The organism is Pseudomonas moraviensis, assembly GCF_900105805.1.
Lineage (GTDB): Bacteria > Pseudomonadota > Gammaproteobacteria > Pseudomonadales > Pseudomonadaceae > Aquipseudomonas > Aquipseudomonas moraviensis_A.
The window spans coordinates 3,602,938-4,058,765 of record NZ_LT629788.1 but is presented as its reverse complement, the minus strand read 5'-3'; the positions used below and the strand labels follow the sequence as shown (position 1 = coordinate 4,058,765).

Sequence of the window (455,828 nt, the reverse complement as noted above, 5' to 3'; positions counted from 1 at the left end):
TCTACCGGATCGGATCGGCGCGCTATCACCCAGAAGCAGACAAGGTGCTGCTGACCTTGATCGGCAAGTTGGAAGGAGTTGAAATCGAATTATGAAAGTCATCAAGGCAAAACCGTCGGTGCATCGCCCCCTGACGGAAGAAATGCTCGATGCCGCCATCAAACTTGGCGAAGCACGACAAGCCAGCAGTTTGCAGGCAGTATCCGTGAGGCTCGAAGAATCCTCTCTGGCTATTCGTTTCGAGGACGGCAGCGGTGTGTTGTTGCCGGTAAAGCAGTATCCGGAGTTCGACGGGTTTGAAGCAGCCGATTATGAAAGCCTGACGATCGGCTTCGCCGGCACTGCGCTGTGCCATGAGGGTAAAGACCTGGATATTTCCATTGCCGGAATGATTTCGGCGAACCCGTCGCTCATGCGGATGGCGGCGTCGGTCGTTGCTTCGCGCAACGGGCGTCAAAGCAGCGCTGCAAAATCAGCAGCCGCCCGAGCCAATGGCAAGAAAGGCGGGCGTCCACGTAAAACCGATATCGCGCCATAGCACCCACAAAAAAGCCGTCAATCACGACGGCTTTCTCTTCCCAGCTTCCGGCAATCAACGCCGGGTCAGCAGCACACCGGATTCCATGTGATGGGTCCACGGGAACTGGTCAAACATCGCGCATTGAGTGATGCGGTGGGTGTCGTGCAGTTGGGCGATGTTGGCGGCCAGGGTCTCCGGGTTGCAGGAGATGTAGAGGATGTTGTCGAAGCGTCGGGTCAGTTCGCAGGTGTCCGGGTCCATGCCGGCGCGCGGTGGGTCGACGAAAACGCTGCCGAATTCATAGCTCTTCAGATCGATGCCGTGCAGGCGGCGGAACGGGCGCACTTCGTTGAGCGCTTCGGTCAGTTCCTCGGCGGACAAACGCACCAGCGTGACGTTATCCACCGCATTTTCGCTGAGGTTGCTCAGGGCCGCGTTGACTGAAGTCTTGCTGATTTCGGTAGCGAGCACTTTGCGTACGCGGGTGGCCAGCGGCAGGGTGAAGTTGCCGTTGCCGCAGTACAACTCCAGCAGATCGTCGCTGTGATCGCCCAGCGCTTCGTATGCCCAATTGAGCATCTTCTGGTTCACCGTGCCGTTCGGCTGGGTAAACGCGCCTTCGGGCTGGCGATAGCTGAAAGTGCGACCGCCGACTTCGAGTTTCTCGACGACATAGTCCTGGCCAAGCACTTCGCGCTTGCCCTTGGAGCGGCCGATGATGCTCACACCGAGATCGGCCGACAACTGAGTCGCCGCCGCGTGCCAGTGCTCGTCCAGCGGACGGTGGTAGCACAGGGTGATCATCGCGTCGCCGGCCAGCGTGGTCAGGAATTCGACCTGGAACAGCTTGTGGCTCAGCGCCGAACTGGCCTGCCACGCAGCCTTCAACTGCGGCATCAACTGGTTGATGCGCAGGCTGGCGATCGGGAATTCTTCGATGAGGATCGGCGTGCGTTTGTCATCCTGAGAGAACATCGCGTAGTGCCGCTCGCCGCCCTCGCGCCACAGGCGGAATTCGGCGCGCAGGCGGAAGTTCTGCAGCGGCGAATCAAACACCGTCGGCTCGGGTGCATCGAACGGCGCCAGTAGCTCACGCAGACGTGTGACCTTGGCTTCGAGTTGTTCGGCGTAGGCTTGGGAATCGAAAGTCATGCGTTGAACCAACCCAACTTGATCACAAACAGAATCGACAGGATCACCAGTGCCGGGTTCAGCTCACGGGCACGGCCGGAGAGCAACTTGATGGCGGTCCAGGCAATGAAGCCGAAAGCGATGCCGTTGGCGATCGAATAGGTGAACGGCATCGCCAGTGCAGTGACCACAACCGGCGCGGCGACGGTGATGTCATCCCAGTCTATTTCCGCCAGGCCGGAAGTCATCAGCACGGCGACGAACAGCAGCGCTGGTGCGGTGGCGAAAGCCGGCACGCTGGCCGCCAGTGGCGAGAAGAACAGCGCCAGCAGGAACAGGATCGCCACGACAATGGCGGTCAGGCCAGTGCGGCCACCGGCACTGACGCCGGCCGCGGATTCGATGTAACTGGTGGTGGTCGAAGTGCCCAGCAGCGAACCGGCCATGGCCGCAGTACTGTCGGCGATCAGCGCGCGGCCCATTTTCGGCATGTGGCCATCCTTGCCCATCAGGCCGGCGCGCTTGGCGACGCCGATCAGGGTCCCGGAGTTGTCGAACAGGTCGACGAACAGGAAGGCGAAAATCACGCTGACCAGACCGATGTCCAGTGCACCTTTGATGTCCAGTTGCAGGAAGGTCGGCGCCAGCGACGGCGGCATTGACAGGATGCCGCCGAACTCGGTGACGTTCAGTGCGATCGAGGCGATGGTGACGGCGAGAATGCCGATCAGCACCGCGCCGCGCACTTTCAGCGCTTCGAGGGCGACAATTACCGCGAAGCCGACTGTGGCGAGAATCGGCGCCGGTTTGGTCAGATCGCCGAGACCGACCATGGTCGCCGGGTTGCTGACTACGATCCCAGCGTTGTGCAGGGCGATCAGTGCCAGGAACAGGCCGATACCGGCGGCGATCGCCGAGCGCAATGGCAGCGGGATGGCGTTGATGATCCATTCGCGGATGCGAAAGATCGACAGCAGGAAAAACAGCACGGCGGAAATGAACACCGCACCCAGCGCCACCTGCCAGGTGTGGCCCATGTGCAGGACCACGGTGTAGGTAAAGAAGGCATTCAGGCCCATGCCCGGAGCGAGGGCGATCGGGTAGTTGGCGATCAGGCCCATCACGGTCGAGCCGATCGCGGCCGCCAGACAGGTGGCGACGAAAATCGCGCCTTTGTCCATGCCGGTCTCGCCGAGGATGCTCGGGTTGACGAACAGAATGTAAGCCATGGCCAGGAAAGTCGTGACGCCCGCGAGAATTTCGGTGCGCACGTTGGTGTTGTGTGCCTTGAGTTGAAACAGCCTTTCCAGCATGTCTGCTCCCCGTGGCGCGCGTGGCGCCGTGAATGTATCGACCTCAACAGCAAAGCACAGACCGTCGCAAGCGCCTGGAAAATTGTCGTGGGCCGGAAAAAGCCGCGCATCATACCAGCCGCGTGAGGAATTTGGCGGATGTTGGTGTCGATCGTCGGCGAAGTTTTGCGCAGCAGACAACTGCGCCATACTGCGCGCTGATTTTTCGGAGTGGGCAGGCATGCGCAACGGCGGGATGAAGATTTTCGGATGGATTGCAGCACTGCTGGTGGCAGTCCCGACGTTCGCGGCTTCGGCGCCGCCATTGACCCAGGTAAAGGTCATCAAAGTGCAGTCGCCGTCCTGTGGCCTGGAAGATATCGCCGATAACCAGGCGCAAACCCAGTGCAATCACAACGGGCCGAACATCAAGGTCTACGTGCTGGAAGTCGGCTATGGCCAGAACCAGCCGCAAGTGACTCTGGATGGCTTCGAGGTCAACGGCACCCGAGGCCCGGTGTGTGCCTTCGATAATGGCAATCTCACCGAATGCACGCCCGGCAGCAAAACCGTCGGTTCTCTTTATACCTTCGATCTGGCCGGTAAACAGGAAGGCACCTTCAGCTTCAGCAACACCTCGCTCAACGCGCCGCGCAACATGATGTCGACCCAGCTTTACATCAAGTAACGGCTGTCTTCGAACAGGGTGGGATAAAGCTGACTACGCTTTACAGACTACCAGCGGAAAGCGCCCATGACTGCCAGAGCCCTGATTGCCCTCGCCGAGGGCATCGACGATTTGCAAAGCGTGACCCTGATCGACGTGCTGCGCCGCGCCGGTATCGAAGTGGTTGCCGCCAGTATTGAAGGCCGGCGCATGCTGACCTGCGCGCGTGGCACCCGGCTGACCGCCGACGGCATGCTCGTCGATGTACTCGCGCAGCGCTTCGACCTGATCGTCCTGCCGGGCGGTGCCGTCGGCTCCCAGCATCTCGCTGCGCACCAGCCCTTACAGCAATTGCTCAAAGACCAAGCCAGCGCCGGCCGACTGTTCGCCGCCATCGGCGAAGCCCCGGCCATTGCGCTGCAAGCATCAGGCGTGCTGCGCCAGCGACGCATGACCTGCCTGCCCGGCGCCAGCCATCAGTTGTCGGGCTGTACGTTTGTTGATCAACCGGTGGTGGTCGACGGCAATTGCATCACCGCCCAAGGCTCGGGGGCTGCGCTGGAGTTTGCCTTGACCCTGGTCGAGCAGCTTGGTGGCAAGGCGTTGCGGGCGAGGGTGGCGGGGGAGTAGATGGCCTGACGGGTCAGCCGTGGGCTGCGAGGGGTTCTATCATTGGTTGCTCACGGTGCTCCGCTTGCCAAAGATCGTAGTCGGTTTGGACGCCTAGCCAAACGCGCGCCTTGCCGATCCCTGCACGCTCAAGTCGTACTGCCAGATCCGGGCTGATTGGCGCGTGTCCGTGCAGTACGCGCGAAAGGTGCGGGCGTGCAAAGCCAAGGTGCCGGGCTAATTCGCTCACGCTGATGCCAAGCTCGGGCAAGACATCCAGCAGCAGGGTTTCACCGGGGTGTGGCGGGTTGTGCATGGGCATGAGCCTGCCTCCTGTCAGTGGTAGTCCAGATAATCGACCAATTCGATATCCGAACCGACAAAACGAAAGATCACTCGCCAGTTGCCTGAAACGCTGAGCGACCAATATTCGCTTAGCTCACCTTTCAAAGGATGCAGGCGCCAGCCGGGCAAGTCCAAGTCCCCGGGAAGCGTCGCTCGATCCATGAACTGCAACATGCGCGACAGCCGTTTTGCATGCTCGGCACGAATTCCACGAGTCGTACCTGTTTCATAGAAGCCACGAAGGCCTTTGTGCTGAAAGGATTTGATCATGGCGGCGAGTGTAAGGCGATACATTACACCCAGTGCGGTAACTATGTACCGCACGTTGTCGCTTGATATGTGCTTGGCAGGTGAGTTTTTCCAGAAAACTCAGACCTTCTCCTCCACCGGCACATGCATCCGGTCCCGGTTCGCCAATGTCGGGAACAGCTTGATCCACGTTCCCGTCACCACCAGCGTGCCGATTCCGCCCATGACCACTGCCGGCACGGTGCCGAACCAGTGGGCGGTGAGGCCGGATTCGAATTCGCCCAACTGGTTCGAGGCGCCGATGAACAGGCCGTTCACCGCGCTGACCCGGCCGCGCATTTCGTCGGGGGTTTCCAGTTGTACGAAGGAGGCGCGGATCACCATGCTGATCATGTCCGCGGCGCCGAGCACCACCAGTACCGCCAGCGAGAACCAGAACGAGGTCGACAGGCCAAAGGCGATGGTGGCGACGCCGAAGATGCCGACGGCGGTGAACATCACCCGGCCGACATTGCGTTCCACGGCAAATCGCGCCAGGAACAATGACATCAGCAACGCGCCCACCGCCGGCGCCGAGCGCAGCAGGCCGAGGCCCCACGGGCCGGTCAGCAGAATGTCCTTGGCGAACACTGGCAGCAACGCCGTGGCGCCGCCAAGCAACACGGCAAACAGGTCCAGCGAGATCGCGCCGAGGATGTCCGGGCGGCTGCGGATGAAGCGAATCCCCGCCAGCAGCGAGTCCAGCGTGGCTTTGCCTTTGTTCAGCGGCGTCTGGCGTGCCGGCAGGTTGAGCATCAGCAAGCAGGCGATCACATACAGCAACACGGTCGGGCCGTAGACCCAGACGCTGCCGAATGCATAGAGCAAACCGCCGAGGGCCGGGGCGACGATGGTCGCCGATTGCTGCGCCGATTGCGCGGCGGCGACCGCCCGCGGGAAGAGCGCACTCGGGACGATGCTTGGCAACAGCGCCTGGGTCGTGGGCATCTCGAACGACCGCGCCGCCCCCAGGAGAAAGGCGAGGATGAAGATCATTTCGCGGGTGACGTGATCAGTGGCACTGCCGATGGCCAGCGCCAGGGCAATCAATGCCTGCAACGACTGACAAAGCGCGGCGACCTTGCGTCGGTCATAACGATCGGCAACATGCCCAGTGTGCAGCATGAACAATACGCGAGGGGCAAATTCGACCAGGCCGACCAGACCCAGATCCAGCACGTTGCCGGTCAGTTGATAGAGATTCCAGCCAATCGCCACGGTGAGCATCTGAAAACCGCTGGCGGTGAAAATCCGCGCCAGCCAAAAGGCCATGAACGGACGATGGTGACGTAACAGCAGGGGCTCTTGAGTGGGCATCTGAAGGCAGGTCTTGGACGAGTGAACGGCGAGATTATCACCAGTCTGTAACAGGAAGTTGCTACGAGAAAAAATTCAGTCAGATGTGCATCAATCTTTTTGGGTTCACCAGGCCAGAACCTTGCTGCGCCAATGAGACAACTTGTCACGCGGCAAACGACCACGCAGTTCATTGGCGAAAATGGGACTACTCTTTCAACGTTGCTTGATCCAGATCAAGACCCCGACCGGAACTGATCTGACGGCCAGTTGGCCAGACTCCCTGCGTAGCGATGGTTGTAAAAAAAGAACGAATCCGAATTCGCCGCACTCCATATCCGTGGGGGCAGTGGTGCAGGCCTCCGGGTCCGCTACCCGTACTACCTGACAGAGGAAGCCATATGTTCGGTTTAGAGGCTCTCGATCTCGCCCGAATTCAGTTCGCGTTCACCATCTCGTTCCACATTCTTTTCCCGGCCATCACCATTGGCCTGGCGAGTTACCTGGCGGTGCTCGAAGGCCTGTGGCTGAAAACCCGCAACGATACCTACCGTGACCTCTACCATTTCTGGTCGAAGATCTTCGCCGTCAACTTTGGCATGGGCGTGGTTTCCGGTCTGGTCATGGCCTATCAGTTCGGTACCAACTGGAGTCGTTTCTCCGACTTCGCCGGCGCCGTTACCGGGCCGTTGCTGACCTATGAAGTGCTCACGGCGTTCTTCCTTGAAGCCGGTTTCCTTGGCGTGATGCTGTTCGGCTGGAACAAGGTCGGGCGCGGCCTGCACTTCTTTTCGACGGTGATGGTGGCGATCGGCACGTTGATTTCGACCTTCTGGATCCTCGCCTCCAACAGCTGGATGCAGACCCCGCAAGGTTTTGAGATCGTCAACGGCCAGGTCATCCCGACTGACTGGCTGGCGATTATCTTCAACCCGTCATTTCCTTACCGGCTGATGCACATGGCCACCGCCGCGTTCGTCGCGACAGCATTCTTCGTCGGCTCTTCGGCAGCCTGGCATTTGCTGCGCGGCAGGGACAACCCGGCGATCCGCACCATGCTGTCGATGGCGATGTGGATGGCGCTGATTGTCGCGCCGATCCAGGCAGTGATCGGCGACTTCCACGGCCTCAACACGCTCAAGCATCAGCCGGCAAAAATCGCTGCGATCGAAGGCCACTGGGAAAACCATGGCGACGAAGCGACGCCGCTGATCCTGTTCGGCTGGCCGGACATGAAAGAAGAACGCACGAAGTTCGCCGTGGAGATTCCCTACCTCGGCAGCCTGATTCTCACGCACTCGCTGGACAAGCAGGTGCCGGCACTCAAGGAATTCCCGCCGGAAGACCGGCCGAATTCGACCATCGTGTTCTGGTCGTTCCGCATCATGGTCGGCCTTGGTTTCCTGATGATCTTCACCGGTCTGTGGAGTCTGTGGCTGCGCAAGCGTGACTCGCTGTACACCTCGCGGCCGTTCCTGCATCTGGCCTTGTGGATGGGGCCGTCCGGCCTGATTGCGATTCTTGCCGGCTGGTTCACCACGGAAATCGGCCGTCAGCCATGGGTCGTGTACGGCTTGATGCGCACCGCAGATGCTTCGTCCAACCACAGCTTCATGCAGATGAGCATCACCCTGATCATGTTCGTCGTGATCTATTTCGCGCTGTTCGGCGCAGGTCTCGGCTACATGATGCGTCTGGTGCGCAAGGGGCCGAAGATCAGCGAAGGCAGCGAAACGCCGGACGGTGGTCCAGGCAAGAAACGCACCCCGGCGCGTCCGTTGTCCGCAGCCGACGATCCGGCCGAGGGCGAGCACGAAGACAACACTCGCTTGACCAAGGAGATTTGACTCATGGGTATTGATCTTCCGCTGATCTGGGCCGTGATCATCATCTTCGGCATCATGATGTACGTGGTCATGGACGGCTTTGACCTGGGCATCGGCATTCTCTTCCCGTTCGTGCCGGGCAAGACCGACCGTGACGTGATGATGAACACGGTTGCGCCAGTCTGGGACGGCAACGAAACCTGGCTGGTGCTGGGGGGCGCGGCATTGTTCGGCGCCTTCCCGCTGGCCTATTCGGTGGTGCTGTCGGCGTTGTACCTGCCGCTGATCTTCATGCTGATGGGCCTGATCTTTCGCGGCGTGGCCTTCGAGTTTCGCTTCAAGGCCAAGGACGAAAAACGTCACCTGTGGGACAAGGCCTTCATCGGTGGATCGATCGCGGCGACGTTCTTTCAGGGTGTGGCGCTGGGTGCCTTCATCGATGGCTTGCCTGTGGTCAATCGCCAGTTCGCCGGTGGCTCACTGGACTGGCTGACGCCGTTCACACTGTTCTGCGGCGCAGCGCTGGTGGTGGCGTACGCCTTGCTCGGCTGCACCTGGCTGATCATGAAGACCGAAGGCAAGTTGCAGGAACAAATGCATGATCTGGCACGGCCGCTGGCGTTTGTGCTGTTGGCGGTGATCGGCATTGTCAGTATCTGGACGCCGTTGTCCCACCCGGAAATTGCCTCGCGCTGGTTCAGCATGCCGAATCTGTTGTGGTTCATGCCGGTGCCGATTCTGGTGCTGGTCACCCTGTATGGCCTGATCCGCGCGGTGGCACGCAATGCCAACTACACGCCGTTCCTGCTGACCCTGGTGCTGATCTTCCTTGGCTACAGCGGTCTGGGCATCAGCTTGTGGCCGAACATCGTGCCGCCGTCGATCTCGATCTGGGACGCCGCCGCGCCGCCGCAAAGTCAGGGCTTCATGCTGGTGGGCACGCTGTTCATCATTCCGTTCATCCTCGGTTACACCTTCTGGAGCTACTACGTATTCCGCGGCAAGGTGACCCACGAAGACGGTTACCACTAATCCCATGCTGGGCTTGCCCTGTGGGAGCGAGCCTGCTCGCGAAGGCGTGCGCAGTGACGCCTTGGCTAAACGGAGATCGACGCAATGACCGGCAAACATTCCCTGCACGACATTGAAGAAGCCGAAAAAAAACCGCTGTGGCAGCGCCTCGGCTGGTTGGCCTTGATCTGGGTTGGCAGTGTCGGCGTGCTGTTTATCGCCGCCAGCCTGATGCGCATGTTCATGAATGCCGCAGGTTTGACCACCCACTGAAACATCCCGTCCCGGCGCCTTCGGGTATGGATTTGCAACCCTCCTCACGGAGGGTTTTTTTTGTCCGGGATTTATTTGCGGGCTTTGAGGATGACGAATTTCGGCGTTGCCGCCACTTGCTCGACGCCGCGGAACAGGCGCGCCAGTTTGCTGTGATAGCCCAGGTGCCGATTGCCGACAATGTACAGCGCACCGCCGACCACCAGTGCCTCGCGCGCCTGCTGGAACATGCGCCAGGCGAGGAAATCGCCGACTACCTGCTGTTGATGGAACGGCGGATTGCACAGCACCACGTCCAGTGACTGCGGCGGCTGCCCGGCCAAGCCATCGCCAGCGCGCACGACCACTTCGCGATCGCCCAACGCCGCGCGCCAGTTCTCGGCCGCCGATTGCACCGCCATGAATGACTCGTCGACCAGCGTGTAATGCGCGTCCGGGTTCTGCAACGCGCTGGCAATGGCCAGCACACCGTTGCCGCAACCGAGATCGGCGACTCGTGCGTTGCCAAGGTTCTTCGGCAGATGCGGCAGGAACGCGCGGGTGCCGATGTCCAGACCTTCGCGGCAGAACACGTTGGCGTGGTTGAGCAGTTCGATCGCCGGTTCATCCAGGCGATAACGAGTGGGGTAGGGGGACGTTACGGGTGTTTTGGTTTGCGGTGTGGCAATCAGCAAGCGCGCTTTTTTCACAGCCAGCGACGCTTGCACCGGGCCGATGTAGCGCTCGAGCAGATCGCCGGCAGCACGGGGCAGATGCTTGACCATGGCAGCCGCGATCACTTGCGCGCCGGGAGCCAGTTGCCCTTGCAGGCGGATCAACTGTTCTTCCAGCAGCGCCAGGGTTTTGGGGACGCGGATCAGCACCCGATCAAACGGCCCGACCAAGGGCTCACTGGCCGGGATTGGACGAATCGCATCGAACGCCTGGCCGTTGCGCAGCAGATTCTTTTCCAGTCCGACGAAACCCAGGAACGAGTCGCCGCTGCTGCTGACCTCGACCTTGCCCAGCAAACTGATGGCCAATGCACCGAAGCTGTCATTGAGCACCAGCACGCGGGTGCTGCTTGCCGGTTGTTCGCTGGCGAGATGATTGAGCAGGTATTCGTCCGCCGCGTCGAACGCTTGCAGCGGTTCATTCTGCTGTTCGGGCTGGCGAATCAGGTCGAGCTGGGCGAAGGGTGTCTCTAGCAAAGGCATGGGGCGGGGACTCAGGATATTCGGCAGTTATCCCGTTGCCAGCATGTAGTGCGACGGGATCCTACCGAGTGGACTGCGATGCAAGCGGTGTGCGTCATCACTCGGAGAGGCCTGAATGTTACGTTTTTTTGCGGGTAAATACTCGCAGGATTGCCGCGCGATCACACTCGGCTATCAGATGATCCCGGCACGAGCAGCCGCAATCACGGCGGAAATCTTGTTGCACACGTTGAGTTTCTCGATGACGTTTTGCACGTGGTAGTTAACGGTACGTTCGCTCAGGCTGAGAATTCTCGAAATGTCATGAGCGGTCTTGCCCAAGGCCGACAGTTTCAGAATTTCCAGCTCCCTGGACGATAACCTCGGCCTGCTGGGCTTGGCCGGTATGGGCACGGTGCGGGCATACAGTTCGCTGAAGTGCCGGTTGGCGAAAAAGATATAACCGTAATGCTCATACAGCTCCAGCGGACTGATCGGGCAGTGGGTTCGAGCCAGACTGATGATGCTGCACAAGCCACTGGCTTCGTCATGAAATGCCTGCGACCAGCCATGCTGCAGTCCATTGTGTTTCAACGCCTGCCACAGCTGGGGTGCATCGCCGAACACTCTCTCTTCCCATACGATTGGAAGTATTGAGTGATTGCAATGCGCTATTACCGGGTCGATGTTCCGGTAGTTCTCTTTGTTGTACTGAATGTTCCATTCTTTCGGGTAATTATTGATTTGCAAGGCATTCAGATGCACTTCGCGATTCGGCGAGGTGACTGCAATGGCGCAGAAGTTAAACCCAAGGTTCTCCGCGAATCTCAACAGTATCGGGTAAGCCGCCTCTATGCCTTTGGCAAACGTCAGTTGTTTGAGTTGTGATTCCTTCCACGTTTCCATGAACTATCGCCTCCATAACCTGATATCCGGGCGCCGAATGGATCCAAAGGATCCGGCACGAATCGAAGTGTAGGATCTTTCCTGCGAGTCGCCTTACATTATTTCGAGATTGATACTTGGAAGTTTTTTCATAAAGCGTTCTTAGCAATACAGGCTGTTATATTTTAATTGCCATTTAAAGTTATTACTCAATAACTGACGCTGGCGGCAGTCCCGAATGAACAGCGTTGATCCGCTTAATACCATTACCAATCACGAGTGTTAGGCAAGGCGATTTTGCGGGACACTGTGGGCAATCGTTTCAAGGAGTGCCTCATGACTGCCAGCGCCGAGAAGTACACCACCCAGACTTTGCTCGATGTCCAACCGTTGACGCCGAACCTGTTCACGCTGCGCACCAGCCGCGATCCCGGCTTTCGCTTCCGTGCCGGCCAGTTCGCCCGCCTGGGCGTCACCAAGGCCAACGGAAGTACCGTTTGGCGCGCGTATTCGATGGTGTCGTCGCCGTTCGACGAGTTTCTCGAGTTCTTTTCCATTGTGGTGCCGGGGGGCGAGTTCACCAGTGAGTTGAGCAGGCTCAGGGTGGGCGACAGCCTGATGGTTGAACGCCAGGCGTTCGGCTATTTGACCCTGGATCGCTTTGTCGATGGTCGCGATCTCTGGCTACTGTCCACCGGCACCGGCGTGGCGCCGTTCCTGTCGATCCTGCAGGACTTCGAAGTCTGGGAGAAATTCGAGCGCATCATTCTGGTCTACAGCGTGCGTGAAGCGCGGGAACTGGCTTACCAGGCGTTGATTGCCGGGTTGGCGCAACGTGACTACCTCAGCGAGCATGCGCACAAATTGCGGTTTATCCCGACTGTGACCCGTGAGGCGCACCCCGGCGCGCTGCAGGGCCGGATTACTGCGCTGATCGAAAATGGCGAACTGGAGCGAGCAGCGGGCGTCGAGCTTTCGCCAGAGCATTCGCGGGTGATGTTGTGCGGCAATCCGCAGATGATCGACGACACCCGCGCCTTGCTCAAGCAGCGCGACATGCGCCTGAGCCTGACGCGCAAGCCGGGGCAGGTTGCGGTGGAAAATTACTGGTAGCGAAAACGGCACCCGCGGGTGCCGTTTTATTGCCCAGCGGATGCTTCAGGGCCGCTCGTTCTGCGCTTTGAGCAGGTCGCGAATTTCGCCCAGCAGCTGCTCTTCCTTGCTCGGGATCGGCGGCGCGGTTGGCGCCACGGCTTCTTCGCGCTTGAGGCGGTTGATGGCTTTGACGCCCATGAAGATGGCGAACGCGACGATCACGAAATCCAGCACGGTCTGCAGGAATTTGCCGTAAGCCAGCACCACTGCGGGCGCATCGCCCTGGGCGGCTTTGAGCGTGACGGCCAGGTCACTGAAGTCCACCCCACCGATCAACAGGCCAATCGGCGGCATGATCACGTCGCCGACAAACGACGAAACAATCTTGCCGAACGCCGCGCCAATGATGATACCGACGGCCATATCGACCACATTGCCTTTGACCGCGAAGGCCTTGAACTCGCTAAGCACGCCCATAGTTATTTCCTTGTTACAGATGAGTTTGGTGTTGGCAGTGTAAATCAGCGAAACGCCTCCTGTGCGACACACCTTCTTACAATGCCCGTTTTTATCGACACATCAATTGACGATTAGTTTGCAAAATGCCAGCAATCGCGCGCGAAATACGCGGTAAAGCGCTGATTGCACAGCCAATTTCTTCAATCATGGTGTTACGTTCTTTCTATTTATGTTCCGCGACGCAGGCCTCTAGCCTTGGCGTGGCGCACCTGGATGCGCCCCATAAAACCAGAGGAACCTGATATGACATCCACTCCTGGACTGGGGGCTTTTCCCCATCGCCGCACTTTCGGTGTATTGACCGCCAGCCTGCTGACCTTTTCGGTCAACGCCGCTCCGCTGACCCGCGACAATGGCGCTGCTGTCGGTGACAATCAGAACTCGCAAACCGCCGGCGCCAACGGCCCGGTGCTGCTGCAGGATGTGCAGTTGATCCAGAAGCTGCAGCGTTTCGACCGTGAACGCATCCCCGAGCGCGTCGTCCATGCGCGCGGCACCGGCGCCCATGGCACTTTCACCGTGACCAACGACCTCAGCGACCTGAGCAAGGCCAAGGTGTTCGCCGCAGGCCAGAGCACCCCGGTGTTCGTGCGTTTCTCGGCGGTGGTGCACGGCAACCATTCCCCGGAAACCCTGCGCGACCCGCGCGGCTTCGCCACCAAGTTCTACACCGCTGACGGCAACTGGGATCTGGTCGGCAACAACTTCCCGACCTTCTTCATCCGCGATGCGATCAAATTCCCGGACATGGTGCATGCCTTCAAGCCCGATCCGCGCACCAACCTTGACGACGATTCGCGCCGGTTCGATTTCTTCTCCCATGTACCCGAAGCCACCCGCACGCTGACCGAGCTGTATTCCAACTACGGCACTCCGGCCAGTTACCGGGAAATGGACGGCAATGGCGTTCATGCCTATAAGCTGATCAACGCAAAGAATGAAGTTCATTATGTGAAGTTTCATTGGAAGAGCTTGCAGGGCATTAATAACCTGCGGCCAAAGCAGGTCGCAAAAGTTCAGGGTCAGGATTACAGCCATATGACCAATGACCTGGTCAGCAATATCAACAAAGGCAACTTCCCGAAGTGGGACTTGTACGTGCAAGTTCTGAAGCCACAGGATTTGTCCAAGTTTGATTTCGATCCATTGGACGCGACCAAGATCTGGCCGGGTATTCCCGAACGCAAAGTTGGACAAATGATCTTGAACCGCAATCCGGCCAACGTCTTCCAGGAAACCGAACAAGTAGCCATGGCGCCGGCCAACGTAGTTCCGGGTATCGAACCTTCGGAAGATCGTTTGTTGCAGGGCCGGGTGTTCTCTTATGCCGATACGCAGATGTATCGTCTCGGCGCCAATGCTTTGCAATTGCCGATCAACGCGCCGAAAACTGCGGTGAACAATGGCAATCAGGACGGTGCGATGAATTACGGCGCCAGCCAGTCCGGCGTCAACTACCAGCCGAGCCGTCTGCAACCGCGTGAAGAGACGCCAGCGGCGCGTTACAGCCAGTCGGCGCTGTCCGGCAGCACCCAGCAGGCGAAGATCCAGCGCGAGCAGAACTTCAAGCAGGCCGGTGATCTGTATCGCTCGTACAGCAAGCAGGAGCGTCGCGACCTGATCGACAGCTTCGGCGGCTCGCTGGCCACCACCGATGACGAGAGCAAGCACATCATCCTGTCGTTCCTGTACAAGGCCGACCCTGAGTACGGCAGCGGTGTGACCGAAGTGGCCAAGGGCGACCTCAGCCGTGTGAAAGCACTGGCGGCCAAACTGACCGACTGATAGCGATGCGGCGCACGCGAGGGCCGGTCATGCCTCGCGTGCGTTCAAGGAGAGTGCCCGATGCGGATTTTTCTTTCATGCCTGGCCGCGTGCCTGTCGTTCACTGCGGGGGCGGCCCCGGTCGAGCAAAGCCCCGAGGCAATCAAGGCGCAGTTGCAGGCTTATTACTTCGATGCCGCGCGCCGCGGGGATGTGCCGATGCTCGAAACCTTTATCGAGTCCGGCTATTCCCTTGATACCCGCGACAGCAAGGGTTACACCGCGCTGATTCTGGCCGCCTATCACGGTCAGGCGCCGGCGGTTGAGCGACTGTTGGCAGCAGGCGCGGACGCCTGTGCTCAGGATCAACGTGGCAACACGGCGCTGATGGGCGCGATATTCAAGGGCGAGTTGCAGATTGCCCGGCGCCTGATGGCGACCGATTGCAGCCCCGACCAGCGTAACGGCGCCGGACAGACGGCGGCGATGTATGCCGGGCTGTTCAAGCGTCTGGAATTGCTTGATGCATTGCAAGCCAAGGGTGCCGACCTCAACGCCGAGGATCCGCTGGGCAACAGCGCCGCGCGTCTGGCCAGTGGCGAAATCCGTACCGCTGCGCCGCGCTGATCGGCGGTGGCTGCGTTATCATCGCGTCTTTTGTTCCGGGGGTTCTGATGGCCAAGGCCAAGCGCATGTACGGCTGCACCGAGTGCGGCGCAACCTTTCCCAAGTGGGCCGGGCAGTGCGGTGAGTGCGGTGCCTGGAACACCCTGACTGAAACCATGATCGAAAGCGGCGGCGCCACGGCACCCACCGGACGTACCGGCTGGGCCGGGCAACAGGCCCAGATCAAGACCCTGGCCGAAGTCAGCATCGAAGAAATTCCACGGTTTTCCACCGCGTCCGGTGAGCTCGATCGCGTCCTCGGCGGCGGGCTGGTGGACGGTTCAGTGGTGCTGATCGGCGGTGACCCGGGGATCGGCAAGTCGACCATTCTGCTGCAGACCCTGTGCAATCTGGCCAAGAGCATGCCGGCGCTGTACGTCACTGGTGAGGAGTCCCAGCAGCAAGTGGCGATGCGCGCACGCCGGCTCGGCCTGCCGCAGGATCAACTGCGGGTGATGACCGAGACCTGCATCGAGACCATCATCGCCACCGCCCGTCAGGAAAAGCCCAAGGTGATGGTGATCGACTCGATCCAGACCATTTTCACCGAGCAACTGCAATCGGCGCCGGGCGGCGTATCCCAGGTGCGCGAGAGCGCGGCGTTGCTGGTGCGTTACGCCAAGCAGAGCGGCACGGCGATTTTCCTTGTCGGCCACGTCACCAAAGAGGGCGCTCTGGCCGGTCCTCGTGTGCTGGAACACATGGTCGACACCGTGCTGTATTTCGAAGGCGAATCCGACGGTCGCCTGCGTTTGCTGCGTGCAGTGAAAAACCGTTTCGGCGCGGTGAACGAGTTGGGCGTGTTCGGCATGACCGACAAGGGCCTGAAAGAAGTCTCCAATCCTTCGGCGATTTTTCTCACCCGAGCCCAGGAAGAAGTCCCCGGCAGTGTGGTCATGGCGACGTGGGAAGGCACCCGGCCGATGCTGGTGGAGGTGCAGGCGCTGGTCGATGACAGTCATCTGGCCAACCCGCGTCGGGTGACGCTGGGTCTGGATCAGAACCGTCTGGCGATGCTGCTCGCGGTGTTGCACCGTCATGGCGGCATTCCGACCCACGATCAGGACGTGTTCCTCAACGTGGTCGGTGGCGTCAAGGTGCTGGAAACCGCGTCGGATCTGGCGCTGATGGCGGCGGTGATGTCGAGTTTGCGCAATCGGCCGTTGCCGCATGATCTGCTGGTGTTCGGTGAAGTCGGCCTGTCCGGCGAAGTGCGCCCGGTGCCGAGCGGCCAGGAACGTTTGAAGGAGGCGGCCAAGCACGGTTTCAAACGCGCGATCGTGCCCAAGGGCAACGCACCGAAGGAAGCGCCGGCGGGGTTGCAGATCATTGCGGTCACTCGCCTCGAACAAGCCCTCGACGCGCTCTTCGAATAACCACCATTCCCCTGTAGGAGTGAGCCTGCTCGCGATAGCGGTCAATCAGTCAATGATATGTTGAATGGCAGACCGCTATCGCGAGCAGGCTCACTCCTACAGTTGATCGATGGCGGGTTCTAGATTTCGATCAACGCACCCAACTCGCGCTCCAGCTCGGCCTCATCCGCCAGGTTCAACTCGATCAACCGCCGCAGGCGCTGGATCGACTCCAGGCTGATATGCCGGCAGATGAACCCCAAATGGCCGTTCTCCTCGTGGGCCAGATGCACATCCATCTCGATGTCGACGTCATCGCTCAGATGAATGTCGACGGCAAAGTCCTGCTCTTTATCACCAAGCCACGGCTCCGGCCGTTCGATCAACAATCCCTTGAGTGACAGGTCGATCAGCCTGACCGGCCAGGTGTACTCGCCCTGTTTCAGCTCGGTTCGGGCATCGAACGCAATACGTTTGAAGCGACGTCGATTGGCGGAGTGATCGTTCATGGCGCAAATCCTCATGAAGGTTCGCTGACTATAGACTGCGAATGCGTGCGCCAGCCAATCGCGCACGCGTCTAGACCTATGTCGGGGTATGGCCTTTGGCGCCGTAAGCGCTAAACTCGGGGTGGCTGTCTTTCTTGTCCACCCTGGCTGGAATAAAAAAATGAAAAATAATAATAGCCTGCTGCGCCACTTACCCTGGCTCGTGCTGGCAATCGTAGGAGCGTGCGCCCTGGGCGTAGTGGCATTGCGCCGCGGCGAGGCGATCAACGCCTTGTGGATTGTGGTCGCTGCCGTGGCCATTTATCTGGTTGCGTACCGTTACTACAGTCTGTTCATCGCCAACAACGTGATGCAACTGGATCCGCGTCGGGCTACCCCCGCCGTGCTCAACAACGATGGTCTGGACTATGTGCCGACCAACAAACACATTCTTTTCGGTCACCACTTCGCGGCCATCGCTGGCGCGGGGCCGCTGGTCGGCCCGGTGCTGGCGGCGCAGATGGGGTATCTGCCCGGCACGCTCTGGCTGATTGCCGGCGTAGTGCTGGCGGGCGCGGTGCAGGACTTCATGGTCCTGTTCATGTCGACCCGCCGCAACGGCCGTTCCCTGGGCGACATGGTGCGTGAAGAAATGGGCCGGATTCCCGGGACCATCGCGCTGTTCGGCTGCTTCCTGATCATGATCATCATCCTCGCGGTGCTGGCGCTGATCGTGGTCAAGGCCCTGGCCGAGAGCCCGTGGGGCATCTTCACCGTGATGGCGACCATCCCGATCGCGATGTTCATGGGCATCTACATGCGCTACATCCGCCCGGGCCGCATCGGCGAAATCTCCGTGGTCGGCGTGTTGCTGCTGCTCGGTTCGATCTGGCTGGGCGGGCAGATTGCTGCCGATCCGGTATGGGCCAAGGCCTTCACCTTCACCGGTGTGCAGATTACCTGGATGCTGGTCGGTTACGGTTTTGTCGCCGCGTCGCTGCCGGTCTGGCTGATTCTCGCCCCGCGTGACTATCTGTCGACCTTCCTCAAGATCGGCACCATCGTCGCGCTGGCGATCGGTATCCTGATCACCATGCCCGAGCTGAAAATGCCGGCGCTGACCCAGTTCGTCGACGGCACCGGGCCGGTGTGGAAGGGCGGTCTGTTCCCGTTCCTGTTCATCACCATCGCCTGCGGCGCGGTATCGGGTTTCCACGCACTGATTTCTTCGGGCACCACGCCGAAGCTGCTGGATAACGAAACCAACGCCCGCTACATCGGTTACGGCGGCATGCTGATGGAGTCGTTCGTAGCGATCATGGCCATGGTTGCCGCTTCGGTGATCGAGCCGGGTGTGTACTTCGCCATGAACAGTCCGGCCGCCGTGGTCGGCAGTGATGCCGCGTCAGTAGCGCAAATGGTCACCAGTTGGGGCTTCGCAATCACGCCTGAGGCGCTGCAAGCGGTTGCCCATGACATCGGCGAAACCACCATCCTGGCTCGCGCCGGTGGTGCGCCGACCCTGGCGGTCGGTATCGCGCAGATCCTGCACAGTGTCCTGCCGGGTGAAAACACCATGGCGTTCTGGTACCACTTCGCGATCCTGTTCGAAGCGCTGTTCATCCTCACCGCTGTCGATGCCGGTACCCGTGCCGGGCGTTTCATGCTGCAGGACCTGCTCGGCTCCTTCGTCCCGGCGCTGAAACGCACCGAATCCTGGACCGCCAACCTGATCGCTACCGCCGGTTGTGTGGCGATGTGGGGCTGGTTGCTGTATCAGGGCGTGATCGATCCACTGGGCGGCATCAACACCTTGTGGCCACTGTTCGGCATCTCCAACCAGATGCTCGCCGGTATCGCGCTGATGCTCGGCACCGTGGTCCTGATCAAGATGAAGCGTCAGCGCTACATCTGGGTCACCCTGTTGCCGGCCACCTGGCTGTTGATCTGCACCACCACCGCTGGCTTCATCAAGCTGTTCGACGCCAACCCGGCGATCGGCTTCCTTTCGCTGGCGAAGAAGTACAGCGATGCGCTGGCCAACGGTCAGGTGCTGGCACCGGCGAAAAGCGTCGAGCAGATGCAGCACGTGATCTTCAACGCCTACACCAACGCCACACTCACCGCGCTGTTCCTGTTCGTGGTCTTCAGCATCCTGTTCTACGCGCTCAAGGTCGGCATCGCCGCCTGGGGCAAGAAAGAGCGCACGGATAAAGAATCGCCATTCCAGGCCCTGCCGGATGCGTAACCAGAGGATTGCAGCATGTTCAATGACCTGAGTCGCCTCGGTAAATACCTCGGTCAGGCCGCGCGCCTGATGGTCGGCATGCCCGACTACGACACCTACGTCGAGCATATGCAAACCAAGCACCCGGACAAACCGGTGATGAGCTACGAGATGTTCTTTCGCGAACGTCAGGAAGCCCGTTACGGTGGCAAGGGTGGGCCGAAGTGCTGTTGAGCTGACAGCCTGCGGTTGAGGTAATCCCCTGTGGGAGCGAGCCTGCTCGCGAAGTGGAGTGATGAGTGATTTGACTGGCACACCGCTTTCGCGAGCAGGCTCGCTCCCACATTTGTTTTTGTGTTGTTCATTCATTTTGTGAAGGGGATCAGTTTTGTCTTCTCCCATACCTGTAACGGTACTCAGCGGTTTCCTCGGCGCCGGCAAGACCACCTTGCTGCGTCATTTACTGAAAGCCGAGCACGGTCTGAAAATCGCCGTGATCGAGAACGAATTCAGCGACGCCGGGATCGACACCCAACTGCTCGGTGACGAGCCGGTGCAGGTCATGACCCTGGCCAACGGCTGCGTCTGCTGCACCATTCACACCGACCTGACCAAGGCGCTGTACTTGCTGCTCGAGCGCCTGGACAGTGGCGAAATCGCCTTCGATCGTCTGGTGATCGAATGCACCGGTCTGGCCGATCCGGCGCCGGTAGCGCAGACGTTCTTCATCGATGAAGAGCTGCGCGAGCGTTATCTGCTCGACGGCATCATCACCTTGGTCGACGCCGCTCACGCCGATGTGCACCTGACCCAGACCATCGCCCAGGCGCAGATCGGTTTCGCCGATCGCTTGCTGGTGAGCAAGACCGATCTGGTCGATGAGGCGACGTTCACCGCATTGAGCGAACGCCTTACGCGAATCAACCGTCGCGCGCCGATCCGCGTGGTCGAGCATGGCAACATTGATCTGGCCGAACTGCTGGATGTGCGCGGCTTCAACCTCAATGCTGATCTGGGCGGCGGTTTGAGCCTGCGTCCGGTGAGCAAGGCACCCTCGATCGATCGCATCTCCAGCCTGGTGCTGCGCACCGATCAGGCACTGGATATCGATCAGCTCAGCGAGTTCATGAACGAACTGCTGGAAGAGCACGGCAAGCAATTGCTGCGCTACAAAGGCGTGCTGAATATCGCCGGGGAAGATCGACGGCTGGTGTTTCAGGGGGTGTTGAAGCTGTATGGTTTCGACTGGGACACCGAATGGGCCGAAGGCGAAGCGCGAGAGAGTGTGATCGTGTTTATCGCCGATGACTTGCCGGAAGAGAAGATTCGGGCGGGGTTTGCCAGGGTGGCCTCTGCCTGATGGGTTTGTAGTGTCAATGATGACGCCATCGCGAGCAGGCTCACTCCTACAGGGGAACGCATTTCAAATGTAGGAGTGAGCCTGCTCGCGATAGCAATCTAACCAACAACACAATGCTCAAGATCTGGACCGAGCAGTGTCTGCTCAAGATGATCCAGATGCCGATTCATCAGCACCTCTGCCTTGGCAGCATCACCTCGCTCGACGGCCTGAACCAACGCCAAATGCTCTTGCCACGCGCAACAGCTGCGCGTCGGGCACCGACTCCGCGCAATCGCCAATGACGTCAGCGGCACCAGACTGTCAAGAAAATGCGCCAACGGTGCATTCCCCGCCATCCGCGCCAACTGCAGATGAAACTCCCCCGACAAGCGAATCGCCGCCCCGCGCCGATCCTGCTCGACGGCGCGCTTCTCGCGTTCGATCAACGTACGCAGGCGATTCAATTCATCTGCACGCGGGCGCTGGCACGCCAACCGCACCAAGGTGCTTTCAGCCAGTCGCCGAGCATGCAGCGTCTGTCGGATCAGCTCTCGATCCGGCGCCATTACTCGTGGTCGATGGTTGGCGCGCAGCACCACGATCTGTTCATGGGACAACTGCGTCAGTACCCTCCGCACATCGGCGCGGCTGGCGCTGAACATCGCCTTCAGACTGTCCTCGGTAAACCGGCTGTGTTCATCGATGCGCTGCTCGAGGATCGCGTCGAACACTCGCGGATACAGATCCTCCACCGGCGTGCGCAGGCCAGGAAAGGGCAGGGCAGTGGAGTGCGCATGCGAGGCTGAAGCAAAACTGTTCATGGCCGTTCTCCTGGCAAATCAGGTGGGCAGGTTGTCATCCGGGATATTCAGCTCGACGCCCATGCGCTGGCCTTCGCGCAGAATGTGCCGGCGCATCTCGGCGCTGGCCTGAGCGCTGTTCTTGCTGCGGATCGCGCGGACCACGGCTTCGTTTTCTTCCAGACGCTCAGCCAGATGCTCCGGGGAATTGCGCAACACGTCCGCGCTTTGCTTGAGGGCATTGCTGGTCTGCTGGACCACGCTCTGGAAAATCGGGTTCGAGGTCAGGGTGAACAGTTCTTCGTGGAAGGCGATGTAGGCGCTGACCCCGGCTTCGCTGTCGCCGGCCTCGAGGGCTTCGCGCATGTCCATCAGGGTCAGGCGCAACTGGCCGACTTCCTTGCTGCTGATCGATTGCGCGACCAGCCCGACGATGAACGGCTCGAGGGTGTAGCGCAGTTGCAGCACGTCTTCGAGGCTGGCGCCGGCCACCGCGCTGTCGTGGCTCTGGCTGTCGCTGAGTTGCGCATCGAGGACGACCACGCCTTTGCCCGGCATCGAGCGCACCAGACCGAGGGTTTCGAGGACGATCACCGCTTCGCGCAGACTCGGCCGGCTGATGCCCAGTTGTTCGGCCAGTTCGCGCTGGCCCGGAAGCATGTCGCCTGTGCGCCACTGGCCACGAGCCAACGCGGCGCGGAGCTTTTCCACCACTGAATTGACGACGGTTGAAGTTGTAATCACGTATTGGCTCCCTGCGCCGTGCCTGCCAATCAGCAGGCACGGCACTCATTCAAAATTCTTTGGCCGCCGCCTGAGCGACGGTTTTTCGCGGTTGAAAGTTATAGCCCTGTTCGCCGTTGAGCACCTTGTTCGCGCGCTGCACGTCGATGTCCTTTTCCCAGCGAGCGATGGCCACGGTGGCGACGCAGTTGCCGATCAGGTTGGTCAGCGCGCGGCCGATGCCCATGAACCAGTCCACGGCCAACACCAGCACCAGACCGACCACGGGAATCGCCGGGATTGCGGTCAAAGTCGCCGCGAGAATCACCAGTGCCGATCCGGGAATGCCGTGGGCGCCTTTCGAGGTGATCAGCGACACCAGCAGAATCGTCAGCAAATCAGTCATCGCCAGGGGTGTGCCGGTGGCGTTGGCGATGAACACGATGGCCAGGGTCAGGTAGATCGAGAACCCGTCGAGGTTGAACGAGTACCCGGTCGGGATCACCAAGCCGACGGTGGAGCTGCCGATACCGAGGTGTTCGAGCTTGCGCATGATCTGCGGCAGCACGGCGTCGGAAGAAGCGGTGCCCATGACGATCAGCAGTTCTTCACGCAGGTATTTGAGCAGCGGCCACATGCGCAGGCCGGAAACGCGCATCACCAGACCGAGAATCACACTGACAAAAGCAACGCAGGTCAGGTAGAACAGACCGACCAGGCTGCCCAGGTGTTGCAGCGAATCGAGGCCGTATTTGCTGGTGGTGAAGGCGATGGCGCCGAACACGCCGATCGGCGCCAGCCGCACGATCATGCCCATGATGCGGAAGATCACATGGCTGAGTTCGTTGATCAGCCGCGAGATCCCGGACGCCGCTTCGCCGACCAGATTCAGCGCACTGCCGAACAGCACCGAGAACAGCAGCACTTGCAGAATGTTGTTGTCGGCGAAGGCACCGATCACCGAGGTCGGGATCAGGTCCATCAGGAATTGCGTGGTGGTGTGCATGTGCTGGCTGCGTTCAGCGAGGTCGCCCATGTCGGCGCTGGAGAGTTGCTCAAGATGAATATTCGCGCCGCTGCCGATGCCGGTACTGAAAGCGAACACCAGGCCGATCACCAGGGCGATGGTGGTCAGCACTTCAAAGTAGATCACCGATTTGAGGCCGATGCGCCCGACCTTCTTCAGATCGCCCGCGCCGCTGATGCCGCTGACCACCACGCAGAACACGATCAGGCCGATCAGCATCTTGATCAGTTTGATAAAGCCATCGCCGAGCGGTTTCAGTTGGGCGGAGTATTCGGGAAGGGTCAGCCCGCAGACGATGCCGAGCATCAGTCCGAGAACCACTTGAAGGAAGATTGAACGCGAGCACCATCTGAGCATGGGAGGAATCCTGGGTCGGTGTCCTGGCTGCCGCACGCGTTGCGCATCGGATTCAGGACTTAATTATTGTGGTCTTACCGGTATGTCCAGTGCAGGCGCAGTCTAGGCTTGGGTTTTTCCTGATTACAAGTGGGCAGCATGAAATTGGCATGACCGGTCTGACCGGTGGTCCAGAAGCCAAGATCGCAGCCTCCGGCAGCTCCTGCATTTGAAATGCGATTTTCCCGTAGGAGCTGCCGAAGGCTGCGATCTTTTGATCTTTTCAACAGGCAAAAAAAAACCGGCCAATCACTTGGCCGGTTTTTCATGCTGCAGGTTTAACGTCGCACTTAAGCGCCGTACACCGGCAGTTTCTTGCAGATGGCTTTGACTTTCTCACGAACGGCATCGATCACCGCTTCGTTGTTCAGGTCAGCCAGGATGTCGCAGATCCAGCCGGCCAGCTCTTTGCACTCGGCCTCTTTGAAGCCGCGCGTGGTCACAGCCGGGGTACCGAAGCGCAGGCCGGAGGTGACGAACGGCGAGCGTGGATCGTTAGGCACGGAGTTCTTGTTCACGGTGATGAACGCTTTACCCAGTGCGGCGTCGGCGTCTTTACCGGAGATGTCCTGCTTGATCAGCGACAGCAGGAACAGGTGGTTTTCAGTACCGCCGGACACCACGTCGAAACCGCGCGCGATGAACACTTCGGCCATGGCCTTGGCGTTTTTCACCACTTGTTGCTGGTAAGCCTTGAACTCAGGCTGCAGCGCTTCCTTGAAGCAGATCGCCTTGGCCGCGATCACGTGCTCCAGCGGGCCACCCTGGGCGCCCGGGAATACTGCGGAGTTGAGCTTTTTCTCGATCTCGGCGTTGGCCTTGGCGAGGATCAGACCGCCACGTGGACCGCGCAGGGTCTTGTGGGTGGTGGTGGTCACGACGTCAGCGAACGGCACAGGGTTCGGGTAGACACCAGCGGCAACCAGACCGGCAACGTGAGCCATGTCGACGAACAGGTAGGCGCCGACCTTGTCAGCGATTTCGCGGAAGCGCGGGAAGTCGAGGATCTGCGAGTAGGCAGAGAAACCGGCGACGATCATTTTCGGCTTGTGCTCGACTGCCAGGCGCTCGACTTCGTCGTAGTCGATCAGGCCGTTGGCGTCGATGCCGTACTGGATGGCGTTGTACAGCTTGCCCGAGGAGGAAACGCTGGCGCCGTGGGTCAGGTGACCGCCGTGGGCCAGGCTCATGCCCAGAATGGTGTCGCCGGCCGACAGCAGGGCCAGGTAGACAGCAGCGTTGGCTTGGGAACCGGCGTGCGGCTGAACGTTGGCGTAATCGGCGCCGAACAGTTCCTTGGCGCGGTCGATGGCCAGTTGTTCAACCACGTCGACGTATTCGCAACCACCGTAGTAACGCTTGCCCGGATAGCCTTCAGCGTACTTGTTGGTCAGGACCGAGCCTTGAGCTTCCATCACCGCTGGGCTGGTGTAGTTTTCCGAAGCGATCAGCTCAATGTGTTCTTCCTGACGCTGAGCTTCTTGCTCCATGGCGGCAAAAAGGTCGGCGTCGTACTTGGCAATAGTCAAATCACGGCTGAACATGGCGGTCCTCAAGGATCGGGGGCAGAAAAGGGGGGCATTCTAACCCAACCGCTTTTGGATGACATATGAAACGACATCATGTCGCAGACAAGTGGCGTTCATGACGGGATCAGCGGTGATCGGGTGGTTGTGTGGCGAGGGAGCTTGCTCCCGCCGGGCTGCGCAGCGGCCCCAAAACCCTGTGAGCGCTGCGCACTCAAGCGGGAGCAAGCTCCCTCGCCACAATTGCGTGTTCTAGTCGAACATGAAGAGCGCGTCGTTGCAGAACTGCGCCTCGAACCGCCCCGCCGGCATCGGCCGTCCGAACAGATAACCCTGCACCTCATCGCAGCCATGCTCACGCAGAAAGTCCAGTTGCTCGTGGGTTTCCACGCCCTCGGCAATTACCGCCAGGTTCAGGCTGTGGGCCATGGCGATAATTGCACGGGCGATCTGTGCGTCCTGTTCGCCGGACGGCAGGCCGTCAACGAAGGTGCGGTCGATCTTCAGCACGTCGATCGGGAATTGCTTGAGGTAGTTCAGCGATGAATAACCGGTGCCGAAGTCATCGACTGCGATACTCAGGCCGAGGTTTTTCAGTCCGGCAAGAATCTGCATTGCCTCGCTGACTTCGCGCATCAGGATACTTTCGGTCAGCTCCAGTTCAAGACATGCCGGGGGCAGGCCGGTTTCCCGCAGGATGGTTGCAATCCGGGTGCCCAACTGGCCGTCGGAAAACTGCCGTGCGGAGATGTTCACCGAGACCTTCGGCACCCGCACCCGCTGCTGGTGCCAGGTTTTCAGCTGTCGACAGGCCTCGCTGATGACCCAGTCGCCAACGTCCACCACCAGCCCGAGCTCTTCCAGCACCGGAATGAAATCCCCCGGCGGCACCAGTCCACGCCGCGGATGGCGCCAGCGCAGCAGCGCTTCGGCGCCGGTCAAACGTTTGCCGTCGCCGCTGAACTGTGGCTGGTAATACAGGACGAATTCGTTCTGCTCCAGCGCATGACGCAAATCGCTTTCCAGCTCCAGACGTTCCAGCGCACTGGCGTTCATGTCGGCCTGATAGAACTGGAAGTTGTTCTTGCCGCGTTCCTTGGCGTGGTACATCGCCGTGTCGGCGTTCTTCATCAACTGGCTGAGTTCGTTGCCGTCCTGCGGGCTCAGGGCAATGCCGATACTGGCGGTGACGAAGAACTCGCGGCCCTCGAGCACGAACGGCCGCACCAGACTGGCGAGGATCTGCTCGGCGACATGAATCGCCCGGTTCAGCGCCAGTTCACGGCTGGAGCGATGCTGCAACAGCAAGGTGAATTCGTCACCACCCATCCGCGCCACGGTGTCGTCGTCATCGACGCAGGCCAGCAGACGCGTGGCCATGTCCTTGAGCATGCGGTCGCCAGCGGCGTGGCCAAGTGAGTCATTGATCGGTTTGAAACGGTCGAGGTCGAGGAACATCAGCACCACCCACGACTTCTGCCGTTCGGCCGCTTGCAGTGCGGTGTGCAGACGGTCCTGGAACAGCGTGCGGTTCGGCAGGTGGGTGAGGGCGTCGTAGTAGGCGAGGCGGTGGATGCGCTGCTCGCTGGCCTTGCGCTCGCTGATGTCGCTGAAGAAACACACGTAACTGGCCAGATCGCCTTCGTCGTCGAGCACGGCGGTGATGCCGACCCACGCCGGGTAATGCTCGCCGTTGCGGCGTTTCATCCACACTTCGCCTTCCCAGGTGCTGTGCTCGTGCAACTGCTTGAGCACGTAGCGCAGGTGCGCGTCCTGCTGCTCGTCGACGGTGAGCATGTTCGGCAATTGGTCGAGGACTTCGCTGACCGTGTAACCGCTGACCCGACTGAACGCTTCGTTGGCCTGGACGATGTAGCCGGCCGGGTCGGTGATCAGGATCGCCGAGGTCGAGTGCTCGAATACCGTAGCAGCCATGCGCAGGTCTTTCTCGGCACGGCGCTGCTGACTGATATCGCGGCCAACGCCAAGCACGCCTTCGAACGCGCCGTGTTCGTCCCAGACCAGTACCAGGCGCAGTTCGATCGGAATCTTGCGGCCATCGGCGCGCAGGCAGTCGAACAGGAACAGCTGGGTTTGCACCTGACTGCGCAGCAACGCCAGTTGCTCTGGCTTGTCCAGCGCTTTGCTGACGCGGTCCATCAGCGTGTAGATGCCGTTCAACTGCCCGGGGTTGGCGATGGTCGATTGCCAGCCGTTCTGGAAAATCCATTCGGCGTTGTAGCCAAGCACGGCCTGCACCGACGGGCTGACGTAGTTCAGCGAGAGCTTGGAGTCGGTGGAGAAAATCACGTCGCTGATGCTTTCGGCGAGCATGCGATAGCGCTGCTCGCTGTCACGCAGCGATTCGCTGGCCTCGATCTGTTCGGTGATGTCCTTGGCAACGCCGATGATCCGCGTGACCTGATCGTGCTTGTCTCGCGCCAGCGCCTGTTCGCGAATGTCGAAGCGCCGCCACTTGCCGTCGCGATGGCGGAAGCGCAATTGGCACTGGAGCAACTGGCTGTAACCGGCGTGGCGCTGCAATTGCCGCGAGCGATGGTAGTAGTCGGCGTCTTCCGGGTGCAGGAGGATTTCCCAGAAGTATTCGCCCATCTGATGCAGTTCAGTGCGGTTGTAGCCCAGGGTCTGGCCGAGGTGGTGGTTGCTGAAAATCATCCGCTGGCTGATCACGTCCTGCACATACAGATGATCCGGCACGGTACGCACTACGTCCGACCAGAAGCCTTCGCGCTCCAGCAACGACAGTTCGATCAGCTTGCGGCTGGTGATGTCGTTGATGCTGAGGATCACCGCTTTATAGTCGTGCTGCTCGCTCGGCAGGCGCAGGACCATCCACAGGTGCTGGTCGCGGCCATTGCTGTTGGGCAGTTTGATTTCCAGTTCCAGCTGCTTCTGCTGCTGCAGCACGGCGTCGAGGATCTGCTGACCGATCGCGCACTGCGGATGGCGCTGGCCGTCGATCAGCAGTTGCCAGGCATCGTCGCAGGAATGCACATCAAGCAGTTGCAGGGCGACCTGATTGACCTCGGTGACGCGCATTTCCGCGAGCAATTGCTGGCGCTGCTGCGGTTGGTCGAGCCAGGCCTTGAGCTGGTCGCTGGTCTGGATCTGCGCCTTGTCGAACATCTGCTTGAGGCCGGACAGGTCAAGCACGCACAAGGCCACGCCGGTGCCTTCGAAAATGTCCTGATAGCGCCGCCGGCCTTCATGCACCTGGCGCTGGCGGCGGCGCATGTTGAGCAGGGCAATCACCGGCAGCATCGAGAACGCCAGGCCGAGCAGGCATTTGCCGATGAACGCCGGCAGCAATTCTTCCAGCACGCGCTGGCGGTCGAACAGCCCGCGCAATTGCCAGTCGCTGCTGCTCAGCGGCACAGTCAGCACGGTGTTGGCGACATCGTCGGGGGTCAGCCCGCCAGCCTTGGCCGAGGGCAATCCGGCTTCGCGGCTGATGATCTGGTGATTGAGGCGGTTTTCCACCAGCCACAATGGGCGCAGGGCGGTGGCGTCCTGTTTGGTCAGCGAGTCGAAGAACGTCGGCGTCAGGCGCAACGCCCAGTAACCGCGGCTGCTGCCGCTGGCCTGATGTAACAACAGGTGCACCACCGAGCCGTCATCGGCGTTGCTGAAGTAGTGCGCCTGGGCGCGGCTGCGGCGTACCAGTTCGGTCAGGTAATCGGCGTCGGAGCTGTCGCTGGCGCTGTCGCTGATGATCCGGCCGGAGGGCGAGAGCAGGGCCATGCTGCGCAGATCGGGCAGCGAGCGCTGCAGTTTGCGCAAGAGCATCTGCTGTTCGTCGGCAGTTTGCGGTTGCTCGACGATCGGTAGCAGATTGAGGGCGATTTGCGCGTTCAGCGCCATGTTCAGGCTGACTTGCGCGGCGAGGTCGGCGGTGTAGTCGATGGTGTACTGGCGCTGGTTCTTCTGGGTTTCACGCAATTGATCGAGCAGTTGCCAGAACAGCAACGCGAGCAATAACAGCACGAGGGTGGCCAGTGCCCCCTTCAATGTACCGCGCAGGGGCGAGCCGGGCGCCGGTGGGGTGCTGCTCACAGAGGCTGGCGGAGTGACATTGGTCAAGCTGTGATCCTGCGATTTGGCTGGACTGGCGCGACGTGCACTATAAGCCGGACGCCCGAAGGGCGGCTAGCATGCCTTGAGTTGTGGCGAAGTGCCAGCCCCTCTCGGCTGGACTGCCACCGGTCATTCAGGTAGCTTTGCCGGTTAGACGGGGGCGTTCCAGCCCCTACAATCAGACTTTTTCCAGCGCGCACGCATTGATCGTGATCAAGTGAACGACGCGCACAGTCTGGCCAGGCATCGCCTGCGCTCCAATCATTCATCTGTCACTGACCCAAGGTTCTCCATGGCTCAATACGTCTTCACCATGCATCGGCTGGGCAAAGTTGTTCCGCCGAAGCGGGAAATCCTCAAGAACATTTCGCTGTCCTTCTTCCCCGGCGCCAAGATCGGCGTGCTCGGCCTCAACGGTTCGGGTAAATCCACGCTGCTGAAAATCATGGCCGGCGTCGATACCGAGTTCGAAGGCGAAGCCCGTCCGATGCCGGACCTGAACATCGGTTACCTGCCGCAAGAGCCGCAGCTCGACCCCGCCAAGACCGTACGTGAAGTGGTCGAGGAAGCGGTCAGCGTGATCAAGGATGCGCAAGCGCGCCTGGACGAGGTCTACGCCGCCTACGCCGATCCGGATGCCGACTTCGACAAGCTCGCCGCTGAACAGGCCAAGCTCGAAGCGATCCTGCAGGCCAGCGATGGTCACAACCTCGAGCGCCAGCTGGAAGTCGCCGCCGATGCGCTGCGCTTGCCGGCCTGGGACGCGAAAGTGGAACACCTGTCCGGTGGTGAAAAGCGTCGTGTCGCCCTGTGCCGTCTGCTGCTGTCCGCCCCGGACATGCTGCTGCTCGACGAACCGACCAACCACCTGGATGCCGACTCCGTGGCGTGGCTGGAGCATTTCCTCCACGACTTCCCGGGCACCGTGGTCGCGATCACGCACGACCGGTACTTCCTCGACAACGTCGCCGGCTGGATTCTGGAACTCGACCGCGGCGCGGGCATTCCTTACGAGGGCAACTATTCGGGCTGGCTCGAAGCCAAGTCCGATCGTCTGGCCCAGGAGTCCAAGCAGCAGTCGGCTCATGAAAAAGCCATGAAAGAAGAACTGGAGTGGGTGCGCAAAGGCGCCAAGGCCCGCCAGTCGAAATCCAAGGCACGTCTGCAACGCTTCGAGGAAATGCAATCGCAGGAATTCCAGAAGCGCAGCGAAACCAACGAAATCTATATCCCGGCCGGTCCGCGCCTGGGCGACAAGGTCATCGAGTTCAAGAACGTCACCAAGGGTTACGGCGATCGCGTGCTGATCGACAACCTGTCGTTCTCCATGCCGAAGGGCGCCATCGTCGGCGTGATCGGTGGTAACGGTGCCGGTAAGTCGACGCTGTTCCGCATGCTCATGGGCAAGGAAACCCCGGATTCGGGCAGCATCGAAATCGGCGAAACCGTGCAACTGGCCTGCGTCGACCAGAGCCGCGAAGACCTCGACGGCAGCAAGACCGTGTTCCAGCAGATCTCCGACGGTTCCGACCAGATCCGCATCGGCAACTACGAGATCCCGTCGCGCACCTACGTCGGCCGCTTCAACTTCAAGGGCGGCGACCAGCAGAAGTTCGTCAAGGATCTGTCCGGCGGTGAGCGCGGTCGTCTGCACCTGGCGCTGACCCTGAAGGAGGGCGGCAACGTCCTGCTGCTCGACGAACCGTCCAACGACCTCGACGTGGAAACCCTGCGTTCGCTGGAGGAAGCCCTGCTGGACTTCCCGGGCGCCGCCATTGTGATCTCCCACGATCGGTGGTTCCTTGACCGTGTCGCCACGCACATCCTGGCGTACGAAGACGACTCGCAAGCGGTGTTCTTCGAAGGCAACTACACCGAGTACGAAGCCGATCGCAAGAAACGCCTCGGTGAAGCAGCGGCCCAGCCACACCGGGTACGTCACAAGAAACTGGCCTGATATCGGGTTGGTTGCAGAAAGAGCGGAGCCTTCGGGCTCCGTTTTTTTTGCCCGGTTTTTTTCAGCGGGACCGAGGTGTGGCCATCGCGAGCAGGCTCACTCCTACATTTGAAATGCGTTCCCCTGTAGGAGTGAGCCTGCTCGCGATAGCTGTATAACTGGTGGTGCATTGCTTGAATCCAGACTCCCCACTCAGGTGCAAAATCAGCTCAAAAAACCGCCTGATTTATATCCTGTGCACCATTTAATTTCATAACTGCGACATTTTGCTCTGTTCCTGTGCGCAACTCGTTTGTTACAGTCCGGCCCAATCTCCTCCAACGACAATAAATTTGCCGAGACTTTTCCCATGATCGAATCCGTCGAATCCTTCCTCGCGCGCCTGAAAAAACGTGACCCGGACCAGCCCGAATTTCACCAGGCTGTCGAGGAAGTCCTGCGCAGTCTGTGGCCGTTTCTCGAAGCCAATCCGCATTACCTGACCTCGGGGATTCTCGAGCGCATCTGCGAGCCGGAACGCGCCGTGGTGTTCCGTGTGTCGTGGGTCGATGATCAGGGCAAGGTGCAGGTCAATCGCGGCTTCCGTATCCAGATGAACAGCGCAATTGGCCCGTACAAGGGCGGCTTGCGTTTTCATCCGTCAGTAAACCTTGGCGTGCTGAAATTCCTCGCCTTCGAACAGACCTTCAAGAACTCCCTGACGTCGCTGCCCATGGGCGGCGGCAAGGGCGGCTCGGATTTCGATCCGAAGGGCAAGAGCGATGCCGAAGTCATGCGCTTCTGCCAGGCGTTCATGAGCGAGCTGTACCGCCACATCGGCGCCGACGTTGACGTGCCGGCCGGCGATATCGGCGTCGGGGCGCGGGAAATCGGTTTCCTCTTTGGCCAGTACAAGCGCCTGAGCAACCAGTTCACCAGCGTGCTCACCGGTAAAGGCATGACCTACGGCGGCAGCCTGATTCGCCCGGAAGCCACCGGATTCGGCTGCGTGTACTTCGCTGAAGAAATGCTCAAGCGCCGCGGGCAGACCGTGGAAGGCAAGCGTGTGGCGATTTCCGGTTCCGGTAACGTCGCGCAATACGCGGCGCGCAAGGTCATGGATCTGGGCGGCAAGGTGATCTCCCTGTCCGACTCCGAAGGCACGCTGTATTGCGAAGCCGGTTTGAGCGAAGAACAGTGGCTGGCGCTGCTGGAACTGAAAAACGTCAAACGCGGGCGCATCCGCGAACTGGCGAGCGTCTATGGTCTGGAGTTCCGCGCCGGACAGCATCCATGGTCGCTGCCCTGCGACATCGCACTGCCTTGCGCGACGCAGAACGAACTCAATGCCGAGGCCGCGCGCACGCTGCTGGGCAACGGCTGCATGTGCGTTGCCGAAGGCGCGAACATGCCGACCACGCTGGAGGCTGTGGATATCTTTATCGAGGCCGGCATTCTCTTTGCGCCGGGCAAGGCGTCCAACGCCGGCGGCGTGGCCGTGAGCGGTCTGGAGATGTCGCAGAACGCCATGCGCCTGCTGTGGACAGCGGGAGAGGTAGACAGCAAGCTGCACGCGATCATGCAATCGATCCACCACGCCTGCGTGCATTACGGCGAAGATAACGGTCAGGTCAATTACGTCAAGGGCGCGAACATCGCCGGTTTCGTCAAAGTCGCCGATGCGATGCTGGCGCAAGGCGTGGTTTAAGCCGGTTCGATGCGGATCACTTCGATCAGTTGATCGCCGGCAGGCCGCTGCCACAACACTTCATCATTGAGCCGGGCGCCGAGCAAGGCTCGGCCCAGCGGTGAGGCCCAGTTGATCAGGCCCTGACTGGCGTCGGCCTGATCCTCACCGACCAATTGCACGCGGTGTTCTGTGTCGTGCTCGTCAGCAAAAGTCACCCAACTGCCGATCTGCACCTTGTCGGTGGAAGTCGCGGCGACAGCCACTTGGGCGCTGCTCAGGCGTTGAGTGAAATACCGCAGATCCCGTTGCAGATCCGCTAGACGTTGCTTGTCGGCCTGCTCGCCCTTGGCCGTTTGCTCGGCATGCAGGCTTTGCAGTTCGGCGACCTTCGCCTGCAACTGCGCCAGGCCCTGCGGGGTGACGTAGTTGGGCTGCGTGCTGACCTGGCGTTCGACCGGCTGATCGGCCTGCGCGGCGGCGTTGTCTTCGTTGACGAATGCGCGACTCATGAAGTCCTCCTGTTAAAGGATTTGGGCCATGGTTGCCGGCATTTGGTTTCAACGGATGTCTGCAAGCGACCTATTGCGAGCGATAAGCCCGCCCGACGTCCTGATCCTTCTGCTGCTGCCAGGCGCGTTCGCGCTCATCCCAATGCTCGTTGCGGTATTGCTCGCGATCCTTGTTTTCCAGCATCGCCTGGCATTGGCGAAAGCCATCGACCCAGCCTTCGGCGTATTGCTGGTCCTTGAGATAGCGCGGCACGTTCTTGCGAAACTCGCCGCTGATCGAACCCGCCGCTTGCCGGCCACTGACGCAACCGTCATCGAAGCCGTCGGCGAAGGCCGGTGGATAACCCTTGGCGATCAAGTCTTCATGAGTGGTCTGGCAACCGCCCAGCGCCAGGACAACGCCCAACAACCCCACGCACCGCCACATCGCACTCTCCCGCGCCGGTTTTCGGCTGATACGGGAAGTCTAGAAGGGTATTGGTCAGGTGTCGGTGAAAGGCGTGTGAGTAATTCGTTGAACAGCACAGATCCCCTGTAGGAGTGAGCCTGCTCGCGATAGCAATCTATCAGTCGATGATAGAGCGACTGGAATACCGCTATCGCGAGCAGGCTCACTCCTACAGGGGCATGTCCGGGATCAGTAGTGATACCACTTCACTTCGAGCATGACTTCGGTTTCGGGTGTGGCGAGGTGGCTGAACTCGCGCTGCGCGCTCAAGCGCAAACCGAGGTTGCGCGACAGCTCCCATTGCTGGTTCAGGCTCAGGCTGCGGCGCACTTCGCCGTTGAAGAAATAATCGCCCTTGGCCTCCAGGCTCAGGTTGCCCAGCGGGTTTTTCCACAGCACGCCGGTATTGAAGCCACCGGCCGGGGAAACAAACTCGGCGAAGTCGTTGTTGTGTTCCACGCGTACCGTGCCAAGGGCAAAGCCGAGTACGTCTTCGCCCAACTGCCACGTACCGCCGCCGCCACCGTTGACGTGGCTGACCAGTGTTTCGTCATCATGCGTGCCCGGTACACGCTCAAGGCCACCGGTGACCTGCCAGGACAGCGGTTGCAGCAGCTCGTTGCGCGGTGTCAGCGAACGAATGGTGGCCAGATCCAGTTGCTGCAACTGCCAGTCATTGCCTTCGTACTGACGCAGCTTCAGTTGCAGGATCTCGATCTGTGCGCCGAGGGGAAAGCTTTCGGCGTTGTCGTTGAGGTCGTGATAGGCCATGCGCAGGCCATATTCGCCAAAGGCGCGATCACCGCGCGTACCGAGGCCGGCCTGCCAGGTGCGGGACTCGTGGCCATCTTCGGGCAGACCGGGTTGCGGAATTTCCAGCTCCGGCGCCGGGTTCTTGTTGATCGCGCGCAGCAGTTCGAAGCTGCGCTGCGCTCTCTGCGGGTCGCGTTCCTGGCCGTTGGCGCGGTAGCGCTCCAGACGATAGGCGGCATCGACGATCAACGCCTGACGCGCGCGGGGCAGGGCTTTGAACGTTGACTCTTGCAGGACTTTTTGATCGGCGCTGACCTTGAGCACCCATTGCTGTTCTTCATCGCTCAACGGCTCGGCGCGGCTGAGCAGTTCACGTTCGCGGGACGGGCGATATTCGATGTGCTCGACCAGCCCGGCCTCTTTCACCGCTTTGACGGTGTCGGTCGGGATTGCGGTCAGCGGGAATTGTTCGGTCAGGCGCAGGCTCGGCCGCGCCACTTGCACCAGCTCAAGCAAGCGATACGAGCAGTTTTCGTCGAAGAAGAAATAGTCGAACTGGATCTGCTTGAGCTCCCACACGTGCTCGACCATGCGTGCGGTTTCTTCCTGGGTCAGGTTGAGCCGGTATTCCCACAGGTCGCGGTTTTCCAGGCTGCGGTATTCAGAGAGCTTTTCCTGATACGGCACCAGCGCAAACAGCCCTGGGTAGCCGCCCATCAAGCCTTTCCAGGCATACAGAATGCTGTTGTCCGAGCCCTCGATGTAGGCGCCGAAGTTGATCGCGTAGCTGAGCAGCGAGGTCTTGTCGGCCTGCACGTCCGCCTGGTCAATCCGCAGCAAGGTGTGGCCGAACATCGACGAAGGGCTGTTGAGATACGCCGCCGGGAAAATCATCACCGCACTATGCGGCGAGACGTCCTTGAACCATTTTCTGTATTCAGCGCATTCCGGCGCGGGCAGGTCGGCGAGATTGAGCTGTGCTTTCAGCCAGCGTGTACGCGCCGGGTAAACGCATTGGGCGTGTTGCTCGCCGAGGCTGGCCGGGGCGTACAGCGCCTGCACGGTGGCGGCCAGTTCGCGGTCCGGATGTTCGTTGCCATCGGGGGCGAGAAAGAATTTCTTGTCGCTGACATAGCTGCGCCAGCCGCCGAGCTTGGCGGTTTCGTAATGACCGAGGGAAATCCAGAAGCGGTCGTTGGCCAGTTGCTGCAAACGTTGAGGATCGATGTGAGGCGCGGCGGACAGCGGGGCGCAGACACAGAGCGCCAGCCAGGCAAGGCGTTTGAGCATAGTCGGCAACTTGAACAGGAAAGAAATAAAGACCCAAAGAGGGACGGGCCGAAAAAACAAAACCCGCTCCCCGAAGGAAGCGGGCGGGGTCGAGCTTAAGCCTGAGTTGCGTACTTGGCCAGACGTGGGTCCGATTTCAGTACCGCCAGGGTGTTGGTATGCACGTCTTCAGCGGTCACGTCAGCTTTGCTGAAGATCTGCTGGAAGTGCTCGTGGGTCACTTGCGCGAAATGCGCGCGGTCTTCCGGTGCTACGCCCAGTACCACGGCATAGGTGGTCAGCGCTTCGCCGTTGCCTTTGGCCATGTCTTCGGACAGTTCGTTCATCATGCCATTCATGGCGAACCAGGATTTGCCGCCGTAGGTCAGCGACGCGTTGGTCGAGCAACCGTTGGTGCCGGAAGTCATACCGAACGTGGCGTTACCGGAAGTGCCGTTGGTGGTGGAAGCAAGGAAGTGCGCCGGGGTGCCACGCTGACCTTCGAACAGCATGTTGCCCCAACCGCAATCCGGGCCGCCCGGGGCTTGCGCCATTGCGTTGATGGATACAGCGGTGAAGAGAGTACCGAGAAGAATCCGTTTCATAGCTTTGTTCTCTTTATGTGCATACCAATGGACAGGGTTCTGGCCTTTCGTACTCTGCCCGAGGACAGCGCCGAAAGTGTCAGTGGGCCGGTATTAGTTCCAGCCGCGCAGTTTGGAGTTTAGGCACGTTCCAGCGGTTCCGTGACTTTTTGCAAAATATTTGGAATAAACCTCTGATTTATCGGGACGCGCCGACCCGCCGCGCGCTTGTCTATGCTTTGTCATGTGGCGCGCCTTGCCAGTGGGGCACGGGCAGCGCCAGAATGCCGCTACCTGCCCCGCCTGATTGTTAAGGAAGCCCGATGCCTGATCCTGTTGCTGCCAGCCTGCGTCTTGCGCCCGAAGCGCTGACTCGTCCGTTTTCCGCTGAACAGTTCAGCTTCACTACCACCAATGATCTGGAGCCCTTTCGCGGTGTGCTCGGCCAGGAGCGCGCGGTCGAAGCCTTGCAGTTCGGTGTGGCGATGCCACGCCCCGGTTACAACGTATTCGTCATGGGCGAGCCGGGCACCGGCCGCTTCTCGTTCGTCAAACGCTACCTGAAAGCCGAGGGCAAGCGCCTGCAGACCCCGGCAGACTGGGTCTACGTCAACAACTTCGATGAGCCGCGCGAACCGCGCGCACTGGAGCTGCCATCGGGCACGGCGGGCTCGTTCATCGGCGACATCAACGGCTTGATCGACAACTTGCTGGCGACTTTCCCGGCCGTCTTCGAACACCCTTCGTATCAGCAGAAAAAAAGCGCCATCGACCGCGCCTTCAACCAGCGCTACGACAAGGCGCTGGACATCATCGAGCGCCTGGCCCTGGAAAAAGACGTCGCCCTGTACCGCGACAGCAGCAACATCGCTTTCACGCCGATGCTCGACGGCAAGGCCCTGGACGAAGCTGAATTCGCGCAGTTGCCGGAAGCCGAGCGCGAGCGTTTCCACGACGACATTTCCGGCCTCGAAGAGCGCCTGAATGAAGAGCTCGCCAGCCTGCCGCAGTGGAAGCGCGAGTCGAACAACCAACTGCGTCAGCTCAACGAAGAAACCATCACCTTGGCGTTGCAGCCGTTGCTGGCGCCGCTGTCGGAGAAGTACGCGGAAAACGCTGCGGTCTGCGGTTACCTGCAGGCCATGCAGGTCTACCTGCTGAAAACCGTGGTCGAGCAACTGGTCGATGACAGCAAGACCGACGCCGTCGCGCGCAAGTTGCTGGAAGAGCAATACGCACCCAGCCTGGTGGTCGGGCATCCGGCCAGCGGCGGTGCTCCGGTGGTGTTCGAGCCGCATCCGACCTATGAAAACCTGTTCGGTCGCATCGAGTACACCACCGATCAAGGTGCGCTCTATACAACCTATCGACAGTTGCGCCCGGGCGCGCTGCATCGCGCCAATGGCGGTTTCCTGATTCTCGAAGCAGAAAAAATGCTCAGCGAGCCGTTCGTGTGGGATGCGCTGAAACGCGCCCTGCAATCGCGCAAACTGAAAATGGAATCGCCGCTGGGCGAGATGGGCCGCTTCGCCACCGTGACCCTCAATCCGCAGCACATTCCGTTGCAGGTCAAAGTCATCATCATCGGTGCGCGGCAGTTGTATTACACGCTGCAGGACCTCGATCCGGACTTCCAGGAGATGTTCCGCGTTCTGGTCGACTTCGACGAAGACATCCCGATGGTCGACGAAAGCCTCGAGCAGTTCGCCCAACTGCTGAAAACCCGCACTTCGGAAGAAGGCATGGCGCCGTTGACCGCCGATGCGGTGGCGCGGCTGGCGACCTACAGCGCACGGCTGGCCGAGCATCAGGGACGCTTGTCGGCGCGTATCGGCGATCTGTTCCAACTGGTCAGCGAGGCCGATTTCATCCGCCATCTGGCCGGCGATGAGATGACCGATGCCGGGCATATCGAGCGAGCTTTGAAAGCCAAGGCCACCCGCACCGGGCGCGTCTCGGCGCGGATTCTCGACGACATGCTCGCCGGGATCATCCTCATCGACACCGATGGCGCGGCGGTCGGCAAGTGCAACGGGCTGACGGTGCTGGAAGTCGGCGACTCGGCGTTCGGTGTGCCGGCGCGAATTTCCGCCACGGTGTACCCGGGCGGCAGCGGGATTGTCGACATCGAGCGTGAGGTCAACCTCGGCCAGCCGATCCACTCCAAGGGCGTGATGATTCTCACCGGCTATCTGGGCAGCCGTTACGCGCAGGAATTCCCGCTGGCGATCTCGGCGAGCATCGCCCTCGAGCAGTCCTACGGCTACGTCGATGGCGACAGTGCGTCGCTGGGCGAGGCGTGCACGCTGATTTCGGCGCTGTCGAAAACGCCGCTCAAGCAGTGCTTCGCCATCACCGGTTCAATCAACCAGTTCGGTGAGGTGCAGGCGGTCGGCGGGGTCAACGAGAAGATTGAAGGCTTCTTTCGCCTCTGCGAAGCGCGCGGCCTGACTGGCGAGCAGGGCGCGATCATTCCTCAGGCCAACGTCGCCACGCTGATGCTCGACGAGAAAGTCCTCGCCGCCGTGCGCGCCGGGCAGTTCCATGTCTACGCAGTGCGGCAGGCCGATGAGGCGTTGAGCCTACTGGTCGGCGAGCCGGCCGGGGAGCCGAATGCCGATGGCGAATTCCCCGAAGGCAGCATCAATGCCCGCGTGGTCGAGCGCCTGCGCGATATCGCCGAGATGATCAGCGAAGAGGACCTGAAAGAGGCCGAGAAGGAACTGGCGCAAGAGGCCCTTGCCGAAGCCAAACCCGCTTAAACCAAGCGCGGTCAAACTGTAGGAGTGAGCCTGCTCGCGATAGCGGAGTGTCAGTCGGCGAATAAGTTGCCTGGCACACCGCTATCGCGAGCAGGCTCACTCCTACATTTGTTTTGTGTAAAGCCATCGAAAATTCGTCACGACTCTGGCGCCAAACTTCACACAATGACCATTCGGCGCCTTCTGGTTCCATTTGGCTTGCGCGGGACACTTTTCTTCTATTCTCAGGTCAAGGATATCGACAGTATCACTGGATCGAGCCAGTCCTCCCGTGGGGCTGAATACCGGCTTTACCGAGGGTCGCCGCCATGTCGCGCAACCTCTGTCTCACCCGTCAATGCCTGGGTCTGGTGACCCGGATCGAATGCGCCGTCAAGCCGCTGGCCGGCGACAACGGCATGTGGACGCTGCTCTTCGCGGCCGGCATGGCCGGCGAACAACCTTCCGCGATCAAAGCCCAGGGCCCGTTCCACGGCCCGGTGGCGGCCGAGTCGATTCTCGACACCATCGTTGAAAGCCTGACCTTGCATGGCTACGAACTCGCCGATGATCCGCAGATCTGGAGCCTGCACCTGCAAGCTCAGTTGCGGCAGATCAACGGCGGTCGTGGGCGCAGCCTTAACGGTTAAGGCGCCGTCTGGTCCACCGGCGCCTTGTCGAGCTTGACCTCGAAGCCGTATTGCACGGTGGCGAGGTCGGTGCGCTGATAGGTTTCCACGCGAGTCGGGCGACCGTAAAAGTAGTGCACGCCGAGTAGCGCCGGGCCTTCGGTGCTGGCGTCGTGGCTGACCGAGAGAATCTGCTTGAGATAGTGGCCGCTGTCGTCCTTGACGAAGAAACGCCACTCGTTGGGCGGGAAGGCTTTCAGGTCGACCACCAGTGTGTTGTCCTTGATCGCCAGGCCTTTGGGCAATGACTGCGCGTCGTAGGATTGTTTCGCCACCGTGGCCAGAAACAGCGGCATCGAGCCCACGGCGATCGCCGGGGTTTCCGGAAACAGATTCAGATCATAAGTAATCGTCGCTTGCAGCGGATCGACCTGGTACGCCTCGGGTGGCAGCTCGATCGGCTCGTCGAGTTTGCCGCCGCGTTTTTCCGTGAAGAAGGTTACCGGGCTGACCCCGGGGTTGAGTTCGTCGCCAAGCAGTTCGTCGTTGAAAGTGCGGCGGTGGGAAAACTCGATACGCGCCGCGCTCGGCTCTTCCACGGATTGATGAATGCGCACGCCGGCCTTCAGTTGTTCTTCGGTCAGGTCCGCGCCTTTGAGCCAGTTCGCGGCGAGATCGTCGTAAACCACCACCGGCAGGTCAAGCGGCTGCACGGCTTTGGCCGTGGTGTGCGGATCGAAGGTGCGAACCGGCAGGTCCAGCGGTTTGCGCGTCACTGTCGCCGAGGAGAAGTCGAGCACGCTGACTTCCAGTGTGTCGATCGGACCGTGGAAATACACCTTGTTGTAACGGCGCGGATGCTCTTTCTCGAAGGCTTGCTGGTCGTCGCTGAGCTGTTTTTCCAGGGCGTCGCTCCAGCTCTTCTGCTTCTGTAGCTGGGTGAGTTGGTGCTGATAAAACTCGACCTGCTCCGGGCTCTCGTTGATCGAACCGGCGCGCACCAGGTATTGGCCGCTGGCGTCGCGGGCCTGAACGATGAGCGGATTGATGCGGGCCTCGGCGACTTCTGCGGCCAATGGCAGGCTGTTGCTGACTTCGACCTCGGCGTAGTTCTTCTCCAGCTTGAGCAGTTTAACGCTGAGGTTGTCATTGCTGCGGGTCTGGCCGACGTCTTTCTGCGTCAGGTCGAAGCTGTACAGCCGCCGGGGCGCGATCACTTCAACCTGGCCTTGCAGGCTGACCGGTTGTGGCAGGCTTTTCTTGTCTACGTTGAGGCCATCGATGAACGGGTAGGTCACCGTCAGATCATCGGGGTTGGTCACGTTGGAGCTGGACGGGCTGAGCTGAATGCCCGGGTCGGTTTCCGACCACTCCGGCTGCCAGGCGATCACGCGTTTGTTGCTCAGCGTCACCGAGTGCCACTCGATGCCGTGCGGTAACAGAAAACCGCCGGGAATGTTCAGGTTGAAAGGAAACACCGGTTGCAGGTCGGTGAGGTAATCCGAGCTGGCGTCCTTGTGCAGCACGAACAGGCCGTTGATGAACGTATCGACCAGCGCCTGCGGGGTAGGGTAGTGCTTGAGCACGGCGAGGGCGTCGGCGCCGTATTCGGTGTGCGGCGTGATGTCGTCGAGCTTGAGTCGGGCCCGTTCCAGCAACAGCAGCGAACCGCCGAGTTCGGTGATGGCGTCCTTGAGCTTCGGATCGCTGATCGTGTCCAGTGACTGTTCGAACGCGGCAGTCTTTTCGTCGAGGTTGGCGACGTGCTTTTCATCGCCGGGCGAGCAACCACCGATGAGCAAGGCAAGGCAGATTCCGGCAGTCGTCAAGGCTGATCGCACATCCATTTCCACGCGTCCTGTCCACTGTCATTGGGCTGTCAATGCCTTGGACACTAGCAGAAAAACTTTGTCACACACACACGCAGGTGGCGGATTTTCCGGCGGTTTCTGGCTGTCGCAGCGGGCTGTTATACTCGCCGCCATTTCCAGCCCCTTGTGTGAGATTCAATGGAACGCTTTATTGAAAATGCAATGTACGCCACCCGCTGGCTGCTGGCGCCGATCTACATCGGCCTGTCCCTCGGTTTGCTGGCGCTGGCATTGAAGTTCTTCCAGGAAATCATCCATATCCTGCCCAACGTCTTCGCGATGGCCGAATCGGACCTGATTCTGGTGCTGCTGTCGCTGATCGACATGGCGCTGGTGGGTGGTCTGCTGGTGATGGTGATGATTTCCGGCTATGAGAACTTCGTCTCGCAACTGGATATCGACGAAGGCAAAGAGAAGCTCAGCTGGCTGGGCACCATGGACTCGTCGTCGCTGAAGATGAAAGTCGCAGCGTCGATCGTGGCGATTTCCTCGATCCACTTGCTGCGTATCTTCATGGACGCCAAGAATGTCGATCCCGAGCACCTGATGTGGTACGTGATCATTCACATGACATTTGTGGTGTCCGCGTTCGCCATGGGCTACCTCGACAAGGTCACCAAGCACTGATCAACCCTTCAAGTTACGAAGAACCGCCCGTCTGTTGCGAAACAGACGGGCGGTTTCGTTTGTGGCTTGTGCTTTCAAGCGCAGCGGCCTAACTCTGTAATGGTGCGATTCTCCACCGTTTGAGGTGCTTCCATGAACCTGCAAGAGTTGAACGCGTATGCCATCGCCGGCAAGGTCGATGAGTTGAATCTGATTTCCATGGAAGGCGGGATCTATCTGCTGGAAGCGCGCATGCACGGGGCGGCTCATCCGCTGCATGATCCGCTGGGCAAAACCCTGACTCTTCGTTCCGTCGAGCACGCGCGGGACATGCTGCATGCGTTTCCGGTGCTGCCGTTCAATCTGGTGCACACCTCGGTGCACGACGAAATGTGCGGTTTGGGCGGTGGCATCAATGAAAGCCTGAAAGTGCCGCTCGCCTGGCGCTCGGCGCTGTAGGGCCGGCCCCAGGCCCGGGGTATCTGTGCTAGTCTGCTCGCCCTTTTGGTTCCGGGCGCGCCGGGACGCGCTGTGCACGCACGGCAAGTCCTGTGGCCGTCCGCACAGCGGAGCAGTGTCATGTCCGAAGTAAATCTGTCCACCGACGAAACCCGCGTCAGCTACGGTATCGGCCGTCAACTCGGCGACCAGCTGCGCGACAACCCGCCACCGGGTGTCAGCCTGGACGCGATCCTGGCCGGTCTGACCGACGCTTTCGCCGGCAAGCCAAGCCGTGTTGGCCAGGAAGAAATGTCCGCCAGCTTCAAGGTGATCCGCGAAATCATGCAAGCCGAAGCGGCTGCCAAGGCTGAAGCCGCGGCTGGCGAAGGCCTGGCTTTCCTCGCGGAAAACGCCAAGCGTGACGGCATCACCACCCTGGCTTCCGGCCTGCAATTCGAAGTGCTGACCCAGGGCGACGGCGCCAAGCCAACCCGTGAAGACCAAGTGCGCACGCACTACCACGGCACGCTGATCGACGGCACTGTGTTCGACAGCTCCTACGAGCGCGGCCAGCCTGCTGAATTCCCGGTTGGCGGCGTGATCGCTGGCTGGACCGAAGCCCTGCAACTGATGAACGCCGGCAGCAAATGGCGCCTGTACGTGCCGAGCGAACTGGCTTACGGCGCACAAGGCGTGGGCAGCATCCCGCCGCACAGCGTTCTGGTGTTCGATGTCGAGCTGCTGGACGTTCTGTAATCCCCAGCCTGCTTGATGGCAGGCCAATGTAGGAGTGAGCCTGCTCGCGAACGCGATGTGTCAGTTGTTGATTGGCTGGCTGACACACCGCTATCGCGAGCAGGCTCACTCCTACAGTTTTGACCGCGTTTCATATTTCGATCTTGTTGTGCAGCTCATTGGTCGGGCGCAATGCCCGGGCATAGCAGAACAGGAACAGGTTGCGCACCAGCTCCTTGAGCACCAGCGGCTCGCTGGAATTGAGGCTGCTGACGTCCAGATCACCTTGATCCTGCAGTTCATGCAAGGCTTCTTCTTCAAGCACCGCACAGACTTCGCCGGTTTCCCGATGGAGGATTCTGAGGTACGGGTGTGGGCGATCCAGCCAGGCGTCGATCAAATAAGTCATGGGTCTCATCTCCTTGAAAGGTTTCAATGAGAATAATTCTTATTCATCAAATAGCAAGTGCCTATTGGCGGATCGTGGATTTTTCCAGATAAAGGTTGTGTCAGGTCAAAATGGCTGGCTGATGGCCATGCGCGGATTCATTGAGCTGAAGCGGGGAGGGCAACGCTCCATCCCACGGCTGGCGCGGGATGGATGACACAAGGCTCAGACTTTTCTGACGAACTCGGATTTGAGCTTCATCGGGCCGATGCCGTCGATCTTGCAGTCGATGTCGTGATCGCCATCGCACAGGCGGATGTTCTTGACCTTGGTGCCGACCTTGACCACCAGCGAGGTGCCCTTGACCTTGAGATCCTTGATCACGGTGATGGTGTCGCCGTCCTGCAGGACGTTGCCGACCGAATCTTTCCTCACGGCATCATCGGCCGCCACTTCGGCTTCGCCGCTGGCAGACCACTCGTGGGCGCACTCGGGGCAGACCAGTTGGGTGCCGTCTTCGTAGGTGTATTCGGAATTGCATTTCGGGCAGGGTGGCAACGTGCTCACTAAGGTTCCTTGGGTATCAGGAGGGCTAAAGGGCGCACATTGTATAGGGTTTTAGGCTGCGAAGGGCATAGCGCAGAAACAACTGTGGGAGCGAGCCTGCTCGCGAAAGCGCTGTGTCAGTCAACATTGAGTCGATTGGCAGATTGCTTTCGCGAGCAGGCTCGCTCCCACAGGGGATGAATCAGTGCGTGCGGGCGACCGCGAACTCGCTCAGTTCAACCAGTGCATCGCGATATTCGCTGGCCGGCAGCGCTTCCAGGCACTTGATCGCACGGGCCACGTAATCGCGGGCCAGTTGCGCGGTGTATTCCAGCGATCCCGACGCTTCGACGGCGATGCGGATGCTTTCCAGGTCTTCGATCCCGCCTTTCTGGATCGCCTGACGCACGAGTGCTGCCTGTTCGGCCGTGCCTTCGCGCATGGTGTAGATCAACGGCAGGGTCGGCTTGCCTTCGGCCAGATCGTCACCGACGTTCTTGCCCAGGGTTTCCGCGTCGCCTTTGTAGTCAAGCAGGTCATCAACCAGCTGGAATGCCACACCCAGGTGATCGCCGAAGGTGCGCAGGGCTTCGCTCTGCTCGGCGGTGGCGCCGGCCAGGGCGGCGGCGCTGTGGGTCGATGCTTCGAAGAGCATCGCGGTCTTGCCGCGGATGACTTCCATGTAGGTTTCTTCGCTGGTGCTGGCGTCACGCACCTTGGACAGCTGCAACACTTCGCCTTCAGCGATGATGCGCGTGGCTTGCGACAGAATCTTCATGACCGGCATCGAGCCCAGTTCGACCATCATTTCGAACGAGCGCGAATACAGGAAATCGCCGACCAGCACGCTTGGAGCGTTGCCCCACATGGCGTTGGCGGTCGAGCGGCCACGGCGCATGCCGGACATGTCGACGACGTCGTCATGCAGCAAGGTCGCGGTGTGCAGGAATTCGATGGTGGCGGCCAGCAGGCGCATGTCGTCGCCTTCGCGACCCAGGGCCTTGCCACACAGCAACACTAATAAAGGACGCAGGCGTTTGCCGCCGGCCGAAGTGATGTAATCGCCGATTTTCGATACCAGCGGCACTCGAGACGTCAGCTGCTTCTTGATGATGCCGTCGACGGCGCTAAAATCGTCCGCCACCGCGCGGTAGAAAGCTTGGGGTTGCATCAGCGAGAGTCGCTCCAGAAGGGTTGCGCGGCATGCTAGGACCCCCGTCCAGACCTGTCAAGGCGCGATAGACGGCCACTTGCGCGACGCAGATTGCTTGCGTACAATCGCGCACCCTGAACTTCCTGGGCAGCACCTGCCTTACGCAATTGCACTTGGGCCGTTCCAGCCCCATGCAGCCATGCCAGCCAATACCTCTTCTTATAAAGAGCTGGGTGAGCAGGATTATCGGAGAAATACCATGTACGCAGTAATCGTTACCGGCGGTAAGCAATACAAGGTCGCTGAAGGTGAATACCTGAAGATCGAAAAACTGGAAATCGCTACTGGCGAATCCGTGACTTTTGATCGCGTTCTGCTGGTCGCCAATGGCGACGACGTGAACATCGGCGCACCAGTTGTTGCTGGCGCAACCGTCAAGGCTGAAGTGATCTCCCAAGGTCGTCACGATAAAGTCCGCATCATCAAGTTCCGTCGCCGTAAGCACCACATGAAGCGTATGGGCCACCGCCAGTGGTTCACCGAGATCAAAATCACCGGTATTCAGGCTTAATTACAGCCTAATTCCTCACTAGGAGAATTGAACTCATGGCACACAAAAAAGCTGGTGGTAGTACCCGTAACGGTCGCGACTCAGAAGCCAAACGCCTTGGCGTGAAGATGTATGGCGGCCAGGTCATCAAGGCCGGCAACATCATCGTGCGTCAGCGCGGCACCCAATTCCACGCTGGCTACGGCGTTGGCATGGGCAAGGATCACACTCTCTTCGCTAAAATCGAAGGCGTGATCAAGTTCGAAGTAAAGGGCGCCTTCGGTCGTCGTTACGTGAGCGTAATCGCGGCTTAATCGCGAGATCGCTGGAGAAGCCCTGTCTTGCGACGGGGCTTTTTCGTTTGTGGGGTGAGTCTCTTGCAAAGCTGTTTGTATGGGCTGTCGGCGTGCGATGCAGGTCGTGTCTTGGGGTCGCTGCGCTCATTTTTGCAAGAGTCTTATGTCTTGATTGTTTTTCGGCTCGTCCGTACGGCGAGAGGCGTTGGTTATGAAGTTTGTTGATGAAGTATCGATTCGCGTAAAGGCTGGTGACGGTGGCAACGGTGCCATGAGTTTCCGTCGGGAAAAATTCATCGAGAACGGTGGCCCGAACGGTGGTGATGGCGGTGACGGCGGTTCCATCTACATGATGGCTGACGAAAACCTCAACACCCTGGTCGACTACCGTTACACCCGCCACTTCGATGCCGAGCGTGGCTCCAACGGCGGCAGCACCGACTGCACCGGCAAGAAGGGTGAAGATCTGATCCTGCGCGTGCCGGTCGGCACCACCGTGATCGACTCCGCCACTCAGGAAGTGATCGGCGACCTGACCAAGGCCGGCCAGAAACTGATGGTAGTGCAGGGCGGCTGGCACGGTCTGGGCAACACCCGTTTCAAATCCAGTACCAACCGTGCGCCGCGTCAGACCACGCCGGGCAAGCCGGGCGAGCAGCGCGACCTGAAACTGGAAATGAAAGTGCTGGCCGACGTCGGCCTGCTGGGTTTGCCGAATGCCGGTAAAAGTACCTTTATCCGTTCGGTCTCGGCGGCCAAGCCGAAAGTCGCCGACTACCCGTTCACCACGCTGGTGCCAAACCTCGGTGTGGTCAGCGTCGATCGCTGGAAGAGCTTCGTCATTGCCGACATTCCGGGTCTGATCGAAGGCGCTTCCGACGGTGCCGGCCTGGGCATTCGCTTCCTCAAGCACTTGGCGCGTACCCGTCTGCTGCTGCACCTAGTCGACATGGCGCCGCTGGATGATTCCAGTGCTCCGGACGCGGCTGAAGTGATCGTCAACGAGCTGATCAAATTCAGCCCGTCGCTGGCTGAGCGTGATCGCTGGCTGGTGCTGAACAAGTGCGATCAGATTCTTGAAGAAGAGCACGATGCCCGCGTCAAGGAAATCGTCGATCGTCTGGAATGGACCGGTCCGGTGTACGTGATCTCGGCCATCGCCAAGATCGGTACCGAGCGTCTGTGCCACGACATCATGCGTTATATGGAAGACCGTGCCGATCGCCTGGCCGCAGACCCTGCGTACAAGGAAGAGCTGGCCGATCTCGATCAGCGCATCGAAGATGAAGCCCGTGCGCAGTTGCAGGCGCTGGACGACAAGCGTGCCCTGCGCCGCAGTGGCGTGAAGTCGGTCCATGACATCGGCGACGATGACTGGGACGAAGAAGATGTGGATGACGAAGACGGTCCGGAAATCATTTACGTGCGTGACTGATCCGTTGCGATAAACTTGAACGCCGCTCAATCGAGCGGCGTTTTAGTATCCGGAAATCGATCGTTGGTCAGCAATCGCCACGATTAACGTCACGGGCAGTGCCAGGTCGCGCTGCCCTCAAGCTAAGGTTGAAGATGATGCGGAGCAAGGTGACAGGTGCGCAGCGTTGGGTCGTGAAGATCGGCAGCGCTTTGCTGACAGCTGATGGCAAAGGGCTGGATCGCGCGGCAATGAGTGTCTGGGTCGAGCAGATGGTGGCGCTGCATGAAGCGGGCGTCGAGCTGGTGCTGGTGTCCTCCGGGGCGGTGGCGGCCGGCATGAGTCGCTTGGGCTGGACCTCGCGACCCAGTGCCATGCACGAGTTGCAGGCGGCCGCTGCGATCGGTCAGATGGGTCTGGTGCAGGCGTGGGAATCGAGCTTCGCCGAGCATGGCCGGCACACCGCGCAGATTCTCCTGACCCACGACGACCTGTCTGACCGCAAGCGCTACCTCAACGCCCGCAGCACCTTGCGTGCGTTGGTCGAGTTGAAAGTCATTCCGGTGATCAACGAAAACGATACCGTGGTGACCGACGAAATCCGTTTCGGCGACAACGACACGCTGGCGGCGCTGGTGGCCAATCTGGTCGAGGCCGATCTGCTGGTGATCCTCACCGATCGCGACGGCATGTTCGACGCCGATCCGCGCAACAATCCTGATGCGCAGTTGATTTATGAAGCGCGCGCCGATGATCCGACGCTCGATGCGGTCGCCGGCGGTACCGGCGGTGCGCTGGGGCGCGGCGGCATGCAGACCAAGTTGCGCGCGGCGCGCCTGGCGGCGCGTTCCGGGGCGCACACCATCATCGTCGGTGGGCGGCTTGAGCGCGTGCTCGATCGCCTCAAGGCGGGCGAGCGCATCGGTACGCTGCTGTCGCCTGAGCGCGGCATGCTCGCGGCGCGCAAGCAGTGGCTGGCCGGGCATCTGCAAACCCGTGGCACTCTGGTGCTGGATGAAGGGGCAGTGTCGGCGTTGTCCAAGGGCAACAAAAGTCTGCTGCCGGTAGGGGTGAAATTGGTTCAGGGCAGTTTCCGGCGTGGTGAGATGGTGGTCTGCGTGGCGCCGGACGGTCGTGAGATCGCGCGGGGGCTGGCCAATTACAGCGCCCTGGAGGCGCAAAAAATCATCGGTCAGTCGTCGGATGCGATTGTCGGTTTGCTCGGTTACATGGCTGAACCGGAGCTGGTTCACCGTGACAACCTGATTCTGGTCTAGGGAAAATTCGATGCGCGTAGCGAAAGGATTGTTGGGCCTGTTGATGGCCATGCCACTGTTGGCCTCGGCCGAAGAGATCGGTCAGGTGTCGACGGTGTTCAAATTTGTCGGGCCGAATGACCGGATCGTGGTCGAGGCGTTCGACGATCCGAAAGTCGAGGGCGTGACCTGCTACCTGTCACGCGCCAAGACCGGCGGGGTAAAGGGTGGTCTCGGTCTGGCAGAGGATCGCGCCGAGGCATCGATCGCTTGTCGTCAGGTCGGGCCGATCAAGTTCAAGGGCGAGCTGAAGGATGGCGACGAGGTATTCAAGGAGCGCACCTCGCTGGTGTTCAAGACCATGCAGGTCGTGCGTTTCCTCGACAAGAAGCGCAACACCCTGGTGTATCTGGTCTACAGCGATCGCCTGATCGAGGGTAGTCCGCAGAATGCGGTCACTGCCATCCCGATTCTGCCGTGGGTGCCTGTGCAGCCATAACACAGCAAAACCAATTGTAGGAGTGAGCCTGCTCGCGATGGCGGTGTGTCAGATAGAAGATTCTCATCTGACACACCGCCATCGCGAGCAGGCTCACTCCTACTTTTTTTGCCTGTAGCACGTCAAATCCCAGGCAATAAAAAACCGACCCTGAGGTCGGTTTTTTAATGACTACGTCGATTAAGCGGCTTCTTTCAGCGCTTTGACGTGGCCATTCAGACGGCTCTTATGACGAGCAGCCTTGTTCTTGTGGATGATGCCTTTATCGGCCATACGGTCGATAACTGGCACAGCCAGAACGTATGCAGCTTGAGCTTTTTCAGCGTCTTTTGCGTCGATGGCCTTAACTACATTCTTGATGTAGGTACGAACCATGGAACGCAGGCTGGCGTTGTGGCTGCGACGCTTCTCAGCCTGTTTTGCACGTTTTTTGGCGGAAGGTGAGTTGGCCACCGTCGAGCTCCTCGAAAGACTTTTTAGGAAATAGCAAACAAAATAGGCCGCGAATCATGCCGATGAAGACTTGTCTTGTCAAGGGCACTTGAATCGTTCCGCTAAGTGGTAGGTATAAAGAGGCGGGATATTTATTTCCGGCGCTTGACCTGTAAACTCGCGAGCTTTGGCTCTGTGCTGTTGCGGCGCGGAGTATCGCACAAGTGGGCGCATTGTTCGCCTGCTGTTTATCGACAGGCACAAACTCTCTCAATGAATCTGCTCAAATCGTTGGCCGCCGTCAGCTCTATCACGATGCTTTCCCGGATTCTGGGTTTTGTTCGTGACACGCTGATCGCGCGGACATTCGGCGCCGGGATGGCCACGGACGCCTTCTTTATTGCTTTCAAACTGCCCAACCTGCTGCGGCGGATCTTTGCCGAAGGCGCTTTCTCCCAGGCTTTCGTGCCGATTCTGGCCGAATATAAAAGTCAGCAGGGCGAGGAGGCGACGCGCACCTTTATTGCCTATGTGTCGGGCCTGTTGACGCTGGTGTTGGCGGTAGTGACGGCGCTGGGCATGATCGCCGCGCCCTGGGTGATCTGGGCCACGGCGCCGGGTTTTACCGATACCCCGGAAAAATTCCAGCTCACCTCCGATCTGTTGCGGGTGACCTTTCCTTATATATTGCTGATCTCGCTGTCGTCGCTGGCCGGCGCGATCCTCAACACCTGGAACCGCTTCTCGGTGCCGGCGTTCGTGCCGACTCTGCTCAACGTCAGCATGATCGTGTTTTCGCTGTTCCTCACGCCGTACTTCGATCCGCCGGTCATGGCCCTTGGCTGGGCGGTGTTGGTCGGCGGTCTGGCGCAATTGCTGTATCAGCTGCCGCACCTGAAAAAGATCGGCATGCTGGTGCTGCCGCGCCTGAACCTGCGCGACAGCGGCGTGTGGCGGGTGATGAAGCAGATGCTGCCGGCGATTCTCGGTGTGTCGGTCAGTCAGATCTCGCTGATCATCAACACCATCTTCGCCTCGTTTCTGGTCGCAGGTTCAGTGTCGTGGATGTACTACGCCGACCGTTTGATGGAGTTGCCCTCGGGCGTGTTGGGTGTGGCGCTCGGTACGATTCTGCTGCCAACGCTGGCCAAGACCTACGCCAGCAAGGATCGCCACGAGTATTCACGCATCCTCGACTGGGGGCTGCGCCTGTGTTTTGTGCTGGTGCTGCCGTGCGCGCTGGCGCTGGGAATTCTCGCCGAACCGCTGACCGTTTCGCTATTCCAGTACGGTCAGTTCAGTGGCTTCGATGCCGAGATGACCCAGCGTGCGCTGATCGCCTATTCGGTCGGCCTGCTCGGGATTATCGTGATCAAGGTGCTGGCGCCGGGCTTTTATGCGCAACAGAACATCCGTACCCCGGTGAAAATCGCAATCTTCACGCTGGTCTGCACGCAGTTGTTCAACCTGGCGCTGATCGGGCCGCTGGCCCACGCCGGTCTGGCGCTGGCGATCAGTGCCGGTGCTTGCCTCAACGCCGGGTTGCTGTTCTATCAACTGCGCAAGCAGAAGATGTATCAACCGCAGCCGGGCTGGGGCAAGTTCGGTTTCAAACTGGTTGTTGCGGTGACGGTGATGTCCGCGGTGTTGCTGGCCGGCATGCATTTCATGCCCGCCTGGGATGAGGGGCACATGCTCGAGCGCTTCTTGCGCCTGGGCGCGCTGGTGGTGGCCGGGGTGGTGGCGTATTTCGGTATGTTGCTGCTGCTGGGTTTCCGCCTGCGCGACTTCAATCGCAAGGCCTTGAGCTAAGGTTTCAGCCTTTATCGACAGGCACGGGTCGACGGTTTTGTCGGCTCGTTCACTTTGCGTTACGGTGTTGCCTGTCGTCGGCCGTCGGGTGTGGTTATAATCGACCACTTTATGAGCAAGAAGCGCGTTATGCAGCTGGTTCGAGGCCTCCACAACTTGCGCCCCCAGCATCGGGGCTGCGTCGCCACTATTGGCAACTTTGACGGTGTTCACCGTGGTCACCAGGCTATCCTGGCCCGACTGCGTGAGCGTGCGCTCGAGTTGGGCGTACCCAGCTGCGTGGTGATTTTCGAGCCGCAGCCACGGGAGTTCTTTGCTCCCGACACCGCTCCGGCGCGTCTGGCGCGGCTGCGTGACAAGCTGCAATTGCTGGCCGCCGAAGGCGTCGACCGGGTTTTATGCCTGGCCTTCAACCAGCGCCTGAGCAAGCTCAGCGCCAGTGAATTCGTCGATACCATTCTGGTCGATGGCCTCGGCGTGCAGCATCTTGAAGTTGGTGACGACTTCCGCTTCGGCTGCGACCGCCTCGGCGATTTCGATTTCCTCATGCAGGCCGGGCAGGTTCACGGGTTCACCGTCGAAGCCGCGCAAACTGTCGAACTGGATGGCATTCGCGTCAGCAGCACGCAAGTGCGCAATGCTTTGGCCGCCGCCGATTTTGCCTTGGCCGAACGCTTGCTCGGCCGTCCGTACCGCATCGCCGGTCGCGTGCTGCATGGCCAGAAACTGGCCCGGCAATTGGGAACACCCACTGCCAACATTCAACTCAAGCGTCGTCGCGTGCCGTTCACCGGGGTGTATCTGGTGAATGTCGACATCGACGGCAAGACCTGGCCCGGCGTCGCCAATATCGGCGTGCGCCCCACGGTGCAAGGGGATGGCAAAGCCCACCTCGAGGTCCATCTGTTAGATTTTGCCGGCGATCTGTATGACCGGCGTTTGACGGTGGTTTTCCACCAAAAGCTGCGTGAAGAGCAGCGCTTCGCCTCTCTGGAGGCATTGAAAACGGCGATCAATGCGGATGTCGCCACCGCCCGTGCACTAGCCGCACCTAGCGCCCATCGCTAATGAAGAGCCTTAAATGACCGACTATAAAGCCACGCTAAACCTTCCGGACACCGCCTTCCCAATGAAGGCCGGCCTGCCACAGCGCGAACCGCAGATCCTGCAGCGCTGGGACAGTATTGGCCTGTACGGAAAGTTGCGCGAGATTGGCAAGGATCGTCCGAAGTTCGTCCTGCACGACGGCCCTCCGTACGCCAACGGCACGATCCACATCGGTCACGCACTGAACAAGATTCTCAAAGACATGATCATCCGCTCGAAAACCCTGTCGGGTTTCGACGCGCCATACGTCCCGGGCTGGGACTGCCATGGCCTGCCGATCGAGCACAAGGTTGAAGTGACCCACGGCAAGAACCTCGGCGCGGATAAAACCCGCGAGCTGTGCCGTGCCTACGCCACCGAACAGATCGAAGGGCAGAAGTCCGAGTTCATCCGCCTCGGCGTGCTGGGCGACTTCGCCAACCCGTACAAGACCATGGATTTCAAGAACGAGGCCGGTGAAATCCGCGCCCTCGCCGAGATCGTCAAGGGTGGTTTCGTGTTCAAGGGCCTGAAGCCCGTGAACTGGTGCTTCGACTGCGGTTCGGCCCTGGCTGAAGCGGAAGTCGAGTACGAGAACAAGAAGTCCTCGACCATCGACGTGGCCTTCCCGATCGCTGACGAGGCCAAACTGGCTGCCGCGTTCGGTCTGGCCTCGCTGGGCAAACCTGCTGCGATCGTGATCTGGACCACCACCCCGTGGACCATCCCGGCCAACCAGGCGTTGAATGTGCACCCGGAATTCAACTACGCGCTGGTCGATATCGGCGACAAGCTGCTGGTGCTGGCTGAAGAGCTGGTCGAAGCCTGCCTGGCGCGCTATGGCGTGGAAGGTTCGGTGATCGCCACCACCACCGGTAAAGAGCTGGAGCTGATCAACTTCCGTCACCCGTTCTACGATCGCCTGTCGCCGGTGTACCTGGCCGACTACGTCGAACTGGGCGCTGGCACCGGCGTGGTTCACTCCGCCCCGGCCTATGGCGTGGACGACTTCGTGACCTGCAAGAAATACGGCATGGTCAACGATGACATCCTCAACCCTGTGCAGAGCAACGGCGTGTACGTGCCGTCGCTGGAATTCTTCGGCGGCCAGTTCATCTGGAAGGCCAACCCGGCCATCGTCGAAAAACTGACCGAAGTCGGTGCGCTGATGCACACCACCGTCATCGAACACAGCTACATGCACTGCTGGCGCCACAAGACCCCGCTGATCTATCGCGCCACCGCGCAGTGGTTCATCGGCATGGACAAGGAGCCAACCAGCGGCGACACCCTGCGCGTGCGCTCGCTCAAAGCCATTGAAGACACCAGGTTCGTCCCGGCCTGGGGCCAGGCGCGCCTGCACTCGATGATCGCCAACCGTCCAGACTGGTGCATCTCGCGTCAGCGCAACTGGGGCGTGCCGATCCCGTTCTTCCTCAACAAGGAAAGCGGCGAGCTGCACCCGCGTACCGTCGAGCTGATGGAAGAAGTCGCCAAACGCGTTGAAGTCGAAGGCATCGAAGCCTGGTTCAAGCTCGACGCCGCCGAACTGCTCGGCGATGAAGCGCCGCAGTACGACAAGATCAGCGACACCCTCGACGTCTGGTTCGACTCGGGCACCACGCACTGGCACGTCCTGCGCGGTTCGCACCCGATGGGTCACGAGAGCGGCCCGCGTGCCGACCTGTACCTGGAAGGTTCCGACCAGCACCGTGGCTGGTTCCACTCGTCCTTGCTGACCGGTTGCGCCATCGACAACCACGCGCCGTATCGCGAGCTGCTGACGCACGGCTTCACCGTCGACGAGTCCGGCCGCAAGATGTCCAAATCGCTGGGCAACGTGATCGCGCCGCAGAAGGTCAACGACACCTTGGGCGCCGACATCATGCGTCTGTGGGTCGCTTCGACCGACTACTCCGGCGAAATGGCGGTGTCCGAGCAGATCCTGCAGCGCAGCGCCGACGCCTATCGTCGTATCCGTAACACCGCGCGCTTCCTGCTTTCAAACCTGACCGGTTTCAACCCGGCCACCGACCTGCTGCCGGCCGAAGACATGCTGGCGCTGGATCGCTGGGCGGTGGATCGCACGCTGCTGCTGCAACGCGAGTTGCAAGAGCACTACGGCGAATACCGTTTCTGGAACGTCTACTCGAAGATCCACAACTTCTGCGTGCAGGAGCTGGGTGGTTTCTACCTCGACATCATCAAGGACCGCCAGTACACCACCGGCGCCGACAGCAAGGCACGGCGCTCGTGCCAGACCGCGCTGTTCCACATCTCCGAAGCGCTGGTGCGCTGGATCGCGCCGATCCTCGCCTTCACTGCCGATGAGCTGTGGCAATACCTGCCAGGCGAGCGTAACGAATCCGTCATGCTCAACACCTGGTACGAAGGTCTGACCGAGCTGCCGGAAGGCTTCGAGCTGGGTCGCGCCTACTGGGATCGCATCATGGAAGTGAAAGTCGCGGTCAACAAAGAGATGGAAATCCAGCGTGCGGCGAAAGCCGTCGGTGGCAACCTGCAGGCCGAAGTCACGCTGTTTGCCGAAGAAGCGCTGAGCGCCGATCTGGCCAAGCTGAGCAACGAGCTGCGCTTTGTCCTGATCACCTCGACTGCCAGCGTTGCGCCATTCGTGCAGGCTCCGGCCGATGCCGTGGTCACCGAAGTCAGTGGTCTGAAACTGAAGATCGTCAAATCGGCCTTCCCGAAATGCGCACGTTGCTGGCACTGCCGCGAAGACGTCGGCGTGAACCCGGAGCATCCGGAAATCTGCGGTCGTTGCGTCGACAACATCAGCGGCGCTGGCGAGGTTCGTCACTATGCCTGATGCCGTTGGCCGTTTCGGACGGCTGAGCTGGCTGTGGTTGAGCCTGCTGGTCCTGGTCATTGACCAGGCCAGCAAGTTCTACTTCGAAAGCAAGCTCGAAATGTTTCAGCAGATCGTGATCATTCCCGATCTGTTCAGCTGGACCCTGGCCTACAACACCGGCGCCGCCTTCAGCTTCCTCGCGGACAGCTCCGGCTGGCAGCGCTGGCTGTTTGCCCTGATCGCCATTGTGGTCAGTGCCGTGCTGGTGGTCTGGCTCAAGCGCCTGGGCCGCAACGACACCTGGCTGGCCGTCGCCCTGGCGCTGGTGCTGGGTGGCGCGCTGGGCAACCTGTATGACCGCATTGCCCTGGGCCATGTGATCGACTTCATTCTGGTGCACTGGCAGAACCGCTGGTATTTCCCGGCGTTCAACATTGCCGACAGCGCGATCACCGTCGGCGCGATCATGCTGGCGCTGGACATGTTCAAATCGAAGAAAACCGAAGAGGCCGCTCATGACTGAACCGCTATCGACTGAGCAACGCATCGGCCAGAACACCGAAGTCACGCTGCACTTTGCCCTGCGCCTGGAAAACGGTGATACCGTCGACAGTACGTTCGACAAGGCCCCGGCCACCTTCAAGGTCGGCGACGGCAACCTGCTGCCGGGTTTCGAAGCCGCACTGTTCGGCTTCAAGGCCGGCGACAAGCGCACCCTGACCGTCGAGCCGGAAAACGCCTTCGGTCAGCCGAACCCGCAGAACGTGCAGACCATCCCGCGTTCGCAGTTCACCGACATGGAGTTGTCACCAGGCCTGCTGGTGATCTTCAACGATGCGGCCAATACTGAATTGCCAGGTGTGGTGAAGGAATTCGACGACACGCAAGTGACCGTCGACTTCAACCACCCTCTGGCCGGCAAGACGCTGACCTTTGACGTCGAGATCATCAGCGTCAAAGCGATCTGAGTAATAATGCAAAACCAATGTGGGAGCGAGCCTGCTCGCGAATGCTGAATGACATTCAACGTTGGTGTTGTCTGACACACCGCTTTCGCGAGCAGGTCGAATCGTCACACCGTCGCTCCCACACTGTTTTCCACAGAATTCGTTATTTCTTGCGCGCAAGACACGAGGCACAGCATGCAAATCAAACTCGCCAACCCCCGTGGCTTCTGCGCCGGTGTGGACCGGGCGATCGAAATCGTCAACCGCGCCCTGGAAGTCTTCGGGCCGCCGATCTACGTGCGTCACGAAGTGGTGCACAACAAGTTCGTCGTTGAAGACCTGCGCAGCCGTGGCGCGATTTTCGTCGAAGAGCTCGATCAGGTGCCCGATGACGTCATCGTCATCTTCAGCGCCCACGGTGTTTCGCAAGCCGTGCGCAACGAAGCCGCCGGTCGTGGTTTGAAGGTTTTCGATGCAACCTGCCCGCTGGTGACCAAGGTGCACATCGAAGTCGCCAAATACAGCCGCGACGGTCGCGAGTGCATCCTGATCGGCCACGCCGGTCACCCGGAAGTCGAAGGCACCATGGGTCAGTACGATGCGAGCAATGGCGGTGCGATCTATCTTGTCGAAGACGAGAAGGACGTGGCCGAGCTGCAAGTGCGCAACCCGGAAAAACTCGCCTTCGTCACCCAGACGACTTTGTCGATGGATGACACCAGCCGCGTCATCGATGCCCTGCGCACGCGCTTCCCGGCGATCGGCGGTCCGCGCAAGGACGACATCTGCTACGCCACGCAAAACCGTCAAGACGCCGTCAAGCAACTGGCCGACGAGTGCGACGTGGTACTGGTGGTCGGCAGCCCGAACAGCTCCAACTCCAACCGTCTGCGTGAACTGGCTGAACGCATGGCGACCCCGGCCTACCTGATCGACGGTGCCGAAGACCTGCAACAGAGCTGGTTCGACGGCGTCGAGCGCATCGGCATCACCGCCGGCGCCTCGGCACCGGAAGTACTGGTGCGTGGCGTCATTCAGCAATTGCAGGCCTGGGGCGCGACCGGTGCCGATGAGCTGGCCGGCCGTGAAGAGAACATCACGTTCTCGATGCCGAAAGAGCTGCGCGTCCGCTCGATCTGACGTTCCTGCTGCTGTCGCACAGCGCCTGTTCGGTCTCCTGACTGCTCAGGCGCACGCGACCGGTCGCCGCCAGTACGATCTGCCGCTGGCTGACCGGTGCGCGCGGCGAGCAGATGTGTATTGTCCCCGCCTGAAATCGCCGTCCCGGCATCAGCGGTTGCCCCAGATGACTGAACCGCACATAGCGGCTCACACACCAGTTGCCGACAATCGGCACCTTCGCCTCACTGGCACGTTCAACCAGCAGCGGATTGCTGCTGTCCTCCGAACCCTTGCCGCTCAGATCCAGAATGATTCGCCAGCCACGGCTCCAGTCGCCGTCGATGCCATGGATCACCACGTTGTGATTGTGTGTCATAGCCAGTGTGCGGGCGTGGCGAATACCTTCGATCAGCGATTGCGCTGCATGATCGCGTTGAGTTGCTTCCTTGAGCGCAGCGAACGCCGGGCTGACCAGCAGCAGAACAATTGCGCCAATCGCCAGTCCCATAAGCAGTTCAATCAGGCTGAAACCGTGTTGCGGCATGAAAAATCCCTCCGTGGAATGGTGTGAGCAGCGCAATCCGTGCGCCGCGCAGGGCAAATCAGTCGGCATGTGCCGAGCGAATGTTCTAGCGTGTAGAAGCAGGTATAGCCGACGGCAACGGAGGGCATCGATGGATCTTCGTACAAAAGGTTTCACGCTGGTCGAGTTGCTGGTCGCCATCGCCGTGTTCCTGGTACTGATCACGCTGGCGGTGCCGGCCTTTACCCGTACGATTCAGAGCAGCAAGGCGGATACCGAAGTCGGCGACCTGCAGCGCGCAATCAATTTTGCTCGCCTCGAAGCGATCAATCGCGGCGTGACCACGCGTTTGCGTCCGACCGCTGGCGGCAGTGTCTGGACCGGTGAGCTGGCGGTCTACGACAGTACCGGCAATCCGGCCAATGTGTTGCGGGTTGTTCCAGCGATGAGCAGCGGGGCGACTCTGACGCTACCCTCAGGAGTGACCGCACTGGATTTCAACAATCTTGGCGGTCTGGCGGCACCGTCGACGGCGGTGGTCATCGGTTACACGCTGGGCACGCAAAGCAGGACGCTGAACGTGTGTTTGAACGGACGCATTCAACTGGGTGGAAATTGCGGATGAGGGCAGGGAGCAAAATCCCACAGGAGGGCATGACGCTGATCGAAGTGCTGGTCGCGTTGCTGATTCTCACTGTCGGCCTGTTGGGCGCGGCGGCAGTGCAACTCAATGCGCTGAAGTACACCGACAGTTCGCGGATGACCAGTCAGGCGAGCTTTATTGCCTACGACATGATGGACCGCATTCGCGCCAATTCCGGCGCCGACTACACCACTACACCGCCGACCTCGGGCAACCTCAGCGTGGCGCGGGATCAGGATCTCTACGACTTCACCACCAATATCGCCAACTTTGGCGGTCCGACCGCGACGGGCAGCATCACCCTCAACCAGCGTGTCTATACCATCACCATTACCTGGAGCGATGCGCGCGCCGCCAACGCTGCCAGTGCCCAGCGCAGTTTCGTGCTGACCAGTCGGGCGGCGGTCGATCCGGTGGCCACGCCATGAAGCATGCCAGCCGTGGTTTCGGTTTGATCGAGTTGCTGATCGCATTGGCTTTGGGGCTGATTGTCGTGCTGGGTGTGGTGCAGATCTTCATTGCCGCGAAAAACACCTACGTCAGTCAGAACAGCGCCGCGGCGATGCAGGAGGACGCGCGTTTCGTCCTCAGCAAAATGATTCAGGAAATCCGCATGGTCGGCATGTTCGGCTGTCTCGGCACCATCACTGATTCGAGCAGCGCGGGCGACTTCAACGCCGCGCAACTCACCCCGATCAACTGGGATAACGCCAATCTCAAGCTGACCATGGTCACCGCCGATGTCGGCAGCGGCGGGGGAACGCCGACCTGGACAGTGATTTCAGACTGTCGCAACAGCGCGGTCGCCTACAGCGGATTGCGCAGCCCGACCACGGGGCAAATCGCTTTCCCGATCCGCCGCCTGATCTACAGCTTCAGCAATAACCAGATCCTCATGGGCACCGGCAGCGGCAATCCCGCGCAGCAAGTGCTGGTGAACAACGTCAGCGCCTTCAACGTCACCTTCGGCCTGGCCAGCTCCGCGACCGACGTGGCGGCCTCCACTTACAGCAGCAATCCCGGGGATCCCGCGCGCATCCGCAGTGTGCGTCTGAGCCTGACCCTCACCGACCCGAACAATCGGGTGCGCGATCAAACCTTCAACGTGGTTGCGGCATTGCGCAATCGCTTGCAGTGAGGGGGCGGTGATGAGGATTTCCTTGCAACAACGTCAGGCACAGCGCGGCATGGTCTTGCTGGTCAGTCTGGTGTTTCTGCTGTTACTCACGTTGATTGGCTTGTCGTCGATGCAGAGCGCCAACCTGCAAGAAAAAATGGCCGGCAGCGTGAGCTTGCGCAATCAATCGTTCCAGTCTGCGGAAGCGGCGTTGCGTGTTGGCGAAAGCGCGGTGCAGCTGGACAGTTACTCGTTGGCCGTGTGCAGCGGCACGACCCAATGCCTGCCGCCGGCGGAGTCGTCAGTGGTCAGTTCGGCCGGCTTCAATTCGACCTCGGGGGTGACCTGGATCGCCGCCGGTAATGGCTTTTATGGCGTGCAGAACATCGGCACGACCCTGACGGCAGTGAACGTGCCAAGTAACACCTCGGCGACGTTGTATCGAGTCACCGCAGTCGGCATCGCCGGCAATTCGCGTAGCGTGGTGGAGAGTATCTATGCGAAGTATTGAGCGCTGCGGCTCGCTGCTGATCGGCATGCTCCTGAGTTTCTATCTGGCGGCGCCGGCGTGGGCATTCACGCCTTCCGATTCGCCGCTGCTGAGCGCGGCTGCGGTGGCGCCGAACGTGATGCTGCTGATCGATGATTCGGGGAGTATGAACAGCATCATCTACGCCGCCGGATTCGACCCGAACGTCAACCGCACACCCGCCCGGCAGTGCAATGCTTTTCTCGGATTGTGCTCTGCACTCAATGCTCCACCGATCACCGGCGACACGGTGTTTCTATCGAGCCTGCCGACCTCCGGGTGCTCGGGAGGCGCCTATGCGTTCTACAACAACAGCGTGGCGCCGTTATGTCTGAAACTGCCCGATCCGGTGGGCAACGAGAATACCCGTTATTCCGCCGATTACATTTCGTATATTGTCGGCCTGGCTAACAGCACCGGCACCCGCGACTTCACCACGGGGGCGATCCCTAACGATTACCGGATGAACGTCGCGCGCAACGTTTCCACCGCATTGGTCAGCAGCAACCGCACCCTGCGCATGGGCCTGTCGACGTTCAACCCGGCCACCAGCAGCAACCCGGGCAATGGTGGCTTCATCGCGCGCTCGATCACCGATCTGTCGCCGGTTACCGGCAGTGTGACCCAGGCCCAGGCGGACGCTAACTACAATGCGCTGATTTCATCGATCAACGGCTTGAATGCCGTGGCCAATACACCGTTGGCCGAGAGCTATTACGAAGTGACTCGCTATATGCGTGGCCTGGCGCCGTATTACAACGGCACCCCGGCGACCTATACCAGCCCGATTCAATATCGCTGCCAGAAAAACTACGGCGTGGTAATCACCGATGGCTTGCCGACTTACGACCGGACGTTCCCGACTAACGATCCACTGGGGGGCAGCCGTTTACCGAACTGGGATGGCGTGAATAACGATGGCGACAACCTCAACGGTGACGGCGAAGGCGACACCCTGTATCTGGATGACATCGCCAAATTTGCCTTCGACATCGACATGCGCTCGACCGGTACCGACGCCGCCGGCAAGAGCTGGAACGCGGTGGATTTTCCCCGGCAGAACATGAACACCTACACCGTGGGTTTCGCTGCGGATAACGACATGTTGTCCGACGCCGCCAGTTATGGGCAGGGCAGGTACTACCAGGCGACCGACAGCTCCGGGCTCAATGCGGCGTTATCGTCCGCATTGAGCGATATCACTTCCAAGGCCGGCTCCGGTGGCGCCGGCGTCGCCAGCAGCAGCACCTTGAGCAGTGGCAGCAGTTTTTACCAGACCACTTACGATCCCAAGGATTGGCGGGGCACGATCAGGTCGTTCGGCTTTACCTCGACCGGCACGGTAAATACCTCGGCGGCGCAATGGTCGACCGACACCACGATCGTGCCCTCTGCCACGGCGCCGACTTTCCAGTCATGGAACACCGCGAGCAATGCGCCAATTGCTCTGGCATTCGGCAGCTTTTCCCCAGCCCAGCAGACCACGCTGAGTCAGGGCCTGCCCACCGGTATCAACGGCAATGATCTGGTGGAGTGGAGCAAAGGTACCAACAAGGCCGGGCTCAAGGTGCGTAGTGCGCTGCTCGGCGACATCATCAATTCGCCACTGGTGCTCGCGTCGCCTTCGGACAAGACCGCATCCGATTTGACGGGTGACAGCAGCTACACCAACTACCTGACGACCAAGGCTGCGAACATGAACACCAGTCTGGTGGTCAACGCCAACGACGGTTTCGTCAATGTGATCAATTCGGCGAACGGCACCCGTCGTTATGCCTATATGCCCTCCAGCGTGCTGCCGTCCCTGCGACTGATTGCGGACACCAACTACGTCAACGGCGTCAGCCACAAATTTCTGGTGGATGGTCAGGTCGGCGTGTTCGATGCGCAGGCCGGTACCACTTGGAAAACCCTGGCCATTGGCGGAACGGGGGCTGGCGGCAAAACCTTCTATGGGCTGCAACTGTTCGATGCCTCGGCAGGTAACGTGATCAGGGCACTGTGGGAAGTCAGTGCGCCGGCCACGGCCAACACGGCGAATGCGTTCAATGATCTGGGTTACGCCTATGCCAGGCCGGAAGTGGCACGCTTGGCCAATGGTCGCTGGGCGACTTTCATCGCCAATGGCTACGGCAGCAATTCGGGGGTTGCAGCGTTGTATGTACTGGATGCGCTGGATGGTTCGCTGATCAGAAAAATTGTCGTCGACAGCACGGAAACCAGCAACGGTTTGTCATCCGTGGAACTCAGGGTGAACTCTTCGAACGTGGTACAGGCGGCCTACGCTGGCGACCTGAAAGGACGCATGTGGAAATTCGACCTGAGCGCGACGGCGCCGGAAAGCTGGGGCGTGGCGTTTGCCGGCAAGCCTTTGTTCACCGCGCCGGGCGGGGCAACGCAGCCGATCACCGCGCAACCGCTGCTGGCGGATAACGCTCAGGGCGGCAAGCAGGTGTTCTTTGGCACCGGCAAGTTCAACGAAACCGCCGACAAGACCAACAAGGATCTGCAGGCGTTCTATTCAATCTGGGATGCAGAAGGTGGGGCCGGACAAATCACCGTCAGCAGTTTGCAGGCGCAGGCGATCACCGGTTCGTTCTCCGGCAGTTCCGGGCAGTTCCTGACCACCAGCCAGAATGAAACGACGTATCCGGGAGATAAAGGCTGGTATTTGCCGCTGGTGTACAACAACGTGCTGACCGGCGAGCGCGTGATCAACCAGGCCAGCATTGTGTTGGGGCGAGTCGTTTTTACCACCGCCAGCGTCGATACCACTGACCCGTGTTCTAGCTTTGGTACGGGCAGACTGGTCGAACTGGATGCGTTCAACGGTAAGATGCTCAACTACGCCGTGATCGACACCACGGGTGACCGTTTGGTTGACAGCAATGACACGATATCCAGTGGCGTGGTATTCACCGGTGGCATTCCGACCCTTAATGTCATTTCCCGAGATGCCAAGACCAAGCTCGTGAGCGACACCAGTGGTGTCATCACCACCGTTGTGGAAAAAGGTGGCGGCGGCAGCCGTCGTATCATGTGGCGACAAATCCAGTAAGCGAGAATTTGAGGCATGCGCAGATCCAGCCGAGGTTTTACCCTGATCGAAATCATGATCGTCATCGCGATTATCGGGATCATCCTCACCATCAGCATTCCCAGCTACAACGAATACGTGAAGAAGGGCCGTCGCGCCGAAGTGGTCTCGCTGCTCTCGGAGCAGGCGCAGACCCTCGAACGCTTCTACACCCGCAACAATGTCTACACCGGCGTCACCGGGCTGAGCACGGGCAATGATTTCTACACAATCACCCCAACGCTGACCGACCAGACCTTTGTGCTGACCGCGATTCGTAAAACCGGATCGGCCATGGCCACCGACAAATGCGGTGATTTCACCCTGACCAATACCGGCGTGCGAAGCATGAACAACGCGACCACCGGCGTGACCACCAAGGATTGCTGGGGCCGCTGACGCACTCTCTTTCGGGCGCCTTTTGCGCCCACTGTCTTTTTTACGGTTGGATCAAACATGACCAGGCAACAGCAAGTGGTGATTGTCGGTGGCGGGGTAATTGGCCTGCTCACTGCCTACAATCTCGCCTCCGAAGTGCGCAGCGTGGTGCTGCTGGACCGCTCGAATGTCGGCCAGGAGTCGTCCTGGGCCGGCGGCGGCATTGTTTCGCCGCTGTATCCGTGGCGCTACAGCCCGGCGGTTACTGCGCTGGCGCATTGGTCGCAGGATTTTTACCCACAGCTCGGCGAGCGCTTGTTTGCCGGCACCGGGGTCGATCCTGAAGTCCACACCACCGGCCTGTACTGGCTGGATCTGGACGATGAAGCCGCAGCGCTGGCCTGGGCCGAGCGCGAACAACGGCCACTGCGGGCTGTGGATATCTCGGCGGCGCATGACGCGGTGCCGGTCCTCGGCAGCGGTTTCAGCCGGGCGATCTACATGGCCGATGTCGCCAACGTGCGCAATCCACGGCTGGTCAAGTCGCTGAAGGCGGCATTGCTGGCGCTGCCGAACGTGACGATTCATGAGCAATGCGAAGTCAGTGGTTTCGTCCGTGAAGGCGAGCGCGTGGTCGGCGTGCAGACCTCCACTGGCGTGATCAGCGGCGACCAGATTGTGCTGACGGCAGGGGCGTGGAGCGGTGATCTGCTCAAGACGCTGAACCTGACGCTGCCGGTCGAACCGGTCAAAGGCCAAATGATTCTCTACAAGTGCGCGGCTGATTTCCTGCCTAGCATGGTGCTGGCCAAGGGGCGTTATGCGATCCCGCGTCGCGACGGCCACATTCTGATTGGCAGCACGCTGGAGCACGAAGGCTACGACAAGACCCCGACCGATGTGGCGTTGGAAAGCCTCAAGGCCTCGGCGATCGAGTTGTTGCCGGCGCTGGCGGATGCCGAAGTGGTCGGGCATTGGGCCGGGCTGCGGCCGGGTTCGCCGGAAGGCGTGCCGTACATTGGCCGGGTGCCGGGGTTCGAGGGTTTGTGGCTGAACTGCGGGCATTACCGCAATGGGCTGGTGCTGGCGCCGGCCTCGTGTCAGTTGTTTGCCGATGTGATGCTGGGGCGGGCGCCGATCATTGACCCGGCGCCGTATGCGCCTGAGGGCCGCATCTGAAGCAAGATCAAAAGATCGCAGCCTTCGGCAGCTCCTACAGGGAACGCATTCCAATGTGGGAGCTGCCGAAGGCTGCGATCTTTGCGATCTAGTCCAGACCCAACTTCTTCAGCCGATAACGCATCGACCGAAACGACAGACTCAACCGCTGCGCCGCCGCCGTGCGGTTCCAGCGGGTTTCCTCCAGCGCCTGCAGAATGAGTTTGCGCTCGACGCTCTCCAGATAATCCTCGAGATTGTCGATCTGCGTCAGATCAGCCGTCGCCCCATCCGCGGCGCAATTTCCTTCGCTCAAACGCAGATCCTGCGCTTCGATCGTGCGCTGTTCACACAAGGTGTGCGCGCGTTCGAGGACATTCTCCAGTTCGCGCACGTTGCCGGGAAAGCGATAGTTCTTCAGCGCCTCCAGCGCTTGCGGATGCAGGCGCGCTTCGGGTTGTCCAGTGTCCTTGGCCAGACGCTTGAGCACATGCATGGCGAGCGCCTCGATGTCGTCGCGACGTTCTCGCAGGGAGGGCACGCGCAGTTCAATGACGTTGAGCCGGTAATACAGATCCTGACGGAAGCGCTCGGCCGCGACTTCGGCTTCAAGGTCTTTGTGTGTGGCGCACAGGATGCGCACGTCGACCACCGTTTCCTGCTGGCCGCCGACGCTGCGCACGGCTTTTTCCTGAATCGCCCGCAGCAGTTTCACCTGCATCGGCAGTGGCAGATCGGCGACTTCATCGAGAAACAACGTGCCGCCGTGTGCCGCCTGGAACAGCCCCGGCTTGTCTTCGACGGCACCGGTGAAACTGCCTTTGCGGTGGCCGAAGAATTCGCTTTCCATCAGCTCCGACGGAATCGCCCCGCAGTTCACCGGCACAAAGGGCTGGCTCGCGCGCGGGCCTTGTTCGTGAATCAGGCGCGCGACCAGTTCTTTGCCGCTGCCGGATTCACCGCTGATGTACACCGGCGCCTGGCTGCGCGCGAGCTTGTCGATCTGCTTGCGCAGATTGGCCATCGGCGGCGAGTCGCCCAGCAAGCGTCGCTCGATTGCCGTACTCAGGCCACCGGCTGTCGGCATGCGCAGCGCCGAGCTGACCAGTTCGCGCAGTCGCGGCAGCTCCACTGGTTTGGTGAGGAAATCGAACGCGCCGGCCTTCAGCGCATTGATCGCCGTTTCCAGGCTTCCGTACGCGGTGATCATCGCCACCGGCAGATGCGGAGCGCGCTGCTGGATGTGTTGCACCAGCTCCAGCCCGGTGCCGTCGGGCAGGCGCATGTCGGTCAGGCACAGGTCAAAGTGCTCGCGCTGTAACAGCGCCTGAGCCTCGCCCAGGTTGCGTGCGCTGAAGGTCTCGAGTTTCATCCGTCCCAGGGTGATTTCCAGGAGCTCGCGGATATCCGGTTCGTCGTCGACGATAAGAATTTTTTGCCGTGGGCTTGTATTCAACTTTGTTTCCGTCCGTGAGCAAAGGTGATGCGAAAGCAGCCGCCGCCTTGGCGTGATTTGAAGTCTAGGCGTGCCTGGTTGCTTTCGCACAGCTCACGGGACAGATAAAGGCCAAGACCGGTGCCCTGGCTGCTGGTGGTGAAGAACGGTTCGAACAGATGCGCCTGCTCGTCGGCCGACACGCCGGGGCCGTTGTCCTGCACTTCGAGTACTGCCAACTGGCTGTCGGGGTCGACGAACAGCGCCAGCCAGACCTCGGCCTGCTCGTGCAACTGGGCACTGTGCCGCCAGGCGTTGCGTATCAGATTGTCGAGAATCTGCCGCAGCTGGTTGGGGTCCATCAGCGTGGTGAAGTCGCCCGAATTGATCCGTAGATGAATGTGCTGGCGCTCGGTGGCCTGCTCGCGGGTTTCGCCGACGAAGTCTTCCAGCCATGGCTTGAGGTCCAGCCGTTGCGGTGCGCTTTGCTGACGGCGGGACAGTTGCAGGACGTTTTCGATGACTCGGTTCATGCGCTGGGAGTGATCTTGAATAATCTGCGTCAGACGCCGATCCGCGCTATCGAGTTCCTCGGACTCGGCCAACAGCTGCGCGGCATGACTGATTGCGCCCAACGGATTGCGAATTTCGTGGGAGATGCCCGCGGTCAAACGCCCGAGCGCAGCGAGTTTGAGTTGCTGCGCCTGTTGGGTGATTTGCGCCAGATCTTCGAGAAACACCAGGGTCTGCTGGTTCGGGCTCTGCTCAAGGGCGATGAAGCTTGGTTGCAGCTCGAGGCCGTTGCCGGGGATTTTCAGGCTCTGCGGGCGCAAGGTCGGGTTGTTGCGCCACAGGCGCAGGCGATCGACCAGCGCGGGCGAATACTCATCGATCAAATGACCTTGCAGGTGGCTATGGCCGAGCAGGCTTTGCGCGCTGTGATTGGCCAGTTGCACCCGGCGTTGCTCATCGAGCACCAGAATGCCAGTGCGCATGCGTTGCAGGATCAACGCGTTGAGCGCTTCCAGGCCAACCACTTCACTGGCGCGCTGTTCGGCGAGGGTTTCACTGACTTCGAGGCGGCGGATCAGCCCTTGCACCAGCAACGAGGCGGCAAAGCACAGCGCGCCGAGGGTGCCGGCTTGCAGGTAGGCGTTGGCGCTGAGGGGATGGCTGAAGCTCAGCACAAAGCTCAGGCCGACAATGCCGATTGCCGCAATGGCGGCAATCAGCAGGCCGATGCGCCGGCGCAGCAGGGTATTGCTGATCGCCACCGAGACGACCAGCAGATTGCCCAGCGCACTGGCGACGCCGCCAGCGGCGTAGAACAGGCCGCACAACAGCAGCACATCGACCAACGCTAAAGTGAACAGTTGCGCCGGGCGCCGGGTGTTTTCGAGGAACACCACCAGCAGCATATTGATGATCAGATACAGCCAGCTGCCACCGCGCAGCAGATCGTCGTTGGCCGACGTCAGCAGGCGGTTGTCCATGTTGCTGGAGATCAGCAGCACCAGGGTGATGCCGACACTCAAGCGGTACAGGTGATAAAGGCGCAGCAGACGCTGCGCCTGTTTCTGGTCGGCGTTGGCGGCCTCAGCGACCACTGGCGCCCGGGCCTTGCTCAAGATGAGCCTGGCTGCAATACCATTGTTGCTGGTTACCCAGGGCGCGGTCGCGCGGCAGGTGCACGCCGCAATGTGCGCAACGCACCATCGGCGGGGCGTCCTGTTCGCGTGGCGATCGGGTGGACGAGGCGGGGGCCTTGAATTTGCGCCAGAGCCAGATGGCGGCGAAGATCAGGGCAATCCAGAACAATAAACGAAGCATGATGAGCGGCTTTTCGACTGATGATCCGGCAGTTTAGCCAAGGACCCGAGCAGCGCACAGCCTATTAAAGCGCGGCAATAAAAAAGGGAGATCCGCAGATCTCCCTTTTTCGTACAACCGGTGTGTTCAGTCGAACACGCCGAAGGTCATGTAGCTGAACCACGAGCGGTCGGTGTCGCTGGATTCAGGCTCTGGCTCTTCGATCACGTCGCCGTTTTCATCTTTAGGCTTGAGCTCGTTCGGGATCGCGTCTTTCGCGTCCTGGAACTGCTTCTGCACGTCCTGGTTGGCGCGGGTCTCGCCCGGCGGCAGCGGTGGACGGGATTCGATCAGGCCCAACGTCGCCTTGCTCAGGAACGAACGGTTGTCAGCCTCGGCTACGCGTGGCACGAACTGGCCGTCCTGCAGGTTCGGGTGATCCGGGTAGTTGAGTTTCAGGGTTTCCAGACTGGTGGCCGCCAGATCGTCGAGGTGCAGACGCTGGTAGGCTTCGGTCATTACCGCCAGGCCGTCGCCGACCGATGGGGTTTCCTGGAAGTTTTCCACCACGTACTTGCCACGGTTGGCAGCGGCTACGTAAGCCTGACGGGTCAGGTAGTAGTCGGCCACGTGGATTTCGTAGGCGGCCAGCAGGTTGCGCAGGTAGATCATGCGCTGCTTGGCGTCCGGCGCGTAGCGGCTGTTCGGGTAGCGGCTGGTCAACTGGGCGAACTCGTTGTACGAGTCGCGGGCGGCGCCCGGGTCACGCTTGGTCATGTCCAGCGGCAGGAAGCGCGCCAGCAGGCCGACGTCCTGGTCGAACGAGGTCAGACCCTTGAGGTAGTACGCGTAATCCACGTTCGGATGCTGCGGATGCAAACGAATGAAACGCTCGGCGGCGGACTTTGCAGCTTCCGGCTCGGCGTTCTTGTAGTTGGCGTAGATCAACTCCAGCTGAGCCTGATCGGCGTAGCGACCGAACGGATAACGCGACTCCAGAGCCTTCAGCTTGGCTGTGGCACTGGTGTAGCTGTTGTTGTCCAGATCAGTCTGAGCCTGCTGATACAGCTCGGCTTCGCTGAGGTTTTCGTCTACGACTTCCTTCGATGAGCAAGCAGCGGTCAATGCGAGGATGGCGATCAGCAGCAGGTGTTTCACTTGCATGGCGGCTTGCGTCCCTATGACGGCCGCTGTCTTGGGCGGGGCCGTCCTGTTATGATGAGCGCCCCGTTGAAAAGCCTCGGGGCAAAAGACGCCGTATTTAACCACAAGCGCGCAGCCGAAACCAAAGGCTGTGCCGACGCCCAGTCCGAGCATGTCCGATAAAATTGAACTTCGCGCAGAGGTGCCGTCCGAATTGGGCGGCCAACGCCTCGATCAAGTCGCCGCCCAACTCTTCGCTGAGCACTCACGCTCGCGCCTTTCCGCCTGGATCAAAGAAGGTCGCCTGACTGTGGACGGGGCGGTGATCCGCCCGCGCGACATTGTGCATGGCGGTGCCATCCTTGAGCTGACTGCCGAGCAGGAAGCCCAGGGCGAGTGGATCGCCCAGGACATCGAGCTCGACATCGTCTATGAAGACGACGACATCCTGGTGATCAACAAGCCTGCGGGCCTGGTGGTGCACCCGGCTGCCGGTCACGCCGATGGCACCCTGCTCAACGCTTTGTTGCACCATGTGCCGGACATCATCAATGTCCCGCGCGCCGGTATCGTGCATCGTCTGGACAAGGACACCACCGGTCTGATGGTGGTGGCCAAGACCATTCAGGCGCAGACCAAGCTGGTCGCGCAATTGCAGAGCCGCAGCGTCAGCCGCATCTACGAATGCATCGTGATCGGCGTGGTCACCGCCGGCGGCAAGATCAACGCGCCGATCGGTCGTCACGGCCAGCAGCGCCAGCGCATGGCGGTGATGGAAGGCGGCAAGCCTGCCGTCAGCCACTATCGCGTGCTCGAGCGTTTCCGTTCCCACACCCACGTGCGGGTGAAACTGGAAACCGGTCGGACCCACCAGATCCGCGTGCACATGGCACACATCAACTTCCCGTTGGTCGGCGACCCGGCGTACGGCGGGCGTTTCCGCATTCCGCCAGCGGCCAACCCGACCATGGTTGAATCCCTCAAGCACTTCCCGCGTCAGGCCTTGCACGCGCGCTTCCTTGAACTGGATCACCCGACGAGTGGTGAGCGGATGAGCTGGGAATCGCCGCTGCCGGAAGATTTCGTCTGGCTGCTGACTCTGCTCAAGCAGGATCGCGAGGCCTTCGTCGGATGAACTGGCTGACGCCGGACTGGCCTGCGCCGGCCAGCGTCAGGGCCTGTGTCACCACCCGCGAGGGCGGTGTCAGTGAGGCGCCGTTCGACAGCCTTAATCTGGGCGATCATGTCGATGATCGTCCTGAGGCCGTTGCCGAGAACCGTCGGCGTCTGACCGAGCACTTTTCTATACAGCCTGCCTGGTTGCAGCAAGTGCACGGGATAGCCGTAGTTCATGCTGATCCGGGCGTTGTTGCGACGGCAGATGCCAGTTGGACGGCAACGCCGGCTATTGCCTGCGCGGCGATGACGGCAGACTGTTTGCCGGCATTGTTCTGCGATCGTGCCGGCACGCGTGTCGCGGCCGCTCATGCCGGTTGGCGTGGTCTGGCGGCGGGCGTGCTTGAAGCCACCCTCGACAGCCTCGATGTTCCTGCTGACGAGGTACTGGTCTGGCTCGGCCCGGCCATTGGCCCCAAAGCCTTTGAGGTCGGTCCGGAAGTACGGGAAGTCTTCATCAATCAACTGCCTGAAGCAGCAGAAGCGTTCGTACCGAGCAACAATGCCGGCAAGTTCATGGCTGATATCTATCTGCTGGCGCGCCTGCGTCTGGCTGAACGGGGTGTCACGGCTGTTTATGGTGGCGGTTTCTGCACCGTGACCGATCCGCGCTTCTTTTCTTACCGCCGTGCGTCGCGCACCGGTCGGTTCGCTTCATTGATCTGGCTCACCCGCTAGACTTGCCTGACCTGTATCAACTCTCCGACGCTTGAATCTCCCAGAATCGACCGCATCTACAGTGGTATCTGGCAGGTTTCTTTATTCAGGATGGTTTCTTAGGTCCGGCCTGCTCAAAAGGAAGGTGACCCATGCGTATAGACCGTTTAACCAGCAAATTGCAGTTGGCCCTGTCCGACGCCCAGTCGTTGGCGGTTGGCCACGATCATCCGGCCATCGAGCCGGCGCACTTGATGCAGGCCATGCTTGAACAGCAGGGCGGTTCGATCAAACCGTTGCTGATGCAAGTAGGCTTCGACGTCAACAGCTTGCGTAAAGAGCTGACCAAAGAGCTCGACCAATTACCGAAAATCCAGAACCCGACCGGCGACGTGAACATGTCGCAGGATCTGGCGCGCCTGCTCAATCAGGCCGACCGTCTGGCCCAGCAGAAAGGCGACCAGTTCATCTCCAGCGAACTGGTGCTGCTCGCCGCAATGGACGAAAACAGCAAGCTCGGCAAGTTGCTGCTCGGCCAGGGCGTGAGCAAGAAAGCCCTGGAAAACGCGATCAATAACTTGCGTGGCGGCGAAGCGGTGAATGACGCCAACCACGAAGAGTCGCGGCAGGCGCTGGACAAGTACACCGTCGACCTGACCAAGCGCGCCGAGGACGGCAAGCTCGATCCGGTGATCGGCCGTGACGACGAAATCCGTCGGACCATTCAGGTTCTGCAACGCCGTACCAAGAACAACCCGGTCCTCATCGGTGAACCTGGCGTGGGTAAAACCGCGATCGCTGAAGGTCTGGCCCAGCGCATCATCAATGGCGAAGTGCCGGACGGCCTCAAGGGCAAACGCCTGCTGTCGCTGGACATGGGCGCACTGATCGCCGGTGCCAAGTACCGCGGTGAGTTCGAAGAGCGCCTCAAAGGCCTGCTCAACGAACTGTCGAAGCAGGAAGGGCAGATCATTCTGTTCATCGACGAACTGCACACCATGGTCGGCGCCGGTAAAGGCGAAGGCTCGATGGACGCCGGTAACATGCTCAAACCCGCGCTGGCCCGTGGCGAGTTGCACTGCGTCGGCGCGACCACGCTCAACGAGTACCGCCAATATATAGAGAAGGACGCGGCGCTCGAGCGGCGTTTCCAGAAAGTCCTGGTGGACGAGCCAAGCGAAGAAGACACCATCGCCATTCTGCGTGGCCTCAAGGAACGTTACGAGGTTCACCACAAGGTGGCGATCACTGACGGCGCGATCATCGCCGCGGCCAAGCTCAGCCATCGCTACATCACTGACCGGCAGCTGCCGGACAAGGCTATCGACCTGATCGACGAGGCCGCCAGCCGCATCCGCATGGAGATCGACTCCAAACCGGAAGTACTCGATCGTCTCGAGCGACGCCTGATTCAGCTGAAAGTGGAATCCCAGGCACTGAAGAAAGAAAGCGACGACGCGGCGAAGAAACGTCTGGAAAAACTCCAGGAAGAAATCGAGCGTCACGAGCGTGAGTATTCCGATCTGGAAGAAATCTGGAACTCGGAAAAAGCCGAGGTGCAGGGCTCTGCGCAGATTCAACAGAAGATCGAACAGTCGCGTCAGGAACTGGAAGCGGCGCGCCGCAAAGGTGACCTGAACCGCATGGCCGAGTTGCAGTACGGGGTGATCCCGGATCTGGAGCGCAGCCTGCAGATGGTCGACCAGCACGGCAAGAGCGAAAATCAGTTGCTGCGCAGCAAGGTGACCGAGGAAGAGATCGCCGAAGTCGTGTCGAAGTGGACCGGCATCCCGGTGTCGAAAATGCTCGAAGGCGAGCGCGACAAGCTGATGAAGATGGAAAGCCTGTTGCATAAACGGGTAATCGGTCAGGAAGAGGCGGTCGTGGCCGTGGCCAACGCCGTGCGGCGTTCCCGTGCCGGGTTGTCCGACCCGAATCGTCCGAGCGGCTCGTTCATGTTCCTCGGCCCGACCGGTGTCGGTAAAACCGAGCTGTGCAAGGCGCTGGCCGAATTCCTCTTCGACACGGAAGAGGCGATGGTGCGGATCGACATGTCCGAGTTCATGGAAAAACATTCCGTGGCTCGTCTGATTGGTGCGCCACCGGGCTACGTCGGCTATGAAGAGGGCGGTTATCTGACCGAAGCGGTGCGTCGCAAGCCGTATTCGGTGATCCTCATGGATGAAGTCGAGAAGGCGCACCCGGATGTGTTCAACATCCTCCTGCAAGTGCTCGAGGATGGCCGTCTGACCGACAGTCACGGGCGTACGGTGGACTTCCGCAACACGGTGATCGTGATGACGTCCAACCTCGGCTCGATGCAGATCCAGGAGCTGGTCGGTGATCGTGAAGCGCAGCGTGCCGCGGTGATGGACGCGCTGACGTCGCACTTCCGGCCGGAGTTCATCAACCGCGTCGACGAAGTGGTGATCTTCGAGCCGCTGGCACGCGACCAGATCGCCGGGATTACCGAGATCCAGCTGGGCCGTCTGCGCAGTCGCCTGGCCGAGCGCGAGCTGAAGCTGGAGCTGAGTCCGGAGGCGATGGACAAGCTGATCGCCGTCGGTTACGACCCGGTGTATGGCGCGCGTCCTTTGAAACGGGCGATCCAGCGCTGGATCGAAAACCCGCTGGCGCAGTTGATCCTGTCGGGACATTTCATGCCGGGCGACACCGCCACTGGCAAGGTCGAGAACGACGAAATCGTTTTCGGCTAAGCCTCAGCGGCAATGAAACCGGGAAGGCCTCGCATTGCGAGGCCTTTTTTTCGCCAGGCTGTTGAACTCAAAGGAAAAGGCTTGTAAAGTGCGCCCCGCAGTCAGTCACCGGCAGCGTTTCAACCCACCGGGTTGGAATCTGAAATAAGTTGCAAATCATTAACTTGAAAGCAATTTAGGGGGTTGACAGAGGTGTTCTAGGTTGTAGAATAGCGCGCCTCAGACACACGAACGCAGCGATGCGAACGGGTGGCGAGAAGCAACAAGGCTTCACCGTTGTAACTTGAAATATGTAGTTCCGTGATAGCTCAGTCGGTAGAGCAAATGACTGTTAATCATTGGGTCCCAGGTTCGAGTCCTGGTCACGGAGCCAATTTCAAATCGGGGTATAGCGCAGTCCGGTAGCGCGCCTGCTTTGGGAGCAGGATGTCAGGAGTTCGAATCCCCTTACCCCGACCATATTTGGGTCGTTAGCTCAGTTGGTAGAGCAGTTGGCTTTTAACCAATTGGTCGTAGGTTCGAATCCCACACGACCCACCATTTTTGAAACCAGTTAGCGCTGGGATCGAATCTTAAGATCAGAGGCCAAAAGCGCTGATCGAAGAAGGCGATCTTTGAAAGGTCGCCTTTTTTTTACCGGGGTATAGCGCAGTCCGGTAGCGCGCCTGCTTTGGGAGCAGGATGTCAGGAGTTCGAATCCCCTTACCCCGACCATATTGAAAATCCTCGTATCGAAAGATACGGGGATTTTTTTTGCCTGCCGAAAGGCGAATCCCTTCAAGTCGTCATACAACCTGCCGATAGCCCGCTAACACGAGGGGACTGCCAACGCTTCGCCCCTTGAATCTGGCCATTACAAGAATAAGGGCGTTCGTCATGTTGCTTCGTCAGTTGAATATTGCTCCCCGGGCTGCCCTGGGATTTGCCCTGATCGCAGTGTTGGTGGCCTTGCTCGGCGTGTTTGCGCTGGGGCAGATGTCGAGCATTCGCGACAGTGAGGTAGCGGTGGAGAACCGCTGGTTGCCAAGTATTCGTGGCGGCGACGAGATCCGCGAACTGATGCTGCGCATCCGCACCATTTCCCTGCGCATGGCGCTCGATCAGGATCCGGCCAACATCGCCACCTATCGCGGCCAGATGGACACCCGCGACAAGGAGCTGAGCGAGAAGATCGCCGCCTACGACAAACTGGTCGACACTGCCGAGGGTCAGCAGCTGTATGACCAGTTCAAGAAAACCTTCGCCGCCTATCGCACCGGCATTGCCCAGTCATTCACCCTCGCCGAGCAAGGCAAGCGTGACGAGCTGACCAAATTGCTGCTGGTCGACATGAAGACCGTGGTCGACGGCTCCGGCAAGCAACTCAACGATCTGGCCGATCTGTTCGCTCGCCAGGTCGCGGCTGAAAGCGAGAAGTCCGCCGCGCATTACGAAACTTCGCGGACAATCGTAACCCTGTTCATCGCCCTGGCAGCACTGGCCACGGTGGCATTGGCGATGTTGCTCACACGCAGTATCGTGCGCCCGCTGAGCAGCGCCGTAAGCGCCGCGGAAAGCGTGGCGCAGGGCGATCTGACCCGCCCCATCGAAACCCATGGCAACGACGAAGTCAGCCGCTTGCTCAAGGCCCTGGCGACGATGCAGCAAAACCTGCGCGAGACCCTGCAAGGCATCAGCGGCTCAGCCACGCAGTTGGCCACCGCCGCTGACGAACTGAGCGCCGTCACCGTCGACAGCACCCAAGGCCTGCAGCAGCAGAACAACGAAATCGAACAAGCCGCCACGGCGGTCAATCAGATGACCGCTGCGGTGGAGGAGGTCGCGCGCAACGCGGTGTCGACGTCCGATGCCACGCGTCAATCCAGTCAGTCGGCGCAGTTGGGCCAGGAGCGCGTCAGCGAAACCGCCAGCGCTATCAGCGCCTTGGCCAGTGATGTGCAGAACACCGGCGAATTGGTGCAGTCGCTGGCCAATCAGTCGCAAGACATCGGTAAGGTTCTGGACGTGATTCGGGCTATCGCCGAGCAGACCAATCTGCTGGCGCTCAACGCGGCCATTGAAGCGGCACGCGCGGGTGAAAGCGGTCGAGGTTTTGCGGTAGTGGCCGATGAGGTGCGCGCACTGGCGTATCGGACCCAGCAATCGACGCAGGAAATCGAGCAAATGGTGCAAGGCATGCGCAGCGGCTCGAGCCTGGCGCTGGATTCAATGCAGGCCAGCGCTTCCCGTGCGGCGAGCACGCTGGTCCTGGCTGAGCGGGCGGGTGAGGCGCTGGTGACGATTACAGCTTCGGTGCACCAGATTCACGAGCGCAACCTAGTCATCGCCAGCGCCGCTGAAGAACAGGCGCAGGTGGCGCGGGAGGTGGATCGCAATCTGGTGAATATTCGTGATTTGTCGGTGCGTTCGGCCGCAGGAGCCGATCAGACCAGCGCGTCGAGCCATGAGCTGTCGCAACTGGCCAATGCCCTGCAAGGCATGGTGCGACGCTTCCAGCTCTGATGAACAGAGATCAATTGTAGGAGTGAGCCTGCTCGCGATAGCGGTGGTTCAGGCATTGCATGAGTGAAGGACAGATCGCCATCGCGAGCAGGCTCACTCCTACATATATCGTGGTTGTCTGCTGAATTGCGCACAACACAAGACAATGTGGGAGCGAGCCTGCTCGCGAAGGCCGGATCATTCAACGACAGTGTTGACTGACCCACCGCTTTCGCGAGCAAGCTCGCTCCCACAGGTTTGCGCTTTAGTGCAGTTTCAGACGCGGCTCGGTACCACGGCCAATCTTGCTGCCCAGCATCAGCATCGCCGTGCGGAACGGGCCGTAAAGCGCCATCTGGTGCATGCGGTACAGCGACACGTAGAACATCCGCGCCAGCCAGCCTTCAAGCATGACGCTGCCGGTCAGGTTGCCCATCAGGTTACCCACAGCAGAAAAACGCGACAGCGAAATCAGCGAGCCGTAGTCGGTGTACTTGTACTCCGGCAGGGTCTTGCCTTCGATGCGCAGTTTCAGCGACTTGGCGAGCAGCGACGCCTGCTGGTGCGCAGCTTGTGCACGCGGCGGGACGTTGCGATCGGTGCCCGGCTGCGGGCAGGCCGCGCAGTCACCGAAGGCAAAGATGTTTTCGTCGCGGGTGGTTTGCAGGGTTGGCAGTACTTGCAGCTGATTGATGCGGTTGGTTTCCAGACCGTCGATGTCCTTGAGGAAACCCGGTGCGCGAATACCGGCGGCCCAGACTTTCAGGCTGGCCTTGATCTCGTTGCCATCGGCGGTGATCAGGCTGTCGGCGGTGACTTCGCTGACCGCGGCGTTGGTCATCACATTGACCCCGAGCTTCTCCAGGGTCTTGTGCACCGGCCCGCTGATGCGCTCTGGCAGGGCAGGCAGCACTCGCGGGCCGGCTTCGATCAGCGTGATGTGCATGTTTTCCGGTTTGATCCGGTCCAGACCATACGCCGCCAGTTCATGGGCGGCGTTGTGCAGCTCGGCCGCCAGTTCCACGCCTGTGGCGCCGGCGCCGACGATGGCCACGCTGATCTGCTCGACCACATCGGTCTGCCCGGCGTGGGCGCGCAGATAGTGATTGAGCAATTGCTGATGGAAGCGCTCGGCCTGTTTGCGCGTATCGAGGAACAGACAGTGCTGCGCCGCACCCTGGGTGCCGAAATCGTTGGTGGTGCTGCCGACGCTGATTACCAGCGAGTCGTAAGCCACTTCACGCGCCGGCACCAGCTCGACGCCGTTTTCGTCGTAGGTGGCGGCCAGCTGGATCTTTTTCTGCGCGCGATCGAGCCCGCTCATGCGCCCGAGCTGGAACTCGAAGTGGTTCCATTTCGCCTGGGCGACATAGTTGAGTTCGTCTTCGGAAGAGTTCAGGGAACCGGCAGCGACTTCGTGCAGCAGCGGTTTCCAGATGTGGGTCAGGTTCGCGTCGACCAGCATGACGCTGGCCGTGCCGCGTCTGCCCAGAGTCTTACCCAGACGGGTAGCCAACTCCAGACCGCCGGCGCCGCCGCCGACAATGACAATACGATGGGACATAGGGATAACTCGCAAGGTTTTTAAAGGAAATCGGTGCGGTTACCCGAGGGAGCGCAAGGCAGCTCATAACGTCAGGTAACTGATAAATCGGCTCAACAGGCCCAGACCAATGGTCACCGCCAGTACCAGCACCAGGAGCATCCACGGCCGGAAAGGCCGGCGCTCGACACGGTGTTGGGACAGTTGCAGGTACTCTTCGACATGCTTTTGGTCTTCGGGGTTCAGGCGGCTGGTCATATTTGCCTCGTCAGGTAGACGTTACTGAATGAGCAGAAGCTACAGCGGTGTTCAGCCGGGGTGGAACGGCGCATAGCCGCTGTCCGGAACCGGTTCGACGCGTACTTCATCGTCGAGGCGAATGATGCCGCTTTGTAACACTCGGGCGGTGATCCCGCCATGCCCGCGCACGGCTTGAAAAGTGCCCGGACCGAGATTGTTCTGCAAACGTGCGCAGGGCTGACACCAGCCAGTGGTTTCGAGTATCGCCTGCCCGATGCGAAAGCGCCGCCCCTTCAGGCTAAACAAATTGATTCCGCTTATAACGAGATTGCGCCGCATATCTTCAGGCCCGATCGGTTGATCGTCGGGACGGCCCATCAAGGCGTTGATCACCGCCAGGTGTTCCCATTGAATCAGCGTCACCTGACGCGCGTTGCGCACGCCCGGTCTGGCGTGGTCGCCGGTGAGTCCGGCTTCCAGTCGCGCCTCGACCGCGTCGAGCTCAAGCATCGGCCCACGCGACGCCGGACGCACGCCGATCCAGCGCACCCGACCTGTTTGCGGTACTTCGGCGATCAACTGCTGCAGCGGCGTCACAGACTGATGCCCACGTCGAAGACGATGCTGCGGCCAAGATTGCTGCGCAGAAAGTCCGGTGCGTCGGGGTGGGCGAACAGCACCCTGGCGAACGTCGGGCCGACCAGTGACAGCGAGCGCCAGCCCTGGCGCAGGTATTCGGTCGGTGGCGGGAAATGACTGTTGAGGTCGAGCACTTCGCGTTTGAGGCTGGCGAAGGCGATGATGTCCAGTTCACCCAGATCCATGCCGCGTTCCTTGTAGTTGTGCGCCTTCTTGCGCAGGGTCGGCGCCAGACGCAGGAGGAATTCATTGGCCGGGATGCGTTTCGGCTTGGCTTCGCGGCGCACCAGTTGGCTCAGGGAAAACGCGCTGCGCCGGCGCTGCAATTCATCGCGCCATTCATCGTTGAGGCGACGGCCTTCGTCGAGGACGAAAAAAACTTCGAAGTTGGCATCGCGGAACAGCACGTCCGGCGGTTCACCGGCCGGCGCGAATTCGTCGGCACGGTAGGGGATGTTCAAGCCTTGCAGCAGGCGCTGGCAGACCCAACGCTCACGCTCCCATTTGCGGGCATTGGACAGGAACGCGTTGGCTTGCTCGGCCGCGATGGTCAGCAGGCGTAAATAATCTGAATCATCCATAAGCCCAAGCTTAGCGTCCAAATGCGACAGGCAGATAGCTTTGCATTGGCCCAGATATAAACGTCGTGCGATTGCGCCCTTGTAGGAGCTGCCGAAGGCTGCGATCTTTTGCTTTTATAAACAAGATCAAAAGATCGCAGCCTTCGGCAGCTCCTACAAAAAGCGTGTCGAGTAGCAGGTGAGGGAATCATGATCGGTGCCGAACTGCTTTCAACGGCAAGCCTGACGCTCGGCTGGCTGATTTATCTGCCGGTGCTGCTCTGGGCGATCATGCGCGCGCCGTGGGTCGAGCTGTTCAGCGACAGTCGTCGTCAGCACTTGCTGTTCGGAACGGTGTTCGCGCTGTTCCTGCTGTGGCTGGTGCGCAGGGATTTCGATACCGGCGTGTCTTATCACTTCATCGGCATGACGGCGGTGACGCTGCTGCTCGATTGGCCGCTGGCGATCGTCGGCGGGCTGATCGCGCAGACCGGTCTGGTGCTGTTGGGCCGTCAGGATCTGGCCGCGGTCGGCGTCAATGGCGCGTTGCTGATCCTGTTACCGGTATTGGTCACCGAATGCGTGGCGATCCTTGTCGAGCGCGCGCAGCCACGAAATCCGTTCGTTTACATCTTCTGTTCCGGCTTCTTTGCCGCTGCGTTGTCCGGGCTGGTGTGCCTGATCCTGAGCCTGACGCTGCTGTGGTACGACGGCCTGTTCGCCATGCCGGAGTGGCTGGAAGATTTCGTCGGTTACCTGTGGCTGCTGCTGTTTCCCGAAGCCTTCATCAACGGCATGGTGGTCAGTGCGTTGGTGGTGTTCTGCCCGGAGTGGCTGGAGACCTTCAACCGCACCCGCTACCTCTCGGCACCATGGAAGGATGACGATCCGAAGTCTTGATCCACATCGAACCGCCATGCTCGCGGGCTTATGCGACCTCGATCAGCGATCAGTGACGCGGATCGAAATCGCCGGAAAACAACTCGTCTTCGGCGTCAGGGGCAACCGGAATCTTGTGCTCTTCCGAGGCCCAGGCGCCGAGGTCGATCAGTTTGCAGCGGTGCGAGCAGAACGGACGGAATTCGTTTTCCGGGATGAATTCGACGGGGGCGCCGCAGGTTGGGCATTCAACGGTTGGAATCTGGCTCATGCTTGGCCTCCGGATAAAGTCAGATAAAAGTGATGCAGACGCTCGACCTCGCTGTGCAGCCAGGCGAGGTCGCGGTCGTTGACGATCACGTCGTCGGCACGGCTCACGCGGTCTTCACGGCTCGATTGCGCCTTGAGGATCGCTTGCACTTGTTGTTCGCTGGTCTGGTCTCGCTGCAGGGTGCGTTCGATCTGCAGTTGCTGTGGCGCATCGATGACCAGGATACGTTGGGTCATCGCGTATTGCCCGGACTCGATCAGCAACGGTGAAACCAGAATCGCGTAAGGCGATTTTGCCTGCGCCAGATGATGAGCGATTTCTTCGCCGATCAACGGGTGCAGCAGCGCTTCGAGCCAACGCCGTTGTTCAGGGTCTTCGAAGATCAGTTTGCGCAGAGCGGCACGGTCGAGTGTACCGTCGGCCTGCAGCACGCTGGGGCCGAAATGTTCGGCGATCTTCGCCAGCGCCGGACGTCCCGGCTCGACCACCCAGCGCGCGGCGTGATCGGCATCCACCACATGCACACCGAGGTCGATGAAGTGCTGGGCCGCCGCGCTTTTGCCGCTGCCGATGCCGCCGGTCAGGCCGAGAATCCAGGGTTTTTCCACAGGGGTATTCATTTCAAACCGACAGACTGCCAATAGAAGTCGGTTATTTGACCACCCCAGAGCAAGGCAATCCAGCCGGCAATTGCCAGAAAGGGCCCGAACGGGATCGGCGTCGAGGTTTCCTGAGCGCGCAGACGCAGCATGACGACGCCCAAAATCGCCCCCACCAGCGATGACAACAGAATGGTCAGCGGCAGAACCTGCCAGCCACCCCATGCACCGAGCAAGGCCAGCAGCTTGAAATCGCCATGGCCGATGCCGTCCTTGCCGGTGAGTAACTTGAACAGCCAGAACACCGACCACAGCGCCAGATAACCCGCGACCGCGCCCCACAGCGCATCGGACAACGGCACGAATACGCCGAAGCTGTTGACGATCAGCCCCAGCCACAGCAACGGCAGCACCAGCACATCGGGCAGCAGTTGATGCTCGCAGTCGATCAGGCTCATCGCCAGCAAGCCCCACGTCAGCAAGATCAGCAGACCCGCCGGCCAGCCGAAGCCAAGGTGCCAGGCGATGAACGCCGAGAGCAGGCCGCAGGCCAGCTCGGTCAGCGGGTAACGTCTGCTGATCGGTGCCGAGCAGGCCGAGCAGCACCCGCGCAGCACCAGATAACTGAGCAGCGGAATATTTTCCCAAGGGCGGATCCGGTGTCCGCAATGCGGGCACGCGGAATGCGGCAGCATCAGGTTGTAGGTCGGCGCAGGTGTTTCAATGGGCAGGCCGAGCACATCATGGGCCTGCTGGCGCCAGTCGCGCTCGAGCATTTTCGGCAGACGCCAGACCACAACATTGAGGAAGCTGCCGACCACCAGACCAAGGAGCAGCGCGGTGAGCACAAAGGCCAGCGGGTACACGGCAAACAGTTCGTCGATAGGCATGTCAGATCGCTGAGCCGAGTTGGAAGATCGGCAGGTACATGGCCACCACCAGTCCACCGACGATGACCCCCAGCACCACCATGATGAACGGCTCCATCAGGCTGGTGAGGTTGTCGACCATGTTATCGACTTCGGCCTCATAGAAACTGGCAACCTTGTCGAGCATGTCATCCAGTGCCCCGGACTCCTCGCCGATGGCGGTCATTTGTACCGCCATGTTGGGGAATACACCGGTGCTGCGCATCGAGAAATTCAGCTGCATGCCGGTCGACACGTCCTGCCGGACCCGCAGCACCGCACGCTTGAACACCACGTTGCCGGTGGCGCCGGCGACCGAATCGAGCGCTTCCACCAACGGCACACCGGCTGCGAATGTAGTCGACAGGGTGCGGGCAAAACGCGCAACGGCGGACTTGTACATCAAGGTGCCCACCAGCGGCAGCTTCAGCAGCCAGGCATCGCGACGGTCGCGCAGGGCCTGCGAAGTCTTCAGCGCGTGGCGAGTGCCGAAAAACGCCGCCACCAGGGCAAAGAGAATCGCCCACCACCACTGCTGCATGAACTCCGACAGGCTGATGATCATCAGAGTGAAGCCCGGCAATTCGGCGCCGAACCCGGAAAACACCGACTGGAACTGCGGCACCACTTTGACCAGCAGAATGCCGGTCACCACCGCCGCCACCAGCACCACGGCAGTAGGGTAAGTCATCGCCTTCTTGATCTTGGCTTTGAGTGCCTCGCTTTTTTCCTTATAGGTCGCAACCCGTTCGAGCAAGGTATCGAGGGCGCCAGACTGCTCGCCAGCGTCGACCAGATTGCAGTACAACTCGTCGAAGTATTGCGGTTTTTTGCGCAATGACGTGGCGAAGCTGTTACCGGCGGCGACCTCCTGTTTGACCTCGTCGACGAGTTTGCGCATGGCCGGGTTTTCGAAGCCCTCGCCGATGATGTCGAAGGACTGCAACAGCGGCACGCCGGCCTTCATCATGGTCGCCATCTGCCGGGTGAACAAGGCGATGTCCTGCGGCTTGACGCGTTTGCCGAAGCTCAGCAGGGAGGCGGATTTCTTGCGCACCTTGCCCGGGTTGATCCCCTGTTTGCGCAGCTGCGCCTTGATCAGTGCGGGATTCTGCCCACTCAACTCGCCGCTGACTTTGCTGCCTTTGCGGTCCGTGCCTTCCCAGGCGTAAACGCTGACTTTCGCTGCCTTGACCGCCATGTTCAATCCTTGGTGACCCGGTTGATTTCCTCAAGGCTGGTGATGCCTTGCATGGCCTTGTGCAGCCCGGAGGTGCGCAGGTCGGCGAAACCGTCGCGGCGCATCTGGATGTCGATTTCCAGTGAATTGCCCTCGGCCATGATCAGCCGTTGCAGGTCCGGTGTGTTTTTTACCACTTCATAAATCCCCACGCGTCCTTTGTACCCGCCATTGCAGTGATCGCAACCGACCGGCTCGTAGATCGTGAAATGACCGATGCGTTCCTCGGGGAAGCCTTCCTTGAGCAAGGTTTCGTGCGGGATCTCCAGCGGCCGTTTGCAGTGCGCACATAACTTGCGTGCCAGACGCTGGGCGATGATCAGGCTCACCGAGGTGGCGATGTTGAAACCGGGAATACCCATGTTGTGCAGGCGCGTGAGAGTTTCCGCCGCGCTGTTGGTGTGCAGGGTCGATAGCACCAGGTGACCGGTCTGCGCAGCTTTGATCGCGATCTCGGCGGTTTCCAGGTCGCGGATCTCGCCGACCATGATCACATCCGGGTCCTGACGCAGAAACGAACGCAGGGCCTGAGCGAAATCCAGCCCCTGGCGGGGATTGACGTTGACCTGGTTGATGCCTTCCATGTTGATCTCCACCGGGTCTTCGGCGGTGGAGATGTTGATGTCGACGGTGTTGAGGATGTTCAGCCCGGTGTACAGCGACACGGTTTTACCGGAGCCCGTGGGGCCAGTGACCAGAATCATCCCTTGCGGCTGTTTCAGCGCAGCGAGATACAAGGCTTTTTGTTCGGCCTCGTAACCCAAGGCGTCGATGCCCATTTGCGCACTGGACGGGTCGAGAATCCGGATCACCACTTTTTCGCCCCACAGGGTCGGCAGGGTGTTGACGCGGAAATCGATGGATTTGCTTTTCGACAGGCGCATCTTGATCCGCCCGTCCTGGGGTTTGCGCCGTTCCGAAATATCGAGGCTGGCCATGACCTTCAAACGTGCGGCAATGCGTCCGGCCAACTGGATCGGCGGCTTGGCCACCTCGCGCAGCATACCGTCGGTGCGCATGCGTACCCGGTAGTTTTTCTCGTAGGGCTCGAAATGCAGGTCGGAAGAGCCGCTCTTGATCGCATCGAGCAGCATCTTGTGCACGAAGCGCACGACTGGAGCATCGTCCGCATCGAGGCCGCCGATAACGTCCTGCTTGTTGTCATCGATGGACTCGACGTCGAGGCCGTCCAGATCGACATCGGCCATTTCTTCCAGGCCCGAAGCATGGCTGTCGAAGAACTTGTCGATGGCGTCGCTGAGCTTGTCGTCCTCGACCAGAATCGCTTCGGTGCTCAGGCCGGTGCTGAACTGGATGTCGCTGATTGCCTGCTGATTGCTCGGGTCGGATAGACCCACGAACAATTTGTTGCCACGTCGCCACAGGGGCAGGGCGCAGTGCTGGCGAACCAGTTTTTCGCTAACCAGGCCCTTGGGCTGGGTCTCTTTGTCGAGGCAATTGAGATCGAGCAGGGCCATGCCGAAATGTTCCGAGGCAATCTCGGCGATCTGCCGGCTGTTGACCAGTTTGTTGTGCACCAGGTAATTGACCAGCGACACACGATTGCGCTGGGCCTGCGCCCAGGATTGCCGGGCGCTTGTTTCCGTGAGCAATTCGGCCTGGACCAATTGCTTGGCCAGACCGCTCAGAGCGATGTCATTCATGGGGATTCCGCACGCTTGCCGTTCATGACTTATAGCCTAGTCAAGTGACAGCGCCAAACACGGCCGGTGCAGGTGACAAAAAGTGTCAGATAGTGCGGTTGCCGGTTGTAGGAAACGGCGTCGGGGAATGCGCGCGCCCAGCAGACGGGGGCAAAAGGGCGTTGGCATGGGCTGTGCTGAGCCTTGTTCAGATCATGAGATTTCGACTCATGCATGGAGCGTGTCTATGAAAAAACAACAAGGCTTTACATTGATCGAGCTGCTGATCGTTGTGGCGATCATCGGCATTCTGGCGACAATCGCCCTGCCGCAGTATTCGAAGTATCAGGCGCGGTCGAAGGTGACGGCGGGGCTGGCGGAGATTACCGCGCTCAAAGTACCGTTCGAAGACACGATCAATCAGGGCGGCACCCCGGATCTGACGAACGTCGCCAACGGTACTACTGCCACTTCCAACTGTACGTTGGCGGTTACAGGCACCGCGTCTACAGGCGCAGGATCAATCACTTGTACCTTGCTTAACGCGCCGGGTCCGGTTCTGGGTAAAACCGTCACGCTTTCTCGATCAGGATCCGCCACGGGCAATACTTCAGGCGCATGGACCTGCGCGACAACTGTCAACGCCGATTACTCGCCTCGTGGCTGCACGGCCAGCGGTACGTAATCCGGTTCGCGCCTGAAGCCCGAATGCCCCGCACCGCGGGGCATTTTTCATTTCGCGAGCACTTCACAAAAGCTCCAATAATTTCAGCAGCTTATGAACTTTCCAAAAAACCGCAACTTGCATGCGAAATTGAAGTGAGTCATGCATTTTGCATGAAAGTGAAAATCAGCGTTTTTCATAACTGTTTGTTTTTAAACGATTTTATACGGTCGAAAAAGTTGGCACAGCGTTCGCAATATCTCCGGTAACCCTGCTGACAAGCGTTACAGCAGACTTCCAGTAAAAACAGGAGTTACTCGTATGAAGAAGTTCGCTATCACTGCCGCTGCTACCGCTCTGACCCTGACCATGGCTGGTGGCGCTTTCGCCCAGTCCGCTCAGGCTACCCAAGCGCCAATGGTTCTGGCTGCCGGTGAAGTTACCAAGGCTAAAGAAGCTACTTCCGACACTTGGATCACCACCAAAGTGAAAAGCGATCTGGTTACCGAAAAAGGTATTCCAGGCACCGACATCAAAGTCGAAACCAACAAAGGTGTAGTTTCCCTGTCTTCTGACGTAGCTGTCACCGAAGCTCAGAAAACCACCGCGGTGAACATCACCAAGAAAATCAAAGGCGTTAAAGCAGTTTCTGCTGACGGCCTGAAAGCCGACTAAGGCAAGACTTCTCGCCTGAACCGGGAGAAGACGCGACAGACGGGCCGAGCAATACGTCTGCCGCAACTTTAGAGTTCATGCGAACGGTCACACGGATGTGACCATTACAGGCCCCGGCACTTGTGTCGGGGCCTGTTCTATTCATGGGTCACACAAAGCAAATGTAGGAGTGAGCCTGCTCGCGATAGCGGTCTGTCAGTTGACTGATGTCTCGACTGACAAACTGCGATCGCGAGCAGGCTCACTCCTACAGGGATGATGTATTGATCAGTTACCGCGTTTGCTGGTGATCTGCCGCAGGCGATTGCCTTCGAAGCGCAGGTACTGGTACATGCCGTTGTTCGGGCCGTAGGTCCATTCCTCGACCTGAAACTCTTCGCGCCGATTGGCACTGCGCTTGTAGCCGAGCACGTCCCGGCCGGCCGGCTCGCCACATTTTTGCAGCACCTCGCTTGCGCGGTCGCCGAGGCTGATCAACTGGCTGCCGCAGCGCAAAGTGTCCGAAGCCGACGCGTGGCCAGCAACACACATCAGAGCGATCACCGCCAGCCAATTACGCATGATCATTCGGCATCCAGATGCATTTGCGTTACCACGCGGCCATCGCTTTCGGCTTCGCCGAGGTTGGCGTCGATGAAGTACACCCGGTCATCCTCGAGCTTGCCCTTGTCGACCAGGTAATCCTTGATGGTGCTGGCGCGATCCTGACCCAACTGTCGCAGCAGCACGTCGCTGCCACTCCAGAACACAATCACGGCCTGGCGCATTTTTGCCGTGCGTTCTTCCTTGCCCAGATCCTTCCATTCTGCCGGTGGCTGGGTTTTCAGGCGGGTGCGGTAGATGCCTTCGAGCAGCGCGGCTTTCTCGCCTTCCGGCACTTGCAGCAGCGAGGCCTGGGCCGGAACTTTATCGCCACGGCGCTGGAGCATCTTGTAGTAGTTGTACTGGTATTCCCGTTCCAGACGCTGCTCCGCGAGCAACGGCCCGTCGCTGCTTTTCGCGGCAGTGCCTTCGATTTCCAGGCGCAGCGCCGGACGCTCCTTGAGCGCTTGCGACAGTTTCACCAGCGCCGCTTCGGCGTCTTTGCTCAAGTCGCTGGAGCCCGGCGCGAAGGATACGGTGCCGAGGTCTTCGGAGCCGCCACCACTGACCAGCCCACCGATCATCTTGAACGGCGCGGCGGCGGCTTTGACGATGAGGTTGCGCAGGGTCTGCCAGACGATCGGCATCACGCTGAACTGCGGATTGTTCAGGTCGCCGGTCACTGGCAATTCGATGGAAATCTTGCCGTCGACGTCCTTGAGCAGGGCGATCGCCAGTTTCAGCGGCAGACTCACCGCATCGGGGCTGTCGACTTTCTCGCCCAGTTGCAGTTGCTCGACCACGACCTTGTTCTCGGCCTTCAACTGACCCTTGGTGATCAGGTAATGCAGGTCAAGATTCAGCCGGCCCTTGCGGATACGGTACCCGGCGAACTTGCCGGAGTAGGGCGTCAGGGTCGTCAGTTCGACGCGTTTGAAACTGGTGGCGATGTCCAAGCTGGCCATCGGGTCGAACGGATTGACCGCACCCTTGATCGTCACCGGCGCATAACGGTCGACCTTGCCTTTGATGTCGACGCTGGCCGGTTTTGCCTGACGACTGTCGATGGTGCCGATCTGGCCGTTGAGCTGCTGCACGGCGGTAGCGAAATTCGGGGTCAGGCTGAAGTCGGCGAAGTTGGCCGAGCCGTCGTTGATCGCAATCGCGCCAATATGAATGCCCAGCGGCTTGTCCTTGCCGGCCGGTTTGCTTCCGGCCGGTTTTGCACCGCTGTCCGCCGGTTGCGGAATCAGCAAATCGTCGACGTTGGTGGTGCGGTCGTCGTTGATCATGAAACGCACGTACGGCTGCAACAGGTTGACCTTGTCGATCGACAGGCTGTCGCCGTGCTGATAGTTGATGCCGTCGACCACCACTTGCTGCCATTTCAGGAAGTCGCGGGTCTTGAGCGTATCGAGGGTGTGCAACTGATCGATCTGTGCGCGGCCGGTGACGCTGAGGGCCAGCGGTTCGGTGCTTTTCAGGTCGACCTTGAGGTCACTGCCAAGCATGCCGCTACGCAGTTCCAGACGAATGAACGGGTTGATATAGGATTGCGCGACCCGCAGGTCGACATCCTGGGTTTTCACGTTGAGCTGCGCATTCACCGGGGCCAGATTGACCGTACCGTCGGCGCTGATCCTGCCTTGCTTGCCCAGGCCGCTGTCGAGCTTGAGCTTGAAAGGCGAGCCGTTGAGGCTGTCGAAATCCTGCAGGTCGACGTTCAGTGGGGTGATGTCCAGCGCCACCGCCGGCTGTGCTGAACGGTCGGCGAGATGGACCGTGTAGTTGCGCAGTTGCACATCCTTGACCAGCACCTGCCATGGCTTGCTCGGTGCAGTCGATTCAGCCTTCGGCGAGTCGGCGGCCGCTGGTGCATCAGCCGGTTCGGCAGCGGCTTTGGCAGCCGGTTTCGACGGTTGGCTGGCGAACAGTTTCTGCCAGTCCAGTTGGCCATCGGCTTCCAGCGCCGCCCAGGTTTCCAGCTTGTTGCTGCGGATCTTACCGACCACCACTTGCTGCTTGGCCAGGTCCAGCGAGGTTTCGCTGACGTCGAGACGTTCGAGCCTGGCCAGCGGGCGTCCATCCGGGGCCTTGATGGCGAACGGCGCGATGCTCACCGCGACGTTGTTCAGCAGCAGTTCGGTTTGTTTCGACAGGTTGAGTTTGTAGTCGGTGCTGAGGCTGACTACGCCGTTTTCCAGTACCAGCGGCACGGCGTCGCGCACGTAGGGCCAGAAGGATTTCATCTGGCCATCGGTGACTTTCAGGGTGCCTTCGGAGGTGAACGGGATCAGGCTGAAGTTGCCCGTCCAGTCGATCCGCCCGCCAGCGGGGCCGATCGCGATAAGGGTCATGTCGGCGCTGTCTTCGGGCAGGGTGCTGAGGTTTTTCAGCTCGAAACTGAGGTCGTCGTAGAGGAATTCGATCGGCTCGCTGGGGCGTGCGTCCTCGAAATGCACGACGCCGCCGGCCAATTTGATGTTGTCGATGCGCAGCGGAAATGGCTTGGCGTCGGGATCGGCGGGTGTCGGCTCACTCGGCGGCACGTTGAACAGGCCCAGCAGGTTGAGCTTGCCGTCCTTGGCGAAGAGGATTTCGCTCTTGGGTTTGTCCAGTTCGATGTCCGACAGGTGCAGCGCTTTGGTCCACAGGCTGTCGATTTGCAGGTTGGCGTAGAGACGATCAAAGCCGACCTGTTCCTTGCCCGGCTCGCCGATGACCAGGCCCCACAGGGTGACCTCAAGGCTGAACGGGTTGAGTTCGATACGCTGCAAATGCGCTGGCAGCGTCGCGTAGTTCGCCAGTTGCTGGTTGGCCACACGCAAGGCAATGCCCGGCAGGATCAGAAACCCCAGCAGGCTGTAGAGGGCCAGGGCTGTCAGCAGTGCGCCAATCGCGCGAATCAATCCTTTGGGCATGTGCGGCTTCATCTGTCTGAATCGGAGTGCCTTGGAGTATGGCACGCGATTCTGGTTCCGAAGTGCTTGATGTGGGACAGGATTGTTCAGAAATTTCTGTAGGAACAGATCCCCATTGTAGGAGTGAGCCTGCTCGCGATAGCGGAGTGTCAGTCAGCAATTCTGGTCACTGACAGACCGCTATCGCGAGCAGGCTCACTCCTACAACGGGCGCGGCGTCGTCAAAAAGCAATCACAGCTGCAAGATCAGCGTCTTCAGCGGTGGCTGCTGATCACGCGAGGGGAAGTCGGCGCCCGGGGTCATCACGCTCCATTCACGCACTGGGCGGCCGGCTTTTTCGGCGCAGCGCAGCACTTGTTCGCGCCAGTCGTCCATGCTGACTTTCGCCAGGTTGTTGCAGCAGATCAGCACGCCGTCATCGGCGGTAGTAAGCAGCGCGGGTTTGAGCAGGCTTTGATAATCGCGCAGCAGGTCGACGGTGCCGAATGCGCTTTTCGCCCACGCCGGCGGGTCGAGCAGCACCAGATCGTATTGGCGCTGTTCGAGGCGCTGATAGCTCGGCAACTTCTGCCCGCGCCGCTGGCTGATCGGCAGGCCAGCAAGCTGACGGATCGCCGGGAAGTAATCGGACTGAATGAATTGCATCTCCGGCAGTTGCGGGTTGAGCAAACCGTTCTCGCGACCGACCGCCAGATTGCCCTCGGCGAAATCGAGGTTGCACACCTCGAGCGCACCGCCGGCCGCAGCACTGAGGCCAACACCACAGGTATAGGCGAACAGGTTGAGCACGCTTTTGCCTTGCGCGTGATCCTTGACCCAGCCGCGCGTATTGCGCAGGTCGAGGAACAGCAGCGGGTCCTGCCCGGCATGACGCCCGCGCACGCGGTAGTTCAGGCCCCATTCATGGCCGACCAGATCGGCCAGTGCGGCGTCATCGGCTTTATAGACACTGTCCTCGCGATCAATCCGCGAATTGCCACGGGAGCGGTCGTTGTAGACCAGCAGGGTGTCGAAGCCCAGCGTCTGGTTGACCATGGCGTGCAGTTGCAGCAGGTCGTCACGCTCCAGCGTCTGATGAAAACTCTGCACCAGCAGTTGCGGGCCGTAGCGGTCGATGGTCAGGCCGCCGGCGCCTTCCTGGCTGCCATGGAACAGCCGATAGCAATCGGTGCCCTGGCTGTGCAGCGCAGCGAGCAGGTCCTGGCGTTGATCGAGGGCGGCGCGCAGCGCCTGATTCAAGGAAGACATGCGGGCGCCTTGCTGAGGGGAATTGGGGCGCGGGAGTTTAACAGTTTGCCGGGGGATCGCGTGATGGCCTTCGCGAGCAGGCTCGCTCCCACATGTGCAATGCGATCACCTGTAGGAGCGAGCCTGCTCGCGAAGCTATTGATTCAAACGTTTATCAACGAGGTCCTGCACCACGCTTGGGTCAGCCAGCGTCGAAGTGTCGCCCAGACTGTCGAGCTCGTTGCAGGCAATCTTGCGCAGGATCCGCCGCATGATCTTGCCCGAGCGGGTTTTCGGCAGCGCCGGTGCCCATTGGATCAGGTCCGGTTTGGCGAAGCTGCCGATCTCCTTGCTCACATGTGCCAGCAAGTCTTTCTTCAGCTCTTCGTTGGCCTCGGTGCCGTTCATTGGCGTGACAAACGCGTAGATGCCCTGGCCTTTGACGTCGTGTGGATAACCGACCACCGCTGCCTCGGCGATGCTGTCGTGCAGCACCAGTGCGCTTTCCACCTCGGCGGTACCGATACGGTGGCCGGAAACGTTGATCACGTCGTCGATGCGCCCGGTGATCCAGTAATCGCCATCCTCATCGCGGCGGGCGCCGTCGCCGGTGAAGTAATAGCCGGGGTAGGGCTTGAAGTAGGTGTCGATCATCCGCTGTGGATCGCCGTAGACGCTGCGAATCTGCGCCGGCCAGCTCGATTTGATCGCCAGCACGCCGCTGCCGGCGCCGTGGATTTCCTTGCCGTGTTCATCAAGCAATACCGGCTGCACGCCGAACATCGGTTGCGTCGCGCAGCCGGGTTTGATCCGTTGGGCGCTGACCAGCGGGCTGAGCATGATGCCGCCGGTTTCGGTCTGCCACCAGGTGTCGACGATCGGGCAGCGCTGTTCACCGACAACGTTGAAATACCAGTCCCACGCTTCCGGGTTGATCGGCTCACCGACGCTGCCGAGCAATCTCAGGCTTGCGCGCGAAGTTTCCTTCAACGGCCCGGCGCCTTCGCGCATCAGCGCGCGCAGGGCGGTCGGTGCGGTGTAGAAGATGTTGACCTTGTGTTTGTCGATGACCTGCCAGAAACGCGAACTGCTCGGGTAGCTCGGCACGCCTTCGAACATGAGTGTGGTCGCACCGTTGGCCAGCGGCCCGTAGACGATATAACTGTGGCCGGTGACCCAGCCGACGTCGGCGGTGCACCAGAACACTTCACCGTCGCGGTAATCGAGCACGTACTTGAAGGTCATCGCCGCTTGCAGCAAATAGCCGCCAGTGGTGTGCAGCACGCCTTTGGGTTTGCCGGTGCTGCCGGAGGTGTAGAGGATGAACAACGGGTCTTCGGCGTCCATCGGTTCCGGCGGGCAATCGTCGTCGACTTCGCGTATGGCCTGGTGATACCAGAGGTCGCGGCCCTCGAGCCAATCGACCTCGCCCTGAGTGCGCTGGACGACCACAACGGTGCTGACGTTCGGGCAACTTTGCAGGGCTTTGTCGACGTTGTTTTTCAGTGGCACGAAGCGCCCGCCGCGTACGCCTTCATCAGCAGTGATGACGGTGCGGCAGTCGGCGTCGAGGATACGGTCGCGCAGGGAATCCGGCGAGAATCCGCCGAACACCACCGAATGAATCGCGCCGATCCGCGCACAGGCGAGCATGGCGTAGGCGGCTTCGGGGATCATCGGCATGTAGATGCACACCCGGTCGCCTTTCTTCACGCCACGGCTTTTCAGCACGTTGGCCAGGCGGCAGACGTGGTGATGGAGTTTCTTGTAAGTGATCTGCGCCGATTCGGCAGGGTCGTCGCCTTCCCAGAGCAGGGCAGTCTGTTCGCCACGTTGTGCGAGGTGGCGGTCGATGCAGTTGTAGCTGACGTTGAGCTTGCCGCCAGCAAACCAGGCCGCTTCACCGGTTTTCAGGTCATAGCGCTGAACGGTCTGCCACGGCGTGCTCCAGTCGAGAAAACGCGTGGCCTGCTCGGCCCAGAATGCGCTGGGGTGTTCAATCGACTCGCGGTACAGCCGCCGGTAGTCTTCCTGGCTCAACTGAGCAGCCTGGCGCACGGCATCGGCTTCGGGGAACGTGCTGATATCGAACATGACGGTTCCTTATTCTTGTGGTGCGACAGGAATAAAGATGCGCCGAGCGCTGCGCAGGTTCAAGTCATGCGCCAAAACAACTGTGGGAGCGAGCCTGCTCGCGAAGGCGGAGTATCAGTCAACAAAGGTGTTGAATGAAAAACCGCTTTCGCGAGCAGGCTCGCTCCCACAGGGGAACAGCGTTAGACCGAAGGCCGTTTTTAGCCGCGATGACGCCCGCGGAAGTAGTTGATCAGGCCCTGAGTTGAGGCATCGTCAGCCACGGTCTCGTCGCTGCCGACCAGACGGTTATAGACGCCTTTGCCCAATTCCTTGCCCAGCTCCACACCCCACTGGTCGAAGGCATTGATGCCCCAGACCACGCTTTGCACGAACACTTTGTGCTCATACATGGCAACCAGTGCGCCGAGGCGGCGCGGGCTGATGCGTTCGACCACCAGGGTGTTGCTTGGACGGTTGCCCGGGATCACCTTGTGTGGCGCCAGTTTGTGCACGTCGTCTTCGCTCATGCCTTTGTCGCGCAGTTCGGCTTCGGCTTCCGGCAACGTCTTGCCGAGCATCAGCGCCTGGCTCTGCGACAGGCAGTTGGCGTACAGCCACTGGTGATGGTCGGAAACCGGGTTGAAGCTGACGATCGGCACAATGAAGTCGGCCGGGATCAATTGGGTGCCCTGATGCAGCAACTGGTGGTAAGCATGCTGACCGTTGCAGCCGACGCCGCCCCAGATCACCGGGCCGGTATCGGTCGACACCGAGGTGCCGTCCTGGCGCACGCTCTTGCCGTTGGACTCCATGTCCAACTGTTGCAGGTGCTTGGTGATATTGCGCAGGTAGTGGTCGTACGGCAGGATCGCGTGGCTTTGCGCGCCCCAGAAGTTGCCGTACCACACGCCGAGCAGAGCCAGCAGCACCGGCATGTTCTGTTCGAACGGCGCGGTCTGGAAATGCTGGTCCATGGTGTAGGCACCGGACAGCAGTTCCTTGAAGTTGGACATGCCGATGGCCAGGGCAATCGGCAAACCGATGGCCGACCACAGCGAGTAACGACCGCCGACCCAGTCCCACATCGGGAAGATGTTTTCTTCGCGGATACCGAAGGCCACAGCCGCGGCGTTGTTGCTCGATACGGCGATGAAGTGGCGATACAGCTCGGCTTCGGAGCCGCCCTGCGCCAGGTACCAGGCGCGTGCAGCCTGAGCATTCTTCAGGGTTTCGAGGGTGTTGAAGGACTTTGACGACACGATGAACAGCGTGGTCTCGGCGCGCAGTTTCTGCGTCAGCTCGTGAAATTCACTGCCGTCGATGTTCGCCAGATAATGGCAACGCACACCCTTCTGCGCGTAGGACAGCAGCGCTTCGGACACCAGTTCAGGGCCGAGGAACGAACCACCGATGCCGATGTTGACCACGTCGGTGATCGGCTTTTCGGTGTAACCGCGCCACAGGCCGTCGTGGATTCGTCCGACCAGATCAGTGATCTGGTTCAGCACCTTGTGCACTTCCGGCATCACGTTGACACCGTTGACCGACAACTTGTCGCCAACCGGGCGGCGCAGGGCGGTGTGCAGCGCCGGGCGGCCTTCGGAGGCGTTGACGATTTCGCCGTCGAACAGCGCTTGGATCGCGCCCTTCAGATCGACTTCATTGGCCAGACCCACCAGCAGGTTGCGGGTCTCGGCGTTGATCAAATTCTTCGAATAGTCGAGAAACAGGCCGCAGCTGCTGAGGGTGAATTGATTGAAACGCTGCGGATCGGCGTTGAAGGCTTCGCGCATGCTGAAATCCTGCATGGCTTGGCGGTGATCTTTCAACGCTTGCCAGGCGGGCAGAGCGGTAACGTCGTGAGGAGTGCGGTAGTACGCCATCGCTGCGGTTTTCCTTTTTACTTGAACGGCCTTTTGAACACGGTACAGATCAGCCATGCCCTTTTAGCGCATGGGATCAACTGCGTCGACACGATATCCGGACACAGGGCGAATACAGTAAACCTCGCGCCGCGTTCTGTCTTGACTTTGTCTGACCAGATCCCTGTACTTTTTTAACATCCGAACGGGAATCTGGCCGACAAACGGAGGTGCCCGGCCGAGGGGGAAGGGCCTGAAGCAATCTTTCCAACGCCAAAAAAACCTGTAGGAGTGAGCCTGCTCGCGATAGCGGTCTGTCAGTCAAAGCGTTGTTGACTGATTTACCGCTATCGCGAGCAGGCTCACTCCTACAGGGGAAATGCGTTGTCTTCAGGTCGGGCTATCGAGACTCAGGTGCAGGTTGTCGATCAACCGTGTCGTACCGAGGAATGCCGCTGCCAGAATCACCAGATCGCGATCCTGCGCCGTCGCCGGACGCAAGGTCAGGCCATGGCGGATTTCCAGATAATCCGGGCGCAGACCGGCCGCTTCCAGCACCTGCAACTGCGCAGCGAGCAGCGCCGGGTAATCACGCTGACCTTGCTTGATCGCTTCGGCAATGTTGCTCAGCACGCGGTACACCACCGGCGCCACGGCGCGCTGCTCTTCACTGAGAAAACCGTTGCGCGACGACAGCGCCAGACCGTCCGCTGCACGCACGGTCGGCTCGCCGATGATCTGGATCGGCATGTTCAGGTCGTGCACCAGCGCGCGGATCACCGCCAGTTGCTGGTAATCCTTCTGGCCGAAAATCGCCAGATCCGGCTGGACCATGTTGAACAGCTTGCTGACCACCGTCGCCACGCCTTCGAAGTGCCCCGGACGGCTGGCACCACACAGGCCTTCGGAGAGTTGCGGCACGCTGACCCGGGTTTGGCCGGCCATGCCGTCGGGGTACATCTCTTCAACCGTTGGCGCGAACAGCAGATCGCAACCGGCTTCGAGGAGCTTTTGCTGATCGGCGGCGAGGGTGCGCGGGTATTTGTCGAGGTCTTCGCCGGCGCCGAACTGCAGCGGATTGACGAAAACACTCGCGACCACGAAGTCCACTCGCTGAGTGGCTTTAGTGATCAGCGCGACGTGGCCGCTGTGCAGGTTGCCCATGGTCGGCACGAAGCCGATGCGCTTGCCTTCACTGCGCGCGCGGGCGACGGCGGCGCGCAGTTCGCGTACGGTTTTGACGGTGTTCATGCAGAGAATCCGTGTTCGATGCCGGGGAACGTAGTGGCTTTGACTTCGCTGACGTAAGCCTTCAGCGCGGCCTGGATACTGTCCTGACCTTGCATGAAGTTCTTGACGAATTTGGGTACGCGGCCGGTGATCGACAGGCCAAGCATGTCGTGCAATACCAGCACCTGACCGTCGGTGGCGTTGCCGGCGCCGATGCCGATCACCGGAATGCCCACGGCCTGGCTGATTTCCGCCGCCAGCTCGCTCGGCACGCACTCGAGCAGCAGCATGGACGCACCGGCCTGCTCCAGCGCGATCGCATCGGCCCGCATCTGCCGCGCCTGGTTCTCGTTGCGCCCCTGCACTTTATAGCCGCCGAGGATGTTCACCGCCTGCGGGGTCAGGCCCATGTGCGCGCACACCGGTACACCGCGTTCGGCGAGCAGACGGATCGACTCCGCCAGCCACAGCTGACCTTCGACCTTGATCATGTGCGCGCCGGCCTGCATCAGCGTGGCGCTGTTGATCATGGTCTGCTCAAGCGTGGCGTTGGCCATGAAAGGCAGGTCGGCAAGGATCAGGGCATCGCCGTTGCCACGCTTGACGCTGGCGACATGGTAGGCCATTTCCGCCGTGGTCACTGGCAGGGTGCTGTCATGACCTTGCAGGACCATGCCGAGGGAGTCGCCGACCAGCAGCACTTCGACACCGGCCTCGTTGCAGGCGTGGGCGAAGGTCGCGTCATAGCAGGTCAGCATGGTGATCTTTTCACCTTTCTGCTTGAGGCTCTGGAGCGTGGTCAGGGTGATGGCTGGCATGTAAGAAATCCTCGTTCAGGCGCTCTGGAAACTGCTGCGAGTCACGCGCGTGATTCTTCATCTACTCAGGCGCACGGTCTTGTGTCGTGCTTTAAAAGGCCTGGATTGCGCCCGTTCATGCCGGGTTGGCGGCAGCGGGACGCCTATAGTCGTGATGAGCCAAGCGGAAGTCAATTGCGTGTGTTACCGCATTGTTACGCGGGCGGTGTTACCGGCGTTACTGATGCGATTCAGCGGCGCGGCGGGCCTGAATTGGGAAATTATTGTCTGACAAAATCCTGGATGTGAAATAAACCAATGTGGGAGCGAGCCTGCTCGCGAAGGCGGCAGATCAGTCAACACAGTGTTGAATGACGCACCGCTTTCGCGAGCAGGCTCGCTCCCACAGGGGATTGCAATCAATCTGTCTGGAGGCGTTCAAGGCCGACGAACGGGCAGGCGGCCAGCAGGTCTGTCAGCCTGCGGCCATCGGCGAGACGCAGACCCTGCGGCGCCAGTTCAGCGAGGGGATAGAGCACAAAGGCGCGCTCCTGAATCTGGTAATGCGGGACTTTCAACCGTGGCTCATCGATCAAACGATCGCCAAACAGCAGAATGTCCAGATCCAGCGTGCGTGGCCCCCAGCGCTCCAGGCGTTCGCGGCCCTGAGCGTTTTCGATGGCTTGCAGGGCGTCGAGCAGCTCGATCGGTGCGAGCGAGCTGTCGAGGGCGGCGACGGCGTTGGTGTAACGCGGCTGGCCCGGCAACAGTGAATCGCTTTGATAAAAGGCCGAAACGCCGGCAAGGCTGGTCTGCGGCAATTGCCCCAGCGCCGCAATGGCGCTGCGCAATTGGTCGGCCGGGTCAGCGAGGTTGCTGCCCAGGCCAATGTAGATGCGTTCCATGGCTTACTCGCCCGTCGCGCTCGAAGCCCCGGCGCGCTTGCGCTTGGAACCGCCGCTGCGGCGGCGCTTGCGCGGTGCGCCACTGGCATCGTCACCCTTGCCGCTGAGGTCGCGGATCATGTCGCGGCGCTCGCTGTCGTTGGCGTCCTGATAATCGGTCCACCATTCGCCGAGGCCGTCGGTCTCCTCGCCGGCGCTTTCACGCAGCAGGAGGAAATCGTAACCGGCGCGGAACCGCGGGTTGTCCAGCAACAGATCGGCACGTTTGCCGCTGCGCCGTGGCAGGCGCTCCTGCATGTCCCAGATTTCGCGGATCGGCATGGTGAAGCGTTTCGGAATGGCGATGCGCTGGCACTGTTCGGCGATCAGTTCGTGGGCGGCTTCCTGCATCGCCGGGATCGGCGGCATGCCACGTTCCTGCAGACGCAACACGCGGGCCGGCAATGCCGGCCACAACAGGGCGGCAAAAAGGAACGCCGGGGTCACCGGTTTGTTCTGCTTGATGCGCAGGTCGGTGTTGCTCAGCGCTTCGCTGATCAGCGTGTGGGTGTATTCCGGGTTGTATTCCAGCGCCTCGGCGCTGGCCGGGAACAGCGGGGCGAACAGTTGCAGATCGACCAGCATTTCAAAGGTGATCGCGCCGTGGCCGGAGAGGAACAGCTTGAGCACTTCTTCAAACAGCCGCGCCGAGGGAATCTCGCGCAGCATCGGTGCCAGTTCGCGGATCGGCTGCACGGTGTGCTTCTCGATGCCGAAATTGAGCTTGGCGGCGAAACGCACGGCCCGCAGCATGCGCACCGGGTCTTCCTGGTAACGCTGCTTGGGGTCGCCGATCAGACGGATCAGGTGATTGCGGATGTCGTGTACACCGTTGGCGTAGTCGAGGATGCGCTCGCTGACCGGATCGTAATACAGGGCGTTGATGGTGAAGTCGCGGCGTTGCGCGTCTTCTTCCAGTGTGCCGTAGACGTTGTCGCGCAGAATCCGCCCGCTCTCGTTGCGCGAAGACTGATTGCTGTCTTCGTCGTCTTCGTTGACCGGGTGGTTGGCGCGGAAGGTCGCGACCTCAATAATTTCGCGACCGAAGTGGATGTGCACCAGTTTGAACCGGCGGCCGATGATCCGCGCATTGCGGAATTCGGCGCGGACCTGCTCGGGGGTGGCGCTGGTGGCGACGTCGAAATCCTTGGGCGTGATGCCCAGCAGCATGTCACGCACGCAACCGCCGACCAGATAAGCCTGGTAACCGGCACCTTGCAGGCGTTCGACGATGTTCACCGCATAGCGGCTGAACTGCGTTTTCTGCAGCGAATGTTGGCCGCTGTTGAGCACTTCAGGGGTGCTGCGGATGTGTTGCGTACGACGCACGGGAGTTCGGAATGACTGGAACAGCTTCTTCAGCATGGGATGCACTGTTTGAAGGAATGTTCGGCCATACCAAAAGAATGACCGCATGATGGGCGCAGATTCTAGCATTTAGTCGGGGGATGGTGTAGGAGACAGCAGATTCGGGCTGAAAGCCGCAAGCTGCAAGGGCCGAGCGAGGAAAATGGGGGGATTTTACCAAGGGGAGAAACTACAAGGGGAGCCGAAGCTCCCCAAGAAGTAGTTGCGTGCTCTTTTTATTATTGATTCGGGCTTCTTGTTTTTGTTGAGTGCCCTCGCCACGAAGTGTTTCCTTCGTGACCCTCCCAATCGGGAGCCAAGAGCAAACGGATTGCTTTGGTCGCTGAATTGCAGTGATCTCTCGATCCAACCAGTACAGGCTCTGTCTTAGGACAGTTTTTGTTGTTCTCGGCCTGGTCGTGGGGCAAGCCCCAAATACAACGCCTCTCCAAAAGAATCAGTTAGCTGCGCCTCTCGCCGTCTTGTTTTTATTGTGCGTGAGTCGATTCGTCTTATTTTTATTGTCTTGTGCATTGCTTGTTATTGTTCTTGTACCAAACATATAGCAGGGTGCGTGCCAACTTTTGCCAAACCCCGCAAAACAAGGGGTTAGGTCGATATAACCGTTTTGCAGGGGCGAAAAAAAGCCGGGGTTTCGTTACCGATAACCCCGGCTTCTGTTACGTGAATCGACTGCGGTAACAGTTTTTTCACATTGTCATGCGTTACCCGCACACGCGGTGGGTAACGCTCAGCTCTCGCTGGCGACCCCGGTCTTGCGCCGTGGAATGCCCAGACGCTGGCGGCGTTCCCACAGGCATTTGCGGCTGACGCCCAGTTTGCGCGCCAGTTCGGTCTCGGTCATGTGGTCCTGATGCTCGAGGACGAAGTGCTGGAAATAGTCTTCCAGCGACAGATCCTCGGTCGGCTCATGGCTGCTGTTGCTGGCGTTACCGCCGGTTTGCGGCGGCAGACCGATGAACTCGTCGTCTTCCAGATCGCTCAGCTCGATGTCGATGCCAAGCAGGTCGGCCGAGATCTCCGGGCTTTCGCTGAGAATCACCGCGCGCTCGACGGCGTTCTCCAGCTCGCGCACGTTGCCCGGCCAGGAATAGTGCCGGATCGCCTGTTCGGCATCGGCGGCAAATTTCAGGTCGGTGCGATTGATCCGTGCGCTCTGGCGAGCGAGGAAGGCATTGGCGATTTCGTTGACGTCGGCGCCACGCTCGCGCAGCGGCGGCAGCTTGAGGGCAATCACGTGCAGACGGTAATAAAGGTCTTCACGGAACTGGCCGATTTTCGCCAGGCTCTTGAGATCGCGGTGGGTTGCAGCGATCAGGCGCACATCGACTTTCTGCGACTGCACCGAACCGACCCGGCGAATTTCGCCTTCCTGCAAGACCCGCAGCAGGCGAGCCTGGGCTTCCAGTGGCAGTTCGCCGATCTCATCGAGGAACAAGGTACCGCCGTCCGCCGCTTCGACCAGACCGGCGCGACCGGCGCTGGCACCGGTGAACGCGCCTTTCTCGTGCCCGAACAGTTCGGACTCGATCAGGCTTTCCGGAATCGCCGCGCAGTTCACCGAGATCATCGGCGCCTTGGCGCGTTTCGACAGATTGTGCAGGGCGCGGGCCACGAGCTCCTTGCCGGTGCCGGACTCGCCCTGGATCAGGACGTTGGAATCGGTTGGCGCGACCTTGCGGATCTTGCTGTACAGGTCCTGCATCGGGGGGCACGAACCGATGATGCCGATTTCCCCGTTGCTGTTATCCACCGAGGCTTTGCCGTTGCCAGTGGCAGGCTTGCTCGCCGTGGCTTCGCCGACGGCGGGCGCTGATTGGCGATCACGCAGGATCCGCGCAACCGCCTGGAGCATTTCATCGTGGTCGAACGGTTTGGCGATGTAATCGACCGCGCCCATTTTCATCGAGTCGACCGCCGAGCGCAGACTGGCGTAACTGGTCATGATCAGCACCGGCGTGCCCTGGCCGAGCTTGATCAGCTCGGTGCCCGGGGCGCCCGGCAGGCGCAGGTCGCTGACGATCAGATCGAACGTAGGAATGGTGAAGCGTTCTTGTGCTTCCTGCACTGATCCGGCTTCGCTGACCTGGTACTGGTTGCGTTCCAGCAGGCGGCGCAAGGCGGAGCGGATAATGGTTTCGTCTTCGACGATCAAAATGTGCGGCATTGATTCGATACTCTCGACGGTCTCAGTTCACAGCGGACGTCGCTTCGACATGACGCGGTAAGGTCACCCGGATACGGGTGCCGCGCTGGCTTTGTACATCAGCCGGGCTGTCGATGGTGATTTGTCCATAATGCTCTTCAACGATGGAATAGACCAGTGCAAGGCCCAGACCGGTGCCTTCACCCGGATCCTTGGTGGTGAAGAAAGGTTCGAACAATCGGTCCATGATGCTCGACGGAATACCACTGCCTTCGTCTTCGACGATCAGATCGACCGTGTGTTCGCCGGCTTCACTCTTGACCCGCACGGCACTGTGCGGCGGCGAGGCGTCACGGGCGTTTGAGAGCAGATTGATCAGTACCTGGGCAAGCCGTTGCGGGTCGCCTTCGACCCAGTGGTCGGGATCGCACAGGTTGTAGAACTGCACTTCGAAATTGCGCCGGTTCAGCGCCAGCAGGCCAATGGCATCCTGCGCGACTTCGGCCAGACACACCGGTTCGTCGCTGTGCTGATGGCTGCCGGCATGGGCGAAGCTCATCAGCGACTGGACGATGCGCGAGACGCGTTTGGTCTGCTCGAGAATCTGCCCGCTGATTTCCGTCAGCTCGCCGTCGTCTTCGCGCTCTTCACGCAGGTTTTGCGCCAGACAGGCAATGCCGGTGATCGGGTTGCCGATTTCGTGAGCCACACCCGCCGCGAGTCGACCGATGCTGGCCAGACGTTCGGAGTGCACCAGTTTATCTTCGAGCATCTGCGTTTCGGTCAAATCCTCGACGAGTAACACCAGGCCACTGTTGCCCGGTGCCAACGGCTCGTCGATTGCCGCTTTGTGCAGGTTCAGCCAGCGGGTCTGGCCATCGAGGGCCAGATGCTGTTTGTGCAAATGCTCGTCGGGCAGATTGATGAAGCCTTGCAGCAACTCTTTCCACGGGTTGGCGATGGTACTCAGGCGCGAACCGACCACTCGCTGCGCGGCGATGCCGGTCAGCTCTTCCATGGCTTTGTTCCACATCAGGATCTCTTGATCCTTGGCCAGCGAGCAGACGCCCATCGGCAGCTCCTGCAAGGTCTGCCGGTGGTAGCGGCGCAGGGCGTCGAGCTCGGCGGCTAAACCTGTGAGGCGCGAGTGGTAATCCTCGAGGCGGCTTTCAATAAAGTGAATGTCTTCGGTAACGTAGTTTTCGCCGCCGGCCTTATAGGGCAGGAAGGTTTCCACCATATCCTGCGCGACGCTCGGGCCCATCAGGCCGGACAGGTTGGCCTCGATGCGGTCGCGCAAACGGCGCAAAGCGTAAGGGCGGCGTTCGTCGAAGGGCAGATACAGATCGCGCAGCGCTTGCTCGACTTCTTTCTGCGCCGCCTTGGCACCCAGCGGCTTGGCCAGTTGCGTGGCGAACTCCTGCGGCGAGGCGGCGTGCAGTTCGCGGCGTTGCGGGCGGCGCACGTTGTCCACCGCACAGGCTTCGGCCGCACTGGCTTCTTCCGGGCTGGCGTTGGTGAACAGCGAAATCAAAGTGAACATCAGCACGTTGGCGGCGAGCGAGGCGATGGCTGCCATGTGCCAACTGGTGTCGTCGAGCACGTAGATCATGTTCAGCAGCGGAATGTAGAAACCCTGCAGATTGCCGACCAGCGGCAGCAACATGGTCACCACCCAGACCGTGATCCCCGCCAGCAGACCGGCAATGAAGCCGCGGCGGTTAGCGGTCGGCCAGTACAGCACCGACAACACCCCGGGCAAAAATTGCAGGGTAGCCACGAATGCGACGATACCGAGGTTGGCCAGATCCTGTTCGACGCCGAGCATCAGGTAGAAACCGAAACCGGCCATGATGATGGCGACGATCAACGCCCGGCGGGTCCACTTCAGCCAGCGGTAGATATTGCCCTCGGCCGGCGGTTGATAGAGCGGCAGCACCAGATGGTTCAACGCCATGCCCGACAATGCCAGGGTGGTGACGATGATCAGGCCACTGGCGGCAGACAGACCACCGACATAGGCAAGCAAGGCCAGCGGTTTGCTGTTGGCGGCAATGCCGATGCCGAGGGTGAAGTATTCCGGGTCGGTGGTGGCGCCCAATTTCAGGCCGGCCCAGAGAATCAGCGGCACGGCGAGGCTCATCAACAGCAGAAACAGCGGCAGGCCCCAACTGGCACTGACCAGCGAGCGCGGATTGAGGTTCTCGGTAAATGTCATGTGATACATGTGCGGCATCACGATCGCCGAGGCGAAGAACACCAACAGCAGCGTGCGCCACGGGCCTTCCTGCAACGGCGTGTGCAGGGCAGCGAGGGCGGTCTGGTTCTGCAGCAGCCACAGTTCAAGCTGTTGCGGGCCGTCGAACACGCCATACAGCGCATACAGGCCAACGCCGCCGAGGGCAATCAGTTTGATGATCGACTCAAAGGCAATCGCGAACACCAGCCCTTCGTGTTTCTCGCGGGTGGCGATATGCCGGGAACCGAAGAAAATCGTGAACAGAATGATCAGCGCACAGAACGCCAGCGCCACGCGGCTTTGCACGCGTTCGCCGGTGAGAATGCCGATCGAGTCGGCCACTGCCTGAATCTGCAGGGCCAGCAGCGGCAGCACGCCGATCAGCATGAAGATCGTGGTCAGCGCGCCGGCCCAGGTGCTGCGAAAGCGGAAGGCGAACAGGTCGGCCAGCGATGACAGTTGGTAGGTGCGGGTGATTTTCAGGATCGGATAAAGCAGCACCGGCGCGAGCAGAAATGCGCCGGACACGCCGAGATAGCTGGACAGAAAGCCGTAACCGTACTGATAGGCCAGACCCACCGTGCCATAGAACGCCCAGGCACTGGCGTAAACCCCAAGCGACAGGGTGTAGGTCAGCGGGTGGCGAATGATCGCGCGCGGGATCATGCCCCGTTCGCTGACCCAGGCCACGCCGAACAGTGCCGCGAGGTACGCGGCGCTGATCAGGATCATCTGGGTCAGGCTAAAGCTCATCGGCATCTTTTTGGCTCTGCAGGATGAAGGTCACGACAATCAGGATCAGCCAGAGCAGATAAGGGCGATACCAGGCGCCCGTCGCGTCGATCCACCAATCCATGATGGCGGGGGAGAACAGGTAGATCCCGACGACCAGAAGCAGGACCAAGCGATAGATGTACATCCCGGCCTCTCTTTTTTATGCGCGTGCCCGAAAACGTGCGGCGATGGTAACGGATGGGCGCGCGACTGCAAGTGTCGTCATTGCAGTTGCGCTTCGGGCAGGGTCAGTGTGCGCGGGATCCTGTCGGCATCCCAGTGTGCGCTGCCCCAGACAAGCAGTTCGCGCGGCGACGCGTGGGCCAGCTCAGTGCCGGGGTTCTGCCCCAATGCACGCAAGGCTCGCAGCAGTAACGGCGTGGCTTGATCGGCTTCAAGCGGTGGCGAGCGGTAGGACTTGCCGAGTTTGTTGCCGTCCGGCTGAGTGATCAATGGCAGGTGCAGATAGCGCGGCTGTTTCAGGCCGAGCAGTTCTTGCAGGTACAACTGGCGCGGCGTCGAATCGAGCAGATCGGCGCCGCGCACGATATCGGTGATGCCCTGCCAGGCGTCATCGAGCACCACCGCGAGTTGATAGGCATAGAGACCGTCTCGACGACGGATGACGAAGTCGCCAACGTCGCGGCCCAGGTGCTGACGGTATTCGCCCTGTACGCGGTCAATAAAGTGGTATTCCAGCTCCGGCACGCGCAGGCGGATCGCCGCGTCGTGCTGAGCATGCCCGGCGTTGCGACAGAACCCAGGATAAATGCCGTGGTAGGGCTCCAGCTGTTTGCGCGAGCAGGTGCAGGCATAAGCCAGACCGTGATTGAACAGGCTGTCGAGCACCTCGGCGTAGGCCGCGTGCCGATCGCTCTGGCGGACCATTTCGCCGTCCCATTCGAAACCGTAACTTTCCAGCGCCTTGAGAATCGCCGCTTGCGCACCGGGCTCTTCCCGCGGCGGATCGAGATCTTCCATGCGCACCAGCCAGCGCCCACCGACCGAGCGGGCGTCGAGGTAGGACGCCAACGCAGCGACCAGCGAGCCGAAGTGCAGGTGGCCACTGGGGGTGGGGGCGAAGCGGCCGATGTAGGCGGGGGACGTTTTGGCGGTCATGGAAACGAAACTACTTTTCAGGCTATACGCAGGTCAACCTGTAGGAGTGAGCCTGCTCGCGATAGCGGTGTGACATTCAACCAAGATATTGACTGACCCATCGCTATCGCGAGCAGGCTCACTCCTACAAAAAGCAACGGCAGAAGCAAAAGGCACAAACAAAAACGGAGCGTTCGCACGCTCCGTTTTTCGTTCAGGTCGAGATTACTTGCCGACCTGCTTTTCCTTGATTTCCGCCAGGGTCTTGCAGTCGATGCACAGATCGGCGGTCGGACGGGCTTCGAGGCGCTTGACGCCGATCTCGATGCCGCAGGACTCGCACCAGCCGTACTCTTCGTCTTCGATCAGTTGCAGCGTCTTGTCGATTTTCTTGATCAGCTTGCGCTCGCGATCGCGGGCGCGCAGTTCGAGGGCGAACTCTTCTTCCTGGCTGGCACGGTCGGCCGGGTCAGGGAAGTTGGCCGCTTCGTCTTTCATGTGATCAACTGTACGGTCGACTTCCTGCATCAAGTCCAGTTTCCACTTGTTCAGGATCTTGGTGAAGTGCGCGCGCATCGGAGCGCCCATGTACTCTTCACCCGCCTTCGAAACGTAAGGTTCGAAGCCGCTGATCGTCGCTTGCTGCTGTTGCTTTGCTTGGGTGGACATGAAATAGACCGCCTCTACTCTTGTAATCCATTGCGCAGGATTGCTCCATCACCGACACCTGCCGGCCCTGCGGCTGCAAGCGGGCGAACTTACCAGATCAAATCAGCCTGCGCTACTCCCGGATGTCGAGCCCCCGGCGGGTGGCGCTTGCAGATGTTTGGCAAGCCGTGTCTGTGGGAATGGAGACCTGTTCAATCACTGATTTTAGTCAATCCTGGAGCGTACGTTCAGATCGTTACAGTCCAGCGTTCTTGAGGCTGTGACCTTCACGGGTTCTCGCTCGTTCCGGCAGACAGGTAGAATCGTCTCTTTTTTCCTGTCGAAGGCAATCCGATGGCCACCTACAGTGCGCGCAGTCGTGCGATCGAACCGTTCCATGTGATGGCGCTGCTGGCGCGGGCCAATGAATTGCAGGCTGAAGGGCACGACGTGATCCATCTGGAAATCGGCGAGCCGGACTTCACCACCGCCGAGCCGATCATTCGCGCCGGCCAAGCCGCGTTGACCGCGGGCAAGACCCGTTACACCGCCGCCCGTGGCATTCCCGAGCTGCGCGAGGCGATCGCCGGTTTTTACCAGTCGCGATACGGCCTGAACATCGACCCGCGGCGCATTCTGATCACGCCGGGCGGCTCTGGCGCGCTGCTGCTGGCCAGTGCCTTGTTGGTCGATCCGGGTAAACACTGGCTGCTGGCAGACCCGGGCTACCCGTGCAACCGGCATTTCCTGCGGCTGGTCGAAGGCGCGGCGCAACTGGTGCCGGTGGGGCCGGAGGTGCGTTATCAACTGACCCCGGATCTGGTGGAGCGGCACTGGGACCACGACAGCGTCGGCGCCTTGGTCGCTTCGCCGGCCAATCCGACCGGGACTCTGCTGACCCGCGATGAGCTGGCCGGGTTATCCACAGCGATCAAGGCCAGACACGGGCATCTGGTGGTGGACGAGATCTACCATGGCCTGACCTACGGCACCGATGCGGCCAGTGTGCTGGAAGTCGATGACAGCGCTTTTGTCCTCAACAGTTTCTCCAAGTATTTCGGCATGACCGGATGGCGCCTGGGCTGGCTGGTGGCTCCGGAGGCGGCGGTCGGTGAACTGGAAAAACTTGCGCAGAACCTCTACATCAGCGCGCCGAGCATGGCGCAGTACGCGGCGCTGGCGTGTTTCGAACCGGCGACGATCGCGATTCTCGAAGAGCGCCGCGCCGAATTCGCCCGCCGTCGCGATTTCCTCCTGCCAGCGCTGCGCGAGCTCGGCTTCAACATTGCCGTTGAGCCGGAGGGCGCGTTCTATCTGTACGCCGATATCAGCCGTTTCGGCGGCGATGCCTTCGCGTTCTGCCGGCATTTCCTCGAAACCGAGCATGTGGCCTTCACGCCCGGGCTGGATTTCGGTCGTTATCAGGCCGGCCATCACGTGCGCTTCGCTTACACACAAAACCTCACACGCTTGCAGGAAGCCGTGGAGCGCATCGCGCGCGGTTTGAAGAGCTGGCAAGGCTGATGCGCTTTTATCCTGCTCTGGAAGAGGCGCGGCTGATTCGTCGCTACAAGCGTTTTCTCGCCGATATCGAGACCGTTAACGGCGAGTTGCTGACCATTCACTGCCCGAATACCGGTTCGATGCTCAACTGCCAGGTGGAGGGCGGGCAGGTCTGGTTCAGTCGCTCCAACGACCCCAAACGCAAATTGCCCGGGACCTGGGAAATCGGTGAGACCCCGCAGGGCCGGCTGTTTTGCGTGAACACCGGGCGCGCCAACGGTTTGGTCGAAGAGGCCTTGCAGGCTGGCGTGATCAGCGAATTGAATGGCTTTACCGCGTTGAAGCGTGAAGTCGCCTATGGGCAGGAAAAAAGCCGCATCGACTTCCGCCTCGAATACCCCAGCGGCCCGGCGTACGTCGAAGTGAAAAGCGTCACGTTGGGCTTCGACGGTACGGCTGTGGCGGCGTTTCCCGATGCGGTGACCCAGCGCGGCGCCAAGCATCTGCGTGAGCTGGCGCATCTGGCGCGCGACGGCATTCGGGCGGTGCAGTTGTACTGTGTAAACCTCACCGGCATCGATGCCGTGCGCCCGGCCGAGGAGATCGATTGGGCTTACGCCGAGGCGCTGCGTGAGGCGGTCGCCTGCGGTGTCGAGGTGCTGGCCTACGGCGTGCGCCTCGACCATGAAGAGATGGTCATCGACCGTCGACTCGACGTCTTGCTCAACGGTTAAACATAGACCCACACGCCTTGTGTATCTTCCCGGCATTCAATCGCCGTCAGTGATTGCCCGGCGCACGGGCCGGCAACGCATTCGCCGTCCTCGATCAGAAACAGTGCGCCGTGGGTGGCGCACTGGATCAGGGTGTTGCTGGGGTCGAGAAACCGGTCGGGCTGCCATTCCAGGCCGACGCCCCGATGCGGGCAGCGATTGAGATAGACGTAGGCCTGTCCACCGCGACGCACGGCGAACAGCTTTTTGCCGTCGATTTCGAAACCGCGACTGCCGGCTTCGGCCAGATCACTGCCGGCGCAGAGAAACTTCATGGCTATCCTCTAGTGTCCGCTCGTGTCTGGATATGTCCGAGCTTGACGTTCAAATGCAAACAATTATCAAATGGCGGCCTTCTCCCAAAGGGAGTCTGGCTGTTGTCGAGGATACTTGGCTCGCTGCGCCGATGCCCGGGAAACCTTGTTCAAGGAAGCTGTATATGCGCCTGAAAACCCGCGTTGCCATGCTGTGCGTCGGCCTTTTTCTCAGCCATCAGACGATCGCGGCGGATTTACCGCAACGCTGGGTCAGCGCCGGCGGGGCACTGTCGGAATGGGTCAGCGCGTTGGGCGGCGAGTCGAAGCTGGTCGGGGTCGACACCACCAGTCAGCATCCGCAATCGTTGCAAACGCTGCCGAGCATTGGTTATCAGCGCAGCCTGTCGGCGGAAGGCATCTTGAGCCTGCGCCCGGACATTCTCATCGGCACTGAAGAGATGGGGCCGCCACCGGTTCTGGCGCAAGTCAAAGCGGCCAAGGTGAAAGTCGAGTTGTTCTCGGCGCAGCCGGATCTGCCGACGCTGGAAAAGAATGTCACTCATCTCGGGCAGTTGCTCGGTGCGCAAGCGAAGGCGGCGCAGTTGCTGCAGACTTATAAACAGCAACTTCAGGCGCAGGCTGCCCGCGTTGCCCAAGTGCAGACCACACAGAAAGCCCCGGGCGTCCTGCTATTGCTCGGGCACGCCGGTGGCAAGCCGTTGATCGCCGGCAAGGACACCGCCGCCGATTGGCTGCTGCAGCAGGCCGGCGGGCACAACCTTGCAACGCATACCGGCTACAAACCGTTTTCCGTGGAATCCCTCGCCAGCCTCGATCCGCAAGTGCTGGTGTTCGCCGACCGTGCGCTGAGCGGTGAGGCGGCTAAAGCTGCGTTGTTCAAGGAAAACCCTATTCTCAATTCCAGCCGTGCGGCCAAGGCCGGACGCGTGATGGAGCTGGACCCGACGCTGCTGGTGGGTGGGCTTGGGCCGCGTCTGCCGGCCGCTTTGCAAACCCTGACTGACGGTTTCTACCCGGCCAAGGACGGCCAATGACCACACTGGTCAAACCCCGTGGCTTGTTTATCGGCCTGACATTGCTGTGTCTGCTGGCGATCTGGCTGTCGCTGGCGCTGGGGCCGGTGAGCCTGCCGCTGGTGGATACCTTGCGCGCCGCGTTGCGTCTGATTGGCGTGCCGTTGGCGCCGGAAGGGCTGGAGCAGGCCGAGCTGATTCTCGGCCAGATTCGCCTGCCGCGAACCTTGCTCGGGTTGGCGGTCGGCGGCGTGCTGGCGCTGTCCGGGGTAGCGATGCAGGGTTTGTTTCGTAACCCGCTGGCCGATCCGGGGTTGGTCGGGGTGTCCAGTGGCGCGGCACTCGGCGCGGCGATTGCGATTGTCGGCGGCTCGTTCTTCGGCGGCCTGCCGGAGTGGTTCGGCCCTTACCTGTTATCGGTGTGCGCGTTTCTCGGCGGGCTCGGGGTCACGGCGCTGGTCTATCGGCTGGGCCGGCGCAACGGTCAGACTCACGTTGCAACAATGTTACTGGCGGGTATCGCGCTTACGGCGCTGGCCGGTTCGGCGGTGGGACTGTTCACTTATCTGGCCGATGACGCCACGCTGCGCACCCTGACATTCTGGAACCTGGGCAGCCTCAACGGCGCCAGCTATGCGCGGCTATGGCCTTTGCTGATCATTACCATCGGCGTGGCGGTATGGCTGCCGCGTCGGGCCAAGGCATTGAATGCCTTGTTGCTGGGTGAGTCCGAGGCCGGGCATCTGGGCATCGATGTCGAACGGCTCAAGCGCGAACTGGTGTTCTGCACCGCGCTGGGTGTCGGCGCGGCGGTGGCGGCGGCAGGCATGATCGGCTTCGTCGGGCTGGTCGTGCCGCATCTGGTGCGCCTGCTGGCCGGTCCCGATCATAAGGTGCTGCTGCCAGCCTCGGTCCTGGCGGGTGCGAGCCTGTTGTTGCTTGCCGATCTGGTGGCGCGCCTGGCGCTGGCGCCGGCGGAGTTGCCGATCGGCATTGTTACCGCGTTTATCGGCGCGCCGTTCTTCCTTTATCTGCTGTTGCGAGGGCGTGCCTGATGTTGTCTGCGCACAATCTGCACGTCCGCCGTGGCCGCAAAGCAGTGCTCAGTGGGGTCACGCTGCAACTCGAACCCGGTGAAGTGCTTGGCGTGCTGGGGCCGAACGGCGCCGGCAAAAGCACATTACTCGGCGCCCTGTGCGGAGAATTGCTCGCCAGTGACGGCAACGTTTCGCTCGACGAGCAGGCGTTGAGTCACTGGAGCGGCACGCAGCGGGCACAACGACTGGCGGTGCTGCCGCAGGTTTCGACACTGGACTTTGCCTTCGCCGTTGAAGAGGTCGTCGGCATGGGCCGTTTGCCCTACCTGACCGGGCGCAGGCGTGATGACGAAATTGTCGCGGCGGCGCTGGCCGCTGCCGATGCCGGGCACCTGAGCGGGCGCAGTTATCTGGCATTGTCCGGTGGCGAGCGTCAACGTGTGCATCTGGCGCGGGTGCTGGCGCAACTCTGGCCAGGGCAGGTCGGGCAAACCTTGTTGCTCGACGAACCGACCTCGATGCTCGATCCGCTGCATCAGCACACCACCCTGCAAGCGGTGCGCGAGTTTGCCAAGCGTGGCGCGGCGGTGCTGGTGATCCTGCATGATCTGAATCTGGCGGCGCGCTATTGTGACCGGGTGTTGTTGCTGGAAGAGGGGCGTCCGGTCGCGCTGGACACTCCGCAGCAGGTGCTGCGCCCGGATACGCTAAAAGCGGTGTTCGGCCTGGAGGTTTTGGTGCAACCGCACCCGGAGCGTGGGCATCCGCTGATCATCGCCCGCTGATCAATCATCGAGGTGTCGCATGCGTGGATTGTGGTTGTGGGCGCTGGTGTTGCTGGCAGGCTGTCAGCACGTGGTGGCTCCGCCGGTGAGCGGTGAAATCCGCGATCTGCGCAGCGGCGAGATGCTCACCGCGCAGCAACTCCTGACCCGCCTCGCTGAACCTGAGCGCCTGATCATGGGTGAGCAGCACGACAATGCCGATCACCATGCCGCACAGTTATGGCTGTTGCAGTCGCTCGGCGGGGAACGTGCGCAAGGCAGCCTGCTGCTGGAAATGCTCACGCCGAATCAACAAGCGAAAGTCGATGCGCTGCGCCAGTCGAAATCTGTTCCGGCAGATCTTCCTGCTGCGTTGGCCTGGCAGGATGGCTGGGACTGGAATCTTTACGGGCCTATCGTGCGCTTCGCCCTGACGCAGCCCTATCCGCTGCTGGCGGCTAATCTCGACGACAGCGACATCCGTGCGTTTTATCGAAATACACCTGCTCTCGACGGCCGACGCAGTAATGCGCCGGCGGTGAAAAACACCCTGCTTGGACAAGTCAGTGAATCTCACTGCGGCTTGTTGCCCGAATCACAGATGCCGGCGATGTTGGCGATTCAGCAACAGCGTGATCGACGTATGGCCGAGGGAATGCTGGCGGCACCGACCCCTTCGATCCTGCTGGCCGGCGCCTGGCATGCGCGCAAGGATGTTGGCGTGCCGCTGCATTTGCTGGATCTCGGCGCTGGCAAGCCACCAATCGTATTGATGCTCGCCGAGCAGGGCGATGCAGTCACGGCGGCGATGGCCGACTACGTCTGGTACACGCCGGCGACGCCGAAGCCCGATTACTGCGAGCAGATGCGCCAGCAATTCGGCAAATGACTTTTCTGCGGGCAAAAAAAGACCCGGTAAAAACCGGGTCAAATAACCGTGATTAGCCTGATGAGGAGATAATCTGAGAGTCCGAACCAAGGGCTTTTCAGAATATCGACTGATCTCGCGATCAGTTGTGATAATCATAGCGATTCTCATTACCGCGTCAACCGCTGTTTTTGCAAATCTGTAATTAAGTTTTTCGAGCGGCCTTGAGGCTCCATAAACAAAGGGCTTCGCGCTAGGTGCGATGCGTCGTCAATTGAGTGATCTGTCGATTCAATTGGCCGATCCGTCGAGCCATCCCTTCGATCAGGCTGTGAGCGATCTTCGGATTGCTGCGGGTCATGCTCAAAAATTGATCACCGGGAATCAGCATCACTGTGCTTGGTTCGCGCGTCACCACCGTGGCATTGCGCGGCTCGCCAGTGAACAACGCCATGGCGCCGAAAATCTCGTCCTTGGGCACCTCGCCGACCTTGTGTCCATCGACGAATGCCTCGGCGTGCCCGTCGATGATCACGAAGACATGATCCGCTGCATCGCCCTGGTGAATCAGCACGGCGCCGGCTTCAACGCGTTTGAAGCCGTTGGTGCTGCGAAACTCGCGCGGTTTCAGCTCCGCCACCGCGTGGGCGAGCAGCGCCATTTGCCCGAGCAGATAGCTCAGCAGCTGCTCCGCTCGATCAGGGTCGGCATACAAATGCTGCAGCACTTCAGCGCGCCGATAAGGCAGCAGCCGCACAGTCCCCTCGCTGCGCAAGCGGCAGTCGCTCCATTGCTCGCCACGTTGCAGACCGAGCAGATCACCTTCCTGCCAGTAGAACAGCGCACGGCCGGCGATGCAGCCATGTACCACGCCCTCGCTCAGCAGAAACAACTGGTCGCCAGCCACCTGTGCAAACAGGTCATCTGTTGCCTGCAGCTCAATAACCGGCGCGCATGGCGACAGCTCCTGCAGCCATTGCCCGGGAAGATTCTGTAAACGATTGATCAGTGCGTCGGCGGGCGCCGATTGTTCCCCCAGCAAATACATGGCGTCAGCGCCTGCTCAGTTTTTGTGGCGCGCAGAAATGGCTTCGAGCTGCTTGTTCAAGGCGTCCTTGCGCTCGGCGGGAATGTCGTTCCAGTGCACGTCCATCAACGCGCCCTCGATCGCATACAGCAACACCTTCGACGCGCGAAACCCGCGGGTGCGCACGGCGCGATAGGCATCCACCGCACCGAGGCGACGCAAGTCCGAGGCGCTGTGGATGCCCACGGCATGCAGCCATTGCGCCGATGTCTTGCCAAGATTTTTCAGGTGTTGCAGTTCATCATTCATCAAGCCTCCTTGCGACGGCCGAATGGTGCGTGGGCAAGCTTCTCAGGAGTGTAGCCATCAGTAGGAAAAGCGTGGTTGTTTGGTCGGAATCGACGCAAAAGCTTCTAAGAAAGGCGGGTGAAAGACCTGCGATTGCAGGAGGAGGGGGGTAATGCATACAACTGTAGGAGTGAGCCTGCTCGCGATGGCGGTATAGCAGCCGACATCCATTTTGAATGTCAGTCAGCTATCGCGAGCAGGCCCACTCCTACATGGAGAGGATGTTGTGTCAGGGGCTGCCGATGAATATCAGCGAGTGCGATACCGCAACCGCGTGCCGAAATTCATCGACATCAGGATCTCGTCAGCACTCAGCTCCGGCGGAAAGTACGCCCCGGAAATCTGCGCATGGGCCAGGCTGGCGCCTTCGAGCGAAGCCTTGCGAAAGTCGATGCCGCGCAGATCGGCGGAGCGGAAGTACGCATCGCGGAAATCCACGTTATCGGCGTTCAGTTCACGCAGGTCCAGACCACGGAAGTCGCCGCCGACCATGTCGATCAGGCCATCCTGTGGACGTTCGTTGTTGAAGCCTGCGACATCATCTTTGTGCAGCAGGGCGTAAAGCGGAGTGTCGAGCAGTTTCGGCTGGCTCATGTCAGATCACCTGTTGGTTTTATGACGCCAGTATAGTGCCACTATTTGACGGCCGTGAAGCGAGCGAGGGCTTCACGGCCGAAATAGTTTTTTACAGACCTGGCAGGCGCTGACGGATCTGCGCGACCACGGTGTCCAGCGTCCCGGATTCATTGGTCTGCACGCGTTTGCTGCGCAGGATTTCTTCCGGCGTCAGCGCTTCGCGGTTGGCCTGCTGCGCTTCGATGACTGCGAGGGTGGCGTCGGACGGATCCTTTTTATCGGCCTGACGCACCGCCAGCCAGCTTTCGATCACGGCTTGCGGGGCGTTGCAGTCGAGGATCAGGAAGGGCGTGCCGGTGGCTTCGGCAATCTTCGCTGCGTTGTCGCGCTGCTCACGCTTGAGATAGGTCGCGTCAATCACTACCGGGAAACCGGCGTGCAAGATGACCTCGGCGATCTCATGCAGGCGCGCGTAAGTCGCGGCGCTGGCGTCGGCGCTGTAAATGCCTGCCTGCACATCGTTGGCAACGGTCTGCTCACCGAACAGGCGCTTGCGCTCGACATCCGAACGCAGGCGAATCGCGCCCAGCGCTTCCACCAGGCGCATGGCCACGTGGCTTTTACCGACTGCGGAAACACCGTGGGTGATGGCCATGAAGCGCGAAGGAATGGTGCTGTAGCTTTCTGCCAGGTTGGCGTAGTTGCGGTACTGGCGCAGGGTGGTGGCGCGCTGCACGGCAGTCGCATCCGCGGGCATGCTGAACAGCGCCACTTTGGCGCGCACTAGAGCGCGGTAGGCTTTATAGAAGTTCAGCACTTCCAGGCCCTGATAGTCACCGGTCAGTTCCAGGTATTGGCTGATCAGGCGACGCGCCAGCGATTTCAAGCCGCGGTCTTCCAGGTCCATCGCGAGGAAGCCGGTATCGGCCCAGACGTCAGTGAAACGGAATGGCTCGTTGAATTCGATGCAGTCGAAGATCACCACATTGCCGTCGATGACCGTGGCGTTGCCCAAGTGAATATCACCGTGGCATTCGCGGGTGAAACCTTGCGCCTTACGCTGGGCGAACAACGGCTTGAGGCGTTCGAAGCTGCTTTCGGCCCAGGCTTTCAGTGCTTCAAGTTGCAGCAGGTCGTTCTTGTCGCTGAGGAATGGCAGGATCTGCTCGAAGTTTTGCGCGACCGGCGCCATCACGCTGTCCGGTGTGCCGGCGTCGTGTTCGGCCGGGACTTTCGGGGCATTGAGATGGAAATGGGCAATCTGCTCAGCCAGGGCATCGATATGCTGAGTGGTCAGTTCGCCATTGGCTTGCAGCGTGCTGAGCAACCCGCTCTGCGGGAACTGGCGCATTTTCAGCACGTATTCGATGGCCGGGCCGTCGCCACCGAGTTGCGGGGTTTCGATGCTGCCGGTGACTGGCAACACGTCCAGATACAAATCAGCGGTCAGACGCTGGTTGAGGCGCAGCTCTTCCGCGCAGAAATGCGCGCGTGCGTCGAGGCTGGTAAAGTCGAGAAAGCCGAAATTCACCGGTTTCTTCACTTTATAGGCAAAGGGGCCGGTGAGGATCACCCACGAGATGTGGGTTTCGATGACCTGAAATCCTTCGACGGGATGCGGGTAGAGGGCCGGGTTTTGCAGGGCAGCGATCAGGGACTGGCTCACGGGCGATCCTTCAGAGGCGGGGGAATTCTAGGCGGCCATTATGGCTGCTTGCCCGCCTGACGCAAACCTCCGCGCGTGCCTGTTGAGGATCGATAAAGTGCGTATAATCCGCCGCCATGACTCGATCCCGATCCCCCCGTACCAAGAAAAAACCACCAGCCAAGGGCCTCAGCCCATGGTTGAGCTGGGCCATTAAACTCAGTCTGGTCGGCCTTGTGGTGCTGGCCGGCTTCGCCGTTTACCTCGATGCCGTGGTGCAGGAGAAATTCTCCGGCAAGCGCTGGACCATCCCGGCCAAGGTCTATGCGCGCCCGCTCGAGCTGTTCGTCGGACAGAAGCTCAGCAAGGACGATTTCCTCACCGAACTCGATGCCCTCGGCTATCGCCGCGAAGCCGTGAGCAATGGCCCCGGTGCCGCCGCCGTCAGCGGCAATACGGTCGACCTGAACACCCGTGGCTTCCAGTTTTATGAGGGGCTGGAGAAACCGCAGCCGGTGCGCGTGCGTTTCTCCGGCGATTACGTCGCCGAGCTGTCCGCGACCAACGGTTCGAAGCTGTCGGTGGTGCGCCTCGAACCGCTGATGATCGGCGGCATTTACCCGAAAAATCTTGAAGACCGCATCCTGATCAAGCTCGATCAGGTGCCGCCGTACCTGCTGGAAACCCTGATCGCCGTGGAAGACCGCGATTTCTATAGCCATTGGGGCGTGTCGCCGAAATCGATCGCGCGCGCGGTGTGGATCAACACCTCCGGCGGCAAGATGACCCAGGGCGGCAGTACGCTGACGCAGCAGTTGGTGAAGAACTTCTACCTGACCAGCGAACGCAGCCTGACCCGCAAGCTCACCGAAGCGATGATGGCGTTGCTGCTCGAACTGCATTACAACAAGCAGGAAATCCTTGAGGCCTACCTCAACGAAGTCTTTGTCGGCCAGGACGGTCAGCGGGCGGTGCACGGTTTCGGTCTGGCCAGCCAGTTCTTCTTCGGCCAGCCATTGTCCGAGCTGAAACTGCATCAGGTGGCCTTGCTGGTCGGCATGGTCAAGGGGCCGTCCTACTACAACCCGCGGCGTAACCCGGAGCGTGCGCTGGAGCGGCGTAATCTGGTCCTCGATGTGCTGGCGCAGCAAGGCGTGGCAACTGCCGAACAGGTCGAAGCAGCGAAGAAAATGCCACTGGGTGTAACCACCCGCGGCAAGCTCGCCGACAGCTCGTTCCCGGGCTTCATCGACTTGGTCAAACGTCAGTTGCGCGAAGACTATCGCGACGAAGACTTGACCGAAGAAGGCCTGCGCATCTTCACCAGTTTCGATCCGATCCTGCAGATGAAAGCCGAAGCTTCGGTCAACGACACGTTCAAACGTCTCGCCGGGCGCAAGGGCTCCGATGACGTCGAGGCGGCGATGGTCGTGACCAACCCGGAAACCGGCGAAGTCCAGGCAATGATCGGCAGCCGTCAGGCCAGTTACGCCGGTTTCAACCGGGCACTCGATGCGGTGCGTCCGATCGGCTCGCTGATCAAACCGGCGGTGTACCTCACCGCGCTGGAGAAACCGAGCCAGTACACGCTGACCAGTTGGCTGTCGGACGATCCGTTGTCGGTCAAAGGCGCCAACGGTCAGGTGTGGAAGCCGCAAAACTACGATCGCCGCTCCCACGGCACGGTGTTCCTCTATCAGGGTCTGGCGCATTCCTACAACCTCTCGACTTCGCGTCTGGGCCTGGAAGTCGGCGTGCCGAACGTGCTCAAGACCCTCGGTCGCCTGGGCGTCACCCGTGAATTCCCGGCGTTCCCGTCAATGCTGCTCGGTGCCGGCGGCATGACGCCGATCGAAGTGGCGACCATGTATCAGACGCTGGCCAACGGTGGTTTCAACACGCCGATGCGCGGTATTCGCAGCGTGCTGACCGCCGAGGGCGAGCCGCTCAAGCGTTATCCGTTCCAGATCGAACAGCGTTTCGATCCGGCTTCCATCTACCTGATCCAGAACGCCATGCAGCGGGTGATGCGTGAAGGTACCGGCAGTTCGGTTTATAACGTGCTGCCGAAAACCCTGACGCTGGCGGGCAAGACCGGTACCAGTAACGATTCGCGCGACAGCTGGTTTGCCGGTTTCAGTCAGGATCTGCTGGCGGTGGTCTGGCTCGGTCGCGATGACAATGGCAAGACGCCGTTCACCGGTGCCACCGGTGCGCTGCAGGTCTGGACCAGTTTCATGCGCAAGGCCGATCCGCTGCCGCTGGACATGCCGCAGCCGGACAATGTCGTACAGGCCTGGGTCGATTCGCGCACCGGCCAGGGTTCCGATGCCAACTGCCCCGGTGCGGTGCAGATGCCGTATATTCGCGGCAGCGAGCCGCCACCCGGCGCCGCGTGTGCAAGCGAAACACCTGCCTCGCCGGAATCGGTGATGGACTGGGTCAAGGGCTGGATGAATTAAGCAAAGAGGGTTTCAAGTGAACAAGTGGTTGATTCCAGCGGTGACCGCCGTGGCTTTGCTCAGCGGCTGCTCCACCGTACAGCGTGGTTCGATTCCCGTGGTGGATTCGGGCACAGCCGTGTCCAACAGTGAACGCATCGGCGCCAATGGCGGTTTCCGCCAGACCACGGTCAAGCGCCCGGCGCAGGGCCAGACTCAGGCGATTCCGCAGGGCGATACCGGCGTGGTGGTGATGGTGCCGGGCGGCGGTGCTGCGGTGTCGACACCGATCAGCTCTTCGCCGATCGTCCCGGGCCCGGCCTCGGGCGGTATCACATCGGGGCCGTATAACCCGTCGGCGGTTGAGTCGGCACCGATCAATTCCGGCAGCTACAGCATGCCTTCCACGCCAAGTGGCATTCCTTCGACCAGCAGTGGCGGCGGCCTGTCGGCGGATGAGCAACTGGACGGCCCGGTACTCGCCTTGCTGACCACCGCGCAACAGCAGCAGGCCGGCGGCGACCTCAACGGTGCTTCTTCCAGCCTGGAGCGGGCGCAGCGTGTTGCCCCGCGTGAGCCACAAGTGCTCTACCGTTTGGCGCAAGTGCGCATGGCCCAGGGCGATGCGCCGCAAGCCGAGCAGTTCGCCCGGCGCGCGCTGACCATGGCCAATGGTCGTCCGGATCTGCAAGCCAGCCTGTGGGAAATCATCGCTCAGTCTCGTGAGAAACAAGGCGATGCCGCCGGCGCTGCTCAGGCCCGTCAGAAGGCCAAGGTTTCCCTGTGATGGACGCGCGCTTCCCGAAAATCGCCGATCATCTGCTGCTGATCGAGCGAGAACTGCGCGCTTTGGGCTGGTGGGATGAGGTCGAGCCGTCGGCCGAGGCCCTGAGCAGTGTCGAGCCGTTTTCGGTCGACACGCTGGACTTCGAGCAATGGCTGCAATGGATCTTCCTGCCGCGCATGAAGATGATCCTCGAACAGGACCTGCCGCTGCCGAACGCCTCGGGCATTCAGGAAATGGCGGAAATGGTCTTCGCCCAGCGCAACCTTGGCGGCAAGGATCGTCAGTTGCAGGTGCTGCTCAAAGAGTTCGACCTGCTGATCACCGCTTCGCGCTGAATACGGCTGTGTAGGAGCTGCCGAAGGCTGCGATCTTTTGATTTTGCTGTTGAAGTGCAAGATCAAAAGATCGCAGCCTCGTTCCACTCGTCAGCTCCTACACAGCTCCTACACAGCTCTGACACAGATCCGGTAGAGTGCCTACGAACAGTTCTCGGCAATCTGCTTCTGCGCTTCGACGATGCGCTCCTGACGCTGCGCGTCGTCGAGCCGCCGCACATCCCCCTCGACTTCCTCACGCAAGCGCGGATTGTTCTGCAATTGCGCGAGATTCGTGCGTGCCTGCTCGCAGAACGCCTTGAGTTGCGCCTGCTGCTCGGCGACCTGTTTCTTCACCTTGGTATCAATCGCCTTCTGATCGCCGAGCACGCCACCACCCGGCATCGGCGCAGCTTTCGGCGTGGGCGAGGAGGGCGTCTGTATGGTTGTCGACGGTTGGCCCTGCGGCGGCTGCGCATCGAAATGTGTGACACCCTGGGCATCGACCCATTTGTAGATTTGAGCAGCCGAGCACCATGGGCTGAGGCCGATCAGCAGAGTGAGGAGGAGCGTTCGCATGCTGATTCCTTGGTAAAAATGCGCAATTGACGCTAACAGAGTAGCGCTTTTCAGGTTTTTTCTTGCGTTCTCATGTGCTTACCCACAATTAACCCAACAGACGACTTGACTTGCAGAGGGCGAAACAGAAGAATCCAAAGTCCGCTGTAGAGGGACTGCCAGAAGCAGACCCACTCGGTAGATCATGAGGCGCACATCCGCGCCGACCTGTTACACCCGCAACGCGTTACCTCGCGCTGGGTGGGAAAGGCCCGCAACACTTGGGACGATCCCAATACTTGCTCAGTCAGTGCTGACGTAGTCGGCGACCACCGTCGCTCATGCTCTGCCGAGAAGTAAACCTATTAAGACCCGCCCCTTTTTGTGGACGGTATTCTGGCGTTTTAGAGGTGAACAACGTGGAGCTTTTATCTGGCGGTGAGATGCTCGTCCGCTTTTTGCGTGACGAAGGCGTCAAATATATCTACGGGTACCCGGGTGGTGCTCTCCTGCATGTTTACGATGCCCTGTTCAAAGAACCGGAAGTGACCCACATCCTGGTTCGTCACGAACAAGCGGCGACCCATATGGCTGACGGCTACGCCCGTGCCACCGGTAAAGCCGGCGTGGTATTGGTGACATCCGGTCCAGGCGCCACAAACGCCATCACCGGTATCGCCACCGCCTATATGGACTCGATTCCGATGGTGATCATTTCCGGTCAGGTGCCAAGCACCATGGTCGGCACCGACGCGTTCCAGGAAACCGACATGATCGGCATCTCCCGGCCGATCGTGAAGCACAGCTTCATGATCAAGCACGCCTCGGAAATCCCGGAAGTCATGAAGAAGGCGTTCTACCTTGCGCAATCCGGTCGTCCGGGTCCGGTCGTGGTCGACATCCCGAAAGACATGACCAACCCGGCCGAGAAGTTCGAATACGTTTTCCCGAAAAAAGCCAAGCTGCGTTCCTACAGCCCAGCCGTTCGCGGTCACTCCGGGCAGATTCGCAAAGCAGCGGAAATGTTGTTGGCAGCCAAGCGCCCAGTGCTGTACTCCGGCGGCGGCGTCATCCTCGGCAACGGCTCCGCGCAGCTGACCGAACTGGCAAAAATGCTCAACCTGCCGGTAACCAATACCTTGATGGGCCTGGGCGCTTTCCCTGGCACTGACCGTCAGTTCATCGGCATGCTCGGCATGCACGGCAGCTACACCGCGAACCTGGCGATGCACCATGCCGACGTGATCCTCGCGGTCGGCGCACGCTTCGACGATCGGGTGATCAACGGCCCGGCCAAGTTTTGCCCGAACGCCAAGATCATCCACATCGACATCGACCCAGCGTCGATCTCCAAGACCATCAAGGCCGACGTGCCGATCGTTGGTCCGGTCGAGAGCGTCCTGACCGAAATGGTCGCGATCCTCAAGGAAATCGGCGAGACCCCGAACAAGGAGTCCGTGGCCAGTTGGTGGAAGCAGGTCGATGAATGGCGCGGCGATCGCGGCCTGTTCCCTTATGAAAAGGGCGACGGCAGCCAGATCAAGCCGCAGACCGTGATCGAAACCCTCTGCGAAGTGACCAAGGGCGATGCCTTTGTGACCTCCGACGTGGGTCAGCACCAGATGTTCGCTGCGCAGTACTACACGTTCAACAAGCCTAACCGCTGGATCAACTCCGGTGGTCTGGGCACGATGGGCTTCGGGCTGCCGGCGGCGATGGGCATCAAACTGAGCTTCCCGGACGACGATGTGGCCTGCGTCACCGGCGAGGGCAGTATCCAGATGAACATTCAGGAGCTGTCGACCTGCCTGCAGTACGGCTTGCCGGTGAAAATCGTCATCCTCAACAACGGTGTGCTGGGCATGGTTCGCCAGTGGCAGGACATGAGCTACGGCAGCCGTCACTCGCACTCCTACATGGAATCGCTGCCTGACTTCATCAAGCTGGCCGAGGCCTATGGCCACGTTGGCGTACGCATCACCGAATCGAAAGATTTGAAGTCGAAGATGGCTGAAGCGTTTGCCATGAAGGATCGCCTGGTGATCATCGATGTTGCAGTCGACACCAGCGAGCACGTCTACCCGATGCAGATCAAAGACGGCTCCATGCGCGATATGTGGCTGAGCAAGACGGAGCGTACTTAATCATGCGGCACATTATTTCCCTGCTTCTGGAAAACGAACCCGGCGCTCTGTCTCGCGTAGTCGGCCTGTTCTCGCAGCGCAACTACAACATTGAAAGCCTGACCGTGGCCCCGACCGAAGACCCGACCCTGTCGCGTCTGACGCTGACCACCGTGGGCCACGATGAAGTGATCGAGCAGATCACCAAAAACCTGAACAAGCTGATCGAAGTGGTCAAGCTGGTGGACCTGTCGGAAAGCGCTCACATCGAGCGCGAACTGATGCTGGTCAAGGTCAAGGCCACTGGCGCCCAACGCGCCGAGATCAAACGCACCACCGATATCTACCGTGGGCAGATCGTCGATGTCAGCGCCAGCGTGTATACCGTTCAGTTGACCGGTACCAGCGACAAGCTCGACAGCTTCATTCAGTCCATCGGCACCGCATCGATTCTGGAAACCGTCCGCAGCGGCGTGACCGGCATTGCTCGCGGCGACAAAGTACTCAGCATCTAAACCAAATTAGCGCATGGCCTGAACGGCCGGATATAAGGGGAAATTCATGAAAGTTTTCTACGATAAAGACTGCGACCTGTCGATCATCCAGGGCAAGAAAGTTGCCATCATCGGTTACGGCTCCCAGGGTCACGCTCAAGCGTGCAACCTGAAAGACTCCGGTGTCGACGTTACCGTCGGTCTGCGTAAAGGTTCGGCCACCGTTGCCAAAGCCGAAGCTCACGGCCTGAAAGTGACCGACGTTGCTTCCGCCGTAGCTGCTGCCGACCTGGTCATGATTCTGACCCCGGACGAATTCCAGTCCTCGCTGTACAAGAACGAAATCGAGCCGAACATCAAGAAAGGCGCCACCCTGGCCTTCTCCCACGGCTTCGCGATTCACTACAACCAGGTTGTTCCGCGTGCCGACCTCGACGTGATCATGATTGCGCCGAAAGCCCCGGGCCACACCGTACGTTCCGAGTTCGTCAAAGGCGGCGGTATCCCTGACCTGATCGCGATCTACCAGGACGCCTCGGGCAATGCCAAGAACGTAGCGCTGTCCTACGCCGCTGGCGTGGGTGGTGGTCGTACCGGCATCATCGAAACCACCTTCAAGGACGAGACCGAGACCGACCTGTTCGGCGAACAAGCCGTTCTGTGCGGCGGTACCGTTGAACTGGTAAAAGCCGGTTTCGAAACCCTGGTTGAAGCTGGCTACGCGCCGGAAATGGCCTACTTCGAGTGCCTGCACGAACTGAAGCTGATCGTAGACCTCATGTACGAAGGCGGTATCGCCAACATGAACTACTCGATCTCCAACAACGCCGAGTACGGCGAGTACGTAACCGGCCCGGAAGTGATCAACGCCGAATCCCGTCAGGCCATGCGCAACGCCCTGAAACGTATTCAGGACGGCGAATACGCCAAAATGTTCATCAGCGAAGGCGCAACCGGCTACCCTTCGATGACCGCCAAGCGTCGTAACAACGCCGCTCACGGTATCGAAATCATCGGCGAGCAACTGCGCTCCATGATGCCGTGGATCGGTGCCAACAAGATCGTCGACAAAGCCAAGAACTGAGTCGTCGTCCCTTGTACGAAAAACGCGGCCTCGGCCGCGTTTTTTCGTTTGGGCCGGTGCTTCTGGTATAAAGCTGCATCGTTTGTGGCCGAACTGTCGTCCTCAAGCATCTGTCGAATTTTTTCCAAACCGTTGCAAGGTAATGTCCATGAGCGAACGTCCCGAAGAGCCGAACAAGGCTTCCGACGCCGAAAGCCTGCTGCCCATCGATGAACACATCGAAGAAGGGCACGACGCTGAAGGTCGCAAAGTCCGGCATCGTGGTATCTATCTGCTGCCGAACCTGTTCACCACTGCCAACCTGTTCGCAGGCTTCTACTCCATCATCAACTCGATGAGCGCCCAGGCCGCCCTGAGTGCCGGTGACTCGGTGAATGCGAGCAAGTACTTCGCTTTCGCTGCGATCGCGATCTTCGTCGCGATGGTGCTGGACGGCCTCGATGGCCGCGTGGCGCGCATGACCAATACGCAAAGTGCCTTCGGCGCCGAGTACGACTCGCTGTCGGACATGGTCGCATTCGGTGTCGCGCCGGCATTGCTGGCCTTCGGTTGGGCATTGGGCGACATGGGCAAGGTTGGCTGGATGGTCGCCTTCATCTATGTGGCGGGCGCAGCGTTGCGTCTGGCGCGCTTCAACACTCAGGTCGGCACGGCGGATAAACGCTACTTCATCGGTCTGGCCAGCCCAGCGGCGGCAGGCGTCGTGGCGGGCATTGTCTGGGCGTTCAGCGATTACGGCATCCAGGGTTCGAAGATGTCGTTCCTGGTCGCGCTGATGGTTGCGGCCGCCGGCATGCTGATGGTCAGCAACATCAAGTACAACAGCTTCAAGGAGCTGGATCTCAAAGGTCGCGTGCCGTTCGTGGCGATCCTGGCGGTGGTGCTGGTATTCGCTGTTGTGTTCAGCGATCCGCCGCGCATTCTGCTGCTGGTGTTCCTCGCTTACGCGGCGTCCGGCCCGGTGCAGTACCTGTTGCGTCTTCGTCGTCACAAAAACGCCGAGTGATGTAATTTCGCGCATACTCCGCAGTCTATGGGTGCACCTGTCCTCCAAAGCTGCGGAGTTGTCATGTTGATCAAGATCCCCAAAGCATCCGACTGCCATGAGTCGGATGTCACGCCTGAAGCCATTTATCTTTCCCGTCGCCAATTGCTCGGTGCTACCGCTGCCGGTATTGCCGTAAGCAGCCTGCCGCGCTGGGCGAGTGCCGCTGATGCCCCTCGCTACTCTGATGTCGAATCCGGCAAGGCGCCGGCCTGGTTTGCCGAAAAGCTTCCTTCTACTCAGTGGGGGGCGGTCGACGTCAAGGACGAGGCGATCACGCCTTATAAAGACGCCACGCACTACAACAACTTCTATGAGTTCGGTACCGGCAAGGGCGATCCGGCTTCGAATGCGGGCGACCTGAAAACCGAACCCTGGAGCGTAGTGATAGACGGGGAGGTGGGTAAACCGGGGCGCTACGCACTGGAAGACTTCATGAAACCGTATCAACTGGAGGAACGTATCTATCGACTGCGCTGCGTCGAGGCGTGGTCGATGGTCATACCCTGGATCGGCTTTCCCATTTCGGCCCTGCTCAAACAGGTCGAGCCGACCTCCAAAGCGAAGTACATCCGCTTCGAAACCCTGCAGGATCCCAAGAGCATGCCCGGCCAGCGTTCCGGTTTTGCCCTGATCGATTGGCCATATGTCGAAGGCTTGCGTCTGGACGAGGCGATGAATCCTTTGGCGATCCTCGCGGTGGGCATGTATGGCCGCGAACTGCCGAATCAGAACGGCGCCCCGTTGCGTCTGGTGGTGCCATGGAAGTATGGCTTCAAAAGCGTGAAATCCATTGTGCGTATCAGTCTGGTCAGCGAGCAGCCGAAGACCACTTGGCAAAGCATCGCAGCCGACGAGTATGGCTTCTACGCGAATGTGAATCCGACGGTCGACCATCCACGCTGGACTCAAGCTCGCGAGCGGCGCTTGCCAAACAGTCTGTTCAAACCGAATGTGCGCGATACGCAGATGTTCAACGGCTACTCGGATGAAGTCGCTTCTTTATATACAGGGCTCGATCTGCGGAAGAACTACTGATGCGCTATCCGTTCTGGCGAGTGGGCGTTTTCATTGCTGCGGCCATCTGGCCGTTGCTGTGGTTCTATCAGGCGTTCGCCGATCTGCTCGGGCCTGATCCGGGCAAGGTGCTGGTCGATCGTCTTGGACTTGGCACGCTGGTGTTGCTGTTGATCACGCTGAGCATGACACCTCTGCAAAAGCTGAGCGGCTGGGCGGGGTGGATTGCGGTTCGCCGGCAGTTGGGGCTTTGGTGTTTTGCCTATGTGACGCTGCATCTGTTCAGCTACATGGCGTTTATCCTCGGATTCGACTGGTCTCAGCTGGGCGTGGAGCTGCGCAAGCGGCCATACATTATTGTCGGTGCACTGGGCTTTCTCGGCTTGCTGATATTGGCGGTGACGTCGAATCGCTATAGTCAGCGTCGGTTGGGTGCTCGCTGGAAGAAGCTGCATCGTCTGGTTTACGTGATTCTCGGGCTCGGTTTGCTGCATATGCTGTGGATCGTGCGGGCTGATCTGGAGGAGTGGACGATTTATGCCTTTATAGGCGCGGCGCTTTTGCTGCTTCGTCTGCCGCCGGTGACGAGACGAATGCCGCGTTTATTGGGCAAAAAGCAGAATCTGCAAGAAAAGCGAAATTAACGGTTGACGGCAGATTCCAGAGGTCTATAATTCGCCCCACTTCCGGCGCAGTCGAAACGGAAAACTCCTTGAGATTCAAAGAGTTACGCAGTTTTCGACAGCGACTTGCTTCAGATCATCGAAGCCTGGAAGGAGTTGAAAGAGCAGTGATGTTTGGCTCTCTTAACGGTTCGATCTTCTCGGTCGAAAGCGGAGAAAAAGAGGTGTTGACAGCAGTGATTAACGCTGTAGAATTCGCCTCCCGCTAACGAGAGATCGGAAGCGCAAGTGGTTGAAGTTGTTGAAGAATTCTTCGAAAACTTCTGAAAATAATCACTTGACAGCAAATGAGGCTGCTGTAGAATGCGCGCCTCGGTTGAGACGAAAGATCTTAACCAACCGCTCTTTAACAACTGAATCAAGCAATTCGTGTGGGTGCTTGTGCAGTCAGACTGATAGTCAACAAGATTATCAGCATCACAAGTTACTCCGCGAGAAATCAAAGATGTAACCAACGATTGCTGAGCCAAGTTTAGGGTTTCTTAAAAACCCAAAGATGTTTGAACTGAAGAGTTTGATCATGGCTCAGATTGAACGCTGGCGGCAGGCCTAACACATGCAAGTCGAGCGGATGAAAGGAGCTTGCTCCTGGATTCAGCGGCGGACGGGTGAGTAATGCCTAGGAATCTGCCTGGTAGTGGGGGACAACGTTTCGAAAGGAACGCTAATACCGCATACGTCCTACGGGAGAAAGCAGGGGACCTTCGGGCCTTGCGCTATCAGATGAGCCTAGGTCGGATTAGCTAGTTGGTGAGGTAATGGCTCACCAAGGCGACGATCCGTAACTGGTCTGAGAGGATGATCAGTCACACTGGAACTGAGACACGGTCCAGACTCCTACGGGAGGCAGCAGTGGGGAATATTGGACAATGGGCGAAAGCCTGATCCAGCCATGCCGCGTGTGTGAAGAAGGTCTTCGGATTGTAAAGCACTTTAAGTTGGGAGGAAGGGTTGTAGATTAATACTCTGCAATTTTGACGTTACCGACAGAATAAGCACCGGCTAACTCTGTGCCAGCAGCCGCGGTAATACAGAGGGTGCAAGCGTTAATCGGAATTACTGGGCGTAAAGCGCGCGTAGGTGGTTTGTTAAGTTGGATGTGAAATCCCCGGGCTCAACCTGGGAACTGCATCCAAAACTGGCAAGCTAGAGTATGGTAGAGGGTGGTGGAATTTCCTGTGTAGCGGTGAAATGCGTAGATATAGGAAGGAACACCAGTGGCGAAGGCGACCACCTGGACTGATACTGACACTGAGGTGCGAAAGCGTGGGGAGCAAACAGGATTAGATACCCTGGTAGTCCACGCCGTAAACGATGTCAACTAGCCGTTGGGAGCCTTGAGCTCTTAGTGGCGCAGCTAACGCATTAAGTTGACCGCCTGGGGAGTACGGCCGCAAGGTTAAAACTCAAATGAATTGACGGGGGCCCGCACAAGCGGTGGAGCATGTGGTTTAATTCGAAGCAACGCGAAGAACCTTACCAGGCCTTGACATCCAATGAACTTTCCAGAGATGGATTGGTGCCTTCGGGAACATTGAGACAGGTGCTGCATGGCTGTCGTCAGCTCGTGTCGTGAGATGTTGGGTTAAGTCCCGTAACGAGCGCAACCCTTGTCCTTAGTTACCAGCACGTTATGGTGGGCACTCTAAGGAGACTGCCGGTGACAAACCGGAGGAAGGTGGGGATGACGTCAAGTCATCATGGCCCTTACGGCCTGGGCTACACACGTGCTACAATGGTCGGTACAAAGGGTTGCCAAGCCGCGAGGTGGAGCTAATCCCATAAAACCGATCGTAGTCCGGATCGCAGTCTGCAACTCGACTGCGTGAAGTCGGAATCGCTAGTAATCGCGAATCAGAATGTCGCGGTGAATACGTTCCCGGGCCTTGTACACACCGCCCGTCACACCATGGGAGTGGGTTGCACCAGAAGTAGCTAGTCTAACCTTCGGGGGGACGGTTACCACGGTGTGATTCATGACTGGGGTGAAGTCGTAACAAGGTAGCCGTAGGGGAACCTGCGGCTGGATCACCTCCTTAATCGACGACATCAGCTGCTGCATGAGCTCCCACACGAATTGCTTGATTCATTGAAGAAGACGATAGAAGCAGCCCGAAATTGGGTCTGTAGCTCAGTTGGTTAGAGCGCACCCCTGATAAGGGTGAGGTCGGCAGTTCGAATCTGCCCAGACCCACCAATTTTGTGTGGGAAACGCCTGTAGAAATACGGGGCCATAGCTCAGCTGGGAGAGCGCCTGCCTTGCACGCAGGAGGTCAGCGGTTCGATCCCGCTTGGCTCCACCACTACTGCTTCTGAAGTTTGAAAGCTTAGAAATGAGCATTCCACCGAAACGGTGATGAATGTTGATTTCTAGTCTTTGACTAGATCGTTCTTTAAAAATTTGGGTATGTGATAGAAAGATAGACTGAACGTTACTTTCACTGGTAACGGATCAGGCTAAGGTAAAATTTGTGAGTTCTCTTAGTTGAGAAATTCGAATTTTCGGCGAATGTCGTCTTCACAGTATAACCAGATTGCTTGGGGTTATATGGTCAAGTGAAGAAGCGCATACGGTGGATGCCTTGGCAGTCAGAGGCGATGAAAGACGTGGTAGCCTGCGAAAAGCTTCGGGGAGTCGGCAAACAGACTTTGATCCGGAGATGTCTGAATGGGGGAACCCAGCCATCATAAGATGGTTATCTTGTACTGAATACATAGGTGCAAGAGGCGAACCAGGGGAACTGAAACATCTAAGTACCCTGAGGAAAAGAAATCAACCGAGATTCCCTTAGTAGTGGCGAGCGAACGGGGACTAGCCCTTAAGTGGCTTTGAGATTAGCGGAACGCTCTGGAAAGTGCGGCCATAGTGGGTGATAGCCCTGTACGCGAAAATCTCTTAGTCATGAAATCGAGTAGGACGGAGCACGAGAAACTTTGTCTGAATATGGGGGGACCATCCTCCAAGGCTAAATACTACTGACTGACCGATAGTGAACTAGTACCGTGAGGGAAAGGCGAAAAGAACCCCGGAGAGGGGAGTGAAATAGATCCTGAAACCGTATGCGTACAAGCAGTGGGAGCAGACTTTGTTCTGTGACTGCGTACCTTTTGTATAATGGGTCAGCGACTTATTTTCAGTGGCGAGCTTAACCGAATAGGGGAGGCGTAGCGAAAGCGAGTCTTAATAGGGCGTCTAGTCGCTGGGAATAGACCCGAAACCGGGCGATCTATCCATGGGCAGGTTGAAGGTTAGGTAACACTGACTGGAGGACCGAACCGACTACCGTTGAAAAGTTAGCGGATGACCTGTGGATCGGAGTGAAAGGCTAATCAAGCTCGGAGATAGCTGGTTCTCCTCGAAAGCTATTTAGGTAGCGCCTCATGTATCACTGTAGGGGGTAGAGCACTGTTTCGGCTAGGGGGTCATCCCGACTTACCAAACCGATGCAAACTCCGAATACCTACAAGTGCCGAGCATGGGAGACACACGGCGGGTGCTAACGTCCGTCGTGAAAAGGGAAACAACCCAGACCGTCAGCTAAGGTCCCAAAGTTATGGTTAAGTGGGAAACGATGTGGGAAGGCTTAGACAGCTAGGAGGTTGGCTTAGAAGCAGCCACCCTTTAAAGAAAGCGTAATAGCTCACTAGTCGAGTCGGCCTGCGCGGAAGATGTAACGGGGCTCAAACCATACACCGAAGCTACGGGTATCACCCTCGGGTGATGCGGTAGAGGAGCGTTCTGTAAGCCTGTGAAGGTGAGTTGAGAAGCTTGCTGGAGGTATCAGAAGTGCGAATGCTGACATGAGTAACGACAATGGGTGTGAAAAACACCCACGCCGAAAGACCAAGGTTTCCTGCGCAACGTTAATCGACGCAGGGTTAGTCGGTCCCTAAGGCGAGGCTGAAAAGCGTAGTCGATGGAAAACAGGTTAATATTCCTGTACTTCTGGTTATTGCGATGGAGGGACGGAGAAGGCTAGGCCAGCTTGGCGTTGGTTGTCCAAGTTTAAGGTGGTAGGCTGAGATCTTAGGTAAATCCGGGATCTTAAGGCCGAGAGCTGATGACGAGTTACCCTTTGGGTGACGAAGTGGTTGATGCCATGCTTCCAAGAAAAGCTTCTAAGCTTCAGGTAACCAGGAACCGTACCCCAAACCGACACAGGTGGTTGGGTAGAGAATACCAAGGCGCTTGAGAGAACTCGGGTGAAGGAACTAGGCAAAATGGCACCGTAACTTCGGGAGAAGGTGCGCCGGTGAGGGTGAAGGACTTGCTCCGTAAGCTCATGCCGGTCGAAGATACCAGGCCGCTGCGACTGTTTATTAAAAACACAGCACTCTGCAAACACGAAAGTGGACGTATAGGGTGTGACGCCTGCCCGGTGCCGGAAGGTTAATTGATGGGGTTAGCTAACGCGAAGCTCTTGATCGAAGCCCCGGTAAACGGCGGCCGTAACTATAACGGTCCTAAGGTAGCGAAATTCCTTGTCGGGTAAGTTCCGACCTGCACGAATGGCGTAACGATGGCGGCGCTGTCTCCACCCGAGACTCAGTGAAATTGAAATCGCTGTGAAGATGCAGTGTATCCGCGGCTAGACGGAAAGACCCCGTGAACCTTTACTATAGCTTTGCACTGGACTTTGAATTTGCTTGTGTAGGATAGGTGGGAGGCTTTGAAGCGTGGACGCCAGTTCGCGTGGAGCCATCCTTGAAATACCACCCTGGCAACTTTGAGGTTCTAACTCAGGTCCGTTATCCGGATCGAGGACAGTGTATGGTGGGTAGTTTGACTGGGGCGGTCTCCTCCTAAAGAGTAACGGAGGAGTACGAAGGTGCGCTCAGACCGGTCGGAAATCGGTCGTAGAGTATAAAGGCAAAAGCGCGCTTGACTGCGAGACAGACACGTCGAGCAGGTACGAAAGTAGGTCTTAGTGATCCGGTGGTTCTGTATGGAAGGGCCATCGCTCAACGGATAAAAGGTACTCCGGGGATAACAGGCTGATACCGCCCAAGAGTTCATATCGACGGCGGTGTTTGGCACCTCGATGTCGGCTCATCACATCCTGGGGCTGAAGCCGGTCCCAAGGGTATGGCTGTTCGCCATTTAAAGTGGTACGCGAGCTGGGTTTAGAACGTCGTGAGACAGTTCGGTCCCTATCTGCCGTGGACGTTTGAGATTTGAGAGGGGCTGCTCCTAGTACGAGAGGACCGGAGTGGACGAACCTCTGGTGTTCCGGTTGTCACGCCAGTGGCATTGCCGGGTAGCTATGTTCGGGAAAGATAACCGCTGAAAGCATCTAAGCGGGAAACTTGCCTCAAGATGAGATCTCACTGGAACCTTGAGTTCCCTGAAGGGCCGTCGAAGACTACGACGTTGATAGGTTGGGTGTGTAAGCGCTGTGAGGCGTTGAGCTAACCAATACTAATTGCCCGTGAGGCTTGACCATATAACACCCAAGCAATTTGCTGACCTGAAAAGGCGCCAGATTGCGGTGTGTGAAGACGAAACGAACCGAAAGTTCGAAGCGCACAAACACCGACAGCTGTCACATACCCAATTTGCTGAAGCGAGGCCATCTGGCCACGACTCAGTACCCGAATTTCTTGACGACCATAGAGCGTTGGAACCACCTGATCCCATCCCGAACTCAGCAGTGAAACGATGCATCGCCGATGGTAGTGTGGGGTTTCCCCATGTGAGAGTAGGTCATCGTCAAGATTAAATTCCGAAACCCCAATTGCGAAAGCAGTTGGGGTTTTGTTTTGCCTGCGAGAAAGTTTTCAGAGCTGCGGCGAACAAAATTGCACAGTTATTTTCGAATCAGAACACTAGAATAGCCCCATCTTTTTCGGAGTCAGAGCCTGTATGTCAGAATCGGTTGACGCCTCCGGGCTGTCAGATTTACCGCTGGAAGACTTGATAGCCTGTCACGAGTGCGACCTGCTGATGCGCAAGCCGACACTTGCCCACGGTGAGAAAGCTCTCTGCCCGCGTTGCGGCTACGAGTTGTATGCGCACCGCCACAATGTGGTGCAGCGCAGCCTCGCCTTGGTGATTGCCGCGTTATTACTTTACGTGCCGGCAAACTTTTTACCCATCATGCAACTCAATATCCTCGGGCAATCGTCACAGGATACGGTGTGGAGTAGCGTGGTCGGTCTGTTCAATACCGATATGCAAGGAGTGTCGATTGTCGTCTTCCTCTGCAGTATGGCGATACCGTTGCTCAAGTTGCTGTGCCAGCTGTTTGTACTACTGACGATTCGGTTCAATGTCGGCCGCGGCTATGGCTTGCTGCTCTATCGTATTTACCACCACCTCAGAGACTGGGGCATGCTCGAGGTCTACCTCATGGGCGTCCTCGTTGCGATCGTGAAGCTGGCAGATATGGCAGCGATCACCGTCGGCCTCGGGCTGGCATGTTTTATTGGCTTGTTATTGGTGCAAGTCTGGCTGGAGGTGGTGATGTCACCGCATCAGATCTGGCAGGCATTATCAGGAGAGGATGCCCATGCGGGCGATTGATGCGGGCATTCTGGTGTGCACCGAATGCCACGAGCTGAACAGGCAGGACGCTGACGTCGATGAGCAAAACTGCAGCCGTTGCGGCGCTCAGGTTCACGCTCGCCGACCGAACAGCCTGACCCGAACCTGGGCGCTGTTGATCACGGCAGCCATCATCTATATCCCGGCGAATGTCCTGCCGATCATGACGGTCAGTTCTCTGGGCCAGGGTGATCCGAGCACCATCATGTCCGGGGTGATTCAACTGGTGCAGCACGGCATGATTCCGATCGCCGCCGTAGTGTTCATTGCCAGTATTCTGGTGCCGACCTTCAAACTGGTCGGCATCGCGTTGTTGCTGTTTTCCGTGCAGCGCCGGCAGCCATTGTCGGCCCGTCAGCGCATCTGGATGTACCGTTTCATCGAGTTCATTGGCCGTTGGTCGATGCTCGATATTTTTGTGATCGCCATTCTCGTGGCGGTCGTCAACTTCGGCCGGATAGCCAGTGTCGAAGCCAATCTGGGCGCCGTCGCCTTCGCCACTGTGGTGATTCTGACGATGCTCGCCGCAGTAACTTTCGATCCCCGACTGATTTGGGATAACACGGAGTCGGACGACGACCATGACTGATTTGCCTGTAGCGAAAACCCGACCGGCTTCGAACTGGTCGGCTATTTGGGTGCTGCCTCTGATTGCGCTGATCATCGGCGGCTGGCTCGGCTGGCGTGCCTGGTCGGAAACCGGCATCGAGATTCAGGTACGTTTTGAAAGTGGCGAAGGTATCCAGGTCAACAAGACTGAAGTGGTCTACAAAGGCATGCCGGTCGGCAAGGTCAAGACCCTCAAGCTCGACGATGAAGGCAACTCCAAAGGAGTGATCGCCACCATCGAAATGAACAAGGATGTCGAGCAGTACCTGAAAACCAGCACGCGGTTCTGGCTGGTCAAACCGAGCGTGACCCTGGCCGGTATCACCGGGCTGGAAACCTTGGTCTCGGGTAATTACGTGGCGATCAGTCCTGGAGAGGGCGAACCGGTACGCAAGTTCAAGGCACTCGCCGAAGAGCCGCCACTGTCCGACGCCAAGCCCGGTCTGCACCTCACCATCAAGGCCGATCGCCTCGGCTCTTTGAATCGCGGCAGCCCGGTGTTCTACAAGCAGATCAAGGTCGGCCAGGTGAAAAGCTATGTGCTTTCCGAGGATCAGAGCACCGTTGAACTGAAGGTATTCATCGAGCCGACCTACGCCAAACTGGTGCGCAAACATACACGATTCTGGAACGCCAGCGGCATCAGCATCGACGCCAACCTCTCCGGTGTGAAAGTGCGCAGCGAATCCCTGGCCAGCATCGTCGCTGGCGGTATCGCCTTCGCGACACCGGAAAATCGCAAGGACAGCCCGCCGACTGACCCGAGTCTGCCATTCCGTCTCTATGAAGACTTCGACGCCGCCGCTGCCGGGATTCGCGTGAAGGTCAAACTCAGCGACTTCGAAGGCCTGCAGGCCGGTCGCACGCCGGTGATGTACAAAGGCATTCAGGTCGGCAACCTGAAAGCGCTGAAGGTCGATCCGGACCTGAACAGCGCGACAGCCGAGCTGACTCTGGATCCGCTGGCTGAGGACTACCTGGTGGAGGGCACGCAGTTCTGGGTGGTCAAACCATCGATTTCCCTGGCCGGCATCACTGGCCTCGAAGCACTTGTGAAAGGTAACTACATCGCCGTGCGTCCGGGCGATAAGGGCGCAGCGCCGAAGCGCGAGTTCGAGGCGCGGCCAAAAGCGCCGCCGCTGGATCTGCGTTCGCCGGGGCTGCACTTGGTATTGTTCACCGATTCGCTGGGCTCGATCGACGTCGGCAGCCCGATTCTGTACAAGCAGGTCAAGGTCGGTTCAGTGCAGAGCTACCAGTTCTCCCGAACCAAAAAGCAACTGGTCATTGGCGTGCACATCGAGAAGGAATACGAAAACCTGGTCAACGCTTCGACCCGTTTCTGGAACGTCAGCGGCATCACCCTCACGGGTGGCTTGACCGGCGGGATTCAGGTGAAGAGTGAATCCCTGCAGACTCTGATGGCTGGCGGTATCGCATTCGAAACGCCGCAAGCCAATGCGCCGTTGAAGAAACGCATCCCGCGCTTCCGTCTGTACGCCGATCACGACGAGGCGAACAAGAAAGGCGCAGTGGTGACCATCAAAGTCGATCGCGCCGACGGTTTGAGCAGCGGTACGCCGGTGCGTTTCAAGGGGCTGGATGTCGGCAAGATTGAAAGCGTCGATCTTACCGATGACATGCAGTCAGTGATCCTCACCGCGCGCATCACCGAAGTGCCGGAGAAGATTGCCCGAGTCGGCAGTCAGTTCTGGGTGGTCAAGCCGGAACTGGGACTGATCAAGACGCAGAACCTGGAAACGCTGGTCACCGGTAAGTACATCGAAGTCCAGCCAGCGGCGAAGAATCTCGGCCCGCAGAAGAACTTCGTTGCCTTGGCCGAGGCGCCGGAAGTCACTAAACAGGAAGCCGGTTTGAGTCTGGTGTTGAGCGCCGCACGTCGCGGTTCGCTGAAGCCTGGCGTGCCAGTCACTTACCGTGAAATCACCGTCGGCAAGGTCACCGGTTATGAGTTGGGCCAGACGGCTGACCGGGTGTTGGTGCACATCCTGATCGAGCCGAAGTACGCGCCACTGGTGCGCAGCGGCAGCCGCTTCTGGAACACCAGCGGCGTGGGCTTCGATTACGGGTTGTTCAAGGGCGTGACGGTGCGAACCGAGTCGCTGGAGACACTGATTCAGGGCGGCATCGCCTTCGCTACACCGGAGGGCGAGCGCATGGGCAATCCGGCGCGGGCCGAGCAGACGTTCCCGCTGTTCGACAAGTTCGAGGAAGAATGGCTGACCTGGGCGCCGAAGATTCAGCTTGGTAAGTAATTCTTCAGCGTCTGGGACGACGCTATCGCGAGCAGGCTCACTCCTACAAGGGAAACGCATTCCAACTGTAGGAGCGAGCCTGCTCGCGAAGGGGCCAGGCAAATCAACACAAAATCCAAGGGATAAAAATGGGCCGCGATCCGATCAGATCGCGGCCCTTTTTATTGCCTTCAGCTAAAGCCGATCAAACCGCATCCAGCTCCGGCTCATCCGCCTGCACATTCAGCGTGGCCTTGACCACATCATGGCGGCGGATGTACTTCCAGTCCGCTTCATCAATGTAGATCCCCGCCGGACCGCTGCCGCCTTCCAGGTCGATCGCGACACTGGCGCAGACCTGCGGCTTGACGCTCGCCAGGATCGGCACGAAGCCCAGTTGCAGGCTGGTTTCCAGCAACGCTGCCTGGTTCTTCTCGTCGATGTCCGCTGCCTCGTCGAGGTAGTACGGCAGACGCACACGACCGGCCAGATCGCGATCCATCAAGTGCAGCAACAGATACATGTTGGTCAGCGCCTTGATGGTCATGGTCGTGCCGTTGGAGGCCGCGCCGTCGATGTCGGTGTGGATGACCGGTTGGCCATTGACCTTGGTGATCTCGAAGGCCAGTTCGAACAGGTCCTTGAGACCGAGCTGGTTGTGGTTCGCCGCCACCAGCCGCGCCAGGTATTCCTTGGCCTCTTCGTTCTTGTTGTCCTGTTCGGCACTCTGGCTCAGGTCGAACACCGACAGGGTTTCGCCTTCCTCGTATTGGCCTGCGCTGTGGATGATCTGGTCGATGTGCTTGAGCGCTTCCTTGTTCGGCGCGAGGACAATACGGAAGCTTTGCAGGTTGGAGACCTGACGCTTGTTGATCTCGCGGTTGAACAGCGCCAGTTGGTGCTCGAGGCTGTCGTAGTCGCTGCGGATGTTGCGCAGGGTGCGGGCGATGTCGGTGACCGCTGCGCGGCGCGCCTTGCCCAAGGTCAGGGCTTCATCGGTGCGGTGCGCGTATGCGTTGATCAGCAGTGACAGACGGCGCTCCATGTCGTCTTCGCTGTCGAACTTGGCCACACCTTTGAGGCGCACCTGCGCGTACAGCGCTTCGATCTGGCCATCGGCACGCAGCAGGCCCTGCCAGCTGTCCTGATAGTCGTTGAGCAGTGGCAGCAGGTTGTCCATCGAGTCATCGACCGGATCCATGAACGGTGTACCGAATGGCAGATCCGCTGGCAGCAACTGACGACGGCGCAAGGCATCGTCGAGGGTGCGTTGCTTGGCTTCCATATCGGCGATCTGCCGGCCGACCAATTGCAGCTTGGCCGACAGTTGCTGGACGCGCTCGGTGAAGGCATCGCTGGAGCGCTTGAGTTCGTCCTGCGCGGCTTCCATCTGCGCCAGTTGCTCGAGCTTGTCGCCTTCTTCGGCGCTCAGCGTCTGGGTGCGACGGAAATCTTCCAGCGCCTTCTGTGCGTCCAGTACCTGCTGGTACAGCGCTTCGGTCTGGGTCTTGCTCGCGGCACGGTCGGCGGCCACGGCTTGCTGGGTTTTCAGTTGCTTGAGCTCTTTTTCCAGACGCTCTTTCTGATCGCGCAACGCGGCGCGGTCGGCCAAAGCCTGCAAGGCCGGCGGCTCGATGTGCGAGATGTCGATGGAGAGGCCCGGCACTTCGAAGCGCTCGCCTTTGAAGCCATCGAGAATCAGCTCAACGGATTTGACCCACTCGCCGTTCTCGTCGAGGGTGATGCCGTGTTCGCCCAGCGGCAGGCTGAACAGCGCGCTGTTGAACAGACGCATCAGGCGCTCGACGTCCTGTTGCGAGAACTCCTCGCGCAGGCGGGCGTAGCTGTTGTTGTCGGCGTGATCGAGTTGCTGCTTCACCGACTTCAGGCGTTTTTCCAGATCGCGCAAACGCTCTTCCAGATCTTCGGCACTGAACTGACGCGACTGTGCCAAGGCCCCCGCCAATTCGTCGTGGGCATCCTTGGCGGCGAGCAATTGTTGCTCAAGCACCTTGACGTCATCGACGAGGGCGAAGCGGTTCTTAAGCACCGACAACTCGCCGAGCCAGCGCTGGATCCCGGAAATTTCCCGTTCCAGACGCATCAGTTCCTGGGTGCCGCCGCGCTGATCGTTTTGCAGATCGTCCTGTTCGCGACGGTAGTGCTCGGCCTGAATCGTCAGCTCTTCCTTGCGCGCAGTGGCGTAGTCCGACCAGGTGCCGAGCAAGGAATCGAGCAGCGGCGACAGGCGATGCAGTTTGCCGCGCAGCACGTCACGCTGTTTCACGCCGTTGGCCAAGGCTTCGACCAATGGGCCGGCAGCCACCAGCGAGTTGTAATCCTGCTCCATGCGCCGCACGTCGCGGAAGGCTTCTTCGCACGCGGCGATGTAGTCGACGCTGCCCGAACGCAGGCTGTGCTCGAAGGCATCGAGGAACAGTTGCTTGAGCTTGGCCGCGGTGATTTCGCGCATGTGCAGCAGGTTGATGAACAACGCGCGGAAGGTCTTAAGGCTCTGCTCGCTGGTGGAGCGCAGCGGGATCAGCGTCAGGTCGAGCGGGATCGATGTGTGACCGCCCACCAGCAAGCGACGCAACTCGTCGGGCTTGAGTTCGTAAGCTTTCAGGCCTTCTTTTTCGAGATTGCTGAACAGTTCTTTCTGGCGCAGACAGGTGTCGTTTTTCTGGTAGTGGGCCAGATCGAGCTTGCCGGCATAGGCGAAGAACTGGTGACCGAAACCACCGCCCGGGCCGCGACCGACCACTCCGATCACGTGCGGGCCGTGGGGCAGGTTGACTTCGACGAGGATGTAACTGGTATCGGAAGCGAAGTAGAAGCGCCGCGATTGTTCCAGGCTGTACTTGCCGAAACTCATGTCCGACATACGCGCCAGAATCGGGAACTGCAAAGCGTTGATCGACGCTGACTTACCGAGGTTGTTCGCGCCGTAGACCGACAGCGGTTCTTCCAGCGGGAACAGGCCGAGGCTGTAACCGGCGGTGTTCAAAAGGGCAAAGCGGCGGATGCCGTAGCGTTCCTGGCTCATGCGTCGGACTCCTGTTCTTCGGCAATGGCGCGGGCCAGTGCATCTTCTTCGCTTTCTTCTTCAAACTCGCTGAGATCGAGTGGATCGTCGGTTTCGAGGAATTTCGCTTCGGCTTCTTCGTCGATCAGCACCGGCGCCGGCAGCGGCAGAACGCTGTGCACGCTGGCGGCCAGATCGCGGTCCTGCTGCACCGACAGACACACATCGAGGAAACGATGCATCGGCGGCAGGAAGCGGTAGACACCGTTTTCTTCGCCGGCGAAACCGAGCTGGGTCATGCGGCGCATGATTTTTTCTTCGAGTTCTTCGACGGTCTGCACTTCGGCCTGAAGGAACAGGTCGCGGTATTTATCCAGCAACGACGGCAACTCTTCGCGGCCGAGGCTGCCGCCATCGAGCACGGCGATCGGGTCGCGGCCCTGATCGGCCAGGTGCTCGACGAGGATGAAGGTGAACAGCGCCAGACGCTGGGCGGTCTTGTTCACTGCCGCGGCGGCCATGTCCGGCACGAAGTAGTAGAAACCACGGGTGTCGCAGACCAGTTCAAAGCCCAGCGCCTTGAACAGCGTGCGGTACTGGTCCTGGAAATTCGACAGCTGTGCGTACAGCTCGGGATCGCGGCGGCTGACGTGGTAACCCTTGAACAACTCGCGGAAGATCGGCGCCAGTTGCGACAGTTCGGATAGATCAAGATGCATGGGGGATGCTCGCAGAATCCTCGGCGGCGTTATCGCTGGCCGAGAGCAGGGCGAAGGAGCGCAGGCTGACCTGGTGCTCGTGAGTGTGGTATTCGCGACGTTCCAGACGCTCGCGCTTGAAGCGTTTTTCCCGCGACAGGCGCGAGAACCAGTAAAGCAATTCGTCGGTGGCGCCGTCGGGTTCCTGCTCCAGCAGCCAGGTCATCAGGTCTGGCATCGGCAATGACTCTTCGCAACGATCGACCATCTCGCGCACGGTGCGTGGTGCACGCGGAGCGTCGCCAGTCTTCTGGGTTTTGTGCGCCTTGGGAAAGCGCGCCGGTTTCGGCTCGAAACGCGCCAGGGCGTAAACATAGGCTTCGACCTGACTGGCGCTGCCGAGGAAGGTGCTCTGCGGCCGGGTGAACAGTGGCATCGCCGCTTGCGGCACGGCGTCGATGCCTTTACGGCGAATTGCCGCCAGCGCCAGTGCCGCGCCGCGGGTCACGGCGTTGTGCCGACGCGCTTCTTCACGCAACGGCAGCAGCAGTTCGCGGGCATGACGCAGGGTCAGTTGCGCGCTGGTCTGCATTTCGAGGATGCGTGCGTGGGTGCGCAGGAGCATGTCGTCATCGACCAGATGGCCGAGGCGCTGCTGTTCGCTGAGCATCTTCAGCAGGACGGTTTCGACCTTGCGCACGCCTTGTTCGAAGGCGCCGTCGGCGTTGACCAGATCGATCATCGGCTCGACGTATTCGTCCCACGTCGCCAGTACTTCGGCGTAACGCTGGCGCAGCGGAATCTGCCGGTCGCTGGTCTTGGCGCGTTCGGCCACGGCCACCAATGCCTGTTCGTCGTTGTCGAGTTTCTTCAACACGTCGCGCACGCGCATGTCGAGCAAGCGCAACTGGCGGGCCAGGTCGTTGCCGTCACGAACGTCGAACGCATCCTGGATGTAACCGGCCAGGCGCTCGAGATGCCGCAGGTAGGCTTCGATTTCCAGGCACAGGCCGAGGCGATGTTCGCGACGCAGGTAGGCGAGGAAGTCGTGGATCTGCGCGTTGAGCTCGAAACGGTTCGGGCTTTTCGCCACCGGAACGAGAATATCGAGGCGAATCCACACGTCGAGCAGGCTGGTGATGTCCTGCGGCGTGCTGTCGAGTTGTTGGGCGGCCAGTTGCGTGCGCAGTTCGTTGAGGCTCAGGGTGCCTTGGTCGAAGTGCTCGCACAGTGGCTCCAGAAGTGCCCAGTGTTCAGCGAGGGCGCGCAAGACGCGCTTGGGTTCGATCATCGGAATGGCCGGCTGGTTGGCGATTAAAAGCGGCGATTGTACTGCATCACAGGCGTGGCGATTCACTCTCGGGACGGGCTGTCGCATTCTTTGGCCAACACGCAGCGGCCCGGCGCAGCGCAGGCTGTCGATCAACAGCAAGCGATCTTGTGCGAAGGGCGGTAGAATCAGCGCACTTTTCGTTATCCACAAGTGGCCGACCTTTGCTTATCGAGTCCCGCCGCCGCGCCTATCTGAACGCCATGCAGGTGGTCAACTGGTTGCCGCGCACCGAACTGCCTTTCGCCGCACCGTCGCGGCCCGAGCTGCTGGAGATGCCCGAGCCTGAGGTCGAGGTGCCGGTTGCGCCGGTGCCTCAGGCCGAAGCACCGGCGCAGCCTGCCGCGCGCACGGCCGAGCGGCCGAAAATCGAAGTGCCGCGTCCGTCGCTGGCGAGCACCCGCAACGGCGCCAAACCGGTGGAAGAAGTCGACGAGACGCCGGTGGTGGTCAAGCCTGCGCCCGTGCCTCCGCCGCGTTTCGCCCTGCAACTGCTGCGTGCCGGACGGTGCCTGCTGCTGGTCGAGTTACCCACAGGCGACGCGTTTCAAAGTCGCGATCCAGCCTACCTGCTGCTCAAGGACATGCTGCGCGCCGCCGGTCTGCCGGATGCGCCGCAGATCGTCGGCGAGCCGGTGCGCTGGCCGTGGCTCAATCGCGGCACGCTGGATCAGGGCCCGGAAGCGGCGCGCGACTTCGTGCAGGGTTTCCTCTCGGTACAGATGGAAGCAGCACCCTGCGCCTGTTTATGGCTGATCGGTTTGCCGGCGGTGAAGTTTGCCGGGGAGGCGGACGCCGAAGCGTTCAATAGTGAACTGCAGATCGAAGGCCTGGGCCTGGCCTGGGCAATTCCCGGTCTGGAACTGTTAATGGAAGAGCCACAGCGCAAGGCTGCTGTGTGGCAAGCCATGCGTCGGCTGATGGCGCGCTGGAAACAATCCGATGAGTGAGGCTGTAACCTTTCGCCCGATGACCGAGGCGGACCTGGAGGCTGTGCTGAAGATCGAATACGCCGCGTACAGCCATCCGTGGACCCGGGGAATCTTTCTCGATGGCCTGGGCAAATACCAGATCTGGCTGATGTTCGAAGGTCAGCAGCAAGTCGGCCATGGCGTGGTGCAGATCATTCTTGATGAGGCGCATCTGCTCAATATCACGGTCAAACCGGAAAATCAGGGGCGTGGGTTGGGGTTGACGCTGCTTGAGCACCTGATGTCGATTGCCTACAAGGCTCAGGCTCGGGAATGTTTTCTGGAAGTGCGCGACAGTAATACGGCCGCTTTCAAATTGTACGAGCGTTATGGGTTCAACGAGATTGGCCGGCGTCGCGATTATTATCCGGCGGTGGGGGGGCGTGAGGATGCGGTGGTAATGGCCTGCACCCTGGTTGACTGAGGCTTAAAGGCATCGCGAGCAGGCTCACTCCTACAGGTGAGCGCGTTCCAATTGTAGGAGTGAGCCTGCTCGCGATAGCAATCCATCAGGCAACAACGATCACCGCTTGCCATCCAGCGGATCCAGATCCGCCAGTTCCGCCTCATCCAGTCCGTCACCGCCGCCGATGTCGTTTTCACCGACTTCGCTTAAATCCCAATCCGCTGGATTGCCCTCGCCGAGTTCATCGGCATCACGTGCACCGTCCTGGCGAATCAGCGTTTCCGGACTCAGGTCATCGTCAGTCGGCTGGTGATCATCCACCGAAGCTCCGGTCATGCCCGCTTCGCGCACCCGCTCAGCCGGCATCAGCTGTTCACGTTCACGCTCGGGCAGCTCATCACCGATCTTCGCGCTGGGCTCTTCATCGTCGAAATCCAGCTCGTGCACCGAACCCATGCGGTCTTCGTTATCATCGATGGGTTCCGGTTGCACCGCATCATAAGGGCGTCGTGAATCAGTCATGGCAATTCCTCATACTGTGGGCCTTACTGAGTGGACTCACCGGGCGCGCGAGAATTCCAACGGAAACACTTTGCGCTGGCGGCGTGACTTCGACGGGTGGTCGTCTATCAAACCTGCGCATCTTTCTTGAGGCCTTATCCATGCACGATCTACAAGACCTGATTGATAACAACGAGCGTTGGGCTGACGCGATCACCAAGGAAGACCCGGATTTCTTCGCCAAACTGGCGCGTCAGCAAACTCCTGAATATCTATGGATCGGCTGTTCCGACGCACGGGTACCGGCCAACGAAATCGTCGGCATGCTCCCGGGTGATCTGTTCGTGCACCGCAACGTCGCCAACGTTGTCCTTCACACTGACCTCAACTGCCTGTCGGTGATCCAGTACGCCGTCGACGTGCTCAAGGTCAAACACATCCTCGTCACCGGCCACTATGGCTGCGGCGGCGTGCGCGCATCGATGCAGGACCGTCAGTTCGGCCTGATCGACGGCTGGCTGCGTTCGATCCGCGATCTGTACTACGAGAAACGTGAGGAACTGTCCAGGCTGGCGACCGAAGAAGAGCAGGTTGACCGGATGTGCGAACTCAACGTGATCCAGCAAGTGGCCAACGTCGCGCACACCAGCATCATCCAGAACGCCTGGCACCGCGGGCAGCCGCTGTCGATCCACGGCTGCATCTACGGCATCAAGGACGGCCGCTGGAAAAGTCTGAACACCACCATCAGTGGTTTCGAGCAACTGCCGCCGCAATACCGCTTGCGTCCGGTCGGCGCGCCGTAACCGCGGCGCTCAGCCCCGGCCTGCATGACGCCAGCGCTGTAAAAAGCGCTGGCCTTCAGGCGTGGGTGGTTCGTCGTAACCGGTGATCCAGCCACGGCAGCGCGGCGAGCCGCAATCGCAGGCGAACTGGCGCAGCAGCTTGTCTTCGGTCGATGCGTAATCAATGCTCAGGCGCTCGCCGCTGTGGATATCTTTCAAGGCCCACAGCCACAACTCACTCATGTCGAGAAATACATTCGGGTCGCAGGCGTGTTCCAGCACTCCGCAGAACCGTGGGTCGTAAACGTGGATGCCGGATTGCAGCTGACGGGTCTGTCGACTGCGGTAGGGCAGTAACTGCCCGGAAACCCGGCACATTCGGCTGATGCGCAGAAACTCGCGGCGCGCGACCACCGCCGTGGCCATGCCCTGTTCGTCGCGGATGATCTGAAAGTCGTCGCAGGATGGAAAGCCCAGCCGCACGGGAAGTCCGGCGAAGGGATAGATGCCTTCGGTATCGCGGGGCGGGTGCCGGCCCATGGCTTGATTGTTCATAACGATCCTTGTTGGTGGGGAGTGCCTCCGGGTTGTGCCCATGCCTCGCCTGGCGATGCATGATTGGATCCAAGCGTCGCGCAATTGCCACATTCGGTCTACTGTCAAACCTGACAGGCGTGATCGACGTTATCCCGCGTCAGCATTGACTGACGCGGGGTCGCTCCAGCCAGGATTACAGAGCCGGTGCGGGCACAGCGGCCGCGGGCAGGGGCGCTTTCAACTGCTGCAGTTGTGTCTTGACCGGTGGCGTGGCGCACTTGGCAGCCGCTTCTTCGGCGTTGAGATCGCGGATCGAGGTATAGAACAACTCGCAGGTTTTGACCTTCTGCGTCACCTGCCACGTTTGCGTGCAACTGCTCAGCGTGGCCTGCGCATCGCTGCCCGGTTTGCTGCCCATGCCGGCCTGCCAGCAGGCGGCGCTCAAATCCTGGCCCATGACTTTCAGGCCTGCCGCGTCAGCCTTGGCCTGGGCATCGTCGCCGGCATAGCTCTTCGAATCGGCGGCGTACCAGATGTAGCTCGGATGGTTGGAACCGAGCACCGGCACTTTCACCCCTTCGCTCGGACTGATGGTCGCCAGCCCGAGCACGCCCACCGTCGGGCCGTATTGCTCCTTGATCCAGTTACGCACCGGCGCACCAAACGCAACCATTGGCAGTGTCGTGCCGCTGGCGGTCTGGCTGAACTGCTTGACCAGCGTGGTCTGGTAATCCTTGAAGTAGTCGTAGACGTCCTCCAGATCACCGCCGGCATTGGACGGCGCGGCGATCGGGGCGATGTCGATGATGGTCTGGTAAGCCGGCGTCTGCTCGGCGGGGATGCCGTTATCGGTCAGCAAGGTTGCCCAGCGATCGGTGGTATTGGAGCGCAGGTAATCCTGCGCCTGCGTCAGCGAGTAATCCGGCGGGAAGTGCAGCAGCTCGACGCTTTTACGATTTTCCAGGGCCATGCCCAGCGGCAGGAACAGATACCAGCTATAGGCCCATTTGCCATCGGCATTCAGCTTGCTGGCGCCGGTAAAGGCCAGATCCCCGGCGTCGAGCAACGCTGACAGTGGCTTGTCGTAGCCATCGGGCACGCCGCTGATCTCGGCGTAAAGCTGATCGTTGTCGGTTTTCACCAGCACCTTGGCATCGGCGTAGCCATCGCGCTGCACGCTCTGGCTCAGGTAGTGAGCGACGGTCTGCTCCAGCGTCCAGTTACGGAAGCAGATCACGCTGCAATTGTTGGGGTAGGCGAAGAGCCGCGTGACGCGCTCGGTGCTGCCCAGTTTCACGTCGACATCGGCGTGGACGGCGGCGCTTAGCGCGAGCGCGGTGAGGGTAAGTCCTGCTAGTTTGAGCATGCTCAGATCCTTTTCAGCGTGGGTTCCCCCCGATTTGGGGGCGCTTCATAGTGGATCAGTGGTGTTTGACAGAAAAGCGGTTGAGTGTGGATCCTTGCCTGAATGCGGTATTACCAAGCAGCGCACATATTGTTACGGCTGTGCCAACAAGCACGCTGCCTGGTGTGCGTCCGCACTGCTAGACTGCAGCGACATTGAATTTTCCAAGGGTGAGTCATGAAGCCTTCTACTGCTCTCGACATGCAAAGGTCCGCCGTCCGCGAAGTGATCGGGCGCTTTCGTGTGGCCAACCCGCGTGTATTTGGTTCAGCATTGCTGGGGACGGATCTGGACGGTAGCGATCTCGATCTGCTGGTTGACCCGCTGCCCGGCACGACGCTTTTTGATCTGGGCGGACTTCAGGTTGAGCTCGAAGACCTGCTGGGTGTTGCGGTCGAGGTGCTGACCCCCGGCGACCTGCCAGTGAAATTTCGTCAGCAGGTGCTTGATCAGGCGCGACCCGTATGAAAGAGAACCGGCGAGATGATTATCTTGAACATATTCGTCAGGCCGCGAGCGATGCGCTTATCTTCGTCGAGGGCCTGAACAAAGATGAATTCGCTGAAGATAAGAGAACGCAACAAGCGGTGATCATGAGCCTGATCATCATTGGAGAGGCAGCGACCAAGATCATGGATCGTTACCCTGAGCTCACTGTTGAAAACGCGCAGGTGCCGTGGCGCAGCATGCGTGGGATGCGTAATCGAATTGCTCACGGTTATTTCGATATCAATCTGGACGTTGTCTGGGAAACCGTTCAGGTTGCGTTGCCTGCACTGTTGAAGTCCCTTCCGACCGCTCAAGGTTGAATACGCCTGTCCGCAGACAGGCGTATTAAAGTTTACCTACGGCATCACCGGAGGCGTATACGCCAATGTCGTCCCCAGCGCCCACAGCAACAGCAGCACCAGCGGCGTGTGCACCAGCAGTTGCACGAACGAGAAGCCGATCAGGTCCCGCGCTTTCAACCCGAGCACGCCCAGCAGTGGCAGCATGTAAAACGGGTTGATCAGGTTCGGCAACGCTTCCGCCGCGTTGTAGATCTGCACCGCCCAGCCGAGGTGGTATTGCAGGTCGTTGGCGACTTGCATCACGTAGGGGGCTTCGATGATCCACTTGCCGCCGCCGGACGGGATGAAGAACCCGAGAATCGCCGAATACACCCCCATCAGCAGCGCATAGGTGTCGTGGGAGGCGATGCTGACGAAGAAGGTGGAAATGTGGTGCGCGAGGGTTTGCGCATCGGCGCCTTTGACCGTGGTCATCAGCGCGGCGATTGAGCCGTACAGCGGGAACTGGATCAACACGCCAGTGGTGGTCGGCACCGCACGGGCCACCGCATCGAGGAAGCTGCGCGGGCGCCAGTGCAACAGCGCGCCGAGCATGATGAACAGAAAGTTGTAAGTGTTCAGGCCGGAAATCGCGGTAATCGCCGGTTTGGTCGAGAACTCGTGGAACAGCCAACCCGCGGCCAGCAGCACCAGCACGATGATCAGCAACGGGCTGTGTTCCAGCCATTCGCCGGGGCGAGTGCGCGGTTGCAGCGGTGGCAGGTTGAAGGCCGGATCGATGCCACAGGCCTCGGCGTCGCGTGCCGAGTTCGGCCCGGGCGCGGTGGCGTAGGCGATGATGATCGAGATCACGATCAGCGCCAGCAGCATGACGCCGGACTGCCAGAGGAAAATGGTTTCGGTGAACGGGATCACGCCGGTGATCGACAGGATCGACGGCGGCAGGCTGCCGGGGTTGGCCTGCAGCTGTGCGGCCGAGGATGACAAGCCCAGCGCCCACACCGCGCCCAGACCTAGATACGCAGCGGCGCCGGCGGCGCGGTAATCCATCTTCAGATCGGTGCGACGGGCGAGGGCGCGCACCAGCAATCCGCCGAACACCAGCGACAGACCCCAGTTGAGCAAGGATGCAACCATCGAGATCAATGCCACCCAAGCCACGGCGGAACGGCCGTTCTTCGGGATGCGGGCGAGTTTGTCGATCAGTCTGACCGCAGGGGGTGAACTGGCGACGACATAGCCGCCGATCACCACAAAGGCCATCTGCATGGTGAACGGGATCAGGCTCCAGAAACCGTCACCGAAGGCCATCGCCGCAGCGGTGGGTTTGGCGCCCATGGCCAGGGTGGCCAGGGCGACGATGATGACGGCCAGCGCGGCGAATACCCAGGAATCGGGAAACCAGCGTTCGGCAAAACTGGAACAGCGCAGGGCAAAGCGCGCAGAGCGGCTATCTTCGATATCAACGGCCACGGGATGTACCTCGGATTTTTATGGTTATTTTGATCTTGCGGGCGAAACACAGATCCCTGTGTAGGAGTGAGCCTGCTCGCGATAGCGTCGTCACATTCAACACATCGGGTGACTGAACCGGCGCTATCGCGAGCAGGCTCACTCCTACAGGGGGTCGCATTCGCCCGGCAGACAGGCCCTAACAGTAAATCAAGCGCAGCGCTTTTGTTGAGCAGGTTTTCGCAAACCGAGACTATGGTCTGACGGGTTGTCGATCCATGCATTTGCGTAGACCATGGGCGCCTTGGTTTTTGCCGATGCCTGAGTTCTTTGTCATGACTGCCCACTCCCCAGCCCGACCGGCGCCATTCAGCCGTTCCGACTACAAGACCCTCGGCCTTGCGGCGCTCGGCGGGGCGCTGGAAATCTACGATTTCATCATTTTCGTGTTCTTCGCGCTGACCCTGAGTCAGCTGTTCTTCCCGCCGGAAATGCCCGAGTGGCTGAGGTTGCTGCAGAGCTTCGGCATCTTCGTTACCGGTTATCTGGCGCGGCCACTGGGCGGGATTCTGATGGCGCATTTCGCCGACCGCCTGGGCCGCAAAAAAGTCTTCAGCCTGAGCATTCTGATGATGGCGCTGCCGTGCCTCTTGATCGGAATCATGCCGACCTACGCACAGATCGGCTATTTCGCACCCTTGCTGTTGCTGGCGCTGCGCATTCTGCAAGGCGCGGCCGTGGGCGGCGAAGTGCCGAGTGCCTGGGTGTTCGTCGCCGAGCACGCGCCTATCGGGCATCGCGGTTACGCCCTCGGATTTTTGCAGGCTGGCCTGACCTTCGGTTACCTGATCGGCGCACTGACCGCGACCTTCCTCGCGCAAGTCTTTACCTCCGCCGAAATTCTCGACTACGCCTGGCGCTACCCGTTTCTGCTCGGTGGCGTGTTCGGCGTGGTGGGCGTTTATCTGCGTCGCTGGCTCAGCGAAACCCCGGTGTTCATGGCCATGGAAGCGCAACGCGAGGCGCGGGTCGAGCTGCCGCTGCGCACGGTGTTGCGTGAGCATCGGCTGGCCATGCTGCCTGCCATGTTGCTCACCTGTGTGTTGACCTCGGCGGTGGTGGTGTTCGTCGTCATCACCCCGACGATGATGCAGAAAACCTTTGGCATGACCGCCAGCCACACCTTCGGCCTCAGTGCCTTGGGCATCGTTTTTCTCAATATCGGCTGCGTGATCGCCGGGCTGCTGGTCGACCGCATTGGCGCCTGGCGTACGGTCATGCTCTACAGCCTGTTGCTGCCATTGGGCATTGGCGTGTTGTATGGCTGTTTGAACACGGGCGGGCACTGGATTGGCATTGCCTATGCGGTCGCAGGTCTGGCTTGTGGGGTAGTGGGTGCGGTGCCTTCGGTAATGGTCGGGTTGTTCCCGGCGCGTATTCGCGTGTCGGGCATTTCCTTCACCTACAACATTGCCTACGCCGCCTGGGCGAGTATCTCACCGCTGCTGCTGATCGGTCTGATGCCGTGGAGCCCATGGATCTGCGTGATGTTCTGTGCAGTGATGGGCGCGGTGGGGATTTTGACAGCGGCGTATTTCGCTGCACGCATACCGCGCACGGGGCCGTGTCAGGCGGCGGGCGCGGCCTGAGCGGACCGCGCTGCAGTATTTTCGACTGACGGATCTTGAGCTGGCTTCAGAAAAACTCTCCAAGGCCGATGGCTAGGTTGTATCCGCTTACTACCTGCCATCGGTGCTTTCCCATGTTCAATACTCGCTTGAAGCAAGAGCTGGCCGCTCTCCGTGAAGAACTCTCCAGCCTTGTACAAGTGAAGGAAAGCCTGGAAAGCGAAATGCTCGCGCTGACCCTTGAGCCCGACGGGCGGATTCGTTCGGTCAACCAGAACTTCCTCAATGAAATGTTCTACAAGAGCCAGGACCTGATTGGTCGGGCGATTGAAGACATCGTGCCGGCCCACGTTAAAACCGACGAATTCCACCAGCGCTTCAAAAACTCGATGAGCCGCGGCGAGCATTTCGCCGGCGCCGTGCGCCTGTTGCGCGGCAATGGTGGCGAGGCGTGGCTGCGTTCGATCGTGCAACCGGTACGCGCCTCCGATGGCCGGATCAGACACATCTCCTTCTACGCCAGCGACCTCACCCGCACCATCGAAGCCTCACGCGAGCATGAAAACCTGATCGGTGCGCTGGTGCGTTCCACTGCCGTGATCGAGTTCGACCTCAGCGGCAATGTGCTCAGCGCCAATGATCGCTTTCTAAACGGCATGGGTTACAGCCTGGCGCAGATCAAAGGCAAACATCACCGCACGTTCTGCGCCGCGGAAGAGTACAACAGCGCCGAATACCAGAATTTCTGGCGGCGCCTGAACAGCGGTGAGTTCGTCGCAGGCCGCTTCAAGCGGATCGACAGCCATGGCCGTACGGTGTGGCTTGAGGCGTCCTACAACCCGGTGGTCGATGCCAACGACAAACTGTACAAAGTGGTGAAGTTCGCCACGGTGATCACCGATCAGGTCAACCGCGAGCAAGCGGTTGCCGACGCAGCGAGCATCGCTTACAGCACTTCGCAACAAACCGATAGCACCGCGCAACGCGGCACCACGGTGGTCACCGAAGCGGTGAACGTGATGCGTGACCTGTCACGGCACATGCAAGCGGCCGGTGAAGGGATCGAGGCGCTGAACGAGCAGTCGCTGGTGATCGGCACCATCGTCAAAACCATCAGCGGCATTGCCGAACAGACCAACCTGCTGGCGCTCAACGCCGCCATCGAAGCCGCCCGTGCCGGCGAACAGGGCCGCGGATTTGCCGTGGTCGCGGACGAAGTCCGGCAACTGGCCTCGCGCACCAGCCAGGCAACCGATGAAATCGTCGGCGTGGTGCGGCAGAACCAGGAAATGGCCCGCAGCGCGGTGGCATTGATGACCGACGGCAAGCTTCAGGCTGAACAAGGCCTGGCACTGGCAGCGGAGGCGGGCACGGTGATCGTTGAGATTCAGGACGGTGCGCAGAAAGTGGTGGATGCGGTGGGGCAGTTTGCCAATCAGCTCTCCCATTGACACCGCACTGATCGTTCCCTTATAGGAGTGAGCCTGCTCGCGATAGCGGTCTGACATTCAACATTGATGTTGACTGGCAGACCGTTATCGCGAGCTGGCTCACTCCTACAGGTTCTGTGATTCTCCAGTGACAACGCTACAATCGGCTCCTTTTCCCCCGGAGCAGATCCCATGAGCGACTCCCACCGCCGTCCGGTACCCCTGAACAAAGCCTATCGCCTGCTCAATCACGGGCCGACCGTTCTCGTCAGTGCCGCTCACGACGGGCAACGCAATATCATGGCCGCCGCCTGGGCCATGCCGCTGGATTTCGAACCGCCGAAAGTCGCCGTCGTCCTCGACAAATCCACCTGGACCCGCCAGTTGCTCGAAGCCTCCGGCACCTTTGTGCTGAATGTGCCGTGCGTCAATCAGGCCGATATCGTGCAAACCGTCGGCAACACGTCCGGCCTGGAAATCACCCGCGATCAGGGGAAGGACAAGTTTCAGGCGTATGGCCTGCACACCTTCGCAGGCGAACACATTGAAGCGCCGTTGCTGGAAGGCTGTGTCGCCTGGCTCGAATGCCGCCTGCTGCCGGAGCCGCGCAATCACGAGCAATACGACCTGTTCCTCGCCGAAGTCATAGCCGCCCAGGCGGACGAGCGTGTGTTCAGCGATGGGCGCTGGCATTTCGAAGGGCAGGATGGATTGCGCACGCTGCATCATGTTGCGGGCGGGCATTTCCTGAAGATTGGGGATGGAGTGGACGGCAAGACGCTTGCGGTTTAACGGGTGTTGATGGAAAACCGTCAGCGGATGTAGCAAGGTAGACGTCTCATTTCACCTGACAGGCGCAACGCTCATGGACGTTTCTGTTGCCGGATATCTGGCCCCTTTGCTGTCGCTTACGCTGTTGTGGACAGTGGCGGTGGTCACGCCCGGGCCGAATTTCTTCAACATCGCGCAACTCGCGGCCAGTCACTCGCGCCGACATGGCGTGGTGGCTGCGCTGGGCGTGGCCACCGGCACGGTGTTGTGGGGCCTTGCCGGCGGCTTGGGAATCAAGACGCTGTTCAGCGCCGCGCCGACCCTCTATCTGGGCTTCAAGATTGCCGGCGGTTGCTACCTGATTTATCTGGGAGTGAAGCAATTCAAGCGCAAGGCTGCGATTGCCCCGGGTACGCCGGCTGCGCCCCGGCAGACTTATTTCGGCGTCTACGCTCGCGGTTTCCTCGGCAACATGACCAACCCGAAATCGGCACTGTTCGTCGCCACCATCTTCGCCACCGCCATGCCGGCCCACGTACCGCCGCTCCTGCTGGCGCTGGCCGTGCTGACCATGGCCACGCTGTCGTTCAGCTGGTATTGCAGCGTCGCCCTGTTCTTCGCCAGCCGTCGGGTTGCCGGTGTCTACGAGCGGTCACGCCAGTGGCTGGATCGGTTGGCAGGTGGGTGCTATTTGCTGTTTGGGGTGCATTTGGTGGCGAATCGCTGATCGATAAGACAGTAGCCGTGAGGAGAAAAAACTTACCTCCCGGTAAGCCTTTTCTCCCCACTTCGTAATACTCAATCCCCCAACGCTTCTCCCTCACGCCGAGGATCGGCTCCCCCCGTCAACGTCGCTTTGCCTTGCGCATCCTTCACCCGCACGATCGCTTGGGTGCCGCTGGTCATGTCGATTTCACTGACCGTGTGGCCTTTGTCTTTCAACGCCTGAATCAGCGCCGGGCTGAACTGTCCCTGTTCCAGTTCGGTCGGGCCGTTGCGGCTGCCGAAGTTGGGCAGGTTGATCGCACTTTGCGCGTCGAGATTCCAGTCGAGCAGGCCGATAGTGGTTTTGGCGACGTATTCGATGATTTGCGAACCGCCGGGCGAGCCGACCGTGGCGACAAATTCGCCAGTGTTGCGATCAAAGATCAGCGTCGGCGCCATCGACGAGCGTGGGCGTTTCCCCGGTTCGACGCGGTTGGCGACTTTCTGCCCGTTCTCTTCGGGGATGAACGAGAAGTCGGTCATCTGGTTGTTCAGCAGAAAACCCTGAACCATCAGGTGCGAGCCGAACGCGGCTTCGATGGTGGTGGTCATCGACACGGCGCCGCCGAGGTCATCCACCGCCACCACTTGCGAGGTCGAGATGCGCAGCGGCGAGCGATCCGGTGCGTAGGCCACCTGCACGCCCGGCGGTGTACCCGGTCTGGCGCTGCCCATGCTGCGTTCGCCGATCAGACTGGCGCGGCTGGCCAGATAGGCCGGATCGAGCAACCCTTTTACCGGCACCGGGACGAAGTCGGTGTCGGCGACGTATTGCGCGCGGTCGGCATAGGCCAGGCGTTCGGCCTCGGCAATCAGATGCACCGCTTGCGGATTCGGTTCGATGCCGGCCGGCTTATTGGTTTGCACTGGTTTGAGCGGGGTAAGTGACAGGCGTGGGTCGCGAGTTTCCAGCGCCTGCAACGTGCCGAGAATCTGCGCCACGGCGATCCCTCCCGACGACGGCGGCGGCATGCCGCAGACCTGCCAGCGTTTGTAATCGGTACACAGCGGCGCGCGTTCCTTGGCCTGATAGCGCTGCAAATCGCTGAGCGACAGGCTGCCTGGGTTGGCGTGCTGTTGAACCTTGGCGACAATTTCTTCGGCGATCGGGCCTTTGTACAGCGCGTCGGCCCCTTCGCTGGCGATGCGTTTGAGCACGGCGGCCAACTTCGGGTTCTGCAGGCGCGTGCCGACAGCTTTGACGCTGCCATCGTCATTGAGAAAGTACGCGGCCATGTCTGGCGACTGGCGTATTAGTGGGTCGGCGGTCAGCAGCGAATGCAGACGCGGGGAAATCGCAAAGCCTTGCTTGGCCAGTTCGATCGCCGGCTCAAACAACTTCGCCCAGGGCAGGCGACCATGTTGTCGATGCGCCAGCTCCAGCGCGCGCAACACCCCCGGCGTACCGACCGATCGCCCGCCGATCTGCGCTTGCGTGAAGGCCATCGGTTTACCATCAGTCTTCAGGAACAGCTCCTCGGTGGCCCCGGACGGCGCGGTTTCGCGGCCGTCATAGGTGCGCACCTGCTTGCCATCCCACAACACAATCATCGCCCCGCCACCGATCCCGGAAGACTGCGGCTCAACCAGCGTCAACACCGCCTGCATCGCAATCGCCGCATCAATCGCCGAACCACCCTGACGCAACATTTCCCGCCCGGCTTCAGCCGCCAGCGGATTGGCAGCAGCGGCCATGTGTTTATCGGCGTGACGGGTTTGCAGATCAGTGCGGTAACCGGAAGCGGCTTCCGGTGCCAGCGGCAAGGAAGAAGAGGGCGGGGCGTTGCATGCGGTGAGGGTCAGGGCGCTGACAAGCAGTGTCAGGGCTGGCAGGCGAAAGCGGCTCAAGGGCTGGGCTGGAAACACGCGGGCTCTCCGTCCGTGGGGGTAAAAGTCTAGGGGACTTTATCTAGCAGGCCGGCGGTGTGCAAACCGGGTGGGGATTACTGCCCCCCCCCGCTCAGCGGCGGCGCCAATCGATTGGCCGAAAACGATGCCCTTGTGGGAGCGAGCCTGCTCGCGAAAGCGATCCCCGCGGAGTTTTTCTGTTGGGATGCGCGCCATTGATCCGCTGAGGTAAGCGGTAGTTTACGAGTGAAGCAAAGCGCAACTTTTCTCAAGGCATAAAAAAACGGCCTACCTTTCGGTAAGCCGTTTTTAGTACTTGGTGGCTACACAGGGACTTGAACCCCGGACCCCAGCATTATGAATGCTATGCTCTAACCAACTGAGCTATGTAGCCAAGTGGCGCGCATTATTCCCCTGAATTGGCAAAGCGTCAAGCGTAAATCGAAAATATTTCTTCCTGTTTTCAACCGCTTATCCTCGGGCCCCGAAAATCGGGGGCGTGAAGGGCGTCAGCGTAGCTGGAATCTGGCGGTATTGGCGCTCAGGGCATCGCTGCCCTGGCTCAAGGTATCCGCCGCGAGGTTCACCGCGCGTGCGCCTTCAAGCAAACGCATCGCTGCCTGATCGACTTGCTGAATATTGCCGCTGACTTCATCGGCGGTGGTGGCCTGTTCTTCAACCGCCGTGGCGATCTGCGCCAGGGTGTCGGTGACGCTTTGTACGGCGCTGGCGATTTCGCCCAGGCGTTCGCCGAGTCCGGTGACCGCTTCGGCATCCGACTGGGCCTGGCCGCAGGCGGCCTCCATCAGGCTCACGGCTTCGTTGACCGTGGCGCGCAGGCTGTCGACGGTGCCGGCGATTTGCGCGGTGGACGATTGCGTGCGTTGCGAGAGGCTGCGCACCTCGTCAGCGACCACGGCAAAACCGCGACCCTGTTCCCCGGCGCGGGCGGCTTCGATGGCGGCATTGAGTGCGAGCAGGTTGGTCTGCTCTGCGACGCCACGGATGGTGTCGACCACCAGTTGAATCTGTTGGCCTTGCTCGCTGACCCGGCCGAGCGCGGCGGCGGTGTCGTTCAGCCGCTGATTGAGTTGCTGAATGCTTGCCGTGGTGCGCTGGCTGTCGCGGCTGCTGTCGGCGGCGATGCGCCGGGTGTGCTGGGCGCTGCCTGAGGCCTGTTCGCAACTCTGCGCGACGCCTTGCGAGGTGGCGGCCAATTGCGTGGCGGCAGCGGCGATCTGGCTGATCTGCAACTGCTGCGCCTCGACTTCACCTAGGGCGCCGCTGGAGTGTTGGTTGAGGCTACGCACCGCGTTGCTCAGCTGCGAGGTCTCGTGGTCGACGCCGAGCATGCTGCTGCGCAGTTGCACCACGGCGACGTTGAGCGCAGTGCTGATCGCCGCCAGCTCATCGCGGCCCACCACCGGCACTTGCAGGCTCAGGTTGCCGTCGCGCAAAGCTTCGGCGAGCAGGGTGATGCCGCTGGCGCTGCGGCGGATCGAGGCTTGCAGGCAGACGAACAGGTACAGCGCCGCCAACAGCAGGCATCCGAAAATTGCCGCGACAACCATGAACTGGCGGATCGCCGAGCTGTAATAGGCATCGAGCCGTTGATCCAGCGCCACCAGCGACTGCTGGCGCAGCGAGGCGAGGTCGCTGAGCAACGCGTCGAGGCTGCGTTCGAAGTCTTCCGGCTTGAGGTTGATGCTGCCGCCGAAAACGCCGTCGTCGAGGACTTTCAGGCCGCCGTCGAGGTGTTTCAGGCTGTCGTGATACTGGTCAGCCCAGGCTTGCAGCTCGACTGGCAGACGCGCCTCCAGCAGGCCGGCGGTTTTCACCAGTTGCTCGCGGGCGTCGCCGATGCGGCTGCGCAGGTCGCGCAACTGCAAGCGGCTCTGCAGGGTGAACTGGCCGGAGACGACTGAGGCCTGACCGACCGCCGCGAGACGCCCGACCCGCTCGATCAGGTCCGGCGCGTGCTGCGTGGAAATCTGCGTCAGCAGGTAGGTTTTCAGCCACGGCGCGAGGGTCAGGCGATTGTCCATGACGATCTGCTCGCGCAACGCTTGCAGCGCGCCCAGGGCATTGGTGAAACGGTCGTAACCGTCCGGCCACCAACCGACGCTGCTGAGGCTTTTCGAGTCCAGGCCATTGAGCGCGGTTTGCAATGCTTGGTAGCGAGCGAGAATTTGACCCTCGGCGCCTTGCTGATTCAGCGCATTGCTCAGCTCCGTGGTGGCTTGCAGTACCGCCGGTTGCACGCCGTCGAATGCTGCCATTGCTGCGAGGGTGGCCGGTGTCGGCTGACGGTTGGTCTCGGTGGCGCGCCAGCGGGCGGCGCGGTCACGTTGAGCGGCGAGCAGGTTGTCCAGCGCATCCAGCGCAAGCAATTGACCCACGCCGGTACGCTCGCCGGCGATCAGGTTGAGCTTCTCGCGATAATCATGGCCGATCATCAACAGGCTGCCGGCCAACGGCAGAATGAACAGCAGAAACAACAACTGGAATTTACCAGCGAAGCCAAACCGCCCCAGCAATTTGATCCCCGGTGAAAGGAAAGCCTGCATGCCTCATGACTCCTCTGGACACCACGCACCATTGGCGTGCATCGCGAGCTTTTGCGCCGCGACCCGTGCCCTCTAAAAGGCCTCGAAAGTTCACCCTCGCCCGCTCTGTAGGCCGGCTCTGTAGCGAAACTTCCCATTGTCGAGCGCCTTTGTAAGGCGATCGTGTTCAAGGGTAGAAGCAAGGCAAGATTCAGACCATGGCGTTGCGCTATCACTTTCTCTTTGAACGGCCCCCCGTAGGAGCTGCCGAAGGCTGCGATCTTTTGCCTTTGATTGTTAAAAGCAAGATCAAAAGATCGCAGCCTTCGGCAGCTCCTACACGGTGATCAGTCGTCAATCACTTAGTTAGCTGGCTAAGGGGATAGCGCTGGCGCACCGAAAAATGGCACATTGACGCACCTGCCTGCGGGCACCCATCTGCTGTCCGGAATTTTCCATGGCTATCAGCAACGTTCAGAACGCCGCTGCCTCGGCGACCGCTGCTCCTCAAAGCAGTCCACTGGTGATGCGCATCATTGGCGCGGTGGCGCTGGCGCATTTGATCAACGACCTGATCCAGTCGGTGCTACCGTCGATCTACCCGATGCTCAAGGCCAACTATGGCCTGACGTTCACCCAGGTCGGCCTCATCACCTTGACCTTCCAGTTGACCGCGTCGCTGTTACAGCCGTGGGTTGGCTATCACACTGATCGCCACCCGAAACCGTGGCTTTTGCCGGCGGGGACCGTGTGTACCTTGATCGGCATTCTGATGATGTCGGTGGTCGGCAGCTTTCCGTTGATTCTGCTGGCAGCGGCGCTGATTGGTATTGGCTCATCGACCTTTCACCCGGAAGCCTCGCGGGTTGCGCGGCTAGCCTCGGGCGGGCGCTTTGGTCTGGCGCAATCGACGTTCCAGGTCGGCGGCAATGCCGGTTCCGCGTTCGGCCCTTTGTTGGCGGCGGCGATCATCATTCCATTCGGCCAGGGCAATGTGGCGTGGTTCGGTCTGTTCGCGGTGTTTGCGCTGTTCGTGCTGTACCGCATCAGCCGTTGGTACGCCATCCATCTGAACCTGTTCAAGCTCAAGGCCGGTCAAGCCGCGACGCACGGTTTGTCGAAGGGCAGGGTGACGAGTGCGCTGGTGGTGCTGGGGCTGCTGGTGTTCTCCAAGTATTTCTACATGGCCAGCTTCACCAGCTACTTCACCTTCTACCTGATCGAGAAGTTCGACCTGTCGGTGGCCAGCTCGCAATTGCACCTGTTCCTCTTCCTGGGCGCAGTGGCGGCGGGGACGTTCTTCGGCGGGCCGATTGGCGACAAGATCGGGCGCAAGGCAGTGATCTGGTTTTCCATCCTCGGCGTCGCGCCGTTCACCCTGATCCTGCCGCATGTCGATCTGTTCTGGACCAGTATTCTCAGCGTGGTGATCGGCTTCATTCTGGCCTCGGCATTCTCGGCGATCGTGGTGTACGCGCAGGAACTGGTGCCGGGGAATGTCGGGATGATTGCCGGGATTTTCTTCGGCCTGATGTTTGGTTTCGGCGGGATTGGCGCGGCGCTGCTCGGGCATCTGGCGGATGTGCACGGGATTGAGTATGTGTATTTCCTGTGCTCGTTCCTGCCGTTGTTTGGTGTGTTGGCGATCTTCTTGCCGCGTACCAAAAAGCACTGATTCACACATTTACCATTGTAGGAGTGAGCCTGCTCGCGATGGTGGTGTGTCAGTTACGGTTGAATTGACTGACACTCCGCTATCGCGAGCAGGCTCACTCCTACAGGGGATTGGTGGTGTGGCGGAAAATATTTCAGGCACAAAAAAGCCGCGTATCAAACGCGGCTTTTTCGTGTGCGGCTGTTGCTCAGACGTTGAAGCGGAAGTGCATCACGTCGCCGTCCTTGACGATGTAATCCTTGCCTTCCAGGCGCCATTTGCCGGCTTCTTTGGCACCGGCTTCGCCCTTGTACTGGATGAAGTCGTTGTAGGCGATCACTTCGGCGCGGATGAAGCCTTTTTCGAAGTCGGTGTGGATCACGCCGGCAGCCTGAGGTGCGGTGGCGCCGACCTTGACGGTCCACGCGCGGACTTCTTCGACACCGGCGGTGAAGTAGGTCTGCAGGTGGAGCATTTCGTAGCCGGCGCGGATCACGCGGTTCAGGCCTGGCTCTTCCAGGCCCAGGGCCTCGAGGAACATGTCCTTCTCTTCGCCGTCATCGAGCTCGGCGATTTCCGCTTCGATCTTGTTGCACACCGGAACGACCATGGCGCCTTCTTCTTCGGCGATGGCCTTGACCACGTCCAGGTGCGGGTTGTTCTCGAAACCGTCTTCAGCGACGTTGGCGATGTACATGACCGGTTTGGTGGTCAGCAGGTGGAAGCCCTTGATCACGGCTTTTTCATCCGCGCTCATGTTCTTCATCAGGCTGCGCGCGGGCTTGGCTTCGGTGAAGTGCGCGATCAGTTGCTCGAGCAGAGCCTTCTGAACCACGGCGTCCTTGTCACCACCCTTGGCGTTGCGCGCGACTTTCTGCAGTTGCTTCTCGCAGCTGTCGAGGTCGGCGAAGATCAGTTCCAGGTCGATGATTTCGATGTCGCGTTTCGGGTCGACGCTGTTGGACACGTGGATCACGTTGTCGTCTTCGAAGCAGCGCACGACGTGAGCGATCGCGTCGGTCTCGCGGATGTTGGCGAGGAACTTGTTGCCCAGGCCTTCACCTTTCGAGGCACCGGCAACGAGGCCGGCGATGTCGACGAATTCCATGGTGGTCGGCAGGATGCGTTTTGGATTGACGATGGCCGCCAGAGCTTCCAGACGTGGATCCGGCATCGGCACGATGCCGCTGTTCGGCTCGATGGTGCAGAAGGGGAAGTTCTCCGCCGCGATACCGGATTTGGTCAGGGCGTTGAACAGGGTGGACTTGCCGACGTTAGGCAGGCCGACGATGCCGCAATTGAATCCCATGGTGTTTCCCCTCGGGTAAAAGTCAGGCCTTCTGGCTGTGCAGGTTTTTCATCGCGCGGTTCCATTCCCCGGCGAGGATATCCGGCAGCACGCCGAGGGCAAAGTCGATGCTGGCATCGAGTTTTTCCTGTTCGGCGCGTGGCGCACGACCCAGGACGAAATTTGAAACCATACTGGCGACGCCCGGGTGGCCAATGCCAAGCCGCAGGCGGTAGAACGTATTCTGATTGCCCAGTTGCGCAATGATGTCGCGCAACCCGTTGTGACCGCCATGGCCGCCGCCCTGCTTGAGCTTGGCAACGCCCGGAGGCAGGTCGAGTTCGTCATGCGCCACGAGGATTTCTTCAGGCTGGATGCGGAAGAAACCGGCGAGTGCCGCCACGGCCTGGCCGCTGCGGTTCATGTAAGTGGTGGGAATCAGCAGACGAACATCCTGACCCTGATGCGAATAGCGCCCGGTCAGGCCGAAATATTTGCGATCGGCCACGAGATTCACATTCTGTGCGTGGGCGATGCGCTCAACAAAAAGGGCCCCTGCGTTATGCCGGGTCTGGTCGTATTCGGCGCCTGGATTTCCCAGGCCAACGATCAGTTTGATGGCAGTCACGATAGGGGCCCTTCCTTTGAGTGGTGAGTAACATCGCCGCGATCAGGGAAAGCGGCGAAAGTGGACGAAAAATGCTCATTTACCATGGATGTAAACTCCGCGTTCTCGCCCGCTTTCTCGCTACGTTCCAGTCCGCGATGTTACTTGCTCACTCAGGCATGACAGAGTGAATTACTCTGCTGCGCCTTCTTCGGTAGCTTCTGGAGCAACACGTGGAGCGTGGACGTTGGCAACAGCCTTGTCATCGCCGTGTGCCAGAGCAACGAACTCAACACCTTTAGGAGCTTTGAGGTCCGACAGGTGAATGATGGTGCCGATTTCTGCTTTCGACAGGTCGACTTCGATGAACTCAGGCAGATCTTTTGGCAGGCAGGAAACTTCGATCTCGGCAATAACGTGCGAAACTTCGCCGCCTTTCTTGACCGGAGCTTCTTCGCCAACAAAGTGCACAGGCACGATGGCGGTCAGTTTCTGGCCGGCAACAACGCGTACGAAGTCAGCGTGCATCACGTGGCCTTTGGCCGGGTGACGCTGCAGAGCCTTGATGATGACGTTCTGCTTGGTGCCACCAACGTTCAGCTCGATGATGTGGCTGTAAGCCGCTTCGTTTTCGAGCAGTTTGGCAACTTCCTTGGCCAGCATGCTGATGGATTCAGGGGCTTTGTCGCCACCGTAAACTACAGCTGGAACCAGGCTTGCGAGACGACGCAGGCGGCGGCTCGCACCTTTCCCCAGGTCGGAACGCACTTCAGCATTCAGAGTAAAATCGTTCATTTTGTATCTCCAAAATAGCCATGACCGAGTGGCGTTTGCGACCAGCGCCGAACACGGTATGGGCAAAAAAGCCCCGCCCCGACAGGAATGCCGGGGCGGGGCGCTTTTCGTCAACGAGACATTTCGTGAAGGGCAGGGCCCTTAACGGAACATCGCGCTGATCGATTCTTCATTGCTGATGCGGCGAACCGCTTCGGCAACAACCGGTGCGATATCCAGTTGACGGATACGTGCACAGGCTTGTGCTGCAGCGGACAGCGGGATGGTGTTAGTGACCACCAGCTCGTCCAGCACGGAATTTTCGATATTCTCGATGGCCCGGCCCGACAGCACAGGGTGTGTGCAGTAGGCAAAGACCTTGGCTGCGCCATGCTCTTTCAGGGCCTTGGCCGCGTGGCACAGGGTGCCGGCGGTATCGACCATGTCATCGACGAGAATACAGGTACGCCCTTCGACATCACCGATGATATGCATCACTTCAGAGTGATTGGCTTTCTCACGGCGTTTGTCGATGATCCCGAGATCGACGCCCAGGGATTTGGCAACGGCCCGTGCACGCACGACGCCACCAATGTCCGGGGACACGATCATCAGGTTTTCGAAGCGCTGATCTTCAATGTCATCCACCAGAACCGGGGAGCCGTAGATGTTATCTACCGGAATATCGAAGAAGCCCTGAATCTGGTCAGCATGCAGATCAACCGTGAGAACACGGTCGATGCCGACTACGGTAAGCATGTCAGCGACGACTTTCGCGCTGATGGCCACACGTGCGGAACGCGGACGGCGATCCTGACGGGCATAACCAAAATAAGGAATAACAGCAGTGATACGAGTAGCCGAGGAGCGGCGGAAGGCGTCAGCCATCACTACCAGTTCCATCAGGTTATCGTTGGTCGGAGCGCAGGTCGGCTGAATAATGAAGACGTCTTTACCGCGAACGTTTTCATTGATCTCGGCTGTGATTTCGCCGTCGGAAAACTTGCCGACAGAGATGTCACCGAGAGGGATATGCAGCTGACGTACGACACGCCGAGCCAGATCGGGGTTGGCATTCCCCGTAAAGACCATCATCTTGGACACGCGCAGTACCTAGAGGCTGAGGGTAACCTGGATGAGTAGAGAAAATGGCAGGGGCGGCTGGATTCGAACCAACGCATGGCAGGATCAAAACCTGCTGCCTTACCGCTTGGCGACGCCCCTGTATCTGTTGCTTTCAAGTGCCGGGCACTTGATTCCTTTAGAGCAGACTTTGCAGCTTGCGATGCAACATCGAAACGTTGCTTCCTTTCGCTACAAACCCTGTAAGGGTCTCTGTCAGAAGGGCCGAGACTTTATCAGCTTCAGCTTTGCTTGGGAAGCCCCCAAACACACAACTTCCAGTTCCGGTGAGCTTTGCTTCGGTAAATTTACCTAACAAATCCAATGCGTTACGTACCTCTGGATAACGCCTTGCAACCACCGGCAAGCAGTCATTTCGACTGTTTCCCTCGGGAACGGGGCGCACTTTAATGGGCGGTGTGTTACGTGTCAACAAAGGATCGGAAAAAATTTCTGCCGTACTAACAGAGACTTGCGGCACGAGTACCAGATACCACGGTTCTTCGGGGTCGACCGGGGTCAGTTTCTCGCCGACACCCTCGGCAAACGCCGCATGGCCACGGACGAAAACCGGCACGTCGGCACCCAGTGACAAGCCCAGCGCCGCCAGGCGATCTTCATCCCAGCCCAACTGCCAGAGATGGTTGAGGCCAAGCAAAGTCGTCGCCGCGTTCGAACTGCCGCCGCCGATGCCGCCGCCCATGGGCAGGACTTTGTCGATCCAGATGTCGATGCCAAGCGAGCAGGCGGATTGTTGCTGCAGCATTTTCGCCGCGCGCACGATCAGGTTGCTGTCGTGGGGCACGCCGGCGAACTCGGTGTGCAACTGGATCGCGCCGTCATCGCGCACGGCGAAAGTGATTTCATCGCCGTAGTCGAGGAACTGAAACAGCGTCTGCAACTCGTGATAACCGTCTTCACGGCGGCCGAGAATATGCAGCATCAAATTGAGTTTGGCCGGTGAGGGCAGGGTCAGGCGTGCAGCGGTCATGCGTTATTGCCCCAACTTGCGCGGTTGCCAGGTCTTGATCACCAGCGTCACGTCGAGGTCGGCGCCGTGCAGCTTGATGCGTTCGGGCAGCCAATAACCATTCTGTTCGGTGTAGGCGGTGTATTCGACTTTCCAGCCGTCCTGCTCAAGGCTGGCCAAACGGCTGTCGGCGTCCAGGTTCAGGCGACTTTTGCTCTCTGGAGCTGGCAGGCCACGAACCCACCAGGCCAGATTCGACACCGGCAATTTCCAGCCAAGCTGTTCTTCGAGCAGGGCTTCGGGCGATTGCGATTCGTAGCGGCCCTGGTTGGCGACTTCCAGTGACACTTTGCCCGGCCGCCCGGTCAGGCGTGCCGCGCCACGACCCAGCGGGCCGGACAGGCGAATGTCGTAGTAGTCCTGACGCTGCAGCCAGAACAACGTGCCGCTGCCGGAATCCTTCGGTGCGCGAATGCCGATCTTGCCGTCTATCTGCCAGCCGTCGAGGCCGGTGAGCTGCTGTTTGTTCGCCGCCCACTGGGTCGGGCTGCCGTGGCCCTCGACGGATTCGCGAGTGCCGAAACCAGAGCAACCGGCGAGCAGGGCGATGAAGCTGAAAACAATAACGTGGCGCAAAAACATGGGTTAAAGAGTCTCGGATCCGGTCAGGCGCTTGATGGTGCTGCGCAGAATGGTGCTGTCGGGCTGGTCCTTGAGGAACTTGCCCCACACTTGTTTGGCTTCGCGTTGATTGCCCTTGGCCCAGAGGACTTCGCCCAGGTGCGCGGCGACTTCGTGGTCAGGGAAACGCTCGAGCGCCTGGCGCAGGTATTTCTCTGCGTCGTCCAGATTGCCCAGGCGGTAGTTCACCCAGCCGAGGCTGTCAAGAACCGCCGGGTCTTCCGGATTGATCTGATGCGCCTGCTCGATCAGCGTTTTCGCTTCGGCGTAACGGGTAGTGCGGTCGGACAAGGTGTAGCCCAGCGCATTCAGCGCCATGGCATTGTCCGGATCGCGCTTGATGATCAGGCGCAGGTCTTTTTCCATTTGCGCCAGGTCATTGCGCTTCTCCGCGAGCATGGCGCGGGTGTAAAGCAGGTTGAGATCGTCCGGGTATTTCTGCAGGGCTTGCTGCAGGACTTTCCAGGCCTTGTCGTCCTGTTTGTTGGCCGAGAGGGTTTCCGATTCGATCAGGTAAAGCTGGATGGCGTAGTCGGGCTGTTCGTCACGCTCGGCCGCCAGTTTGCTTTGCGCTTCGGCGGCTTTGCCGTTGCTCATCAGGATATCGGCCTGACGCAGTTGTGCCGGCAGATAGTCGTTGCCCGGGCCGACCTGGGCGTACTCTATGAGTGCGCCTTGCGGATCGTTGCGTTCTTCGGCAATCCGGCCGAGGTTAAGGTGCGCCGAATCGACATGGCTTTCGCGAGCGATCAGGTCTTCCAGATAACCCTTGGCCTCGTCCCACGCCTTGGCTTCCAGGCACACCAGCGCCAGCGAATAGCGCAGTTCGTCGTCTTCCGGGTATTGCTGAACAAGCGTGGAGAACTCGGCCTTGGCGTCGTCCATGCGGTCCTGCTCGACCAGCATGCGCGCGTAAGTCAGGCGCAGGCGTTTGTCTTCCGGGTACTTCCTGATGTTTTTCTGCAACAGCGGCAGCGCTTCGTCGCCACGATTGAGCAGCTGAAGCAGGCGCGCGCGCAGCAGAATCGGTGCGATCTCGCCATCTTCCGGCGGATGGTCTTCAAGCAGGGTCAGTGCGCCCTGATTGTCGCCGTCCTGCTGCAACAGCAGCGCCTTGCCGAAAATCAGCTGATTGTTGTTCGGGTGACGCTGCAGCAAGCGGTCGAAGCTTTTCATCAGACCGTTGCGGGTTTCCTGATCGGTGTCGGCGGCCGACAGTGCGAGGAAATCGAAATGGGTGTCGCCCTTGCCCTGCAGGACTTTCTCCATATAGACCATGGAGTCGTCGTAACGCCCGGCGCGGGCCAGTTGCACGGCGGCGGCGCGTTGCGCTTCGAGATCGTCCGGAGCGTTGCGCGCCCAGATCAGCGCGGTGTCGAGGGCCGGTTGATCGGCGCCCAGATATTCGGCGATGCGAAAAGCACGCTCGGACACGCCCGGATCCTGGGTATTGATGGCCTGGGTCACGTAGTTGTCCAAGGCGATGTCGAAACGATTGCGCTGGCCGGCGAGTTCGGCGCTCAGCAGGCTGAACACGGTTTCCTCGCTGAACGAGCTGTAAACCTTGGGCTTTTCAGGCGCGGGCGTGGTGTCTTCGACCGGCGGGGTGCCGTCCGGCGCAACGGGCGCCATGGCCTGGCAGCCGCTGAGGAAGACAAAAGCGAGGAGCAACGCGGAAGATCTATTCATATAGGAAGAGGACGACTAACCTGCGGTCGGATCATCATGACACAAGCCTTCGGCCAAACATAACCGTAGGAGCTGCCGAAGGCTGCGATCTTTTGATCTTGCTGGTGATTCGAAAAACCACAATCAAAAGATCGCAGCCTGCGGCAGCTCCTACAAGGAGCCAAATTGTGCTCATTATAGGGTCTGACAATTGGGACAATAGTCAGCGGTAGTTGTTCTGGATCTTTCGAAGTAGGACAATTGCCGGCTTCACGTCACCACCAGCGACCTTGAATGGCCTTCCTTGCACTCGGTATTAACCACAAGACTGCTTCAGTAGACGTCCGCGAGCGCGTGGCCTTTACCCCTGAGCAGCTGGTTGAGGCCTTGCAGCAGCTCTGCCGACTGACCGACAGCCGCGAAGCCGCGATCCTCTCCACCTGCAATCGCAGTGAGCTTTATATAGAACAGGATCAGCTCTCGGCCGATGTCGTGCTGCGCTGGCTCGCCGACTATCACCATCTGAGCCTGGACGAGCTGCGCGCCAGTGCCTATGTGCATGAAGACGATGCGGCCGTTCGTCACATGATGCGCGTCGCCTCCGGGCTCGATTCGCTGGTGCTGGGCGAACCACAGATTCTCGGTCAGATGAAATCGGCCTACGCCGTGGCCCGCGAGGCGGGCACCATCGGCCCGCTGCTGGGGCGGCTGTTTCAGGCGACCTTCAATGCCGCCAAGCAGGTGCGCACCGATACTGCGATCGGCGAGAACCCGGTGTCGGTGGCATTTGCCGCCGTCAGCCTGGCCAAACAGATTTTCAGTGATCTGCAACGCAGTCAGGCGCTGCTGATCGGCGCTGGCGAGACGATCACTCTGGTCGCGCGCCATTTGCATGAGCTGGGGGTCAAGCGCATCGTCGTTGCCAACCGTACGCTGGAGCGCGCCAGTCAGTTGGCTGAGCAGTTCGGCGCTCACGCGGTGCTGCTCTCGGACATTCCGGCGGAACTGGTGCGCAGCGATATCGTCATCAGTTCGACCGCCAGCCAGTTGCCGATTCTCGGCAAGGGTGCGGTGGAAAGTGCGCTGAAGCTGCGCAAGCACAAGCCGATCTTCATGGTCGACATTGCTGTACCGCGAGATATCGAACCGGAAGTCGGCGAACTCGACGATGTTTACCTGTACAGCGTCGACGATCTCCACGAAGTGGTCGCCGAAAACCTCAAGAGCCGGCAGGGCGCAGCGCAAGCGGCGGAGGAAATGGTCTCGGTCGGCGCCGACGATTTCATGGTGCGCCTGCGCGAACTGGCGGCGGTCGATGTGCTCAAGGCCTATCGTCAACAGAGCGAACGCCTGCGTGACGAAGAATTGCAAAAGGCCCTGCGTCTGCTGGCCAACGGCGGCAACGCCGAGGACGTGCTCGGCCAACTGGCCCGTGGCCTGACCAACAAACTCTTGCATGCGCCCAGCGTGCAGTTGAAAAAGCTGTCTGCCGAAGGCCGCCTCGATGCGCTGGCCATGGCCCAGGAACTCTTCGCCCTCGAGGGCTCACCGGATAGTTTTTCGGATAAAAAACCGCAATGAAAGCGTCACTGCTCAACAAGCTGGACATTCTCCAGGACCGTTTCGAGGAACTGACCGCGCTGCTCGGCGACGGCGAAGTCATTGCCGATCAGGCCAAATTCCGCGCCTATTCCAAGGAATATGCCGAACTCGAGCCTGTCGTGGCTGCGTATAAAAAGCTGCTCAGCGTACAAGGCGATCTTGAAGGCGCACAGGCCCTGCTCAAGGACAGCGACCCGGACATGCGCGAAATGGCCGTGGAAGAAGTCCGCGAAGCCAAGGAATCGCTGATCACGCTGGAATCCGATCTGCAGCGCATGTTGCTGCCCAAGGATCCGAACGACGGGCGCAACGTCTTCCTCGAAATCCGCGCCGGCACCGGTGGCGACGAGGCGGCGATCTTCTCCGGCGACCTGTTTCGCATGTATTCGCGTTATGCCGAGCGGCGTGGCTGGCGTGTCGAGATCCTCTCGGAAAACGAAGGCGAACACGGTGGCTATAAAGAAGTCATCGCCCGTATCGAAGGCGATAACGTCTACGGCAAGCTGAAATTCGAATCCGGCGCGCACCGTGTCCAGCGTGTTCCTGCCACCGAATCCCAGGGCCGGATTCACACCTCCGCGTGCACCGTGGCGGTATTGCCCGAGCCGGACGAGCGCGAAGCCATCGAGATCAATCCGGCGGATTTGCGCGTCGACACGTTCCGCTCCTCCGGGGCCGGTGGTCAGCACGTCAACACCACGGACTCGGCGATCCGCATCACCCACATACCGACCGGCACTGTCGTCGAGTGTCAGGAAGAACGCTCCCAGCACAAGAACCGCGCCCGAGCGATGGCCTGGTTGTCGGCCAAGCTCAACGATCAGCAAAACGCTGCGGCGGCCAACGCGATTGCCAGTGAGCGTAAATTGCTGGTCGGTTCCGGCGACCGCTCCGAGCGCATCCGCACGTACAACTATGCTCAAGGCCGGGTCACCGACCATCGCGTCAACCTGACCCTGTATTCGCTGGATGAAATTCTTGCCGGTGGCGTCGAAGCCGTGATCGAGCCGTTGCTGGCCGAATACCAGGCTGACCAACTCGCAGCGATAGGTGAATAAATGACCATCATCGCCAGCCTGTTGCGCGCCGCCGAACTGCCGGACTCGCCCACTGCACGCCTGGACGCTGAACTGCTCCTCGCCGCCGCGCTGGGCAAGTCGCGCAGCTTTCTGCATACCTGGCCCGAGCGCATCGTCCCGAGCGAGGCTGCGCTGACGTTCGCCGAGTACCTGCAACGGCGGCGTAGCGGTGAGCCGGTGGCCTACATTCTCGGCCAACAGGGCTTCTGGAAACTCGATCTGGAAGTCGCGCCGCACACGCTGATCCCGCGCCCGGATACCGAATTGCTGGTGGAGGCAGCCCTTGAACTGCTGCCGGCAACGCCGGCCAAAGTTCTCGACTTGGGCACCGGCAGTGGCGCGATTGCCTTGGCTCTGGCCAGCGAGCGCCCGGCGTGGAAAGTCACCGCCGTCGATCGCGTGCTCGAAGCCGTGGCATTGGCCGAACGCAATCGCCAGCGTCTGCACCTGAACAACGCCACCGTACTGAGCAGCCATTGGTTCAGTGCACTGGAAGGCCAGCGCTTTCAATTGATCATCAGCAACCCGCCGTACATTGCCGCCGCCGATCCGCATCTGGTCGAGGGCGATGTGCGCTTCGAACCGGCCAGTGCTTTGGTGGCCGGTGAAGATGGCCTCGATGATCTGCGCCTGATTGTTGCGCAAGCCCCCGATCATCTGGAAAGCGCTGGTTGGCTGATGCTCGAACACGGCTATGATCAGGCCGAAGCCGTGCGTGATCTGCTGCTCACCCGTGGCTTTGAAGAAGTCCACAGCCGCACCGATCTGGGCGGCCATCAACGCATCAGTCTGGGGCGCCTGCCGTGCTGAATGATCAGGAATTGCTGCGCTACAGCCGGCAGATTCTGCTGCAACACATCGACATCGACGGGCAACTGAAGCTCAAGGCCAGCCGCGTGCTGATCGTCGGCCTCGGCGGCCTCGGCGCGCCGGTGGCCTTGTACCTGGCGGCAGCGGGCGTCGGCGAGTTGCATCTGGCGGATTTCGACACGGTCGATCTGACCAACCTGCAACGGCAGATCATTCACGACACAGACAGCGTCGGCATGTCCAAGGTCGACTCGGCGCTCAAACGCCTGGGCGCGATCAATCCTGAAATCCAACTCATCGCCCATCGGCGGGCGCTGGACGAGGATTCTCTTGCCGCAGCGGTGGCGGCGGTGGATCTGGTGCTCGATTGCTCGGACAACTTCGCCACCCGTGAGGCGGTCAACGCCGCGTGTGTAGTCGCGCGCAAACCACTGGTGAGCGGCGCAGCGATTCGTCTGGAAGGGCAGTTGTCGGTGTTCGACCCACGGCGTGCCGAGAGTCCTTGCTACCACTGTCTGTACGGTCACGGCAGCGAAGCCGAACTGACCTGCAGCGAGGCCGGCGTCGTCGGGCCGCTGGTTGGCCTGGTTGGCAGCCTGCAGGCGCTGGAAGCGCTGAAGGTGCTGGTCGGCTTTGGCGAACCGTTGGTGGGGCGCCTGCTGCTGATCGACGCCTTGGGTTCGCGCTTCCGTGAACTGCGGGTCAAGCGCGATCCGGGCTGCAGCGTCTGTGGCGCGCGCCATGCGTGAAGCGCCGATCGGCGTGTTCGATTCCGGGGTCGGCGGCTTGTCGGTTCTCGCGGAAATCCAGCGTTTGCTGCCCAACGAATCGCTGCTCTACGTCGCCGATTGCGGGCATATTCCCTACGGCGAAAAGACCCCGGAATTCATCCGTCAGCGTTGCAGTGTGATGGCCGGTTTTTTCCGCGAGCAGGGCGCCAAGGCTTTGGTGCTGGCGTGCAATACCGCGACTGTCGCCGGTGTTGCCGATCTGCGTCGCGACTTCCCCGACTGGCCGATTGTCGGCATGGAACCGGCGGTCAAACCGGCTGCAGCGGCGACCCGCAGTGGCGTGGTAGGCGTGCTGGCAACGACAGGTACATTGCAGAGCGCCAAGTTCGCCGCGTTGCTCGATCGCTTTGCGGCTGACGTCAAAGTCATCACCCAGCCGTGTCCGGGGTTGGTCGAACTGATTGAAAGTGGCGACCTGCACAGCGCCCAATTGCGCACTTTGCTGCAGGGTTACGTCACCCCTTTGCTGGCTCAGGGCTGCGATACGATCATCCTGGGATGCACCCATTATCCTTTCCTCAAGCCGCTGCTAAGGTCGATGATCGCCGACGATGTCAGCCTGATCGATACCGGCGCTGCCGTGGCCCGGCAGCTGCAACGGTTGCTCGCCGAGCGTGATCTGCTGGCGCAAGGTCCGAGCTTGCCTGTAAGGTTCTGGACCAGTGCCGATGCACGATCCTTCAGAAAAATCCTACCGCTGCTGGGCCAAACTGCGTCGAATGTGCAAAACTTCGACTTGTAAAAAAAATGTGAAATAACTCGAAATACGCTGAACTTCTGACCAAGCGCAGATTTCTATAGCGACAGCAGCAACTTAAAACCAAACGATCGTTCCGGAAAAGGAAGTTTCAAAGTGAAGCGACTATTCTGCTTGGCCGCGATTGCGGCCGCATTGATGGGGCAAAGCATTTCTGCACAAGCCGCTGGCGTTGAATTCGCCGTCGGCGGTACCAGCGATTCGACAATGACGTATCGCCTGGGCATGAATTTCGACTGGGACAAGAGCTGGCTGCAGAGCGACGTGGGTCGCCTGACCGGCTACTGGAGCGGTGCCTACACGTACTGGGAAGGTGACAAGACTTCCAGCAACAACAGCCTGTCGTTCTCGCCTGTCTTCGTTTACGAGTTTGCCGGCCAGTCCGTCAAACCGTACGTTGAAGCGGGTATCGGTGCGGCGTTCTTCTCCAACACCGAATACGAAAGCAACAAGCTGGGCGGCTCCTTCCAGTTCGAAGACCGCATCGGTTTCGGCCTGCGCTTCAACGGCGGCCACGAAGTCGGCATCCGCGCCACGCACTACTCTAACGCTGGCCTGTCCAGCGACAACGATGGTGTAGAAAGCTACGCGCTGCATTACACAATGCCGCTGTAATTGTTCGACGCTTCACGCTTCTTGTAGGAGTGAGCCTGCTCGCGATCGCGGTGTGTCAGCCGGAACATTTGGCACTGACACACCGCGATCGCGAGCAGGCTCACTCCTACAGTTGTTTCAGCGGTAGGCTGTTGCAATACCCCGGCGCTCTTCGATGCACTCCGGCGCGCCCATTTCAAACTCGCGGCAGATCAACGGTCGCCGTTCGTAGATCGTGCACATCATGCTGTCGCGATCCAGCGCCGCACACCAGCCGTCGTCCAGACGCAGCATCACTTCACCGCCCCATTCATCGGTATCGATAAAGCGATCAGGCACGCCGGTGTCGGTGATCAGCATCACTTCGAGCTGGCAGCAGCACGCGGCGCAGGTCGAGCAGGTGACTGCCGGTTCGTCGATTTGTGTGTGGGGGATGGTTTTCATCGCGGCAGTGTAAGGCAGTGATCGCTGTGGGTGTGAAAGCGCTGACGGACGCTCATGGCGCCAGCCGTCGCGCCATCATGTGCAGCAGCGGAAACAGCCCGGCCCAGAGCACGCCGATCACCATCAGCGTCGGCACTTCGCCGTAGGGAAATTGCACGCCGGCCAGGCGTCCACCGCCGTAGTACGACAACGCACCGCCCACCGCGCCAAGTGCGCTGGCCAGCCACCATGGCCGTGCGCTCCAGGCCAGACAATGACGCAATGTGGTGGCAAGCAGCGCCCAGAGCAGCATCAGCCACAACGGAATCAACGGTGCAGCATCTTCGAAGCGGAACACGTCGAGGTAACGCAAAACACTGTCTACCGCCGTGCCGACAATCACCACGGACAGCATCAGCCGACCCTCCGCCGCCCAACTGCTGATCCAGCGCAGATGAATGACCAGCGCCGCCAGTGCGAGCAACAGCCACAAACTGTTGCCGCCGATGACGCAGGCCAGCCAGCCGAGCTGGAACAACACGGCATTGGCGAGGCGCTCAAGCATCGAAGCGACCGAGCAGCGGCGCGGTCATCGCCGCCGGTTTCGCCAGCAGCAATTGCGCGGTGCCGATAGTCCGCTCGAGGAATCCGCCCTCGCAGTAGCAAAGGTAGAACTCCCACAAGCGCAGGAAATAATCGTCGTAACCCAATTCGTTCAAGCGACCATGAGCGAGGCGAAAGTTCTCGTGCCACAGGCGCAATGTCCTGGCGTAATGCAGGCCGAAATCTTCCATGTGCAGCAGGTTCATGTCGGTCTCGCGACTGACCACATCGAGCATCTTGTGCACCGAGGGCAGGGCGCCGCCGGGGAAGATGTAGCGCTGGATGAAGTCGACGCTGCGTTTCGCCTGTTCGTAGCGTTGCTCGCGAATGGTGATCGCCTGGAGTAGCATCAGGCCGTTGCTCTTGAGCAACTGCGCGCATTGCTTGAAATAGGTCGGCAGAAACCGATGGCCAACCGCTTCGATCATCTCGATCGACACCAGTTTGTCGTACTCGCCGCTGAGGTCGCGGTAGTCCTTGAGCAGGAGCGTGACGCGATCCTGCAAGCCGAGTTGTTCGATGCGTTTGGCGGTGAACGCGAACTGCTCTTTGGACAGAGTCGTGGTGGTCACGCGGCAGCCATAATGCTGCGCCGCGTACAGCGCCATGCTGCCCCAACCGGTGCCGATTTCCAGCAGGTGATCGCTGGGCTTGAGCGAGAGTTTCTGGCAGATGCGTTCGAGTTTGTTCAGTTGTGCCTGTTCCAGGGTGTCGCTTGGGGAGAGGAACTGCGCGGCGGAATACATCATGGTCGGGTCGAGAAACTGTTCGAACAGTTCATTGCCGAGGTCGTAATGCGCGGCGATGTTTTTTTGTGAGCCCTTGCGCGTGTTGCGATTGAGCCAGTGCAGGCCTTGCACGAAGGGCCGGCCGAGTCGCGCCAGGCCACCCTCCATGGCGTCGAGCACCTCGAGATTGCTGACGAACACGCGCACCACCGCGGTCAGGTCCGGCGAACTCCAATAGCCGTGGATGAATGCTTCGCCGGCGCCGATCGAGCCGTTGCTGGCAACCATGCCCCACAGCGCCGGATCGAGCACATGGACCTCGCCGAGCAAGGCGCTGCCCGGTGTGCCAAAGAGCATCTGTTCGCCATCCTCGACGACCATCAATTGTCCGTGTTTGAGCTGCGCGAGCTGTCGCAGCACGCCACGGCGCAGCAGCGAGCCGGTCAGGCCGTTGGTGCTGAAGCGACCGAGCGGCAGGCTAGAGGATTTCATGGTGCGGCTCCTTCGGAGGCACGGTGGCGGTTTGAAAGCTGCCGTCGGCAGGCTGATGAGCGAAAATCGGCGCGCGCTTGAGCAGCAGTCGCAGCGCTTGCCAGTAGATCGCCAGGGCGGTTTTTGCGGTCATCCACGGGAAGCGGCGCAGATAGCGGTGCAGGCTGCGACGATCGAGCGGTTCGCGGCGCAGATTCAACGTGGCGTCGAACAGTTTTTCGCTGCCCTGCCAATCGGCCATGTGCACGCCGAGGCTTTGCGCGGCCGGGCTGAAACTCATGCGGTATTCGAGGTCGCGGGGCAGGAACGGCGAGACGTGAAAGGCCTTGGCCACGGCGAAATGTTGATGAAAATCCACCAGACTGGTCGGTGTCTGCGCCGGCAGCACGTAGTGATAACGCTCGCGCCATGGCGTATTGGTCACCTCGCAGACGATCGCCGCCAGTTGCCCGTCGGCTTCGTGGCAATAGAAGAAACTCACCGGATTGAACGACAGCCCCCAACTGCGCGGCTGAGTCAAAAGGCACACCGCGCCCTTTGGCTCATGACCGATGGCCGCGCCCACCTGCTGGCGCACCGCGTCGATCAGACGGATGCCCTTGCCGGTGAAAGCTTTCAGGTAATCGGTCTCACGAAACGAGAACGGCGCAAAGCGACTACGCCCCGCTAGCGGCGACAAGGCCAGCACGGCGTCCTGTTCGCTCAGGTCGAGATAGAGCAAACCGATGCGGTAGCGGAATTCGTGACGGCGCGGCGAGAAACGTCGATGGCCGATCACGCCGCTGTAGAGGGCGCTGTTCACAGGGTTTCACCGAACGCAGCGGCCACGCGCAAGCCGCTGACCACGCCATCCTCATGGAAGCCATTGGCCCAGTAGGCGCCGCAATAATGCGTGTGCTGCTCGCCATCGAGTTCGCCCCAGCGGTTTTGCGCCGCTGCGGCAGCCAAAGTGTATTGCGGGTGGGCGTAGGTGTAGCGGGCCAGCACTTTGTCCGGGGTGATGCCGGCGGTCTGGTTGAGGCTGACGCAGAATGTAGTGTCGCTCTCGATGCCCTGCAGGATGTTCATGTTGTAGGTGACCGCCGCGCGAGTATGACCGGCGCCGCCGAGGCGGTAGTTCCAGCTGGCCCAGGCCAGTTTGCGCGCGGGCAACAGGCGCGTGTCGGTGTGCAGCACCACGTCGTTGTCGGCGTAGAGCAGGGCGCCGAGAATCGAGCGCTCGGCCTCGCTCGGATTGGCCAGCAACTTCAGGGCCTGATCGCTGTGGCAGGCAAACACCACTTTGTCGAAATGTTCGAGGCCGGCCGGGCTGTGGATAACCACGCCGTGCTGATTGCGCTCGACGCGGCTGACCGGGCAGTTCAGGCGAATCCTGTCGTGGAATGAGGCGGTCAGTGGCGCGATGTAGGCACTGGAGCCGCCCTCAATGACCTGCCACTGCGGACGATCACTGACCGACAGCAGGCCATGATTCTTGAAAAAGCGCAGGAAAAACTGCAGAGGGAAATTGAGCATTTCCGCCATCGGCATCGACCAGATCGCCGCGCCCATCGGCACGATGTAATGCAGGATGAAGCGTTCACCGTAGCCGCCAGCCTTGAGGTAATCGTCGAGGGTAGTGTCGGCGGCGATGCGCAGTTCCATCAGGTCACGCTGGGCTTCCTTGTTGAAGCGCAGAATGTCGCGCAGCATGCCCCAGAACCCCGGCGACAACAGATTGCTGCGCTGGGCGAACAGGCTGTTGAGGTTGTTGCCGTTGTACTCGACGCCGGTGTCCGGGTCGGTCACCGAAAAGCTCATTTCGGTCGGCTTGAACGCCACGCCGAGCTGGTTGAGCAAGCGAATGAAGTTCGGGTAGGTCCAGTCGTTGAACACGATGAAGCCGGTGTCGATGGCGAATGGCTGCCCGGCCACGCTGACCGGCACGGTATGGGTATGCCCGCCAACCCAGTCACTCGCTTCGAAGACGGTGATGTCGTGGCGGCGGTTCAGCAGGTAAGCGCACGTCAGCCCGGCGATACCGCTGCCAATCACGGCGATTTTCATATCGGGTCCCGCTGCGGTGGGTTCTTGCGCACCATGCGTTTGCCGATCGCCAGTTGCGCGCGGGCCGGCAGCTTCGACAGTGGCCAAAGCGCCGCCATGAACAGCCCCGGGAAAGCAATTTCCAGCGGCCGGTCCTTGAGTTTGGCGAAGATGTGCCGCGCCGCTTTATCCGCGGGCCAGCTCAGCGGCATCGGGAAATCGTTCCTCTCGGTCAGCGGCGTCTCGACAAAACCCGGGCTGATGATAGTGACGTCAATGCCTTCGTCCGCCAGATCGATGCGCAGCGATTCGAACAGGTAACGCAGCCCTGCCTTCGATGCGCCGTAGGCTTCGGCCCGTGGCAGGGGCAGGTAGGTCACCGAGCTGGCCATGCCGACCAGATGCGGCGTGGTGCCTCTGCGCAGCAGCGGCAGGGCGGCTTCGATGCAGTAGCTGCTGGCGAGCAGATTGGTGCGCACCACGTGCTCGATGATCGAGGAATCGAACTGGCGCGCGTCGACATATTCACAGGTGCCGGCGTTGAGAATCACGCTGTCCAGCGAGCCCCAGGCGTCGCCGATCCGCTCGCCGATTTCGCGCACGGTCTGACTGTTGGTCAGATCGCCGGGCACCACCAGTACCTGGCCCGGATAACGCTGCGACAAGACTTTCAGCGGCGCGACCGAGCGCGAACTGACCGCCAGGTGCGCGCCGCTTTTCAGAATGTCCTCGCACAATGCTGCACCGATGCCACTGCTGGCGCCGGTCAACCAATACCGCCGTGGAGGTGTACGACTCATCCCATTCTCCTTTTCAGCCAGGCAATCACCCGGCCCAATATTGGCAAGTGTTCATACAGCAGCGCCCCGGCATCGAAATAATCCCGATGGCGATAAACCTTGTCGCGCCAGAGCAGGTGCGAACAGCCGCCAACCCGGATTTCCCGGCCTTTGGCCAGACGCGGGTGGCGATAGCTCATGACCCAGCGCAGATAACCTTCGCCTGCGCCGATCTGGTCGAAACCGTGAAAATCGAAGCGTAGATCGCTGACGTTGGCGTACAGCTCTTTGAAGTAATCCTGCAGTTGCGCCAGGCCCTGAACTTCGTGCAGCGGATCGGTGAAATGAATGTCGTCGCTGTACAGCTCGCCCAAGCGATGCAGATTGTCTTTGTTCAACCCGGAAAACTCGCGGGCGAAGCTGCGCAGGAATTCACTCATCGCCGCCACTCGCATGCTGGCGCGACGGCAGGTTCTTGAACGCCGTCAGCGCGCGCTCGCGTGAGGCGCTGAGGTTGACGATCGGCGCCGGATAATCCGCCACGCCGAACAGCCCTCCGGCGCCCGCCGGATTGTGCACTTCCTTTTTGATGAGCCCGGCCAGTTCCGGCAACCAGTGCTTGATGAACACGCCCTCGGCGTCGAATTTTTCCGACTGGCTCAACGGGTTGAAAATACGGAAGTACGGCGCCGAGTCGGTGCCGGTCGACGAGCTCCACTGCCAACCGCCGTTGTTCGCCGCCAGGTCGCCATCGATCAGGTGGCGCATGAAAAAGCGTTCGCCCTCGCGCCAGTCGATCAGCAGGTTTTTGGTCAGGAACATCGCCACGACCATGCGCAGGCGATTGTGCATCCAGCCGGTTTCAAGCAATTGGCGCATCGCCGCGTCGATGATCGGCAGACCGGTGCGTGCCTCTTGCCAGGCCTTGAGCTCCTCCGGCGCATTGCGCCAGGCCAGCGCCTCGGTTTCCGGGCGGAAGGCGCGATGCCGCGACACGCGTGGATAGCCAACAAGAATGTGTTTGTAGAATTCGCGCCAGAGCAGCTCGTTGATCCAGGTCACCGCGCCGACCTTGCCGCTTTCGAACTCGCCCTGATTGCTTTGCAGCGCAGCGTGCAGGCACTGGCGTGGCGAGATGACCCCGGCGGCGAGGTAAGCCGACAATTGGCTGGTACCGGGTTTGGCCGGAAAGTCGCGTTCGCTGCGGTAATAATCGATCTGCGCATCGGTGAAAGTGTCGAGTCGGCGCTGCGCCTCTTGCTCACCGGCCGGCCACAACGTGCGCAGGGATTGGCTCGGCGTGGCGAAGCCTTTGACTGCCTCGGGAATGGCATCGCTGGCGATATCCAGCGCGGCCTGTTTGCCGGGTGCCTTGACCAGCGCCGGCATCGAGCGGTGCAGGCGTTCGTAACAGACCTTGCGGAACTGACTGAACACCTGAAAGTAGGTACCGGTCTTGGTCAGCACTGTGCCGGGTTTGAACAGCAATTGATCCAGATAGCTGTGGAATTCAATGCCCTCGGCCTGCAACGTTTCGGCGACGGCCTCATCGCGGCGGCTTTCGTGAACGCCGTATTCCTCGTTGGCGTGCACTGCCTCGATCTTCAGATGCCGGCAGAGCTTGAGCAGTTCTGCTGGCGCCTGATCCCAGTGCAGCGCGCTGCGAATCAACAGCGGGATGTTCAGTGCGCCGAGGCTCTGGCTCAGTTCGCGCAGGTTGCGCAGCCAGAAATCCACCTTGCACGGCGCATCGTCGTGTTCCAGCCACTGCTGGGGGCTCAACAGATACACCGCCACCGTCGGGCCGCGCGCCGCAGCGGCCGCGAGGGCAGTGTTGTCATGTTGGCGCAGGTCGCTGCGCAGCCAGATCAGTTGCATGTGATTAGACCCATCATCAAATCAATCCGCGTTCGAGCAGCGCCTGGTGTGCCGCAAGCGGATCTTCGGCGAGGAACAGCTCGGCAGTCTGAGCGGTGCGAGCGGACAGCTCGCTGTGGTGGATGTGCACTGCGGGGCCGGCAATCAGGGTTGGGCAATCGACGTTCGCCAGCAGTTTCGGCAACTGCGCCAGTTGCATGGCTTTGCTCGAATACAGCAGCACGCCACGGGCTTGCAGGTGCTCGACGGTCAGTGCCAATTCACCGGCCGGCAGCGGCCAGTCGAAGACTTGCACCGGGCAGTCGGCACTGCTGATCAGCCATGCGCACAGCCACAGGTGCGGTTCCAGCGGCAGGTCGGAATGATTGATCAACAGCAGCGGCGCCGAATGCAGCTGGCGGTTGTTATGGTAGATGCGTGCACCGAATTTGCTGCGCAGCCAGGAATAGAAAAATGTCCGCTCCATCTGCGCGCCGAACTGGCCCTGCCAGCGCTGTTCGAGTTCGGCCAGCAGCGGCATCAGCAATTGCTCGCACAAGGTCCGGGGCGGGTACAGGGCGATGGCCTGATTGACGCTGTCATCCAGCGTGCGCTCATTCAGTGCGGTGACCGCCGAAAGCAACGTCTGTCGCAGGCGCTGCCAGTCGTTCTCCACGGTCTCGGTGAAGGCCTGCGGGGCGTCGAGCAATGGCTTGACCTGACTGACCGCCACCCCACGGTTCAGCCAGGTGAGAATGGCCATGATTCGCTGCACATGTTCAGCGCTATACAGTCGATGGCCCTTGGGCGTGCGCTGGGGCACCACCAGCCCGTAGCGACGTTCCCACGCACGCAGGGTGATGGCGTTGACGCCGGTTTGCCGCGCGACTTCGCGAATCGGCAACCAGCCCTCGTCGAGGGCTTTCTTGAAGTCGGCGCCGAGGTCTTCCCGGGCGCTGCTGTCGGTTTTATCGTTCATTAGATCGCGTTTCGCAGACTGAGGTTTTCCGGATGCGGCTGCAGGTAAACCTGTTGCGCGATGTACGGGTCCGGATGGAGTCGAAAGTGGTGTTTAAGCAGTGTCAGAGGCACCACCAGCGGCACGATGCCCTGGCGGTACTGGCCGATGACCTGTTGCATTTCCTGTTTGTCTTCGGCACTCAGCGATTGTTTCAAATATCCGCTGAGGTGCAGCAGCACATTGCAATGGGTGCCGCGCGTGGCGCATTTCTTCAGCGCGGCCATCAGTTCGCTGAAGTAGCGCGGGCCGAGTTCGGCGGGATCGCTGTCGGCCATGTTGCCGAGCAGTTTGCCCAGGGTTTTGTATTGCAGCGGGTTGTGCGCCATCAGCAGGTACTTGTAGCGCGAGTGGAATTCGGTGAGCGCGCGGCGGCTGAGGCCCTGAGCGAGCACTTGTTGCCAGGCGCTGTAGGCGAGCACGCGGGTGATGAAGTTTTCCCGGAGCACCGGATCGTTGAGGCGCCCGGCTTCTTCTACCGGCAAGTCCGGGTGTCGGGCACAGAACGCCTGCGCGTAGATGCCACGTCCGCCGCCGTTCACCGGGGCACCGTTGGCGTGATAGACCTTGACCCGTTCTAGTCCGCAGGACGGCGACTGCTGCATGAAGATGTAGCCGCAAAGGTCCTGCAGCTCGCCGGCCATTTTCTCGCCGTACTCGGCCAGCGGCCTGGTGACGTTGATGGTCCGGTCGACGGTGCCGACGGCCTCGGGTTGTTCAGGGTCGCCCACCAGCCGGATCGGCTCGCGGGGAATGCCCATGCCGATGGCGACTTCCGGGCACAACGGGACGAAATCGAAATATTCCGCGAGGGTACGGCTGCACAGCCGCGATTCCTTGTGCCCACCGTTGTAGCGCACTTCTTCGCCCAACAGGCAGGCGCTGATGGCGATCTTCGGCTTGGACAGGGAAGCTGTAGACATGAGCACCTCGAATCTATACCTGTACAGAGATTTATCTCTGTACAACTTTTCCTCAGCATAGATCGATGGATGTACAAGTCAAATGTTTTGTATAAGATTTTTCGTGCGGCGCTGAATCTGTGGGAGCGAGCCTGCTCGCGAAAGCGGTGGGTCAGTCAATGATTTCGTATCTGATACAGCTCTTTCGCGAGCAGGCTTACTCCTACAAGGAAAATTTATTTCCAGCCCAGTACCCAGTTTTCATTGTCCTGAAGCGTTCGCCAATCCATTCGCTCGCTACGCTGGGTCAGCACCGCCTGCAACTCGACCTCGAGTACCGTGCCTTCCTCATCGCGGATCAGCTCGGTGACCAGAAAATACTTTTCGCGATTCTGCGGGTGGGCTGCTGTCCATTTCGACAGCAGCAGTTTGCGTGGATTGATCCGATTCATTGCAGGTGTTCGTGCAAGCGACGTGCAGCCTCCTGACCGCTGAGCCAGGCGCCTTCGACGCGACCCGACAGACACCAGTCGCCACAGGCATACAAACCCAGATCGGCGTCGGCCAGCGTGGTCCATTCGTGGCCGGTCGCGGGGCGCGCGTAGAGCCAGCGGTGGGCGAGGCTGAAGGTTGGCGCAGGCATGGCGCTGTGCAGCAGTTCGGCGAAAGCGCCATGCAGATGCTCGATGACCGCTTCCTTGGACAGATCGATGTGCTGCCGGCTCCAAGCGCTGGTTGCATGCAGCACCCAGGTGTCGAGGGTGGTGTCGCGCCCGGGTTTGCTGCGGTTGCGCGCCAGCCAGTCGAGCGGACTGTCCTGCACGAAGCAGCCTTCGATCGGCGTATCGAGCGGGGTTTCGAAGGCGAGGGCGACGGCCCAGGTCGGCTCCATTTTCACCCCGGCAGCAACGCCGGCGAGTTTCGGCGCGGCGGCCAGCAGCGCGGTCGCTTGTGGTGCCGGCGTGGCGATCACCACATGGCTGAAGGGGCCGTGGGTACAGCCGTCGGCGTCTTGCAGATGCCAATGTTCTTCGCCGCGATAGACCTCGGTGATGCGGCAGGCAAACTGCACATCCAGACCATCGAGCAGGCCGCGGGTGATGGCGCTCATGCGCGGCGTACCGACCCAGCGGGTCTGCTCGTCCGGCGACATGTTCAGTTGCCCGCCCTGGAAGGTGTAGAGCTGCGGCGTCCACTCGGCGGCCCAGCCCTGGCTCTGCCAGCGCTGCACCTCGGTGACGAAGCGCCGGTCACGCGCGGTGAAGTATTGAGCGCCCATGTCCAGCGAGCCAGCGTCGCTGCGCTTGCTCGACATGCGCCCGCCGCTGCCACGGCTTTTATCGAACAGTTGAACGGTATGCCCGGTCTCTGTCAGAGCCTGGGCGGCGGAGAGCCCGGCGATGCCGGTGCCAATGATTGCGATAGGTACAGTCATAGGGGCCTCGTTTACCTTTCTGTACAGACTACGCCGTCGATGAAACCTGTACAATTCTGTTTTTTGGTATAACTTCTAGCGTTCTCGTTCTGACAGCTTGGCCTATTGTTAAACCATAGAGCCTGCCCGATAGAAAAGATCCCTGCCTATAAAAATAGACTAGTGATCCGGGTTAAACGCCACGCGAGGAAGATGTCATGCACATATTGCTGACCGGCGGTACTGGTTTGATCGGACGTCAGCTCTGCCGACACTGGCTGGAGCAGGGCCATCGCCTGACGGTGTGGAGTCGCCGTGCGGAAAAGGTCGCGCAGATCTGCGGCCCCCAAGTGCGCGGGATTGCGCGGCTGGAGGACCTCGGCGAAGAGCCGCTGGATGCGATCGTCAATCTCGCTGGGGCGCCGATTGCCGATCGCCCCTGGACCCATCGTCGCAAGGCGTTGCTCTGGAGCAGTCGCATCACGCTGACAGAAACGCTGCTCGCGTGGCTGGAAACTCGTGCGCAGAAACCGTCGCTGCTGATTTCCGGCTCGGCGATCGGCTGGTACGGCGACGGTGGCGAGCGCGAATTGACTGAAGAGTCGCCGCCCGGCATCGACGACTTCGCCAGTCAGTTGTGCATCGCCTGGGAAGAAACCGCGCTGCGCGCCGAGAACCTCGGCATCCGCGTGGTGCTGGTGCGAACCGGTCTGGTGCTGTCGGCCGAGGGCGGCTTTTTGTCGCGGCTGTTGCTGCCGTTCAAGCTCGGGCTCGGCGGGCCGTTGGGCAATGGTCGGCAGTGGATGCCATGGATTCACATCGACGATCAAATCGCCCTGATTGATTTTCTTCTGCACCGCAATCAGGCCAGCGGTCCTTATAATGCCTGCGCGCCGAAACCTGTGCGCAACCGTGAATTTGCCAAGACCCTGGGCAGCGTATTGCACCGCCCGGTGTTCATGCCGATGCCGACCCTGGCGCTGAAAGTCATGCTCGGCGAGCTGTCACTGTTATTGCTCGGCGGCCAGCGCGCGACGCCGGCACGCTTGCTGGAAGCGGGATTCAGCTTCCGCTTTACGGATTTACGTGCGGCTCTGGATGATCTATCCAGCCGCCTCTGAAATAGGACGTTGCATGACCGATCACGCTTTGCTTCTGGTCAACCTGGGCTCTCCGGCCTCCACCTCGGTGGCCGATGTGCGCAGCTACCTCAATCAATTTCTGATGGACCCGTACGTGATTGATCTGCCGTGGCCGCTGCGGCGGCTGCTGGTGTCGCTGATCCTGATCAAGCGTCCCGAGCAATCAGCCCATGCCTATGCGTCGATCTGGTGGGAGGAGGGCTCGCCACTGGTGGTGCTCAGCCGCCGCTTGCAGGAGCAGATGACCCGAACGTGGAAACACGGCCCGGTGGATCTGGCGATGCGTTATGGCGAGCCGTCGATCGAAACGTGTCTGCTGCGTCTGGTGAAGGCCGGGCACCGGAAAATCACGCTGGCGCCGCTGTATCCGCAGTTCGCCGACAGCACCACGACCACGGTGATCGAAGAAGCCCGACGCGTGCTGCGCGAGAAGAAACTCGACGTGCAGCTGTCGATCCTGCAACCGTTCTACGATCAGCCGGAATACATCGAAGCACTGGCCGCCAGCGCGCGCCCACACCTGCAGCAGGATTACGACCATCTGCTGCTGAGTTTTCACGGCTTGCCTGAGCGGCATCTGAGCAAACTCGACCCGACAGGCAATCACTGCCTCAAGGGCGCCGATTGCTGCCAGACCGCCTCTGCGGCGGTATTGGCGACCTGTTATCGCGCGCAGTGTTTCCGCACCGCCGCCGCCTTCGCCAAAACCATGGGCCTGGCGGACGGCAAGTGGTCGGTGTCGTTTCAGTCCCGCCTGGGCCGGGCGAAATGGATCGAGCCGTACACCGAAGCGCGGCTGGATGAACTGGCGAAAAGCGGGGTGAAAAAGATTCTGGTGATGTGCCCGGCGTTCGTCGCCGATTGCATCGAGACGCTGGAAGAGATCGGCGATCGCGGCAAGGAACAATTCCGCGAAGCGGGGGGCGAGGAACTGGTGCTGGTGCCGTGCCTGAACGACGACGCGCAATGGGCCAAGGCTTTGGCGACGCTCTGCGAACGCGCGCCGCTGGCCCTTTAAAGCAAATCGCGAGCAGGCTCACTCCTACAGGTATTGCGTTGACCTTGTAGGAGTGAGCCTGCTCGCGATAGCTATCTGTCAGGCAGTAAAAATCTTCAGGCGTTAAATCAGCGGCTCATCCGCCTTCTTGTTCTTCCAGCCGTCATTACCCGGCAGGATCAGGTTCAGCGCAATCGCCACCACCGCGCACAGCGCGATGCCTTTGAGGCCGAAGTCGTCCGGACCGGTGCCGGTGCCGACCAGCACACCGCCAATGCCAAACACCAGCGTCACCGAGACGATCACCAGGTTGCGCGCTTCGCCCAGGTCGATCTTGTGGCGGATCAGGGTGTTCATGCCCACCGCCGCAATCGAACCGAACAACAGGCACAGAATCCCGCCCATCACCGGCACCGGAATGCTTTGCAGCAGCGCGCCGAACTTGCCGATGAACGCCAGGGTGATGGCGAAGATCGCCGCCCAGGTCATGATTTTCGGGTTGTAGTTCTTGGTCAGCATCACTGCGCCGGTGACTTCGGCGTAAGTGGTGTTGGGCGGGCCACCGAACAGGCCGGCAGCGGTGGTCGCAATGCCGTCACCAAGCAGGGTGCGATGCAGGCCCGGCTTCTTCAGGTAATCGCGACCGGTCACGCTACCCACGGCAATCACGCCGCCGATGTGCTCAATCGCCGGAGCCAGTGCCACCGGAACGATGAACAGAATCGCCTGCCAGTTGAACTCTGGCGCGGTGAAGTGCGGCAAGGCGAACCAGGGCGCGGCAGCAATTTTCGCCGTGTCGACCACGCCGAAATAGAACGACATGGCAAATCCCACCAACACGCCGGAAATGATCGGCACCAGACGAAAGATGCCCTTGCCGAACACTGCCACGATCAACGTGGTCAGCAGCGCCGGCATGGAAATCATCATCGCCGTCTGATAGTGGATCAGCTCGGTGCCGTCACCGGCCTTGCCCATCGCCATGTTCGCGGCAATCGGCGCCATGGCCAGGCCGATGGAGATGATCACCGGGCCGATCACCACCGGTGGCAGCAACCGGTCAATGAAGCCGGTGCCTTTGATCTTCACGGCCAGGCCCAGGAAGGTGTAGACGAAACCGGCCGCCATCACTCCGCCCATGGTCGCGGCGAGGCCGAACTGGCCCTTGGCGAGGATGATCGGTGTGATGAAAGCGAAGCTCGACGCGAGGAACACCGGCACCTGACGCCCGGTGACGATCTGGAACAGGATCGTCCCCAGACCTGCGGTAAACAGTGCCACGTTCGGGTCCAGGCCCGTGATCAGTGGCATCAGCACCAAAGCGCCGAAAGCCACGAACAGCATCTGCGCGCCGGACAGCACCGTGCGCCAGAGCGGATCGTTGAACTCTTGCTGCATGGTTACGCGTCCTTCTGCTTGGTGCCGAAGATCTTGTCACCGGCGTCGCCAAGCCCAGGAATGATGTAGCCGTGCTCGTTCAAGCGCTCATCGATGGATGCGGTGTAGATGGTCACGTCCGGGTGCGCCTGTTCTACGGCGGCAATGCCTTCCGGCGCGGCGACCAGAACCATGGCGCGGATGTCGCGGCATCCGGCCTTTTTGAGCAGGTCGATGGTGGCAACCATGGAACTGCCGGTGGCGAGCATCGGGTCGATGATCATCGCCAGACGTTCGTCGATTTCCGGTACCAGTTTTTCCAGATAGGTGTGCGCTTGCAGGGTTTCTTCGTTGCGGGCCACGCCCACGGCGGAGACCTTGGCACCCGGAATCAGGCTGAGCACGCCTTCGAGCATGCCGATGCCGGCACGCAGGATCGGCACGACGGTGATCTTCTTGCCGGCGATCTTTTCCACCGACACAGTGCCGCACCAGCCGGCAATGTCGTAGGATTCGAGCGGCAAATCTTTTGTAGCTTCATAGGTCAACAGGGCGCCGACTTCCTGAGCGAGCTCGCGGAAATTCTTGGTGCTGATGTCAGCGCGGCGCATCAGGCCGAGTTTATGACGGATCAGCGGATGGCGGATCTCGAGGATGGGCATGGGAAAGGCTCCGGCGGCGGGCAAAAAAACCGGCCTAGATTAATCTATCCGAGGGTGATGTCCTATAGGACATTCTGTACGTTAGTCCATAAGAGCTTGATTCGACCTCGCGGGATGCGTACCTTTGCCCGCTTTTCCAATTCCGCCTACCCCCTGGAGAGCGCCATGTCCGCTGATCTCGAGCATATCCGTCAAATCATGCGAGAGGCTGACTGCCTGTACACCGAGTCTGAAGTCGAGGCGGCCATCGCTCGCGTCGGTGCACAAATCAACGAACAACTGGCTGACAGCAATCCGGTGGTGTTCTGCGTGATGAACGGCGGCCTGATCTTCTCCGGCAAACTGCTGACGCATCTGCAATTCCCGCTGGAAGCGTCCTACCTGCACGCGACCCGTTATCGCAACGAAACCAGCGGCGGCGATCTGTTCTGGAAAGCCAAGCCGGAAGTCTCGTTCATCGACCGCGACGTGCTGATCATCGACGACATCCTCGACGAAGGTCACACCCTGGGCGCGATCATCGACTTCTGCAAACACGCCGGCGCACGCAAAGTGCACACCGCCGTGCTGATCGACAAGGATCACGACCGCAAGGCGCGTCCTGACCTGAAAGCCGATTTCGTCGGCCTCCCGTGCATCGACCGCTATATCTTCGGTTATGGCATGGACTACAAAGGCTACTGGCGCAATGCCAACGGGATTTACGCCGTTAAAGGCATGTAATCCAAAGCACCATCCCCTGTAGGAGTGAGCCTGCTCGCGATAGCGTCATACCAGCCAACAGTTACGTTGCTGACAGACCGCAATCGCGAGCAGGCTCACTCCTACATTTGTTTGTGTGATACCCATGCTAGAGTGCCCGGCCCCGCCCTCCGGAGTCCGTCATGCGCCTCTTGATCCGCAGTCTCGCCGCCTCGTTGCTGATTCTCAGCCTGCCACTGTCCGCCGCGCCGATGCACAGCCAGTTCCTGCCGCCGGACGATCTGACCCTGCGCGACGCCGAGCCTGAGCAGCAGCAACTGCTGCAGGTCAGCGAGTATTCAGTGGTGGTCGGTGCGCAGCGCCAGTCCAATCAGCAGCCGATTCCGGTCACTTCATCTTTGTTGATCCGCCTCAAAGGCAAGTCGCTGAACAAAGGCGCGAGCATTTCTCAGGTGCTGGTGAGTTTCGACGGCGAAAGCAAGAGCCTGAAAAAACCGGCCTACGACGAAAAAAGCAAAACCCTGACGCTGTTCTATCCACTGGCGCAATACCGTGTGGTGATGGATCTGCTGCGCAACGACACGGTGTATGTGCAGTTCCTCAGTTATGCCAACGGCCATATCTGGGCGGATTTGCACACCGGTGCGATTCGTCCGCGTTGAGCCGGGCGGTCCGGCAGGGGTAAACTGCCCGCCCCGTGTCATGTCTGCGAGCTGGAGTCGGCAATGCGTAAAGATAAGAAACAAGTGATTGGTGACGAGATCGGCGATGAGCAGATCAAGCTGTTCCTCGATTTTGAACCGGTCGACGCCACTTCGCCGTCGCTGCACAAACTGATCAAGGCCTATCGTGGCCTGCGTATCGATGATTTCGAGCGTTTTCTGGGCTTCTTCGTCACGGCCGGTTATGACGTCGATGGCAAGGACGAGCAGGGCCAGACTTTTGTTGATCACATCAAGGATCAGCGTAATGCCGCCGAGTACATCGAGTTGATCGAGAAGGCGCGCGGTTAAGGTCAAAAGACAAGATCAAAAGATCGCAGCCTTCGGCAGCTCCTACACGGGCTTGATGTATACCCTGTAGGAGCTGCCGAAGGCTGCGATCTTTTGATTCTGGCAGGCAAAAAAAACGCCCCGAATGGGGCGTTTTTTTATGCAAGGAGATCAAGCAAAGCTTGGCGTCTCGCTGCTTTCCTCAACCAGTTCCAGGGCGATGTTGTTCTGCGTGTTGATCTTGCGATACAGCGCAGCATCGGTTTCCAGAACCTTTTCACGGGCCGGGAAGATTTCTGCCAGTTTAGCGGCCCACTCGCCGGACGCTTTGCCCGGGAAGCATTTTTCAATGAGCTCGAGCATGATCGAAACGGTCACCGACGCGCCTGGCGATGCGCCAAGCAGGGCGGCGAGGGAGCCGTCTTTCGCCGCGACCAGTTCGGTACCGAACTGCAGAATGCCACCCTTTTTCGGGTCCTTCTTGATGATCTGCACCCGTTGACCGGCCACTTCCAGGCGCCAGTCTTCGGCTTTCGCCTGCGGGTAGAAGCGGCGCAGGGATTCCAGGCGCTGCTCCATCGACTGCATCACTTCGCTGACCAGGTACTTGGTCAGGTCCATGTTGTTTTTTGCCACCGCCAGCATCGGCCCGATGTTGCCGGCGCGCACCGACATCGGCAGGTCCATGAAGGAACCGTGCTTGAGGAACTTGGTGGTGAAACCGGCGTATGGCCCGAACAGCAGGGATTTCTTGCCGTCGACGACGCGGGTGTCGAGGTGCGGCACCGACATCGGTGGCGAACCCACGGCCGCCTGGCTGTAGACCTTGGCCTGGTGGTGCTTGACCACTTCCGGGTTATCGCAACGCAGCCACTGGCCACTGATCGGGAAACCGCCGAAGCCTTTGCTTTCTTCGATGCCCGAAGCCTGCAGCAACGGCAGGGCCGCGCCACCGGCACCGAGGAAAACAAACTTTGCGTCGACTTCGCGGGTGTTGCCGTTGTTGACGTCCTTGATGCTGACGGTCCAGCCGGCGCCGTTACGCTTGAGGCCAGTTACGCGCTTGCAGTATTTGACTTGAGTGTCCGGGGCGCTGCTCAGGTGCTTGAGCAACTGATTGGTCAGGGCGCCGAAGTTGACGTCGGTGCCGTTCATCACGCGGGTCGCGGCGAGGACTTCGTCCGGCGAGCGGCCCGGCATCATCAGCGGCATCCACTCGGCCATCTTGCCTTTGTCTTCGGTGTACTCCATGTCGGCAAACGCGTGGTGCTTGCTCAGGACATTGAAGCGTTCCTTGAGGAACGACACACCGCTCTCGCCCTGAACGAAACTCAGGTGCGGCACCGGGCTGATGAAGGATTTGCACGAGCCGAACGTGCCTTTTTTGGTCAGGTACGACCAGAACTGCTTCGACACCTCGAACTGGGTGTTGATGTGCACGGCTTTCTTGATGTCGACGCTGCCGTCGGCGGCCTGTGGCGTGTAGTTCAGCTCGCACAGGCCGGCGTGGCCGGTACCGGCGTTGTTCCACGGATTGGAACTCTCGGCAGCACCGGAATCCATCAGCTCGACGACTTCCAGCTTGATCGCGGGGTCGAGCTCTTTGAGCAGCACGGCCAGGGTGGCACTCATGATGCCGGCCCCTACCAGAACTACGTCGACTGCTTCGTTATGCGCCATTTAACGCGTCTCCCAAATCTGCAGCACCAAATTGTCGGCATGGCTGCCAGGCGTTCCAGGGCAGGTCAGTGGGCCCGGGCTATCCGTGGTCAGGTTGGCCATGTCCGAATCTTCGCAATTTTTCGCAACTTCGACGGATGCATGCGGCCTGGTTTCAAGCGTTCCATGAACGCATTTTCGCCCGGGGCTGGCAATTCGACTTATGGTCGAGACATCCGTTTTCGTGCAACCAAATCCGTAGCGGACAGGCTTCAGGCTCCGGTATTCGAGGTATACCCGGTCCTGTGTCGTTGGGCTGTTTCAGACGCTAATGGTGCATGTTCAGACGCAAAACTATTCATTTGCTCGCCACACTCTTGTGAAGTTGTGAAAACCCGTTTTTTTCACGCTCTTTTGAAGACGTGAACCTCAAAAAGGGCTGCCTTGGCCTGGCACCTGCCCGCAAGGGCAAAACAACGCGGTGGCCGAGCGAATGACAGCTCTGCAGATTCGCGAAAAGCGGGGTTTTGCCGGAAGAACAGGCAAGCGCGCCAACTTCACTCGATCTGTGTGGGCGGCTCTCTGTGGGCGATTTTGATGTCGATGCATGCGCATTGACGCTGTTGCGGGGCCCGATCAGGAGACGTCCTTATAATCGGGGGGAGATTGTAGCGAAGAAATGCGCGCAGTTGCTCGTGTTTAATGACTTTTATTAGGCATCCGGTCAGATGCTCAACTGCACCTGACCCCGTGCGCGCATTTGTCGCGGTACGACCCGCGCGCTGGCGGGCAATGGCTGGTGCAGCCAGGTCAGGCGGATTTCTTCGATTTCCACCCAGCCGTCTCCCATCGGTTGCAGGCTGCACTGCTTGAAGGCCTGGCAGTGGCCGTTGCGGTCGAGCAGGGCAAAGCTGCGATGCAGCGGGCGCGGGGCGAACAGCGAGATCAGATAACGCATGGCAGAGTTCCTTGAAGGAGGACTGCTGTGAAGCTTGCCGGTGGGCCGTGACGTCGCGGTGTATGGACGGTGAAGAATGTGTGACAGGAACCGCTTTCGGCGGGGTTTGTCAGACATTTCAGTATTCACTGTGCGGCGCTGGTTACGCGCAGTGGCCCACCGCTATACTGCCGGCCTGTTTGTGCCTGATTCTGGAGAGAAGAGCATGTTGCAACGCCTGTTGTTCGGTTTGATTACTGTCGCCGGTTTGACCCTGGCCGGCTGCGCCCACAGTCCGCAACAACTGAATCCGGAGCCGAAGCTGACCACGCAACTGCCAGCGGTCGGTCGCGGTCAGCCGGTCGTGGTGCGTGTGGTCGACGGTCGTCCGTCGCCAACCCTCGGCACCCGTGGCGGTCTGTACCCGGAAACCAGCGCCATCACCGTGCAGCGCGAGCAGATCCTGCCCAAGTTGCAGGCCCAGGCCGAAGCCGCCGTACGCCTGCTCGGCTTCACCCCGACCACCAGCGCACCCAATGCGCCGCAGTTGACCGTGACCCTGGCCGAGCTGAAATACCAGTCGCCGAAAGAAGGCATGTACGTGACCGAAGCAACCATCGGCGCGACCTTCCGCTCCGACGTGCAGAACGCCAACCGCCGTTACAGCGGTCGCTACGGTGCGTCGCTCGACCAGCGCTTCGGCATGGCGCCGAATCAGGAAACCAATACCAAACTGGTCAGCGATGTATTGAGCGATGCGCTGACGCGTCTGTTCAAGGACCCGACGGTGGGGCAGGTACTCGCCGAGTAAGCTTGCAGCGGATGTGAAAAAAGCCCGGGGCCAGTGATGGTTTCGGGCTTTTTTTTGGCTGCCAGGTCTGAGATTTGTGTCGTATGGGAAACCGATTCCCCTCACCCCAGCCCTCTCCCGAGGGAGAGGGAGCCGATCGCGTGTGGTTCAACCTGAGTTCGGCTCGGTATATCAAGTCGGCGTATCTACCGCGAACACCTCGGTCAGTCCCCTCTCCCTCTGGGAGAGGGCTAGGGTGAGGGTGCTTTTGACGTTCAGGCAGCCTGGGAATAGAAATCGAGCACGCTTACGCCCGTGAGCAAATCGGTCTCGGGCAAATCCGCATGCTGATGCCCGCCCAGCGCGCAATACACCAGCCAATGGCGATCCTGGACATTGAAGGCAAGGCTGCCCACCAGACTTTGCTGGTCGTCGTATGGGGTGATGAGGTACAGGCGATCCTGGTTTTCCGCGTGCAGCATGTCGCATTCCATTCGGGTTTCGAGGCGCGCAGGGTGCAGCATCCACGTGACGATGCCATGACACAGGACAGCCATCGGTCGATTGTCAGGTTATTTGTCGCAAAGGCTGGGGCAGGGTGGGCCGGTTTGGGTAGAATCCGCGCCGCGGTCGTCGGTCTGGCGTCTGCCACACCGGTTAAGTTCGAGGTCTGTGATGTCGCTGCACTTGATGACGCTGTTTACCGCCCATCCCGCCAAGTTGATCAATCTGCTGGCCTTGCTGCTGGCGTTTCCGGGCAGTTGGCTGCTGCACGCGACCCGCCGCCGTGAGCAACGTGCCCAGGCCAGTCTCGCCGCCCAGCGCCAGGCGCAGCCGAATGCCGAGCCGATGCTCGATTGGGCAACGTTGCGCATGAACCGGTTTTTCTATCGTTTCGGTTTCGCCTGCCTGGGCCTGGCGCTGCTGGTCTCGTGGATCAGCACCCGCTTCTGAAAGCAAAAGATCGCAGCCTTCGGCAGCTCCTACAGGATGTACATCATTCCCATGTAGGAGCACCGAAGGCTCGGGCCGCGATCGGACGATCTTTTGATCCTGCTGCAAATAATTAAAGCGGCAACCCAGCCTTGACCCGATACTGATTGCGCACCGGCGTCGCGTATTGCAGCACCAGATACGGACGATGCTCAGCGGGGCAGGCGTCCAGTCGGCTCTGCCATTCATCCTGCGCCTTGGCCAGTTCGTCGGCCGGGAACACATCTGCCGCCTTCGGCACGTTCAATTGCGGATCGGCATCCGCCCACTGCGCGTACGCCAGGTAATGCACCGGGAACAACCGGTAGCCGCCGAGAATCTGCTTGTCCATCTCGATCGCCAATTGCTTGGTGTCCTCGAACACCTCGGTGATCGGCGCGGCAAAGTTCACGTGCACCCGGCCCTTGTAGCCGGTGATGCCCTTGGCAATGCTCACGTCATCCTCGCCCGGCGCCTTGGCGTAGGTGCCGGTGGTGGCGCGGATGTACAGCTCGCGGGCCTTGGCCTGGTCGCACGGGTCGTATTCATAGCTGATCGACACCGGGGTCACGTTCAGCGATCGGATCACTTCGCCAAACGGCTCGTCCTTGCGGCTCATGTGGAACATCTTGAGGATCGCCGACTCGGTGCGGTCATCGCCATCCTTGGCCCGACCTTCAGCCTGCGCAATCCAGATCGACGCGCAGTCGTTGCGGATCGAGTGGTTGATGTAGGCCGACAGCAGTTGGTACGCCGCCATTTTCTCGCGACGGCCGGTGATCGAGCGGTGGACGATGAAGCTCTTGTTCAGGCGCATCAGGTCGCTGACAAACGGCTTCTGCAGCAGATTGTCGCCAATCGCGATTCGCGGTGTCGGCAGGCCGGCGTGATACACGGCGTAGTTGACGAAGGCCGGGTCCATGACGATGTCGCGGTGGTTGGCGATGAACAGGTAGGCGCTGCCGGACTTGAACTGCTCGACACCGGTGTAGGTCACGCCGTCGGTGGCGCGCTCGATGGTGTGGTCGACGTAGAACTCGACTTTGTCCTGTAAGGTAGCCACGGAATTCACGTCGGCAAACTCACGACGCAGCCGATGGGCTATAAGAGGTTTGAGCATCCAGCCGAAGGCACCGGCAAAACGCGGGAAGCGGAAGTGGGTGAGGATATCTAGAAACGCCTTGTCGCCGAGCAGCCTTGCCAGTACCGCAGGTACTTCGCTGTCGTCGTAAGGTCGGATGGCATCGAATTCGCCCATCATGCTCTCTTGTTGGAAACGGCTAGGGTAAGTAAAGGTTTTGATCGAAAACCCGCAGGGCACGGTCTGAAAAGTAGTCAGACAAAAATAGCCCTGCAAATAGACCGGCGATTATACGCACAAGTCACTTGGGAGACCGCGATGCTGGAAGCCGCTGAGTATGAATGTCCGTATTGTGGGGAAGTGGTTGAAACATCCGTGGACCTGTCCGGTGGCGATCAGACTTACATTGAGGACTGTCAGGTGTGCTGCCGGCCGATCACCTTTGTTCTGCAGGTGCACGGTGAAGACTGGTTTCTCGAAGTCTTCAGCGAAAACGAGTGAGGGCCGCGTATGCAGCGCATCTACGAACCGGCAAACCTGATGGAAGGCGAGATGCTCAAGGGCATGCTCGCCAATGAAGGAATCGAGGCGCACCTGATCGGCCGTGATCTGGTGGGCGGTACGGGGGAACTGCCGATCTTCGGCCTGCTCGGGTTGTCGGTGGACAACGATCAGGCCGAATACGCCCGGGAACTGATCACCGCGTACAATGCCGCGCTGCCGCTGCCCGGCGACGAACCGGAGAGCTTCCCCGGGACGCTGGTCTGTTAGGCTGACGTTCGTTTGATCAAGAGTCGTGTTGCCCCATGTGTGGACGTTATGCCCTGTTTCGCTGGAACCGCGACTTCGCGGCCCTGCCAGGTTTTCCCGCCGATCAGCAGGCGCAGTGGAACATTTCCCCCAATGATTCGGTGTTGATGCTGCGTGCCGACGAAGACGGCCAGCGCACATTGGCCCGTGCGCGCTGGGGCCTGACGCCGCCGTGGCTGACCGATCTGTCGAAAACCCCGGCCCATGCCCGCGCTGAAACCGTCGCAGAACAGCCGATGTTTCGCGAGGCATTGCGTCTGCGGCGCTGCCTGCTGCCGGCCAACGGCTTTTACGAATGGCGCGGCACCCAGCGCAAGCGCCCGTATTGGCTGACGCCGGGGGAGGGCTCGTCGCTGTTTTTCGCGGCGATCTGGGAGGCGTATCCGGTGCAGGAGCAGGTCTGGCTGAGCACGGCGGTGATCACTCAGTCGGCGGCGAGCCAGCGGCGGCCGTTGATTCTTGATGAGGCCGGGCAGGCTGCATGGCTGGATCCCGCAACGCCGCTGCATGTGTTGCAGGGTTTGCTCGCCAGCGAGCCGGCGGCGCTGCGCGAGCGGGTGCTGGCGAATCTGGTGAATGATCCGAAATTGAATGGGCCGGAGTGCCTGACCCCGGCTTAAGGCATTTAGATCAAAAGGCCCTCACCCCAGCCCTCTCCCGGAGGGAGAGGGGGCCGAATGGGGGATGCTTCAGAGGTACACCGACCTGAACGATCTGTTGTGAATCCATAATCGACTGTTTTTTTTCAGGTCGATGTATAGCGCAAGACATCGCGGTCGGTCCCCTCTCCCTCCGGGAGAGGGCTAGGGTGAGGGGCTCTTGATCTTTCAAACCTTGAACTGATTGATCAACCGCCGCTGCTGTTCGGCCAGTTTGGTCAACCCGGCGCTCGCCGAACTTGACTCATCCGCGCCGCCCGCCACTTCATTCGCCACCTGACCGATATTGATCACGTTGCGGTTAATGTCATCGGCCACTGCGCTTTGCTCTTCTGCCGCGCTGGCGATCTGCGTGTTCATGTCGTTGATCACCGACACCGCCTGGGTAATCGTCTCCAGCGCCTCGGCCGCTTTCGCCGCGTGCTGTACGCTCTCGTCGGTGCGGCTCTGGCTGTCTTCCATAACGCGCACCACATCGCGAGTGCCTTGCTGCAATTGCTGGATCATCGCCTGGATTTCTTCGGTGGCTTTCTGGGTTTTCTGCGCCAGATTGCGCACTTCGTCGGCGACCACGGCAAAACCGCGGCCCTGCTCGCCGGCCCGCGCGGCCTCGATCGCCGCGTTCAGAGCCAGCAGGTTGGTCTGTTCAGCGATCCCGCGAATGGCGGTGAGGATGGCGTTGATGTTTTCGCTGTCCTTGGCCAGCGTCTGCACCACGTCGACAGCCTTGCCGATTTCCACCGCCAGTACGCCAATCGAATTGGAGGTGTCGCGGACGATCTGCATGCCCTGGCTGGCGGCCTGATCGGCGTGGCTCGCTGCTTGTGCCGCCTGGGTGGCGTTGCGTGCGACGTCCTGGGCGGTGGCGGTCATTTCCTGCACGGCGGTCGCCACCTGATCGATCTCGGCCATTTGTTTCTGCACGCCGATGTTGGTGCGGATGGCGATGTCGGCGGTGTGTTCCGAAGAATCGCTGACGCTCTGCACCGAGGTCACCACTTGCGTAATCATCGCCTGCAACTTGGCGAGGAAGGTGTTGAAGCCTTTGGCAATCGAACCCAGTTCATCGCTGCGGTCACTGCTCAAACGCCGGGTCAGATCGCCTTCGCCCTGAGCGATGTCATCGAGCATGGCGACCATTTGCTTGAGTGGCCGGGCAATGCCGTGACCCACCAGCCAGATCACCAGCAGGCCGATGCCGGCGATGATCAGGCCGACCATGGCCATGCCGAAGGTGTCGGATTTGCGCTGGGCATCGAGGTCGGCCTGCAGGGCCTGCAGATCGGCCATTACCGCGTTGAGCGGCAATTGCAGCATCAGCGTCCAGCGCGCGTCGGTCTGGCCGATGCCGAATGGCAGGTACAGCTCGATGCGGCCCTTGGCCTGATTGACCGAATAGGTCACCTCGTCGCGTTTCAGGTTGGCGAGGTTGCTGGTTTGTTCGGCGTCGAGGATGTCGCTGACCTTTTCGCCGAATTTGCTCGAATCCTTGGTGTAGGCAACGATCCGACCATTGCCGCCGACCAGGGCCATTACCCCGGCGCCGCTATAGAGTTTCTGGTTGGCGGCAAGGAGCATGTCCTGGATGAAGTTCACCGACAGGTCGGCGCCGACGATGCCCTGGAACGCGCCGTTGACCATGATCGGTTCGATGAACGAGGCGAGCATGACGATTTTGTCGCCGACCTTATACGGTGCAGGGTCGATCACGCAGGGTTTTTTCGTTTCCTTGGAGCAGAGGTAGTACTCGCTGGCGCGCACGCCCGTGGACAGGGTTTTCTGATCGTCGACATCGGCCAGTTTGTCCACGCCCAGGCTGCCATCGGTATTGCGGAACCACCACGGCAGGAAGCGCCCGTTGGCCGGATCGATGCCGACCACGGCGCTGCCGACGTAGGCCGCGTCATTGTGGTCCAGTGCGTTTTTTTCCCAGCCGATGTAGGTGCCGAGAATCTTCGGATTCTTTTCGACGTTTTCCTTGATCAGGCTGATCAATTGTTCGCGGCTGAGGCTCAGGCGCGGCTGGCCATCGGTGCCGTTTGTGCCGAGCAGAGCGTTGACGCGAACCAGGCCGCCGGCGATCAGCAGCGGCGCTTCGAGTTCGCGCTGGATCTGGCTGACCTGAGTCTGGGCCAACGAGGTCAGGCGCTGCTCGATCACTTGCTCGAACTGCGCCTGGGTGCGCTGTTGCACCATTTCTTGAGTGCGAGCGCCGGAGAACAGTGCATACAGCACCAGCGCCGCGACCACGCTGAGAACGATGGCGCCGGCCAGGGCGGCGACGGAAAACTGGATCGACTTGAACTTCATGAGAGCTCCGCACGCAAGAGGACAATCTGCGAGGGATTTATCGGCGGCGCGTGCAGGGCCATGAGAGACGTTGGTCGGAATCGCCGCGCGATGTCGTGGATGGATCGGTGCGCGGCGGATTCAATGCGCGTTGAGGAATTTCCACCGCGTCTTGCGGCCATAGGTGAATGTACGCGCAATGCGTCCGGTGTATCTGGCGCCGATACCATTAGCCGCCTAGGATACGCCTCAGGTTTTCAGGGAGTTTTTGAATGAACAAGACATTGGTTACAAGTGCACTGAGCGCAGCGCTGTTGCTGGCCGGTTGTCAGTCGGTCAACACCACCAGCGGCGGTGCCGTGGGCGTGGAGCGCAAGCAGTACATGTTCAGCATGCTGTCCTCGCAAGAGGTCGAACAGATGTACGCGCAGTCGTATCAGAAGACCGTCGGCGAGGCGTCGAGCAAAGGTGTGCTGGACAAGACCAGCCCGGAAGCCAAGCGCGTGCAGACCATCGCCAACCGGCTGATCGCCCAGGCACCGACCTTCCGCCCGGACGCGGCGCAGTGGCAGTGGGAAGTCAATCTGATCAAGAGCGATGAGCTCAACGCCAACTGCGGTCCTGGCGGCAAGATCATTTTCTACACCGGGCTGATCGACAGCCTGAAACTCACCGACGACGAAATTGCCGCGGTCATGGGCCATGAAATCGCCCACGCCCTGCGCGAGCACGGTCGTGAAGCGATGTCCAAGGCTTATGGCATGGAGATGGCGAAGCAGGGCGCCGGTGCGTTGTTCGGGCTGGGTCAGGACAGCCTGGCGCTGGCCGACACCGTGGCCAACTACGGCATGACCTTGCCCAACAGCCGCGCCAACGAAAACGAAGCCGACCTGATTGGTCTGGAGCTGGCCGCTCGTGCTGGCTACAACCCGAACGCGGCGATCACTCTGTGGGACAAGATGAGCAAGGCTTCCGAGGGCGCGCCACCGGAATTCATGAGCACTCACCCGGCATCGAGCAGTCGCATTGCGGCATTGCAGGCAGCCATTCCGAAAGTGATGCCGCTGTACGAAAAAGCCCCGAAATCCTGAGATTGACGGGGCCATTGTGGCGAGGGAGCTTGCTCCCGCTCGGCTGCGCAGCAGTCGTAAATGCAGCCAACGCGGTGACATTGTTACACCGCGATTGCAGCGTTTGGGGCCGCTTCGCAGCCCAGCGGGAGCAAGCTCCCTCGCCACATCTCATTCCAGATCAGGAGTAGGGTTAAACCCAGCCACTACTCTGCATGGCCTTGTACACCGCAACAATCGCCAGAATCATGAACGCCGAAGCCGCGAGGCGGCGGATCAGGGTCAGTGGCAGTTTGTCTGCGGCGAAATTACCCGCCAGTACCACCGGCACGTTGGCAATCAGCATGCCGACGGTGGTGCCGATGATCACCAGCCACAGTTCCGGGTATTGCGCGGCGAGCATCACGGTGGCGATCTGGGTCTTGTCGCCGATCTCGGCGAGGAAGAACGCAATCAGGGTCGTCAGGAACGGCCCGAACTTGCGCGCCGTGCTGGCTTCGTCGTCATCCATCTTGTCCGGGACCAGAGTCCACAGTGCTGTGGCCGCGAAGCTGGCGGCGAGGATCCAGTGCAGGACGGCGTCGGAGAAGAAACTGCCGAACCAGGCACCTACCGCACCGGCTGCTGCGTGGTTGGCCAGGGTCGCGGCGACAATCCCGGCAATGATCGGCCAGGGTTTGCGGAAGCGAGCGGCGAGAATCAGCGCGAGCAGTTGCGTCTTGTCGCCGATTTCGGCCAAGGCAACGATAGCGGTGGGAACGAGTAACGAGTCCAGCATCAGGAATTTCCTAAGGGGCGGGTCGACACGGCTATGACACGTACAGCCTTCCCGCCCCGGGTAAGGTGTGCGTGTCATAGGTCTTGTCAAACCCTGCGATCCGTCTGCTGCGGACGCTTGGGTCGCATACGCCATGATCTGAGGATCAAGTATGTTGACGTATGCCGGACGAGCTTGGCGCTCGTGGGAGACTACTCCCCTAGGACGGAGCGGATTCTGCCTAGGCAAATCCGATTGGGCAAGCACAAATTTTCAACCGCGCTTGGCCCGGTAAATCCGGAAACCATTGCCTTCAGCCTTGATCGCACACACGCCCAAGTGCTCCTCGATCAGCGGCTGATACTTGAGGAAACTGTTGGCCACGAGGCGCAGTTCGCCACCGTTTTTCAGATGTTTGGCCGCTTTTCGCAGCAGATTCTCTGTGGCGAAATAATCGGTGTGCACGCCGACATGGAACGGCGGATTGCTCAGAATTGCGCTCAAACCCATCGGTGCGGCATCGATGCCATCACCGGTCAGGACGTCCGCCTCAAGGCCGTTGGCGGCCAGGGTCAGACGGCTGCTGGCGGCGGCGAACGCGTCGACATCGAGCAAGGTCACCTGATTGTGCGGATAGCGACGTTTCACCGCAGCCCCGAGCACGCCGGCGCCGCAACCGAAATCGAGCAGATGGCCGCTCGGCAGTTTGTCCAGATGCTCCAGCAGCAGTGCGCTGCCGCGATCCAGCCGACCGTGGCTGAACACGCCCGGCAGGCTGATGACTTTCAACGGCCCTTCGGCCAGCGGCAGTTCGTAAGTCTGCGCCAGGCTTTCGAGGGATTTCGCTTCCGGCGCATCGGCCACGGTGACTTGCCAGAGCTGGCAGTGACGGGCGCTGTCGAGTTTGCGCGGTTTGCCGAACGGATTGAGCTGCTTGGAGGCGCCTTCGATGCCGCTGCGTTTTTCCCCGACCAGAAACACCTCGCGACCGGCCAGACGCGATGCCACGGCGTTGAGGATGTAGTCGGTCAGGTCCTTGGACTTGGGCAGGAACACCACGGCGCTGTCGAATTCGCGCTCCGGGACATTCACACCGAACTGGCTGCGGCCCTCGAAACGTGCGTCCAGCGCGGCTTGATCGCCAGCGTGCCAGCACCAGCCGAACGCGTTGGGCAGACGCCCGAGCAAGTCGTCGGCAGGCAAGCCCGCCAACAGCAGCGAACCCTGGAATAACTCGGCCTGACGAAGCAGTACTTCACTGCGCGGATCCATAACTGCTCCTTGAAAAAAAGTGCCGCAGTTTATCAACTGACGACCCGCAGCGCCTCACCGCTGAAAAACCCTTCGGCGTTTTCGCTCAGTTGGCTGACGATACGCTGGCGTGCCTCGCGACTGCCCCAGGCGTTGTGCGGGGTGACGATCAGGCGCGGAATATCGCTGGCGAGCAGCGGATTGCCCTGGGTCGGCGGCTCGACACTCAATACATCGGTCGCCGCGCCGCCGAGGTGACCGCTGCGCAAAGCATCGGCCAGCGCCTGCTCATCGATCAGGCCGCCACGAGCGGTATTGACCACAAATGCGCCGGGCTTCATCGAGGCCAGCTCACGGGCGCCGATGAAATGCCGGGTGTGCTCGTTGAGCGGGCAGTGCAGGGTCAGGGCGTCGATCTGCGGCAGCAGTTGCTCCAGTGGCAAACGATCCGGCCGCGCCGGGCGCCCGGGAATCTGCCCGAGCAACACGCGCATGCCGAACGCTTCGGCCAACCGCGCCACGGCGCCACCGAGTTCGCCATGCCCGAGCAGGCCGAGGGTTTTGCCTTGCAGTTCGACGATCGGGTAGTCGAGCAGGCAGAACTGTTTCGCCTGTTGCCAGCGGCCTCCGCCCACAGCTTTTTGATAGTCGGCCAGGCGCGTGGCGAGGTTGAGTAACAGCATGATCGTGTGTTGCGCCACCGACGGGGTGCCGTACGCCTGGCAATTGCACACAGTGATGCCGTGAGCGCGAGCGGCGGTGAGGTCGACGTTGTTGGTGCCGGTGGCGCTGATCAGGATCAGTTTCAGTTGCGGATTGGCAGTCATCGCGGCCGCATCGATCACGACTTTGTTGGTGATCGCCACGCTGGCGCCTTGCAGGCGTTCGCTGACCTGTTCCGGCGAAGTCTGGGCGAACAGCTGCAGATCGCTGAAGCATTCACGCAACGGACCGAGGTCCAGATCGCCGAGGTCCAGCGAAGGGTGATCCAGGAATACCGCGCGGCGCGTGTTCGTCATCAACTGTACCTTTTGTGCTGTGAGCGGAGGGCGTACTCTGCCGAGCCTACCAGATGAAACAATTGGTTACTCGACAGCATGAGCCGCTGTAATACTTGTGGCGAGGGAGCTTGCTCCCGCTGGCCTGCGAAGCAGATCCAAGCCTAATGAGGTTGTCTCAGCACTATCCGGTGTACCGGTTTTACGACTGCTGCGCAGCCGAGCGGGAGCAAGCTCCCTCGCCACAAATGGGTGGTGACTGCCGATTGGATGTTTACCCCTGAAAAATAGGAGCCCCCATGTACTGGACCGAGTTCTTGACCGTTGCACTGATCCATCTGCTCGCCGTCGCCAGCCCCGGCCCGGACTTTGCCGTGGTGGTGCGCGAGAGCGTCACCCATGGGCGTCGCGCCGGCACCTGGACCGCGCTGGGCGTAGGCTCGGCGATTTTCCTGCATGTCGGCTATTCGTTGCTTGGCATCGGTCTGATCGTGTCGCAATCGATCGTGCTGTTCAACGCGCTGAAGTGGGCGGCAGCGGCTTACTTGCTGTACATCGGCTTCAAGGCCTTGCGCGCGCAACCGGCGAAAACCGTCACCGATGACTTGCACAAGGAAGCCGGCGTGCGTACCGCGCGGGGTGCGTTCACCTCGGGCTTCGTCACTAACGGCCTGAATCCCAAAGCCACGCTGTTTTTCCTTTCGCTGTTCACCGTGGTGATCAACCCGCACACGCCGCTGGCCGTGCAGGCCGGTTACGGGGTGTACCTGGCGGTGGCGACGGCGATCTGGTTTTGCCTGGTGGCGATGCTGTTCAGCCAACAACGCGTGCGCGCCGGCTTCGCCCGCATGGGGCACTGGTTCGACCGCACCATGGGCGCGGTGCTGATCGCGCTCGGCGTGAAAATCGCGTTTACCGAGATGCATTGAGAACTGGAACACATTAATCCCTGTGGGAGCGAGCCTGCTCGCGAAAGCGCTAGTCCAGCCGCCAAAGATGTCGACTGATCCGACGCCTTCGCGAGCAGGCTCGCTCCCACAAGTAGTGTTTTCTTCCGGATCAGCCCGAAATGCTGGCGCAAAGCTAGCATTTGTGCGGTTCTGCAAATCATTCCTTTGGCTGATTTGACTGTCTTGCAGGCGCACTAGAGTACGAATCTCTCCGCCAACACCGTGCAGTCAGAAAAGGGATTCTTATGTTGCAGACTCGGGTCATTCCGCCGGCCGATGGGGCCTACCAGTATCCATTGCTGATCAAACGGCTGCTGATGTCCGGCGCCCGTTACGAGAAAACCCGCGAAATCATCTACCGTGACCAGTTGCGCTACAGCTATCCGACCCTGATCGAACGTGTTGCGCGGCTGGCCAATGTGCTCACCGCTGCGGGCGTGAAGGCCGGCGACACGGTGGCGGTGATGGACTGGGACAGCCATCGTTACCTGGAATGCATGTTCGCCATTCCGATGATCGGCGCGGTGATCCACACCATCAACGTGCGACTGTCACCGGAGCAGATCCTCTACACCATGAATCACGCCGAGGACCGCTTCGTGCTGGTCAACAGCGAGTTCGTCGGGCTCTACCAGGCCATCGCGCCGCAGCTGACCACGGTCGAGAAAACCCTGCTGCTGACCGATCTCCCGGAGAAAACTGCAGAGCTGCCCAACCTCGTTGGCGAATATGAGCAACTGCTGGCCGCTGCAAGTGCGCAATACGATTTCCAGGACTTCGATGAAAACTCGGTCGCCACCACGTTCTACACCACCGGCACGACGGGCAACCCGAAAGGCGTGTACTTCACCCATCGGCAACTGGTGCTGCACACCATCGGCGTGGCGACGATCATGGGGTCGATCGACAGCGTGCGCCTGCTCGGCACCAACGATGTGTACATGCCGATCACGCCAATGTTCCACGTCCACGCCTGGGGATTGCCCTACGTGGCGACCATGCTCGGGCTCAAGCAGGTCTATCCCGGGCGTTACGATCCGGAATATCTGGTGGAGTTGTGGCGCAAGGAGAAGGTGACCTTTTCCCACTGCGTGCCGACCATCCTGCAGATGCTGCTCAACGCCAAAGCCGCGCAGGATGCCGACTTCGGCGGCTGGAAGATCGTCATCGGCGGCAGCGCGCTCAATCGCAGCCTGTATGAAAACGCCAAGGCGCGCGGCATTCAGCTGACGGCCGCGTACGGGATGTCGGAAACCGGGCCGCTGGTGTCCTGCGCGCACCTCAACGATGAATTGATGGCCGGGACTGAAGACGAGCGCACCACTTACCGGATCAAGGCCGGTGTGCCGGGGCCATTGGTCGAAGCGGCGATTGTCGACGGCGAGGGCAACTTCCTTCCGGCCGACGGCGAAACCCAGGGCGAACTGGTGCTGCGCGCGCCATGGCTGACCGAAGGCTACTTCAATGAACCGCAGAAGGGCGCCGAGCTCTGGGCCGGCGGCTGGCTGCACACCGGCGACGTCGCCACGCTGGACAGCATGGGCGTGATCGACATTCGTGACCGCATCAAGGACGTGATCAAGACCGGCGGCGAGTGGATCTCCTCCCTCGACCTCGAAGACCTGATCAGTCGGCATGCGGCGGTACGCGAAGTAGCAGTGGTGGGCATTGCCGACCCGCAGTGGGGCGAGCGTCCGTTTGCCTTGCTGGTAGTGCGCGAAGGGCAGGTGATCGGCGCGCGTGAGCTCAAGGAACACCTCAAGCCGTTCGTCGAGCTGGGGCATCTGAGCAAGTGGGCGATCCCCAGCCAGATCGCCCTTGTTACCGAAATTCCCAAGACCAGTGTCGGCAAGCTCGACAAGAAGCGTATCCGCCTCGACATCACCGAGTGGCAGGCCAATAACAGCACCTTCCTTTCGACACTTTGAGTGCCTGCTGGCGCGCCGAAACCGGCGCGCCAGACCCACCAAGCAAGCGCTTGGCTTGTGAAATCGAAAAAATCAGCCATCCTTGCCGTGCCGACTTGTGTCGGACTGGCGAAAGGACTGTTCCAGAGTGGTTGGCGGCTGCAAATCACACTTTAGAGGGATCAAGCACTACCACCCGCTGGCTATAGTCCGCTCAAGGACTTTTTGAAAACGGAGCACACGCACTGATCGGGGCGAGCAACTCTGGAACGATTTCGGGCAGCCCTGGCGCCCGGTCCTCCACAGCGTTTTTAAAAGTACTCACTGCCATAACAATAATGCACATGGAGTAGCGTCGATGACCTCAGCAAACCAGTTCTGGCGCCGGGCGAAACTGCCTCTGGCGGTCAGTCTTGCCTCCTCGCTCGCCGGGCCTGCATTCGGCGTCAGTTTCAACGTCGGTGAAATCGAAGGGCAGTTCGACTCGTCCCTGTCGATCGGTGCCAGTTGGTCCACGCAGAGCCCGAACAAGAACCTCATCGGCGTCAACAATGGCGGCCATGGCCTGTCGCAGACTTCCGATGACGGTCACGCCAATTTCAAGAGCGGCGAAACCTTCTCGAAGATCTTCAAGGGCATCCATGACCTTGAACTGAAATACGGCGACACCGGCGTGTTCGTCCGTGGCAAATACTGGTACGACTTCGAACTGAAGGACGAAAGCCGCCAGTTCAAGGACATCAGCGACAGCAACCGCAAAGAGGGCGCCAAGTCCTCGGGCGGGCAGATCCTCGACGCCTTCGTCTACCACAACTACGCGATTGCCGATCAGCCGGGTTCCGTGCGTCTGGGCAAGCAAGTGGTGAGCTGGGGTGAAAGTACCTTCATCGGCGGCGGCATCAACTCGATCAACCCGATCGACGTCTCCGCGTTCCGTCGTCCGGGCGCCGAGATCAAGGAAGGCCTGATCCCGGTCAACATGTTCTACGTGTCCCAGAGCCTCACCGATAACCTCTCGGCCGAAGCGTTCTATCAACTGGAATGGGACCAGACCGTCGTCGACAACTGCGGCACCTTCTTCTCCCAGCCGGACATCGTTGCCGACGGTTGCGACAGCAATCTGCGCGTGCTGAACAAGCGTTCGCAGATTCCGGCCATCGCCCTCGGGCCGTTGGCGGGCGCAGGCGTGGATGTCAACGAAGAAGGCGTACTGGTGCGCCGTGGGCCGGACCGTGATGCCCGCGACAGCGGCCAGTGGGGCGCGTCCCTCAAATACATGTTCGAGCCACTCGATACCGAGTTCGGCGCCTACTTCATGAACTACCACAGCCGTGCGCCGATCTTCAGCGCCACCGGTGCGCCGCAGTCGGTGTACAACACCGCCGCCGCGCTGCCGGGGCCGTTCGCCGCGCTCGCACCGCTGCTGGTTGCGGGCAACTCCAATTACTTCATCGAATACCCGGAAGACATTCGTCTCTACGGCCTGAGCTTCTCCACCACCCTGCCTACCGGTACGGCGTGGAGCGGTGAGATCAGCTATCGTCCGAACGCGCCGGTGCAACTGAACTCCACCGACATCCTGTTTGCCGGCGTGCGTCCACTGGGCGGCGCGCTGACCAACGCTTCGCTGCTCACTGGCGTACCGGGTCAGGACCTGCACGGCTATGAGCGCAAGGAAATCACCCAGATCCAGACGACCTTCACGCACTTCTTCGATCAGGTCATGGGCGCCAGCCGTCTGACCCTCGTCGGTGAAGTGGGCGCGACTTACGTCGGCGGGCTGGAAAGCCGTTCCGACATGCGTTATGGCCGCGATCCGGTCTACGGCCCGGGCGAATTGCCGGCCACTGGCACCACCAATACCTGCGCCAACATCCTCAACGCCAGCACCATCAACGGCGCCGGCCCGGGTTCACCGCAGAACAACCGCAGCCGCAATTGCGACAACGACGGTTTCACCACCTCGATGTCCTGGGGCTACCGTGGTCGTGCCATCTGGGAATACAACGACGTGTTCGCCGGCGTAAACCTCAAGCCGAACGTGGCCTGGTCCCACGACGTCAGCGGTTACTCGCCAGGCCCTGGCGGCAACTTCGAAGAAGGTCGCAAAGCGGTCAGCCTGGGCGTCGATGCCGAATACCAGAACACCTACACCGCGAGCCTGGCCTACACCAATTTCTTCGACGGCAAGTACACCACCGTGGATGACCGCGACTTCGTGGCGCTCAGCTTCGGCGTGAACTTCTAAGCACTGCATTTCAGGACGAACGAATTTATGAAAATAACAAAGAGTCTGTTCCACGCCGGTGTTCTGGGCCTGTCGCTGCTGGCGACCGGCGTCATGGCGGCGGTGCCTGCTGCCGAAGCGGATAAACTGGGCAAGAGCCTGACGCCGATGGGCGCGGAGATGGCCGGTAACGCCGACGGTTCGATCCCGGCCTGGAAACCGCTGCCGAAAAATGCCGGCAGCGTCGACAGCAAAGGCTTCCTGTCCAACCCTTACGCCAGTGAGCAGCCGCTGTTCACCATCACTGCCAAGGACGTCGACAAGTACAAGGACAAGCTTGCCCCGGGCCAGTACGCGATGTTCAAGCGCTACCCGGAAACCTTCAAGATGCCGGTCTATCCGTCCCATCGCGGCGCCACCGTGCCGGATGACGTATTCGCTGCCATCAAGAAGAATGCGACCAGCACTAATCTGGTGTCCGGCGGCAACGGTCTGGAAAACTTCGATACCGCCGTGCCGTTCCCGATCCCGAAAACCGGTGTGGAAGTGATCTGGAACCACATCACCCGTTATCGCGGCGGCAGCGTGACCCGTCTGGTGACCCAGGCCACGCCGCAACCGAACGGCTCGTACAGCCTGGTGTACTTCCAGGATCAGTTCGTGTTCCGCGACAAGATGAAGGACTACGATCCGGCGAACCCGGGCAACATCCTGTTCTACTTCAAGCAGAAAGTGACCGCGCCGGCGCGTCTGGCCGGTGGCGTACTGCTGGTGCACGAGACTCTCGATCAGGTCAAAGAGCCGCGTTCGGCGTGGGTCTACAACGCCGGTCAGCGTCGGGTGCGTCGTGCTCCGCAAGTGTCGTATGACGGCCCGGGTACCGCCGCCGACGGCCTGCGTACTTCCGACAACCTCGATATGTACAACGGCGCGCCGGATCGCTACGACTGGAAGCTCGAAGGCAAGAAGGAGATGTACATCGCCTCCGACAGCTACAAGCTCGACGATCCAAAACTGAAGTACTCGGACATCATCAAGGCCGGTCACATCAACCAGGACCTGGCACGTTACGAGCTGCGCCGCGTCTGGCATGTCACAGCGACCCTGAAGGAAGGTCAGCGCCACATCTACGCCAAACGTGACTTCTACATCGACGAGGACACCTGGCAAGCCGCGGTGATCGACCACTACGACGGTCGTGGTCAACTGTGGCGTGTGGCCGAGGCGCATGCCGAGAACTACTACGACAAGCAAGTGCCGTGGTACGCCCTCGAAACCCTTTACGACCTGCAGTCCGGCCGTTATCTGGCGCTGGGCATGAAGAACGAAGAGAAGCAGGCGTATGACTTCGGTTTCACCGCCACCACCAGCGACTTCACCCCGGCCGCTCTGCGTCAGGATGGTGTGCGCTAAAGCTGCTTGAACCCGAGGCCGCATCCTCATGAAAACGCCCCGACTGGTTCGGGGCGTTTTTTCGGCTTTTGAAATCGCTTTTTGTAGGAGCTGCCGGAGGGGAGGGGCGCAGTGGATGTAGGCTTTTTGTAGCCATTTGTAGCAGCAACCTTCATAACCGGTTCGATTAAGGCTAGGCTGCGGACATCTGCAACGCCGCCAATCGCCTTCGAACAAGAGCCGGCCATGACTGATCTGTCCCCACTTCCGGGTCCCGCAAGCATCACCGTCGCAGCACTGGACGGGCGTTTTTTCCGCCCGCCGCTGCCTGACGGTTATGTTCTGCGGCCGCGCCTTTGCCAGCGTCTGCAGGCCGGGCTGGGTGGCCGGTTGCTGTTGGTCAGCGCCCCGGCAGGGTTCGGCAAGAGCTCGCTGGCGGTGGAGTTCTGTCAGAGTCTGCCCGCGCACTGGCAAAGTCTGTGGTTGGGCTTGAGTCCGCGTGACAGTGATCCCGGGCGTTTTCTCGAGCGCTTGCTCGAAGGTCTGCAAGACTATTTTCCGGCCTTGGGCGCCGGTGCGCTTGGCCTGCTGAAAATGCGTCAGCGTCATCAGCCGTTCGCCTTCGAAGAATGGCTCGACGGACTGCTCGACGAGCTCGCGCTGCATCTCGATCCCGCTGCACCGCTGCTGCTGGTGCTCGACGATTACCACCTCGCCCAAGGGCCGGTGCTGGATCGTTGCCTGCAATTTTTCCTCAATCATCTGCCCGATGGCTTGCTGGTGATGGTCACCAGTCGGCAGCGCCCGGACTGGCATCTGGCGCGTCTGCGCCTGTCGCGGCAGTTGCTCGAGCTGCACGAACAGGATTTGCGCCTGACCCACGATGAAGCGCTGACTCTGCTCGATCGGCACAGCAGCTCACTGCGCGGCGAGGCACTGGAAAACCTGATCCAGCGCAGCGAAGGCTGGGTCGCCGGGCTGCGCTTCTGGTTGCTGGCGGTGGCCGAGGCGGGCAGCGATGCCGCGCTGCCGCAAGCGCTGAACGGCGGGGAAGGGCTGATTCGCGACTATCTGCTCGAAGAAGTCATCGATTGCCTGCCCGCCGACGTGCAATCCTTTCTCTACGAAACCGCACCGCAGGAACGCTTTTGCAGCGAGCTGTGCGACGCCGTCCGCGAAGCCCATGACAGCGCCGAGATCCTGCGCTTTCTGCTCGCTCATCAGGTATTTCTGGTGCCGCTGGACGAGCACGGTCACTGGTATCGCTATCACCATTTGTTCTCCGACTTGTTGCGCAGCCGGCCGATCGCCCAGGCGATGGTGCCGACTGCCACCCTGCATTTGCGCGCCTGTCGCTGGTTCAATGCGCAGGGCTTGCTCGATGAAGCGGTGGAGCAGGCGTTGCGTGCCGGGCATCTCGATGTCGCCGCGAACCTGGTACAGAACCTGTCCGAGGAACAACTGCTCGCCGAGCAGAACGTCGGCATGCTGCTGCGCTGGAAGATGGACTTGCCCGACAGCCTGCTGATCAGCACGCCACGGCTGATCGTGCTCTACAGCTGGGCACTGGGGCTGGCCTGCCAACTCGATGCCGCCGAAGAGCTGGCCAGCCATTTGAGCCGCTTTCTGCCAGCGCCCTCGGCCACCGCGCAGAAATCGATGCTGGCGCAGTGGCTGGCGTTGAGCGGGATCATCGCTCGCGGACGCGGCCATCGCGAGCTGACCCTGCGCTATTGCGGCGAGGCGCTGGAGAGCCTGCCGGCCAAGCGTTACGGCCAGCGGCTGATGTGCCTCTCGACCCTGTCCAATCTGGCGATCGCCGACGGCGATCTGTGGCGCGCACGCGGGCTGAACCGTGAATCCCTCGAACTGGCGCAACGGGTTGGCAATCCATTATTCGAAGCCTTGGCGCATTACGATCGGGCCCGGGTTCTGCAATCGCGGGGCGAGATCCTGCGCGCGCTGGATGAAGTGCATCAGGGGCTGGAGCGCTTGCGTGGTCTGTCGCCGCAACGACTGTACGCCGTACGCGCGCGGCTCACGTTGTACGAAGGTTTTCTGCTGGCGATGCGTTTGCAATCTCAGGCCGCGCGCGTACGCCTGCTCGCCGGGATTGGCGAAGCGCGGGCCTGTCGCGACATCAGCGTGCTGATCGGCCACTGCGTGATCGCCCGCTTGGACGGCGCCAGTGGCGAATTCGCCAAGGCCTTCGCCGAACTCGCCGAAGCCGAACGCCTGATGCACATCTGGGACGTGCCGCCGATCTACTATCTGGCGATGATCACGCTGGTCAAATGCGAACTGTGGCTGGCGCAGGGGCGTATCGATCTCGCCGAGGCGTGGCTCGCGCGCCTGGGCCAGACGTACACCGGCGAGCATGCTGCCGCACCGCCGGAGTTTCATCCACAGCTGCCACTGCATGTGGAGCTGCAACAGGCATTGCTCGATTTAATCCAAGGGCAACCGATGCTCGCCGAAGGGCGTTTGAATGTGTTGCATGAAAACGGTCAGCGAACCGGGCGGCAGTTGCTCAGCGTGATGGCACTGACGCAGAAGGTGGCGTTATTGCTGGCGAGTGGACGAGAGCCTGAAGCCCGCAAAGCGCTGGCTCAGGCAATGGAAGCTGCTGCCGGCGGTGCCTTTCAACCTTTTGAGGCGTTGCTGAAAAGTCATCCCGACTGGTTGCGAGGACAACTGCAGGCGCTCACTTGCAACGCGGTCAGCCAGCAATTGCTTACGCATTTTCCAACAGCAGTGTTGCGCCCCACCGTGGAAAGCTCTGTCACTGAACAACTCAGCAGCCGTGAATTGGCGGTACTGCGCCTGATCGCACAGGGCTGTTCCAATCAGGAAATCAGTGAGCAGTTGTTCATTTCCCTGCACACCGTGAAAACCCACGCCAGCCACATCAATAGCAAGCTGGGCGTCGAGCGGCGTACCCAGGCAGTGGCGCGCGCCAAGGAACTGGGATTGCTCTATTGAGATCACGCCATGACCCGACAGAAAAACAAACGCCCCGAACCAGTCGGGGCGTTTGTTTTCAGTTCACCGGCCGGGGTTGCTGGCCTGGCAAGTGAACAGAGCGTCAGGCCACCAGATCGTTGGCGCTGAAGCTATTCACACCGACCAGCTGGATTTCGAAGTCCGCGCCGGCATTGCCGCTGACATTGCCCGACAGTACGTGGTCGACGAAGCGCAGTTGCCCGGCACCGGTGAAGTCATTGGCGCCGATGAAAGTGAAGCCGTTAAAGCCAGCAGTCATCAGGTTGGCATCAAACTTCGTCAGATCAATCTTGTCGCCTTGCAGGCTGTTGAAGTCAGTGATGACGTCTCGATTGGCGCCGAGGCCTATTTCGTTGACTGCGCGGAAGACGAAGGTGTCCGCTCCGTTACCCCCAATGAGCGTGTCTTTGCCCGCACCACCGTCCAGTACGTTGTTGCCATCGTTGCCGTACAGGGTGTTGTTCAGGGCATTACCGGTAGCCTTGAGGTCTGCGGCACCTGCCAGAGCGAGAATTTCGACGTTGTTGCCCAAGGTGTAGTCGACGTAGGAATAGACCATGTCGATTTCCGAGAGTGAGGTACCCGTCTCGACCACCACATCCGCGATGTCGTTAACGATGTAAGTATCGTTACCGGCGCCGCCGATCATGGTATCTGCGCCCCAGCCACCGTCGATGAAGTTGGCGTCGCTGTTGCCCGTCAGGGTGTTGTTCAGCACGTTGCCCGTCAGGTTGAACGCCCCTGCGCCGCTGACGATGAGATTTTCGACGTTTAGCAGATTGCTCTGGTTCAGACTGACGGTGCTGGTCTGGGCGGTAGCGCTGTACTCAATGACAATGGTGTCGTTACCCTCATTGGCATATTCCTGAATCAGCGCCAGTTCTCCCGCCTGATCGACGCCGTAGCCGTCGTTGCCCTTGCCGCCGATCATGGTGTCGAGGCCAGCCCCCCCGACCAGTTGGTTGTTGCCGTCATTGCCGATCAATACGTTGTTCAGCGCGTTGCCGACGGCGTAATTATTGGCAGTGCCGGTGAGCGTGAGGTTTTCCACGTTGGCGACAAGTGCGTAGCTGATCGAGGCGCGAACGGTGTCGATCTCGCTGGCCAGGGTGCTGGTCTCGCTGATCACGTCACCGACGTTGTCGAGGATGTAAGTATCGTTGCCAGCGCCGCCAGCCATGAAGTCGGCGCCCAGGCCGCCGTCGACTACGTTGTTGCCTTCGTTGCCGTAGAGGGTGTTGTTCAGGGCATTACCGGTAGCCTTGAGGTCTGCGGCACCTGCCAGAGCGAGAATTTCGACGTTGTTGCCCAAGGTGTAGTCGACGTAGGAATAGACCATGTCGATTTCCGAGAGTGAGGCACCTGTCTCGACCACCACATCCGCGATGTCGTTAACGATGTAAGTATCGTTACCGGCGCCGCCGATCATGGTATCTGCGCCCCAGCCACCGTCGATGAAGTTGGCGTCGCTGTTGCCCGTCAGGGTGTTGTTCAGCACGTTGCCCGTCAGGTTGAACGCCCCTGCGCCGCTGACGATGAGATTTTCGACATTTAGCAGATTGCTCTGGTTCAGACTGACGGTGCTGGTCTGGGCGGTAGCGCTGTACTCAATGACGATGGTGTCGTTACCCTCATCGGCATATTCCTGAATCAGCGCCAGTTCTCCCGCCTGATCGACGCCGTAGCCGTCGTTGCCCTTGCCGCCGATCATGGTGTCGAGGCCAGCCCCTCCGACCAGTTGGTTGTTGCCGTCATTGCCGATCAATACGTTGTTCAGCGCGTTGCCGACGGCGTAATTATTGGCAGTGCCGGTGAGCGTGAGGTTTTCCACGTTGGCGACAAGTGCGTAGCTGATCGAGGCGCGAACGGTGTCGATCTCGCTGGCCAGGTTGCTGGTCTCGCTGATCACGTCACCGACGTTGTCGAGGATGTAAGTATCGTTGCCAGCGCCGCCAGCCATGAAGTCGGCGCCCAGGCCACCGTCCAGTACGTTGTTGCCGCTGTTGCCGGTCAGGGTATTGTTCAGCGCATTGCCCGTCAGGTTGAACGCCCCTGCGCCGCTGATGATGAGATTTTCGACGTTTAGCAGATTGCTCTGGTTCAGACTGACGGTGCTGGTCTGGGCGGTAGCGCTGTACTCAATGACGATGGTGTCGTTACCCTCATCGGCATATTCCTGAATCAGCGCCAGTTCTCCCGCCTGATCGACACCGTAGCCGTCGTTGCCCTTGCCGCCGATCATGGTGTCGAGGCCAGCCCCCCCGACCAGTTGGTTGTTGCCGTCATTGCCGATCAATACGTTGTTCAGCGCGTTGCCGACGGCGTAGTTATTCGCACTGCCGGTGAGCGTGAGGTTCTCCACGTTGGCGGCAAGAGAATAGCTGATCGAGGCGCGAACGGTGTCGATCTCGCTGGCCAGGGTGCTGGTCTCGCTGACCACGTCACCGACGTTGTCGACGATGTAGGTATCGTTGCCAGCGCCGCCCGTCATGAAGTCGGCACCCAGGCCGCCGTCGAGTTCGTTGTTGCCATCGTTGCCGTAGAGGGTGTTGTTCAGGGCATTACCGGTAGCCTTGAGGTCTGCGGCACCTGCCAGAGCGAGGATTTCGACGTTGTTGCCCAAGGTGTAGTCGACGTAGGAATAGACCATGTCGATTTCCGAGAGTGAGGTACCCGTCTCGACCACCACATCCGCGATGTCGTTAACGATGTAAGTATCGTTACCGGCGCCGCCGATCATGGTATCTGCGCCCCAGCCACCGTCGATGAAGTTGGCGTCGCTGTTGCCCGTCAGGGTGTTGTTCAGCACGTTGCCCGTCAGGTTGAACGCCCCTGCGCCGCTGACGATGAGATTTTCGACGTTTAGCAGATTGCTCTGGTTCAGACTGACGGTGCTGGTCTGGGCGGTAGCGCTGTACTCAATGACAATGGTGTCGTTACCCTCATTGGCATATTCCTGAATCAGCGCCAGTTCTCCCGTCTGATCGACGCCGTAGCCGTCATTGCCCTTGCCGCCGATCATGGTGTCGAGGCCAGCCCCCCCGACCAGTTGGTTGTTGCCGTCATTGCCGATCAATACGTTGTTCAGCGCGTTGCCGACGGCGTAATTATTGGCAGTGCCGGTGAGCGTGAGGTTTTCCACGTTGGCGACAAGTGCGTAGCTGATCGAGGCGCGAACGGTGTCGATCTCGCTGGCCAGGGTGCTGGTCTCGCTGATCACGTCACCGACGTTGTCGAGGATGTAAGTATCGTTGCCAGCGCCGCCAGCCATGAAGTCGGCGCCCAGGCCACCGTCCAGTACGTTGTTGCCATCGTTGCCGGACAGGGTGTTGTTCAACGCGTTGCCGGTACCGCTGAGATTTGCGCTACCAACCAGATTCAATATCTCGACGTTATTGCCCAGGGTGTAGTCGACGTAGGAGTAGACCATGTCGATTTCCGAGAGCGAAGTACCGGTTTCGACGACCACGTCGCCGACGTTCTCGACGATATAAATATCGTTGCCGGCACCACCCTCCATTCTGTCGGCACCCGCCATGCCATTGAGTTGATTATCCAGTGCGTTGCCGATCAGCGTGTCATTGAAAACCGAACCGGTAGCGTTTTCTATCTTCGCGCCGTATGCAATCGCCAGACCTTGATTGAAGGCATTGCCGGCCTGGTCAGTAAAGGCCTGACCGATCGTGCTGTACTGTCCTTCGTTGAGGTTAAGGCTGACGGCCGCCAATTGGTTGCTCGCATCGATCGTATCGACACCGCCGGCATCCCAGATGGTTTCAAACACAGATTGTGTCGGTGCCCAGGAGTACACGTTGTTGCCAGTCATCCACTGGGTATTGGCGCCATACAGGCTCTGGATCGCCAGGATGTCGAGCACCATCGGAGTGGTCGGCAGGTACGAGTAATTGTTGTTATAGCTCATGACGGTGAAGGCGACGTCATCCAGCGCCGGAGCGAGCGTGATGGCATTGTTGGCTGATGGTGCGAACGAATGCTTCAGGCCAATGGCATGACCGATTTCATGAACGAATGTCATGAAGTCATAAGTGCCCTTGTCCGGAAACAGTTCACTGGTGTTTGGTCCGATCCAGACATCACCGCCATTAGGCTTTTCGGAAGGAGTGTAAGCCCAGGCTGCTGCGTCGTCGTCCAGCAACGAGTAACCGCCGAAGCGCAGGTCGCCCACGCTCGTCGAGGATTCACCGGTCAACTGAAAGGTGATATTCGCCACCGCGGCCCAACTATCCAGTGCGCCCATTACCGCCAGTTTCTGTGTGTTTGTCAGGGCGTAGGCGGCCTTTGGTTCATTGTCGGCGCTGTAGTTCGGTGCGAAGACTGAAACACCAGGGACGATGAAACTGTAGGTAAGACTGGTCACTGCCGCAGGGGAGTACCACTTGGTGCTTTCCCATTTATAGCCGGAAATAAGGCTGTCGACAGGAGCTACCCCTGTCAATGAAGCGGACCAGGTGTCGGTGTAACCAGTAGGGCGTGGCATGAAGAATTCCTGAGGTAGGCTGCGGCCCTTCCCGAAATGTGGCCGCTACAAGGTTTGATTTTGCACGAAAAAAAACAGCTTTGACATTATATGGCCACTATTTTCCGATTGATGGCGTCAAAAAACTGTTCGGGCGATATGTATCGGCGTGTGACGTAGAATCTTGATGTCAGCTTCATGCCTTCAGCTCAGGATCCCTATGACCGTTCCGAATCCAGCACTCATCCGCGAAACCTTCCCCGTCGGACCGCTTCAGTGCAACTGCACCATCATCGGCGACCCGATCACGAAAAAAGCCATCGTCGTCGACCCGGGCGGCAATCCCGATCTGATCATGGCGCGCCTTGATACCCTCGGTCTGAGGGTGGTCAGCATCATCCACACCCACGCGCATCTTGATCACTTCCTGGCTTCCGGGCAGATGAAAGAGAAAACCGGTGCGACCCTGCATTTGCACAAGGAGGATCAATTCCTCTGGGACAACCTCGAAATGCAATGCCAGATGTTCGGCGTGCCTTACACCCCCGTACCCTCGCCGGATCGCTGGTTGAGCGATGATGAAGAACTGGCCTGTGGTTGCGGCGTCGCGCTGCACACGCCGGGGCATACGCCAGGTTCCATGAGCTTCTGGTTTTCCGAGGCTAAGCTGTTGATTGCCGGAGACACGCTGTTTCGTCGCGGAGTAGGGCGCACGGACTTATGGGGCGGCGATCAGGCGACCATCGTGCGTTCGATCAAGCAGCGGCTATATACGCTGGACGAGGACGCAACCGTTGTTACCGGGCACGGTCCGGACACGCGTCTGGGTGACGAGATGCGAGAGAACCCGTTTGTGCGTGCCTGAATTTTTTGTCACGGGCGGCGCGCGGAATTTTTGGGCATTGTCATGATCCAACGCCCGCGCAGGTCCATTAGTTGATCGGTGGCCGCTGCACCAAAGAATGCAAAAAAGACCAGGAGCTCTCCATGTTCACCACGCGTCGTTTGATTATTGTCGCTACTGCCGTGGCCGTGCTGTCCGGCTGCGCCTCGCCCAATCCGTATGACAATCAGGGTCAGGCCGACGGTGGCTCGCAAGGCATGAGCAAAACCGCCAAATACGGTGGCCTCGGTGCGCTGGCCGGTGCACTCGCCGGCGCTGCCATCGGCCACGACAACCGTGGCAAGGGCGCCTTGATCGGCGCCGCTGTTGTCGGTGCATCCGCTGCCGGCTACGGTTACTACGCCGACCAGCAGGAAAAGAAACTGCGCGCGAGCATGGCCAACACTGGTGTTGAGGTGCAGCGTCAGGGTGATCAGATCAAGCTGATCATGCCGGGCAATATCACCTTCGCCACCGACTCGGCGAACATCGCCCCAACCTTCTATCAGCCGCTGAACAACCTGGCCAACTCGCTGAAAGAGTTCAACCAGAACCAGATCGAAATCGTCGGCTACACCGACAGCACCGGCAGCCGCCAGCACAACATGGACCTGTCCCAGCGTCGTGCGCAGAGCGTGGCGACCTACCTGACCTCGCAAGGCGTCAGCGGTGCCAACCTGTCGGCCCGTGGCGCCGGCCCGGATAATCCGATCGCCAGCAACGGTGACGTCAATGGCCGTGCGCAGAACCGCCGGGTTGAAGTCAACCTGAAGGCGATTCCGGGCCAGCAGTATGGTGATCAGCAACAGCAACCGGGTACGGTTCAGCAGTACCCGTAAGCGACTGCCTGAAAGAACCAATGCCCGGTCCTGTGATCGGGCATTTTTTTTGTGTCATTGCCGCCGGCGTCATCGCGAGCAGGCTCACTCCTACAGTGGGACGCATTCCAAAATGTAGGAGTGAGCCTGCTCGCGATGGCGATAAAATGGGCACCAGAAACCTGCCGGACACAAAAAAGCCCCCGGACACATCAATGTCCGGGGGCTTTTTGTTACCCGCGAAGGCTGATTACTTCTTCAAACCATAGTGCTCATCGAGCATGCCCGGCGAGTTCGGATTCTTCGGTGCATAGTCACGCGGTGGTTCCTGATCGCGCGGTGGCGTCAGGCGTTCGCGGGGGGCCTGCGCTGCGTCGGCGTGCAGGGCAGCGATCAGGCGCTGGCGGGTCTGCTCGTCCAGGGCCAGACGGTTGGCGCCCTCGGCGAGATGATCCTGCACTTCCTGATAACTTTGGGTCAGCTTCTTGACCAGCATCGCGGTGCTGTTGAAGTGGGTGACCACCTCGTTTTGATAACTGTCGAAACGCTCCTGGATATCATCCAGTTGACGCTGCGTGCGGCTCGGCGCGGCGTTCGGCGCAACGCGCGCGATCAGGAATCCAATGGCGACACCCACAACCAGGGCAAGAGTCGGTAACAACCAAACTAAGAGCGAGTGTTCCACGAGTCCTTCCTCTATAAACGGCTTTGCTTTACGTTAACGGCTCGAACCTGCGCTGTATACCGCGATTCACTCGCAATAGATTGGCACAGACAATTTGCTAGACGAGTCGACCCGATTCGAGGTCACGGAGTTCCTCCCTTGCTGATGCGTGAAACCCCTGTAGTGATTGACGGCCCGGTGGGTCAACTGGAATCCCTGTACCTGGATAACGAGCAGCCGCGCGGCATTGCGCTGATCTGCCATCCGAACCCGGTACAGGGCGGCACCATGCTCAACAAGGTCGTCTCGACCCTGCAGCGCACCGCGCGCGACGCAGGCCTGATCACCTTGCGTTTCAATTATCGCGGCGTCGGCGCCAGCCAGGGCACGCACGACATGGGCACCGGTGAAGTCGACGACGCCCAGGCCGCCGCCGCATGGCTGCGCGAAAAACACCCGGACTTGCCCCTGACCCTGTTCGGTTTCTCCTTCGGCGGATTTGTTGCAGCAAGTCTCGGCGGCCGTCTCGAAGCCCAAGGCGTGCAGCTTGCACACCTGTTCATGGTCGCCCCGGCGGTGATGCGCCTGGGCGAGCAGGATCAACTGCCGCAGCACGGCGCGTTGACCGTGATCCAGCCGGAAACCGACGAAGTCATCGATCCGCAACTGGTCTACGACTGGTCCGACAAACTCCAGCGCCCCCATGAGCTGCTGAAAGTGGCAGAATGCGGACACTTTTTTCACGGCAAGCTGACCGATCTCAAGGATCTGCTGCTGCCGCGTCTCTCGAATTGATTGCAGTCTGACAAGCGATTACCCATGACCAACCGTACCCGCATTCTCACCGGCATCACCACCACCGGCACGCCGCATCTGGGCAACTACGCCGGCGCCATCCGCCCGGCAATCGTTGCCAGCCGCGACAGCCAGGCCGATTCGTTCTACTTCCTCGCCGACTACCACGCCCTGATCAAATGCGATGACCCGCTGCGCATCCAGCGCTCGCGTCTGGAAATCGCTGCAACCTGGCTGGCCGGTGGCCTCGATGTCGATCGCGTGACCTTCTACCGCCAGTCCGACATCCCGGAAATCCCCGAGCTGACCTGGCTGCTGACCTGCGTTGCCGCCAAGGGCCTGCTCAATCGCGCGCACGCTTACAAGGCGTCGGTGGACAAGAATGTCGAGACCGGTGAAGACCCGGATGCCGGTATCACCATGGGCCTCTACAGCTACCCGGTACTGATGGCCGCGGACATCCTGATGTTCAACGCGCACAAGGTGCCGGTAGGTCGTGACCAGATTCAGCACGTCGAGATGGCGCGCGATATCGGCCAGCGCTTCAACCATCTGTTCGGTCAGGGCAGAGAATTCTTCACCATGCCCGAAGCGCTGATCGAAGAAAGCGTGGCGACCTTGCCGGGCCTCGACGGTCGCAAGATGTCGAAGAGCTACGACAACACCATCCCGTTGTTCTCCAGCGCCAAAGAGATGAAGGACGCGATCTCGCGGATCGTCACCGACTCCAAGGCCCCGGGCGAAGCGAAAGATCCCGACAACTCGCACTTGTTCACCCTGTTCCAGGCCTTCGCCACACCGGCGCAGGCTGACGAATTCCGTCGCGAACTGCTCGGTGGTCTGGGCTGGGGCGAGGCGAAGAATCGTCTGTTCCAGTTGCTCGACAACGAACTGGGCGAGGCGCGCGAGAAGTATCACCAGTTGATCGAGCGTCCGGCGGACCTGGAAGACATTCTGCAGATCGGTGCGAAGAAGGCCCGCGCTGTTGCCACGCCGTTCCTCAATGAGTTGCGCGAAGCCGTTGGCCTGCGTTCTTTCGTCAATCAGGTTCAGGTCGCCGCGACTACCAAGAAGAAAGCCGCGAAGGCTGCGCGTTTCGTCAGCTTCCGCGAAGAGGATGGCAGCTTCCGTTTCCGTCTGCTGGCGGCTGATGGCGAGCAACTGCTGCTGTCGCGCAACTTCGCCGATGGCAAAACCGCCGGACAGGCGACCAAACAGTTGCAGTCCGGCGAACCGCTGGACGTACGCACTGAAAACCTGAGCTTCAGCGTCTGGCTGGCCGGTGAGTGCGTAGGCGACAGCCCGGCCTTCGCCGATGCTGCAGCGCGAGATGCCGCCATCGAGGCGTTGCGCGTAGCGCTGACCCCAGCGCAGGACTGATCGGCGGCACGACCCGACCAAGGGCCGATTGCCATTCCCACAGGCCGTCGCTACAGTGACGGCCCGTTTTTGTTGCCTTGCTAACGAATTATGACGCCCCTAGAACGATATCAAGCTGATCTGAAACGCCCGGACTTCTTCCATGACGCCGCGCAGGAAACTGCTGTGCGTCACTTGCAGCGTCTGTACGACGACTTGATCGCCGCCGACCAGAACAAGCCGGGATTTCTCGGCAAGCTGTTTGGCAAAAAGGATCAGGCACCGGTCAAGGGCCTGTATTTCTGGGGCGGCGTCGGTCGCGGCAAGACTTACCTGGTCGACACCTTCTTCGAAGCACTGCCGTTCAAGGAAAAGACCCGCACGCACTTCCACCGCTTCATGAAGCGTGTGCACGAAGAAATGAAAACTCTCGGCGGCGAGAAGAACCCGCTGACCATCATTGCCAAGCGCTTCGCCGCCGAGTCGCGGGTGATCTGCTTCGATGAATTCTTCGTATCCGACATCACCGATGCGATGATTCTCGGCACGCTGATGGAAGAGCTGTTCAAGAACGGCGTGACCCTGGTTGCGACCTCGAACATCGTGCCTGACGGTCTGTACAAGGACGGCCTGCAACGCGCGCGCTTCCTCCCGGCCATCGCGCTGATCAAGCAGAACACCGAGATCGTCAACGTCGACAGCGGCGTCGACTACCGTTTGCGTCACCTCGAGCAAGCCGAGCTGTTCCACTATCCGCTCGACGAAGCGGCGCATGAAAGTCTGCGCAAGAGCTTCAAGGCACTGACGCCGGAGTGCACGGCGGCGGTGGAAAATGATGTGCTGATCATCGAGAACCGCGAAATCCGCGCCCTGCGTACCTGTGATGACGTGGCCTGGTTCGACTTCCGCGAACTGTGCGACGGCCCGCGCAGCCAGAACGACTACATCGAACTGGGCAAAATCTTCCACGCGGTGCTGCTCAGCGGCGTCGAGCAGATGAGCGTCACCACCGACGACATCGCGCGGCGCTTCATCAACATGGTCGACGAGTTCTACGATCGCAACGTCAAACTGATCATTTCTGCCGAAGTCGAGCTGAAGGATCTGTACACCGGCGGACGCCTGACCTTCGAGTTCCAGCGCACGCTGAGCCGCTTGCTGGAGATGCAATCCCACGAGTTTCTGTCGCGGGCGCACAAGCCTTAAGCGGTGTTTCGGCAAAGAAAAAGGGCCTGCGATTGCAGGCCCTTTTTTTATATCCAGAATTCACCGCAACACCCTGTAGGAGTGAGCCTGCTCGCGATAGCGTTGGGTCAGTAACATCAATGCTGCACGGACGGACGCAATCGCGAGCAGGCTCGCTCCCACATTGGAATTGCGCTGTTGCAGGAAAATTATGCCGCCTGCTGAAACTGCTGCCGATACTGGTTAGGCGACAGTTCTGTGTGCTGGCGGAACAGTCGCGCAAAGAAGCTCGCGTCGTCGTAACCGACCTCATAACTGATGGTCTTGATGCTTTTGCGTGTGCCCGAAAGCAAGCCCTTGGCGGTCTCGATGCGCAGGCGCTGCAAGTAGTGCAGCGGCTTGTCGCCGGTGGCGGTCTGGAAACGGCGCATGAAATTGCGGATGCTCATACCGTGCTCGCGGGCGACGTCCTCGAAGCGGAACTTGTCGGCGAAATGTTCTTCGAGCCAATGCTGGATCTGCAGAATGATCACGTCCTGGTGCAGTTTCTGCCCGCCGAAACCGATGCGTCCCGGCGAATAGCTGCGCTGCACTTCGTAAAGAATGTCGCGAGCCACGGCCTGCGCCACGTTCGAGCCGCAGAAGCGTTCGATCAGGTAGATATACAAGTCGCAGGCCGAGGTGGTGCCGCCGGCGCAGTAGAGATTGTCGGCATCGGTCAGGTGCTTGTCCTGATTCAGATAGACCTTGGGGAAGCGCTCGGCGAATGCATTGAAGAAGCGCCAGTAGGTGGTCGCTTCCTTGCCGTTGAGCAGGCCGGCTTCGGCCAGCCAGAACACTCCCGTGGCTTCACCGCATAACACCGCGCCGCGCGCATGCTGTTCACGCAGCCAAGGGAGGATCTGCGGATAACGGCTGCACAGCGTGTCGAAATCGTCCCAGAACGCCGGGAGGATGATCACATCGGCGTTTTCCAGGCCGCCGTCGACCGGCATGACTACATCGCTGAAGCTTTTTACCGGTTTGCCATCAGGGCTGACCAGGCGCGTTTCGAACGCCGGCGTCAGGCCATGGCCCAGTTGTTTGCCATAACGCAGGCTGGCCACATGGAAAAAATCCTTGGCCTGCATGAGGGTGTAAGCGAAAACCCGGTCGACGGCCAGGATGCTGACGCGCCGCAAGGGCGGGGAGACGTGCTTGGACATAATTCAACTTTTGTTTTGTTTTTATAAGGGAAAGTGGTCACCAGACGGCTGGATCGTCTTATTTTTTGTCGGATGTGTCCAGTGTCGCGTAGCGGGACTCGGGCTTAGTCTCTGAATGCCGTATCCCTCCAACAAAAACAAAGGTGCCGCATGATCCCCAGAACCCTGTTCAGCTCCGAGCACGAATTGTTCCGCGACAGCGTACGAACTTTCCTCGAAAAAGAGGCCGTGCCGTATCACGCTCAGTGGGAGAAGCAGGGGCACATCGATCGCGCACTCTGGAACAAAGCGGGGGAGGCGGGGATGCTCTGTTCGCATCTGCCAGAGGAATATGGCGGACTGGGCGCGGATTTTTTGTATAGCGCCGTGGTGATTGAAGAGGTCGGTCGCCTGGGCCTGACCGGCATCGGCTTTTCCCTGCACTCGGACATCGTCGCGCCGTACATCCTGCATTACGGCAGCGAAGCACTGAAGCACAAATACCTGCCGAAGCTGGTCTCGGGCGAAATGGTCACGGCGATTGCCATGACCGAGCCTGGCGCCGGTTCCGACCTGCAAGGGGTCAAGACCACAGCGGTACTGGAAGGTGACGAATATGTGATCAACGGCTCGAAAACCTTCATCACCAATGGCTTTCTGGCTGACCTGGTGATTGTGGTGGCAAAGACCGATCCGAACGCCGGCGCCAAGGGCACCAGCCTGTTTCTGGTGGAGGCAAATACGCCGGGCTTCGAGAAGGGCAAGCGCCTGGAGAAGGTCGGCATGAAAGCGCAGGACACTTCGGAATTGTTCTTCCAGGACGTTCGCGTGCCGAAGGAAAACCTTCTCGGGCAGGCGGGTGCCGGGTTTGCCTATCTGATGCAGGAATTACCGCAGGAGCGCCTGACGGTGGCCATCGGCGGGCTGGCCTCGGCCGAGGCAGCGCTGCAATGGACGCTGGATTACACCCGCGATCGCAAGGCGTTCGGCAAGGCGATTGCCGACTTCCAGAACACCCGCTTCAAACTGGCCGAGATGGCTACCGAGATTCAGATTGGCCGAGTCTTCGTTGACCGCTGCCTGGAACTGCACCTGCAAGGCAAACTCGATGTGCCGACGGCGGCGATGGCCAAGTATTGGGGAACCGACCTGCAGTGCAAAGTGCTCGACGAATGCGTGCAACTGCATGGCGGCTACGGCTTCATGTGGGAATACCCGGTAGCCCGGGCGTGGGCGGATGCGCGGGTGCAACGGATCTATGCCGGCACCAATGAAATCATGAAGGAGATTATTGCGCGGTCGCTCTGATCTTCGCTGTATTGGCGGGCCTGTTGGCGAGCAGGCTCGCTCCCACAGGGGATCACCGTACCTGTGAGAGCGAGCCTGCTCGCGAAGCTTCTAGCGGTCATTCAAGGTGCAGGGTTCGGATGATCCTTGTGAATCGCTTCGATCCCGGCCAACACCTCATCAGACAGTTTCAGATCAAAACTGGCAATGTTGCTGTCCAGCTGTTCCAGCGTCGTCGCGCCTATGATGTTGCTGGTCACGAACGGTTGCTGGGTCACGAACGCCAGGGCCATTTGCGCCGGATCCAGACCGTGCTCACGGGCCAGTGCCACGTAACGGCTGCACGCCGCTTCCGATTGCGGGTTGAAATAGCGGCTGAAGCGGCTGTACAGGCTCAGGCGGCCTTTCGGTGGGCGGGCGCCGCCTTCGTACTTGCCGGAGAGGAAGCCGAACGCCAGTGGCGAATAGGCGAGCAGGCCGCACTGTTCGCGGATGGCGATCTCCGCCAGGCCCACTTCGAAGCTGCGGTTGAGCAGGTTGTAGGGGTTCTGGATCGACACGGCGCGCGGCCAGCCACGGGCTTCGGCCAACGCGAGAAAACGCATGGTGCCCCACGGCGTTTCGTTGGACAGGCCAATGTGGCGGATCTTGCCGGCCTTGACCTGCTCGTCGAGAGCCTCAAGGGTGTCCTCGAGCGGGGTCAGGTTGGCTTCGATCTTGTGCTTGTAGCCCAGCTGTCCGAAAAAGTTGGTGCTGCGTTCCGGCCAGTGCAGTTGGTACAGGTCGATATAATCGGTCTGCAGGCGCTTGAGACTGCCGTCCAGTGCTTCGGTGATGTGGTGACGGTTGTGCCGCAGGTTCTTGTCGCGGATGTAGTCGATGGTGTTGCCGGGGCCGGCGATCTTGCTGGCGAGGATCCAGTCGGCACGGTCACCGCGACGCTTGAAGTAATTGCCGATGTAGCGCTCGGTGGTGGCGTAGGTTTCGGCTTTTGGCGGCACCGGATACATTTCGGCGGTGTCGAGGAAATTGATCCCGGCTTCCTTGGCCCTTTCGATCTGCGCGAAGGCTTCAGCCTCAGTGTTTTGCTCGCCCCAGGTCATGGTGCCGAGGCAGATTGCACTCACGTTCAGGTCGGTACGGCCTAGCTGGCGATAGTCCATCGGGTGCTCCTTGGGCAAAACAATCATAAAAGCAGGTTGAAAAATTTTTCGCAATCTGCATAATTGCCGACCTCTTTCTGCAGTGGAAGTGATGCGCCGCCGCCGAAGAATCTTGCCGTTGAACGGACGCGCCGACCCGAGCCCCCGAAAGCGTCTGTATCCGGCTGCCTTTGACTTGTCAAAGTACGCACTATTCAGTAAGATCCGCCGTCTTATTTACAGGCGGCCCCTGAGGCTATAAAGAATGAAAACTTTTACTGCTAAACCGGAAACAGTAAAGCGCGACTGGTTTGTCGTCGACGCTGCTGGTCAGACCCTGGGTCGTCTGGCCACCGAAATCGCGAGCCGTCTGCGTGGCAAGCACAAGCCTGAGTACACTCCTCACGTTGACACCGGCGACTACATCGTCGTCATCAACGCCGAGCAGATCCGTGTTACCGGCGCTAAAACCACTGACAAAATGTACTACTCCCACTCCGGTTTCCCGGGCGGCATCAAGTCGATCAACTTTGAAAAGCTGATCGCCAAAGCCCCTGAGCGCGTGATCGAGACCGCGGTTAAAGGCATGCTGCCTAAAAACCCACTGGGTCGCGACATGTACCGTAAGCTGAAAGTCTATGCGGGCGCTGCACACCCTCATACTGCTCAGCAGCCCCAAGAACTGAAGATTTAACGGAATAGTTCATTATGTCGGCGACTCAAAATTACGGCACTGGCCGTCGCAAGACCGCAACCGCACGCGTTTTCCTGCGTCCGGGTACTGGTAACATCTCCATCAACAACCGTTCGCTGGATAACTTCTTCGGCCGCGAAACTGCCCGCATGGTAGTTCGTCAGCCGCTGGAGCTGACCGAGACTGTCGAGAAGTTCGACATCTACGTCACCGTGATCGGCGGTGGTGTAAGTGGTCAGGCTGGCGCAATCCGCCACGGCATCACTCGCGCTCTGATGGACTACGACGAAACCCTGCGTAGCGCTCTGCGCAAAGCTGGCTTCGTTACTCGCGACGCCCGTGAAGTTGAACGTAAGAAAGTCGGTCTGCGTAAAGCGCGTAAGCGTCCGCAGTACTCGAAGCGTTAATTCCGCTTCCGCGTTCAAAAAAGGACGCCCGCCTCCTCACGGAAGCGGGCGTTTTTTTATGCCTGCGATTTATCAAAGAATTGCGTTGTGACAACTTGCCACATCCGTAGACCCCCTATACTCCAAGGCTTGAGGGGCTGAGCTCCCGGGAATTAACCTTGTCAGAATTAGGGGTTTTCATTACCATTCGGGCAAAATTTTTATAAGTAACATTTGATTTATTTAGTAGACGCCTGATTTAACAGGCCAAAAAAGCTGATGGGAGAGGACTGAATGAGCAATGACGGCGTGAATGCAGGCCGGCGTCGCTTCTTGGTGGCAGCCACATCCGTGGTGGGTGCTGCAGGAGCGGTGGGGGCTGCGGTCCCGTTCGTGGGGTCATGGTTTCCCAGTGCCAAGGCGAAAGCCGCCGGTGCACCGGTGAAAGTGAATGTCAGCAAAATCGAGCCAGGCCAGCAGATGATTGCTGAATGGCGCGGCCAGCCGGTGTTCATTGTCCGCCGTACGGAGGAAATCCTGGGGAATCTCAAAAAGATCGAGGGTCAGCTCTCCGATCCGACCTCCAAAAACTCCACGCAACCCACTTATGTCGACCCGGAAGTACGCTCGATCAAGCCGGAAATTCTGCTGCTGATCGGGATCTGTACGCACCTGGGTTGCTCACCGACCTTCCGTCCCGAAGTGGCACCTGCGGATCTGGGCAAAGACTGGGTAGGCGGCTATTTCTGCCCGTGCCACGGTTCCCATTACGATCTGGCTGGCCGCGTCTACAAGTCGCAACCTGCGCCTTTGAACCTGCCAGTTCCCCCGCATTCCTATGAGACCGATGACCTGATTGTCATTGGCGTCGATACGGAGAAAGCGTGATGAGCAAGTTCATGGATTGGGTTGATGCGCGCTTTCCAGCGACGAAAATGTGGGAAGACCATCTCAGCAAATATTACGCACCGAAAAACTTCAACTTCTTCTATTTCTTCGGCTCGCTGGCGCTGCTGGTGCTGGTCAACCAGATCGTCACCGGTGTCTGGCTGACGATGAGCTACACGCCGTCGGCAGAAGAAGCCTTTGCTTCTGTTGAATACATCATGCGCGACGTCGAGTACGGCTCGATCCTGCGTCTGCTGCACTCGACCGGCGCCTCGGCATTTTTCATCGTCGTCTATCTGCACATGTTCCGCGGCCTGCTCTACGGTTCGTACCAGAAACCGCGCGAGCTGGTCTGGGTGTTCGGCATGCTGATCTATCTGGCGCTGATGGCTGAAGCGTTCATGGGTTACCTGCTGCCGTGGGGCCAAATGTCGTATTGGGGCGCCCAGGTGATCATCTCGCTGTTCGGTGCGATTCCGCTGATCGGCGATGACCTGACCCAGTGGATTCGGGGTGACTACCTGATCTCCGGAATCACCCTGAACCGTTTCTTCGCCTTGCACGTTGTTGCATTGCCAATCGTGATTCTCGGTCTGGTGGTGCTGCACATTCTGGCGCTGCACGAAGTGGGTTCGAACAACCCTGACGGCGTCGATATCAAGAAGCACAAAGACGAAAACGGCATCCCGCTGGACGGCATTGCGTTCCACCCGTACTACACGGTGAAGGACATTGTCGGCGTCGTGGTGTTCCTGTTCATCTTCTGCTTCATTGTGTTCTTCTTCCCGGAAATGGGCGGTTACTTCCTCGAAAAACCGAACTTCGAGCCGGCCAACCCGTTCAAGACTCCAGAGCACATTGCTCCGGTCTGGTACTTCACGCCGTTCTACGCAATCCTGCGTGCGGTGCCGGACAAGCTCTTGGGCGTTATCGCCATGGGCGCTGCAATTGCGGTGCTGTTCGTACTGCCGTGGCTGGATCGCAGTCCGGTGAAATCGATGCGCTACAAAGGCTGGCTTAGCAAAATCTGGCTGGTGGTGTTCTGCATTTCCTTTGTGATTCTCGGCATTCTGGGCGTTCTTGCGCCGACACCGGGGCGCACGCTGCTGTCGCAGGTCTGCACCTTCCTGTATTTCGCCTACTTCATTCTGATGCCGTTCTACACCCGGCTCGAGAAGACCAAACCGGTTCCGGAAAGGGTGACTGGCTGATGAAAAAGTTATTTCTTGCTCTGATTTTTGCTGCGCTGCCTTCCCTGGTTTTTGCTGCCGAGGGCCATGGTCCAGAACTGGAACATGTCGATATCGACGTCTCCGACAAAGCCGCCCTGCAGGATGGTGCGCGGACTTTTGCCAACTATTGCATGGGTTGTCACAGTGCCAAGTTCCAGCGTTACGAGCGCGTTGCCGATGACCTCGGCATCCCGCACGAATTGATGCTGGAGAAGCTGGTGTTCACTGGCGCCAAGATCGGCGACCACATGAACATCGGTATGCAACCGGCCGACGCCAAAACCTGGTTCGGCGCAGCGCCGCCGGACCTGACGCTGGTGGCGCGGGTGCGCGGTACCGACTGGCTCTACGGTTACCTGAAGTCGTTCTACGAAGATCCGGCGCGTCCATGGGGCGTGAACAACAAGGTCTTCCCGAACGTTGGTATGCCTAACGTGCTGGTTGGCCTGCAGGGTCGTCAGGTGGTCGGCTGCAAACAGGTGCAGATCGTCGAAGACGGCAAGAAACAATACGACCCGCTGACCGGCACGCCGCTGACCCATGAAGCGTGCGATCAACTGACCATCGTGCCGAAGTCAGGTGCCCTGAACGAAGAGCAGTTCGATGAGAAGGTCAAGAATCTGGTAACCTTCCTGGCTTACTCGGCTAACCCGGTTAAGCTGCAACATCAGCGCATCGGTACTTATGTCTTGCTGTACCTGGCGTTCTTCTTTGTGTTCGCCTATCTGCTCAAGCGTGAATACTGGAAAGACGTGCACTGATACGCTTCAAGCATTGCTGTTAATCGCGCGCGCCCAAGGGCGCCTCCGCTAAAGCAGGGTCTGCTCCGTCAGACCCTGCGGGAGGTGCCCTCTGGGCGCGCGCGTTTTTCCGGTTCCGACAAATTCAACAAGCGAGGAGGATCGCCATGGGCGTGACCAATCGGTTGGCCTGTTACTCCGACCCCGCCGACCACTATTCCCACCGAGTGCGCATCGTGCTTGCAGAGAAGGGTGTCAGCGCCGAAATCATTTACGTGGAAGCGGGCCGCCAGCCGCCTAAACTGATTGAGGTGAACCCTTACGGCAGTCTGCCGACGCTGGTCGATCGTGACCTGGCGTTGTGGGAGTCGACCGTGGTGATGGAGTATCTGGATGAGCGTTACCCGCACCCGCCGCTGATGCCGGTTTATCCGGTGGCGCGGGCCAACAGCCGTCTGCTGATTCACAGGATTCAGCGTGACTGGTGCGGACTGGTGGATCTGATTCTGGATCCCAAGAGCAAAGAGGCCGCACGGGTCGTGGCGCGCAAGGAGCTGCGCGAAAGCCTGACCGGCGTTTCGCCGCTGTTTGCCGACAAACCGTTCTTCCTCAGTGAGGAACAAAGTCTGGTGGATTGCTGCCTATTACCCATACTCTGGCGTTTGCCGATTCTGGGTATTGAACTGCCGCGGCCGGCCAAGCCGCTGCTTGATTATATGGAGCGTCAGTTTGCGCGTGAGGCTTTCCAGGCGAGTCTGTCTGGTGTCGAACGCGATATGCGCTAAGGCTTAAGGAGCCGCTATGAACTCCAGTCGACCTTATCTGGTCCGCGCGCTCTACGAGTGGATTGTGGATAACGATTGCACCCCGCACATGCTGGTCAACTCCGAGTACCCGGCGGTGCAGGTGCCACAAGGCTTTGCCAGTGACGGCCAGATCGTCCTGAACATATCGCCGAGTGCCGTGCGTCATCTGCACATGGACAACGACGTTGTGACGTTCGAAGGCCGCTTCGGCGGTGTTCCACACAGTCTCTACGTGCCGATCAGCGCGATTCTGGGCATCTACGCCCGGGAGAACGGCCAGGGCATGGTATTTGACCTCGAGTTGCCGATGGACGACGAGGAAGACATCGATCCGGATGACGACTCGCCGCCACCGGGCAGCGAGCCGCCGCGCCCAAGTGGCCGGCCGAGCTTGAAGGTTGTGAAATAAAAAAAGGCGATCCGGATGGATCGCCTTTTTTGTGCCTGACGTTTGCGGTCAGTCGATGTATTCGAACAGCTTCACGATCTTCTGCACGCCGGACACACCCTGAACGAGATTGGTCGCCTGAGTGGCTTCCTGTTTGGTCAGCAGGCCCAGCAGGTAGACGATGCCGTTTTCGGTCACGACCTTGATGCGCGAGCCAGGAATGCTGGCATCGGTGAGCATCTGCGTCTTGATCTTGGTGGTCAGCCACGCATCGTTCTGACGGGCGAGCAGGGAGGACGGTTGCAGTACTTGCAGCTCGTTGTGGACTTTCTTCACGCGCTGGACGTTGGCGGCGGCTTGTTCAGCCTTGGCCTTAAGGTCCTCGCGTGGCGTCTGGCCGGCGAGCAGGACGACACCGTTGAAACTGGTGATCACGATGTGTGAATCGTTGTCCAGAGCCGGGTCGGCCTTGGCGATGTTCACGCCCGCCTTGGTTTCGATCAACGAGTCGTCGATCTTGCTGCCGAAGGTGCGCGTGCCACGGTCGTCTTCGATCGGCGCTTCACGGCTGGCATTCACCACCGAGGTGCAGCCGCTGATGCCGAGGCACAGGGTCAAGGCCAGAAGGCCAAGGCGATTAGGGGTCATTCTTCACTCCCGAACAGTTGGCTGTCGATCAGATCGCAAAGGCAATGGATCGCCAGCAAGTGGACTTCCTGAATACGTGCAGTGACGTAGGCCGGGACGCGGATTTCGACGTCCTCGGGCAGCAGCAGCGACGCCATGCCGCCGCCATCGCGTCCGGTCAAAGCTACGACAATCATTTCGCGATCATGTGCGGCCTGGATCGCTTGAATAATGTTCGCCGAATTACCGCTGGTCGAAATCGCCAGCAGCACATCGCCTGGCTGGCCGAGGGCGCGGATCTGCTTGGAGAACACTTCGTTGTAGCTGTAGTCGTTGGAGATCGAGGTGATCGTCGAGGTGTCGGTGGTCAGCGCAATCGCTGGCAGGCTTGGACGCTCGCGCTCGAAGCGGTTGAGCAGTTCCGACGAGAAATGCTGAGCGTCGCCGGCCGAGCCGCCGTTGCCGCACGAGAGCATTTTGCCTTCGTTGAGCAGGGCGTTGACCATGATCTGGCTGGCTTGCTCGATGTGCGGTGCAACTACGTTCATCGCCTGTTCTTTGGTGTCGATACTGGCCTTGAAAAGCTGGCGAATTCGGGATTGCATGTCCATCTGTGTGACCTTAAGTGGCGCGGCTGTTCGGCACGTGAATGTGCAACCCGCAAAGCAAAGAGCAAAATGTGTCGGACGAAAACGGGGCAGCGTGCAGGCGATCAACTGTCGAAAGCATTCTGCAACCAGTTCAGCTGATCGGGGTGGCTTTCGATCGCCACCACATCGAAGCGGCAGGGGGAATTGGCCCAACGCGACTCGCGCTGAAGAAAATACTGTGCTGCAAAGATCAGTTTCTGCTGCTTGCGCTCGTCGATACTGGCGAGCGCGCCACCCCATTGAGTGTTTTTTCTGTAGCGAACTTCAACGAATACTACTGTATCGCCATCAAGCATGACCAGATCAAGCTCGCCGCGTTTGCATAACCAGTTCTGCGCCAGCAGGCGCAGCCCGTGTTGTTGCAGATGTTCGAGCGCCTGGCGCTCGGCATCCTTGCCGCTTTGCGAGCGTGACCTGTCGGGCATCAGCGCGGCGTGTCCGGCAGACGCTGTACCTGACCGCTGACGAACTGCGCCCAAGGCAACTGACGCACAACGCGCTGGGTCTGGGTCATGCCGAGGCTGCCCGACTGACCTTCGATGCGGCTGTCCGGCAGGGCTTTGAGCTGGCCCAGGCGTGGAGCGAGACGGTAGGCATCGGCGCCCATGGCGTACAGGCGACCAAGGCTGCCGTTGGCTTGCGGCCATTGTGCAGTGACTTGCTGGCGCAGCGGATCGCTGGTTTCCAGCAGCCATGGGGTTTCGCAGAAGCGAATGCCGTTCATATCGTTGTACTGGTTGATGTCGCCGCTGGCGCTGTAGACGTGAGAAGTCGCGTAGACCGGCACGTCACCGGCGTACTGGAAATTCAGGGTCGGTTTGATCTGCTGGGCTTGCTGCGGGGTCGCGGCGAGGAAGATGAATTCAATATCCTGACGGCGCGACGGCTGGGCGGCAACGTTAGTGCCGGCAACGTTCTGCAGGCTCTTGGCGCGGGCTTCGCTCTGACGCAGCTGGAACATGTCGGCAATCTGCTGGGCCAGTTGCACCGGCTGATCAACACGCTCGGTGGCAACGATGCTGCCGCCGTTGGCTTGCCAGTCCTGGCTGAAGGCGCGCAGAACGCGATCGCCCCATTCGCCCTTCGGCACCATGATCGCAGCGCGATGCAGACCATCGGCGCGGGCGCGACGGGACACTTCACGAGCTTCGTCTTCAGCCGCCAGACCGAACTGGAACAATTGCGCCGGGCCCTGCTCGCCTTCGCTGTAGTTCAGCGCAAGGGTGGTGATCGGCAGTTGCGGGCGAGTGCTCAGCTGTTTGACCAGGGGTTTTTCCAGCGGGCCAACCACCAGTTGCACGCCGTCAGCCTGAGCCTTGCGATAGAACTCGTCCATCGAGGTCAGTTTCGAACTGTCGTAGAACTCGATGGCAGGTGGGTTCTGCCCGGCCTGCTGCGCCTGATAATGCGCGGCCATGAAGCCTTCACGCAGTGCTTTGCCGACCGACGCCAACTGGCCGTCCTGTGGCAGCAGCAGGGCGATTTTGCTCAGTGGCTGGCTGGCCAGTTCCTTGAGTTTGGTCAGCGGCAGCGGCAGGTTGATTGCGGCTGGGTGCTTTGGATTCTGCGCGCGCCAGGTGTCGATCGCGGCTTGCTGCTGCTCCAGCGTACCGGCGGTTTTCACCGCTTGCGCCAGCGCCATCCAGCCGCCGAGATCATCGGTGGTGTTGGGTTGCAGTTGATCGGTTGGCAGCGAGGCGATCAGGGTCCAGATCGCTTCGTGGTTCTTGCTCGCCGCTTCGCCTTCCAGCATCGGCGCGATGAACACACGCTCGCGAGCAGCGGCGAGCGTCTGGCCATCAGCTTCAAGGGCGCGGGCGTGAACAGTGCCGGTGCGGACTTGCTGCTCTTGCGGCATTTCACCGAGCTTCTGGAAGCTTGGATGACTCAGGGCAGTCAGCGCGGCTTTCGGCTGATTGCGGGTCATGGCCAGTTCGGCGGACAGCGTGTTGGCGAAAATCTGCTGGCCCGGCTTGAGTTGCTCCACCGGCACTTGTTGCAGGATTTGCGCGGACTGGCCGGCATTGCCTTGGCGGTAAGCCTGGTCCGCTGCGCTCAGGCGCAGCAGGGCGGCTTGTTCCGGGGTCTTGGCCTGGGCAGCCTGTTCGAGCAGTTGCTCGATGCTGGCGTCCGGAGTCCGTGGAAGTTCGCCAAGGCTGGAGGAAGGGGAGCTGGCACACGCGGCCAACAAGGCAGCGAGGCAGAGGGCAGTGAACAGCCGCAGGCAAGCGATCATGTAAGTGTTCCTGATACTCGATCAAATTAGCGTGGAATTGTACCCAAGCACTGGCCGGGGCGCGATGTTACTGGTGTGAATCGGTCAATTTAGCTGGCGTAAATGTTGCGCAAGCGCACAACCGTGGGAAAAACCGCGTTTGGCTGGAGCGCATCGCAATCCTCATGACGCGCTACAATGGCCGCTTTTACCGATCACGAGGTGTGCGCTTTGACTGCTCCAGGTCCTTTGAATTCCGCTGCTGGCTCGCTTTATGTGGTGGCGACGCCCATCGGCAACCTGGACGACATCAGCGCCCGGGCCCTGAAGATCCTCCGCGAAGTGGCGTTGATCGCGGCGGAAGACACGCGGCACTCGGCGCGTCTGATGCAGCACTTCGGTATCGGCACGCCGTTGGCCGCGTGCCACGAGCACAACGAACGGGATGAGGGTAGCCGCTTTATTACCCGGTTGCTGGCGGGCGACAACGTGGCGCTGATTTCCGATGCCGGCACGCCATTGATCTCCGATCCGGGTTATCACCTGGTGCGTCAGGCCCGGGCGGCCGGCATCAATGTGGTGCCGGTGCCGGGTGCCTGCGCGTTGATTGCGGCGCTGTCGGCGGCGGGATTGCCGTCCGATCGTTTCATCTTCGAAGGCTTCCTGCCGGCCAAATCGGTCGGGCGCAAGGCGCGTCTGGAAGCGGTAAAAGAAGAACCGCGCACATTGATCTTCTATGAGGCGCCACATCGCATTCTCGAATGTTTGCAGGACATGGAAGCGGTGTTCGGTGGCGAGCGTCAGGCATTGCTGGCGCGGGAAATCACCAAAACCTTCGAAACCCTCAAAGGCCTGCCGCTCAGCGAACTGCGTGCGTTCGTCGAGTCCGACAGCAATCAGCAGCGCGGCGAGTGCGTGGTGCTGGTGGCCGGCTGGACCGCGCCAGAGTCGGAGGACGCGGTCAGCAGTGAAGCCATGCGCATCCTCGATCTGCTGCTCGAAGAAATGCCGCTCAAGCGCGCCGCCGCACTGGCAGCGCAAATCACCGGCGAGCGCAAAAACGTGCTTTATCAGGTGGCGCTGGATAAACAGAAAGGCGTGTAAGCCGTCGCCCATGGCGTTCCTGAGGGTTTTAGCGCTTGTTCTTCCGGCGCTCTGCCGTTAACCTTCGCGGCGGAGAGTCGATCGGACAGTCGCTGCCCTCTATGAAAATTAGGGGGGGGAGGAAAGTCCGGGCTCCATAGGGCGAAGTGCCAGGTAATGCCTGGGAGGCGTGAGCCTACGGAAAGTGCCACAGAAAATAACCGCCTAAGCGCGCAAGCGCCGGTAAGGGTGAAAAGGTGCGGTAAGAGCGCACCGCACGTCTGGCAACAGTTCGTGGCTAGGTAAACCCCACTTGGAGCAAGACCAAATAGGGTCCCAAGGCGTGGCCCGCGCTGGGACCGGGTAGGTTGCTAAAGATGTCCAGTGATGGCCATCGTAGACGAATGACTGTTCAAGACAGAACCCGGCTTACAGATCGACTCTCCACCTTTTTCTTTCCCTGCTTGAAACAAAGAAGACGCGGCTGTGTAATATCAGTCGGCCTGGTCTGAAATTCCGGCAGCGGCAAACGCGGTAATAGCCTTTTCCCACCCTGCTTCAATCAACAGCCGAAGCGCATTCGTAATACCGAAAAAATCTTACTCTTAACAAACTACTTTAACTTTCGAACGCAGCTTTCAGTGCTGTATCAGGTTATTGGTCAAAACTTCACGTCAGATTCTCGTTGAGCCTCCTTTTACGTCGCTAAATCTCCGTTCTGTAAGGCTTTTCCTTTAATCCGCGCCTTGACGGTGTGGTGGGCGCATTCCTATAGTGTGCGCAAGTGGCGGAAAGTGGCATGAAGTGGGTTTTTTGAGCTCAAAACGATAAAAATTGGAGAAACGCTGACGTGTTTCGCGGAGCTAACGCTATCAGTCTCGATGCAAAGGGCCGTCTCGCCATGCCGAGCCGGTACCGTGACGAGCTCGATTCGCGTAGTTCCGGCCAATTGATCGTGACCATTGATGCCGTTGATCCGTGTCTGTGTGTCTATCCGCTCGACGAGTGGGAAATTATTGAAACCAAGTTGCGCGCACTCCCTTCGCTTCGCGAAGAGAACCGTCGGCTGCAGCGTTTATTGATTGGTAATGCCGTCGACCTCGAACTCGATGGCAGTGGTCGTTTCCTGGTTCCGCCGCGTTTGCGCGAGTACGCCAAGCTGGACAAGCGCGCGATGCTGGTCGGCCAACTGAACAAGTTCCAACTGTGGGACGAGGATGCATGGAACGCGGTATCTGCCGCTGACCTTGCTGCTATTCAACAACCGGGCGCGATGCCTGATGAACTGCGTGATTTGATCCTGTGACTATTGATAGCGGCTTTAACCACATCACCGTACTGCTTGACGAAGCCGTCGAGGCGCTCGCCGTACGTCCTGATGGCTGCTATCTGGACGGCACATTCGGGCGCGGCGGGCACAGCCGGTTGATCCTCAGCCAGCTTGGGCCGGACGGTCGACTTATCGGATTCGACAAGGATCCACAAGCGATTGCCACCGGGCAAGCGCTAGCGGCCGAAGACGGCCGCTTTGTCGTTGTGCAGCGCAGCTTTGCCGAGCTCGGTTCGGTGGTTGCCGAACAAGGCCTGACCGGCAAGGTCAGCGGCATTCTGCTCGACCTCGGCGTGTCGTCGCCGCAACTTGACGACGCCGAGCGTGGCTTCAGCTTCCTCAATGACGGGCCGTTGGACATGCGCATGGACCCGTCCCGTGGCATCAGCGCCGCCGAATTCGTCAACACCGCGCCGGTGGAGGAAATCGCCCGGGTGTTCAAGGAATACGGTGAAGAACGTTTTTCCGGGCGCATGGCCCGTGCCGTCGCTGAGCGTCGTGACATCAAGCCATTCGAGCGCACCGCCGATCTGGCCGAAGTGCTGAAAGTCGCCAACCCGGCGTGGGAAAAGGGCAAGAACCCGGCCACTCGCGCGTTCCAGGGTTTGCGCATTCACGTCAATAACGAACTGGGCGACCTGGAAGCCGGCCTCGACGCCGCCCTGGAAGCGCTGGAAATCGGCGGTCGTCTGGTGGTGATCAGCTTCCACTCGCTGGAAGACCGCATCGTCAAACTGTTCATGCGCAAGCTGGTGAAAGGCGAAGCCGACAACCTGCCGCGCAACCTGCCGGTTCGCCACGTCGCCTTCGAACCGAAAATCAAAGTCCACGGCAAAGCCCAGACGGCCTCCGACGCCGAGCTCAAAGCCAACCCACGTTCCCGTAGCGCCGTCATGCGTGTCGCGGAGAAGTTGCGGTGAGCAAGCTTTTCGCCAAGCCACTGCCCGGCGGCAGCTTTCTGATGCTGCTGCTGTTTATCGGCGTGCTGTTTTCGGCGATCGCCGTGTCGTACAGCGCGCACTGGAACCGGCAGTTGCTCAACACCCTGTACAACGAGCTCAGCGTGCGCGACAAGGCGCAGGCCGAGTGGGGTCGGCTGATTCTCGAGCAGAGCACCTGGACTGCGCACAGCCGCATCGAAGTGCTGGCGACCGAACAACTGAAAATGCACATCCCTGGCGCGGCTGACGTGAAGATGGTGGCGCCATGATGAAACTCGAAGGCGCACTGTTCCCATGGCGCTTCCGCCTGATGGTGGCGCTGCTCGGCCTGATGGTCGCGGCGATCTGCTGGCGCATCATCGACCTGCAAGTGGTCGACCGTGATTTCCTCAAGGGGCAGGGCGACGCACGCAGCCTGCGGCACATCCCGATTCCGGCGCACCGTGGCCTGATCACTGACCGTAATGGTGAGCCTCTCGCCGTCAGCACGCCGGTGACCACGCTGTGGGCCAATGCCAAGGAAATGCAGACTGCCAAAGAGAAGTGGCCGGCACTTGCCGCCGCGTTGGGTCAGGACCCGAAAGCCCTGAGCGAACGTCTCGAAGCCCAGGCCAACAAGGAATTCATTTATCTGGTGCGCGGGCTGACCCCCGAGCAGGGCCAGGCTGTGCTCGATCTGAAAGTGCCGGGCGTGTACGGCATCGAAGAATTCCGCCGCTTCTACCCGGCCGGTGAAGTCACCGCGCACATGGTCGGCTTTACCGACATCGACGATCACGGTCGTGAAGGCGTCGAGCTGGCCTATGACGAATGGCTGGCCGGGGTGCCGGGCAAACGACAAGTCATCAAGGATCGCCGTGGCCGGCTGATCAAGGATGTTCAGGTCACCAAAAACGCCAAGGCCGGCAAGCCCTTGGCGTTGTCGATTGACCTGCGTCTGCAATACCTGGCCAACCGTGAGCTGCGCAACGCGATCATCGAGAACGGCGCCAAGGCCGGCAGTCTGGTGATCATGGATGTGAAGACCGGCGAGATTCTGGCCATGGTCAACCAGCCGACCTACAACCCGAACAACCGTCGCAACCTGCAACCGGCGATGATGCGCAACCGCGCGATGATCGACGTGTTCGAACCGGGTTCGACCATGAAAGCCATTTCCATGAGCGCGGCGATCGAGACCGGTCGCTGGAAACCGAGCGACACCGTCGAGGTGTATCCGGGCTCGTTGCAGATCGGCAAGTACACCATCAAAGACGTGTCGAAGACCGAAGGCCCGGTGCTCGATCTGACCGGCATCCTGATCAATTCCAGTAACGTCGGCATGAGCAAGGTCGCCTTCGATATCGGCGGCGAAACCATTTTCCGTCTGGCGCAGAAAGTCGGCCTCGGTCAGGACACCGGCCTGGGCTTCCCCGGCGAACGCGTCGGCAATCTGCCGAACTATCGCGAATGGCGCAAGGCTGAAACTGCAACCTTGTCTTACGGCTACGGTATCTCCGTGACCGCAATCCAGCTGGTGCACGCGTTCTCGGCGCTGGCCAACAACGGCCGTCTCGCGCCGCTGACCCTGATCAAAACCGACAAGATGCCGCAGACCACCCAAGTGCTGCCCGAAGCCGTGGCGAAAACCATGCAGGGCATGTTGCAGCAAGTGATCGAAGCGCCGCGCGGCGTGTTCCGTGCGCAGGTTCCGGCGTACCACGTCGGCGGCAAGTCGGGTACCGCGCGCAAGACCTCGGTCGGTACCAAGGGCTACGCGGAAAACTCCTACCGTTCGCTGTTCGCCGGTTTCGGCCCGATGAGCGATCCGCGTTACGCCATCGTTGTGGTGATCGATGAACCGACCAAGGCCGGTTACTTCGGTGGTCTGGTCTCGGCGCCAGTGTTCAGCCGTGTGATGTCCGGCACCCTGCGCCTGATGAACGTGACCCCGGACAACCTGCCGACCACGCAACAGGCCAACGCCACCCCGGTCGTTCCGCTGAAAGCCAATGGAGGGCGCGGCTGATGTCATTAAGTCTGAACAAGATATTCCCCCACGCCGGCCACGATCTGTTGATCCGTGAACTGGCGCTGGACAGCCGCAACGTGCGCGCCGGCGACCTGTTTCTCGCCGTGCCCGGCGGCCGTTTCGATGGCCGCGCGCACATTGCCGATGCCTTGCAACGCGGCGCGGCTGCCGTGGCTTATGAAGTCGAAGGCGCGACCGTGCTGCCAATCACCGACGTGCCACTGATTCCTGTGAAAGGTCTCGCGGCGCAGCTGTCGGACATCGCCGGGCGTTTTTACGGTGAGCCGAGTCATCACCTGAACCTGATCGGCGTCACCGGCACCAACGGCAAGACCAGCGTGACCCAACTGGTCGCGCAGGCACTGGATCTGCTCGGTCAGCATTGCGGCATCGTCGGCACCCTCGGTTCCGGTTTTTATGGCGCGCTGGAAAGCGGCCTGCACACCACGCCGAACCCGATTGCCGTGCAAGCGACCCTGGGTGACCTGAAAAAGGCCGGCGCCAAAGCCGTGGCCATGGAAGTGTCGTCCCACGGTCTGGATCAAGGGCGGGTTACCGCGCTGGCATTCGACGTGGCAGTGATGACCAACCTGTCCCGCGATCATCTGGATTATCACGGCACCATGCAGGCGTACGCCGAGGCCAAGGCCAAGCTGTTCGCCTGGAATGACCTGAAGTGCCGGGTGGTCAACCTCGACGACGATTTCGGCCGGCAACTGGCGGCGGAAAAACGCGAGTCGCGCTTGATCACCTACAGCCTGCTCGACAGCAGCGCTTACCTGTTCTGCCGCGAAGCGCAGTTCGACGACCACGGCGTGCGCGCCACACTGGTCACGCCGCAGGGCGAACACCACCTGCGCAGCACGCTGCTCGGCCGTTTCAACCTGAGCAACGTCCTGGCCGCAGTCGGCGCCTTGCTCGGTCTGGATTACGCCCTCGACGAAATTCTCAAAGTGCTGCCGAAGCTCGAAGGCCCGGCCGGTCGCATGCAGCGTCTGGGCGGCGGCACGCAGCCGCTAGTGGTGGTCGATTACGCCCACACCCCGGATGCCCTGGAAAAAGTGCTCACCGCACTGCGCCCGCACGTCAAAGGCCAACTGCTGTGCCTGTTTGGCTGCGGCGGCGATCGCGACCGCGGCAAGCGTCCGTTGATGGCCGAAGTGGTCGAGCGTCTGGCCGATCAGGTGCTGGTTACCGATGACAACCCGCGCACCGAAGATCCTGCTGTGATTTTCGACGACATCCGCGCCGGTTTTACCGCTGTGGATAAAGTCACTTTCGTCGCCGGTCGCGGCCAGGCCATCGCGCAATTGATTGCCGGCGCGACTGCTGACGACGTGATTGTCCTGGCCGGCAAAGGTCATGAGGACTATCAGGAAATCAACGGCGTGCGCCATGCGTTTTCCGATCTGGTCGAGGCCGATCATGCCCTGACCGCGTGGGAGGTGGCCCATGCTTAAGGCCCTGACACTCAGCGAATTGACCAACGCGCTCGAAGCCCGTCTGATCGGCAGCGATGCCAGTTTCAACGGCGTGAGTATTGACAGCCGCGCGATCCAGCCCGGCCAACTGTTCATTGCCCTGACTGGCCCGCGTTTCGACGGCCACGATTATCTGAATGATGTCGCTGGCAAAGGCGCCGTGGCGGCACTGGTCGAGCGCGAAGTCGCCGACAGCGCTCTGCCGCAACTGCTGGTCAAGGACACCCGTCAGGCCTTGGGCCAACTCGGCGCCTTGAACCGTGCTGCGTTCACCCAGCCAGTAGCGGCGGTGACCGGTTCCAGTGGCAAGACCACGGTCAAGGAAATGCTCGCGAGCATCCTGCGCACGCGCGGTCCGGTGCTGGCGACCCGTGGCAACCTGAACAACGACCTCGGCGTACCGCTGACCCTGATCGAGCTGGCGCCGGAACACACCTCGGCTGTCATCGAACTGGGCGCTTCACGTCTGGGCGAGATCGCTTACACCGTCGGCCTGACCAAGCCGCACGTGGCGATCCTGAACAACGCCGGCACCGCTCACGTTGGTGAGTTCGGCGGTCCGGAAAAAATCGTCGAAGCCAAAGGCGAAATCATCGAAGGTCTGGCCGCCGATGGCATCGCCGTGCTCAACCTCGATGACAAGGCTTTCGGTATCTGGAAGACCCGCGCGGCAGGCCGTCAGGTATTGACCTTCGCCCTGAGCAACAGCGAGGCGAATTTCCATGCCAGTGATCTGGCCACCGATGCTCGGGGCTGCCCGGCGTTCAATCTGCACACGCCGGAAGGCAGCGAGCGCGTGCAACTGAACCTGCTCGGTACCCACAACGTCGCCAATGCTTTGGCCGCCGCCGCTGCTGCTCACGCCTTGGGCGTGTCGCTGTTCGGCATCGCCACCGGGCTCGGCGCGGTGCAACCGGTCAAGGGACGTACCGTCGCGCAACTGGCGAAAAACGGCATGCGCGTGATCGACGACACCTACAACGCAAACCCCACCTCGATGTGCGCGGCCGTTGATATACTCGCCGGCTTTTCCGGCCGCACCGTCCTGGTGCTCGGGGATATCGGCGAGTTGGGCGACTGGGCGGAGCAGGGGCACCGCGACGTGGGCGAGTACGCCCGAGGCAAGGTTTCCGCGCTTTACGCAGTCGGGCCGAACATGGTCCACGCCGTAAACGCTTTCGGTGAGCAGGCGCAGCACTTCGGCACACAGGCCGAGCTGATCCAGGCCCTCGCCGCCGAGCAGGACACAAACACCACCATTTTGATCAAGGGTTCGCGCAGCGCAGCGATGGAAAACATCGTTGCGGCTCTGTGCGGGTCCAGTCTGGAGAAACATTAATGCTGCTGCTGCTAGCGGAGTATCTGCAACAGTTCTACAAAGGCTTCGCGGTCTTTCAGTACCTGACCCTGCGCGGGATTCTCGGTGTGCTGACCGCGCTGGTTTTGTCGCTGTGCTATGGCCCGTGGATGATCCGTACTCTGCAGAACCGTCAGATCGGCCAATCGGTACGCAATGACGGCCCGCAATCGCATCTGTCCAAATCCGGCACGCCGACCATGGGTGGCGCGCTGATTCTGTCGTCGATCGGCGTCAGCACCTTGCTCTGGGCTGACCTGAGCAACCGCTACGTCTGGGTGGTGCTGCTGGTGACCCTGCTGTTCGGCGCCATCGGCTGGGTCGACGATTACCGCAAAGTCATCGAGAAAAACTCCCGTGGCCTGCCGAGCCGCTGGAAATACTTCTGGCAGTCGGTGTTCGGCCTCGGCGCGGCGATCTTCCTTTATATGACCGCCGCAACGCCGGTGGAAACCACGCTGATCCTGCCGATGCTCAAGGACTACAGCATTCCGCTGGGCGCCGGCTTCATCGTGCTGACCTACTTCGTGATTGTCGGTTCGAGCAACGCGGTCAACCTGACTGACGGCCTCGACGGTCTGGCGATCATGCCGACGGTGATGGTCGGCGGCGGCCTGGGGATTTTCTGCTACCTGTCGGGCAACGTGAAATTCGCCGAATACCTGCTGATTCCCTACGTGCCGGGCGCGGGCGAACTGATCGTGTTCTGCGGTGCGCTGATTGGTGCCGGCCTCGGTTTCCTCTGGTTCAACACCTATCCGGCGCAAGTGTTCATGGGCGACGTCGGTGCACTGGCACTCGGCGCGGCGCTGGGCACCATCGCCGTGATCGTGCGCCAGGAAATCGTCCTGTTCATCATGGGCGGCGTGTTCGTGATGGAAACCCTGTCAGTGGTCATTCAGGTTGCCTCCTTTAAGCTGACCGGTCGCCGCGTGTTCCGCATGGCGCCGATACACCACCACTTTGAACTCAAGGGCTGGCCCGAGCCGCGCGTGATCGTCCGTTTCTGGATCATCACCGTTATTCTTGTCCTGGTCGGCCTTGCCACCCTGAAGCTGAGGTAGAACGAGTGTCTCTGATCGCTTCTGACCACTTCCGCATCGTTGTCGGCCTCGGCAAGAGCGGCATGTCCCTGGTTCGCTTCCTGGCGAACCGGGGCACGTCGTTTGCCGTGGCCGACACGCGGGAAAATCCACCGGAACTGGCCACGCTCAAGCGTGACTATCCGCACGTGGAAGTGCGTTGTGGCGAGCTGGACGTCGAATTCCTCTGCCGTGCCGACGAGCTCTACGTGAGTCCCGGCCTGGCGCTGGCGACCCCAGCCCTGCAAGCCGCCGCGGCCCGTGGCGTGAAAATGTCCGGCGACATCGAGCTGTTCGCGCGTAACGCGCGGGCGCCGATCGTCGCAATCACCGGTTCCAACGCGAAAAGCACCGTGACCACGCTGGTCGGCGAGATGGCGGCTGCGGCCGGCAAGCGCGTCGCTGTTGGCGGCAACCTCGGCACCCCGGCGCTGGACCTGCTCAGCGACGACGTCGAGCTGTACGTGATGGAGCTGTCGAGTTTTCAGCTGGAAACCACCGACCAGCTCAACGCCGAAGTCGCCACCGTGCTGAACATCAGCGAAGACCACATGGATCGCTACAGCGGTCTGCCGGCGTATCACCTGGCCAAGCACCGGATCTTCCGTGGCGCGAAGCAGTTCGTGGTCAATCGTCAGGATGCCCTCAGCCGCCCATTGATCGGCGAAGGCCAGCCTTGCTGGACCTTCGGCCTGAGCAAACCGGATTTCAAAGCGTTCGGTATCCGCGAAGAAGATGGCGAGAAGTATCTGGCCTTCGAATTCCAGAACCTGCTGCCGGTGCGTGAGTTGAAAGTTCGCGGCGCACATAACCAGTCCAACGCTCTTGCAGCCTTGGCATTGGGTCACGCCGTCGGCCTGCCGTTCGACGCCATGCTCTCGGCACTGCGCACGTTTACCGGACTCGAACACCGCTGCCAGTGGGTGCGTGATCTCGACGGCGTGGCCTACTACAACGATTCCAAAGCCACCAACGTTGGCGCCGCGCTGGCTGCCATCGAAGGCCTGGGTGCGGACATCGACGGCAAGGTCATCCTGATCGCCGGCGGTGACGGCAAGGGCGCCGAATTCAACGATCTGCGCGATCCGGTCGCCGCCAATTGCCGCGCCGTGGTGCTGATGGGCCGCGACTCGGACAAGATCGGCGAAGCCATTGGCGATGCCGTGCCGTTGATCCGCGCGACCTCGCTGGTCGACGCCGTCGAGCAATGCCGCGCCGCTGCCCAGCCGGGTGACGTGGTGCTGCTGTCGCCGGCCTGCGCCAGTTTCGACATGTTCAAGAATTACGAAGACCGTGGTCACCAGTTCGTCCGCGCTGTGGAGGAACTGGCATGAACCTGAGAAACATCATCAAGCCGTACCCGTCGCCGCTGATCACCGGGCGTGGCATCGACCTCGATTTCCCGATGCTCGCCGGGTGCCTGGCGCTGCTCGGCCTGGGCCTGATCATGATTGCCTCGGCGTCCACCGAAGTGGCGGCGGCGCAGTCGGGCAGTCCGCTGTATTACATGATTCGCCACCTTATTTATGTGGTGCTGGGTCTGGGCGCGTGCATCGTCACCATGATGATCCCGATCGCCACCTGGCAGCGCCTCGGCTGGATGATGCTGATCGGTGCGTTCGGCCTGCTGGTGATGGTGATCATCCCCGGCATCGGACGAGAAGTGAACGGTTCGATGCGCTGGATCGGTTTCAGCTTCTTCAACGTGCAGCCGTCGGAAATCGCCAAGGTGTTCGTGGTGATCTACCTCGCCGGCTATCTGGTGCGCCGGCAGAAAGAAGTGCGCGAGAGCTGGATGGGCTTCTTCAAGCCGTTCATTGTCCTGCTGCCGATGGCCGGTCTGTTGCTCATGGAGCCGGACTTCGGTGCCACCGTGGTAATGATGGGCGCGGCGGCGGCGATGCTGTTTCTTGGCGGGGTCGGACTGTTCCGTTTCTCGCTAATGGTGGTGCTGGCGGTCGGCGCAGTGGTGTTGCTGATCCAGATGCAGCCCTATCGAATGGCGCGTCTGACCAACTTCGCCGACCCGTGGGCCGACCAGTTCGGCGCCGGTTATCAACTGTCGCAAGCCTTGATCGCCTTCGGTCGCGGCGAGTGGCTGGGCGTCGGCCTGGGCAACAGTGTGCAGAAGCAGTTCTACCTGCCGGAAGCGCACACCGACTTCGTGTTCTCGGTCCTCGCCGAAGAGCTCGGTGCGGTCGGTTCGCTGTGCACTGTCGCGCTGTTCGTGTTCGTGTGTATTCGCGGCATGTACATCGGCCTGTGGGCGGAGAAAGCCAAACAGTTCTTCGCCGCTTATGTGGCGTACGGCTTGTCGTTCCTGTGGATCGGTCAGTTCCTGATCAACATCGGGGTGAACGTCGGCCTGCTGCCCACCAAGGGCCTGACCTTGCCGTTCCTCAGTTACGGCGGCAGCTCGCTGGTGATCTGCTGCGCCTGTCTGGGCCTGTTGCTGCGCATCGAGTGGGAGAGTCGAACCCACCTGGGCAGCGAAGAGATGGAATTCCAGGAGAGCGACTTCGCCGAGGAGCCGACTCATGGGCGCTAACGTATTGATCATGGCCGGCGGTACCGGCGGCCACGTGTTCCCGGCGCTGGCCTGTGCCCGCGAGTTTCAGGCGCGCGGCTATACCGTGCACTGGCTCGGCACACCACGCGGCATCGAAAACGAACTGGTCCCGGCGGCAGGGCTTGAACTGCACCGGATCAACGCCAGCGGTCTGCGCGGCAAGGGCAAGCTGTCGCTGCTCAAGGCGCCGTTGATGCTGCTGAAATCGGTGTGGCAGGCGCGGGCGATCATGCGCCGCTTGAAACCCGTATGCGTCGTCGGTTTCGGCGGTTATGTGACTGGCCCTGGTGGCCTTGCCGCGAAACTGGCTGGCGTGCCGGTGATCGTTCATGAGCAGAACGCTGTCGCCGGCACCGCCAATCGGTTGCTGGTGCCGTTCGCCGCCCGAGTGTGTGAAGCGTTCCCCGACACCTTTACTCTGTCGGACAGCCGCCGTACCACCGGTAATCCGGTGCGCAGCGAGCTGTTCCTCGAGACATCGCGACCGGCGCTGGCCGGGCGCAGAGCGCGTTTGCTGATCCTTGGCGGCAGCCTGGGCGCAGAACCGTTGAACAAATTGCTGCCTGAAGCCCTGGCCCAAGTCGCTGCCGACCTGCGCCCGGAAGTGTTCCATCAGGCCGGCAAAAATCACGATGAAGTGACTGCCGAGCGTTACCGCGCCGCGGGCGTGGACGCGCAGGTGCAGCCGTTCATCAAAGACATGGCCCAGGCCTATGGCTGGGCTGACCTGGTGGTGTGCCGCGCCGGCGCGCTGACCATCAGTGAGCTGGCGGCCGCCGGTCTGCCCTCGATGCTGGTGCCTTTGCCCCACGCGATCGACGATCACCAGACCCGCAACGCCGATTATTTGGCCCGCGAAGGCGCTGCCTTCCTGATGCCGCAAAGAACGACTGGTGCCGCGGATCTTGCCGCGCGCCTGACAGAGGTCTTGATGCAACCGCAACGACTCGAAGCAATGGCCCAAGCGGCCCGCCGACTGGCCAAACCCGATGCCACCCGTAGCGTGGTCGATACCTGTCTGGAGGTGGCCCATGGTTGAGAATCAGAAAGCCATGCCACAACCGGAAATGCGCCGCATCCGGCGCATCCACTTCGTCGGCATCGGCGGCGTGGGCATGTGCGGTATCGCTGAAGTGTTGTTGAACCTGGGCTATCAAGTCTCCGGTTCCGACCTGAAAGCGTCGCCGGTCACCGAGCGCCTGGAAACCTTCGGCGCGCAGATCTTCATCGGTCACCGTGCCGAGAACGCCGCTACCGCCGACGTGCTGGTGGTGTCGAGCGCAGTGAACACGTCCAACCCGGAAGTCGCGACCGCCCTTGAGCGCCGCATTCCAGTGGTACCGCGCGCAGAAATGCTCGCCGAGCTGATGCGCTATCGCCACGGCATCGCCGTCGCCGGTACCCACGGCAAAACCACCACCACCAGCCTGATCGCTTCGGTGTTCGCGGCCGGTGGTCTGGATCCGACGTTCGTGATCGGTGGTCGTCTGAATGCAGCGGGCACCAACGCTCAGCTGGGCACCAGCCGTTACCTGATCGCCGAAGCCGACGAAAGCGATGCGAGTTTCCTGCATCTGCAGCCGCTGGTGGCCGTGGTCACCAATATCGACGCCGACCACATGGCGACCTACGACGGTGACTTCAACAAACTGAAGAAAACCTTCGTCGAATTCCTGCACAACCTGCCGTTCTACGGTTTGGCGGTGATGTGCCTGGACGATCCAGTGGTGCGGGAGATCCTGCCGCTGGTGAAACGTCCGACCGTGACCTATGGCTTCAGCGAAGACGCCGATGTGCGCGCAATCAATGTGCGTCAGCAGGGCATGCAGACCTTCTTTACCGTGCTGCGCCCGGATCGCGAGCCGCTCGACGTGTCGGTGAACATGCCCGGCAACCACAACGTGCTCAACTCGCTGGCGACCATCTGCATCGCCACCGACGAAGGCGTCAGCGATGAAGCGATTGTCCAGGGCCTGTCAGGCTTCCAGGGTGTCGGTCGGCGCTTCCAGGTCTACGGCGAACTGCCGGTGGACGGCGGCAACGTGATGCTGGTCGACGACTACGGTCATCACCCGACCGAAGTCGCTGCCGTGATCAAAGCCGTGCGCGGTGGCTGGCCGGAGCGTCGTCTGGTGATGGTCTACCAGCCACACCGTTACAGCCGCACCCGCGATCTGTACGACGACTTCGTCAATGTGCTGGCCGATGCCAACGTGCTGCTGCTGATGGAAGTCTATCCGGCCGGCGAAGAGCCGATCCCGGGCGCCGACAGCCGCAAACTGTGCAACAGCATCCGCCAGCGCGGTCAGCTCGACCCGATCTACATCGAGCGTGGTGTCGATCTGGCGCCGCTGGTCAAGCCGCTGCTGCGTGCCGGCGACATTCTGTTGTGCCAGGGCGCCGGTGATATCGGCGGTCTCGCACCGAAACTGTTGAAAAGTGAGTTGTTCGCCGGCGCCGTGGCGGCGTCGGTCGAGGGGAAGTTGAAATGACTGCTGCCTACGCCAAGCTGTTTTCCACGATCGCGCCAAAAGACTTCGGCCGCGTCGCCGTGCTCTTCGGCGGCCTGAGTGCCGAGCGTGAGGTGTCGCTGAAATCCGGTAACGCCGTGCTCGAGGCGCTGCAAAGCGCTGGCGTGGATGCGTTCGGTATCGATGTGGGCGAAGACTTCCTGCAGCGTCTGCTCAGCGAAAAGATCGACCGCGCGTTCATCATTCTCCACGGTCGCGGCGGTGAAGACGGCAGCATGCAGGGCCTGCTCGAGTGCGCCGGCATCCCGTACACCGGCAGCGGCATTCTTGCTTCCGCACTGGCGATGGACAAGCTGCGCACCAAGCAGGTCTGGCACAGCCTCGGGATTCCGACGCCGCGTCACGCCGTGCTGTGCAGCGAAGCCGATTGTATTTCGGCAGCGACGGAACTGGGCTTGCCTTTGATCGTCAAACCGGCGCATGAAGGTTCAAGTATCGGGATGGCCAAAGTGAATTCTGCGTCCGAGTTGATCGACGCATGGAAAGCGGCCAGTACCTACGATTCGCAAGTGTTGGTCGAGCAATGGATTCAAGGTCCGGAGTTCACCATCGCCACCCTGCGTGACCAGGTGTTGCCTCCTATCGCCCTGGGTACACCGCACACATTTTACGACTACGACGCCAAGTACATCGCCAACGATACCCAGTACCGCATTCCGTGCGGACTGGACGCGGCCAAGGAACAGGAACTCATGGGACTCACGGCCAAGGCCTGTGAGGCGCTGGGTATCGCCGGTTGGGGCCGGGCGGACGTAATGCAGGACGCCGACGGGCAGTTCTGGTTCCTTGAAGTCAATACCGCACCGGGCATGACCGATCACAGCCTGGTGCCGATGGCGGCGCGGGCTGCCGGTCTGGATTTCCAGCAACTGGTTCTGGCCATTCTGGCCGCCAGCGTTGAAGACGCAGGCGCAACAGAGGCGCGAGGTTAAGACCATGCAAGGCGCTCATCTCAGACATCAGCCACCCGCACCCGGCCGCAAGCCGGTGCCGCGGGGTGCCAGCCGAATGGTGGCGAAAGAGCCGATGTCCGCGCGCCTGCCGAAAGCCAATTTCAGCTTTCTGAAAAGCCTGTTCTGGCCGGTGCTGCTGGTGGCACTGGGCTTTGGCACCTACGAAGGTGCGCAGCGTTTGCTGCCGTATGCCGACCGGCCGATCAGCAAGATCGCGGTGCAGGGCGACTTGAGTTACATCAGCCAGCAGGCGGTGCAGCAGCGGATCGCACCGTTCGTGGCGTCGAGCTTCTTCACCATCGACCTCGCCGGTATGCGTACCGAGCTGGAACAGATGCCGTGGATCGCCCACGCCGAAGTGCGCCGGGTATGGCCGGACCAGGTGGTGATCCGCCTCGAAGAACAATTGCCGGTGGCGCGCTGGGGCGACGAGTCGCTGCTCAACAACCAGGGCCAGGCGTTCACGCCCAAGGAACTGGCGAACTACGAACACCTGCCGCAGCTGTTCGGCCCACAACGGGCTCAGCAGCAGGTGATGCAGCAGTATCAGGTGTTGAGCCAGATGCTGCGCCCGCTGGGTTTTTCGATTGCACGCCTGGAATTGCGTGAACGCGGCAGCTGGTTCCTGACCACCGGTGCCGGCAGTTCCGGCCCCGGCATCGAGTTGCTGCTGGGACGCGGCAACCTGGTGGAAAAGATGCGCCGCTTCATCGCCATCTATGACAAGACGCTGAAAGAGCAGATTACGAACATTGCGCGCATCGATCTGCGCTACGCCAACGGCCTTGCTGTTGGCTGGCGGGAACCCGTAGCGCCGACGACAGCCCAACCCGCTGTCGCAAAGAATTAAGAAGAGGCAGGACCCATGGCAAACGTGCAAAGCGGCAAAATGATCGTCGGTCTGGATATCGGCACCTCCAAAGTGGTGGCGCTGGTAGGCGAGGTCGCGGACGACGGCCAGCTGGAAATCGTCGGGATCGGCACACATCCGTCCCGCGGCCTGAAGAAGGGCGTGGTGGTCAACATCGAATCCACCGTGCAGTCGATCCAGCGTGCGATCGAAGAAGCCCAACTGATGGCCGGCTGCCGCATTCACTCGGCTTTCGTCGGCGTGGCCGGCAATCACATTCGCAGCCTGAACTCCCACGGCATCGTCGCGATCCGTGATCGCGAAGTCAGCTCGGCCGACCTTGAGCGTGTGCTCGACGCAGCCCAGGCCGTGGCGATTCCGGCTGACCAGCGCGTGCTGCACACCCTGCCGCAGGATTACGTGATCGATAACCAGGAAGGCGTGCGCGAGCCGCTGGGCATGTCCGGCGTGCGCCTGGAAGCCAAGGTTCACGTGGTCACCTGCGCCGTCAACGCCGCACAGAACATTGAAAAATGCGTACGTCGCTGCGGTCTGGAAATCGACGACATCATCCTCGAGCAACTGGCCTCGGCCTACTCGGTGCTGACCGATGACGAGAAAGAACTGGGCGTGTGCCTGGTCGACATCGGCGGCGGCACCACTGACATCGCGATCTTCACCGAAGGCGCGATCCGTCACACCGCGGTGATTCCGATTGCCGGTGATCAGGTGACCAACGACATCGCCATGGCGTTGCGCACCCCGACCCAGTACGCCGAAGAAATCAAGATCCGCTATGCCTGCGCCCTGGCGAAACTGGCCGGTGCCGGCGAAACCATCAAGGTGCCGAGCGTCGGCGACCGTCCACCGCGCGAACTGTCGCGTCAGGCCCTGGCCGAAGTGGTCGAGCCGCGCTACGACGAACTGTTCACCCTGATCCAGGCCGAGCTGCGTCGCAGCGGCTACGAAGACCTGATCCCGGCGGGCATCGTGCTCACCGGCGGTACCTCGAAAATGGAAGGCGCGACCGAACTGGCCGAAGAAATCTTCCACATGCCGGTACGCCTCGGGGTGCCGCATGGCGTGAAAGGTCTGGATGACGTAGTGCGCAACCCGATTTATTCCACTGGCGTCGGTTTGTTGATGTACGGCCTGCAAAAGCAGTCCGACGGAGTTTCGTTCTCCGGCATCGGCAGCCGCGACAGCTACAGCAGCGAAGAGCCTCAGGCGCCGCTGCTGGACCGCTTGAAAAAGTGGGTTCAGGGCAATTTTTAAAGCTTTACCGCAACACCGCTACAAACCGCAGTAGGCGAAAAAACTAGAGAATGTAAGGAGAGGGAAAATGTTCGAACTCGTAGACAACATCCCCGCAAGCCCGGTAATCAAAGTTATCGGTGTCGGCGGTGGCGGCGGCAACGCTGTCAATCACATGGTCAAGAGCAACATCGAAGGCGTTGAGTTCATCTGCGCCAACACCGATGCTCAAGCGCTGAAAAACATCGGCGCGCGGACCATCCTGCAACTGGGCACTGGCGTGACCAAAGGCCTGGGCGCTGGCGCCAATCCCGAAGTCGGCCGTCAAGCCGCTCTGGAAGACCGCGAGCGCATCGCTGAAGTGCTGGCCGGCACCAACATGGTGTTCATCACCACTGGCATGGGCGGCGGTACCGGTACCGGTGCGGCGCCGATCATCGCTGAAGTGGCCAAGGAAATGGGCATCCTGACCGTTGCGGTCGTGACCCGTCCGTTCCCGTTCGAAGGCCGCAAGCGTATGCAGATCGCCGACGAAGGCATCCGCATGCTCTCGGAAAGCGTCGACTCGCTGATCACCATTCCGAACGAAAAACTGCTGACCATCCTCGGCAAGGACGCCAGCCTGCTGTCGGCTTTCGCCAAGGCTGACGATGTACTCGCCGGTGCCGTGCGCGGTATCTCCGACATCATCAAGCGTCCGGGCATGATCAACGTCGACTTCGCCGACGTACGTACCGTGATGAGCGAAATGGGCATGGCGATGATGGGCACTGGCTGCGCCAGCGGTCCGAACCGTGCACGTGAAGCCACCGAGGCAGCAATCCGCAACCCGCTGCTGGAAGACGTCAACCTGCAAGGCGCGCGCGGCATTCTGGTGAACATCACCGCCGGTCCTGACCTGTCCCTGGGTGAGTACTCCGACGTCGGTTCGATCATCGAAGCCTTCGCTTCCGAGCACGCGATGGTCAAGGTCGGTACCGTTATCGATCCGGACATGCGCGACGAGCTGCACGTGACTGTGGTTGCCACCGGTCTGGGCGCGAAGATCGAGAAGCCTGTGAAGGTTATCGACAACACCGTTCACACCTCCATGGCTTCGGCTCAGGTGCAACAACCGGCTCCGGCCCGTCAGGAGCAGCCTGCGGTGAACTACCGTGATCTGGACCGTCCGACCGTCATGCGCAACCAGGCTCAGGCCGGTGCTGCGGCTGCCGCGAAGATGAATCCGCAGGATGACCTGGACTACCTGGACATTCCGGCATTCCTGCGTCGTCAGGCCGATTGATGGAATGTATCAGGGCTATGAAGGTGATTGGTGTTCAGCAAAGGCATGGTCTGCTATCATCGCCAGCCTTTGTTGATACCAGTTCGCAATTTGCGCTGAAGCGGCCCAAGCCATGATTAAACAACGCACACTGAAAAATATTATCCGTGCCACAGGTGTAGGCCTGCACTCCGGTGAGAAGGTCTACCTGACCCTCAAGCCTGCGCCTGTCGACACTGGCATTGTGTTTTGTCGCGCTGACCTCGACCCTGTGGTGCAGATTCCTGCCCGCGCGGAAAACGTCGGTGAAACCACTATGTCGACGACGCTGATCAATGGCGACGTCAAAGTGGACACGGTAGAGCACTTGCTCTCGGCCATGGCTGGCCTGGGCATCGATAACGCCTACGTCGAGCTCTCCGCGTCCGAAGTCCCGATCATGGATGGCAGCGCTGGACCCTTCGTATTCCTGATTCAATCGGCAGGCCTGGAAGAACAGGACGCCGCCAAGAAATTCATCCGCATCCTGCGTGAAGTGACAGTGGAAGACGGCGACAAGCGCGCCACTTTCGTCCCTTTCGAAGGCTTCAAGGTGAGCTTCGAGATCGATTTCGATCACCCGGTATTCCGGGACCGCACCCAAAGTGCAAGCGTGGACTTTTCCAGCACTTCGTTCGTAAAAGAAGTCAGTCGCGCCCGTACCTTTGGTTTCATGAGTGACATCGAGTACCTGCGCAAGCACAACCTCGCACTCGGCGGCAGCGTGGAAAACGCGATCGTGGTCGACGCCGATGGCGTGTTGAACGAAGACGGTCTTCGTTATGAAGACGAATTCGTCAAGCACAAGATCCTCGATGCGATTGGCGACCTGTACCTGCTGGGCAACAGCCTGATTGGTGAGTTCAAAGGCTTCAAGTCCGGTCATGCACTGAACAACCAGCTGCTGCGCAAATTGATTGAGCAGACAGATGCGTGGGAAGTGGTGACGTTCGAAGACGCCAGCACCGCACCGATCTCTTACATGCGCCCTGTAGCGGCTGTGTAAGTAAAAAACCTCTCTAGTTTTTTGAAGGCCATCCTCGGATGGCCTTTTTTTATACCTGTGGTTTTTGTATTGCCTGAGATGGCCCTATCGCGAGCAGGCTCACTCCTACAGGGGGAACGCATTCCAATTGTAGGAGTGAGCCTGCTCGCGATAGGGCCGGTGGGGCCACTGCCCTCTCAAACCGATACCACCACCCGATTGCGTCCGCCTTCCTTGGCCTGATACAAGGCCTTGTCCGCGGCAAACAACAACTGCTCCAGGGTCATCTCGCTCGCTGTCGTCCATGTGGCGATGCCGATACTCACGGTCATCGCCCGCTCAGCGCCTTCGGTCCACGGCAGGTTTTCCACAGCGCAGCGGATCTGCTCGGCGATCTGCCGCGCCCCTGCGCTGTCGGTCTCGGCGAGAATCACCGAAAACTCTTCGCCGCCATAACGCGCAACCAGATCCGCCGGACGTCGTACATTTGCCGTGATCACCTTGGCCAGCTCACGCAAGACCTGATCGCCGGCCTGATGGCCATGTCGGTCGTTGAAGGCCTTGAAGTGGTCGGCATCGATCATCATCACCGACAGCGGCTGGCCCGAGCGTTGCGCGCGGAACCACTCATGACGCAGGGTCTGATCGAGCATGCGCCGGTTGGCCACGTCGGTCAGGTCATCGGTGGCGGCCAGTTGCGCCAGCTCGCGTTCGGCGCGATGGCGCAAACGCAGTTCCCGGGCGAGCAGCCAGGTCAGCCACAACAGGCCAAGGCACAGCACGCCGGTGGCGCCACTGATCAATATCGCCGTGCGCCGCCAGGTGCCGAACACCTCATCACTGGACAGCGCGACCATTACGGTCAACGGCAGATTGCCGACCCGCGAGTAGGTATAGAGCCGGCGTTGTTTATCCATGCTCGAGGTGCTGGTGAAACTGCCGCTGCCATCGCGATCATTGAGGATGCGCACAACGTTGGGCCGATTGCCGAAGCTCTTGCCCACCGAATCGCTTTGCAGGTACGGCTTCTGCGCGAGCAGCACGCCATCGCTGTTGATGATGTTCAATGTGCTGTCGGTGCCAATGTCGAGGCTTTTGAACAGTTCGTCGAAGTAGTCGAGTTTCAACGACGCCACCGCCACACCGAGGAATTCACCGGTCTGCGAGGAGATGCGTCGACTGAAGCTGATGCGCCACTGATCGGCCTCGTCGCAATCGCAACGGGTCTTGAACGGCCGGCTGATGAACATGCCCATCTCGCGGTTGAACGCATGGGCGAGGAAATAATCGCGGTCAGCGAAATTGCCCGGTTTCGGTTCGATGCGCGAGGAGTCGGCGACGACCTCGCCATGCTTGTCCAGCAGCAGGATGTCGCCTTTGAAGCGCGCGGTGGCCGAGCGATCGAACAGCGCCAGGTGACGGATCTGCGGCGAGACCTGCTGCAAGTCGTCACGCTGGGCGGCGGCGATCAGGCCTTGCAGCGTCAGGTCGTACAGCTCGACGGTGCGCAGCACATCGGCGTCGATCAGTTGCGCGATGGTGGTCGCACGGCGAGTGGCGGCTTCCTGCGCACTGGCGTACTCGCGGATCAGCAGGAAGGTGACGATGCACACCATCGCAATCACGGTCAGCAGACTGCCGAGGATCAGCAGGCGCTCGGGGCGACCGGTCTGGCCTGTGACGGGAGGTGTGCGGCTGGCGATCATAATGGGGAGCCGGTTGGAGTGGTTTCATAAGCTTAGTTGGGCTGACGCCGGACGAACCTGTGGGAGCGAGCCTGCTCGCGAAAGCTGATTGTCAGTCAACATCTGCGTTGAATGACACACCGCTTTCGCGAGCAGGCTCGCTCCCACAGGATAGATCACAGGATCTGAAAAACGCCGCGCCGATCTTAGAAGACGTTGATCGGGTAGTCGATGATCACGCGGTATTCATCTGTATCCGAATCAATCGCGCCGTAGCCATTGCCGCCACGGTTGGTCGCCCATTGCAGGCGCACCGCCAGGTCCTTGGCCTGACCGCTTTGCACGATGTACTGCAAATCGATATCGCGCTCCCAGTGTTTGGCGTTGCGGCCATCAGCGCTGTACCAGCTGGAATAGCCTGGGTTGTCCGGATCGGCTTTGGTCAGGTCGACCGTGCCGCGCGAATAGGACAGCGCCGAAGTCAGCCCTGGCAGGCCGACACCCGTGAAGTCGTAAGCGTACTTGAGCTTCCACGAGCGTTCGTTCGGGCCGTTGAAATCCGAGTATTGCTGGGAGTTGTCCAGGTAAACGCTGTCGCCCTGGCTGATGTAGTCGAACGGTGTGTTGCCGTTGACCCGCTGGTACGCGGCGGTAACGCTGTGGCTGCCGATGCCGACGGTCAGATGCGCGCTCCAGGTGTTGTTGTCTATGTCGCCGAGCAGCGCATCACCGGTGTCTTGCGTGTGATAGAAATGCAGGCCCGGGTTGAGGCTGACCAGATCGTTCAGTTGCCAGGTGTAGTCGAGGTCGTAGTAGTACTGGTTCCAGATGTCTTTCAGCTCAGAGGCATAGAGGCTACTGGTCAGACCTTCGACACCGCTCCAGGCCACACCAGCCCAAGTCAGGTGCTGACTCTCATCGCCATCGGCGAGGGTGCCGTAGGACGTACCGATTCGCGTGTGACCGCTCTGGTTATACGGCTTGGTGAAACTGGCCTGGCCACCTTCGATCAGCCAGCCGTCGAAACTGTGATTGGCGAGGCTGATACCGCGAAACGTCTGCGGCAGCATCCGCGTGTCGCCGCCGGCAATCACCGGGTTGGTGAGGAACAGGTCACCGGCCTTCAACTCGGTATCGAACGCACGCAGCTTCAACGTTCCGCCTGCGGTGGAGAACGAGCCTGGCGCTTTGCCGTTGCCATCGCTGATCGGCAGGATACTCGAACCGTCGGTACCGCCACCGCCGTCGAGTTTCAGGCCGAGCATGGCGTGGGCATCAAAACCGAAGCCAACCGTGCCCTCGGTATAGCCGGACTGGAACACCCCGAGAAAACCCTGGCCCCACTCGATGTTGTCGTCCGCTTGCTGCAAGCGGTTGCGATTCATGTAGTAGTTGCGGGCGTTCAGGTTGAGGCTCGAACCTTCGACGAAGCCTTGTTCAGCAGGCTCGTCGGCGTGGGCGGTGGGAACAATCGTTGCGGCCATTGCAATGAACAGCGGTGTAAGGCGGGCAGGGTAAAACACGTGCGGTGGAACTCCTTGGGTCAGCGGGCCGCTCTGTTTCTTGAGCGGCTTGATATTTCTTGTTGTTACAGACGCACCAGACGGCTTTCAGACCACAACGAAAAAAGGCCGCTGAAAGGCAGCGGCCTGGAGTGACGACGGTTGAACGGGAAGAGCCAAACAACCGCGTCGAGGGAAACCTTTCGCGGTGCGACTCAGCTGTCTTTCTCGAGCGCTTGAGTCTGGGAATTGGCGGCCTGCGGGGATTGCGTCGCGTCTTGAGCCTTGGCCATCACTTCGGCCTGATGCTGATCGAATGCCTGCGCGCGCGCGACTTTTTGCGCCACGAACGTTTGCGATTCTTCAGCCATCGCCATCGGCGACAGGATCAATGAGGACAAAACGAACGCGCTGGCAATACCCATACTGTTGGACATCTGAAAAACCTTCTTGCTTGGCAAGTGCTGTTTGGTGCGGGCAAAGATAAGGTTGCCGAGGGTTGGGAAACAGCGTGATTTTCATAAATGACTGTTACAGCAAAAGCAAAGATCGCAGCCTTCGGCAGCTCCTACAAGGGCTTGGTGTACACCTGTAAGAGCTGCCGAAGGCTGCGATCTTTTGATCTTTTCAGACCGGAAGGTGAATGCCGAAGGTGTTCATGCCCCGGTCACTGCGTACAAACACATCCCCGCCGTGCATCAGCGCGATCGCCTTGACGATCGCCAGCCCCAAGCCGTGGTTATTGCCGCTGTTGCTGCGCGAGGCATCGACCCGATAAAAGCGCTCGAACAACCTCGGCAAATGCTCACTGGCAATCGGCGTCCCGGGATTGGCCACGCCGATGCTCACCTGATGTTCTTGAACCTCGATGCGCACTTCGATCACCTGTCCCGGTTCGGTGTGCTGCACCGCGTTGCTCAGCAAGTTGATCAGCGCCCGGCGCAAATGCGCGACCTCAATCTGGACCTGCGCATCGCCGCTGACCTGCACTTCAACCTGGGCGTCTTCAAGAATGAAATCCAGATAGTCCAGGGTCGTCGCCACCTCATCAGCCAGTGACGTCGAGGTCAGTTTGGTTGCCTTGTTGCCCTGATCGGCGCTGGCCAGGAACAACATATCGTTGATGATCGAACGCAGTCGCTCCAGCTCTTCGAGGTTCGATTGCAGCACTTCGAAATAGTGTTCGGCCGAGCGCCCGCGGGTCAGCGCGACCTGGGTCTGGCCGATCAGGTTGGTCAGCGGTGACCGCAGTTCATGGGCGACGTCGGCGTTGAACGACTCCAACCGCGAATAGGCCAGTTCCACCCGTTCCAGCGTCGAATTGAACGACTCGACGAACTGCTCCAGTTCCGGCGGCAACGGCGATAGACGCAAGCGCCCGGCGCGTAGTGGTGGTGCCAGGCGCTGAGCTTCCTGCGACAGTTTGATCAACGGCTTGAGGCCGATGCGCGCCACCCAATAGCCCAGCGCCGAAGCCATCAGCACACCGGCGATCGCCAGACCGATCAGTGCGATCAGCAGATTGTGCTGCGTCTCATGGAAGGTTTCGGTATCGATGCCGATCATGAAGCGCAGCGACGGGCGCTGGTCCTTGGCCGGCAACTCGGTCAGCAGCACTTTCAGGGGGTAGGGATGGTCGGCCAGATACAGGTCATGCATGCCCAGCGGACCCTGAGCGAAGGCCCGAATCGCGGCATCGGGTTGTCCATATTCGTAACCCGGATTACCACTGACCACCCAGAACCGGATGCGCTTGTCTTCTTCGCCGAGCAGCTTCAGCTTGGCGTTGATCTTCACCCAATGTTCCGGTGTGCCGAAGCGATTGAGCGCCGACTCGAGCACGCTGTAACGCGCATCCAGCTCAGCTTCCGGCAACAGCCCCAAGCCCTTGTCGACCTGTTGATACAGTGCGCCACCAATCAACAGAAACACCACGAGCGCCACCAGCGTGAACATCCCGCTTAAACGCAGGGCAATCGAGTTACTGGACACCACGGCTCTCCAGTACATAACCCATGCCGCGAATGGTGTGCAGCAGTTTTTCGTGGAACGGGCCATCCAGTTTGGCGCGCAGGCGTTTGATCGCGACTTCGACGACGTTGGCATCACTGTCGAAATTGATGTCCCAGACCATCTCGGCGATCGCAGTTTTCGAGAGGATTTCGCCCTGGCGACGGGCGAGCACGCTGAGCAGGGAAAACTCTTTCGCGGTCAGATCCAGGCGCGTGCCGGCGCGGGTGGCCTTGCGGCTGATCAGGTCGATCCACAGGTCGGCGATGGTTACTTGCACCGGCTCATGGCCGCCGCTGCGCCGGGTCAACGCTTGCAGGCGGGCGACCAGCTCGAGGAAGGAAAACGGCTTGCCGAGGTAATCGTCGGCACCGTCGCGCAGGCCCTTGATGCGGTCTTCGACGCGCTCGCGGGCGGTGAGCATGATCACCGGGGTCTGTTTGCGCGCACGCAACGCGCGCAGCACGCGCAGCACGCCGAAGCCATCGAGCCCCGGCAACATGACGTCGAGGACGATCACTGCGTAGTCGCATTCCAGCGCCAGATGCAGGCCTTCAACGCCGTCGCGGGCAAGGTCCACGGTGTAGCCCTGTTCGGTCAGGCCACGGTGCAGATAGTCCGCGGTTTTTTCTTCGTCTTCGATAATCAGAACGCGCATGACCGCCTCAGTCTGTGGTCGCCAATGCCGTTGCGGGCGTTGGGGCTGGTGGGTGTGAGTGCCGGTGAAACAGCCGTTCGAGCCATAAGTATATGACCGGGGTGGTGAACAGCGTCAGCATCTGGCTGACCAGCAAACCGCCGACCACGGCAATGCCCAATGGCTGGCGCAGTTCGGCGCCGGTGCCGTAGCCGAGCATCAGCGGCAACGCGCCGAGCAGCGCGGCGAGGGTGGTCATGATGATCGGCCGGAACCGGGTGATGCACGCCTCGAAAATCGCCTCTTGCGGCGCCAGTCCGCGCTGGCGCTGCGCCTCGAGGGCAAAGTCGATCATCAGGATGCCGTTCTTCTTGACGATACCGATCAGCAGCACCAGCCCGATCAACGCCATGATCGAAAAGTCCTGACCACAGATCCACAGCATGATCACCGCGCCGAGGCCTGCCGCTGGCAACGTCGAGATGATCGTCAGCGGATGCACGAAGCTTTCATAAAGCACGCCGAGAATGATGTACACCGCCACCAGCGCCGCCAGAATCAGCCACGGCTGACTGGCCAGCGAACTCTGGAACGCCTGCGCCGCGCCCTGGAAATTGCCGCTGATCGCGGTGGGCATGCCGATCTCGGCCTTGGCCTGATTGAGCAGAATCACCGCATCGCCCAGCGCCACGCCCGGGGCGAGGTTGAAGGACAGGTTGGCGGCGGGGAACATGCCGTCGTGGGCAATCGACAGCGGGCCGATGGTCGGCGCGTCAAACCGGGCCAGCGCCGAGAGCGGCACCATTTCTCCGCTGAGCGGCGAACGCAGGTAGAAATAGTTGAGGCTTTCGGCCTTGCCGCGTTGCCTGGTGTCCAGCTCGAGAATCACGTTGTACTGGTTGACCTGAGTCTGGAATTCATTGATCTGCCGTTGGCCGAACGCATCGTACAGCGCCTCGTCGACATCGCTGGCAGTCAGGCCAAAACGCGCCGCTGCGCTACGGTCGATGCTGATGTGAGTGATGCTGCCGCCCAGTTGCAGATCATTGGAAATGTCGCGGAACGCCGGGTTGCTGCGCAGTTTCTCGGTCAGGCGCTGCGTCCAGGTGGCGAGGGTCGCGCCGTCATTGCTCTTCAGCACGTATTGATACTGCGCACGGCTCGGGCCGGAGCTGAGGTTGATGTCCTGCCCTGCGCGCAAATACAGAACGATGCCGGGGACTTTCATCAGTTGCGGACGGATGCGGTCGATGAACTGGCTGGCGCTGACGTCGCGATCGCCGCGTTTTTTCAAGGCGATCCAGAAGCGCCCGTTGGCGATGGTCTGGTTGCTGCCGGAAACACCCACCGAATGGGAAAACGCCTGCACCGCCGGATCGGCCGCGACGATTTCCGCCATGGCCAAGTGTTTTTTCACCATCTCGCCGTAGGAAATGTCCGCAGCGGCTTCAGTGGTGCCGAGGACGAAACCGGTGTCCTGCACCGGAAAGAACCCCTTGGGAATGAAAATGTAGCCGGCAACCGCCAACGCCAGCGAGAGACCGAACACACCAATCATCAGTTTCTGATGGTCGAGGGCGCGGCGCAGACCCTTTTCGTACCAGCCGAGCAGGCGCTCACTGAAACCGGGTTTGGCGTTCGCGTGATGTACCGGTTTACGCATAAACAGCGCGGCGAGGGTTGGCGCCAGCGTCAGCGACACCACCACGGAAATCATGATGGTGGACGTCGCGGTCAGGGCGAATTCCTTGAACAGCCGCCCGACCACACCGCCCATGAACAGCAGCGGGATGAACGCCGCTACCAGCGAGAAACTGATCGAAACGACGGTGAAGCCAATCTCGCCGGCACCCTTGATCGCCGCCTCGCGCATGTCATCGCCGGCCTCGAGATGGCGGTGAATGTTCTCCACCACGACAATCGCATCGTCGACCACGAAGCCGACCGCGACGACGATCGCCACCAGCGTCAGGTTGTTCAGGCTGAAACCGAGCACGTACATCAGGGCGAAACTGGCGATCAGCGAGACGCCGAGCACCGCCGAAACAATCAGGGTCGCCGACAACTGCCGCAGGAACAGCGCCATGACTGCGACCACCAGCAGGATCGCGATCAGCAAGGTGATCTCAACCTCATGCAGCGAAGCGCGAATGGTCTGCGTGCGGTCGATCAGGGTTTTCACCTGCACCGAGGCCGGCAGCATGGCTTCGAGACCGGGGAGGGCGGCTTGGATGCGGTCGACGGTCTCGACAATGTTGGCGCCGGGCTGGCGCGAGATCACCAGATTCACCCCCGGACGATCACCCGCCCACGCCTGCACGTAGGCATCTTCCGCACCGTTGACGACTCTGGCGACATCGCGCAGGTGAACCGGTGCGCCATCCTTGTAGGAAACGATGAGCTGGCTGTAGTCCTCGGGGTGGAACAACTGGTCGTTGGTCGACAGCGTCGAGATACTCGATTCGCCGTACAGCGCACCTTTGGCGAGGTTCAGACTGGTCTGCTGGATCGCCAGCCTGATGTCGGCCAGCGTCAGGCCAATCGCCGCGAGTTTGTCCGCCGACGCCTGCACGCGAATCGCCGGACGTTGCTGACCGGTGATGTTGATCTGGCCGACGCCGTCGATCTGACTGATCTGCCGGGCGAGCAGGGTTTCCACCAGGTCGCTGAGTTCGGTGCCGGGCATCTGTGTGGAGCTGACACTGAGGATCAGCACCGGGCTGTCGGCCGGGTTGACCTTCTTCCACGTCGGCAGCGTCGGCATATCCTTGGGCAGCTTGCCGGCGGCGGTGTTGATCGCCGCCTGGACTTCCTGGGCGGCGGTGTCGATGCTTTTGTCGAGGGTGAATTGCAGGGTCAGCAGGGTTGAGCCCAGCGCACTGCTCGAGGTCATCTGGGTCATGCCGGGGATGGCACTGAATTGCACCTCCAGCGGCGTCGCCACCGAAGACGCCATGGTGTCCGGGCTGGCGCCGGGCAACTGCGCCGAGACTTGAATCGTAGGAAATTCCGCTTCTGGCAGTGGAGCAATCGGCAAGCGCGGGAAGGCAATCGCCCCGACCAGCACCAGCGCGATCGTCAACAGGATCGTCGCCACCGGGTGATCGATGCACCAGGTCGAGATGCCTTTGTGCGAATTCATGGCTTCGGCTCCGCCTGCACCACTTGCGGCGGCTCACTCATGACTTGCACGCTCGACCCCGGCTTGAGCCGCGACTGGCCGTCGGTCACCAGCACGTCACCGGCGTTGACGCCTTTGATGATGTCCTGGCCGCTGCCCTGATACACCATCTGCACCGGCACCGCCTCGACCTTGTCGTCCTTCACGCGGTAAACGAAGTGTTGTTCAAGGCCACGTTGTACGACGGTGGGCGGAACGACCAGCGCATCTTTATCCACAGCCGTCTGAATTTTTACCGTCACCAGCAAACCCGGCCAGAGCTTCTGGCTGGCGTTGGCGAATTCGGCCTTGGCGCGGATGGTGCCGGTGTTGGCGTTGATCTGGTTGTCGATCAGGGTCAGATGACCTTCGCCGAGCAGATTGCCGGTTTCGCCATCGGTGTCGGCGCCGATGTAGGCCTTGACCGGCGCGCGTTGCGGATCGCTGATCAGGCTCTGCAGGGTCGGCAGCATCTGCTGGGGCAGGGAGAACTCGACGGCGATCGGGTCGATCTGAGTCACGGTGAACAGTCCTTGGGTGTCGGTCATGCGCAGGAAATTGCCTTCATCGACCGTACGAATACCGACGCGCCCGGTGACTGGGGAGCGAATCTGCGTGTAGGACAGTTGCACCTGCGCCGCATCGATCGAGGCCTGATTGCCCTGCGCCGTGGCTTTGAGCTGATTGACCAGCGCTTGCTGCTGGTCGAAGGTCTGCTTCGACACGCCGTCGTCGACGCTGAGCAATTTGTAGCGCTTGAGATTGACCAGCGCGACCTGCAACTGCGCCTGGCTCTCGCCCAACTGCGCCCGGGCCTGATCGAGGCTGGCGCGGATCGAGCGGTCGTCGATGGTAGCGAGCAGGTCGCCTGCTTTGACCAGTTGACCTTCCTTGACCAGAATTTTCGTCAGGATGCCGTCGATCTGCGCACGCACCACCACACTGTGGAGCGAGAGCACCGAGCCGATGCCGCTGGTATAACGCGGCACGTCTTTGGCGCTGACCGTCACCACGCGCACAGGAATGGCGGTCGGGCTGGCCAGTTTGGCCGGTGCCGGTTTGAGCACAAACCACAGGCCGGCGGCTGCCAGCAAAATCAGGAGAGAGGCGAGCAGGATTTTATTTTTCTGAATGGACATGCGCGGCGCCGGAGTCTGGAGTTTGGAGTTTGGGCTGATTGGCCAGTTATAAACCGGTCAGGCGGTCGGCAGGGTGACGGCTGGCTGTCAGGATTGTCAGTTTCCGATGTTAATTGCAGTGGCTGCGATTACGGTTGAGTTGATAAGTCCCTAAAAGGGACCTATCGTTCCTTTTTTGGGACTCTTCGGTTTGCGCCAGTGGAAAACTTTTCTTTAAGCGAAGCCCTGTTCACCGCCACCCAGCAAAAAGTATTGGGATTGTTGTTCGGCAAGCCTGACCAGACGTTCTACGCCAACGAAATTGTGCGCTGGGCGCAGGTTGGCAAAGGCGGGCTGATGCGTGAACTCGATCGATTGCAACGAGCCGGGATCCTCAGCATGACACGAGTGGGTAACCAGACCCATTACCAGGCCAACCCCGCCTGTCCTATCTACGCGGAGCTTCTGGGCATCACGCGTAAGACATTCGGTTTTGCCGAGCCTCTTCGTCAGGCATTAGAGCCGTTTGCCGAACAGATCACGTGGGCGTTCGTGTATGGCTCCATTGCCAAAAACTCGGCGAACACACTCAGTGACATAGATCTCATGCTGATTGGCGAAGGCCTGCACTACAGTGAGTTGATGGAGCGACTCATGCCGTTGGAGGAGCAATTGAGGCGTCCCATCAACCCGACGCTATACACCCCGCAAGACTGGGCCAGGAAGCTGGCGGCACAGAACAGTTTTGTCATGCGGGTGATGCAGCAGGAAAAAATCGATCTGTCAGGGGCAAACCCTTTGGAGTCCAAGGATGGGCAGCAACGAGAGTCTGGAGAATCTTCTACGTAGCGGTGTACTGAAAGCGGAGCCACCTGACCGCAAAGAGTGTGAGGGGCTGATGCGCTCGGCTCTGGATAGGCTCAAGGATGCGCACACCTGCACACTCTCGTTTTCCAGCCGGTTCGATTTGGCCTACAACGCCGCTCACGCGCTGGCGCTGACAGCTCTTCGCTTGAGTGGCTATCGATCGGACAAGCGCTATCTGGTATTCCAGTGTCTGATCCATACCACGCAAAGCAGTAAGGTTCAGGTGCGATTGTTTGCGCTGTGCCATGAGCGGCGGAATCTCGCCGAATACGAAGGCTATATGGATGAGGATGACGCGCTTCTTGAGCAGTTGCTGGAGAGCACCTCGCAATTGTTGAGTGACGTTCAACACCGCATGAACTGAAATATCATCACGCAGTGTCAGTACCAAGCAGCCATTCAGCGCATCGCGCAAATCTTCAGATGCCGAGCCAGAGCGCACAGGTATACTGCGCGCCTTTGCGGCTCACTGATCGGGCCGACTTTTTGTTCCCGGAGCTTTTATGACTTCCCCGACCCAACCGCCGGTTGACGACGCTGTGAGCGACGTCCCGGCTGACGTGGCTGACACCAGCGAAACCAAGGCCGAGATCCCGGCGTTCAAGTTCCCGTTCAAGCCGGGCGAGCTGGCCTCGGCGAAAGGCTCGAATCAGCCGTGGTACAAGAATGGCGCGAAGAATGGCCACACCAAGACCCCGGGCATGGCGCCGCCGGGCACGCGTCGGTCGATGGGCAAGCGCTGACATCGGAAAGTGATGGTGCTTGTGCTGGCCTCTTCGCGAGCTCCCACAGGTTTTGTGTCTGGCGCAGATCCAGTGTGGGAGCGAGCCTGCTCGCGAAGGCGGCAGCCGCTACACCACAAATGTCAGATCAAGCCGCGCGCAATGAAATGAACGCATAAGTCTGCGCCGGTTCAGTCACCACTTGGCCTCCGGCTGCCAGCACTTGCCCGGCCACGTCATCACCTGACAAATGAAACAGCCACTCACTCGGCTGCGCCGCCAACGGTTGCGCGCTTACCTGGTCGATCACCTGCGCAAACGCATCCATGTTCGGCAAATAAGCTGTAAACCCATCGCCCTTGAGCGCGGTGGTGCGAATCCCGAGCATCGCGCAGATCGCATCCTTGAGTCTGATGTCATCCCGGTCCGCCTGACGCGAACGCTGGATCAGCTCAACCAGTTCCCGATCAACCAATTCGCCGCCCACGATCAGTTCCGGTCCCTGTTCCCAGGATTCCGGCGGGCAATCCTTGGCAGCAGGATTGAGCGGGATGTGCGGATTGATTTCCGCCGGGTAAATCCGGCACACCAGCGGACGCCGCTCGTAGATTCGGCAGCGCTTGTCGTCGTCAAGATTCCGGCAGGGGCCGACGTTGTAGGCGGCGAAAGTGATCGCCACATGAGCATCGGTAGCGCCGCTGCGGACCATGGCCGACCGGCGCTCGGCATGTTCGCGCTGCTGCGCTGGCAGGCCCAGACCATTGCCGAGAAAGGCCTCGACCAGCACGATTACCTGACCGCCATCCGCCGCCCACATGCGGGCTTCGGCCAGCGTCAGCGGCACATGGTGGTCGGTGCAGCATTTGCCGCAGCCTACGCAGGAAAACGTCGTATTCATTGAGCGATCTGTCTTCAATCAGGGTGTGAAAGGATGGCGGAAAACCATCGCACAGAACCCGATCGAAGCAAGGACTGCGCCACTCAGTGGGATTTTGTCACCGGGCGGATCGAGTCCCACTCGGTGACGAATGCGGTTTTCGACTGTTTGTTGTAGAGGCACAGCTCGCTGCCTTGCTGGCCTTTCATGTGTTTTTGCGGATATTGGCCTTGCAGCAGAACGGCGGTGTAACCGACGCGATCATCGAATTGCGCGGGCGTGCCGACCGGTTTGACGTTTTTCAGTCCGCTGGCCTTGGTGCAACTGGCGAGCACGGTTTTGTCGTAGGAGGCCCAGGCGTCGGGGCTGGAGGCGTGGGCCTGGGAGGCGAGGGCGGTGAGGCTGAGCAGGGCGAGGTTGATGGCTTTCATGGTTGGGGCATCCTGGGTTATGGCCAAGGTTGGAGTATGCCTGCGGGTTGGAAGTTGCCTGTGTCGGCGCTATCGCGAGCAGGCTCACTCCTACAGGTTGGAATGCATTTCAAATGTAGGAGTGAGCCTGATCGCGATGGCGGTGGATCATTCGACGACCAGCTCCCGCCGGACTACATACATCCCGACACTTTCATACAACCGGCGCGCCCGCAGGTTGTCCTCCAGCACCCTCAAATCGACAAACCCTTCACGCCGCTGTTGAAAGACGCTGAAAGCATGCAGCAACAACGCTCGCCCAAGTCCCCGGCCCTGCATTCGCGGGTGTACCACCAGATTCTTGATATACGCACTGGTCCAGCACTGCGCCACGCCAACCACACCCTCGGCATCGCAGGCAACGAAGCACAATGAGGGATCGTATTCGGGATCGCTGACAAACCGCTGCTGCCATTCGTCCAGCGGCGGTACTCGACCGCCACCCTGCACATGTCCGAGTTGCATCAACTGATGCAGCGCTGGCGCCAATTCATCGCGGTAGACGGACAGCTCAATCCCGGACGGCCACTGCGCATTCGGCACCGCTTCACTCAAGTCGCGCCGTAGCAGAAAACAAAACGCTTCGGCCAAGACTCAGTGCCCGTTGGCCGCGACGTGCTTGGCCGCTTCGATCAGACGTTGGGTCAGTTCCGGCGAGGAGAACTTGGTCAGTACTGCATTCGCTCCCGCCAGTCGGGCCTTTTCGCTGTTCATCGCGCTGTCGAGCGAGGTGTGCAGCAGCACGTACAAGTGAGCGAAGTCAGGAGTCTCGCGCAGCGTGCGGGTGAAGGCGTAGCCGTCCATTTCGGACATTTCGATGTCGGAGACGATCAGGTTGATCTGCTGCGCGGTGCCCTGCAGATCGAGCAGGCAGTCGATGGCTTCCTTGGCACTGCGCGCGGTGTGGCACTGCAGGCCGAGGTTGCGCAGGGTGTGCACCGATTGCTGCAGCGCCACCTGGCTGTCATCGACCACCAGAATCCGCGCGTTGCCGAGGACTTCGGCGTCTTCCATGGTCAGGTCGGTCGGCGCCATTTCGATCTGCGCCGGGGCGATGCTGTGGATGACTTTTTCGATATCCAGCACCTGCACCAGCGTACCGTCCACCGAGGTCACGCCGGTGATGTAGGCACGCGAACCGCCGGAGCCGAACGGTGGCGGCCTGATGTCGGTGGTCAGGCAATGGACGATCTTGCTCACCGCCTGCACGTGCAGACCCTGCTTGGAACGGCTGACATCGGTGACGATCAGGCAGCCGCCGTTGGGATCTTCCAGCGGCCGCTCGCCGATCGCGCGGCTGAGGTCGATCACCGACAGCGAGGCACCACGCAGGGAGGCGATGCCTTTGACGTGCGGGTGCGACTCCGGCAGCTTGGTCAGCGGCGGGCAGGGAATGATTTCACTGACTTTCAGCAGGTTGATCGCCATCAGCTTGCCGCTGCGCAAGGTAAACAGCAGAAGCGAAAGTGAATCTGCGCGGGCTTTGGTGGAAGACATAAGAACCTTCTGTGGATGGGCGAGAGTGCAAATCGCCAGAAACCTTTGATGCCGGGTTATCGGCTTGAATGGAGTGGGCTTTAGGTTTGTCGTCACAGATCAAAAGCCCCTCACCCCAGCCCTCTCCCTCTGGGAGAGGGCTGGGGTGAGGGGGCTTTTGGCACTTGGCGATAATCTTCAGCTTTTCATGCCCAAGCGCTTGGCCATCCGCCCAAGGTTCGCCCGATCCACCCCCAGCTCTCGCGCCGCACTCGCCCAGTTATCCCGATGACGTTCCAGCGCTGCACTGATCAGGCGCCGCTGAAACTCATCAGTGGCACTGCGCAAATCCCCGCCGATCATTGGCATCTCATTGGCCAAGCCTGCGGTAACAGGCACAACCACGTTATCCACAACCTCACGCGGCAAATCCAGATCCGCCGCACTCAGACTCAGGATTTTCGGCCGCACCTTGCAATTACCCAGCGCCTTCAGTGCACTGCGCCCGATCAAATGCTCCAGCTCGCGCACATTCCCCGGCCATGTGTACGCCAGCAGCGCCTCTTGCGCATCGCCGGTCAAGCGCAGGCTGTTAAGGCCCATACGCGAGCGGTTCTGCTCGAGAAAAAAGCCGCTGAGCAGCAACACATCGCGGCCGCGATCGCGCAGCGCCGGCACCCGCAGCGGGTAGACACTCAAGCGGTGATAGAAGTCGGCCCGATAGCGACCGCTGCGTACTTCTTCGGCCAGATCGCGATTGGTCGCGGCAATCAAGCGCACATCAACCTGATGCTCCTTGTCCGAGCCCAGGCGTTGCAACTGTCCGCTCTGCAATACGCGCAGCAATTTGGCCTGGACCGTCAGCGACAGCTCGCCGACTTCATCGAGAAACAGCGTGCCGCCATTGGCCAGTTCGAATTTGCCGCGGCGGTCGCTGGTAGCGCCGGTGAAAGCACCGCGCACGTGGCCGAACAGTTCGCTTTCCACCAGTGTGTCAGGCAGGGCGGCGCAGTTGAGGCTGATGATCGGTTTGTCGGCGCGCGGGGAAGCGGCGTGAATCGCTTGGGCGACCAGCTCCTTGCCGACACCGGTTTCGCCAGTGATCAGCACGGTCAGGTCACTGCCGCCGACCAGATTGATTTCTTCCACCAGACGTTTGTGCGCTTTGCTCTGGCCGACCATTTCGCGGTTCTGCTGGCCGCTGGCCTGGCGGTAGACCTCGGCGCGCTGATGTTCATCTTCGGCGCGGGTGGCCAGACGCTCGATGCGCTCGGCAGCGTTGACCGTGGCCGAGGCGAGGCTGGCGAAGGCTTGCAGGGCATCGAGTTCGATCGGCTCGAAACGCTCCGGGTCGAGCGCATCAAGGGTGATCAGGCCCCAGAGTTTCTCATCGACAAATAAAGGACAGCCGAGGCAGTCGTGGACTTCGAGGTGATCGTCGAGGCCATCGACCAATCCGTCATAGGGATCGGGCAGTTCGCTGTCGGCGGCGAAGCGCGTCGGACCGGCGCCGGCCAGCAGAATTTCAAACCGTGGGTGTTCGCTGACTTTGAAGCGGCGGCCGAGGGTGTCGGTACTCAAGCCGTCCACCGCCAGCGGCACCAAGGACTCACCGTCCAGACGCAGTAACGCGGCGGCATCGCAGGGCAACAAGGCGCGCATGGCTTCGAGCAAACGCCGGTAGCGCTCACCTTCGGGCAATTCGCGGGACAGGTCGGCGACCAGAGGCAGCAGGGCGGTAAGCAAGGATTTGGCGGTCATGGTGATGTAGTCAAAGAGACAAAGTGTAGTCGTGATGACTATACGTGCATTTGTGTCGAAATGACTATGTAGGTTTCAACTCATTGAATTTAAACAATTAATAAGTTGGCACGAAAGCTGATACCTCCAGAGCAATCTTTCAAGAAAGCGCAGGAGTCACCTTATGCTTAGCGTCCAGGATCGTGCCATCGTCAAATCCACCGTGCCTCTGCTGGAAAGCGGCGGCGAGGCGTTGATCACGCACTTTTACCGCATGATGCTTTCCGAATACCCGCAAGTACGCCCGCTGTTCAACCAGGCGCACCAGGCCAGTGGCGATCAGCCGCGTGCCTTGGCTAACGGCGTGCTGATGTATGCCCGGCACATCGATCAGCTCGACCAGTTGGGCGATCTGGTGGCGAAGATCATCAACAAGCACGTCGCCCTGCAGATTCTGCCGGAGCACTACCCGATCGTCGGCACCTGCCTGCTGCGGGCCATTTCCGAAGTGCTCGGTGAAGAGATCGCTACGCCCGAAGTGATGAGCGCCTGGGGCGCGGCGTACGGGCAACTGGCCGACATCCTGATCGGCGCGGAAACCGCGATCTACGATCAGAAGGAACACGCGGTCGGCGGCTGGCGCGGTGCGCGGGAGTTCATCGTCACCGCGAAAGTGCAAGAGAGCGCCGAAATCACCTCTTTCTACTTCGAGCCGGCGGACAAAGGGCCGATTCTTGCGGCTGAACCGGGTCAGTACATCGGCATGAAGCTGCACCTCGATGGCGAAGAAATCCGCCGCAACTATTCGCTGTCGGCACTGGCCAATCACGGCCAGTACCGCATCAGCGTCAAGCGTGAACCGGGTGGCCGCGCGTCGAATTATCTGCATGATCAACTGCAGGTCGGCTCAAGCATTCAACTGTTCCCGCCATCCGGCGAATTCACCCTGGCGGCCAGCGACAAACCGCTGGTGCTGATCAGCGGCGGTGTCGGCATTACCCCAACGCTAGCGATGCTGGAAGCGGCGTTGGAGACCGAGCGTCCGGTGCATTTTATCCACTGCGCGCGAAACGGCAGCGTCCACGCGTTCCGTGACTGGGTCGATGGGCTGGCTGAACGTCATCCACAGCTCAAGCGCTTCTATTGCTACGCCGAAGAAGACGGCGTGAGCCCGGCGGCGGACAAGGTCGGCATGCTCAGTGAAGAGCTGCTCGGCGAATGGTTGCCGGCGCAGCGTGATGTCGATGCGTACTTCCTCGGGCCGAAAGGGTTCATGGGCGCGATCAAGCGGCATCTGAAAGCGTTGGGCGTGCCGGAGAAACAGAGCCGTTACGAGTTCTTCGGGCCGGCTTCTGCTTTGGAATAGCCGTCAACGACCGAGTCGTCTGCATCGCGAGCAGGCTCACTCCTACAGGTTTTGCATTGTTCACAGAGTTTGTGTCCGACGCAGATCCATTGTGGGAGCGAGCCTGCTCGCGAATCTTCTGCGCGCCACAAAGCTTTGTTGGTTAATCATTCCTTAACCGCTTTATCGTTTATTGCCCCGGTGTAGACTTGCGACAATTTCAGCCGCCGGCCGGCTGGACCATGGACTTACAAGGGAAAGGCAATGAGCGAGGAAACGATGCGGTTGGGACGTGAGCGGCGCTATCTGGTGCTGCTGGGGATCATCTGCCTGGCGTTGATCGGCGGTGCGCTGTACATGCAGATCGTCTTGGGTGAGGCACCGTGCCCGCTGTGCATTCTGCAGCGCTATGCATTGCTGCTGATCGCACTGTTCGCCTTCATCGGCGCGGGCATGCGCAGCCGTCGCAGCATCACCGTGTTCGAAACGCTGGTGGTGATCTGTGCGCTTGCCGGGGCCGCTGTGGCCGGGCATCACGTCTATACGCAGTTCTATCCGGCGGTCAGTTGTGGCGTCGATGTGCTGCAGCCGATTGTCGATGATCTGCCGCTGGCGAAGATCTTCCCGCTGGGCTTCCAGGTCGACGGTTTCTGCTCGACGCCGTATCCGCCGATCCTCGGTCTGTCGCTGGCGCAGTGGGCGCTGGTGGCGTTCGTGCTGGTGGTGATTCTGGTGCCGCTGCTGACCTCGCGTAATCGAAAAGCGCTGCGCTGAGTCAACTTTTGCGCGGGAGTGCCGATAAACAAAACGCCCCGATTTTCGCTGCTGAAAATCGAGGCGTTTTGCATTTCAGAGCGTTTGTGAAAACACCGTGACGAACGGCAATGAAGCATGCGGCAAGTGTGCGACATGTTGTCACACACAGGCTGTCGCAGGGGCTCGGGATGCGGCGGATTGGCCGCCTGTTACATAAAAACATTGGCCAGTTTCGACGATTTCGGGCTTCAGGGCGGAGGTGCCGGATCAGGCAGTTTTAACAGGCCCCGGCATGTAGGCGAAGGCCTTGGAATATCGGGCTTTGCGCCGGTCAGGCGCTCGCAGGCGGCTCGCAGAGCTGTCTGATTTGAGGCGGTTACATGTGCACATTTTGCCGGGTTTGTTGAGAAGAGCTTTCAATAACACCCGCAACTTTTGCAAAAATGGCGATGGATTGTTGCTCTGAGTGATAAAAATTATTTCGGGATAAGACATGGTGTATAGGGCGCTACCTATCTACAATCGCCCGCACTGAATTCCCGGCGCTGTTCAGCCTTTATCAAGGAACTGATCAGGAGGTCGGGTGTCGAGCGAGCCGCGAGGCTTTCGAGACACCCAGGTGTCGGTGCCTTTCCAATTTTCCGCACCAAATGGAATTGGTCTGTAACAAGGCCTTTGACCACGAATTCGAATAAGAACTGAACGCTGTCCCAAGGTTTTGTCGAGCGTGAGACGCGCGACGGGCGGCCCTTATTCAATCCAAAGAAAATGCCAACCCTTGGCAGGGTGAAGTGTTGGCGATCAAAACCCAACTGCATTGCGCAAGCTGCTTTAGAGGTCGTGAGATGAGTAAAAACAGGTACCCCAGATTACTAGGCCTAGTGCCGCTGCTCGGCACGTTGCTGCTGGGAGGCTGCAACATGACCTTGCTCAATCCAACGGGCCAGGTCGGCCTGGAACAGCGCAACCTGATCATCACCGCCACGCTGCTGATGCTGTTGGTCGTCGTGCCGGTCATCGTCATGACCTTCCTGTTTGCCTGGAAGTACCGCGCTTCGAACAAGAACGCCGTCTACACGCCGAAGTGGTCGCACTCGACCAAGATCGAAGTGGCCGTATGGACCATCCCGGTGCTGATCATCATCGCCCTGGGTTACATCACTTACATCTCGACTCACGAGCTGGACCCGTATCGTCCGATCGAGTCTGACGTCAAGCCGGTGACCATCGAAGTCGTCGCGCTGGACTGGAAGTGGCTGTTCATCTATCCGGAACAAGGCATCGCCACGGTCAACAAGATCGTGTTCCCGGCGCACACGCCAATCAACTTCAAGATCACCTCCGACGCCGTGATGAACTCGTTCTTCATCCCGGGCCTGGGCGGCCAGATCTACGCGATGGCGGGCATGCAGACCAAGCTGCACCTGATCGCCGACCGCAACGCTGAAATGGACGGTATCTCCGCCAACTACAGCGGCGCCGGTTTCACCGGTATGAAATTCAAGGCTATCTCCACCACTCAGGAAGATTTCGACGCCTGGGTCAGTGAAGTCAAGAAGTCGCCTAAACAGCTTGATCAGGCTGAATACGCAGCCCTGGCCAAACCGAGCCAGAACAACCCAGTCGAGCTCTACTCGTCGGTCACGCCGAACCAGTTCCAGATCATCGTCGACAAGTACGAAGGTATGAAGCCGGGCAAGCCGCTGAAGCACGAGAAGAAAGAGAAAGAAGTGGCGGCCACGGATATTGACGCGGGTTCGCATTCAGCTGCCGGGGCAGAGGAGTAAACGATGTTTGGTAAATTAAGTTGGGAAGCAGTCCCATTCCACGAGCCGATCGTGATGGTGACCATCGCCATGATCGCCCTCGGTGGTCTGGCACTGTTCGCTGCGATCACTTACTTCAAGAAGTGGACGTACCTGTGGACTGAGTGGCTGACTTCGGTCGACCACAAGAAAATCGGCGTGATGTACATCATCGTCGCCATGGTCATGCTGCTGCGCGGCTTTGCCGACGCGATCATGATGCGTACCCAGCTGGCCATGGCCACCGAGGGTTCGCCTGGCTACCTGCCACCTGAACACTATGACCAGATCTTCACCGCTCACGGTGTGATCATGATCATCTTCATGGCGATGCCATTCTTCACCGGCCTGATGAACCTTGCAGTGCCGCTGCAGATCGGTGCGCGTGACGTTGCCTTCCCGTTCCTGAACTCCCTGAGCTTCTGGCTGCTGGTATCCGGCGTTGTGCTGATCAACCTGTCGCTGGGTATCGGTGAATTCGCCAAGACCGGTTGGGTTGCGTATCCGCCGCTGTCGGGTCTGCAATACAGTCCTGGCGTAGGTATGGATTACTACATCTGGGCGCTACAGCTATCCGGATTGGGTACGACGTTAACCGGGGTCAACTTCCTCGCGACCGTACTGAAAATGCGTACCCCTGGCATGAAACTGATGGACATGCCGATCTTCACCTGGACCTGCACCTGGGCAAACGTTCTGATCGTGGCTTCGTTCCCGATCCTGACCGCGACCCTGGCACTGCTGACCCTTGACCGTTACATGGATTTCCACATTTTCACCAATGAACTTGGTGGCAATCCGATGATGTACGTCAACCTGTTCTGGGCGTGGGGCCACCCTGAGGTTTACATCCTGATCCTGCCGGCTTTCGGCATCTTCTCGGAAGTGATCTCGGCCTTCACCGGCAAGAAACTGTTCGGCCACCACTCGATGATCTACGCCTCGGGCGCGATCTCGGTACTGGGCTTCATGGTCTGGCTGCACCACTTCTTCACCATGGGTTCGGGTGCAAGCGTCAACGCCTTCTTCGGTCTGGCGACGATGCTGATTTCCATCCCGACGGGTGTGAAGCTGTTCAACTGGCTGTTCACCATCTACCAGGGCCGTCTGCGCTTCACCAGCCAGGTAATGTGGACCCTGGGCTTCATGGTGACCTTCGCCATCGGCGGCATGACCGGCGTACTGCTGGCCATTCCGGGTGCTGACTTCGTGCTGCACAACAGCCTGTTCGTGATCGCGCACTTCCACAACGTGATCATCGGCGGTGCGGTATTCGGTTACATCGCTGGCTTCGCGTTCTACTTCCCGAAAGCGTTCGGCTTCAAGCTGCACGAAGGCTGGGGCAAAGCAGCGTTCTGGTTCTGGATCTCGGGCTTCTTCGTCGCGTTCATGCCGCTCTATGCACTGGGCTTCATGGGCATGACCCGTCGTCTGAACGCCACCACCAACCCTGAGTGGGTACCGTACCTGTACGTTGCCATGTTCGGTGCGGTGATGATTGCTGCCGGTATCGCCTGCCAACTGATCCAGCTGTACGTCAGTGTGCGTGACCGCAACAAGCCAGAGAACGTTTGCGATCACGGTGACCCGTGGAATGCGCACACGCTGGAATGGTCGACCTCGTCGCCACCACCGTTCTACAACTTCGCTGTGCTGCCTAAGGCTGACTGCATCGACCCGTTCACCGAGGCCAAGGAAAACGGTACTGCGTACCAGCGTCCGGCCAAGTACGAGCCGATCCACATGCCGAACAACACCGCCACCGGCGTGGTGATGGGCGCGCTGTTGACCGTCTTCGGTTTCGCGATGATCTGGCACATCTGGTGGCTGGCGATCGCGAGCCTGGTAGGCACCGTCGTTTACTTCGTGATCCACGCTGCACGTGACGACCAGGGCTATATGGTTCCGGTTGAAACGATCGAGCGTATCGAAGCCGAGCAGCACAAGCGTCTGGTCGCGGCAGGGAAAATCCCGGCCAACGCCACCCGTGTTGAAACCTCGTTGGAACAGGCTTAAACCATGTCGAACTTAGTGACCAATGTTGGACACGCCCATGGTGACCATGGGCACGATGACCATCACCACGACTCGGGCGAGATGACCGTATACGGTTTCTGGCTCTACCTGATGACCGACTGCATTCTGTTTGCGTCGATCTTCGCGGTGTACGCAGTACTGGTAAACAACGTTGCCGGTGGCCCGTCGGGCCACGACATCTTCGAACTGCCATACGTGCTGGGCGAAACCGCTCTGCTGTTGTTCAGTTCGATCACCTACGGCTTCGCCATGCTGGCGTTGTACAAGGGCAAGAAGCAGGCGGTCCTGGGCTGGTTGTTCATGACCTTCCTGCTCGGCGCGGGCTTCATCGCCATGGAGATCAACGAGTTCCACCTGCTGATCTCCGAGGGCTTCGGTCCTAGCCGTTCGGGCTTCCTGTCGGCGTTCTTCACCCTGGTCGGTACCCACGGTCTGCACGTTTCGGCCGGTCTGATCTGGATGGGCATCATGATGTATCAGGTCAACAAGCATGGCCTGACGTCGACCAACAAGACCCGTCTGAGCTGCCTGAGCCTGTTCTGGCACTTCCTGGACGTGGTCTGGATCTGCGTCTTCACCGTTGTTTACCTGATGGGGACTCTGTAATGGCTAATGCACACTCCCATGACAGCCACGATGCTGGCCACGGCAGCGTCAAGTCGTACGCCATCGGCTTCATCCTGTCGGTAATCCTGACCGTTATTCCGTTCGGTCTGGTGATGTACCCGACCCTGCCGAAGTCGACGACGCTGGCAATCGTTCTGCTGTTCGCAGTGATCCAGGTGATCGTTCACCTGTATTACTTCCTGCACCTGGACCGCTCCATTGCACAGCGTAACAACGTGATCGCGTTCGTCTTCACGGCGATTGTGATCGTGCTGCTGGTTGGCCTGTCGCTGTGGATCATGTTCAGCATCCACACGTACATGATGGCGAAGTGAGGTAGACCCGATGTCGCTCAAGCACTTTATCCAAATCACCAAACCGGGGATCATTTTCGGTAACGTGCTTTCTGTGGCAGGCGGGTTCTTCCTGGCCTCGAAAGGGCATGTCGATCTGGCGGTGTTCCTGGCCGCCATGATCGGTACTTCTCTGGTCGTGGCCTCCGGTTGCGTGTTCAACAACTGCATCGACCGCGACATCGACCTGAAGATGGAACGCACCAAGAACCGTGTGCTGGTCCAGGGCCTCATCTCCCTGAAACTGGCCCTGGTTTACGCGACCATTCTGGGTGTTCTCGGCGTTGCCCTGTTGTACAAGGTGGCCAACCCGTTGGCTGCCCTGTTCGCAGTAATCGGCTTCATCATCTACGTCGGCTTCTACAGCCTGTACCTCAAGCGCAAGTCGGTTCACGGCACGCTGGTGGGCAGCCTGTCGGGCGCCATGCCGCCAGTGATCGGTTACGTGGCTGTGACCAACAGCTTCGACATGGCCGCACTGACCCTGCTGGTGATGTTCAGCCTGTGGCAGATGCCGCATTCCTACGCTATCGCGATTTTCCGTTTCAACGATTACCTGGCCGCATCGATTCCGGTGCTGCCAGTGAAACGCGGAATCCAGGTGGCGAAGAAGCACATCCTGCTCTACATCCTGGCGTTCCTCGTGGCGACCTTGATGCTGACCTTCAGCGGCTACGCCGGCATGAGCTACCTCGCCGTCGCCGCCGCCATGGGCATGTACTGGCTGTACATGGCCTGGACCGGCTACAAGGCAGTCGATGACACCGTCTGGGCACGCAAGCTGTTCGTGTTCTCGATCTTCACCATCACTGCGTTGAGCGTCATGATGTCCCTGGACTTCAAGGTGCCGACAGAACTGCTGCTGACGTACGCGCCGTAAGGTTTGCAAGCTTCAGGAAAACCCCGCACGTTGAGATATGTGCGGGGTTTTTTGTTGGCTGAAAAATGCTCGGTCGGGGGGCTGCCATTCGCGAGCAGGCTCGCTCCCACAGTTTGCGGTTGCGGCCATTCGGTAAAAGACCTAGATTCGGATCCAACCCCGACAGTAGTAGCTCCAAGCCATCCTTCGGTGCTCGTCTGTCCTAACCCGTGCATTGATCAAAAGGCTGGGTGCAATGACCGAACGGATGACCTGCGATGAGCGCTTTATCGCCCTGGCCGAAGAACTCAACTACGACATCTATGGCGAGAACACCGCTGGTGGCAATTACGCGCCGCTGATCCGTCATCACGACGAGCTCTACATCAGCGGCATGGTGCCGCGGGTCAATGGCAAGATTCTGTATCCCGGTCGCGTGGGGCTGGAATTGAACCTCAAGGATGCGCAAGCCGCGGCGAGCATCAGCGCGATGCGTTGCCTGGCACTGATAGTCGATGCGGTGGGGTCACTGGACAAGATCCGCGCGTTGTTGCGAGTCACGGTGTACGTGAAGTCGACGGCTGATTTCGTTGACCTCAGCGAAGTGGCCAACGGCGCTTCGGACGTGTTCAGTCATGTGCTGGGCGATGCCGGGCGGCATACCCGCACGACCATCGGCGTGTATCAGCTGCCGAAGAATGCGGCTATTGAAGTGGACATGATTGCGGCGTTGCATCCTTCGGCTTGAAATCTTTGGCGCCTGCTCCCCTCACCCTAACCCTCTCCCGGGGGGAGAGGAGACTGACCGAGGTGATTGGGCGAGACGCGTCGAAACGGAATATCGCGTCGAATGCGAATTCCGAACAGCCCACAAATCGGCTCCCTCTCCCTCGGGAGAGGGCTGGGGTGAGGGGCGACGATGTTAGCTACACCACCGATCCCAAGCCGAAAAAAAGCCCCGTCTGATTGCTCAGCACGAGGCTTTTTCGCAAGCGCTTGGCAGATTACTGCGCCGCGATGCTATACCCGTCAAACGCGGTCTGCTGCTGCAGCGCGGTGATGATGTTCTTGCGGTTCACAGCCTGTTCGGTGCCGGCGTTATCGACGAAGGTTTCGCTCTCCAGCTCGGCTTCATCGCCTTCACCCACGAAGGTAAAGCCGAGGAACTCCAGCGCCGCACGGTCAACGTTCAGACGCGAACGCGGCGTGCGCATTGGCAGAGTTACGCTGGCGCCGTCCTTGCTGATGGTGAAGATTTCCACTTCTTTCTTTTTTGCAGCCTTGCTCTTGCCGCCGCTCGGGTTGCTGATCGCCTGGTGAGTCTGATTCAGCACTTTCAGGGCCAGGCCATAAACGATTTCCTGGAATGCCGGATCGTCCTTGAAGCTGGACAGAATGCGCCCGATCGAGAACTTGCTGCTCAAGTCTTCCAGTGCAGCGATGTCCGCTGCCTCGGCGTCTTTCAGGCGCTTGAGTTCGCCCATCAGCTCGTACGCCTTGTCGTCATCAAAGCTGTCATGCGCCTGACGGATCGCCGCACGCAATTCGCGGATCTGGTCGCTTTCGCGGGTCGACTGGAACGCGTCCAAGACCATCTCGCTGATGATTTTGGCTTGAGGCAGGTGTTGTGAAAGATTGATGGAGTTTTCGTATTCCGCTTTGGACGACTGGGTGACTACGGATTCAGCGGTGTTGAAATCGGACATTGAAATTTCACTACTTTTTAACTTGAGTTGAGGCGAGAAAGCACGAGGTCTTTTTCAGGCCGCCTAATTTAGGGGAGCGGGGCGGCGTTGTCACGGAGCAACGGTCTGCCGGTCGGGATTTTTCCACTGCGCGCTATTTGCGGCGCGGACGTTCCATGGCAATCACGGACTTCTCGAAGCCCAGGCTGGCAAAAAAAGCTTCAGCGCCTTCGCGTCCTGCGCGTAGCAGCCAGGTGATAGCGGGGTCATCGCCCATCACATGCTCTACCAGTGCCCGGCCAATTCCCTTGCGCCGATGCTGGTCATCGACCACCACCATCGACAGATAGCCGTTGGAGACCTCATCGGTAATCGCTCGAGCGAATCCCACAATCTGCTCGCCTGCGAGCGCGACAGCCGTGCGCTGCGAATGGTGAATCAGACGAGCAAAAGAGTCGGCATCACCGGTGCGATGGCCCCAGCCATGCTGGTCGAGAAACAGCCTCGCCGACTCTGTTTCGCCGGGATGCAAGTTGCGCACGGTCAGGGCGTCGTTCATGGTTGGTACCAGTCCTTTGTAATTGTCCATCGTGAATGATTACGGCCGGCCGACGTCAGGTTTCCCCCACGTACGCATCGCAAACTCGACGAACCGTCTCAGCTTCGGCAGTCGATAGCGATCCTGCGCATACAGCAGATGCATCGGTCGGCTCGGTGGTTGGTAGTCGGCCATCACCCTGACCAGTTTGCCGTCGCGCAAGTCCTGCTCCACCAAGGCATCGGGCAGCATCATGATGCCCATGCCGTTGCGCGCCGCCTGATGCAGTCCGGCGGAGCTGTTGATCAGCATCGGCCCGCTGACGTCGATGAGGACTTCGCCTTCCGGGCCGCTCAGACGCCAGCGTTTTTCCACCGATTGCCAATCATCCCCGGCCGGGTAGGCGAAGGACAGGCAATCGTGCTGCTGCAAGTCCTGTGGTGTGTGCGGCATGCCGCGTCGCGCGATGTATTCGGGGGAGGCGCAGACCGTCAGGGTGTAGTCGATCAGGGGGCGGGCGATCAGGTTGGACTGGTCGAAATTGCCCAGGCGGAACGCAACATCGAGGCCGTTTTCCAGCAGATCCGGGCGGCTGTTGGTCAGCACCACGTCGAGTTTCACTTGCGGATACAGCAACGAATATTCGCTGAGGGCCGGGGTCAGTCGTTCGACGCCGAAGGTCAGCGGCGCGGTGATGCGCAGCAAGCCGCGCGGCTCATCCGATGCTTGTTCGGCAAGGCGTTCGGAGTCCGCCACCAGGCCAAGCACTTCCAGGCAGCGTTGATAATAGACGCTGCCGAATTCGGTCAGGCGCTGACGCCGCGTGGTGCGTTGCAACAGTTGCACACCGAGGCGTTGCTCCAGCGCGCGTAGATGATTGCCCACCATCGTCGTCGACATTTCGCACTTTGCGGCGGCTGCCGTCATGCTCCCCGTTTCGACCACTTTGACGTAAACGCCCATCGACTGGAACAGATCCATTATCAAGCTCGGCTTTTAAATGATTGAAGTTATTCCGGGTTTATCCAGCTCAGGTGGCTAACCATACTGCAAAAACACCGACCTGCAATGGAGTTTCACGTCATGACCGCCGCCCTGATGAACACCTACCAACCACTGGCCCTGAGTTTCACCAAAGGCCTGGGCACGCGCCTGTGGGATCAGGCGGGGCGCGAATACCTGGACGCCGTTGCCGGTGTGGCAGTGACCAACGTCGGCCACTCGCATCCGCGCATTGTCTCGGCGATCAGCGAGCAAGCGGGATTGCTGTTGCACACCTCCAACCTGTACAGCATCGATTGGCAGCAACAACTGGCTAAACGGCTGACGGCGTTGTCGGGGATGGAGCGCGCGTTCTTCAACAATTCCGGGGCCGAAGCGAACGAGACGGCACTTAAACTGGCACGTCTGTACGGCTGGCGCAAAGGTATCGAGCAGCCGCTGGTGGTGGTCATGGCCAACGCGTTTCATGGCCGCACGCTTGGCACGTTGTCCGCCAGCGATGGCCCGGCAGTGCGGCTGGGATTCAACGAATTGCCGGGGGATTTCGTCAAAGTGCCGTTCGGCGATCTCGCGGCGCTGGAGCAAATACAGCGCAAACATGGCGCGCGCATCGTGGCCATTCTGGTCGAGCCGATCCAGGGCGAAAGCGGCGTGCAAGTCGCACCGCCGGGTTATCTCAAGGCCCTGCGCGACCTCTGCAATCGCCATGCATGGCTGCTGATGCTCGATGAAATCCAGACCGGCATCGGCCGCACCGGGCAGTGGTTCGCCTTTCAGCACGAAGGCATCGTCCCCGACGTCATGACCCTGGCCAAAGGCCTCGGCAATGGCGTGCCGATTGGCGCCTGCCTGGCCCGCGGCCGCGCGGCCGACCTGTTCACCCCGGGCAGCCACGGCAGCACCTTCGGCGGCAATCCACTGGCCTGCCGGGTCGGCTGCACGGTGCTGGACATCATCGAAGAACAAGGCCTGCTGGAGAATGCGCGGGTGCAGGGTGCACGGTTGCTGGAACGCCTGCGCGCCGAACTGGCAGACAACCCGAACGTGCTGGCGATTCGTGGGCAGGGCCTGATGATCGGCATCGAGCTGAAACAACCGGTGCGCGACCTGACGCTGATCGCCGCGCGGGATCATGGGTTGTTGATCAACGTGACTCGTGGCAAGACCATCAGGTTGCTGCCGCCGTTGACGATTGATGAGCGCGAGGTGGGGATGATTGTCAGAGGGGTTGGGCGGGCTCTGATGACTGATTCAGCTCAGGTTCAATAGTGATACCGGCAACTGATGACGCAGATTTCGCCGTCCTCAACCCTGTACACCAGACGATGTTCGGCCGTTACTCGGCGTGACCAGAGGCCGCTCATATTATGTTTGAGCGCCTCTGGTTTACCGACACCCTCAAACGGTTCGCGCTTGATTGCTTTGATCAGAAGATTGATGCGCTTGAGCCCAGCCTTGTCGTTTTGCTGAAACCACAAATAGTCTTCCCAGCCTGTGGGCGTGAAGTCGATTTTCATTCTTCGATCAATTGCCTGACTTTGGCTTTGCCGGCGCGTAACTCACCGATGGATTTCATCAGCCGTTCGGCGTTGGCGGGGGAGCGAAGCAAATACGCTGTTTCTTCCAATGCGTTGTATTCGGCCAAAGACATCATCACTACTGGTTCACCTTTCTGCCGAGTGACCAATAGCGGCGCACGATCTTCATTGACACGGTCCATCGTCTCGGCCAAATGCGCACGGGCGGTGGTGTAGTTGATGGTTTGCATATTGAAGTCCTCGCTGGTTGCAGAGAACGTACAGAAATGAGTACAGGATGACAAGGCGACACCTACCAGTGGTTGTGTCGCAGCAGGGCTGACTGCGACTTCAATCAGTATCGCTCAGTAATATTCGAGACGTTTCTGAGAAGGTTGTAATCCTCCTCCGTCCTGTTCAGTGTCGCGAAGCCCTTATTTCGTCATCCCATGACCTAGCCGATGTAGGAAATGGCTACTGCTTCAATCCGGCGCATCTTCAACCTCCGGCGCCAGCATCCTCGTCTTCACCGCCCCATTCGAGTTGTGCTGAACAATCTTGCTCGGCTGCCCCTGTTCATTGAAATACACCTGTCCAATCCCCGCCGAATTCCACAGCCGTTCCCCGGCCTCGGCATGTTCCGGGGTATACGGGACGATGCGCATCAGCCGGCGTTTGGTGAACCAGTTCAACGGCGAGCGTGGTGAGTAGAGCCAGCGGTTGAGGCGGTCGAACCATTCCAGCAGGGTTGCAGGGAATTCGTTCTTGATGCCGCTGCTGGTGATCTGCCAGATCCGTGGGCCGGCCTTGCGGTGGCGGATCAGGACTTCATAGACGAAGGAATAATGCACATCGCCGGACAGCACCACGTAGTTCCCGGGTGTGCGCGAGTGTCGGAAAATGTTCAGGATCACCTGGGCCGCGCCGCGATGGGCCATCCAGTTTTCCGCGTCGACCAGCAGTGGATAACCGCACCAGCTGAACACCTTCTGCACGGTTTCAATCAGCTTCACGCCGAATATCGGCGCCGGCGACACGATGATTGCCGAAGGGTGATCGAGCAGTTCCTGTTGCAGTTCGCTCAAGGCCTCCCAGTCGAGCAGGCCCGACGGTTGCTTGAGGGCCATCTCGCTGCGCCAGCGCCGCGTGCGCGTGTCGATCACCACCAGGGCAGGACTGCTCGGCAACACGAAATGCCACTGCTGAAAACGCAGTAACTGATCAATCAGATCATCCTGCACCGGCATGTCCAGATAGCCGTCATCGCCACTGGCGCTCAGTTGCGCGGTCTGCTCCAGCACGCCCTTGAAGGCATCCGGATTGTTGCCCCAGCCCTGGCACAACATATAGGCGATCAGCGCGTTGCCGATGATGCGTTTGGAGAACGGATGGCCGTAGGCGGTTTCCTCCCACTGCGCGGAGAGATTCCAGTCATCGGTGATGTCGTGATCATCGAAAATCATCAGGCTCGGCAGATGCGCCAGCGCCCGCGCGACGTTGCCAAGGCCAGCCTTGAACGCATCGATACGCATCTGCTCAAGGTTGTAGCGCTTCAGGCGTTCCGGCGTCAGCGTCGGCGCGCTCGGATTGATCAGCGACCACGGCGTCGGCGACCACACCAGCATGTACATCGCCATGACTTCGGCGAACGTCACCAGGTGATTGTCGGCGCTGCTGCTGGTGAAAATCGGCTTACGCGCGCCACCGAAAAATCGCTCGCGCAAGGTCTCGTTGCTCTCCAGCGCCGGTAACAAATCCGCACGGTGGTAATAGCTGGCAGGGTGTTGGTAGAGCTTGGCGCTGTCGCTGACCACGGCACCGTCAAGGTGCTCATCGAACAGACCGAGACGCTCGATCAAGGCATGAATCGCCCGCAGCATTGGCCCGGCGACGTCGTCGGCATATACCTGATCACCGCTCATCATCAGCAACGCCGGACGTTGTTGCGCATCGGTTTCGTCGGCCAGCAGTTGATCGACGCAGAGCAAACCATCGGTTGCCGGATGATGCGGCTTGCGGCAGGAGCCGTGGAGCAATTGGTCGATCCGTGAACACACCACGAGGTTCGCGCAGGTAGCACCGGCGTAAAGCAGATGCGGTGCCCATTCAGCCATGCCGATGGCGTCATCAATCAGCAGGTCGTAATCGATAAACGTGTCGCAGGGTAGGGCGCTTTCAAGTTGAACGTCGATCAGATGCACAAAGGCATGACGGCCTACGGCAATGACCGTGCATTTCTCCGATTCGAGCGGAATGTCTCCTACACCCTGCAGGCGCAAGGTCAGCGACAGTTCACGCGAGCCCACCAGCCACAGCACCACGCGCGTCGGCTCCAGCCGTCGCAGCAGCGGGCCGGCGAGGACAGGAGGCAGCGAGATCAGGTCATCGGGTGTTGAAAACATCAGGGTAAAGCTCAAGGCGCACAGGCCGGCGATGATAGCGCAGCCGGCACCTTGATCCCTTAAATGAGTCTTAAGAGTCGACCTTTTTCAACTTCAGGCCGAGCAGTCGCCATGCGGCCTTGTCAGGATTGTTGCCGTCCACTTGCTGAACTGAACAATCGTAGGCATAGCGGACATCGTCGCCCAACATGTTGCGAGCGGTCAGGGTGCCGTTAATGCTGTAAGTCTGATCTTTGAACCGATGGCTGCTGGCGCTCTCGGCACCTGCGATGGAAGTCGCTGCTGCAAAACGCATGGCGCGCTTGATGAAGGGGTCGCACATCATGAACGCCATCAGCGATCTGTCCGCATTCGCATTGCTGCCCGCCAGCCGGCGCGACACGACAAAGTCATTGCCCATGATGTCCTTGAAATCCCTTTCGAGCAGCGAAGAGGGCAGGCGTTCGCTGTAGTTCGGCAACAGCGCGGACTCGGGCGGAGAGGGCTCGTTCTGAGGTGCGCTGGCGACATAGTCGACAAGGTTGTCGGAAGTATCCGGCGTGGAGGCGATCACCGGCATCAACCTGGACACGGTTTGTGTAACGGGCGCGGGGGAAGAAGAGGAGATTTCAGCCTCGTTGCTTTGCGTTTGTTCGACAGGGGAGCGCGGCGCCAGAGGGAATAAGGCGAGGGTGATCGACAGTACCACCAGGGCGACGATGAACCCGGCCAGAACACCAGCGAACGTGCCAAAGAACAGATTCCAGCTGCCGCGGTTTTTCATTACCCAGCGCCACATGAGGCCCCAGACGAGCAAAAACAACAGGAAATACAGAAACTCCATTTGATCCTTTTCCTCAAACCTTGAAATTCTTTAGATGACACACGAATCATTCCAACAGGGCTGCACGATAGCAAACCTGTTGGTCCGCCCTGTCAGGCACTCAAAGGAATGAACCGAGTGAGCAGCATCAGCGTGTCGAAACCAGCAAAAATGCCAAAAGCAGCGCCAATCATATGGCGTGTCAACTTGCTCGTGGGGCGTTTGCGTTGCACCACCCAAATCCAAACGCCGGCGAACGCGCCAAGGCTGCTGAGCACCATCAGCAGGGATCGCACAACGTGTGGCGACGATTGCATGCTTGTGCCGCCCACGAAACCCTCGTACACCGCTTTCACTACCAAGCCGACAACCCAGCCAGCGAAACACCCGGCGAGGTTGGCTGTCACCAGGTTCCAATCACCTCGTTCGCCTACGACCCATACCCACGTCACGACCAGAGCTAGTACAAAAAGCCACCCATCCATTGCAATCCACTCCAGAAAAACGCTTTGATCGGGTAGGCGCCAGTGCCTCTCGAAAGATTTGGGCGCAAGATAACAAAATACTGGCATCGCGCCACTTTCGCATTAAGGGCGCGTCACTGAGCCAAAGCTTTACCGGGAGTTTTTTTTACTCAGAGGATGGACAGATGATCGACTTCAACAACAAAGGCTTCTTCAAACTCAAGCAGAACGATGAGTACGCCGAGCGCGTCACCGCACTGCTACTGGAAGGCGAACAAGTCATCGATTCCTACAAAGCCATGCGTGACGGCGTGGTCTTCACCAACAAACGCATCATCGCCGTCAACGTCCAGGGGATCACCGGCAGCAAAAAGGATTTCACCTCACTGCCCTACAAAAACATCGTCGCCTACTCCGTGGAAACTTCGGGCACCTTCGATCTGGATTCGGAACTGGAGATCTACTTTTCATCGCTGGGCAAAGTGAAATTCGAGTTCACCGGCAAGACCTCGATGGTGGAGATCTCCAAATACATCTCCAGCTACCTACTGTAAGAACCCACCGCGCGGCGCTCAGAGAATGTCGCGCAAATACCCCTTCAGCGCGAGGAGCGGCAGACCCAGTTGCTCCACGGATCGCGCCTGAGCCAACTCCGCCGACAACTTGCGTAACTCCCGCCCTAACGGCTTCTCGACCCCGCCAAGCGCATCCAGCGCGAGGTTCAGGCATTCGTTCAGCTTGAACTGAATGGACTCGACATCGCCGCGCTTCACCAGCAATTCGAAAACGTCTTTTTGGTAGTCGCCCATGACCATGTCATCGCGCAGGATCGGGCTGAGGCCTTCTTCTTCGTAGGCGAGTTTGAGGGAGAAGAGGGCGACGGTTTCCAGTGAGGTTTCCATGGGGGATGTCTGTCGTAGAAGGGGGGGCTTCAAACCAATACGCAAAATGCCGGTGGAGGTCTGTTGTGCGGGCGTGATTATACGGGTGGTGATCGCCTTGGGGGCAACGAGCGATCCGGCAACTGGCGTCACAGGCTGGCACAACCTCGACATCCATTTTGATAGCGCGCTTTGACTCACGACGTTGGAACCAGTCCAGGCAGGCACTGCGCTGGAGCCGCGTGTCCCGCCGCTCCTCGCGCTTGAAGGTGGTCTGAAATATTGTTCGCTAAGGGCTCAGCCTTGGCTATCGCATCCCACGCGTTTCTTCTGCAAAGCGATGTAATTCTCAAACGTGCCGTATTTTTCCGGCACTCGAATCACGGCTCCCGGTTGTAGCCTTAGATTTTCATGGCTGGCCGCCAGGCTGTCGTTGTAGGCACTGCAAGCGGACGGCTTGTTCGCCGCCATCTCATAAGCGAAACCACGGTTGAGATTGATATTGGTCACGACATCGAACTTGCCGGCCTGCGCATAAATTGCCCGTGACTTTTCGAAGTACTCGTTGGCCTTCTCGTAGCGAGCACTGTAGGTCGCTGTGCGATCAAGAAAGCCGTTGGTGGTGTAATGATTCGCCCATTGACCACCCAAAGTAGGCGACATGAAAAACAAACCATAACTTCGGTACGCATCGGCAAAGCAAAGCTGATCCGCCGTGGTCTGGCAGATCGTCAGCGTCTCGACAATGAGCCGCTCTGCAGGCAACGGTCTATTCTGATCGACCAAAGCATTGGCATCGGCCAGCTTTTGATGAGGGTCCGAACTGCTTACCACGCCTACCGCGGAGCACCCGACGAGCGTTGATAGCAAACTGGCAAATGCAGCACACCGAACGACAGAGAGAAGCATGACGTAATCCTTTACATGACTGAGAGTGGTGGCGCGACGCTACTATCTTGTAATCCTGCCGTCTACTGCCGGTTGGTAACGATTCCGGCAAAGGTCATCAAGGGCATTTGCTCAGCACCTTGCTTCTTTCAGCGTCTGGGGATTAGGCCGCTGTTGAGCGCAATCCTCGGCGTCTCACAAATGCAAAAAATCAACGCCCCACTTTCCTCCAGACGAAAAAAAAGGCCTTGCTTTCGCAAGACCTTTTTCTCTGTGTTGGTGCCCCGAGGGAGACTCGAACTCCCACTCCTTTCGAAAACGGATTTTGAATCCGCCGCGTCTACCAATTCCGCCATCAGGGCTCAATGGCGGCGAAGTATAGAGAGGTGATTACCGTTGGTCAATCACGTTTCATGGTCAATTTTTGATATTTCCGCTAGACTTTCCGGCCCTGCTAGACGAACCCCATCATGCGCGTTGCTGACTTTACTTTCGAGCTTCCTGATTCGCTGATCGCCCGCCATCCGTTGGCCGAGCGTCGCGGTAGTCGCCTGCTGACCCTCGATGGGCCGAGCGGCGCCCTGGCACACCGTCAATTCACTGATTTGCTTGAGCATTTGCGCCCGGGCGATTTGATGGTGTTCAACAATACCCGGGTGATTCCGGCGCGGCTTTTCGGGCAGAAAGCGTCCGGCGGCAAGCTGGAAATTCTCATCGAACGCGTGCTCGATGCGCACCGCGTGCTGGCTCATGTGCGCTCCAGCAAGTCGCCCAAGCCGGGTTCGAAGATCCTTATCGACGGTGGTGGCGAAGCCGAGATGCTCGCGCGTCATGACGCGTTGTTCGAGTTGGGTTTTGCCGAGGAGGTCTTGCCGCTGCTCGACCGCGTCGGGCACATGCCGTTGCCTCCTTATATAGACCGCCCGGATGAAGGCTCGGACCGCGAGCGTTATCAGACTGTGTATGCCCAGCGTCTGGGCGCGGTGGCGGCACCGACGGCGGGGCTGCATTTCGATGAGCCGCTGATGCAGGCGATTGCTGCCAAGGGCGTCGAGACGGCGTTCGTTACCTTGCACGTCGGCGCGGGGACGTTTCAGCCGGTGCGCGTCGAGAAGATCGAAGATCACCACATGCACAGCGAGTGGCTGGAAGTCGGCCAGGACGTGGTCGATGCCGTGGCGGCATGCCGCGCGCGTGGCGGTCGGGTGATCGCGGTCGGCACCACCAGTGTGCGTTCGCTGGAAAGTGCGGCGCGCGATGGTGTGCTCAAGCCGTTCAGCGGCGACACCGACATCTTTATCTACCCAGGCCGGCCGTTTCATGTGGTCGATGCTCTGGTGACCAATTTCCATTTGCCGGAATCCACGCTGTTGATGCTGGTTTCCGCGTTTGCCGGTTATCCCGAAACCATGGCCGCCTACAAGGCCGCCGTTGAAAACGGTTACCGCTTTTTCAGCTACGGGGATGCGATGTTCATCACCCGCAATCCCGCTCCAACTGCCCCTGAACAGTCGGGCCCAGAGGAAACAGAATGAGTCGCGAATGTCGAATGTCCTTTGAGCTGCTGGCCACCGATGGCAAGGCTCGCCGTGGTCGCCTGACCTTCCCCCGTGGCACCGTCGAAACCCCGGCGTTCATGCCGGTCGGCACCTACGGCACGGTCAAGGGCATGCTGCCGCGCGACATCGTCGCCACTGGCGCGGAAATCATTCTGGGCAACACCTTTCACCTGTGGTTGCGTCCTGGCACCCAAGTGATCAAGGAACACGGCGACCTGCACGATTTCATGCAGTGGAAAGGCCCGATTCTCACCGACTCCGGCGGCTTCCAGGTGTTCAGCCTTGGCGCGATGCGCAAGATCAAGGAGGAGGGCGTGACCTTCGCTTCTCCGGTCGATGGCGCCAAAGTGTTCATGGGCCCGGAAGAGTCGATGCAGGTGCAGCGCGATCTCGGTTCCGACATCGTGATGATCTTCGACGAATGCACGCCGTACCCGGCTGACGAAGACGTCGCGCGCGTATCGATGGAGTTGTCGTTGCGTTGGGCCCAGCGTTCGAAGAATGCTCACGGTGACAACACCGCAGCGCTGTTCGGCATCGTCCAGGGCGGCATGCATGAAAACCTGCGCATGCGTTCGCTCGAAGGCCTCGACAAGATCGGCTTCGACGGCCTCGCCATCGGCGGTCTGTCGGTGGGCGAACCGAAGCACGAAATGATCAAGGTGCTGGATTATCTGCCGGGTCAGATGCCCGCTGACAAACCTCGTTACCTTATGGGCGTTGGCAAACCGGAAGATCTGGTTGAGGGTGTGCGCCGCGGTGTGGACATGTTCGATTGCGTGATGCCAACCCGTAATGCCCGCAATGGGCATCTGTTCATCGATACCGGTGTGCTGAAGATCCGTAACGCGTTCCATCGCCATGATGAATCGCCGCTGGATCCGACCTGCGATTGCTACACCTGCCAGAACTTCTCGCGCGCTTATCTGCATCACCTGGACAAGTGCGGCGAAATGCTCGGCAGCATGCTCAATACCATCCATAACTTGCGCCATTATCAGGTGCTGATGGCTGGTTTGCGCGAGGCTATTCAACAGGGTACATTGGCCGCCTTTGTCGATGCCTTCTACGCCAAACGCGGACTTCCCGTCCCGCCTTTGGACTGAGTTTTCTGACCCCAAGATTCAACATTTGCAACTGGAGTGCTAAATGAGCTTTTTTATCTCTAACGCCATGGCTGACGCAGCTGCACCGGCTGCTGCAAGCCCAATGGGCGGCGGCTTCGAGTGGATTTTCCTGGTCGGCTTCCTGGTCATCTTCTACCTGATGATCTGGCGTCCACAGGCCAAGCGCGCCAAAGAGCAGAAGAACCTGCTGAGCAGCCTGCAAAAGGGTGACGAAGTCGTGACCACTGGCGGCATCGCCGGCAAGATCACCAAAGTTGCCGATGACTTCGTCGTCCTGGAAGTCTCCGACACCGTGGAAATGAAGTTCCAGAAAGGCGCTATCGCCGCCACGCTGCCAAAAGGCACGCTGAAAGCGATCTAAGAGCAACAACTTCTACTCAATCGACGGGGCGCGCAAGGCGCCCCGCGTTCATAACGGGCGGCGTGATGCTGAACAAATACCCTCTGTGGAAATACATTCTGATCCTGGCGGTGCTGGCGATCGGTCTGATTTATTCCGCTCCCAATCTTTACCCCGATGACCCGGCCATTCAGATCAGCGGCGCCAGCACGGCCCTGCAGGTCAATGATGCCGATCTGGCTCGCGTCAGCACAGCGCTGAAAGAGTCCGGCATCAACGTCAAGGCGGCCACTCTGACCGCAGGTGGCAAGGGCGGTCTGATCCGTCTGAGCAAGGCTGAAGATCAGCTGCCGGCCAAGGACGTTGTACGCAAGGCACTGGGTGATGACTACGTCGTCGCGCTGAACCTGGCACAGACCACTCCGCAATGGCTGCGCAACCTTGGTGCGCACCCGATGAAGCTGGGTCTGGACTTGTCCGGTGGTGTGCACTTCCTGCTCGAAGTGGACATGGACAAAGCCCTCGATGCGCGCCTGAAAGTCTACGAAGGCGACGTCAAGAGCCTGCTGCGTAAAGAGAAGCTGCGCTATCGCAGCCTGCCGCAACTGGGCGGTGCCATTCAGTTGGGCTTCAGCGATGAAGACTCCCGCGAACAGGCCCGTGCGCTGATCCGCAAGAACTTCAACGATTTCGACATTGTTCCGGCCGACCTCAACGGTCAACCGGTGCTGCGTCTGGCGATGACCCCGGCCAAGCTGGCGGAAATCCGTGAATACTCCATCAAGCAGAACCTGACCACGGTACGTAACCGCGTCAACGAGCTGGGTGTTGCCGAACCGATCGTGCAGCGTCAGGGCGCCAACCGCATCGTGGTTGAGCTGCCGGGCGTGCAGGACACTGCCGAAGCCAAGCGAATTCTCGGCAAGACGGCCAACCTCGAGTTCCGTCTGGCCGCTGAGCCGGGTGCGTCGAAAGCCACTTCCGAATCGTTCGAGTTCCGTGAAGGCAACCGTCCACCAGCGCAGATCGAGCGTGGTCTGATCATCACCGGTGACCAGGTCACCGACGCCAAGGCCGGTTTCGGCGAGCACGGCACGCCTGAAGTGAACATCCGTCTGGATGGTCACGGCGGCGAGCTGATGAGCCGCGCGACCCGTTCCAACGTCGGTCGCAGCATGGCGGTGATCTTCATCGAGCAGCGTCCTGTCACCACTTACACCAAGCAAGTGGTGGATGGCGTCGAGAAAGACGTCGCGGTGCAGACGTTCAAGGAAGAGAAGAAGATCATCAGCCTGGCGACCATCCAGTCGCCGCTGGGTGCGCAGTTCCGCATCACTGGCCTGAACGGTCAGGGCGAGTCGTCCGAACTGGCGCTGCTCCTGCGTGCCGGTGGTCTGGCTGCGCCGATGTACTTCGCCGAAGAGCGCACAATCGGTCCGAGCCTGGGTGCTGACAACATCACCAAAGGTATCGATGCGTCGCTGTGGGGCATGCTGTTCGTGTCGCTGTTCATCATCGCCATCTACCGCTTCTTCGGCGTCATCGCCACCGTCGCGCTGGCGGTGAACATGGTGCTGCTGCTGGCGCTGATGTCGTTGCTGGGCGCTACGCTGACCCTGCCGGGTATCGCCGGTATCGTCTTGACCATGGGTATGGCGGTCGACGCCAACGTACTGATCTTCTCGCGGATTCGTGAAGAGATCGCCGCTGGCATGACGGTGCAGCGGGCAATCAACGAAGGCTTCGGCCGGGCATTCACCGCGATTCTCGACGCCAACCTGACCACCTTGCTGGTCGGCGGCATTCTCTTCGCCATGGGCACCGGCCCGGTGAAGGGTTTCGCAGTGACCATGTCCCTCGGGATCTTTACCTCGATGTTCACGGCCATCATGGTGACCCGCGCAATGGTCAACCTGATCTTTGGCGGACGTGACTTCAAGAAGTTGTGGATTTAAGGGGCTGCCATGTTACGTACAATCAACTTCATGGGCGTTCGCAACGTAGCGTTCGGCGTCACAGTGCTGCTCACGGTCATTGCCCTGTTCAGCGTGTTCCACAAAGGCATGAACTGGGGTCTGGACTTCACCGGCGGTACGCTCATCGAGCTGACCTACGAGCGTCCGGCCGACGTCACCAAGGTGCGCGAGCAGCTGGCGACCTCCGGTTATCACGAAGCCGTGGTGCAGAATTTCGGCGCCACCACTGACCTGCTGGTGCGCATGCCGGGTGAAGATCCACAGCTGGGCCATCAGGTTGCCGAAGCGCTGCAGAAGATCGGCGGCGATAACCCGGCGACGGTCAAGCGTGTCGAGTTCGTCGGCCCGCAGGTCGGTGAAGAGCTGCGCGACCAGGGCGGCCTCGGCATGCTGCTGGCGCTCGGCGGCATCCTGATCTACCTGGCGTTCCGCTTTCAGTGGAAGTTCGCGGTCGGCGCGATTGTCTCGCTGATCCACGACGTGATCGTGACCGTGGGTATCCTCTCGTACTTCCAGATCACCTTCGATCTGACGGTACTGGCGGCGGTGCTGGCGATCATCGGTTACTCGCTGAACGACACCATCGTGGTTTTCGACCGGGTCCGTGAGAACTTCCGCGTGCTGCGCAAGGCGACGCTGATCGAGAACATCAACATCTCGACCACCCAGACCCTGCTGCGCACCATGGCGACGTCGATCTCCACGCTGCTGGCGATCGCGGCGCTGCTGTTCTTCGGCGGCGACAACCTGTTCGGCTTCTCCATCGCGCTGTTCATCGGTGTATTGGCGGGTACCTACTCGTCGATCTACATCGCCAACGTGGTGCTGATCTGGCTGAACCTGACCACCGAGGATCTGATTCCTCCGGCCAACACCGAGAAGGAAGTCGACGACCGTCCATAACGGCCAGCGATTTCCCGGCTGTCAGTCGACAAAAGGCGCGAGTTGAACTCGCGCCTTTTTTTGTGCTCCAAGGCTGGGAGAAGCGCGGGCCCGTCCCGCATGTGATGGTCAGGAGGTTCATGTGAACAAGTCGTTGCTGGTTGGTGCGGTATTGGGTGCTGTCGGTGTCACAGCCGGGGGTGCTGTTGCCACCTACAGCCTGGTTAAAAGCGGCCCTGAGTATGCGCAAGTATTAGCCGTTGAGCCGGTCAAGACACAGATCAAGACTCCACGTGAAGTATGCAAGGATGTAACCGTGACCCGGCAGGCGCCGGTCAAGGATCAACACCAGATTCTCGGCACGGCGATTGGTGCCGTAGCCGGTGGTTTGTTGGGTAATCAGGTGGGCGGCGGTAACGGCAAGAAGATTGCCACCGTGGCCGGTGCAGTCGGCGGCGGTTATGCCGGTAACAAGGTGCAGGAAGGTATGCAGAACCGCGATACCTACACCACCACGCAAACCCGCTGCAACACGGTCAATGACATCAGCGACAAGGTCGTCGGCTACGACGTGCGTTACTCGCTCGATGGCAAGGAAGGCAAAGTGCGGATGGATCGTGATCCGGGCAACCAGATTCCGGTCGACAAGGAAGGCAAGCTGATCCTGTCGCAGAATGAGCCGGGTCAGTAAGGTTTCAGCGTTTTGAAAGAAGCACCCTGCGGGGTGCTTTTTTTATACCTGCGTTTTTTGGCTGCACTGCATTCCCTTGTAGGAGTGAGCCTGCTCGCGATAGCGATTCATCATTCAAAGCGGGTGGTGACTGATACGACGCTATCGCGAGCAGGCTCACTCCTACATGGTTTGTGGTGTGTCAGGGAGGCAAATTGCAGGCATAAAAAAACACCCCGAAGGGTGTTTTTTTCGTTTCGCGGAAAGCTTAGCGCTTCAGCGAAGCCGGCAGGTGCGGCTGGATCGCCGTCAGTACTGCCTTGAAGCATTTGGTGTTGCCGGCAACGATGTGGCCTTTCTCGAGGAAGTCGTGACCGCCGGTGAAATCGCTCACCAGACCGCCAGCTTCCTGGATCAGCAGGGCGCCTGCAGCCATGTCCCACTCGGACAGGCCCGACTCCCAGAACGCGTCGAAACGACCGGCAGCCACGTAGGCCAGGTCCAGGCTCGCCGAGCCGGCGCGGCGGATGCCGGCAGTCTGGCCAACCAGGGCGCGGAACATGCCCAGGTAGTTGTCGAGGTTGTCCATCTGATCGTCACGGAACGGGAAGCCAGTGCCGAGCAGGGCGCCGTCGAGGCTGGTGCGACCGCTGACGCGCAGACGACGACCGTTCAGTTGGGCGCCGCGGCCACGGCTGGCGGTGAATTCTTCCTGGCGGACCGGGTCCAGCACCACTGCGTGTTCCAGGCGGCCACGATATTTGCAGGCAATGCTCACTGCAAAGTGCGGGATGCCGCGCAGGAAGTTGGTGGTGCCGTCCAGCGGATCGATGATCCACAGGTACTCTTCGCCTTCGATGCCGGTGCCGGCGTGCAGGCCGGTTTCTTCACCCTGGATCGAGTGGTTCGGGTAAGCCTTGCGCAGGGCATCGATGATTTTCTGTTCAGCGGCGCGATCGACCTCGGATACGTAATCCTTGGCGTCTTTTTCGTCGACCTTGATGGTATCCAGGCGCTCGATGGAGCGGAAGATCAGTTCACTGGCGCTGCGGGCGGCGCGCAGCGCGATATTCAGCATGGGCTGCATGGATGTGTCACCTAAGGTTGTTAAAGAAAGCCGCGCATTCTATCAGAACTTTTCTTCAGGTGAAGGACGCTGTTCGCTTTCATAGCTTAACGGTAGGCTGTTCTGTAAGATTTGCCCCCCTTTCCTGTGTCCGAGAGCGCCTCCCTTGCTGCAGAACATTCGTGTCGTCCTGGTCAACACCAGCCACCCCGGCAACATCGGCGGGGCCGCGCGCGCCATGAAAAACATGGGTCTGTCGCGACTGGTGCTGGTCGAGCCGCGGGTCTTCCCGCATCACGAGGCCGACGCCCGCGCCTCCGGTGCCGGTGACATCCTTGAAAACGCGCAAGTCGTCGCCACTCTGGAAGACGCCTTGATTGGCTGCAATCTGGTGCTCGGTACCAGCGCTCGCGACCGCCGTATTCCCTGGCCGCTGCTGGATCCGCGCGAATGCGGCAGCAAAGTGGTCGAGGAGGCCGGGCAGGGCGCCGAGATCGCTCTGGTGTTCGGTCGCGAAGATTCCGGCCTGACCAATGAAGAGCTGCAGCGATGTCACTTTCACGTGCACATCCCTTCCGACCCGACGTTCAGTTCGCTGAACCTCGGGGCGGCGGTGCAGGTGTTGAGTTATGAGGTGCGCATGGCCTGGCTGGCCGCACAGGGTCAGCCGAGCAAGGTCGAGAAAGAAGAAGTGGCCTCGGTGAAAAGCGCCGAGCTGGCGACCATGGATGAGCTGGAGCGATTCTATGAGCACCTCGAGCAGACGCTGGTCGCCATCGAATTCCTTGACCCGGAAAAGCCACGGCACTTGATGGCGCGCCTGCGCCGGTTGTACGGACGCAGCTCGGTCAGCCGGGCGGAAATGAATATTTTGCGTGGCATCCTCACGGAAACCCAGAAAGCGGCCCGTGGCGAGCTTCTAAAGCGGAAGGATTGAATGATGTTTGAGCGTTTGCGTGAAGATATCCAGAGCGTATTCCATCGAGACCCGGCGGCACGTAACGCTTTTGAAGTCCTGACCTGCTACCCCGGCATGCATGCGATCTGGATTCATCGTCTGGCCGGCATGCTCTGGCGCAACGAGCTGAAATGGCTGGCGCGGCTGGTGTCGAACTTCGGTCGCTGGCTGACCGGAATCGAAATTCATCCGGGCGCCAAGGTTGGTCGGCGTTTCTTCATCGACCACGGCATGGGCATCGTCATTGGTGAAACCGCCGAAATCGGCGACGACGTGACCATCTATCAAGGTGTGACCCTCGGCGGCACCAGTTGGAACAAAGGCAAGCGCCACCCGACGCTGGGTGATGGCGTGGTGGTCGGTGCGGGAGCCAAAGTGCTCGGTCCGTTCACGGTGGGTGCCGGCGCCAAAGTCGGCTCGAATGCCGTGGTCACCAAAGAAGTGCCGCCGGGCGCCACGGTGGTGGGGATTCCGGGGCGGATCATCGTCAAGAACGACGAAGAGCAGGACGCCAAGCGCAAGGCGATGGCAGAAAAGATCGGCTTTGATGCCTATGGTGTCAGCGAAGACATGCCCGACCCGGTGGCCCGCGCCATCGGCCAGTTGCTCGACCATCTGCAGGCGGTGGACGGGCGTCTGGAAGGCATGTGCGGCGCGCTGAAGGATCTGGGCAGCAATTACTGTGCGAAAGATCTGCCTTCGCTGCGCGAAGAAGACTTCGCCAGTGTGCAAGGCAAGGATGAATCGAAAGCCGGCTGAACCGCAGCGCTGCTTTTCGCGAGCAGGCTCGCTCCCACGGATGAATGCATTCCAATAGTGGGAGCGAGCCTGCTCGCGAATAACGATAGCGCGGTTCCGCTGGCTGTACGCCGCAGGCCTTTGCTATCATGCGCGCGCTCTTTTGCGGGTAAACCCGACTAAAGCACTAGGTCTTATAGTTGACTTAAATGCTCGGGAATTGCATACTCCCGCCCATTCCGAACTCCGTGGTAACTGTCCATGCGACTGACTACAAAAGGCCGATACGCCGTGACCGCCATGCTTGACCTGGCGTTGCACGCGCAGCACGGGCCGGTGTCTCTGGCCGATATCTCCGAGCGCCAAGGCATCTCCCTGTCCTACCTCGAACAGCTGTTTGCCAAGCTGCGCCGCAGCAACCTGGTTTCCAGCGTTCGCGGTCCAGGTGGTGGCTACCAGTTGTCCCGCGACATGCAGGGCATCCAGGTCGCCCAGGTGATCGATGCGGTGAACGAATCGGTCGATGCCACCAAGTGCCAGGGCCAGGGCGATTGCCATTCCGGTGATACCTGCCTGACCCACCATCTGTGGTGCGACTTGAGCCTGCAGATTCACGAATTTCTGAGCGGTATCAGCTTGGCCGACCTTGTGACTCGCCGTGAGGTACAAGAAGTGGCCCAGCGTCAGGACCAGCGCCGTTGCAGCAGCAAGGCGCCACGCCTGGACAAGATTGAAGCGTCCGCCGTCGAATGACAGCCGAAGAGCTACCCGCGGCACGCCAGCCCTGATTTAGGAGATAGTCCATGAAATTGCCGATTTACCTTGATTACTCTGCAACCACCCCGGTTGATCCGCGCGTTGCGCAGAAAATGAGTGAATGCCTGCTGGTCGACGGAAACTTCGGTAACCCGGCGTCCCGCTCCCACGTGTTCGGCTGGAAGGCTGAAGAGTCCGTCGAAAACGCCCGTCGTCAGGTGGCCGATCTGGTCAATGCCGACCCGCGTGAAATCGTCTGGACCTCCGGTGCCACCGAATCCGATAACCTGGCGATCAAGGGCGCGGCACATTTCTACGCCTCCAAGGGCAAGCACCTGATCACCAGCAAGATCGAGCACAAGGCTGTCCTCGACACCATGCGCCAACTGGAGCGTGAAGGTTTCGAAGTGACCTACCTCGAGCCGACCGAAGACGGTCTGATCACGCCGGCAATGATCGACGCGGCCCTGCGCGAAGACACCATCCTGGTGTCGGTGATGCACGTCAACAACGAAATCGGCACCATCAACGACATCGCCGCCATCGGCGAGATGCTGCGCGCCAAGGGTGTGCTGTTCCACGTCGACGCCGCTCAGTCCACTGGCAAGGTCGAGATCGACCTGCAGAAGCTGAAAGTCGACATGATGTCGTTCTCCGCCCACAAGACTTATGGCCCTAAAGGCATCGGCGCGCTGTACGTCAGCCGCAAGCCGCGTGTGCGCATCGAAGCGACCATGCACGGCGGCGGTCACGAGCGTGGCATGCGCTCCGGCACCCTGGCGACCCACCAGATCGTCGGCATGGGTGAAGCGTTCCGCGTAGCCAAGGAAGACATGGCCGCTGAAAACGTGCGCATCAAAGCCTTGAGCGACCGTTTCTACCAGCAGGTCGAGCATCTGGAAGAGCTGTACGTCAACGGCAGCCTGACCGCCCGCGTTCCGCACAACCTGAACCTGAGCTTCAACTACGTTGAAGGCGAGTCGCTGATCATGGCGCTCAAGGATCTGGCGGTATCGTCCGGTTCGGCCTGCACCTCGGCGTCCCTGGAGCCTTCGTATGTACTGCGCGCCCTGGGCCGCAACGACGAACTCGCACACAGCTCGATCCGCTTTACCTTCGGCCGTTTCACCACCGAAGAAGAAATCGACTACGCCGCGCAGAAAGTCTGCGAGGCCGTTACCAAGCTGCGCGCTCTGTCGCCGCTGTGGGACATGTACAAAGACGGCGTCGATATCTCGAAAATCGAGTGGGCGGCACACTAACTATAGAAGCCGCCGGATACAGATCCTGTAGCGACGCGGCGGTTTACGCAGCGCAGTTGCAGGGTCTCAAGAGCGGCCCTGATGAGTGAGGATTGAGAATCATGGCTTACAGCGAAAAGGTCATCGACCACTACGAAAACCCGCGCAACGTCGGCAAGATGAACGCGGAAGATCCTGATGTCGGCACCGGCATGGTCGGCGCTCCGGCGTGCGGCGACGTGATGCGCCTGCAGATCAAGGTCAACGATCAGGGCGTTATCGAAGACGCCAAGTTCAAGACCTACGGCTGCGGTTCGGCGATCGCCTCCAGTTCCCTCGCCACCGAGTGGATGAAAGGCAAGACCCTGGACGAAGCCGAAACCATCAAGAACACTCAGCTGGCCGAAGAACTGGCCCTGCCGCCAGTGAAAATCCACTGCTCCGTGCTCGCAGAAGACGCTATCAAAGCGGCAGTTCGCGATTACAAGCAGAAGAAAGGCTTGATCTGACTTTCAAGATTTGGCGACGAGTAAGGAGTCACCGATGGCTATCAGCATGACAGAAGCGGCTGCTCGACACGTGCGGCGCTCCCTCGACGGGCGCGGCAAAGGTGAAGGGATTCGTCTGGGTGTTCGCACCACAGGCTGTTCCGGCCTTGCCTACGTGCTGGAGTTTGTCGACGAGGTAGTGGCGGAGGATCAGGTGTTCGAGAGTCACGGCGAAAAAGTGATCATCGACCCGAAAAGCCTGGCCTACCTGGACGGCACCGAGCTCGATTTCGTCAAGGAAGGGTTGAACGAAGGCTTCAAGTTCAACAACCCCAACGTGCGCGGTGAGTGTGGCTGCGGCGAAAGCTTCAACATCTGAGGCTGGTCGTGGGTATTCCTTGTCATTTCGCTTTATTCGAGCTGCAGCCGAGCTTCCGCCTGGATCTCGAGCAGTTGGCCACGCGCTACCGTGAGTTGGCGCGCGGCGTCCATCCCGACCGTTTTGCCGACGCTTCGGAGCGCGAGCAGCGCTCGGCGCTCGAGCAATCGGCGCGGCTCAACGACGCCTACCAGACGCTCAAGAGCCCGGCCCAGCGTGCACGCTACCTGTTGAAAATCAGTGGGCATGAAGTGCCGATGGAAGTCACCGTCCACGATCCCGAGTTTCTTCTGCAGCAGATGCAATGGCGCGAAGAGCTCGAAGATCTGCAGGACAGTGCCGACCTCGACGGTGTCGCGGTATTCAAGCGTCGCTTGAAGGCAGCTCAGGAGCAGCTCAACGAAAGCTTCGCAGCCTGTTGGGATGATGCAGCGCAACGCGAGCAGGCCGAACGCCTGATGCGGCGCATGCAGTTCCTCGACAAGCTCACCTACGAAGTGCGCCAGCTGGAAGAGCGCCTCGACGATTAACCCAGCGCTGCCCTGATTGCACGCTGACAGACAGACAAGACCTGATCACCATGGCTCTACTGCAGATCGCCGAACCCGGCCAAAGTCCTCAACCGCACCAGCGTCGTCTGGCTGTGGGGATCGACTTGGGTACTACCAATTCGCTGGTCGCTGCGCTGCGCAGTGGTCTCTCCGAACCGCTGGCCGACGCCAACGGGCAGGTCATCCTGCCGTCCGCCGTGCGTTATCACGCTGACCGCGTCGAAGTCGGCGAGTCGGCCAAGCTCGCTGCATCCTCCGATCCTCTGAATACCGTGCTGTCGGTCAAGCGCTTGATGGGTCGTGGTCTTTCTGACGTCAAGCAACTGGGCGAGCAACTGCCGTACCGCTTTGTCGGTGGCGAATCGCACATGCCGTTCATCGACACCGTGCAAGGCCCGAAAAGCCCGGTCGAAGTGTCCGCCGATATTCTCAAGGTCCTGCGTCAGCGTGCCGAAGCGACCTTGGGCGGCGAACTGGTTGGCGCGGTGATCACCGTTCCTGCCTACTTCGATGATGCTCAGCGTCAGGCGACCAAAGATGCCGCCAAGCTTGCCGGTCTGAACGTGTTGCGTCTGCTCAATGAGCCCACCGCTGCTGCCGTGGCTTATGGTCTGGATCAGCACGCCGAAGGTCTGGTGGCGATCTACGACCTGGGTGGCGGTACTTTCGATATTTCGATCCTGCGTCTGACCGGCGGCGTTTTCGAAGTTCTGGCCACTGGCGGCGACAGCGCGCTGGGCGGCGATGACTTCGATCACGCGATTGCCGGCTGGATCATCGAGAGCGCTGGCCTGTCCGCCGATCTCGATCCGGGCGCACAACGCAATCTGCTGCAAACCGCTTGTGCGGCCAAAGAAGCCCTGACCGACGCGGCCAGTGTGGAAGTGGCTTACGGCGACTGGAAAGCACAACTGACCCGTGAAGCATTCGATGCGCTGATCGAGCCGATGGTCGCGCGCAGCCTGAAAGCCTGCCGCCGCGCCGTTCGCGATTCCGGTATCGAGCTGGAAGACGTCCACGCCGTGGTCATGGTCGGCGGTTCGACCCGCGTGCCGCGTGTTCGCGAGGCCGTTGCCGAAGCTTTCGGTCGTCAGCCATTGACGGAAATCGACCCGGATCAAGTGGTGGCCATCGGGGCCGCGATCCAGGCCGATACCCTGGCTGGCAACAAGCGCGATGGCGGCGAACTGCTGCTGCTCGACGTGATTCCGCTGTCCCTGGGGCTGGAAACCATGGGCGGTCTGATGGAAAAGGTGATTCCGCGCAACACCACCATTCCCGTCGCCCGCGCTCAGGATTTCACCACTTATAAAGACGGCCAGTCGGCCATGGCGATCCACGTCTTGCAGGGCGAGCGCGAGCTGATCAGCGACTGCCGCTCGCTGGCGCGCTTCGAATTGCGCGGCATTCCGGCGATGGTGGCCGGTGCGGCGAAGATTCGCGTGACCTTCCAGGTCGACGCCGACGGTCTGCTCAGCGTGTCTGCCCGTGAGCTGGGCTCGGGCGTTGAAGCGAGCATTCAGGTCAAGCCGTCCTACGGCCTGACCGATGGCGAAATCGCCAAGATGCTAAAGGATTCGTTCCAGCACGCCAATGACGACAAGGTCGCCCGCGTTCTGCGCGAGCAGCAAGTCGATGCCCAGCGCCTGCTCGAAGCAGTGCAGGGTGCGCTGGATACCGATGGCGAACGTTTGCTCGACGCCGAAGAGCGCATGGTCATCGAACTGCAGATGCAGGAACTGGCCGAACTGATGAAAGGTACCGATGGTTACGCCATCGAGCAGCAGACCAAGCGTCTGTCGCAAGTGACCGATGCTTTTGCTGCCCGCCGGATGGATCTGACGGTGAAAGCCGCTCTGTCGGGGCGCAACCTGAATGAAATCGAGGATATCTGATGCCGCAGGTCATTTTTCTGCCCCACGAGAAGTTCTGCCCTGAAGGCTTGGTGGTCGAGGCTGCGCCCGGCACATCGATTCTCGAACTGGCCCACGAACACCACATCGAGATGGAAAGCGCCTGCGGCGGTGTCTGCGCCTGCACCACGTGCCACTGCATCATCCGCGAGGGTTTCGACTCGCTGGAAGAGGCTGACGAGCTGGAAGAAGATTTCCTCGACCGTGCCTGGGGCCTGGAAGCGCAATCGCGTCTGGCCTGTCAGGCCATCGTCGGTGAGGAAGACCTCACCGTCGAGATTCCGAAATATTCGCTTAACCATGCGGCCGAAGCGCCGCACTGACTGGTAAGACTGTCATGAGCTACGGTTGGAATGATGTTCAACGCATTGCCGAAGAGCTGGCCGAGGCCCACGAGGGGCTCGATCCATACTCTGTAGGTTTTGTCCGTCTGCAGCAGATGATCCTTGAGCTGCCTGACTTCGATGCTACTTCTGGCCGGGTCGGCGAGAAGGTGCTTGAAGCGGTTCAGGAGCTTTGGGCCGCAGAATCGGACTGATCGTCTCGCAGGTTAGGCAATACCCAAGAACCCGCGTATAATTCGCGGGTTTAATTTTTCGCAAATTACCGTTTCTGGAGTTACACCATGGCTGTTCAACGTACTTTCTCCATCATCAAGCCTGACGCCGTTGCTAAAAACGTGATCGGCAAGATCACCACTCGCTTCGAAGACGCTGGCCTGCGCGTTGTAGCTTCGAAACTGAAGCAACTGTCCAAAGCCGAAGCCGAAGGCTTCTACGCTGAGCACAGCGAGCGCGGTTTCTTCGGTGACCTGGTTGCTTTCATGACTTCCGGCCCGGTTGTCGTTCAGGTTCTGGAAGGCGAAAACGCTATCGCTCGCAACCGTGAGCTGATGGGCGCTACCAACCCTAAAGAAGCTGCTGCCGGCACCATCCGTGCTGACTTCGCTGAATCGATCGACGCCAACGCCGTTCACGGTTCGGACTCCGAAGCTGCTGCCGCTCGCGAAATCGCTTACTTCTTCGCAGCTACTGAAGTAACCACTCGCTAAGCATTGCTTGCAGAGTGAAGGTGAATCCATGACTACATCGACTGTTAAAACAAACCTGCTGGGTCTGACCCAGCCGGAAATGGAAAAATTCTTCGACTCAATCGGGGAGAAGCGTTTCCGTGCCGGTCAGGTAATGAAATGGATTCACCACTTTGGCGTCGATGATTTCGATGCCATGACGAACGTCAGCAAAGCCTTGCGCGACAAGCTCAAGGCCATTGCTGAAGTACGTGGTCCGGAAGTGGTCAGCGAGGACATCTCCAGCGACGGCACCCGTAAATGGGTGGTGCGCGTGGCGTCCGGCAGCTGCGTCGAGACCGTGTACATTCCCCAGGGCAAACGCGGCACCTTGTGCGTTTCGTCCCAGGCAGGCTGTGCCCTGGATTGCAGTTTCTGCTCCACCGGCAAGCAAGGCTTCAACAGCAACCTCACCGCCGCCGAAGTCATCGGTCAGGTGTGGATTGCCAACAAATCTTTCGGCAGCGTCCCGGCCACCGTCGACCGCGCCATCACCAACGTGGTGATGATGGGCATGGGCGAGCCGTTGCTGAACTTCGACAACGTCGTCGCCGCCATGCATCTGATGATGGATGACCTCGGCTACGGGATCTCCAAGCGCCGCGTGACCCTGTCCACCTCGGGTGTGGTGCCGATGATCGATGAGCTGGCCAAGCACATCGACGTATCCCTGGCGTTGTCGCTGCACGCACCAAATGACGCATTGCGTAACCAATTGGTGCCGATCAACAAGAAATATCCGCTTAAGATGCTGCTCGAGTCGTGCCAGCGCTACATGTCCGCCCTTGGCGAGAAACGTGTGCTGACCATCGAGTACACCTTGCTCAAGGACGTCAACGACAAGCTTGAGCACGCGGTGGAAATGATCGAGCTGCTCAAAGACATCCCGTGCAAGATCAACCTGATCCCGTTCAACCCGTTCCCGCACTCCGGGTACGAGCGGCCGAGCAACAATGCCATCCGCCGCTTCCAGGATCAGTTGCATCAGGCCGGCTTCAACGTCACCGTGCGCACCACTCGTGGTGAAGACATCGATGCCGCATGTGGTCAATTGGTAGGGCAGGTGCTGGATCGCACCCGTCGCAGCGAACGTTACATCGCGGTGCGCGAGTTGAGCGCGGACAGCGATCTGGCACAGAACGCCGCGAACACTAACTAAGAGAGGATCTCTATGTCCCTGCGCTTTGCGCTGCTGTTGCTGTTGGCCAGCCTGTGCGCTGGTTGTGTCCTGTCGGGTGACTACAACCCGATGAAGACCAGCAAGGGCCGCGATGAAGCGCGGGCTGCCTACGTGCAGCTGGGGCTGGGCTACCTGCAGCAGGGCATGACCGAGCGGGCCAAGGTGCCCTTGAAGAAAGCGCTGGAGCTGGACGGATCCGACCCTGACGCCAATGCGGCCCTCGGTCTGGTGTTTCAGGCCGAAATGGAGCCTGCACTGGCCGACGAGCACTTTCGCAAGGCCCTGTCTTCCCGTCCCGCCGATGCGCGCATCCTCAACAACTACGGCAGTTTTCTCTACGAACAACAACGCTACAAGGAAGCCTACGAGCGTTTTGAACAAGCGGCCGCCGATACCCTGTATCCTGAGCGTTCGCGGGTCTTCGAAAATCTCGGCATGACCGCCGCCAAGCTGGGCCAGCGTGATCTGGCGCAGCAACAGCTGGAAAAAGCCCTGCGCCTGAACCGCCAACAACCGCGCGCATTGCTGGAAATGGCTGAGTTGTCCTTCGAAGACAGGCATTATGTGCCCGCGCGTGACTATTACGACCGTTTCAGCCAGCTGACCGAACAAAATGCACGTAGTCTATTGCTCGGCGTTCGGCTGGCAAAAGTGTTTGAAGATCGCGACAAGGCAGCCAGTTACGGTCTGCAATTAAAACGACTCTATCCCGGTACGCCGGAATATCAGCAATACCTGTCGGAGCAATGATGAAAGCGGCGCATCCCGAAGTTGTAGCAGCGAATCGCGTTAATCCCGGTGAGACCCTGCGCCAGGCCCGCGAAAGCAATGGCTGGTCGCTGGCCGAAGTGGCCCTCAAGCTCAACCTCACCGTGACGTCCCTGAGCAATCTTGAAGCCGGCGCTTTCGACAAGCTGCCGGGGCATACCTTCGCTCGCGGTTACATTCGCGCCTATGCCAAATTGCTCGGTATGGACCAGACCGTTCTGGTTCAGCAATTCGACCAGTCCACCGGCACCGACTCCCAGGGCAGCAACGTTCACGCCCTCGGTCGGATCGAAGAGCCGGTGCGCGTTTCCCACACCATTTTGCGTATCGTCAGCCTGTTGCTGCTGATCGCGGTCATTGGCGGCGGTTTCGTCTGGTGGCAGGATCAGACCTCGCAGCGCACCCGCGATCTGACCAGCCTCGCGCCGGAGCACGTCGAAGTCGAAGGCGCTGACGGCACCACGCAGATCCACCCGATCGACGAGCCGGAAGATCAGGCTGTCGCTGAAAATCAGGCCGACAATTCGACTTCGCTGGCCTTGCCGCAGTCGGAAACCAGTGCTGAATCGACCGGCGCCGAATCTGCTGCGCCAGCGACCGAGCCAGCTGCCCCGGCAGTTGCGCCAAGCGCACCGGCACAGACGCCTGCGCCAGTGGTGGCGGCTCCGGCCACTCCAGCGCCGAATGTCCCAGCGACACCTGCCCCGACCGCGCCGGTTGCTCAAGCGCCAAGCGCTGAAGCAGCTGCGCCGGTTGCCGGCGAAGGTCAGGTCCAGCTGCAGTTCACTGGCGATTGCTGGGCACAGGTGACCGATGGCCGTGGCAAAGTGATTTTCAGTGGTCTGAAGCATAAAGGCGACAGCGTGACCGTTTCCGGCAAGCCGCCGCTCGCTGTACGTCTGGGCGTTGCCCGCGCGGCACAGGTCAGCTACAACGGCCAACCGGTCGATATCGCTCCGTTCACCAGTGGCGAGACTGCTCGCCTGAAGTTGGGTCAATAAGTCATGCACGGCGAATCTCCAATCAAACGTCGCGAATCGCGCAAGATCTGGGTCGGCAACGTACCGGTGGGCGGCGACGCGCCGATCGCTGTTCAGAGCATGACCAACAGCGACACCAATGACGTGGCCGCGACCGTGGCGCAGATCAATCGTCTGGAAGCTGCCGGCGTCGACATCGTTCGCGTCTCGGTACCGGACATGGATGCCGCCGAGGCGTTCGGCAGGATCAAGCAACTGGTCAAAGTGCCGTTGGTGGCCGACATTCACTTCGACTACAAGATCGCCTTGCGCGTGGCCGAACTGGGCGTCGACTGCCTGCGTATCAACCCGGGCAACATCGGTCGCGAAGACCGCGTGCGTGCCGTGGTCGATGCGGCCCGTGATCGCGGCATTCCGATCCGCATCGGCGTCAACGCCGGTTCCCTGGAAAAAGACCTGCAGAAGAAGTACGGCGAGCCGACCCCGGCCGCATTGGTCGAATCCGCGCTGCGCCACGTTGAGCACCTCGAACGCCTGAATTTCCAGGACTTCAAGGTCAGCGTGAAGGCCTCCGACGTGTTCATGGCTGTCGAAGCCTACCGTTTGCTGGCGAAAGAAATCGTTCAGCCATTGCACCTGGGCATCACCGAAGCTGGCGGTTTGCGTTCGGGCACGGTGAAATCCGCCGTGGGCCTAGGTATGCTGCTCGCCGAAGGGATTGGCGATACTATCCGCATCTCGCTGGCGGCCGATCCGGTCGAGGAAGTGAAGGTCGGTTACGACATTCTCAAGTCTTTGCATCTGCGTTCCCGTGGCATCAACTTCATCGCCTGCCCGAGCTGCTCGCGGCAGAACTTCGATGTGGTCAAGACCATGAACGAGCTGGAAGGGCGCCTTGAAGACCTGCTGGTGCCGCTGGATGTCGCGGTCATCGGTTGCGTGGTCAACGGCCCCGGCGAAGCCAAGGAAGCCCATATCGGCTTGACCGGCGGCACGCCAAACCTGATTTACATCGACGGCAAGCCGTCGCAGAAGCTGACGAATGACAATCTGGTGGACGAGCTGGAAAAGCTGATCCGCCAGAAAGCGGCCGAAAAGGTCGAAGCTGACGCTGCCGTTATTGCGCGCGGCTGATCGAACGAATTAAGGAAATTTTGTGAGCAAGTCTCTGCAAGCCATTCGTGGCATGAACGACATCCTGCCCGAACAGACCCCGCTGTGGCGTTATTTCGAAGGCACTGTGGCGCGTCTGCTGGATAACTACGGTTACAAGCAGATCCGCATGCCGATCGTCGAGTTCACCGAGCTGTTCAAGCGCTCGATCGGCGAAGTCACCGATATCGTCGAAAAAGAGATGTACACCTTCGAAGACCGCAATGGCGACTCCCTGACCCTGCGTCCGGAAGGCACCGCGGCCTGCGTGCGCGCAGTGCTCGAACACGGCATCACCGGCGGCGGTCAGGTGCAGAAGCTCTGGTACATCGGCCCGATGTTCCGCCACGAGCGTCCGCAGAAAGGCCGTTATCGCCAGTTCCACCAGATCGGCCTGGAGGTGTTCAACCTCGACGGTCCGGACATCGACGCCGAGCTGATCATCATGACCTGGCGCCTGTGGGGCGAGCTGGGCATTCGAGATGCGGTCAAGCTCGAACTCAACAGCCTCGGCACCAGCGAATCCCGTGGCCGCTATCGTGAAGCGCTGGTCGAGTACCTCTCGGCGCACCACGACAAGCTCGACGAAGACAGCCAGCGTCGCCTGAAAACCAACCCGCTGCGCGTGCTCGACACGAAAAATGCCGACACCCAGGCCGTGCTGGTCGATGCGCCGAAAATGGCCGATTACCTCGACGACGAGTCCCGTACTCACTTCGAAGGCCTGAAGGCGCGTCTGGATGCCGTGGGCATTCCTTACGTGCTCAACCCGAAACTGGTGCGCGGCCTCGATTACTACAGCAAAACCGTTTTCGAATGGGTCACCGACAAGCTCGGCGCCCAGGGCACCGTGTGCGCGGGCGGCCGTTACGACGGTCTGGTCGAGCAGATGGGCGGCAAGCCAACCCCGGGCGTGGGTTTCGCCATGGGCATCGAGCGCCTGGTCCTGATGCTCGAAACCCTCGAGCAGATCCCGGAAGAAATTTCCCGTCAGGTCGACGTCTACCTCTGCGCCTTCGGTGAAGAAGCCGAGCTGGCCGGTCTGGCCCTGGCCGAACGGGTTCGCGATCAACTTCCAAACCTGCGCCTGCAAGTCAATGCCGGCGCCGGCAGTTTCAAAAGCCAGTTCAAGAAGGCCGACAAGAGCGGTGCGCTGTACGCATTGATCCTCGGTGACGACGAAATGGCCCAGCAAGTGGTAGGTTTCAAACCCCTGCGTGGCCAGGGCGAACAACAAAGCATTGCCTGGGATGCGCTCGCCGCTCACCTGGCCACCTGCGTCGTGCAGGGTTGAAGCTGTCTTAACAGCCGATTTAGCGATTAAGGAGTATTGGGGTGTCGAGTACCGAAGACGAACAGTTGGCGGATTTGAAGGACTGGTGGACACGCAACGGCAAACCTCTGGTCACCGGCGGCCTGTTGGCGCTGGTCATCGTGTTCGGCTGGCAGGCATATCACAAGTACCAGAGCAACCAGTCGCAAGGCGCCTCGGTGCTCTATCAGCAATTGCTGGAAACCACGCTGACGCCTGACGGCAAGCCTGATGCGGCCCGCGTTGCCGATCTGGCCGGCAAGCTCAACAGCGAATACGGCGGTTCGGCCTACGCGCAGTACGGCAGCCTGTTCGTCGCCAAAGTAGCGGTCGACAGCGGCAAGCTGGACGACGCGGCGACCGAACTCAAAGCCATTGTCGACAAACCGGCCAACCCGGCGCTGGGCGAAATCGCCCGTCAGCGTCTGGCGCAAGTGCTGGGCGCGCAGGACAAGGCTGAAGATGCCCTGAAACTGCTCGACGGCGATGCCGACAAAGCGTTCCTGGCCACTCGCGAAGAACTCAAGGGCGACCTGCTGGTGCGCTTGGGCCGTACCGATGACGCGAACAAGGCGTATCAAAAAGCCAAGGCGGCACTGTCGGATGAAGCGGCGGTCGGTGGCCTTCAAATCAAGCTCGACGACCTGGCCAAAGGGGATGCGTGACGTGATCCGTTGGAAGCATGCAGCATTGCTGGCTCTGGCCCTTCTGGCCGCGGGTTGCAGCAGCAACAGCAAGAAAGAATTGCCACCGGCCGAACTGACCGACTTCAAAGAAGAAGTGGTTCTGCACAAGCAGTGGAGCCGCTCGATCGGTGACGGTCAGGGCGAAACCTACAACATGCTGGTGCCGGCGATCGACGGTGACACCATCTACGCCGCTGATGTCACTGGCGTGGTGATGGCGCTGGATCGCAGCAACGGCGACGTGAAGTGGGACCAGGATCTGGAACTGCCTGTCTCCGGCGCCGTTGGCGTGGGTTACGGTCTGGTACTGATCGGTACCCTGCGTGGCGAAGTTGTCGCGCTCGATACCAGCAATGGTGAAGAGAAGTGGCGTGCCCGCGTTAACAGTGAAGTCCTCGCGCCGCCGGCCAACAACGGCGACGTGGTGGTTGTACAGACTCAGGACGATCGTCTGATCGGTCTGGACGCGGCCACTGGCAACCAGCGCTGGGTGTATGACAGCACCCCGGCGGTCCTGACCCTGCGTGGCACCAGTGCTCCGCTGGTGACCAATCGTCTGGCGGTAGCTGGCCTGTCGACCGGTAAAGTGGTCGCGCTGGATATCACCAACGGCGTGCCGGTGTGGGAACAACGCATCGCCATTCCACAGGGTCGTTCGGAACTGGAGCGCGTGGTCGACATCGACGGCGGTCTGCTGTTGTCCGGCGGCACGCTGTACGTCGCCAGCTATCAGGGTCGCGTGGCGGCACTGGACCTGGAAAGCGGTCGCCAACTGTGGCAGCGCGATGCGTCGAGCTACGCCGGTATCGCTCAGGGTTTCGGCAGCGTTTACGTGAGCCTGTCCTCGGGCACCGTTGAAGGCGTTGACGAGCGATCGACCACTGCACTGTGGAGCAATGACTCGCTGGCTCGCCGTCAACTGTCGGCACCGGAAGTGTTCTCCAGCTACGTAGCTGTGGGTGACCTGGAAGGTTATCTGCACCTGCTGAGTCAGGTCGACGGTCGTTTCGTCGGCCGTGAACGCATCGACAGCGACGGCCTGCGTGCCCGTCCGCTGGTGGTGGGCGACACGATTTATGTGTATGGCAACAGCGGCAAACTGGAAGCCCTGACCATCAAGTAACAACTATGCTTGGGGTTCATCCCCAAGCGGCCCTGCATCAGCAGGGTTTTGCAGCGCCCCCGGGTGTTGCCCCGAGCACCAGCCGCTGCCTCGCAGCGGCTTTTGTATTTTCTGAAATAACGCAGTGGAGAGCCGCATGGTTCCCGTAATCGCCCTGGTGGGCCGACCGAACGTCGGCAAGTCCACCTTGTTCAACCGCCTGACCAGGACTCGTGACGCCATCGTCGGCGACCTGTCCGGTCTGACCCGTGATCGCCAGTACGGTGAGGCCAAGTGGCAAGGGCGTTCCTACATTCTGATCGACACCGGCGGTATCTCCGGTGACGAACATGGTATGGACGAAAAAATGGCCGAGCAGTCGCTGCTGGCCATCGAAGAAGCCGATGTGGTGCTGTTTCTGGTAGATGCCAAGGCCGGTTTTACCGCTGCCGACCAGATGATCGCCGAGCATTTGCGCAAACGTAACAAGCGTTCCCACGTGGTGGCCAACAAGGTCGACAACATCGACCCGGAAATGGCCCGCGCCGAATTCGCCCCGCTGGGCATGGGCCACGCGATCCCGATCGCCGGCGCCCACGGCCGTGGCATCACGCAACTGCTGGAAGCCGCCCTGAGCGAATTCCCGCGCGATGATGACGAGCCGGCTGAAGGTGAAGAGGAAGAAGTCGTCGCCGAAGGCGAGGAAGCCAAGCGCATTCCTGGCCCGAGCGAGAAAGACGGGATCAAGATCGCCATCATCGGCCGTCCTAACGTCGGCAAGTCGACTCTGGTCAACCGCATGCTCGGTGAAGACCGCGTCATCGTGTATGACCAGCCCGGCACTACCCGCGACAGTATCTACATTCCGTTCGAACGCAATGAAGAGAAGTACACGCTGATCGACACCGCCGGTGTGCGCAAGCGCGGCAAGATCCACGAAGAAGTCGAAAAATTCTCCGTAGTCAAAACCCTGCAGGCGATCAAAGACGCCAACGTGGTGATCTTCGTCATGGACGCCCGCGAGGGTGTGGTCGATCACGACTTGAACCTGCTGGGCTTCGCGATCGAATCCGGTCGTGCGCTGGTCATCGCGATCAACAAGTGGGACGGCATGACGCCGAGTGAGCGCGACTTCGTCAAGGTCGAGCTGCAACGCCGGCTGTTCTTCGTCGACTACGCCGACATTCACTTCATCTCGGCGCTGCACGGTACTGGCGTGGGCAACCTCTACGCCTCGGTGCAGAACTCGTTCAAGTCCGCGGTTACCCGCTGGCCGACCAACCGCCTCACCCAGATTCTGGAAGATGCGGTGGGCGAGCACGCGCCACCGATGGTCAACAACCGCCGGATCAAGCTGCGTTACGCTCACCTTGGTGGCGCGAACCCGCCGATCATCGTGATCCACGGTAACCAGATCGAGAAAGTGCCGAAGTCGTACGTGCGCTATCTGGAAAACACTTACCGCCGTGTGCTGAAGCTGGTCGGTACGCCGATCCGCATCGAGTTCAAGGGCGGCGAGAACCCGTACGAAGGCAACAAGAACACGCTCACCGACCGCCAGGTCAACAAGAAGCGTCGCTTGATGTCGCACAACAAAAAAGCCAGCAAGAAGCGCCGCGACAAGAAGTGATTGACTGTCTGGAGTGGGACTTTTGTGGCGAGGGAGCTTGCTCCCGCTGGATCGCGAAGCGATCCCGAAGCCTGCAACCGTAGTCGTTCAGACAGAACGCATCGGGCTGCTTTGCGACTGCTGCGCAGCCGAGCGGGAGCAAGCTCCCTCGCCACAGAGTTCGGTGTGCTGGCAAAGAAGAAGGGCGCCGTTCAGGCGCCCTTTTTTTATGAGCGCCGGATGGGCTATCCTCGGGCTCTCCCGCGCCGTCGTCAGAGCCGGGTGTTGAGCAGAGAACCCCCGATGATCACCAGCAAGCTGCCGAATGTCGGCATCACTATTTTCACGCAGATGTCTCAGCTCGCGGCGCAGACCGGCGCGATCAACCTGTCTCAGGGTTTCCCGGATTTCGACGGGCCGCAGTCGCTGCGTGATGCGGTCGGGCGGCATATCGCTTGTGGCCATAACCAGTATTCGCCGATGACCGGATTGCCCGCGTTGCGTGAGCAGATCGCGGCGAAGATCGCGCGCAGTTATGGTGTGAATGTCGATGCCGATCACGAAGTGACGGTGACGCCCGGTGCGACTCAGGCAATCTTCTGCGCGATTCAGGCAGTTATCCACAGCGGCGACGAAGTCATCGTGTTCGACCCGTGCTACGACAGCTATGCACCGGCCACGGAGTTGGCGGGTGGCCGTTGCGTGCATGTGCAACTGAACCCGGACGATTTCTCCATCGATTTCGACCAGCTCGCCGCGGCCCTGAGCCCGCGCACGAAAATGATCGTCATCAACACCCCGCACAACCCGAGCGGCGCCTTGATCAGCCGCGACGAGCTCGATCAACTGGCGGCGTTGATCCGTGATCGCGACATCTACCTGATCAGCGACGAAGTCTACGAACACCTGGTGTTCGACGGCGTACCGCATGTCAGCGTGCTGGCCCATGAAGAGCTGTATCAGCGCGCGTTCGTGGTCAGCTCGTTCGGCAAGACTTACCACGTCACTGGCTGGAAAACCGGCTACGTCGTCGCGCCGCCGGCCCTGACGGCCGAGCTGCGTAAAGTGCATCAGTACGTGAGTTTCTGTGGCGTGACACCGCTGCAATACGCGCTGGCCGACTACATGGCCGAGCACCCGGAGCACGTTGAACAGTTGCCGGGTTTCTATCAGGCCAAGCGCGATTTGTTCTGCGATCTGCTCGCGCCGTCGCGATTCAGCTTCACCCGGGTCAGCGGCACCTATTTCCAGTTGGTCGATTATTCGCAGATCCGTCCCGATCTGAATGATGTCGACATGGCCATGTGGATGACCCGCGAGCACGGTGTCGCGAGCATTCCGGTGTCGGTGTTCTACCAGAATCCACCGCAAGGCCAGCGCCTGATACGCCTGTGCTTTGCCAAACGCGAGGAGACGCTGCGTGAAGCGGCGGCGAAACTATGCGTGATCTGAGTACATTGCCAGACCTGACCCTGGCGCTGATCCAGACGAGCCTGGCCTGGCACGATCGCCGGGCCAACCTCGAGCATTTCGAGCTATTGCTGGAGCAGGCCCGTGGTGCCGATCTGATCATCCTCCCGGAGATGTTCACCACCGGGTTTTCCATGGAATCGGAAACCCTCGCCGAGGCGGAAAACGGGCCGACCAGCAAATGGCTGCGGACGCAGGCAGCGAAGTTCGATGCGGTCATCACTGGCAGCGTGATCATTCAGGCGGCTGACGGCAGCCATCGTAACCGCCTGCTGTGGGCGCGGCCGGACGGCGAAGTGCTGCATTACGACAAGCGTCACCTGTTCCGCATGGCCGGCGAGCACAACCATTACACCCCGGGCGAGCGTCAGGTGCAGTTCGAACTCAAGGGCTGGCGGATTCGTCCGCTGATCTGCTACGACCTGCGTTTCCCGGTGTGGAGCCGCGACGCGCAGGACACCGATCTGCTGCTCTACACCGCGAACTGGCCGGGCGCACGGCGTCTGCACTGGAATCGCCTGCTGCCGGCGCGTGCGATTGAAAACCTCTGCTACGTAGCGGCGGTGAATCGGGTGGGCAGCGATGGCAAGGGCTTCGCGTATACCGGTGACAGTCAGGTGCTGGATTTCCAGGGCGAAACCTTGCTGGCGGCGGGGGAGGCGGATGGCGTGTTCAAAGTGATTCTGGAAGCTGCGCCGTTGGCTGCCTATCGGGAGCGCTTTCCGGCGAACCTGGATGCCGATACCTTCCAGTTCACTTGAAAAGCAAAAGATCGCAGCCTTCGGCAGCTCCTACATTGGGACGGCGTACATCCCGTAGGAGCTGCCGAAGGCTGCGATCCTTTGATCTACAACAAAAAAGGCCCCGGAGTTTGCACTCCGGGGCCTTTCGCATTTCAGCGGTCGATTACGCCGCTTTCGCTTCAGGCTGGCTCAACGAGCGGTTCAGTGCGCTGAACAGCGCCTTGAAGCTGGCGGTGGTGATGTTTTCATCGATACCCACGCCGTGCACTGCACGCTCGCCATTCACACGCAGCTCGATGTAGGCCGCTGCTTTGGCGTTGGTGCCCGCGCCGATCGCGTGCTCGTTGTAGTCCATGATCTCCACCGGAATCGGCAGGCCGGCGACCAGGGCTTCCAGTGCGCCGTTGCCCTTGCCGCGCCAGTGCAGGTTGGTTTCGCCCTGACCTTTGCTGGCCACTTCGACTTCGACGGCGCTGTTGCCGTTTTCTTCCTGCAGGCGATGGCTGACCAGCGCGTACGGGGTATTGGCCTGAAGGTACTCGCTGATCAACAGCGAGTGAATCTGCTTGGCGGTCATCTCCAGGCCCAGGCGATCGGTTTCACGCTGTACGACCTGGCTGAACTCGATCTGCATGCGACGTGGCAGGCTGATGCCGTATTCCTGCTCCAGCAGGTAAGCGATGCCGCCCTTGCCAGACTGGCTGTTGACGCGGATCACCGCCTCGTAGCTGCGGCCGATGTCGGCCGGGTCGATCGGCAGGTACGGCACTTCCCACAGGGTGTCCGGTTTCTGCTGGGCGAAACCCTTGCGGATCGCGTCCTGGTGCGAGCCAGAGAACGCGGTATGCACCAGATCGCCCACGTACGGATGACGCGGGTGCACCTGGATCTGGTTGCACTCTTCGACGACCTTGCGCACGCCGTCGATGTCGGAGAAGTCCAGCTCAGGATCGACGCCCTGGGTGTACATGTTCAACGCTACGGTGACGAGGTCGACGTTACCGGTGCGCTCGCCGTTGCCGAACAGGCAGCCTTCGACCCGGTCGGCGCCGGCCATCAGGCCCAGCTCGGTAGCAGCGACGCCCGTGCCGCGGTCGTTGTGGGTGTGCAGGCTGATAATCACGCTGTCACGACGATTGATGTTGCGGCCGAACCATTCGATCTGGTCGGCGTAGACGTTTGGCGTCGCGCATTCAACCGTGGCCGGCAGGTTGAGGATCATCTTGTGCTCAGGCGTCGGGTTCCACACCTCGATCACGGCGTCACAGACTTCCTTGGCGAATTCCAGCTCGGTGGCGCTGAAGGTTTCCGGCGAGTATTCGAAGGTCCACTCGGTGTCTGGCTGCATGGCTGCGTATTTGACGAACAGCTTGGCGGCATTGACCGCGATGGCCTTGATGCCGTCCTTGTCCTGGTTGAAGACGATGCGCCGGAAAGAAGGCGAGGTGGCGTTGTACAGGTGGACGATGGCTTTCTTCGCCCCGCGCAGGGATTCGAAGGTGCGTTTGATCAGGTCTTCACGGCCCTGGGTCAGCACTTGAATGGTGGTGTCGTCCGGGATGTGGCCTTCCTCGATCAGCGTACGCACGAAGTCGAAGTCGGTTTGTGAAGCGGCCGGGAACGACGCTTCGATTTCCTTCACGCCCACCTGCACCAGGGTTTTCCAGAAGCGCAGCTTCTTCGCCGCGTCCATCGGTTCGATCAGCGACTGGTTGCCGTCACGCAGGTCGGAACTGCACCAGATCGGCGCGGCGTCGATGGTTTTCGACGGCCAGGTGCGATCCGGCAAGTTGATGACGGGAAACGCGCGGTACTTCGAAGACGGGTCTTTGAGCATGCTCATCGGGAAATTCCTTGTTGTCTGGGCCGAATAGAGGCGGCCTGCCGGTTGAACGAATGTTCTTGGAAAAGCTTGGGACGAGGCGCAGCGATTCAGCCTGGCAGTCGTGCGCTGACGAGGCACAGGCTGCGGTGCTGGCGAAGCTGAATGAGCGTGTGAGAGGTTTTCATGGCCTCAACCCTAACCGCGAGGGGAAAGGATGGCAAGCAGTCGAAAAAAATTGAGAGGAATACCCGGAAAGAGAGTTTTTGCGGGATTTTATTGCGCTGAAGTCCGCTGATTGTTGTGATATTTGCGCGAGGTTCGATTGGGGCGCAATTGAGACCGATGGGGTGTCAGGGGTGTTTGAGTACAGCATAAGCCGCCATCGCGAGCAGGCTCACTCCTACAGTTGATCGTGTTCACAACACCAGTCCAATGTATGAGTGAGCCTGCTCGCGATGAGGCCAGCGGCCTCAACACAGTATTCAAGGTTGGAAGGCACCAATGAAAATCGCCGGATCCACCCGCGCATCATTCAGGCTGACATTCCAGTGCATATGCGGCCCGGTCGCCCGGCCGGTCGCACCGACCTTGCCCACCACCGCACCGCGGGCCAGTTGCTGGCCGTTTTTCACATCGATCTTCGACATATGGCAGAACATGCTGATAAAGCCCTGGCCATGATCGACGAACACCGTGTTGCCATTGAAGAAATAATTGCCGATCAAAATCACCTTGCCCGCCGCCGGGGTCTTGATCGGCGTGCCTGCCGGCACCGCGAAATCCAGTCCGGCATGAGGGTTACGCTCCTCGCCATTGAAGAAGCGGCGCACACCGAACTTGCTCGACAGCGGCCCGTTGACCGGTTTGTCCAGCAGCAGATTGCTCGGCGTATTCGGGCTGAAACTGCGGTAAGCCGCGATCTGTTCCGCCAGTTCGCCTTCAATGCGCTTGAGATTGTCGGCGTTTGGATTGACCTGCTGTTTGTTCTTCAGAGTGATGTGCTGTTCCGGGTATTTCTTGCTGCCGACGGTGAAGGGCAGATTGCGCCCGCCACTGCTGATCTGCTGGGCGCCGGGCTTGACCGTCAGCGGTACGCCGACAATCGCCAGCCAGTTGTTCTGCTCCTTGACCACCAGCACCGGCTTGCCCTGATAGGTGGCTTTCGGCGCCTGCGCGGCGGTGCCCAGATCCACCACGGCGACGCCGCCTGGTACCGGTTTGTTCAGCAGCCGAGTGATGTAACTGTCGGCGTGGGCGTTGAAGGTCAGGCAAAGCAACAGCAGTGGAGCCAGAAAACGCGGCATGGATCAGTCCAGTAAAGAAAGGGTGACGGGCGTCAGGTGATTGTCCTCGACGCGCACTTGCAGTTCGCCTTCGCCTAGCCTGGCTTTCAGACGCTGGCCGGTGTGAGTCTGTGCAGCGTTGCGAATCGCGTGGCCGCGCTCGTCGAGCAAAATGCTGTAACCACGACCGAGGGTCGCCAACGGGCTGACCACATGCAGGGTCTGCATTTGACTGTGCAATTGCTGTCGGCGCTGTTTCAGGCCATCGCGCATGGCGCGGGGCAGACGTTCGGCGAGACTTTCGAGGCGCTGACGGAGCATCGCCAGTTGGCGCCCCGGATGTTGCCCGGCGAGGCGGGTTTCCAGACGGATCAGGCGTTCGCGGCGGGTATTGAGACTGCGCTCGAAGGCCCGGCGCATGCGCATGTCCAGATCGTCCAGACGCTGGGCCTGCTGGCGCAGACGTTCGCCGGGATGCCGCAGCCGCCGCGCCATGCCTTCCAGACGCAGGCGATCACGCATCAAGCGATCACGCATGCGCATTACCAGGCGGCGATGCAGGCTCTCGACCTGACGGATCAGATGGCTGGAATCCGGGGCGAGCAGTTCGGCGGCGGCCGAGGGTGTCGGTGCGCGGACGTCGGCAACAAAGTCGCTGATCGACACATCGGTTTCATGGCCGACGGCGCTGACGATCGGCGTGACACAGGCATCGACCGCGCGGGCCACGGCTTCTTCGTTGAAGCACCAGAGGTCCTCCAGCGAGCCGCCGCCACGGGCCAGGATCAGCGCGTCAAAGCCACGGGCATCGGCCATTTTCAGCGCGCGGACAATCTGCGCGGTGGCCTCGCGGCCCTGCACGGCGGTGGGAATCAGGGTCAGTTGCACTTGCGGCGCACGGCGGCGGAATACGCTGATGATGTCGCGAATCACCGCGCCGGTCGGCGAACTGATGATGCCGATGCGTTGCGGATGCGCGGGCAGCGGCACCTTGCGTTCGGCACTGAACAGGCCTTCGGCGCTGAGCTTTTCCTTCAGTGCATCGAAGGCCAGACGCAGCGCACCATCACCGGCCGGCTCGACGGTGTCGAGGATCAGTTGATAGTCGCCGCGGCCTTCGAACAGCGAAACCTTGCCGCGCACCTTGACCGCCAGACCGTCCTTCAGTGCCTGGCGCACGCGGGCGGCGTTCTGCCGGAACAACGCGCAACGCACCTGCGCGCCGCTGTCCTTGAGGGTGAAGTAGACGTGGCCGGACGCCGGGCGCGCCAGGTTGGAGATTTCGCCTTCGACCCAGATGTTGCTGAACACGTCTTCAAGCAACACCCGCGCGCGGCCGTTGAGCTGGCTGACGGTCAGGACTTCACGATCCAGGCCAAGTCTTGCAAAGGGATCTTTAATCATGGGGCGCAGTTTAAAGGCATTTGCCCGTCAATCACCACCGATCCACTGTAGGAGTGAGCCTGCTCGCGATAGCGGTGAGTCATTCAAAGCTGTTGTCGACTGACACACCGCTATCGCGAGCAGGCTCACTCCTACAGGGGAATGGTAGAGTCAGCGCGGTCTTATAAGGGATGCGGACAATGAGCATGATGGAGCTGTTGGGCACATGGTCGTGGGGCGCTGGCGGTTGGGCGGTGATCGGGCTGGGCATTGCGCTGGCCTACATCGTGTTCGGCATCGCCGGTTTCGGCACGGCGCTGGTGGCGGGGCCGATTCTGATCCTGTTCATGCCGTTGTCGAAAATCGTTCCGCTGCTGGTGCTGCTGGATTTCGTCGCGGCATTCGGCAATCTGCTGCCCTCGCGGCGGGACGTCGCCAGGCCGGAATTGCTCAGGCTGCTGCCGTGCATGGCGATCGGCTGCACGCTGGGGGTGATCTTCCTGCTGAATCTGAAATCCGATCTGTTGCTGTTGTTGATGGGGCTGTTCATCAGCGCTTATGCGGTTTACAGCCTGTGGGTCAAAGCCCGGCCGACGCAGTTGTCAGCGGCGTGGGCGGTGCCGATGGGCACGGTGGGCGGGTTGTTCGGCGCTTTGTTTGGCAGCGGCGGTTTTCTCTATGCCATTTATCTCAACAGTCGTCTGCCCAAGGAAGCGGCGCGGGCCACGCAAAGTGCGCTGATCAGTTGCAGCACGGTGGTGCGTTTGAGCCTGTTCGCCATCGCCGGTGTATACGCCGAGCTACCCTTGTTGATGCTGGCCCTGTGTCTGTTGCCGGCCATGGCGCTGGGCTTGTGGATCGGCCGGCGGCTGACCATGAGGTTGTCACGCGAGGCATTTGTGCGGCTGGTGACCTGGCTGGTGCTGGCCAGCGGGATTGCCTTGATCGTGCGCTATTTCAGCACTTGACCGGATTTCTTCAGGGATTAAGCTGCCGGCCGCAGTTTCCCTGTAGGAGTGAGCCTGCTCGCGATAGCAGTGCATCAATCAAAATTGGTGCGTCTGACCCACCGCTATCGCGAGCAGGCTCACTCCTACAGGGGGATCCCGGTATTTTCAGCAGGCTCGACCATGAACACGCAAAGCATCATCGTCCCGAAAATCTCCACCCTGCCGGTGCACGAACCCCGGGCGCGGGCGATCGTGCGCTGGCTGGTGCGCAAGAACATCATCGAAGAGCAACTGACCACCTGCGGCCGCACCGGCAACCGCATGGCTCACGCCATCGCCGAGGGCGCCCGCGCTGTCGTTCTGCACCCCGAAGCGCTGCCGTTCGGCGAGCCGATCAATGGCCTGGAAATCGTCACCAAACGCTGCATCTACACCCCGGCCAAGGGTTTTCTCGAAGAGGCCGGTTGCGCCGAGTGTCGACGCGAAGTGGGTGAGGCGCTGTTCGAAAGCCTCGAAGACTGGTTTCCAGGACGCACCGACAATTTCACTTGCCCTGAATGCGGGCATGAAGACGACATCAACGGTTTCCTGTTTTTGCAGGAATGCGCGTTTTCCAACCTCGGTTTCATTTTCAATAACTGGCTGGAGGCGGGGTTCAAGCAGAGCTTTATCGAAGAGTTCGCCGATTGGCTCGATCAACCTGTCTCGTGGGTCAAGGTGGAGCTGTAGGGCCGGGGTTTTCCATCTATCAATTAGGCTGAGTTTTACATTGAACAGCAGGGGGTGTCTGACTATAATGGCGCGCTTCCATTTTCCCGCTCGGGAGCCCCCGCGATGCTGCGTATCAGCCAAGAAGCTCTGACATTCGACGACATTCTCCTAGTGCCCGGTTATTCCGAGGTGCTTCCCAACGAAGTCAGTCTGAAGACCCGTCTTACCCGTGGCATCGAACTGAATATTCCTCTGGTTTCTGCCGCCATGGACACCGTTACTGAAGCCCGTCTGGCAATCGCCATGGCTCAGGAAGGTGGCATCGGCATTATCCACAAGAACATGACCATCGAGCAGCAAGCTGCCGAAGTGCGCAAGGTCAAGAAGTTCGAAGCCGGTGTGGTCAAGGATCCCATCACCATCGAGGCCGATGCCACGGTGCGTGATCTGTTCGAACTGACCCGTCTGCACAATATTTCCGGCGTTCCGGTACTGCACGATGGCGACCTGGTCGGCATCGTCACCTCCCGCGACGTACGTTTCGAAAACCGTCTGGAAGCCACTGTCCGCGAAGTGATGACGCCTAAAGAGCGTCTGGTCACGGTCAAGGAAGGCGCCGACAAGAACGACGTACGCGAACTGCTGCACAAGCACCGCATCGAGCGCGTGCTGATCGTCGACGACAAATTCGCCCTCAAAGGCATGATGACCGTCAACGACATCGAAAAAGCCAAAGCCTATCCGCTGGCCAGCAAGGATGACCAAGGTCGTCTGCGCGTTGGCGCTGCGGTCGGCACCGGTAAAGACACCGGTGATCGCGTGACCGCACTGGTCAACGCCGGCGTGGACGTGGTGGTGGTCGACACTGCGCACGGTCACTCCAAAGGCGTGATCGACCGCGTACGCTGGGTCAAAGAGAACTTCCCTGAAGTGCAGGTGATCGGCGGCAACATCGCCACCGGCGCCGCTGCCAAGGCTCTGGCCGAAGCGGGCGCCGACGCAGTCAAGGTCGGTATCGGCCCTGGCTCGATCTGCACCACCCGTATCGTCGCCGGTGTCGGCGTGCCGCAAATCAGTGCCATCGCCAACGTCGCCGCCGCCCTTGAAGGCACCGGCGTTCCGTTGATCGCCGACGGCGGTATCCGGTTCTCCGGTGACCTGTCCAAGGCCATCGTCGCCGGTGCGTCCTGCGTGATGATGGGCTCGATGTTTGCCGGTACCGAAGAAGCACCGGGCGAAATCGAACTGTTCCAGGGCCGTTCGTACAAGGCTTATCGCGGCATGGGTTCGCTGGGCGCCATGTCCCAGGCCCAGGGCTCGTCCGACCGTTACTTCCAGGACTCCTCGGCAGGTGCCGAGAAACTGGTTCCGGAAGGCATCGAGGGCCGTGTGCCGTACAAAGGCACCCTGAGCGCAATCATTCACCAGTTGATGGGCGGTCTGCGTTCTTCGATGGGTTACACCGGCAGCGCCAACATCGAAGAAATGCGCACCAAGCCCGAGTTCGTGCGGATCACCGGTGCCGGCATGGCCGAATCCCACGTTCACGACGTGCAGATCACCAAGGAAGCGCCGAACTACCGGGTAGGTTGAGGCTTCCAGCAAAACGTTAAATCACCGGGGCTGTTCATTCAGCCCCGAGTTGTTTCTGATTCACTACATGAGAATGAGTCATGGCCCTCGACATTCACGCTCACCGCATCCTGATCCTCGACTTCGGTTCGCAATACACCCAGCTGATTGCCCGCCGCGTGCGCGAGATCGGCGTGTACTGCGAACTGCACCCGTTCGACATGGACGAAGATGCGATCCGCGAATTCGCCCCTAAAGGCGTCATCCTCGCCGGCGGCCCCGAGTCCGTTCACGAAGCCAACAGCCCGCGCTGCCCGCAGGCGGTGTTCGATCTGGGCGTTCCGGTGTTCGGCATCTGCTACGGCATGCAGACCATGGCCGAGCAACTGGGCGGCAAGGTTGAAGGTTCCGAACTGCGTGAGTTCGGTTACGCCCGCGTTGACGTGGTCGGCAAGAGCCGCCTGCTCGACGGCATCGAAGACCACATCGACGCCGACGGCCTGTTCGGCCTCGACGTGTGGATGAGCCACGGTGACAAAGTCACGAAGATGCCGGAAGACTTCCACATCCTCGCCAGCACCCCGAGCTGCCCGATCGCCGGTATGTTCAACGACGACCGCGCTTACTACGGCGTGCAGTTCCACCCGGAAGTGACCCACACCAAGCAGGGCGGGCGCATCCTTTCGCGCTTCGTGCTCGACATCTGCGGCTGTGAAGCGCTGTGGACGCCGTCGAAGATCGCTGAAGACGCCATCGCCAACATCCGCGCCCAGGTCGGCACCGACAACGTTCTGCTGGGCCTGTCCGGCGGCGTTGATTCCTCGGTGGTTGCTGCGCTGCTGCACAAGGCCATCGGCGATCAACTGACCTGCGTCTTCGTCGACAACGGCCTGCTGCGTCTGCACGAAGGCGAGCAAGTGATGGCCATGTTTGCCGAGAACATGGGCGTCAAAGTGATCCGCGCCAACGCTGAAGAGCAGTTCCTCAACAACCTGGCCGGCGAAGCCGACCCGGAGAAGAAGCGCAAGATCATCGGCCGCACCTTCATCGACGTGTTCGATGCCGAATCCTGCAAGCTGGACAACATCAAGTACCTCGCTCAGGGCACCATCTACCCGGACGTGATCGAGTCGGCAGGCGCGAAAAGCGGCAAGGCCCACGTGATCAAGTCGCACCACAACGTGGGCGGCCTGCCGGAAGAGATGAACCTGAAACTGGTCGAGCCACTGCGCGAACTGTTCAAGGACGAAGTCCGTCGTCTGGGTCTGGAACTGGGCCTGCCGTACGACATGGTCTACCGTCACCCGTTCCCGGGCCCGGGCCTGGGCGTGCGCATCCTCGGTGAAGTGAAAAAGGAATACGCCGACCTGCTGCGTCGCGCGGACCACATCTTCATCGAAGAACTGCGCAAGGCCGACTGGTACCACAAGGTCAGCCAGGCGTTCGTAGTGTTCCAGCCAGTGAAATCGGTGGGCGTGGTCGGCGATGGCCGTCGTTACGCCTGGGTCGTGGCCCTGCGTGCCGTGGAAACCATCGACTTCATGACCGCACGTTGGGCACACCTGCCTTACGAACTGCTGGAAACCGTCTCCGGCCGCATCATCAACGAAATCGAAGGCATCTCGCGCGTTACCTACGACGTATCGAGCAAGCCACCGGCGACGATTGAGTGGGAATAATCCTGCTGCGGTTCGATTAACGAAAAACCCTTGGCCTCAAGCCAAGGGTTTTTTCGTTTCATGGGTTGGCCAATCGGTCAGGTGGGCAAGCGACTTTGCAGGGTCAGGCCGATTTCTATCAGGCGCTCGGCCAGTGCGGCGATGTTGCGGAACATGATGCCGCTGATGCGAGGTAGCGACTGGGCCCAGATGTAAACCTGGCCATCCCTCCTGCGATTGACCACTGTCCGGACAATATTGCTCGCGCTGTTGCGACGCACCAACGTGTACGTGTTGTTTTGTGCCTGTTCGATCAGAAACATACCGTTGCGATGCAGAAGCTTTTCCAGGGATGCCTCAGTCCATTGCGGCGCCGCTGTTTCGATCTGCAAGCGCAGATCAGCGAAAAGCACGTCGGATGAGTTGCGCGTCGTTGCTCCGTTATCAAACGGACCGCGAGCGACTTTCAACCCCGGATCGATGCCTGTCTCCGCCACTTCGCTCGGCGAAACCTCTTCAATCCGCAAACCGATGCCGCCCCTGAGTTCGCTTATTCCAGGCAGGTTTCTGAACGTATTGATGTTCGTCGCCTCGATCAGAGCTGCCCATTTACCCGGTCCGTTGAGGATTTCGTCACCCCACATGATCTGCGAGGCGAGCCGGGCGTGGATCATCTGCTCCTCGATCGAGGTAAGCGGTATCTTCAGTTTGTAGCTGTGCACGGTCTCGAGGCCGTGGGTCCTGATGCCATTGGCCTGGGCGGTCTTGACCAGTTCGAGGAGGTCGAACCGGCCTTCAGGGTCGGTACCCAGGCTGGACAGGTAGACACGAAGATCCTCGGACATCTCTCCCGACAAGTAGAAGTCATTGAGATCTGCCTGGGCGAAGTCACTCAGCAAGCCACGGACGTACAGGGTTTTGATATGCCGCGCGAACGCGGGCATGTTCTCGATCATGAAACGCATGCTGGCGATACGATCGAAGGTTTCACCGACGACCAGCCCTTGGCTATTGGCAAAGATGCGATCGATCAACTGAGTTGTCTGCATTTGCGGGCTGACCTGAGGAATGACCGGCCGCACGGGCAGATTGGTCCAGTTCAGCTCCGAGTAATATTCCTTGGCTTCATTGAGCAGTGCCGCGCGTCTTTCGCTGAAATAGGCTGCATACGTGTCGGCGGGTGCACGATTGCCCCGGTTTGCACTGGAGAGCTCGGCGAAAGTCTCTGGCAAGTTCATTGCCCATCTTCTCATTCTGGCCATGTCCATTCCGACGATATCGTCAAGGGGGGTTACCAGGCGCAACGGGCGCGCAACCGGCGAAACCGGCTGGACGAGTGGCAGCTCCGCCGACGGCGTTGCCGAAGCCGGCGTCGAGGTCAGTTCGTCCTCCGGCAAACACGCCTTGCCCACACATTGGCCGCCTCCACGCAGACGCAGCGCTGGCATGCGTTCCCATTTGCCGCCACTGCCCAGACGTACTGGCAAAGAGTAAGCGAACTGATTGGGGCGCTCGGGATTGACGATGGCCCAGTTGCCAGTGCCTTCAGAGTCGGCAAAATAGCGCACGTAATACGCTACGCCATCCATTTCGATGGCATAGGCCGGCTCTTTGTCGAGGCGGTAGATGCCTTCGAATTTTCCCGGGACCGCCTCAGCGGAACGTTGTGCAAGCAGTTCGTTGCACCGATAACGACCGGGAATCCCTGGTAACGACGAACCTTGCCTTGCCGGCGCCATGCTCAGGTGCTCAGAGGCGGTGACGGATGTCGTCTCGCGGGGTATTTCGTTCGTCAACTCATCCGTCGCCGCTTCAATCGTCGTGGCCGGTGGAAGCTCTGCAGGCGGCAGCAAGGGCGTGTCAGCCGACGTGAACTCGATCAGCCCGAGCATTTCCTGCGCTTCGGCAAACTCGACCTGAGGACCTACCTCCAGTTGCGCGCCCGTGCCGATCAGGAACGGGACGTTGAAGACAATTTCGATAGCGTTGAGCACCGCGCCGGTAACGCCGGCTTTGCGTTCGGTGGCCGTCGAGCCGTTGATGGCCTGATCGATGTTCAAACCCATGTTGGCGATGCTGGCGCCAATCAGGGGCATCGCCACCGGCCAGCCTACGGCCGCCATAGGGCCGAACACCTTGAGGCCGGCAGTCAGATAACCCATCCAGAGTTTCTTGCGCAGGTCACTGTTGGACGTGAGCACCAGATGCGCTTCGGCAACCATCGCCTTGCGAGTCGATTCGCTTAACCAAGTGAATGCGTCACCGCTGATCGCGACATTGCTGCGGTTGACCATGTGGTGATCGCTGTGGCCCCAGGTGTGGACCAGGCGATTCATCAGATCGGTGAGGTTTTCGGACATGTGATTGCTGTCGGCCAGCGCGAAGTGCTTGAGAAACGCCGGGCGCTTGTCCTCGGCATTCATCTGCTCAAGCAACCACCAATGCAGATCGGCCTCGTTGTCCATCAAGCGAAAGGCCTGGGCCTCGCCGGGCAAATAGAGGGTCTGTCGACCATTGGTTTCTACCAGACGCAGCACATTGGTGGCGACGTGACCATCGAGATCCAGCGCGCGTACTTCAGCGCCGACCGGGTATGTCGCTCGGAGCATTGGCAGGGTGACAGGCCAGGTAACGGGGCCGACTACCGAATCGACGATGCGCTGAAAATCGGTCCCATCAAGGTCGCCCTGTTGCAGCGCCTGCACGGCCTGGCTGAGGAAATTGCACTTTGCCAACGCACGGAAATCCTCCGACGCGGTTTGCCAGAATTTCGTCAATTGACCGGTGTAGCGAGCGCTGAAGTCGACATCCCAGAACACCTTCAGCACGTCGCTGCCCAGCAAGCGCACTTCATTGCTCTGATTGAAATTCTCGGCTTGCGGGCCATCCGAATAAAAGCCGCAATAGAGGCCGAGCAGGTCTGCATTGTCCTGGTCGGTGGCACGAAAACGATGGATGACCAGTTGCGTGAGGGTGAGCGTTTCGTAAGGCTTTTCCAGCAAGTGTTCCCAACCGGTAAAGGTCAGCGTGCTGCTCTGCGCCGTTTTGAAACGGTGGAAATAAATCTCGTCAGGGTCAAGGCCGGACAGACCTTTGTCCGCGAGCAGTTCGTTGGCCACTTGCCGGGCCGCATCAAGCAGGCTCGGGCAGGTCTTCACGATCGTTGTGGCGATGGTTTTGAGGGCGTTTTTGTCCGCTGCGTTTGGCAGCAGGCGGCGTTGGGGAGCGGTCATGTGTTCTTTCATCCTTGAGGAACAAAGACTGAGCATGACCGATTGGCCCAACGGGGGTGTGTTAGCCAGCTATCGCGTGTTGTCGTCTTGCTGTTAAGCAAATGCGCGCGCAGATGTCAGAGATATTCGGATCGAATCAGGTCTGTATCGAACGGCGTCAGCCCCTGATGAGGCGCGAACACCGTCTGCGCCTGCCCTGCAGAAGCCACTCTTTCGCCCCGTGCCCGCACATGTAAATCAAAAAGCGTGTGCAGGTCCGGCCGTGGGGTATGCACCAAGGCGCGCAGCATCAACGAAACTCCGCTGAGGTTGTGGTCGACGTTGTTCCAGCGGGGCGATGAAGTAAGCCCCAGATCAGCCCAGATCATGCGGCGTTCCTGCAGGTCCATTACGAAGGGCAGACAGATGCCGGTGTCAGAGGCGATATCAATGCGGTCGACTACGGTGCGCGGTTCGAACACTTCTCCGGATGCTGTGTCGGCGCGAGCCATCCAGCCCGCGAAGCATTCAGGCAGGTCGCAATATGGCTGCCGGGTAAACGAGTTAAGGGACGTGACTACATAGCGGACACCCTTTTTGACGAGAGCATCAAGGTCAAGGTCGATGAACTCGGCAGCGCCATTGGGTGCATCGACGATGTCGCCGCTGTGGTAGCCGCCGTAGCTTTTGAGGTTGTAATAGGCGACCGCTTCCTGGAAGACGAAGTCGGTGTCGAAGAAGGCGGCGGACAAGTCGATGTCCGTGCGCTCACGGCCATTCTTCCACCAAAGAAACAGGCGAATGAATCGCGTATCAGGCATCGGTAATCGACTGCCGCGTACCAGGGTGCGCAGCGATTTGGCTGCGGCGCGCTGTGACAATGGCACTAGGTATTCGCGCAACGCCGGGTCGACAAAGCAGCGCCCCAGTGGTGGAAGTAACGCAAAGCGCGTGATCAGGGCGTTCTCGCAGATTTCTGCGGCACGGGCTAACACCTGGGAGGCGATCGGTTCTCGACGATCTTTAGTGCCGAAGACTTTGGCCAGCGCTCCTTTGGGTGTGAACGCCCGCAGGGGCAGGGGGCGCGGAGCTTTTATCTGGGCCAGCAACTGCAGCAGGACAGGCGAGGACACTTGTGCTGCGACGGTCTCAAAGGCATCGAGCACCGCGCCCGGGTCGGTGGCGCGCCGCAACGTCACGTCCAGCCGGCGGGCGAATTCTCCGGGACGATCCTGCAGCACGGGCGTAAGGGCGGCGATCTGACGTTGGGCAAGCATTGTTTCGACACGCGACCCGAACGAGGCCGGCGGATCGTTGCGTCGCGCTGCGGTGATAGCCGCGAATGCTCGCGGATACTGCTCAGCGTAATCGCCTGGATGCACGACTTCGGCCAGGCGTTTCCAGCGTTCGGCCTGGCGCATCACATCTTCCGTAGCGTTGGGTGCGCCGTCGAGCAGGCGCAACAGCTTCCGACGCATCGAACGTTTCATTTTGCTAAAGCGAGTCTGCGCTGTCGCCAGCGACACGTCTCCGCCATGCAGTGCGATCGCCACGAGCAGCACGTCCGTTGCCGTTTCGACATTTTGCTCAAGGAATGCCTCGACCCGGGCATCGTCACTGATATGCAAGATCAGCGCGCCGCCAACCAGTGCGCGAATCTCGCGGAACGGGATGGTCTCTGGCAGCAGACGGAACACGTCGCTTTTGTAAGTTCGGATAAACCAGCTGACATCGGCGGCTTCCTCTTCGGACAGCGAGGTGCGCGATGAGACCAGCGGCTCAAGCAATGCCTCGAACTCGCTGACACTTCCCGGTTCAATGACCCAATGGACGAAGTTGCCTTCCAGCATGGCAGGCCGAACCTGTTCGCTGGGCGGCAAGCGCCGAAGCGTGTGGTAATGAATGACGGCGTTGAGATACAACTCCGCCTCTGAAGCCTCGAGGACTTGGTTGGGAAAATCAGGATAAAACGGTCGGTGATGTACATGAGCACCGTTGCGGCGCCGCAGGATTCGAACGACTTCACGCAGCCAATTCTTGAGTTCTACCGCTGAAAGCAAGCCGATTTGCTCAATCAGCGGCTCAGAGAGTACACATCGAAAAGCCGCGACTTCTTTGACAGCTGATGCGACCTGCGCGCGTGTGGCTCCGCCAGAGCCCGCAGGGACGTGAAGTTTTGTACGGCGCCGCAGGAACAGCTCCTGATTAATCATGATTTCTTCCTTGGTCCGCCGTTCCTGTGAGCTGAAGCTCACCTGTGCAATCGATACGAAAACGCCTGCAATAAGCAGGCGCGGTGTGGAGAGCGGAACCCCTAGTTCATAGGGGATAGAAGGAAGGTGTTCCATAGCCACGCCGGCATACTACCGGAGGTCATCGCGGTTTGTCAGCGAACCACATATTTTGAAACGGGCTCGCCTGTCAGCGGGTATTAGCGCCGCGCCACATCTGAAAAATAGAACTTGTCCAGCGTATGCCGCGATTCGGTGTATTCGAACTGGCGGCCGTCCTGCAGGAAGGTCTGGTTGCTGACCACGATGACGTGGCTCTGGCCGTCGAGGTCCAGATGCTGTTGATCGTCCTTGCTGCACGCAACTGCTTCGATGGTGCGCTGGGCGTAGGCGATCTGCAGTTGCAGGGTCTGTTCGATGTGGGCGTAGATCGAGTGTTCGGCGATGTCTGCAGACAGGTCGGGAATCACCGTGCTGACGAAATGGTTGATGTCGAGAATGACGCGTTTGCCGTCGATGCGCCGTACCCGTTTGATACGGGTGATCGGGCTGCCGGGCTCGGCATTGATGTGTTCGAGCAGCGTACCTTCCAGCGGGACCTGGCACATCTCCACCACTTCAGTGCTGACGTCGTTGCCCAGGCGCGGGTGGGTTTCCTGAAAGCTGACGATGCCGCCGAGCTGGAACTCGATCGGGTTGGTCGACAGCACGAACGCGCCTTTGCCGTGAATCTTCTGGGCGAAACCGCGCTCCTGCAGTTGATCGATGGCCTTGCGCACCGTGCCACGGCTGGCCTGATAGGTGTCCATCAATTCGGTTTCCGAAGGCAGCCGGGCGCCGCGCTCCAGGCGTTGGGTGGTGATGCTGGCAAGCAAATCGCTGTAGATCTGATTGTATTTGCTCATGACTGGGCTCTGTGCCGACGGTGCTCAAAACCCCGAACCTTAAGGGTAGGGTAGGGCTTTGTCCATGCGGAGGACGGAAAACGGCTTAAGTCAGAGTAGGAAAAATCCTTGCTGATCTGACGTTCATCCACTCACACAAACTCGTACAGACGAGTTGTTGCATTAACTCGTACAGACGAGTATTTTTCCTCTCGGCGTGCTGCCAATAACAACAATCCACGACGGAAGAACAAGCATGAGCCATGACTATCCGAACATCGCCAGGGAGCTGCTGGAAAGCCTCGGTGGCAGCGACAACGTCGAGCAGGCGGCGCATTGCGTGACGCGTTTGCGCCTGGCGTTGAAAGACCCCGCGCGGGTCAATGTGGCCGCACTCAACGGCGTCGAGCTGGTCAAGGGTTCGTTCTTCACCGGCGGGTTGTATCAGGTGGTCATCGGCCCGGGCGACGTTGAAAAGGTCTACGCCGAACTGAGGCAACAGACAGGCCTCGCGGCATCGACCATCGCCGACGTTAAACAGAAAAGCGCCGAGAAGATAAACGCCATGCAGCGGCTGGTGCGGGTGTTTTCCGATGTGTTCATGCCGATCCTGCCGGCGCTGATCATTGCCGGCCTGTTGATGGGCATCAACAACCTGCTCGGCGCCAAGGGCATGTTCATCGAGGGGCAGACACTGCTCGATGCCTATCCCAACCTCGATGGCTTGTGGAGCCTGATCAATCTGATGGCCAACACCTCGTTCGTGTTTTTGCCGGCACTGGTGGGCTGGTCGGCGGCCAAGCGCTTTGGCGGCAGCGAAATCCTCGGCATCGTTCTCGGTCTGATGCTGGTGCATCCGGACCTGCTCAACGCCTGGAACTACGGCAAGGCCGTTGCCGGGCTGGACGGGCAGCAACTGCCGTATTTCGACATCCTCGGGCTTTTCCAGGTGGAAAAGGTGGGTTACCAGGGGCAGATTCTGCCGATCCTGCTGGCGGCCTATGTGATGAGCGTGATTGAAAAATGGCTGCGGGCGCGAGTGCCCAATGCCGTGCAACTGCTGGTTGTGCCGATCACCACCATTGTCGTCACTGGCGTGCTGGCGCTGGCGATCATCGGCCCGGTAACCCGGCATATCGGCATCTACATTACCGAAGGGCTGGTGATGCTGTTCGATCTGGCGCCGCTGGTGGGCGGTCTGATCTTCGGTCTGTTGTATGCGCCTTTGGTGATCACTGGCATGCACCACATGTTCCTCGCGGTGGATCTGCAATTGATCTCGAGCCAGGGCGGCACCTTCATCTGGCCGATGATCGTCATGTCCAATCTGGCGCAAGGCAGTGCGGCACTGGCGGTGTTCTGGATGACGCGCAATGCGCGGGACAAGAGCATGGCCTCGACCTCGGCGATTTCCGCCTACTTCGGCATCACTGAACCGGCGATGTTCGGCGTCAATCTGCGCTACAAGTTTCCGTTTTACGCCGCGCTGGCCGGCTCGGCGCTGGGTTGCATGTTTCTCTCGCTGAACAAGATCCAGGCTTCGGCCATCGGTGTTGGCGGCCTGCCCGGTTTCATTTCGATCATGCCGCAGTTCATCCCCATGTTCGTCATCGGGATGCTCATTGCCATGCTCGTGCCGTTTGCCCTGACCTGCGTGCTGAGCATGAAGATCGTCCGGCCGGGTTACCGGGTGGCCTGAAATCAAAAGATCGTCCGATCGCGGCCCGACCCTTCGGCAGCTCCGACACGGTTCCTGACATTCAAGAGGAAAATCCGCCATGCAAGACTGGCAACGTTCGGTGATCTACCAGATCTACCCGAAGAGCTTTCACAGCCATGCCGGCAACGCCACCGGCGACCTGCTCGGCATCGTTGCCAAGCTCGATTACCTGCAATGGCTGGGAGTCGACTACCTGTGGATCACGCCGTTTCTGCGTTCGCCGCAGCGCGATAACGGCTACGACATCAGCGACTACTACGCGGTCGATCCGAGCTACGGCAGCATGGCCGACTGTGAACTGCTGATCGCCGAAGCGGGCAAGCGCGGGATCAAGCTGATGCTCGACATCGTGGTCAACCACACCTCGATCGAGCACGTCTGGTTCCAGCAGGCACGCAGCAGCCTCGACAATCCCTACCGCGACTTTTATATCTGGCGCGACCAGCCGAACAACTGGGAATCCAAGTTCGGCGGATCGGCCTGGGAGTACGAAGCGCAGACCGGCCAATACTATCTGCACCTGTTCGATCACACCCAGGCCGACCTCAATTGGGACAACCCCAAAGTCCGCGACGAAGTGTTCAAGATGATGCGCTTCTGGCGCGACAAAGGCGTCGGTGGCTTTCGCCTGGATGTGATCAACCTGATCTCCAAACCGGCGGACTTTCCCGAAGATGACAGCGACGGTCGGCGCTTCTACACCGACGGTCCTAACGTGCATGAGTACCTGCACGAAATGCACCGCGAAGTCTTCGAAGGGTATGAGCTGATCAACGTCGGCGAGATGTCCTCGACCCGCCTCGAACACTGCATTCGTTACTCCAATCCGCAATCGCAAGAACTGTCGATGACCTTCAATTTTCATCACCTGAAGGTCGATTACCCGAATCTGCAGAAGTGGGTGCGCGCCGATTTCGATTTCCTCCAGCTCAAGCAGATTCTCTCCGACTGGCAGACCGGCATGCAGGCGGGCGGTGGGTGGAATGCGTTGTTCTGGTGTAACCACGATCAGCCGCGCGTGGTCTCGCGGTTCGGCAATGACGCTGAATACCGCGAGCTCTCGGCGAAGATGCTCGGCACGGCGTTGCATTTTCTCCAGGGCACGCCCTTCGTCTATCAGGGCGAAGAACTGGGCATGACCAATCCGGGCTTCGAGAGCATCGAGCAGTACCGCGATGTCGAGACCCTGAATATCTTTCGCCTCAAGCGCGAGGCCGGGGCGAGCGAACTCGACAACATGGCAGCGATCATGCAGAAGTCCCGGGACAACGGGCGCACGCCGATGCACTGGCACGCCGGGCACAACGCCGGTTTCACCCGTGGCGAACCGTGGATCGGCGTGCCGGCCAATGCCGCGCAGATCAACGTCGCGCAGCAGCTCCACGACCAGGAATCGGTATTGCATCACTATCGGCGCCTGATCGCCTTGCGCCGCACTGAAGCGCTGATCTCCGACGGCGTATATCGTCAGCTGCTGCCGGAGCATCCACAGGTCTGGGCCTACCTGCGCGAGGGCGCAGGTGAACGTCTGTTGGTAGTGAACAACTTCTATGGCACCGCGTGTGACGTCGAGCTACCGCCGCTGATCAACGAGTCCATGGAGCAGCGCCTGTTGATCAGCAACTACCCGGACTGTCCGAAACGCACGCGGTTGCTGCACCTGCGACCTTACGAATCCTTAGTTCTGCACCTGACCGACCCCTGATTACTAACTGAAAAACAACCTTTGAAAAAACACGCAGAACGCTGCGCGGGGGATTTGTGCGCGCTGAATTTCTGCGACCACACAATAAAAACAATGGGTGGCATATGAAAAAAACCATGAGTTACAGCCTGGCAGTCGCCGGATTTTGTCTGGCAATGCCTACGTCTTCACAGGCGCTGGAGTTTGGCGGCTATCTGCGCAGCGGTGTCGGCACTTCGGTCAACAGCAGTGGCCAGTCGTGTTTCCAGTTGCCCGGCGCGCAGACCAAATATCGCCTTGGCAACGAGTGTGAGCAGTACGGCGAGCTTGAGCTGCGTCAGGATCTGTACACCCTCGACGACGGTTCGGTGCTGAGCGTCGACGGCATGGCGTCGCTGTACAACCGTTACGATCGCAGCCCGACATTCAAAGAGGACAATGGCTCGATTCGCTTGCCCCAGGCCTACGCACAATGGTCGGCGATGCCCGCGCTCAATGGCGGTTCGCTGTGGGCGGGGCGGCGCTACTACAAACGTAACGACATCCACATTTCCGATTTCTACTACTGGAACCAGAGCGCCACCGGCGGTGGTATCGAAGACGTGTTGATCGATGGCTTGAAATACAGCTACGCCTTTTCACGCAAGGACAACCTTTACCAGAAGGATTACATCAACCGGCACGACTTCAATGTCGGCGGTTTCAACAGCAACCCCGGCGGTGAACTGGAGTTTGGCCTGAGCTACATCGACAAGCCCGACAGTCGCGACGCCCACCGTGGCTGGGCGATCACCACTCAGCACGTGCAGCAGGATTTTTTCGGCGGCAAGAACAAACTGGCGCTGCAATACGGCGAAGGGCCGGGCACCGGGTTGGGCTATACCGGTAACGTCAGGCTCGATGACCGCAACAAGAGCTATCGGATCGTCGAGTTCTTCGACTGGCAAGTGACGCCGCGTTTTGGCGGACAAGTGCAGGCGGTGTATCAAAAGGATATTCGTCAGGGTGGCGCCGACCAGAACTGGCTTTCGCTGGGTGTGCGCCCGGCCTACGCATTGAGCGAGCAGTTCAAACTGGTGACCGAACTGGGACACGATCAGGTCGAGGCGGCGGACGGCACGCGCAAGCTGAGCAAGTTCACCTTCGCGCCGACGTGGTCACCCAAAGGCCCGGAATTCTGGGCGCGGCCCGAGGTGCGTCTGTATTACACCTATGCCAGCTGGAACCAGGCGGCCAAGCGTGCCGCCAACCTGTTGGCCAAGGGCTCGGCGCTGTCCGATACGGGCGCCTTCGGCAACGCGCGGCACGGCGCCAATGTCGGCTTGCAGGTTGAATACTGGTGGAAATAAGCAAAGCGGCTGTGACCGCTCATTCAGACAATACAAGCGCAGGTGATGTCATGGCCACACCCCAACAATTGCAGCTGCTGGCTCCATTATCCGGCGTGCTGATGGCGCTGGACGAGGTGCCCGACCCGGTGTTTGCCGGGCGGATCATCGGTGACGGCCTGTGCATCGACCCGACGTCCTCGACGCTCTGCGCGCCGCTGGCCGGCGTGGTCAGTGACGTGCAGGCCAGCGGGCACGCGCTGACCATTACCAGTGATGCAGGTGTGCAGGTGCTGATGCATATCGGTCTGGACACGGTGAATCTCGCGGGGAAGGGGTTCATCCGCCGTGTCGAGGCAGGGCAGCGGGTCGCAGCGGGGCAGGCGCTGATCGACTTCGATGCTGATTACATTGCCCTGCATGCGCGCAGTTTGTTGACCTTGATGCTGGTGGTCAGCGGCGAGCGCTTCGATTCGCTCGTCGGCTCGACCGGGTTGGTGGAGGTTGGCCAGCCCGTGCTGGATGTCGGGGTCGGCGTATCGCCTGGCGAAAATCCCGCTGCGGCGCAAGGTGATGCGGTTTTCTCGCCGCCGATCAACCTGCCCAACCCCAACGGCCTGCATGCGCGCCCGGCATCAGTATTTGCCCAAGCGGCCAAAGCGTTTTCAGCGACGATCCGTCTGCACAGACTGCAAGCACAAGCCAATGCCAAATCATTGGTGGCAATCATGGCGTTGCAAACGGCCCAGGGTGACAGCGTGCAGGTCAGCGCCGAAGGAGACGATGCCGAGGCCGCCGTCGAAGCGCTGACCCGCTTGCTGACCGAAGGCTGCGGCGAAGCTGTCACAGCGCCGGCGCCAGTCGAAGTCGTCGGCGCAGAAATGCCGAACATCCTGCGCGGTGTCTGTGCCTCGCCCGGTTCGGCACTGGGCCAGGTCATGCAGATCGTCGAAGCGACGCTCATGGTCAACGAGTTCGGCGCCGCGCCGCCGGTCGAACGGGAGGCGTTGAGCCAGGCACTGATCGAAGCCGACATGGCCTTGCAGCATCTGCGCGACACCGCCAGCGGCGAGGCGCAGGCGGAGATCTTCAGGGCGCATCAGGAACTGCTGGCCGACCCGAGCCTGCTGGACCAGGCCCAGGCCTTGATCGAGGAGGGCAAAAGCGCGGCATTTGCCTGGAAGACCTCCACCGAAGCCACGGCGGCGATGTTCCGTTCGCTGGGCAATGCCTTGTTGGCCGAACGCGCTGCGGATCTGGCCGATGTCGGCCAGCGTGTGCTCAAGCTGATCCTGGATGTGCACGAGCAGACGCTGGAGCTGGCGGACAACACCATCCTCATCGCCGACCAGTTGACCCCATCGCAGACGGCAGGGCTGGATACGCGCAAGGTGTTGGGTTTCGCCACGGTCGGCGGCGGTGCCACCAGTCATGTCGCCATCCTCGCGCGGGCCTGTGGCTTGCCGGCGATCTGCGGCATGCCGATGCAAATGCTGACGCTCGACAACGGCACGCGGGTGCTGCTCGATGCCGACAAGGGCGAGTTGCAATTGCATCCGGACGCCGAGTCCATCGACCAATTGCGTGCGCGACATGCGCAACAGCGCCAGCGCCATCAGCAGGAGCTGGCGCAGGCCAGCGAGGCGGCCTGCACCCGCGACGGTCAGCACATCGAAGTCACGGCCAACGTTGCCTCGCAGAGCGAAACCGCGCAGGCCATGGAACTCGGCGCGAATGGCGTGGGGCTGCTGCGTTCGGAGTTTCTCTATCTGGATCGCCAGCAAGCGCCGAGCCACGATGAACAGGTCGCCACCTATAGCGCCATCGCCCGCACTATCGGGCCAGCGCACAATCTGGTGGTGCGCACCCTCGATGTCGGCGGTGACAAGCCGCTGGCCTATGTGCCGATGGACAGCGAAAGCAATCCCTTCCTCGGTTTGCGTGGCATTCGTCTGTGCCTTGAGCGACCGCACCTGTTGCGCGAACAGTTTCGGGCGATCCTGGCCTGCAGTGCGCTGACGCGTCTGCACATCATGTTGCCGATGGTCACCCATCTTGCGGAGTTGCGTCTGGCACGACAGATCCTTGAGCAGGAGGCCCAGGTGCTGGGGCTGACCCACTTGCCGAAACTGGGAATCATGATCGAAGTGCCCGCCGTCGCGCTGATGGCCGATGTGCTGGCACCGCATGTGGATTTTTTCTCGATCGGCACCAACGACCTCACCCAATACACCCTGGCCATGGATCGCGATCACCCGCGTCTGGCCAGCCAGGCGGACAGCCTCCACCCTGCGGTGCTGCGCCTGATCGCCATGACGGTGAAAGCTGCACATGCGCACGGTAAATGGGTCGGGGTTTGCGGCGCGATGGCTTCCGAACGCCTGGCCGTGCCGTTGCTGCTGGGGCTGGGCGTGGATGAACTGTCGGTGAGCGTGCCGTTGATTCCGGCGATCAAGTCGGCGGTGCGTGAGTTGAATCTGGCCGACTGTCGAATCATCGCCGAACAGGTTTCAAACCTGGAAAGCGCTGGCGACGTACGCGACGCCTTGCAGCGGTTTCATGAGGTGAAAGTCGATGGCTCGCCGGTAATGGAGAATTGAACATGTTCGACAAATTGCAGCAGGCATTCTGGAAAGCGTTGACGCCGGATCTGGTGCCGGACGAAATCAAAGTGGCCGCTAATCCGATCGAAGGCTTGAGCGCCGCAATGATCTCGGCGTTGGGCGGTGTGGATAATCTCAAATCGCAGCAGCCGGTGGCGCTGACCCGGGTGCGGGTGGCGCTGCATGACGCGGCGCGTGTTGACCGTCAGGCGCTGAGTGTCGCCGGTGTGGCTGGCGTCATGCCGCTTGGTGACGGCGTGCTGCACCTGATCACCGGGCTGTGCACGCAGGGCTGACAAGACGTGCGGCCGCAGGTCGCCCTTACTGTTTCTCAACTGCGGGTGTATCGTATTCGCCTTTTTGCGGATCCCTCGGGGTCCGTCGCTGATACGTGAGGTAGTTGAGTTCATGTCCTTTACCCGTCGCCAAATCCTCGGTGGCCTGGCCGGTCTTGTTGTCGTTGGCGTGGGCGCGGGAGGCGCTTCGCGTTACTGGCTGGGCAAGATGGCCGACGCCGAGGCCGGGCACGACTATGAACTGATCGCCGCACCGCTCGACGTGGAGCTGGTGCCGGGGCACAAGACCGAGGCCTGGGCGTTCGGCCCGTCAGCGCCGGGCACCGAATTGCGCGTGCGCCAGGGCGAATGGCTGCGGGTGCGTTTCATCAATCATCTGCCGGTGGCGACGACCATTCACTGGCACGGCATCCGCCTGCCGCTGGAAATGGACGGCGTGCCTTACGTATCGCAGCTGCCGGTGTTGCCGGGCGAGTATTTCGACTACAAATTCCGCGTGCCGGACGCCGGCAGCTACTGGTATCACCCGCATGTCAGCAGCAGCGAAGAACTCGGACGCGGGCTGGTCGGGCCGCTGATCATCGAGGAGCGCGAGCCCACCGGTTTCAAGTATGAGAAAACCCTCAGCCTGAAGAACTGGCATGTCGACGAACAAGGCCAGTTCGTCGAATTCAGCATCCCCCGCGAAGCGGCCCGTGGCGGTACCGCCGGGCGTCTGTCGACGATCAATGGCGTGCCATTGCCGGTGATCGATCTGCCGGCCGGGCAGATCACCCGGGTGCGCTTGCTCAACCTCGACAACACCCTGACCTACCGCATCAACATTCCCGGCGTCGAAGCGATGATCTACGCGCTCGATGGTAATCCGGTCGAACCACGACCATTGGGCAAGGAATACTGGCTCGGCCCTGGCATGCGCATTTGCCTGGCGATCAAGGCGCCGGCGGCCGGTGAAGAGTTGTCGCTGCGCAACGGCCCGGTACGCCTGGGCACGCTGCGTTCGGTGGCCAATACGGACGCGCCGACGGACTGGCCGAAAGCGCTGCCGGCCAACCCGGTGGCCGAGCCGGACCTGGCCAATGCCGAGAAACTCAACTTCAATTTCGAATGGGTCGGCTCGGTCTCTGTGAACACCGAAAACGGCAAGCCGCCGAGCCTGTGGCAGATCAACGGCAAGGCCTGGGACATCACCGACAAGACCTGCGCCGATCGACCGATCGCCAGTCTGAAACTCGGCCAGAGCTATATTTTCGAACTGAAGAACATGACCCAATACCAGCACCCGATCCACCTGCACGGCATGAGTTTCAAGGTGATCGCGTCGAACCGGCACAAGGTCGTGCCGTATTTCACCGACACCTATCTGCTGGGCAAGAACGAGCGTGCGCAAGTGGCGCTGGTGGCGGATAACCCGGGGGTGTGGATGTTCCACTGCCATGTCATCGACCACATGGAAACCGGCCTGATGGCCGCGATCGAGGTGAAGTGATGCGCCAGATTCGCCCGGCGGCGATCATCGACCGCAGCCGCGACCGCGACTTCATGCGCGAAGCCCTGACCCTCGCCGCACAAGGCGCGGCGCTCGGCGAAGTGCCGGTAGGCGCAGTGCTGGTGCAGGACGGCGAGATCATCGGCAGCGGCTTCAACTGCCCGATCAGCACCAGCGACCCGAGTGCCCACGCCGAAATGGTCGCGATCCGCGCCGCCGCGCAGGCCGTGGATAACTATCGCCTGCCGGGCAGTACGCTGTACGTGACGCTGGAGCCGTGCAGCATGTGCGCCGGGTTGATCGTGCATTCGCGGGTGGCGCGAGTGGTGTATGGCGCCCTGGAGCCGAAGGCCGGGATTGTGCAGAGCCAAGGTCAGTTTTTTACCCAGGGATTTTTGAATCACCGGGTGTTGTATGAGGGCGGGGTGTTGGCTGAGGAATGTGGCGCAGTGTTGACCGAGTTTTTCCGCGCTCGCCGCGCCAAAAGCCCCTCACCCTAACCCTCTCCCAGAGGGAGAGGGGACTGACCGAGGTGGATGGGCCAAGTCCGGCGACCTGAAATACCGAGTCGAACTCAAGTTTTGAAAGCAACAATCAGCTCCCTCTCCTTGGGGAGGAGGGAGAGGGGACCGACCGAGTTGAATGGGTGAAGTCCGCCGACCTGAAACTCCGAGTCGAATGCAAATTTTGAAAAGCCCAGAGATCTGCTCCCTCTCCCTGGAGAGAGGGCTGGGGTGAGGGGTAGGCTCACCGCGATCATCAGGGAATTACGCTTACTTCTTCGCAACAATCACCGCACGCATCGGCGCCGGCAGCCCTTCGATGGTTTTGCTGTGATCCGCGGGATCAAGAAAATCGCTCAGCGACTGATACTTCATCCACTCCGTTCCGCGCTGTTCCTCGACTGTCGTGGTGCTGACATCCACACAGCGAATATCGGTGAATCCCGCGCGGCGCAGCCACAACTCCAGCGCCGGCACCGACGGCAAGAACCACACGTTGCGCATCTGCGCGTAGCGGTCTTCCGGCACCAGCACCTGATGCTTGTCGCCTTCGACCACCAAAGTCTCCAGCACCAGTTCGCCGCCCTTGACCAGGCAATCCTTCAGCGCCAGCAAATGCTCGATCGGCGAGCGGCGGTGGTAGAACACGCCCATGGAGAACACGGTGTCGAAACCTTCCAGATTCGCTGGCAAGTCTTCGAACGGGAATGGCAGGTGCCAGGCATTCGGCTCTGACAGGTAACGCTGCACCGCCTGGAACTGGCAGAAGAACAGCCAGTTCGGATCGACGCCGATCACGCTGTCGGCGCCGGCACCGAGCATGCGCCACATGTAGTAGCCGTTGCCGCAACCCACGTCGAGAATGCGTTTGCCTTTCAGATCCAGATGCGGCGCCACGCGCGACCACTTCCAGTCCGAGCGCCATTCAGTGTCGACGTGCACGCCAAACAGATCGAACGGCCCTTTGCGCCACGGCGACAGGCCCATCAGTGCGGTGCGCATCTGTGCGCGCGTGTCGTCGTCGCAATCGGTGTCGAGTGTCAGGCCGTTGAGCAAGTCGACTTCGCTCGGCTGAATCTTCGGCAAGGCATCCAGCGCACTTTGCCAGCGCTCCAGGTCGCCGTGGCCTTTTTCCATTTTCTTGTCGAGTTGACGCTGCAGGGTGTTGGCCCAGTCGGCCAGCGGAGTACCGGCCAGACGGCGGGCGAGGGGGGACAGATCAATCATGGCAAGGCAATCAACGAGGCAAAGTTAAGACACTGGAACCACGGCACGACTTTCGAGAACCCGGCGGCCAGCAGGCGTTCGCGGTGTTCTTCGAGGCTGTCGGGCTTCATGACGTTTTCGATGGCGCTGCGCTTCTGGGCGATTTCCAGTTCGCTGTAGCCGTTGGCGCGTTTGAACGCGACGTGCAGATCGGTGAGCAGCGCGTGCTCTTCGGCATCGTTGAAGCGCAGCTTCTCCGACAGAATCAGTGCGCCGCCGGGCAACAACGACTGACGAATGCGCGAGAGCAGCGCGGTGCGCTGATCCGGGGCGATGAATTGCAGGGTGAAGTTCAGCGCCACCACCGAAGCGGGCTGGAACTCCAGCGCGAGGATGTCGCCCTCGATCACTTCGACCGGCAGCAATTCCTGAAACATCGAGTCCTGGCCGTTGAGGTATTCCCGGCAACGCTCGACCATCGCCGCTGAGTTATCCACAGCGATCACCCGGCAACCGTCGGTGCGCACATGGCGGCGCAGGGCTTGAGTCACTGCGCCGAGCGACGAACCGAGGTCGTAGAGCACGCTGTTCGGTTGAGCGAACTGCGCCGCGAGCACGCCGAGGTTCTCGACGATGGTTGGATAACCCGGCACCGAGCGCTTGATCATGTCCGGGAACACCCGCACCACGTCTTCATTGAAGGCGAAGTCAGGCACCTGGGCCATGGGCTGGGCGAAAATGCGATCGGGTTCTTTGCTCACGGCGGTGTCCGGCGGGTGTCGGTGGAAAAGGCCGGCATTTTAGCCAAAGTGAGGCGCGGATGCTTGGGTTGTCTGATAAAGCACCGAACGGGGGGTAATTCTCGCCGTCAGGTATATGGCTTTCGCGAGCAGGCTCGCTCCCGCGGGGGGATCGTGGTGTCCTGTGGGAGCGAGCCTGCTCGCGAAGAAGCCAGAATCGGTTTCCCGCAGTCAGTTCACTGAAATGGCGCAGTCAAAGGTTTCCACGGGCAGCACTTCCGGTGCCCAGGGTTGTTGCGAGGTCAGGCGCAAACGCCCGGTGCCGGCCGCGAATGCCTGGAACCGCCAGGTCGACACACCTGCAGCACCGACCACGCCGGCGTCTTCCGGGTTGCTGTAGACCTCCGGGCTGAGCGCGCGCATTACGCCGCCAGCGGAATCCTGGATTGCCCAGCGATAGCCCGTGGTCGGGTTGCTCGGCAGGGTGATGATCAGGTTTTGCCCGGTCGTGAGCCGCACGGGGCATTCGCTTTGTTTTTCCACGGTCACGTTGTGTTTCGGTTGCGTGGCGCAGGCGGCCAGCAAGCAAAGGGCGAGGGGGAGAAACAGGCGAGTGGGGGACATGGGTCAGCGGCTCCGGCGGTTACGACGAACGGCGAGCATAACTGAAGATGAGGCAAAGTGTGACAGACGGGTGCCGCGTTGACCCAACTGACGCCAAGCCCTCACCCTAGCCCTCTCCCAAAGGGAGAGGGGACTGACTGAGGGATATTGGCGAAATACGCCGATATGAACGCGCATCACCGAATCCATAATCGACCCGGTCTTTCAGGTCGATGGACGACTCAAGACGCCTCGGTTGGCTCCCTCTCCTCGGGGAGAGGGCTGGGGTGAGGGGCGACCGGTTAGAACAGCACCTTCGCCACATCGGCAAATCGCTTGGCAAAGTGCACGGTAATCCCTTCCTTCAGATAATCCGGCAATTCCTCGAAGTTACCCCGGTTCGGCTCCGGCAGAATCAATTCGAAAATCTTCTGCCGCCGCGCCGCGATCACCTTCTCGCGCACGCCGCCGATCGGCAGCACATGCCCGGTCAGGGTCAATTCGCCAGTCATCGCCACGCCTTTTTTCGGCGGTTGATTGCGTGCGAGGGAGAGCAGGGCGCTGGCCATGGTCACGCCGGCACTCGGGCCGTCCTTCGGCGTCGCGCCTTCCGGCACATGCAGGTGGACGAAGGCTTCGTCGAAGAACTTCGCATCACCACCAAACTGCTTGAGGTGCGAGCTGACGTAGCTGTAGGCGATTTCTGCCGATTCCTTCATCACATCGCCGAGTTGCCCGGTGAGCTTGAACCCACGGTTAAGCGTATGAATCCGCGTGGCTTCGATCGGCAGGGTCGCGCCGCCCATGCTGGTCCACGCCAGGCCGGTGATCACCCCGGTGCCGGACAGCACTTGTTCATTGCGGAACACCGGGTGCCCCAGTGACGCTTCGAGGTCTTTCGGGCCGAGTTTGATCACCGCTTTCGGATCGTCGATCAGCTTCATCACCGCTTTGCGCACGAGTTTGCCCATCTGCTTTTCCAGCTGACGCACGCCGGCTTCTCGGGCGTAGCCGTCGATCAGGGCTTTGAGCGCGGTGTCGCTGATGCTCAGGCTGCCTTTCGACACGCCGGCCTTTTCCAGCAGCTTCGGCCACAGGTGACGCTTGGCGATGGCGACTTTCTCTTCGGTGATGTAGCCCGACAGACGAATCACTTCCATGCGGTCGAGCAGTGGGCCGGGGATCGAGTCGAGGGTGTTGGCGGTGCACACGAACAGGACTTTCGACAGGTCCATGCGCAGGTCGAGATAGTGGTCGAGGAATTCGACGTTCTGCTCAGGATCGAGGGTTTCCAGCAACGCCGAGGCCGGGTCGCCCTGGTAGCTCTGGCCCATCTTGTCGATCTCGTCGAGCATGATCACCGGGTTCATCACTTCGACGTCTTTCAACGCCTGCACCAACTTGCCCGGCTGTGCGCCGATGTAAGTGCGGCGGTGACCCTTGATCTCGGCTTCGTCGCGCATGCCGCCGACGCTGAAGCGGTAGAACGGCCGGCCGAGGGATTCGGCGATGGATTTGCCGACACTGGTTTTACCCACGCCCGGCGGGCCGACCAGCAGCACGATCGAGCCGCTGATTTCACCTTTGTAGGCACCGACGGCGAGGAATTCGAGGATGCGATCCTTGATGTCGTCCAGACCCGCATGGTGCTTGTCGAGGACTTTGCGTGCGTGCTTGAGGTCGAGTTTGTCTTCGCCGTACACGCCCCACGGCACCGAAGTGGCCCAGTCCAGGTAATTGCGCGTGACCGCATATTCCGGCGATCCGGTTTCGAGGATCGACAGTTTGTGAGTTTCTTCTTCGAGGCGTTTGTGCACCTGCGCCGGCAAGGTTTTGCCTTCGAGGCGCTGCTGGAACTGTTCGAGGTCGGCGCTGCGGTCGTCCTTGGTCAGGCCGAGTTCCTGCTGGATGACCTTGAGTTGTTCCTTGAGGAAGAACTCGCGCTGATGCTCGCCGATCTTGCGGTTAACTTCGGCTGAGATCTCTTTCTGCAGGCGCGCGACTTCGACTTCCTTGCGCAGCATCGGCAGGACTTTTTCCATGCGCTTGAGCATCGGCACGCAGTCGAGCACTTCCTGCAGCTCTGGGCCGGTGGCGGACGTCAGCGCGGCGGCGAAGTCGGTCAGCGGCGACGGGTCGTTGGGGCTGAAGCGGTTGAGGTAGTTCTTCAGCTCTTCGCTGTACAGCGGGTTGAGCGGCAGCAGCTCCTTGATCGCATTGATCAGCGCCATGCCGTAGGCCTTGACCTCGTCGGTCGGCTCGGTGGGCTGGTGCGGGTATTCGACTTCGACCAGATACGGCGGGCGGTGATGCTTGAGCCAGGTCTTGATGCGCACGCGGCTCAGGCCTTGGGCGACGAATTGCAGTTTGCCGTTCTCGCGGCTGGCATGGTGGACTTTGACCAGCGTGCCGTATTCGGGGAGGGCGCCGGTGTCGAAGTGGCGCGGGTCTTCCTGGGGCGTGTCCATGAAGAACAGGGCCAGGGAGTGATGTTCGGATTTGCTGACCAGTTCGAGGGTTTCGGCCCAGGGTTCTTCGTTGACGATGACTGGCAGGACCTGGGCCGGGAAGAATGGGCGGTTGTGGATCGGGATGATGTAGACCTTGTCCGGCAGGTTTTGCCCGGGCAGCGCCAGGCCGGTGCCGGAGGAGGTGTGTTCGATGTGGTCGGTTTCGTAGTCGTCGTGGTTGTCCGGGCGATCTTGCTGGTCGGTCATGGGGCACCTGCGCAATGGGGTATGGGGTGTTAGATGGGGCAGGGGTGGGGTGGTTTCAATGGGGCGGGTGTGTTTCTGCTTGTGTTCAGGGGGCCTTGGCGGCCTTTGGGCCGGCCATGCTCTGGGGGATTGTGTGAATATCCGTTTTTTTGGGGGTTGCGGCTGGCGGTTTCGCCCTTACGGCGAGTCCCTTTTGGCAAACGCCCCAAAAGGAACCAAAAGGTCTTCGCCCTGACGTTCGGCCCGCTCGCTCGGGCTCGGGGTTCCTTCGCTACGGGATCGATCCTGGCGCAGCGGCTCCGGTTTGCTTCGCTGCACCTACACTCGCTGTGTCCGACTGCGTCGTACGGTCGCTACGCTCCCACGCCCGGATCAATCCCTCCACTCAGCCTGCCGACGGGCTCCAGGATCAAAAGCGGAACTCGAGCTTGCGCTCATCGTGTGTAGGAGCTGCCGAAGGCTGCGATCTTTTGATCTTGATTTTGATTTTGTGTAGGAGCGAGCCTGCATGCCTCTCGAGTCATCTTCAATTAAACGGTTAATTCATAGATCAGAATTGTTTGCGGTTTATTTCGAACTGGTCTTGAGCTCCTGTAATTTCTGACAGTAGACATATTTGTCGGTTGCCCCGAGATTAATCAGGCGCCCCTAGGCGTCAGGATGAATGCCAATCTCCGACTTCAAGGAATCAAACCGTGAGTTATACAGATTCGAAATACAAGGATTACATCATTCGCGAATATTCTTCTGACACGCCGGGACTGCATTTTCGGGTGATCTATGACAAGACAGATGAGAGTTTTTTGCTTGAGACCCGCAAACAGGCCGAGCAATTGATCAATGATCGATTGCAGCAGATGAAAAGTGGTGGGAAAGCTTTTTGAGTCAACCGGGTTAACGCTCGACCTGTGTAGGAGCTGTCACACGCTGCTCCTACACAAGGTGGGTTGTCAGTTATTTGCGGGGATTTCGTGGTTATCCAGAACGCGGTTCACGGCCAGTTCGGCGAGCATGATCACTTGCTGAATCGCCAGAAATCGTCCTCCGCTGCGGCAGGTCGATATATGCGGCGATATCGCTGATTATGAGGCTGGCTTGTGCCAGTGATTCGCAGGCATGGACCAGCAGGCTTCCGCTGTCTTGCTCGGGGGCGACCTGAAACATGGGGCTGGGCTTGTGGCGCGCAGGGTTGACGCGTTGGGATTGAGGTGGTGGTCGAGGGCGCGTTCGGTGGCTTCGTGGCATCTCTTCGAGCCGGGAATTCTTAGAGGTGGTGTCTTCGGTTTCAGGTGGATTGGGTGTCGGCTTTTTCATGATGAATACTCAGTTGGTGAAAGTGGAGCTGCCTTCGATTGCCGCGACTCAATCTGAGTTGGCAGCAGTACGCGGGTTCGGGGACCGATAACTGAGAAATCGGCATACCCCAACATACACCGACCTGAAAGTGCTGTACGGATTTCATAATCGACTCGAACTTTCAGTTCGACGTACTTCTCCAGACACCTCGGTCGGCTCCCTCCCCGTAGCCCTCTCCCGGGAGAGGGCTACGGGGAGGGCTACGATCTCAAACCCTGCCGAGAAACAAACAACACCACAAACAAAAAACGGCCCTGCATCAGCAGGTCCGTTCTCCTTTAGTGACTTGTGTAATCAGCGCATCAGCTGTTGATCGCTGCCTGTTCGTTCTCGGCGAATTCTTCCGCCAACAACTTGTCGTTGGCCTTGCTGGTACTACAGAGGCGCGGGGCTACCTCCCAGTCTGCCAAAAAATTCCTGCAAGGTATGGTCAAGTTTTACGGCAGCACCGTCGATCGCCTGTTCCAGCGAATCGGCTTTGTGATTCACGGAAATCGGTTGGTGGCCTTTTGGCCGCGCTTCCAGCTGGCATCGCAAGTCCCGGGGACCTGGTTTGTCACCGTTTCCGTCGCTTAGGTGGACTTCGACACGGCTCAAGACTTCTTTATAACGTTCGAGCGTACTCTCAATAGTTGTAAGTACAAACTCCTCCAGTTGTTGACTAATTTTAATATGATTATCGCTATTGACTTGGATTTTCATAGTTCATCCCTTATTTATAGCTCGTTAGAGCCGTAAAGTGAATTTACTGAACTGCTGGTAACAACGATTGGGGGCTTCCTTGACTGATAAAGTTGGAGCAGGAAGTCTGAAAGAAACGGCATAAATAGTTAACTGTTACATCTGACAGGTTTTTATGCCTATTCGCGATCATGCGCTATAAGGCGAGATATATAGGACGGGTAAGATGATCCTCTGCGGAGTGGGCCTGCTCGCGAAAGCGGTGTGTCTGCACCATCAAGGCTGAATGTGCCGACGCCTTCGCGAGCAGGCTCGCTCCCACCGAGTTCAGTTGTGTGTCGGGGATTGGGGGATTTCGTAGTTGTCCAGGACTCGATTCACGGCCAGCTCGGCGAGCATGATCACTTGCTGGATCGCCAGGATGGTATGTCGCTGCGGACTGTCCACATACGCCGCAACGTCACTGGCCATGACACTGGCCGAGGCCAGGGATTCGCAGGCGTGGGCGAGGAGGCTTTCGTTGTCCTGGTCCGGGGTGACCTGGAACATGGTGCTGGGTTTGTGGGATTTGTCGGCGCCGGACGGTGGTTTCAGGTAGTGGTCCAGCGCACGCTCGGCAGCATGGTGGAGTTTTTTTGAGTCGGGGGATTGGTAGGGAGAAGTGCTTTCGGTTTCGGGGGGATTGGGTGTTGGTTTGAACATGGTGAAGCTCCGAATGAGAAATGGAGCTGCTTTTCATGATCGCCGCGACGCGATGCAAGGAGGCAGCTGTACGCAGGTTCGCGGACCGAGCCATTCGGAAACCCGGCATACCCGAAGGTATCCCACGCACAGCCACCATCAAACCAAGCGGCGAACGCCTGGGCCGGCGATTATGCATCAAATCGAATGGACTGCTCGGGCCGCGACGCCCGGTCGCTGAATTGTCAGCGACCTTGCGAGCCTATCCAGCGCATTTCCGAAGCACAACCGACGCGAGCTGTCGGAAAACTCCCCCGCATCACGCGGCTATGTAGGACGGACACCGTCCATTGTGGGAGTGAGCCTGCTCGCGATAGCGGTGTGTCAGGCCCAAAGTTGCTGTCTGACACACCGCTATCGCGAGCAGGCTCACTCCTACAGGTTTTGTGAACCGCTTTAAGATTTCATGCACAAAAAAGGCGATGTCCCTCACGGGACATCGCCTTTTCTTTACCGCTCGCTAACGCTTATTCAGACAGTTTGTACGCAATCACATAGTCACCCTGCTTGGTGCCCAGCGAGCCGTGACCGCCGGCGACGACGAGCACGTATTGCTTGCCGTCCTTGCCGGTGTACGTCATCGGTGTGGTTTGCGCGCCGGCTGGCAGGCGGCCTTCCCACAGTTGTTTGCCGTTTTTCACGTCGTACGCGCGCAGGTACTGGTCGAGGGTGCCGCTCAGGAAGGCCACGCCACCTGCGGTGGTGAAGGTGCCGCCCAGGCTCGGTACGCCCATGCTCAGCGGGATCGGAACCGGCGAGCTGTCGCGCACGGTGCCGTTTTTGTGCATCCAGATGGTTTTGCTGGTGGTCAGGTCGACCGCTGCCACATAACCCCACGCTGGCGCCTGGCATGGCAGGCCCATTGGCGACAGCAGCGCTTCGAGGATCACGCCGTATGGCGCGCCCTTGTTAGGCTGCACGCCTTCGGTTTCGCTCTTGCGACCCGGGCCGCCGGCAACTTCTGCTGCTGGAACCAGCTTCGAACGGAACGCCATGTAGCTCGGGTTGACGAAGGCGATCTGGCGCACCGGATCGACCGAAATGCCGCCCCAGTCGAACACGCCGAAGTTGCCTGGATACACGATCGAACCTTGCAGCGACGGCGGGGTGAACGGGCCGTCATAACGCAGGGATTTGAAGTCGATCCGGCAGAGCATCTGGTCGAATGGCGTCACGCCCCACATGTCGCGCTCTTTGAGTGGTGGCGGCATGAAGTTGAGGTCGGACTTCGGTTGGGTCGGCGAGGTGTGGTCGCCTTCCACCGCGCCTTGCGGCACCGGGATTTCGTTGATCGGCACGATGGCTTTGCCGGTGCTGCGATCCAGCACGTAGATGCTGCCCTGCTTGGTCGAAGCCAATACCGCTGGCTTGACGCCGTCAGCGGTTTTGATGTCCATCACGGTCGGTTGACCGCCGACGTCCATATCCCACAGGTCATGGTGGGTGAACTGGAAGTTCCAGCGCACCTTGCCGGTGGCGATATCCAGCGCAGTCAGGCCCGCGGCGTGCAGTTCCGATTCAGGTGTACGCATGCCACCGAACTGGTCCGGGGTCTGGTTGCCCATCGGCAGGTAGAGCATGCCGAGTTTTTCATCGACAGCAAACATCGACCACATGTTCGGCGAGTTGCGCGTGTAGGTCTTGCCTTCGGCAATCGGCGCGGTGTCGTCCGGGTTGCCGCTGTCCCAGTTCCACACCAGCTTGCCGGTGTGCACGTCGAACGCGCGGATCACGCCGCTAGGCTCGTCGGTGGAAACGTTGTCGGTGACGTGACCGCCAATCACCACCAGGTCCTTGGTGACCGCAGGTGGCGAAGTGGAGTAGTAACCGCCGGCGTTGAAGCCGCCGATGTTGGCAGACAGGTCGATCTGACCCTTGTCACCGAAGTCTTCGCACATTTTGCCGGTGTCGGCATTCAGGGCGATCAGACGGGTGTCAGCGGTTGGCAGGAAGATGCGGCGCGGGCAGGCGCTGGCCGGGGCCGGGCTGGCCGAACCGGTCGGGCTCTGCTCGGAAGCATAGACCGCGTCGTCGTGATAGCTCACGCCACGGCAGGTCATGTGCGCCCAGCCTTTGAAGTTGGCCGCGTTCTGCGTGCTCAGCTTCGGATCGAAACGCCAGATTTCCTTGCCGCTGTCCGGATCCAGCGCAATCACCTGGCTGTGCGGCGTGCACACGTAGAGCATGCCGTTGACTTTCAGCGGGGTATTTTCAGCGGTGGTTTCGCCCGGATCGTTCGGCCCCGGGATGTCGCCGGTGCGGTAGGTCCAGGCCGGCACCAGTTTGCTCACGTTGGCCGGGGTGATCTGCGCCAGTGGCGAGTAACGATCACCGTGGGCGCTGCGGCCGTAGGAGTTCCAGTCACCGTCGGGCATGGCCGGCGCGGTGTTGGTCATACCGTCGACGCTGTCGCGATCCAGCTGGCCTTTGATTTCCCCAGGGTTGGTGAACTGACTGGCTACAGCGGTCAGGCCGGCCAGCACCACGGCTACGGTCAGCGCGCCGGTGCCCATCGGGGCAGGGCCGTTGAGCAGCAGCGGGCGACGGAACCACGGCAGCAACATCACCAGGCCGAGGGCGAACAGCATTGCCAGGCGCGGCACCAGTTGCCACCAGTCCAGGCCAACTTCCCACAGCGCCCACACGGTGCTGGCGAACAGCACGATGGCGTACAGGCCCAGCGCCGCACGACGACGCATCAGCAGCAGGATGCCGGTCAATGCGATGCCGATACCGGCCAGCAGATAGTAAAGCGAGCCGCCGAGCATGCTCAGCTTGACTCCCCCGGCCAGCATGGCCAGGCCCATCAGTAGAAGCAGAATGCCGAGCAGGCCCGGTAGCAGACGGCCCCGACTCGAAGCACTTTCGGTGCTCATAGTGTGATTCTCCGTGACGTTTATGTAGTCCCGCGCTGTAGTCACTTTAGATGACGATTTGGCGCAGGCATGGTTCAGATAAAAACTTGTTCGGCTAACGAATTGCTTCTGTAGGAGTGAGCCTGCTCGCGATAGCGGTGTTACAGGCGACATCTCCAGTGACTGAAACAGCGCTATCGCGAGCAGGCTCACTCCTACATTGGATTTGTGCAGATCTTTAGAACGACGACTGGATCTTGATCCCGCCGATCAGGGCGTCGTCGACGTCGTTCACGCCACCGGGGTGGCGGATGTATTGCAGGTTCGGGCGCACGGTCAGCCAGTTGGTGACGTGCACGCCGTAATACAACTCGGCGCTGTACTCGGTGTCCTGCGGTGGCAGAAAACCTGGGTTGTCGTAGTCGTAGACGGCATTGGCGCGGTTGCTCGCTTCGGCGTTCTTGCGATAGGCCGGGTTGACGTGGACGCGAGCCAGGGCGAAACCGATGTCGTCTTTGGCGCGGGCGTCGAATGGACCCTTGTAGGTCAGGCCAGCCTGCACGTAGTTGTCGATGGCATTGGTTTTCTTGTCGTGCATCGTCGCGTTGGCGAACAGGCTCAAACCACGGCTGTTGTCGCTGGCGACACTGGTGACTTGCTGTTGCAGGCCCAGCCACACGCCGTGCTTGCTCGACGCGCTGCGGTAGGCTCCGCCGCTCAGCGCTGCCGGCTGGTCATTGCGATCTTTATAGACATCCGAGGCCTTGGCGTTGCTGTAGTAATAACCGGCGCGATATTCGCCCGGCAGGCCGTTGAGCTTCGGCGTCCACACCAGTTCGACCGGCAGGATCGCGCCCTGAGTGCCGCTGCCGCTGAGTTTGAAGCCGTTGCCGCGATCGAGGTTCGACGGGTTCTGCTCGTAAGCGCCGACCTGCGCGTACAGCTCCGGCGTCAGGTGATATTTGACCCGCAGCGCCCATTGGCTGACCGGCCAGTTGTACCAGATGCCACCGACCCAGTTGCCAACCTGCGAGCCGCAGAAGGCCAGGTTCTGGAAGTCGCAGGGGAAGCTGTTGAAGTCTTCGCCCTCGCCGAAACGGCCGACCTTGATGTCGAGCGCCTGATCGAAGAATTTCTGCTGATACCACATCTGCGTCAGGCGCGTGGTCTGGCCACGGCCCCAGACTTCCTGGGCCGAGGTGAAGCCGCCGACACGCGGATCGTTGATGCGGTCATTGCTGATGTTGTTGCCGCTGCGCTTGGTGATGGTCAACTGAAATTCGGCATCGTCCCAGCCGAGGATCTTCTGCAGATCCAGATGGGTGCCGAGGCCGAACTGATCGCTGTAGCGCGCGGTGCGATCGTGGTCGTAGCCACCGTGCAGGTTGCTGCCCATTTCGCCGGTGTAATCGAGTTTGAACGCGTAGCCTTTTTCCGCGAGTGCTGTGCGTGTGCCGTTCCAGTCACCGAGCATGTACGGTGATTCACTGTCGAAGGCCGGGTTTGCCAAGGTGCAGGTGGCAAAACCAAGAGCGGTGCAGCCGCCAAGGGTGCGCAGAATGGAGATAGCGCTATCTCGGGAAAAGGAAAAATCAGCCATGAATAAGTCTTTTTTTGATGTTTTTCGGGTGCAGGCCGAACGCTTCAGATTGTCGCAGGCAGTGAAGCGTTTCAGCGGAAGGGCGGCAGGATAATGATCTGTAACAAATTGAGAAAGGGCTTTTGCAGACATGCAGCGTTTCGGATTCGGTAACAGTGCGGCAAACGGGCGCATTGTGAGTCGGGTCACAGCCTGCGATCTTTCCGGGTTGGCCTACATTTGCAGGAAGGCCTTCCACCCGCCCAGCCCCTCGGCTAAGGTGCGCGGCTTTACGCATTTCCACTTTGCCCAAAGGCCCGGCATGAACGAACAGACTCCCGATCCGCTGCATGGCGTGACCCTCGAACAGATCCTCAATGCACTGGTCGCTCACTACGAGTGGTCGGGGCTGGCGGAGCGGATCGACATCCGTTGCTTCACGAGCGATCCGAGCATCAAGTCGAGCCTGACCTTCCTGCGTAAAACCCCGTGGGCGCGGGAGAAGGTCGAGCGCCTGTACGTGAAACTGATGCGCACCAAGCGACCGCTCTGAGATGGACAGCGCGAGGCGGCGACGCCTGATCACCTGCCTGGCCGCACTGGGCTGGGCTGGATTGACGATTCAGCTGTACCTGATCTTCTTCGCACGATTGAGCATCGGCGCCAGCCTGCTGGGCGGGCTGGTGAGTTTCTTCAGCTACTTCACCATATTGACCAACACCCTGGTGGCGACGGTGCTGACCTGCGCCGTGAGCGAGCGCGAATCCGCGGCGCGGCGCTGGTTTCTGCAACCGTGGGTCAGCAGCGGCATCGCGGTGAGTATCGCCGTGGTCGGTCTGGCCTACAGCATTCTGTTGCGGCATTTATGGCACCCCGAGGGCTGGCAGTTCATCGCTGATGAATTGCTCCATGACGTCATGCCACTGCTGTTTCTCGGCTATTGGTGGTGCTGCGTACCCAAAGGCACATTGCGCCTGTGGCACTTGCCGCTGTGGCTGATTTACCCGCTGGTGTATTTCATCTATGCCCTGCTGCGCGGGCGCCTGCTCGGCGCCTATGCGTATCCGTTCATTGATGTGGCGGTGCTGGGTTATCCACAGGTGCTGGCGAATGCCGGGGGGATACTGGTGGGGTTTGTGCTGGTGGGGTTGCTAGTGATTGGTCTGGATCGCCGCCGTTCAATGTAGGAGTGAGCCTGCTCGCGATCGCGGTGTGTCAGTCACCTGAGATATCGACTGTCAGACCGCTATCGCGAGCAGGCTCACTCCTACAGGGGAGCATTACTCCTCTTCCGAGCCTTCCGCGCGCCAGTAGCCGACAGCCTTGATGAACTGTTCATCCAGCCCATGCTCATCGATCAGCACCCGGCGAATCTGCCGTGAGACCTTGGTCTCCGTCGCTACCCATGCATACAGATTGCCTTTGGGCACCTGCAGTTGTCTGACCGTGGTCAGCAGGTTGTCCTTGCCACCTTCGCGCAGTACCCAGATCACATTGAACTGCGCCGCGCTTTCGAGCATTTGCTGTTCGGCGCCGTTTTCCACTTCGATCACCACCAGCGCCTTGCGATTGGCCGCGAGGTTTTCGAGGCGGCGGGCGATGGCGGGGAGGGCGGTTTCGTCGCCGATCAGCAGGTAGCTGTCGAAGATGTCCGGCACGATCATCGAGCCGCGCGGCCCGCCGATGTGCAGGAACTGCCCGGGTTGTGCCTGCTCGGCCCAGGTCGAGGCAGGGCCGTCGCCGTGCAGGACGAAATCGATGTCCAGCTCCAATTTTTCCAGATCGTAGCGGCGCGGCGTGTAGTCGCGCATCTCGGGCATCGGGCCGTTGTCCTTGCCGGCGCCGAGCTGCAGGGTCTCCAGCGCCGCGGCTTGTTCGGCGTTCTGCGGGAACAGCAGTTTGACGTGATCGTCCGTGCCCAGGCTGATGAACCCGGCCAGCTCCGGCCCGCCGAGGGTGATGCGGCGCATGCGCGGGGTCAGCTCGGTGACGCGTAAAACTTCAAGTTTGCGCCGTTTGATCTCATGCATTACGCGGTGGATGGTTTGAGTATCGACTGCGGTCATTCGGCTTTCTCCGGGGCAGGTTGAACGGCAGGGCCGTCAACGATGGCTTTGGCGGTGTCATTGAGCAGGTCGCGCACGCGCAGGATTTCCTCGGCGCTCCAGCGCCCGTGGTGCAACTGCAGGGCATGACGCAGGTTGTGCACGGCTTCGTGGATTTCCGGCGGTCGGTCATGGCCGCGCAGCGAGCGCTTGCTGACGTCGATGCGCATGCGAACGCCGTCGAGCGCCACCGCTTGTTCACTCAAAGACAGACGACCGGCGTCGGTCACGCTGTAACGCTTTTTGCCGGCCTCGGCATCGCCGACGATCAGGTCGCTCTCTTCCAGAAACGTCAGGGTCGGGTAGATCACCCCGGGGCTGGGGCTGTAGGCGCCGTCGAACATGCCTTCGATCTGGCGGATCAGGTCGTAGCCATGGCACGGCTGTTCGGCGATCAACGCCAACAGCAGCAACTTCAAATCACCGGGGGCAAAAACACGCGGGCCACGGCCACCGCGTTCGCGACCGGGGCGCTTCTCGAAGCCGTCGCGGCCATCACCGTGTTCGCGGTGGGGGGAATGATGGTCTCTCATTTTTCGCTTTCTCTCTCGTCGTATTTAGATACAACTTAAGATATATCTTAAGGTCCGTGCAAGCCGTTTCTGGCTCCGGATTGGCCTGGCCGGACGAGTGGTCGCAGCTTGAAAAACGCCGATGAATGTTTTTCGACGTGGAAGATAAGCCGTGACCAAGAAGTTAAAGTTAACGCTCTAGTTGCACTTGAGTATATATTCTAATTTCTCGAAAGTTACCGGGTTAAAGCGCCCAAGTTGCTGTATGGTTTTTCCCGATAAACTGTGTGTAGGGCGTAACTTACAGCGAATATCGCAAGTATCTGTTTTTCGTTCTTTTTTCTGGCGGGGTGCGGGGTTGTTTAACTACGCGTTTGTCGGAAGTTGCCTGCTTACATTCCAGAGTCAACAGCCGATGATGCCCACCGTTGAAAGTTCAAGTTGATCCGGCAGTTGCTGGGGCAAGGGTTTATGAACTTTCGATGACAACCCCTTATATACAGCAAACAGGTACTGAACGATGCTCAAGAAATTCGCAATCGCTGCCCCACTGGCTCTTCTGGCAATGACCTCCACCGCCTTCGCCGCGGGCGAAGCCTCGCACTCCATCAGCCTCGTCGCTCACGTGCCAACCAACGGCTTCTACGTGGTGCCGACCGATCCTGATCTGGTCAACAAGGACCAGGACATGAGCTACCAGCCGACCACCGGCAAGATGGCCGAAGTTAACGGTTTCTTCGACGTGCGCAACAACAACGGTTCGGTTCACGCCAGCCTGGAAAGCTTGCCGAAACTGGTCGCTGGCAGCACTTCGATCGAACTGCAAGTGATGCTCAACAACAAGGAACTGACACTGACTCCACAACTGGTCGTTGGTGAAGCCGAGTCCGATGTCAACTATCGCGCACCGCTGAAAATCTCCGCCAAGGGCAGCAACTTCGAGCCGGGTGACTACACCGGTTCCGTGGCGATGATCTTCGACGCAGTGCCACCGGTTGGCGGCAACTGATCGACTGACCGGATTCAAAACGCTCGCTTTTTCACGAGCGGCGTCAACCGACGGGGCAGGCAGTGATGTTTGCCCCGACGGACTTTCATAGTCAGTCAATCAGAGTACGAGTTCATGTTCCCGATGACCCCCATCGCGGCTGCACTTGCGCTGTTGTTTTGTGCCAGCGCAGCCGTCGCATCCAACACCGCCGGTACTACGCCACGTAGTCTGTTGGCGCAGGCCAAGGGCTTGCCGGCGGATTTCGAGGAGCATTTCTTTGATGTGCCGCTGGCGGTGCGGGTCGAAGTCGACCAGCAGCCGCTGGGTGAAGCCATGGTGGTGTTGTCCCGCGATGATCGCATCACGCTTCTCGAATTCACCGACACCAGCGAAAACCGTTTCGGCCCCGCCGAGCGGGAAAAGTGGGCAAGCTTCCTCAAGCCCGGCGTGCCCCTGGGCGCGTGCAGCGGTTCGTGCCCGGAGCAGTTTCTGGCCGTTCATTACAACCTGGAAAACTCACTGGTCTCGATCGTCACCGAAAACGCCGAGCGCGACGTTGAAGCCAAGCGCTATTACGAGCAGCCGAGCGGCGGCAGCAGCGGCCTGATGGTGCGCAACCAGCTCAACCTCAATGGTGGCCAGGATCAGGACCTCGGCGGGCGCTTTGGCCTTGAAGCCAGTGCCAGCCTGGGCAACTGGAGCCAGACGCTCAACCTGCAAATGGCCCGGCTCGGCGGCCCTGACGACAAGCTTTATCACGCCGTCCACGAGCTGCACACCCAGCGCGAACTGCAAGGCAGTTTCTTTCGCGTGGGCTATTTCACCCCCAATTCCGAAGGCCTGACGCGCCAGCCGCGCACGTTCGGCACAAGTCCCGATACGGCGGTTGGCGTGATGTACGGCAGCTCCGACAGCCTGGCGATCAACAGCCCGATGCCCAGCGTCTACCCGATCTACGTGACCGCCAACCGCCAGGGTTCGGTGGAGATCTGGCGTGACGGTTTGCTGATCAATACGCAATCGGTGCCGGCCGGTCTGCAGACCCTCGACACGCGACCGTTGCCCGGCGGCATCTATGAGGTGGAAGTGCGGCTGGTCGAAGACGGCCAGATCACCTCCACCACCCAGGAATTGGTGTACAAGCCCAACAACTGGCGCAACCTTGACGAACGCTGGCGCTACAACGTGTTTGCCGGTGAAGAAAGCAAACTGCTGAGCAACTGGGACACGCAAGCGAGCGGCAGTCCCACCGCCGGTGCAGCGGTGAATTACCTGTTGCATCCCCGGGTGATTGTCGGCGCTTCGGCGCGGCAGATCCGGGAAAAGCTGCAGTACGGCACGTCGATCGACTGGACGCTGGCCAATCACATCAGCCTGTATGCCAACGTCTACAAGACCGAGGACTACGGCACCGGTCTCGACCTGCAGAGCCTGTACAACTATGGCGCCGGCAGCATTGTTGTCAGCCACAACCGCAGTTGGCTCGACACCACCAACACCTACGACACCCTGCCCGATGGCACCCGGGTACGTCCGCGCAATGTGTTTATCGGCCAGACCAGCAATTCGTCGCTGGCGCTCAACCATCGCCTCAGCAGCAAGAGCTCGGTCAACGCGCGGGTCTCGCACAGCGAGGGCAATGTCGAAGGCATGGGTCTCGATCTGGGCTGGACCCAGCGCACCCTGGTGCTGGGCAGCGACGCCAGTTGGCGCCTGTCGATTTTCGATCGGCCGGGCAGTTTCAGCAGCGGCGATGCGCGCAATCGCGGGGTCGACCTGAGCATCAACATGGCCCTCGGCGCACCCGGCCAGCAGATCACCGGCAGCATCGGTTCGCGCACGGCCCGCGACGGCGCGCGCGACAACAACGCCTCGCTCGGCTGGCGCCGGGACTTCAAGGACCACGTGCTGCAAAACGTCTCGCTCACGGCGCTCACCGACACCTATGGCATAGGTGTCGCCAGCCTGGCGAACTTCCGCACCGATTCGCTCAACGGCGACGGTTTCATCCAGCGCTCCTCTTATAACGGCAACTTCACCGGCGGCCTCAACGTCGACAGCACGCTGGTGGTGGGCGGCGAGCAGATGCTCATGACCAGCCAGAGCGAAGTGCGCGGTGCGGGGATGATCGTGGATGTGGAGTCGGACATCGAGGACATCGTCCTGCGTGCCGACGATTACAGCGGTGGCGGGGCGGCGTTGAAGCCGGGGCGCAATTTCATTCCGATCACGGCGTATCAGAACAGCTCGGTGAGTTTCGATTTCGAAGGCAACACAGTGCCGGCCGCCACCATCCAACCGGCGCGTACGCGTTATCACCTGAACAAGGGCGGCGTCGAGTACCGCAAGATCCGCGTGATGAAAACCCTGACCGTGCTCGGCCGGCTGGTGGACGGGCAAGGGCGTCCGCTCAAGGGCCACCACGTGATCAACCACGCCAGCCGTGGCGTGACCGAAGTCGACGGGTTCTTCTCGATGGAAATGAACGCCGGCTCACCGACCCTGGAAGTGCGTCAGGGCAATCAGTTGCTGTGCCAGTTCCGCCTCGATGCCGGCAGCCATCGCAGCGAAAACAACGTGTTGATGATCGGTGATCTGCGCTGCACGCCGGACACGCTGGCTGACGTCAACTCCACCGAACAGAAGGCAGGTTGATTCCATGAAGATAATCACAGGCGGCTGCGCATTGGCGCTGGCACTGAGCATATTGCCGGCGCAGGCGATCAATCAGGAGATCCGCGCATTGTTTCAGCCTGATCCGTCGCAGCCGAGCAAAAACCTGTTCGTCAACCAGACACCCAATAGCGGCTATTGCGTGGCTTTTCCCGGCAAATGCGCTGACGGCAAAATGTTCAGCATCGAGTTGCCGGTTCGCTACAGCGCAGACCGACCACTCGTACCGGGTGACGGTATCTCTTTGAAAGTGCCAGCAGATTGGCGACGGTTGACGATCACGAATCGCGATACCCAGGAAGCGGAGATCGTCGAGGTACGCATTACCGGCATAGGCTCCCGGTATTTTCTGAGTGATCGGGTGCAGGAACTCACTGGAATTTCGAACGCCGCGCAGGCACATGACAAGCTCTGGAAATCCGAAACAGGTTGGCTTTATGCCCCTTCGCCCTGTGTTGGCAGCGGCTTGGCGGGGTATTCCGACACTACCTATCGTTTTTTCTGGCATACCCCGTTGGAGGCGTCCTGCACCAAAAACACCGTTTTCCGTATCCCCGGGATGTACTTCGACAAGCTTGATTTCGCCTATGAGCTCAAGACCCCTAACCCGTTGAGCATGTCGAGCGGTCTGTATACCGGATCGATTACTTACACCATGGGTCCCGGGGGCGATTTCCACATGGGCTACATGATGCAACCGGATGACACGCAGTTGACCCTCGACTTCGTGCTGGACGTACAGCACACCCTCAAAGTCGATCTGCCACCGGGTGGCAACAGAGTCACGCTGGAGCCCGAAGGCGGCTGGGCGCCGTGGCTCGACAGCGGGCGCAAGCCGAGAAGGATTTTCCGCGATCAACCTTTCTACCTCTCTGCGTCGTCGCGCTTCAAGGTGATGATGCTGTGCAATTCCATGGGCGGACCGTACTGCAGCCTCGGCAGCCCCCTGGGCGATAGCGTTCCGGTCAAGGTGTCCATGAGCCTGCCCACGGGCATCACTGGCCCTGGTGGTGACGTTGACCGAATTCCCTTGCACTTCGACAACTGGGTCGGTCCGTTCCAGCCGGGCATCTATGTGGATCGCAAACCCGGTGCGCTGCATTTCGAGCTGGAACCGGCGGCGATCGACTTTCTCCTGCGCCCCGGCAAGAACGACCGGCTGCGCGGCAACATCACCATTATCTGGGACTCGGATGTGTGAGCACTGCAGTCCGGCCTTTTTCGATTTTCATGGAGTTGAACGCGATGAAACGTGGTTTTCTGCTGGGCGTGCTCAGTGTGTGTTGCCTGACGGCGCAGGCCGGGCCGCAGATCAATGTCGGCACTGTCTATGATTATCTCGACGCCGATAAAAGCACCTATCTGAAACGGGTGTTCAACAGTGGCGACGCCACCGCGTTCGTCAAGATCAACGTACTGGAGATCATCTACGGCGCCGATGGCCTGCCGCAGGAAGTGCCTGTGCAAAACGCAGCTGACGGCGCTTCACGCAACGGTGTGATGGCCAGTCCGGCGCGGCTGATCGTGCCGGCGCAGGGCATGCAGGGCACGCGTCTGCTGTACATGGGCGAGCGGGATCGCGAACGCTATTTCCGCGTGCGCTTCGTTCCGGTGGTGCCGGAAAAGGAAGACGAGTTCGTGGTCAGCAGCGAAGAGCGCGAAGACTACAAAAACTCGCTTTCCGCCGGGGTCAACGTGATGACCGGGTTCGGCACGATCTTCTTCGTGCGGCCCAAAGACGCGCGTTTTGCCACCGTCATCAATGACACCGACAGCCGCTATGAACTGCGCAACGACGGCAACACCGTACTGATTGTCGATGAGTTCAAAAGCTGTTCGCTGAGCAAGGAAAACGACTGTGGTGCGACCACCAAACACCATGTGCTGGCAGGGAAGAGCTTTGCGTTCGACAAGGAGAAAGGCCGTCAGTACAGCTTCTTCCTGATCGAAGGCAGCGAGAAGAAAACCGTGAAGATCGCCAGTCGCTAGGTTTGTTTTCCATTGACGCATCGGGTAACCAACATGATCAAGCAATGCACCGCCGCCGCGCTGCTGGCCGCCACTGCGCTGAGCGGCGTCGGGGCGTGGGCCGCGCGCGAAGAGCACACGTTCGAAGTGTCCCTGACCATTCCCAGTCGGCCGTTCTACATCATTCCGGCGGAACCGGACTGGATTCACCGGCCGCAGCGGCTTGAGTGGGATTACCAGCGCGCGACCCTCAGCGGGCTGATGCGCAATTTCGATGTGCGCCACGACAGCAGCGCGATTGAGGCGCGGCTTGCCTACGACTCCTATCTGGAGAACGGCCGTCCCGGTGAAGTGATCGATCTGCGGGTCTCTTTCAACGATGTCGAACTGAGTTCGCACGTCACCCCGCGCCAGGTCTTGTCCGAGGAGGAAGCGGCCGGGGGCAAGCGCGTGGCGTTGAAGATCGACCCGATCGAACCGGAGGGTGGTTATCGCTCCGGGGATTATTACGGCAATGTGGTGCTGATGTTCAACGCCAGAGCGCCGGGTGCGCAGTGATCGATATGCACAGCTATCCGTGTGCGCCGGTTTATGCCGCAGCGGAAAAATGCTGTCGCATCGGGCGAACATGGAACGGTCCTGTGCTGGCGCCGGTTGTCGGCAGCGTGCCGTCCGGCCAGTCCTTGTCGGGGCTGGCCGGGTTGCAAACCTGCCGTTAAAGGCCCGCCAGTCTCATCGCCTCACGGGTCAGTTGTCGGGACAGTTCCTTGCGCTGGTAGCCGAGGTCATCGAGCAGCCTGTTGTAGCGGCGCTGGCTCATGGGTTCGTCGGTGAATATCTCGGCCTGGGGGATGCCAAGCCGGGTCGCGAGGGCTTCCAGTTTTCGCGTCAATGCATTGAACTGCGTTCGATCAGTGAGGGTGGCCCATTGCGCCTGTGCCGTGCGCAATTCATCAAGCCATTCGAGTCTGTCCTCAAAGAGACGATCATTGCGTTCGTACTGGGTCGGGTGGGTTTTGCGCAAGTGACGCTCCCAGAAATTGTCTGAGGAGAGATCAATCATTGCATTGACCAGACCGTCGCCCTGTTCCCGCTTCACGATCATCCTGTACGCCGTTTCGATTTCATCTTTTGTTACGCCGGAACGCTCCTCATAAAGCATCGCTTCGGACTGCCAGGGCAGTTCCAGTCGTTCTGCCAGCCCTTTCTCGAATGCCAGATGGATTTCCACTTCGTCCGGGGGCGGGTTGCCCGGATCGATGAGGTTCTGTTGTGCCTGACGGCTGTATTCAACGCGGGCTTCGTCGCTCACCAGATCCAGCCGCGCAGCACTGCGCGCCAGGCGCACGAGTTTATCGTCGAGAACCTTGGCGGATGTCTGTTCTGCATAGGCTCTGGACACCAGCACCTTCATTCCGAGGGAGTTGAACAGTTGCGCACCGAGGTCGCCACAGTCGTCAGGGGAGACAATCTGTCTGAACAGTTTTTCGCGCAGTTCCGAGTCCAGCGTTGCGGCTTCGACCATTTCCCAGACGCGTCTGGTCAGCTTTTTTCGTGCGGGATTCGTCCGGTAATCCGCGCTTTCTCTTTGCTTGGCAATCACGCTGAAAAAACCGGCGGAGTCGGGCTCGGCCATCAGGTCGAACCAGGATTCTTCGCGATATTTTCTGAACCCCACGGACGGGCTGTAATGCTCAGGCTCATCGAAGGGTTCTTGCCAATGGCTGAGTTCGGTGCTGGATGCCTCTGGATAATCGATCACATAACCCAGGCCTGAGGAGGTGCGATAGTGTTGATAGCGGACCCGCTCTTCATTGGTCAGTTTTTCCGTATCAAACCTTGCCCGACTCAGGACGAAGGCCTGATCGGACCCGGGCGTGACCTCGGGCAAGGTGTCGATCGGCGCCTTGCGCATGTCGAGCATGAACCCCCGTGGGCGGTGTCGGTTGATGCTGCCCACCTTGAACAGCCCTTCGGGCCAGGTGTGGATATCGGTTTTGGCCAGACTCAGCTCCTCCAGCCGATACATGCGGCCGACATCGGGTGGCGTGCGCAGTGGATTGCCGTTCAGGTTCAGCGAGCGCAGCCGCACCAGTTCCTTGAGCCGTTCGCTGGATCGCGGTGTGAGACGGATGAGGTTGTCGGCCAGATCCAGATCCTCGAGTTGACGCATCTGGCCGATGCTGGACGGGATTTCTTTCAGTTCGCATTGGCGGGCGTTCAATCGGCGCAGATGGGGGAAACTGCCGAGCAATCCATCCGGATCTGCCGAGAGTGAGGTTTTGTTGATCCTCAGTGCGGTGATCTTGTCGATGTGCTTGTTCATGTCGGGGCGCTGGCGCAAATCCTTCCACCAGCGTTCGAGATCCTTGCCGCCGAACTCGGTGGTGAGGTCCAGCGTGTAGCCTTGCTCGGGATGGATGTCGGGTTCGTCGAGAAGATCGCTCTGGCGTTTGAAGCATTCAATCATCCGTTGTTCGATGTGATTGCCGCCGGTCTGCATGTAATACCTGGAGGCGCCGTAGCCCGGTTCTCCCGCGTCATCCATGCCGATGGGGTGATCGTCACGCCACGCCTGTAATGCCTTGTGCAAATCCTTGCGCTCGTTTTCCAGCTTTGCGATGGCATCGAGGGTGTTGCCTTTGCTCTGGCGCGTCAGGGTTTCAATGAACGCGTTTCTCGCACGTGCATTCATTGTCGGGTAAAGCTGCTCGATGCGTTGATCTGGCGTCCGGCTCCCAAAGAACCGGGACAAACCGCGTACCAGCGTTTCGGTTTCAATCGTCGCCTCAGGCCGGATGGGCGGCTCGGCCAGTGCGGTTCGGCGCTGCGCGGGGGGCTCGGCCTGTTCCATGATCCACAGTTTCAGCGGGCGTCCCTGACCGCGTTGATAACCCACGGCAGGCAGTGTTTCAGCGGGTACGGCATGCAGAATCGACTCATGGAAATCATCGGCGTCATGCAGTTTTTTATTGTGCACGTCGAGTACTTCGTAGCGGCCGTGTTCGTCGCGGATCAGGCGTCGGACAGTGCTTGCGTCATCCGGCCCGACACTGCAGCGCAATGTCCCGTCGTAGCTGCCATCGCGGACTTCCAGGCGCAGATCGGCGAAGGTGTCGGTATTGAGCCTGAGGGTGTTGAGCGCCAGGCGTTCGGTGTCGGCCGTCATCAGTTCGTCGTGATAAAAACCATCGTAGGCGCGGGCCGCGCTGGCTTCGAAATCCAGTTCCCGAGCCTGAGTCTTGAGGCGTAACGGCAGGCGTTGTTCGTCGGCGATTCTTTGCAGTTCGGTGGATCTGGCCTGGGCCAGGAGCTTCTCGGCCAGCGGCAATGGCAGCTCCGGGAAAGTCTGTCTGACGATTCTGATGTCGGCTTTGTCGGGTCTTTCCAAGGCTCGATAGACATGCCGGGAAACGGCGCCACGGCGCTCATCCACGGCATCCGCCAGTCGATTGCGCAAGGCGCTCGCACGATCGGCACGGGCAACCTCGTGCCCCAGGAGATTATGGAATTCTCTGTCGGTGAGGAAGTCCGCCAGCCGATCCGGCAACCGGCCGGCGTTCAGATCGCCGAGGCTGATGCTCAAGGTATCGGCCGGCGCAGCCTGCGGGTCGCCGTACTTGCGCGAATGACCGCTCAGACTGGCATCGGCGAACACCTCCAGCGCTTTGCCGTCAGGCCAGCCGGGCAACGCGGTCAACAGCGGTTCCAGCCAGACCGCTTGAGGGTCGATCGGCCGACCGCCACGGATGTCGGCACTCGCCGTGACTACGTCGTCGTAAGCGCTGAAGCGTTTGACCGCGTCGGCCAGCAGCGGTGGCGGCGGACTGTTGTCGATATGCATCTGGCGCAGCGCGCTGTGATCGGTGCCGCTGCTGATGCGCACCTGCTCCAGTTGCGTGGGCGAAAAGCGTTCGACGCTGTGGCCCAGACGCCGCATCAACGTTTCGTTCGACCAGTCTTGCGGAGTTTCCAGTTCATGCCGCCAGGCACCGTGGCCGTTGTGTTCGATCTTTGGTTGGTAGGCGTTGGCGCGGCGCGGGTGTTTGATGCGGTGGGTGTTGGACGTGGCTGGCGGCGAGGGTTTTTCGACACAGTACAGCTTGCCCTCCAGTGGCAGGACGGTTTCGTCGCCGTACTGATGCAGGCCATGGCGGTCGGGTCTGGCGTCTGGAGGGAGCATCAGTTCGTTGCGTTCGTAGGGGCTCAGGTCCGGGTGCCATAAACTCGCTTTGCCATCGGGCAGCCTGACCGGTTTCATGCCGTCCACCAGCGGTGACAGCTTCACGCGAAACGCTTCGCCGATCTGTGCGCCGGCGGTGAAGGCGGCCAATTGAATAATGTCGGTGACCACGCTGATGACATGCCCGGCGGCTTCCTGCCAAAGGCCTTCGGCCAGATCGACGATGCCTTCGATGACGTCGCTGGTCAGTTGGTAGGCGGTGTAGGCCATCATCAGTTCGCCCAGCCCCGGCACGAATGGGGTGGCGATCAACAGCGCGACATTGAAAATGTCCGAGAGAATTTTCTTGAAGTTGTCCCACCACGCCCAGCGCGCCTTGCTGTCGGTATCCGCGGTGGAAACGGCGATTTCCCGGGCGTCATTGAGAATCTTGTCGAGTTTTTGCTGATAAGCGTGGCGCCAGTAATCGCCCTGCAATTTCACCCGAGCGAAGCGCAGATTGGGATTCTCTACCGCCACCTTGTGCCACGGCGGCAGCGGGTCGGACGGGGCCTCACTCGCGTGGTACCTGACGATGAACAGCCGTTGCTCGAGCTCGGCAAAGAAGTGCCCGCGCTGCTGCTGATCGACGAACTGGCTGAAGAACTGGCGATAGGTCTGTCCGGTTGATTCGCTGAGCCGGTCGTCGCGAAGCTGACGCGTCAGTTCATCGCGGAAAGCTTTCAAAGAGTCGTACTCCTTGAGCGGGTGATCCGGGTCGTGGGGGACGTAGACGATCAGGCGTCGAATGCCACGCTTGTCCGTCACGGCGTGGGTCAACACCAGGACGCCGGTCAGCCGGGTGCCGAGCAGCGACAGGTCAGAGCACTGCATTGCGCGGCCATTGAGCAGCAGTTGCGGACTGCCTTCGGCCAGGCTCAACAGCATTTTGTAGGTGTCGTACTGGATGTCTTCCTTGATCAGCGCCAGGTGTGCGGCGACGGCGAGGGCGTCTTTCTGACTCTCGCTCACCTTGTGTTGCAGCACGGCTTCGGCCAGTGGTTCGCCGGGCAGCAGGAAGCTTTCCAGATGTTTCTTATACTGCGCGCCGATATCCAGCTCGCGGCACAGCGTCTGGAACTGGCTAATGGGCATGGCACCTTTGATCGGCAGGACATCGAACAAGCCTCGCGTGTCGGGTTGGCTGATGTAGTCCGAGCCGTCACCGACCGTTTCACTGCTGGCGAAGTTGTGCAGGGCGGCGTCCAGTAGCGAAACGGTGCGGGTCACAACGCCCTTTGAAACATTGATGGCGTACCACGGTTTGTGCTTGGGCAGGTAAAGGCGCAGAAAGGTGCGTTTGACGTCCGGCTCGATGCCGTGTCGCTCCTTGATGCTTGCCTTCAGCAGCGGCTCGGCGAAGGCATGCAGATCGGTTTTCGCCAGCAGATGATCCACCCGGTTCTGCGAACCCCAGGCCTTGAGATTGGCAATCGCGAGTCTGAGCAGGTAAGGAGCGGGCGCGGTGGTGTACCAGGATTGAATCTTCAGTGGCGAGGCTGCCAAGGCGAGGCCCCGGCTGACGGTGGCGGTTTTGAAATTGTCGTTGACGGCGGACTTGATGAATTCGTAGTGCCGTCCTTTGTCCGCGTTGACCGCAGGCTGGGGGGAGAGAGACATGGCCAATCATCCTTGATTGTGGAGGAATGATCAGCCTACTCAGGGCCGGGCAAAACAAAAGTTCAAAGATCGGGAGGCAAACCTCGCCGCGGGTCAGCAACCCGACAGGAATTCGAATCTGAAAAATGCAGGGTTACCACCCACCGAAGCGAAGAATCGTCACCCTGATGCAGAAAAAGCCGACACGATTTGTTACCTCGTTGTAGGGCGCGGCGCCTCGAGCATGGCCACGCTGGCGGTCTGCGTCGGTTTGCATTGCGAGTCGCTGCCCGGCTGCAGATATGGCGTGAGGATCGGCGCCATGCCCTTGAGCACTTGCGTGGGCAGGGCCGAGGTGAACTTGAAGTTCTCTGCCGAGCGTCCCGGGACGAAGGCGGTGAGGGTGCCGAAATGGTGATCGCCGATGTAGAACACGAAGGTTGCCGTGCGATTGATCGACTTCGAACTGATGATCCGTCCGCCAGAACCGATCGCGGCAATGCGGTTGTCGCCGGTGCCGGTTTTGCCGCCCATGGCCAGCGGCGTACCGTCGGGCAATTTGAAGCTGCCCGAGACCCGTTTGGCGGTACCGGCATCGACCACTTGCGACAACGCCTCGCGCATGGCTCTGGCGACTTCCACCGGCATTACCCGTTTGCCGACATGCGGATCGTTGACCAGTCGGGTTTCGTAGGGCGTGCCGGCGGCGAAGTGCAGGCTGTCGATGCGCAGCGTCGGCATGCGCACGCCGTCATTGAGGATGGTGCCGATCAGCTCGGCGAGTGCGGCGGGGCGGTCGCCGGAACTGCCGATGGCCGTGGCCAGTGACGGCACCAGGTGGTCGAATGGGTAGCCGACTTTCTGCCAGCGCTGGTGGATGTCGAGGAAGGCTTCGATCTCGAGCATGGTGCGGATACGACTGTCGCGCGCACCCTTGTGGCGACTCTTGAACAGCCAGCTGTAGACTTCCTGACGCTCGAAATGGCTGGCCTTGACGATCTCGCTGAAGGTCGCTTCCGGATGATGCAGCAGGTAGCCGATCAGCCACAGGTCCAGTGGATGCACCTTGGCGATAAAGCCTTGGTCGGGCAGGTCGTAACTGCCGGGGCCATACGAATCGTAGAGGCGGATCAGGCGGTCGTCCGTGAGTTTTTCGTTGAGTTTGGTGCCCTTGAGGTGCGAGCGCACGAACCGGTTGAAATCTTCCTGGCTGGCTTCCGGCAGCAGATAGCGATGCACGGCGGCCATGCGGATCGGCGTGGGGCGCATGCTGTCGAGGAAGGTATCGAGCCGCGCTTGAGTGTCCTTGTTCCTGTACTTCTTCCAGAACTTGAGCAGGAACGAGGTGCCTTCGCGGTCGGCAAAACTGGCCAGGTATTCCTGACGACGCGGGTCGCGATCATCCTTGAGCAATTCGCCGTTGGGTCCTGAGTAGGTGGTGTAACGGACGATATCGCGCATCAGGCGAATGAACGGCAGGTTGATCGACTCGCGCAATGAATCGCGCAAAGTGGGCAGGCGCCCGTTGTCCTCTTTGCGAAAGTTGTGAAAGGTGTGCAGCCCGCCGCCGGTAAAAAACGCCTCGCCGGGGCTGGCCGAGTATTTGCGATCCAGCGCAGCGCCGAGCAGCTTCGACAGGTCGTGGTCCTTGTTCTGGATCAGGTAGTCGATGACCCAACGGCTGAGGCGATCCTGATCCGGTATCTCGACCTTTTTCAGTTCCGTCACGCTCATCGCGCCGTACTTGTCGTGCAGCTCGGCGACGATTTGCAGGTAAGTGGTGAGCACGCGCATTTTTGCGGTGGAGCCCAGTTCGAGCTTGCTGCCCTCGTTGATGTCGAACGGCTGGTCGGTGCTGTCGGTCTGCACGCGCACGCGGGAGCCGTCCGGGGTCAGTTCGAACAGGGTGAAGCTGTAGCGCACTTGCGTGGTACTGGTGGGCGTCAGCAAGCGTTCGCCGAGCAGGCCGATTTCGGCGGCATAAGCCGGATCGGCGAGTTTTTTCAGGTAAGCGGTGGCCTGGGTTTGCAGGTCGCCCTGCAGAGTGCTGGTGGCCGACAAGTCGAGGCGGTCGAGGTCGTACAGCGGCCGGTTGAGCATGCTCGCCAGACGGCTGCGAGCGACGCTGATGCCCTTGTTGGTTTCGATCGGCTGCAGGGTGGGTTGGGTTTGCCAGTCGCGGTACGACACAGTGCTCGCCAGCGCGGCATCGGCCAGGGCACTGTCGATCACGCCGTTCTGCTTGAGCAGGCGCAGGTGGCTGTCGGTGAGGTTGGCCAGCTCTTCGCGGCCCTTGGTCAGGTAGTGGGAAGGGCGGCGCTGGGCGATCATCAGAGAGAGCATTTCCCGCAGGGCGAGGCCTTTGGCGGCCATGGTCTGCGGGTCGGTCGCCGGGCTGTTCAATTGCTCGTTGGCCTTGTTGAAATCGCTGCCGTACCAGACCCGCAAGCCTTCGGCCATGCCATGCACTTCGCCGTGGCCGGGCACCGCCGAGAGCGGCACGCTGTTGAGGTAGTCACGGACGATGTTCTGCCGCGCGCCGAGGCTCTGCGGGCCATCCTGATAAGCGCGGACACTGGCGGAAATCATCTGGCGGATTTTCTCCGCGCCTGATGAAGTCAGGCCCTCAGGCGAGTGACGGTACTTCTCCAGTTGCGTCGCCAGGGTGCTGCCGCCGGCCGATTGCCCGGGAAGGCGCAGCAGTTTCGCCACTTGCGACCACGCCGCCATGCCGAAGCGCGGCCAGTCCACCGCCGGATTGGCCAGCGGTTGCTTCGGGTCGAGGAGAAAACGGTTTTCGATGAACAGCAGGCTGCTGACCACCACCGGCGGAATCGCTGCGAAGTCCGGGTACAGCTGTTGCGGATAGTTGTAGCGGTACAGCGGCGCGGCCCGGCAATCGGTGATCGACAGTCCGGCCTGGATCTTTTCCGAATAGGGCACGAACAGGCCTTTGTCGGTGTAGCTGAGCAGGGCAGGGGAGAAGCGCGTCTGCTCGGTGATCACGTAATTGCGCTTGAGCAGGCGTGGCAGAAATTCATCCAGTGAGCTGTAACCCAGGCGCAGATCGAACGGACCGTTGCCCGGATAACGAATCGCTTCGCTGGGCCCGGGTTCGAGTTTGTAGGTCAGCGAAGCGGCGTATTGGCTCAGTTCCCGCGCCTGGAAGCGCGAAGTGCGCATTTCTTTCGACGCGGCGAGTCCCACGACGACCGCGATGATCACAAACAACAACCAGAAAGCCTTCCACCCGTGCCGATTGCGGCGGGGTTTTTCAGGGACAGGCGCTTCATCCACACGTTCAGTCGGGACCACGGTTTTACTCGAATCGGTTTGCCACAAAGCACCCATAGTCGACTGATCCATTCACGCAGATTGATCGGACTTGTCTAAAGCTTAGACGGTGGTTGGCCGTGGGGAAAAAAATGTAAAGGACTGCGGGAGGAGCGGTCGCAGAATCCCCGCAAGCTCCCTTGCCACAAGGGCAGGGGTGTTTCAGAGGCAGCAGGCAGGGCGACGATGGCGGAAGTAGCCGATAGTCCGGGGCGATGCACCCCTTCTGTGGCGAGGGAGCAAGGGCAGTGTTGTTTCAGAGGCAGCAAGACAGGGCGGCGATGGCGGAAGTTGGCGATAGTCCGGGGCCATGCACACCTTCTGTGGCGAGGGAGCTTGCTCCCGCTGGACTGCGCAGCATTCCCAACCCATGCAACCGCGATCTGCCTGATGCACCGCGCAGTCTGGTTTTACGACTGCTGCGCAGCCGAGCGGGAGCAAGCTCCCTCGCCACAAGGGGGTGTTTCAGAGCCAGCAAGCGTCCCAAAGTGGGTAATCGGCGACTTTCTTTACCAGGCCGGCGCGCAAAGGGTTGGCAATGATGTAGCGCGCATAGGGGCGCAGGTCTTCGTTGTCTCGGATCGCGCGGTCGTGGTACCCGGTTTGCCAGAAGGCCCCGGTTCGGTTCAGCGCGCGATTGATGGTCATCGTGCTGCGGGATTTGACGGTTTGCATCAATCGCTCCAGCGAAGCGTTTTCAAGTTGCACGAGCCAGTGGAGATGATCCGGCATGACTACCCATGCGATCGACTTGACCCATTGCTGGTCCTGGGCTCGCTTGAGTTCCGCTACCAGCAAACGACCGATTCGCCAATCGGTGAAGATCGGACGGCGTTGATAGACGACAACCGTGATCAGATAAGCGCGTCCTGGCTCAGAGCACCGCCCGCGTCGAAGTCGATGCGAATATAAGGATTTGCGCATTCCGTTGCGTCCTGATGATTGGCTCCTTATTTACCCTAGCTGCCGATTGCTTGAATCGAGTCTGAGAAGCCTGTCAGACGATTCTCCTAAACCCGCGGGCAAGTTCCGGGAAGGCAAAACAACCCGATCCCCTGTGGCGAGGGAGCTTGCTCCCGCTGGACTGCGCAGCAGTCCCAACTGCTGCAGCCAGTCAGGTGTCCGACTGTTACGCCCCCAAGCGGCAAGGCGCGGCGATTCGACAAGTCCCTCCCCACGCGAACGGTGCAACCCATGCGGCCAACATGACGCTGCACCATGACTGTGCAATACTCGGCGCCTTTTTTGGCGGCGAAAATTCCTACATGACGTAGGTAAACCCTCTCCGCAAACCGGGCTTTTGCCGAGAGTTGTCGCTGAATGTTGTGACTTATAGAGTGAAAAATCCTGCCCGGAGCTTTTTATACTGCACGCCCGCTGATGCGTCTGCCCACGAAGCCGACGCGGTTTCCTGCCCAGCCAAGGCCTACCGGCCGACGCTTCGAAACCCGGCGGTCATATCCAATAACAAGACGAGGTTGTACCCCTATGCCAGTCGGCAATCCTCTGCCTCACGGCAATACCGCCCAGGGCGGTCCGCTCAAACGCGAACTCGGCGAACGGCATATCCGCCTGATGGCGCTCGGCGCCTGTATCGGCGTCGGCCTGTTTCTCGGTTCGGCCAAGGCCATCGAAATGGCTGGCCCGGCGATCATGCTGTCTTACATTCTCGGCGGTCTGGCGATTCTGGTGATCATGCGCGCCCTCGGCGAAATGGCCGTGCATAACCCGGTGGCCGGTTCGTTCAGCCGCTATGCGCAGGACTACCTCGGTCCCCTGGCAGGCTTCCTCACGGGCTGGAACTACTGGTTTCTGTGGCTGGTGACCTGCGTCGCGGAAATCACCGCCGTGGCGGTGTACATGGGCATCTGGTTCCCGGATGTGCCGCGCTGGATCTGGGCCCTGGCGGCGCTGATCAGCATGGGTTCGATCAACCTGATCGCGGTCAAAGCCTTCGGCGAATTCGAGTTCTGGTTCGCCCTGATCAAGATCGTCACCATTATCGCCATGGTCATCGGCGGCGTCGGCATCATTGCCTTCGGTTTCGGCAATGACGGCGTGGCGCTGGGGATTTCCAACCTGTCGGCGCACGGCGGCTTCATGCCCAACGGCGTCACCGGTGTGCTGATGTCCCTGCAAATGGTCATGTTCGCCTACCTCGGCGTCGAGATGATCGGCCTGACCGCCGGTGAAGCGAAGAATCCGCAAAAGACCATTCCAGACGCGATCGGCTCGGTGTTCTGGCGGATTCTGCTGTTCTACGTCGGCGCGCTGTTCGTGATCCTGTCGATCTACCCGTGGAATGAAATCGGCACCCAGGGCAGCCCGTTCGTGATGACGTTCGAGCGTCTGGGCATCAAGACCGCCGCCGGCATCATCAACTTCGTGGTGATTACTGCGGCGCTGTCGTCGTGCAACGGCGGCATCTTCAGCACCGGGCGCATGCTCTACAGCCTGGCGCAGAATGGCCAGGCCCCGGCCGGTTTCGCCAAGACCTCGAACAACGGCGTGCCGCGTCGTGCGCTGCTGCTATCGATCGCGGTGTTGCTGCTGGGTGTAATGCTCAACTATCTGGTGCCTGAAAAAGTCTTCGTCTGGGTCACCTCGATCGCAACCTTCGGCGCGATCTGGACCTGGGTGATGATCCTGCTGGCGCAACTGAAATTCCGCAAAGGCCTGAGCGCCAGCGAACGTGCCGGGCTCAAGTACAAGATGTGGCTGTACCCGGTCAGCTCGTACTTCGCCCTGGCGTTTCTGGTGCTGGTGGTCGGCCTGATGGCGTACTTTCCCGATACCCGTGTGGCGCTGTATGTAGGGCCTGCGTTTCTGGTTCTGCTGACGGTGTTGTTCTACGTGTTCAAGCTGCAACCAACCGGCGCAACGCAGGGTGCTGCGCGTTCGGCCTCTTGACTCGTAGCGGCTGAAAAAACGAAGCCCCGGTCGCGAGACCGGGGTTTTTTTGTAGGCGCTCTGCAGTCTGTCCGCCGGTCTGAAAGAACAATGACCGGCGCTGCGCCGTATCTCTTCTCCTTGCCATTGCTGCTCGCCACGCTGGCAATGAGCCCCGTCTTCACTACTTTGCCGAGCCGCCGCACAGCGGTTGTTGCAGTGGTGAAGCGCTGACCGTTGGTCGGATACAGCCCTCTACCTGTAATTTCTGACAGTAGACCGCTGGCAAGACCAGGCCTAGCTTGGAGCTCCGCCCAACAGAAACGGTTAGCACCGGCCATGAAAGGATTCTCTGCAACCAGCGTGATCGGACTGGCCGATGCGCTCATCCACTGGCAGATATTTTTTGTGATCTGCAACGCGGTCGGCCTGGATCAGGCTGCCAGCAACTTTGCCGCGTTCTGTGTGGCCGCAGCGTTCTCGTTCTACTTGAACATGCTTTATATCTTCGAGAGAGAAACGTCAGTGTTCATCTACCTGATGTTCATCGGCCTGATGGGCACCGTGAGTTTTGGTGTGGGAGTCGTCGGGGATGTCTGGCATTTGCCCGGATTGGTGACGGTGGCATCGTTTTCGCTGCTGAATATCGTGCTGGGGTACTGCTTCTTTCGCCTTGTACTGTTTCGGGGGCGACGGACATGAATATCCCCCTGCCTGATTTTCCGCCGCCGCCGCCAGTGTCTTGCGATGCTGCAAGGCCTTTCGTGGTCGATCTGGATGGAACCCTGCTCAAGTCTGATTTGCTGTTCGAATGTGCCATGTCCTTTGTTCGCAACAAGCCACTGCAGTGCTTGAAACTTCTGGCCTGGCTCGGGCGCGGCAAAGCGTATTTGAAAGATCGATTGGCCCAGGCGACGGACATCGACGTCGCCACCTTGCCCTACGATGCTGACGTGCTCTGGATGATCAAGGTGCAGCGCAACAGCGGTCGGAAAATTATCTTGGCCACGGCCAGCCATCACGCATTGGCAGTGCGTATTGCCGAGCATCTGAAGGTGTTTGATGGCGTCATTGGGACGACCCTTGAGCAGAACCTTTCGGGGGCGACCAAACGTGATGTGCTGGTGACGTTATATGGTGAAGGCGGTTTCGATTACGTCGGTAACTCGATGGACGACTTGCCGGTTTGGCGCTCGGCCAGGCACGCCTATATCGTCAACCCGTTATCGGGTGTCGAACTTGCAACCCGGCAATTGGGCAACATTGTCCAGGTGGTTCGCTCTGACGTCAGGTATTTCGGAAGGGTATACAAAGCGCTGCGTATTCATCAGTGGATGAAGAATGCGCTGATTTTTGTTCCTCTTCTCGCTGCGCATCAACTGGTCAACCCGCCGCTGGTGGGGCGCGGCATGCTGGCATTCGTGCTGTTCGGCTTGTGCGCATCAGGCGTCTACCTCCTGAATGACCTGCTCGACCTTTCCGATGATCGCAAACATCCGACCAAACGCCATCGACCCTTCGCCAGCGGATCCTTGTCGATCCAGTCCGGGCTGGTGGTTTTTCCTCTGTTGCTGTTGATGTCCTTTACGGGCGCCTGGTTGTGGCTGCCAAGTCAATTCGTCGTCGTGCTCGCCTGCTATTACGTGCTGACGCTGGTGTATTCGCTGGTGTTGAAGCGGCTGATGGCACTCGACGTGATTGCCCTGGCGCTGCTCTACACCTTGCGCATCATCGCTGGTGGTGCAGCTTTCGAACTCGAGTTGACGGGCTGGATGCTGGCCTTCTCCATGTTCATGTTTCTGAGTCTGGCGCTGGTCAAGCGATACGCCGAATTGTTGATGGCGCTGCACAGCGGCATTACCGGAAAAACCGGCGGGCGGGATTACTTTCCAGCCGATCTGGCGATGCTCTCCTCGTTGGGCGCTGCATCCGGTTACCTCGCGGTCATGGTGCTGGCGCTGTACATCCATGACAGCGCAACCACCGCCCTGTACGAGCACCCTCGATGGATCTGGCTTGCCTGCCCGGTGATGTTGTTGTGGATCACCCGGATCTGGCTGCTGACCCATCGCGGCCGAATGAATGAGGACCCGGTGATCTTCGCACTGCGTGATCGCTGGAGTCTGGCGATGGGGACGGTGTTCTGCCTGATTTTCTGGGTGGCGGCATGAAGGCCTCATTGAGCTCTTGGGGAAACTATCCTCATGCCCCTCAGAACGGTCATCCTTGCCAGTGGCAAGCTGATGTCGGGCCGCAGTGGCAGCGACTGATCGAGGCCCACGGCACTACGTTGCCGTTTGGCAATGGCCGCAGCTATGGCGACAGCTGCCTGGCGGGCAGCGATCATGTTTTGCAGTTACGCCCCCTGGATCGTTTCATCGAAGCTGACTGGGAAAACGGTGAAATCTGCGCTGAGGCAGGCGTGACGCTGGGCGAAATTCTGCAACTGGCCATACCCCGGGGCTGGTTTTTGCAAGTCACCCCTGGGACGCGTCATGTGACGCTGGGCGGGGCGGTGGCCAATGATGTGCATGGCAAAAATCACCATCGTTGCGGCACGTTTGCCGGTTCACTGGTGTGTTTCGGACTGCACCGATCCGTGCAAGCGCCAATGGTCTGTTCGCCGACGGTGAATCCACAGTGGTTTGCCGCGACCATCGGCGGGCTGGGCCTGACGGGTGTGATTACCTGGGTGCGCATTCGTCTGCGCAAGATCCAGTCCAGCCTGATCGACAGTACACGGGTGCGTTTTGACTGTCTGGATGACTTCTTTGCCCTGTCGGCTGACATGGATGCGCGGCATGAATACAGCGTCGCGTGGATCGATTGCCTGGCCAAGGGCCGCGCACGCGGGCGCGGATGCTTTACGGCTGGCGATCATTGTGCAACGGGGCCGCTTAAGGTCGCAGCGCCGCATTCGTTGCCTGTACAGATGCGTTCTCCGGTATCGCTCATCAATCCGTTCACCTTGAAACTGTTCAACCGTCATTACTGGCAACGGCAACCGCCGACCCGCCACTATCGAACGGTTGCCTACAGCCCGTTTTTCTATCCGCTGGACCGTATCGAGAACTGGAATCGTCTCTACGGGCGCAGAGGTTTCCAGCAGTTTCAGTGCGTTTTGCCGGCGTCGGTGGCAGCCGCAGCACTCGCCGAATTACTCAGGTCGATTGCGCGCAGCGGTAGCGGCTCCTTCCTCGCGGTGCTCAAGCGTTGCGGCGATATTGCGTCGCCAGGATGGCTTTCCTTTCCCATGCCGGGCACTTCATTGGCGCTGGATTTTCCACAGAACAGTGAGCTGACGAAAAGACTTCTACCGCGTCTCGATGCCATCGTCCGGGAAGCCGGAGGGCGCTTGTATCCGGCCAAGGACGCGCACATGAGCGGCAGTGATTTTCGCCAGGCCTATCCCGCCTGGGAGCAGTTGGAAGCGATGCGCGACCCGGCCCTGATCTCCCGTTTCTGGCAGCGAGTCATTCGATGAAAAAAATACTGATTGTGGGCGCCACGTCGGCGATCGCCTGCGCTTGCGCGCGATTGTGGGCGGTTGAACGGAGCGAATTGTTCCTGGTCGCCAGGGATGCGCAAAAGCTCCAGCAAACCTGCGCCGATCTGCAGGCCCGAGGTGCCAGAGCGGTAACCGCGTACGTCATGGACGCCAGTGATATCGCCGCACATTCGCTCATGTACGAGCAATGCCTGGCGACGTTGCAGACGGTGGATATCTGTCTGGTCGCCTACGGTTCCTTGCCGGATCAGCGGGCGTGCGAACACAGCGTGGAGCAGGCGATGGAGCAGTTCACCAATAACGGCAGTTCAATGATTGCCCTGTTGACGCTGTTGGCTAACCGCATGGCTGTTCAACAGCGCGGCACGCTGGCGGTTATTTCCTCGGTTGCCGGGGATCGCGGGCGCCCTTCCAATTACCTGTACGGCGCGGCCAAGGCGGCGGTGTCCACGTTCTGCGAAGGCCTGCGGGCACGCTTGTTCAAGTCAGGTGTGCATGTGATCACCATCAAGCCCGGGTTTGTCGATACGCCCATGACCCGTGGCCTGGCGCTGCCAGCCTTGCTGGTTACGCAACCGGATGCCGTCGCCCGGCGAATTGTTGCAGGCATCGATCGCCAGATTGCAGTGCTGTACGTGCCCGGATTCTGGAGGGTGATCATGTGGATGATCATGGCCATACCGCAGCCGCTATTCAAAAGGCTGAACCTGTGAATCAGGCACTGATGTTATCGGGGTGGCGCTATCGGGTTCTGATCGGCTCGGTGATCTGCTCCGCCGTTGCTTATCTCGCTGTCTCTCTGTGGGGCGGGTGGTCGGCAGTGAGCGCGGCGGTCAGCCGAGTGGGCGGGTGGCAGGGCGGGCAGATCGTCGGCATGGTGTTACTCGGCTACGGTCTGCGTTTCCTGCGCTGGCAGGTTTACCTCAATGCCTTGCGCCATCCACTGCCGTGGCGCCCGAGCCTGAAAATCTACCTGGCCGGTTTCGCCCTGACCACCACACCCGGCAAAGCCGGTGAAGCCCTGCGCGGCGTTTTGCTCAAACGCTGGGATGTGCCTTATGCACACAGTTTTGCTGCGTTGTTCAGTGAGCGGCTTGCGGATCTGTTGGCCATGATCGGCCTGGCGTTGTTCGGCTTGAGCGCGCACCCCGAATGGTTGTCGATAGTCGTCGCCAGTCTGGTGCTGCTGGCTTGCGCCGGGATGTTGATGTTCTCGCCAGGCCTTGTCCGGGCGATCGATCGGCGCATCGATCAACGCCACGACGGGTTCTCCCGGCTGCTGCGCCATGCCATTGAGGTGTTGCATCAGTCGCGCCGCTGCCACACCCCACGCCGCCTGATCGGCACAACGCTGTTGAGTCTGCTGGCCTGGGGACTTGAAGCGTTGGCGTTTTACTGGATTTTGCAAGCGATGGGGGCGGATGTGGACCTTGCGTTTGCGGTATTCATTTATGCGGTGGCCATGTTGGCGGGGGCGTTGAGCCTGATGCCGGGTGGGTTGGGCAGCGCCGAAGCGGTGATGGTGGCTTTGCTGGTTTCGGCTGGGGTCGGGTTGCCGGATGCGATTGCGGCGACGGTGTTGTTGCGGTTGGTGACGTTGTGGCTGGCTGTGCTCTTGGGCAGCGTCGTTTTGACAAACACTGCTGTGGAAACAATGCACGATGAAATCTGATCTTCGAAACGAGCGCTTACTGGCCGGTTTCTCTTTACTGATCGCTCTGTTGGTGGGTAGCTATTTGCGATTGCGTAACTTGACAGTCGATGCGTTATGGCTTGATGAGGTGTTCAGTGTGGCGACCAGCCACCCAGATAACAGTTTCCTTGAAGTGTATCGGCGAACGCTGATAGATGTTCATCCCCCGCTGTACCAGTTGGTGTTGTGGGTGTTTTATAAGGTGTTTGGGTTTGGAGAAATGGTCGGGAGGTATCTTTCTGTTGTTTTTGGGGTTCTGCTAATTCCGGTTGCGTATTTAAGTGGTCGGCAATTATTCAATGGAACAGTGGGGCTGTTTGCTGCGTGGTTGGTGGCGATAAATTTTTATTTGATTACCTATTCGCAAGAAACGCGCTCCTATGAGTTGTTGGCGTTGTTGACAATGGTTTCTTTTTTTATGTTCGTGAAGGCGATGCGAACAGTCGCGGTGTTGCCCGTTGCTGGTTATTCCCTGGTGGCTGCATTAGTTGTAAATACTCACTATTTTGGTTTTTTGGTGGTCGCATCTCAGGCGCTGTTGGTGGTTTGTAAGTGGTTTGAGGCCTCATTTGACAAAAGGATTTTTTATCGGTTTGGCATGGCCGCAATTTTTATAATAATCAGTCTTTCGCCACATGTTTCCTTTGTGCTGGAGAATTTTAACCGACAAGGATTTTGGGTGCCTCGTCCCAACGACTTGTTCTTTGTCGAGCTGTTTTATCTGTATTTTGGAAGTATGCCTTTGACTGTTATATTTGCTGCGCTTTTATTGTCAGTGCTCATTCGATTAGGGGGCGATGAGCGAAATTGCGAAGTACTTAGATTGTTTGTTTTCTGGTTTGTTGTGTGTGCCATGCTTCCTTACATCCGTTCACTGTATGTTCAACCCGTGTTGACGATGCGAAGTTTGATTGTTTTGCTTCCGGGTCTTCTTGTATTGCTCGCTTATGGTTTGAGTTCGATTAGGAATGGAAGCATCAGGGCAGCGGTTGCGGTGGTTGTTCTGTGCTTTTCAATGACACCCTTGTATACCGATTGCAAACCTGAATTTACTTATGAGAATCAATTGAAGCCTGTCAGTCAGATGCGTGATCTGATTCAGGAATTAATCAATGAGCGGATTGAAGCTCCTTTGTATTCCAAGCAGTACATAGAGTTTGGCCAGTACTTCAAATTGTTAGGGTCGCCAATTGAGATAGGCCGCGAAGAAGACTTGTTAAACGATTTGAAGTCCTCACGGCCGCCTGCAGTTTTTTATCTTCTCGCTAGCCGCGGTATTCCCCTGCCGGACGATGTGTTACTGAAGCGACATAACGTTGTAATGGTTGCTGAAAGGAGAAAAGGCGATTCACTGGCCGTTGAGTATCGAACAGCTCCCGATAACTCTGTAAAACAGTGAGGGGGTTAGCTGCCACACCAGAAGTGCGGCAGCCGGTGTTTAAAGTCAGGCGGGCGCTACTTCATTCGGCTCAAAACTGTCCGCCCGCGCCATCTGCCACATCCGCGAGTAAAACTCGCCATTCACTTCACCGGTGAGCAATTCCCCCGGTTTCAGGAACACGTGCAACTGCGAGAACAACTTGATCTCGGTCGCCGACATGCGCCGCACCAGGTGCTTGGCGGACAGTTGCGACGGATGCTCGAGCCCGGCCGCCGCGAGCATTTCCGCCAGCGCTTTGAGCGTGCTGCGGTGGAAGTTGTAGACGCGCTGGGCCTTGTCCGGCACCACCAGAGCGCGTTGGCGCAGGGCGTCCTGGGTGGCGACGCCGGTCGGGCATTTGTTGGTATGGCACGACTGCGACTGGATGCAGCCGATGGCGAACATGAAACCGCGCGCGGAGTTCGCCCAGTCGGCGCCGATGGCCAGCACGCTGGCGATGTCGAAGGCGCTGACGATCTTGCCGCTGGCGCCGAGTTTGATCTTGTCGCGCAGGTTCAGGCCGACCAGCGTGTTGTGCACGAACAGCAGACCTTCGCGCATCGGCACGCCGATGTGGTCGGTGAACTCGACAGGGGCTGCGCCAGTGCCGCCTTCCTTGCCATCGACGACGATGAAATCGGGAAGGATGCCGGTTTCCAGCATGGCTTTGGCAATGCCCATGAATTCCCACGGATGGCCGAGACAGAACTTGAAGCCCACCGGTTTGCCGCCGGACAGTTCACGCAGCTGCTGGATGAACTGCATCATTTCAATCGGTGTGGAAAACGCACTGTGGCGCGAGGGCGAAACGCAGTCTTCGCCCATCAGGATGCCGCGGGTTTCGGCGATTTCCCGGGTGACCTTGTGTTTGGGCAGGATGCCGCCGTGGCCGGGTTTGGCACCTTGGCTCATCTTGATTTCGATCATGCGCACCTGCGGGTTCTGTGCCTGCACGGCGAAGCGCTCCGGGTCGAAACGGCCATCGCTGGTGCGGCAGCCGAAGTAGCCGCTGCCCAGTTCCCAGGTCAGGTCGCCGCCATGTTCGCGGTGATACGGGCTGATGCTGCCTTCACCGGTGTCGTGGGCGAAGTTGCCGAGTTTCGCACCCTGGTTCAGCGCGCGGATGGCATTGGCACTGAGCGAGCCGAAGCTCATCGCTGAAATATTGAAGATCGACGCCGAGTACGGCTGCGTGCATTGCGGGCCGCCGACAGTGACGCGGAAACCGTTCGGATCGCTCAACGGCGCCGGACGCATCGAATGGCCGATGAATTCGAAGCCCGACTGATAGACGTCGATCAAGGTACCGAACGGTTTGTCGGCGGTCTCGTTTTTCGCTCGCGAGTACACCAGCGAACGCTGGGCGCGGGAGAAGGGCAGGGCGTCGCTGTCGGACTCGAGCAGGTACTGGCGAATCTCCGGGCGGATGCCTTCGACCAGATAACGGATATTGCCCAGAATCGGATAGTTGCGGCGCACCGCGTGGCGTGTCTGCAGCAGGTCGAAGATCCCGAGCAGGCTGAGCACGCCAGTGACAGCGGTGATCGGCCACAGCCAGTCATGTTCGAGGAAAGGCAGGCTGGCGAGAGTGAAAATCACACAGACGGCAAAGAAGGCGTAGCGGCTCAGGAGTGACAGGCTCATACGGTTTCCTTGGGTTCGGACTCGGAATAATCAGCGAAGATTCAGGGATAAACACATTCCCCTGTAGGAGTGAGCCTGCTCGCGATAGCGGTATATCAGCTACAAATGATTTGACTGACCCGACGCCATCGCGAGCAGGCTCACTCCTACAAAAAGCAACTTCATCAAGCGTTCAGGCGTTCTGCGCCTGCAAAAATCGAAAACAGCTCTGACCGGGATTTGATCCCCGGTTTGCTGTACATGTGTTTCTTATGGACTTTCACGGTTTCCACGAAGATTTCCAGCTTACGGGCGATTTCTTTGCTGGAGCAACCGCTGAGCATCAAACGCCCGACATCCAGTTCCCGGAAACCGCCCGCGCCCTGGCAATTCCTTGTGCTCATCGCCTTCGTTGCGCTGTGCGTGCACTACATTGGGGGTGATGCGAATACGCCCCGCTGTGGTTTGGTTGATGGTCAGCCTCGGTCATCTGGCGGTCTGGCTGGGGCTGAGCTGGCTGGCGATCGGCGTGGTCTGTCTCGTCGTGCTCACCGGCGGTTTCCGTCGTCAGCCACCGGAACTGGACTTCCAGGAAGCGACCTGAGTCTTGCGCTTGGCTTACCGCTGACGGGCATGGGATCCTTGGCGCCTTTGCACCAAGGGATTCCTTCATGTCGACCATTCATATCGCCGCTGCCCTGTTGCTCAACGCTTACGGCCAGACCCTGCTGGTGCGCAAACGCGGTACTACGGCGTTCATGCAGCCGGGCGGCAAGATCGAAGCCCATGAGCTGCCGGTTCACGCTCTCGCGCGGGAGCTGGAAGAAGAACTGGGTCTACAGATCGACCCGGCGCAGGCAATCTATCTGAGCCGGTTTTCCGCCCCCGCCGCCAACGAGCCAGGCTTCATCGTGCACGCGGAAATCTTTCAACTGACCATCGATACTGACGTGTGCCCGGCGGCGGAAATCGAGGAAGTCATCTGGGTCGATCCGGCCACTGATCCGGCGGTCGAACTGGCGCCATTGACACGCGAGCACATCCTGCCGTTTTATCGCCGTTCACTGACTGCACTCGCCTGATCATTCCCGCAAAGGACGTTGCCATGATCCCGCTGCCAGACTTGCTGATCTTTGCCGCTGCCGCTCTGCTGATGGTGCTGACGCCGGGACCGAACATGATCTACCTGATCTCGCGTTCGATCTGTCAGGGCCGCCGCGCCGGCGTGACGTCGCTGCTCGGTGTGGTCGGCGGGTTCTTCGTGCATATGTTCGCGGCGGCGGCCGGCTTGACGGCGGTGTTTCTCGCCGTGCCGATGGCCTATGAAGTGCTGAAATGGGCCGGCGCGCTGTACCTGTTGTGGCTGGCCTGGCAAGCGCTGAAACCCGGCGCACGTTCGCCGTTCGAAGCCCGGCAATTGCCGCCGGACTCGTCGCGCAAACTGATCACCATGGGCTTTCTCACCAGTGCGTTGAACCCGAAAATCGCGGTTTTCTATCTGTCGGTGTTTCCGCAATTCATCAGCCCTGAACATGGCTCCGTTTTCACCCAAAGCATCCTCCTCGGTCTGACCCAGATCAGCGTCAGTTTCAGCGTCAATCTGTTGATCGCGCTCTTCGCTGCAGGCATCGCCTCGTGGTTCGTACGCAACCCGACCTGGCTGGCGGTGCAGCGCTATTTCATGGGCCTGGTGCTCGGCGGCCTCGCGGTGCGGTTGATGCTGGAACAGCGGCGGACCGCCTGAAGTGTGGATCGAACGGCTGGATGCCAGCCATGCCCTGGCGTACCGCGCGCTGATGCTCGAAGCCTACGACCGGCATCCGCATGCGTTCATCTCCAGCGTGCGCGAACGCGCGGTGATGCCGTTGAGTTGGTGGGAAGCACGCCTGACCAGCAAGCTCGATGTGGTGTTGGGGGCATTCGATGCAGGGACGTTGGCCGGGATTGTCGGCCTGGCCTTCGAACCGCGCGAGAAGGCGCGACACAAGGCCACGCTGTTCGGCATGTATGTTTCGGCGGATTTTCGTCGGCAGGGCCTGGGCATTGAGCTGGTCCAGGCGGCTTTGGCCGAAGCGCAACAGCATCCGGCGCTGAAGCTTGTCCAGCTCACTGTCACTGCCGGCAACGACTCGGCTTTTCAGTTGTATCAGCGCTGCGGCTTCATTCAGTACGGGCTTGAACCACTGGCGGTGCGCGTCGGCGAAGACTATTTCGACAAGATCCACATGTGGCGTGAAGTCTGACCCACCACGCCAATCCATGTGGGAGCGAGCCTGCTCGCGAAGGCGTCCGTCCAGCCGACATCATCGCTGAATCATCCACCGCTTTCGCGAGCAGGCTCGCTCCCACAGGGGGATCTCTTGATCTGGTTTTCAACGTACGGCGCTGACGCCATCCAGGGTCGAGAACGAGGTGTCCTTGGCGGTCAGCAGGAAATCGCGCATGTACGGCGCATCGAGCATGTCGGTGCGAATCGCTGCATACAGCGTCGCGAACAGACCTTTCTCCCCCAAGCGCTTGCCCTTCACATACCCGCGTGAGCTGTATTCATGCAGCGCCCAGTGCGGCATCCCGCAGACGCCCCGGCCGCTGGCGACCAACTGCATCATCATCACGGTCAGCTCGGAAGTACGCACCTGCGCCGGTTCAATGTCGGCCGGTTCGAGGAAACGGGTGAAGATGTCCAGACGATCGCGTTCCACCGGGTAGGTGATCAGCGTTTCAGTCAGCAGGTCTTCAGGAACGATATACGGCTTGCTCGCCAACGCGTGCTGATTGGCTACGGCGAGCATGGCCTCGTAAGTGAACAGCGGCACGTAAGTGATCCCGGCGAGCTCCAGCGGATCGGACGTCACCACCAGATCCAGATCGCCTCGGGCGAGTGCCGGCAATGGTGCAAAAGCGAAACCTGAAGCCAGGTCCAGCTCGACTTCCGGCCAGGCATCGCGGAACTGATCGATGGTCGGCATCAGCCACTGGAAGCAGCTATGGCATTCGATAGCCATGTGCAGACGTCCGGCAGTGCCACCGGCCAGACGACCGATATCGCGCTCCGCAGCGCGCAACAGCGGCAGGGTGGCGTCGGCCAGCTGCAGCAGGCGCAGACCGGCGCTGGTGAAACGCACCGGTTTGGTCTTGCGCACGAACAATGGCATGCCCATGCGTTCTTCCAGTTCTTTGAATTGATGCGACAGGGCTGACTGTGTCAGATGCAGGCGGTCAGCGGCGTCGACCAGACTGTCGGCTTCACGCAGGGCATGCAGGGTTTTCAAGTGACGGATTTCAAGCACCGGCGGGGCTCCATGAACAAAACTTGTGATCAGCGAGGATTGGTTGAGTTTGTCTCATGGTCAGTCTGTTGTCGACTCCGCTACTTTCCGGGCCGGGCGATTCGACCTTGCTCACAGCGTGGCAGGCTGTGAGCAAGACCGGGCGCTTTAGTCAGATCCGCTCGAAATGCCCGAGCACAACCGACTGTCTGCCGATTTTCGAATAGGGCAGCGTCGGATCATCGGCATGGGTCTGGAAGCGATGCTGCGGCAATTTCAAATGCGCGGTTTCGAAGCGGTTGAACACCGGCGTCGCGTTGCGGTAGTGAAAGTGCGCGTACCACAGCAACTGCGGGGGTTGGCTCGTCAGGTTCCAGATCTCGTACTCCTGCATATAGTCCGGGTGACCGGCATGCCTGCCGAGCAATCTGATCGGTTGCGTTCTGCGGATTTCCACCGCGCCCTGACCGATCAGGTCGTCAAGCATGCCGTCGGTGGGCTTCTGGATGGTCAGAGTGCGTTCGGTGCGCAGGGCGCGCCCGGCAACGATCAGTTCGGCGGCTTGATCACGCAGGCGCTGGATGAGCGGATGGTGCGCGGATCGGGCGGCGATACGGTCGGCACGGGTGTTCAGCTCACCGGCCTGGGTGTCCATCATGTGTTGCAAATCGATCGGCTGCATGCCCCGGTCGGCATTGCTCTGCACAACGGCCCGGTAGGCAGGGATTCTGTCCAGACGCTGCCGGGCATCACTGACCAGAGCGGCGAGGCTGACTGAAGGCGTCGCAGGTGGGGGGGCATGAACCGGACCGACCTGGCGCGAGCGGCCATCGGCGCCTTGCTCCCAGATCTGCACTTCGCCATCTCTGAGCCGGCGTTCATAAGTCCGACGCTGCGACCGCGTGTCGAATCGTTCCGTGCCATACAGCAGGTTGCCGTCCGCAGTGGTGAAGACGCGCTGGGCAGGCTGTCCGGGCGTTCTCGGCGCCGCTGGTTCGATTACGCCACGGCGGGCACGGCCGGCCATCTGCTCCAGGCCGTCGAGCAGCGGTTCGATGGCGTCCTGATGAAGATGCTCTGGATAGTCCGTCATCCAGATGGTCATTTGCCGTCGGAAGCGCGTGTAGACATCCAGGCATCGCTCAAGCATCTGGCTGCGATGTTGTGCAGTGGCTTGAAGGTTGGGCAGGTCGTACTGGGTGGTCACGGCCTCTCTGACCTCCTTCCAGAGTTCGTCTGTGCGCTCGCGAAAGTACATCCAGGAAACGTCATTGTCGTAGCTGTAATTCTTCACCAGGTCCAGGCGCATATAGGTTTTGTGAAAGAGCAGGCGGGCATCGCTGTGCTGACGATTGATCAGGTTCACACTGTCGATCCGCCCGACCCTGTCGGATCGCAAGGTGATGCGCTCGTACCACTGATTGAGCTGAAGCCGCAGGTTTTCCAGCTCCTCGAATTTGTTTACGTAGTCGATCTGCAGATCCCGAATCCGGGCACGCAACGCCAGTCGCTGCGAACGTGTGCCCGCCGGCAAAGCGCTGAGCATGCCGCTCAAGCGCCGGACGTCCTCCAGCACCATGACGGTGCCGGCCGACACCTGGCCGGCGCGCATGGCATATCGCGAGGTCAGGCGAACGGCGAGGGAGCTCTGCACGCGGTTGACGGCCCCTTGTTTATTGCCACTGGTGAGCGGCTTCAACTCCTCCAGCGCCTGATAGCGTTGAACGCACAGGCGGATATCTTCCAGGCATGCCGCTTCGGCGGCCGGCAGCAGGGCGCGCTGGTTGGCGGGGCTGGCGTGCTGGAAAGCCAGGATCGCCTTCTTGTGCGCCTCGACCTTGCTATCGATGAGATTGGCCAGGCGTTCAGTCTCCAGTTCCAGCTGCTGGTGCCGGCGAAACGTGCGCTCTGCCCACCAGCGTGGCAAGCGCTGGCGAATCACCGGTGGCCAGTAAGGGTCCAGCGTATCGGCCAGATGTCCGGCGACGTTGCCGCCGCCCCGCAGGCCACCCGCGCTGGCGATCCCGTAGACGCCGTACCAGGTATCCCACTGGCCGCTTTCATCCAGCGCGATCGGTTGTTTGTAAGACTTGCGCGAATTGCCGAACAGGCGCCAGTTGCGCGAGTCCGTGGCGAGCTCCACCTGGTAGATGCGCCCCTGCCGTTCGATAAAATCCCCGTCCGCATGTCGGTAAATGCCACGGTAGAGGCCATGACGGGCGGGTTCGATTCCGGCCAGCGACAGCGGTTGTTCGTAGTCGTAATCCTGGAAGCGGGCCAGCACGTGCCGGGCCTGCCGCTGGGTTTTTCCATGCAGAGCCGCGACGTTGCCCAGCAGCGTATGTACCTGGCGCGCACGTGTCAGCGCGCGAGTGGTGCGCGAGAGCGTCGAGGCCACCGCCTCGCCCGGAAGCAGATCCATGAATGCGTCGATCAACGAGAGAAACATCGCCTCGATGGCGGCCAGGCCATCCGCGACCTCGCCGCGCAAAAACGCCGCCACGGCCTGATTGGCTGCATTCCAGGCGTCATACAGCGCCACGACGGTGCCGACGAAGGGCACCATGCCCAGCGCCATTTTTATGTAATTGAACGCGCGTGGCCCCTTCAGTGCGTAGCGCTCGAAAAACAGCTCATCGTTGGAGCGCGAACTGCCGCGATGAGCTTCGAGCAAACGCCCCATGTGCGCGTCGAGCAGGTGCGCGGCCAGAGAAGTCCTCGCCGGCCAGCGCGTGCCGACGTCGATAATCGCATCGAAGTTTTTTTCCACGGCCTGACCGATGCGGCGGGTATGCGCGCGGACATCGCCGTGCAAGGCCTTACCCGCCAGGTATTCGATCCAGCGATCATTTGCGCACAACGTGAACAGCCCTTTGCGCGCTGACTCGAGACTGTCGTAGCGACGGAAAAATTGCTGATCCGGGCTGTCCGGCAGATACAGCAGAGTAATGCCGCTGATCTGTTCTTCAATGAAGGTCACGCCGGACAAGGTCACCGGGCCTTCGCGCGGCGTATCCTTGCCGCCGGCTGCAAGCGCGACCGGCAGCAGCACGATGCGCTTGCCCTTGGCGAGCCAGGCGTCTGTGGTGTTGGCGTCGATCGCAATGTTCACCACCTCGGCTTCATCGCGGTTCAGATGTTTTTGTGCTCGCGCGTTATCACTCTGAATCTTCAGCAGCAAGCGCCAGGGTTCGATCAGGCTTTCACGCCGATGCTGGCTGACGAACAGCGCTTCACCGGGCGCGCCATGGAAGGCCTCGTGGATCCTGCGTTCATAGGCCTTGGGCAGGTCCAGCTCCGGCAGGACTTTACGCAGATAGCTCAGGTTGATGCCGTTGAGCAGACGGTTGCGATCCCGTTGGCGCGCGGCATTGACGGTCAGGCGCATGAAAATCAGGCGCTGCGACAGCGAGTCATTGAGCACTGAGTGAACGTTGTCGATATTCAGTTGAGCGAGGTCTTCGAGTGACATCACGCTGTGCGTAGCGCCGGGCACGATCACGGTTTTACGCCGCGGGCCGGCGGGGCTGGCTTCCACCACCGTTTCGGTTCGGGTGGAATCGGGCAATTCGACCTGCACGGAAAAATAGCCCTCGGTGGCGAAGTCCTTGCGCAGGCGTGCGTACAGGTGTTTGCGGGTGAAGTCGTCGCGCGGTTCCAGTGCCCGGGTCATCAACGCATGGCTTTTGCGCATCGCCTCGATGTACGCCTTGATGTGCTGTTTGAGCGCGATCCGCTCGTTTTCCTGCAGACGCACCAGCCAGTCCGGCAGATGAGTGGCCAGCACACCGCTGCGCTCCTGCTCTTGCACATGCGCGAACATCAGGGTTCTGGCGGCGCTGACCGGGACTTGCACGGCGGCCGTGCACGCCTGACGGAGAATTTCCAGTGCATCGGCGTGCCCGGTCTGGTCGCGCAACCCGGCGGCCCGTGTTTCGCAATCGGCAATCAGCGCGCTGAGACAATGACGCAGCGGATCAGAGGCAATGGCGTCGAGCTGCAAGGCCGATTCGCTGTCCTGCTCGTCAAGCTTGAACAATTCGAGCGCCAATGCCCGGCGATCGCGAAAGCGCTGCAGGCCACCGCCGCTGCCCGGGCAGTAAAGCAGCAGACTCGCCTCGGACCCGCTGTCCGTCAGCGCAGCTTGCCGCGTGAGGACAAATACGCCGTTGAGCGTCTCGCGCTGCTGCGTAGTGACTGCGTCGCGGGTTTCGCTCAGTGACAGGGTCAGGCTGGCCGCGACCCACTCGGCATCGCGTGCGCTGGCCTCAGGGTTGTCCAGCACGGCTTTGAGCAGGTCGTGTTCGGCGCTGTCGATCTGCCCGAGGATCGCTTGCAGCTTCGCCTCGGCATGCAAGCCATCCTTGTGAGCCTGATAAATCGCAGTGAATGTCGGGTCGGAGATGGGGGCGTCGTCGAGCAATGAGGTGCAGGCGTTCTCGCAGGCTTGCTCGGCAATTTCCAGTGCTTTCAGTGCGTCCAGGCATTGTTCAAAGCGCGCACCGTCGCGGTCGTCGGTCTGCAGCTGTTCGAGTGCATCGCGCTCGCGCTTGAGCGCGGCATGCCTGACGGCCAGCGGAATGCCAGCGGACAGGCTGCCAAACAACGGAGGAGCGTCGCTCGCGAGGGTATCCGGCGCGACGGACGCCTTGGCTGGCGCGGGCGCTGCAACGATGATCGCTGTGCCGCGCTGATGGTCGATGAGATCGACATGCGCCAGCGCTTGCGCACCGTGGTCGCGCAACCCGGGGTTGCCCCGGTTGCTGTTGCGCAACGCGTTGATCTGCGCATGCTGGCGGTCGGCGAACAGATCGCTGGCACCGGTGATCATCGGGTCGGTCGCGGCGCTGTAATCGAAGCGCTGGATCTCGCGCGGCAGGCCGGTGGGAATCTGCACCTGTGCGGCCAGCCACGTTTGCAGATCCGCTCGATTGTCGAATGCCTGGATGCACGCGGGGCGGCAGGGCAGGTAGAGCAGAGCCCGGGCCGTGGCGCGGTCTCCCACGCTGATCACCCAAGCCCCCGGGAGTTTGACTTTGCTGTGGTTGCTCAGCACCAGGGCCGGTTTTTCCAGGTTAACCGGCTGACCTTTGAACGTCACCGGGTAGGAGCCGGCATCAACGATGTGCTGCAGCAGGTCGAGCTGTTCGGTGCTGATGGTTTTACTGGCGTACGCAGCGTCAGCGCACGCTTCGAAATGCGTTCGGTACAGTTCGATAGCACGCGTGCGCCGCGACACCGGCGTGCCAGGCGCACGGGCATCCCAGAACCCGACCCAGCGGGTGGCGTGGGCGGACTGCGGGTCGAGCAGCTTGAGCTTTTCCAGCAGTTGCGACGGGTTCAGTGCGTACAGCGGGTGATCAGGCGGCAGACCGATCACGTGGCAGCGCTGGTCGAGCGAGGTATCTGGCGCCGGATGTTGAACGACAAAAGCGCAGGCGTCGGTAAGGCTGACGAAATGCTCCGGCTGCGTTTGGGTGGCAATGAAGCCGAATCCGGTTTTTTCACCATCCAGTTGCAGCTGTTGTCGCAGCGACGCGTTGATCGTGTCGCGCAGTGCGGGACTTTTCGCAAACAGTTCGCGCAAGCCATTGCTGCTGTCGCGCCAGCGTTGATTGGCCCGTAACAACAGACTTTCGTCGATAGTTTCAGGCAGCGCCAGGGACGTCGCGAACGACTCAGGCGCAGACGGCGGAAAATCGAGTGTGAGGGGTTCGAGCATGGTGGATGACTCGCAAGGGGGAGCGGGGCATCCGCTCCTGTGCGGGTCATTCAAAAGCGTTTGCTCAGGAGCATGGCGGTACAGGGATATTGTCTGCCGCGGCTGGATGACCGCTCGGCACTCTTCATCAAACTGTCATGGAAGTGTGGCAGCGCGCTCGCACGAACTTCATCAGACTCGCGCTCTACTGGGGTGCTGCGTTTTGGTGTTTTTTCATGTTGAAGAGATTTTTTTCAGTCGCGGCCGCGTTGGCCGCGCTTTTGTTCGGGGCCGGCTCGTTTGCAGCAGGGCGCTGTGATGTGAACGTGCCGACCGAGCACGTTGATCTGCCGCAAGTCAGCCTTGCCTATCAAAGCATCGGTCGTGCTTCGGATCCGGCATTGCTGCTGGTCATGGGCCTGGGTGGGCAGTTGATCCATTGGCCGGATGAGGTGGTAGTCGCCCTGTGTCAGCAGGGTTTTCGGGTGATTCGTTATGACAACCGCGACGCCGGCCTGTCGACCTGGCGTCAGGCACCGGCGCAGGCCAACCTGACGTTCGAAGTGCTGCGCTACAAGCTCGGCTTGCCGATTTCGGCGCCGTACAGCCTGACCGACATGGCCGACGATGCGCTGGGTTTGATGACCGCGCTGCAGGTCGAGCAATTCCACGTACTCGGCGCGAGCATGGGCGGGATGATTGCCCAGCACATGGCGGCGATGGCGCCGCAGCGGGTGGAAAGCCTGACGCTGATCATGACCACTTCCGGTGCCGAAGGCCTGCCGGCTCCGAGTGCGGCGCTGGTGCAATTGCTCTCGCGGCGCGGTGCGCCCAATCGTGAGGTGGCGCTGGAACAGCAGGCGGATTTGCTGGCCGCGTTGGGCAGTCCGGCAGTCAGCGATGATCGGCAGGCGCTGTTGCAGCAGGCGGCGGCGTCCTATGATCGTGCGTTCAACCCCGAGGGCGTGAAGCGGCAGATCATGGCGATCCTTGCCGAGCCTAGCCGTGTCGCCTTGCTCAATCAGTTGCGCGTGCCGACCCTGGTGGTGCATGGCACAGCGGATCCGCTGCTGCCGGTGATGCACGGGGTGCATCTGGCGGCGCACATTCAGGGCAGTCAACTGAGGCTGATTCCGGGATTGGCGCATCGGTTTCAGGAGGCGTTCAAGGAGCCGTTGCTGGCGGCGGTGCTGCCGCATCTGCAGGCGCATCGCGAGGACACTTCGCATTGGGCGCAGGTTGAGCCGGTGGCGAAGGGGAATCTGCTTTAGCTGCTGAAGATCAAGAGCCCCTCACCCTGACCCTCTCCCGGAGGGAGAGGGGACTTACGGAGGTGTCTTGCGCTATCCGCCGACCTGAATGAGCGGGTCGATTATGAAAACGCGTTCAAGTTACGCATCCGTAATCGACTCGGTTTCTCAGGTCGATGTAATTTGAAGCACCCTGCGGTCGGCTCCCTCTCCCTCCGGGAGAGGGCTGGGGTGAGGGCAGCCTTTGATCTTAACTGTGCAGCCGCACCCAGACCGTGACCAGTACCGTCGCCGCCATCAACCACGCCACCGCCGCCACGGCCAGCGATGCTTCGAGCCGCATCCGGTCGACCATCACGTACAACGTCGCCAGATAGATGAAGTACGGAATGATCGACCACATGCCAAACACGATCGTGGTCTTCAGGTCGTCGACCGAGCGGCCCTTGCCGACGATGTAATGCGCAATCAGGGCAAAGGTCGGAAACAGCGGCACCAGGCCGGCGATGTAGTAGTTTCTGGTCTTCGACAGTGCCGCGAGGATCAGCACCACTGCGGCGCCGATCGCTGCTTTCAGAATCAGATCCATCAGTGGCTCAACCCGTACTTTTTGACTTTGTCGAACAGCGTGGTCTTGGCCATGCCCAGTTCCTGGCTGGCCTGGGTCAGGTTGCCGCCGCTGCGTTGCAAGGCGTCGACCAGAAGGTTGCGCTCGAAGGCTTCCACCGCTTCGGCAAACGCCAGGCCCTGGCCGGCGCTGGCCCCGGATTTCTTGAAGGCCGGCAGGCCGAGGGCGAAACGTTCGGCGACGTTGCGCAATTCGCGCACGTTACCCGGCCAGTCGTGGCTCATCAGGTTCGACAGGGTCTGGTTGTCCAGCTCCGGCAGCGCGCGATCAAAGCGCAGCGCCGACTGCTGGGTGAAGTGTTCGAACAGTTGCAGGATGTCTTCGCGACGTTCGCGCAACGGTGGCAATTCCAGGGTCACGACGTTGAGGCGGTAGTACAAGTCGCTGCGAAATTCGCCGGCCTTGCTCGACTCATCAAGGTCGGATTTGGTCGCCGCAATCACTCGGCAATCCACCGCCACGCTCTGGTTCGAGCCGAGGCGTTCGAGGGTGCGTTCCTGCAATACGCGCAGCAGTTTGATCTGCAATGGCAGCGGCATGCTTTCCACTTCATCGAGGAACAGCGTGCCGCCGTCGGCGTGTTCGATCTTGCCGATGCGGCGTTTGCCGGCGCCGGTGAAGGCGTTGGCTTCGTGGCCGAAGATCTCGCTTTCAAAAAGGTTTTCCGGCAGACCGCCGCAGTTCAGCGCGACGAACTGTTTGCTGTGGCGCCGACTGAAATCGTGCAGGCAGCGGGCGACCAGTTCCTTGCCGGTGCCGGTCTCGCCTTCGATCAAGACGTTGGCCGAGGTGTCGGCCACGTTGGCGATCAGTTCGCGCAGGTTCTGCATCGCAGGTGAGCGGCCGATAATCCGCCCTTCCAGCGAATCGCGTTCAGCCAGTTGCCGACGCAGCGATGACACTTCACGGGCGAGGCTGCGTTGCTCCAGCGCCCGCCGCGCGACGTCCACCAGACGCTCCGGGGAGAACGGTTTTTCCATGAAATCATAGGCGCCTTTCTGCATGGCGCCGACGGCCATGGAGATGTCGCCGTGGCCGGTGATCAGCACCACCGGCAGGCTGCGGTCACGTTGCTTGAGACGGGTGAGCAGTTCCAGGCCATCGATGCCCGGCAGGCGGATGTCGCTGATAACGATGCCGGCAAAGTTGTCGCCGACCTGCGCCAGCGCTTCTTCGGCGCTGCCCACGCCGATGCACGGGATGTCTTCGAGGGTCAGCGCCTGTTGGCAGCCGAGCAGCACATGGGGGTCGTCTTCGACAATCAGCACACTGAGTTCGGGGTTCATATTGGCTCGGCAGAAAGAGGGCTTACCAACGGTAAACTGAGGACGAAGGTGGTGCCACCGCCGGCCGGGTGTTCGACACCCAGATGCCCGCCGGTGGCAGCGGCGAGGCTGGCGGACAGGGTCAGGCCCAGTCCCAGGCCTTGCTCGCCGGGTTTGGTGGTGAAGAACGGTTCGAACAGATGCTTGCGCGCTTCGGCGTCGATGCCATGGCCGTTGTCGCGCACCCGCAGGCGATACTTGCCGTTGAACTCTTCACCCTCCAGCCACAATTGCGGCTGCGGTTGCGCGTGCATGGCGTCGAGAGCGTTGCCGATCAGGTTGACGAGGATCTGTTCGAGGCGGGTCTGATCTATCACTAATTGCACATCGGCAAACTGCCGGTGAATCTGCAGCGCGGTGTTTTCCACGCGCGCGCCCAGCACTTGCAACGCGGCATCGACGGCTTTGCCGAGACTGGCCTGGCCCTTGTTGTCTCCACGCCGGGCAAACGAGCGCAGGCTGGCGGTGATCCGGCCCATGCGGTCGATCAAATCATTGATGGTCTTGAGATTGGTGCTGGCGACGTCGAGCTGGCCGCGCTCGAGAAAGCGCACGGTGTTGCCCGACAGCGTGCGCATGGCTGCCAGCGGCTGGTTCAATTCATGGGCGATGCTGGTCGACATCTGCCCGATGGCGGCGAGTTTGCCGGCCTGCACCAGTTCATCCTGGGCACGGCGCAAGGTCTCTTCGGCCTGGCGACGCTCGCGGATCTGACTCTTCAGCCGTTCGTTGCTGGCGCGCAAGTCGGCGGTGCGTTCGGTAATCCGACGCTCCAATTGGCTGTTGGCTTCCTGCAGGGCTTCGCGGGCGGCGAGGCGGGTGGCGAGGACTTTGCGCCGCTCGTTCCAGGCAATCAGCAGGAAGGCGAACAGGGCAAACGCAACGGCCACCAGAATGCCTTGGTTGATGGCTTCGCGGCGCAGGTCCTGCAATGGCGTGAGCAGGGTGAAATTCCACGGCGTGTCGCTCAGCAGTCGGGTTTGCGCCAGATAACTGATGTCGTCTTCGTCGGGCTGCAATTCGCTGTTGGCCGGGAAGGTCAGTTTCTCCACGCCTTCGGCCAGCGTCTCGCGGGCCAGTGGTTGCAGTTCGTTTAGCGGGAACCAGTAATACTGCAGGCTGCGGGCGAGTTTTTCCTTGACCTCATCGCTGAGCGGGATCACCGATTTCAACCGCCTGGCCGGATCGCTGGACAGAATGATGATGCCGTTCTCGTCGCTGACGAACGCTTCCAGACGCGCCCGTTGCCAGCGCTCTTCCATGGCTTCCAGACGCACTTTGACCACCGCCACGCCGATGATCTTGCCGTGCTCTTCGAGGCCGTGGGCCAGGTAATAGCCGGGCTCGCCATTGGTGCTGCCAATGCCGTAGAAACGCCCGGGCTGGCCGCGCACGGCATCCTTGAAATAGGCGCGAAAGGACAGGTCTTCGCCCAGGTAACTGTCGACATCGCGCCAGTTGCTGGTGGCCATGACCCGGCCAGTGGTGTCCATCACGTAGATGGCGCGGCTGCGGCTACGGCGGTTCAGGCCTTCGAGGTAATCATTGACCGTCTGCCGGTGCTCCGGGGTCGGGTCGGCCAGCAACTGCGGGACGCTGGTTTCGAGTTCCAGCAGGCTGGGCAGGTAGGTGTATTTGCTGATTTCACTTTCGACCGCACGGGCATGCAGTTCCAGCTGACGCTGGCCGTTCTCGCCGAGGCTGCGGATGCCGAAGTGTTCACTGGTCCAGAAGCCGATGAACCCCAGTCCGACCATCAGGGCGATGATCAGCGGCGGCAGGAACAGATGACGGATCAGACGGGGCTTCACGGCAAGTGATGGCTCTGCAGCGCGATAAAGAGTGGGGTCGCATTTCATCACAGATGCCTTGGGTCAACCAGCGCTGCCGCGGACGACGCACTGGTTTGGTCGAGCCTGGAACCTGTGGCGAGGGAGCTTGCTCCCGCTCGGCTGCGAAGCAGTCGTAAACACTGCGAATGCGTTGTGTCGGAAACAACGCAATTTGCAGGTTTTGCGGCCGCAGCGCGACCCAGCGGGAGCAAGCTCCCTCGCCACAAAGGGCAGATCGGTGGTGCTGTTAGTGCTGCAGGATTTTCTCGAGGAAGTGCTGCGCGCGTTCGGAGCGGGCGCTGATGTCGCCGAAGAATTCCTCTTTCGGGCAGTCTTCGATGATCTTGCCCTGATCCATGAAAATCACCCGGTCGGCGACTTTACGGGCGAAGCCCATTTCGTGGGTCACGCACATCATGGTCATGCCTTCGTGGGCCAGTTGCACCATCACGTCGAGTACTTCGTTGACCATTTCCGGGTCGAGCGCCGAGGTCGGTTCGTCGAACAGCATGACGATCGGGTCCATCGCCAGCGCACGGGCAATCGCCACTCGCTGTTGCTGACCACCGGACAGTTGCCCCGGATGCTTGTGGGCGTGCGCCGACAGGCCGACGCGCTCAAGCAGTTGCAGGCCTTTTTTGGTCGCCTCTTCCTTGCTGCGGCCAAGCACCTTGATCTGCGCGATGGTCAGGTTTTCGGTGATGGTCAGATGCGGGAACAGTTCGAAATGCTGGAACACCATGCCGACCCGCGAACGCAGTTTCGGCAGGTTGGTCTTCGGGTCGGCGATCGACGTGCCGTCAACCACCACGTCACCTTTCTGGAACGGCTCCAGGGCGTTGACGCACTTGATCAGCGTCGATTTGCCGGAACCCGACGGGCCGCAGACCACGATCACTTCGCCTTTCTTGACCTCGGTGCTGCAATCAGTCAGCACCTGGAAGTCCCCATACCACTTGTTGATGTTTTTGATAGAGATCATACGGCGAACCTTTTCTGCAGACGCTTGACCAACCGCGAGGCGGCGAAGCTGATGATGAAGTACACGAGACCGGCGAAAATCAGGAACTCATTGGAGCGGCCGATGATGTCGCCGCTGGCCCGCGAGGCGTTGAGGAAATCCACCAGGCCCACGGTGTAGACCAGCGAGGTGTCCTGGAACAGGATGATGCTCTGCTGCAGCAACAGCGGGGTCATCTTGCGGAACGCCTGCGGCAGGATGATCAGGCGCATCATCTGTCCGTAGTTCATGCCCAGTGCTTGTGCAGCACCCATCTGGCCCTTGGAAATCGACTGCACACCGGCACGGACGATTTCGCAGAAGTACGCCGCTTCGAACATCATGAATGCCACGACGCAGGAGGTGAACGCACCGATCGGCGTGTCTTCGCCAGTGATCCAGCGCAGCACGAACGGCACCGCCAGGTAGAACCAGGTGATCACCAGCAGCAGCGGAATCGAGCGGAAATAGTTGACGTAGGCGCCAGCAATGCTCGACAGCAACTTGTTGTGCGACAGACGGCACAGCGCGAGGATCGTGCCGAGAATCATCCCGCCGATCACGCCCATGGCCATCAGCTTGAGGGTCATCACCATACCGTTCCACAAACCGGGAATGGCCGGGACGATGCCACTGAAATCGAATTCCATTATTTACCCCCCACGGAGATCAGGCCGGGCACCGCGACTTTCTTCTCGACCAGGCGCATCAGCAGCATCAGGCTCATGTTGAGGGTGAAATAGATCAGCGTCGCCAAAGTGAACGCTTCGAACAGGTTGGCCGAGAACTCGGCGGTCTGTTTGGTCTGCGCCAGCAATTCCATCAAACCGATCAGGGACGCCACGGAGGAGTTCTTGAACACGTTGAGGAATTCCGAGGTGAGCGGCGGAATGATGATCCGGTAGGCCTGGGGCAGCAGCACGTTCCAGTAGATCTGCGGCAGTTTGAAACCCATCGCGCGGGCGGCGGATTCCTGGCCACGAGGCAACGCCTGGATACCGGTGCGCACTTGCTCGCAGACACGGGCGGCGGTGAACAGACCCAGGCAGACGACCACGCTCAGGTAGGCCGAAGTGGTCGGGTTGAGGTCCTGCTTGTACCACTCCTGCAGATCCGCCGGCAGCAGATCGGGTACCAGGAAGTACCAGATGAACAGCTGCACCAGCAGCGGCACGTTACGGAACAGCTCGACGTAGCAGGTCGCAATGCCGGATACGATGCGGTTCGGCACGGTACGCATGATGCCCAGCAGCGAGCCGAGCAGCAGGGCGATGATCCACGCCACGACGGCGATGGCGATGGTCCAGCCCAGACCGGAGATGAACCAGTCGAGATAGGTCTCGCTGCCCACGCCGGTGGACTTGAAGAACACGCCCCAGTCCCAGTTGTAATTCATTAGGGTCTCCCCTCGATTCGATCGATGTACAAGTGCCCGCCTGGGGAACTCCGTTCCCTCCCCAGTCTTTTTTCAAAGACCGGGCACACGCGATCGGCTCGACAGCCACCGGTTCGAGTGTTTCCAGAAAAATGCCAGCAGGGAGTGACCATCCCCTGAAAAGGCAGGCGCCTCCTCAGGGGATAAGGTTAGTCAGAAAATCAGGACTTTTTGTCGTCAGCCGCTTTGTCGGTCGGAGTGGCGATCAGCGCCTTGAGCTCGTCGCTCATCGGGAAGTTCAGGTTCAGACCTTTTGGCGGGATTGGCGCCATGAACCACTTGTCGTAGATCTTGTTGATCTCGCCCGATTTATAGGTGGCGACGATCGCGTCATCCACAGCCTTTTTGAACGGCGCATCACCCTTGCGCACCATGCAGCCGTAGATTTCGTACGACTGTGGCGTGCCGGTCACTTCCCAATCGGTGGCTTTCTTGGCCTTGGCCGCTTCGCCGGCGAGCAGGGCGTCGTCCATCATGAACGCAACGGCACGGCCCGATTCCAGCATCTGGAAGGACTCGCCGTGGTCTTTGGCGGAGATGACGTTCATGCCCATCTGCTTGTCGGCGTTCATCGCCTTGAGGATGCGCTCGGAGGTGGTGCCGGCGGTGGTCACGACGTTCTTGCCTTTCAGATCGTCGAAATCCTTGTACTTGGAGTCTTTCTTGGACAGAAGACGGGTACCGATTTCGAAGATGCCGACGGAGAAGTCGACCTGCTGCTGACGCTCGACGTTGTTGGTGGTCGAACCGCACTCGACGTCCACGGTGCCGTTCTGCACCAGCGGGATACGGGTCTGCGAGGTGACGAGGTTGTATTTGACTTGCAGGTTCGGCAGGTCGAGGTCTTTCTTGATCGCTTCGACGATGGCCAGCTGGATATCGTGCGAGTAGCCGACCGGCTTGCCGGACGCATCAGCGATGTAGGAGAACGGAATGGAGGCGTCACGGTGGCCAAGGGTGATGACACCGGACTCTTTGATCTTCTTCAGGGTGCCGGTGAGCTCGGCGGCGAAAACTGGCGTGCTGATCAGAGCGGCAGCAATGGCTGCGCCCAGGATATGGGGAACGATGCGCATCAAATTTTCCTCGACTTTGTTTTTTTTATGGAGCCAGTTTGTCGGCCCTTTTTGTGCTTCGAATGCCTGACGGCTCCTGAAGTGTTGGCACAACAGGCATTCGTCGAGAGAGTGTAGAGCATGACTCGTGCCAGAGCAGGCGCCATTGGTTAATGCCTTGTTTTATAACGTTATTAAACTTTTGTGGCGGCAATTTGATGGGAGGCTGATCCGGTTAACCGAACCGACTGAGGAGTCGCGTTCGGAAAACCGAATGTTTGTAACTCGCGGTCTCAGGCTTCCCGGCTCAGTGACGTTTCATGCAAATACAGCCACTTCACCCCGGCTGGCTGCGCGCTCAGGATCGCCACCGACGCCCGCGAGTGTTCAGCGCCGTCCAGGCGATGGGTTTCTACGTAGCTCATGGCCAGCCTGTCGTCCTGCTGCCATACCGTGTGCAAATCACTGATCTCGATATCGAGTCCCTTTCTGGCGCCCACGGCACCCCTGAACAGTTGCTCCACTTCGCAGCGGTCCAACGGAATCGCCGAGATACCGAGCATGCTGAAATCTTCGGCAAATGCCTGCATCAACGGCTCGATGCTCGCGGCGCCCATGCCGTCGGCATCGGTGAACACCCGAAGGATCAGCTCGTGGACGTGGTGAATACTGTGTTCGGCCTGTTCGATGGGATCGTTTGTCATGGGCGTTCCTTTGCAGGGGAGAGTTGATGCATCTGCAGCAGCGGGAAAAGCCCGATCAGCGCTGCAATCGCGAACGTCAGGTGATAGGCCGGCGTGGTGTCGAGCCGCTGGAGCAGCACGTTGAAGATCATCAGAAACAGTGCGGCGCCGAGGCTGAAAGACATCTGGCGATTGATGTTCCAGATGACACTGGCCTTGTGCATATCGCCGTCGGCGAAGTCCATCATGGAGGTGGTCTGCGCGGTATTGGCACCGATGCCGCCACCGATGCCCATCAGGCTGTAAGCGATCACGATGATCCACAGATCACCTGGCGCACTGACCAGCACCAGCGTGGCAATGCCGCCACTGTGCAACAGCATGCCGAGGGTAAACAGGCGCCTGGCGCCAACCCGGTTGTAGACCCGGCCGCCAATCGTCATCGCAATGAACGCACCGATGGCGTAGAGGAGCATGAACATTCCCGTCAGCCGGGCGCTGAAGTGCAGGGTGCTCTGCAGGTAGAAAATGCTCATCAGGTTGACCCCGGTGAACACGCCCGGAATCGCGTAATAGATGAAAATCGACGTGCTGAGTTTTTTGCTTTTGAGCAGGCTCAAGTCGATGATCGGGTTGTTGCAGCGGCGGTAGTGCAGCAGATACAGCGCGATGAATATCAGCCCCGCCATGACAAAACCCAGCGCTGCCATTAGAGGATAGTCGCCGCCGTACAGCGACATCCCCATCAGCAGACTGGCGAGCGCCGCGCTGACCAGCAACAGGCCTTTGATATCCGGGCGTTGAAGTCTGGCGGGGCGGCTTTCCCTGATCCACAACCAGGACAACCCGGCGGCAAGCAGCGAAAACGGAATGTTGCTGTAGAACACCCAGCGCCAGGAACTGATGTCGACAATGACGCCGCCCACGGTGGGCGAAATCGCTGGTGCGAGCAGTGCGACGGCCATCACCAGCGTGGATATTCTCGCCCGTTGCTCACCCTGGAAAAGATTGAACGCCAGCGCCTGCCCGACCGGAATCAGCAGGCCGCCGCCGATGCCCTGGATGAAGCGCCAGATCACCAGTTCCTCGAAGCTGTCGGCCTGGCCGCACAGCCATACCGCTGCTGCAAACAGCAACATCGAGGCCGTCAGGATTTCGCGGCTGCCCCAGCGTGCGGCCAGCCAGGTGCTCACCGGAACGATCAGCGTCAGGCCGAGAATGTAAGCATTGCCAACCCACGCCACCGCTGAGCTGTTGACGTGCAGTGTTGCCGACAGACTGGGCAGCGCCACCGCCGACATGAAGATGTTGATGCAGTCGATAAAGAAGCCGAGCAGGAAAACCGACGCGACTTTATAGCGGTAACTCATGGTGTTTTCCCCTTTGTCGTCAAGCATAGGGGCGATAGACTCCGGCCGTCGATGCACTGGGGCTGAACACAATGTTTGAAGGGATTGAACCGTGACGCAGGGCGCCCTGCATACGCACTTGAACCGGGTACAGACGTTTCTGGCGATCGCCGAACTGGGTTCGTTCACCAAGGCTGCCAGCCATCTCAACCTCAGCCGGGCCATGGTCAGCCTGCACATCAAGGCGCTGGAAGCGGCGTTGTCTACAACGCTGCTGATGCGCAACAGTCGTGCTGTGTCTCTGACCGAGGCCGGGCAAAGCTTTTACAACGAATTCAAAACCATCGTGGCCGATATCGACACTGCCTTCGACAGGGTGATGCACGGCACAAACCGCGTTTCGGGCACGTTGCGGATCAGTTCCACCAGTGAATACGGCGAGCGATTCATCCTGCCGCTGATTCCGTTATTCGCCGAGCGCTATCCGGACATCCGCCTGTGCTACGACTTCAACTCTTCGCTCAACGATCTGCTCGCCGAACGGCTGGATCTGGTGGTTCGCTTGGGCAACCTGGCGGACTCGGCTTTCAAGAGCCGGAAACTGGCGGAGTATGAAATTGTGCTGGTGGCGACTGAAAGGTTTCTGGCCCGCCATCCGGTAAAAACGCCTCAGGATCTCGATGCCGCACCGTGGATCGCCAACAGCAATTTGCTGGCGCCGACGCAGTGGGTTTTACGCGATGGTGTGGGGGAGGGGGTCGAGGTCAATGGCACGCGTCAATTCCAGTCAAATTCCTCGACGGCGATTCGTTCGATGACCTTGTCGTCGCTGGGCGTGTCGGTGTTGCCGGCGTGGATGGTTGAAGACGATATGGCCTGCGGGCATCTGGTGCGCGTGTTGCCGGAATACTCGCTGCCGTCACAGCCGATCAGCCTGGTGTTTCCTGATATGCCGCATCTGCCGCAGAAATCGCGGGTGTTTATCGATTTTCTATTAGCGCATCTGGGGCGCTGAAATCAAAAGCCCCTCACCCTAACCCTCTCCCGGAGGGAGAGGGGACTGACCGAGTTGTTCTTGCGAGCTTCGCCGACCTGAAATGTCGAGCCGAACTCAGGTCATGAAAAGCATGAATATCTGCTCCCTTTCTCCCCTCGCGCAGGACTTGAGGATTACCCCCATCTGCTCCCTTTCCCCATCGCGCAGGACTGGAGGATTTCCCCAAATCTGCTCCCTTTCCCCCTCGCCCCCCTTGGGGGGAGAGGGCTGGGGTGAGGGGGGGGCTGGATCTTGCGGGGACAACAAAAAGCCCCTGAATCTCACAATTCAGGGGCTTTCGTTCAAGCGATGGGGCGAAGATCAAGCCGCCTCGATCTTGCGGTTCTGCTCAACCTTGCCCAGATACGTCGCCAGCTTCTGCTGCTCGTCCGGTGTGGTGAACAATCCAAGCTTGGTACGGCGCCACAGAATGTCATGCGCCGTCGTCGCCCACTCTTCGCTGCACAGGTAATCGACTTCGCGGGTGTAGAGCCCGCCGCCGATGTGCTCGCCCATGTCAGCCAGGCTTTCCACACCTTCGAGCATGCGCCAGGTGCGGCTGCCGTAGGTGACCGCCCAGCGCCGGGCGATTTCCGTCGGGACGAAATCGAACTTGTCGCGGATCCGCGCGCTCAGGGCTTCGGGCGTGGTCATGTCTTCGCCGCCGGGCAGGGTGGCAGTGGCCGTCCAGCTCGGGCGCATCTGGGTGAAGAACGGCATCAACTGTGCCATCGCCGACTCCGCGAGTTTGCGATAGGTAGTCAGCTTGCCGCCGAACACCGACAGCAGCGGCGCTTCTTCAGCGTTGCCTGAAAGCGCCAGGGTGTAATCGCGGGTGACGGCGGACGGGTTGTCGGATTCGTCGTTGCACAGCGGCCTAACACCCGAGTAGCTGTGCAGGATGTCTTCGCGGCTGACTTGCTTCTTGAAGTGGGCGTTGACGACTTTCAGCAGGTAATCGGTTTCGCCTTCGGTAATCGCCACTTTCGCCGGGTCGCCGGTGTACTCACGGTCGGTGGTACCGATCAGGGTGAAGTGGTTCAGGTACGGAATGGTGAAGACGATGCGCTGATCTTCGTTTTGCAGGATGTGCGCGTGCTCGCCTTCGTACAGTTTCGGCACGATGACGTGGCTGCCCTGAATCAAACGGATGCCGTACGGCGATTCCATTTTCAGGTCGTCACGAATGAACTTGGCGACCCATGGGCCGGCAGCATTGACCAGCGCTTTGGCGGTAATCGAAAACAGACTGCCGTCGGCGCGCTCCAAATGCAGATGCCACAGGCCCTTGGTGCGGCGGGCGCTGACGCAGCGGGTCTGGGTGTGCACATGGGCGCCTTTCTCGCGCGCAGCCATGGCGTTCAGGACCACGAGGCGGGCATCGTCGACCCAGCAGTCGGAGTATTCGAAGCCTTTCCTGATTTCGCTTTTCAGTGCGCTGTCGGCGCCGAACTTCAAGCTTTTCGAACCCGGCAGTTTTTCGCGCTTGCCGAGGTTGTCATACAGGAACAGGCCGGCACGAATCATCCACGCCGGACGCAGGTGCGGGCGGTGCGGCAGGACGAAACGCATGGGTTTGACGATGTGCGGCGCCTTGGCCAGCAGCACTTCGCGCTCGGCCAGCGCTTCGCGCACCAGACGGAATTCGTAATGTTCGAGATAGCGCAAGCCACCGTGGATCAGCTTGCTGCTGGCCGACGAGGTGTGGCTGGCCAGGTCATCTTTTTCGCAAAGGAACACCGAAAGACCGCGACCGGCGGCATCTGCTGCGATCCCCACGCCATTGATCCCACCGCCAATCACGGCAACGTCATAGATCTCGGAGAGAGGGGGCGTACGCAAGGTAGAGGTGGACATCGGCTGGCCTCGGTTCTTTTGGTTTTATGTCTTGGAAATCGAACATTAATGTTCATTTGCGAAAATGGTAGCCCATAAAGACGCGCACAGCCAGTCACGTTCGATTGAAAAAACTCATCGAAGGGCCGAGAAAGGAAAATATCCGAACATTAAAAGCAAAAGATCGCAGCCTTCGGCAGCTCCTACAGAAGGAATGCATTCCAGATGTAGGAGCTGCCGAAGGCTGCGATCTTTTGATGCCTGGAAGCGTTAAACGACTTCCAGACGAATCTTGTGCTGGCTCAGCAACTGCGCCAGCGCCGGTACCGGCTGCTGATCGGTGACCAGGCAATCGATCAGGCTGATCGGCCCCAGTCGGATCATGGCGTTGCGCCCGAACTTGCTCGAGTCCGCCGCGAGAATCACCTGCCGCGCGTTGGCAATGATCGCCTGGCTCACCCGCACTTCCTGATAATCGAAGTCGAGCAGGCTACCGTCCTCATCGATCCCGCTGATGCCGACCAGGGCGAAATCGACCTTGAACTGGTTGATGAAGTCCACGCTCGCCTGACCGACCACACCGCCGTCCCGCCGCACGTTACCGCCGGTCAACAGCACATCGAAATCATCCTTGGCGCTGAGCATCGAGGCGACGTGCAGGTTGTTGGTGATGATTTTCAAGTGACTGTGATTGAGCAGGGCGCGGGCGATCGATTCGGTGGTGGTGCCGATGTTGATGAACAGCGAGGCGTGATCGGGGATCTGCGCGGCGATGGCTTCGCCGATGCGTTGCTTTTCGTCGCGCATCTGATCGGCGCGCATCGCGTAAGCGGTGTTTTCAACGCTGGAATCGTAAGCGGCGCCACCGTGGTAGCGACGCAGCAGATTGGCTTCCGCGAGCTGATTGATATCGCGGCGGATGGTTTGCGGGGTGACAACGAACAGCGTGGCCATCTCCTCGATGCTCACATAGCCGCGTTCGCGGACCAGCTCGAGGATTTGCTGCTGACGGGGAGGCAGATTCATGGGGCTTCCTTTGGGCTGCCAAGCAAAATTTGCCCATGATGCCGCAGGAATCTGCTCCCTACCAGTTAGATACCCTTCCGGAACTGTACGTTGGCTTATTCAGCGTCCTCACGCGCCCAGTCACGGGTACGGCTGACGGCTTTTTTCCAGCCTTTGTAGAGTTTCTCTTTCTCGACTTCATCAAGGCTCGGTTCGAACTCGCGCTCGATCACCGCTTTGCCGCGCAGTTCTTCCAGGCTGCCCCAGAAACCGCAGGCCAGACCGGCCAGATAAGCGGCGCCCAGTGCAGTGGTCTCGCGCATTTGCGGGCGTTCGACCTGGGTGCCGAGGATGTCGGCCTGGAACTGCATGAGGAAGTTGTTCGCCACCGCGCCGCCGTCTACACGCAGGGCCTTGAGGCGTTCGCCGGAGTCCTGTTGCATGGCGTCGAGTACGTCGCGGGTCTGGTAGGCAATCGATTCCAGCGCGGCGCGGATGATGTGATCCACGCGCACGCCGCGAGTCAGACCGAACAGCGCACCCCGGGCATACGGGTCCCAGTACGGGGCGCCGAGGCCGGTGAAGGCCGGCACCAGATAGACGCCGTTGCTGTCCTTGACCTTGTTGGCGAAGTATTCAGTGTCGTGGGCGTCGTTGACGATTTTCAGTTCATCGCGCAGCCATTGCACGGTCGAACCGCCGTTGAACACTGCACCTTCCAGAGCATAGGCAACTTCGCCGCGCGGGCCGCAAGCGATGGTGGTGAGCATGCCGTGCTGGGATTTCACCGCTTTGTCGCCAGTGTTCATCAGCAGGAAGCAACCGGTGCCGTAAGTGTTTTTCGCCTGGCCCGGCTCGACGCACATCTGCCCGAACAGTGCCGCCTGCTGGTCGCCGGCAATACCGCCGATGGCGATGCCGCTCTTGGTGCGACCGTAGATTTCCGAAGAGGCTTTGACTTCCGGGAGCATCTCGCGCGGGATGTCGAGAATCTCCAGCATCTTCGAATCCCACTCCAGCGAGTGAATGTTGAAGAGCATGGTGCGCGAGGCGTTGGTGTAGTCGGTGATGTGTACCTTGCCGCCGGTGAATTTCCAGATCAGCCAGCTATCGACGGTGCCGAACAGCAGCTCGCCATTGCGTGCACGCTCGCGGCTGCCTTCGACGTTGTCGAGGATCCACTTCAGTTTGGTGCCGGAGAAGTACGGGTCGGTGACCAGACCGGTGGTGTCACGAATGTAGTCTTCGTGGCCGTCGCGCTTGAGCTGCTGGCAGATCTCGGTGCTGCGGCGGCACTGCCAGACGATCGCGTTGTACACCGGACGGCCGGTGGTCTTGTCCCAGACCACGGTGGTTTCACGCTGGTTGGTGATACCGATCGCGGCCACCTGGTCGTGATGCAGGCCGGCCTGGGCCAGTGCCTCAACCATCACTGCGCTCTGAGTGGCGAAGATTTCCATCGGGTCGTGCTCGACCCAACCGGCCTGCGGGTAGTGCTGAACGAATTCGCGCTGGGCGGTGCAGACCACGTTCGCATCGCGGTCGAAAATGATTGCGCGGGAGCTGGTCGTACCCTGATCAAGGGCAATGATGTAGTTCTTGTTCTGAATGTCGGTCATGTCGATTGCCTTGGACGAATAAAACGAGAGTGGGCCATGGCGCAGGCTCGGATGGGCAGGAGCCGGCGCCGACTGTTTCAAGAAGTTCTTGGTTTGCCGTCAATGGCCGGTTCTGCATCCTTTGTAGCAGGTGTGGCGCCGGTCAGGTGACGGGCGATGAGCCCGCGATACCCGGCAGCGCCGAGGCAGGCACCGACAATCGGTGCAAAAATCGGAATCAGGAAATACGGAATATCTCGACCGCCAGTGAAGGAAATTTCACCCCAACCGGTAAAGAAAGTCATCAGTTTCGGACCAAAGTCACGCGCCGGGTTCATCGCAAAACCGGTCAGCGGGCCCATCGCACTGCCGATCACGGCAATCAGCAAGCCGATCAGCAGCGGTGCCATCGGGCCTCTTGGCAGACCGTTGTTGTCATCGGTCAGGGCCATGATCACGCCCATCAGGATTGCGGTGATGATCATCTCGACCAGAAAGGCCTGAGCCGTCGACAGCATCGGGTTTGGGTAAGTGGAGAATACCGATGCCAGTTCAAGGCTGGCGGCCGAACCACGAACCATCTGGTGGGTTTGTTCGTAATCGAAGAACAGGTTGCTGTACAGCGTGTAGACCAGCAGCGCGCCGCAGAAGGCGCCGGCAATTTGCGCGAGGATGTAGAACGGCAGCTTGCGCTTTTCGAAGTCGGCGAAGATTGCCAGAGCGATGCTCACGGCCGGATTGAGGTGCGCGCCGGATACCCCGGCGGTGAGGTAGATCGCCATGCTCACGCCGACACCCCAGATGATGCTGATTTCCCACAGGCCGAAGCTGGCGCCCGCGACTTTGAGCGCGGCGACACAACCGGTGCCGAAGAAGATCAGTAGGGCGGTGCCGAGAAACTCGGCCATGCATTGGCCGGAAAGCGAAGGTTGCGGTAAAGCAGCTGTCATTGAAAACCTCGGTTCTTTTTCTTGTGTGGCGCCTTGCCAACGGAGCAAGGCGCGATCTTCACCGGGTCGGAATCCCCATTCGCTTCCCGGGTTACTGCTGGGTACTGCGCGGAGCATGATTCTTACATTATTCAGATTCGAAAAAATATAGACAAGAAACAAACCTGTCAAAGGTCGAAAGTGAACTGTCAGTCACAATATAACTATTCGCCGCATGAATGATCAGCGCGGCTCCCCGGGTGCATGGACCTGCAGACCACGGGAATCGCGGCTTGGAATAGAGCCTTTTAACCCACGATGACCTAGAATCGGCCGCAGGTTTTTTCTGAGATTGCCGAACCCGGAGCTGCCATGACCCCTGCGTTGGACTTGTTGAAAAAAGTTCGTGCCGAACATCGCGTGCACAGTTACGAACATGATCCGAAGGCCGCGTCTTATGGGCTGGAGGCAGCGGAGAAGCTCGGGCTCGAACCGGCGCAGGTGTTCAAGACCCTGCTGGCCGCCAGTGAGAAAGGCGAATTGCTGGTCGCCGTAGTGCCGGTCGTCGGAACGCTCGACCTCAAGGGGCTCGCGCATGTCGCCGGGGTGAAGAAAGCCGAAATGGCCGACCCGGCTGCCGCGCAACGTTCGACCGGCTACCTGTTGGGCGGTATCAGCCCGCTCGGGCAGAAGAAACGCCTGCGTACCTTCATCGATAATTCCGCTCAGGGTTTTGCGACTATCTATGTGAGTGCCGGGCGGCGAGGGCTGGAGGTGGAACTGGCGCCAGCAGTACTGGCCGAGCACACCCAGGCGACGTTCGCCGATATCGGCCGGGCGTAACAAGAGCGCTCGCTGTATGAAGAAAAAATTGCGTTTCTGTCACTGGCACTGATCCGGGCCGCCGTTGCATGCTCGGTCGACCAATTCAGGGGGAAAACCATGCAGCTTGCGTTTCATCAGGTCGACGCGTTCAGTGATCGGCCGTTCAGTGGCAACCCGGCGATGGTCTACCGGCTCGACAGCTGGCTGGCCGATGACTTGATGCAGAAGATCGCCGCCGAACACAATCTGGCGGAAACCGCATTTCTGGTGCGCGAAGGGCAGGCCTGGCATATCCGCTGGTTCACGCCGACTACTGAAGTACCCCTCTGTGGGCATGCGACGTTGGCCAGCGCGTTTGTGCTGTATGAAATCCATAAGGAAAGTGCAGCGCGCATCGACTTCACCTGCAAGTCTGGTGCGCTGAGTGTCAGCCGTGAGGGCGACCGGTTATGGCTGGATTTCCCGACCATCGTACCTTCGGAAATCGGCGTGACGCTGGATGTCGAGCGGGCGCTCGGTGTTGAGGCTGTCGACGTGTTGGGCTCGAACGAACTGTTCGTGGTGCTGGAGTCGGAACAGGCCGTGCTCGACTGCAAACCCGATATGGCTGCGCTGGCGAAACTGCCGTGGCTGGGTGCGATTGTCACTGCGCGCGGCAATCAGCACGACTTCGTCTCGCGCTATTTCGCCCCGGCGATCGGCATCAACGAGGACCCAGTGACCGGTTCGACGCATTGCAGTCTGATTCCGTACTGGGCCAAGCGCCTGGGCAAATCGAACCTGACCGCGTGCCAGCGCTCGGCGCGGGGCGGTGAATTGTTCTGTCGGCTGGAAGGGGAGCGGGTGAAAATTGGTGGCAATGCGACGTTGGTGGCCAGCGGCACCCTTCATCTGAGCTGACCGCAATCCCTTGTAGGAGTGAGCCTGCTCGCGATAGCGGTCTATCAGTCAACATCTTCGGCGACTGATTAACCGCTATCGCGAGCAGGCTCACTCCTACAGGAATATATGTTCGATCAGAGGCTCGTGCTGAATCGCCGTACGCCGTTTTCCACCGCTGGGATCTGCGCCGCCGTGCTGCCCGAAGCCTGGAACAGCACCAGGTGATCCGCCGCTACGCGAATCCCGACCTGCTCCCCGACCAGATGATCGGCATGGCTTGGGAAGATCGATTCCAGCTGCGCGCCGGTCGGCAGTTGCAGGCGGTACAAAGTCGCCGCACCGAGGAACGTCTTGCCGACAATCTGCGCCTGCAATGCGCTGTCCGGCGCATAGACAATGTCATCCGGGCGCAGCAACACATCCACCGCGCCGCCTATCGGCCAGGTGTAAGCACGATTACCGCGCAGTTCACCCAGCTCGGTCTGCACCGACTCCGGGCTGACCAGCTGGCCGCGAATGAAGTAACCCTGACCGATGAAGCTGGCGACATACGGCGTCGCCGGTTCGTGATAAAGGTTGTAGGGCGTGTCCCATTGTTCCAGCCGACCTTCCTTGAACACGCCAACGTGGTCGCTGACGGCAAAGGCTTCTTCCTGGTCGTGGGTGACCAGAATCGCACTGGTGCCCCGGGCCTTGAGAATGTCGCGGACCTCATGGCTGAGCTTGCGGCGCAGTTCGCCATCGAGGTTGGAGAAGGGCTCGTCGAGCAGCAGCAGTTGCGGCTCCGGCGCCAACGCACGGGCGAGGGCGACGCGCTGTTGCTGGCCACCGGACAATTCGTGAGGAAAACGCTTGCCGAGGTTTTTCAGGTTGACCAGTTCCAGCAGCTCTTCGACCACGCGCGTCTTGTGCGGGTGCTTGCGAATGCCGAAGGCGATGTTGTCGGCCACGCTCAGGTGCGGAAACAGCGCGTAGTCCTGAAACACCATGCCGATCCGGCGTTTCTCCGGCGCCAGGGTGAAACCGGCACTGGAGAGGGTTTCGCCACCCAGGGTGATCTCGCCTTCATGCACCGGTTCGAAACCGGCGATGGCGCGCAGGGTGGTGGTCTTGCCGCAGCCGGACGAGCCGAGCAGGCAGCCGATGTCGCCGGCGTTGAGGTGCAGATTGAGGTTCTGCACCACGCGTTGATCTTGATAGCCGCAAGCGAGGTTGCGCAGGTTCAGCAGTAATTCATGGCTCATGCGTGGTGATATGCCGGTTCAACGAGGAACTCGAGCAGGGCCTTCTGTGCGTGGAGACGGTTTTCTGCCTGATCCCAGGCGACTGAGCGCGGATCATCGAGCAGGTCGAGACTGATTTCTTCGCCACGGTGCGCCGGCAGGCAGTGCATGAACAGCACGTCCTCGGCAGCGAGGTCGAGCAGGGCACGGTTGACCTGGAACGGCGCGAACAGCTTGAGGCGCTTGGCAGTTTCCTCTTCCTGACCCATCGAAGTCCAGACGTCGGTACTGACCAGATGCGCGCCGCGTACGGCATCCTGCGGGTCGCGGACGATGGTCACGCGATCACCGGCCCTGGCGACAAACTCAGGGTTCGGCTCGTAACCTTCCGGACAGGCGACGCGCAGCTGGAAGTCGAACTGGATCGCCGCTTCTATATAGCTGTTGCACATGTTGTTGCCGTCACCGATCCAGGCCACGGTCTTGCCCTGGATCGAGCCACGGTGCTCAAGAAAGGTCTGCATGTCGGCCAGCAACTGGCACGGGTGCAGATCATCGGACAGGCCGTTGATCACCGGCACGCGCGAGTTGGCGGCGAATTCGGTCAGGGTGCTGTGGGCGAAGGTGCGGATCATCACCGCATCGAGCATGCTCGACATGACGATGGCGCAGTCGCTGATCGGCTCGCCACGGCCCAGTTGGGTGTCGCGCGGGGACAGGAAGATCGCCTGGCCGCCGAGCTGGATCATGCCGGCCTCGAAGGAGATCCGGGTGCGGGTCGAGGATTTTTCGAAGATCATCCCCAGCACGCGGTTTTTCAGAGGCTCGAACAGTACGCCGCGGTTACGCAGGTCCTTGAGCTCAACGCCTCGACGGATCACGCTGACCAGCTCTTCGGGCGTGCAATCCATCAGGGAGAGAAAGTGCCTTGCGCTCATCATTGACTACCTTTTTGCTACAGACCGCAGATGCTCAAAGCCTTGTTTAACGGAACAACGGGCGAGACCTGCGGCGTAAGCCGCACGGGGCGACGAAATAGGGGGAGGCGCGATATTGACATTAAATGTCGCGTTACGCCAATAGGCTACGGTTTCAACGGGATGCGGAGCGCGGAGCGAGGGTTTCGATCGCGCATGGTGAAGCCGGGTTCAGTACAACAGCGAGCTTCTTTGTACACTGGCCCCGCCGCGCTTGGCAATGTGCCGCGACGGCAACGGTGCGGCTTTGGTCGCTTTGCGCTCGCTGTGCCACGGATTCGCTTGGTCGGATGTTCAGACTGAAACATTTGCTAAAGCAAAGTGCTGGGTTATAAATAAGTTTCGAGCGACGCAGGAAGCCTCCGCATGGAATCGAAAGAACAACTGTTAATGGAACTGCTGGGCCACACGGCTCGCTCTCTGACCCATCTCACCGCCTCGGTGACCTCGATGTCTTTCGAGTTGTTGCGCAGTGAAGACGAAGTGGTCAAATCCGCCGGTCGACACATGATCGATCGAATGGCCACCATCAGCGCCGGGCTCGACGAGCACTGGCGATTGATCGGCGAACTCACCGGCGTGCATGTCGCCCACGAGCAGATCGAAACCATCCAGGAAATCCAGCTGGCTGCACCGCCGCAGTTGCCTTCGAACTGATTGCAGCGGTTTATCGGCTGCCCTGATAACCGTCGATTCACAAGACGAACGTCGCTGGCGCAGCCTCTGTGCACGGGCCATAGTTTTGTTCCCGCGGGCGTGATTGCCCGCTCCCGAACAAGACAGAGACTGGCCATGACCAAGACTCTTCACCACCGTGCGTGCCACCTGTGCGAAGCCATTTGCGGCCTGACCATCGAAACCACAGAAACCGATGGCAACGTCGCGATCACCTCGATCAAGGGGGATGCCCTCGATACCTTCAGTCGCGGGCATATCTGCCCGAAAGCCGTGGCCCTGCAGGATATCCAGAATGACCCGGATCGCCTGCGCCAACCGATGCGTCGGGTCGGCAATGAATGGCTGCCGATCGAGTGGGACGAAGCCTTTGCGCTGGTGGCCGACAAGCTCGCGGCGATTCAGGAGCGTCATGGGCAGAACGCGGTGGCGGTTTATCAAGGCAACCCGAGCGTGCACAACTACGGGCTGATGACCCACAGCAATTACTTCCTCGGTTTGCTGAAAACGCGCAATCGCTACTCGGCCACTTCAGTCGATCAACTGCCTCATCACCTCAGCAGCTACCTGATGTACGGCCACGGTTTGCTGTTGCCGATCCCGGACATCGACCACACCGATTTCATGCTGATTCTTGGCGGCAATCCGCTGGCCTCCAACGGCAGCATCATGACCGTGCCGGATGTCGAGAAACGCCTGAAGGCTATTCAGGCACGCGGCGGCAAAGTGGTGGTGGTCGATCCGCGGCGCAGCGAAACCGCAGCGATGGCCGATCAGCATGTGTTCGTCCGCCCGGGCGGCGACGCGGCGCTGTTGTTCGGCATGCTCAATACGCTGTTCAGCGAAGGCCTGACCCGCGACAGCCATCTGCCAGTCGAAGGCCTGGACGAGGTGCGCACTGCCGTGGCGTCGTTCACTGCCGAAGCCATGAGTCCATTGTGCGCCGTGCCGGCCGGACAGATTCGCCAACTGGCGCGCGACTTCGCTGCCGCACCGAGTGCTGTCTGCTACGGCCGCATGGGCGTCTCGACCCAGGCCTTCGGTACCTTGTGCCATTGGGTGGTGCAACTGATCAACCTGGTCACCGGCAATCTCGACCGCGTCGGCGGCGCGCTGTGCACCGAACCCGCTGTGGATCTGGTGGCGTCGACCTCGGGGGGGCATTTCAACAAATGGCAGAGCCGCGTTTCCGGGCGGCCTGAATACGGTGGTGAGTTGCCGGTCTCGGCGCTGGCCGAAGAGATGCTCACCGACGGCGAGGGCCAGATCCGCGCGTTGATCACCGTGGCCGGCAATCCAGTGTTGTCGACACCCAACGGCCGGCAGCTGGAACAGGCGCTGGATGGCCTGGAGTTCATGCTCAGCATCGACCTGTACATCAACGAAACCACGCGCTATGCCGACCTGATCCTGCCGTCGACCTCGGCGCTGGAAAACGACCATTACGACACCACCTTCAACCTGTTCGCGGTGCGTAATGTGACCCGCTTCAATCGCGCGATCCTCGCCAAGCCCGAGGGCGCGCTGCATGACTGGGAGATCTTCGTCGGGCTGGCCAAGGCGTTCGCCGAGAAAACCGGCAAAGAGCTGAAACCGACCATGCCGCCGGCGAAGATGATCGACATGGGCCTGCGCATGGGCCGCTATGGCGATGCGTCGGAGCACAAGCTGTCGCTGGCGACCCTGTTCGATCATCCGCACGGCATCGATCTGGGGGCGCTGAAGCCGAATCTGGCGACGCGACTGAAAACGCCGAATCAGCATATTCAGGCCGCACCGCCGGAGATCCTCGCCGACCTCGCACGCTTTGCCGCTTTGCGGGCGCCAGCTGCCGATGAGTTGTTGATGATCGGCCGCCGCCATGTGCGCAGCAACAATTCGTGGATGCACAATTTTCATCGTCTGGTGAAAGGCAAGCCGCGGCATCAGTTGCTGATGCATCCGGATGATCTGGCCAGCCGTGGTCTGGTCGACGGGCAACGGGTTCGGGTGAGCTCGCGGGTCGGGCAGATCGAGGTGGAAGTGCTCGCCAGTCTCGACATGATGAAAGGCGTGGTCAGCCTGCCCCACGGTTGGGGCCACGCGCGCCCGGGCGTGCAGATGGTGATCGCCAGCAGCCAGCCGGGGTCGAGCGCCAACGACCTGACCGACGAGTGTCAACTCGACGAATTGTCGGGCAACGCGGCATTGAATGGCGTACCGGTGACGGTGGCGGCGGCTTGAGCGGGTCTGTCGGGGAGACCGAGCATGGCGCTCGGGATTCCGTTACAATGCGCCACCGTGCCGACCTCTGAGTCGGAAAGTTCAGCCGAGGTGCTCCATGGATATCATCGAAACGATTAAAGAGCAGATTGCCAACAACACCATTCTGCTTTACATGAAAGGCTCGCCGAATGCCCCGCAGTGCGGCTTCTCCGCAAAAGCGGCGCAGGCTGTGATGGCCTGTGGTGAAAAGTTCGCTTACGTGGACATCCTGCAGAACCCGGAAATCCGCGCCAACTTGCCTAAATACGCCAACTGGCCGACTTTCCCGCAACTGTGGGTCGGCGGTGAGCTGGTCGGCGGCAGCGACATCATGACCGAGATGGCAGCAGACGGTTCGCTGCAAAGCACCATCAAGGCGGCTGTCGAAGCGGCAGCGGCGAACAAGTCCGAAGCCTGATTCGCGCCTCCTGTAGGAGCTGTCGAGTGAAACGAGGCTGCGATCTTTTGATCTTCGGCCAATAAAAAGCCCCGCACCTCGAAAGAGGGCGGGGCTTTTTTAGTGTCTCGATTCGACGAGTGTCAGATCATTCTTCGCCCATCTGCGATTGCAGATAGTTTTCCAGACCGATCTTGTCGATCAGGCCGAGCTGGGTTTCCAGCCAGTCGATATGTTCTTCTTCCGATTCCAGGATGTCTTCGAGCAGTTCACGGCTGCCGAAGTCGCCAACGGTTTCGCAATGCGCGATAGCGGCTTTCAGGTCAGCGTGGCCGGTCTTTTCGATGCGCAGGTCGCATTCGAGCATTTCGCGGGTGTGTTCACCGATGTGCAGCTTGCCCAGGTCCTGCACGTTCGGCAGGCCTTCAAGGAACAGGATGCGCTTGATCAGCTTGTCCGCGTGCTTCATCTCATCGATGGATTCTTTGTATTCGTGCTTGCCAAGCTTGTTCAGACCCCAATCTTCGTACATGCGCGCATGCAGGAAGTACTGATTGATCGCGACCAGCTCATTGGCAAGGACCTTGTTGAGATGCTGGATGACTGTAATGTCGCCTTTCATGATCGGAGTCCTGCCCTGTATTAACCGTATATAAGGCGGAGTTTGAGCTTGGTATTTATAAGTGTCAAACCTAAGTTATTGAATAATAAATGAAAATTAATCGGAATAAGAATGTTTGTGTTCCGCGTCTGGACGCTAAGCAATTGATTTTCAGGCATAAAAAAACCGGACGCGAAGTCCGGTTCTTTGAAAAGGGGGGCATTACGCAGCAGTAAATTCTACCGGGTAGGGGATCGCTGCCTGGGCGGTTTGCAGCTTGGTCAGGGTTTCGCGCACCACTTCCTTGGCAAGGCAAGCGCATTTGCCGCACTGGCTGGCGACGCCGGTGGCCTGGCGAACTTCTTTATAGCTGCAGCAACCTTCATAGATCGCTTCGCGGATCTGTCCGTCGGTGACGCCAGTGCAGAGGCAAACATACATAAGTAAGAACCGTCGCTGGTTGTGACTCAATTGCGATGGATCTTAATGTTAACGAGAATGATTGTCAAAGTGCTTTCGGAACGCTTCCCAGCCAATTTGCCTGCGACTGACGAACGGTATTTTCCAGGCGCTCGCTTTACCCAATGAATACGTAGTGGACAACCGAACAGGGAAAATCCGTTACGGACAGGCCAAACACGCAGTGTATGATGGTCGTCCCTTGCGAAGAGGGTTCGTGTCACAGGGCTGTCGCCTGAGGGTGACAGGCTGGCCCGGACCCTGAACTTCAAGTTTTTACACCAGGAGATATCAATGAGCGTACTCGTAGGCAAACAAGCCCCAGACTTCACCGTCCCGGCCGTACTCGGCAATGGCGAGATCGTTGACAGCTTCACCCTGTCCTCGGCCATCAAAGGCAAATACGGCCTGGTGTTCTTCTACCCACTGGACTTCACCTTCGTCTGCCCGTCCGAGCTGATCGCTCTGGACAACCGCATGGCTGACTTCAAGGCACGCAACGTGGAAGTGATCGCTGTGTCGATCGACTCGCACTTCACCCACAACGCCTGGCGCAACACTCCAGTGAACAATGGCGGCATCGGCCAGGTGAAATACACCATGGCTGCCGACATGAAGCACGACATCGCCAAGGCCTACGATGTTGAGTCCGAAGGCGGCGTGGCTTTCCGTGGCGCGTTCCTGATCGACGACAAAGGCATTGTCCGTTCGCAAATCATCAACGACCTGCCGCTGGGCCGTAACATGGAAGAGCTGATCCGTCTGGTCGACGCTCTGCAATTCCACGAAGAGCATGGCGAAGTCTGCCCGGCCAACTGGAAGAAAGGCGACAAAGGCATGAACGCTTCTCCAGAAGGCGTTGCGGCTTACCTGACCGAGAACGCTGCTGCCCTGTAAGGCGCAACGTCGAGGTACAAAAAAACCGGCCCAAGTGGCCGGTTTTTTCATGCGCGGGATTTGCTCGACGAGGATCAGTCGTCGAAGTCTTCCCAGCCGCCCATCTGCTTCCAGCGATTGACGATGCCGCAGAACAGCTCGGCGGTCTTTTCGGTGTCGTAGCGCGCCGAGTGCGCTTCACGACCGTCGAAATCGATGCCAGCCGCCTGACAGGCTTTCGCCAGCACGGTTTGACCGTATGCCAGACCCGCCAGGGTCGCGGTGTCGAAGCTGGAGAACGGGTGGAACGGGTTGCGCTTCATGTCCAGCCGCGCGACTGCCGCGTTGAGAAAGCCCAGATCGAAGCTGCTGTTGTGCCCGACCAGAATCGCTCGTTTGCAGCCGTTGGCTTTCAGCGCCTTGCGGATGCCACGGAAAATGTCGGTCAGCGCGGTTTCCTCGCTGACGGCCATGCGCAGCGGATGATCGAGCTTGATCCCGGTGAACTCCAGCGCTGCCGCTTCAACGTTCGCACCTTCGAATGGCTCGACGCGGAAGAAGTAGGTGTGATCCGGGTACACGAAACCCTTTTCGTCCATGGCGATGGTGGTCGCGGCAATCTCCAGCAGGGCGTCGGTGGCTGCGTTGAAGCCACCGGTTTCTACGTCGACGACAACCGGCAGGTAGCCGCGAAAACGTGCTGCCATCGGGTGACGGGAACCGCCGCCGCCACCTTGACCGTCCAGCTCATCGTCGAAATTGTCTTCACTCACGCGTGTTCCTCCAGCAGGCGCCAGCGCAGTTTTTCACCGGCGCGCAGCGGGATAACGGTCAGCTCGCCAAATGGCAGGCTGGTCGGGGCGGTCCATTCTTCGCGGACCAGGGTGATGCGATCGGTGTTCGCCGGCAGGCCGTAGAAGCGCGGGCCGTTGAGGCTGGCGAAGGCTTCGAGCTTGTCCAGCGCGTTACGTTGTTCGAACGCTTCGGCGTACATCTCGATGGCGGCGTAGGCGGTGTAGCAACCGGCGCAGCCGCAAGCGGCTTCCTTGGCGTGCTGGGCGTGGGGCGCCGAGTCGGTGCCGAGGAAGAACTTGGCGCTGCCGCTGATGGCGGCGTCGAGCAAGGCTTCCTGATGGGTGTTGCGCTTGAGGATCGGCAGGCAGTAGAAGTGCGGCCGAATCCCGCCTACCAGCATGTGGTTGCGGTTGTACAGCAGGTGATGCGCGGTGATGGTCGCGCCAACATTGGCCGAGGCCTCGTTGACGAACTGCACGGCGTCGCCGGTGGTGATGTGTTCGAACACCACTTTCAGCGTCGGGAAGCGCTCGACCACGCGGCGCATGTGCTCATCGATGAAGATCTTTTCGCGATCGAACACATCGACGTCGCCACGGGTGACTTCACCGTGGATCAACAGCGGCATGCCGACTTCGGCCATGGCTTCCAGCGCCGGGAAGATCTTGTCGATACTGGTTACGCCGGAATCGGAGTTGGTGGTGGCGCCGGCCGGGTACAGCTTGGCGGCGTACACGAAACCGCTGGCCTTGGCCTGACGAATTTCTTCCGGTTGGGTGCGGTCGGTGAGGTACAGCACCATCAACGGCTCGAACTGACTGCCGGCCGGGCGGGCAGCGAGAATGCGCTGACGATAGCCGTCGGCTTCGGCGGCGTTGCGCACCGGCGGTACCAGGTTCGGCATGATGATCGCGCGGCCGAAGGTGCGGGCCACATCGGCAACGGTATTGGTCAACACGGCACCATCGCGAAGATGGATGTGCCAGTCGTCGGGACGCAGCAGGGTCAGGCGGTCGGACATGAGGGGATTCCAGGCGGGTCAAACTGAGGCGAATGCTACCGGAAAAGACTCTTGCAGGCACCCGCTATCAAGTTTCGCCACGAGCGTCCGATATCCCGAAGGTATGCCGTAAACATTGTGTGAATCGGTGTTTGTGTTTCACAAGCCAATGGAGCCTCCCGTGCGCCAGCGTTATTTAGCCCTGCTCAGTGTGTTTGCCAGCCTCCCCGCGATGGCGCTGACCTACCAGACCCGTCTGGAGAACATTGAGTGGACGGTCGCCGGCGACCAGTTCGAATGCCGCCTGACCCAGCCGATCACCGATTTCGGCTCGGGCGAGTTCGTGCGCAGGGCCGGTGAGCAGGCGATCTTTCGTCTGAACGCCTACAACGCCATGCTTGGCGGCGGTTCGGCAACCTTGCTCGCGGCGGCTGCACCGTGGCAGCCGGGGCGTGGCGACATCAACCTGGGCTCTGTGCGCCTGGGCAGTGGCAACGTGTTGTTCAACAGCTCGCAGTCGCAGGCCGGTGGATTGATCAGCGGCCTGCTGGACGGCCGCAGCCCGGTGGTACGCCGTGCTTCTGGCGATGGCCGCGTCTCCGAAGTGCGTCTGTTGCCAGTGAAATTCAGCAAGGCGTTCAACGATTACCAGACCTGTGTAGCGAAGCTGCTGCCGCAGAATTTCGACCAGATCAAACAGTCGCAGATCGGCTTCCCCGGCGAAGGCGTTGATCTGGACCCGGCTGCCAAGGCCAAGCTGCAGGTGATGCTCGATTACATGAAGGCCGATCCGACGGTGAACCACATCGAACTCGATGGCCATTCCGACAACAGCGGCAATCGCCTGACCAACCGCGATCTGTCGCGCCGCCGGGCGCTGGCGGTGGTTGATTACTTCAAGGCCAACGGCATCCAGGAATCGCAGATCACCGTGCGTTTCCACGGCGAGCAGTATCCGATCGTGCCGAACACCAGCAAGGCCAATCGTGCGAAGAATCGTCGGGTCAACGTGAAATTGTCGCGTGTGGCACCGACCACAGCCCCTGCGCCAGCACCGCAAGCGAGTACGCCAGCCACCGCCGCAACGACTTCCTGACTCATCGGTCATCGTCGCGCTCTCGACAGATTCTGTCGCTTTGTCGTCTTAAGCTGTCGCGCCTCTGTAAATTATCGCGTTTGAGCGGTAGACTCCCCGGCTTTCCGTAGAACCCCGTGGAGTGATGGCATGGCGGACGTAAACAAGGTCGTTCTGGCGTATTCCGGCGGCCTGGACACTTCGGTGATCCTCAAGTGGCTGCAGGATACTTATAACTGTGAAGTGGTGACGTTCACCGCCGATCTCGGTCAAGGCGAAGAGGTCGAGCCGGCCCGCGCCAAGGCTCAGGCCATGGGCGTCAAAGAAATCTACATCGACGACCTGCGCGAAGAATTCGTGCGTGATTTCGTGTTCCCGATGTTCCGCGCCAACACCGTTTACGAAGGCGAGTACCTGCTGGGCACATCCATCGCCCGTCCGCTGATCGCCAAGCGTCTGATCGAAATCGCCAACGAAACCGGCGCCGACGCCATTTCCCACGGCGCCACCGGCAAGGGCAACGACCAGGTGCGTTTCGAACTGGGCGCCTACGCGCTCAAGCCAGGCGTTAAAGTGATTGCGCCATGGCGCGAGTGGGACCTGTTGTCCCGCGAGAAGCTGATGGACTACGCCGAGAAGCACGCGATCCCGATCGAACGCCACGGCAAGAAAAAATCCCCGTACTCGATGGACGCCAACCTGCTGCACATTTCTTACGAAGGCGGCGTGCTGGAAGATACCTGGACCGAGCACGAAGAAGACATGTGGCGCTGGACAGTCTCCCCGGAGAAGGCTCCCGACACCCCGCAATATCTGGAACTGACCTACCGCAACGGCGATATCGTCGCGCTGGACGGCGTCGAAATGACCCCGGCCACCGTACTGGCGACGCTAAACAGGATCGGCGGCGAACACGGCATCGGTCGTCTGGACATCGTCGAAAACCGTTACGTGGGCATGAAGTCCCGTGGCTGCTACGAGACCCCGGGCGGCACCATCATGCTGCGCGCTCACCGCGCCATCGAATCGATCACTCTGGACCGCGAAGTCGCTCACCTCAAGGACGAGTTGATGCCGAAGTACGCCAGCCTGATCTACACCGGCTACTGGTGGAGCCCTGAGCGTCTGATGCTGCAGCAGATGATCGACGCTTCGCAGGTCAACGTGAACGGTGTGGTGCGCCTCAAGCTGTATAAAGGCAACGTGATCGTCACCGGGCGCAAGTCCGACGATTCGCTGTTCGACGCCAATATCGCGACCTTCGAAGAAGACGGCGGCGCCTACAACCAGGCGGACGCGGCGGGCTTCATCAAGCTCAACGCCTTGCGCATGCGCATTGCTGCCAACAAGGGCCGCAAGTTGTTCTGATCGATTCAGAACGACGCGCAATAAAAAAGGCGGCCTGTTCGGGGCCGCCTTTTTTTTGGAATTTTTGTCTGATTCATCAGGCTGGTCTCTCGTCTGTGCGCGTGCGGCGCATGACTCATCTGTCAGCTTGTTCTTCCCAACAACGTGACTGTCTGTGAGCACAGGTTGTAAACGATACACAGCGTCGCACCTGAGCCTTTCTTCGCTTGCCGGATCTGCTGCAATGCGGTGTGAGCCAGCGAGTCCGACACATGGTTGGACAAAAACACCAGCACTCGCGGGTTTTTTTTATCGGTTCTGCGCAAAGTCTCGAGAATCGCATCGAATTCCCTCGATGCATCAATATCCCTCGTGTCGATGATGTTCAGTTCGCTGATCAAGGGCGACAACTTGATAGTCTGTACAACCGGACTGGGTGGGTCGCCCATATCGGCTGGCGGATCTGGTGAATTGTGAATTCGGCATGGCCGTTGAAATCTGCCATCAGCCGTTTTACCCGACACGATGCTGCTGGTTATTTCGAAAGCGCACGGTGCGCCTGTCTCGTGCGGCGGTCCGTTTCGTTTGTTGACGCGCTCATGCTGCTCTGTTGCCCTTAAAAAGCTTTTGTCTTTGCCAAAATCCGAGGGTGAGTAGAGCGAGCGGTGGTTGAAGTTGAGGGTAATAAAAAAAAGAAACAACAAGTAGAAGGGAAAACTGATCAGAAACCAGACGTAGATTTCCCGATCCTTATTGTCAAGGAATGGCAGTGAGACGGCAGCCGATGTTTCCGAAATAATCGCAAATATTGCGATGACCGTCATTGGGTTGGTTATCTTTTTTTTTATCTTGAGCATTGTCTTGAGTTCGATAGGGTTGTTTGGCAGGTTGTATTTCTATTTATAGCAAAAGCAAGAATTTAAGTATGCGGCTGTTGTTTCAAGTTTTAAATTCCCGCTCAAGCACAGGGTGCTCTAAAGAATTCAGGCGCTACTGCGTAATGTTTCCATGATGAATGCCGCATTAGTACCGCCAGAGTTCCAGTGCTCCATGCCTCCCCGCTACTGAGGGCGGGCGTCGACAAGTCCGTTAACAGTTGGCGTAGGGCGCTGTCGCCGTGGAATTGAAAATCCTCACACCGGGGTGAAGGAATTAGCCGAATAAACAGCGCATCGAGGCTCGATTTGTGGGAAATATCCTCAATGCCTGTAGGGAATGTCTCTCGATGCAAGTGCGTGTAAAAGTTGTTATGCGATCGAGCAAGTGACTGGGATATCGTGCGTGTTCTAAAAATTCGAACAGCGAAAACTGGACTTGCCCATGAATAAAGTGCTGATCGTGGATGACCACCCCGTCATTCGACTTGCGGTACGTATGCTGATGGAACGGCATGGCTACGAAGTCATTGCAGAAACGGATAATGGCGTTGATGCACTACAAATTGCTCGCGAACAAATGCCGGATCTTGTCATTCTGGATATCGGAATACCCAAACTCGACGGGCTGGAAGTTATTGCACGCCTGACGTCCACCGTGATGCCGCTGAAAGTTCTGGTGCTGACTTCCCAGGCGCCCGGACATTTTTCAATGCGTTGCATGCAATCGGGCGCAGCAGGTTATGTGTGCAAGCAACAGGATCTGACCGAATTGCTGAGTGCAATCAAAGCAGTGCTCTCGGGATACAGTTACTTTCCCAACCAGGCCCTGCACACCGTGCGAACCAGTCTGGGCAATGCGAGTGAAGCGGACATGGTCGATCGCCTGTCCGGTCGGGAAATGATGGTGTTGCAACAGTTGGCGCGCGGCAAGACCAACAAGGAAATCGCCGATGGCATGTTTCTGAGCAACAAGACAGTGAGCACTTACAAGACTCGCCTGTTACTGAAACTCAATGCCCGCTCTCTGGTTGATCTGATCGAACTGGCGCAGCGCAATGGCCTGGTCTGAACGATTCGACAGCTGAGACCGTCATGGGCCGATCAAGCTCAGTTGCCGCATAAAATGAAAAGCCTCCGTCAAGGGAGGCCTTCAGATATCAGAAATCAAAATCGTAGTCGGCCAATTGCCTTTGCAATCGGCGCTCCTCAAGCAGGTTGTCGATTGTGCGACGCTTGCTGAGGTTGGTCTTGGCCACTTCAACCACCGGTTCGACCTCATCGGTATCGGTGGAAATAAGCTCTTCTACATCCAGTTGCTCTGTGTCGGTACTCATGAAGTCAACTCCCGGCTAAGACTGCCTTTGGCGCTCCTTATATCGACATTACTGCGGCGGGTAAAAAAGATTTTTTCAATCGATGGATGCAAAAAACTGATGGGGGATCAATCGTCGGAAGTTTTGTGTTTGTATTCGCACAGATCTTCGATGCGGCAGCTGCCGCAGCGCGGTTTGCGCGCCAGGCATACATAACGGCCGTGCAGAATCAGCCAATGGTGCGAGTCGAGCAGGAATTCTTTCGGTACAAACTTCATCAACTTCATTTCAACTTCGACCACGTTTTTCCCCGGCGCGATGCCGGTGCGGTTGCTGACCCGGAAAATGTGCGTGTCGACCGCCATGGTCAGTTGACGGAAAGCCGTGTTGAGTACCACGTTGGCAGTCTTGCGCCCGACGCCCGGCAAGGCTTCCAGTTCCTCGCGGGTCTGCGGGACCTCGCCGCCATGGCGTTCTACCAGCAGGCGACAGGTTTCGATGACGTTTTTCGCCTTGCTGTTGTAGAGGCCGATCGTCTTGATGTATTCCGACAACCCCTCGACGCCCAGTGCGTGAATCGCGGCGGGTGTGTTGGCGACGGGGAAGAGTTTGGCAGTGGCCTTGTTGACCCCCACATCGGTGGACTGCGCCGAAAGAATTACCGCAATCAGTAACTCGAAGGGCGAAGAATAGGCCAGTTCGGTTTTCGGCTCGGGATTGTCTTCGTGCAGGCGGCGAAATATCTCAAGACGTTTTGCAGCATTCATGGGCGATGCGTTTCCTTGGTGACAGAGTTGCGGCGTGTCCACGCCTGACGAACGGCGAGAAGCAGACCCAGTAAAACAAAAGCGCCGGGAACCAGCATAATCAGATGCAGCCCCTCGGGGAATAAAACCAGACCTTGCCAATGCGCCGCCAGTCCTCGGCCAAGGGTGCCGTGACCGATAATCTCCCGCAACCCACCGAACAACAGCATGAGCGCGCCGAACAGGGCGCAGCGTTTGACGCGGGCAGCGACGGGCTCGCCGAAGAAGCCGTGGTACTCAAACACGGCGCAGTACAAGGCGATCAACCCTATGTAGAGCTCGGACTTCTGCTGCCATGGCAAAAACCAGCGTTGCGCGGCGAGATCCGCGCAACTGGTCAATGTCGCGGCGACGATCAGGCTGATCAGCAACGCGCTCATGCCCTTCACACGCCTGCGCAACGGCGACATGCAGACAGCAAAAACGCCGAGCACAGCGCCGAGCATTATGGTCATCCCCAGCGCCGCGTCCAACGTGGGTGTGGCACCCAGGAGCGGCACCAGCATCAATAAACTCACCGTGTGTTTCATGGGCCAGCCCCCAACAGCCGCTCCCGATGCTCATCGAAATAGCGCAGTGCGTCATGAATTGCATGGAGGGTGGCACGGGAGGTGATGGTCGCGCCGGCGATCTGATCGAATTGCCCTTGATCCTTTTTCAGCGCCCAACCGGGGTCTGTCGGTTCATTGCGAGATTTACCGGTGAAACGCTGCAGCCAGGCATTCGGCCATTCACCAAGGTAGCCACCCAATCCCGGCGTTTCGCGCTGCTCCAGGGTTTTCACACCAAGGAGTCTGCCGTTGGCATCGATGGCGATCAGCAGTTCGAGCGTGCCTGCGTAACCCTCACTGCGACTGCGCAACAGCACGGCTACCGTTTGTCCGGATCGCATCGCCCGATAGCCGCCCGACAAAATGCTATGGCGCAACGTCACCTTGCCGAGGGCTAGCGGCCGTTCCAGCGGTTGATTGTCGTAATACCCGGCAGGAAGCACATCGAGCAGTTTGCGGCTGTCGAGCAAGCGTTGCTCGGCGCTGATCTGCGGCGCGCTGCTGCGTTGCAGCAGGTACGTCGCGCTGACGCCGCCGAGTGCGAGCAGCACAACCGTCACGACACTGGCCGAGCGGTTCATGCGCTCACCGGCGGCTGACGCCTGGCGGCGAAGCGCTCCAGTGCCGGTACCAGAAGATTCATCAGCAATACCGCGAACGCGACGCCGTCGGGGTAACCACCCCACGTGCGAATCAGATAAGTCAGCAAGCCGACGCCGATGCCGAACAACAGGCGGGCGAGGGCGTTTTTTGCACCGGAGACCGGTTCGGTGACGATAAAGAATGCACCGAGCATCGTGGCGCCGCTGAGCAGGTGAAACAGCGGCGAGCCATGGGAATCCGACCCCGAGCCGTTCCAGCACAACAGACTGATGACGAACAGACTGGCAAGCATGCCCACCGGCGCATGCCAGGAAAAGACCTTCCGCTGCAACAGGAACAGGCCGCCGAGCAGGAACGCCAGATTCACCCACTCCACACCGCGCCCGCCAAAACGGCCGAAGGCCGGATTGCCGGCGAACAGCTCATCCATGGTCAGGCTTTTATTGATGCGCAAGCTGTCCAGTGCCGTGGCCTGCACCCAGGCGTCCGGGGCTGGTGCTGGATTGAAAACCTGTTGCAGCGCTGAAAGGAAATCAAGGCCATGACCCGGCCAGTGCGTCATCGCTTGCGGGAACAGCGCGATGCTCAAGGCAAAGCCAAGCATGGCCGGGTTGAACGGGTTCTTGCCGACGCCGCCATACAGGTGCTTGCCGAACAACAAACCCGAGGCGGTTGCGATGACCGTCAGCCACCAAGGGCAATAAGCGGGCAGCGCAACGGCCAGCAACATCGCGCTGACCAGCGCACTGCCATCGAGCAACGCAGGTTGCAGCGCTTGCCGACGCAGACGGGCAACGCCAGCCTCGACGAGCAAAGCGCTGACAACCGCCAGCAGCAGGTTGATCAACACGCCCCAGCCATACAGCCAGAACAATGCAAGCAGCCCCGGCAGAGCTGCGAGCAGCACGCTATTCATCGCCTGTTGCAGGCGAGCGTCCGCTGCCTCAAGGGGCGGCATGGTCTTGCACCCGGCGCTCGGCATCGGTCACGGCGTGTTCCAGTGCGGCGATCTGCTCCGGCGCAGCCTCCGCGGCCTGGGCCTTTTTCAATTCGGCGCGGCGCATGGCCAACTGAATCTTCGCCCGCTTCAACTCTGCGTCGTTGCTCGGGGCAGGGACGGCGGGAATAGCCGGTTGACTGTTTTCCAGCTTCGCCAGTGCTTGCTCGGCGACTTCGAATTGTTGCTGCAGCACGATCAATTGCGCCTGCTGCTCGAACGTCGGCGGATGACCAAAGGCTTTCAGGGATTTGTGCAGTTGCGCACGACTCATCGCCACATCGACCTTGGCCTTCTTCAGCGCCGCATCTGCGTTCGCGGCTTTTTGCGCACGCACCCGCTCCAGCGCAGCCTGCACCGGGTCGGCGGTCGATACTTGCGGTTGTGCCGCACGCGCGGCTCGCGCTTCACGTTCGGCCTGTTTTTGCTGTTCTTCACGCAGCAGGCGCTGGTTGCGGCGCTCGAAACGCTGGCGCGCATGGTCACGCTTTTCAGCGCGGGCGCGCTGTTCTTCGAGATCGAATGCGAGACCGCCAACCACCGGGATCGTGTTCGCAGGCAGAGGATGCATTTCGATGCAATCGACCGGGCACGGCGCGACGCACAGGTCACAACCGGTGCATTCGTCGATCAGCACCGTGTGCATCAGTTTTGCCGCGCCGACGATGGCGTCGACCGGGCAGGCCTGAATGCACTTGGTGCAGCCGATGCATTCGGCCTCGCGGATGAACGCCACCTGCGGCGGTGCCGGGCCCCGGCTTATGTCCAGTTCCAGCACCGGTATTTTCAACAGCTCGGCGAGGGCAGCGATGGTTTCCTCGCCGCCCGGCGGGCACTTGTTGATCGGCTCGCCATCAACGATGCCTTGCGCATAGGGTTTGCATCCGGGATGGCCGCACTTGCCGCATTGGGTCTGCGGCAGCAGGGCATCGATGCGTTGAATCAGACTCATGTTTTGATCAATCCACTGAATCCGAGAAAAATCACTGCGATCAGTCCGGCGCTGATCAGGTCGATCGGCAGGCCGCGAAAGGGCAGGGGAGTATCGTTGGCGGCCGTGCGTTCACGCAGGTCGCAGAACACGCTCAGCACCAGCCAGAAACCCAGCCCGGCACCGAGGCTCAGGGCTGTCGCGTGCAGCAGGCCGTGATCGTTTTGCGCGTTGATCAGCGCCAGTCCGAGTACCCCGGCATTGCCGAGCAACAGTGGCCACAGGCCCTCGAACGGCCAATCCGGCAGCCCGTGCGCCAGCAGTTTCAGCAGCGGCGCGATCAATAACACACTCAGCGGCAGGAACACGAACAGACGCAGCGCTTCAAGCTTCAGTGGCACCAGCATCCACTGCCAGATCGCCTGACCGATGACGCCGACGATCATCATCAGGCACAACGTCGCCAACCCCAGCGCATGGACTTGCCGTCGGCTACCCGCCAGCAGCGGAGCGACGCCCAGCGGCCAGTGCAACACGAAGTTGTTGAGCAGCGCAGCACTGATCAGCGTTAACACGAGTTCGGTCATGGTTCTGCCAGCGAAACGGGCGGGTATCCTTAAGGTTAGGCACTATCCGGCCAGATATGAAAAATCCCACCGGCATGCGGGGCACGTCGGTGGGATCGTTTTACGGCAACGTCTTACTTGATGCGCTGACCCGGCTTGGCGCCGCTGTCCGGACTCAGCAGGTAGATCTCTTCACCGCCGGGACCTGCAGCCATCACCATGCCCTCGGAAATACCGAATTTCATTTTCCGTGGCTTGAGGTTGGCGATCATCATGGTCAGGCGACCGTCGAGTTTGGATGGATCCGGGTAAGCGCTCTTGATCCCGGAGAACACATTGCGTTGCTCGTCACCGATATCGAGGGTCAGGCGCAGCAGTTTGTCGGCGCCCTCCACGTGTTCGGCCTTGACGATCAGCGCCACGCGCAGGTCGATGGCGGCGAACGCGTCGAAATCGATTTCCGGCGACAGCGGATCCTTGACCAGCTCGCCGTTGCCCGCAGGCTTGGCTTCGCCGGTGTCGGTCTGGCTGGCGGTCAGGTCTTCTTTCGAGGCGTCGGTCATGGCTTGCACTTTTACCGGGTCGATGCGGGTCATCAACGGTTTGAATTCGTTCAGCTGATGGTTGGCCAGCAGGGTGGTGTGGTCGTTCCAGGTCAGCGGCGCGACGTTGAGGAACGCCTCGGCATCGGCGGCCAGCAGCGGCAGCACCGGTTTGAGGAAGATCACCAACTGGCGGAACAGATTGATGCCGGTGGCGCAGATCGCCTGGACTTCACCCTGCTTGCCTTCCTGCTTGTTCAGCGACCACGGTGCCTTGTCGGCGATCCACGCGTTGGCGCGGTCGGCCAGGGCCATGGTTTCACGCATGGCACGGGCGAAGTCGCGGGCTTCATAGGCGTCGGCAATGCTCGGCGCAGCGGCGAGGAAGGCCTCGGTCAGTTCCGGCGCGGCATTGTTGTCGACCAGCAGGCCAGCGTTGCCCTTGTGAATGAAACCGGCGCAACGGCTGGCGATGTTGACCACTTTGCCGACCAGGTCGGAGTTGACCTTCTGCACGAAGTCTTCGAGGTTCAGGTCGAGGTCATCGACGCCACGGCCCAGTTTGGCTGCGTAGTAATAGCGCAGGTATTCCGGCGACAGGTGATCGAGATAGGTGCGGGCCTTGATGAAGGTGCCGCGCGACTTCGACATTTTCTGGCCGTTGACGGTCAGGTAGCCGTGCACGTTGATGCCGGTCGGCTTGCGGTAGCCGGCGCCTTCGAGCATGGCTGGCCAGAACAGCGCGTGGAAATTGACGATGTCCTTGCCGATGAAGTGATACAGCTCGGCGGTCGAGTCCTTGCCCCAGAACGCGTCGAAGTCAAGCGCAGGCGTACGGTTGCAGAGGTTCTTGAAACTCGCCATGTAGCCGATCGGCGCATCCAGCCAGACGTAGAAATACTTGCCCGGCTCGCCCGGAATCTCGAAGCCGAAGTACGGCGCATCGCGGGAGATGTCCCACTGTTGCAGGCCGGCGTCCAGCCATTCGGCGATTTTGTTGGCCACGGCGTCCTGCAGGGTGCCGCTACGGGTCCAGGCCTGGAGCATGTCCTGGAAATCCGGCAGCTTGAAGAAGAAGTGCTGGGAATCCTTGAGCACCGGGGTGGCGCCGGAGATCGCCGACTTCGGATCCTTCAGGTCGGTCGGAGCGTAGGTCGCGCCGCATTTTTCGCAGTTGTCGCCGTACTGGTCTTCGGTGCCACACTTCGGGCAGGTGCCCTTGATGAAGCGGTCGGCCAGGAACATTTTCTTTTCCGGGTCGAAATACTGGGTGATCGAGCGCTGGGCGATGTGCCCGGCGTCACGCAGCTTGAGGTAGATCTGGCTCGACAGCTCACGGTTTTCTTCGGCGTGAGTGGAGTGGAAGTTGTCGAAATCAACCAGGAAATCGGCAAAGTCGGCGCTGTGTTCAGCCTGCACGTTGGCGATCAGTTGTTCCGGGGTGAGGCCTTCCTTTTCCGCGCGCAGCATGATCGCCGAACCGTGGGCGTCGTCGGCGCAGACATAGATGCATTGGTTGCCGCGATGCTTCTGGAAGCGCACCCACATATCGGTCTGGATGTATTCCAGCATGTGGCCAAGGTGGATCGAACCGTTGGCGTAGGGCAGGGCGCTGGTGACGAGGATCTTGCGTGGCTCGGACATGGGGCTTCGCTACTTGATGAAACGGAGGTCGGCCACTATAAAGCGCCGGCAAAGATATTTCACCCCTGCAAATGGTTGCCGGGCATGCCGTCTGGAGGGCAGAAGGGGTAGGATAGCCGCCATCCTTTCCAGTCTTGTTATCGGAGTTGCCCATGAGCGCCGTCACTCGCGCAGCGGTGGAAGCCGTCCTCAGCCAATACACCGACCCTTACCTGAACCAGGACCCGCTCAGCGCCGGTTGCGTGAAAAACATCGAGATCATCGGTGACCGCGTCAATGTGCAGATGGAAATCGGCTATGCCGCGGGGCTGTTCAAGAGCGGTTGGGCGCAGATGCTGCAACTGGCAATCGAAAATCTCGACGGCGTCACGGCAGCGAAAGTCGAGATCACCAGCGTGATCGCCGCGCACAAGGCCCAGGCGCAGATTCCGGGGCTGGCCAACGTCAAGAATGTGGTCGCTGTGGCTTCCGGCAAGGGTGGCGTGGGCAAATCCACCACTGCCGCCAACCTTGCGCTGGCGCTGGCTCGTGAAGGCGCCAAAGTCGGCATCCTCGACGCCGATATCTACGGCCCGAGCCAGGGCATCATGTTCGGCATCCCCGAGCGCACCCGCCCGGAAATCAAGGATCAGAAGTGGTTCGTGCCGCTCAAGGCCCACGGTGTGGAAGTCATGTCGATGGCATTCCTGACCGACGACAACACGCCGATGGTCTGGCGCGGGCCGATGGTTTCCGGGGCGCTGCTGCAACTGGTCACGCAGACTGCGTGGGGCGATCTGGATTACCTGGTCATCGACATGCCACCAGGCACCGGCGACATCCAGCTGACCCTGGCGCAGAAAGTCCCGGTGGCGGGCGCGGTGATCGTCACCACGCCGCAGGATCTGGCGCTGCTCGATGCGCGCAAAGGCGTGGAAATGTTCCGCAAGGTCAACATTCCGGTGCTGGGCGTGGTGGAAAACATGGCCGTGCACATCTGCTCGAACTGCGGGCATGCCGAGCATCTGTTCGGTGAAGGTGGCGGTGAGAAACTGGCCACCCAGTACGGCGTCGAACTGCTGGCCTCGCTGCCGCTGTCGATGCTGATCCGCGAACAGGCCGACGGCGGCAGGCCAACCGTGATCGCCGAGCCGGACAGCCAGATCGCCATGGTCTATCAGGAACTGGCCCGCCACGTCGGCGCGCGCATTGTGTTGCAGGAAGCCGTTACGCCGGCGATGCCGAACATCACCATCAGCGACGATTGATCAATTCGCAACACCGATAACCCTGTAGGAGTGAGCCTGCTCGCGATTGCGGTCGTTCATTCAACGCATCTGTTGAATGTTAATCCGCTATCGCGAGCAGGCTCACTCCTACAGTGGTTTTGTGGTGGGGCTTAGATCCGCAACCCGCCATCCATCTCCAGAATCCGCCCGGTGTAATAGTCGTTCTCGAAGATATACGCCGCCGAATGGGCGATCTCTTCCGGCTTGCCCATGCGCTTGAGCGGAATACCCGAGGTCATTTTCTCCAGCGCTTCCGGCTTCATGCCCAGGGTCATCTCGGTTTCGATGAAGCCCGGCGCAATGCCCGCGACGCGAATGCCGTAACGCGCCAGCTCTTTTGCCCAGGTCACGGTCGCCGCCGCTACGCCAGCCTTGGCTGCCGAGTAGTTGGTCTGGCCGACGTTACCCGCGCGGGAGATCGACGAAATATTGATGATCGCGCCGCTGTTCTTCAGCTCGACCATTTTCGCCGCGACTTCACGGGTGCAGAGGAACACGCCGGTCAGGTTGACGTCGATCACCGCCTGCCACTGGGCGAGGCTCATCTTGCTCATCTCGCCGTCCTTGACCTTCAGCAGCAGACCATCGCGCAGGATCCCGGCGTTGTTGATCAAGCCGTGGATGGCGCCGAAGTCTTCGGCCACTTGCGCGACCATGTGCTCGACCTGTTCTTCATTGGCGACGTTGCACAGGTAGCTGCGCGCGTCGACACCCTTGGCTTTGCAGGCGGCCACGGCGTCGTCGAGTTTTTCCTGATTCAGATCGACCAGGGCCAGTTTCGCGCCCTTGCCGGCGAAATACTCGGCCATGGAGCGGCCCAAACCCTGGCAACCGCCGGTGATAATGATTACTTTGTCGTTGAGTTGCATTCGCATGTCCCGCTGGCAGGTCTGAGTTGTTTTTGTTGTCGGCAACGCTCGATCGGCACCGGTCCGGGGCTGGTTGCACAAGAACATTTGCCCGATGCGCGCCGGTTACTTTTCGCTGCGCGCCTGTCCGTTTTCTAGACGGAACCTATTTAAGGAGTCACAAATTGAGCGCTGAAGTGGCGAAGAATGCCCGAGAATTGCTTCTCAAGGAATACCGTGGAGTGCTGTCGACCCATTCCAGATCGATGCCGGGTTTTCCCTTCGGCTCGGTTGTGCCGTATTGCCTGGACGAGCAGGGCCGGCCGCTGATTCTGATCAGTCGCATCGCCCAGCACACCCACAACCTGCAGAAGGATCCGAAGTGCTCGATGCTGGTGGGCGAGCGCGAGGCCGACGATGTGCAGGCGGTCGGGCGTCTGACCTATCTGGCGCAAGCGCAGAAGCTCGAAGACCCGGCAGCCATCGAGGCCGCCGCCGAACGTTATTACCGCTATTTCCCAGACTCGCAGAATTATCACCAGGCTCATGATTTCGATTTCTGGGTGCTCGATCCGGTGCGCCATCGCTACATCGGCGGGTTTGGCGCGATCCACTGGGTCGACCATCTGACCCTGGCCAACCCGTTCGCCGGCAAGGCGGAAATCAGCATGGTCGAGCACATGAACAGCGACCACGCCAAAGCCATCGCCCATTACGTCGCGCTGGCGGGGCTGCCGAACAGCGAGCCGGCGCAACTGGCCGGCATCGACAGCGAAGGCATGCACCTGCGCATCGGTCAGGCGCTGTACTGGTTACCCTTCGCGGCGCCATGTAATACGCCGACACAAGTGCGCGAGGCCTTGGTTTCATTGGCTCACGCCGAGGTCTGGCCAAAAAAACCGGATTCTTAAGGTTGAATTCACGCAAGGGCGACGTCATCTAAGGCCTACTGCAAGGCATTTCTTGCGTTGAGGAAACTTTGATGCGCCCTTTTCTGTTGCTCTTTCTGCTGTTTCCAGTGCTGGAGCTGTTCGTATTCGTCAAAGTGGCAGGCTCTATCGGGTTCTTCCCGGCCCTGCTGCTGATCATTCTCGGCTCGATGTTCGGTGTGTTCGTACTGCGCGTCGCCGGTCTGGCCACCGCATTGCGTGCCCGGGAAAGCCTGAACCGCGGCGAATTGCCCGCGCAGACCATGCTCGAAGGCCTGATGCTGGCGCTGGCCGGCGGCCTGTTGATCATCCCCGGCTTCATCAGTGATGTGGTCGGTCTGGTGATGCTGTTGCCGGTCACCCGCCGTCTGCTGGCAAACAAGATGCGTCAGCGCGCCGAAGACCAGGCCATGCGCCAGCGCGCCTTCGCCGACGACCTGCAACCCCGTGGCGGCCCGGCACCGCGCGAGCCGCTGGGGCGAGAGCCGAATGTGATCGAAGGCGAGTTCGAGCACCGCGACAACAAGTGACATCAGCATCGACACGGCACCTGCGGGTGCCGTGCTCGTTTATGGCTGTTATTTACCGTGTCTGGATGAAAAATTTTTTCCGCCAGCCCTTGTAATCGGCTTGTACGCCCCTATGTATCGGTCACCGAAAGGTTTCCGGTATTTGAACCGGACAGACTTCCGCGGTTCGCTCGACGAATCGCGACCGGCGCAGGCCGGATTTGTTAAACCCGCCGGGACTACACCGGCCGATGAAAACCACAATTAGGAGAGATCGACAATGAAGCTTCGTCCTCTGCATGACCGCGTCGTTATCCGTCGCAGCGAAGAAGAAAAGAAAACCGCTGGCGGTATCGTCCTGCCAGGTTCGGCTGCTGAAAAAGCCAACCACGGTGTGATTCTCGCTGTAGGCCCGGGCAAAGCTCTGGAAAACGGTGAAGTGCGTGCACTGTCCGTGAAGGAAGGCGACAAGGTTGTGTTCGGTCCCTACTCCGGCAGCAACACTGTGAAAGTCGATGGCGAAGACCTGCTGGTAATGAGCGAGAACGAAATTCTCGCGGTTATCGAAGGCTGATACTCCCGTTCATTTTCCCGTTACTACAAAGTATTTAAGGAATATCGATCATGGCTGCTAAAGAAGTTAAGTTCGGCGATGCCGCCCGCTCCAAGATGCTCAAAGGCGTCAACGTTCTGGCTGACGCGGTAAAAGCGACCCTGGGCCCGAAAGGCCGTAACGTGATCCTCGAGAAGAGCTTCGGCGCTCCGACCATCACCAAGGACGGCGTTTCCGTCGCCAAAGAGATCGAACTCGAAGATCGTTTCGAAAACATGGGCGCGCAGCTGGTCAAAGACGTTGCCTCCCGTGCCAACGATGATGCTGGTGACGGTACTACCACCGCTACCGTTCTGGCTCAGTCGATCGTCAACGAAGGCCTGAAAGCCGTCGCTGCCGGCATGAACCCGATGGACCTCAAGCGCGGCATCGACAAGGCGACCATCGCCATCGTCAAAGAGCTCAAAGCCCTGTCCAAGCCATGCGCTGACTTCAAGGCCATCGCTCAGGTCGGCACCATCTCGGCCAACTCCGACAACTCCATCGGCGACATCATTGCCGAAGCCATGGAAAAAGTCGGTAAAGAAGGCGTGATCACCGTTGAAGAAGGCTCGGGCCTGGAAAACGAACTGTCGGTTGTAGAAGGCATGCAGTTCGACCGTGGCTACCTGTCGCCATACTTCGTCAACAAGCCGGACACCATGGTTGCCGAGCTCGACGGCCCGCTGATCCTGCTGGTCGACAAGAAGATCTCGAACATCCGCGAAATGCTGCCAGTGCTGGAAGCCGTTGCCAAAGCCGGCCGTCCACTGCTGATCGTGGCCGAAGACGTTGAAGGCGAAGCCCTGGCGACTCTGGTTGTGAACAACATGCGTGGCATCGTCAAAGTCGCTGCCGTCAAGGCACCGGGCTTCGGCGACCGTCGCAAGGCCATGCTGCAGGACATCGCCGTTCTGACCGGCGGTACCGTCATCTCCGAAGAGATCGGTCTGAGCCTGGAAAGCACCACCCTGGAGCACCTGGGTAACGCCAAGCGCGTGACCCTGTCCAAGGAAAACACCATCATCGTTGACGGTGCTGGCGTACAGGCAGACATCGAAGGCCGTATCGCTCAGATCCGTGCCCAGGTTGCCGAAACGTCCTCGGACTACGACCGTGAAAAACTGCAAGAGCGTCTGGCCAAGCTGTCCGGCGGCGTTGCGGTGATCAAGGTTGGCGCTGGTTCCGAAGTTGAAATGAAAGAGAAGAAAGCCCGCGTTGAAGACGCCCTGCACGCAACCCGTGCAGCCGTTGAAGAAGGCGTGGTACCTGGCGGTGGCGTGGCGCTGATCCGTGCTCTGGAAGCACTGACCGAGCTGACCGGCGACAACGCTGACCAGAACGTCGGTATCGCTGTGCTGCGTCGCGCTGTTGAAGCGCCGCTGCGTCAGATCGCTGCCAACTCCGGTGACGAGCCAAGCGTCGTCGTCAACGAAGTGAAGAACGGCAAAGGTAACTTCGGTTACAACGCTGCTTCCGGCGAATACGGCGACATGATCGAAATGGGCATCCTGGACCCAACCAAGGTAACCCGTTCGGCTCTGCAAGCCGCAGCTTCGATCGGCGGTCTGATCCTGACCACCGAAGCAGCTGTTGCTGACGCACCGAAGAAAGAAGGTGCAGCGGGCGGCGGCATGCCAGACATGGGCGGCATGGGTGGCATGGGCGGCATGATGTAAGCCAGCCCTGGCCCTGTAACGCAAAACCCCGCTGGCGAAAGTCAGCGGGGTTTTTTATTGCCCGAATTCCAGAGTTGCACCGCCCCCTGTAGGAGTGAGCCTGCTCGCGATAGCGGTATGTCAGTCACTGGCTATTTGAATGACACACCGCTATCGCGAGCAGGCTCACTCCTACATTGGATTTGTATTTCAGGCGTTGATTGGCTGCGGATTCAAAACCGTCGAAGTCTTGCCTGCCGGGCGATAAAGCACCCAGTAATAGGCCCCCAGACAAATCAGCCAGCAGAAGATCGCCGTCCATACGTTGTGCGAAAAGAAGTGCGCGCCCTGCATCATGCGGCTGATCGAAAACACCGAGCCCAGCGCGAAGGCAAATACAAACGCCAGCCGTGCCAGCCGGGGACGGCGGTCGCGCAGCACGAAGAACAACGCAAACAAGGTGAACCCGGTCGCTGCATGGCCACCCGGCCAGCAACGCCCGGGCTTGTCGGTGGCGGGACGATGCTCCATCAGTTTGCTGTAGGTTTCATGGCCGCCGAATTGCTCCAGACTCCATGGGCACTGCACCGCGGTAACGGCTTTGACCGGAGTGACGAACGAAGTGGCCAGTCCCAGCGATAGCACCAGACAGCCCAATTCACGCTTGAACGGTTTCAGCCGTTCGATGAAAAACGCGCCGATGAAACCGAGGATGGCAAATACCGAGAAGCCGATCACCACCTGTTTCGCCCGGTCATGCAGGATGTCTTCGAGAAAATAGCTGTGCCGCCCGATGAAATCACCGGCGACCGGGTCGTAGAACATTCGCGCCAGAACCATGTCCAGATCGGTCAGTTCCAGCAACAGCAGAATGATCGCCGCCGCTGCGGGAATGCCCAGACACAACCACCCGTTCAGTGGTCTTGAAGCGGGAAGGGCAGAGGTCGACACCATGGCAGATTCCTTGGTCGATGAAGGGAGTGGAGAGAGCGAGATCGCGCGGAGTCTGCGCGCGGTGGCGTTGGCGATTCGTTAATCGAAAGTGAAAAAAACGTCGGGTAGCGCAATGCGCGGGTTTATCCAACGGCCCCTAGCCCTGAGCCACACTTGGCCGTAAGCTGCGCGGGCCAAGACGGCCGTTACCCCGTTCGGAGGAGGTGCCCATGCGAATTCTGCTGGTCGAAGACAACCGTGACATCCTGGCCAATCTGGCCGATTACCTGGGCATGAAAGGCTATACCGTCGATTGCGCCCAGGATGGTCTGTCCGGTCTGCATCTGGCGGCAACCGAGCATTACGACCTGATCGTGCTCGACATCATGCTGCCCGGCATCGACGGCTACACCTTGTGCAAGCGCCTGCGTGAAGATGCCCGGCGCGACACCCCGGTGATCATGCTCACTGCGCGCGATCAACTCGACGACCGGCTGCAGGGCTTCAAGTCCGGTGCCGACGATTACCTGATCAAACCGTTCGCCCTGTCCGAACTGGCGGCGCGCGTCGAAGCGGTCATGCGCCGTGCTCAGGGCGGCGGTCGCCGCGCGTTGCAGGTCGGTGATCTGAGCTACGACCTCGACACCCTGGAAGTGACCCGTGAAGGCAAGCTGCTCAAGCTCAACCCGGTCGGCCTCAAGTTGCTCGCGGTGCTGATGCAGAAGAGCCCGCACGTCCTGCGTCGGGAGATTCTCGAAGAAGCGCTGTGGGGCGACGACTGCCCGGACAGCGACAGCCTGCGCAGCCATGTTCACCAGTTGCGCCAGGTGATCGACAAGCCATTCGCCAAGCCACTGCTGCACACCGTGCACGGTGTCGGTTATCGCTTGGCCGAGGGCCGAGATGGAGTTTAAGCAGAGCCTTTCCCAGCGGATCATCATCGCCTTTGCGCTGATGAGCGCACTGGTGGCCGGCGCTTTCGCCATGGGCATCGTGGCAACGGTGCACCTGGTGGAAGAGAAACTGATTTCCGCAGGGCTGGGTGGCGACCTGCAACGCCTGCTGCTGATGGACAACGTCTCGGACTGGAGCCATCGCCCGGAGCCGGATCAGTTGTTCTATTTCAGCGGCGGGCCCGGGGATTTCGAGCTGCCCAAGGATTTGCGTCACCTCGATGCAGGTTTCCATGAAGTGTTTCGCGAGCAGCTGTCCTATCACGCCATGGTCGAAGTGGTCGATGGCCGGCGCTACGTGCTGCTGCAGGATCAGAGCGATTTCGAAGAGCGCGAGCGCGTGCTGTTCGCCGTGGTGCTGGTGGGCTTCGTGCTCAGTCTGGCGCTGGCGGTGTTTCTCGGCTGGGTGCTCGCGCGCAAGGTGATGGCGCCGGTGGTGCGGCTGGCCCGGCAGGTGCGCCATCGCGATCAGTTGCTCGGCCTGGCGCCACCCCTGGCACCGGATTACGCCGCGGATGAAGTCGGTGAACTGGCAGTGGCGTTCGATGCCACGCTGGGCCGGTTGCGTCAGGCGTTGACCCGCGAGCGGCTGTTCACCAGCGACGTCAGCCATGAATTGCGCACGCCGCTGATGGTCCTCGCCAGTTCCTGCGAACTGCTGTTGGAAAACCCCGGCATCGATCAGCGCGGTCGCGCCCAGGTCGAGCGTATCGCCCGCGCGAGTGAGGAAATGCGCGAGCTGGTGCAGACCTTCCTGACGCTGGCGCGCGCGCAGAACGAAGAGGCCGGGGCAGCGCCGCAGCAGAACCTCACGCAAGTGGCCGAAAGCCTGCTGTGCCTGTGGCGCGAGCCGATCGAGCGCAAGGGCCTGACGCTGATGTTCGAGGCAGGCAACCCTCCAGACACCCGTTACAACGCGACCTTGCTCAACGCGGTGATGGGCAATTTGCTGCGCAATGCACTGCATTACACCGAGCAGGGTTTCATTCGCCTGACCCTCACCGCCAACGGCTTCGCCGTCGAGGACTCGGGCGTGGGCATTCCCGAGGAAAAACGCGAGGCGATGTTCGAGCCATTTGTGCGCGGCAGCGAGAAGCGGGGCGAGGGTCTGGGCCTGGGGTTATCGCTGGTGCAGCGCATCTGCGAAAACCAGGGCTGGACGGTCAGCCTGAGCACAATGGAGCCCAATGGCTGCCGATTCGAGGTAGATCTTGGCGTGAATGCAGGCAAATAGTGTCTCGAGCCTACTCCCGCCCACCTGTCTAAATCCTGTATAACGTTGTAATACTTTGCAGATTTACCTGACAGAATTTTCACAATTGGATGACCTGACGCTGACACGTCGCTGCCTAAGGTGACGTCATCAGAACTCAGGAGTCCAGACGATGGCCGGCCCGATCAAGCTCGATTTTTCCGAAAAGTACGACGACCAACACGCACAACGCTACCTGCGCAAGCACAAGGAGAGCCTTGGCCGCCGCCTGTCGCACTGGCGCGACGAGCAATTGGGGCGCAAGGCCCTGGCGCTGGCGGGGGATCCCGGGCTGGTGCTGGACCTGCCCTGCGGTGCAGGGCGCTTCTGGCCGATGCTCGCGGAAAAGCCCAATCGGGTAATTATCGGAGCGGACAATTCCGAGTCGATGATCAATACGGCGCTGCAAGGTCAGCCGGCCGAGGTGGTCAAGCGCGTACAACCGCTGCACACCTCGGCGTTCGATATTGCTCTGCCGGATAACGCGGTCGACAGCATCTTCTGCATGCGTCTTCTTCACCACATCGGTGAAGCCGAGCACCGCAAGGTGATCCTGCGTGAATTCGAGCGGGTCACCCGTGACAGCGTGATTGTTTCATTGTGGGTCGACGGCAACTTCAAAGCCTGGAAGCGCAAACGCGCTGAGCTGGACCGGCCAAATCGCGATTACCAGAATCGCTTTCTGATTCCGGCAACGACGATCGAGAAAGAATTTGAACAGGCGGGTTTCCGCATTCAGGAACAACTGGACTTTATACCGCTCTATGCGATGTGGCGGGTTTACGTATTACGCAAGAGGTAGAGGATGGCAGTGCAAGCAGCGGTTGGAGCGGGTATCGCTCCACAGGATGGTTTCGATTATTACTGGGCCCAGCGCGGCGAATGGGTTGAAGAGCCCAACGTGCGCCGCGGCGGTGAAAGTGGTGTGCAGCGTATCGTCGGCCGTGACGGCCAGTTGCTGTACGCCAAGCGCCAGACCGGGCACATCTATCGCAGCTGGTTGCACCCGTTCGGTCGCCCGACCGTATTGCGTGAACTCGATGCACTGACCGGCGTGAGCAAGCTCGGTGTGCGGGTTCCGCAGATCGTTTTTTGCGGCGCTCAACCGGATCCGCAGCACAAGTGGCGGGCCCTGCTTGTCACCAGATCACTCGACGGCTTTCAGGAACTGGAACACTGGCTGGCCGCTGCTGGTGGCCGCGATCAGTGTGGCGACGTGGTTTACGAGCGTGTCCTCAAGGACCTCGCCGAGAACCTGGCGCGCATGCACAAGGGCCGCTGGCAGCACAGCTGCATCTACATCAAGCACGTGTTCGTGCGGGTGATCGGTGAAGGCGAAGCGGCGCAGGTTGAAGTGGCGCTGATCGATCTGGAGAAGTGCCGCCAGCGCCTGACCGCCTATCGCGCCGCGCAGCATGACATGAAGCAGCTGCGTCGCCATTCGTCGTTCCGCGATGCCGACTGGAAAAAACTCGTCTACTTTTATGAGACGGCGTTTGGCAGCGCTATCAAAGGTTTATAGCGATGAAACTCGAAATTGCACGAGGTTTGTTCCTGGTTGGGGCCTTGGCAGTTGCTTCACTGGCGGTGGCTGCCTGGGAGCAGCCGCGCATGCAGGTCATAGGAGCGTCCGGGAACGACGCTTTCTGTTCGGTTCCACGGGTGGCCAAGGCCTCCGTGGCGACCCAGCCCGATCATGATTTGTTGTTGTTCATGTTCGGACTGTCCCAAGGAATGAGGCCAGCCAGTTGAAACGAATGAAGCCCAAATAAAAGGCCTCGCAAATGCGAGGCCTTTTTTTTACACACCGCTCCCCCTGTAGGAGTGAGCCTGCTCGCGATAACGGTGTGTCAGTCAACATTATGGAAACTGACATACCGCTATCGCGAGCAGGCTCACTCCTACAAGGAGCTATGTGGTGGGTTTGGGATCCGGTTTCGCCAGGAAGGTGTAGACACACGGCAGCACGAACAACGTAAACAACGTGCCAATCGACATCCCCGTGGCGATCACCATGCCGATATCAAACCGGCTGACCGCTCCCGCCCCTGTCGCCAGAATCAGCGGCACCATGCCGAACACCATCGCCGCCGTGGTCATCAGCACCGGACGCAAGCGAATCGCCGCCGCTTCTTCCACGGCTTCGCGGGGAGTCAGGCCCTTGTCCTTGCGCAACTGGTTGGCGAACTCGACGATCAGGATGCCGTGTTTGCTGATCAGGCCGATCAGCGTCACCAGCCCGACCTGGGTGTAGATGTTCATGCTCGACCAGCCAAGGAACAGCGGAATCAGCGCGCCGCAAATCGACAGCGGCACCGTCACCAGAATCACCAGCGGATCGCGGAAGCTTTCGAACTGGGCGGCCAGCACCAGAAAGATGATCGCTAGCGCCAGGGCGAACGTGACCCACAAGGCACTGCCTTCCTGCACGTACTGGCGCGAGGCGCCACCGTAGTCAAAGGCAAACCCGGCCGGTGCTTCTTCACGGGCGATCTGCAGCACGGTATCGATGGCTTCGCCCATGCTCACCAGCGGGAAACCGGAAATCTTCGCCGCGTTGAGCTGCTGGAACTGGTTGAGCTGGCGCGGTCGTGCGCGGTCGCTGACCTTGATCAAGGTCGACAGTGGCAACAATTCGCCCTGAGTGTTTTTCACGTAGTAGTTGTTCAGCCAGTCCGGGTTGTCGCGGTAGGCCCGTTCGACCTGGGCGATGACCTTGTAGCTGCGCCCGTCGATGGTGAAGCGGTTGATCTCCGCCTCGCCAAGCAAGGTCGCCAGCGTGCCGCCCAGATCGAGCATGGATACGCCCATCTGCGCAGCCTTGTCGCGGTCGATATCGACCACCACCTCCGGTTTGTCGAACGCCAGATCGAGGTCGACGAAGGCGAACTTGCCCGACTCCATGGCGCGCTTCTCGATGCGCTCGGCAACTTGCAGCAGCAACTCGTAGTCATTGGCGGTGTTGACCACGAATTCGAACGGCAACCCTTCACCGGTGCCGGGCAGGGAGGGCAGGTTGAAGCCGAAGATCTGCAAGCCGGGAATGCTCTCCAGTTTGCTCTGCACCTCGGGGAGGATTTCCATCTGCGTGCGGCTGCGCTCGTTCCATGGCTTGAGCAGGAAACCGCCGATACCGGCCTGCACGCCGTTGTAGCCGTTGATCTGGAACGAAGAGTAGTACTCGGGAAACTCTTTGAAGATGGTGATGAATTGGTCGGTGTAGGTGCTCAGGTAGTCGAGGTTGGTCGGCTGCGGCGCGCTGGCCATCATGAAAATGATGCCCTGGTCCTCGTCCGGCGCCAGTTCCGACTTGGTGAACTTGAGGAACACCGGAATCAGGCACAGCACGATCACCGCGAACACCAGCACCACCGGCCGGGTATTGAGCGTGCCGTGCAGCATGCTCTGATAACGACGCTTGAGGCCTTCGAAAACCCGGTCGAGACGATGGGCCAGTCCGCTGGGATTCTCTTCGTGGCGCAGCAGAAACGCGCACATCATCGGCGACAGGGTCAGGGCGACGACGCCGGAAATCACCACCGCACCGGCTAGGGTCAGGGCGAACTCCTTGAACAACGCTCCGGTCAGCCCGGTGAGAAAACCGATCGGCGCGTACACCGCCGCCAGGGTGATGGTCATCGACACCACCGGCATGGCGATCTCGCGGGCGCCTTCCAGGGCAGCATCGAACGGCGTCTTGCCTTCTTCGATGTGCCGGTGGATGTTTTCCACCACGACGATCGCATCGTCCACCACCAGACCGATGGCCAGCACCATTGCCAGCAGCGTCAGCAGGTTCATCGAGTAACCCATCATCTGCATGAAGAACATCACGCCGATCATCGACAGCGGGATGGTCACCACCGGGATCACCACCGAGCGCAATGCGCCGAGGAACAGGAACACCACGACGATGACGATCAGTACCGCTTCGAACAGGGTTTTCACCACCTCATCGATCGAGGCTTGAATGAACAGTGTGGCGTCGTAGGCGATTTCGCTTTTCAGGTTCGGTGGCAGCTGCGCTTCCAGCTCGGGCATCAGCTTGCGCACTTCCCTGATCACGTCCAGCGGGTTGGCCCCCGGCGTGGCCTTGATGCCGATGTACACCGACGGCGTGCCGCCGAACGAACTGATCGAGTCGTAGTTTTCCGCGCCCATTTCCACCCGCGCGACATCGCGCAGCAGCACGCGGCTGTCGCCGTCGACCTTGAGCGGAATCGCCGCGAAGGCTTCGGCGGATTTCAGTTCGGTGTTGGCATTGATGCTGGTGACGGTGTACTCGCCTTTCACCTCACCGGCGGCGGATAGGAAGTTGTACTGACGCACCGCGGCGGTGACGTCGGCGGCGCTGAGGCCGAAGCCGGCGAGCTTCACCGGGTCGAGCCACAGGCGCATGGCGAATACCTGATTGCCGAGGATTTCCGCTTCGGCCATGCCCGGCAGCGTCGCCAGTTTCGGCTGGATGACCCGCGACAGGTAGTCGGTGATCTGCGGGTTGCTCAGGTCCTTGCTGAAGAAACTGATGTACATCAGCGCCGAAGCGTCGGCAGATTCCTTGCTCAGCACCGGGTCTTCAGCGTCCTGCGGCAGCTTGTTCTTGACCTCGTTGGCCTTGGCCAGCAACTCGGTGAACAAGCGGTCGGTGTTGGCGCCAATGCGCGCGTAAATCGAGATCACCGAGAAGTTCTGCCGGCTGACCGAGGTCATGTAGTCGATGCCCTCGGCGCTGGCCAGGCTCTGTTGCATCGGTTGGGTGATGTAGCCCTGAATGGTCTCGGCGTTGGCCCCGGGATAAGCCGTGGTCACCGTGATCAGGGCGTTTTCCATTTGCGGGTACTGGCGCAGCGGCAGTTTGCTCCAGGCCTGGAAGCCCAGCAGCACAATCAGCAGGCTGACCACGGTGGCGAGCACCGGGCGGCGGATGAACGGATCGGTAAAAGCCATGGGGATTCCTTGATCAGTCGGCGCGAGGCGGACTGTTCTGCTCGCCGAGGGTCTTGTCGTCGCTGATGGCGATGTGGGCGCCGTTGTCCAGTTTGATCTGGCCAGCCGTCACCACCTGTTCGCCGCTCTGCACGCCCTTGTTGATCATCACCAGGCCATCACGGCGTTCACCGGTCTCGACGAAACGACGTTCGGCGATCAGCAGCGGTTGGCCGTTGTCATCCTTGGCGACGCTGCCGTCCTCGGCTTTTTTCTGCCCGACCACGTACACCGAGTTGCCGTACAGGGTGTAGGTGATCGCGCTCTCCGGCACCACGATGTGTTTCTGCGGATCGGGCAGTAGCACCTCAAGGCTGGCGAACATCCCCGGCAGCAGCTTGCCGTCGGGGTTGGCCAGGGTGGCGCGGACGAGAATGTTGCGCGTGGTGCTTTCGACGATCGGGTTGATCGCGCTGATCTTGCCGGTAAAGTTCTGCCCCGGGTAAGCGGCAACGGTGAACTGCACGGGCTGGCCTATGGCGAGTTTCGGCACCGCTTGTTCCGGTACGTAGAAGTCGGCGTAGAGGCTGCTCAAGTCTTGCAGCGTGGCGATTTTGGTGCCGCTGGCGAGGTAGTCGCCGACGTCGACCTGACGGATGCCGATGGTGCCGCTGAATGGTGCGAGGATGCGCTTTTTCGCCAGTGACGCATTGAGCTGATTGACCGTGGCCTTATTCTTTTGCAGCACGGCGGAGAGGCGATCGTATTCGCCTTTGGAGATCGCGCGGCTGTCGACCAGTTGCGCGCCACGGCCGAAGTCCAGTTGCGCCAGGCCGAGATCGGCGCGGGCGGTTTCCAGCAGGGCGGTTTCCACGGCGCTGTCGAGTTGCAACAACGGTTGGCCGGCCTTGACCTTCTGCCCGGATTCGAATTTGAGTTCAGTGACGGTGCCGGCGACTTCCAGGCTCAGATCAACGCCTTGCAGCGCCTTGAGCGAACCGACAGTGGGCAAACGCATCTGCCACGGCTGTTCGCCGGCCGTGGCCACGGCGACGCTGATGGGTGGTTTCGGTTTGGAAAAGCCCTGGATCATCGTGTAGATCGAAAAGGCCTTGTATCCGCCCAGCACCAGGACGAGCAGCAAAACAACACCCAACATGATCAGCATGCGGCGACGCAGCATATGTCCAGTTCCTTGGATAAATCATGAGACAGGCGGGCACATTACTCCGAGTACAGGGGGGATTCCAACTGGCAGTTATTACAGGTGCTGCACACCCGAATCCATGTGGCGAGGGAGCTTGCTCCCGCTGAGGCGCAAAGCGGCTCCTCTTTTTGTGCAAAAGCGGGGCCTGCTGCGCAGTCCAGCGGGAGCAAGCTCCCTCGCCACAAATCGCGTGGTGCCTAGGCCATCAGATGGAGATGGTTATCCCAGAGCCCCGCCGGCAATTCCAGCGGCTTGGCCAGCAGTTGTTCCTGACGGCAATCGTAGTAGCGGCAACGGCCCTGACCCGAGGTCACGACAAAGCCATCCTTCACCGCACCGACGCCGGCACAATCAGGCAACGGCGCATCGAGGCGCAGTTCGCCGCTGTCCAGATCCCAGATAAAGAAGCGGTTGCCACGCGGCGCCGTTAACGCGACCAGACGCAGATCGCTGTGCACCGCGACGCTGGCGGTGTAGTGCCCCATCGCCTGCAGCTGTTGCTCGGCCACCGGGAACGCCACGAACGGTTGCCCCGGCCGTTTGATCGCCAGCAGTTCCGAGCGCTCGTGGGACGGCCCCATGAATTGCTGGCCGGCGACGATGGTGCCATCGCTGGCGATGCCCAGGTGGCGCACGCTGTTCATCTGCTGGGCGAGGGTTTCCTTGCTCAGCAACGTGCCGTCGCGCTGCATCAGCACCAGGCTCGGCTCCATGGCGTTGAGGTTCATGTCGACGCGGCTTTCCGCCTCGGTACGAATCCCGCCATTGGCCACCACCAGCGTCTCGCCATCGGGCATCCACGACACTTGATGCGGGCCGAGGCCGTGGGTGGAGATCTCGCCCGTGTGCACCAGTCGCTCGCCCTCGAACTTGTACACGCCGAGCAGGCCACGGCCGGGATCGGTGGTGTCGTTCTCGGTGGCGTACAGGTATTCGCCGTCCTTGTGCACCACGGCGTGGCCGTAGAAGTGCCGGTTCGGCTGCGAGGTCACGGTCTGCAGCAACTTGCCGTCGCGCAGATCGATCAGGTAACTCTCGGTACCCGGACGCCGCGCAACGAACAGCGCCAGCGGCTGCGTCGGATGATTGATGATGTCGTGGCATCGCTGACCGACATGGGTGGCGAACACCCGCGTGCCGTCGAGCCGATAACCGACGGCATAATGCTTGCCGTCGCTGTCATCGCGCGCCGACAACAGCAACGGGCTCTGATCCTTGCGTTTGAACAGCGTCCAGCCGCCCAGGGTCACTGCTCCCAGCAGTGCACTACCTAAAGTCAGAACCTGACGTCGCAGCATGGCACTCGCCCTCATCAGTCACCGTCGTTGGCATTGAAGCCCAGTTGGATGCCCAGCGCCTTGGCCAGCTCGCCTTCATGCAGGCGATGGACGACGTTGAGGCTGTCGTAGATGTCGTTGAGTTGCTGGCGACCGGCGTCGTCTTCGAGCATTTCGCCGAGCGAGCGCTGAGTGCTGTCGAACAGCTTCAGCGAGGCGGCATAAGCGGCGTCGATCTTGTCCGCCAGGGGTTTCTGCTCGGCTGGCAACAGCCCGCGCAGGCCTTTGTTGTCGACGCCTTCCCAAACGGTTTTGGCCGCGGCAAGGCTGGCTTCCAGTGCGGTCAGCGACGACTGGCTGCGCCACGCATCCGCCTGGAACGGCTGCGGCACGCCTTTGCTCTGACGGCCCATCGGCGTACCGAGTTTTTTCTTCAGAGTATCCAGTGCGGTGACTTGTACGCGTAGCAGATCGGCGATCGCTTCGTGGGAGTCGGCGTAGCGCTGGTTGGGGAACTTGCTCATCTGCGCGAGCATGCCGTCGGTGTTGTTCCAGCCCTGCAGGATCTCCTCGGCCAGTTGCTTCTGGCGTTCGCCGATGGCGATCAACAGCGGGCAGTACTTGGCTTTCTGCGCATCGTTGGCGACGTCAGGCTTGGCGTCAAAAAGGATGTATTCGTAAGCCGACAGGCCTTGCACCACGACGCTGGATTTGGCCAGCGCTGCGGCATCGATCTGCGGCTGGGCGACGACCAGTTGCTCGACCTGACGGCCGACGAGGTTTTTCTTGTCCGGCCAGAACTGCACTTGCCACGAACGATTGCCCTCGGCCAGCGGACCGATCAGCAGCGGTTGCAGCTCGGCCCAGGCTTTCTGCGCGTGGAGGAAGTCGGCGCGGGCGGTTTCCAGGCTTTCCTTGCCCTGGCAGTAGGCGAGGGCGCTGACCGCCAGTTGCCGGTCGGCTTCGACCCAGCGGGTGTAGGTCGGCAGGATCACCGATTTGGCGATTGCCGCCGAGGTGACCGCTTGCGGATCCTGCGGCGAGCAGGCGCCGAGGGCGAGCGCGGCAAGGCTGGTGAACAGTAACTTGGGACGGAACATGTCGGGCTCCCGATGCGTTTTCAGTATTTAAAGTGAGTTCAGAAATGCCAGCAACGCAGCGCGCTGCTCGGCATTGAAAGACAAAACCTGTTGCTGCGCAGCCGTCGCTTCGCCGCCATGCCAGAGCACCGCTTCGAGCAGGTTGCGAGCGCGGCCGTCGTGCAAAAACTGCGTGTGACCGCTGACCGCTTGCGTCAGACCAATCCCCCACAACGGCGGCGTGCGCCAGTCGCGGCCGGAGGCCTGAAATTCCGTGCGGTTGTCCGCCAGTCCTTCGCCCATGTCGTGCAGGAGCAAATCGCTGTACGGACGAATCACTTGATTGGCCAGCTCAGGTTCGGCGGCGTTGGCGGCGGTGGTGTATTTGGGCGTGTGGCACGACTGGCAACCGGCCTGGAAAAACAGGTTCTTGCCGGCCAGCACCTGTGGGTCGTTGACGCCACGGCGCGCCGGCACCGCCAGATTGCGGCTGTAGAACAGCACCAGACGCAGGATGTTGTCGCTGACTTCCGGTTCGCCGTCCGGGCCATTGCCGTTCGGCGCCTGTTTGCAGGCGGTCTGCGCCTCCGTGCAGTCGTCGAAAGGCCGCAGGCTGGTGCTCAGGCCCATGTCACCGGAGAACGCGTGAACATTCTGCTGGTTGAGATTCGGCTGCCCGGCTTTCCAGCCTAACCGGCCGATCACGGTTTTCTGCAACTGGTCATCCCAAACCCGGTTGGGCCGGCCATTGATGCCGTTGTTCTCTTTCGCCTGGGCGGCGGCGTTGGCGAGGATCGCCTCTTCGGGGATTGCTTCGAGCAGGCCCAGACCAATCATCGGCGGTGCCACCCGCGCGGAAAAACGCGTGTCCGGATGCATCGGGCCGTAACCGAGTTGAGTGATCTGCAGGGTCGGTTTGCGCAACTCCACTTGCGTGCCGTCCTTGAACCGTACGGGCACTGGCGTGTAGTCGACGCGCACCTTGCCTTCCGGGGCGACGCCGGGCACGGCCATGTCCTGGAACTGCCCGCCATACACCGGCTCCGGCACCACGCCGAGCTGTTCGATGATTTTGGCGTAGGGCGGCGCGTCGGGAATCGACAGGCGCACCAGCATCGACACCGCATTGGTCGCATCAGGGGCCGGAGGATGGCCGCGACCGTCCTTGATGTGGCAGTTCTGGCAGGCGTTGGTATTGAACAACGGGCCGAGGCCGTCGCGCGCCGTGGTGGTCGACGGCGCAATTACCCACGGGCTGCGGAAGAAGCTGTTGCCGACACTGAAATCCACCCGCCGCGACGGCGGCAGGTTGGCCGATGGCAGGGAGAACGCGTTCTGATCACTCTTGCGCACGGTCGCCGCACCGCCCGATCGCGCTTCACCCGGCTCGGCCTTGGTGAAACGCGGGGCGTCATCGCAGGCACTCAGGCCCAGGGCCAGCAACAGTGCGGACAAGCGAAGCGGCAACGACGGCATCAGACATCCTGCAAACGGGCGAAAACAAAGGCGCAAAGTCTAACAGGGCAGCGGAGTTTGAATAAGAGGAATTATCGTTTGCTTGATATCGCGCAAATCTGCAGACCCATGCCAAACCCCTGTAGGAGTGAGCCTGCTCGCGATAGCGGTCTGGCAGTTGACGAATTCGTAACTGGTACACCGCCATCGCGAGCAGGCTCACTCCTACAGGGACGGTGCAGCGCAGACATTCAGCGGCGGTCCCACAGGGGCTGGCCTGAAGCAGAGATGAAAAAGGCGACCCGAAGGTCGCCTCTTTTTGACGCGGACGCGGTGATCAGAACTCGTGATCGGCGTTGTCCGGGTTCAGGTCGCTGATGCCCAGTTTGCCGGCAGCGGCTTCGATCGAGCCGGTCTGCTTGACCAGCGCGGCGATGGCGTCGCGAACAATCTGGTTGCCAGCGGTGTTGCCGGCGGCGATCAACTGGTCGTAGTGCTCACCCTTGTTGGCGTGATCGACCATGACCTGGATTTTCGCTTCGGTCGCGGCCAGATCGGCTTTCAGTGCGGTGTCGGCGGCCGGGTCGGCCTTCGCCACCAGCGACGACAGGCTGGCGCCGGTCAGCTTGGTGCCGTCAACCCGGGTGTACTCGCCCAGATAAACGTTACGCACGCCTTTGGCATCGTAGAAGTGCGAGTAGTGGGTGTTGTCGCTGAAGCAATCCTGCTCGTCTTCAGGCGAGTTGGCTTCCAGGGAAACCTTCATGCGCTCGCCCGCCAGTTCACCCAGGGACAGGCTGCCCATGCCGAAGAGCATTTTGCGCAGGCCGGTTTCGCCTGGCTCGGCTTCCAGCGTGGCGCGGTAGTTGTCGGCCACGTTCGGCTTCCAGTTGCCGACCATTTCTTCCAGATCGCTGACCAGCAGTTGGGTCACGGCTTTCAGGTAGGCACGACGACGCTCGTTGTGACCGCCGGTGGCGCCAGCGCCTTCCAGGTAGTCCGAGGCCGGACGGTTGCCAGCGCCCGGGCCGGTACCGTTGAGGTCCTGGCCCCAGAGGAGGAATTCGATCGCGTGGTAGCCAGTCGCAACGTTGGCTTCGGAACCGCCCAGCTCATTGAGGCTGGCGAGCTTTTCCGGGGTGATCTCTTTCACGTCGACCTTGTCTTCGCCGACCTGAACTTCGGTGTTGGCGATGATATTGGCGGTGGCGCCCGGGTTGCCCAGTGCGTGCTCGTAGGATTTGTCGACGTAGTCGATCAGGCCTTCGTCCAGCGGCCAGGCGTTAACCTGACCTTCCCAGTCGTCAATGATGGTGTTACCGAAGCGGAATACTTCGCTCTGCAGGTACGGCACGCGCGCGGCAACCCAGGCAGCCTTGGCGGCTTTCAGGGTGTCGGCGTTCGGCTTGGCGAGGAACGCGTCGACGGCAGTTTGCAGGGTTTTCGCGGTGGATTCGGCATCGCTGTAAACGGCGAAGACCATGTCGGCGTAGTGCGCGACCACAGCCTTGGCGGCGGCATCGTCAACTTTACCGGCAGCAGGAGCAGGGGCAGCGGCCGGCGCCGGGGCTGGAGCAGCGCTGCTGGAAGCCGGAGTCATTTCGGAGGCTTTTTCTTTGTCCTTGCCTTCGCCGCAACCGGCGAGGGAAATAGCGATGGCCAGCAGACTGGCGGTAGCCAGAGGCATACGAATCATGGCGAACATCCTGCTTCGGTAGTTGAGTGGACTGGCGCCGGGGGCGCGCAAAACTGCGACATAATGCAAATCTTTCGCATTATGTGTAAAGGCGTGGGTGGAAATATTTCTTATTTGCGCAAGAAGATCAAAAGATCGCAGCCTCGTTGCACTGTAGGAGCTGACGAGTGCAACGAGGCTGCGATCTTTTGATCTTTAAAGAATCGCCGCATTACTGCGTTGCGCCTGCTTGAGGTAAATGCCCAGCTCCCGCGCCGGCAGCGGTTTGCTGTAGTGGTAGCCCTGACCTTCGTGGCAACCCTCGGAAATGATGTAGGTTTCCTGCTCGGCGGTCTCCACGCCTTCGGCAATCACCTGCATGCCCAGGCTCTTGCCCAGTTGAATGATCGCGCGAACGATGGTCGCGTCATCGTCGTCATCCAGCAGATCCTGGACGAAGCTCTTGTCGATCTTGATCTTGTCCAGCGGCAGGCTTTTCAGATAGCTGAGGGATGAATAGCCGGTGCCGAAGTCGTCGATCGCAATCAGCGCGCCGGAGCGGCGCAGGCTGAGCAGATGCTGGGCGGCGGTGGTGATGTCTTCCATCAGGCCGGTTTCGGTGACTTCCAGTTCCAGACTGCGCGGCGGCAGGCGGTACATCTGCAGCAGGTTGTTGACCACCCGCGGCAGCTCGGCATGGTGCAGTTGCACGGTCGACAGGTTGACCGCCATACGCAAATCGACGAACCCCTGATCATGCCACTCGCGCAATTGCTTGCAGGCCTGATCGAGCACCCACTCGCCGATGGCGATGATCGTGCCGTTCTGTTCGGCCAGCGGAATGAACAGGTCCGGCGGCACCAGGCCGTGTTCGGGGTGCTGCCAGCGAATCAGCGCTTCGACACCCACTACGCGATGATCGCGATAACTGATCTGCGGCTGATAGACGAGGTAGAACTGGTCGCGGATCAGCGCGTCACGCAGGTCTTTTTCCAGCTCGCGACGGCGGCGCATCTCGCTGTCGACGCTGGCGATGTAGAACTGATAGCGGTTGCGCGAGCGGGTCTTGGCCAGGGTCATGGTCTGCTCGGCTTTCTGCAACAGCTTCTCGGTGCTATCGCCGTCCTCCGGGAACAGGGTGATGCCGATGGTCGCGCGCAGGCGGATTTCCTGATCGTCGAGGGCGAAGGGCGCCTCCAGGTCATCGAGAATGCTCTGCGCCAGTTCCGCTGCTTCGTAAGGTTGTTCGATGTCGGCCTGCACCAGGGCGAACTGATCGCCGCCCAGGCGGGCCAGGGCGCCGAGGCGACCGCTGTGGGCGCGCAAGCGATCGGCCAGGGCCAGCAGCAACTGGTCGCCGGTCTGGTAGCTGAATTGTTCGTTAATGCCTTTGAAATCATCCAGGCCGACGCACAACACCGCGACGCGGCGCTGCAACTTGCCGGCATCGACGAGAATCTTGTCCAGCTGCTGCTGCAATTGCTGGCGGTTCGGCAGACCGGTCAGGAAGTCGTACTGGGCCATGCGCAGCAGGCTGTTTTCCGCTTCGTGGCGCAGATGGGTGTTGCGTTCGATGGACTCGAGCAACTGGTTGGCGGTGTTGATCCACAGGCCCAGCTCGTTTTTTTCGTGGCCCTTGAGCTGCGGAATCTTGTGCTCGCTGGGACGATCCGGGTTGATTTCGGTAAGGTGTTCGATGATCCGCGACAGCGGTTTGGTCAGCAGCCAGTGATAGACCAGATACAGCACCAGTCCCATGGCCAGTGCGCGCAGTACGCCGGAAATGAAGATGATCACCGAGCTGACAATGAAACCTTCGCCATAGGTTGCGGTGTCGAGGGTGATGCTGAGGTCGCCGTAGTATTCGCTGTAGGGGCCACGGCCGACCAATTGCGTGGTGAAGGTGCGTTCCTGACCGAGAATCAGGTCGGTCAGCCAACGGCTGTTGGAATGCTGCAATTCGCGGGATTTCTGCGCGAGCATCGCTTCATTGGGGTGACCAATGGAGGCCTGGCGCACGGCGTCGTCCTGGAACAGCCCCTCGATCACCTGCATGCCCATTTCCCGGTCCAGGCTATAGACCGCCTGGGTCGAAGGATCGCGGAACATGTCGAGGATCCGCTCGGCGTCGCCGGCGACGGCCTGACGGGTCTTGTAGGCATCGAAGACAATCTGCGCGCAGCTCAAGACTACGCCTACGATCAATGCCGACAGGAGCACGACCCGGAGCAACTTCACCGACAAGCTGTTCTTGAGTTCCAGCTTCAAAGGGTTATTCCTTGTTCCGTGCGGGTAGCGTCAAGTTGCCATGAGTATTGGCAATCCCGGGTTGGCAGTCAAAGGGACAATCAGGCACGGGAAAATTCGCCGGTATCCTGGCCGCGATGTCGTCATTTGAGTAATAGCTCTGAATTACTGTGTCGGTTGCAGTGGCCCGCAACTTGAGCACCGGGTCAAAGATTTTTTCCTGTCTCTGATGGTAGTCGGCTGTCGGCTGGCAGCAAACGGCGCGAAGCTGTTTTTGCCGTGCGACAAACGCCATGCGCAAGGCATAAAAAAACCCGGCCGAAGCCGGGTTTCCTGTCTGGCGCGCAGCTTAAGCGGTGAAGGTCTTGCCTTCGAACTGCTCGGCCACGAACTTCCAGTTGACCAGGTTCCAGAACGCTTCAACGTACTTCGGACGCAGGTTGCGGTAGTCGATGTAGTAAGCGTGTTCCCAGACGTCGCAGGTCAGCAGCGGGGTGTCGCCGCTGGTCAGCGGGTTGCCGGCGCCGATGGTGCTGGCCAGGGCCAGGGAACCGTCAGCCTTTTTCACCAGCCAGCCCCAGCCGGAACCGAAGGTGCCGATCGAGGTTTTGCTGAATTCTTCCTTGAACTTGTCGAACGAACCGAACGCTGCGTTGATGGCATCTGCCAGTGCGCCGGTTGGCTGACCGCCGGCGTTTGGCGCCAGGCAGTTCCAGTAGAAGGTGTGGTTCCAGACCTGAGCGGCGTTGTTGAAGATGCCGCCCGAGGAAGTCTTGACGATCTCTTCCAGGGTCTTGCCTTCAAACTCGGTGCCTGGCACCAGGTTGTTCAGGTTCACGACGTAGGTGTTGTGGTGCTTGTCGTGGTGGAACTCCAGGGTTTCCTTGGAGATGTGCGGCTGCAGGGCATCGTGTGCGTAGGGCAGCGGCGGCAATTCGAAAGCCATGATGATTCTCCTAATCAGGTCTGTTGCGGTGAGCGCAAGGCCGATCACGGGCGGCCGGAAATGCACCGGCGAGTTTTTACTCTTTGCGGCGCAGGGTTCGGATCATAGCACCGGGGTCGCGCCTTAACCACGCAACAACTGTGTGGGATAGAGGTTCCAGAGCCTTCAGCATTAATTCATCCGGCGATGATCAACTGCGCGGCCACGGCGAACATCATCAACGCCACCACCAGATCGAGAATGCGCCAGGTGCTCGGCCGGGCCAGCCACGGTGCCAGCCATGCGGCGCCGAGAGCCAGGGTGAAAAACCACAGCAGCGATGCGCTCGCCGCGCCGACTACATAAGCGCCGGGCACCGATTGCTGCGCGCCCAGCGAGCCGATCAACAAAACCGTATCCAGATAAACGTGGGGATTGAGCAATGTCACCGCCAACGCGCTGAGCATGACCGCGCGCAGGGAGCGTACGGTCTGGTTCTCGCCTTGCTCGAGGCTCTGCTTCGAGCAGGCCCGGCGCAGCGCCTGGCTGCCGTACCAGATCAAAAAGGTCGCGCCGCCCCAACGGGCAATCGCCAGCAGGGTCGGGTTCTGCGCCAGAATCGTCGCCAGGCCGAACACCCCGGCCGCCACCAGAATCGCGTCACACACCACGCACAATGCCGCCACGGGCAAATGGTGTTCACGGCGCAGGCTCTGCGCCAATACAAACGCGTTCTGCGTGCCGATCGCCATGATCAGGCCGAACGCCACCAACAGGCCGTTTACATAGCTTTGCCACATGGAAAATATCCTTGAAAGAGAGTGCTTGCTGGCTATTCTCCGGCGTGTCGCTGTATAAGAAAAAGCAATAGTGCTGATCGCCCATTAGGAAAACTGATGTTCGACTATAAATTGCTTTCTGCGCTGGCCGCGGTGGTCGAGCAGGCCGGCTTCGATCGCGCTGCACAGGTTCTCGGCCTGTCGCAGTCGGCGATCTCCCAGCGCATCAAATTGCTCGAGGCGCGCGTCGGCCAGCCGGTGCTGGTACGCGAAACACCGCCATCGCCGACCGAAATCGGCCGGCGCTTGCTCAACCATGTGCAGCAGGTGCGTTTGCTTGAGCGCGACTTGCAATCGGCGGTACCGGCGCTGGACGAAGAAGGCCTGCCGGATCGCCTGCGCATCGCCCTCAACGCCGATAGCCTTGCCACTTGGTGGGCTGGCGCCGTTGGCGATTTCTGCGCCGAGCAGCATTTGTTGCTCGATCTGATCGTCGAAGACCAGACCGTAGGCCTCAAGCGCATGCGTGCCGGTGAAGTGGCCGCATGCCTGTGCGCCAGCGAGCGCCCGGTGGCCGGCGCACGCAGCGTGTTGCTCGGTGCCATGCGCTATCGCGCGCTCGCCAGTCCGGCCTTCATCGCCCGGCATTTTCCCGATGGCGTACGCGCCGAACAGCTGCCACGCACCCCCGCACTGGTGTTCGGCCCGGACGATTTCCTCCAGCATCGCTACCTGGCGCTGTTGGGCGTCGATGGCGCGTTCGAGCACCATTTATGCCCGTCCTCCGAAGGCTTCATTCGCCTGACCGAAGCCGGCCTCGGCTGGGGGCTGGTGCCGGAACTGCAAGTGCGCGAACAGCTGGAGCGCGGCGTGCTGCGCGAATTGCTGCCAGATAAACCGATCGACGTGCCGTTGTACTGGCATCATTGGCGCAACGGCGGCCAGTTGCTGAACCTGCTTACCGAACAACTGCTGCGCGCCTCAAAGCAATGGCTAGTGGCTTGAACGCAGCGGCAAGCGTCAAGCTGCAAGCGGCAAGAACAAGCACCGTTTCAACTTGCAGCTGACAGCTCGAAGCTTGCAGCTGCTTCCCTGGAGTTTTTGATGAAGATTTTGGTTACCGGCGCCAGCGGCTTTATTGGCGGGCGCTTTGCGCGTTTCGCCCTGGAGCAGGGCCTTGAAGTGCGGGTCAACGGTCGCCGGGCCGAGAGCGTCGAGCATCTGGTGCGCCGGGGTGCGGAGTTTGTGCCGGGCGATCTGACCGACGCCGGTCTGGTACGCGACCTCTGCCGCGACGTCGAAGCGGTGGTGCATTGCGCCGGTGCCGTCGGCGTGTGGGGGCGTTATCAGGACTTCCATCAGGGCAATGTCCAAGTCACCGAAAACGTTGTCGAAGCCTGTCTCAAGCAGCGCGTGCGGCGGCTGGTGCATCTGTCGTCGCCGTCGATCTATTTTGATGGCCGTGACCATCTCGGCCTGACCGAAGAGCAAGTGCCCAAGCGCTTCAAGCATCCCTACGCCGCGACCAAATATCTGGCCGAGCAAAAAGTCTTCGGTGCCCAGGAATTCGGTCTGGAAACCATCGCCCTGCGCCCGCGTTTCGTGACCGGCGCCGGTGACATGAGCATCTTCCCGCGACTGCTGAAAATGCAGCGCAAGGGCCGTCTGGCGACCATCGGCGACGGTTTGAACAAGGTCGACTTCACCAGCGTGCAGAACCTCAACGAAGTCATGCTCAGCAGCCTCTTGGCGGCTGGCTCGGCGCTGGGCAAGGCCTACAACATCAGCAACGGTACGCCGGTGCCGCTGTGGGACGTGGTCAACTACGTGATGCGGCGGATGGACGTCGATCAGGTGCGCAAATACCGCTCTTACGGTCTGGCCTACAGCGTCGCGGCGCTCAATGAGGGCGCGTGCATGCTCTGGCCCGGACGTCCGGAGCCGACCCTGTCGCGCCTGGGCATGCAAGTCATGAAGAAAAATTTCACCCTGGACATCAGCCGCGCCCGGCATTATCTCGACTACGACCCGAAAGTCAGCCTGTGGGCTGCCCTCGATGAGTTCTGTGCGTGGTGGAAAGCTCAGGACATTCGTTGAAACGATTCGGCCGGGCGGCAATGAACCGCGTTGCGGCTTGAGGGTCAATGCCTGCGGCTGCGGCGGTTATACTTCGCAGCATTTAGCCATCACCGCGTTTGCCAAAGGTTGCCTCAATGTCCATGCGAAACGATGCCCACGACGACGATTTCGATAACGTGCCAAGCCTGCGCGCTGACCCGTTCGATGACGATGACATCGCGCCCGGCCCCCGCACTTCCGTGCATTCGCGCACGGCGCCAGTGGTCAAGGTCAAGACTGCCAGCACCGGACCGCTGTGGGCGCTGGTCGGCGCGTTGTTTTTCGCCTTCATCGGTCTGGCCTGGTGGAGCTTCCAGCAGATCTCGCTGATGGAACAGCAACTCGTCGCCACCCAGGAAAGCTTTGCGCGCATCAGCGAAGAAGCGGCGGGGCGCCTGCAGGATATTTCCGGCAAGGTCGTCGCCAGCCAGAGCAACGTCAGCAGCGACAGCGAAGCGCTGAAGTTGCAGATCAAACAGCTTGAAGGCAAGTTGCTCGACCAGAGCAAGCAGCAGCAAGGCGTGGCCGGTCAGGCCAGCGAGCTGGACAAGCGTCTGGCGCAGATGACCGCGCAGACCACCGAACAGCAGAACGCCAACACGCAGTTGCAGGCGCAGGTCAAAGCCCTGAGCGCCGAGCTGGCGACCATCAAAAGCACGCCGGCCGATACCAGCAAGGTCGATGCGCAGCTGAAGGCCTTCGACGCCCAGTTCAAAAGCCTCGGCGCCGATATCGCGGCGCTGAAGAAACAGGGCAACCCGAGCGCGGCGATCGATCGTCTGGAGCAGGACATCGTGGTGTTGAAAAGTCAGCAGGACAATCGCCCGGCCGCGCCACAGGGTGGCGGCAATACCGCCGAGTTCGATGCGTTCCGCGCGCAGATGACCCGCAACCTCAACACCTTGCAGGCGCAGATCCAGAACCTGCAGCAGCAGATCAACTCCCGCCCATAAGCGCTGATCGAGGCTGGCGAGCATTGCTTGTCAGCCTCACGGCGCAATGTTCAGAAACGCTCTGAATATCTCGACATGACCGCAAGCCGTCTACGCTCTTGAAACATCAAAAAGAACGAGGGATGCGCTATGGGGTTTTTGCATAAGGTGGCCTGGCTCGGCCTGCTGTTGTTGGCCGGTTTCGGCCAGGCCAGCGCCGCCGCCACCGCCGCCAAGGATGACAGTCAGGCGGCCATCGCCCTGCTGGAAAAAGCCTTGGCCTACTACCACGACAAT

Annotated in this window: 406 protein-coding genes, 9 tRNA genes, 3 rRNA genes, 1 other RNA gene, 7 pseudogenes and 1 riboswitch (2 of these 427 only partly in view); of the genes and pseudogenes, 233 read left to right on the top strand and 193 right to left on the bottom strand. The window is 60.2% G+C overall.

What is annotated here, in order from left to right:
• Positions 1–95 carry the end of a DUF4160 domain-containing protein gene (locus tag BLU71_RS18100; RefSeq protein ID WP_083353612.1) on the top strand. It extends 334 nt beyond the left edge of the window, so 95 of the gene's 429 nt are visible here — the last part of the coding sequence; its start codon lies beyond the left edge, outside the window; its stop codon occupies positions 93–95.
• Positions 92–538: a DUF2442 domain-containing protein gene (locus tag BLU71_RS18095; protein WP_083353611.1), complete on the top strand. Its 447-nt coding sequence runs from the start codon at positions 92–94 to the stop codon at positions 536–538. Before BLU71_RS18100 ends, BLU71_RS18095 begins: the two co-directional genes overlap by 4 nt.
• 54 nt (positions 539–592) lie before the next feature.
• On the opposite strand, the gene trmA is transcribed toward BLU71_RS18095, so the two are convergent.
• Both trmA and BLU71_RS18085 read right to left on the bottom strand, forming a co-directional pair.
• Complete coding sequence (trmA, locus tag BLU71_RS18090) at positions 593–1,672, bottom strand: tRNA (uridine(54)-C5)-methyltransferase TrmA (protein ID WP_083353610.1); 1,080 nt, start codon at positions 1,670–1,672, stop codon at positions 593–595.
• Positions 1,669–2,964 carry an NCS2 family permease gene (locus tag BLU71_RS18085; protein ID WP_064364088.1) on the bottom strand — a complete coding sequence of 432 codons (1,296 nt, stop codon included), beginning with the start codon at positions 2,962–2,964 and terminating at the stop codon, positions 1,669–1,671. The genes trmA and BLU71_RS18085 overlap by 4 nt, the downstream gene beginning before the upstream one ends.
• Positions 2,965–3,184: 220 nt before the next feature.
• Here BLU71_RS18085 and BLU71_RS18080 point away from each other — a divergent pair, with 220 nt between their 5' ends.
• Entirely contained in the window at positions 3,185–3,631 is a 447-nt protein-coding gene (locus BLU71_RS18080; RefSeq protein WP_083353609.1) for a DUF4879 domain-containing protein, read from the top strand.
• Positions 3,632–3,697: 66 nt separating this feature from the next.
• The gene (locus BLU71_RS18075; protein ID WP_083353608.1) at positions 3,698–4,240 is read left to right on the top strand and encodes a DJ-1 family glyoxalase III; all 543 of its coding nucleotides are present in this window, start codon (positions 3,698–3,700) and stop codon (positions 4,238–4,240) included.
• A gap of 13 nt (positions 4,241–4,253) precedes the next feature.
• Here the strand turns inward: BLU71_RS18075 and BLU71_RS18070 are convergent, their stop codons facing one another.
• From BLU71_RS18070 to BLU71_RS18060, 3 genes are all read right to left on the bottom strand, one after another.
• Positions 4,254–4,541 (bottom strand): HigA family addiction module antitoxin, encoded by a 288-nt coding sequence (locus BLU71_RS18070; protein ID WP_016773085.1) that lies wholly within the window; start codon positions 4,539–4,541, stop codon positions 4,254–4,256.
• A gap of 14 nt (positions 4,542–4,555) precedes the next feature.
• Positions 4,556–4,834, bottom strand: coding sequence for a type II toxin-antitoxin system RelE/ParE family toxin (locus tag BLU71_RS18065; protein WP_083354354.1), 279 nt, complete (start codon positions 4,832–4,834; stop codon positions 4,556–4,558).
• Between the two features lie 99 nt (positions 4,835–4,933).
• On the bottom strand, positions 4,934–6,169 hold the full coding sequence (locus BLU71_RS18060; protein WP_042610527.1) for an MFS transporter: 1,236 nt from the start codon (positions 6,167–6,169) through the stop codon (positions 4,934–4,936).
• A 380-nt stretch (positions 6,170–6,549) separates the two neighbouring features.
• Here BLU71_RS18060 and BLU71_RS18055 point away from each other — a divergent pair, with 380 nt between their 5' ends.
• The 3 genes from BLU71_RS18055 (at position 6,550) to BLU71_RS18045 (ending at position 9,258) form a co-directional block, all read left to right on the top strand.
• A complete protein-coding gene (locus BLU71_RS18055) occupies positions 6,550–7,995 on the top strand; it encodes a cytochrome ubiquinol oxidase subunit I (protein ID WP_042610526.1) in 1,446 nt (481 codons plus the stop codon).
• A 3-nt stretch (positions 7,996–7,998) separates the two neighbouring features.
• On the top strand, positions 7,999–9,006 hold the full coding sequence (gene cydB / locus BLU71_RS18050; RefSeq protein WP_042610525.1) for a cytochrome d ubiquinol oxidase subunit II: 1,008 nt from the start codon (positions 7,999–8,001) through the stop codon (positions 9,004–9,006).
• 84 nt (positions 9,007–9,090) lie between these two features.
• Positions 9,091–9,258, top strand: coding sequence for a DUF2474 domain-containing protein (locus tag BLU71_RS18045; protein WP_016773090.1), 168 nt, complete (start codon positions 9,091–9,093; stop codon positions 9,256–9,258).
• A 71-nt stretch (positions 9,259–9,329) separates the two neighbouring features.
• On the opposite strand, the gene BLU71_RS18040 is transcribed toward BLU71_RS18045, so the two are convergent.
• Entirely contained in the window at positions 9,330–10,454 is a 1,125-nt protein-coding gene (locus BLU71_RS18040) for a methyltransferase (protein WP_083353607.1), read from the bottom strand.
• 174 nt (positions 10,455–10,628) lie between these two features.
• Positions 10,629–11,339: an autoinducer binding domain-containing protein gene (locus tag BLU71_RS18035; RefSeq protein WP_064364093.1), complete on the bottom strand. Its 711-nt coding sequence runs from the start codon at positions 11,337–11,339 to the stop codon at positions 10,629–10,631.
• Between the two features lie 315 nt (positions 11,340–11,654).
• Here BLU71_RS18035 and BLU71_RS18030 point away from each other — a divergent pair, with 315 nt between their 5' ends.
• Positions 11,655–12,431, top strand: a complete 777-nt coding sequence (locus tag BLU71_RS18030; protein ID WP_083353606.1) for a ferredoxin--NADP reductase — start codon at positions 11,655–11,657, stop codon at positions 12,429–12,431.
• A 45-nt stretch (positions 12,432–12,476) separates the two neighbouring features.
• On the opposite strand, the gene mscL is transcribed toward BLU71_RS18030, so the two are convergent.
• Positions 12,477–12,890 carry a large-conductance mechanosensitive channel protein MscL gene (gene mscL, locus BLU71_RS18025; RefSeq protein ID WP_024014404.1) on the bottom strand — a complete coding sequence of 138 codons (414 nt, stop codon included), beginning with the start codon at positions 12,888–12,890 and terminating at the stop codon, positions 12,477–12,479.
• A gap of 285 nt (positions 12,891–13,175) precedes the next feature.
• On the opposite strand from mscL, the gene katB reads away from it, so the two are divergent.
• From katB to radA, 3 genes are read left to right on the top strand one after another with little or no spacing between them, the layout of a single operon-like run.
• On the top strand, positions 13,176–14,717 hold the full coding sequence (katB, locus tag BLU71_RS18020) for a catalase KatB (protein ID WP_083353605.1): 1,542 nt from the start codon (positions 13,176–13,178) through the stop codon (positions 14,715–14,717).
• 60 nt (positions 14,718–14,777) lie between these two features.
• Positions 14,778–15,323: an ankyrin repeat domain-containing protein gene (locus BLU71_RS18015; protein WP_064364095.1), complete on the top strand. Its 546-nt coding sequence runs from the start codon at positions 14,778–14,780 to the stop codon at positions 15,321–15,323.
• A gap of 47 nt (positions 15,324–15,370) precedes the next feature.
• The gene (gene radA / locus BLU71_RS18010; RefSeq protein WP_003228407.1) at positions 15,371–16,738 is read left to right on the top strand and encodes a DNA repair protein RadA; all 1,368 of its coding nucleotides are present in this window, start codon (positions 15,371–15,373) and stop codon (positions 16,736–16,738) included.
• A gap of 119 nt (positions 16,739–16,857) precedes the next feature.
• Here radA and BLU71_RS18005 read toward each other — a convergent pair whose 3' ends face one another.
• A complete protein-coding gene (locus BLU71_RS18005) occupies positions 16,858–17,226 on the bottom strand; it encodes a PilZ domain-containing protein (RefSeq protein ID WP_065615646.1) in 369 nt (122 codons plus the stop codon).
• Between the two features lie 160 nt (positions 17,227–17,386).
• Between BLU71_RS18005 and BLU71_RS18000 the strand changes: the two genes are divergently transcribed.
• The 3 genes from BLU71_RS18000 to yjiA all read left to right on the top strand — a co-directional run bounded on the left by BLU71_RS18000 (position 17,387) and on the right by yjiA (position 20,792).
• Entirely contained in the window at positions 17,387–19,453 is a 2,067-nt protein-coding gene (locus BLU71_RS18000) for a carbon starvation CstA family protein (protein ID WP_042610518.1), read from the top strand.
• Between the two features lie 15 nt (positions 19,454–19,468).
• The gene (locus BLU71_RS17995) at positions 19,469–19,666 is read left to right on the top strand and encodes a YbdD/YjiX family protein (RefSeq protein ID WP_003228401.1); all 198 of its coding nucleotides are present in this window, start codon (positions 19,469–19,471) and stop codon (positions 19,664–19,666) included.
• Positions 19,667–19,820: 154 nt separating this feature from the next.
• Positions 19,821–20,792, top strand: a complete 972-nt coding sequence (gene yjiA / locus BLU71_RS17990) for a GTPase (RefSeq protein WP_064364097.1) — start codon at positions 19,821–19,823, stop codon at positions 20,790–20,792.
• Between the two features lie 98 nt (positions 20,793–20,890).
• On the opposite strand, the gene BLU71_RS17985 is transcribed toward yjiA, so the two are convergent.
• The 5 genes from BLU71_RS17985 to morA all read right to left on the bottom strand — a co-directional run bounded on the left by BLU71_RS17985 (position 20,891) and on the right by morA (position 29,347).
• Positions 20,891–21,595, bottom strand: a complete 705-nt coding sequence (locus BLU71_RS17985; protein WP_083353604.1) for a GntR family transcriptional regulator — start codon at positions 21,593–21,595, stop codon at positions 20,891–20,893.
• A gap of 18 nt (positions 21,596–21,613) precedes the next feature.
• The gene (locus BLU71_RS17980; RefSeq protein ID WP_083353603.1) at positions 21,614–22,318 is read right to left on the bottom strand and encodes a FadR/GntR family transcriptional regulator; all 705 of its coding nucleotides are present in this window, start codon (positions 22,316–22,318) and stop codon (positions 21,614–21,616) included.
• 49 nt (positions 22,319–22,367) lie between these two features.
• Positions 22,368–23,681, bottom strand: a complete 1,314-nt coding sequence (locus tag BLU71_RS17975) for a C4-dicarboxylate transporter DctA (protein WP_083353602.1) — start codon at positions 23,679–23,681, stop codon at positions 22,368–22,370.
• A 329-nt stretch (positions 23,682–24,010) separates the two neighbouring features.
• Positions 24,011–25,264, bottom strand: coding sequence for a serine hydroxymethyltransferase (gene glyA, locus BLU71_RS17965; protein ID WP_039761726.1), 1,254 nt, complete (start codon positions 25,262–25,264; stop codon positions 24,011–24,013).
• 234 nt (positions 25,265–25,498) lie between these two features.
• On the bottom strand, positions 25,499–29,347 hold the full coding sequence (morA, locus tag BLU71_RS17960; protein WP_042610513.1) for a cyclic di-GMP receptor MorA: 3,849 nt from the start codon (positions 29,345–29,347) through the stop codon (positions 25,499–25,501).
• A gap of 286 nt (positions 29,348–29,633) precedes the next feature.
• On the opposite strand from morA, the gene ettA reads away from it, so the two are divergent.
• Both ettA and gdhA read left to right on the top strand, forming a co-directional pair.
• Complete coding sequence (gene ettA / locus BLU71_RS17955) at positions 29,634–31,298, top strand: energy-dependent translational throttle protein EttA (protein ID WP_016773108.1); 1,665 nt, start codon at positions 29,634–29,636, stop codon at positions 31,296–31,298.
• A gap of 349 nt (positions 31,299–31,647) precedes the next feature.
• Entirely contained in the window at positions 31,648–32,985 is a 1,338-nt protein-coding gene (gene gdhA / locus BLU71_RS17950; protein WP_083353601.1) for an NADP-specific glutamate dehydrogenase, read from the top strand.
• On the opposite strand, the gene BLU71_RS17945 is transcribed toward gdhA, so the two are convergent.
• The 4 genes from BLU71_RS17945 to BLU71_RS17930 all read right to left on the bottom strand — a co-directional run bounded on the left by BLU71_RS17945 (position 32,982) and on the right by BLU71_RS17930 (position 36,551).
• A complete protein-coding gene (locus tag BLU71_RS17945; protein WP_042610511.1) occupies positions 32,982–33,476 on the bottom strand; it encodes a GreA/GreB family elongation factor in 495 nt (164 codons plus the stop codon). The two genes, gdhA and BLU71_RS17945, sit on opposite strands and share 4 nt — an antisense overlap.
• A gap of 70 nt (positions 33,477–33,546) precedes the next feature.
• Entirely contained in the window at positions 33,547–33,903 is a 357-nt protein-coding gene (locus BLU71_RS17940) for a hypothetical protein (RefSeq protein WP_064364103.1), read from the bottom strand.
• A 210-nt stretch (positions 33,904–34,113) separates the two neighbouring features.
• The gene (locus BLU71_RS17935; protein ID WP_083353600.1) at positions 34,114–35,967 is read right to left on the bottom strand and encodes a DUF4105 domain-containing protein; all 1,854 of its coding nucleotides are present in this window, start codon (positions 35,965–35,967) and stop codon (positions 34,114–34,116) included.
• A gap of 95 nt (positions 35,968–36,062) precedes the next feature.
• A complete protein-coding gene (locus tag BLU71_RS17930) occupies positions 36,063–36,551 on the bottom strand; it encodes a DUF3015 domain-containing protein (RefSeq protein ID WP_016773112.1) in 489 nt (162 codons plus the stop codon).
• A 302-nt stretch (positions 36,552–36,853) separates the two neighbouring features.
• Here BLU71_RS17930 and BLU71_RS17925 point away from each other — a divergent pair, with 302 nt between their 5' ends.
• On the top strand, positions 36,854–39,292 hold the full coding sequence (locus BLU71_RS17925) for a Lon protease family protein (RefSeq protein WP_042610508.1): 2,439 nt from the start codon (positions 36,854–36,856) through the stop codon (positions 39,290–39,292).
• Between the two features lie 308 nt (positions 39,293–39,600).
• A complete protein-coding gene (locus BLU71_RS17920) occupies positions 39,601–39,921 on the top strand; it encodes a hypothetical protein (protein WP_016773114.1) in 321 nt (106 codons plus the stop codon).
• Here BLU71_RS17920 and BLU71_RS17915 read toward each other — a convergent pair.
• Positions 39,918–41,747: a hypothetical protein gene (locus BLU71_RS17915; RefSeq protein WP_083353599.1), complete on the bottom strand. Its 1,830-nt coding sequence runs from the start codon at positions 41,745–41,747 to the stop codon at positions 39,918–39,920. The two genes, BLU71_RS17920 and BLU71_RS17915, sit on opposite strands and share 4 nt — an antisense overlap.
• 162 nt (positions 41,748–41,909) lie before the next feature.
• Between BLU71_RS17915 and BLU71_RS17910 the strand changes: the two genes are divergently transcribed.
• The 3 genes from BLU71_RS17910 (at position 41,910) to BLU71_RS17900 (ending at position 43,574) form a co-directional block, all read left to right on the top strand.
• Positions 41,910–42,398, top strand: a complete 489-nt coding sequence (locus BLU71_RS17910) for a TIGR00645 family protein (protein ID WP_016773116.1) — start codon at positions 41,910–41,912, stop codon at positions 42,396–42,398.
• A gap of 132 nt (positions 42,399–42,530) precedes the next feature.
• Positions 42,531–42,836 carry a DUF6482 family protein gene (locus BLU71_RS17905; RefSeq protein WP_042610506.1) on the top strand — a complete coding sequence of 102 codons (306 nt, stop codon included), beginning with the start codon at positions 42,531–42,533 and terminating at the stop codon, positions 42,834–42,836.
• Positions 42,837–42,956: 120 nt separating this feature from the next.
• Positions 42,957–43,574 carry an FKBP-type peptidyl-prolyl cis-trans isomerase gene (locus BLU71_RS17900; protein ID WP_016773117.1) on the top strand — a complete coding sequence of 206 codons (618 nt, stop codon included), beginning with the start codon at positions 42,957–42,959 and terminating at the stop codon, positions 43,572–43,574.
• Positions 43,575–43,704: 130 nt separating this feature from the next.
• Here BLU71_RS17900 and BLU71_RS17895 read toward each other — a convergent pair whose 3' ends face one another.
• From BLU71_RS17895 to BLU71_RS17885, 3 genes are all read right to left on the bottom strand, one after another.
• The gene (locus BLU71_RS17895; protein WP_016773118.1) at positions 43,705–43,962 is read right to left on the bottom strand and encodes a hypothetical protein; all 258 of its coding nucleotides are present in this window, start codon (positions 43,960–43,962) and stop codon (positions 43,705–43,707) included.
• Positions 43,963–44,166: 204 nt separating this feature from the next.
• Complete coding sequence (locus BLU71_RS17890; RefSeq protein ID WP_083353598.1) at positions 44,167–44,508, bottom strand: zinc ribbon domain-containing protein YjdM; 342 nt, start codon at positions 44,506–44,508, stop codon at positions 44,167–44,169.
• A gap of 181 nt (positions 44,509–44,689) precedes the next feature.
• On the bottom strand, positions 44,690–45,658 hold the full coding sequence (locus BLU71_RS17885; protein WP_016773120.1) for a polyprenyl synthetase family protein: 969 nt from the start codon (positions 45,656–45,658) through the stop codon (positions 44,690–44,692).
• Positions 45,659–45,899: 241 nt separating this feature from the next.
• Here BLU71_RS17885 and rplU point away from each other — a divergent pair, with 241 nt between their 5' ends.
• The 5 genes from rplU (at position 45,900) to BLU71_RS17860 (ending at position 49,655) form a co-directional block, all read left to right on the top strand.
• Positions 45,900–46,211 (top strand): 50S ribosomal protein L21, encoded by a 312-nt coding sequence (gene rplU, locus BLU71_RS17880; protein ID WP_007924746.1) that lies wholly within the window; start codon positions 45,900–45,902, stop codon positions 46,209–46,211.
• 35 nt (positions 46,212–46,246) lie between these two features.
• Positions 46,247–46,504 carry a 50S ribosomal protein L27 gene (gene rpmA / locus BLU71_RS17875; RefSeq protein WP_016773121.1) on the top strand — a complete coding sequence of 86 codons (258 nt, stop codon included), beginning with the start codon at positions 46,247–46,249 and terminating at the stop codon, positions 46,502–46,504.
• Between the two features lie 193 nt (positions 46,505–46,697).
• Positions 46,698–47,921, top strand: coding sequence for an Obg family GTPase CgtA (gene cgtA / locus BLU71_RS17870; RefSeq protein WP_016773122.1), 1,224 nt, complete (start codon positions 46,698–46,700; stop codon positions 47,919–47,921).
• 137 nt (positions 47,922–48,058) lie between these two features.
• Positions 48,059–49,177: a glutamate 5-kinase gene (proB, locus tag BLU71_RS17865; protein WP_042610505.1), complete on the top strand. Its 1,119-nt coding sequence runs from the start codon at positions 48,059–48,061 to the stop codon at positions 49,175–49,177.
• A 10-nt stretch (positions 49,178–49,187) separates the two neighbouring features.
• Entirely contained in the window at positions 49,188–49,655 is a 468-nt protein-coding gene (locus BLU71_RS17860; RefSeq protein WP_042610504.1) for a CreA family protein, read from the top strand.
• A 180-nt stretch (positions 49,656–49,835) separates the two neighbouring features.
• Here BLU71_RS17860 and rpsT read toward each other — a convergent pair whose 3' ends face one another.
• Complete coding sequence (gene rpsT, locus BLU71_RS17855) at positions 49,836–50,108, bottom strand: 30S ribosomal protein S20 (RefSeq protein ID WP_003228351.1); 273 nt, start codon at positions 50,106–50,108, stop codon at positions 49,836–49,838.
• A 252-nt stretch (positions 50,109–50,360) separates the two neighbouring features.
• On the opposite strand from rpsT, the gene murJ reads away from it, so the two are divergent.
• From murJ to ispH, 6 genes are all read left to right on the top strand, one after another.
• Complete coding sequence (gene murJ, locus BLU71_RS17845) at positions 50,361–51,899, top strand: murein biosynthesis integral membrane protein MurJ (protein ID WP_016773124.1); 1,539 nt, start codon at positions 50,361–50,363, stop codon at positions 51,897–51,899.
• 129 nt (positions 51,900–52,028) lie between these two features.
• Positions 52,029–52,967: a bifunctional riboflavin kinase/FAD synthetase gene (gene ribF / locus BLU71_RS17840; RefSeq protein WP_016773125.1), complete on the top strand. Its 939-nt coding sequence runs from the start codon at positions 52,029–52,031 to the stop codon at positions 52,965–52,967.
• A 13-nt stretch (positions 52,968–52,980) separates the two neighbouring features.
• Positions 52,981–55,812, top strand: coding sequence for an isoleucine--tRNA ligase (gene ileS, locus BLU71_RS17835; RefSeq protein WP_042610502.1), 2,832 nt, complete (start codon positions 52,981–52,983; stop codon positions 55,810–55,812).
• A complete protein-coding gene (gene lspA, locus BLU71_RS17830; RefSeq protein WP_042610501.1) occupies positions 55,805–56,317 on the top strand; it encodes a signal peptidase II in 513 nt (170 codons plus the stop codon). The genes ileS and lspA overlap by 8 nt, the downstream gene beginning before the upstream one ends.
• Positions 56,310–56,762, top strand: a complete 453-nt coding sequence (fkpB, locus tag BLU71_RS17825; RefSeq protein WP_016773128.1) for an FKBP-type peptidyl-prolyl cis-trans isomerase — start codon at positions 56,310–56,312, stop codon at positions 56,760–56,762. The genes lspA and fkpB overlap by 8 nt, the downstream gene beginning before the upstream one ends.
• Positions 56,763–56,936: 174 nt before the next feature.
• Positions 56,937–57,881, top strand: coding sequence for a 4-hydroxy-3-methylbut-2-enyl diphosphate reductase (ispH, locus tag BLU71_RS17820; RefSeq protein ID WP_042610500.1), 945 nt, complete (start codon positions 56,937–56,939; stop codon positions 57,879–57,881).
• Here the strand turns inward: ispH and BLU71_RS17815 are convergent.
• Positions 57,838–58,407: a GspH/FimT family pseudopilin gene (locus BLU71_RS17815; RefSeq protein WP_083353597.1), complete on the bottom strand. Its 570-nt coding sequence runs from the start codon at positions 58,405–58,407 to the stop codon at positions 57,838–57,840. The two genes, ispH and BLU71_RS17815, sit on opposite strands and share 44 nt — an antisense overlap.
• A 130-nt stretch (positions 58,408–58,537) precedes the next feature.
• On the opposite strand from BLU71_RS17815, the gene BLU71_RS17810 reads away from it, so the two are divergent.
• From BLU71_RS17810 to thiO, 7 genes are read left to right on the top strand one after another with little or no spacing between them, the layout of a single operon-like run.
• Complete coding sequence (locus BLU71_RS17810) at positions 58,538–59,011, top strand: GspH/FimT family pseudopilin (RefSeq protein WP_064364110.1); 474 nt, start codon at positions 58,538–58,540, stop codon at positions 59,009–59,011.
• On the top strand, positions 59,008–59,457 hold the full coding sequence (gene pilV / locus BLU71_RS17805; RefSeq protein WP_065615655.1) for a type IV pilus modification protein PilV: 450 nt from the start codon (positions 59,008–59,010) through the stop codon (positions 59,455–59,457). The genes BLU71_RS17810 and pilV overlap by 4 nt, the downstream gene beginning before the upstream one ends.
• Positions 59,454–60,167: a PilW family protein gene (locus BLU71_RS17800; RefSeq protein ID WP_083353596.1), complete on the top strand. Its 714-nt coding sequence runs from the start codon at positions 59,454–59,456 to the stop codon at positions 60,165–60,167. The genes pilV and BLU71_RS17800 overlap by 4 nt, the downstream gene beginning before the upstream one ends.
• 10 nt (positions 60,168–60,177) lie before the next feature.
• Complete coding sequence (locus BLU71_RS17795) at positions 60,178–60,657, top strand: pilus assembly PilX family protein (protein WP_064364113.1); 480 nt, start codon at positions 60,178–60,180, stop codon at positions 60,655–60,657.
• Positions 60,644–63,733 carry a pilus assembly protein gene (locus tag BLU71_RS17790; RefSeq protein ID WP_083353595.1) on the top strand — a complete coding sequence of 1,030 codons (3,090 nt, stop codon included), beginning with the start codon at positions 60,644–60,646 and terminating at the stop codon, positions 63,731–63,733. The genes BLU71_RS17795 and BLU71_RS17790 overlap by 14 nt, the downstream gene beginning before the upstream one ends.
• A gap of 15 nt (positions 63,734–63,748) precedes the next feature.
• A complete protein-coding gene (locus BLU71_RS17785) occupies positions 63,749–64,150 on the top strand; it encodes a type IV pilin protein (RefSeq protein ID WP_042610493.1) in 402 nt (133 codons plus the stop codon).
• A gap of 57 nt (positions 64,151–64,207) precedes the next feature.
• The gene (gene thiO, locus BLU71_RS17780; protein WP_083353594.1) at positions 64,208–65,308 is read left to right on the top strand and encodes a glycine oxidase ThiO; all 1,101 of its coding nucleotides are present in this window, start codon (positions 64,208–64,210) and stop codon (positions 65,306–65,308) included.
• A gap of 88 nt (positions 65,309–65,396) precedes the next feature.
• Here thiO and BLU71_RS17775 read toward each other — a convergent pair whose 3' ends face one another.
• The 4 genes from BLU71_RS17775 to BLU71_RS17760 all read right to left on the bottom strand — a co-directional run bounded on the left by BLU71_RS17775 (position 65,397) and on the right by BLU71_RS17760 (position 69,695).
• The gene (locus BLU71_RS17775) at positions 65,397–66,743 is read right to left on the bottom strand and encodes a sigma-54-dependent transcriptional regulator (protein ID WP_083353593.1); all 1,347 of its coding nucleotides are present in this window, start codon (positions 66,741–66,743) and stop codon (positions 65,397–65,399) included.
• Positions 66,740–68,329: a sensor histidine kinase gene (locus BLU71_RS17770; protein ID WP_064364118.1), complete on the bottom strand. Its 1,590-nt coding sequence runs from the start codon at positions 68,327–68,329 to the stop codon at positions 66,740–66,742. Before BLU71_RS17770 ends, BLU71_RS17775 begins: the two co-directional genes overlap by 4 nt.
• A complete protein-coding gene (locus BLU71_RS17765) occupies positions 68,319–68,552 on the bottom strand; it encodes a PP0621 family protein (protein ID WP_039761661.1) in 234 nt (77 codons plus the stop codon). Before BLU71_RS17765 ends, BLU71_RS17770 begins: the two co-directional genes overlap by 11 nt.
• 126 nt (positions 68,553–68,678) lie before the next feature.
• Complete coding sequence (locus BLU71_RS17760; RefSeq protein WP_064364119.1) at positions 68,679–69,695, bottom strand: outer membrane protein assembly factor BamD; 1,017 nt, start codon at positions 69,693–69,695, stop codon at positions 68,679–68,681.
• A gap of 151 nt (positions 69,696–69,846) precedes the next feature.
• Between BLU71_RS17760 and rluD the strand changes: the two genes are divergently transcribed.
• The 8 genes from rluD (at position 69,847) to BLU71_RS17720 (ending at position 76,726) form a co-directional block, all read left to right on the top strand.
• The gene (rluD, locus tag BLU71_RS17755; RefSeq protein ID WP_042610487.1) at positions 69,847–70,809 is read left to right on the top strand and encodes a 23S rRNA pseudouridine(1911/1915/1917) synthase RluD; all 963 of its coding nucleotides are present in this window, start codon (positions 69,847–69,849) and stop codon (positions 70,807–70,809) included.
• Positions 70,806–71,528, top strand: a complete 723-nt coding sequence (gene pgeF, locus BLU71_RS17750; RefSeq protein WP_064364120.1) for a peptidoglycan editing factor PgeF — start codon at positions 70,806–70,808, stop codon at positions 71,526–71,528. The genes rluD and pgeF overlap by 4 nt, the downstream gene beginning before the upstream one ends.
• A 131-nt stretch (positions 71,529–71,659) precedes the next feature.
• A complete protein-coding gene (gene clpB / locus BLU71_RS17745) occupies positions 71,660–74,224 on the top strand; it encodes an ATP-dependent chaperone ClpB (protein WP_016773142.1) in 2,565 nt (854 codons plus the stop codon).
• Between the two features lie 297 nt (positions 74,225–74,521).
• Positions 74,522–74,597, top strand: a tRNA-Asn gene (locus tag BLU71_RS17740).
• 9 nt (positions 74,598–74,606) lie between these two features.
• Positions 74,607–74,683 (top strand) — tRNA-Pro (locus tag BLU71_RS17735).
• Between the two features lie 5 nt (positions 74,684–74,688).
• Positions 74,689–74,764 (top strand) — tRNA-Lys (locus BLU71_RS17730).
• A gap of 97 nt (positions 74,765–74,861) precedes the next feature.
• Positions 74,862–74,938: transfer RNA gene (locus tag BLU71_RS17725), tRNA-Pro, on the top strand.
• 162 nt (positions 74,939–75,100) lie between these two features.
• Complete coding sequence (locus tag BLU71_RS17720) at positions 75,101–76,726, top strand: methyl-accepting chemotaxis protein (RefSeq protein WP_083353592.1); 1,626 nt, start codon at positions 75,101–75,103, stop codon at positions 76,724–76,726.
• 244 nt (positions 76,727–76,970) lie between these two features.
• Here BLU71_RS17720 and BLU71_RS17715 read toward each other — a convergent pair whose 3' ends face one another.
• From BLU71_RS17715 to BLU71_RS17700, 4 genes are all read right to left on the bottom strand, one after another.
• On the bottom strand, positions 76,971–78,269 hold the full coding sequence (locus tag BLU71_RS17715; RefSeq protein WP_083353591.1) for an NAD(P)/FAD-dependent oxidoreductase: 1,299 nt from the start codon (positions 78,267–78,269) through the stop codon (positions 76,971–76,973).
• A gap of 63 nt (positions 78,270–78,332) precedes the next feature.
• Positions 78,333–78,506, bottom strand: a complete 174-nt coding sequence (locus BLU71_RS17710; protein WP_007909875.1) for a DUF3094 domain-containing protein — start codon at positions 78,504–78,506, stop codon at positions 78,333–78,335.
• Positions 78,507–78,557: 51 nt separating this feature from the next.
• A complete protein-coding gene (locus BLU71_RS17705; protein ID WP_064364122.1) occupies positions 78,558–79,085 on the bottom strand; it encodes an MOSC domain-containing protein in 528 nt (175 codons plus the stop codon).
• Positions 79,082–79,708, bottom strand: coding sequence for a DUF1780 domain-containing protein (locus BLU71_RS17700; protein ID WP_007909887.1), 627 nt, complete (start codon positions 79,706–79,708; stop codon positions 79,082–79,084). Before BLU71_RS17700 ends, BLU71_RS17705 begins: the two co-directional genes overlap by 4 nt.
• Before the next feature lie 189 nt (positions 79,709–79,897).
• Between BLU71_RS17700 and BLU71_RS17695 the strand changes: the two genes are divergently transcribed.
• Entirely contained in the window at positions 79,898–80,587 is a 690-nt protein-coding gene (locus tag BLU71_RS17695) for an energy-coupling factor ABC transporter permease (protein WP_083353590.1), read from the top strand.
• 49 nt (positions 80,588–80,636) lie between these two features.
• Here BLU71_RS17695 and yacG read toward each other — a convergent pair whose 3' ends face one another.
• Genes yacG through pilB form a run of 5 tightly spaced genes read right to left on the bottom strand, consistent with a single transcriptional unit; the run spans position 80,637 to position 85,248 of the window.
• A complete protein-coding gene (yacG, locus tag BLU71_RS17690; RefSeq protein ID WP_042610482.1) occupies positions 80,637–80,837 on the bottom strand; it encodes a DNA gyrase inhibitor YacG in 201 nt (66 codons plus the stop codon).
• The gene (coaE, locus tag BLU71_RS17685) at positions 80,834–81,457 is read right to left on the bottom strand and encodes a dephospho-CoA kinase (protein ID WP_042610481.1); all 624 of its coding nucleotides are present in this window, start codon (positions 81,455–81,457) and stop codon (positions 80,834–80,836) included. The genes yacG and coaE overlap by 4 nt, the downstream gene beginning before the upstream one ends.
• Positions 81,454–82,326, bottom strand: a complete 873-nt coding sequence (locus tag BLU71_RS17680) for a prepilin peptidase (RefSeq protein ID WP_065615666.1) — start codon at positions 82,324–82,326, stop codon at positions 81,454–81,456. Before BLU71_RS17680 ends, coaE begins: the two co-directional genes overlap by 4 nt.
• A gap of 1 nt (position 82,327) precedes the next feature.
• Positions 82,328–83,545, bottom strand: a complete 1,218-nt coding sequence (locus BLU71_RS17675; RefSeq protein ID WP_083353589.1) for a type II secretion system F family protein — start codon at positions 83,543–83,545, stop codon at positions 82,328–82,330.
• A gap of 2 nt (positions 83,546–83,547) precedes the next feature.
• A complete protein-coding gene (pilB, locus tag BLU71_RS17670; RefSeq protein WP_042610478.1) occupies positions 83,548–85,248 on the bottom strand; it encodes a type IV-A pilus assembly ATPase PilB in 1,701 nt (566 codons plus the stop codon).
• Between the two features lie 226 nt (positions 85,249–85,474).
• Here pilB and BLU71_RS17665 point away from each other — a divergent pair, with 226 nt between their 5' ends.
• Both BLU71_RS17665 and BLU71_RS17660 read left to right on the top strand, forming a co-directional pair.
• Positions 85,475–85,912, top strand: a complete 438-nt coding sequence (locus BLU71_RS17665; RefSeq protein WP_064364126.1) for a pilin — start codon at positions 85,475–85,477, stop codon at positions 85,910–85,912.
• Between the two features lie 300 nt (positions 85,913–86,212).
• Positions 86,213–86,566 carry a BON domain-containing protein gene (locus BLU71_RS17660; RefSeq protein ID WP_064364127.1) on the top strand — a complete coding sequence of 118 codons (354 nt, stop codon included), beginning with the start codon at positions 86,213–86,215 and terminating at the stop codon, positions 86,564–86,566.
• A 267-nt stretch (positions 86,567–86,833) separates the two neighbouring features.
• On the opposite strand, the gene BLU71_RS17655 is transcribed toward BLU71_RS17660, so the two are convergent.
• The 14 genes from BLU71_RS17655 to dksA form a co-directional block, all read right to left on the bottom strand.
• Positions 86,834–87,133, bottom strand: coding sequence for a DUF2845 domain-containing protein (locus tag BLU71_RS17655; RefSeq protein WP_064364128.1), 300 nt, complete (start codon positions 87,131–87,133; stop codon positions 86,834–86,836).
• Positions 87,130–90,081, bottom strand: a complete 2,952-nt coding sequence (locus BLU71_RS17650; RefSeq protein ID WP_083353588.1) for a DUF748 domain-containing protein — start codon at positions 90,079–90,081, stop codon at positions 87,130–87,132. The genes BLU71_RS17655 and BLU71_RS17650 overlap by 4 nt, the downstream gene beginning before the upstream one ends.
• A 220-nt stretch (positions 90,082–90,301) precedes the next feature.
• Complete coding sequence (locus BLU71_RS17645) at positions 90,302–91,318, bottom strand: class I SAM-dependent rRNA methyltransferase (RefSeq protein ID WP_064364130.1); 1,017 nt, start codon at positions 91,316–91,318, stop codon at positions 90,302–90,304.
• A 135-nt stretch (positions 91,319–91,453) separates the two neighbouring features.
• A complete protein-coding gene (gene acs / locus BLU71_RS17640) occupies positions 91,454–93,391 on the bottom strand; it encodes an acetate--CoA ligase (RefSeq protein WP_083353587.1) in 1,938 nt (645 codons plus the stop codon).
• Positions 93,392–93,591: 200 nt separating this feature from the next.
• The gene (gene pgi, locus BLU71_RS17635) at positions 93,592–95,256 is read right to left on the bottom strand and encodes a glucose-6-phosphate isomerase (RefSeq protein ID WP_083353586.1); all 1,665 of its coding nucleotides are present in this window, start codon (positions 95,254–95,256) and stop codon (positions 93,592–93,594) included.
• A gap of 369 nt (positions 95,257–95,625) precedes the next feature.
• Entirely contained in the window at positions 95,626–96,486 is an 861-nt protein-coding gene (gene panC, locus BLU71_RS17630) for a pantoate--beta-alanine ligase (protein WP_083353585.1), read from the bottom strand.
• Positions 96,483–97,283, bottom strand: a complete 801-nt coding sequence (panB, locus tag BLU71_RS17625; protein ID WP_083353584.1) for a 3-methyl-2-oxobutanoate hydroxymethyltransferase — start codon at positions 97,281–97,283, stop codon at positions 96,483–96,485. Before panB ends, panC begins: the two co-directional genes overlap by 4 nt.
• A 398-nt stretch (positions 97,284–97,681) precedes the next feature.
• Entirely contained in the window at positions 97,682–98,167 is a 486-nt protein-coding gene (gene folK / locus BLU71_RS17620; RefSeq protein WP_083353583.1) for a 2-amino-4-hydroxy-6-hydroxymethyldihydropteridine diphosphokinase, read from the bottom strand.
• Between the two features lie 3 nt (positions 98,168–98,170).
• Positions 98,171–99,571 carry a polynucleotide adenylyltransferase PcnB gene (locus tag BLU71_RS17615; RefSeq protein WP_042610467.1) on the bottom strand — a complete coding sequence of 467 codons (1,401 nt, stop codon included), beginning with the start codon at positions 99,569–99,571 and terminating at the stop codon, positions 98,171–98,173.
• 733 nt (positions 99,572–100,304) lie between these two features.
• Complete coding sequence (locus BLU71_RS17610; protein ID WP_042610466.1) at positions 100,305–101,741, bottom strand: sigma-54-dependent transcriptional regulator; 1,437 nt, start codon at positions 101,739–101,741, stop codon at positions 100,305–100,307.
• A gap of 22 nt (positions 101,742–101,763) precedes the next feature.
• Positions 101,764–104,718: a sensor histidine kinase gene (locus BLU71_RS17605; protein WP_161806084.1), complete on the bottom strand. Its 2,955-nt coding sequence runs from the start codon at positions 104,716–104,718 to the stop codon at positions 101,764–101,766.
• Entirely contained in the window at positions 104,702–104,878 is a 177-nt protein-coding gene (locus BLU71_RS27365) for a hypothetical protein (protein WP_003176118.1), read from the bottom strand. The genes BLU71_RS17605 and BLU71_RS27365 overlap by 17 nt, the downstream gene beginning before the upstream one ends.
• 77 nt (positions 104,879–104,955) lie before the next feature.
• Positions 104,956–105,852, bottom strand: coding sequence for a tRNA glutamyl-Q(34) synthetase GluQRS (gluQRS, locus tag BLU71_RS17600; RefSeq protein ID WP_064364134.1), 897 nt, complete (start codon positions 105,850–105,852; stop codon positions 104,956–104,958).
• A gap of 204 nt (positions 105,853–106,056) precedes the next feature.
• Positions 106,057–106,500, bottom strand: coding sequence for an RNA polymerase-binding protein DksA (dksA, locus tag BLU71_RS17595; RefSeq protein ID WP_042610464.1), 444 nt, complete (start codon positions 106,498–106,500; stop codon positions 106,057–106,059).
• Positions 106,501–106,833: 333 nt separating this feature from the next.
• Here dksA and BLU71_RS17590 point away from each other — a divergent pair, with 333 nt between their 5' ends.
• Both BLU71_RS17590 and sfsA read left to right on the top strand, forming a co-directional pair.
• On the top strand, positions 106,834–108,003 hold the full coding sequence (locus BLU71_RS17590) for a pyridoxal phosphate-dependent aminotransferase (RefSeq protein WP_064364135.1): 1,170 nt from the start codon (positions 106,834–106,836) through the stop codon (positions 108,001–108,003).
• Entirely contained in the window at positions 108,003–108,716 is a 714-nt protein-coding gene (gene sfsA / locus BLU71_RS17585; RefSeq protein ID WP_042610462.1) for a DNA/RNA nuclease SfsA, read from the top strand. Before BLU71_RS17590 ends, sfsA begins: the two co-directional genes overlap by 1 nt.
• Here the strand turns inward: sfsA and BLU71_RS17580 are convergent.
• Complete coding sequence (locus tag BLU71_RS17580; RefSeq protein WP_083353582.1) at positions 108,713–109,030, bottom strand: Rieske (2Fe-2S) protein; 318 nt, start codon at positions 109,028–109,030, stop codon at positions 108,713–108,715. The genes sfsA and BLU71_RS17580 overlap by 4 nt on opposite strands.
• 164 nt (positions 109,031–109,194) lie before the next feature.
• Here BLU71_RS17580 and BLU71_RS17575 point away from each other — a divergent pair, with 164 nt between their 5' ends.
• From BLU71_RS17575 to BLU71_RS17560, 4 genes are read left to right on the top strand one after another with little or no spacing between them, the layout of a single operon-like run.
• Positions 109,195–110,067, top strand: coding sequence for a heme/hemin ABC transporter substrate-binding protein (locus tag BLU71_RS17575; RefSeq protein ID WP_083353581.1), 873 nt, complete (start codon positions 109,195–109,197; stop codon positions 110,065–110,067).
• 50 nt (positions 110,068–110,117) lie between these two features.
• The gene (locus BLU71_RS17570; RefSeq protein ID WP_172667936.1) at positions 110,118–111,101 is read left to right on the top strand and encodes a FecCD family ABC transporter permease; all 984 of its coding nucleotides are present in this window, start codon (positions 110,118–110,120) and stop codon (positions 111,099–111,101) included.
• The gene (locus tag BLU71_RS17565; protein WP_083353580.1) at positions 111,101–111,868 is read left to right on the top strand and encodes a heme ABC transporter ATP-binding protein; all 768 of its coding nucleotides are present in this window, start codon (positions 111,101–111,103) and stop codon (positions 111,866–111,868) included. Before BLU71_RS17570 ends, BLU71_RS17565 begins: the two co-directional genes overlap by 1 nt.
• A 19-nt stretch (positions 111,869–111,887) precedes the next feature.
• Positions 111,888–112,736: a ChaN family lipoprotein gene (locus tag BLU71_RS17560; RefSeq protein WP_083353579.1), complete on the top strand. Its 849-nt coding sequence runs from the start codon at positions 111,888–111,890 to the stop codon at positions 112,734–112,736.
• Positions 112,737–112,968: 232 nt separating this feature from the next.
• Here BLU71_RS17560 and BLU71_RS17555 read toward each other — a convergent pair whose 3' ends face one another.
• From BLU71_RS17555 to BLU71_RS17540, 4 genes are all read right to left on the bottom strand, one after another.
• Positions 112,969–113,763 (bottom strand): Crp/Fnr family transcriptional regulator, encoded by a 795-nt coding sequence (locus tag BLU71_RS17555; RefSeq protein WP_083353578.1) that lies wholly within the window; start codon positions 113,761–113,763, stop codon positions 112,969–112,971.
• A gap of 15 nt (positions 113,764–113,778) precedes the next feature.
• Positions 113,779–114,051, bottom strand: a complete 273-nt coding sequence (locus BLU71_RS17550; RefSeq protein WP_016773175.1) for a TfoX/Sxy family protein — start codon at positions 114,049–114,051, stop codon at positions 113,779–113,781.
• Positions 114,052–114,339: 288 nt separating this feature from the next.
• Positions 114,340–114,684, bottom strand: a complete 345-nt coding sequence (locus BLU71_RS17545; protein WP_064364141.1) for a pentapeptide repeat-containing protein — start codon at positions 114,682–114,684, stop codon at positions 114,340–114,342.
• Between the two features lie 91 nt (positions 114,685–114,775).
• Positions 114,776–116,332: an AAA family ATPase gene (locus BLU71_RS17540; protein WP_065615682.1), complete on the bottom strand. Its 1,557-nt coding sequence runs from the start codon at positions 116,330–116,332 to the stop codon at positions 114,776–114,778.
• 116 nt (positions 116,333–116,448) lie between these two features.
• On the opposite strand from BLU71_RS17540, the gene mrcB reads away from it, so the two are divergent.
• From mrcB to BLU71_RS17525, 3 genes are read left to right on the top strand one after another with little or no spacing between them, the layout of a single operon-like run.
• Complete coding sequence (gene mrcB / locus BLU71_RS17535; protein ID WP_064364143.1) at positions 116,449–118,773, top strand: penicillin-binding protein 1B; 2,325 nt, start codon at positions 116,449–116,451, stop codon at positions 118,771–118,773.
• A 16-nt stretch (positions 118,774–118,789) separates the two neighbouring features.
• Positions 118,790–119,539, top strand: coding sequence for a tetratricopeptide repeat protein (locus BLU71_RS17530; RefSeq protein ID WP_083353577.1), 750 nt, complete (start codon positions 118,790–118,792; stop codon positions 119,537–119,539).
• Complete coding sequence (locus BLU71_RS17525; RefSeq protein WP_064364144.1) at positions 119,539–119,874, top strand: YqcC family protein; 336 nt, start codon at positions 119,539–119,541, stop codon at positions 119,872–119,874. The genes BLU71_RS17530 and BLU71_RS17525 overlap by 1 nt, the downstream gene beginning before the upstream one ends.
• A 141-nt stretch (positions 119,875–120,015) precedes the next feature.
• Here BLU71_RS17525 and BLU71_RS17520 read toward each other — a convergent pair whose 3' ends face one another.
• Positions 120,016–120,432: a DUF4124 domain-containing protein gene (locus BLU71_RS17520; protein ID WP_083353576.1), complete on the bottom strand. Its 417-nt coding sequence runs from the start codon at positions 120,430–120,432 to the stop codon at positions 120,016–120,018.
• 398 nt (positions 120,433–120,830) lie between these two features.
• Between BLU71_RS17520 and BLU71_RS17515 the strand changes: the two genes are divergently transcribed.
• The 14 genes from BLU71_RS17515 (at position 120,831) to BLU71_RS17445 (ending at position 136,286) form a co-directional block, all read left to right on the top strand.
• Positions 120,831–122,555 (top strand): acetolactate synthase 3 large subunit, encoded by a 1,725-nt coding sequence (locus BLU71_RS17515; protein ID WP_065616944.1) that lies wholly within the window; start codon positions 120,831–120,833, stop codon positions 122,553–122,555.
• Between the two features lie 2 nt (positions 122,556–122,557).
• On the top strand, positions 122,558–123,049 hold the full coding sequence (ilvN, locus tag BLU71_RS17510; protein ID WP_003176102.1) for an acetolactate synthase small subunit: 492 nt from the start codon (positions 122,558–122,560) through the stop codon (positions 123,047–123,049).
• 46 nt (positions 123,050–123,095) lie between these two features.
• Entirely contained in the window at positions 123,096–124,112 is a 1,017-nt protein-coding gene (gene ilvC / locus BLU71_RS17505; protein WP_003228216.1) for a ketol-acid reductoisomerase, read from the top strand.
• Between the two features lie 148 nt (positions 124,113–124,260).
• A complete protein-coding gene (pssA, locus tag BLU71_RS17500) occupies positions 124,261–125,118 on the top strand; it encodes a CDP-diacylglycerol--serine O-phosphatidyltransferase (RefSeq protein ID WP_016773182.1) in 858 nt (285 codons plus the stop codon).
• A gap of 63 nt (positions 125,119–125,181) precedes the next feature.
• Positions 125,182–126,195 (top strand): protein-methionine-sulfoxide reductase catalytic subunit MsrP, encoded by a 1,014-nt coding sequence (msrP, locus tag BLU71_RS17495; RefSeq protein ID WP_064364145.1) that lies wholly within the window; start codon positions 125,182–125,184, stop codon positions 126,193–126,195.
• On the top strand, positions 126,195–126,818 hold the full coding sequence (msrQ, locus tag BLU71_RS17490; RefSeq protein ID WP_083353575.1) for a protein-methionine-sulfoxide reductase heme-binding subunit MsrQ: 624 nt from the start codon (positions 126,195–126,197) through the stop codon (positions 126,816–126,818). The genes msrP and msrQ overlap by 1 nt, the downstream gene beginning before the upstream one ends.
• Positions 126,819–127,359: 541 nt before the next feature.
• A 16S ribosomal RNA gene (locus tag BLU71_RS17480) occupies positions 127,360–128,896 on the top strand.
• An 81-nt stretch (positions 128,897–128,977) separates the two neighbouring features.
• Positions 128,978–129,054: transfer RNA gene (locus BLU71_RS17475), tRNA-Ile, on the top strand.
• 30 nt (positions 129,055–129,084) lie between these two features.
• Positions 129,085–129,160: transfer RNA gene (locus BLU71_RS17470), tRNA-Ala, on the top strand.
• 247 nt (positions 129,161–129,407) lie between these two features.
• Positions 129,408–132,301, top strand: a 23S ribosomal RNA gene (locus BLU71_RS17465).
• A 156-nt stretch (positions 132,302–132,457) separates the two neighbouring features.
• Positions 132,458–132,573, top strand: a 5S ribosomal RNA gene (gene rrf / locus BLU71_RS17460).
• Together the 16S, 23S and 5S rRNA genes with 2 tRNA genes alongside form the textbook arrangement of a ribosomal RNA operon.
• Positions 132,574–132,720: 147 nt before the next feature.
• A complete protein-coding gene (locus BLU71_RS17455) occupies positions 132,721–133,380 on the top strand; it encodes a paraquat-inducible protein A (RefSeq protein ID WP_083353574.1) in 660 nt (219 codons plus the stop codon).
• Positions 133,367–133,990, top strand: a complete 624-nt coding sequence (locus BLU71_RS17450; RefSeq protein ID WP_064362100.1) for a paraquat-inducible protein A — start codon at positions 133,367–133,369, stop codon at positions 133,988–133,990. The genes BLU71_RS17455 and BLU71_RS17450 overlap by 14 nt, the downstream gene beginning before the upstream one ends.
• A complete protein-coding gene (locus tag BLU71_RS17445; protein ID WP_065616574.1) occupies positions 133,983–136,286 on the top strand; it encodes an intermembrane transport protein PqiB in 2,304 nt (767 codons plus the stop codon). Before BLU71_RS17450 ends, BLU71_RS17445 begins: the two co-directional genes overlap by 8 nt.
• A gap of 184 nt (positions 136,287–136,470) precedes the next feature.
• Here BLU71_RS17445 and mksF read toward each other — a convergent pair whose 3' ends face one another.
• Genes mksF through mksB form a run of 3 tightly spaced genes read right to left on the bottom strand, consistent with a single transcriptional unit; the run spans position 136,471 to position 141,279 of the window.
• A complete protein-coding gene (gene mksF / locus BLU71_RS17440; RefSeq protein ID WP_039761238.1) occupies positions 136,471–139,311 on the bottom strand; it encodes an Mks condensin complex protein MksF in 2,841 nt (946 codons plus the stop codon).
• Positions 139,308–140,009, bottom strand: coding sequence for an Mks condensin complex protein MksE (mksE, locus tag BLU71_RS17435; protein ID WP_083353573.1), 702 nt, complete (start codon positions 140,007–140,009; stop codon positions 139,308–139,310). Before mksE ends, mksF begins: the two co-directional genes overlap by 4 nt.
• Positions 139,999–141,279 carry an Mks condensin complex protein MksB gene (gene mksB, locus BLU71_RS17430; protein WP_042609679.1) on the bottom strand — a complete coding sequence of 427 codons (1,281 nt, stop codon included), beginning with the start codon at positions 141,277–141,279 and terminating at the stop codon, positions 139,999–140,001. Before mksB ends, mksE begins: the two co-directional genes overlap by 11 nt.
• A 242-nt stretch (positions 141,280–141,521) precedes the next feature.
• On the opposite strand from mksB, the gene BLU71_RS17425 reads away from it, so the two are divergent.
• Positions 141,522–142,268, top strand: a complete 747-nt coding sequence (locus tag BLU71_RS17425; protein ID WP_083354352.1) for an energy transducer TonB — start codon at positions 141,522–141,524, stop codon at positions 142,266–142,268.
• On the top strand, positions 142,261–142,713 hold the full coding sequence (rimI, locus tag BLU71_RS17420) for a ribosomal protein S18-alanine N-acetyltransferase (RefSeq protein ID WP_083353572.1): 453 nt from the start codon (positions 142,261–142,263) through the stop codon (positions 142,711–142,713). The genes BLU71_RS17425 and rimI overlap by 8 nt, the downstream gene beginning before the upstream one ends.
• A gap of 99 nt (positions 142,714–142,812) precedes the next feature.
• Here the strand turns inward: rimI and BLU71_RS17415 are convergent, their stop codons facing one another.
• Positions 142,813–143,217, bottom strand: coding sequence for a serine kinase/phosphatase (locus BLU71_RS17415; RefSeq protein ID WP_065616578.1), 405 nt, complete (start codon positions 143,215–143,217; stop codon positions 142,813–142,815).
• Positions 143,218–143,357: 140 nt separating this feature from the next.
• Here BLU71_RS17415 and can point away from each other — a divergent pair, with 140 nt between their 5' ends.
• Positions 143,358–144,002 carry a carbonate dehydratase gene (gene can, locus BLU71_RS17410; protein WP_042609683.1) on the top strand — a complete coding sequence of 215 codons (645 nt, stop codon included), beginning with the start codon at positions 143,358–143,360 and terminating at the stop codon, positions 144,000–144,002.
• Between the two features lie 9 nt (positions 144,003–144,011).
• Here can and BLU71_RS17405 read toward each other — a convergent pair whose 3' ends face one another.
• The gene (locus BLU71_RS17405) at positions 144,012–144,536 is read right to left on the bottom strand and encodes a lysine methyltransferase (protein WP_064362106.1); all 525 of its coding nucleotides are present in this window, start codon (positions 144,534–144,536) and stop codon (positions 144,012–144,014) included.
• A 175-nt stretch (positions 144,537–144,711) separates the two neighbouring features.
• Entirely contained in the window at positions 144,712–145,884 is a 1,173-nt protein-coding gene (locus BLU71_RS17400) for a hypothetical protein (RefSeq protein WP_083353571.1), read from the bottom strand.
• A gap of 216 nt (positions 145,885–146,100) precedes the next feature.
• Here BLU71_RS17400 and BLU71_RS17395 point away from each other — a divergent pair, with 216 nt between their 5' ends.
• On the top strand, positions 146,101–146,391 hold the full coding sequence (locus BLU71_RS17395; RefSeq protein ID WP_042609686.1) for a nucleotidyltransferase family protein: 291 nt from the start codon (positions 146,101–146,103) through the stop codon (positions 146,389–146,391).
• On the top strand, positions 146,388–146,732 hold the full coding sequence (locus BLU71_RS17390; protein ID WP_042609687.1) for a DUF86 domain-containing protein: 345 nt from the start codon (positions 146,388–146,390) through the stop codon (positions 146,730–146,732). Before BLU71_RS17395 ends, BLU71_RS17390 begins: the two co-directional genes overlap by 4 nt.
• Before the next feature lie 36 nt (positions 146,733–146,768).
• Here the strand turns inward: BLU71_RS17390 and BLU71_RS17385 are convergent, their stop codons facing one another.
• Positions 146,769–148,187: a short-chain fatty acid transporter gene (locus BLU71_RS17385; RefSeq protein WP_042609688.1), complete on the bottom strand. Its 1,419-nt coding sequence runs from the start codon at positions 148,185–148,187 to the stop codon at positions 146,769–146,771.
• 314 nt (positions 148,188–148,501) lie between these two features.
• Between BLU71_RS17385 and BLU71_RS17380 the strand changes: the two genes are divergently transcribed.
• From BLU71_RS17380 to BLU71_RS17365, 5 genes and pseudogenes are all read left to right on the top strand, one after another.
• Positions 148,502–149,815: an MFS transporter gene (locus BLU71_RS17380; RefSeq protein ID WP_083353570.1), complete on the top strand. Its 1,314-nt coding sequence runs from the start codon at positions 148,502–148,504 to the stop codon at positions 149,813–149,815.
• A 68-nt stretch (positions 149,816–149,883) separates the two neighbouring features.
• A pseudogene (locus tag BLU71_RS28210) lies at positions 149,884–150,657 on the top strand (PAS domain-containing protein); the annotation flags it as partial.
• Entirely contained in the window at positions 150,637–151,245 is a 609-nt protein-coding gene (locus BLU71_RS28205) for a methyl-accepting chemotaxis protein (RefSeq protein ID WP_376779079.1), read from the top strand. The pseudogene BLU71_RS28210 and the gene BLU71_RS28205, both read left to right, overlap by 21 nt.
• Before the next feature lie 171 nt (positions 151,246–151,416).
• On the top strand, positions 151,417–152,016 hold the full coding sequence (locus BLU71_RS17370) for a flavin reductase family protein (protein WP_083353568.1): 600 nt from the start codon (positions 151,417–151,419) through the stop codon (positions 152,014–152,016).
• A gap of 73 nt (positions 152,017–152,089) precedes the next feature.
• Positions 152,090–152,722 (top strand): LysE family translocator, encoded by a 633-nt coding sequence (locus BLU71_RS17365; protein WP_083353567.1) that lies wholly within the window; start codon positions 152,090–152,092, stop codon positions 152,720–152,722.
• Between the two features lie 71 nt (positions 152,723–152,793).
• Here BLU71_RS17365 and ggt read toward each other — a convergent pair whose 3' ends face one another.
• From ggt to BLU71_RS17350, 3 genes are all read right to left on the bottom strand, one after another.
• Positions 152,794–154,626: a gamma-glutamyltransferase gene (ggt, locus tag BLU71_RS17360; protein WP_083353566.1), complete on the bottom strand. Its 1,833-nt coding sequence runs from the start codon at positions 154,624–154,626 to the stop codon at positions 152,794–152,796.
• A gap of 299 nt (positions 154,627–154,925) precedes the next feature.
• Positions 154,926–155,002, bottom strand: a tRNA-Met gene (locus BLU71_RS17355).
• 115 nt (positions 155,003–155,117) lie between these two features.
• Positions 155,118–157,175, bottom strand: a complete 2,058-nt coding sequence (locus tag BLU71_RS17350; RefSeq protein WP_083353565.1) for a methyl-accepting chemotaxis protein — start codon at positions 157,173–157,175, stop codon at positions 155,118–155,120.
• 436 nt (positions 157,176–157,611) lie between these two features.
• Here BLU71_RS17350 and BLU71_RS17345 point away from each other — a divergent pair, with 436 nt between their 5' ends.
• Positions 157,612–158,829, top strand: a complete 1,218-nt coding sequence (locus BLU71_RS17345; protein ID WP_065616587.1) for an MFS transporter — start codon at positions 157,612–157,614, stop codon at positions 158,827–158,829.
• A 187-nt stretch (positions 158,830–159,016) separates the two neighbouring features.
• Here BLU71_RS17345 and ychF read toward each other — a convergent pair whose 3' ends face one another.
• The 8 genes from ychF to BLU71_RS17305 all read right to left on the bottom strand — a co-directional run bounded on the left by ychF (position 159,017) and on the right by BLU71_RS17305 (position 165,939).
• On the bottom strand, positions 159,017–160,117 hold the full coding sequence (gene ychF, locus BLU71_RS17340) for a redox-regulated ATPase YchF (protein ID WP_016773202.1): 1,101 nt from the start codon (positions 160,115–160,117) through the stop codon (positions 159,017–159,019).
• A gap of 22 nt (positions 160,118–160,139) precedes the next feature.
• Complete coding sequence (gene pth, locus BLU71_RS17335) at positions 160,140–160,724, bottom strand: aminoacyl-tRNA hydrolase (protein WP_042609697.1); 585 nt, start codon at positions 160,722–160,724, stop codon at positions 160,140–160,142.
• A 171-nt stretch (positions 160,725–160,895) separates the two neighbouring features.
• On the bottom strand, positions 160,896–161,498 hold the full coding sequence (locus tag BLU71_RS17330; RefSeq protein ID WP_064362118.1) for a 50S ribosomal protein L25/general stress protein Ctc: 603 nt from the start codon (positions 161,496–161,498) through the stop codon (positions 160,896–160,898).
• A 141-nt stretch (positions 161,499–161,639) separates the two neighbouring features.
• The gene (locus tag BLU71_RS17325) at positions 161,640–162,581 is read right to left on the bottom strand and encodes a ribose-phosphate pyrophosphokinase (protein WP_003171603.1); all 942 of its coding nucleotides are present in this window, start codon (positions 162,579–162,581) and stop codon (positions 161,640–161,642) included.
• Between the two features lie 45 nt (positions 162,582–162,626).
• Positions 162,627–162,701: transfer RNA gene (locus BLU71_RS17320), tRNA-Gln, on the bottom strand.
• Between the two features lie 37 nt (positions 162,702–162,738).
• Complete coding sequence (ispE, locus tag BLU71_RS17315) at positions 162,739–163,590, bottom strand: 4-(cytidine 5'-diphospho)-2-C-methyl-D-erythritol kinase (protein ID WP_064362119.1); 852 nt, start codon at positions 163,588–163,590, stop codon at positions 162,739–162,741.
• 3 nt (positions 163,591–163,593) lie between these two features.
• On the bottom strand, positions 163,594–164,211 hold the full coding sequence (lolB, locus tag BLU71_RS17310; protein WP_083353564.1) for a lipoprotein insertase outer membrane protein LolB: 618 nt from the start codon (positions 164,209–164,211) through the stop codon (positions 163,594–163,596).
• A 3-nt stretch (positions 164,212–164,214) separates the two neighbouring features.
• Positions 164,215–165,939, bottom strand: a complete 1,725-nt coding sequence (locus tag BLU71_RS17305; protein ID WP_042609701.1) for a tetratricopeptide repeat protein — start codon at positions 165,937–165,939, stop codon at positions 164,215–164,217.
• 273 nt (positions 165,940–166,212) lie between these two features.
• Between BLU71_RS17305 and hemA the strand changes: the two genes are divergently transcribed.
• The 6 genes from hemA to BLU71_RS17275 all read left to right on the top strand — a co-directional run bounded on the left by hemA (position 166,213) and on the right by BLU71_RS17275 (position 171,572).
• Positions 166,213–167,499 carry a glutamyl-tRNA reductase gene (hemA, locus tag BLU71_RS17300; RefSeq protein ID WP_016773209.1) on the top strand — a complete coding sequence of 429 codons (1,287 nt, stop codon included), beginning with the start codon at positions 166,213–166,215 and terminating at the stop codon, positions 167,497–167,499.
• Positions 167,496–168,578, top strand: coding sequence for a peptide chain release factor 1 (prfA, locus tag BLU71_RS17295; protein ID WP_083353563.1), 1,083 nt, complete (start codon positions 167,496–167,498; stop codon positions 168,576–168,578). Before hemA ends, prfA begins: the two co-directional genes overlap by 4 nt.
• Positions 168,579–169,409: a peptide chain release factor N(5)-glutamine methyltransferase gene (prmC, locus tag BLU71_RS17290; protein WP_042609703.1), complete on the top strand. Its 831-nt coding sequence runs from the start codon at positions 168,579–168,581 to the stop codon at positions 169,407–169,409.
• Entirely contained in the window at positions 169,403–170,158 is a 756-nt protein-coding gene (locus BLU71_RS17285) for a molybdopterin-synthase adenylyltransferase MoeB (protein ID WP_042609704.1), read from the top strand. Before prmC ends, BLU71_RS17285 begins: the two co-directional genes overlap by 7 nt.
• A complete protein-coding gene (gene murI / locus BLU71_RS17280) occupies positions 170,151–170,942 on the top strand; it encodes a glutamate racemase (protein WP_064362123.1) in 792 nt (263 codons plus the stop codon). The genes BLU71_RS17285 and murI overlap by 8 nt, the downstream gene beginning before the upstream one ends.
• Before the next feature lie 111 nt (positions 170,943–171,053).
• Positions 171,054–171,572, top strand: coding sequence for an acyloxyacyl hydrolase (locus tag BLU71_RS17275; RefSeq protein WP_024014291.1), 519 nt, complete (start codon positions 171,054–171,056; stop codon positions 171,570–171,572).
• A gap of 117 nt (positions 171,573–171,689) precedes the next feature.
• On the opposite strand, the gene BLU71_RS17270 is transcribed toward BLU71_RS17275, so the two are convergent.
• The 12 genes from BLU71_RS17270 to BLU71_RS17215 form a co-directional block, all read right to left on the bottom strand.
• Entirely contained in the window at positions 171,690–171,995 is a 306-nt protein-coding gene (locus tag BLU71_RS17270; RefSeq protein ID WP_042609706.1) for a YkgJ family cysteine cluster protein, read from the bottom strand.
• A 52-nt stretch (positions 171,996–172,047) separates the two neighbouring features.
• Entirely contained in the window at positions 172,048–172,539 is a 492-nt protein-coding gene (locus tag BLU71_RS17265; protein WP_042609707.1) for a DUF2878 domain-containing protein, read from the bottom strand.
• Positions 172,532–173,797 (bottom strand): SAM-dependent methyltransferase, encoded by a 1,266-nt coding sequence (locus BLU71_RS17260; protein WP_083353562.1) that lies wholly within the window; start codon positions 173,795–173,797, stop codon positions 172,532–172,534. The genes BLU71_RS17265 and BLU71_RS17260 overlap by 8 nt, the downstream gene beginning before the upstream one ends.
• A complete protein-coding gene (locus BLU71_RS17255; protein ID WP_064362125.1) occupies positions 173,784–174,599 on the bottom strand; it encodes a DUF1365 domain-containing protein in 816 nt (271 codons plus the stop codon). Before BLU71_RS17255 ends, BLU71_RS17260 begins: the two co-directional genes overlap by 14 nt.
• Positions 174,596–175,843 carry an NAD(P)/FAD-dependent oxidoreductase gene (locus tag BLU71_RS17250; protein ID WP_042609710.1) on the bottom strand — a complete coding sequence of 416 codons (1,248 nt, stop codon included), beginning with the start codon at positions 175,841–175,843 and terminating at the stop codon, positions 174,596–174,598. The genes BLU71_RS17255 and BLU71_RS17250 overlap by 4 nt, the downstream gene beginning before the upstream one ends.
• The gene (locus tag BLU71_RS17245; RefSeq protein ID WP_065616597.1) at positions 175,840–176,622 is read right to left on the bottom strand and encodes an SDR family NAD(P)-dependent oxidoreductase; all 783 of its coding nucleotides are present in this window, start codon (positions 176,620–176,622) and stop codon (positions 175,840–175,842) included. Before BLU71_RS17245 ends, BLU71_RS17250 begins: the two co-directional genes overlap by 4 nt.
• Positions 176,619–177,041, bottom strand: coding sequence for a nuclear transport factor 2 family protein (locus BLU71_RS17240; protein WP_042609712.1), 423 nt, complete (start codon positions 177,039–177,041; stop codon positions 176,619–176,621). Before BLU71_RS17240 ends, BLU71_RS17245 begins: the two co-directional genes overlap by 4 nt.
• A complete protein-coding gene (gene phrB / locus BLU71_RS17235; RefSeq protein ID WP_083353561.1) occupies positions 177,034–178,479 on the bottom strand; it encodes a deoxyribodipyrimidine photo-lyase in 1,446 nt (481 codons plus the stop codon). Before phrB ends, BLU71_RS17240 begins: the two co-directional genes overlap by 8 nt.
• 16 nt (positions 178,480–178,495) lie before the next feature.
• On the bottom strand, positions 178,496–179,437 hold the full coding sequence (locus BLU71_RS17230) for a MerR family transcriptional regulator (RefSeq protein ID WP_083353560.1): 942 nt from the start codon (positions 179,435–179,437) through the stop codon (positions 178,496–178,498).
• Positions 179,437–180,399, bottom strand: a complete 963-nt coding sequence (locus BLU71_RS17225; protein ID WP_083353559.1) for a YbgA family protein — start codon at positions 180,397–180,399, stop codon at positions 179,437–179,439. Before BLU71_RS17225 ends, BLU71_RS17230 begins: the two co-directional genes overlap by 1 nt.
• A gap of 215 nt (positions 180,400–180,614) precedes the next feature.
• Entirely contained in the window at positions 180,615–180,830 is a 216-nt protein-coding gene (locus BLU71_RS17220; protein ID WP_083353558.1) for a TIGR02450 family Trp-rich protein, read from the bottom strand.
• Complete coding sequence (locus BLU71_RS17215; protein ID WP_042609717.1) at positions 180,827–181,813, bottom strand: NAD(P)/FAD-dependent oxidoreductase; 987 nt, start codon at positions 181,811–181,813, stop codon at positions 180,827–180,829. Before BLU71_RS17215 ends, BLU71_RS17220 begins: the two co-directional genes overlap by 4 nt.
• Positions 181,814–182,010: 197 nt before the next feature.
• Between BLU71_RS17215 and BLU71_RS17210 the strand changes: the two genes are divergently transcribed.
• Together BLU71_RS17210 and hemH are read left to right on the top strand one after the other, a co-directional pair.
• Entirely contained in the window at positions 182,011–182,913 is a 903-nt protein-coding gene (locus tag BLU71_RS17210; protein WP_042609718.1) for a TIGR01777 family oxidoreductase, read from the top strand.
• Between the two features lie 13 nt (positions 182,914–182,926).
• Positions 182,927–183,952, top strand: coding sequence for a ferrochelatase (gene hemH, locus BLU71_RS17205; protein ID WP_064362135.1), 1,026 nt, complete (start codon positions 182,927–182,929; stop codon positions 183,950–183,952).
• Between the two features lie 102 nt (positions 183,953–184,054).
• Here hemH and BLU71_RS17200 read toward each other — a convergent pair whose 3' ends face one another.
• A complete protein-coding gene (locus BLU71_RS17200) occupies positions 184,055–185,329 on the bottom strand; it encodes a uracil-xanthine permease family protein (RefSeq protein WP_027612217.1) in 1,275 nt (424 codons plus the stop codon).
• Between the two features lie 2 nt (positions 185,330–185,331).
• Positions 185,332–185,970 (bottom strand): uracil phosphoribosyltransferase, encoded by a 639-nt coding sequence (gene upp, locus BLU71_RS17195; protein WP_024014279.1) that lies wholly within the window; start codon positions 185,968–185,970, stop codon positions 185,332–185,334.
• Between the two features lie 165 nt (positions 185,971–186,135).
• On the opposite strand from upp, the gene BLU71_RS17190 reads away from it, so the two are divergent.
• The 3 genes from BLU71_RS17190 (at position 186,136) to BLU71_RS17180 (ending at position 187,685) form a co-directional block, all read left to right on the top strand.
• The gene (locus BLU71_RS17190; RefSeq protein ID WP_016773231.1) at positions 186,136–186,693 is read left to right on the top strand and encodes a hypoxanthine-guanine phosphoribosyltransferase; all 558 of its coding nucleotides are present in this window, start codon (positions 186,136–186,138) and stop codon (positions 186,691–186,693) included.
• Between the two features lie 161 nt (positions 186,694–186,854).
• A complete protein-coding gene (locus BLU71_RS17185) occupies positions 186,855–187,334 on the top strand; it encodes a hypothetical protein (protein WP_064362136.1) in 480 nt (159 codons plus the stop codon).
• Between the two features lie 63 nt (positions 187,335–187,397).
• On the top strand, positions 187,398–187,685 hold the full coding sequence (locus BLU71_RS17180; RefSeq protein WP_083353557.1) for a PA4642 family protein: 288 nt from the start codon (positions 187,398–187,400) through the stop codon (positions 187,683–187,685).
• Positions 187,686–187,835: 150 nt separating this feature from the next.
• Here the strand turns inward: BLU71_RS17180 and mqo are convergent, their stop codons facing one another.
• Together mqo and BLU71_RS17170 are read right to left on the bottom strand one after the other, a co-directional pair.
• On the bottom strand, positions 187,836–189,344 hold the full coding sequence (gene mqo, locus BLU71_RS17175; RefSeq protein ID WP_064362137.1) for a malate dehydrogenase (quinone): 1,509 nt from the start codon (positions 189,342–189,344) through the stop codon (positions 187,836–187,838).
• A 703-nt stretch (positions 189,345–190,047) separates the two neighbouring features.
• Positions 190,048–190,281: a hypothetical protein gene (locus BLU71_RS17170; protein WP_064362138.1), complete on the bottom strand. Its 234-nt coding sequence runs from the start codon at positions 190,279–190,281 to the stop codon at positions 190,048–190,050.
• A gap of 205 nt (positions 190,282–190,486) precedes the next feature.
• On the opposite strand from BLU71_RS17170, the gene BLU71_RS17165 reads away from it, so the two are divergent.
• A complete protein-coding gene (locus BLU71_RS17165) occupies positions 190,487–191,071 on the top strand; it encodes a YajG family lipoprotein (RefSeq protein ID WP_042609724.1) in 585 nt (194 codons plus the stop codon).
• A gap of 254 nt (positions 191,072–191,325) precedes the next feature.
• Here the strand turns inward: BLU71_RS17165 and BLU71_RS17160 are convergent, their stop codons facing one another.
• Positions 191,326–191,532: a hypothetical protein gene (locus BLU71_RS17160; RefSeq protein ID WP_016770662.1), complete on the bottom strand. Its 207-nt coding sequence runs from the start codon at positions 191,530–191,532 to the stop codon at positions 191,326–191,328.
• 193 nt (positions 191,533–191,725) lie between these two features.
• On the opposite strand from BLU71_RS17160, the gene BLU71_RS17155 reads away from it, so the two are divergent.
• Positions 191,726–192,004 (top strand): hypothetical protein, encoded by a 279-nt coding sequence (locus BLU71_RS17155; protein ID WP_064362140.1) that lies wholly within the window; start codon positions 191,726–191,728, stop codon positions 192,002–192,004.
• A gap of 112 nt (positions 192,005–192,116) precedes the next feature.
• On the opposite strand, the gene BLU71_RS17150 is transcribed toward BLU71_RS17155, so the two are convergent.
• On the bottom strand, positions 192,117–193,280 hold the full coding sequence (locus BLU71_RS17150) for a 1-acyl-sn-glycerol-3-phosphate acyltransferase (RefSeq protein WP_173867358.1): 1,164 nt from the start codon (positions 193,278–193,280) through the stop codon (positions 192,117–192,119).
• Between the two features lie 141 nt (positions 193,281–193,421).
• Here BLU71_RS17150 and BLU71_RS17145 point away from each other — a divergent pair, with 141 nt between their 5' ends.
• From BLU71_RS17145 to BLU71_RS17135, 3 genes are read left to right on the top strand one after another with little or no spacing between them, the layout of a single operon-like run.
• Complete coding sequence (locus BLU71_RS17145) at positions 193,422–193,604, top strand: CPXCG motif-containing cysteine-rich protein (RefSeq protein WP_042609727.1); 183 nt, start codon at positions 193,422–193,424, stop codon at positions 193,602–193,604.
• A gap of 9 nt (positions 193,605–193,613) precedes the next feature.
• Complete coding sequence (locus BLU71_RS17140; RefSeq protein WP_042609728.1) at positions 193,614–193,874, top strand: putative signal transducing protein; 261 nt, start codon at positions 193,614–193,616, stop codon at positions 193,872–193,874.
• Positions 193,875–193,909: 35 nt separating this feature from the next.
• On the top strand, positions 193,910–194,533 hold the full coding sequence (locus tag BLU71_RS17135; protein WP_064362142.1) for an SOS response-associated peptidase: 624 nt from the start codon (positions 193,910–193,912) through the stop codon (positions 194,531–194,533).
• Between the two features lie 207 nt (positions 194,534–194,740).
• Here BLU71_RS17135 and BLU71_RS28200 read toward each other — a convergent pair whose 3' ends face one another.
• Together BLU71_RS28200 and BLU71_RS28195 are read right to left on the bottom strand one after the other, a co-directional pair.
• Positions 194,741–195,484, bottom strand: coding sequence for a methyl-accepting chemotaxis protein (locus BLU71_RS28200; RefSeq protein ID WP_371919861.1), 744 nt, complete (start codon positions 195,482–195,484; stop codon positions 194,741–194,743).
• A 111-nt stretch (positions 195,485–195,595) separates the two neighbouring features.
• A pseudogene (locus BLU71_RS28195) lies at positions 195,596–195,793 on the bottom strand (HAMP domain-containing protein); the annotation flags it as partial.
• Positions 195,794–197,133: 1,340 nt separating this feature from the next.
• On the opposite strand from BLU71_RS28195, the gene BLU71_RS17125 reads away from it, so the two are divergent.
• Positions 197,134–197,952 carry a M48 family metallopeptidase gene (locus BLU71_RS17125; RefSeq protein ID WP_083353555.1) on the top strand — a complete coding sequence of 273 codons (819 nt, stop codon included), beginning with the start codon at positions 197,134–197,136 and terminating at the stop codon, positions 197,950–197,952.
• Between the two features lie 172 nt (positions 197,953–198,124).
• Here BLU71_RS17125 and BLU71_RS17120 read toward each other — a convergent pair whose 3' ends face one another.
• The 3 genes from BLU71_RS17120 to BLU71_RS17110 form a co-directional block, all read right to left on the bottom strand.
• Complete coding sequence (locus tag BLU71_RS17120) at positions 198,125–198,709, bottom strand: TMEM165/GDT1 family protein (RefSeq protein WP_042609731.1); 585 nt, start codon at positions 198,707–198,709, stop codon at positions 198,125–198,127.
• A gap of 89 nt (positions 198,710–198,798) precedes the next feature.
• Positions 198,799–198,921, bottom strand: a riboswitch (yybP-ykoY riboswitch).
• Positions 198,922–198,961: 40 nt separating this feature from the next.
• A complete protein-coding gene (locus BLU71_RS17115; protein ID WP_083353554.1) occupies positions 198,962–199,960 on the bottom strand; it encodes a class I SAM-dependent methyltransferase in 999 nt (332 codons plus the stop codon).
• A gap of 32 nt (positions 199,961–199,992) precedes the next feature.
• The gene (locus tag BLU71_RS17110; protein ID WP_065616606.1) at positions 199,993–200,958 is read right to left on the bottom strand and encodes a 2-hydroxyacid dehydrogenase; all 966 of its coding nucleotides are present in this window, start codon (positions 200,956–200,958) and stop codon (positions 199,993–199,995) included.
• Between the two features lie 278 nt (positions 200,959–201,236).
• Here BLU71_RS17110 and BLU71_RS17105 point away from each other — a divergent pair, with 278 nt between their 5' ends.
• From BLU71_RS17105 to BLU71_RS17085, 5 genes are all read left to right on the top strand, one after another.
• The gene (locus BLU71_RS17105) at positions 201,237–201,866 is read left to right on the top strand and encodes a LysE family translocator (RefSeq protein WP_065616607.1); all 630 of its coding nucleotides are present in this window, start codon (positions 201,237–201,239) and stop codon (positions 201,864–201,866) included.
• Positions 201,867–202,132: 266 nt separating this feature from the next.
• A complete protein-coding gene (locus tag BLU71_RS17100) occupies positions 202,133–203,815 on the top strand; it encodes a fatty acid--CoA ligase (RefSeq protein WP_064362151.1) in 1,683 nt (560 codons plus the stop codon).
• Positions 203,816–204,152: 337 nt separating this feature from the next.
• The gene (locus BLU71_RS17095) at positions 204,153–206,042 is read left to right on the top strand and encodes a DUF1302 domain-containing protein (RefSeq protein WP_042609736.1); all 1,890 of its coding nucleotides are present in this window, start codon (positions 204,153–204,155) and stop codon (positions 206,040–206,042) included.
• Positions 206,043–206,069: 27 nt separating this feature from the next.
• Positions 206,070–207,434, top strand: coding sequence for a DUF1329 domain-containing protein (locus BLU71_RS17090; RefSeq protein WP_042609737.1), 1,365 nt, complete (start codon positions 206,070–206,072; stop codon positions 207,432–207,434).
• 225 nt (positions 207,435–207,659) lie between these two features.
• Positions 207,660–210,395, top strand: coding sequence for a LuxR C-terminal-related transcriptional regulator (locus tag BLU71_RS17085; protein ID WP_083353553.1), 2,736 nt, complete (start codon positions 207,660–207,662; stop codon positions 210,393–210,395).
• A gap of 103 nt (positions 210,396–210,498) precedes the next feature.
• Here the strand turns inward: BLU71_RS17085 and BLU71_RS17080 are convergent, their stop codons facing one another.
• Entirely contained in the window at positions 210,499–214,914 is a 4,416-nt protein-coding gene (locus BLU71_RS17080; RefSeq protein ID WP_083353552.1) for a M10 family metallopeptidase C-terminal domain-containing protein, read from the bottom strand.
• 199 nt (positions 214,915–215,113) lie between these two features.
• On the opposite strand from BLU71_RS17080, the gene BLU71_RS17075 reads away from it, so the two are divergent.
• Positions 215,114–215,758, top strand: coding sequence for an MBL fold metallo-hydrolase (locus BLU71_RS17075; protein WP_083353551.1), 645 nt, complete (start codon positions 215,114–215,116; stop codon positions 215,756–215,758).
• 122 nt (positions 215,759–215,880) lie between these two features.
• Positions 215,881–216,615, top strand: coding sequence for an OmpA family protein (locus BLU71_RS17070; protein WP_064364292.1), 735 nt, complete (start codon positions 215,881–215,883; stop codon positions 216,613–216,615).
• A gap of 229 nt (positions 216,616–216,844) precedes the next feature.
• Here BLU71_RS17070 and BLU71_RS17065 read toward each other — a convergent pair whose 3' ends face one another.
• Positions 216,845–217,279 carry a YhcB family protein gene (locus BLU71_RS17065; RefSeq protein ID WP_042609742.1) on the bottom strand — a complete coding sequence of 145 codons (435 nt, stop codon included), beginning with the start codon at positions 217,277–217,279 and terminating at the stop codon, positions 216,845–216,847.
• Positions 217,280–217,423: 144 nt separating this feature from the next.
• Between BLU71_RS17065 and BLU71_RS17060 the strand changes: the two genes are divergently transcribed.
• From BLU71_RS17060 to zapE, 3 genes are all read left to right on the top strand, one after another.
• A complete protein-coding gene (locus BLU71_RS17060) occupies positions 217,424–218,053 on the top strand; it encodes an alpha/beta hydrolase (protein WP_064364366.1) in 630 nt (209 codons plus the stop codon).
• A gap of 24 nt (positions 218,054–218,077) precedes the next feature.
• Positions 218,078–219,433, top strand: a complete 1,356-nt coding sequence (locus tag BLU71_RS17055) for a tryptophan--tRNA ligase (RefSeq protein ID WP_083353550.1) — start codon at positions 218,078–218,080, stop codon at positions 219,431–219,433.
• 90 nt (positions 219,434–219,523) lie between these two features.
• Positions 219,524–220,618, top strand: coding sequence for a cell division protein ZapE (gene zapE, locus BLU71_RS17050; RefSeq protein ID WP_039761353.1), 1,095 nt, complete (start codon positions 219,524–219,526; stop codon positions 220,616–220,618).
• 188 nt (positions 220,619–220,806) lie between these two features.
• Here zapE and BLU71_RS17045 read toward each other — a convergent pair whose 3' ends face one another.
• Positions 220,807–221,703: a GlxA family transcriptional regulator gene (locus BLU71_RS17045; protein ID WP_165839204.1), complete on the bottom strand. Its 897-nt coding sequence runs from the start codon at positions 221,701–221,703 to the stop codon at positions 220,807–220,809.
• Positions 221,704–221,952: 249 nt separating this feature from the next.
• Between BLU71_RS17045 and BLU71_RS17040 the strand changes: the two genes are divergently transcribed.
• Positions 221,953–223,089, top strand: coding sequence for an acyl-CoA dehydrogenase family protein (locus BLU71_RS17040; protein ID WP_083353549.1), 1,137 nt, complete (start codon positions 221,953–221,955; stop codon positions 223,087–223,089).
• A 101-nt stretch (positions 223,090–223,190) separates the two neighbouring features.
• Here the strand turns inward: BLU71_RS17040 and BLU71_RS17035 are convergent, their stop codons facing one another.
• The gene (locus BLU71_RS17035; RefSeq protein WP_083353548.1) at positions 223,191–224,231 is read right to left on the bottom strand and encodes an NADP(H)-dependent aldo-keto reductase; all 1,041 of its coding nucleotides are present in this window, start codon (positions 224,229–224,231) and stop codon (positions 223,191–223,193) included.
• Positions 224,232–224,475: 244 nt separating this feature from the next.
• Between BLU71_RS17035 and rplM the strand changes: the two genes are divergently transcribed.
• From rplM to BLU71_RS17000, 7 genes are all read left to right on the top strand, one after another.
• Positions 224,476–224,904, top strand: a complete 429-nt coding sequence (gene rplM, locus BLU71_RS17030) for a 50S ribosomal protein L13 (protein WP_003228062.1) — start codon at positions 224,476–224,478, stop codon at positions 224,902–224,904.
• Between the two features lie 14 nt (positions 224,905–224,918).
• Positions 224,919–225,311: a 30S ribosomal protein S9 gene (gene rpsI, locus BLU71_RS17025; protein WP_003228056.1), complete on the top strand. Its 393-nt coding sequence runs from the start codon at positions 224,919–224,921 to the stop codon at positions 225,309–225,311.
• Positions 225,312–225,584: 273 nt separating this feature from the next.
• A complete protein-coding gene (gene petA / locus BLU71_RS17020) occupies positions 225,585–226,178 on the top strand; it encodes a ubiquinol-cytochrome c reductase iron-sulfur subunit (protein WP_007917031.1) in 594 nt (197 codons plus the stop codon).
• Complete coding sequence (locus tag BLU71_RS17015) at positions 226,178–227,389, top strand: cytochrome b (RefSeq protein WP_042608381.1); 1,212 nt, start codon at positions 226,178–226,180, stop codon at positions 227,387–227,389. The genes petA and BLU71_RS17015 overlap by 1 nt, the downstream gene beginning before the upstream one ends.
• Entirely contained in the window at positions 227,389–228,171 is a 783-nt protein-coding gene (locus BLU71_RS17010) for a cytochrome c1 (RefSeq protein ID WP_042608380.1), read from the top strand. Before BLU71_RS17015 ends, BLU71_RS17010 begins: the two co-directional genes overlap by 1 nt.
• Positions 228,172–228,317: 146 nt before the next feature.
• Positions 228,318–228,935 (top strand): glutathione S-transferase N-terminal domain-containing protein, encoded by a 618-nt coding sequence (locus BLU71_RS17005; RefSeq protein ID WP_007961620.1) that lies wholly within the window; start codon positions 228,318–228,320, stop codon positions 228,933–228,935.
• Positions 228,936–228,951: 16 nt separating this feature from the next.
• Positions 228,952–229,365 (top strand): ClpXP protease specificity-enhancing factor, encoded by a 414-nt coding sequence (locus tag BLU71_RS17000; RefSeq protein ID WP_016773263.1) that lies wholly within the window; start codon positions 228,952–228,954, stop codon positions 229,363–229,365.
• A 48-nt stretch (positions 229,366–229,413) separates the two neighbouring features.
• Here the strand turns inward: BLU71_RS17000 and BLU71_RS16995 are convergent, their stop codons facing one another.
• The 4 genes from BLU71_RS16995 to BLU71_RS16980 form a co-directional block, all read right to left on the bottom strand.
• Entirely contained in the window at positions 229,414–229,992 is a 579-nt protein-coding gene (locus BLU71_RS16995; RefSeq protein WP_024014250.1) for a BON domain-containing protein, read from the bottom strand.
• Positions 229,989–230,582 carry a phosphoheptose isomerase gene (locus BLU71_RS16990; protein WP_042608379.1) on the bottom strand — a complete coding sequence of 198 codons (594 nt, stop codon included), beginning with the start codon at positions 230,580–230,582 and terminating at the stop codon, positions 229,989–229,991. The genes BLU71_RS16995 and BLU71_RS16990 overlap by 4 nt, the downstream gene beginning before the upstream one ends.
• Before the next feature lie 101 nt (positions 230,583–230,683).
• On the bottom strand, positions 230,684–231,046 hold the full coding sequence (locus tag BLU71_RS16985) for a YraN family protein (RefSeq protein WP_042608378.1): 363 nt from the start codon (positions 231,044–231,046) through the stop codon (positions 230,684–230,686).
• Positions 231,046–232,857 (bottom strand): penicillin-binding protein activator, encoded by a 1,812-nt coding sequence (locus BLU71_RS16980; protein WP_083353547.1) that lies wholly within the window; start codon positions 232,855–232,857, stop codon positions 231,046–231,048. Before BLU71_RS16980 ends, BLU71_RS16985 begins: the two co-directional genes overlap by 1 nt.
• Before the next feature lie 177 nt (positions 232,858–233,034).
• Between BLU71_RS16980 and rsmI the strand changes: the two genes are divergently transcribed.
• The 18 genes from rsmI to lpxC all read left to right on the top strand — a co-directional run bounded on the left by rsmI (position 233,035) and on the right by lpxC (position 252,587).
• A complete protein-coding gene (gene rsmI / locus BLU71_RS16975) occupies positions 233,035–233,940 on the top strand; it encodes a 16S rRNA (cytidine(1402)-2'-O)-methyltransferase (protein WP_016773267.1) in 906 nt (301 codons plus the stop codon).
• 73 nt (positions 233,941–234,013) lie between these two features.
• Positions 234,014–234,367: RNase P RNA component class A (gene rnpB, locus BLU71_RS16970), an RNA gene on the top strand.
• A gap of 402 nt (positions 234,368–234,769) precedes the next feature.
• Positions 234,770–235,225 carry a division/cell wall cluster transcriptional repressor MraZ gene (mraZ, locus tag BLU71_RS16965; RefSeq protein WP_007917012.1) on the top strand — a complete coding sequence of 152 codons (456 nt, stop codon included), beginning with the start codon at positions 234,770–234,772 and terminating at the stop codon, positions 235,223–235,225.
• Entirely contained in the window at positions 235,222–236,169 is a 948-nt protein-coding gene (gene rsmH, locus BLU71_RS16960) for a 16S rRNA (cytosine(1402)-N(4))-methyltransferase RsmH (protein ID WP_042608376.1), read from the top strand. Before mraZ ends, rsmH begins: the two co-directional genes overlap by 4 nt.
• Entirely contained in the window at positions 236,166–236,459 is a 294-nt protein-coding gene (ftsL, locus tag BLU71_RS16955; protein WP_016773269.1) for a cell division protein FtsL, read from the top strand. Before rsmH ends, ftsL begins: the two co-directional genes overlap by 4 nt.
• Complete coding sequence (locus tag BLU71_RS16950) at positions 236,459–238,198, top strand: peptidoglycan D,D-transpeptidase FtsI family protein (protein ID WP_172667898.1); 1,740 nt, start codon at positions 236,459–236,461, stop codon at positions 238,196–238,198. The genes ftsL and BLU71_RS16950 overlap by 1 nt, the downstream gene beginning before the upstream one ends.
• Positions 238,198–239,661: a UDP-N-acetylmuramoyl-L-alanyl-D-glutamate--2,6-diaminopimelate ligase gene (locus BLU71_RS16945; RefSeq protein WP_039761379.1), complete on the top strand. Its 1,464-nt coding sequence runs from the start codon at positions 238,198–238,200 to the stop codon at positions 239,659–239,661. The genes BLU71_RS16950 and BLU71_RS16945 overlap by 1 nt, the downstream gene beginning before the upstream one ends.
• The gene (locus BLU71_RS16940; RefSeq protein ID WP_065616616.1) at positions 239,654–241,021 is read left to right on the top strand and encodes a UDP-N-acetylmuramoyl-tripeptide--D-alanyl-D-alanine ligase; all 1,368 of its coding nucleotides are present in this window, start codon (positions 239,654–239,656) and stop codon (positions 241,019–241,021) included. The genes BLU71_RS16945 and BLU71_RS16940 overlap by 8 nt, the downstream gene beginning before the upstream one ends.
• Positions 241,021–242,103, top strand: a complete 1,083-nt coding sequence (gene mraY, locus BLU71_RS16935) for a phospho-N-acetylmuramoyl-pentapeptide-transferase (protein ID WP_016773275.1) — start codon at positions 241,021–241,023, stop codon at positions 242,101–242,103. Before BLU71_RS16940 ends, mraY begins: the two co-directional genes overlap by 1 nt.
• A 5-nt stretch (positions 242,104–242,108) precedes the next feature.
• Positions 242,109–243,455: a UDP-N-acetylmuramoyl-L-alanine--D-glutamate ligase gene (murD, locus tag BLU71_RS16930; protein WP_042608373.1), complete on the top strand. Its 1,347-nt coding sequence runs from the start codon at positions 242,109–242,111 to the stop codon at positions 243,453–243,455.
• Positions 243,452–244,669 (top strand): putative lipid II flippase FtsW, encoded by a 1,218-nt coding sequence (gene ftsW, locus BLU71_RS16925; protein WP_016773276.1) that lies wholly within the window; start codon positions 243,452–243,454, stop codon positions 244,667–244,669. Before murD ends, ftsW begins: the two co-directional genes overlap by 4 nt.
• Positions 244,659–245,729, top strand: a complete 1,071-nt coding sequence (murG, locus tag BLU71_RS16920) for an undecaprenyldiphospho-muramoylpentapeptide beta-N-acetylglucosaminyltransferase (RefSeq protein WP_083353546.1) — start codon at positions 244,659–244,661, stop codon at positions 245,727–245,729. The genes ftsW and murG overlap by 11 nt, the downstream gene beginning before the upstream one ends.
• Positions 245,722–247,182: a UDP-N-acetylmuramate--L-alanine ligase gene (gene murC / locus BLU71_RS16915; RefSeq protein ID WP_042608371.1), complete on the top strand. Its 1,461-nt coding sequence runs from the start codon at positions 245,722–245,724 to the stop codon at positions 247,180–247,182. The genes murG and murC overlap by 8 nt, the downstream gene beginning before the upstream one ends.
• Complete coding sequence (locus tag BLU71_RS16910) at positions 247,179–248,153, top strand: D-alanine--D-alanine ligase (protein ID WP_083353545.1); 975 nt, start codon at positions 247,179–247,181, stop codon at positions 248,151–248,153. Before murC ends, BLU71_RS16910 begins: the two co-directional genes overlap by 4 nt.
• 4 nt (positions 248,154–248,157) lie before the next feature.
• Positions 248,158–249,024: a cell division protein FtsQ/DivIB gene (locus BLU71_RS16905; RefSeq protein WP_039761388.1), complete on the top strand. Its 867-nt coding sequence runs from the start codon at positions 248,158–248,160 to the stop codon at positions 249,022–249,024.
• 15 nt (positions 249,025–249,039) lie between these two features.
• Positions 249,040–250,299 (top strand): cell division protein FtsA, encoded by a 1,260-nt coding sequence (ftsA, locus tag BLU71_RS16900; protein ID WP_016773282.1) that lies wholly within the window; start codon positions 249,040–249,042, stop codon positions 250,297–250,299.
• 67 nt (positions 250,300–250,366) lie between these two features.
• The gene (gene ftsZ, locus BLU71_RS16895; RefSeq protein WP_016773283.1) at positions 250,367–251,563 is read left to right on the top strand and encodes a cell division protein FtsZ; all 1,197 of its coding nucleotides are present in this window, start codon (positions 250,367–250,369) and stop codon (positions 251,561–251,563) included.
• Positions 251,564–251,675: 112 nt separating this feature from the next.
• Entirely contained in the window at positions 251,676–252,587 is a 912-nt protein-coding gene (gene lpxC, locus BLU71_RS16890; RefSeq protein ID WP_007916984.1) for a UDP-3-O-acyl-N-acetylglucosamine deacetylase, read from the top strand.
• Between the two features lie 176 nt (positions 252,588–252,763).
• Here lpxC and BLU71_RS16885 read toward each other — a convergent pair whose 3' ends face one another.
• The 7 genes from BLU71_RS16885 to BLU71_RS16855 form a co-directional block, all read right to left on the bottom strand.
• Complete coding sequence (locus BLU71_RS16885) at positions 252,764–254,272, bottom strand: sensor domain-containing diguanylate cyclase (RefSeq protein WP_083353544.1); 1,509 nt, start codon at positions 254,270–254,272, stop codon at positions 252,764–252,766.
• 185 nt (positions 254,273–254,457) lie between these two features.
• A complete protein-coding gene (locus tag BLU71_RS16880; protein ID WP_419198356.1) occupies positions 254,458–255,735 on the bottom strand; it encodes an OprD family porin in 1,278 nt (425 codons plus the stop codon).
• A 233-nt stretch (positions 255,736–255,968) separates the two neighbouring features.
• On the bottom strand, positions 255,969–256,190 hold the full coding sequence (locus BLU71_RS16875) for a hypothetical protein (RefSeq protein WP_039761392.1): 222 nt from the start codon (positions 256,188–256,190) through the stop codon (positions 255,969–255,971).
• A 190-nt stretch (positions 256,191–256,380) separates the two neighbouring features.
• A complete protein-coding gene (locus BLU71_RS16870) occupies positions 256,381–257,745 on the bottom strand; it encodes a heavy metal sensor histidine kinase (RefSeq protein WP_083353542.1) in 1,365 nt (454 codons plus the stop codon).
• A complete protein-coding gene (locus BLU71_RS16865) occupies positions 257,735–258,421 on the bottom strand; it encodes a heavy metal response regulator transcription factor (protein ID WP_083353541.1) in 687 nt (228 codons plus the stop codon). Before BLU71_RS16865 ends, BLU71_RS16870 begins: the two co-directional genes overlap by 11 nt.
• 7 nt (positions 258,422–258,428) lie before the next feature.
• Positions 258,429–261,542: a multidrug efflux RND transporter permease subunit gene (locus BLU71_RS16860; protein ID WP_064364306.1), complete on the bottom strand. Its 3,114-nt coding sequence runs from the start codon at positions 261,540–261,542 to the stop codon at positions 258,429–258,431.
• Positions 261,539–262,699, bottom strand: a complete 1,161-nt coding sequence (locus BLU71_RS16855) for an efflux RND transporter periplasmic adaptor subunit (RefSeq protein WP_083353540.1) — start codon at positions 262,697–262,699, stop codon at positions 261,539–261,541. Before BLU71_RS16855 ends, BLU71_RS16860 begins: the two co-directional genes overlap by 4 nt.
• A 198-nt stretch (positions 262,700–262,897) precedes the next feature.
• Between BLU71_RS16855 and BLU71_RS16850 the strand changes: the two genes are divergently transcribed.
• From BLU71_RS16850 to BLU71_RS16840, 3 genes are all read left to right on the top strand, one after another.
• Positions 262,898–263,527, top strand: a complete 630-nt coding sequence (locus BLU71_RS16850; protein ID WP_083353539.1) for a nucleotidyltransferase domain-containing protein — start codon at positions 262,898–262,900, stop codon at positions 263,525–263,527.
• On the top strand, positions 263,490–263,909 hold the full coding sequence (locus BLU71_RS16845; RefSeq protein ID WP_065616625.1) for a hypothetical protein: 420 nt from the start codon (positions 263,490–263,492) through the stop codon (positions 263,907–263,909). The genes BLU71_RS16850 and BLU71_RS16845 overlap by 38 nt, the downstream gene beginning before the upstream one ends.
• Before the next feature lie 139 nt (positions 263,910–264,048).
• The gene (locus BLU71_RS16840; protein WP_042608363.1) at positions 264,049–264,288 is read left to right on the top strand and encodes a hypothetical protein; all 240 of its coding nucleotides are present in this window, start codon (positions 264,049–264,051) and stop codon (positions 264,286–264,288) included.
• A 127-nt stretch (positions 264,289–264,415) separates the two neighbouring features.
• Here the strand turns inward: BLU71_RS16840 and BLU71_RS16835 are convergent, their stop codons facing one another.
• From BLU71_RS16835 to norR, 5 genes are all read right to left on the bottom strand, one after another.
• Complete coding sequence (locus tag BLU71_RS16835) at positions 264,416–265,165, bottom strand: YkgJ family cysteine cluster protein (protein ID WP_065616626.1); 750 nt, start codon at positions 265,163–265,165, stop codon at positions 264,416–264,418.
• Positions 265,166–265,248: 83 nt separating this feature from the next.
• Positions 265,249–265,575, bottom strand: a complete 327-nt coding sequence (locus BLU71_RS16830; RefSeq protein ID WP_083353538.1) for a hypothetical protein — start codon at positions 265,573–265,575, stop codon at positions 265,249–265,251.
• A 147-nt stretch (positions 265,576–265,722) separates the two neighbouring features.
• On the bottom strand, positions 265,723–266,205 hold the full coding sequence (locus BLU71_RS16825) for a GNAT family N-acetyltransferase (protein ID WP_083353537.1): 483 nt from the start codon (positions 266,203–266,205) through the stop codon (positions 265,723–265,725).
• A 3-nt stretch (positions 266,206–266,208) separates the two neighbouring features.
• A complete protein-coding gene (locus BLU71_RS16820) occupies positions 266,209–267,111 on the bottom strand; it encodes a chemotaxis protein CheV (protein WP_042608360.1) in 903 nt (300 codons plus the stop codon).
• A 177-nt stretch (positions 267,112–267,288) separates the two neighbouring features.
• Entirely contained in the window at positions 267,289–268,851 is a 1,563-nt protein-coding gene (gene norR / locus BLU71_RS16815; RefSeq protein ID WP_083353536.1) for a nitric oxide reductase transcriptional regulator NorR, read from the bottom strand.
• 163 nt (positions 268,852–269,014) lie between these two features.
• Here norR and hmpA point away from each other — a divergent pair, with 163 nt between their 5' ends.
• The 8 genes from hmpA (at position 269,015) to BLU71_RS16770 (ending at position 277,339) form a co-directional block, all read left to right on the top strand.
• The gene (gene hmpA / locus BLU71_RS16810) at positions 269,015–270,196 is read left to right on the top strand and encodes an NO-inducible flavohemoprotein (protein WP_083353535.1); all 1,182 of its coding nucleotides are present in this window, start codon (positions 269,015–269,017) and stop codon (positions 270,194–270,196) included.
• Between the two features lie 243 nt (positions 270,197–270,439).
• Positions 270,440–270,949, top strand: coding sequence for a disulfide bond formation protein B (locus BLU71_RS16805; RefSeq protein ID WP_042608357.1), 510 nt, complete (start codon positions 270,440–270,442; stop codon positions 270,947–270,949).
• A gap of 827 nt (positions 270,950–271,776) precedes the next feature.
• Positions 271,777–272,718 carry a ubiquinol oxidase subunit II gene (gene cyoA, locus BLU71_RS16795; protein ID WP_024014231.1) on the top strand — a complete coding sequence of 314 codons (942 nt, stop codon included), beginning with the start codon at positions 271,777–271,779 and terminating at the stop codon, positions 272,716–272,718.
• A gap of 3 nt (positions 272,719–272,721) precedes the next feature.
• A complete protein-coding gene (gene cyoB / locus BLU71_RS16790) occupies positions 272,722–274,752 on the top strand; it encodes a cytochrome o ubiquinol oxidase subunit I (protein WP_039761405.1) in 2,031 nt (676 codons plus the stop codon).
• 3 nt (positions 274,753–274,755) lie between these two features.
• On the top strand, positions 274,756–275,379 hold the full coding sequence (gene cyoC, locus BLU71_RS16785; protein ID WP_016773303.1) for a cytochrome o ubiquinol oxidase subunit III: 624 nt from the start codon (positions 274,756–274,758) through the stop codon (positions 275,377–275,379).
• Positions 275,379–275,714 (top strand): cytochrome o ubiquinol oxidase subunit IV, encoded by a 336-nt coding sequence (cyoD, locus tag BLU71_RS16780; protein ID WP_011335842.1) that lies wholly within the window; start codon positions 275,379–275,381, stop codon positions 275,712–275,714. The genes cyoC and cyoD overlap by 1 nt, the downstream gene beginning before the upstream one ends.
• Positions 275,715–275,724: 10 nt before the next feature.
• The gene (gene cyoE / locus BLU71_RS16775) at positions 275,725–276,612 is read left to right on the top strand and encodes a heme o synthase (protein ID WP_016773305.1); all 888 of its coding nucleotides are present in this window, start codon (positions 275,725–275,727) and stop codon (positions 276,610–276,612) included.
• 235 nt (positions 276,613–276,847) lie between these two features.
• Positions 276,848–277,339 carry a RidA family protein gene (locus BLU71_RS16770; protein WP_016773306.1) on the top strand — a complete coding sequence of 164 codons (492 nt, stop codon included), beginning with the start codon at positions 276,848–276,850 and terminating at the stop codon, positions 277,337–277,339.
• A gap of 256 nt (positions 277,340–277,595) precedes the next feature.
• Here the strand turns inward: BLU71_RS16770 and BLU71_RS16765 are convergent, their stop codons facing one another.
• From BLU71_RS16765 to BLU71_RS16755, 3 genes are all read right to left on the bottom strand, one after another.
• Entirely contained in the window at positions 277,596–278,297 is a 702-nt protein-coding gene (locus BLU71_RS16765) for a hypothetical protein (RefSeq protein ID WP_064364315.1), read from the bottom strand.
• Between the two features lie 133 nt (positions 278,298–278,430).
• On the bottom strand, positions 278,431–278,835 hold the full coding sequence (locus tag BLU71_RS16760; protein ID WP_064364316.1) for a GNAT family N-acetyltransferase: 405 nt from the start codon (positions 278,833–278,835) through the stop codon (positions 278,431–278,433).
• A 39-nt stretch (positions 278,836–278,874) separates the two neighbouring features.
• Positions 278,875–279,795, bottom strand: a complete 921-nt coding sequence (locus BLU71_RS16755) for a LysR family transcriptional regulator (RefSeq protein WP_042608355.1) — start codon at positions 279,793–279,795, stop codon at positions 278,875–278,877.
• A gap of 102 nt (positions 279,796–279,897) precedes the next feature.
• On the opposite strand from BLU71_RS16755, the gene BLU71_RS16750 reads away from it, so the two are divergent.
• Positions 279,898–281,085 carry an aspartate aminotransferase family protein gene (locus BLU71_RS16750; protein ID WP_042608354.1) on the top strand — a complete coding sequence of 396 codons (1,188 nt, stop codon included), beginning with the start codon at positions 279,898–279,900 and terminating at the stop codon, positions 281,083–281,085.
• On the opposite strand, the gene BLU71_RS16745 is transcribed toward BLU71_RS16750, so the two are convergent.
• The 5 genes from BLU71_RS16745 to BLU71_RS16725 all read right to left on the bottom strand — a co-directional run bounded on the left by BLU71_RS16745 (position 281,079) and on the right by BLU71_RS16725 (position 285,022).
• The gene (locus BLU71_RS16745) at positions 281,079–281,333 is read right to left on the bottom strand and encodes a Txe/YoeB family addiction module toxin (RefSeq protein ID WP_083353534.1); all 255 of its coding nucleotides are present in this window, start codon (positions 281,331–281,333) and stop codon (positions 281,079–281,081) included. The two genes, BLU71_RS16750 and BLU71_RS16745, sit on opposite strands and share 7 nt — an antisense overlap.
• On the bottom strand, positions 281,330–281,584 hold the full coding sequence (locus tag BLU71_RS16740; RefSeq protein ID WP_042608352.1) for a type II toxin-antitoxin system prevent-host-death family antitoxin: 255 nt from the start codon (positions 281,582–281,584) through the stop codon (positions 281,330–281,332). Before BLU71_RS16740 ends, BLU71_RS16745 begins: the two co-directional genes overlap by 4 nt.
• A gap of 231 nt (positions 281,585–281,815) precedes the next feature.
• Positions 281,816–283,735: an alkaline phosphatase D family protein gene (locus BLU71_RS16735; RefSeq protein WP_083353533.1), complete on the bottom strand. Its 1,920-nt coding sequence runs from the start codon at positions 283,733–283,735 to the stop codon at positions 281,816–281,818.
• 70 nt (positions 283,736–283,805) lie between these two features.
• Positions 283,806–284,558, bottom strand: coding sequence for a hypothetical protein (locus BLU71_RS16730; RefSeq protein ID WP_083353532.1), 753 nt, complete (start codon positions 284,556–284,558; stop codon positions 283,806–283,808).
• Between the two features lie 92 nt (positions 284,559–284,650).
• Positions 284,651–285,022 (bottom strand): hypothetical protein, encoded by a 372-nt coding sequence (locus BLU71_RS16725; RefSeq protein WP_083353531.1) that lies wholly within the window; start codon positions 285,020–285,022, stop codon positions 284,651–284,653.
• A gap of 164 nt (positions 285,023–285,186) precedes the next feature.
• On the opposite strand from BLU71_RS16725, the gene BLU71_RS16720 reads away from it, so the two are divergent.
• Positions 285,187–285,555, top strand: coding sequence for a PH domain-containing protein (locus BLU71_RS16720; protein WP_039761415.1), 369 nt, complete (start codon positions 285,187–285,189; stop codon positions 285,553–285,555).
• A gap of 18 nt (positions 285,556–285,573) precedes the next feature.
• Here BLU71_RS16720 and BLU71_RS16715 read toward each other — a convergent pair whose 3' ends face one another.
• From BLU71_RS16715 to BLU71_RS16705, 3 genes are all read right to left on the bottom strand, one after another.
• Positions 285,574–285,903 carry a hypothetical protein gene (locus BLU71_RS16715; protein ID WP_083353530.1) on the bottom strand — a complete coding sequence of 110 codons (330 nt, stop codon included), beginning with the start codon at positions 285,901–285,903 and terminating at the stop codon, positions 285,574–285,576.
• Between the two features lie 276 nt (positions 285,904–286,179).
• Positions 286,180–286,791, bottom strand: a complete 612-nt coding sequence (locus BLU71_RS16710) for a hypothetical protein (protein ID WP_064364321.1) — start codon at positions 286,789–286,791, stop codon at positions 286,180–286,182.
• A 256-nt stretch (positions 286,792–287,047) separates the two neighbouring features.
• A tRNA-Leu gene (locus BLU71_RS16705) sits at positions 287,048–287,132 on the bottom strand.
• 108 nt (positions 287,133–287,240) lie between these two features.
• Here BLU71_RS16705 and queA point away from each other — a divergent pair.
• The 6 genes from queA (at position 287,241) to BLU71_RS16675 (ending at position 293,345) form a co-directional block, all read left to right on the top strand.
• Positions 287,241–288,305: a tRNA preQ1(34) S-adenosylmethionine ribosyltransferase-isomerase QueA gene (gene queA, locus BLU71_RS16700; RefSeq protein WP_083353529.1), complete on the top strand. Its 1,065-nt coding sequence runs from the start codon at positions 287,241–287,243 to the stop codon at positions 288,303–288,305.
• A gap of 14 nt (positions 288,306–288,319) precedes the next feature.
• Positions 288,320–289,435, top strand: coding sequence for a tRNA guanosine(34) transglycosylase Tgt (gene tgt / locus BLU71_RS16695; RefSeq protein ID WP_160768392.1), 1,116 nt, complete (start codon positions 288,320–288,322; stop codon positions 289,433–289,435).
• Between the two features lie 43 nt (positions 289,436–289,478).
• Complete coding sequence (yajC, locus tag BLU71_RS16690; protein ID WP_016773317.1) at positions 289,479–289,817, top strand: preprotein translocase subunit YajC; 339 nt, start codon at positions 289,479–289,481, stop codon at positions 289,815–289,817.
• Between the two features lie 65 nt (positions 289,818–289,882).
• Positions 289,883–291,751, top strand: coding sequence for a protein translocase subunit SecD (secD, locus tag BLU71_RS16685; protein WP_016773318.1), 1,869 nt, complete (start codon positions 289,883–289,885; stop codon positions 291,749–291,751).
• A 9-nt stretch (positions 291,752–291,760) separates the two neighbouring features.
• Positions 291,761–292,675 (top strand): protein translocase subunit SecF, encoded by a 915-nt coding sequence (gene secF, locus BLU71_RS16680; RefSeq protein ID WP_042608345.1) that lies wholly within the window; start codon positions 291,761–291,763, stop codon positions 292,673–292,675.
• A 121-nt stretch (positions 292,676–292,796) separates the two neighbouring features.
• Positions 292,797–293,345: a glycine zipper 2TM domain-containing protein gene (locus tag BLU71_RS16675; RefSeq protein WP_042608344.1), complete on the top strand. Its 549-nt coding sequence runs from the start codon at positions 292,797–292,799 to the stop codon at positions 293,343–293,345.
• A gap of 247 nt (positions 293,346–293,592) precedes the next feature.
• Here the strand turns inward: BLU71_RS16675 and suhB are convergent, their stop codons facing one another.
• A complete protein-coding gene (gene suhB / locus BLU71_RS16670; protein WP_016773320.1) occupies positions 293,593–294,411 on the bottom strand; it encodes an inositol-phosphate phosphatase in 819 nt (272 codons plus the stop codon).
• A gap of 145 nt (positions 294,412–294,556) precedes the next feature.
• On the opposite strand from suhB, the gene trmJ reads away from it, so the two are divergent.
• From trmJ to BLU71_RS16565, 21 genes are all read left to right on the top strand, one after another.
• Positions 294,557–295,327: a tRNA (cytosine(32)/uridine(32)-2'-O)-methyltransferase TrmJ gene (gene trmJ, locus BLU71_RS16665; protein WP_083353528.1), complete on the top strand. Its 771-nt coding sequence runs from the start codon at positions 294,557–294,559 to the stop codon at positions 295,325–295,327.
• Positions 295,328–295,330: 3 nt separating this feature from the next.
• Positions 295,331–296,107 carry a serine O-acetyltransferase gene (gene cysE / locus BLU71_RS16660; protein WP_042608342.1) on the top strand — a complete coding sequence of 259 codons (777 nt, stop codon included), beginning with the start codon at positions 295,331–295,333 and terminating at the stop codon, positions 296,105–296,107.
• Between the two features lie 240 nt (positions 296,108–296,347).
• Entirely contained in the window at positions 296,348–296,839 is a 492-nt protein-coding gene (gene iscR / locus BLU71_RS16655) for a Fe-S cluster assembly transcriptional regulator IscR (protein ID WP_016773323.1), read from the top strand.
• Between the two features lie 50 nt (positions 296,840–296,889).
• Positions 296,890–298,104, top strand: a complete 1,215-nt coding sequence (locus tag BLU71_RS16650) for an IscS subfamily cysteine desulfurase (RefSeq protein ID WP_039761430.1) — start codon at positions 296,890–296,892, stop codon at positions 298,102–298,104.
• Positions 298,105–298,205: 101 nt separating this feature from the next.
• A complete protein-coding gene (gene iscU / locus BLU71_RS16645; protein ID WP_003227907.1) occupies positions 298,206–298,592 on the top strand; it encodes a Fe-S cluster assembly scaffold IscU in 387 nt (128 codons plus the stop codon).
• Between the two features lie 34 nt (positions 298,593–298,626).
• On the top strand, positions 298,627–298,950 hold the full coding sequence (gene iscA, locus BLU71_RS16640; RefSeq protein ID WP_003227904.1) for an iron-sulfur cluster assembly protein IscA: 324 nt from the start codon (positions 298,627–298,629) through the stop codon (positions 298,948–298,950).
• Positions 298,951–298,958: 8 nt separating this feature from the next.
• Positions 298,959–299,480 carry a co-chaperone HscB gene (gene hscB / locus BLU71_RS16635; protein WP_016773325.1) on the top strand — a complete coding sequence of 174 codons (522 nt, stop codon included), beginning with the start codon at positions 298,959–298,961 and terminating at the stop codon, positions 299,478–299,480.
• A gap of 50 nt (positions 299,481–299,530) precedes the next feature.
• Complete coding sequence (gene hscA, locus BLU71_RS16630; protein WP_065616634.1) at positions 299,531–301,396, top strand: Fe-S protein assembly chaperone HscA; 1,866 nt, start codon at positions 299,531–299,533, stop codon at positions 301,394–301,396.
• Entirely contained in the window at positions 301,396–301,737 is a 342-nt protein-coding gene (gene fdx / locus BLU71_RS16625) for an ISC system 2Fe-2S type ferredoxin (RefSeq protein WP_083353527.1), read from the top strand. The genes hscA and fdx overlap by 1 nt, the downstream gene beginning before the upstream one ends.
• 14 nt (positions 301,738–301,751) lie before the next feature.
• Positions 301,752–301,952 carry a Fe-S cluster assembly protein IscX gene (gene iscX, locus BLU71_RS16620; RefSeq protein ID WP_042608340.1) on the top strand — a complete coding sequence of 67 codons (201 nt, stop codon included), beginning with the start codon at positions 301,752–301,754 and terminating at the stop codon, positions 301,950–301,952.
• An 87-nt stretch (positions 301,953–302,039) separates the two neighbouring features.
• Positions 302,040–302,465 (top strand): nucleoside-diphosphate kinase, encoded by a 426-nt coding sequence (gene ndk / locus BLU71_RS16615; protein ID WP_024014216.1) that lies wholly within the window; start codon positions 302,040–302,042, stop codon positions 302,463–302,465.
• 28 nt (positions 302,466–302,493) lie between these two features.
• Complete coding sequence (gene rlmN / locus BLU71_RS16610; RefSeq protein ID WP_024014215.1) at positions 302,494–303,642, top strand: 23S rRNA (adenine(2503)-C(2))-methyltransferase RlmN; 1,149 nt, start codon at positions 302,494–302,496, stop codon at positions 303,640–303,642.
• 12 nt (positions 303,643–303,654) lie between these two features.
• A complete protein-coding gene (gene pilW / locus BLU71_RS16605; protein ID WP_042608339.1) occupies positions 303,655–304,413 on the top strand; it encodes a type IV pilus biogenesis/stability protein PilW in 759 nt (252 codons plus the stop codon).
• Entirely contained in the window at positions 304,413–305,432 is a 1,020-nt protein-coding gene (locus BLU71_RS16600; RefSeq protein ID WP_083353526.1) for a RodZ domain-containing protein, read from the top strand. The genes pilW and BLU71_RS16600 overlap by 1 nt, the downstream gene beginning before the upstream one ends.
• Positions 305,433–305,435: 3 nt before the next feature.
• Positions 305,436–306,545, top strand: coding sequence for a flavodoxin-dependent (E)-4-hydroxy-3-methylbut-2-enyl-diphosphate synthase (ispG, locus tag BLU71_RS16595; RefSeq protein ID WP_042608337.1), 1,110 nt, complete (start codon positions 305,436–305,438; stop codon positions 306,543–306,545).
• A gap of 22 nt (positions 306,546–306,567) precedes the next feature.
• Complete coding sequence (gene hisS / locus BLU71_RS16590) at positions 306,568–307,857, top strand: histidine--tRNA ligase (protein ID WP_083353525.1); 1,290 nt, start codon at positions 306,568–306,570, stop codon at positions 307,855–307,857.
• A 41-nt stretch (positions 307,858–307,898) separates the two neighbouring features.
• Positions 307,899–308,540 carry a tetratricopeptide repeat protein gene (locus BLU71_RS16585; RefSeq protein WP_016773334.1) on the top strand — a complete coding sequence of 214 codons (642 nt, stop codon included), beginning with the start codon at positions 307,899–307,901 and terminating at the stop codon, positions 308,538–308,540.
• Positions 308,533–309,684, top strand: a complete 1,152-nt coding sequence (gene bamB, locus BLU71_RS16580; protein WP_064364339.1) for an outer membrane protein assembly factor BamB — start codon at positions 308,533–308,535, stop codon at positions 309,682–309,684. Before BLU71_RS16585 ends, bamB begins: the two co-directional genes overlap by 8 nt.
• 136 nt (positions 309,685–309,820) lie before the next feature.
• On the top strand, positions 309,821–311,293 hold the full coding sequence (der, locus tag BLU71_RS16575; protein ID WP_024014210.1) for a ribosome biogenesis GTPase Der: 1,473 nt from the start codon (positions 309,821–309,823) through the stop codon (positions 311,291–311,293).
• 282 nt (positions 311,294–311,575) lie between these two features.
• On the top strand, positions 311,576–312,724 hold the full coding sequence (locus BLU71_RS16570; protein ID WP_083353524.1) for a pyridoxal phosphate-dependent aminotransferase: 1,149 nt from the start codon (positions 311,576–311,578) through the stop codon (positions 312,722–312,724).
• The gene (locus BLU71_RS16565; RefSeq protein ID WP_064364341.1) at positions 312,712–313,503 is read left to right on the top strand and encodes an amidohydrolase; all 792 of its coding nucleotides are present in this window, start codon (positions 312,712–312,714) and stop codon (positions 313,501–313,503) included. The genes BLU71_RS16570 and BLU71_RS16565 overlap by 13 nt, the downstream gene beginning before the upstream one ends.
• Before the next feature lie 145 nt (positions 313,504–313,648).
• Here the strand turns inward: BLU71_RS16565 and leuA are convergent, their stop codons facing one another.
• The 3 genes from leuA to xseA form a co-directional block, all read right to left on the bottom strand.
• Positions 313,649–315,328 (bottom strand): 2-isopropylmalate synthase, encoded by a 1,680-nt coding sequence (gene leuA, locus BLU71_RS16560; RefSeq protein WP_083353523.1) that lies wholly within the window; start codon positions 315,326–315,328, stop codon positions 313,649–313,651.
• Between the two features lie 464 nt (positions 315,329–315,792).
• Positions 315,793–316,614: a peptidoglycan DD-metalloendopeptidase family protein gene (locus BLU71_RS16550; RefSeq protein WP_083353522.1), complete on the bottom strand. Its 822-nt coding sequence runs from the start codon at positions 316,612–316,614 to the stop codon at positions 315,793–315,795.
• Positions 316,615–316,617: 3 nt separating this feature from the next.
• The gene (xseA, locus tag BLU71_RS16545) at positions 316,618–317,997 is read right to left on the bottom strand and encodes an exodeoxyribonuclease VII large subunit (RefSeq protein WP_042608330.1); all 1,380 of its coding nucleotides are present in this window, start codon (positions 317,995–317,997) and stop codon (positions 316,618–316,620) included.
• A gap of 179 nt (positions 317,998–318,176) precedes the next feature.
• On the opposite strand from xseA, the gene BLU71_RS16540 reads away from it, so the two are divergent.
• The 4 genes from BLU71_RS16540 (at position 318,177) to guaA (ending at position 322,888) form a co-directional block, all read left to right on the top strand.
• Positions 318,177–318,944 (top strand): sulfite exporter TauE/SafE family protein, encoded by a 768-nt coding sequence (locus BLU71_RS16540; protein ID WP_083353521.1) that lies wholly within the window; start codon positions 318,177–318,179, stop codon positions 318,942–318,944.
• Positions 318,945–319,106: 162 nt separating this feature from the next.
• Positions 319,107–319,655 carry a sugar ABC transporter ATPase gene (locus BLU71_RS16535; protein WP_083353520.1) on the top strand — a complete coding sequence of 183 codons (549 nt, stop codon included), beginning with the start codon at positions 319,107–319,109 and terminating at the stop codon, positions 319,653–319,655.
• 105 nt (positions 319,656–319,760) lie between these two features.
• On the top strand, positions 319,761–321,230 hold the full coding sequence (gene guaB / locus BLU71_RS16530) for an IMP dehydrogenase (protein WP_016773343.1): 1,470 nt from the start codon (positions 319,761–319,763) through the stop codon (positions 321,228–321,230).
• An 80-nt stretch (positions 321,231–321,310) separates the two neighbouring features.
• On the top strand, positions 321,311–322,888 hold the full coding sequence (gene guaA / locus BLU71_RS16525) for a glutamine-hydrolyzing GMP synthase (RefSeq protein ID WP_016773344.1): 1,578 nt from the start codon (positions 321,311–321,313) through the stop codon (positions 322,886–322,888).
• 77 nt (positions 322,889–322,965) lie between these two features.
• Here guaA and BLU71_RS16520 read toward each other — a convergent pair whose 3' ends face one another.
• From BLU71_RS16520 to treR, 3 genes are all read right to left on the bottom strand, one after another.
• Positions 322,966–326,100, bottom strand: a complete 3,135-nt coding sequence (locus tag BLU71_RS16520) for a membrane-targeted effector domain-containing toxin (protein ID WP_083353519.1) — start codon at positions 326,098–326,100, stop codon at positions 322,966–322,968.
• A 116-nt stretch (positions 326,101–326,216) separates the two neighbouring features.
• On the bottom strand, positions 326,217–328,427 hold the full coding sequence (locus BLU71_RS16515) for a TerD family protein (RefSeq protein WP_231982421.1): 2,211 nt from the start codon (positions 328,425–328,427) through the stop codon (positions 326,217–326,219).
• 83 nt (positions 328,428–328,510) lie between these two features.
• Positions 328,511–329,215: a trehalose operon repressor gene (treR, locus tag BLU71_RS16510; protein ID WP_064364356.1), complete on the bottom strand. Its 705-nt coding sequence runs from the start codon at positions 329,213–329,215 to the stop codon at positions 328,511–328,513.
• A gap of 235 nt (positions 329,216–329,450) precedes the next feature.
• Between treR and treP the strand changes: the two genes are divergently transcribed.
• The 7 genes from treP to tadA all read left to right on the top strand — a co-directional run bounded on the left by treP (position 329,451) and on the right by tadA (position 338,814).
• Positions 329,451–330,893 (top strand): PTS system trehalose-specific EIIBC component, encoded by a 1,443-nt coding sequence (treP, locus tag BLU71_RS16505; protein ID WP_065616640.1) that lies wholly within the window; start codon positions 329,451–329,453, stop codon positions 330,891–330,893.
• A gap of 79 nt (positions 330,894–330,972) precedes the next feature.
• Complete coding sequence (treC, locus tag BLU71_RS16500; protein WP_083353518.1) at positions 330,973–332,619, top strand: alpha,alpha-phosphotrehalase; 1,647 nt, start codon at positions 330,973–330,975, stop codon at positions 332,617–332,619.
• Between the two features lie 104 nt (positions 332,620–332,723).
• Positions 332,724–333,947 carry a maltoporin gene (locus BLU71_RS16495; protein ID WP_064364358.1) on the top strand — a complete coding sequence of 408 codons (1,224 nt, stop codon included), beginning with the start codon at positions 332,724–332,726 and terminating at the stop codon, positions 333,945–333,947.
• Between the two features lie 50 nt (positions 333,948–333,997).
• A complete protein-coding gene (gene ptsP, locus BLU71_RS16490) occupies positions 333,998–336,526 on the top strand; it encodes a phosphoenolpyruvate--protein phosphotransferase (protein ID WP_083353517.1) in 2,529 nt (842 codons plus the stop codon).
• A 2-nt stretch (positions 336,527–336,528) separates the two neighbouring features.
• On the top strand, positions 336,529–336,825 hold the full coding sequence (locus BLU71_RS16485; protein ID WP_083353516.1) for a PTS transporter subunit EIIB: 297 nt from the start codon (positions 336,529–336,531) through the stop codon (positions 336,823–336,825).
• A gap of 112 nt (positions 336,826–336,937) precedes the next feature.
• Positions 336,938–338,314 (top strand): multicopper oxidase family protein, encoded by a 1,377-nt coding sequence (locus BLU71_RS16480; RefSeq protein ID WP_042608318.1) that lies wholly within the window; start codon positions 336,938–336,940, stop codon positions 338,312–338,314.
• Complete coding sequence (gene tadA / locus BLU71_RS16475) at positions 338,314–338,814, top strand: tRNA adenosine(34) deaminase TadA (protein WP_042608317.1); 501 nt, start codon at positions 338,314–338,316, stop codon at positions 338,812–338,814. The genes BLU71_RS16480 and tadA overlap by 1 nt, the downstream gene beginning before the upstream one ends.
• 273 nt (positions 338,815–339,087) lie before the next feature.
• On the opposite strand, the gene cmoB is transcribed toward tadA, so the two are convergent.
• The 4 genes from cmoB to lon all read right to left on the bottom strand — a co-directional run bounded on the left by cmoB (position 339,088) and on the right by lon (position 344,083).
• Complete coding sequence (gene cmoB / locus BLU71_RS16470) at positions 339,088–340,044, bottom strand: tRNA 5-methoxyuridine(34)/uridine 5-oxyacetic acid(34) synthase CmoB (RefSeq protein WP_083353515.1); 957 nt, start codon at positions 340,042–340,044, stop codon at positions 339,088–339,090.
• Positions 340,041–340,748 (bottom strand): carboxy-S-adenosyl-L-methionine synthase CmoA, encoded by a 708-nt coding sequence (gene cmoA / locus BLU71_RS16465; RefSeq protein ID WP_166554639.1) that lies wholly within the window; start codon positions 340,746–340,748, stop codon positions 340,041–340,043. The genes cmoB and cmoA overlap by 4 nt, the downstream gene beginning before the upstream one ends.
• Positions 340,749–340,994: 246 nt before the next feature.
• Positions 340,995–341,387, bottom strand: coding sequence for a protease inhibitor I42 family protein (locus BLU71_RS16460; protein ID WP_083353514.1), 393 nt, complete (start codon positions 341,385–341,387; stop codon positions 340,995–340,997).
• A gap of 281 nt (positions 341,388–341,668) precedes the next feature.
• Positions 341,669–344,083 (bottom strand): endopeptidase La, encoded by a 2,415-nt coding sequence (gene lon / locus BLU71_RS16455; protein ID WP_065616646.1) that lies wholly within the window; start codon positions 344,081–344,083, stop codon positions 341,669–341,671.
• A gap of 695 nt (positions 344,084–344,778) precedes the next feature.
• On the opposite strand from lon, the gene BLU71_RS16445 reads away from it, so the two are divergent.
• Entirely contained in the window at positions 344,779–344,967 is a 189-nt protein-coding gene (locus BLU71_RS16445) for a hypothetical protein (RefSeq protein ID WP_083353513.1), read from the top strand.
• A gap of 66 nt (positions 344,968–345,033) precedes the next feature.
• On the opposite strand, the pseudogene BLU71_RS27815 reads toward BLU71_RS16445, so the two are convergent.
• From BLU71_RS27815 to BLU71_RS16420, 5 genes and pseudogenes are all read right to left on the bottom strand, one after another.
• Positions 345,034–345,397, bottom strand: a pseudogene (locus tag BLU71_RS27815) (DUF6124 family protein).
• Between the two features lie 344 nt (positions 345,398–345,741).
• Positions 345,742–346,141: pseudogene (locus tag BLU71_RS16435) on the bottom strand (HPF/RaiA family ribosome-associated protein).
• Positions 346,142–346,447: 306 nt separating this feature from the next.
• Positions 346,448–346,822: a DUF6124 family protein gene (locus BLU71_RS16430; protein ID WP_083353512.1), complete on the bottom strand. Its 375-nt coding sequence runs from the start codon at positions 346,820–346,822 to the stop codon at positions 346,448–346,450.
• Between the two features lie 506 nt (positions 346,823–347,328).
• Positions 347,329–349,737, bottom strand: a complete 2,409-nt coding sequence (locus BLU71_RS16425; protein ID WP_042608311.1) for a glucose/quinate/shikimate family membrane-bound PQQ-dependent dehydrogenase — start codon at positions 349,735–349,737, stop codon at positions 347,329–347,331.
• Positions 349,738–349,954: 217 nt separating this feature from the next.
• Positions 349,955–351,316: a carbohydrate porin gene (locus BLU71_RS16420; RefSeq protein WP_083353511.1), complete on the bottom strand. Its 1,362-nt coding sequence runs from the start codon at positions 351,314–351,316 to the stop codon at positions 349,955–349,957.
• A gap of 301 nt (positions 351,317–351,617) precedes the next feature.
• Between BLU71_RS16420 and BLU71_RS16415 the strand changes: the two genes are divergently transcribed.
• Positions 351,618–351,848 carry a VF530 family DNA-binding protein gene (locus BLU71_RS16415; RefSeq protein ID WP_083353510.1) on the top strand — a complete coding sequence of 77 codons (231 nt, stop codon included), beginning with the start codon at positions 351,618–351,620 and terminating at the stop codon, positions 351,846–351,848.
• 1 nt (position 351,849) lies between these two features.
• Complete coding sequence (locus BLU71_RS16410) at positions 351,850–352,482, top strand: Pr6Pr family membrane protein (protein ID WP_083353509.1); 633 nt, start codon at positions 351,850–351,852, stop codon at positions 352,480–352,482.
• 93 nt (positions 352,483–352,575) lie between these two features.
• Here the strand turns inward: BLU71_RS16410 and BLU71_RS16405 are convergent, their stop codons facing one another.
• Both BLU71_RS16405 and BLU71_RS16400 read right to left on the bottom strand, forming a co-directional pair.
• Positions 352,576–353,361, bottom strand: a complete 786-nt coding sequence (locus tag BLU71_RS16405; RefSeq protein WP_083353508.1) for a siderophore-interacting protein — start codon at positions 353,359–353,361, stop codon at positions 352,576–352,578.
• Positions 353,358–353,933 carry a PadR family transcriptional regulator gene (locus BLU71_RS16400; protein WP_042608306.1) on the bottom strand — a complete coding sequence of 192 codons (576 nt, stop codon included), beginning with the start codon at positions 353,931–353,933 and terminating at the stop codon, positions 353,358–353,360. Before BLU71_RS16400 ends, BLU71_RS16405 begins: the two co-directional genes overlap by 4 nt.
• 499 nt (positions 353,934–354,432) lie before the next feature.
• Between BLU71_RS16400 and BLU71_RS16395 the strand changes: the two genes are divergently transcribed.
• From BLU71_RS16395 to BLU71_RS16375, 5 genes are all read left to right on the top strand, one after another.
• Positions 354,433–354,921, top strand: a complete 489-nt coding sequence (locus tag BLU71_RS16395; RefSeq protein WP_042608305.1) for a CS1 type fimbrial major subunit — start codon at positions 354,433–354,435, stop codon at positions 354,919–354,921.
• Positions 354,922–355,035: 114 nt separating this feature from the next.
• A complete protein-coding gene (locus BLU71_RS16390) occupies positions 355,036–357,558 on the top strand; it encodes a CS1-pili formation C-terminal domain-containing protein (RefSeq protein ID WP_083353507.1) in 2,523 nt (840 codons plus the stop codon).
• A gap of 4 nt (positions 357,559–357,562) precedes the next feature.
• The gene (locus BLU71_RS16385) at positions 357,563–358,777 is read left to right on the top strand and encodes a hypothetical protein (protein ID WP_064361674.1); all 1,215 of its coding nucleotides are present in this window, start codon (positions 357,563–357,565) and stop codon (positions 358,775–358,777) included.
• 44 nt (positions 358,778–358,821) lie between these two features.
• Entirely contained in the window at positions 358,822–359,565 is a 744-nt protein-coding gene (locus BLU71_RS16380; protein WP_042608302.1) for a pilus assembly protein, read from the top strand.
• Between the two features lie 33 nt (positions 359,566–359,598).
• Entirely contained in the window at positions 359,599–360,102 is a 504-nt protein-coding gene (locus BLU71_RS16375; protein WP_173867354.1) for a CS1 type fimbrial major subunit, read from the top strand.
• A gap of 157 nt (positions 360,103–360,259) precedes the next feature.
• Here the strand turns inward: BLU71_RS16375 and BLU71_RS16370 are convergent, their stop codons facing one another.
• The 3 genes from BLU71_RS16370 to BLU71_RS16360 all read right to left on the bottom strand — a co-directional run bounded on the left by BLU71_RS16370 (position 360,260) and on the right by BLU71_RS16360 (position 369,622).
• Entirely contained in the window at positions 360,260–365,386 is a 5,127-nt protein-coding gene (locus tag BLU71_RS16370; RefSeq protein WP_083353506.1) for a dermonecrotic toxin domain-containing protein, read from the bottom strand.
• A gap of 192 nt (positions 365,387–365,578) precedes the next feature.
• The gene (locus tag BLU71_RS16365; RefSeq protein ID WP_083353505.1) at positions 365,579–368,716 is read right to left on the bottom strand and encodes a transglycosylase domain-containing protein; all 3,138 of its coding nucleotides are present in this window, start codon (positions 368,714–368,716) and stop codon (positions 365,579–365,581) included.
• 447 nt (positions 368,717–369,163) lie between these two features.
• The gene (locus tag BLU71_RS16360) at positions 369,164–369,622 is read right to left on the bottom strand and encodes an REP-associated tyrosine transposase (protein ID WP_065616651.1); all 459 of its coding nucleotides are present in this window, start codon (positions 369,620–369,622) and stop codon (positions 369,164–369,166) included.
• A 564-nt stretch (positions 369,623–370,186) separates the two neighbouring features.
• Here BLU71_RS16360 and BLU71_RS16355 point away from each other — a divergent pair.
• The 7 genes from BLU71_RS16355 (at position 370,187) to BLU71_RS16325 (ending at position 378,187) form a co-directional block, all read left to right on the top strand.
• Positions 370,187–371,608 carry an amino acid permease gene (locus BLU71_RS16355; RefSeq protein ID WP_083353504.1) on the top strand — a complete coding sequence of 474 codons (1,422 nt, stop codon included), beginning with the start codon at positions 370,187–370,189 and terminating at the stop codon, positions 371,606–371,608.
• Positions 371,609–371,926: 318 nt separating this feature from the next.
• The gene (locus BLU71_RS16350) at positions 371,927–372,289 is read left to right on the top strand and encodes a GtrA family protein (RefSeq protein ID WP_083353503.1); all 363 of its coding nucleotides are present in this window, start codon (positions 371,927–371,929) and stop codon (positions 372,287–372,289) included.
• Entirely contained in the window at positions 372,286–373,758 is a 1,473-nt protein-coding gene (locus BLU71_RS16345; RefSeq protein WP_083353502.1) for a UbiA family prenyltransferase, read from the top strand. The genes BLU71_RS16350 and BLU71_RS16345 overlap by 4 nt, the downstream gene beginning before the upstream one ends.
• Entirely contained in the window at positions 373,755–375,071 is a 1,317-nt protein-coding gene (locus BLU71_RS16340; protein WP_083353501.1) for an FAD-binding oxidoreductase, read from the top strand. Before BLU71_RS16345 ends, BLU71_RS16340 begins: the two co-directional genes overlap by 4 nt.
• Positions 375,068–375,808, top strand: coding sequence for an SDR family oxidoreductase (locus tag BLU71_RS16335; protein ID WP_083353500.1), 741 nt, complete (start codon positions 375,068–375,070; stop codon positions 375,806–375,808). Before BLU71_RS16340 ends, BLU71_RS16335 begins: the two co-directional genes overlap by 4 nt.
• Positions 375,805–376,767, top strand: a complete 963-nt coding sequence (locus BLU71_RS16330; protein WP_156889238.1) for a lysylphosphatidylglycerol synthase transmembrane domain-containing protein — start codon at positions 375,805–375,807, stop codon at positions 376,765–376,767. The genes BLU71_RS16335 and BLU71_RS16330 overlap by 4 nt, the downstream gene beginning before the upstream one ends.
• Positions 376,757–378,187 (top strand): glycosyltransferase family 39 protein, encoded by a 1,431-nt coding sequence (locus tag BLU71_RS16325; protein WP_083353499.1) that lies wholly within the window; start codon positions 376,757–376,759, stop codon positions 378,185–378,187. The genes BLU71_RS16330 and BLU71_RS16325 overlap by 11 nt, the downstream gene beginning before the upstream one ends.
• Before the next feature lie 45 nt (positions 378,188–378,232).
• On the opposite strand, the gene BLU71_RS16320 is transcribed toward BLU71_RS16325, so the two are convergent.
• Positions 378,233–379,852 carry an FMN-binding glutamate synthase family protein gene (locus BLU71_RS16320; protein ID WP_083353498.1) on the bottom strand — a complete coding sequence of 540 codons (1,620 nt, stop codon included), beginning with the start codon at positions 379,850–379,852 and terminating at the stop codon, positions 378,233–378,235.
• A gap of 164 nt (positions 379,853–380,016) precedes the next feature.
• Positions 380,017–380,199 (bottom strand): annotated as a pseudogene (locus tag BLU71_RS16315) (response regulator transcription factor); the annotation flags it as partial.
• Positions 380,200–380,288: 89 nt separating this feature from the next.
• Here BLU71_RS16315 and BLU71_RS27945 point away from each other — a divergent pair.
• From BLU71_RS27945 to BLU71_RS27810, 5 genes and pseudogenes are all read left to right on the top strand, one after another.
• Positions 380,289–380,435: pseudogene (locus tag BLU71_RS27945) on the top strand (amino acid permease); the annotation flags it as partial.
• A gap of 67 nt (positions 380,436–380,502) precedes the next feature.
• Positions 380,503–380,913 (top strand): NUDIX hydrolase, encoded by a 411-nt coding sequence (locus BLU71_RS16305; RefSeq protein ID WP_083353496.1) that lies wholly within the window; start codon positions 380,503–380,505, stop codon positions 380,911–380,913.
• A 23-nt stretch (positions 380,914–380,936) separates the two neighbouring features.
• Positions 380,937–381,575, top strand: coding sequence for a LysE family translocator (locus BLU71_RS16300; RefSeq protein WP_042607386.1), 639 nt, complete (start codon positions 380,937–380,939; stop codon positions 381,573–381,575).
• 1 nt (position 381,576) lies between these two features.
• Positions 381,577–382,074, top strand: a complete 498-nt coding sequence (locus BLU71_RS16295) for a GNAT family N-acetyltransferase (RefSeq protein ID WP_083353495.1) — start codon at positions 381,577–381,579, stop codon at positions 382,072–382,074.
• A gap of 12 nt (positions 382,075–382,086) precedes the next feature.
• Positions 382,087–382,182, top strand: a pseudogene (locus tag BLU71_RS27810) (metal ABC transporter ATP-binding protein); the annotation flags it as partial.
• Between the two features lie 21 nt (positions 382,183–382,203).
• Here the strand turns inward: BLU71_RS27810 and metR are convergent.
• Entirely contained in the window at positions 382,204–383,121 is a 918-nt protein-coding gene (gene metR, locus BLU71_RS16290) for a transcriptional regulator MetR (protein ID WP_042607384.1), read from the bottom strand.
• 151 nt (positions 383,122–383,272) lie between these two features.
• Positions 383,273–388,822, bottom strand: a complete 5,550-nt coding sequence (locus BLU71_RS16285; RefSeq protein ID WP_083353494.1) for a dermonecrotic toxin domain-containing protein — start codon at positions 388,820–388,822, stop codon at positions 383,273–383,275.
• A 215-nt stretch (positions 388,823–389,037) separates the two neighbouring features.
• Between BLU71_RS16285 and BLU71_RS16280 the strand changes: the two genes are divergently transcribed.
• The gene (locus BLU71_RS16280) at positions 389,038–390,072 is read left to right on the top strand and encodes an alpha/beta fold hydrolase (protein WP_083354349.1); all 1,035 of its coding nucleotides are present in this window, start codon (positions 389,038–389,040) and stop codon (positions 390,070–390,072) included.
• 229 nt (positions 390,073–390,301) lie between these two features.
• Here the strand turns inward: BLU71_RS16280 and BLU71_RS16275 are convergent, their stop codons facing one another.
• The 9 genes from BLU71_RS16275 to BLU71_RS16235 all read right to left on the bottom strand — a co-directional run bounded on the left by BLU71_RS16275 (position 390,302) and on the right by BLU71_RS16235 (position 399,379).
• The gene (locus BLU71_RS16275) at positions 390,302–390,631 is read right to left on the bottom strand and encodes a GlpM family protein (RefSeq protein ID WP_172667875.1); all 330 of its coding nucleotides are present in this window, start codon (positions 390,629–390,631) and stop codon (positions 390,302–390,304) included.
• 8 nt (positions 390,632–390,639) lie between these two features.
• Complete coding sequence (locus tag BLU71_RS16270; protein WP_024014166.1) at positions 390,640–391,965, bottom strand: sigma-54-dependent transcriptional regulator; 1,326 nt, start codon at positions 391,963–391,965, stop codon at positions 390,640–390,642.
• The gene (locus BLU71_RS16265; protein WP_065616662.1) at positions 391,962–393,863 is read right to left on the bottom strand and encodes a sensor histidine kinase; all 1,902 of its coding nucleotides are present in this window, start codon (positions 393,861–393,863) and stop codon (positions 391,962–391,964) included. The genes BLU71_RS16270 and BLU71_RS16265 overlap by 4 nt, the downstream gene beginning before the upstream one ends.
• 220 nt (positions 393,864–394,083) lie before the next feature.
• Entirely contained in the window at positions 394,084–394,818 is a 735-nt protein-coding gene (locus BLU71_RS16260; protein ID WP_016773390.1) for an amino acid ABC transporter ATP-binding protein, read from the bottom strand.
• Positions 394,815–395,486: an amino acid ABC transporter permease gene (locus tag BLU71_RS16255; protein ID WP_016773391.1), complete on the bottom strand. Its 672-nt coding sequence runs from the start codon at positions 395,484–395,486 to the stop codon at positions 394,815–394,817. Before BLU71_RS16255 ends, BLU71_RS16260 begins: the two co-directional genes overlap by 4 nt.
• Complete coding sequence (locus BLU71_RS16250) at positions 395,486–396,232, bottom strand: amino acid ABC transporter permease (RefSeq protein WP_042607379.1); 747 nt, start codon at positions 396,230–396,232, stop codon at positions 395,486–395,488. The genes BLU71_RS16255 and BLU71_RS16250 overlap by 1 nt, the downstream gene beginning before the upstream one ends.
• Positions 396,233–396,432: 200 nt before the next feature.
• Positions 396,433–397,347, bottom strand: coding sequence for a glutamate/aspartate ABC transporter substrate-binding protein (locus BLU71_RS16245; RefSeq protein ID WP_042607378.1), 915 nt, complete (start codon positions 397,345–397,347; stop codon positions 396,433–396,435).
• 272 nt (positions 397,348–397,619) lie between these two features.
• On the bottom strand, positions 397,620–398,030 hold the full coding sequence (locus tag BLU71_RS16240) for a DUF4440 domain-containing protein (RefSeq protein ID WP_083353493.1): 411 nt from the start codon (positions 398,028–398,030) through the stop codon (positions 397,620–397,622).
• A complete protein-coding gene (locus BLU71_RS16235) occupies positions 398,027–399,379 on the bottom strand; it encodes an MFS transporter (RefSeq protein ID WP_083354348.1) in 1,353 nt (450 codons plus the stop codon). Before BLU71_RS16235 ends, BLU71_RS16240 begins: the two co-directional genes overlap by 4 nt.
• Before the next feature lie 106 nt (positions 399,380–399,485).
• Here BLU71_RS16235 and BLU71_RS16230 point away from each other — a divergent pair, with 106 nt between their 5' ends.
• Positions 399,486–400,373, top strand: coding sequence for a LysR family transcriptional regulator (locus BLU71_RS16230; protein WP_083354347.1), 888 nt, complete (start codon positions 399,486–399,488; stop codon positions 400,371–400,373).
• Between the two features lie 342 nt (positions 400,374–400,715).
• Here BLU71_RS16230 and glpD read toward each other — a convergent pair whose 3' ends face one another.
• From glpD to BLU71_RS16210, 4 genes are all read right to left on the bottom strand, one after another.
• Positions 400,716–402,251, bottom strand: coding sequence for a glycerol-3-phosphate dehydrogenase (gene glpD / locus BLU71_RS16225; RefSeq protein WP_042607376.1), 1,536 nt, complete (start codon positions 402,249–402,251; stop codon positions 400,716–400,718).
• Between the two features lie 249 nt (positions 402,252–402,500).
• Positions 402,501–403,256 carry a DeoR/GlpR family transcriptional regulator gene (locus BLU71_RS16220; protein WP_007953179.1) on the bottom strand — a complete coding sequence of 252 codons (756 nt, stop codon included), beginning with the start codon at positions 403,254–403,256 and terminating at the stop codon, positions 402,501–402,503.
• Positions 403,257–403,351: 95 nt separating this feature from the next.
• Complete coding sequence (gene glpK, locus BLU71_RS16215; RefSeq protein ID WP_083353492.1) at positions 403,352–404,854, bottom strand: glycerol kinase GlpK; 1,503 nt, start codon at positions 404,852–404,854, stop codon at positions 403,352–403,354.
• Between the two features lie 77 nt (positions 404,855–404,931).
• Positions 404,932–405,783, bottom strand: coding sequence for an MIP/aquaporin family protein (locus BLU71_RS16210; RefSeq protein ID WP_064365096.1), 852 nt, complete (start codon positions 405,781–405,783; stop codon positions 404,932–404,934).
• 351 nt (positions 405,784–406,134) lie between these two features.
• Between BLU71_RS16210 and ybaK the strand changes: the two genes are divergently transcribed.
• Together ybaK and BLU71_RS16200 are read left to right on the top strand one after the other, a co-directional pair.
• The gene (gene ybaK, locus BLU71_RS16205) at positions 406,135–406,605 is read left to right on the top strand and encodes a Cys-tRNA(Pro) deacylase (RefSeq protein WP_083353491.1); all 471 of its coding nucleotides are present in this window, start codon (positions 406,135–406,137) and stop codon (positions 406,603–406,605) included.
• Between the two features lie 99 nt (positions 406,606–406,704).
• Complete coding sequence (locus BLU71_RS16200) at positions 406,705–407,487, top strand: PhzF family phenazine biosynthesis protein (RefSeq protein WP_042607372.1); 783 nt, start codon at positions 406,705–406,707, stop codon at positions 407,485–407,487.
• 116 nt (positions 407,488–407,603) lie between these two features.
• Here BLU71_RS16200 and BLU71_RS16195 read toward each other — a convergent pair whose 3' ends face one another.
• A complete protein-coding gene (locus tag BLU71_RS16195; protein ID WP_083353490.1) occupies positions 407,604–408,713 on the bottom strand; it encodes an ABC transporter ATP-binding protein in 1,110 nt (369 codons plus the stop codon).
• Positions 408,710–409,630 carry an ornithine carbamoyltransferase gene (gene argF / locus BLU71_RS16190; RefSeq protein WP_039758373.1) on the bottom strand — a complete coding sequence of 307 codons (921 nt, stop codon included), beginning with the start codon at positions 409,628–409,630 and terminating at the stop codon, positions 408,710–408,712. The genes BLU71_RS16195 and argF overlap by 4 nt, the downstream gene beginning before the upstream one ends.
• 405 nt (positions 409,631–410,035) lie before the next feature.
• On the opposite strand from argF, the gene BLU71_RS16185 reads away from it, so the two are divergent.
• The 3 genes from BLU71_RS16185 (at position 410,036) to grxD (ending at position 413,006) form a co-directional block, all read left to right on the top strand.
• On the top strand, positions 410,036–410,326 hold the full coding sequence (locus BLU71_RS16185; protein ID WP_042607370.1) for a hypothetical protein: 291 nt from the start codon (positions 410,036–410,038) through the stop codon (positions 410,324–410,326).
• 135 nt (positions 410,327–410,461) lie between these two features.
• On the top strand, positions 410,462–412,567 hold the full coding sequence (locus BLU71_RS16180; RefSeq protein ID WP_083353489.1) for a molybdopterin oxidoreductase family protein: 2,106 nt from the start codon (positions 410,462–410,464) through the stop codon (positions 412,565–412,567).
• 97 nt (positions 412,568–412,664) lie between these two features.
• On the top strand, positions 412,665–413,006 hold the full coding sequence (gene grxD, locus BLU71_RS16175) for a Grx4 family monothiol glutaredoxin (RefSeq protein ID WP_016773402.1): 342 nt from the start codon (positions 412,665–412,667) through the stop codon (positions 413,004–413,006).
• A gap of 127 nt (positions 413,007–413,133) precedes the next feature.
• Here the strand turns inward: grxD and bfr are convergent, their stop codons facing one another.
• On the bottom strand, positions 413,134–413,607 hold the full coding sequence (gene bfr / locus BLU71_RS16170) for a bacterioferritin (RefSeq protein ID WP_083353488.1): 474 nt from the start codon (positions 413,605–413,607) through the stop codon (positions 413,134–413,136).
• Between the two features lie 201 nt (positions 413,608–413,808).
• Positions 413,809–414,027 carry a bacterioferritin-associated ferredoxin gene (locus tag BLU71_RS16165; protein ID WP_003227725.1) on the bottom strand — a complete coding sequence of 73 codons (219 nt, stop codon included), beginning with the start codon at positions 414,025–414,027 and terminating at the stop codon, positions 413,809–413,811.
• 312 nt (positions 414,028–414,339) lie between these two features.
• On the opposite strand from BLU71_RS16165, the gene BLU71_RS16160 reads away from it, so the two are divergent.
• Positions 414,340–414,942, top strand: coding sequence for a peroxiredoxin (locus tag BLU71_RS16160; protein ID WP_042607367.1), 603 nt, complete (start codon positions 414,340–414,342; stop codon positions 414,940–414,942).
• 74 nt (positions 414,943–415,016) lie between these two features.
• Here the strand turns inward: BLU71_RS16160 and rnt are convergent, their stop codons facing one another.
• A complete protein-coding gene (rnt, locus tag BLU71_RS16155) occupies positions 415,017–415,694 on the bottom strand; it encodes a ribonuclease T (protein WP_016773404.1) in 678 nt (225 codons plus the stop codon).
• Positions 415,691–416,737, bottom strand: coding sequence for a dihydroorotase (pyrC, locus tag BLU71_RS16150; RefSeq protein WP_083353487.1), 1,047 nt, complete (start codon positions 416,735–416,737; stop codon positions 415,691–415,693). Before pyrC ends, rnt begins: the two co-directional genes overlap by 4 nt.
• A 160-nt stretch (positions 416,738–416,897) precedes the next feature.
• On the opposite strand from pyrC, the gene BLU71_RS16145 reads away from it, so the two are divergent.
• On the top strand, positions 416,898–417,812 hold the full coding sequence (locus BLU71_RS16145; RefSeq protein WP_083353486.1) for a flagellar protein MotY: 915 nt from the start codon (positions 416,898–416,900) through the stop codon (positions 417,810–417,812).
• A 129-nt stretch (positions 417,813–417,941) separates the two neighbouring features.
• On the top strand, positions 417,942–419,159 hold the full coding sequence (locus BLU71_RS16140; RefSeq protein ID WP_011335737.1) for an argininosuccinate synthase: 1,218 nt from the start codon (positions 417,942–417,944) through the stop codon (positions 419,157–419,159).
• Positions 419,160–419,281: 122 nt separating this feature from the next.
• Here the strand turns inward: BLU71_RS16140 and BLU71_RS16135 are convergent, their stop codons facing one another.
• Positions 419,282–419,995, bottom strand: coding sequence for a hypothetical protein (locus BLU71_RS16135; RefSeq protein ID WP_042607365.1), 714 nt, complete (start codon positions 419,993–419,995; stop codon positions 419,282–419,284).
• Between the two features lie 463 nt (positions 419,996–420,458).
• Between BLU71_RS16135 and BLU71_RS16130 the strand changes: the two genes are divergently transcribed.
• The gene (locus BLU71_RS16130) at positions 420,459–421,085 is read left to right on the top strand and encodes a response regulator transcription factor (protein ID WP_042607364.1); all 627 of its coding nucleotides are present in this window, start codon (positions 420,459–420,461) and stop codon (positions 421,083–421,085) included.
• 88 nt (positions 421,086–421,173) lie between these two features.
• Here BLU71_RS16130 and BLU71_RS27515 read toward each other — a convergent pair whose 3' ends face one another.
• The 8 genes from BLU71_RS27515 to metG form a co-directional block, all read right to left on the bottom strand.
• Positions 421,174–421,350: a PA3496 family putative envelope integrity protein gene (locus BLU71_RS27515; protein WP_042607363.1), complete on the bottom strand. Its 177-nt coding sequence runs from the start codon at positions 421,348–421,350 to the stop codon at positions 421,174–421,176.
• 107 nt (positions 421,351–421,457) lie between these two features.
• On the bottom strand, positions 421,458–422,096 hold the full coding sequence (gene nth / locus BLU71_RS16125) for an endonuclease III (RefSeq protein ID WP_016773410.1): 639 nt from the start codon (positions 422,094–422,096) through the stop codon (positions 421,458–421,460).
• Positions 422,093–422,665: an Rnf-Nqr domain containing protein gene (locus BLU71_RS16120; protein ID WP_083353485.1), complete on the bottom strand. Its 573-nt coding sequence runs from the start codon at positions 422,663–422,665 to the stop codon at positions 422,093–422,095. Before BLU71_RS16120 ends, nth begins: the two co-directional genes overlap by 4 nt.
• Complete coding sequence (locus BLU71_RS16115) at positions 422,662–423,267, bottom strand: RnfABCDGE type electron transport complex subunit G (RefSeq protein ID WP_042607361.1); 606 nt, start codon at positions 423,265–423,267, stop codon at positions 422,662–422,664. Before BLU71_RS16115 ends, BLU71_RS16120 begins: the two co-directional genes overlap by 4 nt.
• Positions 423,264–424,247, bottom strand: coding sequence for an RnfABCDGE type electron transport complex subunit D (locus tag BLU71_RS16110; protein WP_083354346.1), 984 nt, complete (start codon positions 424,245–424,247; stop codon positions 423,264–423,266). The genes BLU71_RS16115 and BLU71_RS16110 overlap by 4 nt, the downstream gene beginning before the upstream one ends.
• Positions 424,234–425,238: an electron transport complex subunit RsxB gene (gene rsxB, locus BLU71_RS16105; protein WP_083353484.1), complete on the bottom strand. Its 1,005-nt coding sequence runs from the start codon at positions 425,236–425,238 to the stop codon at positions 424,234–424,236. The genes BLU71_RS16110 and rsxB overlap by 14 nt, the downstream gene beginning before the upstream one ends.
• Complete coding sequence (locus BLU71_RS16100; protein WP_083353483.1) at positions 425,235–425,804, bottom strand: Rnf-Nqr domain containing protein; 570 nt, start codon at positions 425,802–425,804, stop codon at positions 425,235–425,237. The genes rsxB and BLU71_RS16100 overlap by 4 nt, the downstream gene beginning before the upstream one ends.
• 113 nt (positions 425,805–425,917) lie before the next feature.
• On the bottom strand, positions 425,918–427,969 hold the full coding sequence (metG, locus tag BLU71_RS16095; RefSeq protein ID WP_083353482.1) for a methionine--tRNA ligase: 2,052 nt from the start codon (positions 427,967–427,969) through the stop codon (positions 425,918–425,920).
• A gap of 152 nt (positions 427,970–428,121) precedes the next feature.
• Here metG and apbC point away from each other — a divergent pair, with 152 nt between their 5' ends.
• Positions 428,122–429,216 carry an iron-sulfur cluster carrier protein ApbC gene (gene apbC, locus BLU71_RS16090; protein ID WP_083353481.1) on the top strand — a complete coding sequence of 365 codons (1,095 nt, stop codon included), beginning with the start codon at positions 428,122–428,124 and terminating at the stop codon, positions 429,214–429,216.
• A gap of 131 nt (positions 429,217–429,347) precedes the next feature.
• Here the strand turns inward: apbC and BLU71_RS16085 are convergent, their stop codons facing one another.
• The gene (locus BLU71_RS16085; protein ID WP_065616672.1) at positions 429,348–430,106 is read right to left on the bottom strand and encodes an SDR family oxidoreductase; all 759 of its coding nucleotides are present in this window, start codon (positions 430,104–430,106) and stop codon (positions 429,348–429,350) included.
• A gap of 164 nt (positions 430,107–430,270) precedes the next feature.
• Between BLU71_RS16085 and BLU71_RS16080 the strand changes: the two genes are divergently transcribed.
• The 4 genes from BLU71_RS16080 (at position 430,271) to groL (ending at position 433,794) form a co-directional block, all read left to right on the top strand.
• Positions 430,271–430,996: a HugZ family protein gene (locus tag BLU71_RS16080; protein WP_083353480.1), complete on the top strand. Its 726-nt coding sequence runs from the start codon at positions 430,271–430,273 to the stop codon at positions 430,994–430,996.
• 71 nt (positions 430,997–431,067) lie between these two features.
• On the top strand, positions 431,068–431,544 hold the full coding sequence (locus BLU71_RS16075) for an FxsA family protein (RefSeq protein WP_016773418.1): 477 nt from the start codon (positions 431,068–431,070) through the stop codon (positions 431,542–431,544).
• 259 nt (positions 431,545–431,803) lie between these two features.
• Positions 431,804–432,097: a co-chaperone GroES gene (locus tag BLU71_RS16070; protein ID WP_007916610.1), complete on the top strand. Its 294-nt coding sequence runs from the start codon at positions 431,804–431,806 to the stop codon at positions 432,095–432,097.
• Positions 432,098–432,147: 50 nt separating this feature from the next.
• The gene (gene groL, locus BLU71_RS16065) at positions 432,148–433,794 is read left to right on the top strand and encodes a chaperonin GroEL (RefSeq protein ID WP_064365078.1); all 1,647 of its coding nucleotides are present in this window, start codon (positions 432,148–432,150) and stop codon (positions 433,792–433,794) included.
• A gap of 189 nt (positions 433,795–433,983) precedes the next feature.
• Here the strand turns inward: groL and BLU71_RS16060 are convergent, their stop codons facing one another.
• Positions 433,984–434,727, bottom strand: a complete 744-nt coding sequence (locus BLU71_RS16060; RefSeq protein ID WP_083353479.1) for a phosphatase PAP2 family protein — start codon at positions 434,725–434,727, stop codon at positions 433,984–433,986.
• Positions 434,728–434,936: 209 nt separating this feature from the next.
• Here BLU71_RS16060 and colR point away from each other — a divergent pair, with 209 nt between their 5' ends.
• The 5 genes from colR to BLU71_RS16035 all read left to right on the top strand — a co-directional run bounded on the left by colR (position 434,937) and on the right by BLU71_RS16035 (position 438,663).
• A complete protein-coding gene (colR, locus tag BLU71_RS16055) occupies positions 434,937–435,620 on the top strand; it encodes a two-component system response regulator ColR (protein ID WP_016773421.1) in 684 nt (227 codons plus the stop codon).
• Positions 435,610–436,893 (top strand): sensor histidine kinase, encoded by a 1,284-nt coding sequence (locus BLU71_RS16050; protein WP_042607353.1) that lies wholly within the window; start codon positions 435,610–435,612, stop codon positions 436,891–436,893. The genes colR and BLU71_RS16050 overlap by 11 nt, the downstream gene beginning before the upstream one ends.
• Before the next feature lie 151 nt (positions 436,894–437,044).
• The gene (locus tag BLU71_RS16045; RefSeq protein WP_042607352.1) at positions 437,045–437,713 is read left to right on the top strand and encodes a class I SAM-dependent methyltransferase; all 669 of its coding nucleotides are present in this window, start codon (positions 437,045–437,047) and stop codon (positions 437,711–437,713) included.
• Positions 437,714–437,716: 3 nt separating this feature from the next.
• On the top strand, positions 437,717–438,433 hold the full coding sequence (locus tag BLU71_RS16040) for a lipopolysaccharide kinase InaA family protein (RefSeq protein WP_083353478.1): 717 nt from the start codon (positions 437,717–437,719) through the stop codon (positions 438,431–438,433).
• Between the two features lie 2 nt (positions 438,434–438,435).
• Positions 438,436–438,663 (top strand): hypothetical protein, encoded by a 228-nt coding sequence (locus BLU71_RS16035; protein ID WP_042607350.1) that lies wholly within the window; start codon positions 438,436–438,438, stop codon positions 438,661–438,663.
• Positions 438,664–438,822: 159 nt separating this feature from the next.
• Here BLU71_RS16035 and BLU71_RS16030 read toward each other — a convergent pair whose 3' ends face one another.
• The 9 genes from BLU71_RS16030 to BLU71_RS15990 form a co-directional block, all read right to left on the bottom strand.
• Entirely contained in the window at positions 438,823–441,858 is a 3,036-nt protein-coding gene (locus BLU71_RS16030; protein ID WP_083353477.1) for a multidrug efflux RND transporter permease subunit, read from the bottom strand.
• 13 nt (positions 441,859–441,871) lie between these two features.
• Complete coding sequence (locus BLU71_RS16025) at positions 441,872–443,020, bottom strand: efflux RND transporter periplasmic adaptor subunit (protein ID WP_064365075.1); 1,149 nt, start codon at positions 443,018–443,020, stop codon at positions 441,872–441,874.
• A 221-nt stretch (positions 443,021–443,241) separates the two neighbouring features.
• A complete protein-coding gene (locus tag BLU71_RS16020) occupies positions 443,242–444,342 on the bottom strand; it encodes a DUF1513 domain-containing protein (RefSeq protein ID WP_083353476.1) in 1,101 nt (366 codons plus the stop codon).
• Positions 444,343–444,356: 14 nt separating this feature from the next.
• The gene (locus tag BLU71_RS16015; protein ID WP_024014143.1) at positions 444,357–445,421 is read right to left on the bottom strand and encodes an imelysin family protein; all 1,065 of its coding nucleotides are present in this window, start codon (positions 445,419–445,421) and stop codon (positions 444,357–444,359) included.
• A 27-nt stretch (positions 445,422–445,448) separates the two neighbouring features.
• Complete coding sequence (locus tag BLU71_RS16010; RefSeq protein ID WP_083353475.1) at positions 445,449–446,876, bottom strand: di-heme oxidoredictase family protein; 1,428 nt, start codon at positions 446,874–446,876, stop codon at positions 445,449–445,451.
• Between the two features lie 316 nt (positions 446,877–447,192).
• Entirely contained in the window at positions 447,193–448,551 is a 1,359-nt protein-coding gene (locus BLU71_RS16005; RefSeq protein ID WP_083353474.1) for an imelysin family protein, read from the bottom strand.
• A 195-nt stretch (positions 448,552–448,746) separates the two neighbouring features.
• On the bottom strand, positions 448,747–450,798 hold the full coding sequence (locus tag BLU71_RS16000; RefSeq protein ID WP_042607344.1) for a putative bifunctional diguanylate cyclase/phosphodiesterase: 2,052 nt from the start codon (positions 450,796–450,798) through the stop codon (positions 448,747–448,749).
• Between the two features lie 328 nt (positions 450,799–451,126).
• Positions 451,127–451,723 carry a superoxide dismutase gene (locus tag BLU71_RS15995; protein WP_016773431.1) on the bottom strand — a complete coding sequence of 199 codons (597 nt, stop codon included), beginning with the start codon at positions 451,721–451,723 and terminating at the stop codon, positions 451,127–451,129.
• A 176-nt stretch (positions 451,724–451,899) separates the two neighbouring features.
• Positions 451,900–452,502 (bottom strand): LysE/ArgO family amino acid transporter, encoded by a 603-nt coding sequence (locus BLU71_RS15990; RefSeq protein WP_016773432.1) that lies wholly within the window; start codon positions 452,500–452,502, stop codon positions 451,900–451,902.
• A 96-nt stretch (positions 452,503–452,598) separates the two neighbouring features.
• Here BLU71_RS15990 and BLU71_RS15985 point away from each other — a divergent pair, with 96 nt between their 5' ends.
• From BLU71_RS15985 to BLU71_RS15970, 4 genes are all read left to right on the top strand, one after another.
• Complete coding sequence (locus BLU71_RS15985) at positions 452,599–453,486, top strand: LysR family transcriptional regulator ArgP (protein WP_042607343.1); 888 nt, start codon at positions 452,599–452,601, stop codon at positions 453,484–453,486.
• Between the two features lie 99 nt (positions 453,487–453,585).
• Positions 453,586–454,578: an NAD-dependent epimerase/dehydratase family protein gene (locus BLU71_RS15980; RefSeq protein WP_083353473.1), complete on the top strand. Its 993-nt coding sequence runs from the start codon at positions 453,586–453,588 to the stop codon at positions 454,576–454,578.
• A 116-nt stretch (positions 454,579–454,694) separates the two neighbouring features.
• Positions 454,695–455,552, top strand: a complete 858-nt coding sequence (locus tag BLU71_RS15975) for an ATPase (RefSeq protein WP_065616685.1) — start codon at positions 454,695–454,697, stop codon at positions 455,550–455,552.
• A gap of 129 nt (positions 455,553–455,681) precedes the next feature.
• On the top strand, positions 455,682–455,828 hold the 5' portion of the coding sequence (locus BLU71_RS15970) for a cache domain-containing protein (RefSeq protein ID WP_083353472.1). It continues 705 nt past the right edge of the window; 147 of the gene's 852 nt are visible here — the first part of the coding sequence; the start codon lies at positions 455,682–455,684; its stop codon lies beyond the right edge, outside the window.

What these genes read in the sequence shown, in the direction of transcription:
- guaB (WP_016773343.1), top strand. Translation starts at nt 319,761, where the DNA reads ATGCTGCGTATCAGCCAAGAAGCTCTGACATTCGACGACATTCTCCTA.
- phrB (WP_083353561.1), bottom strand. Translation starts at nt 178,479, where the DNA reads ATGCAACTGATCTGGCTGCGCAGCGACCTGCGCCAACATGACAACACT.
- treR (WP_064364356.1), bottom strand. Translation starts at nt 329,215, where the DNA reads ATGAGCAAATACAATCAGATCTACAGCGATTTGCTTGCCAGCATCACC.
- BLU71_RS17060 (WP_064364366.1), top strand. Translation starts at nt 217,424, where the DNA reads ATGCGTGAAACCCCTGTAGTGATTGACGGCCCGGTGGGTCAACTGGAA.
- cmoA (WP_166554639.1), bottom strand. Translation starts at nt 340,748, where the DNA reads ATGGCCCAGGTGCCTGACTTCGCCTTCAATGAAGACGTGGTGCGGGTG.
- BLU71_RS16370 (WP_083353506.1), bottom strand. Translation starts at nt 365,386, where the DNA reads ATGTCTCTCTCCCCCCAGCCTGCGGTCAACGCGGACAAAGGACGGCAC.
- BLU71_RS17720 (WP_083353592.1), top strand. Translation starts at nt 75,101, where the DNA reads ATGTTGCTTCGTCAGTTGAATATTGCTCCCCGGGCTGCCCTGGGATTT.
- BLU71_RS16485 (WP_083353516.1), top strand. Translation starts at nt 336,529, where the DNA reads ATGTTCGACAAATTGCAGCAGGCATTCTGGAAAGCGTTGACGCCGGAT.
- BLU71_RS17250 (WP_042609710.1), bottom strand. Translation starts at nt 175,843, where the DNA reads ATGAAAATCGCCGTGATTGGCAGCGGTATCGCCGGGCTGACGTGCGCT.
- BLU71_RS16755 (WP_042608355.1), bottom strand. Translation starts at nt 279,795, where the DNA reads ATGGATCTGTTCCAGTCGATGGGCGTTTACGTCAAAGTGGTCGAAACG.
- BLU71_RS17200 (WP_027612217.1), bottom strand. Translation starts at nt 185,329, where the DNA reads ATGCAGCAAGAGTTCAACGATCCGCTCTGGCGCACGGTGCTGTCCGGC.
- BLU71_RS17260 (WP_083353562.1), bottom strand. Translation starts at nt 173,797, where the DNA reads ATGAAATCCTCTAGCCTGCCGCTCGGTCGCTTCAGCACCAACGGCCTG.
- BLU71_RS16045 (WP_042607352.1), top strand. Translation starts at nt 437,045, where the DNA reads ATGGCCGGCCCGATCAAGCTCGATTTTTCCGAAAAGTACGACGACCAA.
- fdx (WP_083353527.1), top strand. Translation starts at nt 301,396, where the DNA reads ATGCCGCAGGTCATTTTTCTGCCCCACGAGAAGTTCTGCCCTGAAGGC.
- BLU71_RS16195 (WP_083353490.1), bottom strand. Translation starts at nt 408,713, where the DNA reads ATGAGCCATGAATTACTGCTGAACCTGCGCAACCTCGCTTGCGGCTAT.
- prmC (WP_042609703.1), top strand. Translation starts at nt 168,579, where the DNA reads ATGACCATCATCGCCAGCCTGTTGCGCGCCGCCGAACTGCCGGACTCG.
- BLU71_RS15990 (WP_016773432.1), bottom strand. Translation starts at nt 452,502, where the DNA reads ATGTGGCAAAGCTATGTAAACGGCCTGTTGGTGGCGTTCGGCCTGATC.
- cydB (WP_042610525.1), top strand. Translation starts at nt 7,999, where the DNA reads ATGGGTATTGATCTTCCGCTGATCTGGGCCGTGATCATCATCTTCGGC.
- BLU71_RS17000 (WP_016773263.1), top strand. Translation starts at nt 228,952, where the DNA reads ATGAACTCCAGTCGACCTTATCTGGTCCGCGCGCTCTACGAGTGGATT.
- guaA (WP_016773344.1), top strand. Translation starts at nt 321,311, where the DNA reads ATGGCCCTCGACATTCACGCTCACCGCATCCTGATCCTCGACTTCGGT.
- BLU71_RS16415 (WP_083353510.1), top strand. Translation starts at nt 351,618, where the DNA reads ATGAACGAACAGACTCCCGATCCGCTGCATGGCGTGACCCTCGAACAG.
- BLU71_RS18015 (WP_064364095.1), top strand. Translation starts at nt 14,778, where the DNA reads ATGCGGATTTTTCTTTCATGCCTGGCCGCGTGCCTGTCGTTCACTGCG.
- BLU71_RS17160 (WP_016770662.1), bottom strand. Translation starts at nt 191,532, where the DNA reads ATGCTGCACGCGGAAAACCAGGATCGCCTGTACCTCATCACCCCATAC.
- BLU71_RS17085 (WP_083353553.1), top strand. Translation starts at nt 207,660, where the DNA reads ATGACTGATCTGTCCCCACTTCCGGGTCCCGCAAGCATCACCGTCGCA.
- pgi (WP_083353586.1), bottom strand. Translation starts at nt 95,256, where the DNA reads ATGGCGTACTACCGCACTCCTCACGACGTTACCGCTCTGCCCGCCTGG.
- BLU71_RS17525 (WP_064364144.1), top strand. Translation starts at nt 119,539, where the DNA reads ATGGACGCGCGCTTCCCGAAAATCGCCGATCATCTGCTGCTGATCGAG.
- lolB (WP_083353564.1), bottom strand. Translation starts at nt 164,211, where the DNA reads ATGTTTTTGCGCCACGTTATTGTTTTCAGCTTCATCGCCCTGCTCGCC.
- BLU71_RS16460 (WP_083353514.1), bottom strand. Translation starts at nt 341,387, where the DNA reads ATGTCCCCCACTCGCCTGTTTCTCCCCCTCGCCCTTTGCTTGCTGGCC.
- BLU71_RS16980 (WP_083353547.1), bottom strand. Translation starts at nt 232,857, where the DNA reads ATGATCGCTTGCCTGCGGCTGTTCACTGCCCTCTGCCTCGCTGCCTTG.
- BLU71_RS18035 (WP_064364093.1), bottom strand. Translation starts at nt 11,339, where the DNA reads ATGGAAACGTGGAAGGAATCACAACTCAAACAACTGACGTTTGCCAAA.
- rpsI (WP_003228056.1), top strand. Translation starts at nt 224,919, where the DNA reads ATGTCGGCGACTCAAAATTACGGCACTGGCCGTCGCAAGACCGCAACC.
- BLU71_RS17305 (WP_042609701.1), bottom strand. Translation starts at nt 165,939, where the DNA reads ATGAATAGATCTTCCGCGTTGCTCCTCGCTTTTGTCTTCCTCAGCGGC.
- BLU71_RS16950 (WP_172667898.1), top strand. Translation starts at nt 236,459, where the DNA reads ATGAAACTCGAAGGCGCACTGTTCCCATGGCGCTTCCGCCTGATGGTG.
- BLU71_RS16835 (WP_065616626.1), bottom strand. Translation starts at nt 265,165, where the DNA reads ATGAATACGACGTTTTCCTGCGTAGGCTGCGGCAAATGCTGCACCGAC.
- BLU71_RS17935 (WP_083353600.1), bottom strand. Translation starts at nt 35,967, where the DNA reads ATGCTCAAACGCCTTGCCTGGCTGGCGCTCTGTGTCTGCGCCCCGCTG.
- BLU71_RS16220 (WP_007953179.1), bottom strand. Translation starts at nt 403,256, where the DNA reads ATGAATCTGCCTCCCCGTCAGCAGCAAATCCTCGAGCTGGTCCGCGAA.
- fkpB (WP_016773128.1), top strand. Translation starts at nt 56,310, where the DNA reads ATGACTGAACCGCTATCGACTGAGCAACGCATCGGCCAGAACACCGAA.
- petA (WP_007917031.1), top strand. Translation starts at nt 225,585, where the DNA reads ATGAGCAATGACGGCGTGAATGCAGGCCGGCGTCGCTTCTTGGTGGCA.
- BLU71_RS18005 (WP_065615646.1), bottom strand. Translation starts at nt 17,226, where the DNA reads ATGAACGATCACTCCGCCAATCGACGTCGCTTCAAACGTATTGCGTTC.
- BLU71_RS16100 (WP_083353483.1), bottom strand. Translation starts at nt 425,804, where the DNA reads ATGACCGAACTCGTGTTAACGCTGATCAGTGCTGCGCTGCTCAACAAC.
- BLU71_RS16355 (WP_083353504.1), top strand. Translation starts at nt 370,187, where the DNA reads ATGCCAGTCGGCAATCCTCTGCCTCACGGCAATACCGCCCAGGGCGGT.
- argF (WP_039758373.1), bottom strand. Translation starts at nt 409,630, where the DNA reads ATGAGCGCAAGGCACTTTCTCTCCCTGATGGATTGCACGCCCGAAGAG.
- BLU71_RS16720 (WP_039761415.1), top strand. Translation starts at nt 285,187, where the DNA reads ATGATCGACTTCAACAACAAAGGCTTCTTCAAACTCAAGCAGAACGAT.
- BLU71_RS17645 (WP_064364130.1), bottom strand. Translation starts at nt 91,318, where the DNA reads ATGTCTTCCTTGAATCAGGCGCTGCGCGCCGCCCTCGATCAACGCCAG.
- BLU71_RS16865 (WP_083353541.1), bottom strand. Translation starts at nt 258,421, where the DNA reads ATGCGCGTTCTGATTATCGAAGACGAAGAAAAAACCGCGGACTATCTG.
- mscL (WP_024014404.1), bottom strand. Translation starts at nt 12,890, where the DNA reads ATGGGCGTGCTTAGCGAGTTCAAGGCCTTCGCGGTCAAAGGCAATGTG.
- BLU71_RS16020 (WP_083353476.1), bottom strand. Translation starts at nt 444,342, where the DNA reads ATGCTGCGACGTCAGGTTCTGACTTTAGGTAGTGCACTGCTGGGAGCA.
- sfsA (WP_042610462.1), top strand. Translation starts at nt 108,003, where the DNA reads ATGCGCTTTTATCCTGCTCTGGAAGAGGCGCGGCTGATTCGTCGCTAC.
- cyoD (WP_011335842.1), top strand. Translation starts at nt 275,379, where the DNA reads ATGGCTAATGCACACTCCCATGACAGCCACGATGCTGGCCACGGCAGC.
- BLU71_RS17665 (WP_064364126.1), top strand. Translation starts at nt 85,475, where the DNA reads ATGAAAAAACAACAAGGCTTTACATTGATCGAGCTGCTGATCGTTGTG.
- ribF (WP_016773125.1), top strand. Translation starts at nt 52,029, where the DNA reads ATGCAGCTGGTTCGAGGCCTCCACAACTTGCGCCCCCAGCATCGGGGC.
- BLU71_RS17180 (WP_083353557.1), top strand. Translation starts at nt 187,398, where the DNA reads ATGCGTAAAGATAAGAAACAAGTGATTGGTGACGAGATCGGCGATGAG.
- BLU71_RS17945 (WP_042610511.1), bottom strand. Translation starts at nt 33,476, where the DNA reads ATGAGTCGCGCATTCGTCAACGAAGACAACGCCGCCGCGCAGGCCGAT.
- BLU71_RS17405 (WP_064362106.1), bottom strand. Translation starts at nt 144,536, where the DNA reads ATGAACAATCAAGCCATGGGCCGGCACCCGCCCCGCGATACCGAAGGC.
- BLU71_RS16990 (WP_042608379.1), bottom strand. Translation starts at nt 230,582, where the DNA reads ATGGACATGCAATCCCGAATTCGCCAGCTTTTCAAGGCCAGTATCGAC.
- BLU71_RS16745 (WP_083353534.1), bottom strand. Translation starts at nt 281,333, where the DNA reads ATGAAAATCGACTTCACGCCCACAGGCTGGGAAGACTATTTGTGGTTT.
- radA (WP_003228407.1), top strand. Translation starts at nt 15,371, where the DNA reads ATGGCCAAGGCCAAGCGCATGTACGGCTGCACCGAGTGCGGCGCAACC.
- lon (WP_065616646.1), bottom strand. Translation starts at nt 344,083, where the DNA reads ATGACCGACCAGCAAGATCGCCCGGACAACCACGACGACTACGAAACC.
- BLU71_RS17225 (WP_083353559.1), bottom strand. Translation starts at nt 180,399, where the DNA reads ATGTCTACAGCTTCCCTGTCCAAGCCGAAGATCGCCATCAGCGCCTGC.
- BLU71_RS16325 (WP_083353499.1), top strand. Translation starts at nt 376,757, where the DNA reads ATGAAATCTGATCTTCGAAACGAGCGCTTACTGGCCGGTTTCTCTTTA.
- ispH (WP_042610500.1), top strand. Translation starts at nt 56,937, where the DNA reads ATGCAAATCAAACTCGCCAACCCCCGTGGCTTCTGCGCCGGTGTGGAC.
- BLU71_RS17580 (WP_083353582.1), bottom strand. Translation starts at nt 109,030, where the DNA reads ATGAAGTTTCTCTGCGCCGGCAGTGATCTGGCCGAAGCCGGCAGTCGC.
- BLU71_RS17695 (WP_083353590.1), top strand. Translation starts at nt 79,898, where the DNA reads ATGATCGGTGCCGAACTGCTTTCAACGGCAAGCCTGACGCTCGGCTGG.
- pyrC (WP_083353487.1), bottom strand. Translation starts at nt 416,737, where the DNA reads ATGTCCGACCGCCTGACCCTGCTGCGTCCCGACGACTGGCACATCCAT.
- rsxB (WP_083353484.1), bottom strand. Translation starts at nt 425,238, where the DNA reads ATGAGTCTGATTCAACGCATCGATGCCCTGCTGCCGCAGACCCAATGC.
- BLU71_RS17125 (WP_083353555.1), top strand. Translation starts at nt 197,134, where the DNA reads ATGAACAAGACATTGGTTACAAGTGCACTGAGCGCAGCGCTGTTGCTG.
- msrQ (WP_083353575.1), top strand. Translation starts at nt 126,195, where the DNA reads ATGCGCTATCCGTTCTGGCGAGTGGGCGTTTTCATTGCTGCGGCCATC.
- ychF (WP_016773202.1), bottom strand. Translation starts at nt 160,117, where the DNA reads ATGGGATTCAATTGCGGCATCGTCGGCCTGCCTAACGTCGGCAAGTCC.
- ettA (WP_016773108.1), top strand. Translation starts at nt 29,634, where the DNA reads ATGGCTCAATACGTCTTCACCATGCATCGGCTGGGCAAAGTTGTTCCG.
- bamB (WP_064364339.1), top strand. Translation starts at nt 308,533, where the DNA reads ATGCGTGACGTGATCCGTTGGAAGCATGCAGCATTGCTGGCTCTGGCC.
- BLU71_RS16770 (WP_016773306.1), top strand. Translation starts at nt 276,848, where the DNA reads ATGACCGAACGGATGACCTGCGATGAGCGCTTTATCGCCCTGGCCGAA.
- yajC (WP_016773317.1), top strand. Translation starts at nt 289,479, where the DNA reads ATGAGCTTTTTTATCTCTAACGCCATGGCTGACGCAGCTGCACCGGCT.
- BLU71_RS16765 (WP_064364315.1), bottom strand. Translation starts at nt 278,297, where the DNA reads ATGTCCGATTTCAACACCGCTGAATCCGTAGTCACCCAGTCGTCCAAA.
- BLU71_RS16210 (WP_064365096.1), bottom strand. Translation starts at nt 405,783, where the DNA reads ATGACAGCTGCTTTACCGCAACCTTCGCTTTCCGGCCAATGCATGGCC.
- treP (WP_065616640.1), top strand. Translation starts at nt 329,451, where the DNA reads ATGAGCCATGACTATCCGAACATCGCCAGGGAGCTGCTGGAAAGCCTC.
- murI (WP_064362123.1), top strand. Translation starts at nt 170,151, where the DNA reads ATGCGTGAAGCGCCGATCGGCGTGTTCGATTCCGGGGTCGGCGGCTTG.
- BLU71_RS17615 (WP_042610467.1), bottom strand. Translation starts at nt 99,571, where the DNA reads ATGCTGAAGAAGCTGTTCCAGTCATTCCGAACTCCCGTGCGTCGTACG.
- hemH (WP_064362135.1), top strand. Translation starts at nt 182,927, where the DNA reads ATGACCGATCACGCTTTGCTTCTGGTCAACCTGGGCTCTCCGGCCTCC.
- BLU71_RS17390 (WP_042609687.1), top strand. Translation starts at nt 146,388, where the DNA reads ATGAAAGAGAACCGGCGAGATGATTATCTTGAACATATTCGTCAGGCC.
- folK (WP_083353583.1), bottom strand. Translation starts at nt 98,167, where the DNA reads ATGGAACGCATCTACATTGGCCTGGGCAGCAACCTCGCTGACCCGGCC.
- BLU71_RS17895 (WP_016773118.1), bottom strand. Translation starts at nt 43,962, where the DNA reads ATGACTTATTTGATCGACGCCTGGCTGGATCGCCCACACCCGTACCTC.
- BLU71_RS17800 (WP_083353596.1), top strand. Translation starts at nt 59,454, where the DNA reads ATGAAGCATGCCAGCCGTGGTTTCGGTTTGATCGAGTTGCTGATCGCA.
- mksB (WP_042609679.1), bottom strand. Translation starts at nt 141,279, where the DNA reads ATGATCGAACCCAAGCGCGTCTTGCGCGCCCTCGCTGAACACTGGGCA.
- ispG (WP_042608337.1), top strand. Translation starts at nt 305,436, where the DNA reads ATGCACGGCGAATCTCCAATCAAACGTCGCGAATCGCGCAAGATCTGG.
- BLU71_RS16995 (WP_024014250.1), bottom strand. Translation starts at nt 229,992, where the DNA reads ATGACCCCTAATCGCCTTGGCCTTCTGGCCTTGACCCTGTGCCTCGGC.
- BLU71_RS16550 (WP_083353522.1), bottom strand. Translation starts at nt 316,614, where the DNA reads ATGCCGCGTTTTCTGGCTCCACTGCTGTTGCTTTGCCTGACCTTCAAC.
- BLU71_RS15975 (WP_065616685.1), top strand. Translation starts at nt 454,695, where the DNA reads ATGTCCATGCGAAACGATGCCCACGACGACGATTTCGATAACGTGCCA.
- BLU71_RS16495 (WP_064364358.1), top strand. Translation starts at nt 332,724, where the DNA reads ATGAAAAAAACCATGAGTTACAGCCTGGCAGTCGCCGGATTTTGTCTG.
- BLU71_RS17920 (WP_016773114.1), top strand. Translation starts at nt 39,601, where the DNA reads ATGTCGCGCAACCTCTGTCTCACCCGTCAATGCCTGGGTCTGGTGACC.
- BLU71_RS17100 (WP_064362151.1), top strand. Translation starts at nt 202,133, where the DNA reads ATGTTGCAGACTCGGGTCATTCCGCCGGCCGATGGGGCCTACCAGTAT.
- BLU71_RS17760 (WP_064364119.1), bottom strand. Translation starts at nt 69,695, where the DNA reads ATGCAAGTGAAACACCTGCTGCTGATCGCCATCCTCGCATTGACCGCT.
- pssA (WP_016773182.1), top strand. Translation starts at nt 124,261, where the DNA reads ATGAGCGAACGTCCCGAAGAGCCGAACAAGGCTTCCGACGCCGAAAGC.
- proB (WP_042610505.1), top strand. Translation starts at nt 48,059, where the DNA reads ATGCGGAGCAAGGTGACAGGTGCGCAGCGTTGGGTCGTGAAGATCGGC.
- BLU71_RS17185 (WP_064362136.1), top strand. Translation starts at nt 186,855, where the DNA reads ATGCGCCTCTTGATCCGCAGTCTCGCCGCCTCGTTGCTGATTCTCAGC.
- rpmA (WP_016773121.1), top strand. Translation starts at nt 46,247, where the DNA reads ATGGCACACAAAAAAGCTGGTGGTAGTACCCGTAACGGTCGCGACTCA.
- BLU71_RS18055 (WP_042610526.1), top strand. Translation starts at nt 6,550, where the DNA reads ATGTTCGGTTTAGAGGCTCTCGATCTCGCCCGAATTCAGTTCGCGTTC.
- BLU71_RS17610 (WP_042610466.1), bottom strand. Translation starts at nt 101,741, where the DNA reads ATGCCGCACATTTTGATCGTCGAAGACGAAACCATTATCCGCTCCGCC.
- acs (WP_083353587.1), bottom strand. Translation starts at nt 93,391, where the DNA reads ATGTTCGATATCAGCACGTTCCCCGAAGCCGATGCCGTGCGCCAGGCT.
- groL (WP_064365078.1), top strand. Translation starts at nt 432,148, where the DNA reads ATGGCTGCTAAAGAAGTTAAGTTCGGCGATGCCGCCCGCTCCAAGATG.
- BLU71_RS15980 (WP_083353473.1), top strand. Translation starts at nt 453,586, where the DNA reads ATGAAGATTTTGGTTACCGGCGCCAGCGGCTTTATTGGCGGGCGCTTT.
- rplM (WP_003228062.1), top strand. Translation starts at nt 224,476, where the DNA reads ATGAAAACTTTTACTGCTAAACCGGAAACAGTAAAGCGCGACTGGTTT.
- BLU71_RS16515 (WP_231982421.1), bottom strand. Translation starts at nt 328,427, where the DNA reads ATGGAACACCTTCCTTCTATCCCCTATGAACTAGGGGTTCCGCTCTCC.
- BLU71_RS18040 (WP_083353607.1), bottom strand. Translation starts at nt 10,454, where the DNA reads ATGCCTTTGCTAGAGACACCCTTCGCCCAGCTCGACCTGATTCGCCAG.
- BLU71_RS17905 (WP_042610506.1), top strand. Translation starts at nt 42,531, where the DNA reads ATGAACCTGCAAGAGTTGAACGCGTATGCCATCGCCGGCAAGGTCGAT.
- clpB (WP_016773142.1), top strand. Translation starts at nt 71,660, where the DNA reads ATGCGTATAGACCGTTTAACCAGCAAATTGCAGTTGGCCCTGTCCGAC.
- tgt (WP_160768392.1), top strand. Translation starts at nt 288,320, where the DNA reads ATGTCCTTTGAGCTGCTGGCCACCGATGGCAAGGCTCGCCGTGGTCGC.
- BLU71_RS17565 (WP_083353580.1), top strand. Translation starts at nt 111,101, where the DNA reads ATGTTGTCTGCGCACAATCTGCACGTCCGCCGTGGCCGCAAAGCAGTG.
- BLU71_RS17425 (WP_083354352.1), top strand. Translation starts at nt 141,522, where the DNA reads ATGCAGGTGGTCAACTGGTTGCCGCGCACCGAACTGCCTTTCGCCGCA.
- metG (WP_083353482.1), bottom strand. Translation starts at nt 427,969, where the DNA reads ATGTCCGAGCCACGCAAGATCCTCGTCACCAGCGCCCTGCCCTACGCC.
- BLU71_RS17215 (WP_042609717.1), bottom strand. Translation starts at nt 181,813, where the DNA reads ATGACTGTACCTATCGCAATCATTGGCACCGGCATCGCCGGGCTCTCC.
- ndk (WP_024014216.1), top strand. Translation starts at nt 302,040, where the DNA reads ATGGCTGTTCAACGTACTTTCTCCATCATCAAGCCTGACGCCGTTGCT.
- ftsA (WP_016773282.1), top strand. Translation starts at nt 249,040, where the DNA reads ATGGCAAACGTGCAAAGCGGCAAAATGATCGTCGGTCTGGATATCGGC.
- BLU71_RS17710 (WP_007909875.1), bottom strand. Translation starts at nt 78,506, where the DNA reads ATGACCAGCCGCCTGAACCCCGAAGACCAAAAGCATGTCGAAGAGTAC.
- der (WP_024014210.1), top strand. Translation starts at nt 309,821, where the DNA reads ATGGTTCCCGTAATCGCCCTGGTGGGCCGACCGAACGTCGGCAAGTCC.
- pilB (WP_042610478.1), bottom strand. Translation starts at nt 85,248, where the DNA reads ATGAATGACATCGCTCTGAGCGGTCTGGCCAAGCAATTGGTCCAGGCC.
- BLU71_RS16260 (WP_016773390.1), bottom strand. Translation starts at nt 394,818, where the DNA reads ATGATCTCTATCAAAAACATCAACAAGTGGTATGGGGACTTCCAGGTG.
- secD (WP_016773318.1), top strand. Translation starts at nt 289,883, where the DNA reads ATGCTGAACAAATACCCTCTGTGGAAATACATTCTGATCCTGGCGGTG.
- BLU71_RS17660 (WP_064364127.1), top strand. Translation starts at nt 86,213, where the DNA reads ATGAAGAAGTTCGCTATCACTGCCGCTGCTACCGCTCTGACCCTGACC.
- BLU71_RS17115 (WP_083353554.1), bottom strand. Translation starts at nt 199,960, where the DNA reads ATGGATCCGCGCAGTGAAGTACTGCTTCGTCAGGCCGAGTTATTCCAG.
- BLU71_RS16265 (WP_065616662.1), bottom strand. Translation starts at nt 393,863, where the DNA reads ATGAAATGCGACCCCACTCTTTATCGCGCTGCAGAGCCATCACTTGCC.
- BLU71_RS16160 (WP_042607367.1), top strand. Translation starts at nt 414,340, where the DNA reads ATGAGCGTACTCGTAGGCAAACAAGCCCCAGACTTCACCGTCCCGGCC.
- BLU71_RS18065 (WP_083354354.1), bottom strand. Translation starts at nt 4,834, where the DNA reads ATGATCAAATCCTTTCAGCACAAAGGCCTTCGTGGCTTCTATGAAACA.
- cgtA (WP_016773122.1), top strand. Translation starts at nt 46,698, where the DNA reads ATGAAGTTTGTTGATGAAGTATCGATTCGCGTAAAGGCTGGTGACGGT.
- BLU71_RS16135 (WP_042607365.1), bottom strand. Translation starts at nt 419,995, where the DNA reads ATGCTCAAGATAAAAAAAAAGATAACCAACCCAATGACGGTCATCGCA.
- suhB (WP_016773320.1), bottom strand. Translation starts at nt 294,411, where the DNA reads ATGCAGCCCATGCTGAATATCGCGCTGCGCGCCGCCCGCAGCGCCAGT.
- BLU71_RS17120 (WP_042609731.1), bottom strand. Translation starts at nt 198,709, where the DNA reads ATGCTGGACTCGTTACTCGTTCCCACCGCTATCGTTGCCTTGGCCGAA.
- yacG (WP_042610482.1), bottom strand. Translation starts at nt 80,837, where the DNA reads ATGAGCCAGATTCCAACCGTTGAATGCCCAACCTGCGGCGCCCCCGTC.
- BLU71_RS18030 (WP_083353606.1), top strand. Translation starts at nt 11,655, where the DNA reads ATGACTGCCAGCGCCGAGAAGTACACCACCCAGACTTTGCTCGATGTC.
- BLU71_RS17330 (WP_064362118.1), bottom strand. Translation starts at nt 161,498, where the DNA reads ATGAACGATTTTACTCTGAATGCTGAAGTGCGTTCCGACCTGGGGAAA.
- BLU71_RS17940 (WP_064364103.1), bottom strand. Translation starts at nt 33,903, where the DNA reads ATGTGGCGGTGCGTGGGGTTGTTGGGCGTTGTCCTGGCGCTGGGCGGT.
- BLU71_RS17170 (WP_064362138.1), bottom strand. Translation starts at nt 190,281, where the DNA reads ATGCGTTATCTGATCTCGCTGTTCGCCCCGCGCCCGCTGCATCGCAGC.
- BLU71_RS16985 (WP_042608378.1), bottom strand. Translation starts at nt 231,046, where the DNA reads ATGCCCGACAGGTCACGCTCGCAAAGCGGCAAGGATGCCGAGCGCCAG.
- BLU71_RS16085 (WP_065616672.1), bottom strand. Translation starts at nt 430,106, where the DNA reads ATGCAACTCAACGACAAAGTAATCATTATCACCGGCGGTTGCCAGGGT.
- mksF (WP_039761238.1), bottom strand. Translation starts at nt 139,311, where the DNA reads ATGAGCCAGGAACGCTACGGCATCCGCCGCTTTGCCCTTTTGAACACC.
- BLU71_RS17675 (WP_083353589.1), bottom strand. Translation starts at nt 83,545, where the DNA reads ATGGCGGTCAAGGCAGCGAAAGTCAGCGTTTACGCCTGGGAAGGCACG.
- mqo (WP_064362137.1), bottom strand. Translation starts at nt 189,344, where the DNA reads ATGGCGCATAACGAAGCAGTCGACGTAGTTCTGGTAGGGGCCGGCATC.
- hmpA (WP_083353535.1), top strand. Translation starts at nt 269,015, where the DNA reads ATGCTTAGCGTCCAGGATCGTGCCATCGTCAAATCCACCGTGCCTCTG.
- BLU71_RS16535 (WP_083353520.1), top strand. Translation starts at nt 319,107, where the DNA reads ATGAACACGCAAAGCATCATCGTCCCGAAAATCTCCACCCTGCCGGTG.
- cysE (WP_042608342.1), top strand. Translation starts at nt 295,331, where the DNA reads ATGTTTGAGCGTTTGCGTGAAGATATCCAGAGCGTATTCCATCGAGAC.
- BLU71_RS16070 (WP_007916610.1), top strand. Translation starts at nt 431,804, where the DNA reads ATGAAGCTTCGTCCTCTGCATGACCGCGTCGTTATCCGTCGCAGCGAA.
- nth (WP_016773410.1), bottom strand. Translation starts at nt 422,096, where the DNA reads ATGAATGCTGCAAAACGTCTTGAGATATTTCGCCGCCTGCACGAAGAC.
- BLU71_RS17555 (WP_083353578.1), bottom strand. Translation starts at nt 113,763, where the DNA reads ATGTATTTGCTGGGGGAACAATCGGCGCCCGCCGACGCACTGATCAAT.
- BLU71_RS17095 (WP_042609736.1), top strand. Translation starts at nt 204,153, where the DNA reads ATGACCTCAGCAAACCAGTTCTGGCGCCGGGCGAAACTGCCTCTGGCG.
- BLU71_RS17400 (WP_083353571.1), bottom strand. Translation starts at nt 145,884, where the DNA reads ATGCTCAAACTAGCAGGACTTACCCTCACCGCGCTCGCGCTAAGCGCC.
- iscX (WP_042608340.1), top strand. Translation starts at nt 301,752, where the DNA reads ATGAGCTACGGTTGGAATGATGTTCAACGCATTGCCGAAGAGCTGGCC.
- BLU71_RS16430 (WP_083353512.1), bottom strand. Translation starts at nt 346,822, where the DNA reads ATGTTCAAACCAACACCCAATCCCCCCGAAACCGAAAGCACTTCTCCC.
- BLU71_RS16405 (WP_083353508.1), bottom strand. Translation starts at nt 353,361, where the DNA reads ATGACCGCAGTCGATACTCAAACCATCCACCGCGTAATGCATGAGATC.
- rluD (WP_042610487.1), top strand. Translation starts at nt 69,847, where the DNA reads ATGTCCGATAAAATTGAACTTCGCGCAGAGGTGCCGTCCGAATTGGGC.
- pilV (WP_065615655.1), top strand. Translation starts at nt 59,008, where the DNA reads ATGAGGGCAGGGAGCAAAATCCCACAGGAGGGCATGACGCTGATCGAA.
- mrcB (WP_064364143.1), top strand. Translation starts at nt 116,449, where the DNA reads ATGACTCGATCCCGATCCCCCCGTACCAAGAAAAAACCACCAGCCAAG.
- BLU71_RS17590 (WP_064364135.1), top strand. Translation starts at nt 106,834, where the DNA reads ATGGCCACCTACAGTGCGCGCAGTCGTGCGATCGAACCGTTCCATGTG.
- BLU71_RS17010 (WP_042608380.1), top strand. Translation starts at nt 227,389, where the DNA reads ATGAAAAAGTTATTTCTTGCTCTGATTTTTGCTGCGCTGCCTTCCCTG.
- BLU71_RS16180 (WP_083353489.1), top strand. Translation starts at nt 410,462, where the DNA reads ATGACCAAGACTCTTCACCACCGTGCGTGCCACCTGTGCGAAGCCATT.
- BLU71_RS16320 (WP_083353498.1), bottom strand. Translation starts at nt 379,852, where the DNA reads ATGAGCCTGTCACTCCTGAGCCGCTACGCCTTCTTTGCCGTCTGTGTG.
- BLU71_RS16840 (WP_042608363.1), top strand. Translation starts at nt 264,049, where the DNA reads ATGACTTCCCCGACCCAACCGCCGGTTGACGACGCTGTGAGCGACGTC.
- apbC (WP_083353481.1), top strand. Translation starts at nt 428,122, where the DNA reads ATGAGCGCCGTCACTCGCGCAGCGGTGGAAGCCGTCCTCAGCCAATAC.
- BLU71_RS16010 (WP_083353475.1), bottom strand. Translation starts at nt 446,876, where the DNA reads ATGCCGTCGTTGCCGCTTCGCTTGTCCGCACTGTTGCTGGCCCTGGGC.
- ftsW (WP_016773276.1), top strand. Translation starts at nt 243,452, where the DNA reads ATGAACCTGAGAAACATCATCAAGCCGTACCCGTCGCCGCTGATCACC.
- BLU71_RS17240 (WP_042609712.1), bottom strand. Translation starts at nt 177,041, where the DNA reads ATGAGTGAATTCCTGCGCAGCTTCGCCCGCGAGTTTTCCGGGTTGAAC.
- BLU71_RS17350 (WP_083353565.1), bottom strand. Translation starts at nt 157,175, where the DNA reads ATGCAGGCTTTCCTTTCACCGGGGATCAAATTGCTGGGGCGGTTTGGC.
- pilW (WP_042608339.1), top strand. Translation starts at nt 303,655, where the DNA reads ATGTCCCTGCGCTTTGCGCTGCTGTTGCTGTTGGCCAGCCTGTGCGCT.
- ilvC (WP_003228216.1), top strand. Translation starts at nt 123,096, where the DNA reads ATGAAAGTTTTCTACGATAAAGACTGCGACCTGTCGATCATCCAGGGC.
- BLU71_RS17910 (WP_016773116.1), top strand. Translation starts at nt 41,910, where the DNA reads ATGGAACGCTTTATTGAAAATGCAATGTACGCCACCCGCTGGCTGCTG.
- coaE (WP_042610481.1), bottom strand. Translation starts at nt 81,457, where the DNA reads ATGAATACCCCTGTGGAAAAACCCTGGATTCTCGGCCTGACCGGCGGC.
- murG (WP_083353546.1), top strand. Translation starts at nt 244,659, where the DNA reads ATGGGCGCTAACGTATTGATCATGGCCGGCGGTACCGGCGGCCACGTG.
- ispE (WP_064362119.1), bottom strand. Translation starts at nt 163,590, where the DNA reads ATGACCGCTGCACGCCTGACCCTGCCCTCACCGGCCAAACTCAATTTG.
- BLU71_RS16940 (WP_065616616.1), top strand. Translation starts at nt 239,654, where the DNA reads ATGCTTAAGGCCCTGACACTCAGCGAATTGACCAACGCGCTCGAAGCC.
- BLU71_RS17545 (WP_064364141.1), bottom strand. Translation starts at nt 114,684, where the DNA reads ATGAGCCAGCCGAAACTGCTCGACACTCCGCTTTACGCCCTGCTGCAC.
- BLU71_RS17380 (WP_083353570.1), top strand. Translation starts at nt 148,502, where the DNA reads ATGACTGCCCACTCCCCAGCCCGACCGGCGCCATTCAGCCGTTCCGAC.
- BLU71_RS17015 (WP_042608381.1), top strand. Translation starts at nt 226,178, where the DNA reads ATGAGCAAGTTCATGGATTGGGTTGATGCGCGCTTTCCAGCGACGAAA.
- thiO (WP_083353594.1), top strand. Translation starts at nt 64,208, where the DNA reads ATGACCAGGCAACAGCAAGTGGTGATTGTCGGTGGCGGGGTAATTGGC.
- BLU71_RS16075 (WP_016773418.1), top strand. Translation starts at nt 431,068, where the DNA reads ATGCGCCCTTTTCTGTTGCTCTTTCTGCTGTTTCCAGTGCTGGAGCTG.
- queA (WP_083353529.1), top strand. Translation starts at nt 287,241, where the DNA reads ATGCGCGTTGCTGACTTTACTTTCGAGCTTCCTGATTCGCTGATCGCC.
- cmoB (WP_083353515.1), bottom strand. Translation starts at nt 340,044, where the DNA reads ATGATTGATCTGTCCCCCCTCGCCCGCCGTCTGGCCGGTACTCCGCTG.
- BLU71_RS16945 (WP_039761379.1), top strand. Translation starts at nt 238,198, where the DNA reads ATGTCATTAAGTCTGAACAAGATATTCCCCCACGCCGGCCACGATCTG.
- BLU71_RS17075 (WP_083353551.1), top strand. Translation starts at nt 215,114, where the DNA reads ATGACCGTTCCGAATCCAGCACTCATCCGCGAAACCTTCCCCGTCGGA.
- BLU71_RS17245 (WP_065616597.1), bottom strand. Translation starts at nt 176,622, where the DNA reads ATGAGTCGTACACCTCCACGGCGGTATTGGTTGACCGGCGCCAGCAGT.
- BLU71_RS17605 (WP_161806084.1), bottom strand. Translation starts at nt 104,718, where the DNA reads ATGCCGATGAGCTTTAGCCTGACCCAGATGATCCTGATCAGCGCCGCG.
- BLU71_RS16050 (WP_042607353.1), top strand. Translation starts at nt 435,610, where the DNA reads ATGGAGTTTAAGCAGAGCCTTTCCCAGCGGATCATCATCGCCTTTGCG.
- BLU71_RS17985 (WP_083353604.1), bottom strand. Translation starts at nt 21,595, where the DNA reads ATGAACAGTTTTGCTTCAGCCTCGCATGCGCACTCCACTGCCCTGCCC.
- BLU71_RS16235 (WP_083354348.1), bottom strand. Translation starts at nt 399,379, where the DNA reads ATGAGTTACCGCTATAAAGTCGCGTCGGTTTTCCTGCTCGGCTTCTTT.
- BLU71_RS17140 (WP_042609728.1), top strand. Translation starts at nt 193,614, where the DNA reads ATGCAGCGCATCTACGAACCGGCAAACCTGATGGAAGGCGAGATGCTC.
- BLU71_RS17900 (WP_016773117.1), top strand. Translation starts at nt 42,957, where the DNA reads ATGTCCGAAGTAAATCTGTCCACCGACGAAACCCGCGTCAGCTACGGT.
- BLU71_RS17230 (WP_083353560.1), bottom strand. Translation starts at nt 179,437, where the DNA reads ATGAACGATAAAACCGACAGCAGCGCCCGGGAAGACCTCGGCGCCGAC.
- cyoA (WP_024014231.1), top strand. Translation starts at nt 271,777, where the DNA reads ATGAGTAAAAACAGGTACCCCAGATTACTAGGCCTAGTGCCGCTGCTC.
- ftsZ (WP_016773283.1), top strand. Translation starts at nt 250,367, where the DNA reads ATGTTCGAACTCGTAGACAACATCCCCGCAAGCCCGGTAATCAAAGTT.
- BLU71_RS27515 (WP_042607363.1), bottom strand. Translation starts at nt 421,350, where the DNA reads ATGAGTACCGACACAGAGCAACTGGATGTAGAAGAGCTTATTTCCACC.
- BLU71_RS16480 (WP_042608318.1), top strand. Translation starts at nt 336,938, where the DNA reads ATGTCCTTTACCCGTCGCCAAATCCTCGGTGGCCTGGCCGGTCTTGTT.
- BLU71_RS16140 (WP_011335737.1), top strand. Translation starts at nt 417,942, where the DNA reads ATGGCGGACGTAAACAAGGTCGTTCTGGCGTATTCCGGCGGCCTGGAC.
- BLU71_RS17700 (WP_007909887.1), bottom strand. Translation starts at nt 79,708, where the DNA reads ATGGATGATTCAGATTATTTACGCCTGCTGACCATCGCGGCCGAGCAA.
- ybaK (WP_083353491.1), top strand. Translation starts at nt 406,135, where the DNA reads ATGACCCCTGCGTTGGACTTGTTGAAAAAAGTTCGTGCCGAACATCGC.
- zapE (WP_039761353.1), top strand. Translation starts at nt 219,524, where the DNA reads ATGACGCCCCTAGAACGATATCAAGCTGATCTGAAACGCCCGGACTTC.
- BLU71_RS16845 (WP_065616625.1), top strand. Translation starts at nt 263,490, where the DNA reads ATGGGCAGCAACGAGAGTCTGGAGAATCTTCTACGTAGCGGTGTACTG.
- rplU (WP_007924746.1), top strand. Translation starts at nt 45,900, where the DNA reads ATGTACGCAGTAATCGTTACCGGCGGTAAGCAATACAAGGTCGCTGAA.
- BLU71_RS16830 (WP_083353538.1), bottom strand. Translation starts at nt 265,575, where the DNA reads ATGAAAGCCATCAACCTCGCCCTGCTCAGCCTCACCGCCCTCGCCTCC.
- BLU71_RS17450 (WP_064362100.1), top strand. Translation starts at nt 133,367, where the DNA reads ATGCGGGCGATTGATGCGGGCATTCTGGTGTGCACCGAATGCCACGAG.
- leuA (WP_083353523.1), bottom strand. Translation starts at nt 315,328, where the DNA reads ATGAGCATGCTCAAAGACCCGTCTTCGAAGTACCGCGCGTTTCCCGTC.
- glpK (WP_083353492.1), bottom strand. Translation starts at nt 404,854, where the DNA reads ATGACCGACATTCAGAACAAGAACTACATCATTGCCCTTGATCAGGGT.
- cyoC (WP_016773303.1), top strand. Translation starts at nt 274,756, where the DNA reads ATGTCGAACTTAGTGACCAATGTTGGACACGCCCATGGTGACCATGGG.
- BLU71_RS17885 (WP_016773120.1), bottom strand. Translation starts at nt 45,658, where the DNA reads ATGCAACCCCAAGCTTTCTACCGCGCGGTGGCGGACGATTTTAGCGCC.
- BLU71_RS16060 (WP_083353479.1), bottom strand. Translation starts at nt 434,727, where the DNA reads ATGGTGTCGACCTCTGCCCTTCCCGCTTCAAGACCACTGAACGGGTGG.
- BLU71_RS17105 (WP_065616607.1), top strand. Translation starts at nt 201,237, where the DNA reads ATGTACTGGACCGAGTTCTTGACCGTTGCACTGATCCATCTGCTCGCC.
- BLU71_RS16400 (WP_042608306.1), bottom strand. Translation starts at nt 353,933, where the DNA reads ATGAGAGACCATCATTCCCCCCACCGCGAACACGGTGATGGCCGCGAC.
- gluQRS (WP_064364134.1), bottom strand. Translation starts at nt 105,852, where the DNA reads ATGACCGCCAAAACGTCCCCCGCCTACATCGGCCGCTTCGCCCCCACC.
- BLU71_RS16025 (WP_064365075.1), bottom strand. Translation starts at nt 443,020, where the DNA reads ATGCTGCGTCGCCGCATGCTGATCATGTTGGGTGTTGTTTTGCTGCTC.
- BLU71_RS17680 (WP_065615666.1), bottom strand. Translation starts at nt 82,326, where the DNA reads ATGCCTATCGACGAACTGTTTGCCGTGTACCCGCTGGCCTTTGTGCTC.
- BLU71_RS17395 (WP_042609686.1), top strand. Translation starts at nt 146,101, where the DNA reads ATGAAGCCTTCTACTGCTCTCGACATGCAAAGGTCCGCCGTCCGCGAA.
- BLU71_RS17135 (WP_064362142.1), top strand. Translation starts at nt 193,910, where the DNA reads ATGTGTGGACGTTATGCCCTGTTTCGCTGGAACCGCGACTTCGCGGCC.
- BLU71_RS17925 (WP_042610508.1), top strand. Translation starts at nt 36,854, where the DNA reads ATGCCTGATCCTGTTGCTGCCAGCCTGCGTCTTGCGCCCGAAGCGCTG.
- BLU71_RS16760 (WP_064364316.1), bottom strand. Translation starts at nt 278,835, where the DNA reads ATGAACGACGCCCTGACCGTGCGCAACTTGCATCCCGGCGAAACAGAG.
- BLU71_RS17560 (WP_083353579.1), top strand. Translation starts at nt 111,888, where the DNA reads ATGCGTGGATTGTGGTTGTGGGCGCTGGTGTTGCTGGCAGGCTGTCAG.
- BLU71_RS18085 (WP_064364088.1), bottom strand. Translation starts at nt 2,964, where the DNA reads ATGCTGGAAAGGCTGTTTCAACTCAAGGCACACAACACCAACGTGCGC.
- BLU71_RS17815 (WP_083353597.1), bottom strand. Translation starts at nt 58,407, where the DNA reads ATGCCGCAACACGGTTTCAGCCTGATTGAACTGCTTATGGGACTGGCG.
- BLU71_RS16340 (WP_083353501.1), top strand. Translation starts at nt 373,755, where the DNA reads ATGAAGGCCTCATTGAGCTCTTGGGGAAACTATCCTCATGCCCCTCAG.
- BLU71_RS16860 (WP_064364306.1), bottom strand. Translation starts at nt 261,542, where the DNA reads ATGAATTCGCACAAAGGCATCTCGACCTGGTGCATCGATCACCCGGTG.
- BLU71_RS17265 (WP_042609707.1), bottom strand. Translation starts at nt 172,539, where the DNA reads ATGCTTGAGCGCCTCGCCAATGCCGTGTTGTTCCAGCTCGGCTGGCTG.
- BLU71_RS16710 (WP_064364321.1), bottom strand. Translation starts at nt 286,791, where the DNA reads ATGCTTCTCTCTGTCGTTCGGTGTGCTGCATTTGCCAGTTTGCTATCA.
- BLU71_RS16130 (WP_042607364.1), top strand. Translation starts at nt 420,459, where the DNA reads ATGAATAAAGTGCTGATCGTGGATGACCACCCCGTCATTCGACTTGCG.
- BLU71_RS16375 (WP_173867354.1), top strand. Translation starts at nt 359,599, where the DNA reads ATGATCAAGCAATGCACCGCCGCCGCGCTGCTGGCCGCCACTGCGCTG.
- BLU71_RS16750 (WP_042608354.1), top strand. Translation starts at nt 279,898, where the DNA reads ATGACCGCCGCCCTGATGAACACCTACCAACCACTGGCCCTGAGTTTC.
- dksA (WP_042610464.1), bottom strand. Translation starts at nt 106,500, where the DNA reads ATGTCCACCCAAGCAAAGCAACAGCAGCAAGCGACGATCAGCGGCTTC.
- glpD (WP_042607376.1), bottom strand. Translation starts at nt 402,251, where the DNA reads ATGTCCACCTCTACCTTGCGTACGCCCCCTCTCTCCGAGATCTATGAC.
- BLU71_RS17520 (WP_083353576.1), bottom strand. Translation starts at nt 120,432, where the DNA reads ATGCGAACGCTCCTCCTCACTCTGCTGATCGGCCTCAGCCCATGGTGC.
- BLU71_RS16910 (WP_083353545.1), top strand. Translation starts at nt 247,179, where the DNA reads ATGACTGCTGCCTACGCCAAGCTGTTTTCCACGATCGCGCCAAAAGAC.
- bfr (WP_083353488.1), bottom strand. Translation starts at nt 413,607, where the DNA reads ATGAAAGGCGACATTACAGTCATCCAGCATCTCAACAAGGTCCTTGCC.
- BLU71_RS16285 (WP_083353494.1), bottom strand. Translation starts at nt 388,822, where the DNA reads ATGCTCGAACCCCTCACACTCGATTTTCCGCCGTCTGCGCCTGAGTCG.
- BLU71_RS16245 (WP_042607378.1), bottom strand. Translation starts at nt 397,347, where the DNA reads ATGCGCATCGTTCCCCATATCCTGGGCGCAGCCATTGCTGCCGCTCTG.
- treC (WP_083353518.1), top strand. Translation starts at nt 330,973, where the DNA reads ATGCAAGACTGGCAACGTTCGGTGATCTACCAGATCTACCCGAAGAGC.
- BLU71_RS17005 (WP_007961620.1), top strand. Translation starts at nt 228,318, where the DNA reads ATGGGCGTGACCAATCGGTTGGCCTGTTACTCCGACCCCGCCGACCAC.
- BLU71_RS16255 (WP_016773391.1), bottom strand. Translation starts at nt 395,486, where the DNA reads ATGGAATTCGATTTCAGTGGCATCGTCCCGGCCATTCCCGGTTTGTGG.
- BLU71_RS17975 (WP_083353602.1), bottom strand. Translation starts at nt 23,681, where the DNA reads ATGCTCAGATGGTGCTCGCGTTCAATCTTCCTTCAAGTGGTTCTCGGA.
- BLU71_RS16365 (WP_083353505.1), bottom strand. Translation starts at nt 368,716, where the DNA reads ATGGGTGCTTTGTGGCAAACCGATTCGAGTAAAACCGTGGTCCCGACT.
- BLU71_RS16035 (WP_042607350.1), top strand. Translation starts at nt 438,436, where the DNA reads ATGAAACTCGAAATTGCACGAGGTTTGTTCCTGGTTGGGGCCTTGGCA.
- BLU71_RS16165 (WP_003227725.1), bottom strand. Translation starts at nt 414,027, where the DNA reads ATGTATGTTTGCCTCTGCACTGGCGTCACCGACGGACAGATCCGCGAA.
- BLU71_RS16040 (WP_083353478.1), top strand. Translation starts at nt 437,717, where the DNA reads ATGGCAGTGCAAGCAGCGGTTGGAGCGGGTATCGCTCCACAGGATGGT.
- BLU71_RS16185 (WP_042607370.1), top strand. Translation starts at nt 410,036, where the DNA reads ATGGAATCGAAAGAACAACTGTTAATGGAACTGCTGGGCCACACGGCT.
- BLU71_RS18045 (WP_016773090.1), top strand. Translation starts at nt 9,091, where the DNA reads ATGACCGGCAAACATTCCCTGCACGACATTGAAGAAGCCGAAAAAAAA.
- tadA (WP_042608317.1), top strand. Translation starts at nt 338,314, where the DNA reads ATGCGCCAGATTCGCCCGGCGGCGATCATCGACCGCAGCCGCGACCGC.
- BLU71_RS16425 (WP_042608311.1), bottom strand. Translation starts at nt 349,737, where the DNA reads ATGAGCACCGAAAGTGCTTCGAGTCGGGGCCGTCTGCTACCGGGCCTG.
- BLU71_RS16200 (WP_042607372.1), top strand. Translation starts at nt 406,705, where the DNA reads ATGCAGCTTGCGTTTCATCAGGTCGACGCGTTCAGTGATCGGCCGTTC.
- iscR (WP_016773323.1), top strand. Translation starts at nt 296,348, where the DNA reads ATGCGACTGACTACAAAAGGCCGATACGCCGTGACCGCCATGCTTGAC.
- BLU71_RS17055 (WP_083353550.1), top strand. Translation starts at nt 218,078, where the DNA reads ATGACCAACCGTACCCGCATTCTCACCGGCATCACCACCACCGGCACG.
- BLU71_RS17715 (WP_083353591.1), bottom strand. Translation starts at nt 78,269, where the DNA reads ATGTCCCATCGTATTGTCATTGTCGGCGGCGGCGCCGGCGGTCTGGAG.
- BLU71_RS16115 (WP_042607361.1), bottom strand. Translation starts at nt 423,267, where the DNA reads ATGAACCGCTCGGCCAGTGTCGTGACGGTTGTGCTGCTCGCACTCGGC.
- BLU71_RS16730 (WP_083353532.1), bottom strand. Translation starts at nt 284,558, where the DNA reads ATGGAGTTTCTGTATTTCCTGTTGTTTTTGCTCGTCTGGGGCCTCATG.
- BLU71_RS16030 (WP_083353477.1), bottom strand. Translation starts at nt 441,858, where the DNA reads ATGGCTTTTACCGATCCGTTCATCCGCCGCCCGGTGCTCGCCACCGTG.
- BLU71_RS17155 (WP_064362140.1), top strand. Translation starts at nt 191,726, where the DNA reads ATGTCGCTGCACTTGATGACGCTGTTTACCGCCCATCCCGCCAAGTTG.
- BLU71_RS16380 (WP_042608302.1), top strand. Translation starts at nt 358,822, where the DNA reads ATGAAACGTGGTTTTCTGCTGGGCGTGCTCAGTGTGTGTTGCCTGACG.
- BLU71_RS16390 (WP_083353507.1), top strand. Translation starts at nt 355,036, where the DNA reads ATGTTCCCGATGACCCCCATCGCGGCTGCACTTGCGCTGTTGTTTTGT.
- BLU71_RS17550 (WP_016773175.1), bottom strand. Translation starts at nt 114,051, where the DNA reads ATGAATGATGAACTGCAACACCTGAAAAATCTTGGCAAGACATCGGCG.
- BLU71_RS17150 (WP_173867358.1), bottom strand. Translation starts at nt 193,280, where the DNA reads ATGGGCGAATTCGATGCCATCCGACCTTACGACGACAGCGAAGTACCT.
- BLU71_RS16250 (WP_042607379.1), bottom strand. Translation starts at nt 396,232, where the DNA reads ATGAATTACAACTGGGACTGGGGCGTGTTCTTCAAGTCCACCGGCGTG.
- ptsP (WP_083353517.1), top strand. Translation starts at nt 333,998, where the DNA reads ATGGCCACACCCCAACAATTGCAGCTGCTGGCTCCATTATCCGGCGTG.
- BLU71_RS17365 (WP_083353567.1), top strand. Translation starts at nt 152,090, where the DNA reads ATGGACGTTTCTGTTGCCGGATATCTGGCCCCTTTGCTGTCGCTTACG.
- BLU71_RS16600 (WP_083353526.1), top strand. Translation starts at nt 304,413, where the DNA reads ATGAAAGCGGCGCATCCCGAAGTTGTAGCAGCGAATCGCGTTAATCCC.
- rlmN (WP_024014215.1), top strand. Translation starts at nt 302,494, where the DNA reads ATGACTACATCGACTGTTAAAACAAACCTGCTGGGTCTGACCCAGCCG.
- BLU71_RS16715 (WP_083353530.1), bottom strand. Translation starts at nt 285,903, where the DNA reads ATGGAAACCTCACTGGAAACCGTCGCCCTCTTCTCCCTCAAACTCGCC.
- BLU71_RS16350 (WP_083353503.1), top strand. Translation starts at nt 371,927, where the DNA reads ATGAAAGGATTCTCTGCAACCAGCGTGATCGGACTGGCCGATGCGCTC.
- BLU71_RS17785 (WP_042610493.1), top strand. Translation starts at nt 63,749, where the DNA reads ATGCGCAGATCCAGCCGAGGTTTTACCCTGATCGAAATCATGATCGTC.
- msrP (WP_064364145.1), top strand. Translation starts at nt 125,182, where the DNA reads ATGTTGATCAAGATCCCCAAAGCATCCGACTGCCATGAGTCGGATGTC.
- BLU71_RS17190 (WP_016773231.1), top strand. Translation starts at nt 186,136, where the DNA reads ATGTCCGCTGATCTCGAGCATATCCGTCAAATCATGCGAGAGGCTGAC.
- panB (WP_083353584.1), bottom strand. Translation starts at nt 97,283, where the DNA reads ATGCCAGCCATCACCCTGACCACGCTCCAGAGCCTCAAGCAGAAAGGT.
- ileS (WP_042610502.1), top strand. Translation starts at nt 52,981, where the DNA reads ATGACCGACTATAAAGCCACGCTAAACCTTCCGGACACCGCCTTCCCA.
- BLU71_RS18060 (WP_042610527.1), bottom strand. Translation starts at nt 6,169, where the DNA reads ATGCCCACTCAAGAGCCCCTGCTGTTACGTCACCATCGTCCGTTCATG.
- BLU71_RS15985 (WP_042607343.1), top strand. Translation starts at nt 452,599, where the DNA reads ATGTTCGACTATAAATTGCTTTCTGCGCTGGCCGCGGTGGTCGAGCAG.
- BLU71_RS16725 (WP_083353531.1), bottom strand. Translation starts at nt 285,022, where the DNA reads ATGGATGGGTGGCTTTTTGTACTAGCTCTGGTCGTGACGTGGGTATGG.
- lspA (WP_042610501.1), top strand. Translation starts at nt 55,805, where the DNA reads ATGCCTGATGCCGTTGGCCGTTTCGGACGGCTGAGCTGGCTGTGGTTG.
- ilvN (WP_003176102.1), top strand. Translation starts at nt 122,558, where the DNA reads ATGCGGCACATTATTTCCCTGCTTCTGGAAAACGAACCCGGCGCTCTG.
- BLU71_RS15995 (WP_016773431.1), bottom strand. Translation starts at nt 451,723, where the DNA reads ATGGCTTTCGAATTGCCGCCGCTGCCCTACGCACACGATGCCCTGCAG.
- BLU71_RS18080 (WP_083353609.1), top strand. Translation starts at nt 3,185, where the DNA reads ATGCGCAACGGCGGGATGAAGATTTTCGGATGGATTGCAGCACTGCTG.
- BLU71_RS17270 (WP_042609706.1), bottom strand. Translation starts at nt 171,995, where the DNA reads ATGAAAACCATCCCCCACACACAAATCGACGAACCGGCAGTCACCTGC.
- BLU71_RS16345 (WP_083353502.1), top strand. Translation starts at nt 372,286, where the DNA reads ATGAATATCCCCCTGCCTGATTTTCCGCCGCCGCCGCCAGTGTCTTGC.
- BLU71_RS16570 (WP_083353524.1), top strand. Translation starts at nt 311,576, where the DNA reads ATGATCACCAGCAAGCTGCCGAATGTCGGCATCACTATTTTCACGCAG.
- trmA (WP_083353610.1), bottom strand. Translation starts at nt 1,672, where the DNA reads ATGACTTTCGATTCCCAAGCCTACGCCGAACAACTCGAAGCCAAGGTC.
- katB (WP_083353605.1), top strand. Translation starts at nt 13,176, where the DNA reads ATGACATCCACTCCTGGACTGGGGGCTTTTCCCCATCGCCGCACTTTC.
- BLU71_RS16005 (WP_083353474.1), bottom strand. Translation starts at nt 448,551, where the DNA reads ATGATTCGTATGCCTCTGGCTACCGCCAGTCTGCTGGCCATCGCTATT.
- BLU71_RS17035 (WP_083353548.1), bottom strand. Translation starts at nt 224,231, where the DNA reads ATGGACTATCGCCAGCTAGGCCGTACCGACCTGAACGTGAGTGCAATC.
- prfA (WP_083353563.1), top strand. Translation starts at nt 167,496, where the DNA reads ATGAAAGCGTCACTGCTCAACAAGCTGGACATTCTCCAGGACCGTTTC.
- BLU71_RS16805 (WP_042608357.1), top strand. Translation starts at nt 270,440, where the DNA reads ATGAGCGAGGAAACGATGCGGTTGGGACGTGAGCGGCGCTATCTGGTG.
- mksE (WP_083353573.1), bottom strand. Translation starts at nt 140,009, where the DNA reads ATGCATCTTGATCTATCCGAACTGTCGCAACTGGCGCCGATCTTCCGC.
- BLU71_RS16565 (WP_064364341.1), top strand. Translation starts at nt 312,712, where the DNA reads ATGCGTGATCTGAGTACATTGCCAGACCTGACCCTGGCGCTGATCCAG.
- BLU71_RS17575 (WP_083353581.1), top strand. Translation starts at nt 109,195, where the DNA reads ATGCGCCTGAAAACCCGCGTTGCCATGCTGTGCGTCGGCCTTTTTCTC.
- BLU71_RS17445 (WP_065616574.1), top strand. Translation starts at nt 133,983, where the DNA reads ATGACTGATTTGCCTGTAGCGAAAACCCGACCGGCTTCGAACTGGTCG.
- BLU71_RS27365 (WP_003176118.1), bottom strand. Translation starts at nt 104,878, where the DNA reads ATGTACATCTATCGCTTGGTCCTGCTTCTGGTCGTCGGGATCTACCTG.
- BLU71_RS16305 (WP_083353496.1), top strand. Translation starts at nt 380,503, where the DNA reads ATGTCGACCATTCATATCGCCGCTGCCCTGTTGCTCAACGCTTACGGC.
- iscA (WP_003227904.1), top strand. Translation starts at nt 298,627, where the DNA reads ATGGCTATCAGCATGACAGAAGCGGCTGCTCGACACGTGCGGCGCTCC.
- BLU71_RS16650 (WP_039761430.1), top strand. Translation starts at nt 296,890, where the DNA reads ATGAAATTGCCGATTTACCTTGATTACTCTGCAACCACCCCGGTTGAT.
- BLU71_RS16120 (WP_083353485.1), bottom strand. Translation starts at nt 422,665, where the DNA reads ATGAAACACACGGTGAGTTTATTGATGCTGGTGCCGCTCCTGGGTGCC.
- BLU71_RS16520 (WP_083353519.1), bottom strand. Translation starts at nt 326,100, where the DNA reads ATGACCGCTCCCCAACGCCGCCTGCTGCCAAACGCAGCGGACAAAAAC.
- BLU71_RS17345 (WP_065616587.1), top strand. Translation starts at nt 157,612, where the DNA reads ATGGCTATCAGCAACGTTCAGAACGCCGCTGCCTCGGCGACCGCTGCT.
- BLU71_RS16880 (WP_419198356.1), bottom strand. Translation starts at nt 255,735, where the DNA reads ATGGCCGCAACGATTGTTCCCACCGCCCACGCCGACGAGCCTGCTGAA.
- grxD (WP_016773402.1), top strand. Translation starts at nt 412,665, where the DNA reads ATGGATATCATCGAAACGATTAAAGAGCAGATTGCCAACAACACCATT.
- BLU71_RS16420 (WP_083353511.1), bottom strand. Translation starts at nt 351,316, where the DNA reads ATGGCTGATTTTTCCTTTTCCCGAGATAGCGCTATCTCCATTCTGCGC.
- BLU71_RS18095 (WP_083353611.1), top strand. Translation starts at nt 92, where the DNA reads ATGAAAGTCATCAAGGCAAAACCGTCGGTGCATCGCCCCCTGACGGAA.
- murC (WP_042608371.1), top strand. Translation starts at nt 245,722, where the DNA reads ATGGTTGAGAATCAGAAAGCCATGCCACAACCGGAAATGCGCCGCATC.
- BLU71_RS28200 (WP_371919861.1), bottom strand. Translation starts at nt 195,484, where the DNA reads ATGGCCGAGATCGATCAGGTGGCGACCGCCGTGCAGGAAATGACCGCC.
- rimI (WP_083353572.1), top strand. Translation starts at nt 142,261, where the DNA reads ATGAGTGAGGCTGTAACCTTTCGCCCGATGACCGAGGCGGACCTGGAG.
- BLU71_RS16735 (WP_083353533.1), bottom strand. Translation starts at nt 283,735, where the DNA reads ATGTTTTCAACACCCGATGACCTGATCTCGCTGCCTCCTGTCCTCGCC.
- iscU (WP_003227907.1), top strand. Translation starts at nt 298,206, where the DNA reads ATGGCTTACAGCGAAAAGGTCATCGACCACTACGAAAACCCGCGCAAC.
- cyoB (WP_039761405.1), top strand. Translation starts at nt 272,722, where the DNA reads ATGTTTGGTAAATTAAGTTGGGAAGCAGTCCCATTCCACGAGCCGATC.
- BLU71_RS17995 (WP_003228401.1), top strand. Translation starts at nt 19,469, where the DNA reads ATGTTCAATGACCTGAGTCGCCTCGGTAAATACCTCGGTCAGGCCGCG.
- BLU71_RS16385 (WP_064361674.1), top strand. Translation starts at nt 357,563, where the DNA reads ATGAAGATAATCACAGGCGGCTGCGCATTGGCGCTGGCACTGAGCATA.
- mraY (WP_016773275.1), top strand. Translation starts at nt 241,021, where the DNA reads ATGCTGCTGCTGCTAGCGGAGTATCTGCAACAGTTCTACAAAGGCTTC.
- BLU71_RS16905 (WP_039761388.1), top strand. Translation starts at nt 248,158, where the DNA reads ATGCAAGGCGCTCATCTCAGACATCAGCCACCCGCACCCGGCCGCAAG.
- BLU71_RS16240 (WP_083353493.1), bottom strand. Translation starts at nt 398,030, where the DNA reads ATGACAAACGATCCCATCGAACAGGCCGAACACAGTATTCACCACGTC.
- BLU71_RS17080 (WP_083353552.1), bottom strand. Translation starts at nt 214,914, where the DNA reads ATGCCACGCCCTACTGGTTACACCGACACCTGGTCCGCTTCATTGACA.
- BLU71_RS17220 (WP_083353558.1), bottom strand. Translation starts at nt 180,830, where the DNA reads ATGAATCGGATCAATCCACGCAAACTGCTGCTGTCGAAATGGACAGCA.
- BLU71_RS16270 (WP_024014166.1), bottom strand. Translation starts at nt 391,965, where the DNA reads ATGAACCCCGAACTCAGTGTGCTGATTGTCGAAGACGACCCCCATGTG.
- BLU71_RS17165 (WP_042609724.1), top strand. Translation starts at nt 190,487, where the DNA reads ATGTTGCAACGCCTGTTGTTCGGTTTGATTACTGTCGCCGGTTTGACC.
- BLU71_RS17810 (WP_064364110.1), top strand. Translation starts at nt 58,538, where the DNA reads ATGGATCTTCGTACAAAAGGTTTCACGCTGGTCGAGTTGCTGGTCGCC.
- lpxC (WP_007916984.1), top strand. Translation starts at nt 251,676, where the DNA reads ATGATTAAACAACGCACACTGAAAAATATTATCCGTGCCACAGGTGTA.
- BLU71_RS16875 (WP_039761392.1), bottom strand. Translation starts at nt 256,190, where the DNA reads ATGTCCAACAGTATGGGTATTGCCAGCGCGTTCGTTTTGTCCTCATTG.
- gdhA (WP_083353601.1), top strand. Translation starts at nt 31,648, where the DNA reads ATGATCGAATCCGTCGAATCCTTCCTCGCGCGCCTGAAAAAACGTGAC.
- glyA (WP_039761726.1), bottom strand. Translation starts at nt 25,264, where the DNA reads ATGTTCAGCCGTGATTTGACTATTGCCAAGTACGACGCCGACCTTTTT.
- norR (WP_083353536.1), bottom strand. Translation starts at nt 268,851, where the DNA reads ATGACCGCCAAATCCTTGCTTACCGCCCTGCTGCCTCTGGTCGCCGAC.
- hemA (WP_016773209.1), top strand. Translation starts at nt 166,213, where the DNA reads ATGGCCTTCCTTGCACTCGGTATTAACCACAAGACTGCTTCAGTAGAC.
- BLU71_RS17070 (WP_064364292.1), top strand. Translation starts at nt 215,881, where the DNA reads ATGTTCACCACGCGTCGTTTGATTATTGTCGCTACTGCCGTGGCCGTG.
- BLU71_RS16395 (WP_042608305.1), top strand. Translation starts at nt 354,433, where the DNA reads ATGCTCAAGAAATTCGCAATCGCTGCCCCACTGGCTCTTCTGGCAATG.
- xseA (WP_042608330.1), bottom strand. Translation starts at nt 317,997, where the DNA reads ATGATTAAAGATCCCTTTGCAAGACTTGGCCTGGATCGTGAAGTCCTG.
- colR (WP_016773421.1), top strand. Translation starts at nt 434,937, where the DNA reads ATGCGAATTCTGCTGGTCGAAGACAACCGTGACATCCTGGCCAATCTG.
- upp (WP_024014279.1), bottom strand. Translation starts at nt 185,970, where the DNA reads ATGCCCATCCTCGAGATCCGCCATCCGCTGATCCGTCATAAACTCGGC.
- BLU71_RS18075 (WP_083353608.1), top strand. Translation starts at nt 3,698, where the DNA reads ATGACTGCCAGAGCCCTGATTGCCCTCGCCGAGGGCATCGACGATTTG.
- BLU71_RS17040 (WP_083353549.1), top strand. Translation starts at nt 221,953, where the DNA reads ATGATCCCCAGAACCCTGTTCAGCTCCGAGCACGAATTGTTCCGCGAC.
- BLU71_RS17930 (WP_016773112.1), bottom strand. Translation starts at nt 36,551, where the DNA reads ATGAAACGGATTCTTCTCGGTACTCTCTTCACCGCTGTATCCATCAAC.
- can (WP_042609683.1), top strand. Translation starts at nt 143,358, where the DNA reads ATGCACGATCTACAAGACCTGATTGATAACAACGAGCGTTGGGCTGAC.
- BLU71_RS17110 (WP_065616606.1), bottom strand. Translation starts at nt 200,958, where the DNA reads ATGACGAACACGCGCCGCGCGGTATTCCTGGATCACCCTTCGCTGGAC.
- BLU71_RS16885 (WP_083353544.1), bottom strand. Translation starts at nt 254,272, where the DNA reads ATGATCGCCAGCCGCACACCTCCCGTCACAGGCCAGACCGGTCGCCCC.
- BLU71_RS17650 (WP_083353588.1), bottom strand. Translation starts at nt 90,081, where the DNA reads ATGAAGCCGCACATGCCCAAAGGATTGATTCGCGCGATTGGCGCACTG.
- BLU71_RS16015 (WP_024014143.1), bottom strand. Translation starts at nt 445,421, where the DNA reads ATGTTCCGTCCCAAGTTACTGTTCACCAGCCTTGCCGCGCTCGCCCTC.
- BLU71_RS16280 (WP_083354349.1), top strand. Translation starts at nt 389,038, where the DNA reads ATGTTGAAGAGATTTTTTTCAGTCGCGGCCGCGTTGGCCGCGCTTTTG.
- BLU71_RS17455 (WP_083353574.1), top strand. Translation starts at nt 132,721, where the DNA reads ATGTCAGAATCGGTTGACGCCTCCGGGCTGTCAGATTTACCGCTGGAA.
- BLU71_RS17915 (WP_083353599.1), bottom strand. Translation starts at nt 41,747, where the DNA reads ATGGATGTGCGATCAGCCTTGACGACTGCCGGAATCTGCCTTGCCTTG.
- cyoE (WP_016773305.1), top strand. Translation starts at nt 275,725, where the DNA reads ATGTCGCTCAAGCACTTTATCCAAATCACCAAACCGGGGATCATTTTC.
- panC (WP_083353585.1), bottom strand. Translation starts at nt 96,486, where the DNA reads ATGAACACCGTCAAAACCGTACGCGAACTGCGCGCCGCCGTCGCCCGC.
- BLU71_RS17765 (WP_039761661.1), bottom strand. Translation starts at nt 68,552, where the DNA reads ATGCTTCGTTTATTGTTCTGGATTGCCCTGATCTTCGCCGCCATCTGG.
- BLU71_RS18000 (WP_042610518.1), top strand. Translation starts at nt 17,387, where the DNA reads ATGAAAAATAATAATAGCCTGCTGCGCCACTTACCCTGGCTCGTGCTG.
- BLU71_RS16820 (WP_042608360.1), bottom strand. Translation starts at nt 267,111, where the DNA reads ATGTCTTCCACCAAAGCCCGCGCAGATTCACTTTCGCTTCTGCTGTTT.
- BLU71_RS17795 (WP_064364113.1), top strand. Translation starts at nt 60,178, where the DNA reads ATGAGGATTTCCTTGCAACAACGTCAGGCACAGCGCGGCATGGTCTTG.
- BLU71_RS17210 (WP_042609718.1), top strand. Translation starts at nt 182,011, where the DNA reads ATGCACATATTGCTGACCGGCGGTACTGGTTTGATCGGACGTCAGCTC.
- BLU71_RS16410 (WP_083353509.1), top strand. Translation starts at nt 351,850, where the DNA reads ATGGACAGCGCGAGGCGGCGACGCCTGATCACCTGCCTGGCCGCACTG.
- BLU71_RS16335 (WP_083353500.1), top strand. Translation starts at nt 375,068, where the DNA reads ATGAAAAAAATACTGATTGTGGGCGCCACGTCGGCGATCGCCTGCGCT.
- BLU71_RS18070 (WP_016773085.1), bottom strand. Translation starts at nt 4,541, where the DNA reads ATGCCCATGCACAACCCGCCACACCCCGGTGAAACCCTGCTGCTGGAT.
- BLU71_RS16110 (WP_083354346.1), bottom strand. Translation starts at nt 424,247, where the DNA reads ATGCCGCCCCTTGAGGCAGCGGACGCTCGCCTGCAACAGGCGATGAAT.
- BLU71_RS17090 (WP_042609737.1), top strand. Translation starts at nt 206,070, where the DNA reads ATGAAAATAACAAAGAGTCTGTTCCACGCCGGTGTTCTGGGCCTGTCG.
- rsmI (WP_016773267.1), top strand. Translation starts at nt 233,035, where the DNA reads ATGGCCGCTTTTACCGATCACGAGGTGTGCGCTTTGACTGCTCCAGGT.
- BLU71_RS16855 (WP_083353540.1), bottom strand. Translation starts at nt 262,699, where the DNA reads ATGTCCATTCAGAAAAATAAAATCCTGCTCGCCTCTCTCCTGATTTTG.
- murJ (WP_016773124.1), top strand. Translation starts at nt 50,361, where the DNA reads ATGAATCTGCTCAAATCGTTGGCCGCCGTCAGCTCTATCACGATGCTT.
- hscA (WP_065616634.1), top strand. Translation starts at nt 299,531, where the DNA reads ATGGCTCTACTGCAGATCGCCGAACCCGGCCAAAGTCCTCAACCGCAC.
- BLU71_RS16740 (WP_042608352.1), bottom strand. Translation starts at nt 281,584, where the DNA reads ATGCAAACCATCAACTACACCACCGCCCGTGCGCATTTGGCCGAGACG.
- BLU71_RS17655 (WP_064364128.1), bottom strand. Translation starts at nt 87,133, where the DNA reads ATGATCATGCGTAATTGGCTGGCGGTGATCGCTCTGATGTGTGTTGCT.
- BLU71_RS17145 (WP_042609727.1), top strand. Translation starts at nt 193,422, where the DNA reads ATGCTGGAAGCCGCTGAGTATGAATGTCCGTATTGTGGGGAAGTGGTT.
- BLU71_RS17415 (WP_065616578.1), bottom strand. Translation starts at nt 143,217, where the DNA reads ATGACTGATTCACGACGCCCTTATGATGCGGTGCAACCGGAACCCATC.
- BLU71_RS16300 (WP_042607386.1), top strand. Translation starts at nt 380,937, where the DNA reads ATGATCCCGCTGCCAGACTTGCTGATCTTTGCCGCTGCCGCTCTGCTG.
- BLU71_RS17790 (WP_083353595.1), top strand. Translation starts at nt 60,644, where the DNA reads ATGCGAAGTATTGAGCGCTGCGGCTCGCTGCTGATCGGCATGCTCCTG.
- BLU71_RS16540 (WP_083353521.1), top strand. Translation starts at nt 318,177, where the DNA reads ATGAGCATGATGGAGCTGTTGGGCACATGGTCGTGGGGCGCTGGCGGT.
- secF (WP_042608345.1), top strand. Translation starts at nt 291,761, where the DNA reads ATGTTACGTACAATCAACTTCATGGGCGTTCGCAACGTAGCGTTCGGC.
- BLU71_RS16360 (WP_065616651.1), bottom strand. Translation starts at nt 369,622, where the DNA reads ATGCGCAAATCCTTATATTCGCATCGACTTCGACGCGGGCGGTGCTCT.
- BLU71_RS17370 (WP_083353568.1), top strand. Translation starts at nt 151,417, where the DNA reads ATGAGCGACTCCCACCGCCGTCCGGTACCCCTGAACAAAGCCTATCGC.
- BLU71_RS17860 (WP_042610504.1), top strand. Translation starts at nt 49,188, where the DNA reads ATGCGCGTAGCGAAAGGATTGTTGGGCCTGTTGATGGCCATGCCACTG.
- pgeF (WP_064364120.1), top strand. Translation starts at nt 70,806, where the DNA reads ATGAACTGGCTGACGCCGGACTGGCCTGCGCCGGCCAGCGTCAGGGCC.